This is a genomic window from Arthrobacter sp. 10L424 (assembly GCF_056395325.1).
The window spans coordinates 1-453351 of the sequence record NZ_JBFTJH010000001.1 but is presented as its reverse complement, the minus strand read 5'-3'; the positions used below and the strand labels follow the sequence as shown (position 1 = coordinate 453351).

Below are 453351 nucleotides of genomic sequence, written 5' to 3'. Positions count from 1 at the left end.
CCAGAACAGTCCCAGTGCCGCCGTGATGACGACGTAGACAATGGCCTGCTGCCCTGCCTCGGCGTTGCCCGCATATGCGGCTGCGAGGGCCGTGGTGGTGAGCGCGGCGAAGTAGGTGGTGACGAGCGGCAGCAGCGCCGAGATCAGCGAGCCCACGACCTTCATCACGACGGCGGCGGGCGAGGCCCGGAAGCTGACGCGCAGCACCTGGGCCACCGCCCGGGCGTAGGGCCTCAGCGCCAGTTTCCGCTTCGGCTCACGCGCGGGTAGGAGTTCGGACATGCCTCCAGCCTAGTTGGGGCCGCCGACGCGGGGCAGGCAGGGTTTCGCTGCCGCCCCGACCGCCTAGTACTTCTCGCCGTATTGGTATTCCGGGAACTCGAAGCACGCGCTGAAGCTGCCGACCTGAAGGCTCTCCGGGCCGTCCCAGACGGACACCAGCAACTGCGTGCCGTCTTCATGGAGGAGCTCCACCCGGCGATTACCGTCGTTGTCCGTGCCGTCCGTCGCGGACCAGCCCGACCGGCCGGAGAGGGAATCCCGGACTTCGTCCAGGAACTTCGTCCGGTCCAGGCCCGGCAGCAGCTCGACCTGCCCGGTCCCCACCCACTTCTTCTGCTCGCCCCGGCAGGGCATCAGGCTGGAGGTGTCGTTTTCGAACACGGAGACGACAACGTCGGCCGGCACCATCCCGATGATCTCGTGCTGCACGGCCAGGAGCTTGGACTTGGCGGTTTCCAACGTTATGGGTGTCATCGATTCGCTCTCTTGTGTTCCGGATCCTGCTCCGCAGGCTGACAGGACAAGGCACAGGCTGACGGCAAGGGCCCCGCACCAAAGACGGGCCCCGGCGGTCACCCGGCCGCTACCGCGCACGGATCTCATTTCGGACGTCTTCCAGGGCCGGTGCATTGAACGGATCCGTCGTGGCGATGAGGCTGTGGTTGTCAATGCTGTAGGCCTCCTGCCAGTTGCTGCCTCCCGGCGGGGCGTACACATGCTTCTCAAAGGCGGGCTCCTTCATGGGGTAGTTGTCTCCCACAACTCCGCTGCGCTCCGCAGTTAACAGGATGTCAGGGTACGTGTAGCTGGAGTACCGGGTGCTTGGGTCTGCTGTCCAGCCCGGCGGCATCGCGGCTCCGGACAGGGCGATGACCTTGTCGTAGCGGGCGCCGGCGACCTCGGATCCGGTGACGTTCCGCAATCCCCAGCTGTGGCCGACGGCAACTGCCTGCGCTCCGGCCGGTTTCTCCAGCTCGACGGCTGCCTGGAAATCCCGCAGCACGGGGGCCGACGCGGCCACGAAATCGTCGCTCTTGGCTTCGTCGAAGAAGGCTTCGGCAAAGCCGCCGTCGGGAAATTCGGATCCTTTGTAGACGAAAGCGACTGTGCCCTCCGTTGGGTCCGAACCAACCAGCCATTGGGCTACGGATTGCGGGCCGCCGCCATAGAACGACTGCTCGTTGGTCCGGGTTCCTGGCACATAGGTGACGACGGTCGTGGTGTCGGCGTCGTAGTCGCCGACCATTTCCACAATCGCGCTGTGCGCCGGGTCGTAGGCGGCGAGCTTGACCTTTCCGTCAACTACGCTCTGCAAGTAATCCTTCCCCGCTTGCCGCGCCTCCCACGCCTCGTGTTCCTTTACGTACATGGCCGGATACCCTGCCGCCATGATCAACGGATTGAATTCGGGCTCCGGGTCGGATCTGCGGAGCCAGTCGATCCGGTGCTGGGCATTGATGGCGTTGGCGCGGACGCGGTCCTCGAACGGGATGCCATTGGTGTTTCCGGCCAGGACAGGATGCTCGGCAATAAACGCCGTGCGCTGCTCCGCGGCGAGCCCGTCCCACCAGGACCGGATCTGCGCAGGCGTCTTTCCGTCGAGGTCGGCAGGTTGCGGAGTGGCAGGCGCCGTCGAGTGTGCGCCCGCTGCCGTTCCGGCACCGCCGGACCGGCTGGCCTGTTCCTGCTCCGCGGCGTTGCGGACCAGCTCCTCGCCCGCTGCGGCCAGGAAAGCGGCGGCCTGGCGCAACGCTCTGCTGTGGCTGGACTGCCAGTCGTGCCGGAACCGTTCGGCGTCGGGGCCTGGCCACGGTGCCTGGGCAACGCCGGCCCCCAGCGTGCCCAGCTGTGCCAGCAGCGTCCGGCCGGACGCACCCATTTGGGCGCCGAGCCGCCGGAGCTGGGCAGGGTCCGCCCCCTGAAATCCACTAGCCACGTGCTGTCCCCCTGCAGTCTGCGCCGCCGTGCCGCTGTCCGCGCCACTTTTCCGCGGTCCGGGAGTCCCGGAACCAACGGCCAGCCTCGAGGCTACCTTGCACAGACGCCGACAGGCCATGGGGAGAGATCCCCATGGCCTGTGTGTCGCGTGTCAGCGCTGGGGCCACGCCCGCAGGGTTCCTGGCCGTGGAGCCGCTCCGGCGAGGGCCCCGAACCGAGCTTGCGAGGGTTGGGAGCCGGTGCGGACTTGCGAGGTTAGGGAGCGGCTGGGGCCCCCGGCGCCCGGGTTCCCTGACCGCAGCGAAGCAAGGTCAGGGAGGCCTCGGGGATTAGCGCGAACCGTAGTTCGGTGCCTCCACGGTCATCTGGATGTCATGCGGGTGGGATTCCTTCAGGCCGGCCGCCGTGATCCGAACGAACTTGCCGCGGGCCTTGAGCTCGGGCACGGTCGGGGCGCCGGTGTAGAACATGGTCTGGCGGAGGCCGCCCACCAGCTGGTAGGCCACCGAGGCCAGGGGTCCGCGGTAGGCCACCCGGCCCTCGATGCCTTCGGGGATGAGCTTGTCATCGCCGGAGACGTCGGCCTGGAAGTACCGGTCTTTGGAGTAGGAGGTGTTTTTGCCGCGGGTCTGCATGGCGCCGAGGGACCCCATGCCGCGGTAGAGCTTGAACTGCTTGCCGTTGACGAAGATCAGATCGCCCGGGGACTCGTCGCAGCCGGCGAGGAGGGAGCCAAGCATCACGGTGTCTGCGCCGGCAACCAGGGCCTTGCCGATGTCGCCCGAGTACTGCAGTCCGCCGTCGGCGATCAGCGGCACGCCGGCGGGAATGGCTGCCTTGGCGGACTCGTAGATGGCGGTGATCTGCGGGACACCGACGCCGGCGACCACGCGGGTGGTGCAGATGGAGCCCGGCCCCACACCGACCTTGATGCCGTCGGCACCGGCATCGATGAGCGCCTGGGCGCCTTCGCGGGTGGCGGCCTGGCCGCCGATGATGTCCACGTGCGCCGCCACGGGATCGGACTTCAGCCGGCGGATCATGTCGAGCACACCCTGGGAGTGGCCGTTGGCGGTGTCCACGAAGAGCGCGTCCACGCCGGCGTCGATCAGGGCCATGGCCCGCTCCCAGCCGTCGCCGAAGAATCCGATGGCAGCACCGACGCGCAGGCGGCCTTCTTCGTCCTTGGTGGCCAGCGGGTACTGCTCGGCTTTGGTGAAGTCCTTGGTGGTGATGAGGCCCTTGAGCCGGCCCTGCTCGTCCACGAGCGGGAGCTTTTCGATCTTGTTGGTGGCCAGCTTGTGCGAGGCTTCCTCGCGGCTGATGCCGACGTGCCCGGTGACGAGGGGCATCTTGGTCATGACGTCGCTGACAAGCCGGATCGGGAAGTCGGTTTCCGGCACGAAGCGCGTGTCGCGGTTGGTGACGATGCCCAGGAGCCGCATGCCCTCGTCCACGACCGGCAGGCCGGAGACGCGGTAGTGCGAGCAGATCTCGTCCAGCTCGGCGAGCGTGGCCTCGGGGCCGATGGTGAGCGGGTTGGTGATCATGCCGGATTCGCTGCGCTTGACCCGATCCACCTGGTCCGCCTGGTCGGCGATGGAAAGGTTGCGGTGCACGACGCCGAGGCCGCCCTGGCGCGCCATGGCGATCGCCATCCGCGACTCGGTGACCGTGTCCATCGCGGCGGAGAGCAGCGGGGTCTGGACCGAGATGCGCTTGGAGATCCGGGAGGAAGTGTCGGCCTCGGAGGGGATCACGTCGGTGTGGCCGGGCAGCAGCAGGACGTCGTCGTACGTCAGTCCGATGAAGCCGAAGGGATTGTGTTCGGGCTGGGTCATGAGTGCGCCTCTTACCTTGGGTACGGGTTACGGGTAGGGATTGCAACAGATGACCAGCCCGTCATTACGGGCATGGCCTGTGCAGAAGTGTTGAATAAATAGTAGAACCTTGGCGCCGATCCCCATATTCCGGGGCGCTAATGTGAGCAACGGCACCGGCCCGGTGACGCCGCCCCGTCACGTCCAGCCGGTGGCCTTCAGCAGCCGCTGTTCGAACATGGGGATCATGGTCTGGACATAGGTCTTGGTCAGATGGTTGTCGTCCTTGTAGACGTACACATTTCCGACCACGGCCGGGCAGATCCCATCGGCGCAGATGAAGTCGCTGAGGTCCATCAGGTGCAGACGCGGAACCTTCCCGCGGTACGCGTCCAGAGGTGAAGACTCGGCAAGGGACTCCTGCAGCGGAACGTTGCACTTGACGGCGTCGGGCCCGTTCTTCTGGACACATTCGGGCATGTTCATGTTGAAGCGGGGGTTGTCGCGGATGCCGACCACGTCCATGCCGGCGGCGGTGAAGGGCTCGATGCCTTCGAGGTATTGCGGCACCTCGGTCTCAAAGGGCGCGTCTTTGTGCGTCAGTGAGGCGACGGTGAACACCGCGTCGGGCCGGTGGTCCAGGACGTACTGGGCGCTGGCCTTGTTGAAGGCGTTGCATTCGGCGTCCCTTTCCGGGGACTCCCCGCCGAAGCGGCAGTTGCCCTTCAGGAGGGCGACGACTTCCCAGCCGTGGCTGCGGGCGATCGGGCCGAGCGCGGCCATGTACTGCTGGGCGTGGGAGTCACCGAGCACCACGATGCGTTTGGTGACCTTGTCCGGCCGGCTGTTCTGCAGGCAGCCCGCGAGCAGCGGGTCGCCGGGGACGTTTCCGTCGGTGCACAGCCCGTCGATGTCGGCCCACTCGTTCTTCATGGCCACGGGAGCCGGGATGATCTTGGCCTCCGGCGTCGGCTTGCCGGCATTTTCGGGGGCCAGGGCGGCCGCGCCGGGGGTCAGTTCCCTCGGCTGCGCGGCGGCAACGGCCTCATCCGCCATCATCTTGCTCTGCCATACGGACACCGGCCCGGCCAGCAGGGCGCCGCATGCTGCGATCACGACGGCGGTGCGCCAGACGCGGCGCTGGGGCCAGTGCCAGTCGCGCAGCGGCTTCTCCACAAACCGGGTGGTCAGCACGGCGAGCACGATCGACGCGGAAACAATTGCGAGGCCCTGGACCAGGTTCGGGTTGGTGATGCCCGTCCCGGCGAGGGCCAGCACCAGGAGCGGCCAGTGCCAGAGGTACAGGGCGTAGGAGTTGTCGCCGAGCTTCACCAGCGGCTTCCAGGTCAGGAAACGGTCCACGCCGAAGCGGCTGCCGCTCTGTCCGGCCACGATGATGGCGGCGGCGGCCAGCGTCGGCCACAGCGCAATGAAGCCGGGGAAGGAGCGGTCCACGGTCAGCAGCAGACCGCAGGAGAGCATCGCGGCGAGACCCGCCCAGCCGAGGGCCACCCGCAGCGCTTTGCCGGGCCGAAGGTGCGGCAGCGCAAGCGCCAGCAGCGAGCCGAGGGCGAATTCCCAGAGCCGGGTCCGGGTATCGAAGTAGGCGTAGGACTGGTTCGTGACGGTCTGGTCGATGGAAAACGCGAGAGATACAACGAAAATCGCACCGAAAGCCGCGGCCAGGAGGGCGGCGTAGCTCACCCTGCGGCCGACCGGGGTCCGGCGGAGGAGGCGCAGGAGCACGGCTGCGCCGGCGAACACGAGCGGCCAGAGCAGGAAAACCTGGCCCTGGATGGACAGCGACCAAAAGTGCTGCAGCGGGCTGGCCCCTGCGTGGTCCTGCGCGTAGTAGTCGACGGCGGTGTCCGCGAGAAGCCAGTTCTGCCGGTAGAACAGTGAGGCCCACGCCTGGTCCAGCACGTCCGGCCAGCGGCTCTGGGGCAGGACCAGCCGGGTCCCGACCAGGACGCCAAGGATCACGACGACGACGGCCGGCAACAGCCGCTTGAGCAGGTGAAGCCAGTGGCCCGCCAGACGCAGGGGCTTGCCGCTTTCGACCTTGCGGGCGAAGCTGAGGGTCATCAGGAAGGCCGAGATCAGCAGGAAGATGTCGACGCCGCCGGAGACCCGGCCGAGCCACACGTGGTAAGTGACCACCATGAGGACTGCGAGGGCTCGGAGGCCCTGGACCTCGGGCCGGTAGCCTGCTTTTGCGCGTACCTCGGAACCCGGGTCCGCTGCCTGCGGGCCGGCCGTTGTTCGCTCGTTCGACACAAGAAGCCCCTTCAGGCAGGTTTCCAAAACGTCAATGTTACCGAACCGTAATTTGTCTGGCCAATCACGGCGGCGAGGGGGCCTCCTCTCCGCCCGTGTTCAGCGGTTCCGGCGGCTACCCTGTAACGAGCCAGAGGAGGCCGCATCGTGATCGCACAACTGCGCATTTGTGTCCCGGAAGAGTTGTCCGACGCCGTAGTGAACTGCTCCACCGACGTGGTTGGCGTCGCCGAGGTGTCCCGCCAGCCGGGCGCGTCCGTTCTCCCTCCGGGGGATGTCATCCATGTCCTGCTGGCGCGGGAGTCCGTGGAGCGGCTGGTGGAGAAGCTCCATCTCCTGAATGTCCAGGAGCAGGGGTCGATCTCGGTCACCATGCCGGAGCTGGTGCTCTCCGACCGGGCGGACAAGGCCAGCGCCGACGCGCCCGGCGAAGGCGCGGACGCCGTGATCTGGGACGAGGTGTCCCGGCAGACGGGCGAAGACTCGCGGCTGACGTGGAGCTTCCTTGCCTTCCTCATCCTGGCGACCCAGCTGGTGGCCATCGGCATCGTCACGGACTCGACAATTCTGATCGTCGGAGCGATGGCTGTGGGTCCTGAGTTCGGCCCGCTGGCGGCGCTGGCCGTGGCGCTCGTGCGGCGGCAATGGAGCCTGGGCCGGCGCGCCGCGCTCGCCCTCGGCGTCGGATTCCCCGTCGCCATGCTGGCAGCGGCTTTCACGGCCTGGCTCTCCGTCCCGCTGGGCCTCTTCCCCGCCGATGTCCTGGACCGGGGCTCGGCAGCAGACTTTATCTACCACCCGGGTCCGTACTCGCTGATCGTCGCCGTGCTGGCCGGCATCGCCGGAATGCTGTCCGTGATCACCGGGCGCTCCGCCGCCCTGACCGGCGTCTTCATTTCCGTGACGACGGTCCCCGCCGCCGGATTCGTGGCCGTCGCGCTGGTGCTGGGCGAGTATGAGAAAGCGGCGGGTTCCGCCCTTCAACTGGCCCTGAACCTGGTGGGCATCGTGGCGGCGGCCGTTGCCGTGCTGGTCTTCTACCGCCTCGTCACCAAACGGCTGCCCGACGCCGCGGCGGTGCGCCTGAGGCGCAAGACACCGCGGGCGCAGCGCTAGGCACCCGGCCCTCCTGGGGCAGGACGGGGCAGGCCGGCGCACACCCGGGCGGGCACAGCAAAGGCCGGCCCGGCTGACGCCGGACCGGCCTGGACTGCAGCGGCTTGGAGCTAGTGGCTGTGGCCCGCGTGCGCGTCTTCGTCAGCCGGCTTCTCGACCACGAGGGTTTCCGTGGTGAGCACCAGTGCCGCGATGGAAGCCGCGTTGCGGAGGGCCGCACGCGTTACCTTCACGGGGTCGATGACGCCGGCCGCGATCAGGTCTTCGTAGACGCCACTCTTGGCGTTGAAGCCCTGGTTGACAGCCGATTCGGCCACCTTGGCGACGACGACATAGCCGTCGAAGCCGGCGTTCTGGGCGATCCAGCGCAGCGGCTGGGTCAGCGCCCGGCGGACGATGCCAACAGCAGCGGCAGCGTCGCCTTCGAGTGCCTGGACAGCCGGGTCCTCGTCGAGCGCCTTGAGGGCGTGGATGAGGGCGGAGCCGCCGCCGGCAACGATGCCTTCTTCAAGGGCAGCGCGGGTCGAGGACACGGCGTCCTCGATGCGGTGCTTCTTTTCCTTCAGCTCGACCTCGGTGGCAGCGCCAACCTTGATCACGCCGATGCCGCCGGCCAGCTTGGCCAGGCGTTCCTGCAGCTTTTCCTTGTCCCAGTCGGAATCGGTGCGGGTCAGCTCGGCGCGCAGCTGGGAAACCCGGGCTGCGACGTCCTCGGCCGATCCGGCGCCGTCAACGATGGTGGTGTTGTCCTTGGTCACCGTGATGCGCCGGGCAGTACCCAGCACCTCGAGGCCGACCGTGTCCAGGCTGAGGCCCAGTTCCGGCGAGACAACCTGCGCACCGGTAAGGGTGGCGATGTCCTGCAGCATGGCCTTGCGGCGGTCGCCGAAGCCCGGCGCCTTGACGGCAACAACGTTCAGGGTGCCGCGGATGCGGTTGACGATCAGCGTGGACAGAGCCTCGCCGTCAACGTCTTCGGCAATGATGAACAGCGGCTTGGAGCTCTGCAGCGCCTTCTCCAGCAGCGGCAGGAAGTCCTGGACGGAAGAAATCTTGCCCTGGTTGATCAGGATCAGCGCGTCTTCGAGGACTGCTTCCTGGCGTTCCGCGTCGGTGACGAAGTACGGGGACAGGTAGCCCTTGTCGAACTGCATGCCCTCGGTGAGGACCAGTTCGGTCTGCGTGGTGGAGGATTCCTCGATGGTGATCACACCATCCTTGCCGACCTTGCCGAATGCCTCGGCCAGGAGCTCGCCGACCTCGTCGCTCTGGGCGGAGATGGAGGCGACGTTGGCGACCTGGGTGCCTTCGACCGGGCGGGCGTTTTCGAGCAGGCGGGCGGCGACGGCCTCGACAGAGACCTCGATGCCGCGCTTAATCTGGCCCGGGGCGGCGCCGGCCGCAACGTTGCGGAGGCCTTCCTTGACGAGGGCCTGGGCCAGCACCGTAGCGGTGGTGGTGCCGTCGCCGGCAACGTCGTTGGTCTTGGTGGCGACCTCCTTGGCAAGCTGCGCGCCAAGGTTCTCGTACGGGTCGTCCAGCTCGACTTCACGGGCGATGGTGACGCCGTCGTTGGTGATCGTGGGGGCGCCCCACTTCTTGTCCAGCACGACGTTGCGGCCGCGCGGGCCGAGCGTCACCTTGACCGTGTTGGCGAGCTTATCGATGCCGGCTTCAAGCGACCGGCGGGCAGCGTCGTTAAACGCAAGCTGCTTTGCCATGGTTTTGTCCTTTCAAGACAGAACCCCGCGCAACTGATCCATTCAATGCGAAAGGGTCTGCTGCACGGGGTCCAAGAGAGTTACTTTACGACGATCGCGAGAACGTCGCGGGCGGAGAGCACGAGGTACTCGGTGCCGCCGGTCTTGACTTCGGTTCCACCGTACTTGGAGTAGATGACGACGTCGCCAACGGCAACATCGATGGGAACGCGGTTGCCGTTGTCGTCAAAGCGGCCGGGGCCTACTGCAACAACTTCGCCTTCCTGCGGCTTTTCCTGCGCGGAGTCCGGGATAACCAGGCCGGAAGCCGTGGTCTGCTCGGCTTCGAGCGGGCGGACAACAATACGATCCTCAAGAGGCTTAATAGAGACCGACAAGGACCTCTCCTATTCGTCAGCAAATTCGTGGACTTTAAAGCTGTGGTGCCCAGGCGTACAGACCGTCGTCGCGGTGCCGGCAGCAGCCTGGCTGTCAAGCTTCAGGTGTTAGCACCCTCCTAGGGAGAGTGCTAATGACGACTCTATGTAAGTAGTTAGCACTCGGTCAAGGTGAGTGCCAGAAGTTCGTTCCCGGTGAACGCTTTTACCCGGTGGACATGCCGGTTTGTTCGGGACCGTCAGAGGGACATGCCCATTTTTCGCGGGCTGCGCAGAGGGACATGTCCATACCTTGTTGCGGCCGATGGACACATTGGCATCATGCCCCCTGCCCGCGCCAAGCAATTGACATGCCCCGCGGTTCAAGGGCTTCGCGGAGGGACATGTTCACCCGGAATGACGGGAGCGGGGCATGTCCAGCAGGCGTTGGTGACTACCGGCCGCCGAGGTCCTCGAAGTCCACGTCCTCGCCGTTGTCCTCGTCGTCCGGGCCCGGCTCGTTGCGGTGCCGGTACAGCACCAGGCCTCCCGCCGCAGCCAGGACAATTCCGGTGATCAGGAAAACGATGCCGCCGATGCGGGCCGCGGCGTAGCTCTCGCGGATGGACTTCGCCTCGTCGGTGGCGTCCGTAACGTCCTTGCCGCCGACCGAATAGACGGTGGCGTTGAAGGAGTCCAGGAAGAAGATGATGACCAGCAGCGCCGCGCAGACGACCGCGATGACGGCTCCGGCGATCAGTGCCGGCCGGGCGTAGCGGGCGAGCCCCTGGCGGGCGGGACGGCCGCCGTCGGCGTCCTGCTGTGCGGCGTCGACCTCCCGGTAGTTTTCGTCCGTGCCGTCGTTTGCTGCGCCGCTGTCATCCATGCCGTCAAGCCTATCGGGCGCACGGCCCCACCGGCGCCCTGAACTAGGCTTGTGACCATGGCTGACGCACCGCAGGACCAGATAGCCCCGCTCCTTAACCCCGAAGGCTGGGAGCTGCTGGCGTCGCTGGGCCCGTACCGGGAGGACGAGGCGTTCCGCCTCAACGCCTCCCTCCGGAAGGCCGGCCACTCCCCCGAACTCGTCTCCGCCGTACTCACCCAGTCCCGGCTCCGAACCAAGGCGGAAGCCAAGTTCGGCGAGTTCGCCCGGCAGATGATCTTCACCCAGGCGGGCCTGGAGCAGGCCACCCGGCTTACCGTGGCGGCCCGGCACGCGCAGCGCTTCGCGGAGGCCGGCGTGCAGCACGTGGCTGATCTCGGCTGCGGCCTCGGCGCCGACGCCATGGCGCTCGCCTCGCTGGACCTGACCGTTACGGCGGTGGAAATGGATGAGACGACGGCGGCCTGCGCCACGATGAACCTGATCCCCTTCCGGAACGCCACAGTGGTCCATGCCGATGCGACGACGGTGCCCCTCGACGCAATGGACGGAGTCTGGCTGGATCCGGCGCGCCGCACCACCTCCACCTCGGGCACCAAGCGGATCTGGGATCCGGAGGACTTCTCCCCGCCGCTGTCCTTCGTTGAGTCGCTGGCCGGCGCCGGCCTGGCCGTGGGCGTGAAGATGGGCCCGGGCATGCCGCACGACTCTGTCCCCAAGGGCTGCGAAGCCCAGTGGGTGTCCGTTGGCGGGGACGTCACCGAAGTGGCGTTGTGGTTCAACGCGGTCCGGCGTCCGGGGATCCGGCGGGCGGCCCTCCTGCTCGGCCCCGCCGGGGCGGCGGAGCTCACCAGTTCTGAGGACTTCGACGGCGGCCCGGCCGCCCCGGTGGGGCCCGTCGAGGGATACCTGTATGAGCCCGACGGCGCCGTCATCCGCGCCGGGCTGGTGGCGGACGTCGCGCTCCAGCTGGGCGGGCACCTCGTGGACGAGCACATCGCCTACATCTGCGCCCCGGAACTGCGCGACACGCCCTTCGCCCGGGCCTACAAGGTGCTGGACGTGATGCCCTACAACGTCAAGGCACTCAAGGCCTGGGTCAAGGACCAGGGCATCGGAGTCCTGGATATCAAGAAGCGCGGCACGTCGGTCACCCCGGAAGAGCTCCGCAAACAGCTCCTCCCGGGCGGCGGAAAGAACAAGGGCAGGAAAACGGCCACCCTGGTCCTCACCAGGATCGGCGAGGAGCGGGTGGCCGTTTCGGTGGAACCGGTCTAGGGCTGGTTCTCCGGATTCCGGCGGGCTACTGGGCCCGCATGAAGTCCTCGGCTGCCCGGACCCGTTCGTCGCTGGGCCGGATCCCGGTATACAGCACAAACTGCTCCAGCGCCTGGATGGTGGCGACTTCGGCGCCGGTGATCACGGTTTTGCCGGCCGCCCGGGCGGCCTTGATCAGCGGGGTCTCGGCCGGGAGCGCGACGACGTCGAAGACCACCTTCGCGGCGTCCACTGCCTCCGGGGGGAAGGACAGGGAGTCGGCCTCGGGGCCTCCCGCCATACCGACAGGGGTCACGTTGATGATCAGGTCGGCGGCCGCGGACGAATCGACGTCGGCGCGCCAGGCAAAGCCGTAGAGCCCGGCGAGCGCCCGACCCGTTTCCTCGTTGCGCGCGATCACGGTGACGTTCCGGAAGCCGGCGTCGCGCAGCGCGGCCGCGGTGGCCTTGGCCATGCCGCCGGCACCCTTCAGCAGGACCGAGTACGAGGAGGGCACACTGTTGCGGGCCAGCAGCTGCTCGATCGCCGTGTAGTCGGTGTTGTAGGCGGTGAGTGTGCCGCCGTCGTTGACGATCGTGTTGACCGAGTCGATGGCCTTCGCGGAGGGGTCCATCACATCCACGAGGGCGATGACGTCTTCCTTGTACGGCATCGACACGGCGCAGCCGCGGATTCCGAGCCCGCGCACGCCGGCGATCGCCTGGGCGAGGTCTGTCGGGGCGAAGGCCTTGTAGATCCAGTTCAGGCCGAGCTGTTCATACAGGTGGTTGTGGAAGCGCGTCCCGTTGTTGCTCGGCCGGGCCGAGAGTGAGATGCACAGGGTCATGTCTTTATTCAGGATGGGCACCCCTCCATTAAACGCCAGGCGGGGAGGGAAGGGCTGGTGCGCGGGCGCTGCGCCCCCATCCGACGGCTTTGTGAACACTTTCACGTTTTCGGTGCACTCTGCCCGCCGGCTCGATGCGCCCCCTGCACTAGACTTGGACCACTCTTGCCTCCCCAACTGTCCGGCGAATCCGCCCGTGACGTTGCCGGCCCCGGCGGGGAAAAACGACAGCTAAACAATGAAGGGACCACATGAAGATTGATTTCGCTTCATCCAGGCAATCAACTCTTGGTGTGGAATGGGAACTCGCCCTTGTTGACGCGGAAACCGGCGAGCTTGCCTCCGTGGCCAAGGAGGTCCTCCGCGGTGTCGCCGCGAAGCATCCCGAACTGAACGAAGACGACGAGCACCCGCACATCAAGCAGGAGCTGCTGCTGAACACGGTGGAGCTCGTCACCGGCATCTGCAACACCGTGGCCGAGGCAAAGGCGGACCTGAGCAGTTCCCTCGCCGCCGTCCGTGATGTCACCGATCCCATGGGCGTCGAGGTCTTTTGCGCGGGCAGCCACCCGTTCAGCCCCCCGCAGCTCCAGCCGGTGACGGACAAGGAGCGCTACGCCAAGCTCATTGACCGGACGCAGTGGTGGGGCCGCCAGATGGTGATCTACGGCGTGCACGTGCACGTGGGCCTGGACAGCCGGGACAAGGTGCTTCCCGTTCTGGACGGCCTGGTGAACTACTTCCCGCAGTTCCAGGCGCTGTCCGCGTCCAGCCCGTTCTGGGGTGGCGAGGACACCGGATACGCCTCGCAGCGGGCCCTGATGTTCCAGCAGCTCCCCACGGCCGGTCTGCCGTTCCAGTTCGCCACCTGGGAGGACTTCGAGGCCTACGCCCAGGACATGTTCACCACCGGAGTGATCGACTCGCTCTCGGAGATCCGCTGGGACATCCGGCCGGTCCCGCATTTCGGCACCATCGAGATGCGCATCTGCGACGGTCTGGCCTCGCTGGAGGAAATCGGCGCCATCGCCGCGCTGACCCAATGCCTCGTCGACGAGTTCTCCACCACGCTGGACAACGGCGGCACGATTCCCACCATGCCGCCCTGGCATGTGCAGGAGAACAAATGGCGTGCGGCCCGCTACGGTCTCGACGCCATCATCATCCTCGACGCCGCGGGCAATGAGCAGCTCGTCACGGACCACATCCGCGAGACCGTCGCGCGGCTGGAACCCGTCGCCGTGAAACTGGGCTGCGCCGCCGAGCTGGCAGACGTCCTGAAGATCATCGAGCGCGGCGCCGGGTACCAGCGGCAGCGGCGCGTGGCGGCGGAGCACGGCGGCGACCTGCGCGCCGTCGTCCTGGACCTGGTCCAGCAGATGCGCAAGGGCCCCGAAGCCTAGACCGGGCCGCCCCTTCGCCGGCCCGCGTCAGGCCGAGACGGTGGTGACCGGCATCGAAGAATCCGGCGCGAAGCCGATGCCGCTCGGCGCGATCCCTGCCATCACCAGCTGGGCGCCGAGGGCCGCGACCATGGCGCCGTTGTCAGTGCACAGCGCCAGCGGCGGAACGGTCAGCCGGATCCCTGCCGCGCTGCAGCGCTGTTCCGTGAGCTGGCGCAGCCGTGAGTTCGCCGCCACCCCGCCGCCCAGCAGCAGTTCGGTGATGCCGTTCTCCCGGCAGGCCAGCACCGCCTTGGACGTAATGACGTCCACCACGGCTTCCTGGAAGGCCGCGGCGATGTCCGCCACGGGCACAGTCTCGCCGCGGGCCTCGAACTGCTCCACGCACCGCGCGACGGCGGTCTTGAGTCCGCTGAAGGACCAGTCGTAGCGGTGCGGGCCGGGTTCGTCAGCGGTCCCCATGTATTTGGGCTGGCTGAGTCCGCGCGGGAACCGGATCGCCTTCGCGTTGCCGGTCCGTGCCAGCTTGTCGATCGCCGGGCCGCCCGGGTAGCCCAGGCCCAGGAGCCGGGCCACCTTGTCGTAGGCCTCGCCGGCGGCGTCGTCGATCGTGGAGCCGAGCAGCTCGACGTCGTCGGTGATGCTGCGGATCCGCAGGATTTCGGTGTGTCCGCCGGAGACCAGCAGGGCGCCCAGGTTATCCGGCAATGCGTTCCCCTGCAGTGCAGCTCCCGGCGGGAAGCCGGTGAGGGCCTGCGGGCCGCCGTCGTCCGTCCGGAGCAGCCCGACGCCGACGTGCGCGACGAGGTGGTTGATGGCGTACAGCGGTTTGCCGGTGGCGACGGCGAGCGCCTTGGCCGCGCAGACACCAACCATCAGGGCTCCGGCGAGCCCTGGACCGGACGTCACGGCGATCGCGTCGACGTCCTCCAGTGTCACCCCTGCCTCGGCCAGGGCTTCGCGGAGCGTGGGAACGAAGGCGTCCAGGTGTGCGCGCGAGGCGATCTCGGGGATCACGCCGCCGAACCTGACATGTTCCTCCATCGACGAGGACACCGTGTTGGTCAGCAGCTGCGTCCCGCGGACAATTCCGACGCCGGTCTCGTCACACGAGGATTCGATGCCGAGGACCAGCGGCCCGTCGTGCTGGGTGTCGTTCATGGGCGGTCTGCTTCCCTGGGCGTCGGGGCGGGTTCGGCTGTGTCTGGTTCGGGGGCGCTGAGCCGGAGGCGCATGATCAGCGCGTCGACGCCGTCGCGGTAGTAGCGGCGGCGGACGTGGATCTGTTCGAACCCGTAGCGGCGGTAGAGCTGCTGGGCGCGGGGGTTGTCGGCCCGGACTTCCAGGAGCACGTCCTCGGCGCGGCGCAGCAGGCTTTCCCGGATGAGTTCGGTGAGCAGCGCGGAGCCGATTCCCTTGCCTTCCTGCTCCGGCACGACGGCGATGGTCTGGACGTCCGCGATCGGCCGGATGCACATCAGCCCGGCGTAGCCCACAATCTGCCCGGTCAGTTCGGCCACGACGTAGCGCCGGGTTTCTGAATGCGCCAGCTCGGTGACGAACATTTGCAGCGGCCACGCGTCCACCGGGAACAGCCTGCGCTCCAGCTCATGGACGGCGGGAATGTCCGCTGCGGTCATCTCCCGCAGCGTCACCCCGCCGGGCAGCCGGGCCCGCCCGGTGTCCTGTCCTGTGTTATTTCCTGTGTTATTTCCTGCGGGCCCGGTGTTCACAGTGCCCTCTTCCGCGGGCCGGGCACCTGGGCATCTGACTCGCGCAGGTAAAGCGGTGTGGATCCGAGCAACTGCTCCCCCGCCGCGAGCCGCGCCAGGGCGAACTGGCCCAGCGAGAGCGCCTCCGGCTGGCGGGAGCTGAACCCGGGGACTGCCTTGACGACGTCGGCATAGAGGCCGGCGCCCGCGCCGTAGACCGGAAGCTCGGGGAGGTCCGCTGCGAAGCCGACGTGCGGGCCGTCCAGCAGCTGCGGCAACTGGCCGCCGCTGAGGACGTACCGGGCCCAGTAGACCTCTTTGCGCCGCGCATCCGTGGCGACGATGAACTCCGGAGCCGCGTCCGTGGACTCAGCCACCTCCAGGGCGATGGCATCCAGGCTCATAAGGCCGTGGAGCGGTTTGCCCCAGACGAAGGAGAGAGTGCGGGCCGTGACGATGCCCGAGCGCAGGCCCGTGAACGGGCCAGGACCCACGCCGGTGACCACCGCGTCGACGTCGGCGCCGCGCACGCCTGCCTCCGCGAGGAGCGCCTCAATCCCCGGGGCCAGCACTTCGGCGTGGCTCCGGGTGTCCTGGGTAGAGAAACTGCCCACGAGGGATTCCGGGGTGTCATCGGAGACCAGCGCGGCGCTGGCCACGGCCGAGGTGTCGATGGCGAGGATCAGCATCAGTTCTCTTCCAGTGGGTAAGGCAGGGGGTCGTTCCCCGCGGGCGCAGGGAACACGGGCGGGTCCACCCAGCGCGGACCGAAGCCGCGGACCACAATCGTGCGCGGCTCGTCGTCGTCGTCGGTGTCGAAATCGAGCACGTCGGGGTCCTGTGCCGCTCCCGTGTCGTGGGTGTTTTCCGGGCTGTGGGCTTCCGGGGCGTGGGTGCCGCCGCCCAGACTGCGGAGCAGCTCCACCTCGAGCCGGCTGTCGCTCAGGTGCTCCACCCGGCCGCAGCCCCACTCCACCACGGTCACGGCACTGTCCATGGTGTTTTCCAGATCGATATCGTCGATTTCCGAGGCCGACCCCAGCCGGTACGCGTCCACATGCACCAGGTCCGGGCCGCCCGGCCGGGGACCGTCGGGCAGGTTGGGGTGGATGCGGACCAACACGAACGTCGGCGAGATGATGCCGGCCCGGACGCCCAGGCCTTCCCCGAGGCCCTGGGTGAAGGTGGTTTTCCCTGCTCCCAGTTCGCCGGTCAGGACCAGCAGGTCCCCGGCCCGGAGCTGGGCGCCGAGTCCCGCCGCGAGGGCGTGGGTTTCATCCGCGGTCCGGACGCCCAGGGTCCGTTCCCAGGCCGCAGCGCTCACGGCCGGGACTCGTCGCTCGGCAGTTCTTCATTGATGTAGCGGCGCGGCACCCTCGGGCTGATCCGCGTGACGATCTCGTAGTTGTTGGTGCCGGCTGCCCGGGCCCAGTCCTCTGCGGTGGGCCCGCCGTCGTCGCCGTTGCCAAACAGCACGGCTTCGGCGCCGAGGACGCTGTGCCCGCCGGCGGAAACGTTGAGCGGGCCGAGGTCGATCACCATCTGGTCCATCGCGATGCGGCCCACCACGGGGTAGTTCACGCCGTCCACGCGGACGGGCCCTCCGGTGGCGATCCGCGGGACGCCGTCGGCGTAGCCCAGCGGGATCAGCCCCAGCGTGCTGGTGCTGCCCGTGCGGTAGTTCAGCCCGTAGGAGACGCCCTGGCCGGCAGGGACATCCTTGCAGTGCGAAACAACCGTGCGGACCGTCATGGCGGGACGCAGGCCCAGCTCTTCCGAACTCTGCCCCTCGAACGGCGACAACCCGTAGAGGCCCAGCCCCACGCGGACCAGGTCAAAGTGGGTGTCCGGCCGGGACAGGGTGGCCGGGGTGTTGGCGAGGTGCCGCACCTCGGGGTCCACGCCGGCGTCCTGGGCGATGGCGAGGGCTTCGCGGAAGGCCTCCAGCTGGTCGTCGGTTTCCGGGCGCTCGGGTTCGTCCGCGACGGCCAGGTGGGAGAAGATCCCGACCACGCGCAGCAGGCCCTGGTCCTGGTATTCCATGGCTTCGCCGACGAGCCCGTCCCAGGCGTCCAGGGTGGCGCCGTTGCGGCCCAGCCCGGTGTCCACCTTGAGGTGCACGCGGGCCGGCCGTTCCTGCTCGCGGGCGGCCGCAACGATGCGTTCCAGTTCCCAGCCCGAGCAGCCGATGTCGATTCCGGCGGCCACGGCGGCGGCGAAGTTGCTCTCCGGGGTGTGCAGCCAGGCCAGCAGGGGCGCCTCGATGCCGGCGGCGCGAAGGGCAAGGGCCTCGGAAATGTGGGCGGTCCCCAGCCAGTTGGCGCCGGCGCCGAGAGCCGCACGGGCCACGGGAACGGCGCCGTGGCCGTAGGCGTCGGCTTTGACCACTGCCATCACCTGGGCCGGCGACGCCACGGCCGCCAGGCGGCGGACATTGTGCCGGATGGCTTCGAGGTCGATAACTGCCGAGCGTTCCTCGGCATAGGCTGGCGGAGCCTCCGGGACGGGCCGGAAGTCACCTGTTGCTGCTGGGTAAGTCACTTAACGATTCTAGGGGTGGCAGCGCAGAGGGCTTAATTCTGGTTCCATCTGCAGCCTCCCTCCCCTCCCCGGGGGACAGGGAGCCGTACCAACGCGCCGGCTACGCGTCCGAAAGGTGCGCGATGGTCGCCGTCGCCCGCCGCTGCGCTTCCGGCGGAACGTCACGGACGATGTCCTCGAGGAAGCTGTAGCGCCGAAGCCACTGGCTGCTCTGGCGTTCCTTCCGGGCGTTGGCCCGCTGCCACCAGTCGGCGATATCCCCCCAGCCGGGTGCGGCCAGTGATCCGCCGACCTCCTGCACGGCCAGGGCGGCACAGAGATTGGCGAACCGCAGCCGGTCGCCGAGCGGCCAGCCGGCCAGGCAGCCGACGATGAAGGCCGCCCCGAAACAGTCGCCCGCCCCGGTCGGATCATAGGCGGACACCGGCAGCGACGGCACCCACTCCTCCTCGCCTGTTTCGGAGTCCACGGCCATCGCCCCTTGCGCCCCCAGGGTCACGACGGCGACCGGCACTTTGTCCGCCAGGGCGTAGAGCGCCGCCCACGGATTATCATTCCCGGTGAAGGACATCGCCTCGTGCTGGTTCGGCATAAAGGCGTGGAAGTACTGCAGGTTGTCGAGCCGGGCGGAGGACCAGACGCCGGTGGGATCCCAGCCGACGTCGCCGAACAGCCGGACCCCGGCCTTGTACGCGTCGATCGCCCACGGTTCCAGCGCCTCACCGAGCTCGGCGACGGCGGCGAGCGCCGGCGGAGGGCAGCCGACCAGGTCGCTGGAACTCACCGGAGCAGGATGGCCGTGCGTCACCATGGACCGGTCTTGCTCCACGCTGAGGGACACCGTGACCGGCGAGTGCCAGCCTGGCACGCGCCGGGACAGCGACAGGTCCACGTGTTCCTGTCCGGCCAGGATCTTCCAGTTGTAGTCGCCGTAGCCGTCGTCGCCGAACGCGGCCGCCAGCCCGGTCCGCAGCCCCAGCCGGGCCGCGGCAATGGCCTGGTTGGCCACGCCGCCGGGGCAGCTGCCCATCCCGTCGCTCCAGATCTCCGTCCCCGCGACCGGGGCGTGCGGCAGGCCGGTGAAGATGATGTCCTGGAAGACGGTCCCGGTCAGCAGCAGGTCGAAACCATCCGCCGTCGGGGTCCGGACGGCGGAAAGCGGGTCAAAACGCCGCGTCGGCATCGCGTCCATGTATGGCACATTACGCCGTCCCAGTACCGCTGGAAAGGCATCCGCGCGGGCCAGGAACGGCCACTGTGCATAAACTGTCCGCATGCGGCTGATGATTGCCGGAGGCGGCGGATTCCGGGTACCGCTGGTCTACCGGGCGCTCTGCACGGGGCCCTTCGCCGGGCTGGTCCGGGAACTGGTGCTGTACGACGTCGATCCCGGCCGGCTCGCCGCCATCAACGCCGTCCTCACTTCCTTCGCGGCGCAGCAACCGTCCGGCGCCGCCCTTCCCGCGGTCCGGGCCACCACGTCCCTGGCCGAGGCGCTCACCGGCACGGACCTGGTGTTTGCCGCGATCCGGCCCGGCGGGACAGCCGGCCGCACCGCCGATGAGCGGGTGGCCCTGGACCTGGGGCTCCTGGGCCAGGAGACTACGGGAGCCGGCGGCATCTCCTATGCGCTGCGGTCCATCCCCCGCATGCTCGAACTCGCAAAGCAGATGCGGCGCCACTGCCCAGATGCGTGGCTGCTGAACTTCACGAACCCGGCCGGCATGGTCACCGAGGCGCTGGTTCCGGTGCTCGGCCGCAAGGTGGTCGGCATCTGCGATTCGGCCAGCGGGCTGGTTTACCGGGCGGCGCACGCCGCCGGCGTCGAGCTTCCCGAGGGCACCCTCGACGGCGTGGGCTACTACGGGCTGAACCATCTGGGCTGGCTGTACCGGCTGGAGTCCGGCCGCCGGGACGTGCTGCCCGGGCTGCTCGCTGACGCCGGCGCGTTGGCCGGCTTCGAGGAGGGCCGGCTGTTTCCGCAGCCCTTCCTGGCGGATCTGGGGTGCCTGCCCAACGAATACCTCTATTACTTCTACGAGACCGGGCGTGCCCTGGCCGGCATCCGCTCCTCCCCCACAACCCGCGGCGAGTCCATCGACCGGCAGCAGAGCGAGCTGTATCCGCGGCTCGCCGCGGCCGGGCCCGGGGCCTACCGGCTGTGGGACGCCGCCCGCCGCTCCCGCGAAGAGGGCTACCTCGCCGAGGCCCGCCCGGCCGGCGAGCGCCGCGATGAGACGGACCTGGCCGGGGGCGGCTACGAACGGGTCGCGCTCGCGGTCATGCGCGCGCTCTCCGGCGGCGGGCCGGCGGAACTGATCCTGAACACCCCCAACACCACCAGCGACGCGGGGAACGGCGCCGCGGCGGCGGCGATTCCGGGGCTGCCGGCGGACGCCGTCGTCGAGGTTCCCTGCCGGGTGACTCCCGACGGCGTCGTCCCCCTGCGGCAGGACCGTCCGGCGCCGGCGCAGCTGGCCCTGCTCCGGCAGGTGAAGGACGTCGAACGCCTCGTCGTCACGGCCACCAGCCGGGGTGCCGGGACCTCCGGGGCGGGCCGCCGGGAAGCGGCACTGGCCGCCTTCGCCGGGCACCCCCTGGTCGGTTCCGGGGACCTCGCGGGAAAACTGCTGGCCGGGTACCAGTCCGCGTTCCCGGAACTGCGGGCGCTCTTCCGGGGCTGAGGAAACCGGGCCCGGTGCGGCTACAGCTTGCGGTACATCAGGTGCAGGCCCACGTAACCCAGCTGCGGGTGCAGGAAAGCTTCCGGGATGGTGGCCAGCACCTCGAAGCCCATGGACTGCCAGGCAGAAACGGCCCGGGCATTGCTTTCCACGACGGCGTTGAACTGCATGGCGCGGAACCCGGCGGCCCGTGCCGCGTCGAGGGAGTAGGCGCACAGGGCGCGGGCCAGCCCCTTGCCCCCGTGTGCGGGATGGACCATGTACCCGGCATTGGCGACGTGGCTTCCGCCGCCGCCCTGGTTCGCGTGCAGCTCGCCGGTGCCCAGGACAACGCCGTCGAGCTCGCCCCGCCCTACCGCGAGGAAGGTCTGGCCCGGGGGCTGCTTGAACCAGCGTTCGCGGGCCTGGTGCTCGGTGGTGTCCCGGTCCCAGGTGAAGGTCTCCCCGGCCGTGATGACGGGCTCAAGGATCGCCCAGATCGCCGGCCAGTCCGCGCCGGTGGCCGGACGGATTTCCCAGCCGGGGCCGGTGGATGCTGTCTCGTCGCGTGTGCTCACAGCCGTCACGTTAGCAGCACGCCCTGCCCTGTGACCGGCGCCGCCCTCCGGCCGGTGAACCCGCGGGGACTTCAGGAGTAATGTTTTATCGAAATGCAATTCCGGCAGTGTTCACCAGGACGTGACCGGGAGCATCCGTACCGGCTGGGGAAAGGAGAGCAATGTCGCTGATACGCCGCGTCGCCTTCCTCTCCCTGCACACTTCGCCGATGGAGCAGCCCGGTTCCGGGGACGCCGGGGGCATGAACGTGTACATCCGCGCCCTCGCGGCGGCCCTGGCCGAGACCGGCGTCGAAGTGGAGATCTTCACCCGGTCCACGTCCGCCGCGCAGGCCGCCGTCGAGCACCCCTCCCCCGGGGTCTGCGTCCACAACGTCCTGGCCGGACCGCCCCGGAAACTGCCCAAGGAAGAACTGCCCGAACTGCTGCACAGCATGGTGGCCGAGATCGACCGGATCCGGCAGCTCCAGCCGCACGGCCGGTACGACGTGATCCATTCGCACTACTGGGTTTCCGGGGTGGCCGGGCTCGAGCTCGCCGGCCTGTGGGGCCTTCCGCTCGTGCACACCATGCACACCATGGCCAAGGTGAAGAACCTCCTGCTGGTCTCCGGTGAGCAGCCGGAACCGCGGCGGCGCGAGGACGGCGAGCAACGGATTGTCGACGGCGCCACCCGGCTGATCGCCAACACGGGCACCGAGGCGGCGGAACTGGTCTCGCACTACAACGCCGACAACGACCACATCGATGTCGCCCCGCCGGGCGTGGACCTGGACATCTTCACGCCCGCCTTCCGCGGCCGGGCCCGGGCCGCCCACGGGGTGCCGCCGGGCCGCTTCCACCTGTTGTTCGCCGGGCGGATCCAGCGCCTCAAGGGACCGCAGATCCTCATCAAGGCCGCCGCCCTCCTGCGGGCACGGCGTCCGGACATCGACCTCCAGCTGACCATCGTCGGCGCGGTCAGCGGCTCCAAGGACTTCGACCTGAAGTCGCTGATCAGCGCCGCCGGATTGGACGACGTCGTCACGCACCATCCGCCCGTCAGCGCACCGAAACTCGCCGGCTGGTACCGTTCCGCCGACGTCGTGGTGATGCCCTCCTACAGCGAATCCTTTGGTCTCGTGGCGCTCGAAGCCCAGGCCTGCGGCACGCCGGTGGTGGCCACCAAGGTCGGCGGGCTGTCCCGCGCCATCTTCGACGGCCGCACCGGGATGCTTGTGGAGGGCCACAAAGCCGCCGACTGGGCCGACGCCCTGGAAGCCCTCTACGACGACCCCGCGACCCGTGAGGACATGGGGCGCGCGGCGGCCCTGCACGCGCAGGAATTCGGCTGGCAGCGCACCGCCGCCATCACGCTGGAGAGCTACCACACCGCACTGAGCCAGTATTTTGGAAACCTGACCATTCCGGTGGGCCACGCGCCCTCAGCCGGAACCATGGGCCGGTAACAGCGGCCTGAAATCACTGGCCGTCACACCCAGCGACGCCACGAGCCAAAGGACAACGATGTCTGAAACCACGATTCCCGGAACCGCCGCCACCACTGGTGGCGTGCCCGACACCGCTGCCGCGGGGGCAGCCGCCCTGAATGACCTGGAGATCGCGCAGCGGGCCACCATGCGGCCGATCGAGGAGATTGCCGCCGCTGCCGGGATCAACGCCGAGGCCCTGGACTTCCACGGCCGGTATAAGGCGAAGATCGATCCGGCCAAGCTCACGGGTTCGACGGCGGGCGGCCCGCCGCGTGCCCCCGGCAAGGTGGTGCTGGTCTCCGCGATGTCGCCCACGCCCGCCGGCGAGGGCAAGTCCACCACCACGGTGGGGCTGGCTGACTCCCTGGCCCGGGCCGGCCACAAGGTGATGATTGCCCTGCGCGAACCCTCGCTCGGCCCGATCCTGGGCATGAAGGGCGGCGCCACGGGCGGCGGCTACTCCCAGGTGTTGCCGATGGACGAGATCAACCTGCACTTCACCGGCGACTTCCATGCCGTCACCTCGGCGAACAACGCCCTGATGGCGCTCGTGGACAACCACATCTACCAGGGCAACGACCTGAACATCGACCCGCGCCGGATGACTTTCAAGCGGGTGCTGGACATGAACGACCGTTCGCTGCGCGAGGTGGTGATCGGCCTGGGCGGCCCGACGCAGGGCATCCCCCGGCAGGACGGCTTCGACATCACCGTGGCCTCGGAGATCATGGCGGTGTTCTGCCTCGCCACGGACCTTTCCGACCTTCGGGAACGGCTGGGCCGGATCACGTTCGGTTACACCTACGACCGGCGGCCGGTCACGGTGGCCGAGCTGGGTGTCCAGGGTGCCCTGACCATGCTGCTCAAGGACGCCATCAAACCGAACCTGGTGCAGACCATCGCAGGGACCCCGGCCCTGGTCCACGGCGGGCCCTTCGCCAACATCGCCCACGGGTGCAATTCCCTGATCGCCACCCAGACGGCCCGCAGCCTCGCGGACATCGTTATCACCGAGGCCGGCTTCGGCGCCGACCTCGGCGCGGAGAAGTACATGGACATCAAGTCCCGCGTCGCCGACGTCGCGCCGTCCGCCGTCGTTGTGGTGGCGACGGTCCGCGCCCTGAAGATGCACGGCGGCGTCCCCAAGGACCAGCTGAAGGAACCCAACCTGGACGCGCTGGCTGCCGGCGTCGTCAATCTTCAGCGCCATGTGCGGAACGTGGAGAAGTTCGGGATCACGCCGGTGGTGGCGATCAACAAGTTCGCCACGGACACCGCGGAGGAGCTGGACTGGCTGCTGGAGTGGTGCGCCGCCGAGGGCGTCCAGGCGGCCGTGGCCGACGTCTGGGGCCGCGGCGGGGGCGGCGACGGCGGCGACGAACTCGCGGCCAAGGTTGCCGCGGCGATCGACGCGCCGCACACCTTCCGGCACCTGTACCCGCTGGAGATGTCGGTGGAGGACAAGATCCGGACGATTGTGCAGGAGATCTACGGCGCCGACGGGGTGGATTTCTCCGTCCCGGCGCTCAAACGGCTCGCGGAAATCGAGAAGAACGGCTGGTCCGGCTTCCCGGTCTGCATGGCGAAGACGCAGTACTCCTTCAGCGATGACGCCGGCAAGCTCGGCGCGCCGAAGGGTTTCACCGTGCACGTCCGCGACCTGATTCCCAAGACCGGGGCGGGCTTCATCGTGGCGCTCACCGGCGCGGTCATGACGATGCCGGGGCTGCCCAAGGTCCCGGCCGCGATGCGCATGGACGTCGACGCCGACGGCAACCCCGTCGGCCTCTTCTAACCCCGTTGCGCTATCACTTTTGGCTGCCATTCCCGGCGGATGGGGACCAAAAGTGATAGCTCAACGGGCCCCTGTGGATAACCGGAGCGGGGATCCGGCGTTCGAATAAGAATGGTCCGCATGCGACCACCTGCTGCCCTGCCGGCCCACCTCGCCTCGGCCCCGTTCACCGTCTATGAGGCGCGGGCCGCGACGCTGGGAACGTCACGGCTCCGCGCTTCCGACCTCGAGACGGCCGGCCGGTTGCTCTACCTGCCCGCCGGCTGGGAGTTCGAGCTCCGCGGCCTGGCCCGTGCCCTTTCGGCCGCAACGCCGGGCGCGTGGATATCGCACGTTACCGCCGCTGTGTTGCTGGGGCTGTGGCTCCCGTCGTGGTCTCGGGGCTGCCGGGAGCTCCATCTCAGCAAGCCGAAGGCCCTGCCGCCCGTCCGGCGCGAGGGCGTTGTGGGGCATACCGTTCTCGCATTCGACGACGAGCTCATGGTCTGGGACGGCATCCGGATTTCAACGCCTGCCCGGACGTGGCTGGACCTTGCCCGTCTCCTGACGTTGGAGGATCTTGTGGCCTTGGGCGACCAGCTGGTGCGGCAGCCCCGTCTGGAGCTGGAGGGCCGTTCGGAGCCATGGGCGACGCTGCCCCAGCTCGCGGCCATGCTCACCCGGCACCCCAAGTTCAAAGGAATCGTGAAAGCGCGTCAGGCGCTGGAGCTCATCCGGCCCGGCTCCGACTCCGCGCCGGAAACCTTCCTGCGCCTGGCATTGACCGCTGCCGGGCTGCCGGAGCCCGAGCTGCAGCTCAGGATGGCGCCGTACGACCCTCTCTCCCCCGCTGCCGACCTCGGATACCGGAGGCAAAGGGTTGCAATCCAGTACGACGGCGGCCACCACCTCACGCGCGAACAACAGTCCCGCGACAACCGCCGCGACGAAAAGTTCAACGCGGCAGGCTGGCGCTATTTCAAATTCAACGCGGACGACCTGGCGGATGACTTCCGCGGTGCCGTCCGACGGGTCCGGCTCGCGCTCCACGGCCGTTAAACGCCGGTTGCCCTATCACTTGTGGCGGCTAAACCGGCTGTTTAGGCGCCGTAAGTGATAGGGCAACTCGAGGGAGGCGGAGGGGGTTAGCGCTCCAGGTCGCCGCGGATGAAAGCCTCGACCTTTTCGCGGGCGAGGTCGTCGTTGAACTGCTCCGGTGGGGACTTCATGAAGTAGCTCGACGCGGAGAGCAGCGGGCCGCCGACGCCGCGATCCAGGCCGATCTTGGCGGCGCGGACGGCGTCGATGATCACGCCGGCGGAGTTGGGCGAGTCCCAGACTTCCAGCTTGTATTCCAGCGACACCGGGGCGTCGCCGAAGTTGCGGCCCTCGAGGCGGACGAAGGCCCATTTGCGGTCATCGAGCCACTGGACGTAGTCCGACGGGCCGATGTGCACGTCCTTGGCCGCGAGCTCGGCTTCCACGTTGGACGTGACTGCCTGGGTCTTGGAGATTTTCTTGGACTCGAGGCGGTCGCGTTCCAGCATGTTCTTGAAGTCCATGTTGCCGCCGACGTTCAGCTGGTACGTGCGGTCCAGGGTGACGCCGCGGTCCTCGAACAGCTTGGCCATGACGCGGTGCGTGATGGTGGCGCCAATCTGGCTCTTGATGTCATCGCCAACGATCGGGACACCGGCGGCGGTGAACTTGTCAGCCCAGGCCTTGGTGCCGGCGATGAAGACCGGAAGGGCGTTAACGAAGGCCACGCCGGCGTCGATCGCGCACTGGGCGTAGAACTCCGCGGCTTCCTGCGACCCGACCGGCAGGTAGCAGACCATAACGTCAACCTTGGCGTCCTTGAGGGCCTGGACGACGTCGACCGGCTCCTCCGGGGACTGCTCGATGGTCTCGAGGTAGTACTTGCCGAGGCCGTCGAGGGTCGGGCCGCGCTGGACCGTCACACCGGCCGGCGGGACGTCGGCGATCTTGATGGTGTTGTTTTCGCTGGCCAGGATGGCGGCGGACAGGTCCTGGCCGACCTTCTTGGCATCGACGTCGAACGCGGCAACGAACTGGACGTCGTTGACGTGGTACTTGCCGAACTCCACGTGCATCAGACCCGGAATCGTGGCCTGGGGATCGGCATCCCGGTAGTACTCAACGCCCTGGACCAGGGAAGTGGCACAGTTACCTACGCCGACGATTGCAACACGAATCGGATGTGAAGACACGGAACTCCTTTGGGGACAACTTCATATGCCCGGCGCGGAAGTACTCTGATGCACGACGGCGGCAGCGGGCACGGCGCCGTACGGCGCCCTTAGCATTCTAGTCAACAGCGCGGCGGCCCGGGTTGTTCCCGGCCGCCGCGCCGTCGGTGTTACGGGGAGGCGGTGCCGCCTACTTCTGGGCCCACAGGTTGATGTCGGACTCGACGGCGAACTCGTCGATCGCCGTCAGCTCCTCCGCGGTGAAGTCGAGGTTGTTGATCGCGGAGAGGGTGTCCTCGAGCTGCCGGACGCTCGACGCGCCGACCAGCGCGGACGTCACTGAAGAACCCTTGCCCTGCTCGCGCAGGATCCAGGCGACGGCCATCTGCGCGAGGGACTGCCCCCGGCTTTCGGCGATCCGGTGCAAACCCCGCACGCGGTCCAGCTTGTCCTCCGTGATGCTGTCCTCGGCCAGAGACTTTTCCTGCGCGGCGCGGGAATCGGCCGGGATCCCGTCCAGGTAGCGGCCGGTCAGCATGCCCTGCGCCAGCGGCGAGAACGCGATCGAGCCCGCCCCCACCTGTTCCAGTGCTTCATAGAGGTTCGGGCTGCCGTTTTCGGTCCAGCGGTTCAGCATGGAGTAGCTCGGCTGGTGGATCAGCAGCGGGGTGCCGAGCTCCTTGAGGATCCGGGCGGCCTCGAGGGTCTGCTCCGGAGTGTAGGAGGAGATGCCGGCGTAGAGGGCCTTCCCGGAGCGGACGGCCTGGTCCAGGGCGCCCATAGTCTCTTCCATCGGCGTTTCCGGGTCCGGGCGGTGGCTGTAGAAGATGTCCACGTAATCCAGGCCCATCCGGTTCAGCGACTGGTCCAGGCTGGCGAGCAGGTATTTGCGGGAGCCCCATTCGCCGAACGGTCCGGGCCACATGTTGTAGCCGGCCTTGGTGGAGATGATCAGTTCGTCACGGTAGGGGGCGAAGTCATCCCGGAGGTGCCGGCCGAAGTTGGTCTCCGCGGAACCGGCCGGCGGTCCGTAGTTGTTGGCCAGGTCGAAGTGGTTGACGCCGAGGTCGAAGGCCCGGCGCAGGATGGCGCGCTGGGTTTCGAAGGGCTTGTCGTCGCCAAAGTTGTGCCAGAGGCCGAGCGAGATGGCGGGGAGCTTCAGCCCGCTGCGTCCCACCCGACGGTAGGGCATGGAGTCGTAACGGGTTCCTGCACCAACATAAGTCATACGTATTTTCCTGTCTTACTTCGAGATGATGGCGGCACTGTGGCCCGGAAGGTCCAGCTGGCCGTCGTCGAGGCGCACACCGTCGTCGGTGGCCAGCGTCACTGAGGCTCCGGCAACGGCGAGCCGGTTCGGCCCGGCGGAGAAGTTCATCGCCACCTCCACGCCGCCGCGGCGCAGGCGGAGCCAGCGGTCGGCCTCGCTGAAGGCCACCGCGGTGTCTTCGAAGCCCAGGCCGGCGAGCTCCGGCGTCGAACGGCGCAGCGCGATCAGCCGTCGGTACAGCTCCAGCAGGCGGGCATGGTCGCCTTCGCCGGCTTCGGCCCAATTGAGCCGGGAGCGCGTAAAGGTTTCCGGATCCTGCGGATCGGGTACGACGGCGGGGTCCCAGCCCATCCGCTCGAATTCCCTGATCCGGCCCTCCGCGGTGGCCTTCCCGAGCTCCGGCTCCGGATGCGAGGTGAAGAACTGCCACGGCGTGGTGGCACCGTACTCCTCGCCCATGAACAGCATCGGCGTGAACGGCGAGGTGAGGGTCGCGACGGCGGCGAGCGCCAGCTGCCCGTAGCCCAGCGTCTGGGACAGCCGGTCGCCTGTGGCGCGGTTGCCGATCTGGTCATGGTTCTGGCTGCAGACCACGAGTGCTGCCGGGTGCACCGCGGCCGTGTTGATGGGCCGGCCGTGGTGCCGGCCGCGGAAGCTGGAGTAGCTGCCGTCATGGAAGAAGCCGTCAACCAGGACCTTGGCCAGGGCCTCGAGGGATTCGAAGTCGGCGTAGTAGCCCGTGGCCTCGCCGCTGACGTTGACGTGCACGGCGTGGTGGAAGTCATCGCTCCACTGCCCTGCCAGGCCGTAGCCGTTGGCGTCGCGCGGGTAGAGCAGGCGCGGATCGTTGAGGTCCGACTCGGCGATCATCGTGGCGGGGCGTCCGGTATCGGCGGAGACTTCGTCCGCGAGCGCACCGAACTCCTCCAGCAGGTGGACGGCCCGCTCGTCCTTGAAGGCGTGCACGGCATCGAGCCGGAGCCCGTCCACGTGGTAGTCGCGCAGCCACATGGCGGCGTTCTCAAGGATGTAGCGGCGCACCACGTCGGACCCTGGCCCGTCGAGGTTGACCGAGTTTCCCCAGGTGTTGCCCTCCCCCGATTTCAGGTACGGCCCGAAGCGCGGAAGGTAGTTTCCGCTGGGCCCGAGGTGGTTGTAGACCACGTCCTGGATGACGCCCAACCCGGCGGCATGGGCGGCGTCCACGAAGCGCTGGTACGCGGCGGGCCCGCCGTACCCTTCGTGCACGGCGTACCAGAGGACGCCGTCGTAGCCCCAGTTGTGGGTGCCGTTGAAGCCGTTCACCGGCAGCAGCTCCACGAAATCGACGCCGAGCTCCACGAGGTAGCCGAGCTTCCCGGCGGCCGCGTCCAGCGTGCCTTCGGGGGTGAACGTCCCCACGTGCAGCTCGTAGATCACGGCGCCCTGCAGCCCGCGGCCCTGCCACTGCCCGTCCGCCCATTCGTGGCGGCCGGCGTCGAACGTCCGCGACAGGGAGTGGACGCCGTCGGGCTGCCGCCGGGACCGGGGGTCCGGCAGCGGTGTGGTGTCCCCGTCGAGCAGGTAGCCGTAGTCCACGTCCCCGGCGGCGGGGGCGCCCGGCGCGGTCCACCAGCCGTCCCCGCCGGCACCCCCGTCCCCGTCTCCGCCGGGCCGCCGTGTCATCGGGTACTGCCGGCCGTCGGCAAGCAGCGTCACGGTGCCTGCTTCCGGTGCCCAAAGGTCAAAGCGTTTCTGTCCGTCAGCAGGCAAAGTGATCACAGCTTTCCGTATATCGGTGGTTCGTTCAGTGCTTGGCAGGTGCCAGCAGGGCAACCGGGTAGCTGGCCAGGATGGCGGCCACGTCCACGGCGCCCGGGCCGAAGGTGGCACCCGTCAGTTCGTCCGTCATATCCACTGCAAGTTCGACGGCGGTGTCCCGCCAGCCGCCCTGCTGCTCCAGCCCGCGGGGCAGCCGGGTCGCGAGGGTGATGGCCCCCGCGCCCGCATCACCGCCGCGGTCGAAGCCGACCAGGTGCCCGGCGGCCGCCCCGGTGGCGGCCACGGGCCGGTAGCCCGCGAACAGCTCCGGGCGGTCGCGGCGCAGGCGCAGCGCCCGCGACGTGACCAGGAGCTTCGCCGCGTCCTCGGTGTACGACGCCGGGCGGTCGCCGGCGTCGAGCGCGGCCAGGGCCGCGCGCCGCGCACCGTAGTCGAACGGCCGCCGGTTGTCCGGGTCGGTCAGCGAACGGTCCCAGAACTCCGTGCCCTGGTAAACGTCGGGGACTCCCGGCATGGTCAGCTGCACCAGCTTGGCGCCCAGCGAATTGACGGCGCCATACGGCGTCAGGAGTTCGACCAGGGATTCCAGTTCCGCCCTGACGCCGGGGTTGTCGAAGGCCGCATCGACCACGGCGGCCAGTTTCTCCTCGAATGCGGCGTCGGGGTCGAGCCAGTCGGTCGAGTTCCCGGCTTCCCGGGCAGCCTTCTGGGCATACGACTGCAGGCGCTCACGGTTCGCGGGCCAGGCTCCGGCGATGGCCTGCCACAGCAGGTTGGCGAGCGGCCCGTCAGGCAGCGGTGCCAGTTCCTGGAGCCGGGCCAGGACGGCCTGCCATTCCGGCGCCAGCTCAGCGAGCACGGAGATCCGGGCACGGGTGTCCTCGCTGCGCTTGGTGTCGTGGGTGCTGAGCGTCGTCATGGAGAGCGGTTGCTCGGCTTGGCGGCGGGCCATCCGGTGGTGGAACTCCTCCGGCGCCACCGAGAACTCGGTGGGATCGGCCCCGACCTCGGTCAGGGTGCCCAGCCGGGTGTAGCGGAAGAACGCGGTGTCCTCCACGCCCTTGGCCATGACCATCCCGGAGGTCTGCTGGAAGCGGCGTCCCAGTTCGGCGCCCGGCTTCCGTCCGGCGTCGAGGAGCAGCGGCAGCAGCAGCCCGACGGCGTCGGCAAGCTCAGGACGGCGGCGGACGGCAAGTTCGCACGCCTCCTTCAGGACATCCGCGCCCTCAGGCAGGTAACTGCGGTAGACCGGGAAGGCAGCGATGATCTCGGAAAGCGCGTCGGCGGCCGCGTCTATGCTGAGCCCGGCACCGGACGGCACCAGCCGTGCCAGCCGGAGCATTTCGGAGCGGAGGATCCCGTCCGTGATCCGGCGCTTGGTACCCCGGATCATGTCCTCGTAGTCCGCGGCCTGGCCGCCGCGGAGCCCGGCGTCCAGGGCGTCGAGGTTGTCCTGCCCTGCGGGGTCGACGAAGAGCCGGTCCACGTCCGCGAGGGCGTCGTAGCCGGTGGTGCCCTCGCAGTCGAAACCGGCCGGCAGCACCTCGCCGGGCTCGAGGATCTTCTCGATCAGCAGGTAGCTGCCGCCCGTGACCTCGCGGAGCCGGCGCAGGTAGCCTTCCGGATCGGCCAGCCCGTCCGGGTGGTCGATCCGGAGTCCGTCGACCAGCCCCTCGCGGAACCAGCGCACGATCTCGGCGTGGGCCTCATCGAACACCTCAGGGAGCTCGACCCGGATGCCGGCCAGGCTGTTGACGGCGAAGAACCGGCGGTAGTTCAGTTCATCGTCGGCCCGGCGCCAGCCGACCAGCTCGTAGTGCTGCCGGCTGTGGACCTCGCGGGGGTCATCCGCAGCGGAGTCACCTGCGGTGTAGGTGCCCTCGGCCAGCGGGAAGCGGTGGTCGTAATACCGCAGCTCCCCGTCCTTGATTTCAAGTGCGTCAACGTCGGAGTCCGATCCCAGCACGGGGATCCGGATCCGGCCGCCGCCGAAGTCCCAGTCGACGTCGAACGCCGGGGCGTACCGGGACTGCTGGCCCTCCTTGAGCAGGGACCACCACCACGGGTTCTGCACGGGGGTTGCGACGCCGACATGGTTGGGCACGATGTCGACAAGCACGCCCATCCCGGCGTCCCGCGCTGCCTGCGACACGGCGGCCAGGCCCTCCGGGCCGCCGCGGTCCGGGTCGATCGCGGAGGGGTCGGTGACGTCGTAGCCGTGGTCCGATCCCTTCTCCGCGGTCAGGATCGGCGAGAGGTAGATCCAGTCCACGCCGAGCGACTTCAGGTAGGGCACGGTCCCGGCAGCATCCTGGAGGGTGAAGCCGGGCCTGATCTGAAGCCGGTAGGTGGAAACCGGGGTCCTCATTTGGCGGTGGCCTTCGCAACGGCTTCGGCGGCCTCGTCCTGGGCCTCCACCATCTCCTCGAGTGCCTCCTCGTGCTCGGCCATGGAGGCCAGCGACGCCGCTGCGGAGTAGTCCACCTCCACCTCGGGGCCGGAGTGCGCCCGGAGCACGACCATCGACTTGGCCGCCAGCTTCAGCACGGAACCGGCCTTGAGCGGTTTCTCGGTGTCTGCCTGGTCCGCGGTGTCCACCAGGACGTCCCAGAACTTTGAGTACTCCTCGGCCGGCAGCGCAAAGTCCACGTCGTCGTCGTGGGCATTGAAGGCGAGCACGAAGCTGTCGTCGGTGATGCGGCGGCCGCGGGAGTCCTGTTCCTGGATGCCGTGCCCGTTGTAGAACACACCAATGGTCCGGCCGAAGCCGCTGCCCCAGTCCTCCGGCAACATTTCGGTGCCGTCCGTTTTCAGCCAGACAATGTCCGGCAGCTTCTCGCCCTCGCCGCGGCGCACAGGTCGCCCGTCGAAGAAGCGGCTGCGCCGGAAGATCGGGTGGTCGCGGCGGATCTTGTTGACGACGGCGGTGAACTCCACCAGCGGCTGGTCCATTGCATCCCAGTGGATCCAGCTCAGCTCGGAGTCCTGGCAGTACGTGTTGTTGTTGCCCTGCTGGGTGCGGCCCAGTTCGTCACCGTGCAGCAGCATGGGGACACCTTGCGAGAGCAGCAGGGTGGCGATGAAGTTGCGCTGCTGGCGGGCGCGGAGCGTCAGGACGTGGTCGTTGTCCGTGTCCCCCTCTTCGCCGCAGTTCCAGGACCTGTTGTGCGATTCGCCGTCGTTGTTGCCCTCGCCGTTGGCGTCGTTGTGCTTCTCGTTGTAGGAGACGAGATCGCGCATGGTGAAGCCGTCGTGGGCCGTGACGAAGTTGATTGAGGCCACCGGGCGGCGGGCGGAGCTTTCATACAGGTCTGCGGAACCGGTCAGGCGGGAGGCGAATTCGCCCAGGGTGGACGGCTCGCCGCGCCAGAAGTCGCGGACGGTGTCGCGGTACTTGCCGTTCCATTCGGTCCACTGCGGCGGGAAGTTGCCCACCTGGTAGCCGCCCGGGCCGATGTCCCACGGCTCGGCGATGAGCTTGACCTGGGAGACGATCGGGTCCTGCTGGATGAGTTCGAAGAAGGTGGACAGCTTGTCCACGTCGTAGAACTCCCGGGCCAGCGTGGAGGCAAGGTCGAAGCGGAAGCCGTCGACGTGCATTTCCGTGACCCAATAGCGCAGGGAGTCCATGAGCAGCTGGAGCGAGTGCGGGTGCCGGACGTTGAGGGAGTTTCCGGTGCCGGTGTAGTCCATGTAGTGCTTCATGTCATCGTCGACCAGCCGGTAGTAGGCCTGGTTGTCGATGCCCTTGAAGGACAGTGTGGGGCCGAGGTGGTTGCCTTCCGCGGTGTGGTTGTAGACCACATCCAGGATCACTTCCATGCCGGCCTTGTGCAGATCGCGGACCATGGCCTTGAACTCCTGGACCTGGTGCCCCACATCGCCGGACGAGCTGTAGGTGTTCTGCGGGGCGAAGAAGCCGATGGTGTTGTAGCCCCAGTAGTTGTTGAGGCCCTTCTCCTCGAGCGTGCCGTCGTTGACGAACTGGTGCACGGGCATGAGTTCGATCGCGGTGACGCCGAGCTTCTTCAGGTGCTCAATCACCGCCGGGTGCGCGACGCCGGCATAGGTGCCCCGCTGCTCTTCGGGAACCTCCGGGTGAAGCTCGGTCAAGCCTTTGACGTGGGCCTCGTAAATGACCGACTGGTGGTAAGGGATCCGCAACTGGCGGTCGCCGTCCCACTCGAAGAACGGGTTGATGACCACGCCGTGCATCGTGTGCGGCGCCGAGTCGGCGTCGTTGCGGGAGTCGGGGTCGCCGAATTCGTACGTGAAGAGCGCCGGATCCCAATCGATCTGGCCCTGGACGGCCTTGGCATACGGGTCCATCAGGAGCTTGTTCGGGTTGAACCGGTTGCCGTGCTCCGGCTCATACGGGCCGTGGACCCGGTAGCCGTACTTCTGTCCGGGCTGGACCTGCGGCAGATAGCAGTGCCACACGTAGCCGTCCACCTCGGTCAGCTCAATCCGCGTCTCGGACAGGTCATCAGCCAGGAGGCAGAGCTCCACCCGCTCGGCACGTTCGCTGAACAGGGCAAAGTTAGTGCCAGTGCCGTCAAAGGTGGCTCCCAGCGGGTAAGCCGTTCCGGGCCAGACTTCCATGTGTTCTCCTCGTGCATATGCGGACAATCTCTAGACAGACTACTTGTAAGTAGGGTTATCATCCCTGTCGGGACGCTATGTGCAGCCTTGGTTACATCGCCCTCAGCACCTCAGGGAGTGCCTCCGCGATGCCGCTGGCGCTGACCGGCCCGCCGGCGGAGGCGAGGCTGCCCGCGCGGCCGTGGACGCTCGCGGCCATCGCCGCGATCCCGGCCCAGCGCTCGGCCGCGGAGACGCCAACGGAGCTGAAGGCCCCGGAGTCTTCGGCCAGCTGCGCCAGCAGGGACCCGAGCACACCCGCCAGAACGTCGCCGCTTCCGGCCGTTGCCAGCCAGGGGGTGGCCTCGGCCTGGCTGAAGACGCAACCCGAGGGCGCAGCCACCAGCGTGGTCGCGCCCTTGAGGAGGACTGTGGCCCCGGTCAGCCCACTGGCCCGCCTGGCTGCAGCGAGGGTGGAGTCCTCCACTCCGGTGCGACCGGGGTCAGCGCCGTATCGGGCCAGCAGCGCAGCCAGTTCGCCGGCATGCGGCGTCAGCACGAACCGGGGATCGAGGTCGCGCGGCAGGGCAGGCAGCGCCCCTGCGTCAGCCACGACAGGCAATCCGGTGGCTGCGGCTTCCCGGACGCGGTCGAGCTGCTCGGGGGCCTCTTCATCGAGGCCCGGGCCGAGGAGCCAGGCCTGGACATGGGTCTCCGCGGCGCTGCCGGTTCCGCACACGACCTCGGGGCAGGACCGGCGGACCAGGTCGGCGACGTCCGGCGGCCCAAGGTAGCGGACCATGCCCACCCCGGACGCCAACGCGCCGCGGCAGGCGAGCACCGCCGCGCCGGGGTACCGCTGCGAGCCGGCGACGACGCCCAGGACACCGCGGGAGTACTTGTGGGAGCGCCGCCCCGGATGGGGAAGCAGCACCGAGAGGTCCTCCGCTTCGAGGCGGCGCAGGAACGGCTCAGGCAGGGCAGCCTCGATTCCGATCGGAATGACGTGCACGCGGCCGGCGGAGTCCGCCCCGGGATCGGCCAGCAGTCCGGCTTTGGCCGCCCCGAAGGTGACCGTCAGATCCGCCCGGAGCACCGGGCTGTGGGCCTCGCCGCTATCGGCATCCACGCCGCTGGGAATGTCGCAGGCGACCACGAGTCCCCGACGCGAGCGTCCCAGAGCGTCGATCAGCGCGGCGGCCGGCCCCCGGAGCCCGCCCCGCGCGCCGGTGCCCAGGATCGCGTCAATGACGACGTCGGCCCGTGCGGCGGCCGCGGCTGCGGCGTTCGTGTTCTCCGAGGCCAGGCGGAGGACCCGGCCGCCGGCTTTTTCCAGCGCCGCGAGCCCTTCGGGGTGGGCCTCCCCTGCGGTGAGCACCGCCGTCGTCCGCATGCCGCGGCCGGCCAGCATGGCGGCGGCGAACAGCCCGTCCCCGCCGTTGTTTCCCTTGCCGGCGAGCACCGTGACGCTGGCGCCGTATAGGCGCTTCCCGCGGCCCCGGAGTTCCCGGACCACCGCGTTGGCCAGCCCGTATGCGGCCCGCTGCATAAGAACAGCGCCCATACCGTTGTCCAGGAACGGCTTTTCAGCCGTTCGTATCTGGGTTCCGGTATAGGCGCTGATCATGGTTCAGTCCATTCGCCGTGCAGTCAATGTGGGGAGTGCAGTCGCTGCGGAAAGTCCGGTTCGGTCCGGGCTGGTGACGCTTAGCCCTCGGCGATGACCGTCGCCGTGGCGATGCCGCCGTCGTGGCTCATGGACAAGTGCCAGCGCTTGACGCCCTTCGACTCCGCCACAGCCAGCACGGTGCCTTTGACCTGGACGGTGGGACCATTCTGGTCCAGCCCGATCCAGCAGTCCTGCCAGTTCATGCCGGCAGGAGCGCCCAGGACCTTGGCCACAGCCTCCTTGGCCGCGAACCGGGCAGCCAGGGAACGGGTGTTCAGTTCGCGTTCCGCGGGGACGAACAGCCGGTCGCGCAACCCGGGGGTCCGCTCCAACTGCCGGCCGAACCGTTCAATGTCTACGACGTCTACGCCAATGCCAACAATCATGGCGTTATTCTACGGTCACGCTCTTGGCCAGGTTGCGAGGCTGGTCCACGTCGTAACCCTTGGCCGAGGCCAGGGCAAGGGCAAAGATCTGCAGCGGAACCGTGCTGAGCAGCGGAGCCAGCAGTGTGGGGGTCTCCGGGATGTAGAAGACATGCTCGGCGTAGGCCTTGACGGCTTCGTCCCCCTCTTCCGCGATCACGATCGTCTTGGCGCCGCGCGCCCGGACTTCCTGGATGTTGGAGACAACCTTGGAGTGCAGCGAGTCGCGGCCGCGGGGCGAGGGAACCACCACGAAGACGGGCTGGCCCTCCTCGATCAGCGCAATCGGGCCGTGCTTGAGTTCACCGGCGGCAAAGCCCTCGGCGTGGATGTAGGCGAGCTCCTTGAGCTTGAGCGCGCCCTCCATCGCCACCGGGAAGCCGACGTGGCGGCCCAGGAACAGCACGGACTTGGCGTCCGCCATGGACTCGCCGAGCTCCTTGATCTGGGCTTCGTTGTCGAGGATCTGCTGGATCTTGGCGGGGATCTTGTTGAGGTCCGCGAGGATGTCCTTGATCTCGCCCTGGAACTTGTTGCCCCGCAGCTGGGCCAGGTAGAGGCCCAGGAGGTAAGCGGCGGTGATTTGTGCCAGGAAGGCCTTGGTGGAGGCGACGGCGATTTCCGGGCCGGCGTGGGTGTACAGCACGGCGTCGGATTCGCGCGGGATGGTCGACCCGTTGGTGTTGCAGATCGAGACGGTCTTGGCGCCCTGTTCCTTGGCGTAGCGGACGGCCATCAGGGTGTCCATGGTCTCGCCCGACTGGGAGATGGAGACAATCAGGGTGTTCTCGTCGACGATCGGGTCGCGGTAGCGGAATTCGTGGGAGAGCTCCACCTCGGTGGGAATCCGGCACCAGTGCTCGATCGCGTACTTGGCGACCTGACCGGCGTAGGCGGAGGTTCCGCAGGCAAGGACGATGATCTTGTCGACGCTCTTGAGGAGTTCCGGATCGACCCGGAGCTCGTCGAGGGTCAGCTTGCCGTTGATGTCCGAGCGGCCCAGCAGAGTCTGCAGGACGGCGTCCGGCTGGTCGTGGATTTCCTTTTCCATGAAGGACGGGAAGCCGCCCTTTTCCGCGGAGGCCGGGTCCCAGTTGACGTGGTATTCCTTGCCTTCGGCCGGGGCGCCGTAGAAGTCGGTGATCTCAACGGTGTCGGCGGTGATCGTGACGATCTGGTCCTGGCCGAGCTCGACGGCGCGGCGCGTGTAGTCGATGAAGCCGGAGACATCGGAGCCGAGGAAGTTCTCGCCCTCACCGAGGCCAACGACCAGCGGGGAGTTGCGGCGGGCCGCCACGACGACGTCGGGCTGGTCCGCGTGCACGGCGAGGAGGGTGAAGGCTCCTTCGAGGCGCTGGCAGGCGAGCTGCATGGCCTTCGTGAGGCCGCCGTTGGCGGGGTCGCCCTTGAGCTGGTTCCGGTAGATGTCGCCCAGGAGGGCGGCCGCGACCTCGGTATCGGTTTCGGAGAGGAACGTCACGCCCTTGCGCTTGAGTTCCAGCTTCAGCTCGGCGAAGTTTTCGATGATGCCGTTGTGGATCACGGCCAGCTTGCCCCCATCGGCGAGATGCGGGTGCGCGTTCTGGTCCGTCGGGCCGCCGTGGGTCGCCCAGCGTGTGTGACCGATGCCGGTCAGCGATTCCGGCAGCGGGCTGGCCTCGAGCTCGGCAATGAGGTTGCTCAGTTTGCCTGACTTCTTGCGGGAAGAAATCGTTCCGTCGGCTACTACGGCAATGCCCGCAGAGTCGTAGCCCCGGTACTCCAGGCGCCGCAATCCCTCAAGGACAACGTCCAGGGCATTGTGTCCAGTATTTACACGGCCAGCGGAGTGGCCCACATATCCAACGATTCCACACATGGGCTCAAGCCTAGCGGGTTTCCACGAGGGGGGACGTAGGATAAGCGCTCACAACACGCCGCCCGCCGCCTGTGCGGGGTTGTCCGCTGCCCGGCGGGGCCACCCATTTCGCTCTCGGCCCGGCGGAGGGCAGAATCTCTAGGGTGACTTTGCAACGCAATGAAGCGAACGGCGACGGCGGCTCCCCGTTCGTGGAGCTGGACCGGCAGACGTGGTCCCGGCTCGCTGCCCAGATGGAGCAGCCCCTCAACCAGGAGGACGTGCTCCGTCTCCGCGGCCTCGGCGATCCGCTCGACATGAAGGAAATCCGCGAGGTCTACCTCCCGTTGTCCCGGCTGCTTCACCTGTATGTCGAGGCGGCCGGCCAGCTCCATGCGGCAACCACCACCTTCCTGGGCGAGCAGACCCAGCGCACCCCGTTTGTGATAGGCGTCGCCGGTTCGGTGGCTGTGGGCAAGTCGACCATCGCCCGGGTGCTGCGCGAGATGCTCCGCCGCTGGCCCGGGACCCCCAACGTTGAACTCATCACCACGGACGGCTTCCTGTACCCGCTGGCGGAACTCAAGCGGCGCCAGCTCCTGGAGCGCAAGGGATTCCCGGAGTCCTATGACCGCCGCGCGCTGCTCCGGTTTGTGAGCGAAATCAAGGGCGGAGCCGAGGAAGTCCGCGCGCCCTGGTACTCCCACGTGACCTATGACATCGTCCCCGGGAAGGAAGTGGTGGTGCGCCGCCCCGACGTGCTGATCGTCGAGGGCCTGAACGTCCTGGCGCCGGCCCGTCCGCGGCATGACGGGCGGCAGGGGCTGGCCCTGAGTGACTTCTTCGATTTTTCCATCTATGTTGATGCCAAAACGTCCTACATCGAGGAGTGGTACGTGGACCGCTTCCGCAAACTGCGGACCACGGCGTTCGCCCAGCCGGAGTCCTACTTCCACCGTTACGCGACGCTCTCGGACGCCGAGGCGGAACAGACGGCCCGCGAGATCTGGAAGCGCATCAACGAACCGAACCTGGAGGAGAACGTCCTCCCCACCCGCGGCCGCGCGCAGCTGGTGCTGACCAAGGATGCCGACCACTCCATCCGCCGCATGCTGCTGCGCAAGGTCTAGCACAGGTGTGCTACGACGGGTCCGCGGAACGTCCGGAGGCGCCGGAGTCCCCCCGTCCCGCTCCGAGCAGGCGGGTCTTCGGCCGCCTGCTGCTGGCAGGATCGGGTTTCGCCGCCCTGAGCGCCTGCTCCCCTGAAACCGCCGGGCCGACGTCGTCCGCCGCTGCGGCGCCGTCCGCGGCGACGGCGACCTTCACCGCGACGCCGTCCGCTACGGCAAGCGCCACTCCGTCCGGGGAGCCTCTGTCGGGCAGCGCCGCGGCAACGGAGCCAGGGACCACACCGCCCGCGGCGCCTTCCGCCGCAGCCGCTCCCCTGCACTCGCTCACCGACCCCACAAGCCCGTGGGTGGTCGTGAACAAACACCGGCCGCTCTCCCCCGCCGCGTATGTGCCGTCCGACCTGGTCCAGCCACGCGTGCGCCTGGCCACCTCCGGTGAGGCGGCGCTGCTCAACAGCACGACGGCGGCAGCGGCGGAGAGGATGTTCGCGGCCGCCGCAGCCAGCGGAGTCGTCATCACGCTCGCAAGCGGCTACCGCTCGTTCAACACCCAGATCGCCACCTACAACAAGTGGGTGCAGGCGGACGGGCAGGCCGCTGCGGACACAGCCTCCGCGCGGCCCGGCTATTCAGAGCACCAGACCGGCTGGTCCTTCGACATCGGCGACGGCAGCGGGAGGGACAGCTTCAGGCCAGCGTTCGCCAGCCAGCCGGCAGCCGTCTGGGCGAAGGCCAACGCCCATTTGTTCGGCTTCGTGGTGCGCTACCCGTGGATGTTCCACGAGATCACCGGCTATTACTACGAGCCCTGGCATCTGCGCTACGTGGGTGTGGAAGCGGCCGGCGAGATGAACACCCGGGGCATTGCGACCCTCGAGGAATACTTCGGGCTGGAAGCGGCACCGGCGTACCGCTAGCCGGGTCCTGAGTGCTCCGGCGGCTCACGCGGCGCCGCACACCGACACGGAGCCGGAAACTTACCTCCTCGACACAGGGAGTTCACGCGGCCGGGTTACCTTGGGGACATGCTGACAGGATTCAAGAACTTCATACTCAAGGGCAATGTCGTAGACCTTGCCGTCGCAGTCGTCATCGGTACCGCATTTGGCGCCGTGGTAACGGCACTGGTTCAGAGCGTCCTTATGCCCTTCATCGCAGGCCTGGTCGGTTCGCCCAACTTCGACAGCTTTGCCGTCGTGACGCTGAACGGCAACGACATCAAGTTCGGCGTGCTGCTGACGGCTATCGTCAACTTCCTGCTGGTCGCGGCCGCGATCTACTTCGTGGTGGTGGTGCCGATGAACCACATGATCGAACGGCGCAACCGCCGCCTCGGTATCGACCCGGACGTCAAGGAAGAGGCGGCCGAGGATCCGCAGATCGCCCTGCTGACGGAAATCCGTGACGCCCTGCGCGCGGAGCGAACCCTCTAGCAGCAACCAACCGAAAATGGCGCGTCCCCTTGGGGGACGCGCCATTTTTTGTTGAAGATCGGCCGATTCAGTCGGCGACAAGCTCCAGGGCCAGCTCAGTGCGGACCACCTGCGACAGGCGTTCAGCCACGGCCTGGGCGGTCTCCTGGGAGGCCGCCTCAACCATGACGCGCACCACCGGTTCCGTGCCGGAGGGGCGGAGCAGCACACGGCCGGTATCGCCCAGCTCGGCCTCGGCAAGGGCTACAGCCTCCGCCACGGCTTCATCACCCTTGACGCGGGTGCGGTCCACGCCCCTGACATTGATCAGGACCTGTGGAAGTTTGGTCATCACTGCGGCCAGTTCCTTCAGCGGACGGCCTGTGAGGGCCACCTGCGCCGCAATCTGCAGGCCGGTGAGAACGCCGTCACCCGTTGTGGCGTGGTCGGCAAAGATCACGTGGCCGGACTGCTCGCCGCCGAGGTTGAAGCCGCCTTCGCGCATCCCTTCCAGGACGTAGCGGTCGCCAACGCCGGTTTCGCGCAGGCTGATGCCGGCCTCGCGCAAGGCGATCTTGAGTCCAAGGTTGCTCATCACGGTGGCGACGAGAACGTCGTCCTTGAGCTTGCCGGAAGCTTTCAGGGCCACGGCGAGGATGGCCATGATCTCATCGCCGTCCACTTCGCTACCTTCGTGGTCCACCGCAAGGCAGCGGTCGGCGTCGCCGTCGTGCGCAATGCCCAGATCGGCTCCGTGCTGCAGGACCGCCTGCTTCAGCGGGCCCAGGTGAGTGGACCCGACGCCTTCGTTGATGTTGAGGCCGTCCGGTTCGGCTCCGATGACAATGACATCGGCGCCGGCATCCTTGAAGACCTGGGGGGAACAGCCGCTCGCCGCGCCGTGCGCGCAATCCAGCACGACCTTGAGCCCGTCCAGGCGGTGCGGGAGGGTGCCGAGCAGATGGACGATATAGCGGTCCTCGGCGTCGGAGAAGCGCTGGATCCGGCCCACGTCTCCCCCGACCGGGCGGAAGGGCTCCTTGCCGAGCTGTTCCTCGATGGCGTCTTCCACATCGTCAGGAAGCTTCTGGCCGCCGCGGGCAAAGAACTTGATGCCGTTATCCGGAGCGGGGTTGTGCGAGGCGGAGATCATCACGCCGAAGTCGGCGTCCAGGTCGGCCACGAGATAGGCCGCGGCGGGGGTCGGGAGCACGCCGGCGTCATAGACGTCGATCCCGGAGCTTGAGAGCCCCGCTTCCACCGCAGCCGCAATGAACTCACCGCTGGCGCGGGGGTCCCGGGCAACCACGGCACGCGGCCGCGTTGCGCTGGTATTGCGGTCGTGGCCAAGCACGACGGCGGCGGCCTGGGCCAGCTGCAACGCCAGCTCGGCCGTCAGCAGGCCGTTCGCCAAGCCCCGGACACCATCTGTTCCAAATAATCTAGACATCGGCTCAAGTTTAGTCGACGCCCGGAGCAAGTCCGACTTAACGGCGAAAGCCCGCCCCGCAAAATGCGGGACGGGCTTCCGTGCAAGCGCGATTCGCGCTTGGAAGCGGAATTAACGCTTTGGGATCCGAGCGCTGAAAAGCGCCGCGGGTCCCAGCGGGCGGTCGCGTCAGCGGCCGCCTGCTGGGCAGGCGCTTTTTAGCGCTTGGAGTACTGCTGAGCCTTACGGGCCTTCTTGAGACCAGCCTTCTTGCGCTCGATGACGCGGGCGTCACGACGCAGGTAACCGGCCTTCTTCAGGGTGGCGCGGTTGTTCTCGGTGTCGATCTCGTTCAGCGAACGGGCGATGCCGAGGCGCAGGGCACCGGCCTGGCCGGAGATGCCGCCACCGTGGATGCGGGCAATGACGTCGTAGGCGCCATCAAGATCGAGGATCTTGAAGGGCTCGTTGACGTCCTGCTGGTGCAGCTTGTTCGGGAAGTAGTTGGCCAGCTCGCGGCCGTTGATGGTCCACTTGCCGGAGCCCGGTACAACGCGAACGCGGGCAACAGCTTCCTTGCGACGGCCAACTGCAGCGCCGGCAACGGTCAGGGCCGGGCGTTCCTTCTTGGGCGCTTCTGCTTCCGCAGGACCGCTTTCCGAGGTGTAGCTGGTCAGGTTTTCCTCAGCCACGACGGCCTCGGTGGTCTCTTCGTTCTGAGCCACGATTCTCCTTGTATAAATAAGTTGTTTGGTGGCCAGGACTACTGGGCGACCTGGGTGATTTCGAAAGTCTTGGGCTGCTGGGCGGCGTGGGGGTGCTCGGCACCCTTGTAGACCTTCAGCTTGCCCAGCTGCTGTGCAGCGAGGGAATTCTTCGGGAGCATGCCCTTGATGGCCTTCTCCACGGCGCGGACCGGGTTGGATTCCAGGAGCTCCGCGTAGTTGACGGAGGTCAGGCCGCCCGGGTAGCCGGAGTGGCGGTATGCGCGCTTCTGCTCCAGCTTGGCGCCGGTGAGGGCAACCTTTTCAGCGTTGATGATGATGACGAAGTCGCCCATGTCCATGTGGGACGCAAAGGTGGCCTTGTGCTTGCCGCGCAGCAGGATTGCGGTCTGGCTGGCAAGACGACCAAGGACAACGTCGGTGGCGTCAATGACGTGCCACTGGCGGTTGATATCGCCGGGCTTCGGGGTGTACGTACGCACGGTGTTTGCCTCGTTCTTGTTCTGGCGTTCTTGTTTTAGGCGTCACTCGAAGGTGCACCTACTATCTATGCGCTACCGGAACAGAGGTGAGGGCTCTATGTAACCAGTCATCCTGAGGTCTCGAATGTGCACGTTGAGTAGTCATCCTGCAACCGGATTCCCAAGCGGGCACGCATCATCGAGAAGGACACGCACAACGACTACCAAGAATAGCCGATGACGTGTCACTGGGTCAAAATGGGGTGTCCGGATGCATCTCGCCCGCCCCGGCCCGCCGCATCCCAGGAGGAACCGTGTTCGACACCGCCGCCGCTGACTCCGCAACGCCGCTGTTTATTGCCGGGATCGGGCTGGCCGGCGCGGGCCTGGGGTTACTGGCCGGACTGTTCACCGGCCGCGCCCTCCCCCAGCTGGCCGGCGACGCCTCCAGCCGGGCGAGAATTACGACGGCGGCGGTCACCTTTGTTCTCTCGGCGCTGCTGGCGTGGCGTTTCGGCGCGGCCGCCGAACTGCCGGCCTATCTGGTCCTGGCCGTCGTCGGAGTGCAACTCGCCCGCATCGACCTGCTGCACCACCTGCTTCCGAATCGGCTGGTGTTCCCCCTACTGGGTGCCGGGCTGCTCCTGCTTTCAATATCAGCTGTGGGCGCCGGCGAGGGGGGAAACCTGCTCCGCGGCGCAACCGGCGCCGTCACAATGTTCGTTTTGTACCTCATTCTGGCTCTGACCAGCGGAAACGGCCTCGGAATGGGCGATGTAAAGCTCGCGGCACCACTTGGACTGTACTTGGGCTACTTAGGCTGGCCGCAATTGTTCTACGGCGGAGCCCTGGGCTTCGTGGCGGGCGGCCTGGCCTCGGTGGTCCTGGTGCTCAAAACCCGCGGAAACAAGCCGCGGGAAGTCCCTTACGGCCCCTCCATGCTGGCGGCCGGGCTCGGCGTCATCCTTCTCCTTCGTTAACTCCTGTCACTCCTGTACCTCCTGCACTCACTAGTAAGCAGGCGTATCAAAACAAGTAGTTGCCGACCGACCGCAGGCACCAACTGAGTACTCCGTCAAATGACCACAGGTGTTGGCCTCATTTTGCTCCCAAGAAGTCGAGTATCTGCCGGCATTGCATGCCCGATAATTGCCGTGCAAATGTTGTCCCAACGGACCTCCAGCAAATAAGCACAGGGGGATTTGCCGGCATCCGTTTCATATTCAAATCTCTGGAAAAGGAAAATGAAATGACTGGTCTCATGGTCTCAATGCTCACTTTTATCTCCGGCGTCAAAAACAAGCTCGAATCCGAAAAGGGCGCCACCGCCGTTGAATACGGCCTGCTGGTCGCACTTATCGCCGCCGCCATCGTTGGGCTGGTCGCCACTCTCGGCGGTCAGATCGCGACGGGATTCACGACCGTCACAACCGAGCTGGCCAAGATAAAGCCTTAGCCAATCCACCCAGAATCCCAAGGGCGGGCGCGGCACTTCGGACATCAGCTCCGCTGGAGCCGCGCCCACTCCTGGGATTTAGGGATTTGGGGCCGCGGGCTTCCGTCCACGGAGTACAGCACAGGGTTTTGTAACCTGCGGGAAATGCGAGTATTTCGCACGGCATTCGAGGCAAATCTTGCCGGCATCTCGCACACAATGGCAATACGCTTTTCATTCTTTGACCGCTCTCTGCCGTTAGACAACAGATATACAGGCCGCAGCTTCCAAGGACTTCGACCGGTTCGTCTCAGCGAACCTCAACGCTGCCAGGACCATGCAACTACGGTCTACGTGTCTTTGATTTCGGCAATAACTGGCTCGGGCACCTTCTTCATCATCATTGAAAGGCCTGGAAGTGAAAAATCGCCTGCTGGGAGGCATTGTCGCACTTGTGCTGGCATTAGTTGGCACAGTGCTATTGGTCTCATACGTTCAAGCATCGGAAGCCCGGGCCCAGCAGGGCCTGAAACCCGTTGAAGTACTCGTGGTCCAGAACCAGATCCCCCAAGGATCCGATCTTGGCCAGATCACATCCGCAGTCAAACTCACCTCACTGCCCTCCGGGTCAGTACCGGACGGTGCCCTGAAGAGCCTGGACGGCCTGACGGGACAGGTGGCAGCGGTTGATCTGCTTCCCGGGGAGACACTGCTCGGTGCCAGGCTCGTGGCTCCGGACAGCCTGTCCGCGCCGGGTTCCGCCGCTGTTCCCGCAGGTATGCAGGAGATCTCGGTCCAACTTGAGGCGCAGCAGGTAGTCGGTGGCCGAGTCGCCGCCGGAGACACCGTGGGTATAGTCGTCCTCTTTGATAAGGGCGCCCTCAAGGACTCCCCGGATCTCGAATCCGGCCAGCAGGTCTTTCACAAGGTCCTGGTAACGAGCGTGCAGCGGTCGATGCCCAGGGAGTCGGCCGGCAGCGACCCTGCCACCCAAGCCAATACGGAATTGCCCACCGGACAGCTGATCGTGACCTTTGCGCGAGACGAGGCCGATTCCGTGAAGATCGCCTTCGCCGCCAAATTCGGAAGCTTGTGGCTCACCAAGGAGCCGTCCACGGCCGCCGAAGGCACCCCGGTCATTGTGAAGAAGCCGGAGCTGTACCGATGAGCCGCTTCGTACTGATCACGTCAGATCCAGCATTCGAACGGCGCGTAAGGCAGGCGGCCGCCGGATTGCACGGCACGTTTCACGCGATAGCGGCCGACTACCTTCCGCCTGGTCCCGACGACCTGCTCACGGTCCTCAACGGCGACCCTGTCGAAGTCATCATGCTTGGGCCGGGGCTCCCGCTGGAAGATTCCCTCCGTCTGGCCAGCCTTTTTGACCTCCAGTACCCGGAAGTCAGCATGGTCCTGGTCGTCGAGGATGAAGAAGGAATCGCCCTTCCCGCCATGCGGGCCGGCATCAGGGACCTGCTCCAGCCGGGTTCCGATGTCCAGACCATCCGCTCGCTGCTGGAACGGGCCAGTCTGGCAGCCGCGGGACGGCGTCGCGGACTGGGGAACTCCGTCGAGGGACAGCCCCAGAGCGGCCGGATCATCGCGGTCATGTCCCCCAAGGGCGGCGTGGGCAAAACAACCATCACCACCAACCTTGCGGTGGGCTTGGGCAAAAGTGCTCCCATGAAAGTCGTGGTGGTTGATCTTGACCTCCAGTTCGGCGATGTTGCTTCAGGGCTGATGTTGGAACCGGAGAAGACGTTGGCAGATGCGGTGGTCGGGGCAGCGGTCCTTGACAGCGTGGTGCTGAAGTCCTATCTAACGTTGCATCCTTCTGGCATCTACGCCCTTTGTGCCCCTCTCCGGCCTACCGACGCCGACCAGATATCGGGCGAACAGGTAGGCCGGCTCCTGAGCCAGTTGTCCAACGAATTCCAGTACGTGGTGGTCGACACCGCACCGGGCCTGGGCGAGCACGTTCTTGCAACTCTGGAACTGGCCACCGATGCTGTCTGGGTTTGTGGCATGGACATTCCGAGCATCCGGGGACTGCGCGCCGGGTTCGGCGTCCTCGCCGACCTCGATCTTGTGCCGGCGAACCGCCACGTCGTGCTCAACTTCGCAGATCGACGGACCGGGCTGACGCTGAAAGACGTTGAGGCCACCATTGGATGTTCCGTGGACGTCGTTCTGCCTCGATCGCGGGCCGTGCCCTACTCCACGAACAAGGGCGTTCCACTTCTGGAGGACGGCACCAGGGACCCGGTGACCAAAGGACTGCGGCAGTTCGCGGAAAGGTTCAGCGGGGGCGGGAATCCCCGACCCAACAAGAAACTTCACGGAAGGGCCGGAGTCGTATGAACCTCACCGAGCGTTTCGAATCCCTCCGTGGCGGCAACCCCGAGGCTTCGTCGACTCCACGACCGTCCGGCGGCCCCTGGGCCGTCGGATCTGCGGACGCTGCCCCGTTGACTTCCAGCGCTGCCGAGCCGAGAATCCCAGGCTCGGACGCCAGCGATGCCCTGAACGCAGTCAAGGACCGCGCAAGCGCCGCTCTGTACGAGCGCATGGGTGGACGCATCACCGACCCGACGCTCGACGAGTCGGAGCTGCAAAGCTACGTCAAAGAAGAGCTGCGGGCCATCGTGGAAGAAGACGACATTCCCCTGACTGCCGCCGAACGGCACAGGCTGGTCCAGGAGATCATCGACGATGTGTTGGGACTCGGGCCCCTTCAGAAGTTCCTGAATGAGTCGGCAGTTTCCGAAATAATGGTCAACGGACCGGAACGGGTGTACGTAGAGCGCGAGGGCAAACTGACCCTGACGAATGCACGGTTCAGCTCGGAGGACCACCTGCGCCGGATCATCGAACGAATCGTCACCAAGGTCGGACGGCGGATCGACGAGTCTTCCCCGATGGTGGACGCCCGCCTCGCCGACGGATCACGCGTCAACGCGATCATCCCCCCGCTGGCAGTGAACGGTGCATCGCTGACGATTCGAAAATTCGGGCAGGTGCCCTTGACCGTCGACAACTTGATCTCCTTCGGAACCTTGACTCCGGAAATGGCGGAGCTGCTGCAGGCCTGTGTTCAGGCCCGGCTGAATATCCTGGTCTCCGGCGGCACGGGCACAGGAAAAACGACCCTCCTCAACGTCCTCTCCTCCTTCCTGCCGGACGACGAACGCATTGTCACCATCGAAGACGCCGTCGAACTCCAATTGCAGCAGGGCCATGTGGTGCGGCTGGAAAGCCGGCCCCGGAACATCGAGGGCAAGGGCGAGATTTCCATTCGCGATCTGGTCAAGAATTCCCTCCGCATGAGGCCGGACCGGATTGTCATCGGCGAGGTCCGCGGCGGCGAATCACTCGACATGTTGCAGGCAATGAACACCGGACACGATGGATCGATTTCCACCGTGCACGCCAACTCTCCCCGTGATGCCATTGCACGCCTTGAAACCTTGGTGCTCATGGCCGGCATGGACCTGCCTCTGCGCGCAATTCGCGAACAGATCGCATCGGCCATCAACCTCATCGTCCATATCTCCCGGCTCAGGGACGGTACACGGCGCGTCACCCACGTCACCGAGGTCCAGGGCATGGAAGGGGACGTCGTCACTCTCCAGGATGCCTTCACCTTCGACTACAGCGCCGGCCTCGACGCGCAGGGGCGGTTCCTCGGCCGCCCCACGCCCACCGGCGTCAGGCCCCGCTTTGCGGAACACTTCGCAGAGCTGGGAATCACACTCTCACCGGCCGTCTTCGGAACCTCGCACGGAGGCGGTGGGTACCGGTGAACCCAGCAAACCCGATCTACTTCGCACTAGGTGTTGGGCTTTGCCTTGTGGCTCTGTCCATCCTGCTGTTCTCCACCCTCGGGATAGGAAAAAAGGGAATCGCTTTGTCGCGGCGGCGGCCAGGGGGCGAGGAGGCCGACTCACTGCTGGCCCGGGTGGCGGAGTCCGCAGTCACCTTTGTAGATGGAAAGGTCAGCCGGAATGCCCGCTTCGGTGCAAGAGAGTCACTGGAGCAGGCCGGTCTGCACATCCGGCCCGCGGACTTCATCCTGCTTGTCTGCTGCATCGGCGTTACAGCAGGTCTGGTCGGATTCGCCTCAGGCGGAGTTCTCACGGGGCTGTTGCTGCTTGGGATCACGCCCGTGAGTGCCGTGCTCTTCCTAAGAATTCTCGCCAACCGCCGGCGCGCGAAATTCGAGGATCAGCTTGGAGACACCCTGCAAATGCTGGCGGGAGGGCTGCGGGCAGGCCACAGCCTCTTGCGGTCCGTCGACGCCGTCGCCCAAGAGTCAGGGTCCCCCACAGCGGAGGAATTCGCCCGACTAGTCAATGAAACGAGGTTGGGTCGTGACCTGAAGGATTCGATGCTGGATGCTGCCAGGCGCCTCAAGAGCGAGGATTTCGACTGGACCGGTCAAGCCATCGAGATCCACCGCGAAGTCGGCGGCGACCTAGCGGAAGTTCTGGACCACGTCGGTGAAACCATCCGCGAACGCTCCGAAATTAAGGGGCAGGTCCAGTCCCTGGGCGCAGAAGGCAAGCTCTCCGCCTACATCCTGGTTGCCTTGCCCGTTGGGATGTTCGTGTACCTCAGCGCAGCCAATCCCTCGTACATAGGGGCCCTGTACACAGATGTCCTGGGCTGGGCAATGCTCGGCGGTTCAGTGGTGCTGCTGGCTCTGGGGTCCTGGTGGCTCAGCCGCGTCGTGAAGATCAAGTTCTAGGAGGATCGCCGTGAATGCAGTGGCGTGGCTAATGGTCGGACTCATCGTCGTTCCAATTTCCGGGATGATGTGGTCCCTCATCTCGGTCGACCGCGGGGGCTCGGCCGCGGTCCGGAGCAACCTCGGCAGGGGAAATCGCCCGGTGGAGGAACGCCCTGCCGTAACAGGGCAGCGTGGACCAGCGGGCCTCGGCAGCCGGCTGACACCCAAGGGCTACGCAGGGTGGCTGGACAAACTCCTGGCCAAGGCCGGGCGGCCAGTCATCATGCCCCTCGAGCGCCTCCTAATTGCCAAGCCTGCCCTGGCCCTCGTCACGGCGTTCTGTAGCATGCTCTTGGTTTCCAAGCCGCAGCCCGGCAACGTCCTGCTGTTCGCGGCCCTCTTGCCGGTGCTCGCCTACTTTGTTCCGGACATCCTGATCCACGGCCGCGGTGCCGAGCGCCAGAAGGCCATCGAAATGGAGCTGCCGAATACCCTCGACCAGATGCTGATCTCGGTCGAGGCCGGCCTGGGATTCGAATTGGCGATGGCGCGGGCAGGACAGAACGGCAAGGGTGCCCTGGCGGAAGAGCTTGTCCGGACGCTTCAGGACATGCAGGTCGGCCGAAGCCGCAAGGATGCCTACCTTTCCATGGCCGAAAGAACCGATGTACCGGATCTGCGCAGCTTCGTGCGCTCCGTGGTGCAGGCGGACGCCTATGGCATCGCACTGGCCGGCGTGCTTCGTACCCAGGCCAAGCAGATGAGGGTCAAGCGGCGCCAACGTGCCGAAGAGAAAGCGATGAAACTGCCCGTCAAGGTCTTGTTCCCCCTCATGTTTTGCATCCTCCCCGTTCTCTTCGTCGTCATCATCGGACCCGGAGTCATAGGTGTCATGCAGAACATGATCGGCGCCTACTAGGGCAATCCGCCCGGCGTCTCGTGCGAGCCGGCACCCAGTTATTGACCATATGGATCAAAGGAGCAACAGATGTTTAGGTTCCCACCAGGAAGCCGGCCGAACCGGGACGGCCGGCAACGCGGTGCCGCGGCTGTGGAATTCGCCCTGATCGTTCCGCTGATGCTTTCCCTCGTCCTGGGCGTGATCGACTTCGGCATGGCCTTTGCGCAGACAATTAATCTCCAAGGCGCGGCGCGGGAAGCCGCGCGGCAGGGTGTCACGCAGGGTGACGTGATCGCGTCAGCGAGCCGGGCACGGGGCCTGCTGGACGACAACAAGCTCCAATCAAGATTCACCGTCGACACGTCGGCAGGGACCCCCGGAGTCATGGTCGTCTGCCTTCGCTATCCCCAGTCCTCGCTCTCCGGATTCTTTGCGTGGGCCCTGGCCAGCGACTTCGAAGCCAAGGCCGTCATGCGTATGGAAGGCGCCGCTCCCGCGGCATCCGGATCGCAGCATTGGAATGGAGGATCATGCTCCGCCTGACACCAGCACAATCCGGCCAGGTCCGGGCCCGCCGGGCAGCACGCGACCGCCACCCTGACCGGTCCGGCGGCAAGTCCGGTAGAAGGGAACGTGGGGCCTCGATGGTGATCTTTGCCCTGCTGATTCCCGTAGTCTTCGGGTCCGTGGCCATGGCCGTCGACTACGGCCGGCTGCTCCACGAGCGGCAGCAGTTGAGCAACGCCCTTGACGCCGCCGCACTGGCCGGTGCGGCCTCGCTCCCGAACGACCCGGCGGGCGCCAGCGCCGCAGCGCTGGCCTACGCCCGCGCCAACGATCCCGAGGCGGACCCCGCTGTCTCCTTCTGGTGCGTTGTCGCGTCCACCGGGTCCGCCAAGACTGTGGCGACCAGCCAGATCCCCAGCGTCTGCGACCCAGGGCCGGTCGCTGGCGCCAAATGCAACGAAGTGATCTGCGCGGTCCCGTGTATGCCCGGAAGCGGCCGCACCTGCAACACCATCACTGTGACCGACGACAAGAATGTTCCCTTCGCCTTCGCGCCCGTCATTGGCATCAACACAGGCAACACCGGATCCCTGGCCTCAGACGCCTGCCGGGGGTCCTGCGGTGCACAAAGCCCTAATCCGATGGACGTCGCCATAGTCGCTGACCGCACCAGCAGTATGAGCGACCAAAACATCACCGATATGAAGACCGGGATCAAGAACACTCTCCTAACCATGTCCAAGGATCAGCAGTATGTGGCATTTGGAACCATCCACAGGAGTGCCCCCATCGCCGGCGGTTGCCAGACCAATCCGTCCGGATCCGCGACCACCGGCCCTTGGATTCCGATTCCGTTCTCGAACGACTACAACAATCCGGGCTCCACGCCGACCGCCAATGGCAGCAGCACGCTCGTCAAAGCAATAACTTGCTTGAACAAGTCGTCGGGCTTTGGCACCTACCTTGCGTCGCCCTTGAAAGCCGCCGCACGCTACGTGCTTGGCAAGGACGCGAACAATCTGGCGAGCCTGACCGCGCGCGCTGGCACTGCGCGCAAGGCAATAATCCTGGAGACTGATGGCCAGCCCAACGAGAGCAACATCGCGGGGTCCACGTCTGTAGACTCTGCCGGTGACATCGGCAGTTCAATCGTTTCAACTGCCTGCAACAACCTGAAGGCAGTCGCAGCCGATGCCAAGGACAAAGACATCCTCATCATCACGGTCGGCTTCGGAAGCGCCAACACCGACTCCTGCGGCGGCGGCGTACTTGTCCGGGACGTGCTCGCCGCTGCCGCCTCAGAGAAATCCCCGAGGGTCCCCAGTACTGCCAGCAACGACTGCCAGAGTGCTGCGAAGCGGGATGCTGAGAACGCGGATGGAGATTACTTCTTCTGCGCCGCAAGCGGAACGGAACTCGGCCCGATCTTTGTCTCGGCGATCAACGCCATCAGTGGGAACTCGCGCCTGATCAGAATCCCCGGCTGACGGAACGCCCCGTGCGCAGGGTTTTCCCAGCCTGCGCACCCACAGACCAGACCCCCTTGGACCCCAGAGCCAAGGGGGTCCTCTGGCGCGCCGGCCCATTCCGCAACGGACGAGCGCAGAATCTGCGCAGGGAACGTACAGGGAACGTGCAGTTTGGGAAGCCTTGGCACAGGATACGTCCACGTCGAATCGTCGGCGTGTCGCTCGTTGCTAAGTTCCTCTCAGTGCTGGTGCAGGGCCAGCCCCAACTCGCTCAGGAGTCACCCATGCGTTCCTTTTTCTCCAACCTCGCAACCCGCCTTCGCCGTGACCAGCGCGGCGCCACCGCCGTCGAATACGGCATTATGGTCTCCCTCATTGCTGTCGTGATCATCGTCGCCGTCACACTGCTCGGCAACAACCTGGTCACCACGTTTAACGGTGTCGCTTGCAGCGTCAAGGGAGGCACCATGGGCGCCGCGACCACCGTCGGCGACGTGACCACGCCGGGCGCCTGTTCCAAGTAGCACAGACCCACGATGCACTAGTCAGGGTTGGGGAAGGCTCCGGCCTTCCCCAATCCTGACTGTCTTACAGGCGCCGAAAAACCAGCAACTCAAGGAAGGCGGTCCCCCATGTCCCAGACAAAGGAACGGGGTGCCGTCGCGGTGGAGTTCGCCCTCCTCGCTCCGGTCCTGGTGATGCTGCTGCTGGGCATCATCGAATTCGGCAGGGCCTACAACGTTCAGATCTCCCTCTCCAGCGCCGCCCGCGAAGGCGTCCGAGTCATGGCGATCGGGAACAACCCGACGGCCGCCCGGGCTGCGGCGAAGAACGCAGCCGTTTCAGTCCAGCCCGGGCTGAGCGACGCCAACATCACGTTCAGCCCCACAACATGCGCCCCCGGTGCCCAGATGACGCTAAAGATCACCTACACCCTGCCCACCATGACGGGAATCGCGGGTCCGTTTGCCATGGAGGGCAAGGGGGTGATGCTGTGCAGCGGTTGAAGCCCAGGCGAGGGGACGGCGAGCGCGGGGCCATCAGCGTCCTCGTCGCGATTCTTATGGTGACCCTGCTCGGTTTCACCGCGGTCGCCGTCGACGTCGGCATGCTGTACGCCGAGCGGACACAGCTTCGAAACGGAGCCGACGCGGCGGCCCTCGCCGTCGCGCAGAAGTGCGCGCGGAACCTCAACGATCCGGACTGCTCAACGACGTCCACGCTCGCCCGCAGCCTCGCCAACAGCAACGCCGGCGACGGGGCCAGCAACATCAAAGCCGTCACCCTCGACAAGACAGCCGGCACCGTCACCGTGGCGGCAGGCGCCCAGGAACCTGGCAGGGAGCCCAACAGCGTATCGCTCTTCTTCGCCCGCGCCATGGGCTATAACGGCGCCGAAGTGAACGCGGGGGCCACGGTTCAATGGGGAAGCCCCGTGGCGGGGCCGACGGCGTTTCCGCTCACCTTCTCTATCTGCCAGGTCAAGAACCACGTCGACGGCGGCCTGCAATTGCTCGTGAGCCACGGCAAGAAGGCCGACGCCGACTGCAACTATGGCCCGTCCGGCGCCCCCGTCCCGGGCGGCTTCGGCTGGATCAAGCGCACGTCGGGTACCTGCGACGGGATCATCAATCTGGCCGCTGGGGCCCCCAGCGAGCCTGGCAACAGTTTTCCGGGCGCCTGCGACGATCTCATGCGGAAATGGGCGGACACCATCACGGCAGGCAATGACGTGACGGTACTCCTTCCTGTTTTCAACGCGGTAACGGGCACCGGAGCCGGAGCCAGCTACAAACTGATTTCGTTCGCATCTTTTAAAGTCACGGGCTGGAATTTTAGTGGCGGCAACAAGCTGCCCACGTCCTTTCACAACAGGTCCCCCTTCGTGCCCCCGTCCCTGAACTGCGAAAACAGCTGCACGGGCATCATCGGCAGCTTCATCCAGTACGTCTCCTTGGCCGACGGCTACACCCTCGGAGTGACACCGGAGGACTTTGGCACGGACATAGTTCGCCTCACTCAATAGATGTCAGCACACCCGCAGACCCCTACGTTCAGGAGCAGTCTTTGAAGTCACGCTTGTTGGCCGGCGTCGCCGCCCTCGTCCTGGCGATCCTCGGGGCGTTGCTGGTGGTCAGCTACGCGCAGGGCGCCGATACAAGGGCGGTTCAGGGACTGGATCCGGTCACCGTCCTCGTGGTGCAGAAAGCCGTGCCCGCCGGCACCTCAGTGGCAGCCTTGGCAGCCTTCGTGGCGAGTGAAGAACTTCCCGGAAAGGCTGTTACCAAGTCTTCGCTGAAGAACCTCGACGGGCTGGCCGAAAAGGTCACCGCCGTCGAACTGCTCCCCGGCGAGCAACTGGTCGCGGAACGGTTGATCGCGCCGGAGGAGCTCAAGGGGAGCGGGTCCGTAGATGTCCCGGAGGGCCTGCAGGAAATCTCATTCCAGCTGGAGCCGCAGCGCGTAGTCGGCGGCCGGATTGTTCCGGGGGACCACATCGGCATTTTCATCTCGCAGAAGAAGGATGGAATCGAAGCGAAACCGGACAAAGAGACGACGCAGCTGGCCATTCACAAAGTGCTGGTCACCGCGGTACAGCGCGCTCCGGTCGCGACGCCTTCACCCCAGCCGGGTGCTGCCGGCGATTCAACCGCACCATCCGAAGACACTTCACTCCCCACTGGTTCCCTTCTCCTGACCGTGGCCGTGAATGACGTCAACGCGTCAAAGATAGTATTCGCCGCCGAGTACGCCAGCCTCTGGCTTTCCAAAGAGCCGCTCAATGCCACGGACAGCGGCAAGCCTGGAATCATGACAAAACCGGAGGTTTACAAGTGAGCCGCTTTGTCCTCATCACCCCTAACACCGACTTCGACTCCCGCGTTCGGCAGGCCCTGGCCGGCGGGCTCCCGGGCGGGCTGCAGACCTTCGCATTCGTCAACCCATCCGATCCCGGCGAACTGTTCGCCAATCTCAACCAGGAACGCCCCGAGGTGCTCATCTTGGGACCGGACATCCCGGTTGAGGATGCCCTGCGGCTCGCGACGGTCTTCGACGTGCAGCTGCCGGAGCTGAGTGTGGTCCTGGTCGGCGAGCCGGATCCGGCCTTCGTCCTGCCCGCCATGCGTGCCGGCATCCGGGACATCCTCGGCCCGGAGTCGGATCCGGCCCAGATCCGCATGCTGTTGGAACGCGCCTGCCAGTCCTACGCGAGCCGGAGCCGGACCTCAGCCGTCCAGCAATCCGAAGGCCCCAAGGGGCTGGTCATCGGCGTCTTCTCCCCCAAGGGCGGCGTCGGCAAGACCACCATCGCCACCAACATCGCTATCGGCCTGGGCAAGGTCGCCCCGATGGGCGTCGTCATCGTCGACCTGGATCTGCAGTTCGGCGACGTGGCGTCCGGCCTCTACCTGAACCCGGAGCACACCGTCACGGACGCGGTCTCCGCCGCCGCCAGCCACGACTCCCTGGTGCTCAAGGCGTTCCTGACCGTCCATGCCGGCAACATCTACGCCCTCTGCGCCCCGCGGAGCCCGGAGGAAGCGGACGACATCACCCCGCAACAGGTCTCCCGGCTCCTCGAACAACTCGCGGAACAGTTCCAGTACGTCGTTGTGGACACCGCTCCCGGCCTGCCCGAAGTCGACCTGGCCGCCATGGAGCAGTGCACCGACGTCGTCTGGGTCACGGCCATGGACGTCCCGAGCATCCGCGGCCTCCGCTCCGGCCTCGGAATCCTCCGCCGCCTGGACCTGCTGCCGGAAACCCGCCACGTGGTCCTGAACATGGCCGATGCCAAGTCCGGCCTCAGCGTCCAGGACGTGGAGGCCACCATCGGCGCCCCCGTTGATGTCAGCATCCCTCGCTCCAAAGCCGTGGCCTTCTCCACCAACCGCGGCATCCCGGTGCTGCAGGACGGCCGCAAGGACCCTGCCATCAAGGGACTCAGGCAACTTGTGGCCAGGTTCGATCCCGCGTGGCGCGCTACTGCGCAGAAGAAGCTGCACCGCCGGGTGGTGGTCTAAGTGAAGCTCTCCGAACGGCTCCGCACCGCCGAAGGCACACAGGCTCCGGCCGGTACCCCGGCCCCGAATCCGGCGCCCGCCCAGCCGCCGTCCCGTGCGGAGACGACGGCGGCCGCTGCCCCCGCCGTCGAACTCCGCAAGCCCGTCACCAAGGCTCCGCCGGCTTTCACCGAACCGGCGGACACGTACCGGTCCAAGGCCCAGCAGCCCGTCGACGTTTTCGCGGCCCTCAAGCAACGCGCCGCGACCGCCCTCTTCGAACGGATGGGGACCCGGTTCAACGATTCGGCCGTCAAAGAGGACGAGCTGCGGACCTCCGCGAGGGAGGAGCTGATCCGGATCATCGACGCCGAACAGGTCCCGCTGTCGTCCGAAGAACGCTCCCGCCTCGTCCAGGACGTCGCCGATGATGTGCTGGGCTACGGTCCCCTGCAGCGCCTCTTGGACGATCCCGCCGTCACGGAAATCATGGTCAACGGCATGGACCAGATCTACGTCGAGCGGCACGGCAAGCTGACCCTGACCGAGTCGCGCTTCAGCTCCGAAGACCACCTGCGGAAAGTGATTGAGCGGATCGTCTCCAAGGTGGGCCGCCGCATCGACGAGTCCTCCCCTCTGGTGGACGCCCGCCTCGAGGACGGTTCCCGCGTCAACGCCGTCATCCCTCCGCTCGCAGTGGGCGGTTCCTCGCTGACCATCCGAAAATTCAGCAAAGTGCCGCTGACGGTCCGGAACCTCATCGAGTTCGGCACCCTGACACCGGAAATGGCCGAACTCTTGAACGCCTGTGTAAAGGCGAAACTGAACATCATCGTCTCCGGTGGCACGGGCACTGGCAAAACGACGCTGCTCAACGTGTTGTCCTCCTTCCTGCCCGACGACGAGCGGATCGTGACCATCGAGGACGCCGTGGAACTGCAGATCCAGCAGCGCCACGTGGTCCGGCTCGAAAGCCGCCCGCCCAACACCGAAGGCAAGGGCGAAGTGACCATCCGGGAGCTGCTGCGCAACTCGTTGCGCATGCGGCCGGACCGGATTGTGGTGGGCGAGGTCCGCGGCGGTGAATCGCTGGACATGCTCCAGGCCATGAACACCGGCCACGACGGGTCCCTTTCCACGGTCCACTCAAACTCGCCCCGCGACGCCGTCGCACGCCTGGAAACCCTCGTGCTGATGGCCGGCATGGACCTGCCGCTGCGGGCCATCCGGGAACAGATCGCCTCCGCCGTCAACCTGATTGTCCAGATCTCACGCCTCCGCGACGGCACCCGCCGGATCACCCACGTCACTGAAGTCCAGGGCATGGAAGGGGACATAGTCACGCTGCAGGACGCATTCGTCTTCGACTATTCGGCCGGCGTCGACGCCCACGGCCGTTTCTTGGGAAAACCGGTGCCCACCGGAATCCGGCCCCGCTTCATTGACAGGTTCGAGGATCTGGGCATCTACGTCTCCCCGGGCGTGTTTGCGGCCCCGCTGACCGCCGCCGGAAGGGTGTGACCGGCCATGACCCTCTTGCCTGTTGGCGTCGGGCTGCTGTTCACGGCGGTGCTGCTGCTCGGCTACGTGCTGCTCGCCACGGGCGGGGCCAGCGTGCCGCTGGACCGCCGGCGGCCCGTCCAGGACCGGCCCGACTCCCAGCTCACCCGGTTCGCAGGTTCGGCCGTGCACCTGGTCGATCGCTTCTTCGCCCAACGGAAGGTCCGGTTGTTCAACCGGGAAGCGCTGGAAAACGCCGGCCTGCGGCTCAGCCAGGGCGATTTCTTCGTCCTGGTGCTGGCCGGGGCACTGGTGGGAGCGGTGGCGGGCCTGGTTGTGGCCGGCCCGCTGCTGGCTGTTCTCTTCGTCGTGTTGTCCCCGCTGGCGGGGCACCTCGTGCTCGGTTTCCTGGCCGGCAAACGCCGGAACACGTTCGACCAGCAGCTCGGCGACACGCTTCAGCTGCTGGCCGGCGGCCTGCGCGCCGGGCACAGCATCCTGCGCGCCATTGATGCCGCCGCCACTGAATCCCAGAGCCCGACGTCGGAGGAGATGCGCCGGGTGGTCACGGAAACCAGCCTGGGACGTGACCTCCAGTCTTCCCTCAACGACACGGCCGAACGGATGCGGAACGAGGACTTCGTCTGGATCGCCCAGGCCATCCAGATCAACCGCGAAGTCGGCGGAAACCTCGCCGAGGTCCTGGACCAGGTGAACGAAACCATCCGCGAGCGCAGCGAAATCAAGGGCCACATCAAGGCCCTCGCCGCCGAGGGCAAGTTCTCCGCGTACATCCTGATGGCCATGCCCATCGGCATTGTTGTCATGCTGATGCTGGTCAACCCCGGCTACATGAACGTGATGTTCACCCGCCCCCTGGGCTGGGGCATGATCGTCGCGTCCGTCGTCCTGATGACCATCGGCGGCTTGTGGATGCGCAAGATCATCGACCTGAAGTTCTGAGGCGGGCATGAACTCACTGGTGCTGCTTTCCGTGCTGCTGGTCTCCGCCCCGGTGGGGTACCTGGTGTGGTCGCTGCTGTCCGTGGACCGCTCGTCCCAGCGGGCTGTCCGCACGATGCTCGCGGCCGGTGCGGACACTGCCGGGCCTGCGGAGCAGAACCAGAGCAAACTGCTGGAACGGATCGGCTACCGGCTGACGCCCGCAGGCTACGTGCGAAAACTCGACAAGCTCCTGTCACTTGCCGGCCGTCCGGCATCCCTGCCGCTGGGCCGGGTCCTTGCGGCCAAGCCGCTGCTGGGGCTAGTGGGGGCCCTGCTCGGGTTTTACATCAGTTCCACCGGCCCGACGCCGATCATTAAGCTGGTGGGGGTTTTTGTAGTACTGCTGGGCTACTTCATCCCCGACCTCCTGCTCTACAGCAAGGGCCAGGAGCGCCAAAAGATCATGCAACTGGAGCTGGCCAACACCCTGGACCAGATGCTCATCTCCGTGGAGGCCGGACTGGGTTTCGAGGGAGCCATGGCCCGGGCCGGCGAGAACGGCAACGGTCCCCTCGCCGAGGAGCTCGTCCGGACCCTCCAGGACATGCAGGTGGGAAGGAGCCGCCGCGAGTCGTACCTCGCGTTATCCGAACGGACCAACATCCCGGAGCTGCGCAGCTTCGTCCAGGCGGTGGTCCAGGCGGACACGTACGGCATTGCCATCAGCCGCGTGCTCCGGATCCAGGCGAAAGTCATGCGGGTCAAGCGCCGGCAGCGGGCCGAGGAACAGGCCATGAAGCTGCCGGTCACCATCCTGTTCCCCTTGCTTTTCTTCATCTTCCCGGTGCTCTTCATCGCCATTCTCGGACCGGCCGTCATCAACGCGATCGAGACCTTCAGCGGCCAGTAGCTGCCTCCTTCGCCGGAATGCCACAAGGTTTCCGCAGGATCACCCGGAGTGCGGGGTCAGGGTCCTGGCAGGCAGTAGCGTGGTCGCATGTCCTTTCTCAGTGCCCCCGACGACGGCGACGCCAGTGCAGCATTCTCCCCCGGACTCTTCCCCGGCGGAGCAGGCCCGGCTGCCCCCGAAGTCGCGCCGCTGGTGGACCCCGCGGCGCTCCAGGACCTGGGTGCCCAGCTGGAAAGCCCGTCGGTCGCCAAGGGGTTCGCCAGGGACTATGCCAAGATGTGGGACCAGCGCTACAGCTGCCTGGCGTCGGCGCTGGACCGCCGTGACGAGGCAGGCTCGCTGGAGGCGGCACTGAGCCTGAAGACGTCCTCGGCCATGGTGGGCGGAGTCCAGCTCGCCGGGCTCGCTGGAGACCTGGAGGAAGCGGTGCGCGGCGGCGACATGGCCCGCGCCGGCTCACTCCTGGCGGAGATCGCTGAGAGCGGCAGCGAAACCGTAGATGAACTGCAGTACAGCTACATTCTCTGGGAGAGCTAGTTCCGCTCTGGAACGAGCCGATACCCCACACCGCGGACCGTCTGAAGCCAGCGGGGATGCAGCGGATCCTCGCGCAGCTTCCGCCGCAGGTTCCCGATATGCACCTCGACGGCCCGTTCGTCGGATTCACCGATGTACGCATCCGCGCGGTAATACTCGCCCCGCACCACACGGACCAGGTCAGTCTTGGACCGGACGGCACCAGCGCCCTTTAGCAGGGCATGCAAGAGATCGAACTCGCTGCGGGTCAGGCTGACGGCCGCGCCGTCGACGGTGACCGTACGGCTGTCCGGATTGAGATCCAGCCCGTTATGGCGGAAGACGGAATCCTGCGGTGCCGGGGCAGCAGCAACTTCCGGCTGGGGCGCTTCACTGATGGAGTCCTGCCGGGGCCGCCGCATCATGGCGGCCACCCTGGCCCGGAGTTCGCGCGGCCGGAACGGCTTGATCATAAAGTCGTCGGCGCCGGTGTGCAGTGCCGTCAGCGTGTCCAGTTCGTCCGTGCGGGCCGTCAGCATGACCACATAGGCATCGCTGAACTGCCGGACCCGGCGAAGGACTTCGTAGCCGTCGATGTCCGGAAGCCCCACGTCCAGAGTGACCACGTCGGCTTCCAGGCGCCGGATGACGTCCACCCCCTCTCGGCCGTCTGCGGCCGAATGGACTTCGAATCCCGCCTGGCTCAGCACGGCTTCGACAAGGTTGCGTACGTCGGCGTCGTCCTCAACGACGACCGCGACTCCAAGGTCAGTCATGGCCCCCCTCACATCTGGTCCTGCTCCACTTCCAAACGCGGACGCGCCGGCAGTGCTGATCGCGTCGGCCCCCACCGGCATTGTCAGAATACCTACGCTGGGGGAAAAAACCGGTTCCGGCGCAGTAACAGAACCCAGATTACCCAGCTTTGTGTCAAGTTTGTATGACAACTGGTGTAAAACTGGAGCAGTGAGGAAGGAGCGCGGCTTCAGTGAGTGAACAGCGCCTGGTCCGGAGTGCGGACAGGTACGACAAACCCGTGGGCCCACGTGCGCGGGTGGTGGCCTGCCACCTCTCACTGATGCTCGTCCTGGCGGCTGCCGTGCCGGCAGCCGCCGTATGGTGGCCGGCTCTCCTCGACACCCCGGGTATGACCGCTGCTGTGGTGTTCGCTGCCCTTGTGGCCCTGGCCGCGTCCTTCGCCCTGAGCCTGGCACGGATACGGCTGCGCCTGGAACTTCGCCGGACCCGTGCCAACGAGGCGGAGCTGGAGTCACTGCTCGCGGACAGCCGGGAACGCGAGCGCCTCCTCAACACCATCCTGGACACCGTCGACGTCGGCATCGTTGCGCTCGACGCCGCGGGCCGCCGGCTGCTGACCAACAGCTGGCAGTCGGCCCTGGAAAAGTCCGCGGCGCCCGCAGGCGGTGCCGGGGGCGCGGAGGAGGCGCAGTTGCTGCTGACCGGGCAGGACCAGGAGACCCCGCTCCCCCTCGAACGGCGGCCTCTTCGGCGGGCCGCATCGGGAGAATCCTTTGCGGACTACCTTGTGCGATTCGGCGAGACCCCGGGCAGCCGCGTCGTGTCCACCGGCGCGCGTCCCCTGCGGGACGACGACGGCGGCTTCCGGGGCGCCGTCGTCGTTTTTAATGAGGTCACCGGGCTCGTCGACGCCCTGGCCGCGAAGGACGATGTCGTCTCCACGGTCTCGCACGAGTTCCGCACCCCGTTGACCTCGATCATCGGCAACCTCGACCTGGTCCTGGGTGATTCTGCCGGGCTCTCCCCCACCACCGTACGCCGGATCGAGGTTGCGCAACGCAACGCCGAACGGCTGCTTGCCCTCGTCTCGGACCTGCTGATGTCCGCCAACTCCACGGTGCACGTCCATCCGCGCCGGACCGATCTGGCCAGTCTCGTCGAAGCCAGCCTCGGCTCGGCCCAGGCCCACGCCCACGCATCCCGGGTCTCACTTTCCATGGAGCTGCCGGCTCCGCTCTGGGCCCATGTCGATCCGCTGCGGATCAGCCAGGCCCTCGACAACCTTGTCTCCAACGCCATCAAGTACTCCCCCGATGGCGGCAATGTCCACGTTTCCGCCAGCAACGAGCGGGACCGGGTGCTGCTGCACGTGGAGGATGACGGAATGGGGATGACAGCTGCCGACGCTGATCGGGTCTTCACCCGGTTCTTCCGCAGCCCCGCCGTGCGCGGGGGCTCGATTCCGGGTGCCGGGCTTGGATTGGCCATCACCAAGGCGATCGTGGAACGGCACGGCGGCAGTATCTCCTGCAGATCGCGTCCCGGTTGCGGGAGCACGTTCACCGTGGAACTTCCCGCCCAAGCGGCTGCCGCGGCTGTTTAGCCGGACTCCGGCCCGCCGGGTTACTGGCGGCGTGCGCGCGTCAGCTCGGCCCTGGCGAGCAGCCCGCCGGCCGTTGGGTAGGACACTTCCTCCAGCACCAGCGGATGCGGGGCGGCCAGCACGGACTTCGCGTCCCGCTGCCGGGCGAGCAGCCGTTCCTGCAGCCATCCCGGCTTCTCGACGCCGGCACCGACATACAGCGCCGAGCCGACCAGCGAGCGGACCATGTTGTGGCAGAACGCATCGGCCTGGACGGTGGCCACGAGAACGCCGTCGGCGCCGCGGGCAAACTCGAAGCGCTGCAGCTCCCGGATGGTCGTGGCGCCTTCCCTCGGCTTGCAATAGGAGCGGAAATCCTGGAGTCCCAGAAGTTGCGACGCGCCCTCGTTGAGGAGCCCCACGTCCAACTGTTCCTTGTGCCACAGCGTCGACGTGCGGCCCAGCGGGTCCCAGCGGGCCTGGCCGTCCGCGATCCGGTAGCTGTAGCGGCGCCACAGCGCGGAGAAGCGGGCGTCGAAGCCTTCAGGCGCGATCGAGACGCGGTGTACCTCAATAGCCCCGGTGAGGTCGCCGAGCCCCCGGTTGAGGGCGCCGCGGAGGCGCCGCAGCAGCGCGACCGCGGGATCCAGCTCCACGCCGCGGTTCAGTCCCAGCCACTCCGCCTCGCTGAGGTCGACGTGGACCACCTGCCCGCGGGCGTGCACACCGGCGTCGGTTCGTCCGGCCACGGTGACCCGGATGGGCCGGCGGATGAGCAGCGCCAGGGCCTCTTCCAACGCACCCTGAACCGTGCGCCGGCCGGGCTGGACGGCCCATCCGTTGAAGGGTCCGCCGTCGTACGCAAGATCAAGCCGGATACGCAAAAACCCGCCGCCCCCTCTAACGGGGGCCGCGGGTTTCTGGTCGTTCATAGACTTAAGTCTATGCGAAGAAATCAGCGAATTACTTCGCGTCCTTCTCGGACTTAGCGGCTTCTTCCTCAGCGGCCGGAGCCTCTTCGGTTGCTGCTTCGGTCTCAGCTGCTTCAGCTTCGGGAGCCTCTTCGGTCTCGGCAGCTTCGGTCTCGGCGACCGGCGCGGCTTCTTCCTTCTCGGCGTCCTTCTTGTCGGCATCGCGCTTGGCGGCGGTCGTAGCCTCGGCTACAACAGCCTGCTTGGCGGAAACCGGCTCGAGAACCAGTTCGATGACAGCCATGGGAGCGTTGTCGCCCTTGCGGTTGCCGATCTTGGTGATGCGGGTGTAGCCGCCGTTGCGGTTCTCCACTGCCTGTGCGATGTCGGTGAACAGCTCGTGGACGATGCCCTTGTCGCTGATCAAGCCGAGTACACGGCGGCGGGAAGCCAGGTCGCCACGCTTGGCGAAAGTCACCAGGCGCTCGGCGTACGGCTTCAGTCGCTTGGCCTTGGTCACCGTGGTGGTGATCCGCTTGTGCTCGAACAGTGCTGCGGACAGGTTCGCGAGCATAAGACGCTCGTGAGCCGCTCCGCCTCCGAGGCGCGGACCCTTAGCGGGGGTAGGCATAATAGTTTCTCCTCATATGGAAGCCGTTGGGCTGCGCACACCGTGGTGCATCAGCCCGCGGGCCAAGATCTGTTTTTTAGAGCTCGTCGTCGCTGAAAGCGGCGTCGTCCTCTTCAATTGCTGCGGCGCGTGCTGCGAGGTCAAAACCGGGAGGCGAGTCCTTGAGGGACAGGCCCAGTTCAACCAGCTTTGCCTTGACCTCATCGATGGACTTCGCACCGAAGTTACGGATGTCCATGAGGTCGGCCTCGGAGCGGGCCACGAGTTCACCCACGGTGTGGATGCCCTCACGCTTGAGGCAGTTGTAGGAACGGACGGTGAGGTCCAGATCCTCGATCGGCAGGGCCATGTCAGCTGCCAGGGCAGCATCCGTCGGCGACGGGCCAATCTCGATACCTTCAGCTGCGGTGTTCAGCTCGCGGGCCAGACCGAACAGTTCCACCAGGGTGGTACCTGCCGAAGCAACGGCATCGCGCGGGGCGATGGCCTGCTTGGTCTCGACGTCGACAATGAGCTTGTCAAAGTCAGTGCGCTGCTCAACACGGGTAGCTTCCACGCGGAAAGTAACCTTCAGGACCGGCGAGTAGATCGAGTCGACCGGAATGCGGCCGATCTCGGAGTCGCCGGACTTGTTCTGAGCTGCCGAAACGTAGCCGCGGCCGCGCTCGATGGTCAGTTCGAGTTCGAACTTGCCCTTCGAGTTCAGCGTGGCAATGTGCAGATCCGGGTTGTGGAATTCGACGCCGGCCGGCGGAGCGATGTCCGCGGCGGTGACGACTCCCGGGCCCTGCTTGCGCAGGTAAGCAACAACCGGCTCGTCGTGCTCGGAGGAGACCGACAGGTTCTTGATGTTCAGGATGATCTCAGTGACATCTTCCTTGACACCCGGAACCGTGGTGAACTCGTGCAGCACGCCATCGATCCGGATGCTCGTGACAGAGGCACCGGGGATGGAGGAGAGCAGGGTACGGCGGAGGGAGTTTCCGAGGGTGTAACCGAAACCGGGCTCCAGCGGTTCAATGATGAAACGGGAGCGGTTGTCGGAGACGACCTCTTCGGAGAGGGTGGGGCGCTGTGCAATGAGCACTTAGGTTTCCTTTCGGCGAGCATCCGCTATATGACGCAACACAGGTGGTGGAAAGATCGGTCTGAGACTTAACGCGGCTGGGCTTGCCCGGACCCGCGAAGGTCCGGGCAAGCACCGGTGCGTTGGAAAGCCTTAGACGCGGCGGCGCTTCGGCGGACGGCAGCCGTTGTGGGCGCTGGGGGTTACATCCTGGATGGATCCAACCTCAAGGCCAGCGGCCTGCAGTGAACGGATAGCCGTTTCGCGACCCGAACCCGGGCCCTTGACGAATACGTCAACCTTGCGCATACCGTGCTCCTGCGCACGCTTTGCGGCGGCTTCGGCGGCCATCTGGGCTGCGAACGGGGTGGACTTACGTGAGCCCTTGAAGCCAACCTCACCGGACGAAGCCCAGGAGATGACAGCACCGTTCGGGTCCGTGATGGACACGATGGTGTTGTTAAAGGTGCTCTTGATGTGCGCCTGGCCCAGCGCGATATTCTTTTTGTCCTTCTTACGCGGCTTGCGAACCGCGCCACGAGTCTTCGGGGGCATTATTTCTCCTACAGAAAGTTATTGGGGGAAGACGAGCTAATCCCGAGGGGTTTAGCGGGTCTTCTTCTTGCCTGCGACGGTGCGCTTCGGACCCTTGCGGGTACGTGCGTTCGTCTTCGTACGCTGTCCGCGCACTGGCAGGCCCTTGCGGTGGCGAATACCTTCGTAGCTGCCGATCTCAACCTTGCGGCGGATATCTGCTGCTACTTCGCGGCGAAGGTCACCCTCAACCTTGTAGTTGCCTTCAATGTAATCACGCAGCTGGACGAGCTCGGCGTCGGACAGGTCCTTGACCCGAACGTCCGCGCTGATGCCCGTGGCAGCCAGGGTTTCGTGTGCACGGGTCTTGCCCACGCCGTAGATGTAAGTAAGCGCAATTTCCAACCGCTTTTCGCGGGGAATGTCTACGCCAGCGAGACGAGCCATAGAGGCAGTGCTCCTTGTATAAACCGGAGGTCGTAGGCAGTACACCCGCACGTTCCGTGCGGCCCCAGCCTCCGACCGGGGGTTAGCTGTACGGGCCCATATGTCCCAGATCAGCTTGTGCTGCCTTTTATTTACTTGCGTGGGTTAGCAACCCAGGATTTCCCGAAGAGGGAAATTAGCCCTGGCGCTGCTTGTGGCGCGGGTTCTCGCAGATCACCATGACCCGGCCATTACGGCGGATCACTTTGCACTTTTCGCAGATCTGCTTGACGCTCGGCTTGACCTTCATGGCGTTCCTTTGCGTGTTGCAGTGGTCAGCTGGACCGGCCTTCGGCTGTTGCTCTGGCCGCCCAGTGTTTACTTGTAGCGGTAGACGATACGACCACGTGTCAGGTCGTACGGGCTCAGCTCCACCACTACCCGGTCCTCAGGGAGGATCCTGATGTAGTGCTGGCGCATCTTTCCAGAGATGTGCGCCAGAACGATGTGCTTGTTGGTGAGCTCAACGCGAAACATCGCGTTAGGCAGCGCCTCAGTCACAACGCCCTCGATCTCAATGACCCCGTCCTTCTTGGCCATACCCTCCGCTAACTGTTGTTTGCCGCCGCCCTCCGGCTTGCACCGGAAATGACCGCGGACGTTTTTGATTGATTGGCTGATGCCTCCCGGCCACAAAAGGGCACAACAGGGCAGACAACCAACAGACAACACTACGCCATTACGGCCCGAATGTTAAATCCAGCAATCGTAGCGTATTCAGCGCCCGTATGCACCAAATTCGCCCGCCGGCGTGCTCACAGGCTCCGCGCGGGCTATCCCATCGAGGATCGCGAGGCGCACGACGTCGGCTGCCGCACTCTGCAGGGTAATGAGGCTCACCTGCCGGGCGGACTCGCTGCCGCGGTCCAGGGCGAGCGCGCCGGTGGCGAGGCAAAAGACCGTGTCGCCGTCCGCCAGGGTGTGGCTGGGGTCCAGCGCCCGGGCCAGTCCTGCGTGGGCGGCCGAGGCGGTGCGTTTGCACTCGGCCTTGTCCAGGATGGCATTGGTCGCGACGACGACGAGGGTCGTGTTGAGGGGCGGCGAGCCAGCCTCGTAGTCTGCGACTGCAGCCTCACCTTCCGAGCCAGCAGCCGAAACCCTCTGCGTGCTCGCTCGTTCCTCCCCACCGGCCCCTCCGCCTCGCAAGCTCGGCGAGGGAACCCCGCCGTCGTGGCCCCCACTTAGACGCACGCTGCCGGGTTCCGTCCGCTGGCTCGATGTGCCGAACGGTAGTCCCAGCGCGTTGACTACCGCGATGGCGCCTACAACAACAGCACCCTCGCCGGAGATGTTTTCCAGGGTTATTGAGGCTGTTCCTATTCCGCCCTTGTACTGTCCCCGGCCTATGAGAGCTCCTGTGCCGGCTCCTATGTTGCCGCGTTCGACGGCGTGGGCTTCGTTGCGGGCGGCGGCGTCCCTCGTGGCCGCGTAGCCCATGTCGGCGTCCGGGCGGGCGGTGAAGTCTCCTCCGCGGCCGAGGTCGAAGATCGCCGCGGCCGGCACGATCGGGACCACGCCGCCGGCGACCGGGAAACCGCGGCCGTTCTCCTCGCACCAGCGCTGGGCGCCGTGGGCCGCGGCGAGGCCGAACGCGCTTCCCCCGGTGAGCACGACGGCGTCCACGGTCCGGGTCAGAGTCGTCGGGTCCAGGGCATCGGTCTCATGAGTCCCGGGCCCGCCGCCCCTGACATCGACGGAACCAACGGTGCCCGGCGGGGGCAGCACAACCGTCACTCCGCTCAGCCAGCCTTCGCCTGTCCTGCCGGCATGGCCCACTCGCAGGCCGGGCACGTCCGTAATCGCAGTCATGGCTCTATTGTGCGCTCCGGCGCAAGGCCCCTGCCTCCCGCCGCGCCTCCATCGACTTGACGAATCGCGCGCTGATGTCCGGAGTCCAAACAAGCGTTATGTAATACTGCATGCAACACAGCGTGAACGGGCAACGAAGCCTTGGACAACAAAGCTCTAATGGGGTCTTGTGCGGGATTCTGCCCACCAGCCATGTGGTGAAGTGATAGCTAGGTATCCCCGCCCACCCGCCTGCCACCGGCAGGCACGGAACCGTTAGAGACCTGAATGACGCGACAATTGACCGACCGGCCGCGCGCCGTCGTCGAGGCCAAACCGGCCCCGGCGCCACGTGCCCGCTGGTCCGCACGAACCCGCCGGGACTTCTTCGTTTTCCTGGCGTTAGCACTCCCCAACCTGCTCCTGATTGCGGTGTTCACCTACCTCCCGCTCTTCAACAACATCTATTACTCAACCCTGGACTGGACCCTGGGCTCGGCCAATGCCACGGTGGTGGGCTTCGAAAACTACGTCACCTTCTTCACCAGTTCGGACGCCACCAAGGTCCTCGGAACCACTGCGGTTTTCACGCTCGTCACCGTCGGCGGCTCCATGGTCCTCGGCCTGCTGGTGGCCCTGGCCCTGAACTCCAGGATCCGCGGCACAACGTTCGCGCGCTCAGCCGTCTTCGCCCCGTACGTGCTCAGCGGCGTCGGCGTCGGGCTCGTCTGGCTCTTCATTTTCGATCCCGGCTACGGGGTGCTCGCCTGGCTGCTGCGCGGCATCGGCCAGCAGAGTCCGCAGTGGATCAATGACCCGCAGCTGTCCCTGGTCATGGTCATCATCGTCTACGTGTGGAAGAACCTCGGCTACTGCGCCGTCGTCTACCTGGCGGGGCTGCAGTCGCTCCCGCAGGATGTCATGGAGGCCGCGTCGCTGGACGGAGCCAACGGCTTCCGGCGCTTCATGAGCATGGCCCTGCCGCTGCTCTCCCCCACCACGTTCTTCCTGCTCATCACCACAATGCTGAGCTCGTTGCAGGCCTTCGACCTGATCCGCATCATGACCCCGCTGGGCAACGGCACCAGCACGCTGATCTACGAGGCCTACCTCCAGGCCTTCGGGGCGTTCAACCGGGCCGGCTACTCGGCCGCGATCTCCGTGACTCTGTTCGCCATCCTGCTCATCATCACCGTGCTGCAGTTGCGGTTCGTCGAACGGAAGGTGCACTACTCGTGAGCCTGCTCTCCCCCGTCAGCCCTGACCCCGCCGCCAACGCCGGCCCCGCCTCACCGGCCGACGCCGATCCCGGGATCCCGGTTCAGCGCCACCGACCGTTCTCCCGCGCCAACCTGGTCCAGACGATTGCCGGCGGCTACCTTCCCTTGGTCCTCGCCACACTGGTGGTGTTCCTGCCGCTGCTGTGGATGGTGCTGAGTTCGTTCAAGCAGCCCGGCGAGATCATCACCATGGACCTGAAGATCCTGCCGGAGAGCCTGAACTTCGAAAACTACAACGTCGCCATGACCACTGTGCCGTTCGCCCAGTTCTTCGTGAACAGCCTGATCGTCACCAGCGTGGGGGCCACCATCAAGGTCCTCCTGGCGATCTTGACCGCCTACGCGCTGGTGTTTGTCCGCTTCCCGTACAAGAACGTCATCTTCGTTTTGATCCTGGTGGCCCTGATGGTCCCGCCGCAGGTGTCCATCCTCCCCAACTACATCCTGATCGCTGGGATGGGCGGCAAGAACACCCTGTGGGGCATCATCCTCCCGGGCCTTGGCACGGCGTTCGGGACGTTCCTGCTTCGCCAGCACTTCCTGACGCTGCCCTCCTCCATCCTGGAATCGGCCGAGATCGACGGCGCCGGCCACTGGCGCCGCCTCTGGCGGATCGTGGTCCCGGTCTCCGGGCCCTCGATCGCAACGGTGGCGCTCGTCGTCGTCGTGAGCGAATGGAACGACTACATCTGGCCGCTCATCATCACGGACCGTCCCGAGACCATGACTCTGCCCGTGGGCCTGACGCTCCTGCAGAACTCCGAAGGCAACGGCTCCGGCTGGGGCATCCTGATGGCCGGAGCCGTGCTCGTGATCGTGCCCATCCTGCTGGTCTTCGCGGCGCTGCAGCGCTACATCGTGGCCGGCCTTACCCAGGGCAGCGTCACCGGGTGATGCAGCCCCCAAGTCCCACCGCAATCCAGTCTTCACAGCTAACCAGTCGCACCACCGAGAGGATCCACCATGGCATTAAATCTTGACCGCAGAAATTTCCTGGGACTGGCCGGCGCCGGGGCAGGTGCCGCGGCGCTGGCTGCCTGCGGCGGGCCGTCCACCGGCGGCACTGCGGCGGCAACAGGTGCCGCCGATATCGACTTCAGCGGCGTCAAGCCGGCCGCGTCGATCGACTTCTGGACCAGCCACCCCGGCAAGTCCCAGGACGTGGAAAAAGCCATCATCGAGAAGTTCCACGCGAAGTTCCCGGACATCAAGGTCAACCTCGTGACCGCCGGAGCCAACTACGAGGAGATCGCGCAGAAGTTCCAGACGTCACAGGCGGCAAAGTCCGGCCTGCCGGGTCTCGTGGTCCTCTCCGACGTGTGGTGGTTCCGCTACTACACGAACGGCAACATCATCCCGCTGAACAGCCTGATCAAGCAGTTGGACATCAAGGTGGACGATTTCCAGAAGTCCCTGATCGCCGACTACCAGTACGCGGACAAGCAGTGGGCACTGCCCTACGGCCGTTCAACCCCGCTGTTCTACTACAACAAGGACCACTTCAAGGCCGCCGGGCTGCCGGACCGTGCCCCGAAGACCTGGCAGGAGTTCGGCGAGTGGGCGCCCAAGCTCAAGGCCAGCTCCGGAGCGCAGTACGCCTACATCTACCCGGCCCTGGCCGGCTACGCCGGCTGGACCCTGCAGAACAATCTGTGGGGCTGGGGCGGCAGCTGGTCCAACGAGTGGGCATTCAACTGCGATTCCGCCGAGTCCGTCGCCGCCCTGCAGTGGGCGCAGGACTCCATCTTCAAGGACAAGTGGGCGGGGGTCTCGTCCAAGGAAGCCGCCGACGACTTCGCCGCGGGCATCACCTCGTCCACGATTTCCTCCACGGGTTCCCTCCTGGGGGTCCTGAAGTCCGCGAAGTTCAACGTGGGCGTCGGGTACCTGCCGGGCGGACCGAAGAGCGAAAGCCCGGTGTGTCCCACGGGCGGTGCCGGCCTGGGCATCCCCAGCGGGGTCAGCAAAGAGGTCCAGCTCGCCGCCGCCACCTTCCTGAAGTTCATGACGGAGCCGGAAAACACGGCGCAGTTCTCCGCGGCCACGGGCTACATGCCCACCCGCACTTCCGCCGACATGACTGCCGTGCTGGCCAAGACGCCGCAGATCAAGACCGCCATGGACCAGCTCGCCGTCACCCGCGTCCAGGACAACGCCCGCGTGTTCCTGCCGGGCGCGGACCAGGAGATGGCCAAGGCTGCCGCGGCAATCCTCACCCAGCAGGGCGACGTCAAGGCCACCATGACCGCACTGAAGGCCACTCTGGAGGGCATCTACACCAAGGACGTGAAGCCGAAGCTCAAGAGCTGACGACGCGGGTAAGTTCTCCCGCTACGACGAATCCCTGGCGCTGCCGTATTACGGCGTCGCCAGGGATTTGTCGTGTCACGGGGGATGGCACGCGATGGCCCGTGACGCCGGCGCCGCGTGCCGGGGTCCCGCGCCTAGGGAATAGGGACGGGAACGACGCCGAGAGGGGCCAGTTTCGCGGCTCCCCCGTCCGGCGCGGAGAGCACCCAGATGCCCTTCTCGTGGACCGCCACGGAATGCTCCCACTGGCAGGACCGTTTGCCGTCGGTGGTCACCACGGTCCAGTCGTCCTCCAGCACGGCGGTGTCGATGCTTCCGCGGACCAGCATCGGTTCGATGGCCAGGCACAGTCCCGGGCGGATTTTGGGCCCGCGGTGGTTGGTGCGGTAGTTCGGTACATCCGGGGCCATGTGCATCTCCGAGCCGATACCGTGACCCACGTAGTCCTCGAGGATGCCCAGCGCCTTGCCGGGCACGGAAGAGACGTAGTCGTCCACGGCGTTGCCGACGTCGCCGACGAACTTTCCAGTGGCCAGCGCCGCAATCCCGTGCCACATCGCGGCCTCGGTGACGTCGGAGAGCCGCTGGTCCTCGGGATCCGCGGTGCCGACGATCACGGTGCGGGCCGAATCGGAGTGCCAGCCGTCCAGGATCGCACCGCCATCGATCGAGAGGATGTCCCCGTCCTGCAGGACGCGGCCGCCGGGGATACCGTGGACCACCTCCTCGTTGACCGAGGTGCAGATCGTGGCGGGGAAGCCGTGGTAGCCAAGGAAATTGGAGGTCGCGCCGGCATCCTTGAGCACCGCCGCGAACACGGCGTCGAGGTCTTGGGTGGTTTTCCCCGGCGCGGCGGCCGCAACAGCGGCGTCCAGGGCGCGGCTCAGGACGAGCCCGGCCCCATGCATGGAGCGCATCTGGGCGTTGGTCTTGTACTCGATGCGTGGCTGGCCGAATGCCATCCGCAACTTCCTTTCGATGGGGCCGTGCCACTCTGGGGCGGTCGGCCAAATGGCTGAGGCCCCTCCCGGTGTTCCGGGAGGGGCCTCAAGGTCAGTGGCCGATCAGGCCGACTGGGCCTCTTTGATGGCCTGCATAACGCGGTCAGTGACCTCGTCGATGCCGCCGATGCCGTCTACACGGGTCAGGATGCCTCGGTCGGCATACTTGGCGACAACGGCCTCCGTCTGGCCGTGGTACAGGTCAAGGCGGTGCCGGATGACGGCTTCGTTGTCGTCGGTGCGTCCGGTTTCCTTGGCCCGGCCCAGCAGGCGGGTAACAAGTTCCTCGTCGTCGGCCGTGAGCTGCAGGACGACGTCGAGCTTCTGGTCGCCGTCGGCGAGGATCCCGTCGAGGTAGTCCACCTGCGCGGTGGTGCGCGGGTAGCCGTCCAGCAGGAAGCCGTTCTCGACGTCGTCCTCGCTGAGACGGTCGCGGACCATCTTGTTGGTCACGCTGTCCGGGACGAAGTCGCCGGCGTCCATGTATTTCTTGGCTTCGATGCCAAGCGGAGTCTCACCTTTGACGTTGGCGCGGAAGATGTCGCCGGTGGAAATCGCGACGACGCCGAGGCGCTCCGAAATTCGTTCCGCCTGTGTTCCCTTGCCGGAGCCGGGAGGTCCGATAATCAACATTCTCGTCATCGCAAAAGCCCTTCGTAGTGACGCTGCTGTAGCTGCGCATCAATCTGCTTGACGGTCTCCAAACCGACGCCGACCATGATCAGGATCGAGGTGCCGCCGAACGGGAAGTTCTGGTTGGCGTTGATCAGGACCAGGGCAACGAGCGGAATCAGTGCCACGAATCCCAGGTAAATGGCACCGGGGAGGGTGATCCTGGAAAGCACATACTGCAGGTAGTCCGCCGTCGGCTTGCCGGCACGGATACCCGGAATGAAGCCGCCGTACTTCTTCATGTTGTCAGAAACTTCTTCAGGGTTGAAAGTGATCGCAACATAGAAGTACGTGAAGAACACAATCATGGCGAAGTAGAGGGCCATGTAGATCGGGTGGTCACCGCGGGTGAGGTTGTTGTTAATCCACTCAACCCACGGCGCTACGGGCTCGCCGGGCTTGGGCTGGTTGAACTGGGAAATCAGGCCCGGCAGGTACAGCATCGAGGAGGCGAAGATGACGGGCACGACGCCGGCCATGTTCACCTTGATCGGGATGTAGGTGCTGGTGCCGCCCACAGTGCGGCGGCCAATCATCCGCTTGGCGTACTGCACCGGGATGCGGCGCTGCGACTGTTCCACGAAGACCACCGCGGCCACGGTCAGCAGGCCGATGACCAGGACCATAAAGAACGTTCCCGGGCCCTGCGAGGTCCAGATGGCACCAAGCGAGCCGGGGAAGCTGGAAACGATGGACGTGAAGATGAGCAGCGACATGCCGTTGCCGACACCCTTTTCGGTCACGAGCTCGCCCATCCACATGATGAGGCCGGTGCCGGCCGTCAGCGTGATGATGATGAGGATCGTGGTGACGATGCTGTCGTCCGGGATGATCGGCAGCTGGCAATTAGGCAGCAGCTGGCCGGAGCGCGCCAGCGACACCAGCGTCGTGGCGTTCAACAGGCCCAGGGCGATAGTGAGGTAACGCGTGTACTGCGTCAGCTTCGACTGGCCCGAGGCGCCCTCCTCGTAGAGCTCCTGGAACCGGGGAATGACCACCCGGAGCAGCTGAACGATGATGCTGGCCGTGATGTACGGCATGATGCCGAGGGCGAAGACGGACACCTGCAGCAACGCACCGCCGCTGAACAGGTTGACGAGCTGGTAGATACCGCCCGAGGTCTGACCGGTCTGCAAGCATTGCTGGACATTCTGGTAGTTCACACCAGGCGAGGGGATGAAGGCACCCAAGCGGAAGATTGTGATGATTCCCAGCGTGAACAACAACTTGCGTCGCAGATCAGGCGTGCGAAAGGCCCGGCCAAATGCGCTAAGCAAGCGTCCTCCTGATGAATAAGTAAAGTCATGTGAGATAGGTCAAATAAACCCAACAACCGAGTCTAACGGGTGTTCGCGTCCTGCGAACAATCGCAGGGCCGGGAAAAACAGAAAAACTCCCGGCACCTAGGGCCTGAGCCCCTGGTACCGGGAGTTTCCACAACGGGCAACTGCCCCGCCGCCTCGTTAGAGGGCGGTGGTGCTGCCGCCTGCTGCTTCAATCTTTTCTGCGGCGCTGGCCGAGAATGCGTGGGCGGTGACATTCACCTTGACGGTGATGTCGCCGGTGCCCAGCACCTTGACGGGCTGGTTCTTGCGAACGGCACCCTTTTCGACCAGGTTCTCCACGGTGACGTCGCCACCTTCCGGGAACAGCTCGTTGAGCTTGTCCAGGTTTACAACCTGGAACTCAACCCGGAACGGGTTCTTGAAGCCGCGCAGCTTCGGGAGGCGCATGTGCAGCGGCAGCTGGCCGCCGGCAAAGCCAGCCTTGATCTGGTAGCGGGCCTTCGTACCCTTGGTACCGCGACCGGCGGTCTTACCCTTGGAACCTTCACCACGACCAACACGGGTCTTGGCGGTCTTGGCACCCGGGGCGGGACGCAGGTGGTGAACCTTCAGTGCGTTCTGCTTCTCAGCAGTGGCGCCCTGTGCCTTTTCGGCGGTGTTCTTCTCTGCCATTTACTTCGCCTCCTCTACCTTTATCAGGTGCGGAACCGTGTTGACCATGCCGACAGTCACGGCGTCGGCGGTGCGGACAACGGTGTGTCCGATCCGCTTCAGGCCGAGGGACCGCAGGGTGTCGCGCTGGTTCTGCTTGCCGCCAATGGCGGACTTAATCTGAGTGATCTCCAACTTTGCGTCGGAGACAAGCACGTTCTTAGCCATGACTCAGACACCTGCCTTCTGGTTCAGGAGCGCCTTCACCATTGCCGGCGGGGCGATCTCGTCGAGCGGGAGGCCGCGGCGTGCTGCCACTGCTGCCGGCTCTTCGAGGCGCTTCAGCGCGTCAACGGTCGCGTGCACGATGTTGATGGCGTTGGAGGAACCGAGCGACTTGGAGAGGATGTCGTGGATGCCCACGCACTCCAGTACTGCACGGACCGGACCGCCGGCGATAACACCGGTACCGGCAGAAGCCGGACGCAGCATAACGACGCCTGCGGCGGCTTCACCCTGAACACGGTGCGGGATGGTGCTGCCGATGCGGGGAACGCGGAAGAAGGACTTCTTGGCCTCTTCAACGCCCTTCGCGATGGCGGCAGGAACTTCCTTAGCCTTGCCGTAGCCGACGCCGACCATACCGTTGCCGTCACCGACGACGACGAGGGCGGTGAAGCTGAAGCGACGACCACCCTTGACGACCTTGGAAACACGGTTGATGGTTACGACGCGCTCTACGAACTGGCTCTTTTCGGCTTCGCGGCCACCATCGCGGCCACCACGGCCACCACGGTCGCCACGGCCCTGGCCGCGGTCGCCACGCTCGCCACGACGAGCGCCACCACGGCGGTCATCAGTGGTAGCAGGCGCAGCGGTCTCAGTTGCCGGAGCAGCTACAGCTTCAGTCACCTGAATGTCCTTTTCGTTATTTTCGGTCACAGTGCCAGCCCACCTTCACGTGCGCCGTCAGCGACGGCGGCGATCCGGCCGTGGTACTTGTTACCACCGCGGTCGAAGACAACTGCTTCGATACCGGCAGCCTTGGCACGCTCGGCGACGAGCTCGCCAACGCGCTTGGCCTTGGCAGTCTTGTCACCGTCGAATGCACGAAGGTCGGCTTCCAAAGTGGAGCCGCTCGCTACGGTCAGGCCCTTGGTGTCATCGACAACCTGGACGAATACGTGGCGTGCGGAACGGTTGACGACCATACGCGGACGTACAGCCGTGCCGGAGATGCGCTTGCGGATACGAAGCTGGCGGCGGCTGCGCTGGGCAGACTTGCTCTTGTTCGTACGCTTCTTGTTAATTGCGATCGCCATGGTTACTTACCAGCCTTTCCGACCTTGCGGCGGATGACTTCGCCTGCGTAACGGATGCCCTTGCCCTTGTAGGGGTCCGGCTTCCGCAGCTTGCGAATGTTGGCAGCAACCTCGCCGACCTGCTGCTTGGAGATACCTGAAACAGAGAGCTTGGTCGGGGTCTCTACTGCAAAGGTGATGCCGTTCGGTGCCGTGATGTTAACCGGGTGGCTGTAGCCCAGAGCGAACTCCAGGTCAGCACCCTTTGCCTGAACGCGGTAACCGGTACCGACGATTTCAAGCTTCTTCTCGTAGCCTGCGGTGACACCCTGGATCATGTTGGCGATCAGGGTGCGGGTCAGGCCGTGCAGCGAACGTGAGGCGCGCTCGTCGTTCGGGCGGGCGACAGTCAGGGTGCCATCTTCCAGGGAAACCTCGATCGGGCTGGGCACAGTGTGGCTCAGCTCGCCTTTGGAACCCTTGACGTTGACGACAGAGCCGTCAACCTTGACCTCAACGCCGGCAGGAACGGTGATGGGGAGACGTCCAATACGTGACATTATTCTCTTCCTTTCCCGTTACCAGACGTAAGCGAGGACTTCGCCGCCCACGCCCTTCTTGCCGGCCTGCTTGTCAGTCAAGAGGCCGGAAGAGGTGGACAGGATTGCGACACCCAGGCCACCGAGCACGTGCGGCAGGTTGGTGGACTTTGCGTAAACGCGCAGTCCCGGCTTGGAAATACGACGAACGCCAGCGATGGAACGCTCGCGGTTCGGACCGAACTTGAGCTCGAGGGTCAGCTTCTTGCCAACCTCAGCGTCTTCTTCTTTCCAGGAGGCGATGTAACCTTCGGCCTTCAGGATGTCGGCGACGCGTGCCTTGAGCTTGCTGTACGGCATAGACACGGAATCGTGGTATGCCGAGTTTGCGTTGCGCAGACGCGTAAGCATGTCTGCGACGGGATCTGTCATTGTCATGGTGGGCTCATGCCCTTCCTCATAACGGTTTCCGCCGTGCAGTCTTTCCGAACAAAGTTCGGAACCGGCACGGACGGACCTTTTACGTAGCTAGATTAATCTTCGGTCTTGAACGGGAAGCCAAGCGCCTTGAGCAGCGCGCGGCCTTCGTCATCGGTCTTGGCAGTGGTCACGACGGTGATGTCCATGCCGCGAACGCGGTCAATGGAATCCTGGTCGATCTCGTGGAACATAACCTGCTCGGTCAGACCGAAGGTGTAGTTGCCGTTGCCGTCGAACTGCTTGCCGCTGAGGCCCCGGAAGTCGCGGATACGCGGCAGAGCCAGCGTGACCAGACGGTCCAGGAATTCCCACATGCGGTCCCCACGCAGAGTTGCGTGTGCACCGATCGGCATGCCTTCGCGCAGCTTGAACTGTGCGATCGACTTGCGGGCCTTGGTTACCTGCGGCTTCTGGCCGGTGATCAGGGTCAGATCGCGGACAGCGCCGTCGATCAGCTTGGAGTCCTTGGCGGCATCTCCAACACCCATGTTCACAACGACCTTGACCAGACGGGGAACCTGGTTGACGTTCTCGTACTTGAATTCCTCAACGAGCGAGCTCTTGATGGAATCCGCGTACTTGGTCTTCAGACGAGGAACGATCTTGCTTGCCGGAGTCTCGAGAGTCTCAGTCATTAGATGTCCTTCCCTGAGCTCTTGGCCACGCGGACACGCACTTCGCGCTTCACGCCATCGCGCTCAACGGTCTCGGTGCGGAAACCGACGCGGGTGGGCTTCTTGGTGGACGGGTCAACCAGAGCCACGTTGGAGATGTGGATCGTAGCCTCGACGACTTCGATGCCACCGGTCTTGGTGCCGCGCTGCGACTGACCGACCTTGGTGTGCTTGGTTACGCGGTTAATTCCTTCGACCAGCACGCGGTTGGTCTCGGGGAAAACGCGCAGGACCTTGCCCTGCTTGCCCTTGTCGCCGCCGCGCTCAGCCTTGGCGCCAGTGATGACCTGAACCAGGTCACCCTTTTTGATCTTAGCCATGGACTAAAGCACCTCCGGAGCCAGAGAAACGATCTTCATGAACTTCTTATCGCGAAGTTCACGACCAACCGGTCCGAAGATACGGGTACCGCGGGGGTCACCGTCAGCCTTCAGGATCACAGCTGCGTTCTCGTCAAACTTGATGTAGGAACCATCCGCACGGCGGCGTTCCTTCTTGGTACGGACGATGACAGCCTTGACGACGTCGCCCTTCTTTACGTTGCCGCCCGGAATTGCGTCCTTGACGGTAGCGACGATGACGTCGCCAATGCCTGCGTAGCGACGGCCAGATCCACCGAGAACGCGAATGGTAAGGATTTCCTTAGCACCCGTGTTGTCGGCGACCTTGAGTCGCGACTCCTGCTGAATCACTATTTACTCCTTGCGTCGCGCTGGTTCTCAGACCGAAAATCTTCCTACGGAATGAGCCTTGCGGAACGGTTGATCGGGGTGTCTCTTGACCTGCCTGGATTTTGCCAGACCAGGCCTAAACTCCCGTGCCAAAAACATTTGCTTCCCAGACGAATTTCCCGACGGGTCGGGGCGCGAGGGGGCACTATGCCGTGGCACGATTGTTTACGAGGTTTACTGACGGCGCACAGATAGCGCCATACAAACTCAAAATCTTAGCACGCTTTGGGCCTCAGCCAGAATCGGCCAATACCACAGACGACGGCGTCGCGCACGGCACACTATTGGCCCGCCGGCCCCCGCGCTCCCCCGGAAACCCGGCCCGCCGGCGTCGTACGGCGGCTGAAAATCTGCAGCACGTGACGCGCCGGCCCCCTGGAACCACCCGGAGAACGGAGAAACCCCCGCTCCCAAAGGGGAACGGGGGTTTCTCAACAGATCCCCTGTACAGGGAAGCTGCGGGTGTTACTTGGCCTTCTCGAGGATCTCTACCAGACGCCACCGCTTGGTAGCGGAGAGCGGGCGGGTCTCGGCGAGGAGAACGAGGTCGCCGATGCCGGCGCTGTTCTCTTCGTCGTGAGCCTTGATCTTCGTGTTGCGGCGAAGGACCTTGCCATAGAGGGCGTGCTTCACACGGTCCTCGACCTGGACAACGATGGTCTTTTCCATCTTGTCCGAGACCACATAGCCGCGCTTCGTCTTACGGTAACCGCGCTCGTCAGCCGTAGCTGCGCCGGAAACAGTTTCCGTCACGTTCTCGTCCTTTTCACTCACTTGGCGTCCTCCTCGGTCTCAACCGTTTCAGCCTTGTCAGCCTTTTTGGTTGCAGCCTTCTTGGACTTCTTTTCTTCCTTGGCTTCCACAACCGGTGCGGCAACCTCGGCACGAATGCCCAGCTCGCGCTCACGGAGAACGGTGTAGATGCGTGCGATGTCTTTCTTTACCGCGCGCAGCCGACCGTGGTTCTCCAGCTGGCCGGTGGCGGACTGGAAACGCAGGTTGAACAGCTCTTCCTTGGCCTTACGGAGTTCTTCAACGAGTCGCTCGTTGTCGAAACCGTCCAGCTGTGCGGATGCAAGTTCCTTGGATCCTACTGACATTTCTATTCACCACCTTCGCGACGCAGAATGCGTGCCTTCAACGGGAGCTTGTGGATCGCCAGGCGCAGTGCCTCGCGGGCAACCGATTCCTCGACGCCGGAGATCTCAAAGAGAACCCGGCCCGGCTTGACGTTTGAGACCCACCATTCCGGAGAACCCTTACCGGAACCCATGCGGGTTTCGGCAGGCTTCTTCGTCAGCGGACGGTCCGGGTAGATGTTGATCCAGACCTTGCCGCCACGCTTGATGTGGCGGGTCATCGCGATACGGGCAGATTCGATCTGACGGTTCGTGACGTATGCCGGGCTCAGAGCCTGGATACCCCATTCACCGAAGGAGACCTTGGTGCCGCCCGTAGCAGCGCCGGAACGACCCGGGTGGTGCTGCTTACGGTGCTTGACTCGACGTGGGATAAGCATTTAAGCCTGTCCTCCTTCTGCTGCCTGTGCCGGTGCGGCAGAAGCTGCATCAGCCGCCGGAGCTTCGGCAGCAGGAGCTGCTTCGGCCGGGCGGTCGTTACGACGACGACGGTCACCACGGTCAGCGCCACCCGGGCGGCCCGGGCGGTCGCTGGCACCACGGCCACGGGACGGAGCAGCAGCTGCCTGCTGAGCCAGTTCCTTGGCGGTGACGTCACCCTTGTAGATCCAGACCTTCACGCCGATGCGGCCGAAGGTGGTCTTGGCCTCGTAGAAGCCGTAGTCGATGTTCGCGCGGAGGGTGTGCAGGGGCACACGGCCTTCACGGTAGAACTCCGAGCGGGACATTTCTGCGCCGCCCAGTCGACCCGAGCAAGCAATACGGATGCCCTTGGCACCTGCACGCTGTGCGGACTGCATGGCCTTCTTCATCGCACGGCGGAACGCCACGCGGGAAGTCAGCTGCTCAGCAACGCCCTGGGCAACAAGCTGTGCTTCCATCTCGGGGTTCTTGACCTCGAGGATGTTCAGCTGAACCTGCTTGCCGGTGAGCTTCTCGAGCTCGCCGCGGATGCGGTCTGCTTCTGCGCCGCGGCGGCCGATAACGATGCCCGGACGTGCCGTGTGGATATCCACACGGACGCGGTCGCGGGTGCGCTCGATTTCAACCTTGGCGATGCCGGCGCGCTCCATGCCCGTGGACATGAGCTGGCGGATGCGGATGTCTTCGCGGACGAAGTCCTTGTACCGCTGACCGGCCTTGGTGCTGTCAGCAAACCAGTGCGATACGTGATCGGTGGTAATGCCGAGTCGGAACCCGTGCGGGTTAACTTTCTGTCCCACTTAGCGAGCCTCCTCTTTCTCCGGGGTAGCAACTACCACGGTGATGTGGCTCGTGCGCTTCTTGATCTGAAATGCACGACCCTGGGCTCGCGGCTGGAACCGCTTCATGGTCGGGCCTTCATCAACATACATTTCGCTGATGATGAGGTCACCTTCGTCAAACGCCACGCCGTCGCGGTCCGCGAGGACCCGGGCGTTGGAGATTGCCGACTGAACTACCTTGAATACCGGCTCCGAAGCTGCCTGCGGGGCAAACTTCAGAATTGCCAGAGCCTCATTCGCTTGCTTACCACGAACAAGGTTGACGACGCGCCGGGCCTTCATAGGCGTTACGCGGATGTGACGCGCAATTGCCTTGGCTTCCATTGCTTTCCTTCTCTCGTCTTTGACGTAAGTGCAGGCGCCTAGCGGCGCTTGCCCTTACGGTCGTCCTTGACATGGCCGCGGAATGTCCGCGTGGGAGCGAATTCGCCGAGCTTGTGCCCGACCATCGACTCAGTGACAAACACGGGGATGTGCTTGCGTCCGTCGTGTACGGCAATCGTGTGGCCGAGCATGTCGGGGACGATCATCGAACGGCGGGACCAGGTCTTGATGACGTTCTTGGTGCCCTTTTCGTTTTCCCTGGCTACCTTTACAAAGAGGTGCTGGTCAACGAAAGGACCTTTTTTCAGGCTGCGTGGCATGTGTCCAGGCTCCTATCGCTTGTTCTTGCCAGTACGACGGCGACGAACAATAAGCTTGTCGCTCTCTTTGTTGGGACGGCGGGTGCGGCCTTCGCGCTTACCGTTCGGGTTGACGGGGTGACGTCCACCGGACGTCTTACCCTCGCCACCACCGTGGGGGTGGTCGACCGGGTTCATGGCGACACCACGGACGGTCGGGCGAACGCCCTTCCACCGCATACGGCCGGCCTTGCCCCAGTTGATGTTCGACTGCTCGGCGTTGCCGACCTCGCCGATCGTTGCGCGGCAGCGCACGTCAACGTTGCGGATTTCGCCGGAAGGCAGACGCAGCTGGGCGAAACGGCCTTCCTTTGCAACGAGCTGGATCGATGCGCCGGCGGAGCGGCCCATCTTGGCGCCGCCACCCGGGCGCAGTTCAACTGCGTGGATTACGGTACCGACCGGGATGTTGCGCAGCGGCAGGTTGTTACCGGGCTTGATGTCAGCGTCGGCACCTGCTTCCACGATGTCACCCTGGCCCAGCTTGTTCGGGGCGATGATGTAACGCTTGGTGCCATCAACGTAGTGCAGGAGGGCGATGCGAGCCGTGCGGTTCGGATCGTACTCGATTTCGGCAACGCGGGCGTTGACGCCGTCCTTGTCGTGGCGACGGAAGTCGATCAGACGGTACTGGCGCTTGTGGCCACCACCCTTGTGACGGGTCGTGATCTTACCGGTGTTGTTACGGCCACCCTTTTTCGGGAGGGGACGAACCAACGACTTTTCCGGCGTCGACCGCGTGATTTCAGTGAAGTCCGCTACGCTCGAGCCGCGACGGCCCGGGGTAGTCGGCTTATATTTACGGATTCCCATAATTTATTTCCTCGTTAAAGTGGTCTCCGCTACGAGAGCGGACCGCCGAAGATGTCGATAGTGCCTTCTTTGAGGCTCACAATTGCACGCTTGGTGTTCTTGCGGGTACCCCATCCGAATTTGGTGCGCTTGCGCTTACCGGCACGGTTGATGGTGTTGATCGAGTCGACCTTGACGGAGAAGATTTTCTCCACGGCCAGCTTGATCTCGGTCTTGTTCGAGCGGGGGTCCACCAGGAAGGTGTACTTGCCCTCATCGATCAGGCCGTAGCTCTTTTCCGAGACGACGGGTGCAAGCACGACGTCGCGCGGGTCCTTGAGGGTTGCTGCACTCACTTGGCATCCTCCTGGTTCTTTGCCACTGCCCGGTCAGCAACGAATGCTTCGTAGGCAGCCTTGGTGAAGACAACGTCATCGGAAACGAGAACGTCGTAGGTGTTCAGCTGGTCTGCGTACAGAACGTGAACATCCGTGAGGTTGCGCACGGAGAGTGCAGCAACATCGTTGGCGCGCTCGATGACGACGAGCAGGTTCTTGCGCTCGGAGACACCTCGCAGAGTTGCCAGTGCAGCGCTGGAGGACGGCTTGGTGCCGGCAACCAGTTCAGAGACAACGTGGATGCGGCCGTTGCGGGCGCGGTCAGAGAGAGCGCCGCGCAGTGCAGCAGCAATCATCTTCTTGGGGGTGCGCTGGCTGTAGTCACGCGGCGTGGGGCCGTGGACAACGCCACCACCGGTCATGTGAGGAGCACGGATTGAACCCTGACGGGCGCGGCCGGTGCCCTTCTGCTTGAACGGCTTGCGACCTGCACCGGAAACCTCGGCGCGGGTCTTGGTCTTGTGGGTACCCTGGCGAGCAGCAGCGAGCTGTGCAACGACGACCTGGTGCAGCAGCGGCACGTTGGTCTGTACGTCGAAGATCTCTGCAGGCAGGTCAACCTTGACAGTGCTAGTCATTGAACTAGGCTCCCTTCACGGCGGTGCGTACGAGTACGACCTGGCCGCGGGCGCCGGGGACGGCGCCCTTGATCAGGAGCAGCGACTTCTCGACGTCAACCGCGTGGACCGTGAGGTTCAGCGTGGTGTGACGAACGGCGCCCATGCGGCCGGCCATTTTCATGCCCTTGAAGACGCGGCTCGGGGTGGATGCGCCACCGATTGAACCGGGCTTACGGTGGTTCTTGTGGGCACCGTGGGAAGCTCCAACGCCGTGGAAGCCGTGACGCTTCATAACACCGGCGAAGCCCTTACCCTTGGTGGTGCCAACGACGTCGATCTTCTGGCCGGCTTCGAAGAGCTCAACAGAAAGCTCCTGGCCCAGCTCGTAAGAGTCAGCATCTGCAGTGCGCAGTTCTACGACGTGGCGGCGAGGCGTGACGCCTGCCTTTTCAAAGTGACCAGCCAGCGGCTTGGTGACCTTGCGGGGATCGATCTGGCCGTAGCCGATCTGAACGGCGACATAGCCATCAGTGTCTGCATTGCGCAGCTGCGTGATGACGTTCGAGTCAGCCTGGACCACAGTGACGGGGATGAGCTTGTTGTTCTCGTCCCAGACCTGGGTCATGCCGAGCTTCGTGCCCAGCAGGCCCTTTACGTTACGGGTTGCGGTCATAGTCTCTCAGCACCTCCCTACAGCTTGATTTCGATGTTCACGTCGGCCGGCAGGTCGAGACGCATGAGCGAATCAACAGCCTTGGGCGTGGGATCGATGATGTCGATAAGACGCTTGTGCGTGCGCATTTCAAAGTGCTCGCGGCTGTCTTTGTACTTGTGCGGAGAGCGGATTACGCAGTAAACGTTCTTCTCCGTCGGCAGCGGCACGGGGCCAACTACCGTGGCGCCTGCGCGCGTGACCGTCTCAACGATCTTCCGTGCTGAAACGTCAATGACCTCGTGGTCGTATGACTTCAGCCGGATGCGGATTTTTTGTCCCGCCATGTCGCCTGACTCTCTTTCAGTAAATGCTGCTCTGTTTACTTACCTGTTGTGCGGCTGCCGAAGCATTTGAAGTCGTAACTACCACCCGCCGCACAAGCTGAATCCGGATGAATCCGGGTTCCTCAACCTGCCGGCGCAACCGACCCCCGCGGTCGGGCGTGTCGCGGTTTGCACGCGTACTCGTCCGCAATTCCTTGGGGAGTGGGTTATGTTTGGGCTCTTACCTGGACCCTGGCACCCGGCATTATCCGGATCGGGACGCGAAAGAGCGCTTGAACAACTCATCTAGTATGCCGGAATTAACGGGCAGAAGCGAATCAGCGGCTGTGCGGAGCAGTGCGGACGTCGCCCGGACGTCGGGCCGGTGTCACGGCCCCGGGCGCTGGCGACGCCGGGGCAGGGCTTGCGCTCATTGCCTTCGGCGGGCGCCGTGGGGATGATGGGGGCATGACTGTGCAGGATTCCGTAGCAGTCCAGGCCTTGGCTGCGCGCCTGAGCCCGGAGTTCCAGCTGGGGGTTGCCTCGGCCGCTTTCCAGATTGAAGGCTCCCTTGCGGCCGGCGGCCGGGGGCCCTCCGGCTGGGATGCCTTCGTCGAGAAGCCGGGCAGCATCCAGGACGGGCACTCCCCCGCCGTCGCCTGCGACCACTACAACCGGGCGCCCGAGGACGTCGAGCTGATGCGCGCCCTCGGCATCGACTCCTACCGCTTCTCCATCTCCTGGCCACGGATCCAGCCGGACGGTACCGGACCGTTCAATAACCAGGGGCTCGACTTCTACGACCGGCTCATCGACCGGCTGCTCGAGGCCGGCATCTCCCCGATGGCCACCCTGTACCACTGGGACACGCCGCTGCCCTTGGAGCACCGCGGCGGCTGGTTGAACCGATCCACTGCGGAGCGCTTCGCCGAGTACAGCGCGGCGGCCGGCCGGCGCTTCGGCGACCGCGTGGCCCAGTGGGTCACGCTCAACGAACCGGTATCAGTGACCCTCAACGGCTATGCCCTGGGGGTCCATGCCCCGGGCCATGACCTGCTCTTCGATGCCTTGCCCGCGGTCCACCACCAGCTCCTCGCCCACGGGCTCGCCGTGCAGGCGCTGCGTGCGGAGTCCGTCTCGGGCACCGTGGGCGTCACCAACCTGCATTCCCCGGTACGGCCCGCGTCCCGTTTGGTGACGGACCGGTTCCTGGCCAACATCTTCGACCTGGTCCTGAACCGGGTGTACGCGGACCCGATCCTGTTGGGCCGGTACCCGAAGATTCCGCTCATCGCCAGGCCCTGGTTCCGTTCGCTGGGGAAGATTTCCGACGCCGATCTGCGGACCATCCAGCAGCCCCTGGACTTCTATGGGCTGAACTATTACTACCCGGTGAAGGTCGCCACCGGACGGGGCGCGGGTGAGAGCCCCGCAGGGCACACGGACGCGATGACGAAGATGCCGTTCCATATGGCGGCGTTCCCGGAATACACGACGACGGGTTTCGGCTGGCCGGTGGCACCGGACCATCTGGGCCCGCTGCTCCGTGAGATGAAGGACAGGTATGGCGGAGCGCTCCCGCCGCTGTACATCACCGAAAGCGGCGCCAGCTTCCCCGAGCCCGACCATGTGTCCGGTCCCATCGCCGACGCGGAGCGGATCAGCTACATCGCGTCCCACCTGGGCCACGCCCTGGACGCTACGTCCCCCGGGGGCATCGCCGAGGACGTCGAACTGCTGGGTTACTACGTCTGGACCCTGATGGACAACTTCGAGTGGGCCGCGGGCTACTCCCAACGCTTCGGCCTGGTCCACGTGGATTTCGACACGCAGGAACGTACGCCCAAGGATTCGTACTACTGGTACCAGGCGCTCAGCAGGGCCCGGAAAGGCTGAGCCGGCGGGCTAGTTGTTCTTGTTGGCCCGTGTAATGCGCTTGGCGCGTTCAATCTCTTGGCGGAAGTGCTTTTTAGCCCAGACGACGGCGACGACGACGGCAATGGCCACCAACAGGAAAATCAACCAGCCCATTGTGAGCTCCCTTCATTGGAAGCAACGATATCAGCGCCCGGCTCCGGTCAGCCATGGTCCACCGGCTCACGGTAGGGTGCCGGCTGGCCGGCGGCCGGCTTGCTGCGGTTCAGCCGCCAGACCGCCAGCGCGATCAGGGCCGCGGCGATCAGGGCGAGCAGGGCGAAGGTGTACTGGCGCATGGCCCACATGATGCACAGACCCACCCCCGCCGCGCCCCACCAGACAAACAGCCGTTCACCGAACGCCAGCCCAGCCATCAGCAGCACCGCCATGAGCGCCAGGACCCAGAGTTGCTTTCCGGGATCGCCGCCGAAGATGATCCCCAGCCCGGACAGTGTCAGCAGCCCGGCGGCCCCGGACCACAGCACCCGGACCGCCGGACGGTTGCCGGACGCCAGGCGCAGCGCGCCCAGCAGCGCGGCAAGAACCACGTACCACTGCAGCGTCCAGAACCAATCGGGCCAGGCGGAGCCGGAGCCGGGTCCGGTGAACAGCGCAGCGCGCTGGACGGCCGCCGTCGTGGCAAGCAGTCCCAGTTCCGCCGCCACCCTGCGGGCTGCCGCCGGAACTTCGGCGCGGCACACCGCGGCGGTGATGGCCACGAACGCGGCGCCGGCCCAGGATGTTGCATCCCAGCGCAGCCCGAAAAGCGCAGCGAGGCCCAGACCAAGGACCGCGGCAGCTGCCAGCGGCCAGCGCCGGAGCGGATCGGTGCCGAGGGGGCCGCGGCGCAGCCACCTGACGGCATAGAGGGCCGCCGCAGCCGGAGCGCAACCGGCAAGCCACGGCAGGTAACTGCCCCAGGCGCCCGGCACGGTTTCCAGCAGTTCGGCGCCTTCCAGGGTGGCCCCGGCCAGAACCGCCGCGACAGCCGGCACGTAGAGGACTGGCCAGCGTTCTAGGTGTGATGCCGCCAAAAGAGCCACTGCGAGCACCAGGACCGCTGCCCCGCCCAGCCAGTCAGCCGCTGGCGGTGCCAGCAGGAGGGCGGTTCCGACGAAGGCGCCGCACGCGGCCAGCCAGAGCCAGCGCTCGACGTCGGCCCGCGCCTTCCGCCGGAACAGCACGCCCGCGGCGGTGGCCGCCAGCGACAGCACGAGCAGTACCACGACCACGCCGTCCCGGCTCAGCAGGGGCCGGTCAAGGAAACCGCCGGCGGAGAAACCGCCGTTGAGCTGCGCCAGCGGCCCCAGAGCCAGCGTGGCGAAGACGGCGGCATAGACCGTCAGGTAGGCCGCCCCGCGGGCCGCGAAGACCCTGCTGGCCAGCACGGCGGAGACCAGCAGCAGCGCCACGTGCAGCAGGATGACCCAGCGGCCGCCGTCGTCCGGGTCCGCCGCCAGGTAGCCGAGCGGAAGCACCGTCTGGGCAGTGAGCGTAATCCACACCGCTGCCTGCTGGAACGGGACTTCCACCAGGCGGTGCCGCATCAGCCAGCGGATCACGTGCTGTGCCGCGAGAACCAGCCCGAAGGTCACCGAGACCGCGGTGACGGAGACGGTCGCGTCATAGCTGAGCTCGAGCGCCAGGGCCAGGGTCAGCACCCGGGCCGCAGCGAAATAGCCGCCCTTGGCGGTGCCCGACGCTGCGGCCACGACCATCACGGCGCTGTACCCGGCAAAGATGCCCAGCACCAGCTCGACATCGAGCGCGGTGCCCGCCCGTGCCAGCAGGAGCACCGCCAGCACCACCGGGGCGAACACCGCCGCCCGCGGACGGGCTCGCAGCACGAACCCCGCCGTCGCTGCGCTCAGGGCCATCACGACCACGACGGCGGTCAGCTGCCGGCCCCCGGTTGTCTGGTGGTCCAGGGCGGACGCCGTGAGGACAGCCAGGGCTGCACCCTGGAGCACCAGCACCCCGGCGGCGTCGGTGATGACACCGCGGGGTGCCCGGCCCCTGGCCTCGGCCAGCAGGGGGAAAGCCAGTTGCAGCCCCAGTACCAGCACGGCCAGCGACGCGCCCGCGATGTCCTCGCCGCCGAGCAGCACCGGACCGCTCTCCTGCCGGAGCTGGTGGAAGCCGGTCAGGACCAGAAGGGTGCCGGTCCCCCGGGCCATCCACCAGTAGCTCCAGCGCTGCTGGCGCCGGCCGCGGCGCAGCGCCGTTGCGACGAGGTAGAGCACCGTCAGGTAAAGCACCGCCAGGGCGAGAATGGTGTTGCCGCCGGGGAGCGAGACCGCGGTAAACGCCAGGCCGGCCAGCGCCGCCGCCATGCCCAGTGGCAGCAGTTCACGGACACCGGGCCGCCACGGAGATCCTGCCGCGGCTTCTCCGGCCGTGACCCAGCCGATGCCAAGGGATGTGAGGAGCTGGAGCACGACCGCGGCACCGGCGAGCGTTTCCCCGCGCGTGTCGGCCTGGAACGCCAGTGCGGCGAGGACGGGGAGCGCCGCGAGGGAGAATGCTGCCAGGCTCTCGTCCGGGGCCAGCGACGGCACACCCGTCCGGACAAGGCCCGCCGTGGCGAGTTGCTGCAGCACCAGTGCCAGCAGGAAGGCGGAGAGCACCGGCGCGGAGCCGGCACCGCTGCCGGTCACGGCCGCCACCACCGCAGGCACGGCCCCCGTGACCGCGATGCGGGCGGCGAGAACGAAGTGCAGCCGCAGGGGCTCCCTCCGGGGCAGGGAACGCACAGCCCAGAACAGTGCGACCAGCAGCAGCAACCCGGCCGGGGTCCAGTTACCGGCGCGGTCGCCGAACGCGGCAGCCAGCATCAGAGCGGGCACCGGCGCCCATTCCGCCACCCCCACTGCCAGGGCCATGCCGGTGAGCAACGCCAGCACCAGCGGCACCCATACGGGCACGTCGACGGTTGGATCCACGGTGGCAGGGAACAGGGTCGCCGCCCCCCACAAAAGGGTCAGGAGCAACTGCAGCCCGAACGTGCAGAGGGCGTCCGACCGCTGTCGTACAGCGGACCCCAGCAGCGCAGCCGGAACCACGTTGAGCCCCGACGCCAGAAGCACGGACTGGAGCGCTGCCAGCGCGACGCCGGTCAGTAGCGCCCACGGCACGCTTTCACTGGCAGCCCAGGTTCCGGCAGCGGCCGCCACAGTGAGGCTCACCCGCGCTCCGTAGTACTGCGCGACGCGGAACCGGCTTTGTGGAACGGCGGCCATCAACGCGAAGTAGGCGCCACAGAGGGCCATGATGAGCGCGTACTCGCCCTTGCCGAGCAGCAGGGGCACGATGGTGACGGCCAGCGCGACGGACGGGACCACAAAGGGGTGCAGGTCCATCAGCGGCTTGAGGAACGCAGCAGGCATCCAGCGCGGACGCGTCAGTGCCAGCAGCGACAGGAGGACCGCGAAGCCGATCAGGGCGGCAAAGTACCAGGCCAGTGCTCCGCCGAGGACCGAAATCCCGGACCACGCCGTCGACACGACGAACGTCAGCGACAGGTAGGCGAGGATCTTGCTGTCCATCCTGACGGCGGCAGCAACATAGGCCACGGTCCCGATGAACGATGTGACCAGCCAGGCGCCCGCGGCGTCATGCAGGAGGAAGCTGTACAGGGCCAGGCCGGCCACCGGGATCAGGGCCAGCCCGGTTCCGGCGAACGCAACAGCCGCGGGCCTGAGCCGCGGGGCCCTCGTGTGCAGGATCAGTCCCCCGGCATAGAACAGCGCCGTGATGGCGAGGACGCCGGCGAAGCGGAGGACCTCCGGCAGGGATGTGCCGACGAACAGGGCCCCGGCAGCCACCAGCAGGAGGCTGGCGACATAGAGGGTGATGTTGATGTTCTGCCGGTCCCGCTTCTCCTTGCGGGCGGCATGGTCGGCGGCGGACTCTTGCGGAACGACGGGGTGTGCGGGCTGCGGGGCCGCGGACTGGGGCCGGAGCCGTTCGTGCGGTGCGTTCGCGACCGGCGGTACCGGGTGATAGCCGCGGGAACCGCCGGGCCGCGGCTGGACTGAAGACTTGCCTGCAGGCTGGACGTCCGGCTGGACCTCCTCCTGGATTGGGGGTTCCGGCGGGGCCGGCAGGCTTGGTCCGGGCGGCGGCTGGGGGGTTCCGGGAGCGGGAAGGACGGGCTTCGCAACTAGCTCACGGGCGGACTCGCAGTCCCTCCACCCCTCGAGGTGACCGGCACGGAATCCGGCTGCGAATGCCCCGCTGCTCACCGCGTCACTACGACGGCGTTCCCGGGCACTCCCCTTGCGGATGCCCACCAGGAATGCGCCTGCCAACAGCAAAAGGACCAGGAGGGTGGGGACGGTCGTCGGCATAGCGGGATCCTTCATGTCGCCGGCTGTCCGGACCCGCCCAGCCTGAATAACTCCAATGACTAGATGAAATATAGCACCAGCGGAGGCTCAGCGAAGGGTTTTCCACAGGGCCCGCTCCCGCGACCGGGGATCCTCCACAACCCGGGAGTCGGCGTCGAATCGCATCGTGGCCCTCCGGCCGGGGTCATACCTGGGCCAGCCGGGGTCTCCTGTGGCAGCGAAGGCGAGCCACGCGGCGTGCATCGTGTGCGCAAGCTGCTGCGGCGGTTCGCTTCCCAGCAGCGGACCGAAGAGCGGCGCGTCCGCGGCGGCAGTATCGAAGACGAACGGAACCTCAAGCGCGTGCACCGCGCCGAGGCCAGGCGAGGCGAGGCCCAGGCGAACTCGTACATGTACGTGCCCGAGGTGGTGGAGCTCGCGTGCGCGTCGGCCAGGCGTATGGCGGGGATCCGCATCCACCAGTCCGTCTGCACCGCTGCCAGCAGATCGCCGGGAACCGCCTCGGGGTACCTCGCCCGGTAGGCGGACAGTGCAGGACCGGCCGTCAGCCCGTAGGCCGCCAGGGACTGATAGCCGTAAGTGCGCACCGGACCGGTCAGCATCTCGTCCGTAATGCCTGCCAGCGCGCCGCTGACGAACAGAAACAGCCGCCAGTCGTCGGTATTTGTGCCGACGATGACGTCCACCTGCCTGCCGGATCCGGCAGCGATCCGCTCGATCGGAGGGCCGGGCAGGATGTCGCCGTCGACCACGGGCTGCCATGGCATAGCGCTCGCCACCACAGCCTTGCCCCATCGTTCCGGGTCCGGGTCGGCGAGCAGCTCGCCCTTCAGCTCCGCCTGCGCCGCCAGCAGACGCTGGACCCCGACGCCGGCGATCGCCTCACGCGTCGCTGTCACCCCCAGTTTTCCAGCCAGGTACCCGGCGATGCGCAGCGCGTCCGCGGCAGGCGTTACCTGATGGGCTGCGCCGCTCTGCAGGATCGCCCGCCGGAAAAGGCCTTCGGCGCGGGGCATCGAGAGCAGCATGCCGATGCTCATCGCCCCTGCGGACTCGCCGAAGACGGTCACGTTGCCGGGGTCCCCGCCGAAGGCCGAGATGTTCTCCCGCACCCATTGCAGCGCGGCTACTTGGTCGAGCAGGCCGAGGTTCGCGATTCCGTCGCCGAGATACAGGAACCCCTCCGCGCCCGGACGCCAATTGACGACGACGCAGACCACCCCGTCCCGGGCGAAGCGGCTCCCGTCGTAGGCCGCCGTCGAGCTGATCTCGAACATTCCACCCTGAATCCACACCATCACCGGCAGGTCAGCCCCGCCGGGCCCCGGCGTCCAGATGTTGAGGTTCAGGCACTCGCCGGACGGCGCGGCGCGCTCCACATCCGCAAAGGCATTGACTACTTCCGACCAGTCCTCCGAAGCCCCCGCCGCCGGACCGCCCATGGATGGCGGCGCCACCTGCGGGGGCTCCGGCCCAAGCCTCGTGGCGCTCCGGACACCGGACCAACCCAACGCAGGCTGTGGCGGCCGGAGACGGTTCGCGCCGGTCGGCGGCGCCGCATACGGGACTCCGAGGAAGGTGTACACCCCATCGGCGAAGCTGCCCCGCAGTTCCCCCTGGGCCGTCGCGACCAACACGTTCATCACACCATCGTGGAAGCAGCAGCCGGGGCAGGTAAGGGGCGTTGGTCCCGAGCCCCGCGGATGTGCAGGACAGACAAAAAAGAACAGCCCCGCTGCGAGTGCAGCGGGGCTGTTCTTACGTCACGGGGACCGTCAGACGGCCACCCCGATCAGAGATCTAACAAAGATCAGCAAGTACTACTTGAGGATCTTGGTAACGCGTCCCGAACCAACGGTGCGGCCGCCTTCGCGGATAGCGAAGCCGAGGCCATCTTCCATGGCGATGGGCTGGATGAGCGCAACGGTCATCTCAGTGTTGTCGCCAGGCATAACCATTTCCGTGCCTTCCGGCAGGGTGATAACGCCGGTTACGTCCGTGGTGCGGAAGTAGAACTGCGGGCGGTAGTTGGAGTAGAACGGGTTGTGACGTCCGCCTTCGTCCTTGGAGAGGATGTAGACGTTTGCCTCGAAGTCGGTGTGCGGGGTGATGGAACCCGGCTTGACGACAACCTGGCCACGCTCGACATCGTCGCGCTTCAGACCGCGGAGCAGGAGGCCACAGTTCTCGCCGGCCCATGCTTCGTCGAGCTGCTTGTGGAACATCTCGATACCGGTAACCGTGGTCTTCTGGACCGGGCGGATGCCGACGATCTCGACCTCGGAGTTGATGGCGAGGGTTCCACGCTCGGCGCGGCCCGTAACAACGGTGCCACGGCCGGTGATCGTGAAGACATCTTCGATCGGCATCAGGAACGGCTTGTCACGGTCACGTACGGGGTCCGGAACGGACTCGTCGACAGCTTCCATGAGGTCCTCGACGGACTTGACCCAAACCGGGTCGCCTTCGAGAGCCTTCAGACCGGAGACGCGGACAACCGGAGCTTCATCGCCATCGAAGCCCTGAGCCGAAAGCAGCTCGCGAACTTCCATTTCGACGAGGTCGAGGAGCTCTTCGTCATCGACCATGTCCGACTTGTTCAGTGCGACCAGCAGGTAGGGGACACCAACCTGGCGGGCGAGCAGGACGTGCTCGCGGGTCTGAGCCATCGGGCCGTCAGTGGCGGCAACCACGAGGATTGCACCGTCCATCTGTGCAGCACCGGTGATCATGTTCTTGATGTAGTCAGCGTGACCCGGGGCGTCTACGTGTGCGTAGTGGCGCTTCTCGGTCTGGTACTCAACGTGCGAGATGTTGATGGTAATGCCGCGCTGACGCTCTTCGGGAGCAGAGTCAATGGACGCGAAGTCACGCTGCTCGTTGAGAGACGGGTACTTGTCGTACAGCACCTTGGAAATCGCGGCCGTCAACGTCGTCTTACCGTGGTCAACGTGACCAATGGTGCCGATGTTAACGTGCGGCTTAGTCCGCTCGAACTTTGCCTTTGCCACAGGTTCCTCCTAGAACGTTTTCAAATGACTTACCCTTCGACCGCGCTTGTCGCGGCGAAACTTCAGTAAGTCTACTTGGGGGGCTTTGGATTGATGAAATTGCAGATTCAGGAACTAATACTAGTCCCTCGAGCCTGTCGGTGCAGATGGCCGCTCCCGGCTTGACCGGAAGGCGCTGGCCGGAACCGGCCACCTGCACCAGGTGAATCTCCGATGTCGGAGAAGCACCCGAGTTTGTTGCTGCGACAGTCGTGGAGACTACTCGCCGCGGTTCTTCTGGATGATCTCGTCGGCGTAAGCCTTCGGGACCTCGGCGTAGCTGTGGAAAGTCATGGAGTACACAGCGCGGCCCTGGGTCTTCGAACGCAGGTCACCGATGTAGCCGAACATGCCGGACAGCGGGACGTGCGCACGGATGACCTTGACGCCCTGCGCATCTTCCATGGACTGCATCTGGCCACGGCGGGAGTTGAGGTCACCGATAACTTCACCCATGTATTCCTCAGGGGTGCGGACCTCGACATCCATCAGCGGTTCGAGCAGAACAGGGTTCGCCTTGCGTGCGGCTTCCTTGAAAGCCATACGGCCGGCGATCTTGAACGCCATTTCCGAGGAGTCAACATCGTGGTACGCGCCGTCAATCAGCGTGGCCTTGATGCCGACAACCGGATAGCCAGCCAGGACGCCGTCGTTCAGCGCATCCTGGATACCGGCGTCAACCGACGGGATGTATTCGCGCGGAATACGTCCACCGGTGACCTTGTTCGAGAACTCGTACATCTCGCCATCGGACGTGTCCAGCGGCTCGATCGCAATCTGGATCTTTGCGAACTGGCCGGAACCACCGGTCTGCTTCTTGTGCGTGTAGTCGTGACGCTCTACAGCACGCTTGATGGTTTCGCGGTACGCAACCTGGGGCTTGCCCACGTTTGCCTCGACCTTGAATTCGCGGCGCATGCGGTCCACCAGGATGTCCAGGTGGAGCTCGCCCATGCCGGCGATGATCGTCTGGCCGGTGTCTTCGTTGAGGGAGACCTGGAAGGTCGGGTCCTCAGCGGAGAGCTTCTGGATGGCCGTGGAGAGCTTCTCCTGGTCACCCTTGGTGTTCGGCTCGATCGCAACAGAGATCACGGGCTCCGGGAAGCTCATGGACTCGAGGACGATCTGGTTGCTGGAGTCGCACAGGGTGTCACCCGTGGTCGTATCCTTCAGACCGATCGCTGCGTAGATGTGGCCGGCGGTAGCGCCGTCAACCGGCATTTCCTTGTTGGCGTGCATCTGGAACAGCTTGCCGATGCGCTCCTTCTTGCCCTTGGTGGAGTTAACCACCTGGGAACCGGCTTCGACGTGACCGGAGTACACGCGAATGAAGGTCAGCTGGCCGAAGAACGGGTGCGTGGCAATCTTGAACGCCAGAGCCGAGAACGGCTCTTCGGAAGACGGCTTGCGCGTCAGTTCCTTCTCTTCGTCGCGGGGATCGTGACCGATCATCGGCGGGACGTCGAGCGGGTTCGGCAGGTAGTCGACGACGGCGTCAAGCATCGGCTGGACACCGCGGTTCTTGAAGGCGGAGCCACAGAACACCGGGTACAGCTCGGAGTTGATCGTCATCTTGCGGATGCCGGCCTTGAGCTCGTCCTCGGAGATTTCTTCGCCTTCGAGGTACTTCTCCATGAGCTCTTCGGAGGACTCTGCAACGGTCTCAATGAGCGTTGCGCGGTACTCTTCAGCCTTTTCCTTGAGGTCAGCCGGGATCTCCTGGATCTCGTACTTGGCACCCATGGTGACGTCACCCTTGGAGTCGCCGGGCCAGACCAGTGCGCGCATGTAAAGAAGGTCGACGACGCCGATGAAGTCGTTCTCGGCGCCGATCGGCAGCTGCATGACGAGCGGCTTGGCACCGAGGCGGCTGATGATGGTGTCGACGGTGAAGTAGAAGTCAGCGCCGAGCTTGTCCATCTTGTTGACGAAGCAGATGCGCGGGACGTTGTACTTGTCGGCCTGGCGCCAAACAGTCTCAGACTGCGGCTCCACGCCTTCCTTGCCATCGAACACGGCAACTGCACCGTCGAGGACGCGCAGGGAGCGCTCAACCTCAACCGTGAAGTCCACGTGGCCGGGGGTGTCAATGATGTTGATCTGGTTGTTTTCCCAGAAGCAGGTCACGGCGGCAGACGTGATGGTGATGCCGCGTTCCTTTTCCTGTTCCATCCAGTCAGTCGTCGAAGCGCCGTCGTGCGTTTCGCCGATCTTGTGGTTCACACCCGTGTAGAACAGGATGCGCTCGGTAGTGGTGGTCTTGCCAGCATCAATGTGGGCCATGATGCCGATATTGCGGACCTTGCTAAGGTCGGTAAGCACGTCCTGTGCCACGGTGTCTCCCTTTCGGATGGACTGCACGTTCGCCGCCGGCTCTGTTGAGCCGGCGGCGTCCGGGAAGTATTACCAGCGGTAGTGTGCGAAGGCCTTGTTGGACTCGGCCATCTTGTGGGTGTCTTCGCGACGCTTCACAGCGGCACCGAGACCGTTGGAGGCGTCCAGAATTTCGTTCTGGAGGCGCTCGGTCATGGTCTTCTCGCGGCGGGCCTTGGAGTAGCCAACCAGCCAGCGCAGAGCGAGGGCGGTGGAGCGACCCGGCTTGACCTCAACCGGAACCTGGTAGGTGGCGCCACCGACGCGGCGGGAGCGGACCTCGAGGGAAGGCTTGACGTTCTCCATGGCCTTCTTGAGGGCTGCAACCGGGTCGCCGCCGGACTTGGCACGAGCACCTTCGAGTGCACCGTAGACGATGCGCTCGGCGGTGGACTTCTTGCCGTCAACGAGCACCTTGTTGATCAGCTGGGTGACCAGCGGGGAGCCGTAAACGGGATCTAGAACTAGCGGCCGCTTGGGGGCCGGACCCTTGCGAGGCATATTACTTCTTCTCCATCTTTGCGCCGTAGCGGCTACGAGCCTGCTTACGGTTCTTGACACCCTGGGTATCGAGGGCGCCACGGACGATCTTGTAGCGGACACCCGGAAGGTCCTTAACGCGGCCGCCACGGACGAGCACAATGGAGTGCTCCTGCAGGTTGTGGCCTACACCGGGGATGTAAGCAGTGACTTCAACGCCACCGTTGAGGCGCACACGTGCAACCTTACGCAGAGCCGAGTTCGGCTTCTTCGGGGTCGTCGTGTACACGCGGGTGCAAACACCGCGGCGCATCGGGCTGCCGTTAAGCGCGGGGGCCTTGGTCTTCTTGACCTTAGGCGTGCGGCCCTTGCGGACCAGCTGGTTAATCGTAGGCACTCTCGTGTTCTCCGTTTTATCCGGAGCGGCCGTTGGCAGCCGCTCTCTTGTCGCTGCGCCCCGCCGCTCGAGCTTTGAAGTTCTCTCCAGAGCAGCTGAGGCGAAGCCTTAATAGTCGGACCGCACACCGGGATCCGCGGACTTCCATCCTGAATTGCCCCTAGGCATGCGAAAATGTGGCATACGTTGCACAGAAACCCTGCAAACCGGAAACGTCGTCCTGGTTGAACCTATCGGCTGCAACCGGCGCACTCATCCACTGCCACAATAACAATTAGTCTCAAGTCTAACACGGACGGGTCCCAGCCCTTAATCGGCGCGGAACCAAGCCCCTCCGGGGTCTCCCTTAAACAGCAACGCGGGGTCACTTTGAGCCCAATCCGAGGTGCGGATTGGGCCGTAAGTGACCCCGCGTTGCTGTTTAGCCGTTAGCGGAAGTCGCTGCCCAGGTCGTAGTCATCCAGCGGGATGGCGTGGAACTCAGGAGCTCCGTCGCCACCCAGGGAATCGTAGGAGAAGTCACTGAACGCGCTGGGGCCGGTGAACAGGTTGGCCTTTGCTTCTTCAGTGGGCTCCACGGTGACCTCGGTGTAGCGCGGGAGACCCGTGCCGGCCGGGATGAGCTTACCGATGATGACGTTTTCCTTGAGGCCGAGCAGCGGATCGCTCTTGCCTTCCATGGCCGCCTGCGTCAGGACGCGGGTGGTCTCCTGGAAGGAAGCTGCGGACAGCCAGGACTCGGTCGCCAGGGACGCCTTCGTGATGCCCATGAGCTCGGGACGGCCGGAAGCCGGCGTCTTGCCCTCGGACACAACACGGCGGTTGGCATCTTCGAAGCGGCTGCGCTCGGCGAGCTCGCCGGGCAGCAGGTCCGATTCGCCGGACTCGATGACCGTGACGCGGCGCAGCATCTGGCGGACGATAACCTCGACGTGCTTGTCGTGGATACCGATGCCCTGGCTGCGGTACACGCCCTGGACCTCGTCCACCAGGAACTTCTGCGCGGCACGGGGGCCCATGATGCGCAGAACCTGCTTGGGGTCGACCGGGCCGTTGATGAGCTTCTGGCCGACGCTGACGTGCTCGCCGTCTTCGATGAGAAGACGTGAACGGCGCAGGACCGGGTAAGCGATCTCTTCGGATCCGTCATCCGGGGTGATGACCAGGCGCATCTGGCGCTCGGACTCTTCGATGGTGATGCGGCCGGCTGCTTCAGCAATCGGTGCGACACCCTTCGGAGTACGGGCTTCGAAAAGCTCCTGGATACGGGGCAGACCCTGGGTGATGTCGTCGCCACCGCTGGAGGAAACAGCACCACCGGTGTGGAACGTACGCATGGTCAGCTGGGTACCCGGCTCACCGATGGACTGCGCGGCGATGATGCCGACTGCCTCACCGATGTCGACGGTCTTGCCCGTGGCCAGCGAACGGCCGTAGCACAGGGCGCAGGTGCCGACGCTGGACTCACAGGTGAGTACGGAGCGGACCTTGACCTCGGTGATGCCGGCTGCGAACAGTTCGGCAATGACGACGTCGCCGCAGTCGGTGCCGCCTGCTGCCAGGACCTTGCCCTTGGCGTCAACGACGTCCACGGCCAGGGTGCGGGCGTAGGCGCTGTTCTCGACGTTCTCGTCCAGGACCAGCTCGCCGTTGGAGTCTGCGACGGCGATGGCGGTCATGAGACCACGCTCGGTGCCGCAGTCCTCTTCACGGACGATGACGTCCTGCGATACGTCCACCAGGCGACGGGTCAGGTAACCCGAGTTGGCGGTACGCAGCGCGGTGTCAGCCAGACCCTTACGGGCACCGTGCGTGGCGATGAAGTATTCCAGCACCGACAGGCCCTCGCGGTAGGAGGACTTGATCGGACGCGGGATGATCTCGCCCTTAGGGTTGGCCACCAGGCCACGGATACCCGCAATCTGGCGGACCTGCATCCAGTTACCACGTGCACCGGAGGACACCATGCGGTTGATGGTGTTCATCGGGGAGAGGCTGTCACGCATCGCCTGGGCGATCTCGTTCGTGGCCTTGTTCCAGATTTCGATCAGTTCCTGGCGACGCTCGTCGTCGTCGATCAGGCCCTTGTCGTACTGGCCCTGGATCTTGGCAGCCATGGTCTCGTAGCCGGCGAGGATCCGCGGCTTGTCCTGGGGCACCTCGATGTCGGAGATGGCGACGGTGACGCCGGACCGGGTGGCCCAGTAGAAACCGGCATCCTTCAGGTTGTCCAGCGTCGCCGCCGTGACCACCTTCGGGTAGCGCTCGGCCAGGTCGTTGACGATCCGGGACAGTTCGCCCTTGTCAGCAACATCCTCAACCCACGGGTAGTCCTCGGGCAGGGTCTCGTTGAAGAGGACCTGGCCCAGGGAGGTCTGGACGAGCACGGTCTGACCCGGCTCCCAGCCTTCCGGAGCTTCCCAGCCGGCGTAAGGGACAAAGCCCTCAAGCCGGATCTTGACCTGGGAGTTCAGGTGCAGCTCGTGCAGGTCGTACGCCATGATGGCTTCCGAGACGGAGGAGAAGATCCGGCCCTCGCCAGCTGAACCGACACGCTTGGTGGTCAGGTGGTAGAGGCCGATGATCATATCCTGCGAAGGCAGCGTCACCGGGCGGCCGTCAGAGGGCTTCAGGATGTTGTTCGAGGACAGCATCAGGATGCGGGCTTCAGCCTGGGCTTCGGGGCTCAGCGGCAGGTGGACTGCCATCTGGTCGCCGTCGAAGTCGGCGTTGAAGGCGCCACAAACCAGCGGGTGAAGCTGGATTGCCTTGCCTTCAACAAGCTGCGGTTCGAACGCCTGGATGCCGAGACGGTGCAGGGTAGGTGCACGGTTCAGCAGCACGGGGTGCTCGGTGATGATCTCTTCGAGAACATCCCAGACCTGCGGGCGGTAGCGCTCGACCATACGCTTGGCCGACTTGATGTTCTGCGCGTGGTTGAGGTCAACCAGGCGCTTCATCACGAACGGCTTGAAGAGCTCCAGCGCCATCTGCTTCGGCAGACCACACTGGTGCAGCTTCAGCTGCGGGCCGACGACGATAACCGAACGGCCCGAGTAGTCAACGCGCTTACCCAGGAGGTTCTGGCGGAAACGACCCTGCTTGCCCTTGAGCATGTCGCTCAGGGACTTCAGCGGACGGTTGCCAGGTCCGGTGACCGGACGGCCGCGGCGGCCGTTGTCGAAGAGGCTGTCAACAGCTTCCTGAAGCATGCGCTTCTCGTTGTTGACGATGATCTCCGGAGCACCGAGATCAAGCAGTCGCTTGAGACGGTTGTTGCGGTTGATCACGCGGCGGTAGAGGTCGTTGAGGTCGGAGGTCGCGAAGCGGCCACCGTCCAGCTGGACCATCGGGCGCAGTTCCGGCGGGATCACCGGGACGGCGTCCAGCACCATGCCGAGCGGGCTGTTGTTGGTGGTCAGGAACGCGTTGACCACCTTGAGCCGCTTCAGGGCGCGGGTCTTGCGCTGGCCCTTGCCGTTGGCGATGATGTCGCGGAGCATGTCCGACTCGGCCTGCATGTCGAAGTTCTCAAGACGCTTCTTGATGGCCTCGGCACCCATGGAGCCTTCGAAGTACATGCCGTAGCGGTCGCGCAGTTCGCGGTACAGGCCTTCGTCACCTTCGAGGTCAGCGACCTTGAGGTTCTTGAAGCGGTCCCAGACCTGCTCGAGGCGCTCGATCTCAGCATCCGCGCGCTTGCGGACGTTGGCCATCTGGCGGTCAGCGGAGTCGCGGGCCTTCTTCTTGTCGGCAGCCTTGGCGCCTTCGCCTTCGAGACGGGCAAGCTCGTTCTCGAGGTCGCGGGCGATCGTGGCGATGTCGGAGTCGCGGTTGTCGATCAGCTGCTTCTTCTCGATGTCGTGCTCAACCTGGAGGTTGGGCAGTTCTTCGTGGCGGCTGTCGGCGTCGACGCTCGTGATCATGTAGGCGGCGAAGTAGATGACCTTTTCGAGGTCCTTCGGTGCCAGGTCAAGGAGGTAGCCCAGGCGGGACGGAACACCCTTGAAGTACCAGATGTGCGTGACCGGGGCGGCCAGCTCGATGTGGCCCATGCGCTCACGGCGGACCTTTGCGCGGGTGACCTCAACGCCACACCGCTCGCAGATGATGCCCTTGAAGCGCACGCGCTTGTACTTACCGCAGTAGCATTCCCAGTCGCGGGACGGGCCGAAGATCTTCTCGCAGAAGAGGCCGTCCTTCTCGGGCTTGAGCGTGCGGTAGTTGATGGTTTCCGGCTTCTTAACCTCGCCGTAAGACCAGCCACGGATGTCTTCCGCGGTGGCGAGGCCGATCTGCATGAGGCCGAAGGAGGATTCGCTGGACATATGGTCCCTGTTCTCTCTTGTTCTCTAAATTCTGAAGTCTTGGGTTACGGGAAGAGGGAGGTTGCTTACGACGGCGGGGGCGAACCCGCCGTCGTAAGCCCCCTTGCTAAACCTCTTCTACGGAACTGGGCTCTGCACGAGACAGATCGATGCCCAGTTCTTCCGCAGCCGTGAAGACTGCGTCATCAGAGTCACGCATTTCAATTGTGGTTCCGTCCGTGGAAAGAACTTCCACGTTCAGGCACAGCGACTGCATTTCCTTGATCAAGACCTTGAAGGACTCAGGAACGCCCGGCTCCGGGATGTTCTCGCCCTTGACGATGGCTTCGTAGACCTTCACACGACCATGGATGTCATCCGACTTGATCGTGAGGAGCTCCTGGAGCGTGTAGGCGGCGCCGTAAGCTTCGAGCGCCCACACTTCCATTTCACCGAAGCGCTGGCCACCGAACTGTGCCTTACCACCCAGCGGCTGCTGCGTGATCATGGAGTACGGGCCGGTGGAGCGCGCGTGGATCTTGTCGTCCACCAGGTGGTGGAGCTTCAGGATGTACATGTAGCCGACCGAGATCGGATCCGGGAACGGCTCGCCGGAGCGGCCGTCGAACAGGCGGGTCTTGCCTGAGGAGTTGATCAGGCGGACGCCGTCGCGGGTGACGTTGGTGGAGTCGAGGAGACCAGTGATTTCCTCTTCACGCGCACCGTCGAAGACCGGCGTTGCAACAGTGGTCGAGCCACTCTCGCGCGGCAGGTTCGGCAGCTGCTTGACCCACTCGGGCTCGCCTTCGATCTTCCAGCCGGTCTTGGCAACCCAGCCGAGGTGCGTTTCCAGCACCTGGCCGACGTTCATACGGCCCGGGACACCCAGCGGGTTCAGGACGATATCAACGGGGGTACCGTCGGCAAGGAAGGGCATGTCCTCGATCGGGAGGATCTTGGAGATAACACCCTTGTTGCCGTGACGGCCGGCGAGCTTGTCGCCGTCGGTGATCTTGCGCTTGGCAGCGACGTAGACGCGGACCAGCTGGTTGACGCCCGGGGGCAGCTCGTCGTCGTTGTCGCGGTCGAAGACGCGGACGCCGATGACGGTGCCGGACTCGCCGTGCGGAACCTTCAGGGAGGTGTCGCGCACTTCGCGGGACTTCTCACCGAAGATGGCGCGCAGCAGGCGCTCTTCCGGGGTCAGCTCGGTCTCGCCCTTGGGCGTGACCTTTCCGACCAGGATGTCGCCGGCTTCGACCTCGGCACCGATGTGGATGATGCCGCGCTCGTCCAGGCCTGCCAGGACTTCCTCGGACACGTTGGGGATGTCACGGGTGATTTCCTCGGCACCAAGCTTGGTGTCGCGGGCATCGATCTCGTGCTCCTCGATGTGGATGGAGGAAAGAACGTCCTCGGCAACAATGCGCTGCGAGAGGATGATGGCGTCCTCGAAGTTGTGGCCTTCCCATGACATGAATGCCACGAGGAGGTTCTTACCGAGGGCGAGCTCGCCCTGGTCCGTCGCCGGGCCGTCAGCGATGATGCCGCCGACCTCCAGGCGCTGGCCTTCGTTCACCAGGACACGGTTGTTGTAGCAGTTGCCCTGGTTGGAGCGGGCGAACTTGTTGATGCGGTAGTTGGTTTCCGTACCGTCGTCGTTGAGCACGATGACGAGTTCAGCGGAGACCTCGGTGACCACACCGGCCTTCTTGGCGATGGTGACGTCACCGGCGTCGACAGCTGCGGCGCGTTCCATGCCGGTACCGACAAACGGCGCCTCGGAACGGACCAGCGGCACGGCCTGGCGCTGCATGTTGGCACCCATGAGTGCGCGGTTTGCATCGTCATGCTCAAGGAACGGGATCAGGGCCGTAGCCACGGACACCATCTGGCGCGGGGAAACGTCCATGAACTCGACGTCGGCGGCGGGAACCAGCACGGGCTCGCCTCCACCACCGCGGGCACGGACGAGGACGGTCTCTTCGGCGAACTTCTTGTTCGCGTCGAGCGGAGCGTTGGCCTGTGCAATCAGGACCTCTGCCTCGTCGTCGGCGGTGAGGTACTGGACCTCATCGGAGACAACACCCTCGGCCACGAGGCGGTACGGGGTCTCGATGAAGCCGAACGGGTTGATGCGTCCGTAGGAAGCCAGCGAACCGATCAGACCAATGTTCGGGCCTTCAGGAGTTTCGATGGGGCACATACGTCCGTAGTGGGACGGGTGGACGTCTCGGACTTCCATGCCTGCACGGTCACGGGACAGACCACCCGGGCCAAGCGCCGACAGACGGCGCTTGTGGGTCAGACCCGACAGCGGGTTGTTCTGGTCCATGAACTGGGACAGCTGGGAGGTTCCGAAGAACTCCTTGATGGCTGCCACGACGGGGCGGATGTTGATCAGCGTCTGCGGCGTGATGGCCTCGACGTCCTGGGTCGTCATACGCTCGCGGACGACGCGCTCCATACGGGACAGGCCGGTGCGGACCTGGTTCTCGATGAGCTCGCCGACGGCGCGGATGCGGCGGTTGCCGAAGTGGTCGATGTCATCGATCTCAACGCGCAGCTCGTGGTCCTGGCCGTCGCGCTTGCCCGTGAGGGTCTTCTCACCGGCGTGCAGGGCAACCAGGAACTTGATCATGGCGACGATGTCTTCAACGTGCAGGACAGACGCTTCCTTGTCGCCAAGGGAGCGGTCGATGCCAAGCTTGCGGTTGATCTTGTAGCGGCCAACCTTGGCCAGATCGTAGCGCTTGGAGTTGAAGTACAGGTTGTCCAGCAGGGACTGGGCAGCCTCGACCGTGGGCGGCTCGCCCGGTCGCAGCTTCCGGTAGATGTCCAGCAAGGCGTCTTCGCGGGTTTCGGTGGCGTCCTTCTCCAGCGTTGCGCGCATGGAGTCGTACTGGCCGAACTCTTCGAGGATCTGGCCTTCGGTCCAGCCGAGGGCCTTCAGCAGCACCGTGACGGACTGCTTGCGCTTGCGGTCGAGGCGAACGCCGACCTGGTCGCGCTTGTCGATTTCGAGTTCGAACCAGGCGCCGCGGGACGGAATGATCTTCGCGGTGAAGATGTCCTTGTCGCTGGTCTTGTCGGCGGTGCGCTCAAAGTAGGCGCCCGGGGAGCGGACCAGCTGGGAGACGACGACACGCTCGGTGCCGTTGACGACGAAGGTGCCCTTCTCAGTCATCAGCGGGAAGTCACCCATGAACACGGTCTGCTGCTTGATTTCGCCCGTGTTGTTGTTCATGAATTCGGCCTTGACGTACAGCGGAGCCGAGTATGTTGCGTCCCGGTCCTTGCACTCAGCCATGGTGTACTTCGGATCAGCGAACTCCGGCTCGGAGAAGCTCAGGGACATGGTGCCCTGGAAATCCTCGATCGGGGAGATCTCTTCAAAGATGTCGGACAGACCCGAGGAGGTGGCGACGCTGAGGTCGCCTTCTTCGACGGCCTTGGCTACGCGTGCCTGCCAGCGTTCGTTACCGACCAGCCAGTCAAAGCTGTCGGTTTGCAGGGCAAGCAGATTCGGAACGTCAAGCGGTTCGTGAATCTTTGCGAATGAGAGCCGGCGGGTTGCACCGTCGGTGCTGTCGGCATTGATAGCGGTAGCGTTGTTTACATTAGAGGTGCTCGAGGCGACCAAGAGGGATCCTTCCACAGACCTTCAGGCGTTGTCAGATCTCCCCCGCTATGCACCCTGCGAAAGTGACTCCGCAGTGCTACCAGTCCGGTTCCGCTATATGACCCGGGACCCGCGCTGACCATGATGGTGCCGTTGTTGACGGCACATTGATGGCGCAGCAGCCAGGCTAAGCCCACCGCTATATGAAGGCTGAAGGTAAACAGGGAAGACGCAAATATCTACGATACGGCAAAGCAACCTACTTGTCTACCCCACTTCGCCCGGGATTGCAAGCACTGGGTCCGGCGCCCGGATGGGGTATATGGGGAGCGGACATCGCGGCCGCGAGGCAGCGGGTGCCGCAGGCAGGTCAGCAGGCGCTACCGGCGCCAAATGGCTCCGTGACAGGGGTCACGATAACCTTGAAGTACATCGTCCAAGATCGGAAGAGATAACCATGAGCAACTCTGCAGACAACAATGATGTTGTCATCCTCGCCGCTGCCCGCACTCCGCAGGGCCGCCTCAACGGCCAGCTCGCCAGCTTCACGGCGGTGGAGCTCGGCGCCCACGCCATCCGGGCGGCCCTGGCGGCCAGCGGAGTGAAGGCCGAGCAGGTGGACTCGGTGATCATGGGCCAGGTGCTGCAGGCCGGGGCGGGCCAGAACCCCGCCCGCCAGAGCGCCATCGGCGCCGGCATCGGCTGGAACGTCCCCACCGTCACCATCAACAAGGTCTGCCTGTCCGGGCTGACCGCGGTGATCGACGCCGCCCGGATGATCCGCAGCGGCGACGCCACGGTGGTGGTCGCCGGCGGCCAGGAGTCCATGACCCGCGCACCGCACATCCTCCCCGGCTCCCGGCAGGGCTGGACCTACGGCTCCATCCAGGCGCTCGATGTCGCAGCCCATGACGGGCTGACCGACGCCTTCGACGGGCAGTCCATGGGACTGTCCACCGAGACCAAGAACCTCACGCTGGGCATTGACCGCGCATCCCAGGACGAGGTGGCGGCAGCGTCCCACCAGCGCGCTGCCCGCGCCGCCAAGGACGGGGTGTACGACGGTGAAATCGCCCCGATCAGCGTCAAGCAGCGCAAGGGCGACCCGATCACCCTGTCCGCCGACGAAGGAATCCGTCCGGACACCACGGTGGGCTCACTGGCCGGCCTGCGGGCGGCGTTCGTTACGGACGGCACCATCACCGCCGGCAACTCCTCTCCCCTGTCCGACGGCGCCTCCGCGCTCGTGCTCAGCTCGCGGCAGTTCGCCGAGGACAACGGGCTCGAGTACCTCGCCGTCGTCGGTAAGCCCGGGCAGGTGGCCGGGCCGGACAACTCCCTGCACTCCCAGCCCTCCAACGCGATCCAGAACGCATTGCACAAGGCCGGCTGGTCCGCCACGGATCTGGACTTCATCGAGATCAACGAGGCCTTCGGCTCCGTTGCAGTCCAGTCGCTAAAGGACCTCGACTACCCGCTGGAGAAGTGCAACATCCATGGCGGCGCAATCGCCCTGGGCCATCCGATCGGGGCTTCCGGCGCCCGGTTGGCCCTGCATGCGGCGCACGAGCTGAAGCGGCGCGGCACCGGCAAGGCTGCCGTCTCCCTGTGCGGCGGCGGCGGCCAGGGCGAAGCGCTCCTGCTGTTCCGCGACTGAGCACCGTGAACCAGCCTGCAGTCCCTGGCAGCGGCGCGGCCAGCGCTGGCGGCGCCGGTGAAGGCGGCCGCAACGGCGCCGGCCGGGAGCGGTTCCTGGCCGATGCCGCCGCTAGGGGCCTGCACGTCCGGCTCGTCGAGCGGCTGGCCGCCAACAGCCTCGAGGAGGCGGCGCACATCCTGGGGATCCAGCCCGGGGATATCGTGAAGTCGCTGGTGGTCAAGCACAAGGACGGGAGTTTCCTGTTCGCCCTCATCCCTGGCGACCGGCAGATCTCCTGGCCCAAGCTCCGGGCATTGCTCGGCGTCAACAAGCTCTCGCTCCCGGCGGCGGATGTCGCACTGGACGCCACGGGCTACGAGCGCGGCACCATCACCCCGCTCGGCAGTACCGTGGCCTGGCCCGTTTACGCGGACCGGAGCATCACGGGCCGGCGGATTTCCATGGGCGCCGGCGAACACGGCTACAGCGCGTTCGTGGACGCCGACGAATTGACAGCCGCCCTCGGTGCCGTAGTCGCCGACATCTCCGAACCGAACTGACCCCGGCCGGTAAGGCGCCAGGCCATGGGACCGGAGGTTTTGTGACCCGGCCGGGTTAACCGTGCCGGGTTAACAAACAACGCGGGGTCACTTCCGGCCCATCCCACCCACTGGGACGGACCGGAAGTGACCCCGCGTTGCTGTTTCGCTGACGCCGTCCCGGCAGGCCGCCGGGGCCGTCAACGCAGGAAACCCCGCCCACCGGAGTGGACGGGGTTTCCCGGAGCAGAACGGAAACGCGAGGTTCCCGGCCGGTTCCAGAAGGGGCGAGTTACTTGAGGGTAACGCGTGCGCCGGCTTCTTCGAGCTGTGCAACAGCCTTCTCGGCAGCTTCCTTGGTGACACCTTCGAGAACAGCCTTCGGAGCGCTGTCAACCAGGTCCTTGGCTTCCTTGAGACCCAGGGAAGTGATCGCGCGAACTTCCTTGATGACTGCAATCTTCTTGTCGCCCGGGTGCTCCAGGACTACGTCGAATGCGGTCTTCTCTTCTTCTTCTGCAGCAGCGCCGGCAGCGGGGCCAGCAACAGCAACAGCAGCAGCGGTAACTTCGAAGGTCTCTTCGAAGAGCTTAACGAACTCAGAGAGCTCGATGATGGTCAGTTCCTTGAAAGCTTCAATGAGCTCTTCGTTGGTGAGCTTCGCCATGGTGTGGCGTCCTTCCTATAGTGGTGCTCGGCGGCCCGGGGGCTGCCTTCACACCGGAGTCTGGTTTAGAGAGTTAGTTCTCTTCGGGGGCTGCAGCGTCGGCCGGAGCCTCAGCGGCGGCGTCAGCCGGAGCTTCAGCGGGAGCTTCTTCAGCGGCGGGCGCTTCGGCTTCTGCCGGTGCACCGTTCTCTTCTTCAAGCTTGAGGCGCAGCGCGTCGATGATGCGTGCAGCGGCGGCAGCAGGAGCCTTGAGGATGCCTGCAACCTTGGCGAGCTGCAGCTCGCGGGACTCGAGTGCTGCCAGGGCAGCAACTTCGCTGGCGTTCAGTGCCTTGCCCTCGAAGTAACCGGTCTTGATAACCAGCTGCTTGTTGGTCTTGGCAAAATCCGTCAGGCTCTTGGCAGCGGCAACTGCGTCACCCTTGATGAACGCGATTGCAGTGGGGCCGGCGAGCTGACCGTCGAATGCTTCGACACCAGCTTCCTTGGCTGCAATGGCGGTCAGGGTGTTCTTGACGACCGAGAACTTGGTGTCCTGGCCGAGAGAGACACGCAGCTGCTTGAGCTGTGCAACGGTGAGCCCACGGTATTCGGTCAGGACAGCGGCGTTCGATTCCTTGAAATCGTTAGTGATCTCAGCTACTGCTGAAACCTTGCTAGGCGTTGCCATAACCCTCCTTCCGGGGATAGTGCCGGCGTTTCCCGGTCCCCGCTCAAAAGAGCTAAAAACTAAAAACGCCCCGCGCAGATGCACGGGGCTTGTCTCGACGCGGTCCATGACCGCGGAGCTTTGCTTCGTTCACCTGCGCCGGCCGCCCTCTGTTCAGGGTCCTTCGTCTGGAGATCCACTGGCTCTCCCGGCGCGACTGCAGAAGTGAGTCTTGCTTGGGAGAGTGGATTTCCAACAACCGACGGTCTTTGGTCCCCCCAGCTTACGCGAGACGGGGCGCGTGCTCCAAATCGGCGGCCGGCACGCAGGTCAGCTGACGCTCGGGCCGAAGTCCGGGAGCTCCTTTTGCCAGATGCCCGTCACGCCCGCCGTGGTGAACCCCAGCTGCTGGTTGACCTTGAGCAGGTAGCGGTTCTCCGGAGCGTTCCACGTGTAGAGGACCCGGGCATCCGGGAACTGCTCGGCGAGCCGCTCCATGTTCGCGACCTTGATCAGCAGGCCAAGCTTGTTGCCGCGGTGCTCCCGAAGGACCATTGTGTCGTCCTGGAACACGACGTCGGGGCGCAGCGCAAGCACGCTGATGGTGGTCAGTCCAACGAGCTCGCCGCTGGCGATGTGTTCGACGGCGGTGACCACCGTCCGGCGGCCCTGCGCGATGGCGACTTCTTCCGCCGCACGGAGGATGCCGCCGTCGAACACCATGACTGTGTCGTCGACGCCGGGCACGCCGTCTTCGCCGGCGCTGTTTTCCAGCGCGGCGACGGCTTCAAGCCACTGGTCCGGGCACCGGTCCGTCCAGTGGTGCAGGCGGTAACGGCCGCCGTTGGCCTCCTCGGCTTCAGTTTCCAGCTCCTCGACCAGTTCGCTGTCGAGGGGAAGCGTGCAGGCACTGAATTGTTCAATGTGCTGCAGGGTGTAGCCGGTGTGCCGGGCGAACTCCACCTCCCGGCTGTTCAGCGGGACGAAGCCAAGGCCCGTGCCGGGCACCAGCTGATCCGCCGAGTTGTCACCTAGTGAGGCACTGGGATGGTTCGTGTCGATCAGGATCGTGTGGCGGCCCTCGTCACGGGCGAAGTGCTCCGCGGCTTCGAGCAGCTGCCGCCCCACGCCCTGGCCCTGGAACTCCGGCAGGATGTCGAGGGCGAATTCAGCCAGGTCGAGGTTATCCGCGAGGGGCAGCGCGATGTCAACGGTCCCGACAATCTCGCCGTCGACCTTGGCCACGAGGATGACCTGGCGCTCGTACGGGTCTGCCATCTCCAGGAGTTTTTCCTGAGGCGCGTAGGCGAGGTCATCGCTCCCCCAGGTCTGCATGCGCACCTTGCGTCCCACTTCGACGGCGGCAATGAAGTCTGCGGCGTCCTGCCCGTCCAGCGAATCGGGGATCCATAGCTGTTCAATCCGTACGTCGTTTGCCATAGAGGGCATCATCCCAGCCATTCTGCCGTCCACCACTGGTGCCGGAAGCCCGGCAGCAGCCGGGCTTTCACCCGTCAGCATATGCCGGTTTCGGTTGCCTTTCCATGCGTTATGGCGTGACCACACGCTGCCATTCGCCGTCCCAGCCGGCCGGCCGGAATCCGAGGGCGATGTTGATGGCGAGCATGTGGTCGTTTTCCGCGGCGTTGAAGGTAATTACACGTTCCACGGCCGGGTATTCTGCCAGCAGGCGGCGGAGGTTGCGGATCTTGACGAGCATGCCCAGGCGGTGCCCGCGGTGGCTGGCGGCGACGAGCGTGTCGTCCTGGTCGGCCAGCCACGGCTTCGACGGCGTCAGTTGCAGCACCGTATAGGCTGCCAGTTCGCCGCTGCCCCGGTGCCGGGCGGCTGCCACGAGGGACTCCAGGCCGGCCCGCCGCCAAGTGTCCTCGACGTCGCGGAGCCGTGCCACATCCCACTCCTCCGGGTCGTACCTCAGGTCCCCGCTCGGCGCGTCAGTGCTCATCCGGGACATCAGCACGGCGAGCTGCACGGCATACTCGTCCGGGCACCGCCCGGTCCACGACACAATCTCGTACTCCCCGCCAGCTGTGGCCAGGGCATCCCGCTCCAGGGCGTCCCACGATGCTGCCCGCGCGGGAACATCCAGGGCGCTGAAGCGCGAAACCTGTTCCAGGCGGTACCCGGCCTTAAGGGCGAAGCGTACGCCCCGCGCGTCAGCCGGAACCGCGCCAGTTCCGGTGGCCGGGCTGACGGTTGCCTCCGTGTCCCCCGGGTCAAAGCCTGCGGGATGCTCCGTGTAGCTCTGCAGAATGGTGCGGCCCGCCGCGGCTGCCAGCTCTTCCGCGTGGCGCAGCAGGACCCGGCCGATTCCCCGGCCGCTGAACTCTTCCAGGACATCGACGTGGACCAACGCGCTGCGGAGGTTGTCCTGGAGCTCGCAGCGGACCCACGACCGGGCAGCCATCCGGCCATCCAGGCGCACGAAGAAGAGCTGGATCTTCCGGTAGTCGTTGTCCCGCCAGAACTGCAGCCGGGCCTCGGGCGGGGTTGAGCGGTCGAGGTTTCCCCAGGTCTGGAGCGTCAGTGCGTCACACAAGCCGCCGACGTCGAGGAAGTCCCCCGCGTCCGGGGAGTCGAGGGCGGCAGGGAGCACAAGGGGTTCTATGCGGTACGTCTCTGCAGTCACCGGGCCAGCCTAACCGGCGCCCGGAACGCGGAAAAGACCGCCCCGCGGATGCGGGACGGTCTTTTCCGTGGAGCCTGGTGAGGATTAGACCTCGGTCAGGACCTTGGTGACGTTGGGGTCAACCGAGATGCCCGGGCCAAACGTGGTGGCGACGGTAGCCTTCTGGATGTAGCGGCCCTTGGAAGCGGACGGCTTGAGGCGGAGGACCTCTTCCAGTGCGGCTGCGTAGTTCTCGGCCAGCTTGATGACGTCGAAGGAAACCTTGCCGATGATGAAGTGCAGGTTCGAGTGCTTGTCGACGCGGAAGTCGATCTTGCCACCCTTGATGTCGTTGACGGCCTTGGCGACGTCAGCGGTCACGGTGCCGGTCTTCGGGTTCGGCATCAGGTTACGCGGACCCAGGACCTTACCGAGGCGGCCAACCTTGCCCATGAGGTCAGGGGTGGCAACGGCGGCGTCGAAGTCGGTCCAGCCGGCTGCGATCTTTTCGATCAGGTCATCGGAACCAACGAAGTCGGCGCCGGCAGCGATTGCTGCCTCGGCCTTGTCGCCCGTTGCGAACACGAGGACGCGGGCAACCTTACCGGTGCCGTGCGGCAGGTTAACGGTGCCGCGGACCATCTGGTCAGCCTTACGCGGGTCTACACCCAGGCGGAAAGCGACCTCAACGGTGGCGTCGAACTTGGACGGGTTGGTGTCCTTGGCCAGCGTCACTGCCTCGAACGGCGCGTAGAACTTCTCCGCGTCGATCTTGGCTGCGGCTGCCTCATATGCTTTGCTGCGCTTTGCCATGCTGCTTATTTCTCCTTGTGCAGTTGTGGTCTGCGGACCGCGCTGGGCCCTGCCACAGTCGGGGCTCCGGATGGTAGTTCCGGACTTCCGACATTTCAATGTTTAGGTGGTGCCGGTCTCCCGGCGGTGCTGCCCGGCGTCGTGGTCGGTTGCCCGGACCCGACGCCGCATCAGCGGAAGGGAATTAACCCTCGACGGTGATACCCATGGAACGGGCGGTGCCGGCGATGATCTTCGCGGCGCCTTCCAGGCTGGTGGCGTTGAGGTCTTCCATCTTGGTGGTGGCGATCTCGTTGACCTGGGCCTGGGTCAGCTTCGCAACCTTGACGGTGTGCGGGGTAGCCGAACCCTTGGCGACGCCTGCAGCCTTTTTGATGAGCTCTGCAGCCGGCGGGGTCTTGGTGATGAACGTGAATGAACGGTCCTCGTAGACCGTGATTTCAACCGGAATAACGTTGCCGCGCTGGGCTTCCGTCGCAGCGTTGTACGCCTTGCAGAATTCCATGATGTTGACACCGTGCTGGCCAAGCGCAGGACCGATTGGCGGGGCCGGGTTAGCGGCACCTGCCTGGATCTGCAGCTTGATGAGGCCGGTGACCTTCTTCTTGGGAGCCAATGTAGGGTCCTTCTCTCAATTACTTCCTGGGACACAGGAGCGTGCCTCAGGTTGGTGGCCGCCATGGCGAGGCGGCCGGCCGCCCCTGGCTGCTAAAGCGGGCAGTCCGGGGCGAATTCTGGGGGGATAACTAGATCTTGCTGACCTGGTTGAACGACAGCGTGACCGGGGTCTCGCGCTCGAAGATGGAGACCAGGACCACGAGGGTCTGGGAGTCCACCTTGATTTCGGAGATCGTTGCCGGAAGGGTCTCGAAGGGGCCTTCCTTGACGATGACCGACTCGCCGACCTCGAAGTCGACGTCGATCTGCGCGGCAGCGTGCTTGACCGGCTTGCCCTTCTCGGCCTGCTCTTCTTCGAAGACCGGGGCGAGCATGGAGAAGACCTCGTCGAGGCGCAGCGGGACCGGGTTGTGGGCGTTGCCCACGAAGCCGGTGACGCCGGGCGTGTGGCGGACGGCGCCCCAGGAGGCGTCCGTCAGGTCCATGCGGACCAGGACGTAACCGGGGATGCGGACACGGTTGATGACCTTGCGCTGAGCATTCTTGATCTCAACGACTTCCTCCATCGGAACCTGGATTTCGAAGATGTAATCTTCCATGTCCAGGGTCTGGATGCGGGTTTCAAGGTTGGCCTTGACGCGGTTTTCGTAGCCGGCGTAGGAGTGGATGACGTACCAGTCACCCTCCTGGCGGCGCAGCTTGGCCTTGAATTCGTCGGCCGGATCAACCTCCGCGGCGGCAGCGGCCGCGGCCAGCGCGTCGCCTGATTCGTCGTCTGCTTCTTCGCCGGCGTCGGCGGTTTCGTCGTCGTCCGCGTCAGCAGACTCTTCAACGGGGGCTTCCGGAGCTTCTGCCGTGTCGGCAGCCTCGTCAGCGGCGTCGGATTCGGGCGCAGCAGACGCAGCCTCGGACTCTTCCCCGGCTTCCACCGCGGCGTCCTGGCTCTTATCCAGCTCAGTCTCAGTTACCTCGAGCTCCTGCTCAGACACTTGGTCTCCTGCTTCCTCATTGCCTAACATGCCTATTTAAATGACTCAATTCCGCACACTCCGAGGAGCCTCCGGAACTCCGGTGGCAATCCATGCAGTCTGCGGACCGGTCGCCTTAGCGGTCCGTGGGCGCAACGCCGCCGAAGACCCAGGCCACTCCGGTCCCGAAGGCCAGATCCAGCAGGGTGACGATGAGCATCATGATGACCACGAACACCAGCACCACGAGCGTGTAATTGATCAGTTCCTTGCGGGTCGGTGCAACGACCTTCTTCAGTTCGCCGATTACCTGGCGGATGAAGAGCGCAATTCGAGCGAAGAAACCTGCCTTGGGGGCATTCTTGGCGGGGCGGCCACTGGAGCTGCTTGCAGCCGTTTCGGTCACCTGGTCCTCACTCATCCTCGCAATGTCGGATACCCGGCTCTGAACTGAACCATGGTTGCTGCGCTTGCTCCGGAGAAACCGGAACAGCTTGCGCAGGGCAGACAGGACTCGAACCTGCAACCTGCGGTTTTGGAGACCGCTGCGCTACCAATTGCGCCACTACCCTATGGATCGAAAACCGTTTTCGGGCCCTTCCCCAGACTTTCCTGAGGCGCAGACCATCATCGTGTTTTCAACACCGGAGAACCAGTCTACGCAACAACTGCGCCTACGTCGAACCGGCCTCACCGGACCCTCCGCCTCCCACGAGAACAGCTGGGAAAAACATGCGGTAAACCAGACGCGAAATTCACCTGACTCAGTTGCAGTCACATTTCCACGCGGGCGCCCCGGACGGTCCGGTGAACAGCATAGAGTAGGTTTCGTCGAATCCCACAAACAGCCACCGAAGCTGTAAGCGAAGAATGGACCCGCGATGCCTGCCGCCCGCATTTCACAGCGTATTTCCGCCATAGCCGAATCCGCCACGTTGGCTGTTGATGCCAAGGCGAAGGCGCTGAAGGCGGCCGGCCGCCCCGTGATCGGCTTTGGTGCCGGCGAGCCGGACTTCCCGACTCCCGGTTACATCGTGCAGGCAGCCATTGAAGCGGCCGGCCAGCCCAAGTACCACCGCTATTCCCCGGCCGGCGGCCTGCCGGAGCTGAAGCAGGCCATCGCGGACAAGACGTTCCGGGATTCCGGCTACAAGGCCGAGGCGTCGCAGGTGCTGGTAACCAACGGCGGCAAGCAGGCCGTGTACAACACCTTCGCCACGTTGCTCGATCCGGGCGACGAGGTCATCGTCCCCACGCCGTTTTGGACCACCTACCCTGAGGCCATCCGGCTCGCGGGTGGCGTTCCGGTCGAGGTTTTTGCCGGACCGGAGCAGGAGTACCTGGTCACGGTGAAACAGCTCGAGGCCGCGCTCACGGACCGCACCAAGATCCTGCTCTTCGTCTCCCCCTCCAACCCCACCGGTGCCGTGTACTCGCCCGAGCAGGTCAGGGAGATCGGCCAGTGGGCCGCGTCCAAGGGCCTGTGGGTGGTTACGGATGAGATCTATGAGCACCTGACCTACGACGGCGTTCCCTTCACCTCGATCGCCACGGCCGTCCCGGAGCTGGGCGACAAGGTGGTCATCCTCAACGGCGTTGCGAAGACCTATGCCATGACCGGCTGGCGCGTGGGCTGGATGATCGGCCCGGCCGACGTCATCAAGGCCGCCACCAACCTGCAGTCGCACGCGACGTCCAACGTCTCCAACATCCCGCAGGTGGCCGCCCTCGCCGCAGTGTCCGGCCCGCTGACCGCCGTCGACGAGATGAAGCTTGCCTTCGACCGCCGCCGCAAAGCCATCGTTGCCGGGCTGAACGCCATCGAGGGTGTTGAATGCCCGACGCCGAAGGGCGCCTTCTATGTCTACGCGGACGTCCGCGCCCTGCTCGGCAAGGAGTTCCCGTCCGCGAACGGGCCCGTCCGGCCGGCGACGTCGGCGGAGCTGGCCGCCCTGATCCTGGACGAAGTCGAAGTGGCGGTGGTTCCGGGCGAGGCTTTCGGCCCCTCCGGCTACCTGCGGCTTTCCTACGCCCTCGGCGACGAGGACCTGGCGACCGGTGTCGCCCGCCTGCAGGACTTCCTCGGCAAGGCGAAATAACGCGACTACTCCCGATGCGCTGTCACTTATGGTCCCTAAACCTGCTCCAAAGGGACTGTAAGTGATAGCGCATCCGTAGTCAGAGGAGCCGGCGTTCGGCGGCCCAGCGGGTGAGCTCGTGCCGGCTGGAGAGCTGGAGCTTGCGCAGCACCGCCGAGACGTGGGTTTCCACGGTCTTGATCGAGATGAAGAGCTCTTTGGCGACTTCCTTGTAGCTGTACCCGCGGGCGATCAGCCGCATCACCTCGAGCTCGCGGGCGGACAACCGGTCCAGTTCGTCGTCGGCGATGTCCGCCGGGGCGGTGCCGAAGGCATCCAGGACAAAGCCCGCCAGCCGGGGCGAAAAGACGGCGTCCCCGCCCGCGACCCGGCGGACGGCGTCGGAGATCTCCGCACCCGAAATGGTTTTGGTGACATAACCGCGCGCCCCGGCCCGGATCACCGAGACGACGTCCTCGGCCGCGTCCGAGACGCTCAGGGCCAGGAATCGGGTGCTGCCGAACAACGGCGCGGAGCCGGCCAGCACTTCGCGGCCGCCGCCGCCGAGTCCGCCCGGCAGGTGGACATCGAGGAGTACGACGTCGGGACGCACCGCGGCGATCACGGCAACGGCTTCTTCCACCGTCCCGGCCTCGCCGGCCACAACGATGCTTGGGTCCAGGTCGGCCTTCAAACCGGACCGGAAGATGGCATGATCGTCCACGATCACCACCCGGATCCCCTGCGCCGGGCTCCCTGCTTCGGTTGTACTCACAGTCTGGCCTCTCCATTGCTGTTGTTGGTGGCGGCGCCGGCGGATGCTCCCGTTGGCAGGGGAAGCCGGAGCCGCACCTCGGTGCCGTCCTGGCTGCTGTTGATGACGGCGGTGCCGCCGTGCCGGTTCATCCGGCCGACAATCGATTCCCGTACCCCCAGCCGGTCGGCCGGGACGGCGTCCGGGTCGAAGCCTGGCCCGCGGTCCTTCACGAAGACCTCCGCCGCGCCGTCTGTGACTTCCAGGTACACCGAGACGGCACCGCCCCCGTGCCGGGCCGCGTTCAGCATGGCCTCACGGGCGGCCTGGACGAGTGCCTCGTGCCGTTCGGACATGGCGCAGTCGCCCACGGTGACCACCTCGACGGCGTGGCCCAGGGAGTCCTCCACTTCAGCCGCAGCGGCATTGATGCCCTCGGAGAGCTGCCCGGCTTCCTTGCCCGCATCCCGGTACAGCCAGCCCCTCAGTTCGCGCTCCTGGGCGCGGGCAAGGCGGACGACGTCTGTCTCGTTGCCGGCGCGCCGCTGGATCAGCGCCAGCGTCTGCAGCACGGAGTCGTGGAGATGGGCGGCGATCTCGGCCCGTTCCGTCGCACGGACCCGACCGGCGCGCTCCGCCTCCAGGTCGCGCCAGAACTTCAGCCCCCACGGCAAGAGGACCAGTGCCACACCGCCGAGCACGGCCACCGAGGACAGCAGGGCAAGCCACGTCTGTTCCCAGGACCCGGAGCCGGACACCATGACGAGGACCCCGGCCACCACCAGCGCCAGCCCGGCCGCAAGCCGTGCCCAGCCGCCGGCCTGGTCCGCCTTGGTCTTGTCCACGAGGCCGGCCCGGCGTGTCTCATCCAGCTGCATCCAGGCGATGGCTGCGCCGCCCAGGATGGCGGCAACCGGAATGAGGGTCCCGAGGGGAACATCAACGCCGAGCAGCCGCGCGATCAGGATTCCGGCGGCCAGCAGAAGACCCGCCCCGAGTAGAATCTCCTTGCCGTAGCGCATGCCGGTGACCCGGCTCCGCAACGAACCGGCGGGAACGGTGCCCGCCGGTGCGGGTGCCGCCCCCGCGGCCGCCGGTGCGCCACCCGCCGGGGACACGGCCGCCGTCGAAGGGTGGGGGTAGGGGGCCGCGTAGGGTGCGCTCACTGCCGGGGCAATGGGCGACGCCGGCTGCCGGGCATTGCGCTTGGCGCTTTCGTCCGCGGTGGGAACCATGATCCAGAGCCAGGCGTAGAACGCGACGCCGGCGCCGCCCGCGAGCGCGGCCACCACCATGCCGATGCGGACCATCCGCAGCGGCCAGCCCAGATGCCGGGCGAGGCCGGCGCAGACGCCGGCAATCATCCGGTCGCTGCCGCGGACCAGCGGCGGGCGGGAAACGGCGGTTGTCATGACTCAATCCAAGCACGGATCAGGGTTCCCCGGACCCGATTCCGGCCCTAACCGGGGGGATCTCAGGGACAGTTCAGGGTGTTCCCCAGTAGAGCGGATTGGCGCCAGGCGGAAGGATCGAAGTATGAACCCGCACATTGACCAGCCCGATGAGGGCGACAGCTCAGAGGGCCACGACCCTTCGGGCCGCACAGGCCGCGCTGCCGCTCAGACTGCCGGACAACCGGCGGAGCCGCCGGCAGAGACCTCGGGCGCGGACCAGCGGCCCGCAGCCGACAACTCCCCCACCACTCCGGTGGATACGTCCCCCACCACTCCGGTGGATACGTCCCCCACCACTCCGGTGGATACTTCCGCCACCCTCCCGCTGGACTTTTCGGCCGGTGCCGGCGCCGGCACGCCGCCGCCGCCCCCGCCCTACTACGGCGCGACGCCCCCGGCCCACCATGGCGCGACCCCGCCGGCCGGAAGCCAGCCACTGCATTTCTTCGACTGGATCCGCAGCCAAGGCATCCACCGGGGCCGCGAGCGCTGGGTGGGCGGTGTCGCCAGCGGCATTGCCGAGCGTTTTGGCGTCGATCCGCTGATAGTCCGCGGCATCCTGATCGTCCTGACGGTCTTCGCGGGCGTCGGCGTCCTCCTCTATGGCATTGCCTGGGCGCTGCTGCCCGAACCCGACGGCCGCATCCACGTCCAGGAGGCCGCGGCCGGACGGTGGTCGTCCGGGATGACCGGGGCCCTGATCACCACGGTCATCGGCCTCCCCAGCCTGGGTGCCGGCGTCTGGGGCTGGGACCGCTACGGCTTCGGCGGCTTCATCTGGACGGTCTTCTGGGTGGGCGGCGCCATCTACCTCATCTACTACCTGACCCAGCGCAACAAGTCCCGGAACGGAGCCACTCCCATGTCCTCGAGTTCCCAGCCCGGCGGCCCGGCGGGCTCCGGCTACCCGATGAACCCGGCAACATCACCAACTGCCCCCTTCGCCACCGCCGGCTACGGCTCCTCGGAGGCGCTGCCCCGCTACGACGGGTCAACCGTCCCCGGGCCCGTCTGGGGCCCCCCGCCGCCGTCGGGTCCTGTTCCTCCCCCCGGGGGCGGCTACCGGCCGGTGCAGGGCAGCAGTCCCGTCCCGCAGGCCAAGCCCCGGAGCTTCGGCCCCGGCGCCCCCGCCGTCGCGGTCACCGCCGGCCTCGCCCTGCTGGTGGGCGGCGGCATCAAAGCCCTCGACGTCGCGAACGTCATCGATCTCGGCACGTCCAGCAACGCCGTTGTCTGGGAGAGCGCCGCGGTGGTCCTGGGCCTGGGCATCATCGTCGCCGGTCTCCGGGGCCGCACCTCAGGCATCCTGGGATTCTTCGCCGCGGTCGCCCTGATTGTCGGCGGCATCTTCAATGTGCTCCCCAACGGTGACGGCTTCCGTCCGCGGAACGCGAGCTGGTCTCCGGTGAGCATTGAACAGGCCCTGGGCGGTTTTGATATCACCGCCGGCACCGGGACCGTGGACTTGACGAAGGTTGCCCTCAACCCGCCGCTGGGAACTGATGTCGTGGTCCCCATCGACGCCACGGCGAGCAACGTCACGGTGATCATTCCGGACACCGTTCCGGTGGAGGTCCGCGCCGACATGTCCATGGGCAACCTCAATGAAGGCGGCCAAAGCCACGGCGGCATGACCACCCGGCAAAGCAACTACAACACCGGCAAGCCTGGAGCGGCGCTGATCGTGACTGTCAACGGCACGTTCAGCAACGTCACCATCAAGGAAGGGAACTGACATGAGCAGCTACGACGCACCGGCGGGCAGCCCAGAAGGCAGCGGCCCGTCCACTCCCCCACCGTTCGAAGGAACGGAGCCGCCGGTCGATTCCCCGGCACGCGTGGGCACCATCGTCTGGGGGCTGATCGTGGTGGCCCTCGCCGCGCTTATCATCATCTCCCAGCTCGGCATCGTGGCCCTCAACGGGACCTACGTGGCGATCGGCCTGATGATTGGCGCCGGGGCGGCTCTTGTGATCGGCGGGCTACTCTCGGCCCGGGGACGTGACAAAGATGCATCGACAGGGAAGTCTTGAATCATGGAAAAATTCTTCAGCACCGTCAGGGGCCTTGGCCTGAAACGCGGTCCGCAGCGCTGGTTGGGCGGCGTCTGCGGCGGGATCGCCGCCAAGTTGAATGTGGATGTTGCGTTCGTCCGGATCGCATTCCTGCTCTTCGCGCTGCTTCCCGGGCCGGCTTTCGTCCTCTACATCATCGCCTGGTTGCTCCTTCCGGACCAGCGGAACGCCATCGCCCTCGAGTCCTTCCTCGCGAAGCGCTCAACCCGGCCCTAAAGCCAACACGCCGGAAAGTGACGTGSCCCTGCCGCCCGGCAGGGGCACGTCACTTTCCGCAGCCAGTCCCGCCGCAACCAGTCAACCTGTAACCTTTTGTGTCCTGCCCCACACACGCCACTAGACTCTAGGTGAGCTCAGCGTGGCGCTCTGCCTGTACACCTTCGAACCAGGATTTGAGCCGAGACATGAAAATTGGAATCCTCACCAGCGGCGGAGACTGCCCCGGACTGAACGCCGTCATCCGTGGCGCCGTCCTCAAAGGCATCGCCGTCCATGGCCACGAATTCGTGGGATTCCTGGACGGCTGGCGCGGGGTCGTCGAGGGCGACATCATCGACATCCCCCGCACCATGGTCCGCGGCATCGCGAAGCAGGGCGGGACCATCCTGGGAACGTCCCGCACCAACCCGTTCGAGAACAACGGCGGGCCCGAGGTCATCAGGGCCAACATGGACCGGCTCGGCATCGACGCCATCATCGCCATTGGCGGCGAAGGCACCCTGGCGGCAGCCAAGCGGCTCACCGACGCCGGCCTGAAGATCGTCGGCGTCCCCAAGACCGTCGACAACGACCTCGACGCGACGGACTACACGTTCGGCTTCGACACCGCCGTCGAGATCGCCACGGAGGCAATCGACCGCCTGCGGACCACGGGTGAGTCCCACCACCGCTGCATGATCGCCGAGGTGATGGGCCGCCACGTGGGCTGGATCGCGCTGCACGCCGGCATGGCCTCGGGCGCCCACGCCATCCTGATGCCTGAGCAGAAAGCCTCGATGGAGCAGATCGCCGAGTGGGTCGTCTCGGCCCGCGACCGCGGGCGCGCGCCGCTCGTCGTCGTGGCGGAGGGCTTCGTCCCGGACGGCCAGGAGACGCCGCATTCCGAACGCGGCCTGGACACCTTCGGCCGCCCCCGGCTTGGCGGGATCTCCGAGCGGCTGGCCCCGGAGCTGGAAGCCATGACGGGCATCGAAACCCGGGCCACCGTCCTGGGCCACATCCAGCGCGGCGGGGTTCCGACCGCGTTCGACCGCGTGCTGGCGACGCGCCTGGGCATGGCCGCCATCGACTCGGTGGTCGAAGGACGCTGGGGAACCATGGTGTCCCTCAACGGCACCGACATCGTCCACGTGGGCTTCGACGCCGCGCTCGGCAACCTCAAGACCGTCCCGAAGAACCGCTACGACGAGGCCGCGGTCCTCTTCGGCTGAGCCGCCTGAGCCTCTGCACTGAGCCCGACACCCCCGGTGGGTAGGGTGGAACCATGACACTTGAGCCCGGTTCGGTCGACATCATCCAGCTCGCATGGGCCCGCCGTCTGGGGCTCGACGACGGCGCTTTCGCGGCCGCCGCGGGCGACCGCATCACGCGCGCAGATGAAGCGGCCCGGGCCGTGCAGTTCATCCGGCTGTTCGGCAACTCTGTCCTGGTGGGCCCGCAATGGGCCCTGGATGCCGCCGCCGGGCTGTCCGACGGGGAACTCGCGCAGCACGTCACCCTCTTGACCATCACCCGGGACCATGGCGGCCACGGGCTCGGCGCCGCCGCGCTCTTCTTCGCCGACGACCTGCCCCTGCAACAGCCCTCGGAGGAGCTGACCGTCTCGCACGGCAACCCGGAAGCGATCGAACTGGAAGCCGCGTGCCCGCCCGACGACGTCAACGAGGTGGGCCTCTCGGACCTTGAGCACCGGTTCACCATCATGCATGCGGAGGAAGGCCGCAGGACCCCCGTGGCCTGCGGTGCCTACACCGAGTGGGAAGGGATCCTGGCCCAGATGGGGGTGCTGGTCGCTCCGGAGTGGCGCCGGCGGGGGCTGGGCTCATTGGCAGCCTCTATAGCCGCCCACGAGGCGCTCGCCTCGGGCCTGACGCTGCAGTGGCGCTCCGATGTCAGCAACAAGGGCTCCCTGGCCATCGCCCGGAGCCTTGGCTTCACCGCAGGCGGCATCCAGACCAGTGTGCTGCTGGGTTGATCCGGCAGCACACCAGGGCCCGCGTGCATGTCAGCGGGAGCGCACCTCGGAACCCTCGGCGCCCGCTGACGTCGCCGGCACGGAGCCCGGGGTGCCCCACCCCTGCACCGGCTGGGGCTTAGCGAAGAACAGCGCCGCCGCCGCGCCGAGCAGGATGACCGCAGCAGGCAGCAGGATGGACTGGCCCATCGCCGTCGAGAACCCCTCGTGCAGAGCGTCCGGCAAGGCGCCGGCGAAGGACATCGGCCCGGACTCCCCGGACCCTCCCGGGGCCGCGGGGAGTTCGGCCGCGAGCCGGGCCTGGATCAGGACGGCTATGGCGGAGCTGCCCAGGACGGCGCCGATCTGGCGGGTGGTGTTGTAGACACCCGAGCCGGCACCGGCCTGCCGCGGCGGCAGGTTGCGAGTGACGGTGGAGCTCAACGGCGCCCAGATGCCGGCGTTGGCGAAACCCAACACGGCGCTGGGGAGCAGTAACAGCCAGATCGGCGTATCCGGGTGCATCAGGAGTGAGTTCCAGAACAGCGCCACGGACATCAGGACCAGGCCTGTTGCGGTGATGAACTTGGGGTTGACCCGGTCGATGACCTTGCCCACGAGCGGCGCCAGTCCGCCGGAGATGAGTGCCATCGGCACCATCATCAGCGCCGATTGGGTGGGCGTCAGCCCGCGGACCATCTGGAAGTAGAAGATCAGCGGCAGGGTGAAGGCCGTCACCGTGAACCCGACGGTGGTGATGCCGATGTTCGCCAGCGAAAAGTTGCGGTCCTTGAACAGGGACAGCGGCAACAGTGGTTCGCCCTTGTTCAGCTTCTGCCACACGACAAACACCACCAGCACGGCGATCCCGGAGATGATGAGACCCCACACGGTGATGGGTCCGGCGATGGTGCCCCAGTCATAGGTCTCGCCCTCCTGAATGCCGAACACCAGCAGGAACAGCCCGACGGCGCTGAGCAGCACGCCGGGGATGTCGAACTTGTGCGGGTGGGTGCTCAGAGCCGGCACGTAGCGCAGCGCGAGGAAGAATCCGATGATTCCCACCGGGACGTTGATGAAGAAGATCCACTCCCAGCCGAGGCCGTCAACTAGGACGCCGCCCAGTATTGGTCCCACGAGGGTGGCGACGCCGGCGGTCGCGCCCCAGATCCCCATCGCCGCTCCGCGCCGGTCCGGCGCGAAGATCCGGGTGATGACGGCCATGGTCTGGGGTGTCATGAGCGCGGCGCCGAAGCCCTGGAATACGCGGGCCACGATCAGCATCTCCACGTCGCCGGAGAGCCCGCACCAGAGGGAGGCGAGCGTGAACACGACCAGCCCCGCCAGGTAGAGGTTCTTGGGGCCGAAGCGGTCGCCCAGCCGGCCGGTGATCAGCAGCGGCACGGCATAGGCGAGCAGGTAGGCGCTGGTCACCCAGATCACCGAATTGATGTCGGCGTTGAGGCCCTCCATGATGCTGGGGTTGGCCACCGAGACGATGGTGGTGTCGATCAGGATCATAAAGAACCCGATCACGAGGGACCAGAGTGCCGGCCACGGCCGGGCGACGATTTCCATGGAGTTCCTTAAGTGCTGAAGGGGAGCTGTGTGCGGGGCAGACGAATCAGCCCAGCAGGGCCAGGATGTCCTGCCGCTCGAACATCTGCGCGGCGGCCCGGGCAGAGGGGGTGCCGGCGTCGGGGTCCGCGCCGGCGTCGACCAGTACCTGCACAACATCCGGGTAGCCCTTGAAAACGGCTCCGGCGAGCGGCGTCTGGCCGCGGTCGTTGGCGGTGTTCGCGTCTCCGCCGTGTGCCAGGATCAGCCGCACGGCATCGACGTGGCCGTGATAGGCAGCAAGCATCAACAGGGAATCCCCGGCCGCGTTCGTCATGGCCGCCGGAGCACCGGCGGCCAGGTAGCCGGCGAGCAGCGCGGTGTTGCCTTCCCGGGCCGCGTCGAAGAGGGCGTGGGCCAGCGCCAGGGTTTCCGCGTCCGGGGCACCGGGTATGTCGGCCGTCATCGGGGCCCCCGCAGGAAGCCGGTCTGGCGTCCCACGACCTGGCCGGCGTCCGGTGCCACAATGACTTCCTGCGCGGCGGTGTACGGCTCCTCGCCGTCGAGCACGGTCAGTACGTCGTCCGGTGCGACCGAGCGCTTGACCACGGCCAGGGCCACCGGCCCCATTTCGTAGTGCTGCGCCACGGAGGTCACGGTGCCCACCTTGCGGTCCCCGGAACGGACCTCGCTGCCGACTGCGGGCATGGTGTGCTGCGAGCCGTCGAGCTGCAGGAAAACCAGCCGGCGCGGCGGGTGGCCCAGGTTGTGGACCCGGGCCACGGTTTCCTGGCCCTTGTAGCAGCCCTTGTTCAGGTGCACTGCGGTGCGGAGCAGGTCGAGTTCGTGCGGGATGGTCTTGTCGTCCGTTTCGGCACCCCAGCGCGGCCGCCAGGCTGCGACGCGCAACGCCTCGGCTGCCCAGACACCGGCAAGGGGGCGCTCACCGACGGTTGCTTCCAGTTCAGCAGCCGGGACCAGATACTCGAACCAGGGCCGTTCCAGCCCGGGGTGGGCGTCCTCCCCCACGACGGCGTACGAGTAGCCGCCGGCGCCGACATGCGGCCAAGGGTCTTCCCAGACCAGCAGGGACGACCATTCCGGCACCCGGCGGGTGGACCCCAGCACGGCCCAGTCCGCCGACGCGTCGGCGATCTCGACGCGGAGCATGAACTTCATCTTGTTGAGCCACTCTGCGAGCGGGCCTGCCTCGGCAACCTCGACAATCAGCCAGGTCGTTGCTCCGTCGTCCACCACCCGCGCGTCGAATTCGATCCGGCCCTGGACGCTCAGCAGCAGCAGCTCGCTCGACTGTCCGGGCGCCAGGTTGGTGAGCTGCTGGGAAGAGAGGGTGTTGAGCCAGCTCAGCCGGTCGGGCCCGGCCACGGTCACGACACCGCGGTGGGACAGGTCCACGACGGCGGCGCCACCGGCCAGTGCCCGCTGTTCGCGGAGCGGCTCCCCATAATGGGACGCGACACCGGCGTCAGCGCCGCCGGCTTCAACGGCGCCAGGGCGCGCCAACAGTGGGCTCTTGATAGTCATATGTAGTAGAAGTCCTCGGGGGCTAGCGGTATTCCGGATTTTCGAAGTCAAACCTGGTGCCGGCTTTCCACACCTCGGGCAGGTTGCCGTAGGCGGGAATGCCGCCGGCGTCCTTGAGCATCCGGGCCTGGTGCAGCAGGTTCCACGTCATGAAGGTGGTGTTGCGGTTGGTGAAGTCGCTTTCCGGTCCGCCCGAGCCCTCATCGAGGTAGCTCGGGCCCGGACCCACGGCGCCGATCCAGCCGGCGTCGGCCTGGGGCGGGATGGTGAAGCCGATGTGCTGGAGGCTGTACAGGACGTTCATGGCGCAGTGCTTGATCCCGTCCTCGTTCCCGGTGATCAGGCAGCCGCCCACCTTCGGATAAAAGGCCCACTGGCCCTTGTCGTTGAGCTCGCCGGAGTGCGCGTAGAGGCGCTCGATCAGCTTCTTGGTCTGCGAGGAGTTGTCACCCAGCCAGATGGGTCCGGCGACGACGACGATGTCGGCTTCCCGGACGGCCGGGTACAGCTCCGGCCATTCATCGGTGGCCCAGCCGTGCTCGCGCATGTCCGGGTAGACGCCGCTGGCGATGTCGTGGTCCACGGTCCGGATGACCCGTGTGGCGACTCCGTGTTTCTCCATGATGCGGCGGCTGACGTCGATCAGGCCCTGCGTGTTGGAGGTCTCGGGGGACTTCTTTAGGGTGCCGTTGAAATAAACGGCCTTGAGGTCGCTGTAATCGGCGGGCGTGTCAGGCATGGCGGGTGTGGCATTCACTTTGGTGCTCCCTGCGGTCGCTGCGGACAACGGAAAATCAGTGAGACGTCAAACCCGGCGGCGTTTCTGAGGCGTGTGGCGCGCCGCCGGTCAAACCGCTTTGTGCAGGATCGCGGACGCGTGGGCCTCCAGGCCGCTGCCCCCCGCGGTGCCCTTGCCCGTGGCCACGTCCCAGCGCCAGAGCAGGTTTCCGTCCACGAGCCCGAAAATTCTGGTGGCGGCCGTGTACTCCTTGGAGTGGCTGCCGCGCATCACCAAGTCTGTGCTGAGCTGGATCTGCGGGCCTTTGATCTGCCCGTAGTACAGCTCGGAGATCCCGCCGGGGTGGGAGATCGAAACCGAGATGTCGAAGCCGCCGTCCTCGTTGCGCAGGGCTTCGACCTCGTCGGCGCTCTTGAGCACGGGAACGATGTCAGCCGGGATAAGCCCCGGTCCGCCGTCTTCCTCGCGCTGCTTGCGCTCCAAGGCCCAAAAACCTGATTCGACGGTCAAGGGACGCAGCCTGGTGCCCTCGTCGTCGGTCAGCCAGCTTTCGGCCCGGTACTGCAGGTACGGCAGGCCGTTGTGCGTGAAGGACACGTGCTGCACGAAGTGCTCCGAATCCTCTTCCCCGGCCCCCAGCCGGCCGCGGCCCTCCCACTCACCAATGAGCCAGGACAGCGGAACGATTTCGGGTGTCAGATCTGTAGGAATCTCAATCGGCACAGCAGCTACCTCTGGAAACGACGGGACTTTGCAAGGCGTTACTTCTGGCTGTTACTTCTGGCCTTTGAAGAGCCGGTACACAACAAAGCCCGCGAACCAGGCCATGGCCAGGCTGGCAACGCCGAGGAGGACAAGGAAGAAAATTTCAAATGCAAGTACGGACATGATGCCATCCTAACGCTTTAGTAGATGAGTAGTTTGTCTATGAAGTAAGCCAGCGAGCCTACGGCGGCAACCGGGCCGAGCCCCATCCCGAGGGCCGCCGCAAAGCTCAGGGATTCGCCGCGGAGGATCACCAGCCGGCGGAAACTCACCAGCACGGCCCCCACCACGACGCCGACGATCGCCGCCGGCAGCACGGCGATGTCGGAGAAGACAAGGCCAGCGAGCGGTCCGGCCAGCCCTGCACCGACGACGCCCAGCGGCGCCACGACCCGGTCCGGCCAGCGGATCAGGCCCGCCATCAGGGCGATCGCAGCGCTGATCGCAGCGACCAGGAGCATCTCCCGGACGCCGTTGAAGCGGAAACACGCGATCCAGCCGGCACCCAGGCAGGACAACAACACACCGGCACAGGAGCCCAGGGTGGACTCCAGGCGTTGCGCCTGTCCCGTGCCGCGGATCAGCTGCATCACGAAGACCGCCATCACGCCTGCGGCCATGAACGACGGCGTCCAGTCCAGGAAGCCCGGGGCGGGAAGATATGTGGCGGCGATGGCGGCGCCCACGCCGGGCAGGCCGATCAGGACGGCCAGGGTCTTCCTGGCGGGGATGCCCAGGAAGTGCGGCCAGCCGATTCCGACGCCGGCTGCGGTGAGGACCCCCACCGCAAGGAGGGCCTCCGGCGAGGAGTACGACGCGCCGACAATCGCGGCGAGTCCGGCCAGGCCAACAACGCCGATGGTCCAAGACTTCACTGTTTACCCGACATCTGTTTATCCGTCATCCGTTTACCGGTCATCGTCGTACCTTCGCTCACTGCGGACCCCAATTCGACCTGATCAACGTCAGGGGGCTGCAGGCCCCGACGGATCAATCCTGCCCTATATGACCGATTTGTGTCGCAAAAGGACTGGCCGCAGGTGACGGGACCATGGCCGGTAAGGGGCGTTTAGGTATACTCAGACTCAGCTACAGACGCCCAAAGATGCGCGGACACCCCTTGGAGGAAACATGTCGCACATCCTGCTACTGACGAACAGCACCGGTTCATCGGTGGACGTCCTGCCTGCTCTGGAACTATTGAACCATCGGGTCCACATTCTCCCCGCGGAGCCGACCGCGCTGCTGGAGACCGACCCCTGCGACATCGTCCTGCTCGACGCCCGCAAAGACCTCGTCGGCGCACGCTCACTGACCCAACTGCTCAAGGCCACGGGCCTGAGTGCTCCCCTCATGCTCATCCTCACCGAGGGCGGCATGGCCGCAGTCTCGTCGGCGTGGGCTGTGGACGACATCCTGCTTGAGTCCGCCGGGCCGGCCGAGGTGGAGGCCCGCATCCGGCTGGGCGTCGCCCGTGCCGTGCCGGACCAGGACGACGCGCCGACCGAGATCCGTGCCGCCGGCGTCGTCATCGACGAGGCCAGCTACACCGCCCGGGTCAACGGCGCACCGTTGAACCTGACCTTCAAGGAATTTGAACTGCTCAAGTACCTGGCGCAGCACCCCGGCCGGGTCTTCACCCGCCAGCAACTGCTGACCGAGGTCTGGGGCTACGACTACTACGGCGGCACCCGCACCGTTGACGTCCATGTCCGGCGTCTGCGGGCAAAGCTCGGCGCCGACCACGAGAACCTGATCAGTACGGTCCGCAACGTTGGCTACCGCCTGACCCTGGTCCGGCATCCGGAGGAAGAACTCACCGAGGCCTGAAGTCTCAACAGTCCTGACTGGGACCGGGACGACGGCTGACAACAGGCGGCTGTGCCGGAGCCCGGACTGCGGGCCGATCCGCGCAAGGGCTGCGTCGCGGGAGCCCGAACACAGACCTTCGCCGTCCGGGGCGCCTTTGGGTACGATTCCGGTCCCTTGGCTCCGGTGTCCGCGGCGTGTCCGTGTCGAGATGCCCCCGGACCGCAGCCCCTGGCGGGACCAGCGGCGGCCGGGTCCGGAAGTTCCGCCTTTGGGCAGAACCCACGGGAACACAAAAGAGCCCCGGACCGAGGTTCGGGGCTTTTCACTTATTCAGTGGAGGACATACGGGTCGAACGTATCGAGGCCACCCCAGTGGTGGATCCCCCTCGCATCTGAACTGACGGTCCGGGAAACGAAGTCCCGCACCCATCAGCCGGATGAGTTAACGACTATACGTAACTGTTCCGGAACAACAAAATCGACTCCGCCCCGGCGGCACCGTATAGCCTTGCAGCATGAGTCCTGCGCATCCTGAGAACTGGCCCGTGCTCGCCGCCAAAGGAGCTGCCGATGAGCAGCTCCTGAAGGACGTCAAGGCCCTCGCGGCCGCCGCGGAGGAATCCGACGGCAACCCGCCGTTGTCCGAACAGACGCTGGTCACGCTGCGTGCCACGAACGCCGACGCGTCCCCGGGGACTCCCACCGTGCTGACGCTCGCCCTCTACTGCCCCGACGAGGAATCCGACCCGGCGACGGCACAGGACCTGGCCGGAGTCGCCGTCGTCATCGAGGAACCGGACGGCACGGGAGTGCTGGAAATTGCCGTCCACCCCAGCTACCGCAACCAGGGCGTGGCGGACCGGCTGGTCGGCGAACTCCGGGACACCCGCGGCTTCGCCGGCCTCAAGGCGTGGTCCCACGGCAACCACGAGGCCGCCGCGGACCTCGCCGCGCGCTACGGCTACGGCCCCGTCCGGGAACTGTGGAAGATGCGGCTCACCAGTGCGGCGGCGGAACTGCCTGATGTCCCGCTGCCCGACGGGGTGGCGCTGCGCGCTTTCACCCCGGGCCGGGACGAGGACCCCTGGCTGGCCGCGAACAAGGCCGCCTTCGCGCATCATGCGGAGCAGGGAAACATGACCCGCGCCGACCTGGACGCCAGGATGGCCGAGCCGTGGTTTGATCCCGCCGGTTTCCTGCTGGCCGTCGATGCCTCCGACCGGATCCTCGGCTTCCACTGGACCAAGGTGCACCCCCGGCACGGCGACCACCCGGCGATCGGCGAGGTGTACGTGGTGGGCGTAACTCCCGAGGCCCAGGGCACGGGCCTGGGTAAAGCACTGACCGTGGCCGGCATCCGGCACCTGCAGAGCCTGGGCCTGCACGCCGTCATGCTCTACGTCGATGCGGACAACATTCCGGCCGTGTCGCTGTACCGGCGGCTGGGCTTCACGCGTTGGGATGTCGACGTCATGTATGCCCCATTGGAAGGGCGTTAATCCAATCGGCAGACATCTGATGTCCACAGCCGGAAATCTGCCCTCCTCGAAAGCTGTACGCAGGCTGATTGCTTGTAAGGTTGAAGCTAAATCGCGCCAGCATTAGGAGAGACCATGCAACGGGAATCTGCCCGGACAGCCACGTCTGAGGCCGCCACGTCGAACAAGAAAGTCCGACCGGCGCGTGCCCAGTTCGGCTCCTCCGAAGTGCCTGCCTCACGCGCGACCCAGGACCGGATCGACATTCCGGAATTCGCGCCGAACCTGGAGCCGGAGGGCGATTTCAGCCCGGACCGCTTCCTGGACCGCGAACTGAGCTGGCTCTCGTTCAACGCCCGCGTGCTGGAACTGGCCGAGGACCCGAACCTGCACCTGCTGGAACGCGTCAGCTTCCTGTCCATCTTCGCGTCCAACCTGGACGAGTTCTTTATGGTCCGCGTCGCCGGGCTTAAGCGCCGGATCGCCACCGGACTGGCCGTCCCCTCCCCTGCCGGACTCAGCCCGGTGCAGGTCCTGGAACAGATCGGCGAGGAGGCCCACCGCCTGCAGCAGCGCCACGCGCGCGTCTACGCCGAGCAGATCCGTCCCGCGCTGGCCTATGAGCACATCCACCTCATGCGCTGGGAGGAACTCGATTCCCAGGCCAAGGACCAGCTCAGCGCCATGTTCGCCGAGAAGGTCTTCCCGATCCTGACGCCGCTGGCCGTGGACCCGGCCCACCCATTCCCCTACATTTCGGGGCTCTCACTGAACCTCGCCGTCGTCGTCCGCAATCCGGTCAGCGACAAGGAACTCTTCGCCCGCCTCAAGGTCCCGGACCAGCTCCCCCGGCTGATCTCGATTGACGGCCCGCGCGCCGGCTCGGTGCCCGGTCGGGTGGCGCGCTTCATCGCCCTCGAGGAAGTCATCGCCGTCCACCTGGACCAGCTCTTCGCCGGGATGGAGGTGCTGGAGCACCACACCTTCCGCGTCACCCGCAATGAGGACGTCGAGGTCGAAGAGGACGACGCCGAAAACCTGCTGCAGGCACTCGAAAAGGAACTGCTGCGCCGCCGTTTCGGGCCGCCGGTCCGGCTCGAAGTCACCAACGACATCAACCCGAACATCCGGGCGCTGCTGATCCGCGAACTCGGCGTCGAGGAATCCGAGGTCTACTCGGTCCCGGCCCCGCTGGATCTCCGCGGGCTATCGGTCATCGCCGGAATCGACCGCGCGGACCTGCACTACCCCAAGCATGTCCCCCACACCTCACGGCACCTCAACGAATCGGAAACGTCCAAGGCGGCAAACGTTTTTGCGGCCATGCGGCGACGGGACATCCTGCTGCACCACCCCTACGACTCCTTCTCCACCTCGGTGCAGGCGTTCCTGGAACAGGCGGCGTCGGACCCGAAGGTCCAGGCCATCAAGCAGACCCTGTACCGCACCTCGGGCGACTCGCCGATCGTCGACGCCCTGATCGACGCCGCCGAGGCCGGCAAGCAGGTCCTGGCCCTCGTTGAGATCAAGGCGCGCTTCGATGAGCAGGCCAACATCTCATGGGCCCGGAAGCTGGAGCAGGCCGGCGTCCACGTGGTCTACGGCATCGTGGGCCTCAAGACCCACTGCAAGCTTTCCCTTGTGGTGCGCCAGGAAGTGGACGGCCTCCGCCGCTACTGCCACATCGGCACCGGCAACTACCACCCCCGCACGGCCCGCTACTACGAGGACCTCGGACTCCTCACGGCCAATGAGCAGGTGGGTGAGGACCTCTCCCGGCTCTTCAACCAGCTCTCCGGCTACGCGCCAAAGTCGACCTTCAAGCGGCTCCTGGTGGCCCCGCGGTCGGTGCGTTCAGGACTCATCGACCGGATTGAAACCGAAATCCGGAACGCCAAGGCAGGCCTCGCCGCCCGGGTACAGATCAAGGTCAATTCCATGGTGGATGAAGCCATCATCGATTCCCTGTACCGGGCGTCTCAGGCCGGCGTCCCCGTGGACGTGATTGTCCGCGGCATCTGCTCGCTGCGCCCGGGGGTGCCCGGCCTCAGCGACAACATCACGGTCCGCTCGGTGCTGGGCCGGTTCCTGGAGCACTCCCGTGTCTTCGCCTTCGCCAACGGCGGGGACCCGGTGGTCTACATCGGCTCCGCGGACATGATGCACCGCAACCTTGACCGCCGCGTGGAAGCCCTCGTCCAGCTCACCAGCGGGGACGACACGAGCTATGTCATGGACCTGCTGCGCCGCTACATGGATCCCGAGACCGCCAGCTGGCACCTCGACAACCAAGGGGAATGGACCCGCCACCACCTCGCCGAGGACGGGCAGGATCTCGCGGACATCCAGTCCTGGCTGCTTAACTCCCGCTCGCGCCAGCGCTCGTCCGGGCTGCGGTAGGGGCTCTGGCATTGAGTAGCGATTCACTGGTCGCCGACCAGACAGACCATCCCGGCGAGGACATTGCGGTGGTGGCTGCGGGCGCCCTGCCGTGGCGCATCGCCGCCGGCGACAACGGTGACCTTGAGGTCCTGCTGATCCACCGCCCGCGGTATGACGACTGGTCCTGGCCCAAGGGCAAGATCGACCCCGGCGAGACGGTGCCCGAGTGCGCCGCCCGCGAGGTCGAAGAGGAAATCGGGTTGAGGGTGCCGCTGGGCATCCCCCTGCCTTCCATCCACTACCACGTCCCCGCCGGACTGAAGGTGGTCCATTACTGGGCCGTCGACGTCGACGGGGCGTCGCTGCTGCCGGACGGCAAGGAAGTGGACAGCGTCATGTGGTGCTCGCCGGAGAAGGCGGCCCGCCTCCTGAGCAACCCGAGCGACGTGGGCCCGCTGGAGCATCTGGCGGCCGCCCATGCCCGCGGCGAACTGAAAACCTGGCCGCTCGTGATCGTTCGCCACGCCAAAGCCAAGCCGCGCTCTTCATGGTCGAAGGCCGAAGGCGACCGGCCGCTGGCCGCCACCGGGATGCGGCAGGCCCAGGCAGTGGGGCGGCTCCTGCAGGCCTGGAAACCGAAGCGCGTTGTTTCCAGCCCGTGGGTCCGGTGCGTGGCCACGATCGCCCCGTATGCCAAGGCCTCCGATGCGAAGGTGAAGCTGAACGAAGCCCTCACCGAGCACCGGCACGGCCGCCATCCGCACAAGACGGCGGCCGCCATCGAAGGTCTCTTCGACAAGCAGCGCGGCGTGGCGGTCTGCACACACCGCCCCGCCCTTCCTACGGTGTTCGCCCAGCTCGGAAAGCATATGGGTTCCCGGTTGCGCGCCCTGCTGCCGGACGCCGATCCGTTCCTGGCTCCCGGTGAGATTGTGGTGTGCCACGTGGCGCACCACAGCAAGGACAAAGTGGTGGCCGTGGAGCGGTTCCGCCCCTTCGACGACTGAGGTTCTTGACCGTCCATTGTTCTGGCCGTAGTTTGTATCAAATACTTGATACATTGCCGCAGGATCTTTGGGGGATTTTATGCCGGTCCAGTTCATTGTGCCGCCGCTGCTGTTGCTTGGTCCGCTCCTCGCCGCCGTCGTTGTCTACATGGTGTTGCGTTGGGTCATCTGGGCGCCGAACACGGGGACCACTCCGGCGTCGGTGTCAGAGCACGCGCTGTGGGTGGGCGTCATCGGCTGGCTGGCGAGCTCCCTCCAGGGGGCGATGAACCTGGGCATCATTCCGGCGAACCCTTCCGCCGGCGGCACCCTGACCAGTACGGAGACCATCCTGCCGGCGCTGGCGTGGTCGGTCCTGGGCTGCCTGACCGTACACGCCCTGGGCCAAATCACTTACCCTGGTCCACGCCGGATGCGGCGGCAGGCCGTCCTGTCAGTCCGCCGCATCCGCGACTTCCTGCCCCGCAGGCTGGCCTTGACCACGGCGGCCATCTTCCTCACCGCCGCCGCAGCCATCGCGCAGACGGCCACCCTCCCCGGATTCGCGGCAGTGGCGCCCACCACGGTCCGCGACGGCCCCAACAGCTACAGCTACTACAGCGGCGGCGCTGACGGCCGCATCCCCGGGCCGGAGGTCGCCGGGTGGCTCGGAGGCGCCCTGCTGGTGCTGGCGGGCGGGACGTGTCTGGTGCTGTGGCTGATAGCCAGCCGCCGCCAGCTGGAGAGCCTCGACGCCGCCGACAACGCCGTGCTGCGGACCATCGCCATGAACCGCCTGCTGCGGACGGTGTCCACCGTGGCTGCGGGCCTTGGGGTGATCGCGGGGAACTTCGCGGCCAGGCCCGATCCGGCCCAGGGGGCAGCGTCCTGGACGAATCCGGCTGCGCTGGCGGGCACGGTTGTGCTGTTCGTGATGTGGTGGTGGCGGCCCCCGCGGATCGCGGCCGCCGGGCTGGGCGTCCAGAACCGCCCTGAGGCAGGGCTCGTCGCCGGCCGGCAGCACCCGGCGGCCAGGCTCGTCTCCTCCCTCGGGGCGCTGCTGGGCCTGGCCGCCGCCGTGCCGCTGATTGCCGGAACCTTCCTCGCCCAGGCCGTCGCGGCTGCCGCCAGCTACGGATTTGCGGGCTTCGGTTATGCAGGCATTCTGACCTTGATGGCCACCGCCGTGCTGCTTGTCATTACCGCCGGCGAGCTCCTGCTGCAGCACAATTACGGCAGCCCTGAAGCCCGGCGCAGCTGGCCCCGGCAGCCGGTGAGCCCCGCCCTCCTGGCGACTGCCGTCCTGTCGCTGCTCGTCTTCCTCGTGGTCCTCCTTGTCACGGCGGCCGGGCAGGCCCGGCTCGGAGAGGGCCTCGGCTGGGTTCCGTCCACACTCCTCACGGCAGCAGTCTGCGCCGTCTCGTTGCCCGCACTCGTCGCGGCAAGACGCCGCCAAGGCATCCCCGATGCCCCCGCCGGCCTGGACGCGGCGCTTCGCGCCATCACGGTCCACCGCGTAGTGCGAACCCTCGCGGCCACCCTCACCGCCCAGGCCGGCGTGCTGCTGCTCACCCAGAGCAACGCCTGGGCGGCCGTCCTGGGCCGGGAGGCCTTCGGGTGGACCGACCCGGCCGAGGCTTCCTGGTGGCCGGCGATCGCGGCAGGTGCGGTGCTCGGCGTGGTGGCCACGGTCATCGCGGTTATCCCGGTGCGCGCCCTGGCCCGGCCGGCCCCTGCTCCTCCCCTGCCGAGGAAGGAAGTCTCCGCGTGAGCGCAGGAATCTCCGTGAACCTGGGCTCGGCCACACCACCGTACGAACAGATCCGGGCGCAGGTCTCCTCGCTGATCGCGCTGGGAACACTGGCGCCGGGCACCCGGCTGCCGACGGTCCGGAGCCTCGCCGCGGACCTCGGCATCGCGGCCGGGACCGTCGCCCGGGCCTACCGGGAGCTCGAACAGTCGGGGCTGGTCGAAACCCGGCGCCGCAACGGCACTGTGGTCGCCGGGACGCCGGCGGCCGGCACCCTGCCCGAAGCCCCGGCACCGGAGGCCGTCGCCGGCGAGGTGACCACCGCCGTCGACCGTTACATTGCGGAAGGCCGCAAAGCGGGATTCGACGACGCCGCCCTCCTGGCAATCCTGCGGACGAGGCTCAGCCAGCAAGACGGATAAGGAGGGAAAGCCAGTTCTCAGTAGACTGGGACGGTGAGCATTCCTACGCCCTATGAAGACCTGCTGCGCGATGTCCTGGAACACGGCACGCACAAATCGGACCGCACCGGGACGGGCACCCTGAGTGTGTTCGGCCGCCAGATGCGCTTTGACCTCAGCAAAAGCTTCCCCCTGGTCACCACGAAACGTGTGCACTTCAAGTCCGTCGCGGTGGAGCTGCTGTGGTTCCTCCGCGGGGAAACGAACGTGAAATGGATGCAGGACCAGGGCGTCACCATCTGGAACGAATGGGCCGACGCCGAAGGAGAACTGGGCCCGGTCTACGGCGTCCAGTGGCGCTCCTGGCCGACTCCCGACGGCGGTCACATCGACCAGATCGCCGAGCTCATCGAGAACCTGAAGTCCAACCCGGACTCACGCCGGCTCATTGTCTCGGCTTGGAACGTCTCCGAGCTCAAAGACATGGCCCTGCCTCCCTGCCACGCGTTCTTCCAGTTCTACGTGGCCGACGGAAAGCTGTCCTGCCAGCTGTACCAGCGTTCCGCGGACACCTTCCTGGGCGTGCCGTTCAACATCGCCTCCTACGCCCTGCTGACCTGCATGATCGCCCAGCAGACCGGCCTGGAACCGGGCGAGTTCGTCTGGACCGGCGGCGACGTCCACATCTACGACAACCACATGGACCAGGTCCTCAAGCAGCTCACACGCGACCCCTACGAGTACCCGCAGCTCACGATCACCCGCAAGCCGGACTCCATTTTCGATTACACCCTCGATGACTTCGAAGTGGTCGGATACCAGCACCACCCGACGATTAAGGCCCCGATAGCCGTATGAGCAACGACAAGATTCAGGGCGGACAGCCCGCCGACTTCACCGACAAGCTGGCGGGCCTCACCGGGCTCGGCGTCGTCTGGGCGCAAACCAGCACCGGTGTGATCGGCAAGGACGGCGGCATGCCGTGGCGCCTTCCCGAGGACATGCTGCACTTCACCCGGCTCACCACGGGCCACCCGGTGATCATGGGCCGCAAGACCTGGGAGTCCTTTCCCGACAAGTACCGCCCCCTGCCCGGGCGGACGAACATCGTCATCACCCGCCAGGAAGGCTGGGGCGCGACGCCGGCGGCCGAAGGCGCCATCGCGGTCAAGTCCCTGGACGACGCGCTCCTGGAATCCCAGTTCGCGCCGGGGAACGGCATGGTCTGGATCATCGGCGGCGGCAACATCTACGCGCAGTCCATGGACCTCGCCAACGTCGCTGTCATCACCACCATTGACGCCGCAACGGAGGGCGACACGTTCGCCCCGGATCTCGGATACGACTGGACCATGGGCGCGAGCCTGCCGGCCGACGGCTGGGAAACCGCCGGCAACGGCACCCGCTACCGCATCAACGTGTGGCGCCGGACGGAAGGCTAAGGAATGCTGAAGAAACCCGAAACCCTGTTTGTGCTTGGCTACATGCTGCTGCCGCTCCTGGCGCTGCTGTCCGCGATCGTGGGGCTGACCATGATCCTTGGCGGCAACAAGATCGCCGGGGCCATCGTGCTCGTGGTGATCACCCAGGCCTTCGCCTTCGGCGCGTTCTTCGCGCTCAGGAAGCGCAAGCACGCTCTGCTCGCGGAGCACACCGGCGAGTAAGCCCGACTTGGTCCGGCGGATGGGGAGATCACCCCATCGCCGGTTGCCGAGGTTCCGGCTACATTGGTCCCGGTTAGATACTCACACCGGAATGCGCCAGATCCAGGCCGCCGCCGGTTAGGCTGATGCACGAAAAGGGGGATGCCGCTATGGCAGGAAACTTGTGGGGCGCCGACGTCGCCCAGTTGCGCACACTGGCGCAACAGTTCGGCAAGACGTCCGAGACGCTGCTGCAGCAGTCCACCACCCTGACGTCGGCCATCAACGGCAACACGTCCTGGAAGGGCGCCGACGGCGCCCGCTTCACTTCCGAGTGGAACAGCAGCCACCGCGCCCTGATCCAGAAGACCGCGTTCGCCCTCAAGGCGGAGTCCAAGCGGCTGCTGACCCACGCCGAGCAGCAGGAGAAGGCCAGCAACTCCGCGACCGGGGCCGGCGGCGGAGTGGGTGCCCTGGGCGGCGCGCGCAACGGTGACGGCGCGTTTGCGCTCCTCGGCGGAGCGCTGGCCGGCGGAATCGGCGGTCTCCGGGCCGCAATGCTGATTCAGAAATACCTCAAGGCCCCGCTCACTCTCGCCAAGCACACCGGCCAGCTTGGCTGGGTCCTCAAGAACCAGCGTGCGGATTTCATCAAGTCCTTCGTGCAGGGAAAGCACCGGATCGGCGGCCCGGGCTTCGCCCCGCACCGCCTGATCAGCAACCCTGCCCTCGACGACCTGCTCAAGGGCTCGGCGGTGGCGAACCGCGGCCTCGCCGCGATCGACAAGGCCTCCGACATCGCTTCGCTGAAAAACCTCAACAAGTACATCGGACCGTTGGGCAAGTTCGAGGGGTTCTTCGCGGAAAAGCCGTGGATCGGCGCGGGGACAAAGCTTGAATGGCTCGGGAAGTCCGGGCTTGCCAGGGGCCTTGGCTGGGCAGGCGTTGGCTTCAGCGCCGTCGACTCCGTGCGGAGCTTCGCCGACGGCGACATCAAGGGCGGCGCGGCGAGCCTCGGAAAGACGGCGCTCGGTATTGGCTGCTTCCTGCCGCCGCCCGCCGGAACCGTCTGCCAGGTGGCCAGCGTCGGGATCGCCGTCTACGAGAACTGGGACACCATCTCCAGCGTCGGCCAGAACATCGGCGAAGGCGTCGTCAACGCTGTGAAGGACCCCGGGAAATTCGTCAGTGACGCGGCCGATAACGTCAAAGATGCCGGCAAATCCGTGGCCAAGTTCTTCGGCTTCGGGGGTTAGGAGACCCACATGACTGTCCAGAATGAGACCCAGCAGGAGCCTCGGCTCGGCGTCGACGTGATCGGCTTTGGCGTGGGCGAATTCGCCTACCTGCTCAACGTGTTCGAAGGTACCGCGCGGGACCGTTCGGTCAGCGTCTTCCGCGCCCAGGACATGGTGGACGACGTCACACTGTCCACTGCCGGCGCATCGTCCCTGATGGCCCGGGACCTGGCCACCATCGATGACGACGGCGACCTTGGCGTCACCGGGGTCGCCGCCGCCGTGGCCACGGCCCTTGGGCAGGCAACCCGGTGGACGGAGGTTTCCCTGCTGACCGCGGACACCATGGACAACGTCGTGCTGATCGAAGCCCCCGACGTGGCCCTGATGCTGCAGCCCCGACTGCTGGGAACCTGGTTCGTTTTTGCCCAGGACCCCGCCATCAGTTCCGCCGAGGCGACCCTCCGCCTCGTCCGCCAGCACGTCGAGCAGAATCCCGGCGGTTCCGCCTACCTCGTTTTCAAGACCCTCGACGCCGACCGCCACCTGCTGGTCCGCAGCGACGACGACACCTGGACAATAGGCATCCCGGACTTCGCCACCGACGAGGTCGCGGAGACGGAAGGCCTGGACGACGGCGGGCTGCTGAGCGCCGTCGAGGAGTGCCGTGGCCAGGCGTAGCCGGGACGTGCCCCAGGAACCGGGTTACACGCCCGGCCGGACCGGGGAAGAGGACCTGATCCACCGCCGGGCCGAGAACGGCGAACTGGTGGCCTACACGCCGGACGAGTATGGGGTACGGAAAGATTCCGGCGTCGGCATCATCAAGCCTGTCAACAGTTCCAACGGCATTCTGTTTCTCGCAATCCTGCTGACCGCTGCAATGGGCGGACTTGTCTACTTTGTCGTCCAAGTCATCAGGCAGGACGCCTGGCAGATCGCGGGCGAGGTGTGGTGGGTCTTTCCCGCCTGCATCTTCCCCTTCGTCGCGGCCTGGTACAGCTACGCCAAGGAACGCAAGGCCGAGAAACTACGCAGGGCCCGCAACCTGCCCCGGCCGGTCGACTAGCGTGCGCGCCAACGAGGAGTCCCGTGGCCAGGCGTAGCCGGGACGTTCCCCAGGAACCGGGCTACACGCCCGGCCGGACCGGGGAAGGGAATCTGATCCACCGCCTGGCCGAGAACGGCGAAATCGTCAGCTATACAGATGAAGAGTACGGGGTCAGGAAAGACGACGGCCTCGGCATCATCAAACCCGTGAACTCTTCGGGCGGTCTGCTGTTCCTCTCCCTCCTGATGACTGCCCTGTTCGGGCTGATGCTCTACGGAATCGTTCAGATGGCCGTAACCGACCAGTGGGGAATCCTGGGCGAGATCTGGTGGCTGTACCTGTTGGTCCTCTATCCGCTGTTCGCCGGCTGGTCCGGATACTTCAGGGAACGCAAGGCCGAGAAACTGCGCAAGGCCCGCAACCTGCCCCGGCCGGTCGACTAGCCCCGGAAAGGGCACCACTCGGCGCCAGTTGGACCGGGCGGTGACGTAACCGACTGCGCAGCGGAGCCGGCAAAGTCTAAACTGGCAAAATGACTACAGCAGCTACTCCGTCCGTTGGACTTGTCGGTTGGCGTGGCATGGTCGGCTCCGTCCTGATGCAACGCATGCAGGAAGAGGGCGACTTCGCCAGCATCAACCCGGTATTTTTCTCCACCTCAAATGCAGGGGGTGCGGCTCCGGCTTTCGCTGAGGGTGCCGGCAAGCTGGAGGACGCGTTCGACGTCGATACCCTCGCCAAGCTGCCGATCATCGTGACCGCACAGGGCGGCGACTACACCAAGCAGGTCCACGGCGAGCTCCGCAGCCGTGGCTGGGACGGTCTCTGGATCGATGCCGCCTCCACGCTGCGGATGAACGACGATTCGATCATCGTGCTGGACCCGATCAACCGCGACGTCATCGACAAGGGCCTCGCCAACGGCACGAGGGATTTCATCGGCGGCAACTGCACCGTCTCCTGCATGCTCATGGGCCTCGGCGGGCTGTTCAAGAACAACCTCGTCGAGTGGGGCACCTCCATGACCTACCAGGCTGCCTCGGGCGGCGGCGCCCGCCATATGCGCGAACTGCTGAACCAGTTCGGCACGCTCAACGCCCAGGTCAGCCCGGAACTGAACGACCCGGCGGCGGCCATCCTGGACATTGACCGCAAGGTCCTGGCCCACCAGCGCACCGGCATCGATGCCTCGCAGTTCGGCGTCCCGCTGGCCGGCTCGCTGATCCCGTGGATCGACGCGGACCTCGGCAACGGCCAGTCCAAGGAAGAGTGGAAGGCCGGGGTGGAGACCAACAAGATCCTCGGCACCTCCGGCGACGAGCACATCATCATGGACGGGCTGTGCATCCGCATCGGCGCCATGCGCTCGCACTCCCAGGCACTCACGCTGAAGCTGCGCGAAGACCTCTCCGTCGCCGAGATCGAGAAGCTCCTGGATGCGGACAACGAGTGGGCGAAGGTGGTGCCCAACACCAAGGACGCTTCCATGGCGGACCTCACCCCGGTATCCGCTTCCGGCACCCTCGACATCCCGGTCGGCCGCATCCGCAAGCTGGAGATGGGACCGCAGTACATCAGCGCCTTCACGGTGGGCGACCAGCTCCTGTGGGGCGCGGCCGAACCGCTCCGCCGCATGCTCAACATCGCGACCGGCACACTCTAGGGGTTCAACACCCACGTCAGGTACCGAGGAATCTCCGGTACTTTGCGGCCTGCAGCTCAAAGGATCTTTGGGCGGCAGGCCGCAGTCCGTTAACGTCGTCGAAGGGCTCGGGAACAACCACCATCCCCCCGCCGTTTCGGGACGCGTCCCAGGTGCCGACGACCTGGCCGCCGGCCACAATCGTCTTCCGGAAAACGCCGTTACCGCCCGGCACGATCTTGTTCGCATGCTCCGGCGGCAACACCAGCGACCGGTCCGTGTAGCCGAGCAGGAATTCGTCGAATCCGGGCAGTGCCAGCAGCAGGCGGCCCGCGGGGACGCCGTCGTCGAGCAGTGCAGCCGTCTCCGGGGACAGCCAGTAGCTGGTCCCCTCGAACTTCAACTCCACCAACTCCTCCGACACCCGGGCCAGGGCCGTGCGGACCTCTGTCAGGGGGATGCCGGACCACCAGGAAAAGTCGCGTTCCGTGGCGGGGCCGTGGCTGCGCAGATAGCGCAACAGCCACTCGGCGATGCCGTCCGCACGGTCCAGGACGCGCGACTCGGTGATCCAGTCGTCGAAGGCAACGACAAGTTGCTGGTTGCCCGCCAGAGGGCCCTGCACCAGCCAGCCCCGCTGGCACAGCATCCCCAGCAGGTGGATGCCGCGCTGGCCGGCCGTGGACTGGCCCGCTTGTTCGAAGGCCTGGAACAGCTCCGCCCGGCTGGCGGCCGCCCCGCCGGAGACCAGCTGCAGCGCGGTGTCCGCCGCGGCACCCACGTCCGCGGCATCGATGTCGAGCTCCCGGTGGCGCCCGGCCATGCCCCGGATCAGCCGATCGGAGGTTATGGCCAGCATCCATTTCAGGTCTTCGGGAGCCATCAGGTGCAGTGTCCCGCGCATCGGCCACGACCGGACGATTTCCCCCCGGTCCAGGGCGCTGCGGACATCGGCCACGCGGGAGCCCGGCACCCGCTGGCCGACGGCCCAGAGGGCGGCCTGCAGGTCCTGCGCCTGCATCGCTGTCATCCAGCGCACTGCTGCCGCGGCGCTGCGGAACCCGGACCCGGCCAGGCCCTGCGACGCCAGCCGCAGCCGTCCCAGGATTCCCCGGCTGAGCCGGACGCGCGCCGTTGCTGTCATGCACCCATGCTAGGACTCCTGACGGCTGGTTCCCAGCAGCCTTCCAGCCGGACTGCCTACCCTTGATGGATGACCATGAGTGAGATGTGGCCGCTGCTGCGGCCCCTGAGCAGGAGGCTGGCCCTGCTGGGCTGGGCATCCAGCGCAGTCGGCATGACCGCCGGACTCGCCCTTGCCATAGCCAGCGGAACACGGCTCTCGCCGATGATGAGCACCATGCAACTCGTGGCGGTGGTGTCCATGGCGGTGGCGGTGGTCAGCTTCGTCGCTGCGGCCTCGCTGCAGCCGCGGTCCCGGGTGCCCGACGCCGGACCACCGGAGAGCCTGGAACCGGGGGGCCTGCCGGACACCGTGCAGAGTTTCCTGCTCGGCTCGGTGGCCCTACTGGCCGGGGCCGTCGTCTTCGCTCTCGCGGGCTTCCTGCTCCGCACCGGACCCAGCGTCCAGTCCGTGGCGTTCTGCCAGGTGTTCTTCCTCGGCGCCGCCGCGTCCGGCTTCACCTTCATGCTCTTCAGCAAGGTCTCCCCGCACCGCGGCAGGAACTGACCGGCCGGGCAGCAGCGTTGCCTCCTAGAGCTCCACGCCGATCAGCAGCGGTTCCGGATGCAGTTCGATCCCGAAGCGTTCGACGACGCCGCGGCGCACCTCACGCGCGACCGCCAGCAGGTCCGCCGCGCTGGCCGATCCCCGGTTGGTGATGGCGAGGGTGTGTTTGGTGGAGAGTGAGGCCCGGCCGCCGGAAACGCTGTCCGGTTCGATCCCGAATCCCTTGCCGTAGCCGGCCTGGTCAATCAGCCAGGCCGCGGAGAGCTTGGTCAGCCCGTCGGCGCCGCCCGGATACCGCGGTGCGCCCTCGGGCAGCCCGGCGGCCACCTCCGCGGGCACGATCGGGTTCGTGAAGAACGAGCCGGTGGAGTAGGTGTCCCGGTCCGCCGCGTCCCACACCATGCCCTTGGATGCCCTGAGCCGCAGCACCTCGCGCCGGACATCGTTGGAATAGGCCCGCTGGCCGGCCTCGACGCCAAGCGCCCGGGCCAGCTCGGCGTACCGGACGGGGGCACTCATCCGCCCCAGGGCCAGCTGGAACTCGACCGTGAGCACGACGTAGCGCGGGGAGCCGTTCAGGGTGGTCTGTTTGAGGATCGAATCGCGGTAGCCGAATTTCAGCTCCGAGTTGGTGAACGTTTGCACGGCGTTGCGGTGCCGGTCCCAGGTCCGCACGGCGGCGATGGTCTGGGAAACGTCCGAGCCGTACGCGCCGACGTTCTGGACCGGGGTGGCCCCAGTGGCGCCGGGAATGCCGGACAGCGCCTCGATCCCGGACCAGGCGTGCCGCACCGCCTGCTCCACCAGGGCGTCCCAGTTGTGGCCGGCCTGCACCACAACGGCGACCCCGCCGCAGGAGTCCTCCGCGCTGACCGTGAAGCCCTCCGACGCGATCTTAAGGACGGTGCCGGGGAACCCGTCGTCGGAGACGAGCAGGTTCGAGCCGCCGCCGATGATCAGCAGCGGCTCGCCGGCCGCATCCGCGGAACGGACGGCCTCGATGATCTCGGCCTCGGTGCGGGCCTCGATGAAACGGCCGGCGGGGCCGCCGACGGCGGCCGTGGTCAGGGCGGAAAGCAGAGTCTGGGTCACCCGACCAGCCTAGCCGGGTTCCGCTGCACTCCCCTAAGCACCGTCGAAGTCAGGTGAGCTTCCGGGCCACCGGGGAGAGCAGGAAACTGACCACGAGCATCACCATCACGGCCAGCAGGGAGTGCAGGATGCCGACGTGCTCCGCCAGCAGGCCCAGCAGGGGCGGGCCGCAGAGGAATGCGCCATAGCCGATCGTGGACACCACGGAGACCCGGGCGGCCGCCTTGACCGGGTCGTCTGCGGCGGCGGACATGCCCACCGGGAAGCCCAGCGAGGCGCCCAGGCCCCACACCGCGAGGGCCACATAGGCCACCCAAGGCACGGGCGCGAAGACGAACAAGCCCAGGCCCAGCACGGCCAGGGCAGCACACCAGCGCATCACCGGGACGCGGCCGAAGCGGTCCAGGACCACGGTGCCCGCGAACCGGCCTATGGTCATGAACGTGACGAAGAGCCCGTACCCGGGCCGCGCCCGCGGCGTCGGACTGGCCGTGGCCGTCGGCAAGGGCGAGCGCCACCCAGTCCCCGGCTGCTCCCTCGGCGAGGGCGAGCCCGAGCACGAGCACGCCCAGCAGGAGTGTCCGGCGGTCCCGCCAGGCCTGGGCGATCTGGCGTTTGTTGTCCAGCGGCTGATCGGGCTGGTCCGGGGCCGGCCGGATGATCGGGATCGGCCCGGTGGAGGGATCCTCGAACGTGTCGAGTTCGGCCGGCTTGAAGGTCTGCCCGCCCTCCACCGGAGTGACGTCGGCGCGGAACCACGATGCGGCAGTCGCGACCGAGCCTGCGACGAGCAGTCCCACGGCGCCGAAGTGCCAGAAGACGGGCACCCCGGCTCCCGCGGCCCAGGCGCCCGCACCGGCGCCGGCAACAGTGCCGAGGCTGAAGGCGCCGTGCAGCCGCGGCATGATGTGCCGGCGGACGGCGCGCTCCACGGCGGCACCCTCGACGTTCGAGGCGGTGTTCCAGCTGGCGGTGCCGAGTCCGATCACGGCCAGTCCCGCGGCGACGGCGAGCGGGTTGACCAGGACGGAGGTTCCCAGGCCCGCGAGGACCAGTCCGGCGCCCACCATGATGCTGCCGATCCGGATGGTCTGTTTCGAGCCGAACTTGAGCACGATCAGCCCCGATGCGGAGACCGAGATGAAAGACCCCAGCGTCATGCACAGCAGCAGAAGCCCGATGTTCCCCGGGGTGAGGTCCAGCCCGTCGCGGATGGCCGGCAACCGGGACACCCAGGTGGCGAACGCGATGCCGCTGACCGCGTAGGCGGCCACTACGGCGTTACGCCAGTGGGTGACCTCGGCGGACTGGCCCGTGCTCACGCTCATTCCAGCGCCATACGGTCAGGCCAGCCTGACGACGGCCTGCGCCTTCATCAGCACCTTCTGGCCGGCCGACAGGACCGTAAGGTCGACGCGGGCGGTGCCTGCCTCGGCGTCGAGCGCCCCGATGGCTCCACTGATCTCGATCACGGCGCCGGCGTCCGGCGTTCCGGTGGTGTCGGCGACCGGGACCGGCTTGGTGAAGCGGGTCTGGAAGTCGACGACGGCAGCGGGGTCGCCGGCCCAGTCGGTGACGAGCTGGACGGCGGAGCCCATGGTGAACATGCCGTGGGCAATCACGCCGGGCAGTCCCACACTGGTGGCGAAGGCCTCATTCCAGTGGATGGGGTTGAAGTCGCCGGAGGCACCGGCGTACTTGACGAGGTCCGTGCGGGTGACGTCGATGCTGCGGCTGCCGATGTCCTGGCCGACCGTGAGTTCTGAGAATGTGGGGGTCATGGCTACTGTCCCTCTCCGCGGACCAGGATGGATGAGGTGGCGGTGGCGACGGCTTCACGCGAATCGTCGCCGGCCGCTGCTGCGCCTGCGGTAAGGGCGAAGATTTCCGAGCGGGTGGTGATCATGGCCCCGCCGCCCATCGCACGGACGCCGTCGACGTGGAGTTCCGCAACCAGCCGGTCCCCTGCCACGATCGGACGGTGGTGGACAAAGCGCTGGTCCGCGTGGACCACGCGGGAGAAGTCGATGCCGGAGTCCGGGTCCTCGATCAGCTGGGCGTCGGCCCGCTGGGCGACGATGATCGCAAAGGTCGGCGGTGCCACGACGTCGCGGTGCCCCAGCGCCGCGGCGGCCTCCACGTCGAAGTGCGCGGGGTGGGTGGCCTTGACCGCGCGGGCGAACTCGCGGATCTTCTCGCGGCCGACGTCGTACACCTCTGCGGCAGGGTAGCTGCGCCCCTGCAGATCCGGATTGATAGTCATGGATCCAGCCTATCGCCACGCCGCCCGGCCACCTGCGACGATGACGGGGGTGAATAGAAAGGCGAACTGCGGTATGATGAAAACATCATTTCATCAATTCATGGCCGGCCCTGGAATTGCGGCGATGAGAAAGGACAGGCAGCGATGATTACAGCCGCTCAAACCCCCTTGTACGAGATCAAGGCGAACCTGTTCAAGGCCCTCGCCCATCCAGCGCGGATCCGGGTGCTCGAGCTGCTGTCCGCGGCGCCGGACTACTCGGCGCCCGTCAGCTACCTGTTGGCCGAAACCGGCCTCGAAGCGTCCCACCTGTCACAGCATCTCGCCACGCTGCGGCGCCACGGGGTGGTGAGCTCGTCCCGGTCCGCCAACGCCGTGACGTACCGGCTGGCGCATCCGAAGATCGCCGAGCTGCTGGCCATCGCCCGGACCTTCCTCCTCGACAGCCTGGCCGATTCCAATGAGCAGCTCAAGCTCGCACAGGGACTGCCGAGCGAGCATCTCAGCGCTTCCGATTCATGAGTCCCGCCCGGGCGCCCCTCCGCCGGTTCCTGCCGTCCCGCCGTGACTACGACGGGCTTCGCTCCTCCTGGAAAACGGATCTGCTGGCGGGCATCACCGTGGGGATCGTGGCCCTGCCGCTGGCGCTGGCGTTCGGGGTGAGTTCCGGCGTCGGCGCCGAATCGGGACTCATCACCGCCGTGGTGGCCGGCCTGGTGGCGGCTGTCCTGGGCGGCTCGCACGTCCAGGTCTCCGGTCCCACCGGAGCCATGGTGGTGGTGCTCGCCCCGGTGGTCGCCGTCCACGGCGCCGGCAGCATCCCCTTGGTCTCGCTGATGGCGGGGTTCCTGGTGGTCATCCTGGGCATCAGCGGCCTGGGCCGGGCGGTGGCCTTCATCCCGTGGCCCGTGGTGGAGGGCTTCACCCTCGGCATCGCCGCAATCATCTTCCTCCAGCAAGTTCCGATGGCCACCGGCACCGAGGGGACACCGGGCCACAATACCGTGCTGGCCGCCGTCGAGGCCGTCTCCGGGGCCACCCTCCCCACGGTGCTTCAGACGCTCGGCGTCGTCGCGGTCGTCGCCGCGGTGATGATCCTGCTTCCGAAGCTGAACAAGGCCCTTCCCGCGAGCCTGATCGCAGTGCTCCTGGCCACCGTGGCCGCGGAGCTGCTGCAACTGGACATCCCCCGGATCGGGGCGCTGCCGGATTCTCTGAACGCACCGTCGGTACCGGCCCTCGATCCAGACGCGGTGGGCGGGCTGCTGATGCCTGCGGTGTCCATCGCGATGCTGGCCGCCATCGAATCCCTGCTCTCCGCACGGGTGGCTGCCGGCATGGTCGGCCCCGACGGCAGGCCCTCCGGGACGTACAGCCCGGACCGGGAGCTCACAGGGCAGGGGCTCGCCTCCGTTGCCGCCGGGTTGTTTGGCGGCATGCCGGCCACGGGCGCCATCGCCCGGACCGCCGTCAACGTCCGCTCCGGCGCCCGGACCCGGCTGTCCGCAATGGTGCACGCCCTGGTGTTGCTGGCCATCATCTATCTGGCGGCGGGACTCGTCGGGAAGATCCCGCTGGCGGTCCTGGCCGGAATCCTGATGGTCACGGCCACTCGGATGGTCTCGATGCACACGGTGACCGCCGTCCTGCGCTCCACCCGCGCCGACGCCTTTGTATTCGTCCTGACGGCCCTCATCACCGTGGTCTTCGACCTGATCGTGGCCATCGAGATCGGGCTGGTCGCCGCGGCCCTCTTCACGCTGCGAAAGTTCGCGTCACTCAGCGGGGTCAAGCGGGAGGAAATCCCGGGAGCACGCCAACCCGGGGACGAACACATAGCGATCCTCCGGCTGGACGGGGCCATGTTCTTCGGCGCAGCGGAACGCGTCCTGCAGGAAATCAGCCAGGTCAAGGACATCCAGGTGGCCATCATCCGGCTGTCGCAGGTGCGGATGCTCGACGCCACCGGAGCCCACACGCTGGTGGAGGTCATCTCGGCGCTGGAGCTGCGCGGGGTGACGGTCCTGTTGAAGGGTGTCCAGCCGCAGCACCTCGAGCTGGTGACCAATGTCGGGGTGATCCGTTCACTGCGCCACCACAAGCATCTGTTCACGTCCCTGCCCGAGGCCGTGGAGCATGCCCGCAGCCACGTGCGCCGGAACGCCGCCGCTAACGTTTGAGGTTTTTGCGGATCGTCTGGCCGCGGACCACGATCCCGGCAATGTGCAGGACCAGGCCGACGCCGATGACGGCGAGGGAGGCAACAGCGAGGTCCTGGTTGCCGGAGCTGTTGCCGATCAGGTTCAGGACAATGCCGACGCCGAGCATGCCCATGGCGCTGAAAACCAGCACCTTGTAGGTGGTTGACGCGGAGTCCCAGAATTCTTTCAGCACCGTGCCAGTCTACTGGGCCGTTGGTCTCGGTTTGCCGCTCAGAACAGGGACTCCTGGACCGCCGGAACTTCCGAGCCGTGGTCGCCGAGTTCGATGGTCCGGGCCTTCATCTGCCCAAGGTTGACGACGAACTCAAGGTCGGCGCCGTCGAGCCTGGCCAGTGCGATGCTGCCGCTCAGCGAGTCGATCCGGAACCCGTGGGTTCCCGTGCTGAGCTCGTGCGGGTAGGCGTGCCGGACGGCCGGCGCGCACGCCGCATCCGAGAGGCCCGGCCGCTGCCAGGGCTCGTCGACGACCTCGAACCCGCCGTCCCCGGCGCCGACCAACAGGTCCCGGACGCCGCCGGCAAGCCTGCTGTTCACGGCATCGAGTTCGGCGGCGGGGGCCGGCCCGGCCAGGGCCGCGGCCTTGGCAGCCGACCGGACCTGCTGCGGAAGGCCGGCGTCGCGCGTCACGATGTCTTCGAGGATCCTGACCACCCGGCCGTCGTCGGCGCGGGCGACGTAGCGGGCGACGACGGCGCCTTGTTCGGCGAGCCTCTTCCATTTCCGCAGGTCCGCGGCCGTACCCACCTTGCTGGCGCCGCCGGCGAAGGTGGCGACGTACAGCCAATGCGGCTGCATCAGGTAGGCGCGCAGCCCGGGCGGAACGCGTCCGCCGCGGTGGAAATCGTGGATGAGCCGGGAATCGTCCACCACGAAGCACCGCTCGCACTGGCTGCCCTTGACGGCCAGTGCCCTGGCCGGGCAGAGGACGTGGTCCCGGTCAGCGGGCCCGTGCACCTGGTGGTGCCCCAGGCAGTACTTCCCCGCTGCCGCGAGGCGGAAGCCCAGCCGGGTGCCGGCGCGGAGCGGCAGGTCCGTGCAGCCGCCGTCGGGGTCCTGCAGGCGCATCACCGGGTGCCCGTCGTCGGGGGTTCCGGCTATCCCCGGTTCGTCCGGTTCAGCATCCCAAAAGACCCCGTGGACCAGATAGCTTGTATCCGTCACGGGGTCTCCTTGGTTCGGGGGCTGGCTAGAGGGCCGGCTGCACCCCAAAGGCTACCGCGAGCTTCATGATCTTTTCGGCGCGGCCCAGGCGGGGCAGGTCCGAGCCGTCGCGGATGACGCGGCCGTTGGCCTCGAAGTCGGCCATGAAGTCAGTGGCCCAGGCGACGTCGGACGGCGTCGGGCTGATGACCTCGTTGATGACGTGGGTCTGGTCGATGGCGAGGCAGAGCTTGCCGGTCATGCCCATCATGACGGTGATGCCGGTCTGCTCGCGCAGGATCGGGTGGTTGGTGCCGACCGTGGGCCCGTCGATGGGGCCGGGCAGGTTGCCGACGCGGCTGGCCACGACCAGCTTCGCGCGGGGGTAGGCCATGGCCTCGGGGGTGGCGGCCATGCCCGTGTCGCGGCGGAAGTCGCCCGAGCCGAAGGCGAGCCGGAACGCGCCCTGGGCCCTGGCGATGTTGTTGGCCTCCTCGATCCCGACGGCGGACTCGACGAGCGGGATGACCGGGGTCTTGCCGTCCATGCGGTGGAAGCTTTCGGTGACCTGGTCCGCGGACTCGGTCTTGGCGAGCATCACGCCGAGCAGGCCGGGCGTGCCGCGGAGCCCGGCGAGGTCGTCGGCCCAGAAGGGGCTCGTGGCGTCGTTGATCCGGACCCAGGCAGTGCCGCCGGCGGTCAGCCAGTCCACGACGTTGGCGCGGGCGGCGTCCTTCTGGGAGGGGTCCACCGCGTCTTCGATGTCCAGGATGATGGCGTCCGCGCGGGACACGGCCGACTGGTCGAAGAGTTCGGTCTTCATTGCGTTCACCAGCAGCCAGGAGCGGGCGATTTCGGCCGGAATGTTGCGTTGAGGCCGGACGGTCCCGGCGGTGGTTGTGGAGGTCATGTATCTACGCTAGCCGTTCCGGGGTGCCTCCCGCGAAGTATTCCGGCCCTCGGAAGCGACCAATACGACCAAAATCACGTCCCCGCCCAAGGAACTGGCAGCTAAGGCTGTTTTGGGCGCCCAAAACGGCCTTAGCTGCCAGTCAGTCGGGTGGGACGGCAGAAACGCTAGGGGATGTTGCTGCCCCGCGCCGTCACCCAGAGCCGGTACCACTCGGTCCGGGTCATGGATGCTGCCACCGCGGCCGCGTCGGCGCAGGCGCGGATGCGGTCCGGATTGGCCGTGCCGATCACCGGGGCAATGCCGGCCGGGTGCTTCATCAGCCAGCCGAGCAGGATCGATTCCCCGGTGGTCTCCTTCTCCGCCGCCAGTTGCGCCACGAGCCCGGCGGTCGCCTCCTCGGCTGCCGACGGCGCCGGGGCCGGCGCCCCGGTGTAGAGGCCCCGGGCGAGGGCGCCGTAGGCCTGCAGGGTGATCCCGTGCCGGACGCAGTGCTCCACCGTGCCGTGCGGGAAGCTATGGTCCGTGCCCTCGGCGTGGTTGACCAGCACCGTGCTCTCCAGCCAAGCGCGTTTGAGCAGGCTCATCTCCAGCTGGTTGGCGACCACCGGGGTCTCGAGCCGGTCCTGCAGGACCTCGATTTGCGCGCCTGACATGTTGGACACGCCCAGCGCCCGGACCTTGCCTTCGGCCATCAACTGCCCGACGGCGGAGGCAACCTCCGCGGGGTCCATCAGCGGGTCCGGACGGTGGAGCATCAGCACGTCGACGTAGTCCGTGCGGAGCCGGGTGAGGCTTTCGTTGACGCGGGCCAGGATGGCGTCCCGGCTCAGGTCGTAGTAGCCCTTCAGGCCGTCTTCGTTGAGCCGGATGCCGCACTTGGTCTGCAGCCGGATGCGTTCGCGCAGCCCCGGCGTGCCGGCCAGCACCTCGCCGAACACCGCCTCGGACTTGCCGGAACGGTAGATGTCCGCATGGTCGAAGAGGGTGATGCCAGTTTCGAGGGCGGCATCGACGGCGGCTGCCGCCTCGTCCACGTGCGCGGACGAGTACGGCTCCGACGACCAGCTGCCGCCAAGGCCCATGCAGCCATAAATCAGCTCCCGGGCCGGCTGGCCTGCTGCCACCATTCCGTCCGTGGCGCTCACCGCAGCCAGACGGTGGTGCTGCCCGGCAGGAGATTCCCGTCCAGGGGTCCGCTGCTGAGGAGCACCGTCCCGGCGGGCAGCTCGACGGGCATGTCACCGAAGTTGGTTACGGTCTGCCAGCCGCCGGGGCGGCTGAAGTGCAGCACGTCGGGGCTTGCCGCGGTGTGCCATTCCAGTTCTTCCGAAGTCTGCAGCTCGCGGCGCAGCTTCAGTGCCCGGCGGTAGAACTCAAGTGTGGAACCGTCGACGCCGTCCTCGGCTGCGACGGCGTAGCGGCTGAACCAGGCCGGCTGCGGCAGGTGCGCGCCGCCGTCGCCGAATCCGAAGGAGCTGCCCTCGGCGGCCCAGGGCAGCGGAACCCGGCAGCCGTCCCGGCCGATCTCCACGCCCTTGTTGCGGAAGAAGGTCGGGTCCTGGCGCTCCGCATCCGGGATGTCCGCGACTTCCTGCAGCCCGAGCTCCTCGCCCTGGTACAGGTACGCGGAGCCCGGCAGCGCCAGCATCAGCTGGGTGGCCGCGCGGGCGCGGCGCAGGCCGAGTTCGACGTCGAGCTCCTCAGCCGGGGCGCCGGCCAGCAGCCAGCCCTTGCCGTCCTGGCCCTTGGCGTGCTTGCCGCCGCCCTTGGGCAGGCCGTAGCGGGTGGCGTGCCGGACGACGTCGTGGTTGGAGAACACCCAGGTGGAGGAGGCGCCGGACTCGGCGGCCTCGGCGAGGTTGCGGGTGATGATCTCGTGGAACTCTTCGGCGTCGAAGTCGGCCTGCAGGAGGTCGAAGTTGAACGCCTGGCCCAGGCCCTCCGGGCTCGCGTAGCGGCCGCGGCGGCTGGCGTGGACCCAGGCCTCGGCGACGGCGGTGCGCGGCGGGTTGTACTCGTTGAAGACCTCGCGCCATTCGACGTAGATCTCGTGGACCTCGTCGCGGTCCCAGAACGGGTGCGAGCCGTCGTCGAAGCCGTCAGTGCCGCTGTTGGCCACGCTCAGCTCGGCCTTGGACAGCAGCGGTTCGGTGAGGTCCTTGGTGAGGGCGTGCGCGACGTCCACGCGGAAGCCGTCCACGCCGCGGTCGGACCAGAAGCGCAGGGTCTTGAGGAAGTCGTCGCGGATTTCGCGGTTGGACCAGTTCAGGTCCGGCTGCTCCTTGGCGAAGATATGCATGTACCACTGGCCGGGAGTGCCGTCCGGCTCGGTGATGCGCTCCCAGGCGGGACCGCCGAAGACGGACTCCCAGTCCGACGGCGGGATTTCGCCGTTGTCGCCCTGGCCGTCCCGGAAGATGTAGCGCTCCCGCGCGTCCGAACCTCTCGGCGACGCGAGGGCTTCCTTGAACCAGGCATGGCGGTTCGAGGAGTGGTTCGGAACGATGTCGGCGATCAGCTTGATGCCGGCCTCGTGCAGGGCTGCGGACATCTCAGCGAAGTCCGCCAGCGTGCCGAGCTTGGGGTCGACGTCGCGGTAGTCGTCGACGTCGTACCCGCCGTCGGCGAGGGCCGAGGGGTAGAACGGGCTGAGCCAGACGGCGTCGATCCCGAGTTCCTTCAGGTACGGGACCTTCGCCGTGATGCCCTTGATGTCGCCGAGGCCGTCACCGTTGGAATCGGAGAAGCTGCGCGGGTAGATCTGGTACACGGACGCCTGGCGCCACCAGTTGGGATCGGCGGCGAGGTCGGAACCGGACAGGGTGGCCAGCGTTGCGGTGTTGGACAAAGGGGGATCCTCCGGGCTCGGAACTGGGGCTCTGGTAATTTAGATACAAGGTAAATATATTGCCTGAACAATTATGGGTCCGGATCCGGGAGAGGTCAACATTTGAAGCCGACGGCAGCCGCCGCCACACCCCAGCTGCTGCGCCGGGTGAATGCCCAGTCGGTGCTCGCCGCCGTCCGGACCACGGAGGTGGCCACCGGGACCGAGCTGATGACCCGGACAGGGCTGACGCGGGCCTCGGTGATCGCCGTCTGCGAGGACCTGATCCGGCGCGGCTGGATCCGCGAGCTGGACCCCCGCGGCGAGGAACAGCCCCTGGGCCCGCGCAAGGGGCGTCCCGCCCGGCGGTTTGAGCTCAATGCGACGGCCGGCTTCGTGCTGGGCATCGACATCGGCGCCGCCACCACGACCGCGGCAGTCGCGGACCTCCGCGGCACCGTCGTCGGGCGCTCCAGCGAAAGCTTCCGGGCCACGGACATCCCCGCCGAGGAGCGGATCGGCGTCGTTGACCGCGCCTGCCGGCAGGCGCTGGCGGCCGCCGGGAGCGGCCCCGGCACGGTCCTAGCCGTCGGGGCGGGCATCGCAGCGCCGGTGGACCGTGACGGCAAGGTGCTGGGGACCCAGCACTTCTGGAGCCTGTTCGACGTCGGGCTCCGCGCGGCGCTGAAGGAGCTGCACGGCTGGGCGGTGCTGCTGGAAAACGATGCGAACCTTGCCGCCCTCGGCGAACGCTGGCGGGGGTCCGGGGCCGGCGTCGACGATCTGGTGGTGCTGCTGGCTGGTGAGCGCCTGGGCGCCGGGGTGCTGGAGTCCGGGCGGCTGCTGCACGGCCGCGGCGGCGCTGCCGGTGAAATGGGGTACCTGGACCTCGTGGAGGGCGTCGGCTCCAGCGACGGCATCGCCAGCCTGGCCCGGCAGTGGTCGGCGGCCGGCGGTGGTCCCGCCGGCGGCGGCGTGGCGAGCGCGCGGCGCGTCTTTGAGGATGCCGCCGCCGGGGATCCCGCGGCGCTGGCCATCCTGGACCGGATTTCGGACCGGATGGCCCGGGTCATTGCCACCGTAGCGAGCTTCATCAACCCCGAGCAGGTAGTGGTCGGCGGCGCCGTGGCTGAATCAGCAGGGGCGCTGCTGCCCGGGATCACTGCCCTGCTCCCCCGTTATACGGCGACGCCCCCGCGCGTGACCGTCTCGCCGCTGGGTGACTCCATTGTCACGGTCGGCGCGATCCGGCACGCCTTGGACTACGTCGAGGCGAACGCGCTGGAGCTGGAGCTCACGCGGGGTTAGTTCTCGGGTTCCAGGGCGGCAGCGATGGGCAGGTCCCCGTCCCGGAACTCGATGGTGCGCCCGGCCGTCGAGGGCAGGCCCAGCACTGCCGCCGCAACAAGGGCAACGTTGGCGCGGGCCGTTTCCCGGTTTCCCAAGTCGTCCGCAGGGTCGACGTCGATCAGTCCGCTGCCGGGACCGTCGGTGAGCGCGCCGGGCCCAAGGATCGTCCAGGCCAGGCCCGTTCCGCGCAGGTACTCGTCCGCGGCCGCCTTGGCCTCGGCGTACGCGAAGAAGCCGTTGTCCGCCGGGACGCCGTGATCGGGGCCGGCACCGAAGTAGGACACCATGATGTAGCGCCCGACGCCGGCCTCGGCCGCCGCGTCCATCGACCGGATGGCGGCATCCCTGTCCACGGCATAGGTGCGGTCCGGGCTTCCGCCGCCTGCACCGGCCGACCAGACCACGGCGTCGTGGTTCCGAAGCGCCTCGGCGATGTCCGCCGTCGTCGAATGTTCAATGTCCAGGACGACAGGCGTGGCGCCGGTTGCCTCGACGTCCGCCCCGTGGTCCGGGTTGCGGACGAATGACGTAACGTCCAGGCCCTCGCCGGTCAGGATGCGGGACAGTTCCAGAGCCACTTTGCCGTGGCCGCCAATGATTGCGATTCGCGTCATGGACCCATTCTGTCCCACGCGCCCCGCAGCCGCATCCGTTGCGTCCCCGGGCCCCGCAGCCGCACCGGTTGCGCTGTCACTCCTGGTTACTTTGGGGCGGCCAGAAGCACTCAATGTGACAGAGCAACCGGGTTAAAACAAAAGGACCCCACAGGCTGGGCCTGCAGGGTCTTTCTGTAGCGGCGGGGAGGCTCGATCTCCCGACCTCACGATTATGAGTCGTGCGCTCTAACCAACTGAGCTACGCCGCCATAAATGAGGAAAACCTGCGCTAAGCCGGTCAAAAACCGCCTTGACACAGGCCCTCATTCAGAGCCCCCCACCGGAATCGATCCGGTGACCTCGTTCTTACCAAGAACGCGCTCTACCACTGAGCTAGGGGGGCAACGAGTAAATACTCTACCGGAAGATTCCGCTCCCAACAAATCGGTAGCGGGAGGGCAAAAAAAGCGTCAAAATCAGCGAAAATCCGGGGTAATCGGCGCCACGAGACGGCCCGGGAACGGCACCGCGGCACCGGCCGGCCTCCGAATGTGACCAAGCGAACTTAACCAAGAACGGGCCGGCTCTGCAGCCGGCCCGTTCTCAGGGTGAATCAGTGCTTAGCAGCTGACGGTTACCACTTGTTGCGGGGCTTGAAGCCGCCTTCGGTGCGCGGCTTGCGAGCCGCATCGGAGCCGACGCCGCGCTCGTTGCGGTCGCTGAAGGAGCGTCCGCCACGGTCCGCGGAGGACCGCTCGCCGTCGTTCTTGCGGAACTCGCGCTTGAAGCCGCCGTTGCCCTTGAAGTTGCCGCCACGGTCGCCGCCGCCGGAGTACCCGCCACGGTCGCCGCCGCCGGAGGACCCGCCACGGTCGCCGCCGCGGCTGCCCTGGTAGCTGCCACGGTCACCGGAGGGCTTGCGGCCGTTGTCCAGCTCGAGGTGGATCAGCTCGCCGCCGATCCGGGTGCGGGACAGGGCCTTCAGCTGGTCGGAGCTCAGGTCCGCCGGGAGCTCCACGAGGGAGTGGTCCGCGCGGATGTCGATGCCGCCGATCTGGGCCGAGGAGATGCCGCCTTCGTTGGCAATGGCGCCAACGATGGAACCCGGCATGACGCGCTGGCGGCGTCCGACGGCGATCCGGTAGGTGGCGTTGCCCTCGGTCAGGGTGCGGGTCGGGCCGCGGGAGCCGAAGCCGTCCTTGGAGCGCTCGCGCTTCTGGAATTCCGGTGCGGCGGGCAGTTCCTTGACCAGCAGCGGCTGGCCGCCCTGTGCCATGACGGCCAGTGCGGCGGCGATTTCCGCTGCCGGAACGTTGTGCTCTTCCTCGTAGGAGGCGATCAGGTCACGGAATGACGAAACGTCCTCGGAGGCAAGGGTCTCGGTGATCTTCTCCGCGAACTTGCCCAGGCGCAGCGTGTTGACGGTCTCGGCCGTCGGCAGGTGCATCTGCTCCACCGGCTGGCGGGTTGCCTTCTCGATGGAACGCAGCAGGTACTTCTCCCGCGGCGTCATGAACAGGATCGCGTCGCCGGAACGTCCCGCGCGGCCGGTGCGGCCGATGCGGTGGACGTAGGACTCGGTGTCGTGCGGGATGTCGTAGTTGACCACGTGGCTCACGCGCTCAACGTCCAGTCCGCGGGCGGCAACGTCGGTAGCGACCAGGATGTCGATCTTGCCGTCGCGCAGGGCCTCGACCGTACGCTCACGCTGCTGCTGCGGGATGTCGCCGTTGATGGCGGCAGCCTGGAAACCGCGGGAGCGCAGCTTGTCGGCGAGGTCCTCGGTGGCCATCTTGGTGCGGACGAAGGCAATGACGCCCTCGAACTCTTCGACCTCGAGGATGCGGGTCAGGGCATCCAGCTTGTGCGGGCCCATGACCTGCAGGTAACGCTGGCGGGTGTTGGCGCCGGTGGTGGTCTTGGACTTGACCTGGACCTCGGCCGGGTTGTTCAGGTACTGCTTGGACATCCGGCGGATCTGGCTCGGCATCGTGGCGGAGAACAGCGCAACCTGGCGGTCCGAGGGGGTCTGCTGGAAGATCTGCTCAACGTCCTCGGCGAAGCCCATGCGGAGCATCTCGTCGGCCTCGTCCAGCACGAGGTACTGGAGTTCGGACAGGTCCAGGGAACCCTTGGAGATGTGGTCGATCACGCGGCCGGGGGTACCGACAACAACCTGGGCGCCGCGGCGCAGGCCGGCCAGCTGGGGGCCGTAGGCGGAGCCGCCGTACACCGGGAGGACGGTGAAATCGTCGATGTGCTTGGCGTAGGACGTGAAGGCCTCGGCGACCTGGAGGGCCAGCTCGCGGGTCGGAGCAAGCACCAGGGCCTGGGTCTTGCGGGACGGGCCGTTGAGGTCGTGGAGCTCGGCCAGGCGGGACAGTGCCGGTACTGCGAATGCTGCAGTCTTACCGGTGCCGGTCTGGGCGAGGCCCACGACGTCGCGGCCTTCGAGCAGCAGCGGGATGGTTGCTGCCTGGATCGGGGAGGGCTTCTCGTAGCCGACGTCCTGCAGGGCAGCGAGGACGCGGCCGTCGATGCCGAGGTCAGCGAACTTGACGCCTTCTTCTTCAGCGTCTTCTTCCTTGGCCGGGGCGGCCTTGTCTTCGGTCTTGGTGTCAGCCTGCGGCGCGGCGTCGGCAGCAGCCGGAGCCTCGACGTTCGCAGGAGCCTCGGTGAATTCCGGGGCGGAGCCGGCTGCGGGGGCAGCCGTTTCAGAAGTCTCGACGTCGGCCTGGCTGTTCTCGGTGGCGAGTTCGGTTTCGACGGAGTTGTTCTGATTTTCGGGCATAGGTGAAATATCCTCATCCATAGGGGCCAAGCGGCACAACCCGAGGTGAGCGGAGCCGCAGTACGCGTGACCGGAATTGCCGGGCATACTTTGACCGGCCGGTCACATAGAAGTCCGGCGCTTTCGCAATCCCGTGGCAGGACTTCCCGCTGCATCTCTTGGCTGCTATCCCAGCAGTCTGTACAGCGTTTTCTTTAGCCGGCTCTCCCTATGAAAATGCCCGCATCACAATCTGCGGGCCCCAACACTTACCAGTCCTGCCTCAAGAATTGGGCAGGAATAAGGGATTTCCGGAGTGGGGGATATTTCAAGTGTAGGGCATTGATCCCGCCTATGGGTAACTCAGGGGCCGCTGGCGGCGGTGAGCTTGCGCACACGGCCGCCCGCCCCGCTACACGCCGAGGCGGCGCCGCAGCTTCTCGAACTCCTGATGGTACTCGGGCTGGAGGCGGACCTGCCCGTCGGCGTCGGCGTCCCGCAGGGCCTCCATGTCCTCAACTGTGGGATCACTGAACCACTTGCCGATGGTGACGCCGTGGGTAGGGACGAAGATCCGGTGGATGTGGTCCCCCGCCTGGATGCTGCCCACCCGCACCACCCGCAGATACGTCCCCACTCGCCCGGAGTCGCTGAACCGCTTGACCCAGTGCGGCTCGTGCATCCGGCGCTGGAAGGTGGCGCAGGGGGTGCGGGGTGAGGTCACTTCGACTTCGACGTCGAGCCCGATCTTCCAGCGCTCGCCGATGACGGCGTTGGTGGCGCTGATGCCGGCGACGCGCAGGTTTTCACCGAAGATCCCGGGCGGCAGTTCGCGGCCTAGCTCCGTTGCCCAGTAGTCGGCGTCGTCCTGGGAGTAGGCATAGAGCGCCTGGTCTTCGCCGCCGTGGTGGACGCGGCTGGCCTGGATGTCACCGTGCAGTCCGAGCCTGTGCACCTTGACCGGCCCGGCCACGGACCGTTTGTCGATCGCCGTCACGCCGACGCTTCCGGGGTCGCTCAGCAACTGGTGTACGCGGCAGACGGCGAGAACAGAGGCGGTGTCCATGGCTTCAGTGTAGGCCTGCGACGCTCCCGGACCGGGCTCCGGCTGGACATGTCCCCCCGCAGGACACCGAAACCAGGACAGTGACCCCCGCCCCGCCGATGCCCCTCGACGCTCCTGCCCAGTTACTTTCCTGCCAACCCCGCAAATGCGTGGCGACACCGGCGGGTCGGTCAGGATACTGGCTGGCGTCCGGAAGTAACCGGGCAGGAACGCCGGGCCGCAGAACGGACAAGACCGTAGGATGCTGGAATGAGCAACGAGGCTGGCTTCCCCGGATCTGCGGGATCCGATGTGTCCGACATCCTGGCGATCGATTCCCTGCTGAGCGCCGGGGAACTGGCGGTCCGTGAGCGGGTCCGCGATTTCACGCAGCAGCGGATCCGGCCGGGCATCGCGGGCTGGTACGACGACGGCGTGTTCCCGCTGGAGCTGGCTCCGGAGCTGGGAGAACTCGGAGTCCTCGGCATGCATCTGGAGGGCTACGGCTGCCCCGGCCGCTCCGCCGTCGAGTACGGCCTGGCGGCGATGGAGCTGGAAGCCGGCGACTCCGGCATCCGCACGTTCGTCTCCGTCCAGGGCTCGCTGGCCATGACGGCCATCCACAAGTGGGGTTCCGAGGAACAGAAACAGGAGTGGCTCCCCCGGATGGCGGCCGGCGAACTGATCGGCTGCTTCGCACTGACCGAGCCCACCGCCGGCTCGGATCCTGCCTCGATGACGACCTTCGCCCGCCGCGACGGCACCGGTGACGACGCCGGCTGGATCCTGGACGGCGCCAAACGCTGGATCGGACTCGCCTCGGTGGCTGACGTGCTGGTGGTGTGGGCGATGACGGACGATGGTGTCCGCGGTTTTGTGGTTCCGGCCGGCACCCCGGGCGTCACCGCAACGCCGATCGGACAGAAGCTGTCGATGCGCGCCTCGATCCAGTGCGATGTCACGTTCGACGGCGTCTTGCTGGGCCCCGAGGCCCTGCTGCCGGCCGCGCGCGGCCTGCGCGGACCGTTCAGCTGCCTTAACGAGGCACGGTACGGGATCGCGTGGGGTGCCATGGGCGCGGCCCGGGACTCCTACGAGGCCGCGCTGAAGTACGCCCAGGAGCGGCTGCAGTTCGGCAGGCCGCTCGCCGGGTACCAGCTGACCCAGGAAAAGCTCGTCAACATGCTGCTCGAGATCCAGAAGGGCACCCTGCTGGCACTGCAGCTGGGACGGCTCAAAGACGCCGGAAAGCTCCGTCCCGAGCAGATCTCACTGGGCAAGCTCAACAACGTGCGTGAGGCCATCGCGATCGCCCGCGAGGCCCGGACCATTCTGGGCGGGAACGGGATCACCCTGGACTATTCACCGCTCCGGCACGCCGCCAACCTTGAGTCGGTGCGCACCTACGAGGGCACCGACGAGGTCCACACCCTGGTCCTGGGCCAGCACATCACCGGCCTGGCGGCCTTCCGCTAGTCCCCGCCCCTCCGCGAGTTGGCACTTGACGGCAATGTTGAGCGCGAACACTGCCGTTAAATGCCAACTCGGCGGAGTCCGCGGGCTCGTCAGGCGGAGAAGCCGCCGTCGGCCTTGACCAGCTGGCCGGACACCCAGCGGCCTTCGGGCGACAGCAGGAACGCGACCGTTCCGGCCACGTCCGCCGGGGTTCCGAGCCGCCCGCCGGGCTGGCGCCGGGCCAGGGCTCCGCGCAGCTCCCCGTCCATCCAGCCGGTGTCCACCGGCCCCGGGTTGAGCACGTTGGCGCTGATCCCCTGCGCGCCGAGCTCCCGGGCCGCCGCGATCACGATCCGGTCCAGGGCTCCCTTGGACGCGCCGTAAGGCAGGTTGAAGGCGGTGTGGTCGCTTGTCAGTGCCACCACAGCGCCGCCCTCGGCCGAGGCCTGCCGCGCGAACGCCGCAATCAGCTGCCAGCTGGCACGGGCGTTGACGGCGAAATGCCGCTCGAAGCTCCCCAACGTCGTATCGAGGATGCCCGAGTCCACGGACTCGGCGTGGCTCAGCACGAGTCCCTGCAACGGCCCGGCCTCCGCTGCGATGTCCTCCATGAGCCGGTCCACGGCCTGCGGGTCCTGGAAGTCTGCCGGCCGGGCCACGACGGCGGCGCCCGTGGCCTGAAGTTCCGCGGTGAGGAGATCCACGTCGCCGGGCTGGACACCCCAGGGCATCCGGGCGTCATAGTCCTGCCAGTACGTCAACACGAGGTCCCAGCCGTCGGCCCCCAGCCGGCGCGCGATGCCGGCCCCGATCCCGGCCAGCCGGCCTACGCCGGTCACGAGGACCGTCTTCCGGTGCGGCGCTGCTGGCGGGCCGGGCGGATCTCCGTGGGAAGTGGCGTCCATGGGCACCACACTAGCGTCCGCCCTGCCGCGGAAACTCTAGTCCCTGGCAGCCGCAACCGCCGGGCCGACGTCCAACGACGGGCCCAGCGAGCCGCGCCGGAGCACCACGAGCCAGCAGACCAGGATGGCAAAGGCGCAGAACACGCCGGCGCTGGAGGCCATGATCCAGAGTCCGGGAGTCTGGACGTCGAGGTTCTCCGCGCCCAGCGCCGTACCGATGGTCTTGGGCGAGAAAAGGAAGACCAGGACCGAGACCCCCAGCACGCCGCCCATGAGCCAGCGCAGCCCGCGGTACCGCAGCGGGGTCTCACGGAGGGTCCAGGCGAAAGCCGGCAGGACGGCCGCCATCCAGACCCAGTGGTGCGACCAGGACACCGGGCTGATCAGCAGCATGGTGAGCGCCGTTGCCGAGATGGCCACCACGCGGGATCCCTGGGCGCTGGCTGACCGGATGACCATGGCGGCCACCGCCACCACCAGCAGGCTCAGCAGCAGCCACGGCACGGTGACAGAAGCTTCCGGTATGCCGAAGTGCAGGAGCGCACCCTTGAGCGAGAGGTTGTCGACGTAGCCGGCGCCGCCGATCCGGGACGTGTCCGGGAGGATCTCCAGCCAGAACTGCAAGGATTCGGCGGGACGGAGCAACCAGCCGACTAGGACGGTGCCGGCAAAGCCCGCGCCCATGTTCAGCAGGCCGCGCCAGTCTTTGCGCACCAGGAAGTACAGCCCGAACACCAGCGGCGTCAGCTTGATGCCGGCCGCGACGCCCACCAGGAGTCCCGTTCCGGGGAAACCGCCGGTCCAGTGCCGGTTCCGGGACAGCAGGTCCGCCGCCATCAGGCCCATGAGCAGGATGTTAATCTGCCCGAAGGCCAGAGTTTCGCGCCAGGGGCCGAGGTTCAGGACGGCCAGGACCAGCACGGCGGCGCCCCAGCGGTTGCGCGCCGAGCCGAAGGTGGCCCGCCAGTCCGTCCCGGCGTTCCAGTACCGCACCGCGCGCAGGGATACCCAGCCCGCCACCGCCGTCCCGGCCGCGTTGAACAACATGAGGGCCAGGGGTTCCGGGAGCCTCGCCAGCAGGCTGAAGAGCAGCGCGGCAAACGGCGGATACGTGAACGGCAGCTGGGGGCCGCCGGCCCAGTCGATGTTGCCCCGGTACAGGTCCGACGGCGCAGCGCCGGCGTCGTTGAGGATCCTGCCGCCGTGCCAGTAAACGCTGAAGTCGAGGCCCTGCTTGGCCCAGACACCAAGCCAGGTCCACACCAGGAACAGCACCGCGGCCACGGCCAGGAGGGTGGACAGCCGCGCAAGTTGCCGCACCGGAAGCCGCTGCCGCAGCCCGGGCGGCGATGACGGCACGGGCGGCGCGGGCCTGTTTTCGGCGTCGAGCAGTGACATGGGTCCCCCAAAATTTTAAGCTGATTCGAGGCCGATTCGGGGCGCCGGCAGGGCGCCCGGCCTCGCGCCCATCCTACAGAAGCCCTACACGGGGACTGCGACAGCGCCCGTCTTGCCGGCGTCCTTGCGGATGGTTGCGCTCACGACGGCGGCGATGGTGCACATCGCGGCTGCCCCGAACCAGGCGTAGGTGTACTGTCCGGTGGAGTCCCGGATGGCGCCGGCCGCCAGGGCCGCGGCGGCCGCGCCGAGCTGGTGGGCGGCGAAGACCCAGCCGAACACGACGCTGCCGTCCGCGCCGAAGACCTGGCGGCAGATGGCGGCGGTGGGCGGTACGGTGGCAACCCAGTCCAGTCCGTAGATCACCACGAACACGATCATGCTGGGCTGGACGGTCGCACTGAGCAACAACGGCAGCACCAGCAGGCCGATGCCGCGGAACTGGTAGTAGACCGCGAGCAGGATCCGCGGGTTGAAGCGGTCCGTCAGCCAGCCGGAGGCGATCGTCCCGACGATGTCGAAGATACCGACGACGGCCAGCAGGCCCGCCGCGGTGGTCGTGGCCATGCCGTGGTCGTGGGCGGAGGGGATGAAGTGGGTGCCGATCAGGCCGTTGGTGGTGGCGCCACAGATCGCGAACCCTGCGACGAGCGCCCAGAACGTCCGCACCTTGCTGGCCCGCTTGAGCACCTGCAGGGCACGGACGGCAGCGTTTCGCGGGGGGTCCTCGGCTCCGGCCGGTGCCGCGCTGGCTGCGGCGGCGTCCGGTTCCGGCGCGGAGCCGGGCTCCGCCTCGGCACCGTAGGGAAGCACGCCGGCGTCGGCAGGTGAGTTCTTGAGGAACTTCAGGACCAGTGGCACCACGGCCACGGCTCCTGCGGCGATCAGCAACGAGGCCTGCCGCCAGCCCGGGTCCTGGGCGAGGGCGGCGATGAACGGCAGGAAGACCAGCTGCCCGGCAGCGCTGCCGGCGGTGAGGATCCCGATGACGAGGCCGCGGCTTTTCGCGAACCAGGTGTTGGCAATGGTCGCGGCGAAGACCAGGGCCATGGACCCGGTGCCGAGCCCGATCAGCAGCCCCCAGGTGAGCAGGATCTGCCAGGACTGCGTGACCAGCACCGTCAGTGCGCTGCCGGCGGCGATCAGCACGAGCGCCGTGGCGGTGACCGCGCGGATGCCGAAGCGCTCCATCAGGGCGGCGGCAAAGGGCGCGGTGAGGCCGAAGAGCACCAGGTTGATGCTGACCGCGGCGGACAGCACGGTGGTGGACCAGCCGAATTCTGTCTGCAGCGGCACCATCAGCACGCCGGGCGCGGCCCGGAAGCCCGCGGCCCCGACCAGGGCGAGGAACGCGACTGCGGCGACGATCCAGGCCGGGTGGATCTTCCGCGGTTTCGGAGCGGGCAGCAGGGTGGTTTCGGGGGCGCTCATTGGGCGGGTCCGTTCTGGGAGGCGGCCTTTGCGGACGATGCCGGGGCGGCGTAGGTGGCGGCAAGGGGCACCGGGTCCGGGGTTCTGGTGAGGCTGTGCCAGCTGGTGTTCCGGGCCGTCAGCCGTTGCCCGCATTCGGTGCAGCTGTCCGCGGACGTGGTGCGTGCGCCGCAACCGGTGTGGACCACGAACATGTGGGCCTGCTCCGAGGGCGCCGGCAGGTGCTTTTCGGCCCAGATCACGACGGCGTTGAGCACCGGCAGGGCGTCCTCCCCCTTCGCGGTGAGCACGTACTCCTGGCGGGTGCGGCCGCCGTCGTCGTACGGCTGCCGGGTGAGGAGCCCGGCGTCGACGAGTGCCGTGAGGCGTTTGGTGAGGACGGAGTCCGCCGCCCCCAGCCGGGACTTCATGGCGTCGAAGCGGCCGTTGCCGAAGAAGACCTCGCGGAGGACCAGCATGCCCCACGGATCGCCGAGGATGTCCAGGCCGCGGGCCATGCTGCAGTTGCGCTGGGACCAGTCGGATCGAAGTGCCATGCGGACAAAACTAGCTGACTTTCTTCAAGAAAGCTACATATTTCGTCGAGTTGGCATTTCGCGGCAATGTTCCGCGAAACACTGCCGCGAACTGCGCACTCGAGGGGCGCGGGCCGGCGCGCCGGCAGCATGGGGAGCTGGAGTCCCGGCCCCGCTACACCTCGGGGCGGAGCGCGGCGCGGGAGGGGCGGTAGGCCAGCGCCCAGTAGACCAGCATGGCCATGCCGCAGAGCACCCCGAGGCTCGCCACGATCAGCTGCCATTGCGTCTGCGGGTCCTTGCCCCACTCGGCCGCCCCTGCCATGACGGACAGGTATTTGGGCGTCAGGTAGAAGGCCAGGGCCGAGAAGGCGACAATGATCCACCCGGCGAGGCGCATCCGTCCGTTCCGGGACGGCACCCGGTGGATCGCGAAGCCCATGCAGGGCAGCGCCACGGCCATCCACACCCAGTGGTGGGACCAGGACACCGGGCTGATCAGGAGCATCAGCAGGGCGGTCGCGGAGACGGCGACGAAGTTCTCGTCCGCGGCCACCGCCCAGGCGATCACGAGCGCGGCAAGCCCGGCCAGGGCGAGGGAGAGGACCAGCCACATGATGCTGGTCAGGCCGGAGTCCGGGAGTCCCAGGTGCAGCAGCAGGCCCTTCACGGAGAGGTTGTCCACGTAGGCCGGCCCGCCGATCCGTCCGGTGTCGGGCAGGATCTTGGTCCAGAAGGTGAGCGAGGCCGTGGGCAGCACGGCCCAGGCCAGGCCGATCGAGCCGAAGAAGCCGGCCGCCATCCAGCCGAGTGCCCTGAAATCGCGGCGCACCAGGAAGTACAACCCGAACGCGAGCGGGGTCAGCTTGACGCCGGCGGCTATGCCGATCAGCAGCCCCGCGGGCCAGCGGATCTCCCCGGCCCGGGCTTTCCCGTAGAGCGCGAAGTCGGCCAGGATCAGGCCCATCAGGATGATGTTGATCTGGCCGAAGTCAAAGGTGTCCCGCCAGGGCCCCATCAGCAGGATGGCTGCGGTGCCGGCCAGGGCAACGGCCCGGAACCGCCAGTCGGCGACGGCGTTCCGCCAGCTTCCCAGACGGAAGTAGTGCCGGGCGAGCCAGGCGGATACGATCCCCGCGCCCAGCAGCGCCGTGGTGATGAACACGAGGCTGCCGCCGGACTGGCCCAGCGCCGCCATGGCCGCGAACAGCAGCGCGGCGAACGGCGGGTACGTGAACGGCAGCCCGTCCCGCGCCGCGTAGAGCTCGTTGACGCCGGTCTCACCGGTCTGCAGCACCCTGTTGCCGCCGTAGAAGTAGACCTCAAAGTCGTTCATCAGCGGGATGTAGGACGAGTACAGCACCACCAGGGCGACGACGACGGCGAGCGCGCCGGCCGCCGTCGCGGCCCAGCCGAGGGAGGTGGAGGGCGTGGCCCTGATGGTGGTGGTCACAGGTGCTTAGCTGCCTGACTCGCCGGCCGCAGCTTCAATCTGCGAAAAAGCCTGCTCGAGGTCGGCGATGAGGTCCTCGACGTCCTCGATGCCGCAGGAGAGCCGGATCAGGTTGACGGGGACGGCCAGTTCGGTGCCCTTGACCGAGGCATGCGTCATTTCCGAGGGGTAGTTCATCAGGGATTCGATCCCGCCCAGGGACTCCGCGAGGGTGAACACCGAGGTCGATTCGGCCACCTTGCGTGCCGCCGCCTCGCCGCCCTTGAACTGCACGGAGATCATTCCGCCGAACTTCTTCATCTGCTTCTTCGCGAGCTCGTGGCCCGGGTGCGAAGGCAGTCCCGGGTACAGCACGGCCTCCACCTCGGGGCGCTGCAGCAGCCACTCGGCCACGGCCTGGGCGTTGTCGCTGTGCCGGTCCATCCGGACGCCGAGGGTCTTGAGCCCGCGCGTGGTGAGGAAGGCGTCCATCGGGCCGGAGATGGCACCGACGGCGAACTGCACGAAGCCGATCTTCTCCGCCAGTTCAGCGTCATTGACGATGATGGCACCGCCGACGACGTCGGAGTGCCCGCCGATGTATTTGGTGGTGGAGTGCACCACGATGTCGGCGCCGAGGGCCAGCGGGTTCTGCAGGTAGGGCGAGGCGAAGGTGTTGTCCACCACGAGGAGGGCGCCGGCGTCGTGCGCCACCTTGGCGAGGGCCTCGATGTCGGTGATCTTCATCATCGGGTTCGACGGCGTCTCCACCCACACGAGGCGGGTGTTGCTGGCCGCGACCGCCGCCGCGACGGCGTCGAGATTGGACATGTCCACCGGGGTGTTGCCGATGCCCCACTCCCCCAGCACCCGACTGATCAGCCGGTACGTGCCGCCGTACGCGTCGTTGCCGAGCACGATGTGGTCACCGGGGCGGGTGAGCGCGCGGATCATCGAGTCCTCGGCGGCGAGGCCGGAGCTGAAGGAGAACGCGGCGGTCCCGCCTTCCAGTGCGGCCAGCTGTTCCTGCAGGGAATCCCGGGTGGGGTTGGTCCCGCGGCCGTATTCGTAGCCGGCGCGGAGGACGCCGATCGCTTCCTGCGCGTAGGTGGAGGAGAAGTGCAACGGCGGCACGACGGCGCCGGTGCGCGGCTCGAACTCCTGGCCGGCGTGCACGGCGCGGGTGTTGAATCCGGGGGTTTTCGCGGAGGGGGTTTCTGGCAAAGACATGTGCGTTCCTTTCGTCCGGCGGCCGGGCGCCCGGGGAGGGCGGTCCGGTGTCCGGGTCAGTGTGCGGTCAGTTGCAGGTCAGTTGCTCAGGTAGGCGAGCAGGTCATGGCGGGTCAGGATCCCCACCGGGGCGCCGACAAACGTCACCATGAGGGTGTCCGCGTCGGAGAGGAGTTCGCGGGCCGTCGAGATCGATTCGAGCGAGCCGATCACCGGCAGCCGGGCCTCCATGTGTTCGGAGATCTTGTCCGACAGTTTGGCCTCGCCGCGGAACAGCTTCGCGGTCAGGGTGCGTTCATCGACGGCGCCGAGGACCTCGCCCATGACCACGGGCGGTTCCTGGGACAGGACCGGGATGTGCGAGACACCGTATTCGTTCATGATGTTGATGACGTCGCGGACGCTCTCATTGGGGTGGATGTGCACCAGGTCCGGCAGTTCCCCGGTCTTGGCCTTGAGGATTTCCCCCACGGAGGCTTCGTCGCCGCTGGCCAGGAAGCCGTAGGAGCGCATCCACTGGTCGTTGAAGATCTTGGCCAGGTAGCCGCGGCCGGAGTCCGGCAGGATCACAACGACGACGGCGTCGTCCGGCAGGCCCTTGGCGACCTGCAGCGCGGCGACGACAGCCATGCCGGAGGACCCGCCCACCAGCAGTCCTTCCTCGCGGGCGAGCCGGCGCGTCATCTCGAAGGAGTCTGCGTCGCTGACCGCGATGACGTCGTCCGGGACGTTCTTGTCGTAGTTGGCGGGCCACATGTCCTCGCCGACACCCTCGACGAAGTACGGCCGGCCGGTGCCGCCGGAGTAGACCGAGCCTGCCGGGTCGGCGCCGATGATCTTGACCCTGCCGCCGTCGGACTCCGCACGGTCCGCGGAGACTTCTTTGAGGTACCGGCCGGTGCCGGTAATGGTGCCGCCGGTGCCGGCGCCGATCACGCAGTGCGTGACGCGGCCGTCCGTGTCGCGCCAGATCTCCGGCCCGGTGGATTCGTAGTGGCTGGCCGGGGCGGCCGGGTTGGAGAACTGGTCCGGCTTGTAGGCTCCGGGGATTTCGGTGACCAGGCGGTCCGAGACGCCGTAGTAGCTGTGCGGGCTGTCCGGGGCGACGGCGGTGGGCGTCACTACGACCTCGGCGCCGTAGGCCTGGAGCACGGCGCGTTTGTCCTCACCGACCTTGTCCGGCACCACGAAGATGCAGCGGTAGCCCTTCTGCTGGGCCACCAGGGCCAGGCCGACGCCGGTGTTGCCCGAGGTGGGCTCCACGATGGTGCCGCCGGGCAGGAGCTGGCCGGTGCGTTCGGCCTCCTCGATCATCTTCACCGCGATGCGGTCCTTGATGGAACCGCCGGGGTTCAGGTATTCCAGCTTCACCAGGACCGTGGCCCCGATGCCGTCGGTAACGTGGTGCAGCTTGACGAGCGGCGTATGGCCGATGAGGTCCAGAACGGACTGGGCGTACTTCATAAGTACAAAGTTACCGTCTCCACCCGCCAGGGGCGGATTCGGGCACGTCGGGGCGGCCGCCCGGCGGCGCCGGATGCGAAGATAATGCGGTGAAGCGAGGGAGCGGCCGATGAGACTGAAGAGTTACCTGCTCCCCGCCGGCATGCTGGCCGCAGGGTGCGCCGCGCTGCTCACCGGGCTCCTGCCCTGGCCGGCGTTCCAGGAACTGGCCGGCCGCACCGTACCCGTCCTGGCGTTCGTTGTGGCGATGTCCCTTGTGACGGAAATGGTGGACGACGCCGGGCTGTTCCGGGTGGTGACGGAGCGTCTCGCCGCCCTGGGCCGGGGCCGGGTGTTCCTGCTGTGGCTGCTGGTGGTGGGCCTGGCCACCGTCTCCACCGTGTTCTTGTCCCTGGATACGACGGCGGTGCTGGTGACTCCGGTCGTCGTGCTGCTGGCGGTGCACGCGCGGATCCCGCCGCTGCCGTTTGCCCTGACCACGATCTGGCTGGCGAACACCGCCTCCCTGCTGCTGCCCGTTTCGAACCTGACCAACCTGCTGGCCCAGGACCGGCTCAACCTGAGTCCGGCCGGTTTCGCCAGCCTTGTGTGGGCCCCGGCGCTGGTGGGGATCCTGGTTCCGATCGTTCTCCTGTGGGTGGCTTTCCGGAAAGACCTGGCCGGCCGCTACGGGCCGCAGCCGGTCCACAAGGTGCGGGACAGGGTGCTGCTCTATTCGGCGTCGGGGGTGATGGTGCTGCTTCTCCCCGCACTTGTCTCCGGCGTGCCCGTGCAGTTCCCGGCGATGGCCGCGGCGGCGGTCCTGCTGGGCCTGTTCCTCTGGCGCCGCCGCTCTGCGCTGCACTGGTCCATGGTCCCCTGGCGGCCGCTCATGCTCACGTCGGGGCTGTTCATGGTGGTGGAGGCAATGCACGCGAACGGCCTGACGCAGGCCCTGGCCGGGATCGCCGGTTCCGGCGAAGGGCTGCCGGCCCTGCTGCAGCTCGCCGGCCTGGGCGCCGGGGCCGCGAATGCGGTCAACAACCTGCCGGCCTACCTCGCGCTGGAACCGGTGGGCGACTCGCCCGTGCGGCTCGCGGCGCTGCTGATCGGGGTGAACCTCGGCCCGCTGGTGACCCCGTGGGCGTCGCTGGCCACGCTGCTCTGGCACGAACGGCTCCGCACACTCAATGTCGAGATCAAGTGGGGAGGGTTCGCGGCGGCGGGGCTCGCCGCCGTCGTCCTCACCGTCCCGATTGCGGTCGTGGCTCTCTGGCTCGCCACGGGGATGCCCTGAGGCCGGCGTGCCCGCCTGATTCAGGCGCCGATGTCGTTTCCGGCGTCCGCAGAGCCGGTGTCTCCTCCGGGCGCGGTCTGCCACAGCCCGATAATGTTGCCTTCGGTGTCCCTGAAGTAGGCGGCCCAGCCCATGCTCCCGACTTCCTGCCGAGGCTGGACCGTGCTGCCGCCCAGGGAGTTGATCTTCTCCAGCGACGCGTCAATGTCGTCTACGTCCACCGTGACCAACGGGGAGGTGAGCTGTCCTTCGCGCCGGAACATACCGCCGTTGATGGACCCCGGCACGGAGGGCATGCCCGTTTCATCCGACGGCGTCGTCATGAGCATGGCGTAACTCATCTCGGGCACGGAGCTGATCTTCCAGCCGAACGCCGAGCTGTAGAACTCCCGTGCGCGGCTCGTATCGTCCGCGGGGATCTCGAAATGTACTACTCCACCAGCCATCACACTCTCCTAAGAACAAGGATCCGGGCCTAAGGGCAGGCGTGAGCGCTCCACGCCACAGCCGGAGTTTAGCCCCGGGCGCACCTGAGGTTAAGGGCCCAACGGCCCATGCCCTTGGCTGGGCCATGGCGGCCGCTGTCAGGCGTTCGTGGAATCATGGTCAGATGACCATTGCAGACGTCCCCGCCGGTTTGGCCGCCGCGGCTGACGCCTCGCTGCGGTGGCACCCGGGCGGTCCTTTCGACTTATCCCGGACGGTCGGCACGCTCCTGCGCGGGCACGGCGATCCGTCCATCCGCACGGCACCGGACGGCCTCTGGATGGCGTTCACGACGCCGTCGGGTCCCGCCACGCTCCGGCTGGCTGTGGCATATCCGCCGGACTGTCCGGATCCCGCCGTCGATGTCCGGGGCTGGGGGCCGGGCGCCGCCGATGCCGTCGATTCCGCGCCGCGGTTGCTGGGCCGCGACGACGACTGGTCCGCCTTTGATGAACCCGCGTTCCACGCCACCCTCCCCCGGATGGTTGTTGAGGCCCGACGCCGGAACCCCGCCGTGCGGCTGCCGGCCACCGGTCGCCTCATCGACGCCCTCGTGCCCACGATCCTGGAGCAGAAGGTCACCGTGATCGAGGCCCGGCGCGGCTACCGGTATCTGATGTACCGCTACGGAGCACCGGCGCCCGGCGCCGGCACCGTCGCCCCGGCTAACCTGATGGTCCAGCCCACGCCCGAGCAATGGCTGCACATTCCGTCCTGGGAATGGCACAAGGCCGGGGTTGGCCCGCAGCGTTCAGCGACCGTCATGCGCGCGCTGCGTTCCGCCGTCGCCCTGGAACGACTCGCTGCGCTCCCGGCCGCGGAGGCCTCCGCGAAGCTGCAGACGATTCCCGGCATCGGCGTCTGGACCGCGGCGGAGGTCGTCCAGCGCACGCACGGCTGCCCGGACTCCATTGCGGTGGGCGACTACCACCTCGCGGCGTATGTCGGTGCGGCACTGACCGGCCGCAGGACTGACGACGCCGGGATGCTCCGGCTGCTGGCCCCGTGGGCCGGGCACCGGCAGCGCGTGGTCCGGATGATCGGCCTGAGCGGCTTCCGCAAACCGACGTTCGGTCCGCGGATGACCATCCAGGACCACCGCGGCCACTAGCACCTTCTTAGAAGCAACGCGGGGTCACCTACGGCCCATCCGGGGCGCCTTTATGGGCGCCATCTGACCCCGCGTTGGGCAGGTCAGGTCAGGTGGCACGGAGTCGGGCACGTTTGATCCGGGCGACGACGCCCTCAAATTCGTCGGCCAGGTCATCGGCGTTGACTTTGAAGTAGGCCCAGCCGGCGTTGAGGAATGCCTCGTCGCGCCGGTTGTCCCGCGACTGCTGCTCGCGGGTGAGGTGATGGGAGCCGTCGTACTGCACCGCGACCCGGAATCTCCGGTAGCCGAGGTCCGCGGCGGGCGATCGGGCATCGTGCGGATCGAGCCGCAGCTGCAGTTCCGGTTCGGGCAGTCGCGCGTCCAGCAGCGCCAGACGCAGGAACGTCTCCGGGAAGGAGTCTGCGCCCACCCTCATCTCGTCCAGCGCGAGCCTGGCCTTTTCCACACCCTTCATGTTGGGGTGCTGGCGGATGAGCAGCCGCAACCCTGCCTTCTCGGCGTACGGTTCGGACCGCTGCTCGAACTCCGGCCGGGGTATACGGATGATCTGGTCGCCGAGGGCAATGAGGTAGTTGAGCGGCAGGACCGCGGCCAGATCCAGCCATGTCCGCGGCGGCGCCGTCACGGGGACGCCGTCGACGTCGGTCAGCTCGCCAGGGAGGCACCGCACGCGGTGGCCGATGACCCCGGCCCGCCGGACCCTGGGCAGTTCATGCGGCTTGCTGAGGTGGATGCTGGCACAGCCGCCCAGCCACGGCGGGAGACTCAGGAGGGTGAGGACGGCGGCGGTTTCGTGGGACACCCAAGCGCCGGGCGTGGCGGCTGTCAGCACACGAGCGCGTTCGATGATCTCCAGTTGGCGGCCGGCGGGCAGGTAGATGAGTCGACCGCCGTCGGACAGGTCCTTTGCCCGCAGTCGTTTGGGCTGGACACCCAGCTGGCGGGATTCGTAAACGGTGAACGGTGACCGGGCGAGGCCTTCGGGGAGGGGCGCAATGCGGACCATGCGCTCCATTGTGGCCTCGAAGAGGCGCCTGCGCAGGAGTTATCCACAGGCCCCCGGAACCACAACAACGCGGGGTCACCTACGGCCCATCCGGGCGTGGTTTATGGGCGCGATGTGACCCCGCGTTGCAAGGTAGTTGCGGCTAGAGCCCCAGCTTGGCCACCGCTTCCTGCCGCATGTCCACCTTGCGGATCTTGCCGGAGACCGTCATCGGAAAGCTCTCCCGCACGTCCACGTAGCGCGGGATTTTGTAGTGCGCCAGCTTCCCGCGGCAGAACTCGGCCAGGCTGCCGGCGTCCAGCGGCGCGGCGCCGGGTTTGAGGATGACGCAGGCCATCAGCTCCTCGCCGTACTTGGCGTCCGGCACGCCGATCACCTGCACGTCCTGGATATCCGGGTGCGTATAGAGGAATTCCTCGATCTCGCGGGGATAGACGTTCTCTCCGCCGCGGATCACCATGTCCTTGATCCTGCCCTCGATCACGATGTAGCCGTCCCCGTCCATCCGGGCCAGGTCCCCGGTGTGCATCCAGCCCTCGGCGTCAATCGCCTCGGCCGTCTTGTCCGGCTGGTTCCAGTACCCCTTCATGACCGAGTACCCGCGGGTGGACAGTTCGCCGATCTCGCCGCGCTGCATCACCTCCCCGGTCACCGGGTCCACCACCTGGCTCTCCAGGTGCGGCATGGTCCGGCCGACGCTTTCGGTGCGCTGCGCCATCGTGTCCACGCTGCGGGTCATGGTGGACACCGGCGAGGTCTCCGTCATCCCGTAGCAGATGGCCACATCCCGCATGTTCATCTCCGAGATGACCCGGTTCATCACCTCGATGGGACACAGCGAGCCCGCCATCACCCCCGTGCGCAGGGTGGACAGGTCGTAGGAGGCGAAGTCCGGCAGGGCGAGTTCGGCGATGAACATCGTGGGCACGCCGTACAGTGACGTCCCGCCGAAGTCCTGCACGGCTTCCAGCGCTGCGGCGGGCGTGAAACCGCGGCCCGGGATGATGGTGGCGCAGCCGTGGCTCAGGGCGGCCAGGTTTCCGATCACCATGCCGAAGCAGTGGTAGAACGGCACCGGCAGCACCACCCTGTCGTGCTCGGTGTACTCCAGCAGTTCGCCGATCGAGTAGCCGTTGTTCAGGATGTTGTAGTGCGAGAGCGTGGCCCCCTTGGGGAACCCCGTGGTGCCGGAGGTGTACTGCAGGTTGATCGCGTCGTGGGGGTCCAGCCCGGCCATCCGCGCCTTCAGCGCGGAATGGGCGACGTCGTCGGCCCGCTTGAGCAGCTCCGCCCAGGTCCGCTCCGCTTCCGTTTCCGGGTCGCCCGCCGTGAGGCCTGACAGGCCCGCGTCGGGCAGGAACACGAGTTCGCGCAGTTCGGGGCACTCAGCCAGCGCCCGCCGGGCCATGCCCGTGTAGTCGCTATTGCGGTCCGAAGGCGCCGCGACCAGCATCCGCATGCCGTTTTGCCTGACCACGAACTCCAGCTCATGGCTGCGGTAGGCAGGATTGACGTTGACCAGCACCGCCCCGACCTTGGCGGTGGCGTACTGCAGGATGGTCCATTCGGCACAGTTCGGGCTCCAAATGCCGATCCGTTCGCCCTTGGCCACGCCCAGGGCCAGCAGCGCGCGTGCCACGCGGTCGACGTCGTCGTTCAGCTTGGTATAGCTCCAGCGGCGGGCTTCCTGGCCCGGCACCGCCGCGGCCTCGATCAAGGCGTCCTGGTAGGGGAACCTGGCCACGATCCGTTCGAAGTTGTCGCCAATGGTTTCCTCGAGCAGCGGGACGTCAGTGTCCCCGGCTGTGTATGCAAGCATGGTGTGACGCTACCAACACTCGGCCGGCAAAAGAAGACTGAAGCTTGGATGTCCTACGAAATCGTCGGGACAGAAAGCCGCGGACCGGTATTGTAAAAACCATGAGCGCACTTGTAGACCTGCAGGCCATCTTCATCCCCAACGACGGCGAGTTCTTCCGTGTGAAGCTCGCGCTGGAGATCGCGATTGACGAGGTGGTCAACGAGCCCGGCTGCATCCGGTATGAGCTCACCGAGGCCAGCGAGGACAAGCTAGTACTGACCGAGCAGTGGGCCTCGCAGGAGGATCTGGACAAGCACTCGAAAGGCACCGCGGTCCAGGACCTCAATGAGTCCCTCAGCGCCCTGCTGGCCGAGCCGGTCCAGCTTGTGAACCTCTGACCCGGCTCTAAGAACCAAGGCAAAATAAAGTCAACGCGGGGTCACTCCGCGCCCGTTGATCACAAGATCATGGGCACGGAGTGACCCCGCGTTGCTGTATGGGTCTGCGCTATGCCATCCGGACGGGCTGCTAGGCCTCGGGGATCTGGCTGCCGTCCTGCTTGCCGGCCGCTGCGGCAGCCTCGGCCTGGGACCGGGCGACGTGTGCGTGGACTTCCTCCATGTCGAGGGCCTTGACGGCGTCAACCACCTGCTCCAGCTGCTGGGCATTCAGGGCGCCCGGCTGCGAGAACACGAGCACCTTTTCGCGGAACGCCATCAGCGTCGGGATGGACGTGATGCCGGCCTCGGCGGCGAGCTGCTGCTCGGCCTCGGTGTCCACCTTGGAGAAGACCACGTCCTGGTGCTTCTCGGAAACTGCGGCGTATGTGGGTCCGAACTGCTTGCACGGGCCGCACCATTCGGCCCAGAAATCAACGAGGACAATGTCATTGTCCTCGACGGTAGATGCGAACTGTTCACCTGTAATGTCTACGGTAGCCATGGATCAACGGTACGCGAGCGGCTCCGCCTTGTCCCCTGCATTTCGCTGTTGGCACACCCATGTGACGGCCCCCACCGGCGCCCGGGCGCAGCCCGTCCGCCGCCCCGGGGCATAGGACGCTGGCACCCGCGGCGGCCGCGGCCTACCAGCGGCCGGGCGTACGGCGCCTCAGGCCCAGACGTGCGGCGCCGGGCGCCGCGCCCCGGGCAGGGCGTTGGTCTCGCGCCATTCGTGGATCCATTCGGGCAGTTCAAGGTCCGCCGGGGGCGCTCCGAACTCCCGGATGATCTCTTCCTGGCTGACAGGCTTGCCCTTGCTGACCAGCCGGGTCGCGATGAAGGCGCGGGCGTAGATTTCCCCGTCCACCACCATCCGCTGCTCGAAGTAGATGGCTTTCTCGTCGAGGCCGATGATCTTCGTTTCGATCGTGTACCGCTGCCACAATTGCAGCGACCGGCGGAAGGCGATGGTCTCCCCTGCGGCCACGGGGCTCCAACCCCGGCGGCGCATGGCCTTCCAGGTTCCGCTGCGGGCCATCAGGTCGAACCGGCCCAGGTCCATCAGGGAAAAATACATGCCGTTGTTGACATGCATCGCGATGTCGATGTCAGTCGGGAGGACCTTCAGCGGCAGCGAGGACGTGTCCCAGATACTCAGCGGCGAGCGACGCGAGGACGTGAACAGCAGGAGGAGCGTGCGCAGGAGCAGATGCATGGGAACTATGTTACCCGCGGGTAACAACGCTGCCAAGGATCGAAACCGAGGCTTTGGGTCCCGGGCCCCTGATCAGCCAGCAGTTCCCGGCCCCGATCCCGCGTTGCTCCCCCGGGTCTGCGTGGGGCAGCACCAGCGCGGTGTTCTCGTCGACAGCCACGGCCTTCCCGATCATGCCGTGCACGACGGCGGCGACGGCACGCCCCAGCGTGCCGGCCTGTGCGGCGTGGACGTCGACAGCGAATGACACGAGGCCAAGCCCCTCGCGGAGCTTCACTTCCCCGAGCCCCTCGGATGCGTCCTCGGGACACACCTCGGCGCCGTTGACGAGGTAGCCGCCGACTATCGCCTGCTCCGGCGCGATCATGGCACCCGCAGAGAATCCCAGATACGGAGCGCCCGCCTGCACCGCGTGGCGGATGGCGGCGCCGGCCGGCGCCAGGGCCTCGGCGTAAACAGGGGTGGGGCCTCCCCCGACGACGATCGCGTCGACGCCGTCGAACACCCGCGGGTCCACGTGTTCCTGACGTCGAAGCAGGACGGTCACCACTTCACACGCCGTCCGGCGGTGCAGTGGATCCAGATAAGCGGGCAGGAAGTACGCGGCGCTGCCTTCGTGGTCAACCAGAACCACGGCGATCCGCGGCGTCCGGCTGCCCCCGGTGCGGCGCACCACTTCCGCCATGAACTGGTCGAAGATCACGGGAGTCGTTGTGGTGTCCGGGCCTCCGCCGACCAGAAAGATGCTCATGGCTTCAAGGTACCCGGATCGCGGCCCGGTGCGGCGCCGGCGTATTACGCTGTCCGGATGACAACAGACCTGACCGTCAGGGCAGCCGTGCCGGACGATGCCCCCGGCATCGCCCGCGTGCACATACAGGCCTGGCGCGAGTGCTACGCCCACCTGCTGCCGGCCGCCTCCCTTGCCGCGTTGGAGCACGGCCCGCGGGAGGCACGGTGGCGGAAGATAATTGCGGCCGCCGCCTCGGACACCTGGGTGGCCTGCCGGGCACAGGAGATCGTCGGCTGGGCGAGCGCCGGGGCCGGCCGTGATGAAGACGGACCCCGGCCACGGGAGCTGCAGGGCATCTACGTGCTGGCCAGCCAGTACGGCTCGGGGCCGGGGCAGTTGCTGCTGGACGCAGCCGTGGGCTGCGGCGGCGCCTACCTCTGGATTGCCGACGACAATCCCCGCGCGTTTGCCTTTTATGCCCGCAACGGTTTCGTCCCCGACGGTGCCACAGGTACGCAAGAGCTGGCCGGGACACCGGTCCGGATCCTTCGGATGGTGCGCTGAGCCGGCGCGCAGGGCCGCCCCCATGGCCGGCCGTGCGCAGCGTCAGTCCGCGGCGATCAGCTCGGCCTCGAAGCCGTCCGAATTCACCAGGTAGGCGGCAAAGTGGTCCGGGCCGCCGGCGTGCGGGTACTTTTCGGGGAACAGTTCACGCCAGCCGTGCCCGACGGCGTCCGCCGCCAGGGCGTCCACTCCGGCACGGTTCCCGGCGCTGAAGGCCAGGTGATTGAGTCCAGGAGCGGTCCGGTCATGCGTCCGGCCGCTCAGGGCCGGGGACTCCTCGACGACGATGTACGTCGGCCCCCGCCGCCAGCTGCACCCGTCCGGCCACGCCTGGTACTCCTGATAGCCCAGCCGGCCCAGGAGCCAGCCCCACTCGTCCTTGGCGCGGCCCAGGTCCGGCACCCACAGTTCGACGTGGTTCAGGGCTCCGAGGGATTCATCACTCATCCAGAGAGTCTCGCACGGCCGAGGGGCCCTGGCTCGTTCCGGAAACCGGCGGCCTCAGTACAGAATGCGCTGGAAGAGGATGTGGTCCTGCCAGCCTCCGGCAATATTGAGGTACGCCGGCGCCACACCGATCTCCGTGAACCCCGAGCGTTTGAGGATCTTCTGCGAGGCTCCATTGTGCAGCAGGGTCGCGGCCTGCAGCCGGTGCAGGCCCAGCTCCTCCCGGGCCGTGGCGATCGCGTAAGCCACGGCCGCCGACCCGATCCCGCGCCCGTTGTAGTCTTTGTCCACCCAGTACCCGAGGTGGGCGCTGAGGAACGGCCCCCGGACAATGCCGCTGAGGGTCATCAGCCCCACAATGGCGTCGGCGTCCGTCAGAACCCAGGGCACATCAGATCCGGCGATGAACAGGGCCAGCTTGGACTGGACGCTCATCATCTGGCCGTCCACGGTGAAGAACTCCTCGGCCCGTAGCGGCTCCCAGGGCGCCAGGTGTTCGCGGTTTCGCAGGTAGGCGGCGCACATGAGTTCTGCATCGGAGGCCCTCAACACCCGGATCCGGACGGTGCCGGCCAGGGGTTCGCTCTTAACGGTCATCCGAAAGCTCCGCGCCGGTTCAACCCGGTGTGAGCCAGTACGGCTGGGCGTGCCCCGCCGCCGAGGCCAGCACGTCCGCGCTGACCACGATGGACTCCTGATCCATGCCGACGTCGGCCCATTGCGCCACGATCCGCAGGTCGCCAGGTGTTGGCAGCGGCCACAGCCAGAACTTCACCGACGACGTGATCTCATCGTCACTGCCCGATCCGCCGCCGCCCCCGGCCGACGTCATCACCGGTCCCGGCCCCGGGTCGGCACCCTCGATCCCCCAGCGGGGCCCCTCGTCTGCCGTGGCTTTGCCCCCGTCGGGGTACGCCACACCGAGCCGGAATCCCCCGCCACCGCCCTGCGTGCCATACCGGAAGGACGGCCGGTTGAAGCACCGTTCGGTCAACAAGCCCCATTCGGCGTCGGTCTCGGTCCCCCGACGGATCGTCCAGACGAGGTCCAGCACGCAGCCCGTGGAGTAAACCTCCGCGCCCTTCACGGCCATCACCATCCGCTGGCTGCGCTGCAGGAACAGGCCTAGGGGCACCAGGGCAGGAAGTTCATCCGTCGGCGGAGCCGCCCACGGTGGAACCACGAATTTGGGCTGCCGCGGCCGCTCTGGAGGCGCTGGAAGGTCGTCAAAGAAGGACATGCCCTCATCCTTGCACCGTCGTCAACCCCCGCCCGGTACACAACCGCACCGGCTCAGATGGCGGGGCGCCTCCGTCCCAAATTCAGGACTCAGGATTCGTCGTCGTCATCATCGTCGTCATCCTCGCTCGAATCGCTTCCACGGACAATAACGCTTGCGACGCCGTGCAGGTCCATGAGGGGGAGGACGAGGTTGCGCAACGGATGGCGGCCGAAGAACCTGACCTCCATCGAGACCATCGGCTTCTGCTCGTCCCCGGTCCTGCGGGTACGCAAAATCGAGGAACTGAACCCCAGGGTGGTGGCGATTTCGAGGATTTGCCGCAACACCCCTTGGCCGTCGGCGTAGTCGATATGCATCACGCGGTTTCTGTCCACGGAGGGGATTCTGCGGACGGCTGGGGCAACCACGAACAGGGTAATAAGGTGGAAAATCGTCAGTACTGCGCCCAGGGAGACCATCCCGGCCCCGCAGGCCATGCCCACCGCGGCGGAAACCCAGATGGTGGCGGCCGTTGTGAGCCCACGAACCACGTCCCTTCCCTTGAAGATGACGCCGGCACCCAGGAAACCGATTCCGCTGACGATCTGGGCCGCGATGCGGGAAGGGTCCACGACGGCGCCGGGCTCCGTCACGAAGGCGAAGCCATAGGCTGACACGAGGGTAAAGGCGCACGAGCCGAGCCCCACCAGCACATGGGTCCGGTAGCCCGCGCTTTTCTGCCGGACCTGCCGCTCGATGCCGATCAGCGAACACAGCACGAACGTCGCGAGCAGCAGGCCTGCTTCCACCAGACTTGTGTCGGTGAAGAATTCGAACATGCCGCCCGCCTTCCTGGGCCGGTCGGTGCCAGCTGACCGGCCGGAGATCACTGTCCCTAAGGTGACTTTAGCAAGGCCGCCGCCAGTCGTCGTCGGGCACTGCCCTACCTTCGGCGGATCCCCCGCCCTAGTATGGAACAAAGCCGCCGTTTGGTCAGCGCGCGGCGGGGACTTGGGGGCCGCAATGCGTGAGAACAATGCCGTTTCGTCGACGTCACAGAACTTCGGCGACACCGTCAGTACGCTTCTGGAACTCGTGGTGGATAGCACCGGCGTCGCCGATTTCCTGGCCGAACTGGCCCGCCTGGCGGCGGAAGGGCTGTCCCGTCCGGATCGCGACGTTTCCTGCGGCGTCACCGTCACCCGTCGCAAGCAGCCCCCGTCATACGCGGGCAGCGCCGGAGAGGGATCCGTCAGCAACCTGCGGATCCCGCTTGACTTCGACGAGGAGTACTCCGCCGTCGTGAACCTCTACTCTCCGCAGCCTGGAGCCTTCTCCCCCGAAGACGCCGCGGAAGCGCGCCGGTTCGCCGCCGATGCCGCCCGGCCCCTGCTCCTGGCGCTCCGGATCTCCCAACTCAGGGAGTCCCGCGAGGACCTGGCCGCCGCGATGCAGTCGCGGACCATCATCGACATGGCAATCGGGGCGATCATGGCCCAGAACCGGTGCGGGCGGGATGCCGCGTTCAAGATTTTGCGGAATACGTCCAACAACAGAAACATGAAGATTCGGGACGTCGCGGCAGCAATGGTGGCCTCCATCGCCGGCGATACGGACTTCACCGCACGCTTCGAGGAGTGACACAGTGGATGACATTTACAATCTGGAACGGTTCGTCCTGGCCCAGGACGCAGGCGCAACCTACCAGCGCGCCCTCGACGAACTCCGGGGAGGTGCCAAGCGCACCCACTGGATGTGGTTCGTATTCCCCCAGATCGCCGGCCTCGGGCAAAGCCCCACCGCCCGGAAGTATGCCGTCACCGGAATGGATGAAGCGCAAGCCTACCTGCGGCACGCGGTGCTGGGTCCTCGGCTGGTTGAATGCGCCGGGGTCGTGGCCGGACTCGAGGGCAGCACCGCGGGGCAGATATTCGGTGGCATCGACGAACGGAAGTTGCACTCCTCAATGACGCTCTTCCTCCGGGCGGACCCGCAGCAGAGCATGTTCGGGACGGTTCTCACCAAGTACTTCGCGGGGCTGCCCGATGCGGCCACAGACCGGCTTCTTGCCGGACCGGACTGACCCGGGCTACCCGCCCGGCGCCGCAATCGCGGTAATCATCCGCTCCATGCGGGCGACGCCGGCGTAGCGGCCGGCGTTATCCGTCACCAAAAGTGGCTCAAACCGGCTGGACGCGGCGCGGGTCATGGACCGGGCCAGCGCCTCGCTCAGCGGGGTGTCCAGGTTCACGCGCATCCCCGGGCTCACCATGCCCAGGCCAGCGGCGACGGGGTCCAGCACAGCAACAGGCCGGAGATGGTCTCCGATCAGAACCACCGACTGGAGCGCCGCGTTCCGGGCGAAGGCTTCCGCGGCGAGCGCGGCGGTGGTGGCCGTCGTCGCGGTTTCGAGGACGTCGCGGATGACGGCCTTGTGGGTCACCGGCGGTTTCGAGGCGAGCCGGTGGGCCAGGTCCAGGTCAATGCCGGCCCACGACGGCGCGGGCCGGGCCAGGTAGTAGCCCTGCACCAGCGGGACCCCGAGGGAGACCAGCGCATCGAGTTCCTCCACGCGCTCCACGCCCTCGGCGAGGATCCACGCATCGACCCTGCCGGCAAAAGTGCCGAGCATCTCGATCAGCGCGCGCTTGGCCTCGTCGCGGTCCACATCCTGGATCAGTTCACGGTCGATCTTGATCAGCGAGGGACGCAACGACAGTAGGTGCCGCAGTCCCGCATAGCCGGCCCCGGCGTCGTCGACGGCAATCAGCGCCCCGGCGGCACGCAGCTGGTTTAGGTCCGGTTCCAGCCCAACGTAGGAATCGATGGGGGTCTGCTCGGTGAGTTCGACGACGATCCCGCCCAGGCTCCCCTCGTTCCGCCATACGCTCCGGATCTCCTCGGTGGCCAGCAGTTCGGGTGAGACGTTGAGGGTCAGGAAGCAGTTGGGCGGCAAGGTGGAGCGGGCTGCGAGCGCAGTCCGCAGAGCCGCCGATTCCAGTTCCGCGGATCGCCCATGGGCCCGCGCAGCCGAGAACCACACTTCTGGGTTCTTCTCGGCGTGGCCCGGGAAGCGTGCCAGAGCTTCGTAGCCCACTACCGTGCCACGAGCCGTGTCGACGATCGGCTGGTAGGCCGCGGCCAGGCCTTCACCGCGGCAGGCGGCCGCCAAGCGCTCTTCCCATTCCGGGCCCGGAGGCACTCCGGCGCTGGACGCTGACCCGCCTGCCGCGGGACTGCTCAACTAACCGGAACGATTGCTTTGTGGACTGACTGGACCACTTCGGCCGGCAGTTCCACCAGGCCATGCACGGACGCAGCGTGGGCGGCGACATTGACCAGGATTTCATCTTCCGTGCTGCAAACCCATTTGGCTTCACAACCGGGCACTACGTCACCACATGCAAACGATTTCACTAAGGCTCCTTATATTCGACGGCGAACGTGCACCACCCTACTGCGCTACCGGCTGGAATCCGGCGATATCCGCCCATCGGCCACCGGGTGTTGTGGGCGGCTGCGGCGGTGTACTTTGACTCCATGATCAGGATTGGCTCCATCGTCATCCGTGTTGATGACCTCCAGCGCCAACTGGACTTCTGGACGGCTGCTCTGGACTACGTGCCGCGGCGGCCTCCCGAAGAAGACTTCGTTGTCCTCGGGCCAAGGGATGGGCCCGGCCCCAATGTCTCCCTGGACCGCGTCCCCGCCCAGGTCCAGATCCCGCCCCGAATCCACCTCGACCTCTATTCGGAGCAGCAGACGCGCGATGTGGACCGGCTGCTGCGCCTGGGCGCGACCCGCGTGGAATGGAGCAAGCGTCCCGCGGATGCGGACTACGTCATCCTGGCCGATCCCGAGGGCAACCGCTTCTGCGTGGTGGACACCGCGCGCCCGTAGCCCGCCAGGCTAGGGCCGGTCCCCCGGCGTCGAAGCCTGCCGGGCCGCAGTTTCAATGGCGGCGCAGTGGGCTGCCCATTCGTCCGGGGTCCGCTGGGAGAGGTTGGGGTCGTCGGGGCGCTGGCCGGCCGTCCGGTCAATGAGTTCGCGCAGGATATCGGCGTGGCCGAGGTGATGGGCCGTTTCGACGCACATGTGCACCAGAATCTGCTGCAGGGTCACGTGCCGCCGCTCCCCTGCCCACCACGGGACCTGTCCGGGGGCGTCGAGCGGGAGCGCGTCGATCGTCGCATCGCTGTGCGCTGCCGAGAGCCGGTGCAGTCCGATGATCTGTTCCCGCGTTTCGTCAGCGGTCACCCACAGGTCGGCATCCGGTGCCGCGTCATCAGCGAACCACGGCAGTTCCACACCGCTGGGCCGGCCGAAGACGTCGCCGAAGTATCCGAGTTCAACGCTTGCCACGTGCTTGACCAGACCCAGCAGGTTGGTCCCGGTCGGCGTCATCGGCCGTCGGACGTCGTATTCGCTGAGCCCGTCGAGCTTGCCGAGCAGGTCGGCGCGCCGGGTGCGCAGGTAGCTGTGCAGAATCGCTTTGTCATCCATGACGCGCACTCTACCGAAGGATCGTTCGGGACCAGGTCACGTCAGCGGAGGAACCGCTCAGAATGTCTTGGGGAGCGCATGCGGGTTGACGGGACGGTCCTCGTCCAGTGAAGACGGCTCCCTGGTGGCGTAGCTCCGCGCCGTGTTCAGATTGCGGGAACGCCGGAACAACCCGTAGCCAAGAATTCCCAGCCCGCCTGCCAGCAGCGCCAGCCCGAGAATGAAAAGACCCGTCGCTCCGGCATCGGCCACGCCGGAAGTCACCTGAAACAGCGGCGTCGGCAGGACAAAAAGTGTGGCGGCCAGGGCTGCGCTTCCCACCGCGATCTGCCATGTTCCCTTGGACTTCATGGTTCCCCCTCCATTGTGTCGGTCAGGGTTCAGTAAACCGGTTCCCCAGCCAAAGCGGAAGGCCCGGGCAAGGTATCGACGCCGGGCGGGATGGGGAGGAGGATTAAGTGGCAGTCACGATAAGGAGGTCAGTGATGTGCTATCAGTACAACAGGGAATTCCGGCGGGACATCAAGAAGGATGAAGCAAAGGAACCGAAGGCGCGCCCGGAGCCCCGGGCGGAAACGCCTGACTTCAAGTTCTGGGCCTTCCCCCGCCGCAGCAGGGAATTCACGGTCGAGGATCCGGCGCAGGCCGGCCGGACCCGCGAGAGGGTATAGCCCGGAAACCAACGGAAGGCTCCTCCACGAGGGGCCTTCCGCGCGACCGGCCACCTGCCCTGCGGACACACCGGTGAACGTGGGGGAGACTGGAAGTCCCCCACAGCGAAGGCAGGACCACATTGATCAGTCTCCAGCAGGACGACGAAGGCTTCATTCGCATGAAGCGGCACTTCCCCGGCACCGCCGTCGTTTCCGTCACCTTTAACGACGGATCCTCGGAGGAGTTCTCCGGCCAGCGGCTCAACGCGATCTATGACGAGGCCATGGCCGTGTACCGGGCGGGGAATCACTTGGACGCAAAGGGATTCTCCCGGGCGCCGAAAAAGACGGTGCAGCCCACGAACAAGATCGAGTTCGTTGCTGTGCACCCCGGCATGGGCAAATAGCCTCTCAGCAGCCCATTGACACGGCGGAACGGGCGGATTATTCTACAACCAAATGGTTGTAGATCAGTTGAGGGATGCCGACATTGACCGCCTGTTCCAGGCGTTCGCCGACGCCACCCGCCGGGACATTGTCACGCGGGTGACTGCCGGCGAGTATTCGGTGTCAGGGCTGGCAGAGCACTACGCCATGAGTTTCGCCGCCGTACAAAAGCACGTGGCGGTGCTGGAGCGTGCCTCCCTCGTTACGAAGGAGAAGCGCGGACGGGAGCAGATCGTGCGGGCCCACCACGATGGCCTACAACGCGCCCGACGGCTGCTCGATGACTACGAAACGATCTGGCGGCAGCGGGCCGACCGGATCGCCGACATTCTCGCAGAGGGATAGGAAGAGTTCCGTTATGACCGTTATCAGTTCGCAGAAAAACGCCGAGACCCTGAGCCTCACCGTCGTCGCCGAGTTCGACGCGGGAGTCGAGCGCGTCTGGCAGGTCTGGGAAGATCCGCGCCAGCTTGAGCGCTGGTGGGGGCCACCCACCTGGCCCGCGACCTTCGACGGCCACGACTTCGTGTCCGGAGGCAAGGCCAGCTACTACATGACCGGGCCCGAAGGCGAGAAGAGCCGGGGCTGGTGGCGGTTTACCGCCATCGAGGCGCCACACCGCCTGGAGTTCGACGACGGTTTCGCCGACGAGAACGGCGATCCGATTCCCGCGATGGGCACGAGCCATGCCGTGATGAGGCTCGAGGCGGTGGGCGACCGCACCCGGATGACCATGGTGTCGACCTTTGACTCCGCCGATGCGCTGGAGCAGGTCCTCGCCATGGGCATGGAAGAGGGGATAAAGCAGGCCCTGGGCCAGATCGACGCCATCCTCGCCGGGTCCAACGTCCGCTGAATGCAGCCGGTCCGTGCCGGCTGCAGACTCGCGAGGAAACACCCCCGCACGTGCCTTCCCTGGCCGGTGCGGGGGTGTTTTCTCGGGTCATAGCACTACCCGACGTGACTACCCGGCGAGAATCTTCGCCTTCTGCGCCCCGAACTCCTGTTCCGTGAGAATGCCCTGCTCCTTCAGCGCGGCGAGCTCTTTGAGCTGCTGGATGGCGTCGTTTGAGATACCTCCGCCGGCGGGCGGGGGTGGAGCCGGCTGCTCGTAAACGGGTTGCTGCTGGGCCATCTGGGCATCGTAGGCCTCCTGCTGCTTGGCCGCGGTCGCGGCATCCTTCTCGGCGAACTTGGAAGCCTGCCTGCGCTGGACGCGGCCGCTGACGGCAGATGCCGTCCCGGCAACCACTGCTGTCCGGGCCATACCCCTAAGCAGTCCCATAATCTTTCTCCTCTCGCGTGGCGTCTTGTGGGTCAGGCAACGGGTGACTCGGCCTCGAGGGCCTCCAGCGCCGCCATCACGTCTGGGGCAGGGATCCGCGTGCTCGCGACGAGCTCGCCCCCGCTCTCGCGAACAGCCGCCACAAAAGGTGCCGCCCAGATGTTCTCGTAAACGATGAGCGCGGCGAGGCTCCCGGGGAGGATCGCGTCTGCCGCTTCCGCGATTTCCTCGTCGCCGAGAATTCCGGAGTGCGCGCCGTCGAAGTATGAGAACGCCTCCGCGGGACCGCCTGGGTCAGTGAGCTCAAGCACCTCCACGGTGCCGTCCTCGTTCTTCATGACGACGAGCAGATCGAAGAGCCTGATCACACCCTCCTCGACGAGCCGTATGAGTTCCTCACTTGCCCGGCCCGTCAGCCCTGCCATGGGGAACTCGAGGAGCACGAAGTCGACCGGCCCGTGGGCCTCGGTTTCCGGTGTGGTTGTCACTGGCATTCCTCCGTTCTGGTTCGAGCGCACTGTCCGGCGCGCTCGTCTTAGTCTGGACTTTGTGTGCTGGGCGGTAACCACCCCCGTCGGGTGATTCCCGCGGCGGGCAGCCGGTCCTGTCGTGCCCTGGACGGCCTCCCTTCAGGGTGCGTTGCTGCCGGGTCATGGTGATGCTTCTTGTACTTCCTGTCCCACGCCCGGCCGAATAGCAGGCAGATGTGATTCTCAGCAGGGTGTTCCTGGGACCACTACATCGCCAACGAACGTCCGCCGCATCATCCCTTTCGGGTGAGCCCACAACCGTCCGGCGTGACGGTGCCGGCAGGCTGGCAAGAGTCAGGTTTGACGCTCGGATCGGCGAGCTGGCGGGACCGGCGCACAGCGGGGTCGGCCACCACAGCCGCCCCAACCAATCCGGTAGTGAGGTAGTCGCCGGACAGGTGTCCGGAGTCTGCGAGTGCGGCCACGGTGCGGTTGCGCCAGTAGTCGTCATGCCGCAGATGGGTGATTGCGCCGGGCACGGTGAGTCATCGGTGGCCCGCTCGGCCATTACGCTGAGATTCCAGCTAAGCACGTGGCACAGAGTTAGGGAGGCAACCGCCCGGATTCGACCAGACCAAGGACGGTGCCAGGAGCCGGCTGGTCCGGTCACTGGGCCCACGTAGGATCTGCACATGACGATTGACGAGTGGGAACGCCGTATCGCCGACTTCTGGACGGCTTTCGAAGCATCGCCGGGGGATGGGGAGGACATCCTTGACGAGCTTGACGGGCTCGCAGCCGCCTCGCCCGCGTCGGACGGCCGGGCACATTTTGAACGCGCCTGCATCCGCGATTCCACCGGCCGGACCGCCAGCGCTGTCGCGTTTTACGAGGCGGGGCTGGCTGCCGGGCTGGACCCCGTCCGGCACACCCGCGCCCATGTGCAGATGGCCAGCTCGCAGCGGGCACTCGGCCATCCCGACGAGGCGCTGAAAATTCTCTCCCGCGCCGATCCACACGCGCTGGGCGGGGCACCCAGCGCAGTAAGGGCCCTGGCCCTCCGGGACGCCGGCCGGCACGATGAGGCCCTCCGTGTCGCGCTCGAAGCCCTCATCCCCCACCTGCCCCGGTATCAGCGCTCCATGGCGAACTACGCGAGACTCCTGACTGAAGACTAGGGCTCGGAGCCGACGGGGCGCTCCGAAGAATGCCGCCCGCCGTCGGGGGCGGGATTGAACACCATTCCGGCTTTAGGGTTCTGTGTCCGCGGCGTGTCCGTGTCAACGTGCCCCCGGCCGCAGCCGTTTGCATAGCGCCCGTCGGCTTCAGCGCGCGGGGTGACTCACGCGATGCCTAAGGGCAGATCCGGGCGCGTATGCGGCGCCGATCCGCACTGACCTGCATGCACAACCCTTCAGAGGGCAAAGAAAAAGCCTCCGGAACCTGATGGTTCCGGAGGCTTTTCCAAGGGTGGCAGATGAGGGATTCGAACCCCCGTAGGCGTTGCCAGCTGATTTACAGTCAGCCCCCTTTGGCCGCTCGGGTAATCTGCCGAACTTCAAAAGAAGATCACTCGCGGCTTCCGTCTTCAGAACGCCTGTTTCCAGTCCGTTCCGCTTCCAGTAACCGCGGGCAAGACAACTTTACAGAACTTCCGCCGAAGAATCGAATCGGCGCTCTGTGGCATCAAGAAGCCCGGAAATTCAGGCATCTCCAAGGATGCGGCCGGCAAGTTTGGACTCGAACTTCGCGGCTTGCTCCTCCGTGATCTGGTTCAGCTGCACGGCGCGCGCCAGATCGGCGTGGACCCCGTCCAGCCTCGAGGAGGCGTCAGCGGCGGGGCTGAAGATGATCGAGGCCGCCAGCGTGGCCGCCGCCACGGACGTCGCGGCCGTCGCGAATCCGCCCGCGGCGGCAGCGGTGGAACGGATGACATAACGGACGGCCTTGTGCTGCATGGATTTGTACCTTTCGAGCGACTCTTCCAACTCCTGCAACTCTGCCGGGCGAATCTTCGTTCCCGCCCTGACTCAGCTTTGAGCGGACTGTGAACGGGACAACGCCCCGCCGACCATCACAACCAGGGCATCCGTACTAGGCTGGATTGCAGACACGATGGCCCTTCACCGGGCACACCCCCAACCATCAGGAGGACAGTCATGGCAGGCGAATCCACATTCGACGTCGTCAGCAAGGTAGACAAGCAGGAAGTCGCCAACGCGCTGAACCAGGCGCAGAAGGAGCTGGTCCAGCGCTACGACTTCAAGGGCGTCGGCGCCGAGGTCGATTTCAGCGGCGAGAAGATCCTCATGAAGGCCAACTCCGAGGAGCGGGTGCTCGCCGTCCTGGACGTGCTGCAGTCCAAGCTCATCCGCCGCGGCATCTCCCTGAAGTCCCTGGACACGGGCGAGCCCTACCCGTCCGGCAAGGAGTTCCGGCTCGAGGCCACCATCAAGGAGGGCATCGCCCAGGACCTCGCCAAGAAGATCAACAAGCTCATCCGCGACGAAGGGCCCAAGTCCGTCAAGTCGCAGATCCAGGGCGACGAACTCCGCGTGACGTCCAAGTCCCGCGACGATCTCCAGGAGACCATGAACCTGCTGAAGGGCTTCGACGAGGCCGACCTCCAGTTCGTGAACTTCCGCAGCTAGCCGCGCCTCCGCGGCTCAAATTTCCTGACGCTGCACTAAAGGGCTGTCGCACCGGGGATACCCGCGTCGGCAGCCCTTTGCGCGTCATGGATCCACCTGCGCGTCGGTAGCAGAAAGCGCCCCCGGACGGATGCACCCCGTAACCGCCGAACTACCCCAGCGGCCGGCCGGCCATCCGCTCCAGCCTGCCGATGCGCTCACTCATCGGCGGATGCGTCGAGAACATTTTCGCGACACCGCCGGCGCGGAACGGGTTCGCGATCATCAGGTGCGAGGCGTTGACCAGCCGCTGGTCCTGCGGCAGCGGCGCGAGCTGCACGCCCTGCTCGATCTTGCGCAGGGCTGAGGCGAGCGCCAGCGGGTCCCCCGTGAGCTTGGAACCGTCCTCGTCGGCGTCGAACTCCCTGGTCCGGGAGATCGCCATCTGGATCAGCGAGGCGGCAAACGGCGCCAGCAGCGCCATGGCAATCGCGGCGATCGGGTTGGCGTTGCGCCGGTCCCCGCCGCCGCCGAAGATCAGGAACATCTGCGCCACCGAGGTGATGACGCCGGCGACGGCGGCAGCGACGGACGAGGTCAGGATGTCCCGGTTGTAGACGTGCATCAGCTCGTGGCCCAGCACGCCGCGGAGTTCCCGGGCGTCGAGCAGCCGGAGGATGCCCTCGGTGCAGCACACGGCGGCGTTCTGCGGGTTCCGGCCGGTGGCGAAGGCGTTCGGGGCCATCGTGGGCGAGAGGTAGATTCGCGGCATCGGCTGCTGCGCCGTGGCGGAGAGCTCCCGGACGATCTGGTGGAGCTGGGGCGCTTCGGCCTCTGTCACGGGATAAGCCTGCATGGACCGGATGGCGATCTTGTCACTGTTCCAGTAGCCGTAGGCCGTGGTGGCGACGCCGACCAGCGCCATGATCCAGATCGGCGCGGAACTGCCCAGGCTGGAGGCCATCAGCGCGCCGAGGCCCAGGAGCACTGCCCACAGCACTCCGAAAAGGGCCGCGGTCTTCAGTCCGTTGTGATGCTGATGCACTGTTCCTCCAAGTCGTCCCGCTGTGGACCCACACCCGGAAAACGTTCCGCTACGGCACCGGGTTCCGCGCGTCGTACTTCAGGAAGCCCGACTGCCAGTGCGCCACGGCCCAGGCCACCGCGATGCACAAAAGACCGCCCAAAAGCAGGACCCAGCCTTCACTCAGAATTTTAGTCCCACCACCGGCGAGCATGTCCCCCACCCTGGGTCCGCCGGCCACCACCACGATGAACACGCCCTGCAGGCGGCCGCGAAGATGGTCCGGCGTGGAGGCCTGCAGGATCGTGGTGCGGAAGACGGCACTGACGGAGTCGGCGATTCCGGCCAGCCCGCAACACACGGCGGCGGGCAGCAGCCACCACGTGACGCCGTCGGCCCCGGATTTCCCCGCGAGCACAACGACGAGGCCGAGGCCGGCGATCGAGGCGCCCCAGCCCATCACGGACCAGACGACGGCGGTCCCCTGCCGCCGGACCGCCCCCAGCGGCCCCGAGAAAAGCCCTGCCAGGAACGCGCCGACGGCGGTGGAGGCGAGCAGGATCCCCACTGTGGCCTCGCCGCCGCCGATCATCACCGCGCCGATCGCGGGCAGCAGCGCCCGGGGCTGGGCGAAGATCATCGCGACGAGGTCGATGATGAAGGTCATCCGCAGGTTGGGGCGCGTGCCGAGGAAGCGGAAGCCTTCGACGACGGACCGCAGTCCCGCCGGCCGCGCATGTTCCCCCGGCGGCATGGGGGGAAGCTTCAGCAGCGCCCACAACGCGAACGCGAAGGTGCCGACGTCGATCGTGTAGGTCCAGGCGAACCCGACCGTGGCCACCAGCAGCCCCGCCACCAGCGGACCTGCGGTCAGCGTAAGGCCGAAACTGATCATGCTCAGGGCGTTGGCGGCCGGCAGGAGCTCCTTGCGGACCAGCAGCGGGATGATGGCGCTGCGGGCCGGCTGGTTGATGGCCTGCGCGCCGCTCTGCACCGCAACCAGGACGTACAGCACCCAGACGTTGCCCAGCTGCAGCCAGGCCTGCAGGGCGAGGCAGGCGGTGGTCAGCCACAGCACCGAGGAAGCCAGGAGCGCCACTTTGCGGCGGTCGTGGGCGTCCGCGATCGAGCCGCCCAGCAGGCCGCCGAAGACCAGCGGGACGAGGGCGAAAATGCTCAACAGTCCCACATAGAGGCTGTCCTGGGTGAGCCGGTAGACCTCCAGGCTCACGGCGACCAGGGTCAGCTGGCTGCCCAGAGCAGCGACAGCGGACCCCAGCCACAGGCGGCGGAATGCCGGACTCTCGCGCAAGGGCGTGATGTCCGCCAGATATTTCCCCACCCGGGACACTCTAGTGGGGCGTGTGGGCCTGATGAGACGCAGGTGGCGCGCAGACCCGGCAGCATTGCGGCGGTGTCATTAGCCGGACCTTATTATGATTGACTCACAATAAGTGCTTGAATGGGTGCATGACGGATTCGACGGGCACTCACGAAGCATGGGCTGCGGCCCTGCGTGCCCACGGCCGCCGGGTGACGAAACAGCGGCTGGCGGTGCTGGCCGCCGTCGAGCACCAGCCGCATTCCCCCGCCGAGCACATCCTCGCCACCGCCCGCCGGGATCTTCCCGAACTGACGGCGCAGTCCGTCTATGTGGTCCTGAACGATCTGACCGATCTGCAAATGCTGCGCCGCTTTGAGCCGCCGCACTCCCCCGCCCTGTACGAGACGAGGGTGGGCGACAACCACCACCATGCTGTCTGCATCAGCTGCGGCAGGGTGGAGGACGTCGAATGCGCCGTCGGCCACGCTCCGTGCCTGACCCCGCACTGGGACCAGGACTCCAGGCCGATGACCATCCAGATCGCGGACGTGCTGTACCAGGGCATCTGCCAGGACTGCCAGCGCACGCAAAAACTTCCCGCCGAACGTAATTAAGTAGAAACAACAAATTAGGAGAAAGATGACTCAGCACATCTCTGCGCCCGCCGTGTCCACGACACAGTCCGGTGCCCCGGTCACTTCCGATGCCCACTCGCAGTCCGTCGGCGCCGACGGCGCGATCATCCTCACCGACCACTACCTGATCGAAAAGCTGGCGCAGTTCAACCGCGAGCGTGTGCCGGAGCGCGTGGTCCACGCCAAGGGCGGCGGCGCCTTCGGTACCTTCACCACCTCCGAGGACGTCTCGAAGTACACCAAGGCCGCACTGTTCCAGCCGGGCACCGAGACGGAGATGCTCATCCGCTTCTCCTCCGTCGCCGGCGAGGCAGGCTCCCCCGACACCTGGCGCGACCCCCGCGGTTTCGCCGTGAAGTTCTACACCACCGAGGGCAACTACGACCTCGTCGGCAACAACACCCCGGTGTTCTTCATCCGCGACGGCATCAAGTTCCCGGACTTCATCCACTCGCAGAAGCGCCTGCCGGGCACCCACCTGCGCGACGCCGACATGCAGTGGGACTTCTGGACCCTGTCCCCCGAGTCCGCGCACCAGGTCACCTGGCTCATGGGCGACCGCGGCCTGCCGGCCTCCTGGCGTGAAATGCAGGGCTACGGCTCGCACACCTACCAGTGGATCAACGCCGAGGGCGAGCGCTTCTGGGTCAAGTACCACTTCAAGTCCAACCAGGGCGTCAAGTCCATGTCCGGCGACGAGGCCGAGGCCCTGGCCGGCGCTGATGGCGACTTCTACATCCGCGACCTCCAGGAAAACATTGCCGCCGGCAACTTCCCGTCTTGGGATCTGCACGTTCAGGTCATGCCGTACGAGGACGCCAAGACGTACCGCTTCAACCCGTTCGACCTCACCAAGGTGTGGCCGCACGCGGACTACCCGCTGATCAAGGTCGGCACCATGGAGCTGAACCGGAACCCGGAAAACTACTTCGCGCAGATCGAGCAGGCCGCCTTCGCGCCGTCGAACTTCGTGCCGGGCATCGCCGCTTCCCCGGACAAGATGCTGCAGGCCCGCATCTTCTCCTACGCGGACGCGCACCGCTACCGCGTGGGCACCAACCACGCCCAGCTGCCGGTCAACCTGCCCAAGAACCAGGTCAACAACTACAGCCAGGACGGCCAGGGGCGCTACCACTTCAACGCCCCGTCCGTTCCGGTCTACGCACCGAACTCCGTCGGCGGCCCGGCCGCCGTCGAGCCGCAGAACCCGGCCGGCGGCTGGGAGAACGACGGCGAGCTCACCCTCTCCGCGCACTCCCTGCGCGCCGAGGACGGCGACTTCGGCCAGGCCGGCACGCTGTACCGCGAGGTCTTCAACGACGGCGAGAAGGCCCGCCTGCTGGACACCGTCACCGGTGCCGTCAGCGGCGTCAAGGACGCCGGCATCAAGGAACGCGCCATCCAGTACTGGACCAACGTCGACGCCGAGTTCGGCGCCAAGCTGCGCGCCAACCTCGGTGCCGGCCAGGTCGAGTCCGACGCCGAGGCCGCCAACAAGGTCTAATTCCTAGGCGCGGCAAAAGAACACCCCGCACGGATTTCCGTGCGGGGTGTTCCTTTTGTCGTACCGAGAGTGGCTAGCTGACCGCGGCGCCTGAGCGCGCGGCCGTCGTCGAGCCTGGCACCGGGGCCACTGCCGCCGCGGGACGGTGGCCCTTTTTGGCGAGCTGGATCTGCTCATAGACATGGTGCCTGAGCTCGGTGAAGCGCGGCAGCGAACGGGTATTCAGCTGGTCACGATCCTCCGGGAGGTCGATCACGACGTCCTCCTGCACCACTGTCGGGGAACTGGAGAGGATGATGACGCGCTCACCGAGGTAGACGGATTCGTCGATGTCGTGGGTCACGAAGAGCACCGTGATGCCCAGCTTCTTCCAAACTGTCCGGATCAGGTCTTCCAGATCCGCACGGGTCTGGGCGTCCACCGCCGCGAACGGCTCGTCCATCAGCAGCACCTCGGGCTGGTAGGCAATGGCGCGGGCAATCGCAACACGCTGCTGCATTCCTCCCGAGAGCTGCCAGGGGTAGGACCGCGGCACGTGGGACAGGCCCACAGCCTCGAGGGCCTCGTCGACCAGCCTGTCACGCTCGGCCTTCGGCACACCCTGGTTTTTCAGCGGCAACTCGACATTGTCCCGGACCCGCATCCATGGGAAGAGCGAGCGGCCGTATTCCTGAAACACCACGGCCATCTTCTTCGGCGGGCCGGACACCCGATTGCCGTTCAGGAGGACTTCGCCCTCGGTCGGGGCCATCAGTCCGGAGATGCACTTCAGGAGCGTGGTCTTTCCGGAACCGGAGGGGCCAACCAGGCAGGCCAACTCCCCCGCGCGCAGGTCGAAGGTGAGGTCCCGGACCGCCTCGACGCCGCCGCCGTCGGTCTGGTAAACCTTTTTCAGCCCCCGCACGGAAAGCATCGCCGTGGGGGCCTCATGAGTTGAGTCAGGCTGCATTTTCTACCTCTTTCTGGCCGTGGTACCAGCGCAGGATATTCCGCTCGGCCCACTGGAAGATGAATGACATGCCCACACCAAGCAGGCCGAGCACCACGATGCCGGACCACATTTCCGGGATGGCGAAGGAACGCTGGAACTGGACGATGGTGAAGCCCAGCCCTGAGGACGAGGCAAACATTTCGGAGATGACCATCAGGATCAGCCCCAAGGACATGGACTGGCGCACGCCGGCCATGATCTGCGGGCTGGCTGACGGAAGCACCAAGTACCGGACGCGCGCCCAGCCGTCGATGCCGTAGGTGTGGCTGGAGTCGGAGAGAACCGGATCCACGGCCCGGACCCCCTCGATGGTGTTCAGCAGCACGGGCCAGACGCAGCCCGAGATGATGACGACGACCTTCATCGAATCGGTGATCCCCATCAGGAGCATCAGCACCGGCACCAGCACCGGCGGCGGAATGGCGCGGAAGAACTCCAATGTGGGCTCCAGCAGTGCGCGGAGCCATTTGATCGAGCCGATCAGGACGCCGCCGACAACGCCGATCACGATCGCCGCGGCCACGCCGACCACCAGACGGCCGAGGCTGGGCAGCACATCCGTGAAAAAGCGCTGGCTAAACCAGACCTCGCCGAACTTGTTGACCAGCGCGGCCGGGGTCGGGACGAAGAAGTTAACCGCGCCCAGGGTGGAGGCCCACCAGAGCAGGACCAGCACGACGGGCAGCGCCGCGACGTAGCCGAGATTCTTCAGGGCTTTCATACAATCACCTCGGAACGGACGGACGAGTGCCAGGCCAGTGTCTTCTTCTCGATGAAGCGCATCAGCATGTTGATGAGCACGCCGATCAGCCCGGTGGCCAGGACCAATGCGTACATGCCGGAAATGGCGCCGCCGGACTGCGCCAGCGCGATCTCGCGCCCGAGCCCAGGGGACCCGATCACGAGTTCCGCGGTGATGGCCAGGACCAAGGCAACGGCGCCGGCGAGCCGGACTCCGGTCATCAGGTATGGCAGGGCGGTGGGGAATACGACGTACCGGATTCGCGCCATCCGGCCCAGGCCGTAGGTCTTCGCTGTGTTGTTGGCGACCATGTCCACGTCGGCCACACCGTACAGGACCTGGATCAGGACCTGCCAGAAAGAGGCGTAAACGATCAGGAGCAGTGACGACTCGATCTTCACGCCGAAGAGCAGCACGGCCAGCGGGATCAGCGCCACCGAAGGGATGGGGCGCAGGAACTCGACCGTAGAATTTGTGGCCTTCCGCAGGAAGTCACTGGAGCCGATGATGAAGCCGAGCAGCACGGCGGCGGCCACGGCGATGATCAGGCCCAGGAACCAGGCGAACATGGTCTCGCCTACGGAGACCCAGAATGCCGTCAGGCCGAAGTCGCGCAGGAGAGCGACGATGACTTCGCTGGCCGGCGGGAGATAGCGTTCATCGATGATGCCGGCCCGGGGAATCAGCTCCCAGGTGGCCAGGAACCCAAGGATTCCCGCCACACCGAGGAGCTGCTTGGCAGGCAGTGTGCGGACCCGCCCGCGGTCCCGCCCCGTGCCGGGGGCGGGACCGCTGACGGTCAGGGTTTCCGAGGTCACGGGAGGAGATCGCCGGCGCTCGGAGCCTTGGTCAGCGTGCCGTACTTGGCGGCCGCGGCACCGAGGGTTTCGAAGGCGTCCTTGTTGAATTCAACGCGGTACCGGGGAAGGATCATCTTGGCGCGGGTGGCATCGTCGATCTTGGTGTACGTGCCGACGATGTCCCGGACTTCCTGCGGGTGTGCCTGGGCGTATTCGAGGGACTTGTTCATGGCGCGGGTGAACTTCTGGGCCAGCTCGGCCTTGCCCTTGATCGTGTCCGCCTTGGTGAAGTAGCCGGCAATGTCCAGTTCCGGGCTCATACCCACGAAGTTCGAGGAGACGATCTTGCCGCCTTCTGCCACTGCCTTGGAGAGGAAGGGCTCGAGGATCCAGGCTGCATCGACCTGCTTGTTGGCCAGTGCGGCCGGGGCATCCGGGAACGCAACCTCAACGAACTTCACGCTTTTGGCATCGCCGCCGTCCTTTTCGATGACCGACTTGATGGTGGTGTCACCGATGTTGGACAGGTTGTTGACAGAGACGGTCTTTCCGGCGAGGTCCTTCGGGGACTGGATGCTGGAGCCGGCCGGGACGACGACGCCGCCGACGTCCTTGCCCGCCTCACCGGTGGTTGACGCGCCGTTCGCAACGAACTTCAAATCGAGGCCCTTGTCCTTGGCGACCGTGACCGAGATCAGGTTCGAGAAGGCGAAGTCGAAGCTTCCGCTGACGACGCCGGGGACGATCGCGGCACCACCGGTGGCCGTCTGGATGTCCAGCTGCAGGCCCTCTTCCTTGAAGAAGCCCTGCTTGTCGCCGAGGTAGATCGGTGCACAGTCGACGATCGGAATGACTCCAACGGTGACTTTAGTCAGCCCGGCATTGCCCGTGGCTCCGGCGGAAGCGGCGCCAGCGCCGGTGGAACTCGGTGAACCGCTTCCGCAGGCCGAGAGGCCGAGGACCGACGCGGCGGCCAGAGCGGCGATAATACGACTTTTCATGTTCACTCCTATGTGCACATGACATGGGAGTGATTAGGCCCCCATGCCCAAAATGTTCGCTGTTCGAACAGACGTTCAAAATAAAGTCTGATTCAGGCATGCTGGGGCGTCAACCACCACGGGCGCATCGTTACAGCTCTGAGACAGGCGTGCCGGGTTCCCGACGGGGCGCAAGCCGTCGTTTGCGCCGGCTGAAACACCCCCTCAGGGATTGCCGCTGCGGGGTCATCGCGTCTGTCCACATACGGGCTGTGACGCTCGCGGTGAGGCCTCCCTTGTCCCTAGGATTCATGCATGACCCCCTTTGCAGGCATCCCTGAGGCCGCCTTCGAGTTCTACGCGGAACTGGAACACAACAACAACCGCGACTGGTGGCTGGAACACAAGTCCACCTACGACTCTGCGGTCAAGGAACCGCTGACCGGGCTGCTGGCAAAGCTGGAACCGGAGTTCGGCGAAGCCAAGCTGTTCCGCCCCAACCGGGATATCCGCTTCTCCGTGGACAAGTCGCCTTACAAAACGGCGCAGGGAGCGCTCGCTGCCGTTGCCGAAGGGACGGGCTTCTACGTCCAGCTCGACGCCGACGGCCTGCTCATCGGCGGCGGCTACCACACGCACACACCGGCCCAGCTGGCCCGCTTCCGCAGCGCCGTGGACGCCCCCTCCAGCGGCGGCGCCCTGCAGCGGATTGTGGCGCAGGTTGCGGCGCTGGGCTTCGCCGTGGAGGGCGAATCCCTGAAGACGGTTCCGCGGGGGTTCGCCAAGGACCATCCCCGCGCGGAGCTGCTGAAGCACAAGTCGCTCGCCGCCGGCATGCACGTGGGACGGCCGGGCTGGATTTCAACGCCGGACGCGGCCGGGGAGGTGGCCCGGCGCTGGGAGGAGCTTCGGCCCCTGGTTGAGTGGATCGGCCGCTACGCCGCTCCCTGAGACGGAGCAGTTGGTCCCGGGGCACCTGCCAGTGGTGCGCCCGCCAGTGGTGCCCGCCGGAGCGCATGGTCGGATCCGCCGGTCAGATGTGCTCGCCCTCGGCGGCCAGGCGCCGGTCGAGGTTGTTGAAGAAGACCAGCATCATCAGGTCAAAGGCCTTGCTGGCTTCCTCGGGCTGGTTGTTCACGACGAAGTCGAACTGGAGCCCGTAGAAGGCGGCGGTGAACAGTCTGGCGTCGGTGTCGGCGAACTCCTCAAGAATGCCCTGAAGCATCAGCCAATCCCGGGCCTTGTTGTGCAGCATCCTGAAATGTTCCTGCGCAGTTCCCCGGGGTGACGCAGCCACGATGTCCTGCGCGGTCGCCTCGAACTCAAGCCTGGCCAGATGGCGGTTGCGCTGCGCCATGGTCCAGCGCCAGGACTCCAGCAGGAAGGCGCGCCAGGCGTCGCGGTTAATGTCCCGCACGTCGGTGGCCCGGATGCTGTCCAGCCGGGATTCGATGCCGCGGATGATCTCATTCACCAACTGCTCGCGGTGGCCGAAGTGGTAGACCAGCACATAGCTGCTGACGCCGAGACCTTCGGCAAGGCTCCGGAAGGTGAGCTCCGCGAGGGTCTTGTCCATGAGGTAGTCCAGAATGGCGGCCAGCAGCTCTGCCTTGCGTTCCGGTCGAGCTGGGCGGGCCATAAAACAATCATAAGGAGCCGCCCGGGCTGGTCCGCACCCGAGGCATCCCGATCCGGGCGCCAAACGCCGAAAACGCCGGAACCGTGTCCATTCGCCGGAAATTTCCAGCGAATTCGCACGTCTCCGGCGATTTCGGGTTGTAGAGCACTCCCGGGTTAGGGGCGGGTGCGCGTGGCCTTGTCCTTGGTGGCCGCGGCATCGGCATCGGTCGACGTGTGTGCCGCGGCGGGTTCCTTGGCGTCCGCAACTGCGGCGCTCTTCCCGCCGGGCCCGTTCACGGAGGCCTTCGCCTCGGCGAACTTCTCGTTCAGCCTGGAGTGCCGCTGGCCGTAGGAGAAGTAGATGGCCACGCCGATCACGAGCCAGATGGCGAAGAAGATCCACGTCTCCACGGCGAGGTTCGTCATGAGGTAGAGGCACAGGACGGCCGAAACGATCGGGAGCACCTTCCCCAGCGGCACCCGGAACGCCGGCTTCAGGTCCGGGCGCTTCTTCCGCAGCACCAGCACGCCGATGCTCACGGTCACGAACGCGGACAGTGTGCCGATGTTGATCATTTCCTCCAGCAGGTCCACGTTGGTGAGGCCGGCGACAAGCGCCACGGCCGCACCGCAGATGATCTGGAGCCGGACCGGCGTCGCGCGGATGGTGCTGGTCTTGGACAGTGAGCGCGGCAGCAGGCCGTCGCGGCTCATGGCCAGCACCACGCGGGAGAGGCCCATCAGCAGCACCATGATCACCGTGGTCAGGCCCACGAGGGAGCCGAAGGCGATGATCTTCGCGGCGTCGGTGTTGCCGACGGCCTCAAACGCGGTGGTGAGGGTCGGGTTCTCGGCCTCGGCAAGCTCGGTGTAGGACACCATGCCGGTCAGTGCCAGGGACACCAGGATGTAGAGCACCGTGACGACGGCGAGGCCGCCGAAGATGCCGCGGGGCAGCGTCTTCTGCGGGTTCTTGACCTCCTCGGCCGACGTCGCCACGACGTCGAAACCGATGAAGGCGAAGAAGACCAGGGCCGCTCCCGCGAAGATGCCCAGCGTGCCGTACTGTGCCGGGGCGGCGCCGGTAAGGAAGGCAAAGAAGGACTGCTTCATGACGTCGGAGGCGCCGGTGCCGCCGGTGGGCACGGAGGTCGGAACGAACGGGGCGTAGTTCTCGAACTTCACGTAGGTGAAGCCCACCACGATCACAAAGAGCACGACGGCGATCTTGACCAGCGTGAAGATGTTGCCGACGCGGGCGGACAGCTTTGTCCCCAGCACCAGCAGCACAGTGAACACGGCGACGATCAGGAAGGCGCCCCAGTACAGGTCCACCCCGCCCAGGGAGATCGACGGCGGAATGTCCACGCCCATCAGCGCGAACACCTTGCTGAGGTAGATGCCCCAGTACTTGGCGATCACAGCGCCGGCGGTGAACAGCTCGAGGATAAGGTTCCAGCCGATGATCCAGGCCAGCAGCTCGCCCATGGTGGCGTAGGTGAAGACGTAGGCGGAGCCGGCAACGGGAATCGCGGTGGCGAACTCGGCGTAACACATGATCGCCAGCGCACACGTGACAGCGGCAATGGCGAACGAGAGGGTCACGGCCGGGCCGGCGAAGTTCGCTGCAGCCTTGGCGCCGACCGAGAAGATCCCGGCGCCGACGGCAACGGCGACGCCCATAATCATCAAATCCCAGGAGCTGAGCGAGCGCTTCAGCTTGCGTCCGGGTTCATCGGCGTCCGACATGGACTGCTCGATCGATTTGGTCCGGAAAAGGTTCATAAGAAAGTCCACAATCTCGGTAACTTGTTGGAAACAGACCTATCTATCGTAGTGTCCATCCACTGGACGGCCAGATTTGTCCCACATTGTGAGACACAAAAGCGGGCTGCGCAGGTTCCCCCGCATAGCCCGCCAGCGCTTTTCCAGGTCCGGTTCAGACCGGCCAATCCATCAGCGTGGACCGGATCAGGAACCTTTTTCCTTCAGGTGCTTCCACCGAGAATCCGCTCCCCCGGCCCGGCACCACGTCCACGGTCAGATGCGTGTGGCTCCAGTAGTTGAATTGTTCCTTCGACATCCAGAAGTCAATCGGCTGCGGCTGCAGGCCGTCGGAAATGTCGAACAGGCCCAGCTGGACATCCGAGTCCCCCGTGATGAACTCCCCTGCCGGGTAGCACATTGGCGAAGAGCCGTCGCAGCAGCCGCCGGACTGGTGGAACATCAGCGGTCCGTGCTGCAGCCAAAGCTTGCGCAGCAGTTCCACGGCCTCCGCGGTGAGCGCCACTCGGGAGAAATCCTCGCCGGGGCGGGTGACGGCGGCGTCGAGCCTGGTCTGGGACATCAGTATCTCCTCGATGGGCAGTACGGTGCAGAAGTGGTGCGGGCGGGCGGATCAGTCCTGATCCGCCCGCCCGGGTGTGTTGCGGCTTAGAAGAAGCCGAGTTTGTTCTCGTTGTAGCTGACCAGGAGGTTCTTGGTCTGCTGATAGTGGTCCAGCATCATCGAGTGGTTCTCGCGGCCGATGCCGGAGGACTTGTAGCCGCCGAACGCAGCGCCCGCCGGGTAGGCGTGGTAATTGTTCACCCACACGCGGCCGGCCTGGATCTCGCGGCCGGCACGGTAGGCGACGTTGCCGTTGCGGGACCAGACGCCGGCGCCAAGGCCGTAGAGGGTGTCGTTGGCGATGCCCATGGCGTCGTTGTAGTCGCTGAAGCGGGTCACGGACACCACCGGGCCGAAGATTTCCTCCTGGAAGATCCGCATCTTGTTGTGGCCCTCGAAGATGGTCGGCTGGACGTAGTAGCCGCCGGCCAGATCTCCGGGCATGTCGGCGCGGCCGCCGCCGGTGAGCACCTTGGCGCCTTCCTGCTTTCCGATGTCGATGTAGGAGAGGATCTTTTCGAGCTGGTCGTTGGAGGCCTGGGCGCCGAGCTGGGTCTCGGTGTCCAGCGGGTTGCCCTGGATGATCTTCTCGACGCGGGCCACGGCGTCTGCCATGAAGGAATCATAGATGTCTTCCTGGATCAGGGCGCGGGAGGGGCAGGTGCACACTTCTCCCTGGTTGAAGGCAAAGAGGGTGAAACCTTCCTGTGCCTTGTCGTAGAACGCGTCGTCAGTGCTCTCTGCAACGTCGTTGAAGAAGATATTGGGGCTCTTGCCGCCCAGTTCCAGCGTGACCGGGATCAGGTTCTGGCTGGCGTACTGGCTGATCAGGCGGCCGGTGGAGGTTTCACCGGTGAACGCGATCTTGCGGATCCGGGGGCTGGAGGCGAGCGGCTTGCCGGCTTCGACGCCGAAGCCATTGACCACGTTGAGGACGCCGGCCGGCAGCAGGTCGCCGATGAGTTCCATCAGGACCAGAATCGAGGACGGGGTCTGCTCGGCGGGCTTCAGGACGACGGCGTTGCCTGCGGCGAGGGCCGGGGCGAGCTTCCATACGGCCATCAGGATCGGGAAGTTCCAGGGGATGATCTGGCCGACGACGCCGAGCGGCTCGTGGTAGTGGTAAGCGGTGGTGTCGTCGTCGAGCTGAGACAGCCGTCCCTCCTGGGCGCGGACGGCGGAGGCGAAGTAGCGGAAGTGGTCGGAGGCGAGCGGGATGTCCGCGTTGAGGGTTTCGCGGATCGGCTTGCCGTTGTCCCAGGATTCGGCGACGGCCAGCATCTCGACGTTCTCGTCGATCCGGTCGGCAATCTTGTTCAGGATGGCGGCGCGCTCGGCGACGGAGGTCTTGCCCCAGGACGGGGCAACCTTGTGGGCGGCGTCCAGCGCCAGCTCAATGTCCTCGGCGGTGCCGCGGGCGACCTCGCAGAAGACCTTGCCGGTGACGGGGGTGATGTTCTCGAAGTACTGGCCCTTGACCGGGGCGACCCACTCGCCGCCGATCCAGTTCTCGTAGCGGTCCTTGAAGGTGACCTTCGAGCCCTCGGTACCGGGCTGTGCGTAGACAGTCATTGCAGCTCCTTTGCTGTGCAAGATTGATGGCGGCAAATGTCGGCGCCGCCGTTGCGCCCAGCCTAGGAGCATGGAGGTTGCAGTCAGGTTGCAACCGGCGTGACCGGGGTCACTTGTGCGGGTCAGTGGCGGATCAGGCGCTGAGCTCGGCGTCGAGCCGTTCCAAATCGGCGACAAGGGCGGCCCGTCTGGGCGACCGCGGCGGCAGCAGCTTCAGGGCCGCGAGCCGGATCTCGACGTCGTCCCTCGCCTCGGGCAGTTCGGCGTACCTCAGGAGCGACTCGGCGCTGCCGTCAGTCAGGACCGCTTCGCGGAGCAGGGAGGAAACCCGGTTCCGCAGCTCGGTGATGCCGGGGGCTTCGGAGCGGGGCAGGACGGCGCCGCGGTAGATTTCCAACGCGATCCGGTGGGCACCGCGCTGCAGGCAGTTCAGGACCTGCCCGGCATCCGGCACCAGGTCCAGGGGCAGCCGGTAGGGGCGGGACGCCGGAACGGCACCCGCGTTGAGCTGCTGCAGGACTTTGCGCAAGCGCACCATCTCGGCCCGCAGGGTCATGGTGGAAGCATCGCCCGGGTACAGGAGGTTGCAGAGTTCCTCTGCGTTGAGCCCTTCCGGGTGGGTGCTGAGCAGGGCCAGGATCTCGCTGTGCCTCGCGGAAAGCGCCACGGTGCGGCCGTCGATGCTGAGCAGCGCCTGGTCCCGGCCCAGGAGCTGGAGGCTGTTGCGGTACAGGCTTTTGGCGGCCGGCGCGTACGCCGCCTTCGGTGCAGTCGGGCTCCGGCGCCGGGCCGGCGAGGACTGGCGCGCCGCGGCGAGCTGCAGCCGCTCCACCCGCAGATGCGCCTGGGCGGCGGCCACGGTGGCCTCGACCAGCGACAGCGTGTGCGGGGCCACCGCGGACTCGGTGCCGGTGATATCCACGACGCCCAGGAGGGCACCGGAATCCGGATCGTGGAAGGGGACCGCGGTGCAGCTCCAGGGGTGGACGGAGCGTTTGTAGTGTTCCGCCCCGGAGATCTGGATGCCCCGGCCCAGGGCCAGGGCGGTGCCGGGGGCGCTGGTGCCCACGGTGGCTTCGGACCAGTCGGCCCCGGGAACGAACATCATGCCTTCGGCCCGGCGCTGCATGGCGGCGTCGCCTTCCACCCAGAGGAGCCTGCCCACCTCATCCCCCACGGCCACCAGCATTCCGCTGTCGTGGCTGGGCAGGACCAGCAGCTTGTGGATGACCGGCATGATGGCCGCCAGCGGATGCTGCCGCCGGTACTCTTCGAGTTCGTCCCGGTCCATCGCCAGCGGGGCCTCGGGATTGTCCGGGTTGGCCTGCAGCTCGGCGGAGCGCCGCCAGGACTCCTGGATCAGGCTGCTGAGGCCCGGCAGTTGCAGGTCGTCCGGAAGCCCGTGCCCCCGAGAGTCCAGCTGTTCATGGCCGGCACTGGCGTAGTGCTGGCGCAGCTCCGCGGTGATCCCGGCGCCAGGTTGGACCAGGCCAGCCGGATGGACCGAATTCCTCATTGAACTCCCACATCAAGGGCGCGACGGCATGCCGGTGGCAGCCACGTCCGGCCAGTCTAGTGGGCGTTCCGGGCGCCCGCCAGAGCCGGGCCGCCGCCGCGGTCCGGTCCGGCCGGCCGCCGCGCCGCTCCCCGGCAGGCCGCTCCATCGGCGGACTCTTTACGGACACCCGTTGCACGGACAGGCCATGGGGCGGGACAGTGGGCCATGGTTGATCTTGAGCTACTGGTCGAAGGCTTCGAGGCGCATCGGGCGCACCTGCGGGCGGTGGCCTACCGGATGCTGGGTTCGTCCAGCGAAGCCGAGGACGCCGTGCAGGAGTCGTGGCTCCGGCTCAGCCGTTCTGATGCCGCCGCCATCACAAACCTTGGCGGCTGGCTGACCACGGTGGTGGGGCGGATCTGCCTCGATATGCTGCGCTCGCGCCGTTCCCGCCGCGAAGAACCGGCCGGTGAGCCGTCCCCGCGTCCGGAGGCCGGCCGCGCCGACGCCCAGGAGCACCGGCTCCGCGAGGACGGCGATCCGGAGCGGCAGGCCGTGCTGTCCGACGACGTGGGGACCGCCCTGCTGGTGGTGCTGGACGCGCTGGGGCCGGGCGAACGGGTGGCCTTCGTGCTCCACGATCTGTTCTCGGTGCCCTTCGAGGCGGTCGCCGCCGTGCTGGGGAACTCGCCGGCGGCGGCGAGGCAGCTTGCCAGCCGCGCCCGCCGCCGCGTTCAGGCAAGGGCTGCAGGAAACACGCGCCGGGCCGACACTCCGGAAACCTTCGTCCTGCATTCCCGCGACCGCCAGCGGGAAATTGTGGACGCCTTCCTGGCGGCCGCCCGGGGCGGAGACTTTGCCGCGCTGCTCGCCTTGCTGGATCCCGACGTCGTCCTCCGCGCAGACGGCGCCGCGGCCGGAATGGGGGCGGAGGCGGAAGTCATTGGCGCGGAGGCGGTGGCACGCACCTTCTCCGGCCGCGCCCAGGTGGCCCGGCCGGCCCTGGTGGACGGGTCGGTGGGAGCAGTCTGGGCGCCGGGCGGGAGACCGCGCGTGGTGTTCGGGTTCTCCGTGCTGGGCGGCAGGGTCATCCGGATCGATCTCCTGGCAGACCCCGAGGTGCTCGCGGGGCTCCGCATCGAGTACCCGGAGGCCGGCGGCATGCCGCAGGACTAGTCGCGGGAGATCTGCACCATGTCCTCGCGGGGAACCACCTTGACGCGTTCCCGCACAATGCCGTTGGCGTCGGCGGAAGCGGACCACTCCGCGCCGAGGGCCAGTTCGTGGGCGTCGAGCTTGTTCCAGCCCTCCCAGGTCGTGTATTCGATCCCGCGCTCGTCGAGGAGGTCGATGATCGCCTGCGGATCGGGGTTCTGCGCCGGGGGGAGGCTCAGCCGGTCCTCGAGCAGGAAGCCGATGGTCTCCAGCGCGTCGCCCTTGGTGTGGCCGATCAGGCCCACGGGGCCGCGTTTGATCCAGCCCGTGGCGTAGATGCCCGGGACGGGATTGCCGTCGGCGTCGAGCACCCGGCCGCCCTCGTTCGGAATCACGCCGCGGCGGGCATCGTATTCCAGCTCGTCCAGGGGCGAGCCGTGGTAGCCGATCGCCCGGTAGACGGCCTGGACCGGGTAGTCAAGGAATTCCCCCGTGCCCTTGGCGTTGCCGGTGCCGTCCAGCTGCATGCGCTCAAACTTGATGCCCGTGACCTTGCCGGGGTGATCGGCGTCGTCATGAATCTCGACGGGGCTGTGCAGGAAGTGCAGGTGCAGCCGGCGGGAGGACGGTTCCTCGGCCTCGGCGTGCTCCTCGACAAGCCAGTTGGTCAGGGTGTTGACCATGGTGCGGATCTGGTTGTTGCTGCGGATGGCCTCATCCGAGGCCTCGTCGAACTCGAAGTCCTCCGGATAGAGGACGATGTCGACGTCCCGGGCGTGGGAAAGTTCGCGCAGTTCCAGCGGCGTGAACTTGACCTGGGCGGGGCCGCGGCGGCCAAAAACGTGCACGTCCGTGACCGGGGAGTTCTTCAGCGCCCGGTAGACGTTGTCCGGGATTTCCGTCACCAGCAGGTCGTCGGCGTGCTTGACCAGCATCCGGGCAACGTCGAGGGCCACGTTGCCGTTGCCGATCACCGCGATTTCCTTCGCCTCCAGCGGCCAGTCCCGGGGCACGTCGGGGTGACCGTCGTACCAGGAGACGAAATCTGCCCCGCCGAAGGAGCCCTGGAGTCCGACGCCGGGGACGTCCAGTTCCGCGTCGTTGATGGCGCCGGTGGAGAAGATCACGGCGTCGTAGAAGGCGCGGAAGTCATGCAGGGTCAGGTCGCGGCCGTAGGTGACGTTGCCGAGGAAGCGGATATCACCGCGGTCAAGGACTTTGTGCAGCGCGTTGACGATTCCCTTGATCCGCGGATGGTCCGGGGCCACGCCGTAGCGGATGAGGCCGTACGGGGCCGGGTACGCCTCGAAGAGGTCGATGCTGACCTCGAAGTCGCCGTCTTTGACTTCGTTGGACTTGGTCAGGATGTCCGCGGCGTAGACGCCTGCCGGTCCGGCGCCGACAATCGCAACGCGGAGCGGACGTTTGGACGTTCTTTGAGGCGAACTTTCGGCGGAGTTGGACACCGGGAGCCCTTCTGAGTCTTGGCGGCTGCGCCAGTTCAAGCAGCGCACAATCCCCCTATTCTAAATGTCCGCGCCAATGTATAGGCGCGCCGGTGACCGACATCGCAGGGAACCGCGCCCCCGGCGCGGGCGGCAGCGGATTCCAAAGGCAGGAATAGGCGCTCTGCGGGTGGTGTTATTGACTTTGTGCCTACCCCCGACGGATCCCTCTCCCCAGCCACGCTGACGTCCCCGGGCGCTGCGTCGCCCGGCGGAAGCCCGTCGAAGCGTCCGCCGGCCGTGCTCAAGGCAGTGGACACGGACACGACTGCCGGCATCATCTTCGGGATCGGCGCGTACGGCCTGTGGGGGCTGATGCCCCTCTACTTCATCCTGCTGCAACCGGCCGGCGCGATCGAAATCGTGGCCAACCGGGTGCTCTGGTCGCTCATTTTCTGCGTCCTGCTGATCACCGTCACCCGCTCCTGGAGGGTCCTGGGAGCCGCCTTCCGGAACCGCGCGGTCATCTTTCCGCTGATCATCGCCGCGGTCCTGATCGCCGTGAACTGGCTGACCTATGTCTACGGGGTGACCACCGGTCAGGCCGTGGAAGCCTCGCTGGGCTACTTCATCAATCCCCTCGTATCGGTCCTGCTGGGGGTGGTGGTGCTGAAGGAGAAACTGCGGCCGCTGCAGTGGACCGCCGTCGGCATCGGCTTCGTTGCCGTGGGCGTCCTGACGGTGTCCTACGGCAAACTTCCCTTGATCGCCCTGACCCTGGCGCTGAGCTTCGGCCTCTATGGCTTCGTCAAGAAGCGCGTCGGCCCGCGCGCTGATGCGGCCACCAGCCTTACCGTCGAGACGATGGTGCTGGCGCCGGTTGCCGGCGCCACGATGATCGTCCTGGCACTCACCGGAACCGCGACGCTGGCCACTAACGGCGCCGCGCACTTCTGGCTTCTCGCGGCCTCCGGCATCATCACCGCCGTGCCGCTGCTGTTCTTCGGCGCCTCAGCCCGGCGGCTGCCGATGACAACGATTGGCCTGCTGCAGTACTTCGCCCCCGTGCTGCAGTTCATCGTGGCGCTGGCCGTGTTCCACGAGCCCATGACGACAGACCGCTGGATCGGCTTCGGCGTCGTCTGGCTGGCGCTGCTGGTCCTCACCGTGGACATGCTGCTCACTGCCCGGAAGAACTCCGTGACGCGCAGGCTGGCCCGCTCCGCCGCCTGAATCTGTCCAGGCTGCGGAACGGCACCACGCTGTCAGTCCTCGGGGATGGTATCGAACCGCTCGTAGTCGCGCGGGACCACCACCATGGGTACGGGCAGGGCAAGTAGCACCTTGTTGGCCGTCCTGCCGACGAACAGTTTGTTTTTCTCCGCCAGGCGCGACGAGCCTACGATCATGATCTCGCCCTCGTCCCATTCGAGGTCATCGATCGCTTCCTCAATGGTGCGGCCGTGCGCAACTTCCACCGTGACCTGATGGCCGGCCGGAAGCCGGTGGGCGGCCGCCGCGAGGACGGTATTGGCGTGGATGTGCGCGGCGTTGATGTTCTCTCCGCTGTCCCCTTCTGCGTCAAGTTCCACCAGCGAAACCAGCCGCAGCGGGACACCGTGGCGTTCGGCGGCCTCGACCGCGACGTCGATCGCCGCCTCCGCGCCCGTGCGCTCGCCCACTGCGAGGGTCATCCGAGTCATCGGCTCCGTGTGCCGGTAACCCCGGGGGGCCAGCGCCACCGGAACGGGCGAAGCATGCAGGAGCGCGTTGGCCGCGCTTCCGATCGTGTAGCGCTTGAACAGCCCGGCGCTGGCGGCGCCCACCACGATCAGACCGGCCCTGTATTCAACGGCGGCATCGATGAGGCCGGCGGCGTGCGAATCTGCCTGGCGGACGTGGAACCGGGCCTCGAGGTCCTTTGGGACGAGGGCCATGCCTTCCCGTTCCGCGGTGAGCACCTTCTGCTCCGCGGCGCTGACACGGTTTCCCTCCGGGTTCATCGCGACGTAGGGCGTGCGCCGGTCCACCACGTAGACCAGGTCAAGGTGCGCGCCTTGGGCCCGGGCCATGGCGGAGGCCAGTGCAACGGCGTCGGCGCCGCGGTCGCTGGGGGTATAGCCAACTACGTATCGCATGTATGAACCCCTTTTGGGTCTGTGGCAGAAGCCAGCTTTGTTCCGGGGATTCCGGGCGACGTCGGCCGGTCTGCGTTCCTGCAGTGGTAGGAACGACTCTAGCCCAGCGGGACCCGGAAAATGGCCTGCATAGTCCGTTACCTTCGGCCCTGAGCTGGGCAACCAATATGGGATCGGCGTCGGCCGGCCGATGGAACCGGTGCCGGCGAGCGAATTAACTCAGCAGAGCCGCGGACCGTACGTCCGCGGCTCTGCTGTTTCCGGAATTTCTGAGTCCGGAATCTCCGGTGTCCGGATGGCTCAGGCGTTGGCCTTGATGGCCGCGGCCAGGACCTGGAGCCCGTCCAGCAGCAGTTCGTCGCTGATGACCAGCGGCGGCAGCAGCCGGATGACGTTGCCGTAGGTGCCGCAGGTGAGGATGATGACGCCCTCCTTGAGGCAGGCGGCGGCTACGGCCTTGGTCAGCTCCGGGTTCGGTTCCTTCGATCCGGCCTGGACCAGTTCGATGGCCAGCATCGCACCGCGGCCGCGGACGTCGCCGATCACAGTCTGCTCAGCGGCCAGTTCGCGAAGCTTGCCGAGGGCCAGCTCCTCGATGTGCTTGGCGCGGGCGTTGAGGCCGTACTGCTCCATCGAGCCGATGGACGCCAGGGCCGCGGCACACGCGACCGGGTTGCCGCCGTAGGTGCCGCCGAGGCCGCCCGGGTGGACGGCGTCGAGCAGGTCGGCGCGGCCGGTGATGGCGGAGAGCGGCATGCCGCCTGCGATGCCCTTGGCCATGGTGATGATGTCCGGGACGACGCCCTCGTGGTTCACGGCGAACCACTCACCGGTGCGGCAGAAACCGGACTGGACCTCGTCGGCGATGAAGACGACCCCCTTGTCCTTGGCCCAGGCCGACAGCGCCGGCAGGAAACCGTCGGCTGGAACGATGAAGCCGCCCTCGCCCTGGATCGGTTCGATGATGATCGCGGCCACCTGGTCGCCGCCGAGCTGCTTCTCGATCATGGTGATGGCGCGCTTGGCGGCCTCGGCACCGGTGATCTCCGGGTTTTCCTCGCGGTAGGGGTAGCTCATCGGCATGCGGTACACCTCGGGCGCGAACGGGCCGAAGTTGGTCTTATAGGGCATGGCCTTGGCGGTCAGCGCCATGGTCAGGTTGGTGCGGCCGTGGTAGGCGTGGTCGAAAGCGACGACGGCGTCCCGGCCGGTGGCCAGGCGGGCCACCTTGACGGCGTTCTCCACGGCTTCGGCGCCGGAGTTGAACAGCACGGTGCGCTTCTCGTGGTCCCCCGGGGTGAGGCGGTTCAGCTGCTCGGCGACGGCGACGTAGCCTTCGTAGGGCGTGACCATGAAGCAGGTGTGGGTGAAGTGCTCCACAGCTTCCTTGACGGCGCCGACGACGGCCGGGTCGGAAGCACCGACGCTGGTCACGGCAATGCCGGAGCCAAGGTCGATGAAGGAGTTGCCGTCAACGTCGTGGATGATGCCGCCGTCGGCGTCGGCGACGTAAACGGGTACGGTGGACGCGACGCCGGCCGCGACGACAGCCTTGCGGCGTTCGGTCAGGGCGACGGACTTGGGGCCCGGGAAATCGGCCTGGACGCGGCGCTTCTGCTCAAGACGGTAGGTGATGTCATGGGCGGTGGTGGTCATGGGAGAGCCTTTCTTGCGTGCTGGTTGTGCGCGGAGCTGTGCTTCTGGTCTTGAAACCGGCTTAGGCGTCCAGCGCACTCATGACGTGCTTGATGCGGGTGTAGTCCTCGACGCCGTACATGGAAAGGTCCTTGCCGTAGCCGGACTGCTTGAAGCCTCCGTGCGGCATCTCGGCGGTGAGGAGGATGTGGGTGTTGATCCACACGGCGCCGAAGTCCAGGTCGCGGCTGACGCGCATGGCCGTGCCGTGGTCGGTGGTCCAGACGCTGGAGGCGAGGGCGTAGTCGACGTCGTTGGCCAGTTCCACGGCTTCGTCCTCGGTGCTGAACTTCTGCACCGTGATGACGGGGCCGAACGTTTCCTTCTGCACGATGTCGTCGCTCTGCTTGGCCCCGGTGATGATCGTGGGTTCGAAGAAGAAGCCCTTTTCGCCGGCGCGGTGGCCGCCGGTTTCGATCCTGCAGTTCTCCGGGAGGTGCTCCACCACCGACGTCACGGCGTTGAAGTGGTTCACGTTGTTGAGCGGGCCGAAGTAGTTGTCCTCGTCGTTCTGTGAACCGGTGTGCAGGGTTTTGGTGTGTTCCACCATGGCTGCGACGACGTCGTCGTGGACTTCGTCCTGGACCAGGACGCGTGTGATCGCGGTGCAGTCCTGGCCGGCGTTGAAGAAGGCGAATTCGGCGATGGCCGCGGCGCTCTTCTTGATGTCCGCGTCCTTGAACACGATGGCGGGCGCTTTGCCGCCAAGCTCGAGGTGCGCGCGCTTGAGGCCCTTCGCGGCGCCGGACGCCACTGCGATGCCGGCCCGGACGGAGCCGGTGATGGAGACGAGGCCGGGGACCTTGTGCTCCACCATCAGAGAGCCGGTCTCCCCGGTGCCCAGGACGACGTTGAGCACGCCGGCCGGGAAGATTTCGCCGGCGAGGCGGGCCAGGACGAGGGTGGATTCCGGGGTGGTGTCCGAGGGCTTGAGCACCACGGTGTTTCCCGCGGCGAGGGCGGGGCCGATCTTCCAGATGGCCATGAGGAACGGGTAGTTCCAGGGTGCGACCTGCGCGACGACGCCGATCGGCTCGCGCCGGACGTAGGAGGTGTGGCCCTCGAAGTATTCTCCGGCGGACTTGCCCTCCATGATCCGGGCGGCGCCGGCGAAGAAGCGCAACTGGTCGGCGCCGGCGGCAACTTCCTCGGACGCGATCAGGGAACGGACCTGGCCGGTGTTGCGGTGCTGGGCCTCGACGAGTTCGTCGCTGTTGGCCTCGACGGCGTTGGCGAGCTTGAGCAGCATCAGCTGGCGCTGCCCCGGCGTCGTGTGCTTCCAGGTTTTGAAGGCGTCCTGCGCGGCCGTCATGGCGGCGTCGACGTCGGCCCCCACGGAGACCGGTGAGGTGGCGACGACCTCGCCGTTGGTGGGATTGACGATGTCCAGCACGCCGGTTCCGGCGGGGGTGACAAACTCGCCGTTGATGAAGTTCTGCAAGGTTTGAACCACGGTGTACAACCTCTTTCACGCTGAAAAGGACCCAATGAGACTGCTCCGAGCCTATGCCAGCCGGTCAACCACGGGGAATAGTCACCTGCACACCGTTGCCGCCATGTTTTAGTGCGCTTGACCAGCCCCCGGTTATCCTGAATCCATGGCCATTTCACTCGCTGCCCTGTTGGGGGTTCCCTCCCTTAAACTCGCCAAGGCAGGCCTCGCCGAGACCACCTGGCACCAGGACATTCTCTGGGTGGCCGTCACCGAGCAGGAGGACCCGCAGCGCTTCCTCAACGGCGGCGAACTTGTCCTCACCACCGGAATGCGGCTCAAGAGCGCCCCGGAACAGCGCCGCTTCGTCCGCCAGGTCCAGCGCGCCGGGGCGGTGGGAATCGGCTTCGGGATCGGCCTGACCCACGACGCCGTGCCGCCCGCCCTGATCGCGGAGGCCAACCGCTGGGGGCTGCCGGTGGTCGAGGTGCCGTATGAGACGCCGTTCATCGCGATCGGCAAGCTCGTCGCGGACGCCCAGTCCGCGGACCACTTCACCAAGCTGGAGCGGCTCATCGCCGGGCACCAGATCCTGGCCCGCGCCCTGCTCACCGGCGGCGGCCTGACCGAACTCCTCAAACACCTCGGGTCCATGCTGCGGACGGAAATCGTGCTGACCCAGTTCACGGCCCAGCTTTACAACAGTGCCGCGGGCAATCCCGCGCCGAGCGCCGACGGCTGGGCGTCGTTCCCGATTCCCACCGGCCGCCGCGACGCATGCACCCTGTGGGTGAAGCAGCCGTTCGAGGACTCGGGAATTGTGGGCTACGCCCAGAACCTGATCAGCGTCGAGCTCAACAACATGGTCAAGCAGCGCCAGTCCCAGCGCGCCCTGGCCGGGCAGGTGCTGGAGGACGTGATCCACGGGACCCTGGACCCCAGCGAGGCCACCCGGCGGCTCGCCGGCATCGGCGTCAACAGCACGCGCAGGAACGTGGTCCTGCTGGCCGAGTCCGCCGCGCACTTCAAACAGCTCGGGACGTCCTCCCTGCCGCAGCCGCTGGAGAAGTCGGTGAGCGCCGTCGTCGGCAAGGACCTGGTGGCGGTGCTCCCCGACGACGGAAGCGGCGCCAGCGCGCTGGCCCGGAGCCTCAGCGACCACCTGGCCGAGGCGGGGATCCACGCCACGATCGGAATCGGCGGAGCGTACACGAAACCGAACGGGCTGCGGTGGAGCTATTTCGAGGCCCGCGACGCGGCAAGCCACGGCCTGCCCGTGAACGAACCGGAGCGGCTGAGCCTGACGTCGCTGCTGCTGGCCAGCGAGGACGTGCCGCTGGCGGACATGGCCAACGAGTCGCTGAACCCGCTCCGGACCTTCGATGCGACCCACGGCGCCGAACTGATGACCACGCTGGAGAGCTACCTGACCAACAACGGCTCCGTGGCGGCCGTGGCCGAAGAGCTCACGCTGCACCGGAACACGGTCCGCTACCGGCTCGCCCAGATCACCGAGCTGACCGGCTACGACCCGGCCCAGACGTCGGACCGGGTGCAGCTCTGGCTCGCGCTGGCCGTCCAGCGGCTGGGCGCCCGGCACCCGCGCTGACCCTCCGCCACGGAGCAACGCGCGGCCACTTCCGGCCCTCCGAAGCCTCACCGTGGTGACGGGGCGTTGCCTAATAGGGTCTTAGGGCCGTAGACCGGGCTGCAGCCGCTGATGAGACTGGGAGAGGCAGCACACTGCACAAGAGTGCCCAAAAAGGGGTTTTGCACCGTTCCGCACCGTCTTCACGGACGATGGAGCCGGCCCCTCGGCGTCGCAGTTCGGTTGCCTGATTCGCCCTAGGAAGTACCAGTCCAGGAGGCCGATCGTGGGCAAGAAGAAGAACAAGAAGCGCGGCGACGAAGAAGCGGGGCCGGACGGGCAGCCCAGAACCAAGATGCCCCGCAAGGAGTACGAGGCGGAGATGGCCGTCCTGCAAGGCGAACTGGTCGCTTTGCAGGAATGGGTGAAGTCCACCGGAGCCAAGATCTGCATCGTGTTCGAGGGACGCGACACGGCCGGCAAGGGCGGCACCATCAAGCGCATCGTCGAGCGGGTGAGCCCCCGGGTCTTCAGGGTGGTGGCCCTCCCCACCCCAACGGACCGGGAGAAGTCCCAGATGTATCTCCAGCGCTATATGGCGCACTTCCCGGCGGCCGGCGAGGTGGTCATCTTCGACCGCAGCTGGTACAACCGTGCGGGCGTGGAACGCGTGATGGGGTTCTGCACCCCGGAGCAGACCCAGAAGTTCCTCAACATGGCCCCGCTGGTGGAGAAGGCAATGGTGGACTCCGGCATCATCCTGCTCAAGTACTGGCTTGAAGTCAGCGCGGATGAACAGACCCGCCGGCTGAAGAGCCGGATGGACGATCCGCGCAAGACCTGGAAGCTCTCGCCCATGGACCTGAAGTCGTACAAGCGCTGGTACGACTACTCCCGGGCCAGGGACGCCATGTTTGCGGCGACCGATACCGCCTGGGCGCCCTGGTTCGTCGCGAACAACGACGTCAAGAAGCGCGGCCGGCTCAACATCATCAGCCACCTGCTGAGCCAGGTTCCGTACGAGCCGTACCCGGGGCTCGACGTCGAACTCCCGAAGCGCCAGAAGGCCGGCAACTACCGCGAGCCGACCCTCGCGGTGCGGCGCGTCCCGACCCCGTTCTAAGCAGCGCCGCGATGAGGAGGAAGCCATGAACGACAATCCCGGACCAGCGGCAGGAGTGGCCCCGGCCGAGGCGGACGCTGCCTGGTACACGCTGGCGGCCGGGGAGGTCTCGGGCCGGCTGGGCGTTGATCCCGCGAGCGGGTTGAGCAGCGCCGAGGCGCAGCAGCGGCTGCAGGAGTACGGCCCGAACGCCCTGGCCGCAGCGAAGCAGGAACCGGTCTGGAAGCGGTTCTTCAAGCACTACCGGGACTACATGCAGATCGTGCTTGTGGTCGCCGCGCTGGTCAGCCTGCTGATCGAGGAATACGGGACCGCGATCGGGCTCGCCGTCCTGACGCTGTTCAACGCATGGCTGGGCTACCACCAGGAGGGGAAGGCCGAAGCGGCCGCAGCTTCCCTGGGGCAGATGATGAAGTCGATGGCCAAGGTGCGGCGCGACGGCGTTATGGCGGAAGTGCCGTCCGAGCAGATCGTTCCCGGCGACATTGTGGTGGTCGACGCCGGCGACCGCGTCCCCGCCGACGGCAGGGTCATCCTTGCCGCGACACTCCAGATCGAGGAGGGCGCCCTCACCGGCGAGAGCGTCGCGGTCGAGAAGGACACCGCCGTCATCGGCCGGCACGACGTCGGCATCGGGGACCGCGTGAACATGGCGTTTATGAACACCAACGTGACCCGGGGCCACGGCGAAATCCTCGTCACCACCACGGGGATGGGCTCGGAAGTCGGCCACATCGCGCACATGCTGTCCGGGCAGAAAGAGGAGAAGACCCCGCTCACCAAGCAGGTGGACCGGCTCACCATCTTCATCATCATCGCGGCGCTCTTCGCGTTCGTCGCCATCGTTGTCATGGGCCTGGCCGCGGGCGACTCCTTCGCCGTGCTCTTCGGGATCGGCGTGGCGCTGGCCGTCGGCTCCATCCCGGATGCGCTGCCCGCCGTCGTCACCACCATCCTGTCCGTGGGCTCGGTCAACATGGCCAAGAAGAACGCCATCATGAAGGTCCTTCCCGCCGTCGAGACCCTGGGCTCCACGTCGGCGATCAACTCGGACAAGACCGGCACCCTCACACTGAACCAGATGACAGTGCGAGAGTTCGTGACAGTGCAGCACCACTACACCGTGAGCGGCGAGGGCTACAGCTTCGACGGCCAGGTCCAGCGGACCACCGGCGACGCCGAGCAGGACCTGGACTACGTCATGTTCCCGTGCGCGCTGTGCAACGACTCGGACATCCAGGACGGGGAGGTCATCGGCGACCCCACGGAGGCGGCGCTGTACGTGCTCGCGCAAAAAGGCGGCGTGGACGTCACAGAGTTCCGCCGGAACAACCCGCGGGTGGCGTCGGTACCCTTCGACTCCGACTACAAGTTCATGGCCACCTTCCACCGGATGCCGGGTGCCGACGGCCGGCCCGTGATCCGCGCGTATGTGAAGGGGGCGCCCGACGTCGTGCTCAACAGATCGTCGTCCGGGCGGATGCCGGGCGGCCGCGCCGAGCCCCTCACCGACGAGATGCGGGCAAAAGTGCTCGCCGCGAACGAGGGCATTGCCAGCAAGGGCCGGCGCGTGCTCGCCCTGGCGCAGCGCGAGTTCGATCCGGCGACATTCCAGCCCTCGGGCGACCTGATGGCGCTTATGCAGGACCTGGAGATTTGTGCGCTGATCGGTGAAGTGGACCCGCCCCGGGCCGAAGCGGTGACCGCGATCGCCAAAGCCAAACACGCCGGCATCCGGGTCCGGATGATCACGGGCGACCACGCCATCACCGCGGCCGCGATCGCCGACGAGCTGGGCATCCGGGGACGGGCTGTCACCGGTGCCGAGTTCGCCGCGATGAGTGATGCGGAGGCCGACAGCCAGGTGGACGGCATCGGCGTGATCGCCCGGGTGGCCCCCGAACACAAGGTCCGGCTGGTCGAGGTGCTCAAGCGCAAAGGCAACATCGTCGCGATGACCGGCGACGGCGTGAACGACGCGCCCGCCATCGCCGCGGCGGACATCGGGATCGCGATGGGCATCACGGGCACTGACGTCGCCAAGGGTGCGGCCAAGATGATCCTGGCGGATGACAACTTCGCCACGATCGTCGCCGCGGTCGAGCAGGGCCGGCTGGTGTACGACAACCTGCAGAAGTTCATCCGGATCCAGGTCGCCAATCTGTTCATGTTCATCCTCGCGTTCATCGGGTCCTCCGCTTTCGCGATCGCCGGCACCGCACTGCTCAGCCCGGCCCAGGTGCTGTGGATCCACATGGCGATCGTCGCGCCGATAGGTGCCGTGATGGGCCTGGACCTCGCGACGCCGGGCATCATGGACCGCAAGCCCCGGCCGTTCGACCAACCGATTATCGTCCGGTCGATGATGGTGCGCCTGTTTGTCGTCGGGCTGTTCATGGCGGCCGCGACGCTGATACTCGTCGAAATCGGCAAGACCTCCTACGGATCCCTTGAGATCGGCCAGAGCATGGCCATCGTGGGCCTGGGGCTGATGAACATCACGGTCGCCCTCAACCTGCGTTTCCCCGAAGAGAGCGCTTTCGGGCCCTCCACCATCTCCAACCCGAAGCTGCTCTGGGCGTTCGCGTGGGCCTTCGTCGGCTCCATGCTGATCACCCAGATGCGGGTAATGCAGGACCTCTTCGGCACCGTCCAGCTCAACGGCCAGCAGTGGCTGGCCTGCCTGGTTCCGGCCGTGGTGCTGCTGGTCCTCGGCGAGCTGTTCAAGGTGATCCTGCGGGCCCGTCGGGCAAAGACCACAGCCACAGTCCCGACTTCCCCGGTCCCCGCCTGACTGCGCCGACCCATCCGGGTTCCACACAGGTCCGAATAGTCCTATGACACCTTTTTGGTGCGTGGAAACTGTACGGCTACCTAACTGGAGATAAACGTGACTAAGACCCTGAAGACCACCGCCCGGATCGTTGCCGGATCAGCCCTAGCATTCTCTGCCCTCGCCGTGAGCTCCATGCCGGCCCAGGCCGCCATCGTCCCTGACACCACCGCGGTGAGCAGCGACCCGGCATCCAACAACCAGGCCACCTTTGGCCCGCTGATCGACGGCGGGCTCATCAACGGCGGGCTGGTCAACGGCCCCCTCGTGGACGGCCCCCTCGTGAACACCGGAGGAACCGGCCCCTTCCAGTTCGGGCAGTTCCAGTAGCACTCCCCTGATCCCCGGCAGCCCGGCCGCACTGGCCGGCACGCCGGGGATCATGCTGTCTGCGCCCACAGCGCGGGTCCCTTACGTATCCCCTGAACGTGCCCACACTGCCCCTCGAGATACCCGAGAAGGAACATGTCCCCGAACCCCCTGAATGCCCAGCCCGACAACTCCGCCGGCCGGCTCGACCTGAGTCCCGCCCAGCGGGGCATCTGGTATGCGCAGCAGCTGGCGCCGGAGAACCCGATGTACCAGATCGGACAATTCCTCGAGATCGAGGGCCCCCTCGACGAAACAATCCTTGCCGACGCCGTGGCGCAGGCCGTGGCCGGGACAGACGCACTCAACATGGCCTTCGGCGAGGACCATTCCGGTCCGTTCCAGATCCCCCGGCCCAACCCGGCAGGGCTGGAGGTCACGGACCTGAGCGGCGCCAAGGACCCGGAGGCTGAAGCCCGGGTGCTGATGGACGCGGACCTGGGCCTCGCCCGCGACGTTGTCACGGATGAACTGCTCCACAGCGAACTCATCAGGCTCTCCGGCGACCGGCACTTCTTCTACCAGCGGGTCCACCACCTCATGATGGACGGCTACTCGGCCGTGCTGGTGCTTCAGCGCGTGGCGGAGCTCTATCAGGGGTCGCTGGACAGCGCGGCACCCCACGGCGCTGTCGCCGGAGACACCCAGCCCGGAAGCGCCCCGGCCTTCGGCTCCCTGGCCGAACTCCTGGCCGCGGAGAACGAATACGCCGGGTCCGACACCGCCGACGCGGACCGGGCCTATTGGGAAGCACAGCTGCGGGACGCCCCGGCCGCAGCAGGACTTGCCGGCCGGCCCGCGGGCGCCGCCAGTTCGCTGGTCCGCGCCGCCAGGACGCTCCCGGGCACGGCCGCCGCCGCCCTTCAGTCCGCCGCCGGCTCCGCGCCGGCCCTGGTCCTCACCACCGCCGCCCTGTACCTGCACCGGATCACCGGCGAGCGCCACGTCTCCGTAGCCCTGCCCGTGACCGCGCGCCGCGGCAAGCTGGCGAAGTCCACGCCGTCGATGCTCTCCAACATCGTGCCGATCCGGATGGCCGTCGAGCCCGGCGCGACAGTCCGCGACACCATCACGGCCACGGGCGCCACCCTCCGCGGAGCCGTGGTCCACCAGCGCGGCCGCTTCGAGGACCTCAATGCCCACAGCGGCTACCGGGGCCCCTCGGTCAATATCCTGCCCGTCCTCGATGACATCAGCTTCGGCGCGGCCCGGGGCACGGTGAACATCCTGTCCACCGGCCCCATTGACGACCTCTCGATCATCGTCCACGGGCTCTACGCCGGATCTGCCGCCGGCACGGCCGACCCGGCCGCCGGCGCTGGGAAAAACCCGGCAAAACCCGGACCCAAAATCCAGTTCGAAGCCAACGCCGCCCTCTATACCAAGCACCAATTGGAGGAGCACCTGGACCGTTTCGTCCGGCTCCTTACCGATGTGGCCACCCAGCCCGATGCCCTCCTGGCCTCCCTGTCGGTGACCACCGCGGTCGAGGAACGCTCCCTGCTGGCCGCCGGAGACGCCGGCGACACGGCCCTCCCCCGGCACACCATCGTTGAGGAATTCCGGCTGAGCGCCCGGGAGTCCAGTTCCCGGACCGCCGTCGTCGCGCCCGACGGCGAACTCACCTTCGGCGAGCTGGAAACCCGGTCGAACCAGCTGGCCAGGTTCCTGAGCAGCCACGGGGCCGGCCCCGGGCAGACCGTTGCCGTCCGGCTGGACCGCAGCGTCCTGCTGCCCGTCGCGCTCCTGGCGGTCCTGAAGTCCGGGGCCGCGTACCTGCCGCTGGACCCGGACTACCCCGCGGGCAGGGTCGAGGGAATGCTCGAAGACGCTGCCCCGGTCCGCCTGCTGACGTCCGCCGCGTTCACCGGCGCGGACTCGGGCCATGCCGATCTCGCCACGGACGTCCCCGTCACCGTGCTGGATGCAGCGCTGATGGTGTCCTGCCTCGAAGGCAAGGACGGGTCGGCGCTGGAATGCCCGGCCGGGCAACAGGATCTCGCGTACGTCATCTTCACGTCCGGCTCCACCGGCCGGCCCAAAGGCGTCGGCGTCGAGCACCTCGCCCTGCTGAACCTCTACACCTCGCACCGGGACAGCATCTTCCTGCCCGCGGAAGAGCGGCTCGGGCGGAAGCTGCGGGTCGCGCACACCGCCGGGCTCTCTTTCGACGCCTCCTGGGACCCTATCCTCTGGCTCATCGCCGGCCATGAACTCCACCTAGTGGACAACCAGACCCGCCGCGACCCGGAAGCGCTGAGCAGCTACCTGGCCGGCACGGGCATCGACTCAATCGAGACCACCCCGTCTTTCGCCAAGGTCCTCCTCGCCGGCGGCCTGTTCGATCAGGACAGCCACCCGTCGGTGGTGGCACTCGGCGGCGAGGCCGTGGATCCCCCGCTGTGGAATGCCCTCGCGGAGAAGGACGGGCTGGTGGCCTACAACTTCTACGGGCCTACCGAGACGACGGTCGATTCCCTCACTGCAGTGATGCAGCCAGGCACCGAACCGACCCTCGGGGACTCCGTGGCCAACAGCCGGCACTACATCCTGGACTTCGGCCTGAACCCGGTCCCCGTCAACGCCATCGGCGAGCTGTACGTCGCCGGCATTAACCTGGCCCGCGGTTACCTGGACCAGCCCGGGCTCAGTTCCGAACGGTTCGTCGCGGACCCGTTCGTCCCGGACGGCTCCCGCATGTACCGGACGGGCGACGTCGTCCGGCGCCTTGCTGACGGGACGCTCGAGTTCCGCGGGCGGATGGACGCCCAGGTCAAGATCCGGGGCTTCCGGATCGAGCTCGCCGAAATCGAGGAGGTCCTCCGCGGCCTCGACGGCGTGGAGCACGCCGCCGTCGCCGTCACGAAGAACCGGGCCGGCTACGACCAGCTGCTCGGCTACGTGACCGCTGCCGGGACTGAGGGCTCCGGCCTGGACGGTGCCAAACCGGACGGCTCCGGCCTGGATACGGCGGAGCTCCGCCAGCTCCTCCGCCGGCAGCTGCCCGATTACATGGTGCCCGCCGCCGTGCAGCAGATCGCGGCCATCCCGCTGACCGCAAACGGCAAGCTGGATACCCGCGCGCTTCCCGCACCGGAGCAGGAAACAGCCGTCTCCGCGCCCCGCAACGAGCGGGAACGGATCGTGGCCGAGGCCTTCAAGGAAGTCCTCGGGCTCGACGCCGTGGGGCTGGACGATGACTTCTTCGACCTCGGCGGACACTCCCTGCTGGCAACCCGGCTCGTGGCCCTGCTGCGGGACCGGACCGGCGTCGCCCCGGCCCTGCGCACCGTGTTTGAACAGGCCACCGTGGCGGCACTCGCTGAGACGCTTGAGCTGGGAGCCGGCAACGCGAACCCGCTGGGCCCGGTGGAACGCCCGTCCGTCATTCCGCTTTCCTTCGCCCAGCGCCGGCTCTGGTTCCTGAACCGCTTCGACCCAGGGTCCGGCGCCTACAACATCCCCGTGGTGCTGGAGCTCAAGGGCACCCTGGACGTCCCGGCGCTGCGTGGTGCGATCAATCAGGTGGCGGACCGCCACGAATCCCTGCGGACGGTTTTCCCGCTGGTCGACGGCGAACCCGCCCAGCGGATCCTGTCCGGGCGCCCCGTGGACCTGCTGGCTGTCCAGTGCACCGCCGAGGCGCTGCCCGGCGCCCTCGCGGCTGAAACCCGGCGCGGCTTCGACGTCACCCACGAACTGCCGCTGCGCGCCGTCCTGTTCCAGCTGGCCCCGGACCACCATGTGCTGGCTATTACGCTGCACCACATCGCCGCGGATGGCTGGTCCCTCGCCCCGCTCGCACGGGATCTCTCACTCGACTACAACGCCCTGGCGGGCGGCACGGACACCCCCTTGGCCCCGCTTCCGGTGCAGTACGCCGACTACACGCTGTGGCAGCGCAAAGAACTGGGCAGCGAGGGAGATCCGGCGAGCGCCATTTCCCGCCAGCTCGAGTTCTGGACCCGCGAACTGCGGGGTGCCCCCGAGGAGCTGCGGCTGCCGTTCGACTTCATCCGCGGCGCGCAGGCCGCCGCCGAACCGGCGTCGTCCGTTCCCCTCACCATCAGCCCGGACACCGGCGGCCGGCTCAACGCGCTGGCACGCGAACACAACGCCAGCCTCTTTATGGTGCTGCAGGCCGCCCTCGCGGCGCTGCTCACCAAGTCCGGCGCGGGCGAGGACATCCCCCTCGGCACGCCGGTGGCCGGCCGCACGGACACCCAGCTCAACGAGCTGGTGGGCTTCTTCGTCAACACCCTGGTGCTCCGGACCAACACCTCCGGCAACCCCACTGCGGCGGAGCTGGTGGAGAGCGTCAGGTACACCAACCTGCACGCCTACGCGAACCAGGACGCACCCTTCGAGCGCGTGGTCGAGGAGCTCAATCCGGCCCGGTCACAGCACCGCCACCCGCTCTTCCAGGTCATGCTCACGCTGCAGAACACGGCCGCGGCCGGGCTCGCCATGGACGGTCTCGAGGCCACCGCAGACCTCAGCCAGGAACCGGGCGGGGCCAAGTTCGACCTGCTGCTGGACCTGGTCGAAGAAGGCCCTGGTGACGAAGGCCCTGCCGACGGTGACACCGCACCGGCCGCCGGCATCCGCGGCTCGCTGGCCTACAACCCTGACCTGTTCACCCGGGCCACCGTCGAACAGCTCGTTGCCGGCTTCCTGGCCGTGGCGGATCAGTTCGCCGCGGATCCCGGGATCACCCTGGACCGGCTCCGGATCCAGTCACCGGAGCAGCACCGGCTCGCCCTGGCGCAAAGCGTTCACGCCGGGGACCCCGCGACGGACGGGGACGGGCCGGAAACCGTCGTCGACGCCTTCCTGGCCACCGTGGCACGGATTCCTGACGCGTCAGCGCTCATCGACGACTCGGGACCCGACGCCGGCGCCAGCTTCGGCTCGCTCCATGGCCGGGTCCAGGCCCTCGCCAAGGGCCTGGTGGCCTCCGGAGTGGAACCGGGCGACCGGGTCGCCGTGGCCCTGCCGCGCACGGCCGACGTCGTCGCAGCCGCCCTGGCGGTGCTGGCCGCGGGCGCGGTCTACATCCCCGTGGACCTCTCCTACCCGGAGGAGCGGATCCGGGTCATCCTCGAGGACGGCGCTCCCGCCGTCGTGATCTCCGGCGCACCGGCGGCGGATGATCACGGCTCCGAAGGTCCGCGGACGCTGGACATCAGCACCCTGCTGGACACGGGTGCCGGCATCTCCGACGCGGCCCTGGCCCAGCGCCACCCGGCCGCGGGCGACCTGGCCTACGTGCTCTACACCTCCGGTTCCACCGGACGCCCCAAGGGGGTGGCCGTGCCGCACAGCGCCCTCGCCAACCTCTACCGGCACCACCACCGCACCCTGTACGCCCCCCGCTTCGAGGCCGCCGGACCGGACGGAACAGTCTCCGTGGCGCACATCGCCGGCCTCGGCTTCGACGCCGCCTGGGACCCGATGCTGTGGCTGGTCGCCGGCGCGGAACTCCACATGGTGGCCGACGAGGTCCGCGGGGACGCCGAGTCGCTCGCCGGTTACTGCCGGAGCCACCGCATCGACGTGCTGGAAACGACGCCGTCCTACGCCGGCCAGCTGCTGCAGAGCGGCCTGCTCGACGCGTCACGGGAACAGCCGCTGGTGCTGGCGCTCGGCGGCGAGGCCGTGACCGCCGGGCTGTGGACGCAGCTGGCTGAAGCGCCGGAGGTCTCGGCCCACAACTTCTACGGCCCCACCGAATTCACTGTGGACTCCGTGACCGCGGAGATCAGCGGCGGTTCACCGGCCATCGGCCGCGGCATCGCCAACACGGACACCTTCGTCCTGGACCAGTACCTGGCGCTGGCGCCGGCCGGCGTCCCGGGCGAGCTGTACCTTGCCGGACCCGGAATGGCGCGCGGCTACGACCGGCGCCCCGCCGAGACGTCCTCCCGCTTCGTGGCCAACCCCTTCGCCGCCGACGGCAGCCGGATGTACCGCACCGGAGACCTGGTCCGCCGGACACCTGACGGCTCGCTCGAGTTCCTCTCCCGCACGGACGAGCAGGTCAAGGTCCGCGGCTTCCGGATCGAACTCGGCGAGATCGAGGCCGCGCTGTCCTCACATCCGCAGGTTGACCGTGCCGTGGCCGTGGCCGACGGCGACCCGGCCCACCGCGTGGTGGCCTACTACACGGGCGCCGCCGGGACCGAGGAACTGCGCGCCCTGGCCGCCGCCAGGCTGCCCGACTACATGGTCCCGGCCATTCTGATGCAGCTGCCCGCCATCCCCCTGACACCCCACGGCAAGCTGGACCGGAAGGCCCTTCCGGCGCCGTCCGCCGCTGCCGGCGCCGGCACCGGTGCCGCCCCGGCGACCGCGGACGAGCGCACCATGTGCGGGATCTTCGCCACCGTCCTGGGCGTGGACGAGGTCGCGATGGGCGATGACTTCTTTGTCCTGGGCGGGCATTCCCTGCTCGCGGTATCGATGATGGGCGGCATCCGCGAAGCCTTCGGCACCGAACTGCCGCTGCGCAGGCTCTTCGACGAGCCCACACCCGCGGGGCTGCTCGCAGCGGTGCACCGGCGGACGGGCAACGCCGGTTCCACGGCTTCCGCGGCGGCGCCGGCAACCGACCCGGACGCTGCGCAGCGGGACCCCGCCGCAGAGCCGGCCGCCCTCACGGACTGGCTGGCCGGCGCCGATTCCGTCCGGCCCGCCCGTCTGGCCCTCTCCTTCGCCCAGTCCCGGATGTGGTTCCTCAACCAGCTGGACCCGGGCTCGGCCGAATACAACATCTCCCTCGCCGTGCGCCTCACCGGCGGGCTGGACGAGCAGGCGCTGGCCGCCGCCGTCGCCGCCCTGTTCCAGCGCCACGAAGTCCTCCGGACCATCTACCCCGAGACCGCCGGAGTGCCGGAACAGCTGGTCCTGGAGCCGGCCGACGCCGCCCACGGCGCCGGCATGCGCCTGGTTGTCAGCGCCGCCGCGGCCCCGGCCGGGATTCCCGCGCTGCTGCGGGACGACGCCGAACGCGGCTTCGATCTCCGTTCCGAGCTGCCGCTGCGGGCGAGGCTGATCCCGGTCGCTTCCGGGGACGCGCCGGAGTGGGTCCTGCACCTTGTGATGCACCACATCGCGAGCGACGGCGCTTCCCTCGCCCCGCTGGCGCGGGACCTGTCCGCCGCCTACGCGGCCGCTGTCGGCACGGAGGTCGGCCAGGGCGTTGGCCAGAACCCGGCTGCCGGTCCGGCGCCGCTGCCTCTGCAGTACGCCGACTACGCCAACTGGCAGCGGCAGCAGCTCGACGGGACGGCGCTCAGCGCCAAGCTGGAGCACTGGCGCAGCACGCTGTCCGGCATCCCCGCCGAGCTCATGCTGCCGGCGGATCACCGCCGGCCCCGCGAATCACGCCAGCCCGGACGGCAGCTGGCCTTCCGGCTGGACCCTGCCAGCGTCACGGCCCTCAACGGCCTGGCCTCCGCGTCGAACGCGAGCTTGTTCATGGCGCTCCACGCGGCCCTGGCCGCCTTCCTGCACCGCAGCGGCGCCGGCGACGACCTGGTCATCGGCTCCCCGACCGCCGGACGGACCGATCCGGCGCTGCGCGAACTGGTCGGCTTCTTCGTGAATACGCTTCCCCTGCGCGTGGACGCCGCCGGCGATCCCAGCCTGCGGACCATGCTCGGCCGCTCCCGGGAGAGCATCCTGGCGGCCTTTGACCATGACGACGTGCCCTTCGAACGGCTGGTCGAAGCCGTGAACCCCGACCGTGAGCTGGGCCGGCACCCCCTGTTCCAGACCATGCTCACCGTGGACAACGATGTGCCGGCTGTCCCGCAGCTCCCCGGCGTCCAGGTGGAGCCCGAGCCGGAGACGGGGTCGGGCGAGGCCAAGTTCGACCTCTCCTTCACCTTCCGTCCCGACGGCGGCAGCGACGATAGCGACGGCGGCAGCGGCAGCGAAATCGGCGGCGGCGGGCTGGCCGGCACAGTCGACTACAACTCGGCGATGTTCGAGGAGGCAACCGCCCGGCGGCTCGCGGACGGCTTCGGCCGGTTCCTTGAACTCGCCGCTGCTGCCCCCGACACCCCGGTTTCCCTGCTCCCCCTGCTCGGGGAACAGGAGGCCCGCACGCTGATGGCAGCCACCGCCGGACCCCGCTCGGACGCAACGGCCCGTGCGGCAGCGGCAGACGCGGAGCCCGGAATCCTGGCCGCCCTCGCCGCCACGGTCCGTGCCACCCCGGACGGCACCGCGCTGGTCGCGGAGGACGGGACCCTGAGCTTTGCCGGGCTCGCCGCGTCGGCGTCCCGGATCGCCGCCGCCCTGGCCGGGGCGGGAGTCAGCCGCGGCGATGTGGTGTCCGTCCTGCTTCCCCGTTCCCGGGGAACGGTGGAGGGCATGTTCGGCGTGCTCGCCGCAGGCGGCGTGTACAACCCGATCGACACCGAATACCCGGACGAGCGGGCGTCTGCCATCATCGAGGACGCCGCCCCGGCTGTGATCCTCACCAGCCGTGCCGTGGCCGCCCGGGTGGACCGGCTCCTCACGGAGCTGACGGTCCGGCCCCGCGTACTGGTCCTGGAAGACCTTGCGGTACCGGCAGAAGACGGCCGGGCAACGGATCAGGAACGGGACGGGGACGCTGCGGCCGCCGGCCTGACAGCCGTCACCGCGCCGGACCCGCGCGAGCTGGCCTACGTCATGTTCACGTCGGGCTCCACCGGCCGGCCCAAGGGCGTCGAGGTCAGCCACGGTGCCCTTGCCGCGCTGCTCGGCTCGCACCGCGAGACCCTGCTGGCCGGCGTTGGACACCGCCGGGTCGCCCACACGACGGGCGTCGGCTTCGATGCCTCCTGGGACCCGATCCTCTGGATGGTGGCGGGCCACGAGCTGCACCTGATCGGCGATGAGACCCGCCGCGACTCCCGGCAGCTCGCCGCCTACTTCACGGAACACGGCATCAGCAGCTGGGAAACCACCCCCGGCTACCTGCGGCAGCTCCTGACCGAGCCCGGGTTCACCGGGCTACTCGACGCTCACGCCGCCGACGGCGGCCAGGCCGGACGCTTCAGCCTGGCCCTCGGCGGGGAAGCGTTCGACGCCGGGCTCTGGGACACGGTCTCGGCGCACTCCGGCGTCCAGGCCTGGAACCTCTACGGACCCACCGAGGCCACCGTGGACACCGTACTGGCCCGCGTCCGCGATACCGGCGAACCCGTGCTGGGCACAGCCACCGCGGGCACCCGGCTCTATGTCCTGGACAGCAGGCTCCAGCACTCGCTGCCCGGCGCGGCCGGCGAACTTTACGTCGCCGGCCGGCAGCTGGCCCGCGGCTACCGCGGCCGGCCGGAGCTGACGGCCGAGCGCTTCATCGCGGATCCCTTCGCCGGCGGCGGCGAACGGATGTACCGCACCGGCGATGTGGTCCACCGCCACGCCGACGGCCGGCTGGTTTTCGCCGGCCGCAACGACGACCAGCTGAAGATCCGCGGCTTCCGGGTGGAGCCCGGCGAGGTGGAGCAGGCCCTGCGCAGCGCTCCCGGCGTCCGCGCCGCCGTGGTGCGCCCTGTCAGGCACGACGGCGGGAACGACGGCGGCACCCGCCTGATCGGCTACGTCGTACCGGCCGCAACCGGCGAGGCGTCGGACACTGGGGCCGGACACGAAAGCGAAATCGACGCCGAAACCCTGTCCGACGCCGTCCGCAGCCACGTCCGCGGGCTGCTGCCGGACTACATGGTGCCGGCCGCCGTCGTCGTCATCGCTGAAGTGCCTCTGACACCGCACGGCAAGGTGGACGCGGCTGCCCTGCCGGATCCCGGCAGCACGGCCCGCCGCGCCGGGCGGGGCCCGCGGACGCCCCGGGAAAAGGCAGTCGCCGGGATCTTCGCCGAGGTGCTGTCCCTGGACCGGGCCGGCGTGGACGAATCGTTCTTTGAGCTCGGCGGGCACTCGTTCCTGGCCCAGCCGCTGATCGCCAAGGTCAACGCGGCTCTGGGCACGGACCTGACGGTCCAGTCGCTGTTCCGGGCGCCCACCGTCGAGTCCCTGCTCCGCGAGGCTGCCAAGGGCGCGGACGAAAGCGCCGCGGACAGCCTGCGGCAGTTGCTGCCGCTGCGGACCACGGGAACCAAACTGCCGCTCTTCGCCGTACACCCGGCCTCCGGCATCAGCTGGGGCTACGCCTCCATGCTGGGCAAGCTGGATCCGGAACGGCCCCTGATCGGGCTGCAGATGCCCGGGATGGAACCGGGCCGGACCCACCCCGTCGGGGCCACAACCCTGACCGACCTGGCGGATGACTACATTGCCCAGCTTCGTTCCGTGCAGCCGGAGGGCCCGTACCACCTGATGGGCTGGTCCTTCGGCGGCCACCTGGTCCACCGGCTGGCCACCCGGTTGCAGGAACTCGGCGAGGAAGTGGCGTTCCTGGCCATCTTCGATGCCTTCCCCGGCAACCAGGAGGACAACGCCGACGTCGGGACCGGCCCGGGGCTGTGGGCCAGTTATCTCGACGCCCAGGGCTACGAGCTGCCTGACGAGGACAAAGACGGACTGGACGGGCAGCGCGCCCAGGAAATCCTGCGCGAACACCACAACCCGCTGGGCACCGTTCCGCTGGACTCCGTCAATGCCATGGTGGGGAACTTCCCCGAACTGGCGCGGCTGATCCGCGACGAGCAGCCGCAGGTGTTCGACGGCGGGCTGCTGTTCTTCCGGGCCACCCGGGAGGTGCCCGCCGGCACTCCCGGCAGCGATGCGTGGCAGCCGTTCATCACCGGGGCCATCACCGACATTCCCGTGGAGGACCGGCACTCCCAGATGTTAAGTGACCGGGCTCTCAGCGCAATTATGCCTGCGCTGGCCATCCAACTGGGCGGCGGAGACGAATAACCAGTGATGCCTCTGATTTCCAAGAGGGGCTTTCCGAACGCCAGAACCGACAGGAAAGGTCAACGTGACGAATCCATTCGATGACAAGTCCGCAACGTTCTCCGTGCTCGTGAACGAGTATCAGCAGCACTCCCTCTGGCCCGCCTTCGCGGCTGTGCCACAGGGCTGGGTGACGATGTTCGGCCCGGACACCCGTGACGCCTGCCTCGACTACGTGTCCCGGACGTGGACGGACATGGCTCCGCGCAAGGTCGCCGAACTCGCCGCTTCGCAGTGATCCGGGTCGAGAACGTCAGCAAGAGTTTCGGCACGTTCAAGGCCCTGGACGGGCTCTCCCTGCACGCAGGCGAAGGGACCGTCCTGGGCCTGCTGGGACCGAACGGTTCCGGAAAGACCACCACCGTCAAAGTGCTCACCACCCTGTTGTCCCCGGACAGCGGTGACGCCCGGATCGCCGGCCACTCCGTCCTGAGCGATCCGGACCGGGTGCGGCGGAACCTGGGCTTGTCCGGGCAGTACGCCGCCGTGGATGAGAAGCTCACGGCGTTCGAAAACCTGCACATGGTGGGCCGGCTGTACGGCATGAACCGGCGGACCGCCGCGGCCCGGGCGAACGAACTGCTCGAGAGCTTCCGCCTCACTGACGTCGCCGGCAAACGCTCCGGAACCTTTTCCGGCGGCATGCGCCGGCGTCTGGACCTCGCCGGGGCCATCGTGGCCCGGCCCAAGGTGGTGGTCCTGGACGAGCCCACCACCGGGCTTGACCCACGCGGCCGGCTCGACACCTGGGACGTGGTTTCCAGCCTCGTAGCGGACGGCACCACAGTCCTCCTGACCACCCAGTACCTCGAGGAGGCCGACCGGCTGGCGGACCACATCGCCGTCATCAACCACGGCCGCGTCATTGCCGAGGGGACCGCGACGGAACTGAAACAAAGCGCCGGTACGGAACGGATCGACGTCGTCATGCGCGACGCCGCGGACCTCACCGCGGCCGCTGGCGTGCTGGAGCGGGCCGCAGGTCCGGGTTCCCGGGCCGAACAGGATCCGCCTAACCTGCGTGTGTCCATCGCCGCCCCGGAAGGCCACCGGCTGCTGGTCCGCGTCCTGTCCGAACTGGACGCGCGTGCCCTGCCCGTGGACGAGGCCTCGCTGCGCCGCCCCACTTTGGACGACGTGTTCCTGCGGCTCACGGGCCACGCCGCGGCGGCCGCCCCGGAAGCTGAAACACCGGACGTCCAGGCTCCGGAGAAAGTCGAGGTGCCCGCATGAGCGCCATCTCCGCGGCCGCCCGGGACAGCTCTGTCATTGCCCGGCGCAACCTCATCAACGTCCTGCGCACTCCCGGCGCGCTGGTCACCGGCATCGTGCAGCCGGTGATGTTCGTGCTGCTGCTGGGCTTCGTCTTCGGCGGCACGCTCGGCGGCGACCAGTACCGCAGCTACCTGATCGGCGGCATCCTGGCGCAGACCCTGACCTTCAACGCCTCATTCACGGCCGTCTACCTGGCCAAGGACCTCCAGCTCGGGCTGATCGACCGCTTCCGGTCGCTGCCGATGTCCCGCGTGGCCGTCATCCTGGGCCGCACCTCCTCGGACTTGTACACGAGTGTGCTGTCCGTCGCCGTGACACTGCTGTGCGGCCTGGCCATCGGCTGGCGGATCACCACCGGTCCGGTCTCCGCCCTGGCCGCGCTGGCCCTGCTGCTGCTGTTTGCCTTCGCGGTCTCCTGGATCGGGGCCGTCATTGCCCTGACGGCCAGGAGTGTTGAAGTCGCGCAGAGCCTGGGCCTGGTGTGGCTGTTCCCCGTCACCTTCGTCTCCGGCGCCTTCGTGTCCGTCAGCTCCCTCCCCGGACCGCTCAGCGTGATTGCGGAATGGAATCCCGTCACCGCCGTCGCCACCGCCGCCCGCGAACTCTTCGGCAACGCGGCCCCGGCCGGCTTCGGTGTACCGGGCGGCTGGCCCGCGGAAAACGCCGTCCTCTACTCGGTCCTGTGCAGCGTCGGCATCATCGCCGTCTTTGCCCCGCTGGCGATCGCGCAGTACCGCCGGATCAGCAAACGGTGACGGCGCCGGACCGCCCTGACGCCGGTATTGAGTATGTGGCCGTGCCGTCCGCCGCCGTCCGGAACGCCGCGGCCGTGGCGGGCCCGGGAGGGTACGGCGGGCTGTTCGGCGGCCTGGGGGCGTTCCTGTCGCCGCGGGAACGCGACGCGTCGCTCCGGTTCAGGCGTCCGGCGGACCGGCTGGACTACCCCGCGTCCCATGCCCTGTTCCGGCTGCTGGCAGCGCGGCGGCTGGGGATGCCGCCCGCCGACGCCGCCGGGCTGGACATCCGGCGGCTGTGCGCCGGGTGCGGCAGCACGAACCACGGCAAACCCTCGATCGAGGGCGTCGCATTGAGCATGTCCCGCAGCCAGGGAACCGTCATGGCGGCCGCCGCTCCGGCGGGAACCAGCCTGGGCGCGGACATCGAAAAGGTTCCTGCCCAGGTGTTCGCGGGCTTCGACGACTTTGCGCTCGCCCCGGAGGAGCGATGGGGGCCGGACGGGCAAGGACTGGCCAGCCCTAGCCTGACGGATGCTGGGCGGATCCGATGGTGGGTGGCGAAGGAGGCCGCGCTGAAAGCCGCAGGTGCCGGCCTGGCCGTGGATCCCTCCAGTGTGCGGCTGGTCCCGGAGCGGCCCGCAGGGACTGCGGGCATTGCGGGCTCCGCCGGCCCGGCCGGCACCCTCCTGGCGGAATGCGCGGGCAATGCCGCCGTCCACGGCCTCGTCGTCACTCCGGTCCCGGCACCCGACGGCTACGCCGCCGCCGTCGCCGCCTCCGCCGGCTTTCCCGCGCGGGCCGTGTCACTTGCCGAGATATTCGCCACTAAACACTAGCGCGCAAACGTCAAACGTCTAACCTTTAGGTATGGCTAGCAGCATCGCGGTGTCCGCGCTTCCCGAGACAGCAACTTCCGCCGCCGTGCGCGCGCCGCGCGGAGTGATCATCGCCGGCGTCGTTGCGATCGTGCTGATCGGCCTCAACCTGCGCGCCGGCATCACCGGCGCCGCCGCTCTCCTGCACGACCTGCAGCAGGTCCTGGGTTACGGGCCGCTGATCGCCGCCATCATCCCGTCGATCCCCACGCTGTGCTTCGCCGTGGCCGGCGCCGCCACCTCGTGGCTCACCCGGATTCTGGGGCTCGAGAAGGCCATCCTGCTCTCCCTTGTGCTGCTGGCGGCAGGGCTGCTGGTCCGCGGCATCCCGTCCACCGGCATGCTGCTGGCGGGCACCGTCGTCGGGATGTCCGGGCTGGCGATCTGCAACGTGGCGATGCCGTCGTTCATCCGGGTCCATTTCGCGCACCGGACGTCGCTGATGACCGCCCTGTACACGGTGACCATGACGACGGGCGCGACCGTGGTCGCCGTGCTGATCGTCCCCGTGGCGCAGCAGCTCGGCTCGCCCTCCGCCGGGGTCGGAGCGATCGGTTTCCTGGCGCTGGGCGCGTGCCTCGGCTTCCTGCCGATCGCCCTGCACGCCCACCGCAACGCGCCCGCCGTGAAGGCCGGGCGGGTATCCCCCTGGCCCCTGCTGCGGACCCGCACAGGTATGTTGATTACCCTCGGCTTCACCGTCCAGGCGCTGCTGGCCTATGCCGTGCTCAGCTGGTTCCCCTACATGCTGGTCACGCTGGGCCTGACCGCCGCCGAGGGCGGGCTGATGTTCGGCCTGCTGCAGCTGGTCTCCGTCCCGGCTGGCATGGTGCTGGTCGCCATCGGCTCACGCCCCCGGATGCAGCGCACGGCCTTCTACCTGGCCACTGTCACGATGGCCGCGGGCGTCCTGGCCCTGCTGGTCCTGCCCGTCTCCTGGGCCCCGTTGACGGCGGTGCTCCTCGGTTTCGGGCTCGGCATCTTCCCGCTCGTGATGGTCATGATCAGCCGCAGCGGCCGCACTACCGCCGAAACCACCGCCCTGTCCACGGTCGCGCAGTCCGCGGGCTACCTGCTGGCGACGCTCGGCCCCTTCGGCATGGGGCTGCTGCACAGCGCCACCAACTCCTGGACGCTGCCTGTGATCCTGCTGCTGGCGGTGGCCCTGGGCCAGATCGCCGTCGGGCACCTGCTCACCTCCCGGCCCAAGGCTCCCCAGCGGGCGGAACCGCACCCGCCGGAACCGCAGGCAGCCGCTGCGTTCGCCGGCACATCCGCCGGCACGTCCACGGAAGAGGGACAGTCATGACACTCACCACGTCCCACCGGCCGCCGCTCGTGGAGGAGGTCACCGCGAAGCTGCGGGAGCTGATCCATTCGGGCGAGTGGCCGCTGCAGCAGCGGATCCCCGCCGAACCTGAACTTATGGCTGCCCTCGGAGTCTCGCGCGGCACCCTGCGCGAGGCGGTCAAAGCCCTGGCCCACAGCGGCATGCTGGAGGTCCGGCGCGGGGACGGCACCTACGTCCGCGCCACCAGCGAAATCGCCGGAGCCGCCCAGCGCATGTACCGGGACCACTCGCAGGTCCACATCCTGGAGGTCCGCGTCGGCCTGGACACCCAGGCGGCCCGGCTCGCCGCCCGCCACGCCACTGCCGACGACGTCGCCGCGATGTGCGCGCTGCTGGAGGCGCGCCGTGCCGCGTGGCTGGCCGGGGAATACGCCGGCTGGGCGCGGGCCGACTGGGACTTCCACGTGCTGGTGGCGCAGGCGTCGGGCAATCCGCTGCTCCACGAGCTGTACGTCAGCTTCGGCGCCGTCTTCCACGCCGACCTCCTCCGGCAGCAGGGCCGCGCCGGCTTCAACGGCCTCCCGCACGAAGGCCACGACGAGCTCGTGGACGCCATCACCGCGCATGACGAAACGGCCGCCGTCGACAGCGTGAACCGGAACCTGAACTCCTGCGCGGAGTGGATCCAGCAGTAAGGCCCCCTGCCCATGGGAGCAGGGCCTCGCCAGCCGGTTCACAGGCTTTTCCCAAGGCTTCGGGATGATGCTCAGCTTCCGCGGCGTCCGCCGGACTCCGTGGGACTACGCCGGCGTGGATTCGCGGATTCTGTCCTTCAAGCCACTGGAGGTATGCCTTGAGTCAAAGCACAGCAGGCACGAGCTCGGAACAACCGGCCGTCCATGACTCATCGCGGCGGCTGGTGGCCATCCTGAGTGTCAGCGCCGTGGTTGCCTGGTCCCTGGTGCTGCTGCTGGCAACCACCCTGAAGGTCGAGGGACCGCCCCATACGTTTGCGCTGATCGTGCATATCCTGGCCATGGTCCTGGCGTTCGGCGCCATCATGCTCGTGGACTGGCACGGCTTCCTGTGGCTGCTGGGCCGCCGTGAACTTTCCGAGACAATCCGGCTGGACGGTGCCGCCACCCCGCTGATCTGGATTGGCATCGCGGCGATGCTCACCACCGGGGCGTTCCTGTACCCGGACCTGGGCAATCCCCTGACGGTGGTCAAGCTCGTGGCCGTCCTTGTGCTGATCCTCAACGGCATCATGCTGCTGCCCCTCATGCGCCGGCTCGTGGTGATGCCGCCCACCACGTCGTTCGCGGGACTCACGGTGGGCCACCGGATACACATGCTGAGCTGCCTGGTCATCTCCCAAGTGAGCTGGTGGGCGGCCATCATCATCGGGTTCGTCAATGCCGAATTCTGATGGCCGAATTCTGATGGCCCGCTCCAGAACTAGCGCACCAGGCCCTTGAAGACGTTCTTGGGACGCTGCATTTCGCCGTGCTTGGCGCCGAGGACGATCACCAGGCCGGCGAAGACCGGGATGGCCCACTGCAGGATCTTCAACTGCTGCTGCGCGGAGCGGAGTTCATCGGAGGCGCCAGGCTTGGGCTCGGTGGCTCCTTCAGCACCTTCGCCGGCCAGCTTGTCCACCTTGGCACCCTGAAGCCCGGCGTACAGGCTCACGGCGGCACCGGCAAGGGTGACGACGGACTTGACGACCGTGAGGCGGGCGACGCCGTCCTGCTTGGCCATTCGGCCCTTGTTCTCCCACATGATGGCGAGGCCGGAGAGGAAGTGCGCAGCGAAGGCCGCCGTCTGGACCGGTGCCCACATCTTCCAGCCCAGGCTCGACAGCCGGGTGCGTTCGGCCGGATCCTTGGCTTCCGCGGCCGCCCCGTTCAGCCCAATGGCTCCCATCAGCGAGCCGCCGAACCAGGCGCCCGCCGTCAGGTCGTGAATGGATCGGGCAACGAGATTACCTGCCATGTTGAGCTTCCTATCGTCTGAGTTCGAATCCGGAAATGCCACTGCCGCGAACGGCCGTGACCCGGTTATAGTAAGCACACTTATGAAAAACTTGATACTCCAAGACGGGAAGTCACCCCTGCGTAGACTCGAACCCATGGAATCACCGGGGCCGAACGGCCAGCCCTCGTCCGGCGAAACCGCCGGCGAAGCCACCAAGGAGGCCACCGGCGAGTCCCTTGGTGCGGCCGTTGGCGGCGCCGCCGACGCCGCTGAGGCCGCGTCGGACAGCGCGGTGCTCGACGTCGTCGCCCGTTCCGGTTTTGCCGTCATGGCTCTGCTGCACGTCGTGATCGGCGCGATTGCGGTGGCGCTGGTCTTCGGCGCACCGGGCCAGGCTGAGCCCACCGGAGCCATCGAACAGCTCGCGGCCAACCCGTGGGGCCCGGCGGTCATGTGGGCGGGGTTCATCGCCTGCACCGGGCTCTCGCTGTGGCAGCTGAGCGAGGCGACGCTGCGCGCCAGGCACCTTCCCCGCGGGGAGCGCCTCGGCAAACTCGTGTCCTCCGGCTTCCTCAGCATCGCGTACGGCAGCGTGGGGCTGAGCTTCGCGGGGTTCGCGCTGGGGAACCGGGGCGATTCCGGCGACTCCACGCGGGACTTCAGCACCGTTCTGGTGCACAGCCCCTACGGAGTGCCGGCGCTGGTCGCCCTGGGCCTGACCATCATCGGGATCGGCGTGTACTTCATCGTCAAGGGCGCGGGAAAAAAGTTCAAGGAGGAGCTGGCCCACTTCGAGGGGACCCGCCGGGGCCACCTCATCAGCAGCCTGGGCGTGGCCGGCCACATCGCCAAAGGACTGGCGCTGATCCTGACGGGACTCCTGTTCGTGATCGCCGCGGCCACCAACGATCCGGCGTCGTCCACCGGACTGGACGGCAGCCTCAAGGCCCTGCAGGACCACCCCTTCGGGCCCGCCCTGCTCCTGGCGATCGGTGCCGGCTTCATCGCCTACGGGGCGTTCGCGCTGCTCCGGGCACGCTTCGGACGGATGTAGCCTGCTCCGGGCCGCCTAACCCGCTGCCTTTTGCAGCGGGACGACGTCGCCCTCCTGATAAAGCAGGGCCCGGACCTCGGATTCGGCGGAGTCCAGCCGCTTCGGGTCGATGGTCTCCCCCGCTGCGTAATGGTCCAGGACGCGGGGATCCACATAGCTCTTCCGGGCGATCGACGGCGTGTTGCCGAGGACCTCGGACGCGTCCAGCATCGCGCGGTTCACCGCCCTCTTCCGGGCTGAAACCTTGGGCTGCGGCCCGGTCTGCGCCAGGCTGGCCGCCGCGGCCACCGTGCCCCGAAGGGTCCGGAAGTCCTTGGCCGTGAAGTCCTGGCCGGTGCGCTCCTTGACGTACTGGTTGATGTCCTGGCTGGACACCGGGTGCCAGCTCCGTCCGTCCTTGTAGGCCAGCAGGCGGGCGTTGCCGCCGCGGCGCTTGAGCAGGCGGACGACGGCGGCAAGGTCGGCGTCGTTGATCCGCGATTCCCAGGTCTTGCCGCTCTTGGCGGGGAAGCTGAGCCGGAGCTCGTCCTTGCGCACGCGGACGTGGGCGCAGAGCAGCGTGGCGAGGCCGTGGCTGCCGTTTTCGTTCGTGTAGCGCTCGGAGCCGACGCGCAGCGAGCCGCTGTCCAGCATCCTGAAGGCGGCGGCCAGCACCCGCTCCCGGGTGAGGCCCTCGGAGCGCAGGTCCATGGTGACGAGCCTGCGCGCGGCCGGCAGGGTTTCCGCGAGCTGGAGCGAGCGGTTGAACTTCAGTCGGTCCTTTTTCTCGCGCCAGCCCGGGTGGTAGATGTACTGGCGCCGGCCGACGGCGTCGAGCCCGGTGGCCTGGATGTGCCCGTTGTCGTAGGGCGCAATCCAGACATCCGTCCATGCCGGCGGGATGCCGATGCTTTCCAGCCGCTCCCGCACCGGTCCGGTCGCCAGGGTGGAGCCGTCCAGGTCCTTGTAGCTGAAGCCGGTCCCGGCCGCGACCCGGCGGTAGCCGCGGCCGGACGCGTTGCTGTGGCGGAGCCTCATCCGAGGATTCCTGGTCCATGAGACGGCGGTGCGGCGGTTGTGGCCCGGCTGGTCTTGTCCATGACGGTAAGCCTACTGACTACCGCCCCGGATCGCGCACAAAACACAGCAACGCGGGGTCACCTACGGCCCATAATCCCCTCCGGGACGGGCGGCAGGTGACCCCGCGTTGCTCGTTGACGGGCGCTTAGACCTCCGCGGCCACGCCGCCGCGGGAAATTTCCACCATGTCCTCGCGCGGGACCACCTTGATGCGCTCGCGCTGGATGCCCTCCGCCCGGGCAGTGGCCTTTTCGCCGAGGGACCGTTCGTGCGCGTCGAGGGCAAGCCAGCCTTCCCAGCTGGTGTACTGCACGCCGCGGCTCTCGAGAAGGTCGACGACGGCGCCCGGCGCGGGTGCCGCTGCCAGCGGCAGGTTCCCGAGGTCCTCCAGCAGGTAGGTCACGGTCTCCAGGGCATCGCCCTTGGTGTGGCCGATCAGGCCGACCGGGCCGCGCTTGATCCAGCCCGTGGCGTAGAGGCCCGGCACGTGGGCGCCGGCGGTGTCCAGGACGCGGCCGCCCTCGTTCGGGACAACCCCCTTGCTGTGGTCGAATTCGACCTCGGGGAGGGCGGAGCCGAAGTAGCCGATCGCGCGGTACACGGCCTGGACCGGGTAGTCGACGAATTCGCCGGTGCCGCGGGCGTTCCCGGTGCCGTCCAGCTCCGTGCGCTCGAACTTGATCCCGGCGACGCGGCCGGGGGTCCCGGCGTCGTCATGGACCTCCACCGGGCTGTGCAGGAAGTGCAGGTGCAGGCGGCGGGAGGCCGTGAGCTCGGAGAGGTCCTCGGGCTGTTCGGCGATCCAGTTGGTGAGCGTCCCCACCATGGTCTTGGTCTGGTTGTTGCTCTGGATCTGGCGGTCCGATTCGGCGTCGAACTCGAAATCCTCGGCGTAGAGGATGATGTCCACGTCCTTGGAGTGGGACAGTTCGCGGAGCTCCAGCGGGGTGAACTTCACTTGGGCCGGGCCGCGGCGGCCGAAGACGTGCACGTCCGTGACCGGGGATGCTTTGAGTCCGGCGTAGACGTTGTCTGGGATTTCGGAGACCAGGAGGTCGTCGGCGTGCTTGGAGAGCATCCGGGCGACGTCCAGGGCCACGTTGCCGTTGCCGATCACGGCGATTTCCTTGGCATCCAGGGGCCAGTCGCGGGACACGTCCGGGTGGCCGTCGTACCAGGAGACGAAGTCGGCGCCGCCGTAGGAGCCCTCGAATTCGATGCCCGGGATGTTCAGGTCGGCGTCCTTGATGGCGCCGGTGGCGAAGATGACGGCGTCGTAGTGCGTGCGGAGGTCCTCGAGGGACAGGTCGGTACCGTAGTCGACGTTGCCGAAGAAGCGGATGTCGCCGCGGTCCAGGACCTTGTGCAAGGCGTTGACGATGCCCTTGATGCGCGGGTGGTCCGGGGCCACGCCGTAGCGGATCAGGCCGTAGGGCGCCGGGTAGCGGTCGAAGAGGTCGATGCTCACCGTGAGCTCGCCGCTCTTGACGGCCTCGCTCTTGGTCAGGATGTCCGCGGCGTACACACCGGCGGGTCCGGAGCCGACGACGGCGATGCGCAGCGGGCGGGCGGCAGTTCCTACAGGGGTGTTCGTTGACACGGCTGTGTTCCTTTGTTCTTCTGCATCCGTTGCTCCATAACGGCCGTTTTGGGGCCTGATAACGGCAGTTGTGGAGCAATCGACGGGGTTACGGGGTCAGTACGCGGGTCTTGGTGGAGCGGGGCGTGCGGGGAGCATTCGGGGAGGTGGTGCTGTAGTCCGCGGTCTTGAAGTGCGAAGGCGCGAACGGGCTGACGCGGACCACGTCACCGATCACGATCACGGCGGGGTTCGCGACGCCTGCGGCCTCCGCCTGGTCCGCGATGGTCCCGAGCGTTCCGATGGTCACCCGCTGGTCCGGCAGGTATCCATTCTCTACGATGCCAACAGGCGTGTCCGCTGGCAAACCGGCGCGTCCCAGCGAGGCCGCGGAATCGCGGAGCTGGCCCACGCCCATGAGCAGGATCACGGTGTGGTCGGGCCGGGCCGGGACTTCGGAGAGTTCCTCGTGGCCGGTGACCACGCTGAATCCCTTGGCCAGCCCGCGGTGCGTGACCGGGATGCCGGCGGCGGCCGGGACCGAGATGGCGGAGGTGACGCCGGAGACCACTTCGACCTCGACGCCGTGCTGGCGGCAGAATTCGGCTTCCTCGCCGCCGCGGCCCAGGACATACGGGTCGCCGCCCTTGAGCCGGACCACGCGGTGGCCCTGCAGGGCTTCGTCGACGAGGATGCGGTTGATCTCGGCCTGCGGCACGGGGTGGTGGCCGGGGGTTTTGCCGACCTCGATCACGCGGACGTCGGGTGCCAGTTCGGCCAGGAGTTCGCGGGGGCCGAGGCGGTCCGCGACCACGACGTCGGCCTGGCCCAGGAGCCGCCCGCCGCGGACGGTGATGAGCCCGGAATCGCCGGGACCGCCGCCCACGAGCGCCACGGTGCCTGCCGTTGAATCGGCGCGGCGCCGGCGCAGCGGCAGGTCCCCGGTTTCCAGTGCGGTGGCGACGGCGTCGCGCAGGGCCATGGCGCGGCGCGGGTCTCCCCCGGCGTTCACGGCGATCTTGACGTCGTCCACGACGGCGACGGCGGGAGTCCAGGCGGCGGAGGCTTCGTGGTCGGAGGCGTTGACGCACCAGATGCGCTGCGCCTCGGCGTCGGCCGCGACCTGCGCGTCGACGGCCGGATCGCCGGTGGCGGTCTGCACGAACCAGGCGCCGTCGACGTCGTTGCTGCGGTACTCGCGCGGCTCCCACGAGAGGAGGCCGGCGTCGGCGAGGTCAGTCAGTGCGGGGCAGGCAAGGGGCGCGACGACGGTGACGCGGGCGCCGGCGTCGAGCAGTCCCTTGGCGCGGCGTGCGGCGACCGGGCCGCCGCCGACCACCAGCACGGGGCGGCCGAGGAGGCGCAGCGCCGTGGGGTAAATGTCCTGAATTGCCATGCATCGACGATAGGGCGGCGTCATATGGCGGAACAACGGTGCGGAAACACCCGTTCACGCAGGGTAACGCCACGTCACATAGTTGGGGCCGCGCCGGGGGCGCCGGAGCGCGGCGGTCCGGGGCACTTTGACGGCGCCCGCCACGGCGTCGGGCCTGAACGGCGGCGTGTCCGTGTCAATGCGCCCCCGCCCGGCGGTCGATGGGCGGACAGCGGAAGAGTATGTTGCGGGCTACTTCACCGCGATGAGGTCGACCAGTTTGATGTCGGGATCCTTGGACAGCAGCGCGGGGCCGTGTTCGCCGAGCGCCGCGGGGATGGCCCCGTTGAGGTGCGCCTGCCGGTCCTCCTCGGTGTCAAAGGTATCGAAGATGCCGAAGGTGTAATCGTTGACCCGAAAGGCGTACCACGTCCGGGTTCCGGGCTCCTTGAGGACTATCTCGCGGCCCCCGTTGAGGAAATCCCAGACCTCTTGTTCCTTCCCCAGTTTGGCTTCGACCAGTGCCAGCACTCCATATTTTGGTGCCATGGCTGTCTCCTCAGAATCGGGCTGGTTCGGCCGTACACCGGCCTATAGCCGTGAGTGTAGGCCTGCCCGTGACGCCAGACAACAGCAACGCGGAGTCACCTGGCGCCCATATACCCGGGGGTTATGGGCGGCAGGTGACCCCGCGTTGCTGCTGGACGGCAGATGCCTACCGGGTGCTGCCGGCCAGGAGGCCACGACGGCGGAGCAGCCGCTTTTCGACCGGACCGAACACCAGCAGTTCGATCAGGATGCCGACGGCGAGGATCAGCAGGATCGCGGACATCACGATGGTCATGTCGGACAGGTCGCGGCCCTGGTTCAGCATGGAGCCCAGGCCGAAGCCGATGCTGCCGCCGACGGCGATGATCTCCGCGGCCATCAGCGAGCGCCAGGAGAAGGCCCAGCCCTGCTTAAGCCCGCTCAAGTAGCCCGGCAGGGCGGCGGGAAGGACGATCTGCAGTGCCAGCTGGAGGCGGGAGGCGCCCAGGACCGTCCCGACGCTGCGGTACTGCGGCGGGATCTGGTCCACGCCGGAGATCAGCCCGTTGATGATCGAGGGGATGGCGCCCATGAACACCACGAAGTACACGGTGGCGTCGGTCAGGCCAAACCAGATGATGGCCGCGGGCACCCACGCCACGGAGGGCAGCACCTGAAGCCCCGAGATGAGCGGCCCGAACGCGCGCCGCAGCGGGGCGACCTGGGCAAGCAGGAGCCCGACCGGCGTCGCGATGACCACGCTGATCAGGAAGCCGATGAGCCCGCGCTGCAGCGACGTCCACACCGCTTCCTGCAGCTTGCCCTCGGACCAGAGCTGGCCGAACTGGCCCAGCACGTCGAGCGGGCCGGGGACCAGGTCGCGCCGCTTGATGCCGAGCGAGACGTAGAGCTGCCAGACGACCAGCAGGACCACGACTGCGGCGACCGGCAGCAGGATCCGGCTCCAGTCGATGCGGGCCTTGCGCACGGCGTCGGACTGGAGTGAATCCAGCCCTGACTCGAGCTCGCGAAGGTCGGCCGAGCCGGTGGATGACCGGGTGAGGGCCGCGTGGACCTTGCGGGAGCCGGGGTCTGAGCTCGGGATGAGGGACGTCTCGCCCGGCTCGGCGGCCTGCGCGTAGTGGGACAGGAACTTACTTGGCATGGCGGCGGATCTCCTCGCGAAGCCGGGCGGTGATTTCGCCGGTGAGCTGGCCGGCCAGTCCGGCGTCGGTGCGGTGCTCTTCGCTGACATGCCATTCCCGCACCACGCGGCCGGGCCGGGAGGAGAGCAGCAGCACGCGCTGGCCCAGCCGGACGGCTTCCCGGACGTTGTGGGTGACGAACACGATGGTGCGGCCGGTTTCCTTCCAGATGCGTTCGAGCTCGTCATGGAGCAGGTCGCGGGTGATCGCGTCCAGGGCCGCGAACGGCTCGTCCATCAGGAGCAGCTGCCGGTCCTGGGCCAGGGAGCGGGCCAGGGCAACACGCTGGCGCATCCCGCCGGAGAGCTCGTGCGGGCGCTTGTCACCCGCACCGCCCAGGTGCACCAGGTCCAGCAGTTCGCCCGCCTTGGCCCTCCGCTCGGCCTTCCCGGCGCCGCGCAGCTTCAGGGCCAGCTCGATGTTCTCCCGCGCGGTCAGCCATGGGAACAGCGCCGCGTCCTGGAACATAAAGGCGGCGCCGTCGCTGGGCACCTCGAGAGCCCCCGACGTCGGCGCCTCCAGTCCCGCCATGATGTTCAGCAGGGTGGACTTGCCGCAGCCGGACGCACCGAGCAGGGCGACGAACTCGCCCTGCCCGATGGTGGCGTTGACGTCGTCCAGCACCGGGGCGCCGTCGCCGAAGCGCTTGCCCAGGTTTTCCAGTACGACTGGCATGGTCACGTCCTAACTTCTTTTGGCGGGTACTGCTGGCGGGCAGGAGGCGGGAACTGGCTAGTCCTTGCCCAGTCCCTGCGAGGAGATCTTCGTCCCGGCGGGGCCGTCGCTCAGGACATTGTTCAGGGCTGTGAGGTCGAAGATGCCGTTGATGTCGGCTTTCTGCGTGGTGCCCGCGTCGACGCCGTCCTGCAACAGCTTCTGGTACGTTCCGGCGAGCGGGTCGACGGTGTAGACGATGTTCTTGAGCGAGCGGTCGATCACGTCGGCCGGCAGGGCGGCTCCGGCGGATTCCTTGAGGGCCGCGTTGAGGACAGTGGACTTCTCGGCGGCGGGCGCTGAGTTAAGCCAGTCCACGGATTCCACGTGGCCCTTCAACAGAGCCTTGACCGTGTCCGGGTGCTCGGCGGCGAACTTCTTGTTGACGATCAGGACGGTGGTGATGAATTCGCCCTTGTCCCACAGGTCCTTCTCGTCGACCAGGACCTTGGCTCCGGCCTGGAGCACCAGCCGGGAGGCCCACGGTTCCGGCAGCCATGCGCCGTCGAGCTTTCCGTCCTGGAACAGCTTTAGGGTCTGTGCGTTTTCCGTGGGGTTGATGGCGACGTCGCCGCTGCCGTCAGTGTTGGTCTTGTATCCCTGTTTGCCCAGCCAGGCGCGGAGTGCCACGTCCTGGGTGCCGCCGAGCTGCGGCGTCGCGAGCTTCTTGCCCTTGAGGTCCGCGGGGGTGTTGATTTCGGGCTTGACCACCAGCTGCGCTCCGCCGGAGGCGGCACCCGCGATGATGCTGATCGATTCGCCCTTGCTCTTGACGTAGGAGTTGATGGCCGGGTTCGGACCGATGTAGGTCGCGTCAATGGCGCCGGCGTTGAGGGCTTCGATCGCGGCGGGGCCTGCGTTGAAGACCTGGGTGCTGAGCTTGGTCTCGCCGAGGTTCTTGGCGATCAGGCCCTGGCTCACTCCGACGAGGGCCGGGGCGTGGGTGATGTTGCCGAAATAACCGAGCTTGAGTTCGGCAGCGGGGGTGTTGACAACGGCGGCGGGAGCGGCCATTTCGTTCGCGCGGGACACCGTGGATGCGACGGCGGCGCCGGCTCCGATCAGCAGCACGAGGCCGACGGCCAGGCTGATCTCCAGGGTGCGCTTGCGTTTGGGCTTGGCAGATTCACCGGCGACGATCCGGGTGGTTCCGGCGGTCGGTTTATCGGGATTCTGGCTGTCGGTGTTTCGGGGCGTAGATGACATTGGTGAAGTCCTGTTCTGGGAGAGACGGGTTGGCCGGGCGGGTGGTCAGCGCCGGCGACATCGCCCCCGGAAGGTCCGCGGGAAGCGGCCGGAGAGGCGTTCAGTGGTTGTCATGGATTCACCATAGGGAGTGTCACGAACCCGGTTCAACGGCCTGGAAACCGGGGGTCACGCGGGTTCATGCAGCGTCATATGCGGGCCCGCCAACCGGGCCCCTGCGCGAATCAGTCGCCTTTAACGTTGACGAGCTGCCGGAGCTTGTGCCGGATCGTGACGAGGTCGGCGGAGTCGCGCATGACCTGTTCAATGGGCTTGTAGGCCGCCGGTATTTCGTCGATGAAGGCTTCGCTGGGCCGGAATTCGATGCCCTTCATGGCGGCTTTCAGCTCGGCCAGCGTGAAGAGCTTCTTCGCGGCGTTCCTTGAGTGTTCCCGGCCGGCGCCGTGGGGCGAGGAATTCAGGGACACACGGTTCCCCAGGCCCACAACAACATAGGACGCTGTGCCCATGGAGCCGGGAATCAGCCCGGGGTCCCCCGTTTCGGCCCTGATCGCTCCCTTGCGCGAGACCCAGACGGACTTGCCGTAGTGGTGTTCCTTTGCGGTGAAGTTGTGGTGGCAGTTGATCCGTTCAGTTTCCCTGACAGGGCCGCCGGTCCAGGACTCAAACTGCCGGGCCACCCGGTCCATCATTTCCTCGCGGTTCAGCAGGGCGAAGTGCTGGGCCCAGTGGAGTTCCCTGATGTAGTGGTCGAATTCGGGAGTGCCCTCCTCGAGGTAGGCCAGGTCCGGATGCGGCAGGACGATGTGCCGGCTCCGGGCAACGCTCCGGGCCTCGGCGATGTGCCGCTGCGCGAGCTTGTTACCCACCCCGCGGGAGCCGGAGTGCAGGAACAGCCACACGGCGTCGGTCTCGTCCGCGCACACCTCGATGAAGTGGTTGCCCGAGCCCAGCGATCCCAGCTGCAGCTCCCAGTTCGTGGCGTACTGGCCGGGGTCGAAGCGGGCGTTTGCTGCCATCCGGCGCAACTGGGCAATGCGGGGTGCGGCGGTGTCGCTGATCCTGTGGTTGTTGTGGCCGGCGGACAGCGGAACGGCGTGTTCGATTCCCTCCCGCAGCCGTTTGCGGTCCTTCGGCAAGTCTTGGACGGCATACTGTGTGCGGACGGCGATCATGCCGCAGCCGATGTCGACTCCCACGGCCGCCGGGATGACGGCGTGAAGGGTGGGGATGACGGATCCCACGGTGGCGCCGAGGCCCAGGTGGGCGTCCGGCATCAGTGCCAGGTGGGGGTAGATGATGGGCAGCTGTGCCGTGGCCAGGGCCTGCTCCCGGGTCCTTTCATCGAGGATCGACGCCCAGCTGACCAGCCTGCTGTTGATGACTTCCACGACGCCTCCCAGAACGATGATCGTGTTCCGGGAGACCGGTGGCAAGGGGCCACGAGCGGCGAATTCGCGGGAAACGATCGAGGTCGCCGGAAGTTTCCGGCGACCTCGCATGTGTCCGGCGACCCGAAGCAATCAGAGCTCTTTCGGGACGCGCCTAGATCGAGTAGCGCTCGTCCTCGTGGTCCCCCGGGTGATCCTTGACGAGGCCCGCGGCGAGGGTGTTGCCGTCCAGCGGATCGATCACCAGGAACGCGCCGGTGCGCCGGTGGTGCAGATAGTTCTCAAGCGGCAGCGGCGCTGAGAGCCGCAGCTGAGCGTGGCCGATGTCGTTGAGTTCCAGCGCGGAGGTGGGTTCCAGCTGGAAGTTGGCGAGGTCCAGCTTGCCCGTCACGTTCCGGACCAGGGCCTGAACCGTGCGGGTGCCGTGCTTGACCAGCACCTTGGCACCCTCGCGGAGCGGTTTCGGCGAGAGCCAGCACAGGGCGGCGTACAGATCTGCCGATGCTTCCGGTATTCTGCCACCGGCCGGCCCCGCCGCGGCGATCGTGTCACCGCGGGCGACGTCGAACTCATCCGCGAGGCGCAGGGCCACGGACTGCGGGGCTGCCGCCTCGGCGAGCTCGCGGCCGGCGAAGTCGATCCCGGTGACGGTGGTGCTGCGCGGGGCCTGACCCGGGGTCAGGATGCTGACTTGGTCCCCTACCTTCACCGAGCCTTCGGTGATCTGGCCCGCGTAGGCACGGTAGTCGCGGTACGCCTCCGGGTCGAGGCCGCCGGCGACGGCGTCAGGCGCCAGCGCGCCCTGCGGCCGGACCACCAGCTGGACCGGGAAGCGGAAGCTCTCCAGGTGGCTTTCGAGTTCGTCCGCGGCCGGCAGCGTCTCCAGAACTTCCAGCAGCGCAGGGCCGTCGTACCAGGGTGTGCGGTCCGAGCGGTCCACGACGTTGTCGCCGTCGAGCGCGGACACCGGAACCACCAGCAGGTCGCTGATCCCGTCAGAGCCCAGGCCCAGCTCGCGGCCGACCTGCTGGACGTCCGCCTCGATCTCGCGGAAAACGTCCTCGCTGAAGTCCACCAGGTCGATCTTGTTCACGGCGACGATCACGTGCGCCACGCGCAGCAGCTGCAGCACGGACAGGTGCCGGCGGGTCTGCTCCAGGACACCCTTGCGGGCGTCAATGAGCACGACGACGGCGTCCGCCGTCGACGCACCGGTGACCGTGTTCTTGGTGTACTGCACGTGCCCGGGGCAGTCCGCGAGGATAAAGCTGCGGCGGTCCGTGGCGAAGTAGCGGTAGGCGACGTCGATGGTGATGCCCTGTTCCCGCTCGGCGCGCAGGCCGTCGGTCAGCAGGGCCAGGTCGATCCCGCCAGCCGATCCCCCGAAACCGCGGTCCGCCGAGGTGCGGGCGACGGCGTCGAGCTGGTCGGCGAGGATCGCCTTGGAGTCGTGCAGGAGCCGGCCCACCAGGGTGGACTTGCCGTCGTCGACGGATCCGGCGGTCGCGAAGCGAAACAGGGAAGCGTGGGCGAGCGGGGCCTCGTCGAGCAGGGCAGCCGCGCGGGCGGTGTCGATGTCGGTGCTCATTAGAAATAGCCGTCCTTCTTGCGGTCTTCCATGGCGGCCTCGGAGATGCGGTCATCGGCCCGGGTGGCGCCACGTTCGGTGATGGTCGAGGCGGCAACTTCGATGACGACGTCGCGCACGCTGGCGGCGGCCGATTCGACGGCGCCCGTGCAGGACATGTCGCCGACGGTCCGGTAGCGCACGGTCTTGGTGATGACCTGCTCGTTGTCGCGGGGCTGGGAGACCTCTCCGACTGCGCGCCACATGCCGTCGCGGGCGAAAACCTCGCGGTCGTGGGCGTAGTAGAGGCCGGGCAGTTCGATGCCTTCGCGTTCGATGTAGCGCCACACATCCAGCTCGGTCCAGTTGCTGATCGGGAACGCCCGGACGTGCTGGCCCACGGTATGCCGGCCGTTGTAGAGGTTCCACAGCTCGGGCCGCTGGTTCCGCGGGTCCCACTGGCCGAACTCGTCGCGCAGGCTCAGGATCCGTTCCTTGGCCCGGGCCTTGTCCTCGTCGCGGCGGCCGCCGCCGAATACGGCGTCGAACTTGTTGCGCTGGATCGCGTCCAGCAGCGGCACGGTCTGCAGCGGGTTGCGCGTGCCATCGGCCCGCTCGGCCAGCTCGCCGGAGTCAATGAACTCCTGCACCGACCCGACGACGAGCCTGAGCCCCAGCCGCTCCACAGTCCGGTCACGGAACTCGATAACCTCAGGAAAGTTGTGCCCGGTGTCCACGTGCAGCACCGGGAACGGCACCTTCCCCGGCCAGAAGGCCTTCGTGGCCAGGTGCAGCATCACCACAGAATCCTTGCCGCCGGAAAACAGCAGCGCAGGCTTCTCAAACTCGGCAACAACCTCGCGGATGATGTGAATCGCCTCAGACTCAAGGGTGTCCAGGCTGGAAAGGCGTGCCGGCGCCGAGACGCTCAGGCGACCCGACTGCAGAGCCGCAGCGGCAGATGCCGCCCCGGGAGTGGCATCGGGCCTTCCGTAGCTGGACGGCATGCTGCTTGCAGCATTGCCGTCCCGCGAAGGGGCGGGGGCGGCATCTGCCGCGGAGGCGTAGCCGGCCGTCGTCGTCGTCGTGGTCAAGTTGCTCATACGTGTAGTCCGCATTCTGTCTTGTCGGTTCCTGCCCAGCGTCCGGCGCGGGGATCGTCGCCGGGCGCTACCTTGCGGGTGCAGGGCTGGCAGCCAATGGACGGGTAGCCCTGTGAAAGCAGCGGGTTGACGGGGAGGAGGTTGTCGTCGGAGTACTGGACCAGCTGGTCGAAGCTCCAGGCCGCGACCGGGTTGACCTTGACCAGGCCGTTGGTTTCGTCCCAGGTGACCAGCGGGGTGTTGGTGCGGGTGGGGGCCTCGTCGCGGCGGACGCCGGTGAACCAGAGTTCGTAACCGGCGAGGGTGCGGCGCAGCGGGGCCACCTTGCGCAGCGCGCAGCACTGGGCGGGGTCGCGGGCGAAGAGGTCCTTGCCGAGGAGCCGGTCCTGCTGCTCCACGGTGTTCTCCGGCAGCACGTCGACGACGTTGACGTGCAGATTCGCGGCGACCTCGTCGCGGGTCGTGTGGGTTTCGGGGAAGTGGTAGCCGGTCTCCAGGAAAAGCACGTCGACGCCGGGGAGCTGGTCCGCGACGAGCGCCGGAAGGACAGCATCAGCCATGGAGCAGGCGACGGCTACCGCCGGGAGATCGAAGTTGCGCGCCACCCAGGCGATCACCTCGCGGGCCGGGGCGTCCCAGCCGAGCTCGGCGGCTCCGGCCTCGGCGAGGACCTTCAGCTCGTCGTGGGTGCGGAGGGCGACAGTCACTGCAGATCACCCTCGTCGGCCGCGAACGCCCATTCGGCGAAGGTCTGGCCCTCGGTGTGGTCGGCCACGAACTTCCGCACCACACGCTCCACATAGTCGGGCAGGTCTTCGGCCGTGACCTTAAGGCCGCGGACAGTCCGTCCAAGGCCCGCCTCCTCGCGGCTGTCGGAAGCCAGCCCGCCGCCGAGGTGGACCTGGAAACCCGGGGTGGGATCGCCGTCGGGCGTGGGAAGCATCATGCCCTTGAGGCCGATGTCCGCGGTCTGGATCCGGGCGCAGGAGTTGGGGCAGCCGTTGATGTGCAGCGACAGCGCCTGCGGGAGCTGGCTGGTTTCGACGAGGTCGGCGAGGCGGCGTTCCAGCTCGGCGACGGCGGTGGCGGCCGTGACCTTGGTTTCGACGATGGCCAGCTTGCAATATTCGATCCCGGTGCATGCGATGGTGCCGCGGCGGAACACGGACGGCCGGGCCGACAGGCCCAGGGCGTCGAGTTCGGCGACGAGCGGTTCCACGTCGTCCTTGGGCACATCGAGGACCACGAGCTTCTGGTGCGGGGTGGTGCGCAGCCGCTGGGAGCCGCGGGCCTCGAGGGTGTCCGCGAGCTTGACGAGCTGGCTGCCGGAGAGCCGTCCGGCCAGCGGGGTGGCGCCGATGAAGAACTTGCCGTCCTTCTGCTCGTGCACGCCGATGTGGTCGCCCGGGGTGGTGGGCTTGGGGGCGGCCGGGCCGTCGTCGAGCTTGTAGCCGAGATATTCGTCCTCGAGGACCTGGCGGAACTTCACCGGCCCCCAGTCGGCCAGCAGGAACTTCAGGCGGGCCTTGGTACGCATGCGCCGGTAGCCGTAGTCGCGGAAGATGCTGGTGACGCCGAGCCACACGTCGGCGGCCTGGTCGGGGCGGACGAAGGCGCCGAGGCGCTTGCCCAGCATGGGGTTCGTGGAGAGCGCGCCGCCCACCCAGAGGTCGTAGCCGATGCCAAGTTCGGGGTGGACCAGGCCCACTAGGGCGACGTCGTTGATCTCGTGGACCACGTCCTGGCTGGGGTGGCCGGTGATGGCGGTCTTGAATTTGCGCGGCAGGTTGGCCAGTTCCGGGTCACCGATGAACCGCTCGGCGAGCTCGTGGATCAGCGGTGTGGGGTCGATGATCTCGTCCTTGGCGATGCCGGCGACCGGGGAGCCGAGGATGACGCGGGGGACATCGCCGCAGGCTTCCGTGGTGGACAGGTCCACCGACTCGAGCCGGCGCCAGATCTCCGGCACGTCCTCGACCCGGATCCAGTGCAGCTGGATGTTCTGGCGGTCGGTGAGGTCTGCCGAGTCACGGGCGAAGTCGATGGAGATCTGGCCGATGACGCGCAGCTGCTCGGTGGTGAGGGCGCCACCGTCGATCCTGACGCGCAGCATAAAGTACTTGTCTTCGAGCTCGTGCGGCTCGAGCGTGGCGGTCTTGCCGCCGTCGATCCCGGGTTTGCGCTGGGTGTAGAGGCCCCACCAGCGGAAACGGCCGTGCAGGTCGGTGCCGTCGATCGAGTCGAAGCCATGCTTGGAGTAGACAGACTCGATGCGCTCGCGAACGTTGAGGCCGTTGTCCTCCTGCTTCCAGGTTTCGTTGGCGTTCAGCGGGGCGGTGCCGTCCACTTTCCACTGCCCGTGCGGCTTTGCGGCGGGGCGGGAGGTGGGGCGCTTGGTGCGGCCTGGGGCAGCCTGGTCCGGGGACGCTCCGGCTAGAGCTGTATCAGTCATGGATCGACTGTAGGGGTGGCTGTAATGCCGTCACAAAGGGTCGGAAACGCGAGGTCACCTAGGGCAATAAATCGTCACAAGGCATCGGCGAGCCTTGAAGTGGCGGGGGTGGTGTGCTTGCGGCGACCGCCGTCAGCCGCCCGTTGCGAGGGCGTTCAGCCTCCCGCCGCGCCGGTGTTCAGGCGCCCGCCACGCGGGCTGCGTCGTAGCGTTCCAGCGCGATTTCGGCGAGCACCGGTGACGGCAGCAACGGCGCCGTGACGAGGTCCGCGCCGGCCTTGGCGAGCTGGTCGTGGAAGAAGCCGGGGGCCAGCAGGTAGGCGGCGATGACCACCCGGCCGCCCAGATCGACTCCCCCCGCCGACTCCCCCGCACCGGCGCCGCCGGCGGCCTCCTCCCGGAGCATGGCGACGGCGTCGGGCACAGAAGGCTTAGCCGACGCGCCGTACGCTGCCACGATCCGGTTGGAACGCAGCGCGCGGAGCTGGCCCGCGAGTTCCTCGACATTCTGCGCGGCGGTGGGGTCGGAGGAACCGGCAGCGGCGAGGATCACGGCGTCGTTGTCGGTCACGCCGGCTTCGCGGAGACGCTGGTCCAGCAGGGCCGCGAGTCTCGGATCCGGCCCCAGCGGAGCGGCGGCGCGGGTGTCCGGCCGGCTCTTGACGGCACGGGCGATGTCCACCTTGACGTGGTAGCCCACGCTGAGCAGCAGCGGAACGACGACGGCGGACTCCCCCGCCGCCAGGCCCGCGACGACGGCGGGCAGCTCGGGGTCCTGAACGTCGACATAGGCCTCGCGGACATCCAGACCCGGCCGCAGCACGGCGATCCCGGCGCGCAGCGCATTGACTTCGGCAGCACCCTCGGCGCTCGAGGTGCCGTGGGCGCAGGCGATCAGGATGGGGCTATTCATAGCCGTTAGCGTAACCTTGGAGCCGCCCCATCCGCCCCTCGAGATTCGACCGGGACGCTCCATGACTTTTTCCTTTAGCGCCGTCCTGATCTGGCTGGACCTGGCCGGCGTCTTCTTCTTCGCCGTGTCAGGGTCCCTGCTCGCGGCGCGGAAACAGTTCGACATCATCGGCTCGCTGCTGCTGGCCTCGGTGGTCAGCCTGGGCGGCGGCGTCATCCGCGACATCATCATCAACGCGGGTCCGCCCACGGCCTTCATCAACCCGGCCTACCTGGCGCCGCCGCTGCTCGCCACGGTGCTGGTGTATTTCCTGTTCTCCAGCGTCCAGCGCTTCACCTCCCTGCTGGTCCTGTTCGACGCCGGCGGCCTGGCCCTGTTCTGCATCACCGGGTCCCTCAAGGCAATAGCGGCCGGGATGAACCCCATTGCGGCGGTGCTCCTCGGGGTCACGACCGCGGTGGGCGGCGGCCTGCTGCGGGACATTACCGCCAATGAGGTGCCGCAGCTGTTCGACCCGAAGGATCTGTATGCGCTGCCGGCGTTCGCGGGGGCGGCCCTGACGGTGGTGCTGTCCGTCACCGGCACCTTCAACGCGGTCACCGCGGGTGCCGTGGCTGCCGTCGTTTTCGCCTTCCGGGTCACTGCGTGGCGGCGCAAATGGCACGTTCCGCTGGCCGTCCGCGGCTGGCACCGGCTCGGCCTGAACACCGGGGATGACGGGACCAAGGATTAGCTAGGATAAGAACCATGACTGACATGTTCCTCGAGAAGTTCCGCGCGCTTGTTCCGAAGTATCTCGAAGACGAATGGCAGGAAGAGGATGGACTCCCGGCCGACGAGCTGGATGCGGCCCTCGCCGAGCACCAGTTCCAGGTGCCGCTGGCATTGCGGGAGTTCTACCTCGCGGTCGGCGGCTGCGAGGACATCATGGAGGCGTACCACTACTTCTGGGACCCCGAAGAGCTCGAGGTCGATGACGAAGGCTTCCTCATGTTCCTCGAGGACGAGGAAGAACAGTTCACCTGGGGCTTCCGGGTCGGCGACCTCAGCGTTCCGGACCCGATCGTGTACCGCCGCAACAACGCCCGCGCCCAGTGGAAGAGCGAGGAAGGAACCTTCTCCGAGTTCGTCTTCGACATGTTCGAATGGGCGTTCAACGACGAGGACGAGGACTAACGCAGGCTCCGATCCTCCCCGTCCGCCGATCCTCCCCATGTTTGGCGGCCAGGAGCCCACGCCACCTGGGCATGGGCGGTCCGGGGGCACATTGACACGGACACGCCGCCGTCAGGCCCGGGAATCCCCTGGTTAGGTCTCAAAGTAGCCCTCGACGGCGGGCGCACCCTGCCCGTCACGGCTGGAAGCCACCTCGACGCCGCTGCTCCAGCACCGCGCGGACCTGGGCGAGCATCTGCTCGGGGTGGTGAACCACCACGTCGTAGCCGAATCTGAGGACCAGATAGCCCCCGACGACGCTGGCATTGTTTCGCCGGCGGTCCTTCTTGACCTGCCGCGGCTCCAGATGCGCCTCGCCGTCGATCTCGACAATGAGGCAGTCCTCGACGAGGAAGTCCACCTCCCCCACACCCGAAATCTCCACATGTCTCCGGACGTGGAGCCCGGCCCGGCTAAAAGCCGTGTTGGCGAGAACTTCCAGCAGCGAGTCGGCCCGGGGAATGACCAGATCCAGCACGGACCTGGCGCGGGCGTTGCGGTTGCCTCCGAGTTTGCCCCGGACAAACGGCAGGCTGATGTCCCCGCGGCCCACAGCGCACTGGACCATGACGAGGGCTTCCAGTTCCGGCAGACAGTGCAATGCATGGATCAGGACGTCGGCCAGTCCGGCGACAGGAAGCCACGGATGCCTGGGATGCCGGCAGCTTCCATGTGCCACGGAGCCGGGCGGCGTTGCCCGGTGCCCGACGCAGAGATGGAGACACTGGGCCGGCACCAGCGTCCACAAGCCGTAGCTCGGCGCGGCAGAGACACACGTGAGTTTGGCTCCCAGTTCACGGGCGGCGCGGTGGGCGCTGGCGTCCTGCAGCAGGCCGTAGTGCCCCCGACGAATCCTCACCATGGTGCCCTCGGCCACGGCCCTGTTCAGCTGGCTGCGGCCGAATCCGGCGCGGGCAAGGTCAGCAGTGCTCGCCGTACCGCCCCGTGCCGCCAGAAAAGTGGCAATGTTCATGGCGCCACTGTGCCTTGTCGGGAGCCGGCGGAGCCCTCCCCGGCTGTGTCATGTGGATAACCCCAGCCCCGCCCAGGCGCACTTAGACACGGACACGCCGCGGCGCAGCCGAGGAAACAGCCCGCACCGCGGCGAAGTGCCCCCGAAACGCGCCCAGCCCAATCATGAAAACCCGTGACAATAAATTTACAGCCAGCCTAGACAGCGTGACATTTCTGTCATAAGCTCAGTCATGGGTTCACTAAATGCCTCCGGTGGATCTGATGCGAACGGAGAAATGGCCCCGGTTCCGCACAACGGATGACTCGAAACGTTGTGAGGAACCGGGGCCATTCCGTTTAAGACTGGCAGCCCCGCCGGCGTACAGCCGAAGGCAATTATCAGCTGGCGCGGTCCACCACGGCCAGCGCGAAGTTGGTCAGCGAGTCCTTCACCACTCCTTCGGGCAGCGGCGCGAGGGCGGCAATCGCCTCATCGGCCCAGGCGCGGGCCACCACCCAGGATTCGGCCGTGACCGGGTGCTCCCGCAGGCCGGCGACGGCGGCCGCGAGGGCCTCATCGGAGCTGAGGTCACCGTCGATGAGCTTCAGGAGTTCGACGGCGGTCAGGTCCCCGTCGCGGGCGGCGTTGCGCAACAGCAGCACGGGCAGCGTCGGAACACCCTCACGCAGGTCGGTGCCCGGGGACTTGCCGGACTTGACCTTGACGCCGGTGACGTCGATGACGTCGTCGGCGAGCTGGAAGGCGACGCCCACCTTTTCGCCATACTCGACCAGCATCGGCTCGTAGGCTTCATCGGCGCCGGAGAAGATCGCGCCGAGCTGTCCGGAGGCCGCCACCAGCGAACCGGTCTTGTCGGCGATGACGGACAGGTAGTGCTCCACCGGATCCTCATCCGGGCGCGGCCCCACGGTTTCGTGCAGCTGGCCCAGGCACAGCCGCTCAAAGGTGCGCGCCTGGATGCCCAGGGCACGGGAGCCGAGTTCGGAAACCAGGATGGAAGCCCGGGCAAAAATCAGGTCGCCGGTCAGCACCGCGACGGAGTTCCCCCAGACCTCGTGCGCCGTGGGGGCGCCGCGGCGGAACGGCGCGGAGTCCATCACGTCGTCGTGATAGAGCGTCGCCAGGTGCGTCAGCTCAACGACGACGGCGGCCTGCACCACGGCGGGCAGCGAGGCGTCGCCCAGGTGGGCACAGAGCAGGGTCAGGAGGGGGCGGATGCGCTTGCCGCCCGCTTCCACGAGGTGGCGCGACGTCGCGTCAGCCAGCGGATCCGAGTTGGCAATGGCCTCGCGGAGCTTCTTCTCCACACGGGCCAGGTTCGTGGTGATGGCGGGCCCCAGTTCGGGGTCCCCCGCGATCGCGGCGAAGCCGGCCGGCAGCTGCAATCCGGTGGCGATGGCGGTGGTGTTGAGGTCGGGCTCAGAGCTCGGCAGGCCGTGTCCGGCGTGCGTCCAGCTTTGGTCTGCAGAGTTGGTCACGGGTTAACCCTAACTTTTGTTGCGGAATCCGCGGAGTTGGCGCTGGAGTGCGAAGTGCCGTGCGTGCCGGACGGGCCCTGGTTGGACGTCGCCGGGACCAGCGATTCCAGGACCCGGATGACGCGGTCCTCGAAGCCCTTGGCCGCGGGATCGGTCAGGTTGGCCAGCAACCGGACCACGAACCGCATGAGCACAGGAATGGGCATGCCCGTCCGGAGAGCCAGTTTCATCACGGCCGGCTTCCCGATCAGGGCGGCGAAGGCGCGTCCCAGGGTGAAGTGCGACCCCCACTGGTCCCGCACGTAGTCCGCGTACCCTGCAAGCCGGGCATCGGCGTCGGAAGCGCTCCACCCGCCGGAGGCAGAACCGGACGCGGAAAGAGAAGCGGAACGGGACGAAGCGTCGATAATGAACTCGGCCGCGAAACGGGCGGACTCCATGGCGTAGGAGATGCCCTCGCCGTTGAACGGGGAGACCATGCCGCCGGCGTCGCCGAGCAGCAGCAGCCCGGGCGAATAGTGCGGGGTGCGGTTGAAGCCCATGGGCAGCGCGGCGCCGCGGATCTCGCCCACCTGGTTCTCCGGGGTGAAGCCCCATTCGGCGGGCATGCCGGCGGTCCATTCGCGCAGGACCTGCTTGTAATCCAGCTTGCCGAATTCCTTTGAGGAGTTCAGGATGCCGAGGCCCACGTTGGAAGTACCGTCGCCGACGCCGAACACCCAGCCGTAGCCGGGCAGCAGTTTGCCGTCGCGGCCGGGGAGCTCCAGCCAGCCCTCCATCCAGTCATCATCGTGCCGCGGCGAGGTGAAGTAGGTGCGGACGGCGACGCCGAGCGGGCGGTCGTCGCGCTTCCGGATACCGAGCGACACCGCGGTGCGGGTCGAGTTGCCGTCCGCCGCGAGGACGACGTCGGCGGGAAAGTCGCGGGTTTCGCCGGTCTTTCGCCCGGCGTCGTCGAGCAGCGCGGCCCGGACCCCGGTGACGCGGCCGTCGTCGGAGCGCAGTGCCTCGGTGACGCTGTGGCGTTCCAGCACGACGGCGCCCGCGGACCCGGCGTGCTGCGCCAGTTCCTCGTCGAAGCCGAGCCGGGTCCGGATCAGCCCGTACTGCGGGAAATCGGAGACCTCGGGCCAGGGAAGTTCGATGCTGCGGCCGCCGGCCAGCAGGCGCAGGCCCTTGTTGCGGCGCCAGCCCTCGGCTTCGGGGTGCGGCAGGCCGAGCTTCTGGATCTCGCGGACGGCGCGGGGAGTGAGTCCGTCGCCGCAGACCTTTTCACGGGGAAAGCTGGTCTTTTCCAGCACCGTGACGTCGATGCCTGCCCTGGCCAGGTAGTAGGCGGCAGTGGATCCGGCCGGACCGGCTCCGACGATCAGTACTTTCACGGCAGCGACGAACTAACGCGCGGGCCGGGTGTTGCGGCGCAGCCTCGCCACCGGTCCGGTGTGGGCGGCCAGGGCTGCTGCGCCCGCGGCGGGGCCGGACTCCGTTCCGGGCTTCACAGCCCGGTGCACGGCGACGATGCCGCCGCTGAGGTTGCGGTAGGTGACGCTCTCCCAGCCGGCCTCCTGCAGCCAGGCCGCGAGGTGGTCCTGGTCCGGCCAGGCGCGGATGGACTCGGCGAGGTAGACGTAGGCATCCGGGTTCGAGGAGACCTTGACGGCGATCGCGGGCAGCGCGCGCATGAGGTATTCCGTGTACATGGTGCGCCACAGCGGCACCACGGGCTGGGAGAACTCGGCGATGACCAGCTTGCCGCCGGGCTTGGTGACCCGCAGCATTTCGGCGAGGGCCTTTTTCGGCTCGTTGACGTTGCGCAGGCCAAAGGAGATGGTGCTGGCATCGAAGGTGTTGTCCGCGAACGGCAGGCGGGTGGCGTCACCGGCGATGAAATCGATGTCGGGGCGGCGGCGCTTGCCGACCTTAAGCATGCCGAGCGAGAAATCGCAGGCGATCACGTCGATGCCGGCGTCGGCATACGGTTCGCTGGAGGTGCCCGTGCCGGCCGCGAGGTCGAGCACCCGCTGGCCCGCCTTCACATCCATGGCTTCGACGACGACCTTGCGCCAACGCCGTGTCTGCCCCATCGACAGGACATCGTTGACGACGTCGTATTTGGGGGCGACGTCGTCAAACATCGTGGCTACTTCGTCCGGACGCTTATCCAAGGATGCTCGGTTCACCCTGTCATTGTCTCAAATGTTCGGCACACCCACGAACCACGCCCTGAGCAGGGCCTCCGGCGGGTCGGGAGTAGGGTTAGTCTCACTATGACCAGCGCGCCCCGTACCAGAATTATCAGGACACTGACAGTCCCCCTCGATGCAGAATCATTTCCCGGGGGGCTGCCGTCGTTTCTGGTCCGCGACGACCTACTCTGCTGGACCCGCCGCGAAGCGGGCCTGGTCGGTTTCGGCGAGGTGGCCCGGTTCACCGCCACAGGACCCGAGCGCTTCCTCGAGGCGGACATCTGGTGGCGACACCTGGTCCTCGAAGCCGAGATCGAGGACGCCGTGGAGTGGCCCGGCACCGGCCCGGTCGCCTTCGGCTCCTTCGCCTTCTCCAAAGCCTCCGCGCATGAGTCGCGGCTGATCGTCCCGGAAATCGTCGTGGGGCTCCGTGGCGGCGAGGCCTGGCTCACCCAGCTGACGTTCGACGACGTCGAACTCACCGCAGCGGGCGCCCGCGCCGCACTGGACCGCTGGCTTGGCAGCGGCGGGGCCGTAGCCGGTGCCCGTGCTGGTGCGGGCGGCACCGTACCGGACGGCCCGACGCCGGAAGCCGGCGCAGGTGCCGCTGCCGCACAGGCGGGCAGCGCCGTCGTCCGCCCTGTGACGTTGGCCGCCGGGGCAACGCTGCGCACCGGGTCGCTGAGCGAGGAAGCCTGGATGGCCGCCGTCGCCGCCGGCGTCGAAGAGATCCGGGCCGGTGCCCTCGAGAAGCTGGTACTGGCGCGGGACATCGTGGCCACCCTCCCCACCGGCGTCAATGCCGCCCAGGTGCTGCGCGAACTGTCGGCCCGGTACCGCGAATGCTGGACCTACGGCGTCGACGGGCTGGTGGGCGCCACTCCGGAGATGCTGATCCAGGTGGAGGGGCGCACCGCGCAGGCCCGCGTCCTGGCCGGCACCCTGGACCGCCGCGACGCCGACGGCATGGCGGGCTCGCCGCTGGAGTTCGCCGAGCGGGTGCTGGCGGGGTCCGAGAAGCAGCGGCACGAACACGACATCGCCATCCAGTCGCTGACCACCCAGCTGGCGCCGTTCTCGGAGGCGATGAACGCGCACAGCGAACCGTTCATCCTGGAGCTCCCGAACGTCTGGCACCTCGCCTCGGACGTGAAGGCCGAGCTGACCGAGGTCGAGGGCCATGTGCCCACGTGCCTCGCCCTGATTAACGCCCTGCATCCCACGGCGGCGGTCTGCGGCACGCCGACCACCGTGGCGGGCGCCCTGATCCGCAAGCTGGAGCACCTGGACCGCGGGCCCTACGCCGGGCCGGTCGGCTGGCTGGACGCCGCCGGCAACGGGGAATGGGGCATCGCGCTGCGCGGCGCCGTCATCGAGTCCCCGGAGACGGTGCGGCTGTACGCTGGCTGCGGCGTCGTCGAGGGCTCCGTGCCCGAAGCCGAGCTCGCCGAGACATGGGCGAAGTTCCGGCCGATGCTGGAGTCCCTCGGCATCAACAGCTAGAGTCCGGGATAAGAGACACTGCAGGCCCGGCGGACCTTGCGCTAGTCTCGACATTAGTTATCCAATGGTGAAACAAAGTTTCCTGTGATGCACATCTCGTTTTCGGCGATACACTATAAGCCGTTTAAGTCACGCCTGCTCCTGCAATAACCTGCAACAAAAGGGAAGAAACCATGCAGCTCAAGTCCCTCGCCACGGCAAAGTTGTCCGCCAAGGCAGCCGCAATCCTCGCCGTCGGCGCTCTCACGCTCACGGCCTGTGGCGGCAGTTCCACCCCCGCAGCCTCCTCCGAGGGCGGCGTGCAGCTCATCACCCCCGGCAAGCTGACCGTTTGCTCGGACGTGCCCTACGAGCCGTTCGAATTCCAGAAGGACGGCAAGATCGTCGGCTTCGACATGGACATCGCAGCGGAGGTGGCCAAGGACCTGAAGGCCGAACTCAGCGTTGTGGACAGCTCCTTCGAGGCCATCGAGACCGGTACCGCCCTGACCCAGTGCGACGTCTCGATCTCCTCGATTTCCATCACGGACACCCGCAAGTCGGTCATGGACTTCTCCGACCCGTACCTTGACGACGACCTGACCCTCGTGGCCTCTGTCTCGTCAGGCATCACCAACCTCGAAGGCGCCAAGGGCAAGAAGGTAGGCGTCCAGCAGGCCACCACCGGCGCACAGTACGCCAAGGACAAGGGCCTCGACGCGCAGCAGTTCGAGGACACGGGGCTCCTTGTGCAGGCGCTCAAGGCCGGCACCATCGACGCCGCCCTCGGCAACCAGTCCGTCCTCGGCTACGCCATCAAGGATGACTCCAATTTCAAGCGCGTGGAGAACTTCGCCACCGGTGAAAAGCTGGGCATCGCCATCAAGAAGGGCAACACCGCAATGGCCACCCAGGTCAACGGCACACTCAAGCGCCTGACCGACGACGGCACCATGGCGAAGTTCAAGACCACCTGGTTCGGCGAAACTTCCAAGTAGCCAGCACCCGGCCTGAGACCTACGCAGTTGAGGCCCCGTACCGCTGAACAACAGTCCGTACGGGGCCTCAACTGCGCGAAACGAATGTGAGAACACCATGGCAATGACCGCACGTCAACGAGCCAGAGTCAGCCTGTACGTCCAGGCGGGGATCTTTGTGGTGGCTGTGATCGCCCTGATCCTGGCCACGGACTGGAAGACCATCAGCAACAGCGTCTTCAACTTCGCCAAGATTGGCCCGATGTTCCCGGACATCATCCTGGTGGGCCTCAAGAACACCCTGATCTACACGGCCCTCGGCTTCATCGTGGGCCTGTCCGGCGGCCTGCTGCTGGCCCTCATGAAGCTCTCCTCCTTCCCGCTGTACCGCTGGATGGCCACCGGCTACATCGAGTTCTTCCGCGGCATCCCGGCCCTGCTGGTCTTCATTGCGTTCGGCTACGGCGTGCCGCTGGCCTTCGGTGTTTCCTGGAACGTGGCCGTGGTGGTCATGGTCTCGCTCGGCATGGTGGCCTCGGCCTATATTGCCGAAACCCTGCGCGCCGGCCTGCAAGCCGTGCCGAAAGGCCAAATGGAGGCCGCCCGGTCGCTCGGAATGCCGCAGTGGCGGGCGATGGTCTCCATCGTCATCCCGCAGGCGTTCCGGATCGTCCTGCCGCCGCTGACCAACGAGGTCATCCTGCTGACCAAGGACTCTTCGCTCATCTACGTGCTGGGCCTCACCGCTTCGCAGTACGAGCTCACGAAGTTCGGCCGCGACGGCATCTCCAGCCTCGGCGCGGGCCTGACGCCGCTCCTGGTCGCCGGCGCCTTCTACCTGGTGATCACCATCCCGCTGAGCCTCTTGGCCCGGAAGTTCGAAAGCCGCTCCGCGCGGACAAAGCGATAGGCAGGACAGTCATGAACGACGTCGTACACAACGCGAATGACCGCAGCGGGGCCGTCAAGGCCGCTGGCGTGTCCATCACGGACCTCCGCAAGTCCTATGGATCCAACGAGGTGCTCAAGGGCATCAGCCTCGAGGTGAAGCCCGGCGAGGTTGTCTGCCTGATCGGCCCGTCCGGCTCCGGCAAGTCCACCCTGCTCCGCTGCGTCAACCTGCTGGAGCAGCCGAACGAGGGCAGCGTCCACGTCGGCGGCTTCGAGGCAACCGACCTGGATGTGGACATCGACAAGATGCGCCGCAAAGTGGGCATGGTCTTCCAGCAGTTCAACCTCTTCCCGCACCTGAGCGCGCTGAAGAACTGCACCATCGCCCAGACCAAGGTGCTCAAGCGCAGCCAGGAGGATGCCGCGGCCGTGGCCATGAAGAACCTGGAGCGTGTGGGCCTCGGGCACCTCGCCGACCGTTTCCCGGACCAGCTCTCCGGCGGCCAGCAGCAGCGTGTGGCCATTGCCCGCGCGCTGAGCATGGACCCCGAGCTGATGCTGTTCGATGAGCCCACCTCGGCCCTGGACCCGGAGACCGTAGGCGATGTCCTGGCCGTCATGCGCAACCTGGCCAAGGAGGGTATGACCATGCTTGTGGTGACCCACGAGATGGGCTTCGCCCGCGAAGTGGCCGACCGCGTGGTGTTCATGGACGGCGGCGTTGTGGTGGAGGAAGGCGTGGCCGAGCGGGTCATCAGCGCCCCCACCCATGCCCGCACCAAGGAATTCCTGCGCCGTGTCCTCGACCCGACGCACATCGACATCGCGGAGTAATCCTTTCGCGCCGATTTCGGACAGCCGGTACGTGGATCCACGTGGCGGCTGTCCGTTTTCGTAGCGGATTCCCGGTCACCTACTGCGCGGCGAGGACTCCGGCCACCGCCGCGCCTACGGCGGCCCTGATGCGCACGTGCAGTTCGCGCAGCCCGCGCCGGTCCGTCCGCACCTCGATGATGCTGCGGCCCTCCCACGGTTCCGCCAGCGCCTCTGCGAGCTCCGCCGTCGTGCTGACCGGGCGGTGCGCCACACCGTAGGCCGCCGCGAGGGCCGCAAGGTTCACGCTGTGCGGGGTGCCGAAGAGGCGTTCGACGGCGGTTCCGTAGCGGCCCGCGGCCTCGACAGCACCGTGCTCCAGCAGCCCGAAGATGGCCCCGCCGGCGTCGTTGAGGACCACCATCCGCAGGTTGGGCTCCTCTTCCCCTGCGCCGAGCAGCAGCCCGCCGGCGTCGTGCAGGAAGGTGACGTCGCCCAGCAGCACGGTGGTTTCCTGCCGGCCGCCCAAGGCAATGCCCGTGGCCGTGGCCAGCGTCCCGTCTATGCCGGAGAGGCCCCGGTTGGCGAACACGACGGCGGCCGGCTCCGCGGCGGGCGCGCCGGCGAGGTCCACGTCGCGGATGCCGTTGGAGGAGCCGAGCACGAGCTGTCCGCGCGTATGTTCCCAGACCAGGGCGCCGACGGCGGGCCCCGAGACCTCCGCGGAACCGGAGAGCGCCGTTCCGGCCAACGCCACGTCGACGGCGTGCTGCGCGGCGGCTCCGGCCAGGAGCCAGGCATCGAGCCACGCCGCGGAACCGCGGCCGGAGAAGTCGGCCAGGTCCGCCAGGTTGTCGAGCGGGAGCTCGGTGCGGCGGCCCGGCTCGTACCAGGCCACTGGCACCGGCTGGTACAGGGCGGACGGGACGTCGGCGCGGGCCAGCAGGGCGCTCACCGGCCGGGAAAGGGTGGGCCGGCCGAAGAGCACCACGCGCTCGATCGGCTGCGCGGAGTCCGGGCCGAACGCATCCAGGACAATCCGGTACGGTCCCACCGCGTTCGGCCCGAACCGCGCGTTGGAGGACGGCTCGGCAAGCAGCGGCAGCCCGTGGGCCCGGGCGAAGGCTTCGGCCACCGGACCGGCGTCGTGCCCTGCCAGCACCACGGTGCGCCGTTCCGGCAGGCCGGCCGAGGCGGGCGGGAAATCGAGGGCCAGCGGACCGCGGGGCACGCGGTACACTCGGCGGCCGGACTCGGGCGGCAGCCGGTCGCCGGGCGCGGGAACGAGCGGGTCACGGAAGGCCAGGTTGAGCTGCACCGGCCCGGGCGGGGTGTCCTCGAAGGCGCCAGTGGCGGCGCTCAAGGCGGTCTCGACCGCGCGCCGCGGGTCGCTGCCGGCAGGCACATCAGCCGCGAAGCGGACATGCTCACCGAAGAGATCCAGCTGCACCGTGGTCTGGTTGGCGCCCGTCCCGCGGAGTTCGACGGGACGGTCGGCCGAGATCACGACGAGCGGGACAGCTGCGTGGTTGGCCTCCATCACCGCCGGCAGGAGATTCCCGACGGCGGTCCCGGACGTGGTGAGCACCGCCGCGGGCGCCCCCGTGGCCAGTGCCAGGCCCAGGGCCGTGAAGCCGGCGTCACGCTCGTCGATCCGCACCAGCAGCTCGACCCGGCCGGCGGCGTCGGCCTCGGCCAGCGCGTAAGCCATCGGCGCCGAACGCGAACCGGGCGCCACCACCACATAGCGCACACCCTCGAGCAGCAGGGCGGCGACCGCGATCCGCGCGGCATCAACCGCGCTCAGCTCCCCCGCGCCCGGGGCATCCCCGCCTTCGCCGTGCCCCGGGCTCACATGTTCTCCGGGGTCTCGATGCCGAGCAGGTCCAGGCCTTCGGACAGCCGGCGCAGGACCAGGGCACAGAGGGCCAGCCGCGACTCCCGGACCGAATCGTCGGATTTCAGCACGGGGCACTGGTCGTAGAAGGACGTGAAGAGCTGGGCGAGTTCGAACAGGTACGTGCACAGCCGGTGCGGCTCCAGCGCCTCGCGGACCTTGTGCAGCGTGGCGCCGTACTCCAGGAGGTGCAGGGCCACGGCGCGTTCGGCAGGTTCGACGACGGCGATCACCGTCGCCGGCGTGCCGCCGTCGCTGTCGGTTCCGGCCGTCCCGGTCCCCGCGCCTTCGGTCCCGGCGGTGTGCTCCTCCAGCACGCCGGCCTTGCGGAGGATCGAACGGATCCTCGCGGCGGCGTACTGCACGTAGGGGCCGGTGTTGCCGCTCAGGGCCAGCATCCGGTCGAAGTCGAAGACGTATTCGGTGTCGTGCCCCACGGAGAGGTCGGCGTATTTCACGGCACCGATGCCCACCTGCCGGGCGGTCGCAGCGCGTTCCTCCCCGGTGAGTTCGGGCCGGCTGGCGTCGATGACGGCGCGGGCGCGGTCCACGGCTTCCTCCAGCAGGGCCATCAGCTTGACCGGGGCACCGGAGCGGGACTTCAGGATCTTCCCGTCCTCACCCAGCACGTTGCCGATCTGCACGTGCACGGCCTCCACCGTGTCCGGCAGCCAGCCGGCGTCGCGGGCTGTGGCCATGACCATGCGCAGGTGCATGTTCTGCGGGGCGCCCACCACATACAGGACGCGGTTGGCCTCGAGCTCGCGGACCCGGTAGCGGATGGTGGCGAGGTCCGTTGTTCCGTAACCGTAGCCGCCGTCGGACTTGCGGATGATGAGCGGCATCGGCTGGCCGTCGCGGCCGGTGAAGCCGGCCGGAAAAGTGCACAGGGCGCCGTCGCTGATCCGGGCGATGCCGCGTTCCTCGAGTTCGTGGCACAGCTGTGCCAGGTGGGCGTCGTAGGAGCTTTCGCCGGCGATGTGGTCGTCGGTGAGGCTGATGCCCAGCATCGAGTAGATGGCGTTGAAGTAGCGTTTGGACTGGGCCACGAGCCGCTGCCAGACGGCGAAGGTTTCCGCGTCGCCGCCCTGCAGCGCCACCACCCGGAGCCGCGCGCGTGTGGCGAACCCGTCCTCATCGGTGGCGGAGGCGTCGAACTTGGCCCGGGCCGCCTGGTAGAACGCGCTGGGATCATCGACCAGCAGCGCGGCCTCCGGGGAGTCCTCGCCGATCTCCAGCCAGTGCTCGATCAGCATGCCAAACGGCGTGCCCCAGTCGCCGATGTGGTTCTGCCGGATCACGGTGTCCCCCAGCGCCTCAAAAACCTTCACAAGGCTGTCACCCACCACAGTGGTGCGCAGGTGGCCGACGTGCATTTCCTTCGCGACGTTCGGGGAGGAATAGTCGACGACGACGCGCTGGGCGTCCGCCGCGGCCGGGGCGCCGGGAGACTCGGCGTTGAGCAGCTCTTCGATCCAGGTCCCGTCGAAGGTCAGGTTGATGAAGCCGGGTCCGGAGATTTCGACGGCGGTGCAGATCCCGTCCAGGTCGAGGGCATCGACAATCCTGGCGGCGGCGTCCCGCGGCGGCATGCCGACCTTCTTGGCCAGTGCCATGGCGGCGTTGATCTGGATGTCGGCGAACTGCGATGGCCGGACCACGGGATCCGTCCCGCGGTACTCTTCGCCGAACGCGCTGGCAATTGCTGCCTGGACTCTGGGGACAACCATTTCGGCCGGATTATTCACACTGTTCAAATTATCAGTTCCGCCCCGCCCAGACGCTCCCTCACATCCGGCGGACAAATCCGGAACGCCCCCGCAGATCTGGCCGCCACAAAAGGAACGCTCCCTCACTTCCTGTCCGTCGAGCAGAGGAAGTGAGGGAGCGCCGGTCCCGACCCCGCCCAACGTGCGGGAGCGTCAACCAACAGCCCGTCAGAAGTGAGGGAGCGCCGGTCCCGATCCCGCCAAACGTGCGGGAGCGTCCGTAAGGAGCTAGCCGTCCTTGCGGAAGACCTGGACGACCGCGGGGCGCGGGGCGCGTGCCTGGCCCCGTGCCGGCGTCGTCCCGGCCGGAACGTAGTCAGGGAAGTAGGACAGCGGGGCCTCAAAGGTGCCGTCCTCGCCCGGGTGCTGCACGGAGACGAACACCGTGCGTTCCTGGTCGTGGATGATCGGTCCGCAGGTTTCGCCGTCGCGCGGGACGGCGAGGAACTGCTCCACACGTCCCCGCTCGGCGCCGTCGAGGGTGACCTTGAACAGTCCGTCGGCCTTGCCGATGCCGGAGGGGGCGCCGTCGGTGGAGATCCAGAGGTTGCCCACCGAGTCGAACGCGAGGTTGTCCGGGCAGGAGATGGGCGAGACTTTGTCCGCCGGGAAGCCGGAGAAGTAGGTCACGTCTCCGGAGGCGGGATCGCCGCAGACCATCAGCAGGTTCCAGGTGAACTTGGTGGAGGTCTGGTCGCCGGTCTCGGTGATTTCCACGACGTGGCCGTCGCGGTTTTCGTTGCGGGGGTTGATTTCGGTGGCGCCTTCCTTGCCGGCCTTGCCACGGTCCGAGTTGTTGGTGCAGGCGACGTAGACCTTCCCGGTGTGCAGGCTGGGCTCGACGTCCTCGCAACGGTCCATCTTCGTGGGGCCCAGCTTGTTGCCCAGCGCATCCACCCTGCCGGCCTTGTCGGCAGCCACGCGGGTGTACACGAGCACTTCCTCGACGGACATCCCGGCCACCTTGGATTCCCCGCCGACCACGAGCGGCAGCCACTCGCCCGTGCCGTCGAAGCCGCCGTCGGCCGGCACTGCACCCGTCCCGGTGATCTCGGCAACCGGGGAGTTGCCCGTAAACCTGGCAACGTAAAGGTCGCCGGCGGAGAGCAGCGTCATGTTGTGCTTGCGGTCGCCTTCGCGGTACTTGCCGGCGGAGACGAACTTGTAGAGGTAGTCGAACCGCTCGTCGTCGCCCGAATAGGCCACCACGTGGCCGGATTCGGCCACGATCACGTTGGCGCCCTCGTGCTTGAACCGGCCCAGGGAGGAGTGCTTCTTCGGCGTCGACGTCGGATCGAACGGGTCTACCTCCACGATCCAGCCGAAGCGGTTGGCTTCGTTGGCGAAGTCGGGGTTGCGGGTGTCGAAGCGCGGGTCGTCGAGTTCCCACCGGCGGGCCGTGGGCTTGTTGGTGAGCCCGTAGCGCTTGTCTTCGGCGGAGGTGCCGGGCGAGACGAAGTACCCGTTGAAGTTCTCTTCGCCGGAGAGGATGGTGCCCCAGGGGGTGGTGCCGCCGGCGCAGTTTCCCAGGGTTCCGAGGATGGTGCGGCCGGTCGGGTCGGCCGCGGTGCGGACCAGCGGAGAGCCCGCCACCGGGCCGGTGAGCTGGTATGCCGTGGTGTTCAGGTAGCGCCGGTTGAGCTTTGCACCCTTGACGTAGCTCCAGGGCTTGTTCTTGTTTTTGCGCTCCAGCTCAACGACGGAGAGCCCGTGGGCCGCGGCGCCGATCGCCCGGACGTCAGCGGCGGCCAGCGAGGCGGGGAACATGATGGTCTCGTTCGTGTATTCGTGGTTGGCGAACAGCACGGCACGCCGGCCCTTGCTGCCGGGGAGTTCGAGGATGTCCGTGTAGTCGTTGTTGTAGCCGAACTGCCGAGCCTGGGCTGCCGCGCTCTGGTTGTTGAGGTCGAAGTCCGGGGCTTCGTCAAAGATCGGATCACCCCAGCGGATCAACGGCTGCCAGGTGAAGCCTTCCGGAACGGTGAAAGCGTCGACGGCGGCGTCCACGGGCGCAATGGCGTCGAACCGGAGCTTGGACGGGCCGTAGCCGTTCTTGGCTGCCGCGGAAAGGCCCGTTCCGCCGTCGGCCACCGCAGTCCCGGGCGAGGTGAGGGCTCCCCCGAACGCGACGGCGAGCGCGCCGGCGGCACCGAAGCCCAGGGCCGTGCGGCGGGACATCGTGGCCGAGGCGATGTCGCGGAAGTAGCTGTTCGAACTGGTGTTGCAGACCTCGCCCGAGCAGGCGTTGTCGCACTTCAGCGCGCAGGTGACGGGGCTGCGCTTGCCTTTGGTGTGGCCAAGCATGGGCAGCAGGGAAAATTTGCGTCCGGAGGAGACAGACATGGAGAGACCTTCCACGGGGTGGTTGCGGGCCTCCCCACCGTTCCAGCCCCGGGGTACGCGCAGGGGTCGCCTGGGTAAAGTTGCGGTGAATTCGCCGCCAGAACTGAGGGAGCGTCGTGCCCACGCCCGCCGGAGGTGAGGGAGCGTCCTAACGGGACGGGGCGGCCAGCACCGCATGGACGCGGCGCAGCCGGTCCAGCCACCAGTCCCTGCGTTCCGGGGACGCGGCGTAGCGGGACAGCAGCCCCGGATCGGCGGCGACCTCGCGGAGGCGGATGGCGCCGTCGTCGGGGACCAGGGAATCCCGGGTCACGTCGGCGCCGAGCAGGGAGACGGTCCCCAGCCCGCAGGCGTACGGAAGTTCGGGCAGGGCCGCAGCGAGCGCCAGCCCGGCGCGGATCCCCACGGACGTGTCCAGCGCCGAGCTGACGACGGCAGGGAGCCCGGCCTGCGCCACGATGTCGAGGGCGCGCCGCACTCCTCCCAAAGGGGCCACCTTCACGACGATCAGGTCCGCCGCACCGGCGCGGGCCACCTTGAGCGGGTCGTCCTCCTTGCGCACGCTCTCGTCCGCGGCGATCAGCACCGGGACCCCGGCGGCGCGCAGCCGGCGGCGGACCTCGGCGAGGCCGGCGATGTCCGGGACCGGCTGCTCCGCGTACTCCAGCCCGACGCCGGCCAGCCGCGTCAGTGCCGCAACGGCGGTCGGCACGTCCCAGCCACCGTTCGCGTCGACCCGGATCGCGGCGTCGGGGAGCGCTTCGCGGACCGCGGCAACCCGCGCCGCGTCGTCCTCGAGCGACTGGCCCGGCTCGGCGACTTTGATCTTGACGGCGTCCACCCGCCCGAAGCGGGCCAGGATTTCCGGCACCCGGCCCGCAGCGACTGCGGGGACCGTGGCATTGACGGGAATCACCGTACGCAGCGGGGCCGGGAAGCCCTGCCACCCGGCTTCGACGGCTGCGGCGAGCCAGCGGGCGGCTTCGACATCGCCGTACTCCGGGAAGGGGCAGAACTCGCCCCAGCCCTGCGGTCCGGGGAGGAGCAGGGCTTCGCGCTGGGTGATGCCCCGGAACCTCACCCGCATCGGCAGGCTCACCACCCGGGCAACGTCGAGGAGCTCATCCAGTCCAGGGAGCTGCACCATCTAGCCGACCGTCGAATCGGTAAGGTGTGTCAGGTCGGCCGTCAAGGGAAAAACGACCTCGAACAGCACGAACAGAGCGCCCGCCAGGATAGCCGCCGACAGAAGGATCCGCAGCCAAAAAGGCCCGGGAAGTTGCCGAAAAAGCCACGCGTACATGGTCTACCCTTTCCCCTGCAGCGCAGCGAGCTGCTTGGCGATGGCCGCCGGAGGTCCGGCGTTGAGCGGCTGCCATGAATCGAATACCGAGTAGGCGATGATGCGCTCCTCCGACCCAAAGCGCGGATTGCAGCTTGTCATGGTCAATAGTCGTTGATCCGGCTGGACGCCGGGTTGCGCCGGCACCGGCAAGATCACATCCGTCCGGTCCGGGAGGACGATCTCCTGGTTCCGGAAGACGTAGGTGTAGAACCCGTCGGCGGTCTGGACGTAGATCTTGTCCCCCGGCACCAGTGTGTGGATGTTGTCCAGGACTGCGCCGTGCGTCTGGCGGTGTCCTGCCATCGCAAAGTTCCCGACGGCTCCGGGCATGGCCGTTCCCGCGTAGCGGCCCAGCCCCAGGGTGTCGATGACGTCGCTGCTGGTGCCCTCGATGACCGGCCGGCTGTACTCGGCCCCGAAGCGGGGCACATAGACCACGCCGATCGCCTGCCCGTGACGGGGTGCGCTGCCGACCGGCACGGCCCCGGAATCCGCAGGGTCAGCAGGATCCGTCTTCCCCGGCAGGGTGCCGGCGGGATCGCCCGGAACGGGCACCTGGTACTCCTGGACGAACTGCTTCACGGCCGCCCCCTGCGCCGCGTCCGCCTCAACGTTTGTCCACCACAATTGCCAGGCGACGAAGAGAGCCGCAATCACGCCGAGTGTTATCAGCAGTTCGCCCATGATCTGGACGGCCAGCAGGGAACGACGCCGGCGGGGGCGGTGCGTTTCTCGCGCAACTTCGGCGCCGCGATTCAGTAGGTTCGACATGCCACTCCTTTTGACTACCGCTGGACGCTGCCGATGAAGCATCGCCCATTCGGAAGAACCGGCAAGACTGACGATTGCACTGTTCCGGACCGGATCTGCGCCATCACACATTCGTTCTCGCCCAGGACTCCGACGTCGACGGCGTCCGCGGCCAGTCCGGTGGGGGTCCGGGACGCCGAAACCTCGACGGCGGCCGGGGCGAATCCGGCCGCGGACAGGCTCTCCCGGACCTGTGCTGTACTCGGTTGCGGCGAGGACGCCACCAACGTGCGCAGCGCCGCCTCGACGACCGCGGACACGCCGGACGGGGCCGGGGTCTCGGAAGGTCCCGCGGCGGAAGAGGAAACGGAAGGAACATCTGATGCACGTGCCGGAGAGGCGCTCACCGAGCCGGCGGACACGGTTGATCCGGAGGTGACCGTGGGGGCGGGGGCCGAACACGCCGCCATCCCGACCGCCAAGGGCAGGAACGCTGCTGCCAGGCCCACGTGCACGCCGCCACTGAACCGGCTGCCGATGGACCCGAGGCCGCGGCGGCGGAGGGGTGCCTGGTCGCGGGAAGTCATCGGAATCATCCTTTCATAGAGTGGCCGCCGCTCCGGCTCCCGGGCCCCGGGGACGGACATGTCCCACCCCCGCCCGGCGGACGCGGAGGACATGACCAGTGGGCGCGTCCAGGAGTGGACATATTGGCACGATGTCCGCTCGTGGCGGCAAGGGAGGGGCATGTGCCGGGCGCTAGGGACGCGCCGGGCGCCTCAGTTCCCAGACGTCCGCTGCGGCGCCGTGCGGCAGTTCCAGCTGCCACTCCTCACCGGGGCCGGGGTAGGCACGCACGGTGGTGGGCACCGAACCGTGGCGGTAGACCTCCACCATCGAGGCATCAACGAAGATCCTGAGTTCGTCGCCGCCGGCGACCGTGTCCGCGAGAATGGTCCGCCGCTGCCCTGCCGACGCGAGGACCAGCCGGATGGCACCCTCTCCCCCGACCACCCGGACCTCCGCCCCGGCCGGCAGCCTCAGGGTGCCCGCGGCACCGCGGTGGAGGCGTGCGCCACGGTAGGCACGGAGCTCGGTCGCGGGTTCGACGGCGAGGACCCCGCCGTGAACGGAGAGCTGGCGGGGGAAAGTCAGGACCCCTGCCCAGCCGGCGTCGTCGATTTCTCCCTGGCTGCGCCCGGGACGTCCCTCACGGTCTTCCGCCTCGCCGGACCACCCCCACAGCAGCGCCCGTTCCGGTAGTGCGAGAATCTGCGGGGCGTAGAACTCCCGGCCCAGGTCGGCCTTCCCGCCCGACGCCGGACTGAACACCGGCAGCCCGGCGGCGTCCGGGGCGAGCGAGCCCAGGAGGTAGCCGACGCCGTTGGGGTGGTCGTGGTGGTCGGTCCCGAGCCACAGCGAGGCCATCAGGAGCCAGGTGTCCGCCCCGGACGAATCCGGGACCCGGACCAGCTGCGGGCACTCCCAGATCTCCGCGGGCAGGTGCCTCGCAGCGAGCGGGTCCTCGGTGCTGACCCAGATCCCCTCGTACCTCCAGTGGCGGAGGTCGTCGACGGTGTACAGCAACACGGCCGCGTGGCCGGAGGCCAGCCCGGCACCCTGGAGCGCGAAGCGGCGGCCCTGGAAGATGAAGAGAAAGGGGTCGCGGACGGCGGTGACCTGCGGGTCCGGGGGTATCTCCGCGGCAATGTGGCCCTCCTGGGTCCAGGTACGCAGGCCCTTGTCCGCCCGGGCCAGGACCACGCGGGCATGGCCGCCCACTGCGTCGACCCCGGAATACGCGGCGGTGGGGACGCCGCCGTCGTCCGTCACGACGCCCGACCAGCAGCCGAGCGCGTCCGGTCCGCCGGGCTGGGGCCGGAGCGCCACCGGTTCCTCGTCCCAGTGGACCAGGTCCGGGGAACTCAGGTGTCCCCAGCAAATGCCCTGATGCCGTGCCGAATCCGGGTTGTACTGGAAGAACACGTGAAAGCGGCCGTCCGCGTAGCCCAGGCCGTTGGGATCGTTGATCCAGCCCCGCGCGGGCCTCGGATGGAACTGGGGAAAGGCCGGGTCCGGATGCTGCGCCGCGGTGTCCATGGCCAAAACACTACCCGCGCCCCACGGCGGGCACCCTCAGAAATTTCGCAGAGTTGTGTGGGAACCTGATACGGATGAGTTTTCGGCAGGATCACACCAGCAGGCACACGGCGTCGGGCTACCCGCAGCCGCCGTCCAAGCCTGCCCTTAACGGCCCCGCCGCGAACCGCGCGGCCGGCATTCCCGGACGGGGATCCGGCTTCCTGTTCCTGCTGGCCACCCTCGGCAGCATGGCCGCGCTCGCCGCGACGTACTATTTCTTCGTCCGCACCACCACCGGCCAGTTCATCGACGAATCAGCCCTCGTGGAGGCGGTGGAGATCCACGGCACCGCCGGCAAGGCCGCGAACCAGCTCCTCGACTGGCTGCCCGCGCTGTCCCTGCTGATCGCCACGGTGGTGGTTCTCTTCGTGACCGTGATGCGGCGGCGCTGGGCGGCCGCCGGGATTGCTGTGGCGGCCTGCGTGGGCGCCAACGTGGCCACCCAAATCCTGAAAGACATCGTTCCCGTCCGGCCCTACCGCGGGGTCGAAACCCTGGAACTGAACTCGCTGCCTTCCGGGCACACCACCCTGGCCGCGTCCGCCGCGGCCGCAGTGTTCCTGATGGTCTCCCCGCGCTGGCGGCCCCTCGTTGGTTTCCTGGGCGGCAGCTTCGCCGTCGCCACCGGCGTCTCCACGCTGATCAACCAGTGGCACCGGCCCGCCGACGTCGTCGCGGCCTTCCTGGTGGTGGCGGTTTTTATGCTCCCGGCGGGCTGGCTGATCATTCGCAAGGGGCCGGACTGGAACGTCTGGGACGGCTACGGACAGCACTGGGCATCCTCGCGGCTGTGGCTGGCGCTTCCTGCCATGGCGGGTCTCGTCGCGGCCGCGGTTGCCGCCTTTTCCCTGCTGAGCGTCGCCGCAGGAACCGGTCTGGAGAACAACACCACGCACTACTTCTGGGCCGGAACCGCGCTGATCGTTATCGCGGGCTACCTCGCCACGGTCACCGGCGTGTGGCTGTTCGGGCATGCGGCACGACGGCGGCCCACGCCCCGCCGCTGACCTGCCGTTTACATCCGGCCCGCCGGGGGCCAGAATTAGTCCCGCACAGCCACTGGCTCAGGAGCTCACTGGGCCGACCAAGGGTAAAGCTTCCACGTCGCGAGGGACTTTTATGAGCACTGATTCTCCGGTTTCACGGAACGCTTCACCAGGCGTTTCACGGCGCGCCGCCACCCTCGCGTCCGTCCCGTCGCAACAGCGGATCAACACCTTCCTCCGGGACTCCGTCTACACCCGGCGCCAGCACGAACCGGGGATCTGTGACTTCGCCCTCGGCAACCCGCACGAGATGCCGCAAGCCGCCTATGTCGAAGCCTTGGCGGACTCGCTGACGCCACGGAACGAGCGGTGGTTTGCCTACAAGACGAACGAGCCGGCGGCACAGGCCGCCGCCGCGGCCTCCCTGCAGCGCCTCCTGGGGCTGCCCTTCGAGCCTGCGGACATCCACCTCACCACGGGAGGATTCACCGCGATTCCGCTGGCGCTGAAGGCCGTCGCTGACCCCGGTGACGAGGTCATCTTCACCCTGCCGCCCTGGTTCTTCTACGAACCGCTCACGATCGAGGCCGGGCTGGTGCCGGTCAAGATCCGCTGCGACCCCGAGACGTTCGACGTCGACCTGGCGGCGCTGGGGGCCGCCATCACGCCGCGCACCCGCGTGGTGATCGTGAACACGCCCAACAACCCGACCGGCCGGATCTACCCGCCCTCGCTCCTGCAGGATCTGGCCGACATGCTGGAAGGGGCCTCGCGCAGCAACGGGCGGCGGGTCTACCTGCTCTCCGACGAGCCCTACAACCGGATTGTCTACGACGGCGCCCGGTTCCACAGTCCCGCCGAATACTATCCGTACACGCTGCTGGCCTACTCCTATGGCAAGACGCATCTGGCGCCCGGGCAGCGGATCGGCTACCTGGCGCTGCCGCCCACCATGCCGGACCGCGGGCCGCTGCGTGAGGCGCTCACTGCCCTGCAGATGGCGATGGGCTGGATCTACCCGAATGCCCTGATGCAGTACGCCCTGCCGCGGCTGGAAGAGTTCGCGATCGACGTCGGGCAGCTGCAGCGCAAACGCGATCTGATGGTGGCGGCGCTGACCGCTGCGGGGTATCAGGTATCGCGGCCGGAAGGTGCCTTTTATCTCTTCGTCCGCACTCCCGCCGACGACGACGAGCAGTTCACCGCCGCCCTCGCGGACCAGGACGTGTTTGTGTTGCCGGGAACGCTTTTCGAGACGCCGGGCTATTTCCGGATTTCACTCACGGCCTCCGAGGACATGATCCAGCGCGCCCTGCCGGTCTTTGCTGCGGCGATCCAGCGCTCGGGCGGCGCCGTGGCCACTTAGCCGGCAGCTGCGGCCGTCATCAGCGCTGAGATACAGCCCCTGCTACAGGTTGGATGGGCGGGCGGCAGCCGGACGTGAACCAGCGGCTTAGGCGAGCGCGGCAACCAGCGCCTTGGCGATCCACGCCCGGTAGGCCGGCAGGGTCCAACCGGCGTCCCGGACCAGTGCCCGGTAGACCTGCGGGTGTCCCAGCGACCAGATGGCGGCGGCCGCCTCGGCATCGGACATCCCGGAACTCAGGCCGCCGAGCGTCCGGGCCGCCGCGGCGGCCTCCCCATAGCGCCGGAGCCGCTGCTGCCCGCGGTCCCTCTCCAGCTGCGCCGCCGAGTCATCTACAGCCGCGGCCTGGGCGATGACAGCGTTGATCCCGGCCGTGCGCGGATGGACCTCGACAAACCATTCCGCCAGGACATCGACCAGGGCTTGAAAGTCGGCGGCCTGCCGCGTGCGCTCCCGCATGAAGTCCAGCACCCCGGCCTGCGCTCCCGGCCCCGCCGCCGCGCTGTCCAGCACGGCGGAGAGCAGGGCGGCCTTGTTGCCCACGGAGTTGTACACGGTCTGGACGGCCACGCCGCTCTCGGCGGCGATCCCGTCGATAGTGGTGCGGACGTACCCGTCAGCAGCGAACAGCCGGCCGGCCGCCTCGACGATGGCGTCCCGGGTCCCGGCCGCCTGGATCGACCGCCTCGTCGTCTTTTCCATAACATTAGACTATCGCTCTAGTCACTAGAACGGTATTCTAATTGATACGAAGAAGGTTCTCCCAGCTAGGAGCCGGCCATGGATCAGAACAGTCAGCCGCTTGATGCCGTGGTGATCGGGGCGGGCCAGGCAGGCCTGGCCGCGGGTTATCACCTCGCCCGGACGAAACTCCGGTTCGAGATCCTGGAGGGCGACACGCGGCTCGGCGAGACCTGGCGCCGCCGCTGGGATTCCCTGCGACTGTTCACCCCGGCCCAGCACGACGGACTCCCCGGGCTGCCCTTCCCGGCGCCGCGGAACACATTCCCGGGCAAGGACGAGTTCGCAGACTACCTTGAGGGCTACGCTGCGCATTTCGGCCTGCCGGTGCGGACCGGGGTTCGGGTGGAGGGCGTCCGGCCGGCGGGCGCAGGGTTCGCCGTCGCAACCCCGGGCGGCACGGTGCGGGCGCGCAATGTCATCGTGGCGGCCGGGGCAAACGTGCTCCCCCGCATTCCGCACCCCGCCACCGGGCTGGACTCCTCCATCCAACAGCTCCACAGCTCGCAATACCGCACGCCCGCCGACATCCCGGAAGGTGACGTGCTGGTGGTGGGTGCCGGAACGTCGGGCGCGGAAATTGCCTTGGAGCTGTCCGGCAGCCACAGGGTGCTGCTCTCAGGCCGTCCAACCCTGCACGTCCCCGACCCCCTGCTCCGCTACGCAGGCGCGGCGTATTGGCGGTTCATCCACTCGGTGCTGACGCTGGGCACACCGATCGGGCGCAAGGCTGCGGCGAACTTCCACCAGCGCGGGGCACCGTTGATCCGGATCTCCCTCAAGGACCTCGACGGCGCCGGAGTGGTCCGGGTGCCGCGGATGACCGGCACCACGGACGGCCAGCCCCGCTTTGACGGAGGAGGGTCCGCCGTCGTGCGGACGGTCATCTGGGCAACGGGCTACAGCCCCGGCCTGGATTGGATCGACGGGCTGGAACGGTCGCCGTCGGGCTGGCCGCACACCGAACGGGGAGCCGTCCCGGGGATTCCGGGGCTGTACTTCGTCGGCCTACCATTCCAGTACGCCCTCACCTCGGGCCTGGTCGGCGGGGTGGACCGGGACGCGGCGTACGTCGTCCGGCAGCTAGAAAAGCGCCTGCCGGATCCCTCAGTAGTTGCGCCGGTGCTTCAGCCGGGGGATGGTGACGGCGAAGACCGCGGCAGCCGCGAAGCCCAGCACTCCGGTGGCGGCCACTCCGGCGCCGAGCGAGACGACGGCGGTCACAGCTGAGAGCAGCACCGGTCCGCCGGTGGCCCCGGCGTCGGCCATGAACCGCCAGATGCCCAGGAACTGGCCGCGGCCGTTGTCGGGCGAGAAGTCGGCGCCCAGCGTCATGTTCAGGCCCGAGCTGATGCCGTTGCCGAAGCCGATCAGAAGCGCGGCGAGCAGCAGGCCCGTGAATCCGGCGCTGAGCGGGATCAGCAGCAAGGCTGTACCCATGATGAGCGTGGACGGGATGGCCACCCATTGCCGGCCCTTGCGGTCCATCAGCTTTCCGGCCGGATAGAAGACCAGCATGTCGATGGCGCCGGAGAGTCCGTAGATCAGCGACGCCTGCGTCGCGTCCATCCCGAGGTGCTCGGCCCAGAGCGGGATCACCACCTGCCGGGAGGCCCGCAGCGCACTGAGCAGCAGCACTCCCATCCCCACGGTAAGGAAGACCCCGGCGTGGGAGACGGCGACGCTGCGCAGCGTTGCCTGCTGGACAGCGACGCCGTCGTCCGCCGCGGGCTTGGCCACGAGGTCCGGGATGGTGACCGACAGGACAGCAGCCGCGGCCATGGCGACGACGCCCACCCAGTAGGCGCCGGTGATGCCGGAGAACTGCATCACCGCAGCGCCGATGAAGGGGCCGATGAAGATGCCGATCCGGTTGACGCCGCCGAGCGTGGACAGGGCACGAGCCCTGATCATCACCGGCACGGCCTCGGTCAGGTACTTCTGCCGGGCCAGGCTGAAGACGCTCGCTGCCATGCCGACAACCACCATGGCCGCGGCCAGTAGCCAGATCCCCTCGGGCAGCAGCGGGGACAGTGCGGCGGCGGCCAGGGCGAGGGTGCTCGCGGCGGCCGCACCGACCATGGCCCAGCGTTCGCCGAACTTCAGCGTGATGAGAGAGGCCGGCAGGTTGAAGAACCACGAACCGAGCCCGATCATCGTGACGATCAGTGCGGCGACGGCCACCGAGGCGCCGAGGTCGCGGGCGGAGAGTGCCACCACGGGCAGGATGGCACCTTCGCCGAGGCTGAACAGCAGTGCCGGGCCGAAGGCGGGGACGGCGATGCTGCGGAGGCTGAAGGGCGCGTGGCTGGTGGTGGTCATCCCCCTCATCCTAGGCCTGATTTACCGCACCCTCCGGCCGACCGTGGCGCGGCCGACCTTTCCGGTGCACTCGACATAGCCTGGCAGGTCCCCAGTAAAGTTCTCCCGCGACTACCGTTTACGCAGGCGGTCTTTTACTCGGCGGTACCGCCGGCGCAGTAGGCTGACCAGGCTGGCGTCGTTGATGGCCTCCTCGAGGGACTTGAGCCGCTCCTCGGTGCGGGCGGAGCTCTCGACAAGCTCCCGGAGGAGACCTTCGGAGTACGTCTGGCGGTGGTGGAAGTGGCCTATCTCCGCGTCCTGGTGCTTCGTGAGGTACAGCATGCCGCCCAGACCGACCTCCGAAACATACTTCCGCAGGTATTTTTCCCGCACGGCGCGATCGAACGTCTGGTGTGCAGAGTCGGCGACGATGACGCTGTTGCCGAGGTCGCCGGTGGCTTCCCTGCGCTGGTGCCAGAAAGCAAGGGGCGCCCCGTCGATGAATCCGAGGTGATGGCCCTGCAGCATCCGGAGCTGGAACTCCCAGTCGCCCACGGCCTCCAGCGCCTCGTCGTAGTAGCCCACGGAGTCGTGGACTGAACGGCGGTACAGCAGCGAGATCGGTACACACCGGTTGGACCGGAGAGTATCGGAAAGGGTAATTGCGTGGACATTGGGTTCAAATATTTCTCGGCTTACCTCCTCGATTCGGCCGTTCCCCAGCCGCTCGAAGACGATTTCGGTCCGCACACCCACACCAGCATCATCGGCCGCGCGGAGATGGTCGACGGTTCGCTTCAGGAAGTCCGGATGCCAGGTGTCGTCGTCGTCGTGGATTGCGATTAACTCGGATTCGCTTGCCGCTATACCAGCGTTCGAGGCCGCTTCCATTCCGAGGCTGATTTGATGGGTGAGGATCCGGACCCGGCCGTCGAGTTCATGCCGGTGCCGTTCGATCACGGGGTCGACCTCGGAGGTATTTCCGCCGTCGTTGACAACCACCAGAATCCAGTCTTTGAAGGTCTGCGCCAGGACGTCACGAACGGCGCGCTCAAGCAGCACAGCCCGGTTCTTGGTCCGCATGATGATCGCGACTGAAGGCAGTGATTCACTCGTCATTTGATTAGTTTCCCCACGAGAGTCCGGATCGGTGCAAGTTTGCGGATGAGCGCGAAGCTCCTCGAGTCGAGCCAGCGTTGTAGCTGCTCCCTGGCCACTTCCGCGTCCCGCGTCGCGGCACCCAGCCGGCCGGCAAGGTGTTCCCGTTCGACTCGGAGCTCCGCCGTTTCAGCGGACAGGGGCAGGAAGAAGGCTTTGCTGAGGGCTGCGCGCTTGACCCAAGTTCCCTGGAAAGACAGGTCCGTCGCGTGAGAACCAGGCTCGATGTTGGCGTCGATGCCAGCCAGCCCGTCGGCGCCCGCGAGTGCCGCAGTGACCCTGTCCCACCAAAGGGCGAATTCCTCAGCCTTGACGGTCCGGATCGCTGCCAAATGGGCCGCGACGTCGCTGCGGCGCTTCCAGACTTCCTCAACCGCCGAGCTGAAAGTGCCGTCGAAAAGCGATGGAAGTGTGAGGGCCAGCGGGCCTAGCCCCCAGTTCTGCAGTGCCCCGTTCAGACGGGCGTGGCTGTAGTCCTCGCAGGCCAGCGCCACCACAGGAAGACCCGCGTCGAGGGCGAAGACCACCGGATGGTAGCGCGAGGTGATGACCATGGAAGCGCCGGCGGTTAGGGCGGCTGTGTCCTCGGCTGACAGAATCGGCGGCGCCACCACCGGAACAGTCATGGCCGCTGCTATTTCGGAATGCACCCCTTCGTCTCCGTCGCCCAGGCCAGGGGTGCTCATGTGCGCCAGCAGTACGACGGCGCATCCGGTAGCCAGCGCCGCCTGATCCAAGGCGGCGGCAACCGCCTTGATGTAGGCTTCCCGGTCCGCGGGGCCGTGACCACCCGAGAACGTGGCCGCGATGTACGGGCCTGCGGGTGCTAGGGAATCGCCGACGTCGACGCTCTTCACCTTGGCGGCGGCCCTCCCCGCATAGAACGTCGCATCATCCAAGCAAGATGCCACCTTGTTCTGCCCGGCCTCTGCCAGATGGCGCGCCAAGGACAGTGTGTAGGACTCCCGGGCGCCGACCAGCGCTGCCCGGCCTATCAGGTCCTTGGCGACATCGCGGTCCCGGCCGTAGAGGACAGGACCAAACGTCTGACCCGCGATGGCCACAGGCAGTCCCAGCGCACGCGCGATCCCAGCGACGGCGGCGCGTTCGTAGAGCAGCCAGCCGTACGTCGAATTCATGTTGCCGCCGCCGGCGATCAGCAGAGCATCACAGGTCCGCATGGCAGTGATCAGGTCCCATACTTGGTCCTCCGGCGGCAAAGCATCAGTGTCCCCATGCGCTGCCCGGATGACCAGGTCCAGGTACTCGGCACGTTCCTCGGGCGGCCACGGAAACTGCAGGGTGGGCGCTGCGGCTTTCCTGAAGAGGCGGCGGGTTTCCTCCACATTTCGGGTCAGCAATAAGACGTCCTCGTGCCCTCGAGCCCCAAGCTCGTCCACGCAGGCGTGGGCCATGGCCTCGTCGCCGACGTGGTAAACCGGCTGTCCGACATCCCCCAATAGAGCAATTCGCATGCCCCAATTCTGCCGTATGGGACTTGTGGCAACGAATCCGCCTTCCAAGGTCAACCGGCAGCTGAACGCCGCCCCGTGCCCTGTCCGGCGCGCACGATGGTCCCTGGAATCTGCGGCGATTCGGACTACGCAATGAACAATCACTCGTTCCGCGCCGACTGGACTCGTTGAAGAAAAGTAGTGGCATAATCTGGTGAGCTGCCGCATACTCGGCATCTTTTGATGGCTTCCCGTTCCTCTGGACGGACTGTTGGGGGAAATTTTGAATATTGCTCCGCGTCGTGGTGTCACTCCACCTGCTAATCCACCGAAGGGCCTGAAACGACGCATCGCCGCAACGTTGGCGGCAATTGCTGTCGGCTGCCTGCCCGTCGCGTACAACCCGGCGGCAGCGTCAGCGTACGCACCGACCCTGGTGTCATCCGGGCTGGAAGGTACCGCGTTCATCGACGTCGACCCGTCAAACCAGTTCTACAACGAGATCAGCTGGCTGGCGGCCGAACGGATCTCGACAGGATACTTCGACCAGACGTTCCGACCCGTCCAGGCGGTGAACCGCGACGCGATGGCCGCGTTCCTGTACCGGCTGGCTGGTTCCCCCGATTACACACCACCGCCAGAATCCCCATTTACGGATGTGACCCCGGCGACGCAGTTCTACAAGGAAATCACTTGGCTGGCGTCCCGGGGTATCACCACGGGCTACTGGGACAGGTCCTACCGTCCGCTGCAGCCGGTGAACCGGGATGCGATGGCAGCCTTCCTGTACCGGTTCGCGGTCAAGCCGGCCTTCACCGCCCCTGCTTCTTCCCCGTTCGGGGACATCGGGGTGAACACGCAGTTCTACAGCGAGATGAGCTGGCTTGCGGACAAGGGCATTTCCACCGGATGGTCCGAGGACCGTACCTACCGTCCCCTGCAGCCGGTGAATCGTGACGCGATGGCGGCGTTTATGTACCGGTTCAAGATCAAGCTGCCGCCGAACAACCAACCCTCCTTTGGCTCCACAGCCCTGGACATACTGGCCACCCTGCCCATCAAGGGCCGGGCGCCGAAGACCGGGTATGACCGCGAACAGTATGGCCCGGCGTGGTTCGACGTCGACCGCAACGGCTGCGACACCCGCAATGACATCCTCCGCCTGCAGTTGACCTTCCGCGGCGACAACGGCTGCATCGTGGAATACGGGCACCTGGAGGACCCGTACACGGGCACGGGGCTCGACTTTGTCCGCGGCACCACCACGAGCTCGGCAGTGCAGATCGACCATGTCGTAGCCCTCTCGGATTCCTGGCAGAAGGGAGCGCAGCAGCTCAGCTACGAACAGCGTCTGCAGTTTGCCAACGACGCGTTGAACCTACAGGCCACCGACGGACCCACCAACCAGCAAAAAGGCGACGGCGACGCCGCGACTTGGCTGCCGCCGAACACCTCCTACCGCTGCGAGTACGTCGCCCGGCAGGTTTCCGTCAAGGCAACTTATGCGCTCTGGATCACCCAGGCCGAACACGACGCCATGGCGGGGATCCTCAGTAACTGTGCCGGACAGCTGGCTCCCACCAACCAGACGGTGCCCGTCGCACTGCCACCTGCCCCCAAGCCGCCTGCTCCGGAGCCAACGCCTACTCCCACGCCGACGCCGCCCCCGGGACCGGTCATTCCGGCCAACCCCGGTGACGCCGTTAACTGCGGAAGCTTTGCCACGTGGCGAGATGCGCAGAACTGGTTCAACACCTACTATCCGTACTACGGGGACGTGGCGAAACTGGACGCCAATAAGGACAGGATCGCCTGCGAGACCCTCCCGGGCCACCCATAAGTGAGTCGTTGGTTCCGGTAACAGGCCCAGATTCGGCACTTCCTCAACAGCACATCAACCGCAGGATTTAGTGGGACCAATGAACAATAAGACATTGCCAGGAAACCTGACGCCGGCAATCGCGGCTTTGGCTTTGGGCTTGCTGTTGTCCGTCACGGTTGCGCCGGCGGCCAGCGCTGCCGTGACCCCCACTTCCGGCCAACGTCTGCCTGCCGCGGAGGCAAGCCAGCGGTGGCCGGATCTCCGCGGAACCATACAGCAGGCCGAAGCTTCCTCGCCGTCGTTCGCCGATGTCCACCCCGGGTCCCCCTTTGCAGCCGAGATCCAGTGGCTTGCGGGCAGGGGCATCAGCACGGGCTGGGCCGAGCCGGACGGCACCAGCACCTTCCGGCCGCTGAGCCCGGTCAACCGAGACGCCATGGCGGCCTTCATGCACCGCCTCGAAGGCAAACCGGATTTCTCGCCCCCACCCGTCTCGCCGCTCGTCGATGTGGCGCCCACCGACATGTTCTTCAAGGAAATCATCTGGATCACCGCCCGGAACATTTCCACCGGATGGGATGAAGGCAGCGGCACCAGGTCTTACCGCCCAGGCCAGCCGGTTAACCGGGATGCGATGGCCGCTTTCATGTACCGACTTGCAGGCAGGCCCGCTTTCAACCCGCCTGCAGTTTCGCCCTTCGCTGACGTATCCAAAGACAACGTCTACTACCACGAGATCACGTGGCTGGCCGCCCAGGGCATCTCCACCGGCTGGACCGAAGCGGACGGAACGAAGACCTTCCGACCGGTCCAACCCGTGAACCGCGATGCCATGGCCGCCTTCATGTACCGGTTTGATGCCAAATCCGCCTGGATCTAGAACAAGTGCAGAGTGGGCTGTCCAGTCCCCACGGCAACGCGTAACCTTCATCCCAGCCTGTGCTGTTTTCTTCGGCCGCCAGCCAGCCGACCTCCGTGAAGAATTGATTTTTGCCCGCCATGTCCTGGAATGCTGGCGAGGCTGTGAGTCCGGTTTGCCTGCGAGGCGGCAGAGGAAGGCGGCCAAGGCGTCGCGGTTCACGGGCTGAAGCGGACGGAAGGTGCGGTCCTCGGGCCGACCGGTGGAGATCCCCTTGCTGGCGGACCAGGTGATTTTCTTATAGAAAAGGTTGTCGGTCGCCACATCGACATACGGAGTCGGCGGCGTAAATGCAGGCTAGCCTGCCAACCTGTACATGAAGGCCGCCATGGCATCCCGGTTGACCGGGGTCAAGGGCCGGAAAGACATCGACCCGCCCGGTTCCGTCCAGCCGGACGCTTCCCCGGCCCGACCATGTCCGTAAACCGGGATGCAATGGCAGCGTTCATGTACCGCTGGAACACCAAATACGGCACGCCCTCACGAACCAAGCAAGCTGATAGAAGCCGGACCAGCTCACCGAGCTGGGCCGGCTTCTATCGTTGCCGGGCTCTGTCGGCGGCTGGCAACCGTGCACGGGCCCAATACGCCGTCGGGCCCTAGGGACGGACAGTGCCCGCAAGCCGGGGCGGTCAGGCGTCGAAGTGCGTGCGGACTTCCCCCGCGGTGAGGTTGCGGAGGACCTCGGCGGCGACGTCGCGGAGCTTCTGGTTCCGGTTGCTGGAAACCCGGGTGAGGATGCTCATGGCTTCCTCCTGGGAGCAGCGGTTCTGGGCCATTACGACGCCGCAGGCCAGATCGATCGCGGTGCGGTGTTCCATGGCAGCCTGGAGGTCCTCGGCGCGGGACTGCGCGGTGCCGATGCGGACGGCCAGGCGGAGGGAACGGCCGGCGAGGTCGGCAAAGCCGGATGCCTTGGCAATGATGTCCTCGGTGAAGACTCCGGTGGCGGGGCCAAAGAAGTTCAGGGCAGCCACTGCGTCCTGGCCGATTTCCAGTGGTACGCCGAGGGTGCTGCGGCAGCCTTGCGCCGCGAGCTGCAGCTGGTAGGTAGGCCAGCGCGGGTCGGTGTCGACGTCGGCCAGCAGCACCACGGACCGCGTCCGGAGGGCTTCGATGCACGGGCCGTCGCCTAGGCTTTGCTCGATGCGGTCCAGGGTCACAGCCCGGGGGCTGCTCCCGGCCACGGTGGCGGTCTTCTTCCGGCGCTGCAACGTCACGCCGCATTCGATCTCGGCGCCGGCGGCGTGACTGAGCGTGGCCGCAGAGAATTCAGCGAGGCGGCCGAGGAAGTCCTCGACGTTCCCGGTGTCCATGAGGAGGTCCTGCAGTTGCAGTGCGGCGTCGTCCCCGGCGTTGTTGGTCATTCCTAAAATGTAGGTCGGACCCCGGCCGGGCACAACTTCCGCCGGCTGCGCCACGGGCCCACGCGCCTAGACGTAGCCGTCGACGATCGCGGCGGCGATCTCGCGGTAGGCGCGCCGGGTTTCCGGGCGGAGCACGTCCAGGGTGACCAGGTCGCCGTCGGCCACGCCGCGGTCGTGCGGCACGGCGATCAGCTGGCGGCAGATGCCGGACAGGTGGTCCTCGATCGCGTCCTTGTCCACGCGTGAGGAAACCTCGTCCTTGTCCGTGATGACCACGATGGCGTTCCGGGCGAGTTCCTCGTACCCGTGGCCGGCCAGCCAGTGGAGGGTGCTGCGGGCGCGCTTGGCGCCGCTGACCGCATAGCCCGCCGCGATGATCAGGTTGTCCGCGGACTGCAGGATGCCGCTCATGGCGTTGTGCGTGACGCCGGTGCCGCAGTCGGTCAGCGCCACAGAATAGTAGGCGGAGATGAGTTTGCGGATCCGCAGGTATTCCTCTGCGGTCAGGGAGTCGGAGACCTCGGGATCCTGTTCCCCGGCGATCAGGTGCAGCCGCCCGGCGTGGTGCATGTACCGGGCCAGGGCGGTGAGGGAATCGATCGATTCGATGTTCTTCAGCAGGTCGGTGATGGTGCGGGGCGTCTGCTGCTGGTAGATACCCTCGCCGAGGGCACGCTCAACGAGGTCGCCGGAGTCCGGGTTCGCGTCGATGGCGCACGGCGGGTCACCGCGGAACTCGGCGAGGGTCAGCCCGACGCCGACCGTTGTGGACGTCTTGCCGATCCCGCCCTTGAGGCTCAGGACGGCGGTGTTGTAGCTGCCCTGGAGTTGGCGGGAGATGCGCCGTGCCAGTTCGTCCTCTTCGCGCTGCCGGGCGCTCGGGCCCAGGTTCAGTCCGCCGCCGGTCAGGGAATAGAGGGCGCCGCGGAGGCCGCCGACCGGCCGGGGCTTCTGCTCGCGGACAAAGAGGCCAGGGGAGCTGATGAAATCGGGGGCCGGGGAGGTCAGCGCTGCAGCCCGGCTGGCGGAGCGGGTGGCCCGGGCCGGCGGCGCGGGTACGGCGGGGGCGCTTTCCGGCGCCGCCGGCACGGCCGAACGCCGGGACAGGGGCGCGGCCGCTTCGAAGGCAGGCGACTCGGCCTCAAAGTCCTCGAACGCCTCTTCATCGAAGGCCTGCTCGTCGAACGCCTGCTCGGCAAGGTTAGTTGCCGGGCCGAAGCCTTGGGCGGCCGAGGCGGGCGGAGCCGCAGGCGGCACCGGCGTGGCGGGGACCTGCCGGATTACGGGAACGGCGCCCGTGGCGGCGTTTCGTTCGTCGGCTGCTTCGGCAGCTTCCGCCCAGGAGTTGCGTCGCAGGGGACGCGCCGCCGGATTGTCGACGGCGTCGGAGGTTGTGATCGGCATGGTTCCTGTCCGGGCGTCGGAGTCCTCGCCGCGGCGGCGGTCACGCCGGCGCCGGAGTTCGGGTTGTTTTGCCTCAGCGGCAGCGTTGGCTGTGTTGTTGTCCACCGGATCGGGCATATTGGTCCCCCCTGGGACTCACAGCGCAGGCGGCTGCGGTGCTCGTTTGAATTGGTCCAAACTGCAATTCTAGGGGCATTCCCAAGTCCCCTTACCATCGACGGCCCAAACCCGCGGACTCAGTGGTGCGCGCGGGTCTCCTGCAGCCGCGTGATGAACCAGCGGGACTGCTCCGGCCCGTAGGGCAGGATCGGGATGGCCTTGGTGGCGTCGTCCGGGGTTTCCCGGGTCGCCTGGGTAGCCTGCCGCACGGCAGTGGTCATGGTGTTGGCCATGGTCTTGACGAACTGGTCGCTGCACGGTTCCCCGTGGCCGGGAATCAGGAATTCGTAGCGGTGCCGCAGGGCCGAGAGATGGCGGAGGGCGTCGGCCCATTCCTCGGGAAAGGAATCCTCGAAGGACGGGTGGGAGCCCTGCTCCACCAGATCGCCGGCGTAGAGGGTGGTGCCTGTTCCGACGAGGAGGTCGCCGTCGGTGTGGCCGTGGCCGAGGTAGAAGAACGTGACAGTCTGGCCGCCGAGGTCCAGGAGGACCGGCTGGTCTTTGACGATCGCGTTCGGGACGACAATGTCGGTGGTGCTGCCTTCGCCGGCAGCCATTTCGGGCTCATCGGCCCCGACGGCGCGGCGCTGGCTGTCGCCGTTTTCGCCGATCTCCGCGGCGCAGTTCTCATGCGCCCAGAACTCGGTCACACCGGCATCGGCGAACACCGCGTTGCCGAAGAAGTGGTCGTAGTGGGCGTGGGTGTTGACGACGACCAGCGGCAACTGCGTCTTTTCCCGCACCGCATCCAGGATCTCGCGACCCTGCCGGGGTCCGCTGCCGGTATCGATCACCAGGGCGCGTTCGGCGCCGACAACCAGGCCGGTGTTGAGCAGGGAACTTTGGGTGGTCAGGACGTAGTTGTCCTGGCCAACCTCGAGCCATCGTGACATTAAATCTCCGTATTCCGGGCGGTGTTCCGGCGTCGTTGGTGCGATGTTCTGCCCTCAATTGTACCCACCGGAGCTGGCCGGAAGCTGGAAGCGGGCCCCGCGCGGGCGGTCTTTCCGCCCGCGCGGCGCCGGCCGCGTTCAGAGGTCCGCGAGCACCGAGCCGGGGTTCTCGATCGCGTCGGCCACGTAGCGCAGGAAGCCGCCGGCGGTCCCGCCGTCGCACACCCGGTGGTCGAAGGTGAGGGTCAGTTCCGTGACCTTGCGTACGGCCAGTTCGCCGTTGACCACCCAGGGCTTGTCGATAATGCGCCCGACGCCGAGGATCCCGACCTCGGGGTGGTTGATGATGGCGGCCGAGCCGTCCACCCCGAAGACCCCGTAGTTGTTCAGCGTGAACGTGCCGCTGCCCAGCTCCGCCGGGGTCGCTTTGCCGTCGCGCACGACGGCGGTGAGCCGCCGGATCTCGGCGTCCAGTTCGCGGGCACTGAGTTTGTCCGCGTTCCGCACTGACGGCACCATCAGGCCACGGTCGGTCTGGGCCGCGAAGCCGAGGTTGACGCCGTCGAAGGCAACAATCTCCTGGGACGCTCCGCCGGTGGTGTCTTCCGTGGTCACGATCCGGGTGTTCAGCTCCGGGAACTTCTTCAGCCCGGCAGTGACGAACCGTGCGATGAACGCCAGCAGACCCGGCGTGTGGTGCGGGTCAGCCTTCTTCAGCGCGGCACGCATCTCCACGAGGGCAGTGGCGTCTACATCCACCCACACCGTGGCTTCCGGGATCTCGGAACGGCTGCGCGTCATGTTGGCCGCAACGGCCTTCCGCACGCCGCGGACCGCGGTCCGCCCGGTAACGCCCAGCCCGGTGCGCGCATCGGTGTCGCTGCTGCCCGCAACCGGCGCTGCCGCTTGGGTTTCTACCGGCGCCGCCTCCGAACGCTCAACGACAGACGGCTTGATACGAGCCTCAACGTCGCGCCGCATGATGAGCCCGCTGGCCCCCGAGCCCTGGAGTTCCCCCAAATCAACCCCATGGTCCCGCGCCATCCGCCGAACGAGCGGCGAAATAACAGCCCCCAACTTCCCGGGAACCCGCGTCCGCATCAGCAACAAGTCGTCCGCCGCCTTCTCCGCAGCTGATACCCCAGCAACCGGCTCAACCACCGCAGTCCCGGCAGCCCCCTTACGAGCCCGAGTCCGCCGAGCAACCCCATGCCCGCCAGGAGTCCCGTAACCAATCAAGACATTCCCGGACCCGGCCTTCTCCTCCTCGCGATAGGCCTCAGCGGCGGCAGAAGCAGGCGAGTCAGCGGGAGCGCCAGGCGACGAACCCGCATCAGGCGACACCGCCACAGCAGCCGGCGAGGACCCAGCAGACCCAGCCGGCGCAGGCAATGCCGCCCCGGGAGTGGCATCGGGCCTGTCGGAGCCGGACGGCATGCTGCTTGCAGCAATGCCGTCCGGCGAAGGGGCGGGGGCGGCATTGCCTGTGGCGGCGCCACCAGATGCGGCACCGGAAGCCACGGAGGCACCAACTGGCATCACCGAGATCAGCGGCTTGCCGACGTCGAGCGTCTGGCCGGGCTCGCCGTGCAGCACGGCCACGGTCCCGGCGTACGGGGAGGGCACCTCGACCATGGACTTCGCGGTCTCAACCTCGGCAATCGGCTGGTCGACGCGGATCTCGTCGCCCACGGCCACGAGCCAGTTCACGAGCTCTGCTTCGGTGAGGCCTTCGCCCAGGTCCGGGAGGAGGAATACTTTCGGTTCGCTCATGGTCAGTCTTCCCACTGGAGGTCGTCAACGGCGTCGAGGATGCGGTCCACGCCGGGCAGGTAATAGTGCTCAAGCTTGGGCGCCGGGTACGGCACGTCGAAGCCGGTGACGCGGCGGATCGGCGCGGCCAGATGGTGGAAACAGCGTTCCTGGACCCGGGCCACGATCTCGGAGGCCACGGACGCGAAGCCGTGGGCCTCTGCGATGACCACGGCGCGGCCGGTCTTGCGGACCGAAGCGCAGACCGTTTCGTCGTCGAACGGCACGATCGAGCGGACGTCGATCACCTCGAGGGAGCGGCCTTCCCCGGCGGCCGCCGCGGCGGCGGCGAGCGCCGTCGGGACGGACGGTCCGTAGGCGATCAGCGTGGCGTCCGTGCCGGGGCGGGCGACGGCTGCCCGGCCTTCGGAGGACGTGCCGCGCTCGATGTTCTGCGTGTGTTCGGCGCGGAGGGCGCCCAGGTCCACCTGGTCCTTGGACCAGTACAGTTTCTTGGGCTCCATGAACATTACGGGATCGTCCGAGTCGATGGCCTCGCGGAGCATCCGGTAGCCGTCGGCGACGGTGGCGGGCGTGAAGACCTTGAGCCCGGCGGTGTGGGCGTAGTAGGCCTCGGAGGAGTCGCAGTGGTGCTCCACTCCCCCGATGCCGCCTGCGTACGGGACCCGGATGACGATAGGCAGCTTCACGGTGCCCTTGGTGCGGTTGTGCATCTTGGCGACGTGGCTGACGATCTGCTCGAACGCCGGGTAGGCGAAGGCGTCGAACTGCATCTCGATGACCGGGCGCATGCCGTTCATAGCCATGCCCACGGCCATGCCGACGATGCCGGATTCGGCGAGCGGGGTGTCGAAGCAGCGGCTCTTCCCGAAGGTCTTGGTGAGGCCGTCGGTGATGCGGAAGACGCCGCCGAGCATGCCGACGTCCTCGCCGAAGACCAGGACCGACTCGTCGGCGTGCATGGCGTCGGCCATGGCAGTGTTCAGGGCCTTGGCGAGGGTGATGGTCTGCGGGCCGGTCTTTTCGGCTTCAACAGCAGCCTTGGCGGCCGCCCGGGCGGTCGCGGCGCTGACGTTGCCGTTGACTTCGGAGGACGTGGTGATGGTGGGGCTCATCGTGAGGCCTCCTCGGAGGTCGTGGCGGATGCGGCGTCGCGGGCGAGTTCGTCGGCGAGCAAAGCGGACTGTTCCTTCAGCTGCGGCGTCGGTGTGGAGAACACGTATTTGAACAGGTCCTGCGGTTCCACCGGGACTTCCTCGCTCAGGCCTTCGCGGAGCTGGGCCGCAACGGCTTCCGCCTTCTCGGCGATCCCGGCGGCGCGCTCGTCGTCGAGCAGTCCGCGGTCCGTCAGGTAGGTCTTCATCCGGCTCAGCGGGTCCTTGGCCACCCATTCGGCGACTTCGCTGTCCTGACGGTACCGGGTGGCGTCGTCGGCGTTGGTGTGCGCCTGCATCCGGTAGGTGTGGGCCTCCACCAGCAGGGGGCCGGAGCCTTCCCGGGCGAGCTTTACGGCCCGGCCGAGCACGGCCAGGAGGGCCACAATGTCGTTGCCGTCCACGCGTTCGCCGGCCATGCCGTAGCCCACGGCCTTGTGCGCGAGGGACGGCGCGACGGACTGGTGCGCCAGCGGCACGGAGATCGCGTACTGGTTGTTCTGGACGAAGAACACGACCGGGAGGTGGAACACCGCGGCGAAGTTCAGCGCCTCGTGGAAGTCCCCTTCGCTCGTGGCGCCGTCGCCGCACATGGCCAGGACAACGGTGTCCTCGCCGCGCAGCTTCGCTGCGTGGGCCACGCCGACGCCGTGCAGCAGCTGGGTGGTCAGCGGGGTGCACTGGATGCCGACCTTGTGCTTGGCCGGGTCATAGCCGCCGTGCCAGTCGCCGCGGAAGAGCGTCATGGTCTGGACGGGATCAACGCCGCGGGCCATCACGGCCACGGAGTCGCGGTAGGTGGGGAATATCCAGTCACCGTCGGACAGGCAGAGGGCGGCGGCCACCTGGCAGGCCTCCTGGCCGTGGCTGGACGGGTAGACGGCCATGCGGCCCTGCCGGACCAGGGCGGAGTTCTGGTCGTTGACGCGACGTCCGACGACGAGCTGCTCGTAGGCGGCCACCAGCTCCTCGTCGCCGGGGAGGGCGTACTCGTGGCCGGGCTGGGTGCCCTGCTCGGTGTGGGGGTTCAGGGTGCCGTCCGGGCCCACCATTTGGATCTGGTGCCGGGCCGGCAGCATGTAGTCCTCAACAGTGATGCCGAACTTGCGCACCGCCTCGTTGACGGCGTCTCCCGGGGCTCCTGCTGGAACTTCCGGGCCGGGCGCGGCAGCGCTGGACGCTTGGTCGTCGGCTCCCGCTTGCTGCGCAGTGTGGTCTGCGGAGATCGTCATTGGTCCGTCCTTCTGTAGCCACTATTCATTCCCAGTATGGCGCGGGGAGATGTTTCGTATCCAGCTCCAGCGGAAATCGTGGAGAAGTCCAGAATATTGGCCTATTCTGGAAGACAAATCGTAAGTGTGAGCTGGATTACCGGCGGAGGTTGTGGACAAATGGCAGAGGCCGAGGCGGAACCGGCGGCGGTGCCGCTGGATGATGTGGACCGGAACATCATTGCGGAACTGACCAGGGACGGCCGGATGTCCGTCACGCAGGTCGCGGAGAACGTCCACATCTCGCGCGCCCATGCGTACACGCGGATAGCCCGGCTGACCGGCGAGGGGGTGCTGACCAAGTTCACGGCGCTGGTGGATCCCATCAAGGCCGGCCTGAAGTCCTCGGCCTATGTGACCCTGAAGGTCCGGCAGCATTCCTGGCGGGAGCTCCGGGAGCTGCTGCGGGCCATCCCGGAGGTGCACCACATTGCGCTGGTGGGCGGCGACTTCGATGTGATCCTGCTGGTGCGTGCAGTGGACAACATTGATCTGCGCCGGGTGATTTTCGACCAGTTGCAGTCCATGCCCGGCGTGCTGGACACTCAGACGTTCCTGGTGTTTGAGGACCTGGACACGCGGTAGCGCACCGACCGCTCGCTAGCTGACGAAGGCCTTCATCCAGGCCTTGAGCTCCTCACCGAATTCCACCCGTTCGGAGGCGATCGAGATGACCGCCTTCAGGTAGCTCAGCTTGTCGCCGGTGTCGTAGCGGCGGCCAGTGAAGACCACGCCGTACACGCCGCCGCCTTCGCAGCCGGAGACGGCCAGCGTCTGCAGGGCATCCGTAAGCTGGATTTCCCCGCCGCGGCCGGGCTCTGTCTCCTCCAGCACGTCGAAGACCGCCGGGTGGAGCACGTAGCGGCCGATGACGGCAAGGTTTGAGGGGGCATTGGCTATGGACGGTTTTTCCACGAGCCGGTTGACGCGCACATGGCCTTCGCCGTCGACGGCCGAAACATCGGCGCAGCCATAGGCGCTGATCTCGGCGGGATCCACCTCGATCAGGGCAACCACCGAGCCGCCGGTCCGGGCCTGCACGTCGATCATGGTGCTCAGGAGGTCGTCGCGCTCGTCGATCAGGTCATCGCCGAGCAGGACGGCGAACGGCTCGTCGCCGATGTGCTGGCGGGCGCACAGGACAGCGTGGCCCAATCCCCTCGGGTCCCCCTGCCGGACGTAGTGGAGGGGCCCCAGGGCGGAGGCGTGCTGGACGGCTTCCAGCTTTTCGAGGTCGCCCTTGAGCTCCAGCGCGCGTTCGAGGCTGGGCTCACGGTCAAAGTGGTCCTCGAGGGCGCGCTTTTGCCGTCCGGTAATCATCAGCAGGTCGGTCAGGCCCGCGCGGACAGCTTCCTCGACAACGTACTGGATGGCCGGCTGGTCGACCACGGGCAGCATTTCCTTGGGCATCGCCTTGGTGGCAGGCAGGAAGCGTGTCCCGAGTCCCGCGGCCGGAATGACAGCCTTTGTTACTGCTTTCCCCGAAGTCATAACCGAACCATACAAGCGCATTTTCTAAATGAGAATGGCTTCAACCAAAGACAAGTACCGAGACAACCCGGTCTCAGTACCGCCCGTTTTCCGGCCCGGCTAGCCCTTGAAAACCGGGGTCCGCTTCTCCTGGAAGGCCCGGAATCCCTCGGAGTAATCCTCGGTCTTGCAGAGGCGCGCCTGCTCGGCGTTCTCTTCCTCCATGGACTCCCAGAGCCCCAGCCGCTGGTCCCGGATGTGCGCCACGAGATCCTTGCTTGCAGTGAACGCGCTCGTGGCGCCGGTGGCGGCCTTGGCCACGATCGCCCGGGTGTTCTCCAGCAGGTCAGCCGCGGGCATGGCCCGGCTGAACATCCCCTGGGCCACGGCATCCGCGCCGCTCATGAGTTCGGCGGTGTAGATCAGGTCCAGCGTGCGGTGCATGCCGAGCCGTTCGGTGAAGTACCAGTGCCCGCCGGAATCGAGCGTGGCACCAAGGTTCGCGAAGGGGGATCCGAACTTGGCGTTCTCCGCCACGTACACGACATCCGTGGCGAGGAGCAGGCCCAGCCCCACACCCAGGCAGGCCCCCTGGGCCGCCGCGAAGGTGGGGGCAGGGAAGGCTGTCATCTTCTTCAGCAGCGGCTGCAGGAGCCCGCCCAGGTACCCCTGGACGTCGTCGGTCTCCGGCGTGACGCCGGCGATGTCCCGTCCCGCGCAAAAAGCGCGGCCCTCTCCCCTGAGCAGCAGCGCCCGCACTTCACCGCGCGAGGCGGCGGCAGCGGCGTCGTCGTACGCCTTCGACAGGTCGCGGAGGGCCTGCTCGTCCAGCGAGTTCAGCTTGTAGGGGGCGTTGAGGACGATCTCGGCGACGCCGTCGGCGATGGAGAGGGAAATCATGGGGCTCCTCGTTGGAGTGGTACCGGGTGGTGGGTTAGACGTCGAAGTCGACGGTGACTTCCGGCGTCGTGGGGTGGGACTGGCAGGTCAGCACGTAGCCCTTGTCCAGTTCGTCCTGCTCGAGGGCGTAGTTCTCGTCCATCGTGACGGCACCGGTGACCACCTTGGCGCGGCAGGTTCCGCAGACGCCGCCGGCGCATGCGAACGGGACGTCGGGCCGGACGCGCAGGGCCGCGTTCAGGATCGACTCGCGGGCGTGGGTGGGGCTGGCCACCTCGCCCTGGAGGCCGTCCAGCTTGAAGGTGATCTTGTACGTGGCCTGCGACTCGTCCACAACCACCGGACGGCCGGCGTTGCCCTCGGGACGGTCCGGCTTGCCGGTGGTGAACAGCTCGAACCGGACGTGGTCGGCGTTGACGCCGCGCTCGGCCAGGGTGTCCCGGCACAGCTGGACGAGCTCGAACGGGCCGCACAGGAACCACTCGTCGACGTCGTCGGCGTGGATGGCGGTTCCCAGCAGGGCCTGCAGCTTCTCGGCGTCGATCCGGCCGCTGAGCAGCGGGGCGATCCGCTGTTCGCGGGAGAGCACGTGGTGCAGGGCGAGCCGGGACGGGTACTTGTCCTTCAGGTCGGCGAGCTCCTCGAGGAACATGACGTCCATGGCGGCCTTGTTCGCGTAGACCAGGTCGAAGCGGGTTTCCGGGTGCGCGGCGAGCAGGGTGCGGGCAATCGCGATCACCGGGGTGATGCCGGAGCCCGCGGCGATCGCGACGAAGGAACCGGGCTCCCCCGCCAGCTCGCTGGCCATCTCCTCGGGGTGGTTCATCGAGTTCATCAGGTTCTGCTCTTTGCCGTCCCGGCCGTGCTTGGACACAAACGCGCCCATCGGGCTCATGACGTCCAGGACGTTCCCGGCCTTGAGTTCGGCGTTCGCCCAGGTGGAGAACAGGCCGCCCAGGTCCTTCTTGATTGCGACCCGGATCTCGCTGCTGCCGTCCGCGAAGCTCCGCGGCTCGGCGCAGATCGAGTAGCTGCGCCGGATTTCCTTTGGCTCGCCGGACTCATCCGGCAAGGTGGTGCGCAGCGCGACGTACTGGCCCGGGAGGTAATCGAACTGGCCGGCGAGTTCGGCCGGCACGCCGAAGGTCACCTCGATCGCATCATCGGTGAGCCGGCGGACCTCGTCCACCGTCAGCGGGTGGAAGGACGCACGACGGCGGCCGGTGGCTGCAGCCGTTTCAGCGGCGGTCTGGCGGACAACAGTCATGGGGGCACCTGTTCCTTACAAAACTTTGAAGTAGTCGAACGGTTCCTTGCAGTCCTGGCAGACGTACAGCGCCTTGCAGGAGGTGGAACCGAAGCGGGTGAGTTCCTTGGTGTTCAGCGATGAACACTGCGGGCACTTGACGGCGAGGGACAGGCGGACCGGCCCGGCGTGCCGCAGGGCGGCCGAGTGTCCGGACGGCGGGGCGATGCCGTACTCCTGCAGCTTGGCCTTTCCGGCCTCGCTCATCCAGTCGGTGGTCCAGGCCGGGGAGAGGACCATCTCGACGTTGACGCTCGGGTAGCCGCCGCTTTTGAAGGCAGTCTTGAGATCGTCCCGGATGGCGTCCATCGCGGGGCAGCCCGAGTAGGTCGGCGTGATGGTGATATGAACGGTGGGCACCATCACGCCGTCGGCTGCGTTTGGTTCCTTTGTCACCTGGACGTTGCGCAGGATCCCCAGGTCCTCGATGGTGAGGACCGGGATTTCCGGGTCGCAGACGGTGGCGGCGAGTTCCCAGGCCTTCTGCTCGGGTGTCTTATGCTCCGCCGGGCGGCCGTCCGCGGACGTGGGGTGGCTGACGTACATTTCCATGGTGGTTACCAGCTGGCTCCGGGGTACTCGCGGGCGAGCACCTGCATTTCGGCGAGGAGGTAGCCGAGGTGCTCGGAGTGCAGTCCCCTGCGTCCGCCGCCGGGAGCGGGCTGGACCTTGGGAACTTCCAGCTCGGCCGCGGCCAGGGCCTCGCCGGTCAGGCGGTCGAAGTCGGCGCGCAGGCTGGACGGCTCGACGGCGGCGCCGCTAGCGCTGAGGCGGGCGGTGAGTTCGTCGTCGCGGAACAGTTCGTCCACGTAGGGCCAGATGGCCTTGAGTGCGTGGATCATCTTCCCGCGGGACTCTTCCGTGCCCTGGGCGAGGCGCAGCACCCACTGGGCGCTGTGATCGCGGTGGTAATCCACTTCCTTGACGGCCTTCGCGGCAATGCCGGCGAGGGTGGCGTCGGTAGACTGCGCCAGCCGGCGGTAGAGCTCGAACTGGTAGTAGCTGACCACGAACTGGCGGGCGATGGTGACGGCAAAGTCGCCGTTGGGGAGTTCGAAGATCTCGACGGACCTGAACTCGGGCTCGCGGCGGAAGTAGGCGAGGTCGTCCTCGCTCCGGCCGTCCAGTCCGCCGGCGTAGCTGAGGAACGAACGGGCGTGGCCCAGCTGGTCGAGGGCGATGTTGCCGAGGGCAATGTCCTCTTCGAGCTCAGGGGCGCGGGAGATCCAGTGGCCCAGGCGCTGCGCGAGGATCAGGGCGTCGTCGCCCAGCCGCAGGGCGAACTCGGCGACGTCCTCGTCCGGCTTCGCGGTGCCGCGGCTGACGGCGAGCGCGATGTCCTCGGGGCGGAGGGCGTTGCCGGGGGTGATGCGGGTGGCGCTGGCCGTGGCCTCGCCAGTGCCGCTTGCGCCCTTGACGCCGACGTTGAGGTCGCCGTGGCCGCCGGTTTCTGCCGTAGTTTCGGGTGAGGTGCTCACAGGTGCTTCACGCCCTCGCTCTTGGTGTAGTACGTCGCGTGCCGGTAGTCCTTGCCCTGGGGCGACTCGAAGAACGATCCCTTGGCGTCAGGGTCACTTGAGGCGATGGCGTCGGCCGGGACAACCCAGATGGAGACGCCTTCGTTGCGGCGGGTGTAGAGGTCGCGGGCGTTGCGCAGGGCCATGGCGGCGTCCGGCGCGTGCAGGGAGCCGGCGTGGACGTGGGAGAGGCCGCGGCTGGAGCGGACGAAGACTTCCCAGATGGGCCAGACGTTTCCTGCGTGCGGTTCGGGGGTTGTCATGCTGCGGATTCCTTCTCTGCTTGCTTCTTGGCCTGCTTTTCCGCGTACGCTGCTGCGGCTTCGCGCACCCAGGCGCCGTTGTTGTGTGCTTCGCGGCGCCTTTCCAGGCGCTGGGCGTTGCAGGGGCCGCGGCCGGCGAGGACCTCGTGGAATTCATCCCAGTCCAGGGGGCCGTGCTCCCATTTCTTGGTTTCTTCGTTGAACCGGATGTCCTTGTCCGGGAGGGTGAGTTCCAGGACCTTGACCTGCTCCATCATCATTCCGACGAAACGGTTGCGCAGTTCGTCGTTGCTGAAGCGCTTGATGTTCCAGGCCATGGACTGCTTGGAGTTGGGCGAGTCGTCATCCGGCGGGCCGAACATCATCAGGGCCGGGGCGTACCAGCGGTTCACGGCGTCCTGGGCCATCTGCTTCTGCTCCGGCGTGCCGTGGGAGAGTTCCAGCAGGATCTCAAAGCCCTGGCGCTGGTGGAAGGATTCTTCCTTGCAGACGCGGACCATGGCGCGGCCGTAGGGGCCGAAGGAGGCGCGGCAGAGCGGCACCTGGTTGGCGATAGCGGCGCCGTCGACCATCCAGCCGATGGCACCCATGTCGGCCCAGGTGCGGGCGGGGTAGTTGAAGATGGAGGAGTACTTGGCCTTGCCGTCCATCAGGTCCTGCATCATCTGGTCGCGCGGCTGGCCGAGGGTTTCGGCGGCGGAGTACAGGTACAGGCCGTGGCCGGCCTCGTCCTGGACCTTGGCCATGAGGATGGCCTTGCGCTTGAGGCTGGGGGCGCGGGAGATCCAGTTGGCTTCCGGCTGCATGCCGATAATCTCCGAGTGCGCGTGCTGCGAGATCTGGCGCAACAGGGTCTTGCGGTAGGCCGGGGGCATCCAGTCGCGGGGTTCGATCCGCGAATCGTCCGCCATGACTTTGTCGAAGTATGCCTGGCCTTCAGCGTCACGCCGGGCCGCATCTTCGGCGCTCTGTTCGTGCCGCGCCGCTGTTGGTTCTCCGGGCACTGACTGCAGGGTCTGCGATGCCATGGTTGCTCCTATGCATTTCCGATAAATAATTACCGACCGTTCGTTCAGGATATGCGGAAGGCGGGAGATGCGTCAAGCACAACGGCTCTCCGCAGGCAGGCATGACGGCGGCCATCCGGCGCGGCTGTCATCAATGCGCATATTGTGGCGCCTGCCACTATTTGGCGCGCCGCGGTGGTAACGTCCGGCCATGGAAACGTCGCCGGAACCAAAGGAAACTGCCGCAGGCCCCGCCGCGGCGGCGGGCGGGATGAACCGCCGTCGGACAATAATCATCGCCATCATCGCCGGCCTGGCTGTGGTCGCAGTAGCCGTTGCGGCATTGTTGCTGAACCAGCCGCGGACCGAACCCGCGGCCACCGTGGAAACGTCCGCCCCGGCGCCGGAGACCACCCCCGCACCCACTCCGACTCCCACTCCGACGCCGACTCCGGAACCGCCGCCTACGGCGCTGAACATCCTGCTGATCGGCAGCGACAGCCGCGTGGACGACCGCGCAGTCGCCGCCTCCGGCGGAACCTCCGACCAGCGCGGGGACACCCTCGTCTTCATCCATCTCCCCGCAGACCGCCAGAGCGTCTACGGCATCTCCATCATGCGGGACCTGTGGGTGGACATCCCCGGCTACGGCGCGGACAAAGTCAACGCCGGACTCGAGCTGGGCGGCGTTCCCCTCATGACCCAGACCGTGGGGTCCCTGCTGGGCCAGAAGATCGACTACACGGTGATGGTGGACTTCCCCGGTTTCGCCGGCCTGACCGACGCCGTTAACGGCATCGACGTCGACGTGAAGCTGCCGTTTACTTCCACACTGGGGTCCGGGCAGTACTTTGCGCCGGGCGTGAACCATCTCAACGGCGCCCAGGCTCTCGATTTTGTCCGGGAGCGCAAGGCGTTCTCCGACGGCGACTACCAGCGGGTCCGGAACCAGCAGACCTTCCTCAAGGCCGTACTGGCCAAGGCCGTGGGCAACGGTGTCCTGGCCGACCGTGCAACGGCGCACGCGTTCGTCACGGGCGTACTGCCCCACGTCGCGGTGACACCGGGGCTGACCCTGGAAACCCTGGAACGGCTCGCATTCAGCCTGCGCACCGTGCCGGCCGGCAACGGCGTGTTCTTCACGCTCCCCACCGCCGGCACCGGTACCACCGGGACCGGCCAGTCCGTTGTCTGGCAGAACCCGGCCGCCACCGCCGCCGTTTCCGCCGCCCTGTCATCCGGCACCCTGGGCGAGTACATTACAGCGAACGGGCTGCAGAACGGGAACTGAGTGCCGCGCCGGGTTCCGCCTCCCCGGGGCCACGCCGGCAACTCGGGCGCGGCAAATGACGGCACGCGCCCGTTGCCCTGATAGTAGATTGGAGAAATGACCCAGACTCCCGTGCAGCCGTCCCCGCAGCCCCCTGTTGCCAAGAAAATCCCCGCCCTCCGCACGCACCACGGCGATGCCTTCGAGGACAACTACGAGTGGCTGAGGGACAAGGAATCCGCTGAGGTCGTGGAGCTGCTCAAGGCGGAGAACGCCTACCAGGAGGCGGTGACGGCCCATCAGGAGCCGCTGCGCGAAGCCATCTTCCAGGAGATCAAGGGCCGCACCCAGGAAACGGATCTCTCCGTTCCCAACCGCAAGGACGGCTGGTGGTACTACACCCGCTCCGTGGAGGGCCAGGAATACGGCATCCAGTGCCGCGTCCGGGCCAGGGACACCGGAGACCGCGTCGCCGACTGGACTCCCCCGTCCGTCGAGGTCGACGTCGAGATTCCGGGCGAGGAAATCCTGCTGGACGGCAACGTCGAGGCAGCGGGCAAGCCGTTCTTCGCCGTCGGCGGTGCCGCCGTCACCATTGACGGGAACCTCTACGCCTACGCCGTGGACAACGCCGGTGACGAACGGTTCACGCTGCGCATCAAGGACTTGCGGACCGGGGAACTGCTTCCCGACGTGATCGAGAACGTTTTCTACGGCATCTCGTTCTCCCCCGACGGCACACGGATCTTCTACACCGTGGTGGACGACTCCTGGCGGCCCTACCAGGTGAAGTCCCATGTGCTCGGCACGCCCGTCGCCGATGATGAGGTCATCTACCAGGAGGACGACGTCGCCATGTGGCTGGGCTTCGAGCTCTCCGCCGACCGGCGCCACCTGGTGCTGAGCATCGGCTGTTCGGAATTCAGCGAGACCCGCCTGCTGCGCTTCGACGCGCTCGACGCCGGACTCCGCACCGTGATCTCCCGCGACGAGCGCATCCTCTACGAGGCCGAGCCGTTCCTGCTGACGGACGCCGCGGGGCAGCAGGCCGAGGCCATCGTCCTGACCCACAACAAGGACGCCATCAACTCCATGGTCTCCCTCGTGGACCCGGCCGAACTCGCCAAGCCGCTCGCCGAGCAGCACTGGACCGCCGTCGTCGAACATTCCGACCAGGTGCGCGTCAACGGCGCCGGCGTCACGTCGACTCATCTGGTGGTCTCCGTCCGCAAAGACACCATCGAGCGCGTGCATGTCCTGCCACTGGCCGGGCTGGGCACGCCGGAGCAGGGTGCACCGGTGGAGCCCGCTTTCGAGGAGGAGCTCTACACCGCAGGCGTCGCCGGCTCCGACTACGAGGCGCCCGTGATCCGGATGGGCTACACCTCCTACTTCACCCCGTCCAGGGTCTACGACTTTGTGCTTCCCACCCCGGAACAGCCCGCCGGCGAGCTGCTCCTGCGCAAGGAGAGCCCGGTCCTGGGCGGCTATTCCGCCGCGGACTACGTCGCCACCCGCGAGTGGGCCACGGCCTCGGACGGCACGCGGATCCCGCTCTCCGTCCTGCGCCACGTCACCGTTGCCCGCGATTCGACGTCGGCGGGCCTTGTGTACGGCTACGGCTCCTATGAGATGAGCATGGATCCGGGCTTTGGCATCCCCCGGCTCTCCCTGCTGGACCGGGGCATCGTGTTCGTGATCGCCCACATCCGCGGCGGCGGCGAACTCGGCCGGCACTGGTACGACACCGGCAAGAAGCTGCAGAAGAAGAACACTTTCACGGACTTCATCGCGGCCACCGACTGGCTGGCACAGTCCGGCTGGGTGGACCCGGCACGCATCGCGGCCATGGGAGGATCGGCCGGCGGGCTGCTGATGGGCGCCGTCGCCAACCTGGCCCCGGAAAAGTACGCGGCGATCGTGGCGGCGGTGCCGTTCGTGGATGCCCTGACCACCATCCTGGATCCCGAACTGCCGCTTTCCGCGCTGGAGTGGGAGGAATGGGGTAACCCGATCACCGACAGCTCCGTGTACGAGTACATGAAGTCCTACACGCCGTACGAAAACGTCCGGGCAGTGGCTTACCCCAAGATCGCTGCGGTCACCTCGTTTAATGACACGCGGGTGCTTTACGTGGAGCCCGCCAAGTGGGTTCAACGGCTGCGCGAACTCAATACCGGCAGCGAGCCGATCGTGATGAAGATCGAGATGGAAGGCGGCCACGGCGGCGCATCGGGCCGCTACGTGCAGTGGAAGGAACGCGCCTGGGACTACGCATTCGTCGCCGATTCCCTCGGCGCCACGGACCTCATGCCGGGGGCCGGGGTTAAGTAGCGTTCCCCTCTCATCGGTTGCTCCGGAACTGCCCTTTTGAGCCCTCATAAGGGCAGTTACGGAGCAAGCGATGGGTCAGGGTGTGCCTGTGGTGGCGGGCTTGCCGGGCCGTCACTTCCACGGCGCCGCGCCATCGCCGATTCGCCACGAATGGCCGCTATGAGATGCCTTGTAGCGGCCATTCGCGTCCAACTGTCGGGCCAACCCCGGCTTCGTCGGCGGATTCGCGTCCAGCGGTCCAGCCAACCCCGGCTCAGCCGCGGCCGGTCGGCGGTACGGGGGGCGAGCGGGGCCATCCATTGCTCCGCACCTACCCTTTTGAGCCCGCATTAGGGCAGTTACGGAGCAATCGATGGGCGCCGGGTTGCGCCAATTAATGCTAACCATGCTTACTATTGACCAGCATGAGGCACATCGGTCTGGAAACTGCTCACTGGGGGCAGCAGAAACTGTGCCGGAACTGGAGCTATTCATGAGCACTGAACAGGGATTGACCCCGCTGAGCGACGCTGAACTGATGGCGGAGACAGGCACTGCACTACCGGACAAGGAGGTGGCCTCCATCCTGGACCTCAACGCAGACCTGGACCTCGGCATCAACGCCGCCGCACCGATCGACCTCGCCATCGCGGCCAACGCCAACGTCGCGGCCCCAATCGACGCTGCGGCCTCCGCAAACATCCTGTCCTTCGGTTCCGACGCCCAGGCGCTGTCCGATCAGGGCGTCATCATCAACCAGGGCATCGACGCCGATGCCACTGCAGAGTCCGCGCAAGACAGCACCATCGAGCAGGACGCCGGCAGCACCGACGGCACCGACACGGGCACCACGGATGTCTCGGCGGAGGAAAGCGCACTGCCGACCGACGTCAACAGCGCCCTCAACTCCAACCTGCTCAACGTCAACGTGGACCTGGACGCCGCCGCCGACATCGCCGCCCCGATCAACGGTGCCGTCGCCGCCAACGCCAACGTCGCCGCCCCGATCGACGCCGCCGTCGCCGCCAACATCGGCTCCATCGACAGCAACGCCTTCGCCGTCTCGCAGCAGGATGCCATCATCAACCAGAACATCACGGGCGAAGCCACGGCTACGGCCGACCAGCAGTCCGACCTCCGGCAGTAGTTCCCCGGATGAACACTCCGCTCGGCGGGCCGTCCAACCCGGACGGCCCGCCGGTTTCCTCTGCGCCCGATTCCCCGGCGCAAGCTTCCCCTGCGCCGGCTGCCGGCACCCTGCCGGTCCCGGTCCGGGCCGACGGCGTCCAGCTCCTCGGCGAGACCAAGGGTTCCGGCTACCGCGAGGCGCCCTCCCTGGTCCGCCGCGCCGACGGCCAGACCCTGCAGCTCACCCCGCTGCTGTACCTGGTGCTCGAAGCGATCGACGGCACCCGCGGCGTCGAGGAAATCGCCAGCCGCGCCAGCACCGGATCCGGCCGGCTGGTCACTGCCGAGAACATCCGGACACTGATCGACACGCAGTTGCTGCCGCTGGGCCTGCTGCAGCTCGCCGACGGCTCACAGCCGGAGGTCCGCAAGGCCGACCCGCTGCTCGGGATGAAGTTCCGCTACACCGTCACGGACCCGGAACGCACACGCCGCATCACCGCCCCCTTTGCCGTGCTCTTCAACCCGCTGATCGTGGTCCTGGTCACCGCGGCGTTCCTCGCCAGCTGCTGGTGGGTGCTGATGGTCAAGGGTCTGGCCTCGGCCACGCATGAAGCCTTCGCAAATCCGGGCCTCGTGCTGCTGATCCTGGTGGTGACCGTGCTGTCCGCCGGGTTCCACGAATTCGGGCACGCTGCGGCAGCCCGGCGCGGCGGAGCAACCCCGGGCGCCATGGGCACCGGCCTGTACCTGATCTGGCCCGCGTTCTTCACCGACGTCACCGATTCCTACCGGCTGGGCCGCGCCGGACGCATCCGGACCGACCTCGGCGGCCTGTACTTTAACGCGATCGTCGCCGTCGCCATCATGGGCATCTGGTGGGCCACCGGCTTCGATGCGCTGCTGCTCGTCGTCGTGACCCAGGTGCTGCAGATGGTCCGGCAGCTCCTGCCGCTGGTCCGCTTCGACGGCTACCACATCCTCGCCGACGCCACCGGGGTTCCCGACCTGTTCCAGCGGATCAAACCCACCCTGCTGGGGCTCCTGCCGTGGCGCCGGACTGACCCCGAGGCGCAGGTCCTCAAGCCGTGGGCCCGCGCCGTGGTCACTGCCTGGGTGCTCATCACCGTTCCGCTGCTCCTCTTCAGCCTTGTCCTCATGGTGCTGTCCCTGCCGCGGCTCCTCGGCACGGCGTGGGACAGCGCGCAGAAGCAGTACGCCATGTTCAACCACAGCTTCGGCGGCGGGGACATGGTCGACGCCGCAGTGCGGATCCTGGCGATTGCCGCCGTCGCGCTTCCCGTGGTTGGCATCTTCTACATCCTGTTCCGCCTGGGACGGCAAATCATCAGCGGCCTCTGGCAGAAGACCCGCGGCAAGGCGCTCCAGCGCGGGACGGCCCTCGCATTGATCGCGTCCGTGGTGGCAGGACTCGCCTGGGCCTGGTGGCCCGGCGCCGAAACCTACCGCCCCGTCCAGCCCTACGAGCGGGGCACCCTGGCCGACGCCACCACCGCCGTCTTCCCAGCCGGGGCAACCACCGGAATGAGGGAAGGCCAGTCAGGGCGCACCGTCGCACTCTGGCCCGCCGGCGCCCAGAAGCCCACCCGTGAGCAGCCGCAGCTCAGCATGGTCCTGGTGCCGCGCGACGCCGGGACGGCCGGGGCCGGGACTGCGGCGCCGCCGTCGTGGGTGTTCCCCTTCGACCGGCCGGCCGCACCCGAGGAGGACGGCAACCAGTCCCTCGCCGTCAACACCACGGACGGTTCCGTTGTCTACGACGTCGCCTTCGCGCTGGTCTGGGCCGACGACGGCGGGGACGTCACCACCCGCAACGAGGCCTACGCCTTCGCCAGCTGCGCGGACTGCGCCGCCGTCGCGGTCGGTTTCCAGGTGGTGCTGATCGTGGGGCAGACCGACGTGATCGTCCCGGAAAACCTCTCGGCGGCCGCGAACTACAACTGCGTGCGGTGCCTGACGTACGCCCTGGCGAGCCAACTGGTCCTCACGCTGGACGGCCCGTTGAGCGCCGACGGTATGACCAGGCTCAACGCGCTGTGGCAGCAGATCGCGGAGTACGGGCGGAACCTGCGGAACGTGCCGCTCTCGGAGATCCAGGGGCGCCTGGACGCCTTCAAGCTGCAAATCATGGAGGTCATCAGGAGCGACCCCAGCGCCACCCCGGGCGGTTCCACCGGCACCGCCCCCGCCACGACGGGCAGTTCGCCAGGTCCTTCGACCGCACCCCCTGCCACGCCGGGTGCAACGCCCGGGGCCACTCCGGGTGCCACCTCCGGGGCCACGCCTGGTGTGGCGGGTACGGCGCCAGCAGCTACCTCCACTGCCACGGCGCCAGCAGGAACGGGCCCGGCCGGACCGCAGCCCACGCAGTCCGCGGGAACGGCCACCGGGCCGGCGCCTGTCACTCCGTCGGCCGCTCCAACAGCCACAGCCCCGCCGGCACCGTAGGCACCGCTCCGGTTCCGGCTGACGACGCGCCAACGGACCAGCGCTACGCGGATTCCCGTAGCGCTGGTCCGTTGGCGCGTCATGGGACTTTTACCGCAGCGGAGTTGTCTGCGGAACGGACCGGGCGTTCGCGGGCGGGGTTGGTCGCTGATTGACGAGCGGCGACGCTCCTGCCCAGTTCCTCGGCACCACACCCCGCGTCCTGCTCACGGAACCGCGGGTTTCCGTGGGGGCGTGGCAGTGCGGCCGGAAGTAACTGGGAAGGAGCGTCGCGCCACGGCCGGTAATTCGTCAAAGCGGTGAATCCTAGGCTCGCTGCCGGGACTTCCACTCATCCGCAAGAACGGCGTAGACGACTTCCGTTGCCCACTGTCCCTTGTAGTGCCACTTGTCCACCTGGGTGGATTCGAGCCGCATGCCCAGCCGCTCGCAGAGCGTTGCGGAGGCCGTGTTGAGGGCATCCAGCTTGGCATCGATCCGGTGGAAGCCGAGCTCCTCGAACCCCAGTTTCAGCAGCGCATCGGCGGCCTCGGCCGCAATCCCCTTGCCGCGCGCTTCCGGAGCCAGGCTCCAGCCGATCTCGGCCTGCCCGCGGCCGGGCAGCCACTTCAGCACCACTTCGCCGAGTAGGCCGGGCGAGTCCGCGGCCTCGATGGCCAGGCAGATCCAGTCGCCCTCCTTTTCGAAGACGAAGTTGGCGTATTTGCCTACGGACTCCATGGACTTGGTGTAGCTCTTCGCCTCCCCGGGCAGGAACCGTGCGGTCTCGGGCAGCGAATGGTAGGCGTAGAAGGCGTCCAGGTCCCCGGCCTCGAAGCGGCGCAGCACCAGCCGGTCAGTGCGGAGGGGCAGGCGGAGGGGCAAGTTCTGTTCGGTCATGTCCTCCACGCTACCCATCGATTGCTCCCCACCGGCCCCCTCGCCTCGCAAGCTCGGCCAGGGAACCCTGCCGGCGTGGGCCCAGGGTGCCGTTTTGAGCCGTGAAAAGGGCAGTTACGGAGCAACCGACGCGCCGACGACGGCGGCGGTCGCCTCGGCGATCGCCCGCTCCTCGTCGGTTGGCACCACGAGCACGGGGATGGCCGAGGACGGCGAGGAAATCACACGGGGGTCCTTGGACCGCTCGCGGTTCAGTCCGTCGTCGAGCTGCACGCCCAGGGCGCCCAGCCGTTCCGCCACGAGGGCGCGGAACTGGTGGGAGTTCTCCCCGATCCCGGCGGTGAAGACGAGGGCCTTCGCCCCGCCGACAGCCACGTGGTAGCCGCCGATGTACTTCGCGAGCCGGTAGGAGGCGACGGCGAGCGCCATGGCCGCCTTGGCGTCGCCGGCTTCCGCGGCCTCCACCACGGAGCGCATGTCGTTGTTGCCGGCCAGTCCCTTGAGCCCGGACTGGCGGTTGAGCATGGAATCCAGGTCCTCCGGGGACCAGCCGGCCCGGCCGAGGAAGACCAGGATGGACGGGTCCAAATCGCCGGAACGGGTGCCCATCACGAGGCCCTCCAGAGGGGTGAACCCCATGGAGGTGTCCACGGAATGGCCGCCGCGGATCGCAGTCACCGAGGCCCCGTTGCCGAGGTGGGCGATGACGGCGTCGAACTCGTCCACCGGGACATCCAGCATCGCCGCGGCCCGGTGCGCGACGTATTCGTGCGAGGTGCCGTGGAAGCCGTAGCGGCGGATCCCGTGGTTGGTGTAGAGCTCCTCCGGTACGGCGTAGCGCCAGGCGTGCTCCGGCAGGGTCCGGTGGAAGGCGGTGTCGAAGACGGCGACCTGCGGCATTTCCGGCCACTTCTTCGAGATCGCGCGGATGCCCAGCACGTTTGCCGGGTTGTGGAGGGGTGCCAGCGGGTTAAGCCGCTCGACGGCGCGGGTGATCTCGTTATCGACCAGGACGGGCTCTGCGAAGCGCTCCCCGCCGTGCACCACCCGGTGCCCGACGGCGTCGAGCACCCGGTCGCCCAGCGCGGCGTGGATCTCCGCGTCCACCAGTTCCAGCGCCTCAGCGTGATCGCGGGGGCCCTCGAGCTCGCCGTCGCCCTCGCCGCCGTTGCCCATTCCGATCTTCTCGACGAGTCCTTCGGCGAGCACGCTGCCGGCTTCGACGTCGCGAACCTGGTACTTCAGTGAGGACGAGCCTGAGTTGATGACGAGGACGAGCACTGGGCCTCCTAAGCCTTGGCTGCAGCGGTGGTCGGTGGAAGTTCGATCGTATCGCCATTGCATCGGACGCGGCGGGCGCCTAGAGTCGGCGGACCTATTGGTCTCCGCACGAAGGGCTTTTCATGACTGACAGCACCAACGAGCAGGACAGCAGCGCGCCGGACACCGGATCCAAGAAGCCGGACCCCACCGGCGTCGAAGGCGCGAACCCGGCGTTGGACGACACCGGGAACCTCAAGGCCGCCGAGGTGGGCGAGTCCCCCGAGCCGCCCGAGAACGTGGAGGACCTGGACCTCACCCCTGAGGGCCTGGCGGACGAGCCGGCCAAGCAGGAAGACCCTGACAGCCCGGCAGAGCCGGAGAACAGCTGACGGAGAACAGCTGACGCCGGTCCCCCCGCTACGCGTGCGCGGCTGACGCGGCCGGTTCGACGGCGGGCGCCGTGGACTGGGCCTGGATGGCGGTGATGGCCACCGTGTTCACGATGTCCTCCACGGTGCAGCCGCGGGAGAGGTCGTTGACCGGCTTCCGCAGGCCCTGTAGCACGGGGCCGACGGCGACCGCCCCGGAGGACTGCTGGACCGCCTTGTAGGTGTTGTTGCCGGTGTTCAGGTCCGGGAAGATGAAGACGGTCGCCTGGCCGGCCACGGATGAGCCCGGCATCTTCGACTCGGCGATGGCGGCGTCGACGGCGGCGTCGTACTGGATGGGCCCTTCGACGGCGAGGTCCGGGCGGCGGTCCCGCACGAGTTCGGTGGCCTGCCGGACCTTGTCCACCGCCTCGCCGCTTCCGGACCCTCCGGTGGAGTAGGACAACATGGCAACCCGCGGCTCCACGCCGAACTGCGCGGCGGTCTCGGCCGAGGCCAGCGCGATGTCCCCCAGCTGCTCGGCGTTCGGGTCCGGGTTGACCGCGCAGTCGCCGTACACCAGCACCCGGTCCGGCATCAGCATCAGGAACACCGAGGAAACGATCTTCACGCCGTCACGGGTCTTCACGAACTCCAGCGCCGGCCGGATGGTGTGGGCGGTGGTGTGCGCGGCACCGGACACCATGCCGTCCACCACTCCCAGATGGACCATCATGGTGCCGAAGTAGCTGCCGTCGAGCATGACTTCCAGGGCCCGGGCCAGGTCGACACCCTTGTGTGCGCGCAGCTCCGCGTATTTTTCGGCGAACTCCTGGCGCAGCTCGGACGTGGCAGGGTCCACGATGTCGATGCCGGAGATGTCGATGCCCTGGGTGGATGCCAGCTCCCGGACTTCAGATTCTCTGCCCAGAATGGTGAGGTCGCAGACGTCCCGGCGGTGCAGGATCTCCGCAGCACGCAGGATCCGCACGTCGTTCCCCTCGGGCAGCACGATGTGCCGGCGCTGCAGCCGCGCCCGCTCGATGAGGTCGTGCAGGAACCGCAGCGGCGTCATCCGCTCCAGCCGCGGGAGGTGCAGGCGCTCCACGAGCTCCGCCTCGTCCACGCGCTTCGCCCACAGCCCCACGGCCGAGGCCACCTTGCGGCGGTGCCCGGACCAGATTTCGCTGCGGACCTCGGAGACCCGCTTCGCGGTGGTGTAGGTATCGTCCGGGCCGGCGAAAACGGGGAACGGGGCCTGCGCCAGCAACGAGTAGATGTTGGGGTCCGGGGCCAGGCCGCCGGTGAGGATCAGCGCCGACGGCACCGGGAAATCCGGCGAGAACGACGACGCCAGGCACGCGACCATCACGTCGGCACGGTCGCCCGGGACGATCACCAGCGCGCCGTCGTCGAGCACGTGGAGGAAGTTGGCCACGTTCATGGCCGCCACCTTGATGGAGTGGACGTCGCGTTCCATGTCCGGGCGGCCGGCCACCTGGCGGATCCCCAGGGCCGCGGCCACCTCGCCGGTGGTTGGCCGGGCAATGTCCTCGAGCTCCGGGAAGACATACACGGGCCGGCCGGACGCGCCGGGCTTCACGGCCGCGACGATCCCGTCCACGTCCTCCGGGTCGGCGCGGTTCACCATGATGGCCAGCAGGCTGCAGCGTTCCGCCGCCAGTTCCTTCCGGGCAACCTCGACGGCGTCGGCGGCCTCCGCCACGGTGCGCCCCTTCGCGCCCACCACGGCCACGACGGAGGCGGCCAGGTTGTTCGCGAGGCGCGCGTTGAGGTCGAATTCGACGGCGGCGTCCTGGCCGGTGAGGTCGGTGCCCTCCACGATCACCACGTCGCAGTGGCGTGACATTTCGGCAAATATCTCCACGCACCGGGCATCGATTTCCGCCCGGTTCCCCTCGGCCAGGAGCGCCCGGACTTCGGCAAAGGTCAGCCCGCCGCGGCAGCGCTCGTCATCAAGGTCGAACCGGGACTTCATCAGGGCCACCATGGGATCCGAGGCGGCGTCGCTGCCGTGGACCACTGGTTTGAAGAAGCCGATGCGGTCCGCGTGCCGGTGCAGGGTGTCCGCAAGCCCCAGCGCTATGAGGGACTTGCCGGAGCCCGGCGTGGTCGCGCTGACGTAGATTCCTTTGGCCATTGTTCGCCCTTTGCTGTGAAGTGGTGCTGCTTCCCTTCCAGCCTACTTTCTCTTGCCGGCGAGCCGGCTTCCGGGTCCTGATTCTGGTGCTTTTCGACGGCCGTTATGTCCTCCGCCGACCGCTTCATACGCCTGTCAGCTCTTGACAGAAGGCACCCAAATGGGATTACCTAATGAACATTCGGTAAATAAAGCTGGAGGCAATGACGCATGGCTGAACTGACGGTTTCCGGTGGCACCCACCCCATTCTTAAGGACGACTACGCGTCCGAATGGATGGGCATCGAAGTTGTGGCGCTGGACGACGGACATGCCACGATCCGCATGGCGCTCCGGCAGGAAATGCTCAACGGGTTCGGCATGGCCCACGGCGGAATGATCTTTGCTTTCGGGGACACCGCCTTCGCGCTGGCCTGCAACCCGGCCGACCCGGAACCGGCTGACGAAGGCAACATCACCGTGGCGTCCGGCGTCGACATCAACTTCCTCAAGCCGGCATTCCGTGGCCAGGTCCTCACCGCCGTCGCCAACCGCCGCGCCAGCACTGGCCGGAGCGGCCTCTATGACATCCAGATCTACGCCGCAGATCCGGGCACTCCTGAGGCACGGCAGTCGGCACCCGCCGGCGCCGCGCACGCCGCCACGGCCCCGGGCGAACTCCCCACCGACGCCCCTGCGGGCGAACTCGTCGCCGAGTTCCGCGGCCGCAGCCGCACCATCTCCAAGAAATAGAAACAGGGAACCCCAGATGACCCAAGAAACCGTCGCCGCCGCCAGTGAAGCTGTCCTGGACCGCGAAGAAACCATCTCCCGCGACGAGCTCGAGGCGTTGCAGCTCAGCCGCCTGCAGCACACCGTGGCCTACGCCTACGACCGTGTTCCCCTGTACAAGCGCAAGTTCGACGAAGCCGGCGTCCACCCCACCGACCTCCGTGAGCTCTCCGACCTCGGCAAGTTCCCCTTCACCACCAAGGAAGACCTCCGCCTGGAGTACCCCTTCGGAATGTTCGCCGTGCCGCAGCACGAGGTGGCCCGCATCCACGCGAGCTCCGGCACCACCGGCCGCGCCACCGTAGTGGGCTACACGAAGAAGGACCTTGCCGACTGGGCCAAGCTCGTTGCCCGCTCGCTGCGCGCCTCCGGCGTCCGCCCCGGCATGAAAGTCCACAACGCCTACGGCTACGGCCTGTTCACCGGCGGGATGGGCGCCCACGCCGGCGCCGAGGCCCTCGGCTGCACGGTCATCCCGATCTCGGGCGGCCAGACAGAACGCCAGATCACGCTCATCCAGGACTTCAAACCCGACGCCATCCTGGCCACCCCGACCTACCTGCTGACAATCGCCGACGCGATGATGAAGCAGGGCATCGACCCGGCCTCCACGTCGCTCAAGTTCGCCGTGCTGGGCGCCGAGCCGTGGACCGAGGAAATGCGCCACGAACTCGAGACGACCATGAACATCAAGGCCTGCGACATTTACGGGCTCTCCGAGGTCATGGGGCCGGGCGTCGCCGGCGAGGCCGTGGAAACCCAGGACGGCAGCCACATCTGGGAGGACCACTTCCGCCCCGAGATCATCGATGCCTTTGATCAGTCCGTGGTCCTGGGCGACGGCGAACACGGCGAACTGGTCTTCACCTCGCTCACCAAAGAGGCGCTGCCGATCATCCGGTACCGCACCAAGGACCTCACCCGCCTGCTGCCCGGCACGGCCCGCCCCGCTCACCGCCGCATGGGCCGTATCACCGGCCGCAGCGACGACATGATCATCCTGCGCGGCGTGAATCTGTTCCCCTCCCAGATCGAGGAGATCGCGCTGCGCATCCCCGAGCTGAGCCCGCACTTCCAGCTCGAGCTCACCCGCCCCGAGGGCCAGCGCATGGACCAGCTGACCGTCAAGATCGAACGCCGCGAGTCCGTCACGGTCGAGGGTGTCGCCTCGGCTGCCAAGGTCCTGCAGCAGCAGATCAAGATCCACGTCGGGTCCTCCTGCGCCGTCGACGTCGTCGAACCAGGCTCCCTCGAGCGGTCCAACGGCAAGCTCCGCCGGATCTACGACATGCGTCCCAAGGCCTGACCCATCCTGTCCAGCCCGCCGGGCCGCCCGCGAGGGCAGCCCGGCGGGCTGACCGATCTCCTGATCGTGAGAAACTAGCGACTATGCCCACAACAGCGACAACCACGAAACGCGGCCGGCCCGGTTATGACCAGCAGTCGGTGCTGGTGATCGCTGTTGACGTTTTTAACCGCCATGGCTATGACGCCACGTCCATGGGCATCCTGGCCGAGAATCTGGGTATCTCCAAGTCAGCCATTTACCACCACGTGCCGTCCAAGGGTGACCTGCTGAAGCTCGCCCTGGACCACGCCCTGGGCGGCCTCGAAGCCATCCTGGACCAGCCGCAGGCCCAGAACGGCACCGCCGAGGCCCGGCTGGAGTTCGTCCTCCGCCAGACCATCTCGGTGCTGGTGGAGCGGCTTCCGTTTGTGACCCTGCTGCTGCGGCTGCGGGGCAACACGGAGATCGAGCGCGACGCGATGGAACGCCGTCGCACCTTCGACCACAAGGTGGCGGCCCTGATTTCCTCAGCGCGCGACGAGGGCTCGCTCCGGCAGGACATCGACCCTCGCACCGTCACCCGGCTGCTCTTCGGCACCATCAACTCCATCGTCGAGTGGTACAAACCCGGCGGCTCCCTCTCCCCCGAGAAACTGGCCGACGACGTCATCACCATGGCCTTCCACGGCCTCCACGTCCCGCAGTAGTCCGCCCGGCCGCCGGTCCCATTGACGGGCCAAGGAGCCGGGGCCACGCTGTGAGGATGGCCACCAGACTATCCACGGTGCTCATAGGCACCTTCCCCGAGCTGCGGTACGAACCCACGCCCAAGCGGATCCGCGCGAGCCTCGACGGGGCCGCCGTCGTCGATACGCTGTGGGCCTATCTTGTCTGGGAACCGCGGCGGATCACGCCCGTCTATGCCGTGCCTGAGCAGGAACTCCTGGCGGGGCTCGCCATGCCGGCCCTGCCGGCGGCTTTGGTCGAGGAGCACCCCTTTGCCCTTCGGCAAGGCTCGGCCCCGACATCCCTTGACCCGGGAACTGCGTTTGGCAAGCACACCATCGCAGGCGAGGAACTCGACGTCGTCACCGGACCGGCGGCAGCTCCCCGGGCCGCTTTCCGGCCGGCGGACCCCGATCTTGCGGGCTACGTCATCCTGGAGTTCCCGGCCTTCGACTGGCTCGAGGACGACGAGGAGATCATCGGCCACCCCCGTGATCCGTTCCACCGCGTGGACATCCGTGCGTCGTCCGTGGACGTGGAGGTGGCGCTCGACGGCGTGACGCTGGCCGGCACGAACCGCGCGCAACTTCTGTACGAGACGATGCTCCCGGTGCGCTACTACATCCCGCCGGCGGACGTGCGGCTGGACCTGCTGGAGGAAAGCCCCAAGCGGACGGTCTGCCCGTACAAGGGCCAGGCCAGCTACTGGAGCTACCCGGATTCCGCGCAGGGCAGGAACCTGGCATGGAGTTACGACCGGCGGTACGTCGACGCCGCCCAGATCCACGGCCTCATCAGCTTCTTCAACGAGCGGGTGGACGTGAGGGTCGACGGGGTGCTCCAGACGCGCCCGGTGACGCCGTGGTCCCGCCCGGGTCGGGACGGCCCTGGTCAGGGCGGCGGCGGTACGGGGGCACTTTGAGGGCTGCGGCGCGCGTTTCGCCCGCTGACACCGGCGTGTCCGTGTCAAAGTAGCCCGCCCCGGTCCCTGCTGCACCGCCGGCGGACCGGCCCGCACACACAGGCGGCGCCCCGCTGAGCCGGGACGCCGTGATTTTGTCGGCCGATCAGAGCCCGGTCAGAGCTGGTAGTCAGCTAACGTCGTGATGTCCTCGTGAACGCACAGGATGTTGTGCTCCGTGTCCATGAACCAGGCGCACTTCTCCGAATCCGTTGTACAGATGTGGTTCTCGGTCTTGAGGTCCGGCAGGTTGTAGTCCTGGAACTGGACGCCTTTGGATTCCATTTCCTGGACGGTCCGCTCGATCTCGGAGACTTCAAAACTCAGGGCTGTGTGCTCGGAGTGCTTGCCGTCCTTGACGGGCATCAGCTGCAGCATGGGGCCGCCCTCGCTGCCGAACATTTCACTTCCGTCGTCTGCCACTCCATGGTGCGGGAGCCCCAGGGTGTCGGCATAGAAATGCCGGGCACGTTCTGCATCATCGACGGGCAGGACTGTTGTGGCTTTGTTGAGTACTAGGGTCATTTCGCCACCTCCTACGTTGAAAATTTTACGCCGGAGCAGGGCAGAAAGAACCGGTGCTTCCATGGTTGCTCTATCACTTGTGGCTGCCATTTCGGTGGTTTGGCAGCCACAAGTGATAGGGCAACTGGAGGGGAGGGCGTGGTTATTTCTCCACGAGGGTGAGGACGTCGTACGTGGCCACGATTTCGTCGTTCTGGTTGGTCAGGACGGCGTCCCAGGCCACCTCGCCGTACTCGTCGGTCTCGCGCGGGGTGATCTTCTTGGCGGTCAGGGTGACCCGGATGGAGTCTCCTGCGGCCACCGGAGTGATGAAGCGCAGGCCCTCCAGGCCGTAGTTCGCCAGGACCGGGCCCGGCGCAGGCTCCACGAACAACCCGGCGCCCCAGGCCAGCAGCAGGTAGCCGTGCGCCACGATGCCCGGGAAGAACGGGTTGGCCTCGGCCGCTTCCTGGTTGGTGTGGGCATAGAAGGTGTCGCCGGTGGAGTTGGCGAACTTCGTGATCTCGTCCAGGGTCACTTCGCGCAGCTCCGAGCGCATCGCGTCACCGATGTGCAGCGTTGCCAGGCACTTCCGGAACGGGTGCTGGCCTTCGGTCTCGAGCGTGAAGTTGCGGTCTGCCCCGGTGTGCCAGACGCCCGTGACGGCGGTCAGCATGTTCGGCGAGCCCTGGATCGCGGTGCGCTGCATGTGGTGCAAGACGGAGCGGATGCCACCGAGTTCCTCGCCGCCGCCGGCGCGGCCGGGACCGCCGTGGACCAGGTGCGGAACCGGGGAACCGTGGCCGGTGGAGCTGCGGGCGTCCTCGCGGTTAAGCATGTGCACACGGCCGTGGTGGGCGGCGATGCCGGTGACCAGTTCGCGGGCAACCGCGGGATCGTTGGTGCAGACCGAGGCGACGAGCGATCCGCCGCCGCGGGCGGCGAGGCGGACCGCGTCGGCCAGGTCCGTGTAACCGATCACGGACGACACCGGGCCGAAGGCCTCCAGCGAGTGGACCTCTTCGGCTTCCGGATCAGCCCAGCTCAGCAGCACCGGGGACATGAACGCGCCGTCGTCGACGACGCCGATGCTGCCGTCAGCGCTGGTGACCTTGGGCGCATCGAGCGTGCCGTAGGCGAGTTCGCCACCGGCGTCGAGCATGGACTGGACGGCAGCGCGCACATCGGCGAGCTGCTCCAGGGACGCCAGGGCGCCCATGTTGACGCCGTCGGCGCGCGGGTCGCCCAGGACAACGCGCTCCTGGATCCGTTCCCCGACGGCGGCGATGACGTCCTGCACCAGCTCCTGCGGCACGATGGCCCGGCGGATCGACGTGCACTTCTGGCCGGCCTTCGCCGTCATCTCGGTGACGAGCGACTTGATGAAGGCGTCGAATTCCGGTGTGCCCTTGACGGCGTCCGGGCCCAGGATCGAGGCGTTCAGGGAGTCGGTTTCCGAGGTGAAGCGGACACCGCCCTTGACCACGTTGACGTGGGACTTGAGCGTGTTGGCGGTGGAGGCGGAGCCGGTGAAGGCCACGATGTCGCGGTAGTCGAGGTGGTCCAGCATGGTCCGCACGGAGCCGGAAATCAGCTGCAGCGACCCCTTGGGCAGGATGCCGGATTCGATCATCGCCTTGACCACCGCGGCGGTGACGTAACCCGTGGGGGTGGCGGGCTTGACGATGGTGGGCACGCCGGCGATGAACGCGGGCGCGAATTTCTCGAGCATGCCCCAGACGGGGAAGTTGAAGGCGTTGATCTGCACGGCGACGCCGGGAATCCGGGTGTAGATGTGCTCGCCGGCGAAGGAACCGTCCTTGGACAGGACCTCCATCGGGCCGTCCACGATCACTTGGGCGTTGGGGAGTTCGCGCCGGCCCTTGGAGCCAAACGTGAAGAGCACGCCGATGCCGCCGTCGATGTCGACCATCGAGTCGATCTTGGTGGCGCCGGTCTGGGCGGAGAGCGCGTAGAACTCGTCGCGGCGGCCGTTCAGGTACTGCGCCAGCTCCTTGAGCTTGAGCGCGCGCTGGTGGAACGTCAGTTTGCCGAGTTCCGCCTGGCCGGTGGTGCGTCCGTAGTCGACGACGGCGGCGAGGTCCAGGCCCTCGGTGCTCACCTTGGCGAGGAGTTCACCGGTGCTGGCGTCGAGGACGGAGGCCGCGCCGGCCGCCGAGCCGGCGTCGGGGGTCCACCAGGAATCCCGGATGAAGCTGGGAACGATCTCGACAGTGTCTACTGTGGGTTCCGGAGCAGTTGCAGTGGTGGTCATCGTTGACGGGTCCTTCCAACGGGGGCAAGATCAACACGGCCAGCATTACTGACCGTCCGTTCGGTAATATGTCTACAGTACATGAATGAGGCCTGCCGCACACTAGCTGCGGCGGCATTGACCGGCCTGAGCCCTTGGATTTCCGGCCACAGAGGAGACGTTATGACGCCCGAGCCCCGGAACCCCGAGCTGTGGAAGATCACCCTCGGCGAACTCGACGAGAAGATGGGTGTGAAGATCGTCGAGGAATCCGTCGACCGGGTCGTCGCCACCATGCCGGTGGAGGGGAACCGCCAGTCCTTCGGACTGCTGCACGGCGGCGCCTCGCTGGCCGTCGGCGAGGCGGTGGGCTCCTGGGCCGCGGTCATCCACGCCAGCACCCTGGGCAAGACCGCCGTCGGAGTGGACGTCTCCGCCACCCACCACAAGTCGGCCCGCGAGGGGCTCATCACGATCACGGCGACCCCCATTCACCTCGGCGGCACCGTCACCACCCATGAGGTGGTCATCACCAACGACGCCGGCCAGCGGCTGTGCACGCTGCGGATCACCAACCTGTTGCTCGACCGCAAGGGCTGAGAGGACTGCGGCCGCGTCGCCGAATTCGCCGGAGAGCTGCCAGGTCGCCGTGTGGCAACGGCGACTCCGCAGTAGGGCTGGAAGTTAGCGGACAACCCGACGCCGTGCGGCAGCCAGCTTGGTGCCGCCCAGCAGGAGACTGCCCAGCAGGATCGCCCCGCCAGCAAGTCCCGCCGTCGGCAGGAGCGATCCGGCGCCGGTGTTCGGCAGGTGTCCGGTGTCGGCCGGAAGCACGCCAGCCGGAAGCATGGGGGCCACGCCAGCCGGAACATCGGGCACCCCCGGGGCAGCAGGAGGTGCAACGGCCGGAGCGTCAATGGTGAAGGCTACAAGCCGCGGGGCCGAGGCAATGCCGTCCACGGATTGGGTGATGGAAAGGGTGTGCGACCCCAGCGTGAGGCCTGCCGGGAACGGCACGCTCCAGCCTCCGCCAGCCACCAGGACCTGCGGGACCATGGAGCGGACCACTGCGCGTGCGCCGACGCCGGTCCCGCCGGCCCCGGCCTGGGCAGCACCGACCGGAATCCCGTCGATCGCCACTGTCACGTCGGCGCCGTCGACGCCGGTCCCGGAGATCGTCGTGGGGAGTGCGTCCTGGCTGAGGTGCACGCCGTCCACGATCGACGATACGGCCGGGACGCCCGGGACGACTGTGAAGGTCCGGGTGACGGAGGGACTGTCCACAACCCCGTCGGACGTCTGGACGGCGTGCACTGAGAGCTGGCCATACACGGGCCCGGTCACGGGAATGCTCCACTGGCCGTCCTGCTGGACGTCTGCGGAACCGCGGACGTCGCCGGTGAGCTTCACCGTCAATCCGGGGGTTCCGGTGCCGTCGATGCGGCTGAGGGACGTCAAGGCCGCTCCCCCGTCAGGGGCAGCGATCACGGGCGCCTCAAGGTCGGAGACGTTGACAGCCAAGGAAACCGCGCCGGACCGGCTGAAGCCGTTGATAGCCTCCGCTGTGAATGTCAGTTCACCTGTGGTTGCCGGGGTAGGGAAGGACCAGTTTCCGGCGCTGTCGATCGCCACGTCTGCCGGCTGCTGGCCCGCGACGGTGATGCGCACCTTCGAGTCAGCGGCAACAGCCGACGCTGGAGCCGCCGATACACGCCCTGTGATGGCTTGGCCCGCGGTGAACGTCCGGTTCTCCGGCGCCACGAGCTCGGGCTTGTTCAGAAACAGCTGGAGCTGGACAGCGGTCGGGAACGTGGTGAGGGCGTCCTGCAGGGTCGTTGCGATGGCGAAGTTCTCACCGGAAGTCTCGCCCGCCGAATGCGTGCCCACGGCGAAGTTGCCACTGATCCAGGGCCCGCCCGAGTCTCCGCCGCTCGACTGGACATCATGGGACAGGAAGCCCTTGAAAGCGCGGACGTCCCCCGGGTCTATGGTTCGACCGCCCACAACGTAGGTCCCGACTTCCGCGACGCTTCCGCAGGACCAGCCCGTGGTTCGACCGGAGCGGCAGACAGCCTGGCCTTCGAAGGGGGCAACGACGCCGATGATCTTCACGGCGCTGGGGGCCGGGTTCACTGCGCTGGCCCACGTGGCCGCGGCCGGCTGGACGTTGATTCCGCCGTCGAGGTGCTCGATGACGGCGATATCAGTGCCCACGTTACCGGGGTCTCCCGGATCGCCCGTGTTCCATTGGGGGTTCAGGACCCATGCGTTCTGGGGACCGCCGAACTGGCTGAACCCGAAGGTCCCGAGAGCTGCCAGGGTGCCGGGCAGTGGTGCCGCTCCACCCGCCGTGGCGGACGTCGGGGGCTCAAGCTCGGCCGTCCGCGCCGTGCCGTCTTCGGCGCAGTGCCCCGCTGTCAGCACCACCGGCAGTCCCGCCGCGCTGAACGCGCCAAAACCCGTTGAGCAGATGGTCCGCCGGTCTATGACGTAGCCCTCGCCGCCGTAGACGTCCGCTTCCGTCGTCACCGGAGACCCCTGCTCCAGCTGGACGTTGGCGTAACGGGCCACGAAGTCAGCCGGGGAAATTTTCCCGGGCACCGCATCGGTCGCAGCATCGGTCGCGGCCGGCACGGCTTGCGGGTCCAGGACGGCCGGCAGCGTGGCTTCGGCCGCATTCTTCCCGCCGGTGCGGATGATGAACCTTCCCCCCGAGTAGGCCACGGCCTGCAAAGCGGCTGGCCCCACCTCGCGGACGTAGGCCTGGAATAGCTGCTCGGTGCTTGAAGCCACCAGTTCCGCCGCGGAGGGAACGGACTTGGGCGCCGCGAGAGGAGTCTCTGACGCATGTGTTGAGGGCTCAGCCGACAGTCCTGCCACCGGTGTCACGAGGACGAACACGGCCGCGGTTCCTGCTCCGTTAAGTTCGTTAACCCGCGCCCCGAGCTCGGCGCCGCTGCCTTCAATCAGGATTTTGCTGTCCCGCAGGCTGATGCCCAGATAACCGGGGAGTTCACGCAGGGAAGGAACGGCGTCAGCGGCCGTCTTGGCCAGCTGGCCTGCGGCGTTGAACTCCTCAAGCGTCATGCCCAGGTCACGCAGGACAGCCTCCGCGAGTCCGGCGTCGCTGATGTGCGGCGCAGGTGCCGGAGTCGTCGCCGGGGCCGTCGCGTCAGCCGCCGTCGTTGCCTCACTCGGCGCTGCCGGGCTGGCCGTTGCCGACGGAGAATCTGCAGGCGAGGCAGTGGGAACAGCCTCCGGCCCCCCGCTCTCGGCCAGAGCCGGAACAGCGTAAAACGAGCCCGCGAGCGCGATGGCGGCCGCCGCCACCGCCCGCACTGTCAGCTGAAACCTGGGAGTCTTCACCCGGTTACTCTAGCGCCCCAATTTGGCCCTGATGGCCGCCAGCTCGGGTTCCGTTACGCCATTGTGGCGCAGGAACTCTTCGGCTTTCACGCTGTGCACAAACCGGCGCAGGCTCTTGAGCCGCGATTCGAGCAGGGGCGCGAGGACGTCCTCGGGCAAATACCGCTCATGCGGGTGCGGCACCCCTGACACGCGATGGTGTTCGTTGATGCCGCGCATGGCCCGCTCGTAACCCCGGGCAATGGCGTCCTCGCCCGCCCCGGCGAGGTCCTGGAGCATCGCCGCGATCATCCCGCTGCGGTCCCGGCCCGCCGAGCAATGGATCACGACGCCGCCGCGCGCCGCCGCGACAGCCCGAAAGACCGCGGCGAGCTTCTCCGGGAAAATCCGGGCATTGTCTGCATAGGACGCCGGATGGTTCAGGTACGGAACGCACAGCTCCTGAAACTCGCTGTTGCCCGGATCCTCGGTGGGGGCGTGCACGATGTCGAACGCCGCCAGGGTCTCCGCGCTTACCAAGGGATCAGTATCGCGGCGGCGGATCTCGTCCGGGTTGCGGAGGTCAATCACTGTCCGGATGCCGCCGTCGTAGGCCTGTTGCCAGCCGGCCTCGGTGAGCCACTCGCGGCGTCCCATCCGGAACACGCTGCCGGCGGTGTGCCAGGCGTTGACCGCCCCGTCCCATTCGACAGGCTTCAAGAATTCATCCACCCTGCCAGCTAACCACGTGGTCCGAGTAGTCGACAGCCGGAAATCAACGTAGCCCCGGTTCCTGGCTGGCGCAGAAACGCGTAGGCCCTACCGTGTCCGGCAGTTCAGTGCCGGCGTACCGTGGCCCCATGACTGCCCGGAGCTGAGGGTCGAAGCTCCCACAGTCTGTCCGCCAGCCGGGTTTCCGGGAGGCCCCGCTGGCCGCCACCGCTCGGTGTGCCGGCAGGCCGCTCCCGCCGTTCCGACCCACAAGGGGACTCATCATGAACACTGCGACAATCAGGCGCTGGTCCGGACGACTGGCGGGGGCGGTCGCCGCCGTCGCGCTGGTGGCGGGTTTCGCCGCCGCGCCTGCCACGGCGGCCCGCCCGGATCCCGTCTATATCGCCCTTGGCGACTCCTACGCGGCCGGTACCGGGGGCGGGGCGTACACGCCTTCCGCGGCCGGACTTCCCGACACGTGCCTGCAGACCGCAGCGTCCTACCCGGCAGTCCGCAATGCCACGCTGAACCTGGGGTGTTTCGGCGCCACGACGGAGGACGTCTCCGACGTCGCCACCCTCTACGCACCAGCGCTGGCGGCTGCCACAGTCGTTACGGTGACAGTGGGCGGAAACGACATCGATACGGGCCAGGTGGCCCTCGCCTGCACGGCCTCGGCGAGCTCACCGGCCTGCAAGGCGGCCCTCTACAACTCACTGGTAGTGAAGCTCCGCGAACTGCCCGGCAAGATCAAGGAGATGGTGAAGACCGTCAAGAGCAAGGCCCCGAATGCCAGGATCGTGCTGACCGGCTATCCCCGGCTCTTCACCGTGAGCCCCGGGCTCACCGCGGAGCAGGCACAGGCGGCCCGGTCGATGAATGCGGCGGCCGACCTGCTCAACGCCACCATCGCATTCTCGGCCCTGCTGAACAGGGCCGGGTACGTCAGCGTCACTGAGAAGTTCGCCGGCCACGGAATCGGATCAACAAACCCCTGGATTGTGGCGCCGACAGGTCTTTGCACCCTGGCGATCAATTGCAGCCCGAGCCCGTTTGACGCTTTCCACCCCACCGCCACCGGCTATTCCGGTGGCTACGCCGCGGCCCTTGCGGCGGTTCGGGTCCCCTAGCCCTGGCCCGCGTCCGGCAGACCCGGCAGCGGCTACCGCTGCCTGGCGATCCGAAACTCGAGGGCGTTGCGGACCATCGGCCATTCGTGTTCCAGGATGGAGTACACCACGGTGTCCCGCAGCGCGCCGTCGCTGCTGCGGGTGTGGCTGCGGAGCACACCGTCCTGTTTGGCGCCGAGCCGCGCGATCGCCTCGCGTGACTGGTGGTTGAGCCAATGCGTGCGGAACTCGACGGCGGGGCAGCCCAGCGTTTCGAAGGCGTGCCGCAGCAGCAGCAGCTTGGAGTCCGGGTTGCTGCCGCTGCCGTGCGCTGACGCCGCGTTCCAGGTGGAGCCGATCTCCACCCGGGGCGTGGCGGCGTCGATGTTCATGTAGGTGGTCATGCCGATCACCCGGCCCGGACCCCCGGTGGCGGGGTCAAGCAGCCGCGTGGTGAAGGGCAGCATGTCGCCGCTTTCCTGCAGTGCCAGGCGCCGCTCGATCTCGGCGGCCATCTGCTCCGGGGCCGGCACGCTGGTGTACCAGAGCTGCCACAGGTCGCCGTCGCGGGCCGCCTCGACGAGGCCGTCGTGGTGGTCCGGGCTCAGCGGCTCAAGGACGACGTATCTGCCGGTCAGCGTGATGGGGGCAATGGAAGTCACCGCACCATCCTAGGGGCTTGGATAATCGCCGGTCAGCTGGTCCAGTCGAAGAAGCCCTTGCCGGTCTTGCGCCCCAGCTCGCCGCGGGCCACCTTGTCGCGCAGGATCTGCGGCGGCGCGAAGCGCTCACCCAGCGTGGAGGCGAGGTATTCGGCAATGCCGAGGCGGACGTCCAGTCCGACGATGTCCGTGGTCCGCAAGGGCCCTGTGGGGTGTTTGTAGCCCAGGACCATAGCGTTGTCGATGTCCTCGGCGGACGCCACGCCTTCCTCGACCATGCGCATCGCCTCGAGGGCAATCGCGACCCCGAGCCGTGAGGACGCGAAGCCGGGTGCGTCATTGACGACGACGGCGGTCTTGCCCAGCGCCTCGACCCAGCCGCGGGCCGCCTGGGTCAGCTGCTCCGAGGTGTGCCCGCCGAGGACCACCTCGATCAGGGTGGACGCCGGCACCGGGTTGAAGAAGTGCAGGCCCAGGAAGTTCTGCGGGCGCTGCAGCTCGCCGGCCAGGGCGTTGACGGAGATGGAGGACGTGTTGGAGGCGAGGTAGGCGTCGTCGGACAGCCGTTCCTCGATTCCCCGCAGGGAGGCCACTTTCAGGTCCCAGTCTTCGGGGACGGCTTCGATGACCAGCTGGCGGTCCTTGAAATCGTCGTAGTCCACCGTCACGGAGAGCCGTGAGACCATCTCGTCCAGGTTGCCGTCGATGGCGCCGCGCTCGATGCTCTTGGCAGCCGCCGATTCCACCCGCTCGCGGGCAGCCTCGGCGGACTCCTCATCGCGTTCGACGACGAGGACGTTGGCGCCGTTGATCAGGAAGGCGTGGGCGATGCCGGCCCCCATGCGGCCGCCGCCGAGCACCCCGACGGAGTCGGGAAGGTTTGAGGGGTGTGCAGAGTTGCTCATCTTCAGTTCTTCTCCTGCTCGGACGTTGTGGCTGGCTTCTTGGCAGCCTTCTTATCGGATTTCTTATCCAAGAAAGCCTGCATGCGGTCGAACTTGGCCTGGGACTCAAACAGGATGCCCTGCGCCAGCTGGTCGATCAGGGGGTGTGCCTCGGCTGGTGCGTGGAACACTGACTTGGTGATCCGGACGGCCAGGGGATCTTGGCCGGCAATCCTGTCGGCCAGGGCGTGGGCCGCCGCCATCAGTTCGGATGCCTCGTGGATTTCGGTGATGAGGTTGACGGCGAGGGCCCGGTCGGCGCGCAGCACGCTGCCGGTCAGCAGGATTTCCTTGGCCACCGGCTCCCCCACGAGCTCCTTCAGGCGCCAGCTCGCACCGGCGGCGGCGAGGATGCCCAGCCCCGTCTCCGGGTTCCCGATCCGTACTGACGGTGTGCCGATCCGGAAGTCCGCCGCGTACGCCAGTTCGGCGCCGCCGCCCAGGCAGAAGCCGTCCAGGGCCGCGATGACCGGCATCGGCAGCTTGGCGATCCGCACAAAAATAGTGGAGTTGATGCCCTGCAGGGCGTCGTCGCGGCGGCGTTCGCGCAGCTGGCCGATGTCCGCCCCGGAGGCGAAGACGCCTTCCGTGCCTGCGATGATCAACACCTTCGGGGTCTGCTCCAGCGCGGCGCAGACGGCGTGCAGCTCGTCGACCATCTGCTGGTCGATGGCGTTGCGGACCTCGGGCCGGTTGAGGAGCACCACCAGCCGGTCATCGCGCTCGTCAACCAGGAGTGTGCTGAAATTCTGCGGGTTGAGGCCCGTCGCCGGGGCCGCCACTACACCCGCTCCAGCAGCATCGCGGTGCCCTGGCCCACGCCGATGCACATGGTGGCGAGGCCGATCTTGGCGTCTTCACGCTCCATCCGGCCCAGCAGGGTGATCGCGATCCGTGACCCGGACGAACCCAGCGGGTGGCCCAGGGAGATTGCGCCGCCGTCGCGGTTCACGGTCTCGGGGTCCAGCCCGAGCCGCCGCATGGTGGCCAGCGACTGGGTGGCGAAGGCTTCGTTGAGTTCGACGGCGCCGAGGTCGCCGACGCTGAGTCCGGTCCGGGCCAGCACCTTCTGGGTGGCCGGGACGGGGCCGATGCCCATGATTTCGGGTTCGCAGCCCGCGGAGGCGCCGTCGATGATCCGGGCGCGCGGGGTGAGGCCGAGCCTCTCGATGGCGGCTTCGGAGGCGACGATGATCGCGGAGGCGCCGTCGTTGAGGGTGGAGGAGTTGCCGGCCGTGACCACGGAGCCGCCGGCGACGACGGGGCGGAGGCCGGCCAGGATGTCCATCGTGGTGCCGGCGCGGGGGCCCTCGTCGGTGTCGACGACGGTTTCGCCCTTGCGGGTTTTAACCGTGACCGGGACGATTTCGTCGGCGAAGCGGCCGGCGGCGATGGCCGCGAGGGAGCGTTCGTGGGAGCGGACGGCGAAGGCGTCGGCGTCCTCGCGGGTGATGCCGTCCACACGGGCGACTTCCTCGGCCGTCTCCGGCATCGAGTAGGTCATCTTGCCGCCGCGGGAGAGCTCACCCTTTTGGAACAGCGGGTTGGCGAAGCGCCAGCCGATCGAGGTGTCAAAGATCTGGCCCGGCTTGGCGAAGGCGGCCTGCGGCTTCTCCTGGACCCAGGGGGCGCGGCTCATGGATTCCACGCCGCCGGCGATCACGATGTCCGCGGCTCCCGACTTGATCATCTGGCTGGCCATGATGATGGCGCTCAGGCCCGAGGCGCAGAGCCGGTTCACGGTGATGCCGGGGATGTGCAGCGGGAGGCCGGCCAGGATGGTGGCCATCCGGGCGACGTTGCGGTTTTCCTCGCCGGCGCCGTTGGCGTTGCCCAGGATGACCTCGTCGATGCTGTCGGGGTCCAGCCCGGCCCGGGCCACGGCCTCGCGGACCACGAGGGCGGCCAGGTCATCAGGGCGGACCGCGGAGAGTGCCCCGCCGTAGCGGCCCACCGCGGTGCGGGCACCGCCTACGAGAAATGCCTGTGGTCCTGCTGCTGATGCCATGGGTACACCCTTCACGCGATAAACGTCTCTGTCATCGAAAGAACTTTGATCGGCGGCGGCCTTCACGTTCAATCCGCGGAGCGCGCCAATTTACCGACCGTTCGTTCTATAAAGATTACACGGCGCGGCAAGGGGGTCAATCAGACCACCGCTGGATTACGCAACCACGACGCCGAGATGGCTCGCCATGAGCGGGGCCAGCAGGCCGAGCTGGTAGTCATCGATCACGAGGCCGGCGAGACTCTCCAGGCCGCTGATGGCGCGGAAGTCCGTGCCGCGGATGTCGAAGTTATTGAGCCTGGCTCCGGCGACGTCAAGGGTGCCGATGGTGCAGTTTTTCAGCGCCACCCTCGTCGCCGCGCAGGAGCCCAGGTCCAGTTCGTTGATGATGCAGTCGCTGATCTGAACGTCCGTGAGCTTGGAACCGCGCAGGTTCACGTAGTCGAGTTTGCCGCCGTCGATCCGTACGGACTGCCAGCCGCTCTCGTAAAGCTCCGCGGAACCCCAGCGCGGGTTCCCGATCTCGACGTCGCGCAGGGTGCTCCGGGCCGCCATGAACACGGGGGCGTACACCTCCGCAAGGATGCAGTCGCGGAAACCCGCGCCGCGCAGCTGGGTCTCATTGAAGGAAACGCCCTGGAACTCGCACTCGGCGAAGTCGGTGCCGGCAAGCTCCAGCCCGTCGGCCGACGCCCTGCTGTACCGGACGCCGTCGTACCGCTCCCCGGATTGGAAGTCCGGGGACGGGTCGTCCCGAAGCTCGTCCAGCCGGACGGGGCTAAGCCGCGGGCGCGGTGACTTTGGGGGCTTTGGACGCCGGGGTGCTGCGGGCCACTAGAGCGACTCGGCCTTGGCCGCGATTTCTGCCAGGTCCTTGGCGAGGGCCTTGCGGGTGATGCGCATGCCCAGCTTCCCGAAGACCGCCATCGCGAGTTTGCTCATCCGGGAGGGATTGACCAGGTCGGCGCCGAACGTCATTGTCAGGTCCGTGCCGCCGTCGCGGTCGGCCAGAGTCATGCGTGAGGTGTAGTCCGCCCCGCCCTGCAGTGCCTTCACCGTGGTGCTCCGGGGCGGTTCGGACTTGGCCACCCACATCTCCACGGTTTCCGACCTGCCCATCATCGTGCGGGTCTCCTTCCAGCGCGTCCCCTCGCCGTAGGGTCCGTCACTCAGCATCTGGATCGAGTCGATGCCGGACAGGGTCGCGGCGGATCCGGGTATGTCGGAAATAACCGCCCACACCTTCTCCGCCGGGGCGTTGACGTGCTGGGTCAGGCTGATTTTGTGGTCCATGGCATCGAGCCTAGCCCGGCCCCGCGGCAGATTTCACTTCTTTCGGACCGGACACTCCCGCGGTAATCCCTTGAATTAGTAAGCATGCTTTGTGTTAGGGTGAATGAACATTGAATTTCAACCGGAGACGAAAGGTGTTCACACCATGGGTATCGGAGACAAGATTCAGAACGAAGCAGAGCACCTGGGCGGCAAGGCCAAGGAAGCTACTGGAAACGCGACGAACAATGACGAGTTGCGCGCCGAGGGCCAGAAGGACCAGGTAGTCGCAGACGCCAAGAAGGTCGGCGAGAACGTCAAGGACACCTTCAAGAAGGATTAGTCCTTCGAGACGGCGGCGCCGGACGTTCCTTTGGGGGATGTCCGGCGCCGCCTTTCTTGTGCCCGGGTTCTTGTGCGGGCGGCAGTTGATGCCTCCGGACCCATCGATTCACCACAAGTGGCCGCTAAACCACCCCGGTTAGCGGCCATTCGTGTCAATTGGGCGCATGTCGTGGGCACGGCCCCCTGAGCGCTGGTCCCGCAATCGCCCAGGCCCACCGATCACCACAAGTGGCCGCTAACCACCCCGGTTAGCGGCCATTCGCGTCAGATGGGCGCATACGACGCACGATCCCCCGCACCCTCGCGGGCAGCCCACCCCTTAAACGAACGACGGCGGGCCCCCTTACCGGAGGCCCGCCGTCGTACACGTTGGTTCTTGCCTTGTGAGGCTAGTTGAACAGCGCGTTCTTGGGTTCGTTGTTCTTGACCTTGTGCCAGCCAAGCCACAGCAGGAGTGCGAAGAACGGAATGGTCGCCAGGGTCCAGAGGCCGAGTTGGAAGACCTCTCCGGACTTGCTGGTCATGGTGTCGAAGCCGATCAGCACCGTGATGGCGAGCAGGGCGATCAGGCCGGCCCAGCTGGTCCACGTTCCACCAGGCGCGGGCAGGGACGAGACCTTGCCCTTGGTCTTGCGCAGGGCGATCTGGCTGGCGAAGATGGCGCCCCACGTGAAGATCACGCCGATGGACGCGGAGTTCAGCGCCAGGTCGAAGGCGTATGAGCCGCCGAGCCAGATGTTGAGCAGGATGCCCACGAGGTAGACGCCGCCGATCGCCAGGATGGCTGCGTACGGCACGTGGCTCTTGGACATCTTGGTCAGCCACTCCGGAGCATGTCCATTGTTGGCCATGGTGCGGAAGATCCGGCCGATCGAGTACAGGCCCGAGTTGCAGGAGGACAGCGCGGCGGTGATGACGATCATGTTCATGACGTCGCCCATCCAGGCGAGGCCCATCTGGCCGAACACGGTGACGAACGGCGAGGTGCCGGCCACATATTGGTCCGAGGGCAGCAGCATGGCCAGGAGGGTCACGGAACCGACGTAGAAGACCACGATGCGGAAAACGACGGCGCGGATGGCCTTGGGCACCTCCTTGGCCGGGTCCTGCATTTCGCCGGCGGTGATGCCGACGAGCTCAATGCCGTTGTAGGCGAAGATCACGGCGTTCAGGACCAGGATCATGACCAGGGCGCCCTTGGGGAACATCCCGCCTTCGGCCGCGAAGAGGTTGTTGACCGAGGCGTGGCCGCCGCCCACCTGGGCGTTGGTGACCACCATGAAGGTGCCCACGGCCAGGAAGATGAGGATTGCGCCGACCTTGAGGCAGGACGCCCAGAATTCGAATTCACCGAACGCCTTGACGCTCAGGAGGTTGACGCCCACGAGCAGCAGCAGGGCCGCGATGGCTGTCAGTTCGACCGGCACGTTGGGGAAGAAGAACTGGAAGTACAGTCCGATCGCGATGAGCTCGGCGATGCCGGTCATGGCCCAGTTGATGAAGTACATCCAGCCGGACACATACGCGCCCTTCTTGCCGAACATTTCGCCGGCGTAGCTGACGAACGAGCCAGATGTCTGGCGGTACATGATGAGTTCGCCCAGCGCGCGCATCAGCAGGTAAGCGATGACGCCGGCAATGGCGTAGGAGAAGATCAGCGCGGGCCCGGTGGAGGCCAGGCGCCCGCCGGCACCCATGAAGAGGCCGACGCCGATGGCGCCGCCCATCGCGATCATGGTGACCTGACGGCCGCTCAGGGACTTTTTGTAGCCCTCGGCGCTGAGAGTCGAGTCGACGACGGCGGATTGCGCCGTCGCGCTCTTAAGTTCTGTGGGGGTCATTGATGACACAGCTGTTTCCTTGTAGGTCGAGGTATGGCCGGGGACAGGACCGTGGATTCAGGTACACAAAATTCGGCCCTGAGCCCCTTCCAAGGGCCAGGACGTGTACCGAACCTCACAAGTGTCGAAGCTCGCGCGGCTCATCTATCGTACTAGCACTCAGGACCCCGGAGTGACCCGGGCAACATCAGGCGGGTGCCATCGCTAATCAATGACGCCAAAAGGAACGGATTGCCGAAGGATGTTCGGCGAATGCCGTGGGCGGCTCCGGCTGCTAAGCCAGGGCGCCGTCCCGCATGGCATAACGGAGCCAGTTTCCGGAGCTATCCCCTGGGCGGCTCCCGGGACTGTTTTCCCCCGCGCACGTGCTGAACCATTCCCCCAGCGCGCGGTCGTGGCTGACCATGACCAGTGTGCCTGCGAAGTCCGAGAGGGCCGCTTCGAGCTGTTCCACGAGCACGGGCGCCAGATGGTTGGTGGGCTCGTCCACCAGCATCGTCCCGAACCCGCCCAGCAGGAGCCGGGCCAGCGCCAGCCTGCGCTGTTGCCCTGCGGAAAGGCTGCCCACGGGGACGTGGAATTCGCTGGTCCGGAACAGCCCCAGGCGCAGCAGCGCCTCGGCGTGCTCATCGATGTTGCCGCCCAGGCCCGAGGCAAAAGCGGGCAAGAGCCGCAAACCCGGGCGCTGCGGGAGCTCCAATTCCTGTTGCAGGTAGCCGATGCGGCCGTGCCGCACGACGGTTCCCTGGCGGGCCGTGCATCAGGACCTTGCGCATCAGGAGCACGGCCTCGTCGCAGAGTTGCGGCAGGGCGTGCAGGTCATGGGTGGAGACCAGGATGGTGCAGCCGTCCGCGGCGAGCTCCTTCAGCAGGCGCGTGATGGTTGCCTCGGAGCGCTTGTCCACCCCGGCGAACGGTTCGTCCAGGAGCATCATGGTGGCTCCCTGGGCGATCCCCCGGGCCACGAAGGCGCGCTTCTTCTGGCCGCCGGAGAGCTGGCCGATCTGCCGGCCGGCGAATTCGGACAGTTCCACCCGGTCCAGGGCAAGGTCGACGGCGGCGCGGTCCACCGTGGAAGCGCGGCGGGTGAACCCTTGGCGCCCGTAGCGGCCCATCATCACCACGTCGCGAACGGACAGCGGGAACTGCCAGTCCACGTCCTCGCTCTGCGGGACGTAGCCGATTCCCCCGGCCTTGCGCGCCTTGGCCGGCGGTTCACCGTTGATCAGGACACGGCCGGCGTCGGGCTTGACCATGCCCATGATCGCCTTGAACAGCGTGGATTTGCCGGAGCCGTTCATGCCCACCAGGCCGCAGATCCGGGCAGCGTCAAGGGACAGCGACGCGGCGTCGAGCGCCAGGACGTCGCCGTAGTGGACGGTGACGTTGTCCACCAGGATGGCCGGACTGCTCATGATGCCGCTCCTGTAAGACCTTCGGTAATGATCTTGGAGTCGTGCCGGATGAGGTCCAGGTACGTGGGGACCGGCCCGTCCGCCTCGGACAGCGAATCGACGTAGAGCACCCCGCCGAACGTCGAGCCCGTGGCTCCCACCACCTGGCGCATTGGTGCGTCCGAGACCGTGGACTCGCAGAAGACGGCGGGGACCTTGTTGGCCTTCACGAATTCGATCGCTTTGGTGATCTGTTGCGGGGTGGCCTGCTGTTCGGCGTTGACGGCCCAGATGTAGACCTCACGGAGGCCGGCGTCGCGCGCCAGGTACGAGAAGGCGCCCTCGCATGTCACGAGGGCCCGCTGCGCCTCGGGGACGGTTGCGAGCTTCTGTACCATTTCGTCCTTCACGGCCTGCAGCTTGGCCTTGTAGGCCGCGCCGTTCGCCTCGAAGACCGCGGCGTTGTCCGGATCCAGCTTCGAGAATGCCTTCACCATGTTGTCCACATAGATTTGGACGTTGACCGGCGACATCCACGCATGCGGGTTCGGCTTGCCCTGGGAGGAGTCCTCACTGATGGACAGCACCTCCACGCCCTCGCTCACCACGGCGTGCGGGACGTCCAGGCCTTCAACAAACTGGCCAAACCACGCCTCAAGGTTCAGGCCGTTGTCCAGGATCAGGTCCGCCTTCGACGCCTTACGGATGTCCCCCGGCGTGGGCTCGTACCCGTGGATTTCCGCGCCGGCCTTGGTGATGGATTCGACCTGCAGCTTGTCCCCGGCCACGTTCTGCGCCACGTCGGCCAGCACGGTGAAGGTGGTCAGCACCACGGGCTTCCCGCCCCCCGTACCGTGGCCGGCGCCTTGGCCCTGGGCGGCGCCTCCGCAGGCGGCCAGGGACAGGCAGAGAAGAACGGCGGCGACGGCGGCTCCGGCAGTTTTGAGGCCGCGTCCGGCGGCGCGGAGGCAGCGGGTCCGGCGGACAACTTCGGTTCCCGAAACAAATATTTAGGCACGCCGAATATCCTACGTGACCACGCCGTCCTCCCCCGGCGCTAGGCTGGGGGCATGGGCACCGTTCTCCGCACACCACCCGCACCGCGGCCGGAACTTTACCGGTTCTCGCGGCTCGATTTCTTTACGGCTGGCCTCTATGTGGCCGTGGCCGTCTTCTTCGCCGTGGCCGGCGGGCTGCTGGTCCCGCTGATGCTGCAGTTGTCGCCGAACCCGGCCGTGGCGTCCTACTCGGTCAACCTGATCTTCTATGGCGGCATCGGGATCCTGGCCCTGGCCGCCGTCCGGCAGGTCGCGGCCCGGGACCTTCGGGTCCTTGCCACCAGACCGTGGTTCACCATGCTGATGGTCCCCCTCGCGGTGGTGGCCATGATGATCCTCACGGCGATCTTCGTCTCGCTGACCGGTCCGCCGCAGACGTCCGCCAACCAGGCCGGCCTGCAGGCACTTATGCAGCAAGTGCCGGCATGGCTGATGGTGCCCCTGCTGGTGATCGTGGGTCCCTTTGTGGAGGAATACATCTTCCGGCACCTGCTGATCGGCAAGCTCAGCCGGCGGGTCAACCTGTGGGTGTGCTGCGCCTTGTCCGTGGTGCTGTTCGCGGGCCTGCACATCGTGGGCCAGGAGGACCTGACCCTTCCCGTGCTGATGCCCTACCTCGCGATGGGCGCCGTCCTGGTGTTCGTGTACGTCTGGACCGGCAAGAACGTGATGTTCTCCTACTTCGTCCACGCCTCGAAGAACCTGCTCGCCGTCATCTTCATCTACGCCATCCCGCCGGACCTGATGGAGCAACTCCAGAACGTCCAGCCCTGAGCCTGGCGGCGCCACTGCGGCTCGGCGCTCGGCATCATCGCCCAGATCGTTGCCTTAGTCCGGAGTCTCGGTGGCCGCGAGGGCAAAGACTCCCCCGGCACACCCTGAGGTCCGGCATCCCGCCCCGCGCCGCCGTCGAACATCCCGCCGTCGGGAGCGCCGCCGTCGACTGTGCAGTTGACGGCAGTCCCGGGCGGAAACACTGCCGCGAAATGCCAACTCGCGCGGATTGTCAGGAACCGGCACCCCTACCGCCGCACCCGCCGACGTCGTAGGTTCTTTCCATGACACTCAACATCCAGATTGCCGTCGACTGCCGGAACCCGCATGAGCTCGCCGACTGGTGGGCCGAAACGCTCGAGTGGGCCGTGGAGCCGCAGGACGAGGCCTTCATCCGCTCGATGATCGCACAGGGCTTCGCCACGGAAGCCGAAACCAAACTGCACCAGGGCAAGCTGGTGTGGGGTGCCGGGGCCGCCATCCGTCCGCCCGAGGAACTCGACTCCAAATCGCCCGAGCGGCGCATCCTCTTCCAGACCGTCCCGGAGGAAAAGACCATCAAGAACCGGATCCACTGGGACGTCAGGCTCGCCGGCCCGGACAAGGACGAGGCGCGCGCCGCCCTCGAAGCCCGGGGCGCCACCTTCCTCTGGACCGCCAGCCAGGGGCCGCATTCCTGGCACACCATGGCGGACCCGGAAGGCAACGAGTTCTGCATCAGCTGAGGCGATTACTAGACTCGGACTGTGAGCAACGAAATCCCCGCCAAGGTGTCCGACGTCTTTGACCCCACCCGCTGGCGCACTGTGTCCGGCTTCGACGACTTCCAGGACATGACCTACCACCGGCAGGTGGAACGTTCCGCGGACGGCGCCGTGGTGCGGGACCTGCCCACCGTCCGCATCGCCTTCAACCGGCCCGAGGTGCGCAACGCCTTCCGCCCGGGCACCGTGGACGAGCTGTACCGCGCCATGGACCACGCCCGGATGACCCCGGACGTGGCCACCGTGCTGCTCACCGGCAACGGCCCCTCCGCCAAGGACGGCGGCCACTCGTTCTGCTCGGGCGGGGACCAGCGGATCCGCGGCCGTGACGGGTACCGGTATGCGGAGGGTGAAACGCAGGAGACCATCGACCCCGCCCGCGCCGGCCGGCTGCACATCCTCGAAGTCCAGCGGCTCATGCGCACCATGCCCAAGGTGGTCATCGCCGTCGTCAACGGCTGGGCGGCCGGCGGCGGGCATTCCCTGCATGTCGTCTCGGACCTGACTATCGCTTCCCGCGAACACGGCAAATTCAAGCAGACCGACGCCACGGTGGGCAGCTTCGACGCCGGCTACGGCTCCGCGCTGCTTGCCCGCCAGATCGGCCAGAAGGCCGCCAGGGAGATCTTCTTCCTGGCCCGCGAATACTCGGCCGAGGACATGGTCCGCATGGGCGCCGTGAACGAGGCCGTAGACCATGAGCGGCTCGAAGAGGTCGCGCTGGAATACGCCGCGGACATCGCCCGGCAGTCCCCGCAGGCCCTCCGGATGCTCAAGTTTGCCTTCAACCTGGCCGACGACGGCCTGGCCGGCCAGCAGATCTTCGCCGGGGAAGCCACCAGGCTCGCGTACATGACCGACGAGGCGGTGGAGGGCAAGGACGCCTTCCTGGAGAAGCGCGATCCGGACTGGTCCAGGTTCCCGTACTACTTCTAGTCCCCGTTCTCCACCGAAGGCAGCCCCTTGACCTCCCAGCATCCGAACATCGAGCCCGCGCTCAAGGCGCTGGCGGACGCCCTCCACAGCGAGGGTCCCGCCGTCGAACTCTCCGCCGGCCCCGATGGAAACGTTGTGGTCTCCGCCGTGGACACACCGGGCTACGAGGACGCCGCCGTCGTGGTGCGGACCTCCGGCTCCACCGGCACGCCCAAGGCGACCGTCCTGACCGTCGACGCCCTGGCGGCGTCCTCCATGGCAACCGCCGTCGCGCTGAAGGGCGAAGGCCAGTGGCTGCTCGCCCTGCCCGTGCAGTACGTGGCCGGCGTCCAGGTCCTGGTCCGCTCGCTGTTCGCCGGCACCCGGCCCTGGGCGATGGACCTCAGCGGCGGGTTTACCCCCGAGGCTTTCACCGAGGCGGCGCTGGAAATGACGGACAAGATCCGTTTCACCTCGCTCGTGCCCACCCAGCTGCAGCGGCTGCTGGACTCGCCGTCGGCCGGGACGTTGGCTGTGCTGCGGCGCTTCAACGGGGTGTTGCTGGGCGGAGGTCCTGCGTCACCCGAGCTGCTGGCCGCCGCCCGCGACGCCGGCGTGCGCGTCGTGACCACCTACGGCTCGGCCGAGACCTGCGGCGGCTGCGTGTATGACGGCGTCCCGCTTGAGAACGTGCTGGCCCGGGTGGATGCGGACGGCCGGATCCTGCTCGGCGGAGCCACGATCGCCGCCGGCTACCTGGATGCCCCGGAACTGAGCGCTGAGGCGTTTGTGGAGGACGACGGCGTCCGCTGGTACCGGACCAACGATCTCGGCGAGCTGGACGCCGACGGGAAGCTGACCGTCCTGGGCCGGGCCGACGACGTCGTCATCACCGGCGGCGTGAAAGTATCCGCCGCGCATGTGCAGGCGGAGCTGGAGAACCTCGACGGCGTTCGGGCCGCCTTCGTCGCCGGGGTTCCGTCCGCCGAGTGGGGGCAGGCACTTGCCGCGTACGTGGCGCTGTCCGACAGCTCGCCGGAAGGCATCCGGGGCTTCACCGCATCGGCTGCCTGGGCCCCGGCCCTGGGCCCGATGGCCCCGAAAACCGTGCTCGCCGCCGGTGAACTTCTGATGCTCCCGAACGGGAAACCGGACCGCCTGGCGATGACGGTTCGGCTCACAGAGCTGCATCAGGGAAAATAGAACCGCCGGGCACTCCCGGCCTCACCAAACCAACAAGAGGTACTGAACGTGGCAACAGCCGCTCAATGGATCCAAGGCGCCCGACTGCGCACCCTGCCGGCCGCGATCGCGCCTGTCCTGATCGGCACCGCGGCCGCGTACGAGATGGACGCATTCCTGCCGCTCCATGCCGTGCTGGCCGCGCTGGTGGCCCTTCTGCTGCAGATCGGCGTGAACTACGCCAACGACTACTCGGACGGCATCCGCGGCACCGACGAGGACCGGGTGGGGCCGCTCCGGCTGGTCGGCTCCGGCGCCGCGAAGCCCGAGCACGTCAAGTACGCCGCGTTCGCCGCGTTCGGGCTGGCGATGGTGTTCGGACTGGCCCTGGTCATCCTCTCGCAGACGTGGTGGCTGATCCTGGTGGGCATCGGCTGTGTCCTCGCGGCGTGGGGGTACACGGGCGGGAAGAACCCTTACGGCTACATGGGCCTGGGCGATTTGTTTGTGTTTGTGTTCTTCGGCCTGGTCGCCACCCTGGGCACGACCTACACGCAGGCCGGGCAGATCAGCCTCGCCGCCATCATCGGCGCGATCGGGACGGGCCTGATTGCCTGCGCGCTGCTCATGGCCAACAATGTCCGTGACATCCCCACCGACCGGAAGGCCGGGAAAAAGACCCTGGCCGTGCGCCTCGGCGACAAGCACGCCCGCGAAGCCTACGTGCTGATGCTCGCCGTCGCGATCCTGTTGCCGATCGTGCTGGCGCCGACCCGGCCGTGGATGCTGATTGTGCTGCTGCTGATCCCGGCCAGCCTGATGCCGTCCTGGCTGATGATCGCCGGCCGGCGCCGCAAGAGCCTCATTCCGGTTCTCAAGCAGACCGGGCTGATCAACCTCGGCTACGCGGTGCTGTTCTCACTGGGCCTGGTGCTGAGCCACGGGTTCTAGGGGTAGCACGCGCATGCGGTGAGCCAGACGTCGTCGGGGATCTACTCGCCGCCCGGCCCCTCAGGTCCCTGCAGGGCTAGTTGTCCTTCGGGCGGCTGTCCGTGTGAACGGTGATGTCCGGGTGCTCGTCGACCAGGCGGTCTTCTGCGTCGGCGTCGTCCACTTCCCCGGCGCTGCGCAACGGCTTGGCATTGCCTGAGAACCGCTGGTGGAGCGATGCGGCGGCGGCGTCGCGCTGCTTCTGGAAGAAGAGGAAGCTGATCGCGAACGCCATCATTCCCGCGCAGAGGACGGCCAGGAACCATCCGAGCTGGAGGTAGACGAACAGCGCGAACAACGGCGCGAAGAGCACCAGCCGGATCAGGGAGTATTTCAGGAAAGCCACGCTCCAAGTTTAGCCGCCCGGCGGCGGCCGGGCCCGCCGGCCTGCATCGGGGCCCTCCGCTCGCCCTGGGGGATGCTCCGACGGCGGTCCTCGAAGGCCGGCATATCGGAAGAAGCCGGAGGCTCCCCCGGAGGCTAGACTGATTACATGCTCCGCGTAGTGATTGTCGTCGCCGTTATCGTCGTGTTTGTCTACGGACTCGTCGACGTGATCCGCACTGACCCTCGCGAGACAAAGGGCATTTCGAAGCCGGCCTGGATAGTGGTGCAGATCGTCCTGCCGGTGATCGGTGCCATCCTGTGGTTCCTCATTGGCCGGCCGCGCGGCACCAGCCCGGCGCGCCCCGCTTACAGCCACCCGATCGCGCCCGACGACGACCCGGACTTCCTGCGCAACCTCGAACTCCGCCGCCGCAAGCAGGCCGAAGCAGACCGGCTCAAGAAGCTCAAGGATGAGTTGGACGCCAAGGAGCGCAAGGCCGACGACGCCAAGGGCACCCACGACCCCCGCGGCTCCGAGTCCGGCGAGGCCTCCGGCAGCGGCGACACGCAGGGCACCGACGAGGTCAAGTAGCAGTTTCCTCGCCGTTCTTTCGCTGCATTGCCCTGCACTCCGCTGCACCGCCCTGCACTGCACCGCACCGCACCGAGAAGAGTGCGAGCGGTGGCAGGGAGAGATCCCTGACCCACCCGCTGCGTGACGACTCGCCGCAGGCCCCTGCAACCGTGCTCGCCTGCCCGGCCGGCGACCCGACCAGCGATCGATCCTTTCGGTCCGTCGCGACTGTGAAAAACTCGGAAGATGGATCACATGGCCACCACTCTGCAAATAGACCGCGGTGGCGGAGCTGAAGCAATCCGCGAAGCCGCTGCCATTTGGTCCGAAGCGACAGCACTTCGTGACGGGTCGCTGATGGCCAGAAAAGTTGAAGAGCTGATTCCCGGTGTCCGGCGGAGACTGCGCCTTGACGAGGCTGAACTGTTGATCGCCAGATCCAGCGGCGACGCCGCGGGGTTCACCGTGTACGCGCCCCGTCAGGACACTGTGGAAATTTTCTACCTTGCCGTGCACCCAGATGCTTGGGGTAAAGGCGTCGCCGGCCAGCTCCTGGGCGAGGTGGAAAGGCGTGCAAGCGAGATGAACCGCAGGATGCTTGAGTTGTGGGTCATAGACGACAACGAACGCGCGATCAACGTCTATGCGCACAATGGCTTCGTTAGAACCGACGATACGAAAGTGGTTACAAGCTCAACACGCACCGAACGCCGTTTGCTCAAACAACTCTGAGGGCCAGTGACGGGCGCGAATGTCACCCCGCCGACTTGGCTATCACTCCGGCGGACCGACACCGATGCCGGGCACACACCTGAATTCGCGCAACAGTCACACACCCCGAGACGCAGTCGTTGACTGCCTTATTTGAGCGAAGCCGACGGTAGAATCGCGGCGACCCTGCTCCCTCATGGAGCAGCGCCATATTCGATTACTGGGGGGACAGAATGTTGCTGATGCTGGCCGGAACCGAGGGTGCGAATCCGATCATCCCCACAGCGTGGGAAGTCATGGTCATCGTTGCGGGGGCGATAGTTGCCGCCCTTTTCATTTGCGCGCTGATCAGCATCGCACGGAGTAAGAACCACACGCCCACTGGCAGGGCGCTTTGGCTATTGGTCGTGTTCGCACTCCCAGCCCTTGGCCCAATGCTCTGGTTCCTCATGGGACGGGCATCGTCACCGACAGGACCGGCTCCCTCCTGACGGCCTGAGCCTGTGGTGGCCGCCTGGCCCACAGGGACATCTCCTCCACTCTGTGGATAACCTCCTAGCGCCCTCCCATCGGGGCCAGAATGCTCGTATGCATCAGCCCAGCGAGCTTCCCCCGCAGCTTCGACACCGGCCCTTCACCGTGGCCGAGGCCCACACCTCCGGGCTGAGCCGACGTCGGACCAGGGCCCGGGATCTCATCAAGCCCTGCCACGGAGTGCGCGCCGCGGTGGCCACTAAGGACAGCCTGCTGGAACGATTGCGTGCCCTGGCTGCCGTGACCGGCGCCGTCGTGAGCCACCTGTCTGCAGCAGTGCTGTGGGGATTTTCCCTGCCACTCGCATTGGAGGACCTGGCGGTTGTCCATCTGACAAGCGCGCCGGGCCGGCGGGCCGTTCGCTACAAGAATGTCGTGGGCCACCAGCAGTCACTCGAACCTGATGAGATAGTGGCCGGGGTCAGGGTGCGCTGCACGTCTCCGCTGCGGACCTGGTTTGACCTCGCCGGCATCCTGAGCCTCGACGATCTGGTGATTGCCGGCGACTTCCTGCTGCGCCGGAGGAGCCCGCTGACTTCGGTCGATGCCCTGGACGCATTCCTCGCAGGGAAGCAGGGCAGAGCAGGCTACCGGTGTGCCCTGCGTGCCCGGGCCCTGATGCGCGAGAACACCGACTCCCCCAAAGAGACCGAACTCCGGCTTCTCCTGATCCGTCACGGTCTGCCGGAACCCCGAATCAACGTCCCGATTTTCGACGAAACCGGCGGATGGATCCAGGACCCGGACCTGTCCTACGAGCGGGAGAAGATCGCGATCCAGTACGACGGCGGGCATCATGCCGGTCCTTCGCAGCGCCGCAGCGACATCTACCGGGACGAAAACGCCAGGGATGCAGGCTGGCGCGTTGTGGTCCTGACCCAGCGGGACCTGGACCCGTTCGCACCAGGCATGGAACCGACAGCCGTGACCCGGGTACGGGCGGCGCTGACGGAGCGCGGCTGGACGCCCGAACCGCGTCGGAGCCCAAGGCGTACCGCTCCTATCCCGCCGATCTGACACGAATGGCCGCCACCCGGGGCGGAATAGCGGCCACATGTGGCAAACGGACGATGTCCTGGCCAGCACCGCACCCGCCCGGCCACCCATCTGACGCGAATGGCCGCCAATCACACCTCAGCACCGGCCATCTGACACGAATGGCCGCTAACTGGGGCGGAATAGCGGCCACATGTGGCAAATCGGTGCTGGACGGAGTGGCGAAAGGGCTATTTGTGGCAAATCGCTGGACTGTGTGGGTGCTGGAGCTCTGGCAAGCACCCCCGGCTTTGGAGGCCGCAGTCTTCCTAGATAGAGGGGACCGCCACCCCACGGCCACCCATCTGACGCATATGGCCGTTAATCGGGGCGGAATAGCGGCCACTTGTGGCGAACGGGTGGGGATCTGAGTGGCGTAGCGGCCGTTCGTGGCGAATCGACGGAGTAAGTAAGCCCGTGCCACCCTGGCATGAAGTCCACCCGCTGTTTCCCCACAGAGCTCGAACCCCCGCTCCCAGTTGACGCGAATGGCCGCCATTCACACTTCAGCACCGTCCATCTGACACGAATGGCCGCTAACTTAGGCGGAATAGCGGCCACTTGTGGTGATTGGATGAAGATCGAGGTGTTTAGCAGCCGTTCCTGGCAAATCGACGCAGTGCATCGGCCAGCCCGGCGCCCATCAGCCGCGAGTGGCCGCCAACCTGGCCATCCCCGGCCGCGCGGCCACCCATCTGACGCGAATGGCCGCTATCCGGGCGGCTTAGCGGCCATTCGTGGCTACTGGGCGGATCGCGGAGTCTTGAGACCGCGGTTTACAGCCCCGAGTAGGAGTGCAGGCCGTTGAAGAACTGGTTCACGATGGTGAAGTTGAAGACCACGCAGAGGTATCCGACGATCGAGAGCCAGGCCGCGCGGGTTCCGGTCCAGCCACGGGTGGCGCGGGCGTGCAGGTAGCCGGCGTAGACCACCCAGATCACGAACGTCCAGACTTCTTTGGTGTCCCAGCCCCAGAAGCGGCCCCAGGCTTTCTCGGCCCAGATGGCGCCGAACATCAGCGTGAAGGTCCAGCCGACGAACGCGATGGCATTGATCCGGTAGGAGAGGTTCTCGAGGCTCAGCGCGGACGGGACAAGGCGCATGAAGCCCAGCTTGTCGCCGCCGCCGGCCGCGATGGTCTTCTGCCGGTGCGACTGGACCAGCTGAAGCGCGGACATCGCGAACGTCAGGGTAAACAGCGCCGAGGAAAGTACGGCGATCGAGACGTGGATGATCAGCCAGTAGCTCTGCAGCGCGGGAACGAGGTGGCCCACCGGGGTCCAGTACGCCACCGAGGCAGCAACCAGCATAATGATCGCCAGGCCCACCACGAACGTGCCCAGGAAGCGCAGGTCACGGCGGACCAGGACCAGCAGGAAGACGGCCACGGCCACGAACGCGCCGGTGGTCAGGAACTCGTACATGTTGCCCCACGGCACGCGGCCCGCGCCCATGGCCCGGGTGATGACGCCGGCTGCATGGATGGCGGCACCCAGTACGGTCACGGCGACGGCGACCCGGGCGGGGACGCGGCGCTCGGCGGCGGAGTAGCGCATGGCGCCGTCGGCGGTCCGGCCAATCCCGGCAGTGTTCCCGGCAGCGGCACCAGCGACGGACGACGTCGGGCGTTCTGCCCGGCCGACAGGCCCGGACACGTCCGCGTCGGCCCGGTCCACAGCACCGGAGGAGGACCCGACGCCGGCAGCCACCGGAACGCGGGCGGCGTCGGCACCCGACAGCTGGGCGGCCTTCAGGTCCACGGCGCGCAGCGTCTTGCTGCTCTTGGCCAGGTCCCACGCGAAGGCGATGAAAGCCACCGTGTAGGTGCCCGCCGCGAGGAGCATAAACAACTCGCTGTACTGGCCCATGGTTTCATTGATGGGGAGCATTACTGATCCTTCTTTGACTCGGAAGAGCCGGCTGTTGACTGGATGAAGTCTGCTGCGGGGTGGTCCGTCGGGACCTGCGAAGCCCCGGCACCGGGCAGCTTGGTATCCGCCCCGTCATTATCCGCTGTTCCGCTGGGAGCTGACTGGGAGTCCCCAAGATCCCAGGCACCCGCGAGCAGTTTGCGGATGGCCGCTGCCTCCCCGGCCAACCGGTGGTCCTCGCCGCGGGCCAGGAGACCGTATTCGACCATGGTGCGGCCGTCGTCATGGGTTCCGGTCCGGACCCAGACGCGGCGGCGGTTCACGTACAGCGAGGTGACCAGGCCGGCCACCGCCAGGAGCGCGAAGATCAGGGCGTACAGCTGGCCCGGATTGTGGTGGATGTCGACGCCGACGTAGCGCTTCACGCCGTCGAAGCTGATGGAACCCTTGCCGTCGGGCAGGGTGTAGCTCGCGCCCGGGGCGAGGGTGATGCCCCCGGCGTCGAGGTTGCGGGCGTTGAGCGGTGTGAGCTTCTTGACGTCGAGTTCGAAGACGTTCTGCGGGGCGCCGTCGTCCAGGCCGAGGTCGCCGTAGTACGAGTTCAGGGTCAGCTGCGGGTTGAACAGCTCCGGATCGCCGCTGAAGGACACGCCCTCGTCGGTAATGAACGCGGTGGGCAGGAAGAAGCCGGCGAAGGCGAGCTGCTCCGGCTTGGCATCCGGGACCTTGATGACGACGGACGAGTAGTAGTTGTCGCCCTGCAGCTTGGCCACCACCGGTCCCTGCATGGCGACGTTTCCGGCGCCGTCGCGGATGGTGACCACCGGGGCGTAGCCGTTGCCGGTGAGGTACATACTGGTGCCGCCGAGGGTGAGCGGATCGTTGACCTTCAGCACCTCTTTCTTGGCAGGCGCATCCGGGGTTTCCTTTGTGGTCACGTCAGCCTTGAAGTCAATGGGCTGGCCGTTCTTGCCCCGGGACTCCCGGTCGAAAGTGATCTGGAACTTGTCCAGCTGGACCGAGTACGGCTGCAGTTGGCTGCTCTGGAAATTGGTGCCCGGGGTGAACTGGTCGTACCCGACGAGGGTGTTGACGAAGGTGTCGCCCTCGACGAGGATCCGCTGCCCGCTGTAACCGAACAGCCCGCCGATTGCGACGGACACCAGCACGCCGATCAGCGAGGTGTGGAAGACCAGGTTGCCGACTTCGCGCAGGAAGCCGCGTTCGGCACCGATCGAGGGCCGGGCGCCGTCGCGGTCGCGGACGTCAACGCGGTAGCCGCGCTTCTTCAGCACTCCTGCGGCGTCGGCAATGGCGCGCGACGCCGGGATCCCGGCGTCGGCGGGGATCACGAGTGTGCCGTATTCGGGCAGCCGGGACAGCCGTGCGGGTGTCCGCGGGGGCTGGGAACGCATCGCCTTGTAGTGTGCGATGGCGCGCGGGACCACACATCCGATCAGCGAGATGAACAGCAGGATGTAGATCGCCGAGAACCACGCCGAGGAGTACACATCGTAGAGCTGGAGCGCGTCGAGGATCTTGCCGTAGTCCGGGTGGTCCTTGATGTACTGCGTGACGGTCGAGGGGTTGGCGGGCCGCTGCGGGAAGAGCGAGCCGGGGACCGCGGCCACGGCCAGCATCAGCAGCAGGAACAACGCGGTGCGCATGCTGGTCAGCTGGGTCCAGGCCCAGCGGAGCATGCCCATCGGGCCGAGCGCGGGCAGGACAGCCTCGGCCTTCGCGGCGGCGACGGGACTTGCGCCGCCCCGCGCGGCGGCGGACTGGGCACCGGCACCGCCGGACTGGGCACCGGCAGGCGTGCCGTCGGGCTCAGCACCGGTGCGCTTGGTGCCGTTGGCTGGGAAATTCTTCTCTTCGTTCACTCGCTCGCTCATCAGATCGGCAATTTCACATCGGTTTGGAACCAGTACTGCAACTCGGACACCCAGGTCCCCCACACGCCGGTGGCCATCAGCAGGCCCAGCCCCACCAGGATTCCGCCGCCAATGCGCTGGATGGCGAGGCGGTGCTTGCGGAAGAAGGACATCACGCCGATGCCGCGGCGCACGGCCAGGGCAATCAGCAGGAACGGGATGCCCAGGCCGAGGCTGTAGATAAACGCCAGGAACGCGCCCTTGGCCGCCGACGACCCTCCGGAGAGGCTCAGCAGCTGGACCGCGGAATAGGTCGGGCCGATGCAGGGCGCCCAGCCCAGGCCGAAGGTTATGCCCAGCAGCGGCGCACCCCACAGCCCGGCCGGCGGCCTGGACTGGATCTTGGCGTCGCGCTGGAGCCAGCCGAAGCCGCCCATGAACACCACACCCATGATGATCACGAGGATGCCCAGGACCTGGGTGATCCAGGCGTTCTGCGAGCCGGTGATCAGCGTCCCCAGCTGCCCGAACGCGCCGCCGAGCAGCACAAAGATCACCGAGAAGCCCAGGACAAAGAGCCCGATGCCGGCCAGCATGCGGCCGCGCTTCTGCTTCTGGAGGTCGACGCCGGTCAGGCCGGTGACGTAGCCCAGGTACCCGGGCACGAGGGGCAGCACGCAGGGCGACAGGAAGGAGACGAAGCCGGCGAGCAGTGCCACGGGGATGGCAAGCAGCAGCGATCCGCTCAGGATGGCTTCGGCGAAGGGGCTGTTCACGGTGGCTGGCCCTTACTCGGCCACGGCAGCGGCGATGAGGGACTTCAGGGTGCCCTTTTGGATCTCCCCGAGGACACGGGACGCCACGCGGCCCTGCTTGTCCAGCACCAGCGTGGTGGGCACGGCACCGGGAGGAACCAGGCCGGAAACGGCCAGCAGCACGGCGCCGTCCTTGTCGTTGAAGCTCGGGTAGGTCAGGTTGAAGGTCTCGTCGAACGCCTCCGCCGTGGCCTTTTCGTCCCGAAGATTGACGCCGAAGAACTGCACGCCCTGGCTCTTGAACTCCTGGTGCAGGGCCTCCAGCGACGGCGCCTCAACCCGGCAGGGCGCGCAGGCCGCGAACCAGAAGTTGAGCACGGTCACCTGGCCCTGGAAAGCCTCGGCAGCCACAGCGGTGCCATCGAAGAGCGTGCCCTTGATGGCAATCGGGCTCTTGCGGTCGGCAACGGCGAATTCCGTCACCGAACCGTCGCCGGCCACGTAGTTCTTGTTGTCGCCGGCCTTGGCCTGCTTGGCCAGCGCATCCTCCTGAGCGCATCCGGACAGGCCCAGCACGACGGCGAGCCCCGCACCGCCCGCTGTCAGGAGGCTGCGGCGGGTCAGCGGCGACGGATTGCCGTTGTTAGCGCTCATGCTCAGGCTCCGGGGGTGCTGGACGCACCGGGAAGAAGGGCGGCCGCAGGCTCGCTGTACTGGACCCCCAGAAGGTTCCCGGCGCCGTCGAACGTCAGGGAGGTGACCGAGGTGAGGGTGCATTCGCGTTTGCGCGGATCGTGCCACAGGGGCTTGCCCTCGGCGCTGAGCCGGGTGGCCCAGATGGGCAGCTGGTGGCTGACGAGGATGGCTTCGGCGCCATCGCCGCCGAGTTCGAGGGCCCGCAACCGGGCATCCTGAACGGCGGCCATGACCCGGGCGGCCTGGTCCTTGTAGGGCTCGCCCCAGGACGGCCGGAACGGGTTGCGCAGCATGGGCCAGTGCTTCGGCTTGAGGATCTCCGCCTTGTCGACGTGGAGCCCTTCGAAGTAGTTGGCGGCCTCGATGATCCGGGCCTCGGTGGTGATCTGGAGGTTGAGCGCCTCGGAGATGGGCTGCGCCGTCTCCTGCGCGCGGGTCAGCGGCGAGGCGACGAGGTGGACGAGCTTGGCCCCTTGCGCGGCCCTCGCACTGAAGTGCTCCGCGAGCATCCGGGCCATCTCCTGGCCGAGCTCGGAGAGGTGGAATTCGGGCAGCCTTCCGTACAGGACGCCGTCGGGATTGTAGACCTCGCCGTGGCGGAGCAAATGAACAGTGGCTTGGGGCATGTGTACCAGTTTCTCAAAGGGCAGGGGCAATGACGAAATCTTCTACAAGAAGTAGAACTCAAGTGTTTTGAGAAATGTTCCCCAGAGTTGGAATAAAAGATGCAAATGCATGTTTATACTGGGTGAAGCAGTTAGTTGAGACTTCAACAAATGATGCTTCGACTGACGATCAGACCACCGAACGACCCACCCGACTCAAGGAGAACCACCATGGCACTTCCCGCCAACGTCACCACCGGCACCTGGACCCTCGACCCGTCGCACAGCGAGATCGGCTTCACCGTCCGCCACGCGGGCATCAGCAAGGTCCGCGGCCAGTTCACCGACGCCGCCGCCACCCTTGATCTCGCCGAGGAAGTCACCGACTCCAAGGTGAACGCCACGATCAAGACGGCCAGCTTCGACTCCGGCGATGTCAACCGCGACGGCCACGTCCGCGGCGAAGACTTCTTCGACGTCGAGAAGTTCCCCGAGATCTCCTTCGTCTCCAACACCATCGTCCCCAAGGGTGACGCCTACGAACTCCAGGGCGATCTCACCATCAAGGGCGTCACCCGCCCGGTGGCCCTTGAGACCGAGTTCAACGGCGTTGCCGTCGACCCGTTCGGCAACACCCGCGCCGGCCTGTCCGCCGAGACCACGATCAGCCGCAAGGACTTCGGCCTCACCTGGAACGCAGTCCTCGACGCCGGCGGCGTGCTGGTCAGCGACAAGGTTGCCATCAACCTGGAACTGGCCTTCATCGCCCCCGCAGCCTAGTCCGCAGCACCGGGCCGGTTCTTTTGGGACCGGATCCCTGAGGCTTGCAGCCGCCGGCACCCCGCTTCGTCCAAGTGACGGAGCGGGGTGTTGCGGTTAACCAGGGCGCTGCGGTTAACGCGGGTGTTGGGGCTACCCCGGGTGTTGCGGCTAACTCTGGTGTTGCGGCTCCTGAGGGGTCGCCTGTGCAGTCTGCGCGGGCCCTCTTGGCGGCGTCCCGTCATGCCCGGCAACACGGCCATATTCCCTAGATGCCGGTACATTCGCGGTCTACAGTGAGAGCCATGAGCAACCCTGATGAGGTACCTCCGCCGCAGCAGCCGGGCGCCAGGCCACCGCAGCCGGGCAGCGTTCCGCCCGCCGGTGCCGACGCGACTCAGGGCACGCCGGCGGCGCCGGACGGAAACATGCCGGACGGGAACCTGCCGGATGGGAACCTTCCGGCAGGAAGCCTTCCGAATGGGACCCTGCCTGACGGGAACTTGCCGCCGGGCTATCAGGCGCCTGGCCACCAGCCCGCGCCCGGTTACCAGCCGCCTCAGCAGGGTTACCAGCCGCCGCCCGCATATCAGGCGCCGGACCAGCCCTCCCGCGGTTTCCGCTTCGAACTGCCAACGGACCGTCCGCGGAACTTCAACGACGCCATGCCCAGCGGCGGCTTCGCCGGCATGTTTACGGTCACGTGGCTGCCGACGGAGCTAAAAGTCGCCTATTGGATCTGGCTCATCGGCGGACTATTGGGCCTGCTGGGCGGCGTCATCGGCCTCTTCGGGTCGTTCGTGCTCCTGGCGGTGGCTCCTGGTCTGGGATTCGTGGTGCTCCTGCTGGTGCTCTTGGCCCTCGCACTCGCCGCGGCACAGGTCATCCTGGCCATGAAGATGAAGGAGGGCCGCGAGTGGGCCCGCTTCGCCCTCACGATCGTCGCCGGCATTTCCCTGCTGCTGGCCATCCTCAACGCCAACGCGGCTGAGGGCCGGGGCGGCGGGAGCTGGCCAAGCTTCGTCATCAGCCTGGTGGCGACCGTGCTGATGTGGCTGCCCAACTCGCAAGCCTGGTTCGCCTCATTGCGGGGGCGCAGCTGAACCGCCTCTGAATTTCGTCCCGACGCACGCCGTGGCGCCTCCAGCTGTTCGCTGACGTGACCCCGCGGCGGTCGCCCGGGCGCCGGTGAGAATACCTCTCCGGAATGATCCACACCGGCACCGGCCCGCGGTACGGTGGACGTAACCATGCTGGGGGCAGGGCAGGAAGCTGTTTCCGGTATCTGACCAAGACCGCCATGCAAAGGAACGCCCATGAGCATCCCGCCAGTCCCGCCGTCGAACCCGGACGCCCCCGAGCCGGGCGACCAGCAGGCGCCCCGCTACGGCCAGAACACACCCCAGCCCGGCCAGCAGCCGCCGTCGAACCCGCAGTACGGGCAGAATGCGCCCTCCGCGCCCCAGTATGGCCACGCGCCGTCCGCACCGCAGTACGGTCAGCAGGCGCCGCAGTATGGCCAGAACGCCCCGCAGCTCCCCCAGTACGGCCAGAACCAGCCCCCATACAACCAGCCGCAGAACAACCAGCCCGCCTACGGCCAGTCCCCGTACGCCAGCTACCCCTCCGGGCAGCCTCAGGCCGCGGCCGGCATGCCCAAGAGCGTCAACACGGCTTTCTGGCTCATCGTCGCGTCCGGCGTCGTATGGATTCTCTCCCTGTTGATGGCACTCGGCACCCTGGATACCCCGGAAATGCGGAACATGTTCGAACAGCAGATGGCCGCAGGCGGCGCCAACATTCCCTATGAGGACATCCGGGGCGTCCTCGTCGGGAGCATCCTGGTGTTCGCCTTGATCAGCGCCGGGCTCTACGCCCTGGTCGCCCTGAACGTCCGCAAGGGCAAGAACTGGGCACGGATCCTCGGCACTGTCTTCGCAGCCCTGTCGATCTTCAGCATTTTCCCGCTGAGCCTCGGCACGCTGGCAGTCCTCCTCGGCATCGCCGGCATCGTGATGTTGTACCTGCCGGCTTCGTCACCCTACTTCAGCAAGCAGCAGCCGTTCGCCAACCCGTACGGGCAGCCGGGCGGACAGTACTAGGCGGCCGCATTAGGCAAGATAGCACCACCGCGGAGGGCGCGGGAGCCGGACGGGCTGACTGAAGCTAGTCAGCATCCTCCGGGTCCTGCGCCCTCTGTGCGTGATAGGCGAGGATCTGGAGTTCGGTGGCCATGTCCACCTTGCGCAGGTTGACCCCGGGCGGCACCTGCAGCATGACGGGGGCAAAGCTGAGAATGCTCCGCACACCGGCGGCAATCACACGGTCGCAGACGTCCTGGGCCACGGCGGCCGGCAGGGCCAGCACCACCATGTTGGCGCCGGTCCGCTGCAGCACCGGCTCAAGGTCCGCGGCATCACTGACACGCAGCCAGCCCACCTCGCTGCCCACAACCAGCTGGTCCGCATCGAAGATCGCAACAATATCGAAGCCCCGGGACTCGAACCCGCCGTACCGCGCCAGGGCTTTGCCGAGGTTGCCGGCCCCGACGATGGCGACCTTCCAGTCGTGCGTCAGGCCCAGTGCCGCCGCAATATGCCGGTTGAGGTACTGCACTTCGTAGCCGACGCCCCTGGTCCCGTAGGAGCCGACATAGGAAAGATCCTTGCGGAGCGTGGAGGAACTGACGCCCGAGGCCTCGGCCAGGGATTCGGAGGAGACTCTGTCGATGCCCTCGGAAAGCAGGGTGGTGAGGGCACGCAGATAGATGGTCAGCCGGGCTACTGCCGCGGGCGGAATCTGCTTGGAAGCAGTCCCTGTTCCCCCGGGCAGCGCGTCAGGGGATGAATCCAGCGAAGTCACTATCTGCTCCATTGTCGCGTTGTGACTTCCACTCTAGAGCCACCGCCGATCAGCGGACAAAGCAGAGCTCTCCGGCCGGTCCCTATGTTTCAGGCCGGCCCGGCCAGCACCCGCCGCAGCGTCCGCTCCAGCCGGACTTCGTCGATCTTCCAGAAGTCCCGCTGGATACCGTCCACCAGCACCACAGGGATCTCCTCCGCAAAGCGTTCCCGCAGTTCGGCGTCGTCATCCACCGGCTGCTCCCTCCAGCCGATCCCCAGGCCTGTTGTCACGCGCTCGACGGCGGCGCGCGCCGCCGAGCACAGGTGGCAGTCAGCTTTGGTGATGAGGACGACGTCGGGCTTTGGCATGGCTCCACGGTAGCCCGCCGGCCCGTCCCGCGTCGACGCGCCAGACGCATCCGGAGCCGCCGCCGCGGCCCGGGCGGCAGGATCGGGCCCCGGCGTTGACTAGACTCGTGGCATGTCCGAAGAGAAGTACGTCGCTGAGGCCACAGAGCCTGTTGCAGCACCGCAGCTCGGCGAAGCCGCGTTCTTCGACGTCGACAACACCCTCATGCGGGGCGCCAGCCTGTTCCACGTGGCCCGCAAAATGCACCAGCGCGGGGCGTTCACCATTCCCCAGGCCGCCGGATTCGGCTGGAAACAGCTGATGTTTGTGCTGCGCGGGGAAAACATGGACGATGTCCACGCGGTCCGCGACACGGCCCTGGGCCTCGCCTCCGGATTCACCGTTGAGGACATTGAGGCGCTCGGCGAAGAAGTCTATGACGAAATGATTGAGTCCCGGATCTGGCCGGGGGCCAAGGCCCTCGCCGAACAGCACCTCCGGGTGGGACGCAAGGTCTGGCTCGTGACGGCCACTCCGATCGAAGTGGCCACGGTGATCTCCACCAGGCTGGGCCTTACCGGCGCCCTCGGCACGGTGGGCGAAATCCGGGACGGCTCCTACACCGGCCGGCTGGTCGGTGACATCCTGCACGGCCCCGCAAAAGCGGTGGCCGTCAGCGCCATCGCCGAGGCCGAGGGCCTGGACCTGGCCCGGTGCTGGGCGTACAGCGATTCGCACAACGACATCCCGCTCCTGAGCATGGTGGGGCACCCCGTGGCCATCAACCCCGATGCCCGGCTCCGCCGCCACGCCCGCGAGCACAACTGGCCGGTCTACGATTTCCGCTCCGGGCGGCGCGCGGCCACCTTGGGGCTCAAGGCTGCCACCGCAGGAGGGGCTATCTACGGCCTCTGGCGGGGGTTCTCCCGCTTCCGCGGCCCCACGGTCTGACTCCGCCGGCGCCGCTGCCAACCCGCGTCGGCTACCACTGCCCCGCCCCGGGCTGACCCGAACCTCCGCCCCACGACTTTCCGCTGCGCTTCCTGCTCAGCGCTACGCTTCCGGACGGACGCTGCGCCGGTCCGCGCGTCGTGGGTCTACGACCGCGTCGGCTGTCCGAAAATGCAGCGCCAGGCTGAACCGTCGCCGATCCGAAGCCACGTCGCCATTCTGAGCCCGCACTTTCCGCTGCGCTTCCTGCTCAGCGCTGTGCTTTCGGACGGACGCTACGCGGATTTGCGTAGCGTGGGTCTACAACCGCGTCGCCTGTCCGAAACCGCAGCGCCGATGCCAACCCCGGTCGGTCATTCCAAAAGCGCCTCGGCGACCTGCAACCGCGTCGTCGCACAACTGAAGCCGCGTCGGCCGGGCGGATCAGGGGCGGAAGACCAAAGAAAATGCCCGCTGCCGGAAAGGCAACGGGCATTCACATGATGTGAAGTATTTCTACTTCTTATTGCGACGCTGGTGGCGCGTCTTGCGAAGCAGCTTGCGGTGCTTCTTCTTGGCCATACGCTTGCGACGCTTCTTAATAACTGAACCCACGAAAGTTCCTTACCGGCTAGATGCAGTACCTGCCTGTTGGAAAGGGTCCGCGGGCTAAGCAGCAGACTGTACAACTGACAGGTTCTTACAATGACGTAAAACGTTCCTTAACAGGGTACCGCCTATCGGGGGCACACCACGACCGCAGGTACCCCAGGGCGCCTGCAGGTCCTCATTCCGGCCGCAGAAGACGCGGAAGACTCAGGCTGTTTCCGTGTGCCCGTCGACGACAGCACCCTTGAGGTACTGCTCGACGGCGGTTTCCGGCACCCGGTAGGAGCGCCCGAAACGGACGGCCGGCATCTCACCGGAATGAACGAGCCTGTACACGGTCATTTTGGACACGCGCATCACATCCGCGACTTCGGCCACGGTCAAGAAGCGTGCGTTGGAGAAGTTAGCCTCCGAAGACATTTCCCTATTCCTTTACTCAAGCGAACGGCAGCCCCATCTAAACGACATGGCGGTGTGCCGATGCTGAGCCATCAAACAACCATGTGTTAGATACTCTAGGGGCTGATGGTGCCAATGTGAAAGAGTTGCACGGGAATCTCCCGGTCGGATCACATTTTTTCTGGCACCGCCTTCCCGCCCGGCCGCCTAAACGCGGCTCCGGCGGATGCGCGCGGAGGCCGCAAGCTGTGCCAGGACCGAAGCCGTGACGTCCCAGTCCATGCAGGCGTCGGTCACGCTCTGGCCGTAGACCAGCGCGTCCGTACCGGCGGCGTGCTCGGCGACATCCAGATTCTGCGCCCCGCCAACCAGGAAACTCTCCAGCATGACGCCGGCGATGGCCCCCGCCGAGGCGCTGCCGCCCTCCAGCTGTGAGCCGATTTCGAGGGCGACTTCCGCCTGTCGGTGGTGGTTCTTGCCGCTGTTGGCGTGGCTCGCATCCACGATCAGCCGCGGGTTGAGCTGCTTGTCGGCCAGCTTGGCCGTGGTGGCCGCAATATCGGCGGAGGAGTAGTTGGGGCCCTTCCGTCCGCCGCGGAGGATGATGTGCGTGTCAGGGTTGCCTGCGGTGGAAACCAGCGCGGCCCTGCCGTCGCCGTCGATGCCGAGGAACGCCTGGGCCGCCCCGGCGGCGCTGCACGCGTCCAACGCGACCTGCAGGTCGCCGTCGGTCCCGTTCTTGAACCCGATCGGCATGGACAGTCCCGACGCCAGCTGGCGGTGGATCTGGCTTTCAGTGGTGCGGGCACCAATAGCGCCCCAGGAGACGAGGTCCGCCATGTACTGCGGGCTGATCGGTTCCAGGAACTCGGTGCCCGCGGGCAGCCCAAGGGCCGTGACCTGCTGCAGGAAGCGGCGTGCGGCGCGCAGCCCGGCGGCGATGTCGTGGCTGCCGTCGAGCCGGGGATCGTTGATCAGGCCCTTCCAGCCCACCGTGGTGCGCGGCTTTTCAAAGTACGCCCGCATCACGATCAGCAGATCTTCCTTGTGCTGTTCGGCCTGGCTGACCAGCCGGCGGGCGTATTCCAGGCCGGCTTTGGGATCGTGGATGGAGCAGGGACCGACAATGACCAGCAAGCGGTCATCGACCCCGTCCATGACCGCGCGGACCTCGTCCCGGCCCTTCGCGACGACCTCGGCCAGACGGGCATCCAACGGCAGTTCTGCGACCATATCCTGCGGGGTCGGCAGCGGGGTGAACTCGCTGACGCGCAGGTTGGAGGTGGACAGCTGGGATTCGGGGGCTGCTTCGATGCTCATGTTTGGGGGTCCTGTTCCGGGGTGCGGAGCGGGCCCAGATCAGAACCCGCCGGGAAATGGCGAAGGGCAGAGAATGATCTCTGCCCTGTTGGCTCTGAAGGAAGGTTGGATGCGTGTCAGCTAGACGCGGGCCCCTCCAGAGCCAACGAAAAATACGCATACCAACGGTTCGTCATAGCCACACGTTAACCGCACACCGCCGCCGCCGCAAAATCGCGGCGGTCACACAGAGTCTTCGGGTCAGCCGGGGAGGCTGCGGAAATGCTCCAGCAGTGCTGCCGCTGAGGCGGTCCCCCCGTCTGCCTTCTTTCGCTTAAACACCACCGTCCCGGCCGGAACCAAACGGTTCCAACCGGGACGGTGGTGACCACCCGCCGTCGTACGCTTTCTGCAGGAGCATCCGGACCTGCGAAGGCGCCCTGACGGATTGCGGGTGTGCGGCTTAGCTGATGGCGGACTTCATCTCGTCGTGGGCTTTCTTGCCGGCTTGGTCAGTGGACAGCCGGTTGAACAGCACCTCGGAGGTGTAGCGCTTGACGATTTCCTGAATGGCGCCGGCGCCCTTCGGCGGCGGAGCCGGAGCCTCGCCGAGCTCGTCCTTGATCTGGTCAATGAAGTTGACCACCTTGATGTCGGCGGGGGTCAGCTTGGACTCAATGGCCGCCCGGACGTCAGAGTTGGGGTACACACCGCGGTCGGCCAGCAGGGCTTCCCCGGCCTTGTTGTTGTTGGCCAGGAAGTTGATGAACTTGGCGGTTTCTTCAGGGTGCTTGGTCCGCGATGAAGCCGACCAGAACTGGGATGCCTTGTACCAAAGCTGGGCGTCTGCAGCCTTGCCAGTGGTGGAGGGGAACCGGAGAATCTGCAGGTCCGAGCCGGCAGCCTTCTCCAGGGCCGGCAACTGGTTGGACCACCAGAACGCGAGCCCGTTCTTGCCGGTGGCCAGGCCGCTCTGATCAAGGGGGGCAGCCTCAGCTTCCACGACCTCAGAGGCCGAAGGTACAGCCTTGTTCTCACTGAGCTGCTTCAGGAAAGCCCACCACTCGGCGATGTCACCGGGCTCGAAACCCAGCTTGCCGTCGGTCGTGTACAAGGTCTTGCCGTTCTGCCGGAGCCAGACTCCCAGCGAGGCTTCGTCTGTGCCGTAGGCGGCGGCACCATAGGTGCCCTTCGGCGACTTGGCGGTCAGTTCGGCGGAGATGCGCTCGAAGTCGTCCCAGGTCCAGGTCTTGTCGTCCGGGAGCTCAACCCCCGCAGCCTTGAAGACCGCCGGGTTGGCCAGGATGGTGGCGGCATTGATACCGGCGGCGATGCCCGTCAAGCCCTTCTCGCCCTTTCCTGCGTTGAGGGCCGCCTCGTCAAGCTTGGAGGTGTCGATTTTGTACTTGGAGAGGTCCAGCAGCGCACCGCGCGTTGAGTACTCGGTGATGTACTTCTCGTCCATCTGAATGATGTCCGGGGCATCGTTGGCGGCAACCTGGGTAGCCAGCTTGTCCCAGTAGCCGCTCCAGTCGCCGTATTCGGGCTTGATCTTGATGTTGGGATTCTCAGCCTCGAAGGCGGCGATGGCGGCCCGCGTTACCTGGGCCCGCTTGTCACTCCCCCACCAGGAGAAGCGCAGCTCGACGGGTCCACCGTCGCTCTGCGGGGTGCCTCCCCCGCCGCAGGCGCTGAGGGCTATGACGACGGCGGCTGCCGCGGCAATCACGCCCGCCTTGCGGTTGCGGCGCCGTGCGCCAGAGGGTGACACAGCTGCCGGGCTGTTGGTGCCAGCAGCGTCAGAGCGGGGAAAAAGCGGCACTGGGTACTCCGATCTTCGTTGATCTAGTGAGGACGAATTTGCGTGAGAAAGCGTTTTCTTGATCTTATGCTACAAGTTAGTGACTTGTATTACAAGAGGTTATTTGATGCCGGTGGTGGCGATGCCCTTGATGAGGAACCGCTGGCCGAAGAGGAACACCAGGAACACCGGCAGCAGCGACACGATGGACATCGCGAACAGCGACCCCCAGCTGGTGGCGGATTGGGAGTCGACGAAGGCGCGCAGTGCCACGGGGACGGTGAACATGTCCGGGTCCGTGAGGTAGATCAGGGCGCCGAAGAAGTCGTTCCAGGTCCAGATGAAGGTGAAGATCGTGGTGGTGGCCAGGGCCGGAACCATCAGCGGCAGGATGACCCGCAGGAAGATGCGGGGGTGGCCGGCGCCGTCGATGCGTGCGGCCTCGTCCAGGTCCTTGGGGATGCCGCGGATGAACTGGACCATGAGGAAGATGAAGAACGCGTCGGTGGCCAGGAGCTTGGGCACGATGAGCGGCCAGAAGGTGTTGACCCAGCCGATCTGTGAAAACAGGATGTACTGCGGCACGATCACGACGTGGAACGGCAGCATGATGGTCAGCAGCATGATGCCGAAGAACAGCTTCTTGCCGGTGAACTGCAGGCGGGCAAACGCGTACGCGGCCATCGAGCAGGAGATGAGGTTGCCCAGGATGGAGCCGATGACCACGATGGCCGAGTTGAGCATGTAGTGCCCGAACGGGTGCGTCAGCGCGGACCAGCCGTCGGTGTAGTTGCTCATTTCCAGGCTGTTCAGCCAGAGCCCAGGATCGCGGAAGATCAGGTCATTGGGCCGGAGCGAGGAGGCGATCATCCACAGCAGCGGGTAGATCATCAGGGCCCCGGCCAGGATCAGGATGGCGTGCTTGCCCAGCGCCTTGGTCCGCTGTTTCCGGCTGAAGGCCAGGGTCCCGCGTGATTCGCGGGCCTTTTTGGGCTTGCGGTGGTTCGTTGGCTTGCCGGAGCCGGCGGCGTTCTTGTCCGCGGCGGGCAGCGTCTGCAGGTCAGTCGTCATAGAAAACCCAATACTTGGAAGCGATGAAGTTGATGGCGGTGAACACACCGATGATGACCAGCAGGAACCAGGCCATCGCTGAGGCGTAGCCCATGTCGAACTGGCCGAAGCCCTTCTGGTACAGGTACAGGGTGAAGAACATCGTGGAATCTGACGGGCCGCCGTTGCCGCCCGAGACGATGAACGCCTGCGTGAAGGACTGGAAGGATCCGATGATCTGGAGCACCAGGTTGAAGAATATGATGGGGCTGAGCATCGGCAGCGTGATCTTCCAGAACTGCTGAAGCGTGCTGGCGCCGTCCACCTTTGCGGCCTCGTAGTACATCACCGGGATCTGCCGGAGGCCGGCCAGGAAGATGATCATGGGGGCGCCGAACGTCCACACATGCAGCAGGATGATGGAGCTCAGTGCAGTGCTCGGATCGGAAATCCAGCCCGGGCCCTCGATGCCGAACATCGCAAGTGCCTGGTTGACTAGCCCGGTGGTGCCGAAGATCTGCTTCCACAAAATCGCGATGGCCACCGAACCGCCCAGCAGGGACGGCAGGTAGAACACGGAGCGGTAGAACGGCAGGCCCCGCAGGCCCTTGTCCAGCACCAGTGCGATCAGCAGGGCAACCGCGAGCTGCAGCGGCACACCCACGAAGACATAGGTGAACGTCACGCCCAGCGAGTTGTGCAGCCGGGCGTCACCGAGCATCCGGATGAAGTTATCCAGCCCGACCCATTCCGGCGGCTGCAGCAGGTTGTAGTCCGTGAAGGACAAATACAGCGACATCAGCATCGGACCGACGGTGATGGCCACCAGGCCCACCAGCCACGGCAGCAGGAAGATATACGCGGCCTTATTATCCCGGCCGTTGGCTTTCTTCTCCGCTGCCGTCATCGGCCCTTTGCGGCCCTTGAGAGTGCTCAGTTCACTCATGGCGCTCATTGCCGCGACTCCGTTTCGCGCAGCAAGTCCGCGGCGGCCGGCACTCCTGCCGGGCACGGCAACTCGGTTCTGTCTCTAGCGGCCATGTGGCCTCCTTTGGTCATCGTGGCCCCCTACGTCTGGGATGATCGCACTGGGCGGTCGGTTTCCGCCGTCTTCCGCGGCGCCTGGGGTTCAGCCTCACGGATCCGGCGCCCGTCACCCGGGACGTTGAAAGCGGCTCCGTACCAAAGTAAACGCTTTCTTGACTCCTGTATAGCCTTTTGGGTACATTTCGAGAAAGCGTTTTCCGAAACGGATCCCCGACCGGCCACCCAACACCGGAACAGATCCGACGCGCCTTCCCGATCCTCATCAACCAAACAACAGGCAGGTCAGTGAGCACGGAATCCCGGCCGGTCCGGCCCAGCGCAATTGCAGGCTTTGAGAACTGGCCTGCCTACGTCCTGGACCGACCGCGCTTCCAGGCAGCCACCCCGTCCGCGCAGGAACTGTCGGACGCCCTGGGTGTCCCGGACGTTGTTCCGCCGGCGGACGTAACCGTCCGTTGGGAGGACACGCACGACGGCGTCACCACCTCCCAGCTGAGCTGGCAGTTGGGCTTCGGTCCCCCCACCACGGGCTGGCTTTTGCGCCCGGCCGGGAGTTCCGGCCCGCTGCCCGGCGTGCTGGCACTGCACTGCCACGGCGGAAACAAGTTCGGCGGGGCCGACCGGCTGGTCCGGCTTCCCGACATCCACCCGTCCGCGGCAGCGGCCCAGGGCGAAACTTACGGAGGGCGCGCTCTGGCCTCGGATGTTGCCCGCCGCGGCTTCGCCGTCCTGGCCCATGACACTTTCTCATGGGGCAGCCGACGCTTCGATCTGGCCACGCCGCCGTGGAGGACGGAAGCCGCAGTGGAGGCAAGGAGGTCGCAGTGGCGGGAGGCCGGCGTCGACCCCTCCGACGCTGAACTGTATAACGCCGGCGCGGGAATCCACGAGGACACTGTGGCTAAGGCCGCAGGCCTGCTGGGCACCAGCCTGGCGGGGATGGTGGCCCATGATGACCTTGCTGCCCTGGACATCCTTGCCGGCTTGCCCTTTGTGGACGCGGAGCGGCTGGGCTGCATCGGATTCTCCGGCGGCGGCGGCCGTGCTCTGGCCCTGGCGGTCCTCAGCCCGCAGATCCGGAACTACGTGATCACGTGCATGATGACAACGTTCCGGTCGCTGCTGCCTGCCTACCTCGACGCCCATTCCTGGCTGCTCCAGACCCCCGGGCTGTGGAAGCTGGGCGACTGGCCGGAACTGACCGGCAGATCCCTTGCCCAAGGATTCCTGGTGCAGTACGCGCTGGCCGATGAACTGTTCCCCGAAGAAGGAATGCGCCAGGCCCACCAAATCCTGGAATCCCGGCACGGGCGCGAGAGCTATTCGGGCAGCTTCTGGCCCGGCGGCCATGTGTTTACTGCCGCGATGCAGCGTGAAGCAATTTGTTATCTGTCCAGGACCCTGCGTGCAGAAGGCTCCGCCCCGGACCACCCTTCCCCGACCCATCACCAATCCACCGAGGACCTCGATGATTCCGCAAAACGCTCCCACGGCACCCGCTAATCCTTCAGCGGCAGGCGGAAGCCCTGCTCCGGCAGCCCTCCCGCGGATCGCGCTCGTCGGTGTGCATGGGTTCGGCCAACGGCATCTGTCCAACCTGGCCCGGCTTGAAGCAGCCGGCGTCCTGGAGCTTGTGGCGGTGGCAGACCCGCATCCGCCGGAAGAGGGCACGCTGGGCGGCTCTGTGGCGGTCTTCGACTCCTTTGACCAGTTGCTGGCATCGGAATCGGCCCCCGACGTGATCATCCTGGCCACGCCCATTCAGACCCACGCGCCCCTGGCCCTGGCCGCCCTGGCTGCGGGAGCCGATGTGTACGTGGAGAAACCGCCGGTGGCCTCAATGGCGCAGTTCCAGGAGGTGCTGGCTGCGGCGGAAGCCGCGGGCCGCCGTGTGCAGGTGGGGTTCCAAAGCCTGGGGTCCCTGGCCCTGCCCGCGATGCGCGCGTCCATCGAGTCCGGCGAAATCGGAGACGTCCTGGGCTTAAGTGCAACAGGCATGTGGCTCCGGACCAAGGGCTACTTCAAGCGTTCCCGCTGGGCGGGCAAGCGCAGCCTTGACGGGACCGATGTGGTGGACGGTGTGGCGACCAACGCCCTGGCACATGCAGTGGCCACCGGGCTGCACATGGCCGGTGCGCACACCACTGCCGATGTGGCCTCCGTGGAGACAGATCTCTACCGTGCCCACAACACCCAGAGCGACGACACGTCCGTGATCCGAGTTCGCACCGCAGCCGGCCAGACCCTGCTGTGCGCGCTCACGCTCTGCGCCCCCGAACAGCAGCACCCTTCGGTGACGGTCCACGGCACCCGGGGAGATATCACCTTCTATTACACCCAAGACGAAGTCCTTACCACCACGCCGGCCGGCGAGCGCCGCGAAACGTTCGGGCGGATCGACCTGCTGGAGAACCTGCTTGCGGCCCGGACCGCCGGCGAACCACTGCTGTGCGCCTTGGCTGCTACCGGCGCGTTCACCGCTGTTTTGGAGGCGATCCGCACGGCCCCGGAACCGCTGGCGATCAGCTCCGATCACATCACCTGGCATGGCGACGGCGACGACGCCCACCCTGTGGTCAACGGCATCCCTGAGCTGATCGCGCGTGCAGCCAAGGCGCAGGCCACTTTCGCCGAACTGAATGTCCCGTGGGCGCGGAGCCTGCCGCCCGTCCGGACGTTCGCAATCGACGGCAAGCCCGTCGCCGGGTACCAGGACGGCAGCCGGATCCGCGTCTCTTCCTCGCCCCGGCCCTACCTGCACCCCGTCCGTACGCTCGGCGGCACCGTGGTCACGGACCATCAGCCGCTGGATCATGTGTGGCATCTGGGCGCGGGGATGGCCCTCCAGGACGTGGCCGGTGTCAACTTCTGGGGCGGCCGCACCTACACGAGGGAGGCGGGCGGGTACGTCTGGCGGCCGGACCACGGCAGCATCGTCAGTGCCGGCGAGCGCGCCCCGGGCGAGCCGTCCGGGGGCGAGCCATCCCAGAGTGATCCATCGCCAGGCGACGGTGAGCTGACCGAGTCCCTGGCCTGGAACGGGCCGGACGGCGCTCCTCTCCTGACTGAGGAGCGGACCTGGACGTGGGCCGGCGTCGGACCTTCGCTCTGGCGCCTCACGCTGGACTTCACCCTCTCCGCCGCCGGAAACCAGCCGGTGAGCCTCGGCAGCCCGGGTTCCAATGGCCGCGTGGGCGGCGGGTATGGGGGGTTCTTCTGGCGCCTCCCCGCATGTTCCGGAGCGAGCGTGTGGACCCCGGCCGGAGTTGGGGAAGCCGAGGTCCACGGGAGCGTCACCCCGTGGCTCGCCTGGTCGGGCAGCTTCACTGCAGGAACAGCCGACGGCGGCCACGACCCCGGCAGCGCCGCGGACGTTCACACCGTTCCGGGTGCCGCCACGCTGGTATTCGTCGCCGCCGAGGGTTCGACCGACCCGTGGTTCGTCCGGGTGGAGGGATACCCAGGGGTGGGGCAGTCGCTGGCCTGGGATGAGCCGGTCATCGCCCACCCCGGTGCCCCGGTTCACCGCGCCGTGACCGTATATATCGCCGACGGAATCCTTAGCACTGACGACATCCAGACACTGATCACATCACCGGGGGACAACTCATGAGCCAGACCACCACCGCCATGCCTACCACCGGCACACTGCGCACCGGCAAACGCACAGCGCCGGCGTCCACTGCGGACCGCGCCATCAAGCGGGGCCGGGTCCTTGACATCCTCGACGCCGAAGGAAAGGACGCAGTGCTGCTGACCACCCACACGGCCCTGACCTGGTACCTGGACGGGAGCCGCGTGCACATCAGCCTGGCCGGGGACCCCATCGCCGCGCTGCTGGTGGACAGGGAGGGTGACCACCTGGTGACGTTCAACAACGAAGCCGGACGGATCGCCGCAGAGGAGCTCCCTGCCGGGGTCTCACTTCACTCCGTTCCCTGGTACGGGAACCTGCACGAGGCAGCGGCCGCCGTCGGGATTGCTTCCGGGGCGGGCGCGGGAACTCCCCTGGCCGAGTCCGCGGTGGCCGCGGCGCTGAGGGAGGCCCGCCAGCAGCTGCTCCCCGGCGAGTCCGCCCGCTATGCCCAGCTCAGCGCGGAAATGGCCGGCATCATGACCGATGTGCTCTCCACCTCCCGGCCGGACACAACCGAATTCGAGCTGGTCTCCGCACTGGCCGCCCGGGTGGTCGCCGTCGGCGCGGAACCCCTTGTGCTTCTGTGCAACGGTAGCTCCCGGAGCGGCTTCCGCCACCCGCTGGCCACCCACGCGCCCCTCGGCCGCCGCGCCATGGCCGTGATCTGCGCCCGCCGGGACGGCCTGGTTGCCAATCTCACCCGTTGGGTGAGGTTCGACGGCGGCACCGCGGAAGAGCTCGACGCCGAGGCCCGGATCGCCGCTGTTGAGGCGGACATTTTTGACGCCACTGTTCCCGGCGCCCGGCTGGACCGGGTCTTCGAAGAGATCAAGGCAGCTTACGCGCGCCACGGATTCGGCGCGGAGCAGTGGGAGCAGCACCACCAGGGCGGACCGGCCGGCTATGCGGGACGGGATCCTCGCGTCACTGCGTCCGCCACGGACTCCGTCGTAACCAACCAGCCGTTCACCTGGAACCCGTCGGGACCCGGGGTGAAGATCGAGGACACGGTCCAGCTCACCGAGTCCGGCGTGAAAGTCCTGACGGTGGACGACCGCTGGCCCGGTACAACGGTCAACGGCCTGCTGCGGCCGGTCACCCTCCAGCTGTAGGCCGGATGCTCTCTCAGATCCTGCGGCGAAACGCCAAACGCTCTCTCAGTTGCCGCCGGAGTCCTGGCGGCAAATGAGAGAGCGTTTCGGTTTGAGCGACATCAAGTGAGAAAGCGTCTACGGGAGGCGGAGCTCGCCATCCACGCGGCGCGGGATGCCCAGCGGGTTGCTGTCGTGCAGCGCCGGGTGCAGCACCGCTTCGGGAGCATCCTGGTAGGCAACGGGGCGCTGGAAGCGGCGGACCGCCGTCGCCCCCACCGAGGTGAACAGGGACGTTGTGGCCGGGTACGGGCCGCCGTGCTGCTGCGCCCAGTTCACTGCGACGCCGGTAGGCCAGCCGTCGAAGAGGACTCTCCCGGCCAGGCCGGAGAGCTGCTCCACGAGCTCAGCGACGTCCTCGCCGGGCTGGTGGTGGACGGTAGCGGTCAGGCTGCCGGGAACCTTGGCCAGGACACATGAGAGCTCTTCCTGGTCGGCGTATTCGATCAGCAGCGTGGTGGGCCCGAAACACTCCTCGAGCAGCTCGTCCGGGCGCTGCAGGACAGTGGCGGCGGATGCGGAGAACACCACCGGCGCGGCGCCGTCGCGGGTTGCGTCCTGGTCCGCGGTGCCGCTGACGATCTGCACGCCAGGCAGCGAAGCCACGCTGCGCAGGCCTTCCGGGTAGGCATCGGAGATCCGGGTGGTGAGCATGGCCGCCGTCGGCGTGTCTTTACTGGCCTCGGCCAGCTCCGCGGCGAAGCCGGTCCCGGCCGGGAGGAACACCAGGCCGGGCTTGGTGCAGAACTGGCCGGCGCCCATCGTAAACGAGGCGGCGAGTCCTGCCGCCAGCTGGCTGGACCGCCGGGCCAACGCCGCCGCGGTGAGGACCACCGGGTTCAGGCTGCCCAACTCGCCGTAGAACGGAATGGGGTCGGGCCGGGAAACTGCGAGGTCAAACAGCGCCCGTCCGCCCGGGATGGACCCGGTGAAGCCGACAGCCTTGATGGCCGGATCCTGCACCAGGGCTGTGCCCACCTCCCGGCTGACGACCAGCGCAAACAGCCCGTCCGGGGCCCCGGCGGAACGCAGTGCCTCCGTAACGACTTCGGCGGTCCGCTCGGACAGCTTCAGGTGGCCCGAGTGCGCCTTGACGATCACCGGGCAGCCCACTGCCAGGGCGGACGCCGTGTCTCCGCCTGCCACGGAAAACGCGAACGGGAAGTTGGAGGCCGAGAAAACTGCCACGGGACCGATGGGCCGCAGGATGCGGCGCAGGTCCGGCTTGGGCGGGGTGGCGGACGGGTCCGCGTGGTCAATGATTGCCTCCAGGTAGGAGCCCTCGGTGATCACGCGGGCGAAGAGCCGCAGCTGCCCGGACGTGCGGGCGACCTCGCCGGTCAGTCGCGCGGTGCCGAGACTGGTCTCCGCGTCGGCGATCTCCACCAGTTCGGTCACATGGGCGTCAAGGGCGTCGGCGACGGCGTAAAGCCAGCCTGCGCGCTCGGCGTCCGGGGCCGCCCCCGCGATGGCGGCGGCCCGGGTGGCGGCAGCCGTGAGTTCTGAAAGGGAAAGAGTTGCAGTAGTCACTGGAGTTACCTGTTCATCGTCGGGAATGGTCGGGAATCGTCGTGTCTGCGGTCATCGGTTTCGCGTGAAGCCCAGCTGCGATCAGGTGCGGTTAGCTGCGGTCAACAGCCCGGCGGGTTCTCCGTGAAGCGAAAACCCAGCCCCGGCTGGTCCGTGAGGGTCAGCCGGCTGTTGCTGAAGCGCACCGGAGAGGGACCTGCCAGGACGCCCAGCTGTTCGAAGGATGCATCTTCCACGTCCTCCACCAAGGTACTTTCGGCCAATGTGAGCGCCAGCTGCCCGGACAGCTCCGGCAGCAGATGGGGCATCACCCGGATGCTGTTGGTCCGGGCCAGCTCCACGATCCGGCGGAACGGCGTGATGCCGCCCACCCGGATGATATTGGGCTGGATGATGTCCACCGCTTCCGCGTCAATGAAATCTCGGAAACGGTAGACAGTGTGGAGGTTTTCGCCCAGGGCGATGGGCACGGGTGAATGCTTCCGCAGCCGGCGGTACGCCCAAAGATCGTCCGCGCGGAGAGGCTCTTCGATCCATTCCAGTCCGTACACCGCGAGCACGTCCAAGGCCTTGAGCGTGGTGGGAAGGTCCCACCGCTGGTTGGCATCAATCATCAGCTTGCGGTCCGGGCCAAGCACGGACCGAACGGCCGCCACCCGCTCGGCATCCTCGCGGACATCCGGCTTGCCCACCTTGATCTTGACCGCCCGGTGACCCGCGGCAACCCAGCGCTCGGTCTGGGCAACCAGTTCCTCCAGTGTGTAGTGAAGGTTCACCCCGGAGCCGTACACTTCGGCGGAGTCCTGCCGCTGGCCCAGCAGACCAGTCACGGATGAACCGGCCCGGCGGGCTTGCAGGTCCCAGAGGGCGAGGTCGACGCCCGCCATGGCGATGGTGGTCAGTCCCCCGCCGCCGGCCTCATGCAGCCGCTTCCACAACGTATCCCACACGGTCTCGGGATTCGCGGGCAGCCCCGTGATGAACGGCGCGATGTCGTAGTCGAGCAGTGCTTTGACAGCCTGCGGGCCGATGGTGGGGGTCCAGGAGAATCCGTGGCCCGCGCCGCCGTCGTCCGTCCGGAGCTCCGTGACGATCACGTGGTTTTCCGGCGCATCCGCTCCCCAGCTGCGGCGCAGCGGCACTGTCAGGATGCGGCTGGTCAGACCCGTGATGACCGGTGCAGCCCGAACGGTTTCGACGGCGGGTGCACTCATCAGCGGGCGGCCAGCTCGTGGCCCTTGGCCAGGATGGCTTTCAGCTGGACCAGCTGGTCGTCGGAGGGATCCACCAGCGGCGGCCGGACCGGGCCGACAGGAAGTCCGCCAATCCGCAGGCCCGCCTTGACCAGCGAGACGCCGAAGCCGGGCGTCTGGTCACGAAGCCTCACCAGCGGGGCGTAAAAGCCCTCCAGGAGGGCGTTGCGGCGGTGCTCGTCACCGGAAATGTAGGCGTCATAGTAGGCCGTGGCGATCTCCGGTGCCATGGCGAACGCAGCCGATGAGTAGAGCGGGATGCCCAGCCCACGGTAGGCGCCCTGCGTCAGTTCGGCGGTCAGCAGGCCGTTGAAGAATGCGAAGTCCTCGCGTCCGGTGGCCCGGACCGCGGACACGATTTCCTGGGCCAGGCCAACGTCGCCGAGCCCGTCCTTGAAGCCGATCACCTTGGCGTTGGCGGCGAGGCGGACCATGGACGCGGCAGTGAACTTGGCATTGCCGCGGTGGTAGACGATCACCGGGAGGCTGCTGGCGTCCGCCACTGCCTCGATGTAGGCCACCAGGCCCTCCGTGGGTCCGGTGACCAGGTACGGCGGGAGGACCAGAAGTGCGTCGGCACCGGCGTCCTCGGCCACCCGTGCGGCAGCAAGGGCATGGCCCAGGGGGCCGCCGGCCCCGGCAACCACGGGTACCTTTCCGGCCACAACCTCGACGGCGGCACGCACCACGGTGGCTACCTCGTCGATGCTCAGGGCATGGAACTCGCCGGTCCCGCAGGCGGGAAACACGCCGCCCGGTCCGAAGGGGAGCCGGGAGCCGATGTGTTCCTTGAGGAGCTCCACATCAACGGCGCCTGCCGGCGTGAAAGGGGTGACCGGGAAAAACAGGACGCCGTCGAATTTCATGATGTCTCCTTGGATCCGGCTGTGACCAGCAGGGCAGTTGTCTCGTCGTTGAGGGTGGTGCTCGTCTTCAGTTCGGTCCGCCAGTTGCGCTTGGGTTCCCAGCCGAGCAGGTCCCGGGCCTTGGTGACGGCGAACGCCGGGCTGGTGCCGGTCAGGCCGCCGGTCAGGGCACCGCTGCCCGGCAGGAAGCGGGGCAGCAGCCCGGCCAACGGCACGGTGGCGAGGGCATCTGCAGCTCCGACGAAGAAGGTTTCCCCGTTGGGAATGGAGTCCATCTTCTGCAGGAGCACGTCCAGGAAATCGGCGACATCGCGGGCGTCGACGTAGTTGAACAACGCCGGTGCGGACAGGGCAGGATCGGCGAGGCGTTCGGCCACGGTATGGCCCTGCTGCGTGGGCGCGCCGTCCCATTCCTCAGGCGAGATGACGTAGCACGGGCGGAACGCGGCGTACCTGATCTTCTCCCCCTGCGCCGCGGCAAACATCTGCACTGTCTGTTCGGCGATCAGCTTGGAGAGCGCGTAGGCGTTCCAGGGCCTTGGCGCGGTGCGTTCATCCAGCGGGAAGCAGTCCGGCAACCAGCCGGCCGGCGATCCGTACCCCAGCACCGTGGGGCTGGATGCCGTGACGATCTTGCCGACCCCGAGCTCCGTGGCGGCGCTGATGACCGCGTAGGCCAGACGGGTGTTCGTGGCGAGGATGACGTCTTCCGGTGCGCTGAACGGAACGGCGATCGCGGCAAGGTGGATGACGGCGTCGGGCCGGGTTTCCCGCAGCAGGCGCATGGCCTCGCCCGCTGCCAGCAGATCGCCCGTTTCCTGCACGACGCCGGCCGGCAGCTGATCCGCCGGGATGGCGTCACGGTCCACCGAGATGACGTGGTGACCGGCCCCGGCGAGCCCGGCCACGACGCTGCGGCCCAGCCGGCCGGAGCCGCCGGTGACAAAAATCCTGCTCATATTGGTTTCCTTAGGGTTCAGAAGGGCCGCTGCCCCGGCGGCCGTTAGGCGCGGCGAAGGTCGACGCCGAGATCCAGGTCGTCGATGCGGACAGGTACGGAGGACTCCAGCGAGCGGTTGCCGGCGATGCCCACAGACACTGAGCGGAGGCCGTCCAGGTAGCCGGACGGCCGGCCCAGCGGGTCCTCGCCCGGGCCGTTGAAGAGGTCTGACAGGAGGAGTTTGTCGCCGCCGCCGTGGCTGCCTGCGCCGTTGACGATCGGCACCTCGTACGCCGGCTCCCAGTGGCGCTGGACCACCAGGCGCTCGCCGTTGCGGCGGATGGCGTCCTCTTCCTCGACGGGGGTGGCCGAGGGGTCCACCACGGTCTTTTTGTCGGTACTGCTGAGGACGGCGGCGCGTTCCACCACTTCCAGTTCCGCCCGGCCTTCGGTGCCGTTGACGGCCACGCGGTAGCCCTCCCACGGGCTGTGCGCGTTCAGGGAGTAGCTCAGGCGCGGACCGTTCTGGTACTCGACCACGAGGGCAAGGTTGTCTTCGATGGTGATGCCGCCGGTGAAGACATCCTGGTCCCGGCGGTAGCCGTCGTGGTGCTCGTTGTCGAGGAAGAGGGCTTTGAGGCGCTCATCGTCACGGAGGTCCAGCGCAAACGGATCCTTGTCCCCGGTGGCGGGATAGCCGCCGTCGGGCGTTCCCCGCTCGGGGCGGGGGCCCAGTCCGCGCTCGGCCGCGTTGTGGTCGCCGTAGAACTTTAGCCCGCCGGAGGCAAAAACGCGCTCCGGGACGTCGCTGAGCCACCAGTTGACGAGGTCGAAGTGGTGGGATGCCTTGTGGATCAGCAGGCCGCCGGAGTTCTTCTTCTCGCGGTGCCAGCGGCGGAAGTAGTCCGCGCCGTGGACTGTGTCCAGGACCCAGTGGAAGTCGATGGAGGTGACCTTGCCGATCACGCCGCTCTGGATGATTTCCTTCAGGGCGCTGTTGCGCGGTGAGTAGCGGTAGTTGAACGTGACCACCACGTTGCGGCCGGTTTCCGAGACGGCCTTGGTGATGCGGCGGCAGCCCTCGGCGTCGATGGTGAGGGGTTTTTCGACGACGACGTCCGCCCCCGCCTCCAGTGACTCCACGATGTAGTCGGCGTGGGTGTAGTCCGGAGTGGTGACGACAACGCGGTCGATCCTGTTGGCATGGATGAAGGCGGTGAGATCGGCGGGGTCAAAGGAAGCTACCGGACCTGGGGCCCCCAGTTCCTGGATGAGTTTCTGGTAATACTCGACCCTGCCGGGGTTAACGTCCGAGAACGCCACCAGTTCTGCGGTGTCAGCGTGGTCGCCGAAGATGGCGCGGATGTACATCTCGGAGCGTCCGCCGGTGCCGATCAAAGCAATGCGTGACCGGGTGCGTGTGCCCGGCCCCGGAGCGGCTTCGGCTTCGTCGCCGGTCTGCGGAGCGGGTGTGAAGGCAGCGGTAGCAGAACTCGATTCGGCTGTGTTGACCATGAGGGTCCCTTTCGAAGGCGTCAAGACTCGGCCGGGCTGCGGCCGCTGGTGGTGCTCTGGAATGGCTTGGAGCTTGGAGCTGGCAACTGCGGTGCTGCGGATGTGCAGAAGATTTCGCTCGGCTGTCGAGAAAGCGTTTTCTCGCAGCCGCTACATGATTTCTATCAATAGACCCGCTGTCCCGTCAAGCCTTATGCTATTTGGAAGAAAGCGTTTTCTAGCGACGGCCCGGATCACTTGCGGCGCTGCCCACAACGCGGCCCGCCGGGAAATGGAAACCGGTTTCTGAGAGCGCTGTATGCTTTCCCTCGGGCGCCGGGTGATTATGGGGCCCGGACTGACGAAAGGCGGGCCCATGGCCAGGAAATCTGCCACTGGCAGGATCGGCATTGCGGACGTTGCCCTGAAAGCGGGTGTCTCGCACGCCACGGTTTCGCGCGTGATGAACGGAAACTTCACCGTGGACCCGGAGATCGCGACACGGGTGCGGGCGGCCGCCGTCGAACTTAAGTACCAGCCCAACCCGGTCGGCCGGAGCCTCGCACTGGGAAAGACGGACACCATCGGCATTGTGGTGCCGGACCTTGCCAACCCCACGTTCCAGGCTATTCTGCGCGGGTTGAGCAGGGCTGCGGCCGAGGATGGTTACCGGGTCCTGATCGCCGATTCGTTCGAGGTCCCCAGCGAGGAATCAATCCTGGCCGGCGAGGCCCGCCGCCGATGCGATGGACTGGTGCTCTGCGCCCCGCGCATGACTGATGCCGAGCTCGAAGAAATCGCACCCTCGCTGCACCCGCTGGTCCTGATCAACCGGACGACGGCTGCTGCCGGGGTTCCCAGCCTCGTGGTCGACTACGGGCAGGGAGTGCAGGACCTCGCCGAGTACCTGACGGGCCTTGGCCATACGCGCCTGGCCTTCCTCGCTGGCCCTGCAGGCAGTGCCTCCAACCGGCTCCGGCTCGAGGGCCTGGAGGCGTTCAGGGCCAGGCATCCTGAGGTGGAGGTCAGCATGCTCGACGGCGGATCGGACTTCGATACCGGCCATGAGGCCGTGGACGCAGTCCTGGACAGCGGCGCCACCGGCATCCTGGCCTTCAACGACCTTGTTGCCATGGGCCTGATGAGCGGACTTCATGAACGGAGCGTGAACGTTCCCGGCGACATTTCCGTCACCGGCTTCGATGACATCCCCTTCGCCCGCTACACCACGCCCACCCTGACCACCGCCGCCGTGCCTATCTCCGAACTGGGCGGCCAGGCCTGGCACCAGCTGCGGGCGCTGATCCGCAAGGAAGAGATCGAAACGCCGGACACCCGATACCAGCCACGCCTGGAAATCAGGGCCAGCAGCGGCCCCTCCCCCGCGAACCTCGCCCCCGCTACATGACATCTCGACGGCGGGTCAGGCCTTCGCGTCAGGCCTGACACCGGCTTCCCGGTAGTAACCCTCGATGTGGTCCGCCACCAGCTGGGCCGCGTGGCCGCCGTCGTGACTGGTGATGGCCGCCAGGATGCCCCGATGTTCCGCACGGAGCCGCGCAGCAGTGGCGTCCCAGTCCGGGAGGTTGCTGGTGAGCCGGCCGGCATAGTCCTGGATGGCTTCGCGCAGGGAGCCCATCATGGCGCTGACCACGGCGTTGCCCGCGGCATCCGCCAGGGCCAGGTGGAAGCGGACGTCCAGCGCCAGGAACTCCTCCGTCTCCGCGCAATTGTCCATCTGCTCCAGCAGCCGCGCCGCCTCGGCCAGCGCGGGCGATTCCGGGCGGGCCCGGGAAGCGGCCCAGGACTCCAGCAGTACGCGCGTCTCCACGATGTCCTTGACGGGCAGGTGCGAGGTGGCCACATGCAGCCGGAGTGCTGAACCCAGCGCCGCAGCCGGGTCGGCGATGACAACGGTCCCCGCATCCGGCCCCGACCCCACCCCGGCCCGGAGCACACCCATGGCCTCCAGGACGCGGATGGCTTCGCGGACGGAGGTGCGGGAGACCTGAAGCTGCTCGGCGAGCGAGCGCTCGGCCGGAAGCCGGCCCCCCAGGGTGAGCTGACCGCTGGAGAACTGGCCCTCGATCCACTGCAGGACAAGCTGGTGGGTACGCATGGGTTCATCCTACTTGATGTGGTCGGACCACACGCCTAGACTGTGGTTGGACCACACTCCCGGGGCGGCTTTGTCTTCTGGGGGTCCCGACACCAGGAACACGAGACCTGCCCGGAGGCAGCAATGACGCAGACGATCGAACCCGGCAATCCCGAGGCGCCCACCCGGGCCGACGACACCGGCGCGGGCCACCATTCCGCCGCGGCCACCCCGGGAAGCGTTCCGGCCGCCCTCAAGCGCCGCGTTCCGAAGTACTCGGACCTCGCCCCGCTGATGCAGTTCAAGAAGCCGGAGTTCAGCCGCGCGGCCAGACTGCGGCGTGCCAGCACCATCTGGGATCTCCGGGACATGGCGAAGCGCCGCACGCCCCAGGCTCCCTTCGACTACACCGACGGCGCCGCCGAAGCCGAAATCACGCTACGCCGGGCCCGCGAGGCCTTCCTGGACATCGAGTTCCGTCCCGGCATCCTGCGCGATGTGTCCCGGGTGGACCTCGGCACCGAGATCCTTGGCAAGCCGTCGCGGCTCCCGGTCGGCATTGCACCCACCGGCTTCACGCGGATGATGCAGTCCGAGGGTGAATACGCCGGGTCCCAGGCAGCCGCGGCCGCCGGCATCCCGTACACCCTCTCCACCATGGGCACGGCGTCCATCGAGGACGTGGCCGCCGCGGCGCCGGACGGCCGGAACTGGTTCCAGCTCTACCTGTGGACGGACCGAGACCGTTCGCTGGAACTGATCGAGCGCGCCGCCAGGGCCGGCAACGACACCCTCATGGTCACAGTGGACACCGCCGTCGCCGGGGCCCGGCTGCGCGACGTCCGGAACGGCATGACCATCCCCCCGGCGCTGACGATCAAGACCGTGCTGGACGCCTCGTACCGGCCCGCGTGGTGGTTCAACTTCCTCACCCACGAGCCGCTGACCTTCGCGTCGCTTTCCCGCTACACCGGGACCGTCGCGGACCTGATCAACTCGATGTTCGACCCCACCCTGACGTTCGATGACCTCGACTGGCTGCGTGAAACCTGGAAGGGCAAGCTCGTGGTCAAGGGCATCCAGACCGTCGAGGATGCCCGCCGGGTGGTGGACCACGGCGCCGACGGCGTTGTGCTCTCCAACCATGGCGGCCGCCAGTTGGACCGGGCCCCGATCCCGTTCCACCTGCTCCCGGACGTCTCGACGGCGCTCAAGGCCGACAACAGCGACGCGGCGGTCATCCTGGACACCGGCATCATGAGCGGCGCGGACATCATCGCCGCGCTGGCCCTTGGCGCCGACTTCACGCTGATTGGCCGCGCCTACCTCTACGGGCTGATGGCCGGCGGAAGGGCCGGCGTGGACCGGGCCATCGAGATCCTGGAAAAGGACATGCTCCGCACCATGGCCCTGCTGGGCGTCAGCCGGATCTCCGAGCTGACGCCGGACCACGTGCGGATCCTCAAGAAGTAGCGACGGATCGCGGCTCCCGGTTCCGCGAGTGTGCAGTTCGCGGCAGTGTCCGTCGACGACATTGCCGCGAACTGCCAACTCGGCGCGCACCGGGTGCGGGAAGGCCTAGATGAGCCCCTGGGCGAGCATCGCGTCGGCCACCTTCACGAAGCCGCCGATGTTCGCGCCCAGCACGTAGTTCCTGGGGTCCCCGTATTCTTCGGCCGTGGCGGCGCAGCGGTCATGGATTCCAACCATGATCTCCGTGAGCCGTTCCTCGGTGTGCGCGAAGGACCAGGAGTCGCGGCTGGCGTTCTGCTGCATTTCCAGCGCGGACGTTGCCACGCCTCCCGCGTTGGCGGCCTTGCCCGGGCCGAACAGGATGCCCGCTTCCTGGAAGACCGCGACGGCGTCACGGGTCGAGGGCATGTTGGCGCCCTCCCCCACCGCCAGCAGGCCGTTGCGGACCAGCCGGGCGGCGGCGGCGCCGTCGAGTTCGTTCTGCGTGGCGCACGGCAGTGCGACGGTGGCGTCGAGGTCCCAGACGGAGCCGCCGTCGACGTATGTGACGGCGGAACGCCGGGCTTCGTAGTCCTTGAGCCGACCGCGCTCGACCTCCTTGATCTGGCGCAGCAGGGCGACGTCGATCCCGGCCTCATCCACGATGTAGCCGGAGGAATCGGAGCAGGCCACGACGGTGGCGCCGAGGGTCTGGGCCTTGGCAATCGCGTTGATCGCGACGTTGCCGGAGCCGGAGACCACCACGCGCTGCCCGTCGAAGGAGAGGCCGCGGGTCTTGAGCATTTCCTCGGCAAAGATCACGGTGCCGTAGCCGGTGGCTTCGGGGCGCACCAGTGAGCCGCCCCAGGAGATGCCCTTGCCGGTGAGGACGCCGGATTCGTAGCGGTTGGTGATCCGCTTGTATTGTCCGAAGAGGTAGCCGATTTCGCGGCCGCCGACGCCGATGTCCCCGGCCGGGACGTCCGTGTACTCGCCGATGTGGCGGTACAGCTCGGTCATGAAGGACTGGCAGAAGCGCATGATTTCGGCGTCCGAGCGCCCGCGGGGGTCGAAGTCGGAGCCGCCCTTGCCGCCGCCGATCGGCATGCCGGTCAGGGCGTTCTTGAAGATCTGCTCGAAGCCGAGGAACTTCACGATGCCCAGGTTCACCGAGGGGTGGAACCGCAGGCCGCCCTTGAAGGGCCCCAGGGCCGAGTTGAACTCCACCCGGAAGCCCCGGTTGATCTGGAAGCGCCCGGCGTCGTCGACCCACGGGACCCGGAAGATGATCTGCCGTTCGGGCTCGCAGAGCCGTTCGAGGATGGCGCCTTCAAGGAACTCCGGGTGCCGGTCGTGCACCGGGCCGAGGCTTTCGAAGACCTCGGTGACGGCCTGGTGGAACTCCCCTTCGCCGGGATTCCGTGCCAGCACCGTGTCCCTGATGGCTTCAAGCCGTGCGTCCATTGCAACTCCTCAAACTTCAGCGCCCCTCGTCGGGCGCGACAAAACAAGCCTTTCCATGGTTGCACCGGGCCGGAAGCGATATCCATTCGGGCGCCGCTAATTGCCCCGTGTGACAGGAACGGGGTGACGGGGAACACAAACGGAACGGTTACTTCTTACGGCCGAACTTCGGCAGATTGGCCAGGAGGTCGGCCGCCTTGGTGGCGGCCCGGCCGACAGTACGGCCGATCTGCTGGGGCATTTTGTCCTCGCCTGCCGTGCCGACCGGGAGAACGACGGCGGGACTCAGCGGGCTGCCCGCGGCGCGCCCGGCGAGCGCCGCGGCGGGCTGTGGGGCAGGTTCGGGCGCGGACGTGGCGGCCTCGGCCAGGGTGTCCGGGACGGTCTGGAGCCGGTGGTCCGGCGTCCGGGCCGGTGACGGCGCAGCTGACATCGCCGGCGCCGGCGCCGCAGCGGAAGCGCCGACGTCGAACGTCTCCAGCCAACTGGCGATCCCGGCCAGCGGCTTGGGATTGAGCGTGTAGTAGCGCTTCTGGCCCTGGGCGCGCATGCTCACCAGGTCCGCTTCGCGGAGTACCTTGAGATGCTTGGAAATGGTGGGCTGGCTGGCCTCGAGCTCCTGGACCAGCTCCCCCACTGCTTTGTCCCCCTTGCGGAGGGACACCAGAATGTCACGCCGGGTTGCCTCAGCAATGACGGCAAATACGTCGTCTGTCACCATGCCCTCCACACTAGCGACATATACGCCGGATGGCATCCACCAATTGCCGCCGCCGCTGGTAACCGCCGGGCATTGCCCCGCACCGGGGGCGGTGCTAGAACGGACACACCGCCTGCCCGGCAGGTGAGGCCGCAGCCCACCGACCCAGAGGAGTGGACGACCGTGGGGGACTTCTTCCGGAAGCAGCTGTTCAACATCATCGCTGCCGTGTTCCTGGCCCTGTTCGTGATCGTCTGGGGCAACGTCCTGATTCAGGTCTGGGTGTTCGTCCCGGAGATACCGGGCACCCCGCCCCAGCTGAACGGCGCCGTCGTCTGCGCCGCAGGGGCGCTGTCCACCTCGCTGAGTTCGCTGACCGCCTCCGCCCTCGGTTTCACCATCGCCGAAGTGCGCCGGGAGGAGCAACGCAGCGGGGAGGCCGCGGGGAAGGCCCAGGCCGGTGTCTTCGACGCCGGGGGGATCACCACCAAGCTCTCCGGCCGGGTCATCACGGCATTGATGGTGTACCTCGCGATCGGGCTGCTGGTGCTTGGTGTGTGGCTGGTGAAGGGCACCGCCTCTTCCGACCTGATCGGGGCGTTCTCGCTCTCGCTGCTGGGCTGGATCATCGGCGCCGCCGGGGTGGTGTTCCAGACCGAGAAGCCCAGCCCCGAACCGTCCGCAGCGGGTTAACCGCAGCAGCCGGCTAGTCGAACCAGGGGTCCAGTCCGTAGAGCGGAAAGACTTCCTTGCGGGTGGCCATCACTGTCCGGTCCACTTCGTCGTTCGGATCGAAGCCGACTTCCCAGGAGCGCCACCAGAGGTCGACGTCGTCGCCCATCATTTCCGGTGCGTCCACTCCGTATTTTGACCCGTAGGTGTCCTTCACATAGCTTCGCCAGTCCTCCGGGACGGGTGTGCGGAGCGGGACAGGGCGCCCCGCGGCGATCGCGATCAGGTGACTCCACGACCTCGGCACCACGGTGACGACGTTGTAGCCCCCGCCGCCCGTGGAGATCCAGCGGTTGTCGCAGTACCGGGCCGCGAGATTGCCGATGGCGGTGGCGGCCTCCCGCTGGCCGTCGACGCTGATGTTGAGGTGCGTCAGCGGATCCAGCCGGTGGGAGTCGCAGCCGTGCTGGCTCACGATGACCTCCGGCTCGAATGCCCCCACGAGCTGCGGCACGACGGCGTGGAAGGCCCGGAGCCAGCCGCCGTCCCCGGTCCCGGCGGGCAGGGCCACGTTCACGGCGCTGCCCTGCGCGTTGGGCCCGCCGATCTCGTTGGCGTACCCGGTGCCCGGGAACAGGGTCAGCCCCGTCTCGTGCAGGGAAATGGTCAGCACGCGCGGATCGTCCCAGAAGATGCTCTGGGTTCCGTCGCCGTGATGGGCGTCGATGTCGATATACACCACGCGCTGCACACCGCCGTCGAGCAGCCGCTGGATGGCGAGGGCCGCGTCGTTGTAGATACAGAAACCGCTCGCGCGTTCTCGGGCCGCGTGGTGCATGCCCCCGCCGAAGTTCACCGCCCGGATGGCGGTGCCGTCCAGGATGGCGGCGGCGGCCAGGAGGGAGCCGCCGGCCAGCCGGGCACTGGCCTCGTGCATGCCGGCGAAAGCCGGGTCATCCTCGGTACCGAGCCCGCGCTCCAGGTCCGGGGTCCCCGGATCCGCGCTCACCCGCCGCACGGCGGCGACGAAGTCCGGGCTGTGGACCGTGCACAGCTCCGCGTCGCTGGCGACGTCCGGGGCCGAGACAGTAACGTGGTCCAGATCCAGCAGGCCGAGGCTTCCCGCCAGCCTGGCGGTGAGTTCCATCCGCTCCGGGGCCATCGGGTGGCCGTGGCCAAAGTTGTAGGCGGTCATGGCAGGGTCCCACACAACCGTCGTCGGCAGTGCGGCCTGTGTGAGCCCCGGCAGGTATGTCATCAATCACAGGCTACCCGAGCGCGGAACCCCGCTCCCCGGTCATTGCGCGGGGTTTAGTGGTTTACTACTGATGGAAACAGTTTCTAGCAAGGAAATGTCACACATGACGCAAAGCCAGTCGAGGTCCAAGAGCCCGGCCAGCTGGCACCCCGGCATTCCGGAGCGGGAGGGCCTGTGGATCTTCACAAGCCTTCGCGACTTCATCGACAACATCGCCAATACCTCCCCTGCCCGGCTGGCACTGACCGCGTTCGGCATGGTGATCCTGGTGTTCACCGCTTTGTTGTCCCTGCCGGTGTCCTCAGCCGCGGGTGAGTTCACCCCGCTGTACCAGTCCCTGTTCACCGCGGTTTCGGCGGTCTGCGTCACGGGCCTGACCGTGGTGTCCACGGCCGTGCACTGGTCCTTCTTCGGCCAACTCGTCATCCTGGTCGGCATTTTCGTGGGCGGCCTGGGCACCCTGACCCTGGCCTCGCTGCTGGCCCTCATGGTGAGCAAGAAGCTGGGTGTGCGCGGCAAGCTGATCGCACAGGAAGCCATGAACGCCGGCCGGCTCGGCGAAGTGGGCACCCTGCTGCGGATCGTCATTGTGACGTCCGTGGTCATCGAGGCAGCGCTGGCTCTGGCGCTGATCCCGCGGTTCCTGCTGCTGGGCGAAAGCTTCGGCCAGGCTGTCTGGCACGGGGTGTTCTACTCGATTTCCGCGTTCAACAACGCCGGCTTCACGCCGCACTCGGACGGCATCGTGCCCTACGAGACCGACTTGTGGATCCTGGTCCCGCTGATGCTGGGCGTCTTCCTGGGCAGCCTGGGGTTCCCGGTGGTGATGGTGCTGCAGCAGAACGGTCTGAACTGGAAGAAGTGGAACCTGCACACCAAGCTGACCATCCAGGTCTCGCTGATCCTGCTCGTGGGCGGGACCGTGCTGTGGGGGCTGATGGAATGGGAAAACGTGCGGACCATCGGCGAAATGACCGTGGCGGACAAGGTCATTCATTCACTCTTCGCGTCCGTGATGACCCGGTCCGGCGGCTTCAACCTGGTGGACCAGAACCAGATGGACTCCACCACCATGCTCCTGACCGACGCCCTGATGTTCGCCGGCGGCGGTTCGGCCTCGACGGCGGGCGGCATCAAGGTCACCACCATCGCGGTGATGTTCCTGGCTATCGCGGCCGAGGCCCGCGGCGACTCCGATGTGAAGGTCTACGGGCGCACCATCCCCGAAGGCACCATGCGGGTCGCCATCTCGGTCATCGTCGCCGGCGCCACGCTCGTCGCAGTGTCGGCCATGCTGCTGCTCCACATCAGCGGCGCGTCCCTGGACCGGGTGCTGTTTGAAACGATTTCCGCCTTCGCCACGGTGGGCCTCAGCACGAACCTGAGTGCCGAGCTGCCGCCGTCGGGCGTTTATGTCCTGAGCGCCCTGATGTTCGCCGGGCGCGTCGGCACCGTCACCCTCGCCGCCGCCCTGGCCCTGCGCCAGCGCAGCCAGCTGTACCACTACCCGGAAGAGAGACCCATCATTGGCTAGTTCCTCAGGCGCCGTCAACCGCCCCGCCCACAACGCCCCCGTGCTGGTGATCGGGCTGGGCCGCTTCGGCGCTTCCACCGCAGAGCAGTTGGTCAAGCAGGGCCGTGAGGTGCTCGCGATCGAACGGGACCGGAGCCTGGTCCAGAAGTGGTCCAGCGTCCTGACCCACGTGGTCGAGGCCGACGCCACCAACATCGATGCCCTCCGCCAGCTCGGCGCGCAGGAGTTCAGCTCCGCCGTCGTAGGTGTGGGCACGTCGATCGAGTCCTCGGTGCTGATTACGGTGAACCTCGTGGACCTCGGCATCGAGCACCTCTGGGTCAAAGCGATCACGCCCTCGCACGGCAAGATCCTGACCCGGATCGGCGCCAACCATGTGATCTACCCGGAGGCCGACGCCGGCGTCCGCGCCGCGCACCTGGTCTCCGGCCGGATGCTGGACTTCATCGAGTTCGACGACGACTTCGCGATCGTGAAGATGTATCCGCCCCGTGAAACCGTGGGCTTCACGCTGGACGAGTCCAAGGTGCGGTCCAAGTACGGCGTCACGATCGTGGGCGTGAAGTCCCCGGGCGAGGACTTCACCTACGCCCGGCCGGAGACGAAGGTATCCTCGCGGGACATGCTCATCGTTTCCGGGCACGTGGACCTGCTGGAGAGGTTCGCCGCCCGGCCGTAGCGCCGGTGGCGGCGGCCGTTACTAGGCGCTTCCGGGGGTGGAGGCGGTGGCGTCCGGGTCCGGGCCGGGGGCCAAGTTCCTCGTGGCCGGCCCCTGGATAACCGTGCCGTCAGTGCTGAAACGGGAGCCGTGGCAGGGGCAGTCCCAGGTCACGTCCGCCGGATTGAATTCGACGGTGCAGCCAAGGTGCGTGCAGATGGCCGAGACCGCCTGGACGTCCCCCGCGGGACTGACGTACACGGCAGTCTTAGCCCCTTTGACGTCCACCACTTTCCCCGCGCCCGGAGCGATCTCTTCCGGAGCTACTTCCGCCGGGGCAGCGCCGGCCGGGGGCATCCGCTCCGCCGGTCGCGACGGCGCCGCACGCAATGCTCCGCCGCTCCTGGTGCTGTCAAAAACCGCGGCCCACGGGTTAGCGGTGCCGCACAGCGTGTCCCGGAGGATCAAGGCAGCGGCCGTGCCGTTGGTGAGGCCCCATTTGCGGAGGCCGGTGATCACGTGGACATGCCGGAACTCCGGAGCCATGAGGCCCACGTAGGGCAGCCCATCGGCCGGCATGGCGTCCTGGGTGGACCAGCGGAAGGCGATCTCCCCGGCGCCCAGGCGGTCGCGGGCAAACGCCGCGAGCCGCCCGTACCGCTCGGCGGAGTCAACGTTTTCGGCAGCCGGGTGTCCTTCACCGCCGGCCAGCACGTAGCTGGTGCCCTCGACGTCGACGGTCAGGATGGAGCGCATCGGCTCATCGACGCTGACGAAGGTTGCATCCAGCGGGGGAACTGCGCTGTGTCCGGCGACGAGATACGAGCGGTGCGCGTAGCATCGCCCGGCGAAGTGTCCGTTGTCCCCGAAAGGCATGTTCGTTGCCACAATGATGTCCCGCGCCCGGACTGATCCCCGCTCCGTGTCCACCACGGCCGGAGAGCCGTCCCGGAAACCCGTGGCAGGCGACTCCTCAAAGACGAAGCTGCCGTCCCCGTCCACTGCCCGGGCCAGGCCCTGCACGTACCTGAGCGCGTGGATCTGTGCCTGCCCGTCGAAACGGACGGCGCCCCTGACCGCGAAGGGCAGCGGCACGTCATCCGTGAAGGATGCCGGCAGCCCGAGCCGTCCGGCCAGCGCCGCTTCCTCCCGGACCAGTGCAAGCGCGGACACGGATTCGGCGTAGGTGTAATTGGCCACCCGCCGGAAGCCGCAGTCGATTCCTTCCGCCGCCACGACGTCCGCAATGTGTTCAATTGCTGCCTCGTTGGCCTGCCCGTAGGTGGCGGCGGTGCCGACGCCGTGGCGGGCCGCAAGGTCCGTGTAGGCAAGCCGGTGCAGTGAGGTGACCTTGCCCGTCGTGTTTCCGGTGACGCCGGTGCCCACCCGCGCCGCCTCCAGCACGGCCACCGTCCGGCCCGCCCGTTTCAGGGCCAGGGCGGCAGTCAGGCCCGCGATGCCGCCGCCGATCACGGCAACATCCACGCCCAGGGATGCGGCAGCGTCCTCGTCCAGGGACGCGTAGGTGGCGGCTCCTCCGGTGGCAGTCCAGAGGGAAAGGAGTCGTCCTGCCGGCTGTTCCTTCACGGTCCCGACCTCCACACACTAGGTTCCTCCGCCGTCGGGCGCGTTCTTCCCGGCGTCGCTGGCTTTAGCTACCGCAGGATCAGGGACCGGCGGTCTTCGCCGCCTTCGCGGCGGCCTTGGCGGCCTGCTTGCTGGCGCGCACCTTGCTCAGCGACTCCGGATCCACAATGTCGGCGACGGACAGGAAGGCGTTCTCCTGCCCGTAGTGGCCGGCGGCCTCGCGCCAGCCTTCGGCTTGGAGTCCACACTGCTTTCCCAGCAGCGCCAGGAAGATCTTCGCTTTTTGTTCGCCGAATCCCGGCAGCGCCTTGAGCCGGCGCAGCACTTCCTGCCCGTCGGGGTCGCCCTGTGTCCAGATGGCAGCGGCGTCACCGTTCCAGTCGCCGTGCACCGTCTCGGCGAGGGCCTGGACGCGGCCGGCCATTGATCCGGGGAACCGGTGGACGGCCGGGCGTTCTTTGAACATCTCGACGAACGCCTGCGGATCGTAGCCGGCGATCGCTGCGGGGTCCATGGATCCGATGCGCGTCCGGATCTTTTCAGGACCGGCAAAGGCCGACTCCATGGTCACCTGCTGGTCAAGCAGCATGCCGGTGAGCAGGGCGAACGCGTCGTCGCCGAGTAGTTTGTCCGCCGCGGGATCCCCTGTGATGTGCAGTTCCATGGGTCCCATCCTGCCATCCGGTCCGGTCTGCGTCATGCCTTCGCCCGGGTTGGGCTAGCCGAGCTGTTTGGTGATCTCCGCGGCCCTCGCTGCGGCGGCGCTGGCACCACCGGCAATGATCGCGGGGAGGCCGCGCTCATCGAAGGTGGCGATGGCGCGTTCAGTGGTGCCGTTGGGGCTGGTGACGGCCTTACGCAACGCCGTCGGATCAGCGCCCGGCTCAGCCAGCATGAAGCCGGCTCCGGCGACGGTTTCACGCGCAATCAGCAGGGACAGGTCACGGTCGAGTCCCAGTTCGACGCCGGCGTCGGCCATGGCTTCGGCCAGGTAGAACGCGTACGCCGGGCCGGAGCCGCTGATCGCGGACAGTGCGTCGACCTGGTGCTCGGGGATTTCGACGACGGTGCCCGCGGCAGCGAGGACGTCCTTGGCCAGCTGGAGCTGCGCGGCGGAGCAGTGCGTCCCCGGGGACACGGATACGACGCCGCGGCCCAGCTTCGCGGGGGTGTTCGGCATGGTCCGGATCACCGGCTGGCCGGCCGGCAGCGCGGCTTCCAGCTGCTCCAGCGACACAGCTGCGGCGACGCTGATGACGATCGCGTCCGGTGCCAGCGAATCGCCGATCTCACGTGCCAGATCCGCTATGCCCACGGGCTTGACGCCCAGGATCACGACGCCGGCGCCGGTGGCCGCCTGTTTGTTGTTCTCCGGCTCTTCCTCGCCGGCGATCGCCGTGATGCCGTGATGCCGTTTGGCGAGTTCGTCGGCGCGTTCTGCGCGGCGGACCGTGGCGACGATGTCCGCCGGGTCGGCGCCGCCCGCGATCAGGCCGCCCATAATGGCCTCGTTCATTGATCCACAGCCCAGGAATGCGATTCGGTTGCTCATCCCCCCATCATTGCAGTCCGCCCCGATTCACAGCCAGCTCACATCCTCGGGTCAGGGTCTTCACAAACTCCGTGGCTAACGTAGTAGTTACCTCATTGAGGGTGCGAGTGATGCGGCAGGCATGCGGATGTCTGCCCGGCACCGGTGGTCTGCAGCGGGTTTCCCCCCATTTTCCCGCAGCGGACGGCCGGTGCCTTCGTCGTTAAACGGCCGGTCCCGGCCCGAGGTCCCGCAGGCGGGCTTCCAGGAAATTCCGGTCGGCAGCATTTCGGACCAGCTCCAGCGCGGCGCGGTACGCCGCGCCGGCCTCGGCCCGGCGGCCCAGCCGGACCAGCAAATCGGCACGCACGGCGTGGAACAGGCTGTAGCTGTCGAGCCCGAGAGCGTCGACGAGGAGCAGCGCAGGTTCGGGACCCTCGACCTCGGCAAGCGCCACCGCCCGGTTGAGGGCCACGACGGGTCCGGGCGCGGCGTCGGTGAGCTGGTCATAGAGCCAGAGGATCTGCCGCCAGTCTGTTGCCGCGGCGTCGTTCGCGTCGCTGTGGACGGCGTTGATCGCGGCCTGTAGCTGGTACGGTCCCGGCTGGTTCCGCCGCAGGCATTGACGCACCAGCTCCTGCCCTTCGGCGATCAGGGTCCGGTCCCACAGCCGCCGGTCCTGGTCGGCCAGGAGGACCACGCCGCCGCCGGCTTCCCGCGCGGCGCGTCGTGATTCGGTCAGCAGCATCAGGGCCAGCAGTCCCTTGGCTTCGGGTTCGTCCGGCATCAGCGCGACGAGCAGGCGGCCCAGCCGGACCGCTTCGCGGCAGAGGTCCTCGCGGATCGGCGGGCCGCCGGAGCTGGAACTGTAGCCCTCGTTGAAGATGAGGTACACCACGGCCAGCACCGGTTGCAGCCGTCCCGGAAGTTCCGCCCCGCGCGGCACTTTGTACGGGATCCTGGCATCCCGGATCTTGGCTTTGGCCCGGACAAGGCGCTGGGCCATGGTGGATTCCGGCACCAGGAAGGCATGGGCGATTTCCGCCGTCGTGAGTCCGCCCAGCAGCCGCAGGGTCAGTGCCACCTGGACGTTTGTGGCCAGGGCCGGGTGGCAGCAGGTGAATATCAGCAGCAGCCTGTCGTCATCCACCGTGCCCTCCCTCGTGAGTTCAGTGATCACGATTTCCTCGGGTGTCGGCACTGCCGGCGAGCGGGCCGCCTGCAACTGCGCGGCGTTGCGCTGTTTGTCCCCGCGTCCGGCTTCCCGGCGCAGCCGGTCGACGGCCCGGTTCCGGGCCGTGGTGATGATCCAGCCTGCCGGGCTTGGCGGGATGCCCGATGACGGCCAGTGCCGGACGGCGAGCGTGAAGGCATCTTGGACGGCGTCCTCGGCGGCATCGATGTCCCCGAGGACGCGGGTCAGGACTGCCACCGCGCGCCCGTATTCCTGCCGGAAGACACTGGCGATGTCCGTCTCCGGTGTCCCGCCGGGTTCCGGCGTCGGTACTCGTGGCATGGTTGCGCGAACCGTTCCCGGGTGCCTAGTGCTGGACGGGTCGCACTTCGATGGGGAGGGTGGTGGCGCGGGCAAGCTTGCCGGCCCACCCGAGGGCGGCGTCGAGGTCGGATGCTTCGATGACGGTGAATCCTCCGAGGTGCTCCTTCGCTTCGGCGAAGGGACCGTCGGTGATGAGCACCTCGGTGCCTTGCTGCCGCACGACAGTGGAGGACCCTGCGGGGTGCAGGCCGGCCGCGAACACCCAGGCACCGGCGGCCTTCATTTCGCGGTTCAGGGCCTCGAGGTCCCGCATGATGGGCTCCAGGATTTCCGGGGCCGGTGCGGGACCGACGGGCTGGTAAACGCTGAGCAGGTACTGTGCCATGGTTGTGCCCTCCTTGACGATTGGACCGGCTCCGTACCGGCCTCTCACCTTCTAGACGAACGGCGGGCGTCCGGATCGACACGCCACCCGGGGCGACCCGGCAGCCGGCGGCCTTTACCTGGCGTCGGCCGGTGCGGCCTGCGCTGGTTCCGCCTCGTCTCCGTCGGGCGACTGCAGCACAGGAGGGTGGCCGGTCCCGGTCACGTGGGGCGCGGGCCCCAGCGGCCCTTCGAAGACCAGCTGGTCCAGCCGGCGGAGGATCAGTCCCTCGCGGAGCGCCCAGGGGCAGATCTCCATGCTGGGGAACTCGAACATTTCGAGCGCGGCCTCGGCCACGAGAGCACCGGCCAGCAGTTGGGGAGCGCGGGCTTCGGAGACCCCCGGCAGGTTGAGCCGGTCCTCCACCTCCATGGCCGAGATGCGCTGCGCCCAGAGACCCAGATCCGTCGAGAACAGTTCCCTTTTGACGTAGGGGCCGGCGGCGCTGGGCGCGGCCCCTGCGATGCGGGCCAGCGAGCGGAAGGTCTTGGAGGTGCCTGCCACGTGGTTCGCCTTGCCCAGCTTCTCAAAATCACGGACGACCGGCTTGAGCGTGGTCCGGATGTAGCGGCGGAGTTCCTTGACGCTCTTGGCCGACGGCGGGTCCTCCTGGAGCCAGTCCCGGGTGAGCCGGCTCGCCCCGAGCGGTACTGACGTCGCCAGTTCAGGGAGTTCGTCCTCCCCGTAGGCCATTTCGAAGGAGCCGCCGCCGATGTCCAGGTTCAGGATGGGACCGGCGCCCCACCCGTACCAGCGGCGGACGGCGAAGAACGTCATCGAGGCCTCTTCGCTGCCGGTCAGTTCCTGGAGCGTCACAGTGGTCTCATGCTTGACCCGGGCCAGCACGGCAGGACCGTTGGTGGCCTCGCGGATCGCGGAGGTACAAAACGCCAGCAGGTCCTCGGCTTTGTGCTTGGCCGCGAATTCCCACGCTTCGAGGACGAACTCGATCAGCTCATGCTGGCCGTCGTCGTTGATGCTGCCGTCGCTCTCGAGGAACTGCACGAGGGACAGCGGGCGTTTGTGTGAGGCGAACGGCACAGGGCGCGCGCCGGGATGGGCGTCCACGAGCAGCAGGTGGACAGTGTTTGATCCGATATCAAGGACGCCAAGACGCATAGTGCCATTATTCCCCCGGGGACGCGGCCCGCCTAACGGGGCCGCGTCCGGAGGGCCCGGTTAGGCCTGGCCGTCCTGGGAGGCATCATCCGGCTCCTCGGCGGGCTTGAAGTCGCGGCGGATGTTCGCCACGCCTTCCGGATCGATCTCGAAGCCGAAGGCGGCACCGGGATTGATGACCATGCCGAGATCGTCCCCGAGGTTGCCGAGGATCGCGGCGCCCTGGGTGCCGAGCACGTTGGGCGCGGCTTCCAGGTACTGCTCGGCGACGCGGCTCGGGTGGGAGAACACGGCCAGGACGGGATTCCCGGAGGAGTTGGCCAGCACCAGCGGCTCGACCTGGGCATCGGCCTCCTCGAGTGCATCGGAACTGACAATGTAGACCTCGTTGTTGAGGAACGCGAGGATGACGTCAACGGGGTTGGCGTCCGGCTGCTCCCCCACGGCAAGCTTCTCTTCGAGGTCGTTCAGCGGCTGGAGGTCCAAGTGGGCGGGCTGTTCAGTCATGCCTCTACTCGATCACGTTGCGCCCGGGTCCGCAAACGCGAAATCGCCGGAAACCCGCGAAGTCGCCGGAAGCTTCCGGCGACTTCGCACGTTTCCGGCGACCTCGGTGGGGCAGTCCTACTTCTTGGCGGCAGCCTTGCGGGCCGGGGCCTTGCGGGCCGTCGTCGTGCGCTTGACCGGACCCTTGGCGCGCTTCTCGGCGAGGAGTTCGACGGCCTGTTCCCGGGTCAGCTCCTCCAGCGCGGTGGAGCGCGGCACGGTGATGTTGGTGACGCCGTCGGTGATGTACGGACCGAACCGGCCTTCCTTCACCACGATGTTCTTCTCCGAGACCGGGTCGGGGCCGAATTCCGCCAGCGGCGGGACGGCGGCGCGGGCGCCGCGCTGCTTCGGCTGGGAGTAGATCTCCAGCGCCTGCTCAAGCGTGATCGTGAAGATTTCCTCTTCCGACCCGATGGACCGCGAGTCCGTGCCCTTCTTCAGGTACGGGCCGAAGCGGCCGTTCTGCACCGTGATCGGATTGCCCTCGGCGTCCTGGCCGAGCACCCGGGGCAGGCTCATGAGCTGCAGGGCCTCGTCCAGGGTGATGGTGTCCACGGCCATCGATGCGAACAGGGACCCGGTGCGGGGCTTGGCCTTCACGGGCTTCTTCGGCGGTTTGGGCTTGCCGTTCTTGTAGTACTCCACCGGCTGGCTGGCGAGCTGTTCCTCGGTCATCTCCGGGATGATCTCGGTGACGTAGGCGCCGTAGCGGCCGTTCTTGGCGACGACGGTGTGTCCGGTGTGCGGGTCCGCACCGAGCGCGCGCTCTTCGGGCGCGGCGGTTTCCATCAGCTCAATGGCTTTGGCCGCGGTGAGCTCGTCCGGGGCCAGGTCCTCGGGGACGTTGGCGCGGGCGGCCTCCACCACTTCGCCGGTCTTCGGATCGACGGTCGGGATGGAGCTCTCCAGGTACGGGCCGAACTTCCCGACCCGCAGCGTGATGCCGTCGGTGATGGGAATCGAGTTGATTTCGCGGGCGTCGATCTCGCCTAGGTTGTTGACGATGCTCAGCAGTCCGGGATTGGAATCCTCGCCGAAGTAGAAGTGCTTCAGCCAGGCGGGCCCGGCCGCCTGGCCGTTGGCGATCTTGTCCAGGTCCGCTTCCATGTCGGCCGTGAACTCGTAGTCCACGTAATCATGGAAGTGCTGTTCCAGCAGCCGGATCACGGAGAATGCGATCCAGCTCGGGACGAGCGCCGAACCCTGCTTCCGGACGTAGCCCCGGTCCTGGATGGTGGAGATGGTGGACGCGTAGGTGGACGGGCGTCCGATGCCCTTCTTTTCCAGCTCGGCGGTCAGTGACGCTTCCGTGAAGCGCGGCGGCGGGGAGGTCTCGTGCCCGACGGCGACAATTTCCGACGCGGTGAGTGCGTCGTCCTTGGCCACGTTGGGCAGCCGGCGTGCTTCTTCGGAGTCCTCATCCCCGCGGCTTTCGTCCTTGCCTTCTTCGTAGGCGGCGAGGAAGCCGGGGAACGTGATGACGGTGCCGGAGGCCGAGAATTCGGCGTCGCGGCGGTCGGTAGCAATAGCGCCGAGGCGGATGGTGGCGGTGGAGCCCTTGGCATCGGCCATCTGCGAGGCGACGGTGCGCTTCCAGATCAGTTCGTAGAGGCGGAACTCGTCGCCGGAGAGCTGCTTGGCCACCTGGGCCGGCGTGCGGAAGGAGTCACCGGCGGGACGGATGGCCTCGTGGGCCTCCTGCGCGTTGGCTGCCTTGCCGCTGTAGACGCGCGGGGACGCGGGGACGTACTCCGGGCCGTACAGCTCGGAGGCCTGGCGCCGCGCGGCCGTGACGGCCTCGTTGCTCAGCGCGGAGGAGTCCGTACGCATATAGGTGATGTAGCCGTTTTCGTACAGTCGCTGGGCCACCTGCATGGTGCTCTTCGAGGAGAAGCGCAGCTTGCGGCCAGCCTCCTGCTGCAGCGTCGAGGTGGTGAACGGCGCGGCCGGGCGGCGGGTGTACGGCTTGGTGTCGACGGAGCGGACGCGGAAATCGGCGTCCTGCAGGCCGGCGGCAAGCGAGGTGGCGAGTTCCTCGTTGAGGTGCACAGCGTTGCGGGAGGTCAGCTCGCCGTTGTCGTTGAAGTCGCGGCCGCTGGCGACCTTGGCGCCGTCGACCATGGCCAGCTTCGCTTTGAAGGAGCCGGACCCGGCGCCGAACTGGCCCGTCAGGTCCCAGTAGGAGGCCGCTTTGAAGGCCATCCGCTCACGTTCGCGGTCCACCACCATGCGGGTCACAACGGACTGCACGCGCCCGGCCGAGAGGCCGCGGGCCACCTTGCGCCACAGCACCGGGGAGATCTCGTAGCCGTAGAGGCGGTCCAGCACGCGGCGGGTTTCCTGCGCGTCCACCAGGTCCTGGTCGACGTCGCGCAGGTTGTCCATGGCGCGGTGGATGGCTTCCTTGGTGATTTCACCGAAGGTCATCCGGTAGACCGGCACCTTGGGCTTGAGCACTTCCAGCAGGTGCCACGCGATGGCCTCGCCCTCGCGGTCCCCATCGGTTGCGAGATAGACAGCGTCGGCGTCTTTGAGCTGGGCCTTGAGTTCGGCGACCTTCTTCTTCTTGTCCGGGGACACCACGTAGTACGGCTTGAAGTCGTTATCAATGTCGACGGCGAACTTGCCCACCGAGGTCTTCTTCAGATCCGCCGGCAGCTCCGAAGGCTGCGGAAGGTCGCGGATGTGACCAATGGAGGCCTCAACAATGAAGCCCTCGCCGAGGTACTTGGCGATGGTCTTGCTCTTGGCGGGAGACTCCACAATCACGAGTTTCTTACCGGTTTTGGCCTTGCTTGGCACGGTGCTCCTACAGAAAAAGGTTTCTCGGGCAGATGCGCCCATACCCGCCTAGTTCACCATATTTTGCCGATTCCCGCGCATCCAGCCTGTAATCACGGGCCTCCGGACACGGCTCCCGGACGTAATGTGCCCTGCGCCTCTCCCCCATCTGCCGGGCGCGGCCACCGCAGCCGGGACGGCCTCAGGCGGGGGTACCGGACGGGCCGGCCAGAGCCCTCCCGCGGTCATCCGGGATCATCGACCACATGGTCGCCATCCGCTCTGCACCTTCGGGGACGTGGTCCGGGTCCTCCAGCTCGTAGTCCCGGAGCAGGTCGAAGAGCCGGCTGTTCAGCTCGGCCCGCTGCGCCGGGGTCAGGTAGAGCAGGCTGCTGGCAAGCACCACGGAGGAGGGGCCGTCCCCGGCTTCGCCGCGCTGGCGCCGCTCGTCCCGGGTCTTGGCGTAGGCGTTGACGCGCCGGCGGTAGGCGTCCAGTTCCAGGTCCAGCACCGCGAACTCGGGGCTCGCGACACCTCCGCCCGATTTAATCGTGAAGTCGGTGCCGGCGGCTTTCCAGCGGCGTTCCCGGGCATCGCCGGCCGTGGCGGCCGGCACCACGATGCCCCACTTCTGCAGCGCGCGCAGGTGATAACTCATGGCGCTCGGCGTGAGGCCGGTCTGCGCGGCGAGTTCGGTGGCGGTCCGGCTCACCTGGGTTGAATACAGTTCGGAGATGACTTCCAGCCGGGCAGCATGGGCCAACGCCCGGATCGCCTTCGGGTCGGTGATCTCCACGTTCTTTTCCGGGCGCTGCCGGCGCTTGGTGGCCGGAGGGACCGGCGCCTCCGCCATTGGGGTTTCTGCATTCACACCACCAGTCTACCGAGCACCGCCAAACTATGAAAGAAGTGCTTGACACTAAGTTCCGGCGGGGAGTACCTTGCGATTATGAAACATACACTTCATAATCTGCCCGGCGGTTCCGTAGCCCCGCAGCCCCTTTGGCGCAACCGCGACTTCGTTCTTGCCAGCAGTGCCCGCTTCATCGCCACGGCGGGCATGGGCGCCGTCATCATCAGCGTTATGCTGCACCTGCAGAACATCGCCGCCGCCGGCCAGACCGCCGTGGCCGGGCCTTGGCTCGTCGCGGCCTATCTGCTCTGTTCCGCGCTCCCGCTGGTGCTGCTGGCCCCCTGGGCCGGTCGGCTGGCCGACACGCGGGATTCCAGGACGCTCGCGACGGCGTCCTCCGTGGTCAGCGCCGCGGCGGTCGCCGGCATGGGGCTGGGGATGCAGTATCTGGACAACTACCTTCCGGTGCTGTTCGCCATGACGTTCCTCCTCGACACCGCCCAGGCGGTGGCCGGGCCGACCTGGCAGGCCCTGCTGCCCCGGATCGTGGGCGAGGAACGCACCCCGCGCGCTCTGGGCACCATGCAGGCAACCATCATGATCGCGGGCATGGTGGGGCCGGCCGCGGGCGGGCTCCTCAGCGGCTGGGGCGGATCCGGCCTCGTGTTTGCCGCCGCCTGCGCCTGCTACCTCGCGATGGCCCTGGGCGCCCTGCTGATCCGGACCCGCCGCGGGACCGCCGCCGAACGGGCCGGCAGGGACAAGCCCGCCCTGCTGGATGGCCTGCGCCTGATCCGCCGCGACGGCCTGGTCTGGGCCTTGGTCCTCGGCGCGCTGTTCTTCATCACCGTCGGCGAGGCGACCAACGTCCTTGAGGTGTTCCTTGCCCGCGACGAACTCGGCGCCTCCGAGACGCAGTACGGGCTGCTGGCCGCGTCATTCGGCCTCGGGATGGCTTCCGGCGCGGCACTTGCCAGCCGGATCAAGACCCCGCCGGCCCGCCTTCGCGCACTGCTGGCCTCGATGGCCCTGACCTCGGCCTTCCTGGGAATCATGGCCCTGGTGCCGAGCGTCGAACTGCTGTTCGTGGCCTACACGGCCATGGGGGCCGCCTGCGGGGTGCTGAACGCATGCTTCGGGGCGATTGCCATCCTCCGGATCCCGGAAAGCGGGCGCGGCCAGGCCATGGCGATCATCGGCGGCATGACCCGGGCCGTCTCCATCGGGGCGCTCGCGCTGGGCGGACTGCTTGGCGCCCTGCTCCCCATCCGGGTGAGCTTCCTGGTCACCGGAGTGGGCGGGGTCCTGGTGGCCCTCGCCGTGACCATATATGTCCTGCCGCGCTACGGCAGCGACGGAGCAACTGTCCCTGCCGACGACGACGCCGCGCCCGACGACGCGGTACGCCCGGCCGCTCCCGCCGGGTCAGGCGGGCAGCAGGAAGCCGTCGCGGACCAGGTTGCCCACCTCGGCGAGGAGGCCGGCGCGGAAGGCCTCCCCGTCCCAGCCCTCTCCCCCGCCCAGCAGCGCCTCGAGGGCGCCGACGATCTGCCCGGCGGACAGGTCGCCGTCGCACGCTGAGACGAAGCCCGCCAGTTCGGTGCTCAGCAGGTTGGTGCGGCGCAGGCCGGCTCCCTGGCGCAGCAGGATGACGCCGGGGTGCTCGGCTCCGGGGCGCTGGTGCCGCTCCTCGGTCACGTCCCCGGCCACGAGCAGGTGCGCGGCCGCCAGATCGTGGTCGGCCAGCCAGTCGGCGCGCTCCACGGCGGCGCCGAGATGCGGGCCGACGGGCTGCTCGATCGGATAGGTGATTTCCTCGAAGCGCGTCAGCACCGGGGCGCCCGCTGCGGGCCGCCGCAGCCAGATCATCCCGAAGCCGATGGCCTCGACACTGCGGGAGGCGAAATCGTCCAGGTACGCGGCGTACGAGTCCTGGTAGAGCCGCCGGTCGCGCGCCTCGGAGGCGTCCTGCAGCCACGTCTCGGCGTATTGCTCCGGGCTGACCTGCTCGCGCTGGATCAGCCAGACATCCGCGTCCGGACTGGCCCAGGTTTGCGGCCGTTCCGCCCAGGCAGCGCCCGCCGGGATCTCCCAGTTGCCCAGAAGCTGGGCTGTTCCGCCGGGGGCGAGGACCGAGGGAAGGGCCCGGACCAGCGAGGCGACGATGTCATCGCCCGGCAGGCCGCCGTCGCGGTAGGTGAACTGGTCCGCGGCGGCCTCGCCCGCGCTGCGCGGCGTGATCACGAAGGGCGGGTTGGAGACCACCAGCTCGAACTCCTGGCCCGCCACCGGATCGAGCAGGGAGCCCTGCCGCAGGCTGACCCGGGCTTCCAGATCGGCGGGGTCCAGGTGCAGCTGGCCGGAATTGAGCAGCAGGTTGAAGCGGGTGAACGCGAGGGCGCGGTCCGAGATGTCGGTGGCGGTGACGTGCTCGGCGTGATGCAGGAGGTGGAACGTCTGGATGCCGCAGCCGGTGCCGAGGTCCAGGGCACGGGCCACATGCCGGCGGGCGGTGACCTGCACCAGGGTGGTGGAGGCCTGCCCGATCCCTAGCACGTGGTCGTGGCGCAGCACGCCCGGGCGCTGGTGGGCCGCCAGGTCACTGGCCACCCAGAGCTCGGCCCCGCCGCTCCCGTCGGCGTCTTCCCCCTGGGTGCCGTCCCCCTCGGCGCCGTCCCCCGGGGCCTCCTCCCAGCCGTACGGCCGAAGGTCCACCTTCGCCTGGACCCGGCCCTCCGCCGCCGGTTCCACGAGGCCCAGTTCCAGGAGGCCCTCCGTGCGGACGCCGGGCAGTGCGGCGTCGAGCGTTGCGGCCGGCTGCGGTTCGGCCAGCAGCCAGAAACGGACGACGGCGGCGAGCGCCGCCGTCGTCTCCGCCCGAGCCGCCGCCTCGGTGATGATCAGCGCGGGGACGAGTTGGTCGCGGCTCAGGGCGCTGTGCGCTGCCGGGCCGAGGAGGCCGGCGACGCCGTCAACGGTATAGCCGATGCCGCGCAGGTCCGTGGCCAGGGAACCGAGCAGGCCGGGGAGGTCGCTGCGGGGCGCGTCGGGAGTGTTGCCGGCCGTGAAATGCGTTGAGGGAGTCACCGGACAAGTTTAGTCCCGGCGCAGGCCGGCCCCCGGCGCCAGCGGGCTCGAGCTCCGGCCCTAGAGATGCTTCGCGGCGTAGATCCGCAGGGCGTCGCGGACGAAGGCTGCCCCGGCGTCGCCGCCGTAGTTTGCGGCGAAGCGCGGATCGGCGACGTACATCTCGCCGAGCCCCGTGACATAGCCCTTCACGTCGCCGCCGCTCCCAGTCGCGGAGGCAGACGCCGGCGTGCCGGGAATTCCGGTCAGCCATTCAACATGCCGCCGGGCCAGCTCCTGGGCCTCGGCACTGTCCGCCGCGATTCCCGACTCGGCGGCCGCGGTCCAGTCGCTGCCCAGCTGGCGGGAACGCAGTTTCCAGGCTTCCTTCCCGGCGGGGTCCATCCCCCGCCACCAGGCGTCGCTGTCCGCGTACGCTTCCTTGCCCCAGCGTTGTTCCACCTCGTCCCTGTACTGGGTGTGGTCGAAGCCGTCGAACATTTTCTCCGCCATGATCTCTCCTCCAACTTTCAGTGCTTCAATCGTCTGCCGGACCGACGCAATTTGCCGCGTCAGCCGGTCCTGTTCCTGCCGCAGCCAGTCCAGGTGGCGGCCCAGTGCCTGTTCGGCGTCGGGCTCGTGAGCGAGGACCTCCGCGATGGCCGGCAGCCCGAGCCCGAGGTCCCGCAGGAGCAGGATGCGCTGCAGCCGCACGAGCGAAGCCTGGTCGTAGAACCGGTAGCCGTTGGCTCCGGTCCGGCTCGGTTTGAGCAGCCCAACGTCGTCATAGTGGCGCAGTGTCCGGCTCGTGGTGCCGGCGCTTCGGGCGATCTGTTGCACGGACCACTCCACTTGGCACCCTCCTTCCGCTCCGCGCCAGCCGCTTCCGGGCCGGTCATCTGATGCTAGATGTTGACGCTACGTCAAGGTCAAGACCCGTGGTCAAGGCCCGTGCGGGGCGGTCGGTCCGGACCCCTACGGCCTGCAGTAGCATGGGCGGTATGCATACGCAGCAGCGATTTATCAGCCCTCGGCCGCTTTCCGGCCGCACGGGCTTCTTGTCGCGCGCATAACTGCAGCCGCCGGGGTCCGTCCGGTGCAGCGGCTGAGGGTGAAGCTTCCCCCTTCCCGCACACAAGACCAAGGACCCCTCATGAAGAATTATCTGACCCCCGCCGAGCTTCAATCCGCGCTGGCGCTCCGCGATTTGTCCGATCCCGCCCAAGGCCCCCACGCGATGTCACTGCTGCTGGCAGACGTCACAGTGGCGCTGGAACGCCTCTGGGGCATCGGGGCGGAAACACACCGGATCAGCCCCCTTGTCGCAACCGCCGATAACTACGACCGCCTGGGCTACTCCCCCGACGACGTCACTCGCGATTCGCGCTACTCCCGCCATGTCAGCCCCACGGTGATGCTGCGGAGCCACACCTCGGCGGGCGTTCCGGCGCTGCTGGACGCGCTGCGCCAGGACATGGGCCGCTACGACCGGCTGCACGCACTGCCCGGCCTGGTGTACCGGCGGGACTCGATCGACCGCACCCATGTCGGCGCCCCGCACCAGGTGGATTTGTGGCGAGTTAAGGCACGCGGCCTGCTGGGCCCGGCCGCGCTGCACGAGATGATGGGCGCTGTGGTGGAGGCGGTCCTTCCCGCCGCACTGCACCCGGACCTGGAGTGGCGCGCAACCCCGGCAACCCACAGCTACACGGACACGGGCAGGCAGCTCGACGTGCTCGTCACCCAGCCGGACGGCACGCGGGAATGGCTGGAACTGGCCGAATGCGGCCTCGTCGCCGCGCAGGTTCTCCGCGGCTCCGGGCTGGACCCGCGCCGCTGGGCCGGCCTCGCCATGGGACTGGGGCTGGACCGTGCCTTGATGCTGCGCAAGGGCATCCGGGACATCCGGCTGCTTCGCTCGGAGAATCCCGATGTCCAGGCCCAGCTGCTGGATCTGAGCCCCTACCGGCCGGTGTCGGTTCTGCCGGAAATCAGGCGTGACCTGTCCCTGGTGCTCGGCTCCGCGGCGGAGGCCGACGTCGAGCTGCTGGGAGACCGTGCTCGGACGGCCCTCGGGGCGGAGGCCGAGGTGCTGGCTGCACTGGAGATCCGGGCCGTCACCCCGGCGTCGGAGCTACCGCCCGCCGCCGTCGAGCGGCTCCGGCTCGCTCCGGAGCAGGTGAACGTGCTGCTGCGGATGGTGCTGCAGCCGCTCGACCGGACGCTGACCGATGAGGAGGCCAACCTCATCCGGGATCGCGTATACCTTGCCCTGCACCGGGGCCGCGTGATGGAGCTGATCAGCGGGTAGGGCGCGGGGGCGCGGTCCGGGGCGGGCGCGGTCCGGGGGCGCCGGCAACAGCGGTAAGTTTGAGGAATGTTCTTCCGCAACACCAGCCCCCTCCGCGCCCGTGCCGTCCGGCAGCGCGCACTTGTCGCGGCGGCGGGCGCCGCCGTCGTCCTGGCCGCCGCCGCGTGCTCCCCTGCCGTTTCAATCGAGTCAGCCGATGTGCCGTCGTGGAAGGCGACGGCGCTTCCGCCGGCCAGCGGCATAGTGGTCGAAGATGCTGGAAAGATCCTCAACCGGGACCCGATCGTCAAGACGGCAACCGGGATCGGGCCCGGCACCTACGTCCTGACCATCACCTGCGACGGCGGCGGCAAGGCTTTCTTCGACGTCTCCCTTGACGGCACCCGGTTGAGCGAGGCGGGGGCGGCCTGCAACGGAAGCCGCGAGACGGCACGCATCAAGGTTCCGGCGGCCAGGACGCTCCAGATCAGCACCTCGAGTGTTGATGCCCCCCTCATCTACGCCTACCAGTTGGTGCCCGCGGCGTAGCAGCCGGGCCCGCCCCGGACACGCCTCTGTGACTTGCGCCCCCGGCCCCGGCCGTTAGGCTCGGTGCATGTCTGCTACTGGGAGTATGCACCTGACGCGCCGGACGCGCCAAGCAGCCGTGGTGCTGGCGGTGGCCGCCGTCGCCGCGGGGCTGGCCGGGTGTGAATACGCGGACGACATCGAACCTCCGGCTGCCGCTCCCAGCCGGTCATATCCGGCGAGGGCGCTGCCGACCCGGGATCCGGCAGTCGTTGCCGCCGAATCCCGCAACCTGTTGGAACTCGGGGCCGTCCTCGACGGCTCATCGGCGGACTACCTGTTCGGCGGATCGAGCGGGATCGGCACCAACAGCGGGGGGTTCTCGACGTCAGGCCCCGTTCGACAGGCCGGCCAGTACAAGGTCACGGCGGCCTGCGTGGGCGTACCGGACGCGCATTTGTCCGTCACCCAGGGGGCCCGGGAGGGCGGCACCCTCCTGGAGCTCAACCTCGACTGCGGCAGCGCGGCGGAAGCGCTGGTGGACCTGGTACCCGGGTCCGTCTCGGCGCACCTCATACACTACGGCCGAGGCGCTCCGGTGCCCGCAACCGGGGCCGTCGCGGGGATCCGGATCGGCTTCAACGGCCCCGGGCAGTAGGCGCCGGACCCGAACTGCCGGAGGGCCCTTGGACTCTGGTGCCCGGCCCCGTGGAGGGCTAACGTCAGGCTATGCCCACAGTTCCGGCGTCGGGCGTGCCCCGGACCCGCACGGCATCCGCCGTGAGGATCCTCTTTGTGCTGCTGCTGGCGCTGTCCGGCTGTGCCTACGAATATGACGACGGGTCAGCCAGCGGGACGGCGCCCGCCTCCGCCCCCGCTTTCACCGATCCGGCGCTGCCGCGGGATCCCACCGTGAACCAGCCCGTCTCCGGCGCAGAGCTGGACGCGTGGGTGGCGCAGGTGCTGCCCGAATCCGAGGGGCAGGTTTTGCACACCAACTACGGCATCTTGGAAGCCGAAGAGGAGCGGGAGGAGACCACGGCGAGCCTGCCCGAGGGCAGCTACGCCCTGACCTTGGCCTGCCGGAGTCCGCGCCGGGTTTCGTTCAGCGTCAGTCTTGACGACACGGAACTGGTGGACCTGAACCTGCGTTGCGGAAATTCGCGGGTCAACGTCGTCTATTTGCCCGCGGACGTTATCCTCCACATCAAGGTGGAAGCAAAGAGCGGGGCCAACTTCGCCTACCGCGTGAGCCGGATCTGAGGTTTTACGGCGCAACCAGCGGTCCCGGCAGCGGCCGGGACGCAGGTTTCCAACCGCGGGATCTGGGCCGCGGGGTCTAGGCCGCGGGATCTAGGCCGCGCAGCCGTCCGGGCAGCGGAGCGTCTCCGGGCTGGCGGCGCAGTCCGGGCAGTACAGAGTAAGCGTGCGGCAGGACGCGTTGGAGCAGTTCTCAAACTTGCTGGTGGGCGCCGAACAGCGGACGCATTCGCCGATGGTCTTCGCGTCCTCGCTGAATTCCACGTGCATGCGCTTGTCGAACACGTAGAGGGACCCCTCCCAGAGGCCCTGGTCTTTGAAGGTTTCGCCGTAGCGGACAATCCCGCCGTCGAGCTGGTAGACCTCCTTGAAACCGCGGTTCACCATGAGGCTGGACAGCACCTCGCAGCGGATGCCGCCGGTGCAGTAGGTGACCACCGGCTTGTCCTTGAGCGCGTCGTATTTGCCCGAGTCGAGTTCCCTGATGAAGTCGTGGGTGGTGGCCACGTCCGGGACGATCGCGTCCTTGAATTTGCCGATCTGGGCTTCGAAGCCGTTGCGGCCGTCAAAGAAGACAACCTCCTCACCGGACTCCTTCCGCGCTTCCACGAGCTGGTGCAGTTCCGCGGGCTGTAGGTGCGTCCCGCCGCCGACGACGCCGCTGGCATCGACCTTGAGCTCTCCCGGGGCCCCGAAGGACACAATCTCGTCGCGGACCTTGACGCTCAGCCGGGGGAAGTCCGCGGCCCCGCCGTCGGACCATTTCACGTCGATGCCGTGGAAGCCCTTGTACTCCCGCGTCGTCTTCACGTACTGCTTGACCGCGTTCAATTCGCCGCCGACCGTCGCGTTGATGCCGTCCTTGGAGATGATGATGCGGCCGGTCAGGCCGAGTTTCTCGCAGAGGGCGCGCTGCCAGAGCCGGATGGCATCCGGATCCGCGAGAGGGGTAAAGCCGTAAAAGAGCACAATTCTGTTCAGAGCCACGTTTTAAGGGTACTGGGTGGACCAAAGCAGGGCTGCCGGCCCCGGCAGCGCCCGTTCCGGCGGAGCGGTCCGGTCACAATTGCGTAAGCAGTGACTGTTCCCTGACCCGGCCCCTGTTGCTTGTGGCGGGGCTGGAATACGCTCATCTCATGAGTCTTGAGGCCATGGTTGAAGACACTACCCATCTGCTGGAAATCTGGGTCACCGGCTGGGCCGGCTGCCGGGGATATGAGACACGCAGGGAGGGCCGGTTCCCTGCGGCCTTCCGGGCGGACACCACTCATGAATGGGAATATTTCGCCCACAACCCCTCCGATGCTGAGTTCGCCGCGCTGGCCGCCACCACCGCTGAAGTACCTGCCCGTATCCTCACGATCCTCACGAACGACGTCGCGCGGTACACCTTCCTCGCCCAGCAGCACGGGCTCAATGTCACCTCGGCCTCGCAAACCATGATGATCGTGGACATGGAGACCCAGGACGCCGAGGATCCCTGGCTTCCGGATGATGATCTCCGGTGGGTGCCGTCGCGGACTGACGGCGTCCACCATGCCACGGTCTACGCCGGGGACGAGGTGGCAGCAAGCGGGCAGGTGTTTGTGGTGGACCACACCGCGATCTTCGACAAGATCGTCACAGAGCCGGGATACAAACGCCGGGGCCTGGGCAGCTTCATCATGCGGGCACTCGCCGCCCAGGCTTTCGAGCACGACGTCGAAACCGGGCTGCTGCTCGCTTCCCTGGACGGGCAGAAGCTGTATTCGCACCTGGGCTGGACCGCGGTCTGCCATGTGCTGATGCTCTCCGCCTCGGACGAGGGCGCGGACCTGTCCGTGGGCTGAGGCTCCGGGCCCTGCTGCCTCTTCCACCCGGACGATTTGAGGCCGGGTGAAAGAATGTACGAGTGAACCCACATGAGTCCCTGATTCCGTTGCTGGGCCGCGGCCCGGACCCGGAGCAGCTCCGTCATGTGCGCACCATCCCCGCCCGCCAGGCCGTGCACGCACCGTGGCCCGAGTGGGCGCACGCCGACCTCGTGAACGCCTACGGTTCGCTCGGCATCCACGAGCCCTACCGCCACCAGATCCAGGCCGCCGAACTCGCCCACGCCGGCGAACACGTGGTGATCGCCACCGGCACCGCCTCCGGAAAATCGCTGGCGTACCAGCTACCGGCGCTGGACGCGGTCCATCGGTCCGAGCTGCGCGTCCTCGCCGATCCGGGCAAGATCCACGACGACGGCGCCGTCACGCTATATCTGTCCCCCACGAAGGCCTTGGCAGCGGACCAGCTGGCCGCCATCCGGGCGCTGCAGCTCCCCACCGTCCGGGCCGAGACCTACGACGGCGACACCGACCCCGCGTCCCGCCGGTGGATCCGGGACCACGCGAACTTCATACTGGCCAACCCGGACATGCTGCACTTCGGGATCCTGCCCAACCACGCCTGGTGGGCCCGGTTCTTCCGCCGGCTGCGCTACGTGATCGTGGACGAGGCCCACAGCTACCGCGGCGTCTTCGGATCCCATGTGGCCAACCTGATGCGCCGGCTGCGGCGGATCTGCGCCTACTACAGCCCGGACGGGTCCGGGCCGGTGTTCATCGCAGCTTCTGCCACGGCGTCCGAGCCCGGGACCTCCTTCGGCCGGCTCATCGGCGCTCCGGTGAATGCCGTGTCCGAGGACTCCTCGCCGCACGGCGCCACCACGGTCGCATTCTGGGAGCCAGCCCTGACCGAGCTCCGGGGCGAGAACGGCGCCAAGGAACGGCGCACGGCCGTGGCTGAAACCGCGGACCTGCTGGCCAATCTGGTGTCCTCGCGGGTGCGGACCATTGCCTTCATCAAATCCCGGCGCGGCGCCGAGACCATCTCCAGCATCACCAAGCGCCTCCTCGACGAGGTGGACCCCAGCCTGCCGCAGCGGGTGGCTGCCTACCGCTCCGGCTACCTGCCCGAGGAACGCCGGGCCTTGGAGAAATCGCTGCGCTCCGGCGAGCTGTTGGGCGTTTCCAGCACGTCAGCCTTGGAGCTTGGCATCGATATTTCCGGCCTCGACGCGGTGCTGGTTGCCGGGTGGCCGGGTACCCGCGCGTCGTTGTTCCAGCAGATCGGCCGGGCGGGCCGGGCCGGGCAGGATGCCATCGCCGCGTTCGTAGCAAGCGACGACCCGCTGGACACATATCTGGTGAACCACCCCGAGGCGATCTTCGACGTCTCGGTGGAGGCCACTGTCTTTGATCCCTCCAACCCCTATGTGCTGGGCCCGCATCTGTGTGCCGCCGCCGCGGAACTGCCGCTCGGAAACGCCGAGCTGGAACTGTTCGGCGCCACGTCCGAAAAATTGCTCGACCAGCTGGTGGCCCAGGGCTACCTGCGCCGGCGCCCCGCCGGATGGTTCTGGACCCACCCGCAAAGTGCCGCGGGCATGGTGAACCTGAGGGCCGACGGCGGCGGGCCGGTGAGCATTGTGGATGCCGACACCGGGTCACTGCTCGGGACCATGGATTCCCCGCAGACGCACTACCAGGCCCACACGGGCGCCATCTACGTCCACCAGGGCGAGAGCTATGTGGTGGAAGACCTGAACGAGGACGATCACTGCGTGGTGGTGCGCCGCGCGAACCCGGACTACTACACCACAGCCCGCGACGTGACCCAGATCGAAGTGCTCGAGACGCTGCGCACCACCGAGTGGGGCGATGTGGCGGTGCATTTCGGTGATGTGAAAGTAACAACGCAGGTGGTTTCCTTCCAGCGCAAGGCCCTGATTTCGAACGAGATCCTCGGGGAGGAACCGCTTCAGCTTGGTGCCCGGGACCTGTTCACCAAGGCCGTGTGGTTCGTCGTGGACAACCGATCGCTGACCGGTGCGGGGCTGATCGAGGCGCAATTCCCCGGCGCACTGCACGCTGCGGAACACGCGGCGATCGGCCTTCTGCCCCTGGTTGCCTCCAGCGACCGCTGGGACATTGGCGGCGTGTCCACGGCCATCCACGCCGACACCGGGGTGCCGACCATCTTTGTCTATGACGGCCACCCCGGCGGGGCAGGCTTCGCCGAGCGCGGCTACGAAAAGGCCCGGGTCTGGCTCGCCGCCACCCGGGACGCGATCGAGGCCTGCGAGTGCGAGTCCGGCTGCCCGTCCTGTGTGCAGTCGCCCAAGTGCGGCAACAAGAACAACCCCCTCGACAAGGACGCCGCCGTGACCCTCATCGACGTGCTGCTCAAGGACGCGACAGACCAGATGCAGGCCACGTTGCCGGACCACGCCGGGACACCGCTGCAGGCCTAACCGCAGCAGCGGACGCAGCGGTGACGTGGCTATGGCTACTGCCGGTCCGGCCGTAGGCTTCACCAGGGGCCGGCCCGGATCTTTGGCACCGGCCGACGGCGGCGGCAGGCACGGGCTCAGGGCGGCGGCCCGGCCCTGGCCAGACCGGTGGCCCCGCCCCAGGGCGGATGGGTATCGAGCTCGGTGCGGACCTGCACTGTGCTCCCGGGTCCTTCCAGACAGCTCAGGACCCTGGCCCCATTCCGGCGCGCCACGTCCGCGGCGACGGCGCATGGCTCTCCGGGTGTGATCCCCCGGGCAGCATCGGCGGCGGCCAGGGCCGCCAGGTCTGCGGCGGCCGCCGCCCGGAACGCCATCGCAGCCGACTGGGCCAGTAGCATGATCAGGACCGCCGCGGCGAGGACCAGCATCCCCAATCCCAGCGCCAGGACGGTTCCGGCGCCGCGTTCCGGGGATTCCTGGGGTTCCGGGTGCGCGCACTCCGGGGATTCCAAGTGCACCAAGAACTCGAAGGATTCCGTGTGTCCCAAGCACTCCAGGGCTTCCGGGTGCCCCGAACACTCCGGATGCCTGCCCGGATCGGGTATGCGCGGGTGCTGTTGCGGTTGCGTCATCCGGTGAGGCCCTGCATCTGGTGGCCCCCAGTCCAGGGAACCGTGGCCGCAGCTGAAGGGCCGGCCGATTCGCCCCGAACCCAGGCGCGGGCCGAGAGAGTCCAGGGAACGAGCGAACCGACGGCACCGGGAACCCTGTCCGAGACCGTCACGCTGAGCCACTCGCCGTCGGACGCCACTGCTGATGCCGCCGCGTTGCCCGCGAGCCGGCGGACGATCACGTCCACCGCTCCGGCATCGTCGCCCCGGGCCAGTGCGCGGGCGCCGGCCCGGGCTGCTTCCTCCAGGCGAAGCTGCGTGACTCCCGCCGCAGAGCCGGCCAGCAGGAGTGCCAGCAGGAGCAGGACGGCGGGCAGCGCGACCGCGAATTCGGCCGTCACAGCGCCGCGGCATGGTCCGGCGGCAGCGCCCGGCCGGCCGCGGGCGCTCGCGGCAGCGGGCGGAAGCGCCGCACCCCGCTTCATTCGCCCCGCCGGCCGGCCGGGGCTCATGGCAGGGCGAGCGCCGTGCGGATGAGGTTCAGCAGAAAGCCCCGGACCTCATCACTGCGCATGATGAAGACGAGAATGCCGGCAAATCCCACGGCGGCGAGCGTGGCGATGGCGTATTCCGCCGTCGCCATCCCTCCCTCGGAGCCAAACAGCTTTCGGGGCCTTCGCGCCCGGAACGGGCCCGCAGTACTGGCTCCCGGATAGATTTCGCGGACCTCAGCGTTGTCCGGTTCGGCGTGGACCACCCGGACAGTGCGGACGGGCTCAAAGTACTGGGCTGGCATGGGACTTTCCTTTCCTCGGATTCCGGCGGGACCGCCGGCACTCTCCACTGTTCCGGCCGGGTGGGCGGCCGGAAAGGGGCGTTTGCTGCCAAGTGGAAAAGTCCGGCCCAGGAAGCCTGTGGGGGAATGCTCCTGGCCAACGGGTACCGCTCCGTTGCAGGGTCACCTCGGCCGGATGGGTCCGGCAGGATCGACACGTCAGGATCAGCCCGGCAGCATCGCCAGCAGCACAGGAACCACGCCGAGGCAGACGAATGCCGGCAGCGAACACAGGCCGAGCGGCACCACAAGCTTCACGCCCAGGGCTGCGGCCTGTTTCTCCGCGGTCCGGAACCGTTCGCGGCGCAGGCGTGCCGCCTGGGCGTACAGGATCGCGGAGGACGGGGCTCCTGTGAGCGCGGCAAACCCCAGGGCATCACGCAGGGCAAGAAGTCCCGGCGACCGGATGCCGGAGCCGCGCCAGGCTGTGTCCCAGTCGGCGCCAATGGCGAGCGCCGCGACGACCGGCCGCAGCGAACCACGGACCTCGGGGGTTGCCAGCTCTGCAGTCAGCGCCAGGGCACGGCCGAGACCGGCTCCCGCGTCGAGCATCGCGCCGATCAGTTCCAGCATCATGGCCACATCACGGAGCCCGGTCCCGGGCGCGCCGGGTGCCGCGGATGGCCCGTCACCGCATCGCGTGCCGCTCAACATTACGGCGTCCGGAGCAGGCAGCGTCCGGCGCCTGAGCCGACGTCTGGCGATGCCGCCGCCGGAGCACGCAGCGAAGGCAGCGATCGCCAGGATCGCCATCACCGCACAGCCCGCGGCGACTGCCGTCACGGCTGCAGTCCCTCCGCCGCCCGGACGAGCCGTGCCGACCAGAACCGGCCCGCCGCTGTGAGTGCCAGGCCCGCCACGAGCGCCGCCACACCCCAGGGGTTTGCCAGCAGGACCTCGACAGGATCCACCCCGAGCAGCAAACCCAGGCCAAGACCGAGGAACGGCAGCCATGTCAGCAGCCGCACGGTTGCGCGGGGGCCGGCCAGCGCCGTCTGGCGGGCGCCCTCGGCGTCGTCCTCCGCCTCAAGCTGGGCGGCGAATCTTGTCAACACGTCCGCCAGCGGGCAGCCGGTGGCTTCGGCAACATCAAAGCATGCGGCGAGCTGAAACCAGACGCGTCGCTCGGACCCCCACAGACCCGCATCCCTGTCCTGGGTCGTTCCGGCTGTTCGGCCGGCGCCAGCCGCGCCGGCGGAGCGGATGGCGGCTCCCACGGGAGACCCGCGCATCGCGGCCGCACGGGCTGCCGCGAGCATCCGCACGGATCCCGGCGCAAGTGCCGCGGCCCGGCGGGGCAGTGGCTCCCCGGACAAGGCCGCGGCGGGACCGGCAACATGCAGGAGCCACAGCTCGTCCCACAGCCGCGCGGGGGCGCGGCCGCCCTTCAGCAGGGCCGCCAACTGCTGCACGAGCAAGTTCATCGAAACGGCCGGATCCTTCCGGCGCCGCCATCGGGACACCGGGCCGGGTCCTGCGGGCGGGCCGGCGGGAACCCCACGGCGTGCGCCGGTCAACGTCACGCGGATCCGGTGTGGCGGGGCACCCGCCCGCGAAAACGCCAGGAACACCGCGAGCGCAAGGACGCCCACGAGGGCGGCGGTCATGCCGTTCCCCCGCCCGGATCCTCCCGCGCCGCTTCTTCCGCCGGCTCTGCCGATTCCGCTTCCCGCAGCTGTGCTGATCCGGCGACGCCGGGTGTGTCCAGCCCGCCGGCAGACAGTCTGCCGGGGCCAGGTCCGTCGTGAGCAACACTGTCGGGGTCCAACCCCAGGCGGACCGCCAGCAGGGGCCAGGCCGGCCCAGCCCGGACGGCCCCGCCGCAGATGTCCAGCGCGGAACCGACCACCAGCCCGGCAGGGCCGTCTTCCAACACGCCGATGCCGGCCACGGCCCGCCCAAGGTCCAGCCGTTCCACGTGAACCACAGCGTCGAGGGCGCTGGCCGCCTGCAGGCGCACCGCGTCCTGTCCCATCCCGGCCAGCGCCCCCAGCGCGGCCAGCCGTGCGGGCACGTCGGCAGCGGTGTTGGCGTGAATGGTTCCGCCGCCTCCGCTGTGGCCGGTGTTCATGGCGGCCAGCAGTTCCCGTACTTCGGCACCGCGGCACTCCCCCACCACCAGCCGGTCCGGCCGCATCCTCAGGGACTGCCGCACGAGCTCGCCCAGGTCCACGACGCCGCCCCCTTCAAGGTTGCCGTGCCGCGCCTCCAGCGAGACAACGTGCGGGTGGACGGGATTCAGCTCCGCGGCGTCTTCGATCAGGACCAGCCGCTCGCCCGGCGGACAGAGGCCGAGGAGGGTGGCGAGCAGTGTGGTCTTCCCCGACCCGGTGGCGCCGCTGATCAGGAAGCTCAAGCGGTGCGCGACCATCCGTTCCAGCACGGCCTGCACCAGTGCCCCGAACATTCCGTCCCGCCGTAACTCGTCCATGGAGAAGACCCGTTCACGCCGGATCCTGATGCTCAGGAGTGTCCCCGCGGTGGAGATCGGCGGCAGGACGGCATGAACCCGGAAGCCGCCGTCGAGCCTGATATCGACGCAAGGGGAACCGTCGTCCAGCCGCCGGCCGCCGGCTGCCACCAGCCGCGCCGCCAGCGCACGGACCTGCGGCTCGCCGGAGAACGATACCGGCGCCCTTTCGAGCCCGTCCCCGCGGTCCAGCCAGACGGCACCCGGGCCATTCACGAAGATGTCTGTCACGGCGGGGTCCCGGACCAGCACCTGCAGCGGTCCCAGACCATTCAATTCCGCGCTGATGCCCTCGACCGCGGCCAGCGCACCGGCCGTCCCCAGCAGGCGTCCACTCGCTTGGACAGCGGCTGCCACGCGCGACGGAGTCACCGGGCCCGCGTCGGACATCACGGATTCCCGGACCGACTCCAGCAGCCGCGCGTCAACGGAGGCGCGGGCCGGAGCCCGGTACCGCGGGATGCCCGGGCTGGACCCGGCGTCCGGGGGCCCCGACGCCGAATGGGCGGCGCTCATGGCGTGGGTCCTGCGCCGAAGTCGAGGACCATTCCGGTAAACCGCCGCACACTGCGCTGCCGTCCGGCGTCCAGCAGCCGCCCGGCCTCCGTGGCGGCTGCGGCCCGCCGGACGTCCGGCACGATCCCGGCCAGGGGCAGCCCGACAGACTCGGCTATCAGCCCTGCATCCAGTGAGGTCCCGGATTTGCCCCGCACCACGAGCACCGTGTCCACCGGAGGAAGGTCCTGCAGGAGCCGAGCCGTTGCCACGGCCGCCCGCAGCAGAGCGGGGGCAACAACGATCATCCGGTCGCAGTCCCACGCGAAAGTCCGCAGCGTTTCACGTCCCCGGCCGATATCCACGACCACCAGCTCGTAGCCGCGCCGGGCGGCGTCCAGCACTCCGGCCACGACGGCGTGGTCCACTCCGCTGTGGCGCTCCTTGTTCCCGGGCCAGGACAGGAACGGGAATCCCCCGGCAAGCGGCAGGGAATCGGCGAGCTGGCGGGGATCGATCGTGCCGTCGGCGTCGGCCAGGTCCGGCCAGCGAAGCCCGGCCGATTCTTCGGCGGCGAGCGCCAGTTCCAGTCCCCCGCCCCACGGGTCTCCGTCCACCAGCAGAACCCGCACGCCCTCCCGGGCGGCGGCACTGGCCAGCCAGACAGCGGCCGTGCTGGCCCCGGCGCCGCCGCAGCCGCCGACAATCCCGAGGACCAGCCCGCCCGGCTCGGGAGTCCGGGCGCGGCTGAGGAACTCCGCGAGCCAGGTAGCGGCCTCCGGCAACACTGCGACGCGTTCAGCTCCGACGGCAGCCGCCAGCTGCCACAGGCGGTCGCCGTCTCCATTGAGTCCAACGAGGACAGCCGGCGACCGTCCCCGCGGCGGCAACTCGTGGATATCGCTGCCGAGCAGCACCACCGCGGCCGTGTCCCAGACCTGCGCCGCCTCCCTGATGGTCCCGACCGTCCGCAGCTGGCCGCCGGACGCCGCCACGATCCGCTCCACCTCACCGCGCAGCAGCCCGTCCCCCGTCACCAGCAGCATCTCCGGCGACCCGTCCGGAATCCACGGCCCGGACTCTGGCCCGCCCCCGGCCCCGGGGCCTGGCAACGGGCCAGACCCGGGACTTGCTAGCTGGTGCCTGCTCATGCGGCAACTCTTCACGTCCCGCTGAGCCGCCATAACCCGTGCCGGCGGCTATGTGGACAAGCCCGTGAACGGGTCCATGGACAAGGCACTCCGCACCGCAGGGCAGAATTGACCCTATGTACCTGTTGCTCGCCGCCCACGCTGACGGCGCAGCCCTCCAGGAACTCACCGCAGACGGCGCCCCGCACCCGGACGCACCCGCACTGCAAGTCGTCAGCGCCGCCGAGCTGGCCGGCGTCGTGCGTGCACTCGAACAGCGCCGGCCGCGCTGGATCTGGCACCGCACCCAGGACTGGTACCCCGCCCTGCTGGCCGCCGGCGTGGAGCTGGAACGCTGCTACGACCTCACGTTGTGCGGCGCGATCCTGGCGCACTCGGAGTTCACTGCCCACACCGCGTACGCGCAGAACGCGGAGAAACTGACCCAGGACGACGAACTGCAGCAGCCGCCCCGCGCGCTGCAGCCCCCACCCCCGCCGGCCGACCAGGGTGCCCTGTTTGATGACCCCGGCTGGCGCAAGGCGCCCCGGCACAGCCCCGAGGACCTCCGCGCCGAATACGCCGCCCAGCAGGACGCCCTCAGCCAGGCCGGAGGGGCCGGCGTCGAACACCACGGCGACAACCGCAGGCAGCGCCTCCAGCTCCTGCTCGCCGCCGAGTCCGCCGGCGCCATGATCGCCGCCGAAATGCAGCACACAGGCGTGCCGTGGCGGGAGGAACTGCATGAGCAGATCCTGGCCGACTACCTCGGCCCCCGGCCTCCCCAGGGGCACCGCCCGGCCAAGCTGGAAGCGCTGACCGCCGAGCTGCGGCAGCTGCTGAATTCGCCCGCGCTGAACCCGGACTCCCCGCAGGAGCTCATGCGCGCCCTGCACCGGAACGGCATCGAGGTGAAGACCACCCGGCAGTGGGAACTGAAGGAATCCAGCCACCCGGCGATCGAACCGCTCCTGGCCTTCAAGAAGCTCTCCCGCCTGCACGCCGCCAACGGCTGGGCCTGGCTGGATGCCTGGGTAAAGAACGGCCGGTTCCAGCCGGAGTACGTGGTGGGCGGCGTGGTCTCCGGCCGCTGGGCCTCCCGGGGCGGCGGGGCGCTGCAGATCCCGCGGCAGATCCGAGGCGCCGTCCATGCCGATCCGGGACACAAGCTGATCGTCGCCGACGCCTCCCAGCTCGAACCCCGCGTGCTCGTGGCGCTGGCGCAGGATGCCAAGATGGCCGAGGCTGCGCGCGATAAGGACCTGTATGCCGGCATCGCCGCGCAGGGTTTCGGCGGCGACCGCGCCAAGGCGAAGGTGGCGCTGCTTGGGGCGATCTACGGGGCCACAACCGGCGAGTCCGGCCGCCTGATGCCGCAGCTGACCCGCACCTATCCGCGTGCCGTGGGCTACGTGGAACAGGCCGCCCGCGAGGGTGAGGCCGGACGGACCGTCACGTCACGGCTGGGCCGCAGTAGCCCGCCGCCATCTTTGCGCTGGCTGCAAAGCCAGCAGTCGACCAGCGCCGAGGAACAGCGTCGGGCCGATTCGCTCGCCCGCTCACGCGGCCGGTTCACCCGCAACTTCGTGGTCCAGGGCTCCGCGGCAGACTGGGCAGCCTGCTGGCTGGCAGAACTGCGACGGCGGCTCCGCACCATGCGCGCGGACGGCACCCCCTCCGGGGAACTGGTCTTCTTTCTCCACGACGAAGTCATGGTCCATAGCCCCGAAGCCGCGGTGGCCGACTGCATCCGGGCCATCGAGGAGGCGGCCGCCGCCGCCAAGGAACTGCTGTTCGGCAGGATCCCGGTGGAGTTCCCGGTCAGTGTGGCGGTTGTGGACTCCTACGACAACGCCAAATAGTGCTTGTGACCCGACCGGCGTAACGTACCCGTCGGTAGCGTTGTGCCCTCGTGTGACGGCGGTTACTCTCGAAAAGGCCGGTGGTTGAACCGATAGTCATCGGCCGTGCAACGACGCATATTTCTTGGGGAGGCAGCACCTTGGCTGGCATTTTTGAGATCGCCATGGCCGGCGAGAAGAAGTACTTCTTCAAGCTGACGGCATCCGACGGAACGGTGGTCGCCGTTTCACCACTGTTCAACACGATTAAGGGCGCCGCCGCGGGCATCAACGCCGTGCGGGAGAACGCCGCGACCGGGCTGGTGGTCGACAAGTCACGCGCCTTAGCCGTCTAGCCGGCTCCAGGTATCGACGCTGAGCAAGCTGGTGCGGTCCCAGGGGACCGCCCACCCCAGCTGCTCGAAGAGCTGGTTCAGAATCATCCCGGTGAAGCCCCAGACCACCACGTCGTTGACGGTGAAGGCGGGGCTGTGGAACGTCTGCCCGGCCCGGGTCACGGTGGCCATCACGCGGTTGTCCGGGTCCAGCAGGTCCCGGACCGGGACCCGGAAGACCTGGGAAGACTCGCCGTAGTCCACCACGCGAACGGGTGACTGGGACGCCCACCACCCGAGGACCGGCGTCACCAGGAAGTTTCCGCGCGGGAGGGCCAGTTCCGGCATCACGCCGAGGACCTCGACGCCGGCCGGGTCCAGCCCGGTTTCCTCTTCTGCTTCCCGCAGGGCGGCGTCGGTGACGGATTCGCCCAGGTCGATGCCGCCGCCCGGGAAGGCAACCTGCCCCGGATGGTCATCCAGGGTCTGGGCGCGCTGCAGCAGCAGGACATCCAGATCAGCCGGGGCAAGGACCTTGACCGAGGCCGCCGGGACATCATCGAGCGAGCCGAAGAGCATCAGTACGGCCGCCCGGCGGACGCGGTCCCCGGACTCTACGGCGAGTTCGCGCCAGCGCGGATCAGGTGGCGGGGCCGTTCCGGCCTCCACCGCGGCCACCAGGTCGATGAGGTCCTGACGGGCCGTCACCGTGGCTTCCTCTGGGATTCCATCCGGATCTCCGCGGCCCGGTGCGTCTCTGCGAGGAGCTTCGACAGCAACTCTTCTTGTCCCGGTGCCAGTTCGTACTTCAGCAGCTTCTTCGCCTTCTCAGGGTCCGTCTCGCCCATGCCGTAGCTCGGGCACCAGTTCGCCACCGCACACGCCCCGCAGGCCGGTTTGCGGGAATGGCACACGCGCCGGCCGTGGAACACCACCCGGTGCGAGAGCATGGTCCAGTCCCTCGGTTCGAACAGTTCGCCGACGTCGGATTCGACCTTTACCGGGTCCTCCGAATCCGTCCAGCCGAAGCGTTTGGCGAGACGGCCAAAGTGGGTATCCACGGTGATGCCGGGGATGCCAAAAGCGTTTCCGAGCACCACATTCGCGGTCTTCCGCCCGACGCCGGGAAGCGTCACCAGATCAGCGAGCCTGCCGGGCACCTCGCCGTCGTACTCATCCACCAGCCGGTTGCACAGCGCCATCAGGTTCCTGGTCTTGGCCCGGAAGAACCCGGTGGGCTTAAGGATGGCCTCCAGCTCGGCCGGGTCCGCCTCCGCCATGCTGCGCGCGTCCGGGTAACGGCCGAACAGCAGGGGCGTGATCGCGTTGACCGTGACGTCGGTGGTCTGCGCGGACAGCACCGTGGCCACCACCAGCTCGAACGGACTGCGGAAATCGAGTTCCGCGTGCGCATACGGATACTGCTCCGCCAGCGCCTTGTTGATCCGGCGGGCACGCCGTTTGAGGCCCAGCAGGGACTCCCCCGCTGCCCGCGGCCCGGCGGTCTTGGTCTCTGTGATTTTGCGGCCGGCGGTTTTGCGGCCGGCGCTTTTGGCGCCGCCCGGCGCAGCGCCACGACCGGCGGCCGGTACAGCGTCCGAAGGGGCGCTGCCTGTCGCTGCGCTGCCGGCGGCCGGGATGCTCGAGTCGGTGGCCACCGGGCCGGCTAACCGCGTTCGATGTTGCTGAGGTCCCGGAGCACGCCAACGCGGCCGTCGGTGTGCTGGACCAGGAACTCGTGGCCCCGGTCCTCCAGGGCAAGCACCCAGCCGCCGGGCTCGATCACGAAGGCCGCTGCTCCGGTGTGCTCATCCACGGCGGTGCGGGGCTGGGCAACGGCGAACCAGAATGCCTCGTGAACGGGCTGGACGTCGTCTTCCTCGGGTCGGCTTGCGGGGTCGACCGTGGCGCCGATCGGCTCCTGCTGGCGCACCTGCGGGTTCACGGTGGTGGGTGCGCTGTGGCTTGAAGCGGCCGGAACCTCGGCGGCCCGGGTGTCCTCGGCAGCAGCGGCGGCCCGGGCCTGTGCGTCCGGGGCCTGATCGCCTGCGGGTGATTTTGCGGCGGGAGGCACTACGGCGGCGGCCTGGGTCTGCTCGGCGGCGGACGGTGCCGCCGGGGCCGACGCTGCAGGCACGACGGCGGCGGCCTGAGTTTCCGGGGAACTGACCACCGGGGCGGGCGCGGCGGACTGGGCGGGCGCGGCGGACTGGGCGGGCGCGGCGGACTGGGCAGGTGCCTGCTGGGCGGGTGCCTGCGGGGCGGGTGCTTGCTGGGCCGGAGGCGGCGTCGAAGCTGCGGCGCCGGCCGCGGCACCGGAGGCTGCGGCCGCGCCCGCTGCGCCGGCGGCAGCACCTAACGACTCGTAGCCGCGCGGGGCCGTGTCCTTGGCAGACTGCCCACCAGGGGTCATCCGCTTCGCCCAGCCGGCGACGGCGCTGGTGCCGGCGGCCTTGGGCGCCTTCTCGTCCGCGGCCTCTTTCGGGGCCTTGGGGGCACGGGGCTTGCGGACGGGGACCGCCGATTCACGGGCCACAATGTGGGCGGGCACCTCTGCACGGTCCAGGAAATCGCCGGCGAAGAAGGGGATCAGGCGGCCCAGCACGGTGGCCGCGAGGAGCCCGAGGGCGCCGACGAGGGCCAGCAACATGCTGGGCACGAATGCGCCCGCGATGGACAGGAAGAAGAACGCAACGGAGAAGGACGCCACCACAGAGCCGAACTGGTCTACGGAAAGGGAGCCGACCCGCATCTTCGTTGCGGGACTGACGCGGCGCGCCACGAACAGTGCGGCAACGATCACCGGGAGGATGATCCCGAGGCCCAGGAAGAACAGGCTGCCCAGGTTCCACAGGTTGTAGCGGACGGCAAACATCGGAATTAGCGAGGCCACAAAGAGAATCAGGGTCGAGCCGAAAACGGTGAGATCACGGATGGTGAATGGCCCCAGGACCGCTTCGTTCTTTTTGCCGGCCGTCTTGCTGTTGGCCTTGTCCACCGTGAAGCGGGGCGCTTCCCCGTAGCCGGCGGGCCGTTCCGCTCCGCCGTTGCCCTGGCTCTGGGCGGGCTGCTTGAGCTGCCCGTTTGCTTGCTCGTTCATTCGGTTCTCCTTAGCACGGCGGCACTCTGGACAGCACCGTCTAACGGCAGCCGAGCAGGGACCGCGAGCAGTCCCGTCGCCTCCATCGGATGTCACAACTTCATCTCAGCCTAGTCAAGTGGCTGGCCGATCACTAGCTGACAAGCCGTGAACAGCGGCATGAAACAAGGCCCGGCATCCCGGTGCCGCGGCTCCCGGTGTGTGTCATTCCAGCACGAAGGTGTGCATGGTCCCGCCCTGGCCGTCGACGAGGGTCACGGCCAGCGGAAGGGTGTGCGCCCCGGCCGGAACGGTGAATTCGTGCGTCGTCGGCGCAAGGTCGGCGGTGCAGACGTTGTCTCCGGCCTGCTCGAAGGTGATGTTCACCCGATCGCTGCCGGCCGCTTCAATCCGGGTCGGGACGGCCGGGCAACTGGAACTTCCCCACAGCGTGACGCCGAACCGCCGGGGTTTGTCCACCCACCCCGCCAGCGGCGTCCCAGACCCCTGGGGCGGTGCGGGGGACGCCGTAGAAGAGGATCCCGGGGAGGCGTCGGGCGCCACGGAGGGCGACGCCACCACGCCGCGGTAGCTGCGGTCGGCGGCATGTGGCGCGCCGGCGCAGGCCGCGACACCCAGCAAAATGCCGACGGCGAGCGCACAGGCCAGTGTCCGCAGCCGGCGTCGTTTCCCCTGGTACAGGTTCATCGCTCACCGGTCCCCGGCTGCTGCCCGGAACCGAAGGTGTGCAGGGCCCGGCTGTAGGCGGCCGGTTCGTTGCGGGTGGCGGCAGAGACGGCCAGGTGCCGGGCGGTGATGCGCCGGGCGAAGTGTCCCCGGTATGGCAGGACGATCACGGTGTCCAGGCCGTTCTCCCAGGCGGCGATCAGGGCGGGCAGGCTTTGAGGCTCAGGCAGCTCGGCCGCGCCCCGGCCCGGATGGGCGTCAGCCTGGGGTCCGGACGCCCATTGCCAGGAGTTGTACGCGCCGGCGTCGATACCGGCCCAGCCATAGTCCGCCTGCCAGAACGGCGGAACCAACGGATCGAGGCCGTGTCCCGGCTGCGAGACCAACCGGAGGTGGGCCGGAGTCGGGTGGACGGTCGGATCGGGCTCCTCCACGGAATACCAGTCCCACGCCCGGGCCCAGGCCCGGTGCCAGCGGGCTTCCCACTCTACCGGCGTCGCCGAGTCCGGGATCCTCGATGTCCCGGCGCCGGGCACCGGCTCCAGGCGGGGGACATCGGCGTCGGCCGCTATGTCCCAGGCGTGGCGGATGAACAGCAGGAGCGTCAGGTGGTGCGGGGTGTCGTCCACGCGGATGGCCATGCCCTGCGGCCACGGGTTGTCCGGCACCGGGTCCCAAAACTTCATGTTTCATTCCCCCAATCAGCGGCTGCGTCATCCCGGCCCATTCTGGCGAACGACGGCCGCCGGCGCCAGAGCCTGGACATGCCCCCACCGCCATTCGGCGCTTAACAAACGCCGCTCACGGTTCGCTGTGTGACGCGGCACACGCCGGGCGCGGCGCAGGCGTTAGTGTGTATTTCGGAACAGCTCTTTGCGGTACGACCGTGACCAGCCCATGCCCGACGCCGCGCACGCGGCACGGCCCTGCGGCGGAACGGACGCCCCGCGCAGCACGGATCGATGAATGATGAGGTTCACCATGTCCCAGCAGACACCCGGCATCGCAACGGCGCAGGCTCACCAGGGCGATGCCTTCGAAAACCTGTCCCACGAGAACCGCAAGTTCGCCCCCTCCCCCGAGTTCGCGGCCAACGCGGTGGTCACCGCCGCCGACTACGCCGAGGCCGACGCCGACCGGCCCGCCTTCTGGGCGAAACAGGCCCGGGAACTGCTCACCTGGAGCAAGGACTTCACGCAGACCCTGGACTGGTCCACGCCGCCCTTCGCCAAGTGGTTCGTCGGAGGCGAGATCAACGCCGCCTACAACGCGCTGGACCGCCACGTCGAGAACGGCCACGGCGACCGGGTCGCCATTTACTTCGAGGGCGAACCCGGCGATACCCGCACCTACACGTACGCGCAGCTCACCGAAGAGGTCAAGAAGGCCGCGAACGCCTTCGAGTCCCTCGGCGTCGCCAAGGGCGACCGTGTGGCCGTGTACCTGCCGATGATTCCCGAGGCCGTCATCACGCTGCTGGCCTGCGCCCGGATCGGCGCCATCCACTCGGTGGTCTTCGGCGGCTTCTCCGCTGAAGCCCTCCGTTCCCGGATTGACGACGCCGAGGCCAAGCTCGTCGTCACGGCCGACGGCACGTACCGCCGCGGCAAGCCAAGCTCGCTGAAGCACGCGGTTGATGAGGCGCTGTCCCACGAGGGCGACGGCACCGGGCACACCGTGCAGAACGTCGTCGTCGTCAAGCGCAACGGCCAGGACGTCGACTGGCATGAGGGCCGGGACCACTGGTGGGCCGACACCGTCGGGACCGCCTCCGCCGAGCACACCGCCGTCGGGCATGACTCCGAGCACCCGCTCTTCATCCTCTACACCTCCGGCACCACCGGCAAGCCCAAGGGCATCCTGCACACCACCGGCGGCTACCTCACCCAGGGCGCCTACACGCACAAGGCCGTCTTCGACCTGAAGCCGGAAACCGACGTGTACTGGTGCACGGCCGACGTCGGCTGGATCACCGGGCACTCGTACGTCGCCTACGCCCCGCTCATCAACGGCGCCACCCAGGTCATGTACGAAGGCACCCCGGACTCCCCGCACCAGGGCCGCTGGTGGGAGATTGTGGAGAAGTACAAGGTCTCCATCCTCTACACCGCCCCCACCGCCATCCGGACCTTCATGAAGTGGGGCAAGGAGATCCCGGCGAAGTCCGACCTCTCTTCGATCCGTGTCCTGGGTTCCGTGGGCGAACCCATCAACCCCGAAGCGTGGATGTGGTACCGCGAGGTCATCGGCGGCAACGCCGGGAAGAACGGCGAGCGGAAGGAAACGCCGGCCCCGATCGTGGACACCTGGTGGCAGACGGAGACCGGTGCGCAGATGATTGCGCCGCTGCCCGGGGTCACCGCCACGAAGCCCGGCTCCGCCCAGGTCCCGCTCCCGGGCATCGCCGTGGACGTCGTGGACGAACTCGGCGAGTCCGTGCCGAACGGCTCCGGCGGCTACCTCGTGATCCGCGAACCGTGGCCCGCCATGCTCCGCGGCATCTGGGGTGACCCGGAGCGCTTCAAGGACACCTACTGGTCCCGCTTCGAGGCCATGTACTTCGCCGGGGACGGCGCCAAGAAGGACGACGACGGCGACATCTGGCTGCTCGGCCGGGTCGATGACGTGATGAACATTTCCGGCCACCGGCTCTCCACCGCCGAAATCGAATCCGCCCTGGTGTCCCACCCCGCCGTCGCGGAAGCCGCCGTCGTGGGCGCCGCGGACGAGACCACCGGCCAGGCTGTCGTCGCGTTCGTGATCCTGCGCGGGGACGCCGTGGACACCGGGGACGCGATTGTGCAGGAACTCCGGAACCACGTCGGCAAGGAGATCGGGCCGATCGCGAAGCCCAGGACCATCCTCGTGGTGCCCGAACTGCCCAAGACGCGCTCGGGCAAGATCATGCGGCGCCTGCTCAAGGACGTGGCGGAAGGCCGTGAGGTGGGCGATGCCACCACCCTGGCCGACAACACCGTGATGGCGCAGATCGCGCAGTCGCTGCGGAAGTAGAAGGAGGCCGGCCGGGGACGGTTCGGCGGCGGCGCCACCCACCTTTGGTGGGTGGCGCCGTCGCCGGTTAACCCGGGCGTTGTTCAGGGGTGTTTATTCAGCGGCGTTCAGCCGCCGGCGCAGGCCTTGACGAGGACAGCTTCGAAGCTCGTTGCCGCGGGGGTGGTGAATTTCGCGTTGACGAGGGCGAGGGTATCGCCGAACAGGGCCGCCGTTGTGGGGACGTCGAAGTTCTCGCTGGTGATGACCCCCCTGACCTCACCGGAGCTGAGGCGCCCGTTCAGGTCCACCCGGCTGACCTGGTTGGAGAGGTTCTGGACGGCCCAGAGCGTGCCGTCCCGGACGACGATGCCGTCGACGTTCGTCAGGGCGACCGGAACCCCGGCGGAGTCTGTGACCTCGATTTTCTTGTTGAATCCGTCGGTCGGGTCGACGGCGTACAGGGCGCCGCGGCCCGTGTGGGCGACGATCAGCTTGTGGCCTTCGTCGGCGGCGGCTATTCCGTTGAGGTTGAACCCTTCGTCAACAGTGCCGGCGGGGGCCTCAAGCGACAGGGTCCGGACGTCGTCCGGCCGCCCGTCACGGTTGATCGGGACCCGGTAGAGCTCACCGGCCCGGGAGTTGGTGAACCACGCGCCGCCGCGGGTCAGGGTGACGTCGTTGATGAAGCTGGCACCGGCGGGCGCCAGTTCGTACACGGCCACGGTCTCCTTCGTGTCCAGATCGTATACATAGGCCTGGCCGGTGGCGCCGCCGGCCACGAAGAGAAGGTCGTTGTCCCTGTCGACCTTCATGCCGAGGGCGGCCCGGCCCTCCGGTGCTTTGATGAACAGTTTTGCCTTGCCGGTGTCGATGTCTCCCCGGAAGATGTTGCCGTTGAGCCGGTCGCCGGCGAAAAACGTGCTGCCCTCCCCTGCGGCGATCCCTTCAGCTCCGGTGGCGCCGGGGAGATGGAGCACCGGGGAGCGGCCGTCCCGGTCCGCCCCGGAGGCGGAGGCAAGGGGCGCCGGCACGAGAAACGCCGCCAGGGCAAGGATGCCCACGGCCAGCCGGCGGATGGATTTTCCTGTGTGAGTAGTGCGCATGATGTGCTCCGAGATCGGGCTTGCCGCGCGGGCTGACCAGTACGGGCGCTCCGCACGATGGTCCTTTCAGTCTAGGCAGGCGGGCCGGTGCGGGCCAGAGCGGCCTGCCTGTCCGGGCCCATCCCGGGGGGTGTCATTTGAGTGCCGATTCCCGCCGGGTGCGGCGGCCCGTAACGCAACGCGATACATTGGCAGGCATGAGCGAAGCCACCCCCGACGGCGCCGGCCGCGGCACCATCCTGGTCCTCAACGGACCCAACCTGAACCTGCTCGGCACCCGGGAACCGGAGAAGTACGGCACCGCCACCCTTGCCGACGTCGAACAGCTCGCCAAGGACGCGGGCGCGGCGCACGGCCTCGACGTCGAGTGTTTCCAGTCGAACCATGAGGGTGCCCTGGTGGACGCCATCCATGCCGCCCGCGGCAAGGCCGTCGGCATCGTCATCAACGCCGGCGCTTACACGCACACCTCGGTGGCGATCCGGGACGCCATCTCCGCGGTGCAGCTGCCAGCCGTCGAGGTCCACATCACGAATGTCCACGCCCGCGAGGAGTTCCGGCACCACTCGTACCTCTCGGACATCAGCAAGGCGGTCATTGCCGGCGCCGGGATTCTGGGGTACCGGTTCGCCGTCGAATACCTCGCCGGGCTGCAGGCCGGCCGGGACTGAGCATGTCCGCCGGCGAGCCCGCCCGCGGGGAATCGGGCACGGCCGAATCAGGCACGGCCGCGTGGTACCGGCACTTCGGCACCATCGACGCGCCGGGCAATTCGGAGTGCTACGCCGAATGGTCGGTGGGCATCGCGGACGACCCGGAACTGCTCCGGCGGATCGACGAGTGGCCGCACAACAAACGCCAGCCCCTGCTCATGCTCGCGGCCGCCCGCTTCCTCGGCGCGCGGATCAGCCCCTACCGGGACTTCCGTGCGTTCCTGGACTCACACTGGGCCGACGTCTCCCGGACGGTGCGCTCCCGCGCCACGCAGACCAATGAGACCGGGCGCTGCGCCACCCTGCTGCCTTCGCTGGCGCAGATCGCGGCGGCCGGCGGGCGCCCCCTCGCCCTGATCGAGGTGGGGGCCTCGGCCGGGCTCAACCTGTTTCCGGACCGCTACGGCTACGAGTACGACGCCGGAGCCCGGGCCACCCGGCTGGCCCCGGCCGGCAGCGTTCCCGGCAGCTACCCCGTCCTGGGCTGCGCCGTCACCGGCCCGGTCCCGCTCCCGGCGGAACTCCCGCGGGTCATGTGGCGTGCAGGGATCGACCTCAACCCGCTCGACGTCCGGAACCCCGACGACGTTGCCTGGCTGGAGGCCCTGATCTGGCCGGAGCAGGACTTCCGCCGCGAGAGGCTGCGCCGGGCGGTCGCGGTCGCCCAGGCTGAACCGCCGCTGCTAGTCGCCGGAGACCTCAACGACCGGCTCCTGTCCCTCGTGGCACAGGCGCCGCCGGGCGCCACCCTGGTGGTCTTCCACAGCGCGGTCATGGCCTACCTCGACGCGGAGGCCCGGGACCGGTTCCGCGCCACCATGGCGCGGCTCGCCGTCGAACGCGGCTGCCACTGGCTCTCCAACGAGGGGCACATGGTGGTCCTCCAGGCGGATGGCTCCAGCGTGGTCCCGGAAATGGATGACGAACGGCTCCGCGGGCGGTTCCTGCTGCTTCACAACGGCAACCCGGTGGCGATCACCGGCCCGCACGGCCAGAGCCTGGAGTGGCTGTAGCAGGTTCCGTCCCGGCGCCGGTCCCCGGTTACTTCTGGATGCACTGGCCCGGGGAAACGGCGCTGCCGAGGCCCGGGGCCTGGGCCGCGACCGGCTCCAGATCCGTCATGGTGATGGCATAGCCGAGCGAGGACCCGCCCGTGGCCTTGGCGAAAACCACTCCGGCCACCTGGCCGTCGTTGGTCAGCAGCGGGCCCCCGGAATTGCCCGGCTGGACGTCGCCGGCGATCCGGTAAACGTCCGCCGGCGAGGGGTTGTTGCCGTAGATGTCGGGGACCAGCACCGTCGCAATGTCCTGCACCGTGGCGGGCTTGGACTGGAACGGGCCTCCGTGGGGATACCCGGCAAACGCCGCCGGGCTCCCGGCCGGCAGGTCGGAGCTGAGCGGCAGCGGGGCCGTGCGGAGGCCGTCGACGGCCACGACCGCGAGATCGTGCTGGGTGTCGAAGTACACCACCCGACCGGGCAGGGCGCCGCCGCCGGGGATCTCCACCACCGGTTCCGGCACGCCGGCAACCACGTGGGCATTCGTGACCACCCGGCCGGGGGAAACCACGAAACCGCTTCCGGTCTGGCTTTGCCCGCACTGATACGCGGTGCCGGCGATCTTCAAGACCGATGCCGCTGCCCTGTTCAGCGCCGGGGTGTCGGTGCTGGTGTCCGGGATGGCCACCGGCTGGCCCTGCCCGATGCCCTCGAACAGCGTCGGGATGCCCTCACCGATCACGGCGGAGCGCAGCTGTGCCATCGAGGTCTTCAGGGGCACGGGGGTCACGCCGTCGATGAAGCGGATCACTTTGGACTCGGCAAGCGGCTGGGAGACGAAGGGAACACCGAGCGCGCCGATACTGAAGGCCAGCATCGACATCACCAGGGCCGACACCACCACGTTGACGCCGCCTCCGGCCAACCGGTCCATGGACCGCAGCGGGCTGATCTTGACGACGCTGCGGATTCTGCGCCCGATCGCGGTGCCCAGCCCGTGCCCGAGGACCATCAGCAGCACGGCGGTGGCGATGATCGCCGTGAGGCGCCACCCGCTGTCCTCCACCAGTTTGCTGACAATGGGGACGGACACAAACGCGGCCACGGCGCCCGCGGCGAACCCGGCGATGCCGCCGGCGGTCACCAGGAAGCCGTTGCGCAAGCCATGGAACAGGTAGGACAGCAGCGTCACGATCAACACGACGTCCAAGATGGTCAAGCCGAACACCAATGCTCCTTATAGGCAGGAAAACCCCAATTCTACCGGCGCAGGCTGACAGTTTGCCGAGGGCGTCCGGAGGGCCTGTGACGGCACAGATGCGCCTTGGCCACGACGTTTGGCGCGTTTCGGTGCCAAGTACGTCACAGACCGGCCAAAATTCTGAAACAATGGCTGAAGCGCCCCAGCCGACACAGTAAGTCAGGAGATTTCATGGATATCGAGGTATTGCGCCGCGCACCCCTTTTCGCCACGCTCGACGACGAGGCGTTCCGTCTGCTGACGGACGAACTCACCGAGGTGGACCTCTCACGCGGAGCCTCGGTTTTCCGGGAAGGCGACCAGGGTGACCAGCTCTACTTCATCGTCTCCGGCAAAGTGAAGCTCGGCCGCACCTCCCCCGACGGCCGCGAGTCCCTGCTCGCCATCCTCGGCCCGGGAGAGCTGTTCGGCGAAATGGCACTGTTCGACCCCAGCCCGCGCACGGCCACGGCCACGGCCGTCTCCGAGACCCGGCTGGCCGGGCTTAAGAACGAGAGCCTGAACGCCCTGCTGCGCACCCGCCCGGAGGTCTCCGCCCAGCTGCTGCAGGCCCTGGCACGCCGCCTGCGCCGCACCAACGATTCGCTCTCCGACCTGGTCTTCTCGGATGTACCGGGCCGTGTGGCCAAGGCGCTGCTGGACCTGGCGGACCGCTTCGGCCGTCCCGCAACCGACGGTGTCCTGGTGGCCCACGAGCTCACCCAGGAAGAACTGGCCCAGCTGGTCGGCGCTTCCCGCGAGACGGTCAACAAGGCCCTCGCCGAATTCGTGCAGCGCGGCTGGCTGCGCCTGGAGGCCCGCGCCGTCGTCATCCTCGACATGCAGCGCCTCCGCCAGCGTTCCCGCTAAGCCTGGCGGGCATTGCGCCTGCAGCACACCGAAGGCCGGCCCGTGAATACACGGAGCCGGCCTTCGGCGTTGCTCAGGACTCCGGTTCGTAGCCGATGAGCCAGTGAAGTCCATGACGGTCGATGACCTGGCCGTCGGAGGCGCCCCAGGGCTTCATGGCCAGAGGGTCGACCACCCGGCCGCCCGCGGCGAGTTTGTCGAACCACTCGTGGAGGACGGCAGGTTCCGCGGTCCCCAGCAGTGAGAGCCTGAGGCCCTCGAACCGGACACTCTGCTCGCCTGCGGCCGCATCCGATCCCGCCAAACCCACAGTTCCGCTCAGCTGGCCGTGGGCGATGGCATCCGGCGGGCCGTCAGTGCGGCTGAACTCCTCATAGGTGAACAAGGCAAGCTCTCCGCCGAAGACGTCCGCGTAGAAGCCAAGGGCTTCACGGGCCGTGCCGGGGAAGGTGACATAGATCTGCGGCGCTGTCATGGGCACAGCATACCGACACCCAATCAGCGTTCGCGCTGGGGCTCTCCGGCGACGGTCTTGGCCGCCTCGACCTCGAGCATAAGCCGGCCGTCTTCCTCGACGAGCTTCGGCTGGTAGACGTGGGCCTTGCGCTTGTAGCTGAGGTAGGCGATGCAGCCGTTGGCCGCAGCCATCTTCTCGAGCATGATTTCCGAGCCGGGAACCAGGAGCTGGCCGAGTGTGAGCCCGGCGGTGTTCTCCTGGGCCACCTCATCGCCGAGCTCAGAGGTGTTGCGGCCGTCGACAACCTTCCGGGCGCACACCCAGCGGCCCCACACGCCTTTGCTGGCCAGCAGCGACGGCTGCTGGTTCATCGGAACGGTGGCCGCGAAGTAGCGGGTGTTGAAGCGGCGGTGCGCGAAGTCCGGGCTGAGCCAGTTGACCAGAGGTTTGAGCAGGTCCGTCCGCACCGAGAGACCGCGCTTGGCGAGCACCTCGGTGAAGGACTTCTCCTGCTCCGCCACGGCCACGCGGGCCCTCATCCACTCGGCCGTGGAGGTCGCCTCGACGGTGGTGGACAGGTCCGGCCCGGCCAGGAGGATGCCGGTTTCCTCGAACAGCTCACGGATGGCGCCCACCACATGGCGGCGCGCCAGCCCGACGTCGGCCGTTCCCATCTGCTCGGCCCAATGCTGCGGCGAGGGGCCCAGCCAGCCCACGGCGTCGTCGTCGGATGCCTCCAGGGACCCGCCCGGGAAGGCGAGCACACCCAGCGGCGAGGAGCCGGGCCGGTACCCCAGCCAGGTCTCCAGGCCGGTGGGCGAATCGCGGAGCAGCACCACGGAGGACGCGAAGCGGGGCGCGCGGGGCGTCCTTTCGCCGTGTTCGAGCCAGCTGCGGGCCGCCCCCTCCAGATCCGGGGGGAGGGCAAACAGTCGTCGGGCTAACTGAGGCAAGAAACTGACCGGCCCTCTAGGCGAATTCGGCGATCAGTTCGACTTCAACGGGTGAGTCGAGCGGAAGGACAGCGACCCCGACGGCGGACCGTGCGTGCTGGCCGGCGTCGCCGAGGACCTTGCCGAGCAGTTCGGACGCGCCGTTGATCACGCCGGGCTGGCCGGTGAAGGACGGGTCGGAGGCGACGAACCCCACAACCTTGACGATCCGGGTGATGCGGTCGAGGTCCCCGATGACGCTCTTTACGGCAGCCAGGGCGTTGACGGCGCAGACGGCGGCGTACCGCTGGGCTGCTTCCGGTGAGACCGTGACCTCGGCAGAGGCGCCTTCGGTTCCGGAGGACACCTTGCCGGTCGCTTCGAGCTTGCCGTCGATGAACGGCAACTGGCCCGAGGTGTAGACATGGTTGCCGGAGATCACAGCCGGGACATAGGCAGCAACCGGGGCGGCAACCTCGGGCAGGGTCAGTCCGAGCTCGGCGAGGCGCTGCTCGACGGCGGACGACGCGCCGGTACCGGCGGTGCTGCGGGCCTCAGTTTCGGGAGCCCCGGGGGCGCCCGGGGCGGCGGATGCGGGGGTGTTCATGGCTACTGCTTCTCCCGCTTCAGGTAGGCCACCAGGCCGTTTCCGTCGGGTCCGGGGACAACCTGGACAAGCTCCCAGCCGTCGTCACCCCACTGGTCCAAAATCTGCTTTGTGGCGTGAATAATGAGCGGAATCGTGGCGTACTCCCATTTGGTCATGATCTAAAGCCTAGTCCTTGCCGGTAAAGTGGAAAACATGGCGACTGGTAAGAACCCTTTATTTGACACGGCCACCACCCTCGGAAAGATCCTTCTTTTCCTGGGCGTGAGCGCCATTTGTGGCGTCCTGGTGGCGGGACTGCTGGTCCCCGCGGCAGCCGTTACCGGCAGCTCGGCCAGCGGATCGATCAAATTTTTCGACACCCTCCCGGCCGAACTGCAGGTGGACCCGCCGAGCCAGTCGACGACGGTCCTGGCCTCCGACGGCAGTGTGATCGCCAGCCTCTACGCGGAAAACCGCACCAAAGTCTCCCTCGACCAGATGTCGCCCTACGTCAAGGACGCTGTCATCGCCATTGAGGACAGCCGCTTCTACGAGCACGGCGGCGTGGACACCACCGGCATCATGCGCGCGCTGGTCAGCACGGCCCGCGGCAATAAGCAGGGCGCGTCCACCATCACGCAGCAGTACGTGAACAACGTCATCAACTCCTCCCTCGAGGCCGAGGGCAAGAGCGACCAGGTCCTCCTCAACGGTGTGAACAAGGGCGTGGGCGACAAACTCCGGGAAATGAAGCTCGCCATCGCCCTGGAGAAGAAGTTCACCAAGGAAGAGATCCTCGAGGGCTACCTGAACATCGTCTTCTTCAACCGTGACGCCTACGGCATCGAAGCCGCCTCCAAGTTCTTCTTCAGCACCACCGCCAAGGACTTGACCCTGCCGCAGGCCGCGCTGCTGGCCGGCCTGGTCAACAGCCCGTCCTTCTACGACCCGATCACCAACCCCGAGAACGCCAAGATCCGGCGCGACCTGGTGCTCCAGTCCATGCTGACCCAGAACAAGATCAAGCAGCCCGAGTACGACGCCGCCGTGGCCACTCCGGTGGAAACGAAGGTCACGCCGGCCCGTCAGGGCTGTGCCTATTCGGCGTCGGCCCCGTATTTCTGCGACTACGTGCTGCACCTGCTGCTGAACAACCCGGCCTACGGCGCCGACTACGACGCCCGGGTGCGCAAGGTCTTCCGTGGCGGCCTGACCATCAAGACCACCCTGGACCCGAACGCCCAGGCCGTGGCCCAGGCGCAGGTTGAAGCCTCCGCCGGGGCGAACCCGGACAAGTGGGGCGCCTCGCTGGTCTCCGTGCAGCCGGGCTCGGGCAAGATCGTCTCCATGGCCCAGAACACCCAGTTCCTGGAGGCCGAGGGGAAGTTCAAAAACGAATTCAACTTCAATGTGGACAAGAAGGACGCGAAGGGCAACGACCTCGGCGGGCTGGGCGGTTTCCAGCCCGGTTCCACGATGAAGCCATTCACGTTTGCGGAGTGGCTCAACGAGGGCAAGTCCATGAACACCGTCCTCAATGGTGCGGTGCGCAAGTACCCGCTGAACTTCCGGTGGAAGAACACCTGCCCCTCCCCCGTGGACGGTGCCTACAACACGGCTGAAGAAGGCCTGGGCGCGGCGCCTGACCTGCAGAACGCCGAAGAGAACTGGTACCGCCCCCTGTCCGTCCTCGAGGGCCTCTACAACTCGATCAACACCATCACCTTTGCCTCCGCGGCGCAGGTGGACCTCTGCGGCATCCAGAAGATTGTCGACGCCGTGGGAATCCACGCCGGCCAGACGAACGAGCCCGTTCCCATGACACGGCTGTCGAACCTGATCGGCGCCACCCAGACCTCGCCGTTGACCATGGCCAGCGCGTTCGCGACCTTCGCTAACGACGGCAAGTACTGCGAGGCGATCGCCATCGAATCGGTCACGGATGCCACCGGCGCCCCGCTGCCGGCCCAGGCGACCAGCTGCCGCGATGCGATCAAACCGGAAGTTGCCCGCGGCGTGACCTATGCGCTGCAGGAAGTCCTTAACCGCGGTTCCGGTTCCTTGATCCAGCCGCGGATCTCCACCCGGACCAGCTTCCCGATCGCTGCCAAGACCGGCACCAACGACACCAACAACTCCACCTGGGTGGTCGGCTTCACCAGCGGCCTGGCGACGGCGTCCTTTTTCGGCGACGCGCTCGAGGGCCAGACCCGCTACGGACGCAACCTGACGCTGAACGGCAAGTTCTACAAGGCGATCGACGGTTACATGATCGCGGGACCGCAGTTCTCGAACTACATGGCCCAGGTGGCGCCGGCGTTCGGCACCAACCCGTTCCCGGCCCCGCCGTCGAACCTGCTGACCGGCCCGGCTCCCGCGCCCAAACCGTCGACACAGGCGACGCCGGCACCGTCCAGCGCGCCGAGCGAGCCCGCACCAAGCGAGCCGGCGCCGCCTTCAGACCAGCCAGGCAACGGCGGCCAGCCCGCCCCACCCAACAAGCCGTGACCGGGCAGAACCCGCTGGCAAGCCGCGTCCGAAGCATCGGGCGCGGCTTCGCCGTAACCGCTGCCGCCGGCGCCGTGACAGGTGCCGCCATGACCGGGTACGGGCTGTGGGAGAAGAACCAGTTCGTCCTGCGCGAAGAGACCCTGCCGATCCTCCCTGCCGGCTTTGGGCCGATCCGGGTGCTGCACCTGAGCGACATCCACTTCGTGCCCGGCCAGCACCGGAAGGCCGAGTGGCTGTCCTCGCTGGCGGAACTGCGGCCGGACCTGGTGGTGAACACCGGTGACAACCTCAGCCATGCCAAGGCGGTACAGCCCCTGCTGGAGTCGCTCCGCCCGCTGATGGAGTTCCCCGGAGTCTTCGTTCCAGGCTCGAACGACTACTTCGCGCCGCGGATGAAGAATCCGGCGTCGTATTTCCTGGGCCCGTCCTCGAAGCCCAAGGCCCCGGCCAAGCTGGACTGGGCGCGTCTCCGTTCCGGTTTTGGCATGGGCGGCTGGGTGGACTTGACCAACCGCTGCCAGTCGCTGGTGATTAAGGGCCTGCGCGTTGACTTTTCGGGCGTCGACGATCCGCATCTGGGCCTGGAGCGGTACGCCGGCTGGCCCCGCGGCACCAAGGGCCAGGACAGCAAACCGCACCTCCGCGTCGCCGTGATCCACGCCCCCTACCAGCGCGTCCTGGACCGTTTCACCGAGGACGGCGCCGAGCTGCTCTTGGCCGGGCACACCCACGGCGGCCAGATCTGCGTCCCGGGTTTCGGGGCACTCGTCGCCAACTGCGACCTTCCGACATGGCGGGCCAAGGGCCTGCACGACTGGGAAAGCAAGGGACTCACGACGCCGGTCAATGTCTCCGGCGGCATCGGCACTTCGCGTTTCGCCCCGGTCCGGATCGCATGCAAGCCCGAGGCAGCGCTGCTCACACTCACCGAGCGTTCCTGAGCCCTCCCGTTTCCCCGCTTCCACGGGACATGCCATCCCCTGCGCGCCACCGCTGGACATAGTGGGCCTATGTCCACTCCCCGCGGCCACGACTGGGCATGTCCCCCAGTGGCGGCGCGCCGCGACGCCATTGCGGAATGTAATTACTGGGCGAGATCCTGATGCTGTGGATATATATGTGAACCGGGTCACCCGATGGCCTAGGGTAGTTGCTACAGGAAACTACATCCAGTTGCGTTAGATATTTCGCAGTTGCGTTTAAAGAAGCAGGCATGGCCAAGCAGACCTCATTTTTCTCCTCCATCAGCCGTCTCTATCCGCACGTCAAGCCGATCATTCCGCGGCTGGTCATGGGCCTGCTCTGCGCACTGCTCGCCAGCGTGGTGGCCCTGGCCATCCCCCAGGTGCTGCGCGTGCTGGTGAACCAGTCCCTCCAGCCCGGCGGCAGCACCGACGCGGTCTGGGCCGCCTCCCTCGTCATCCTGGGCCTGGGCGTTGCCGAAGCAGGACTCGTGGCCCTGCGCCGGCAGTTCGTGATCAACCCCGCCACCACGGTCGAGACCCGGATGCGTGTGTCCCTGTACGGCCACCTGCAGGACCTGACGGTCTCCTTCCACGACCGCTGGGGCTCCGGGCAGCTGCTCTCCCGGGCCATGACCGACCTGAATTTCCTGCGCCGCTGGATGGCCTTCGGCGCCATCATGCTGGTTGTCACCACGCTGACCGTCGTGATCGGCGTCGCCGTCATGTTCTCGATGAGCTGGCAGCTGGCACTGATCTTCCTCGCCGCCGCGGTGCCGATCATGATCTACGGCTTCCGCTTCCGCACCCGGTTCAGCAAGGTGGCCCGCCGCAGCCAGGACCAAGCCGGCGACCTCGCCACCACGGTCGAGGAATCTGTCCACGGGATCCGCGTCCTCAAAGCGTTCGGCCGCAGCCGCGAGGCACTGGAGAACTTCAACGAACAGGCCGAGGAACTCCGGCAGACTGAGATCGCCAAGGCCAAGCACCTCGCCTCCTTCAGCCTGGTGGTCACCCTCCTGCCCGAGCTGGCCCTCGGTGCCGGCCTCGTCGTCGGCATCATGCTGGCCTCCACCGGCGAGCTGAGTATCGGCGCCCTCGTAGCTTTCTTCGCCACCGCCGCCGTGATCGCCACCCCGGTGGAATTCTGCGGCATGCTGCTGGCCATGGCGCTCACCGCCAAGACCGCGGTCGACCGGCATTTCGAGGTGATGGACTCGGTGAACACCATAACCAGCCCGGACCAGCCGCGCCGCCCCGCCGAGCTGAAAGGCGCCCTGAGCTTCAACAACGCCACCTTCGCCTACGAGGATGCCCCGGACAAGCCGATCCTCAAAGACATCAGCCTCGACATCAAGCCCGGTGAAACCATGGCCCTGGTGGGAATCACGGGCAGCGGCAAGAGTGCACTGCTCCAGTTGGTCCCCCGGCTGCACGAGGTCACCGACGGTTCCATCACCATCGACGGGGTGGACCTGCGGGAGTTCAGCGTCGAGGAGCTCCGCACGGTGGTCGCCGTCGCGTTTGAAGACACCACCCTGTTCTCCAGCTCCGTCCGCGACAACGTCCTGCTCGGCGCACCGGCCGGCCTTCCGGCCGAGCGCCGGGAAGAAGCCCTCGAGGAGGCGCTCGACGTCGCCCAGGCCCACTTCGCGTACTCCCTCCCCGAGGGCATCGACACGCTGATCGGCGAGGAAGGCCTCAGCCTGTCCGGCGGCCAGCGGCAGCGCATCGCCCTGGCCCGCGCCATCGCCGCCCGGCCCAGGGTCCTGGTTTTGGACGACCCGTTGTCCGCCCTCGACGTCCACACCGAGGAACTGGTCGAGACCAGGCTGCGGGAAGTGCTGACCGACACCACGACGCTGATCGTGGCCCACCGGCCGTCCACGGTCGCGCTGGCGGACCGGGTGGCGCTGCTGGAGGACGGACGCATCACGGCCGTCGGCACCCACACCGAACTGCTCGCCGGGAACCGCCACTACCGCTACGTGATCGCCAGCCTCGACCCTGAACCGCGGGACCTGGACTCCGAGATGCTGGATTCCGAATTGTCAGATCTCAATGCCGAGGAGATTTCCCGATGAGCAGCGCCACCTTCGGCACCGCGAACGAGGACAACGCGCACCTGTCCAAAGGCGAAAGCAAGACCGTCCGGCGCCGCTCCCTGGCCCTGCTGGGCTCACTGATCCGCCCGGTCCGCAAGCGGTTCTGGCTGACCATTGCCGCCGTCGTGCTGTCCCAGGCGGCTCGGGTCGCCGGGCCCGCGCTGATCGCCTTCGGCATCGACCGGGCACTTCCGGCCCTGACCGCCGGCGACAGCCTCCCCCTGCTGCTCACCGGCGCCGCCTACCTCGCCGCCGCCGTCGCGACGGCCTGCCTCACCGCCCTGTACGTGACCTCGACGGCGCGGCTGAGCCAGGCGATGCTCCTGGACCTGCGGGTACGGGTCTTCCGGCACACCCAGCGGCTCAGCCTGGAATTCCACGAAAAGTACACCTCGGGGCGCATCATCGCGCGGCAGACCTCGGACCTGGAGGCGCTCCGCGAACTCCTGGACTCAGGGATCAGCTCGCTGGCCTCCGGGATGCTGTTTATGGTCTTCACCGCCATCACCGTGTTCGCCCTCGACTGGCGCAGCGGGCTCCTGGTCCTCGCCGCCGGCGTGCCGATGTACTTCCTGGCCCGCTGGTACCAGAAGCACTCCCAGATCGCGTTCCGCGAGTCCCGCGTTGTCTCGGCCCAGCTGATCGTGCACTTCGTCGAAACCATGACCGGCATCCGCGCGGTCAAGGCTTTCCGCAAGGAACGCGAAAACGCCGAGCACTACGCCGGGCTCTCCGAGGACTACCGCAAAGTCACGGTCCGCTCCATCAACCTCAACGGCGTCTTCCAGCCCGGCCTGGTGCTGATCGGGAACGTCTGCGTCGCCGTCGTCCTGCTGTTTGGCGGCTTCCGCGTGCTCAGCGGCGAACTGGCCGTCGGTGTGCTGCTGGCCCTGATCCTGTCCACCAAACGTTTCTTCCAGCCGGTGGACCAGATGGCCATGTTCTACAACTCGTTCCAGAGCGCCCAGGCAGCGCTGGAAAAGGTCTCCGGGCTGCTCGAGGAGGTCCCCACCGTCCGGCCGCCCAAGAACCCGGTGGCCATGCGCGACGCCAAGGGAGCCATCGACTTCACGGGCGTCGAGTTCCGCTACGGCGACGGGCCGGTCATCATCCCGGCCATGGACCTGCACATCCCTGCCGGCCAGACGGTGGCGCTTGTGGGCCAGACCGGCGCCGGCAAATCCACCCTCGCGAAGCTGATCGCCCGCTTCTACGACGTCTCCGCCGGCTCCCTCACGCTCGACGGCGTGGACCTGCGGGAGCTTGCGACGGCGGACCTGCGGCGGAACGTCGTTATGGTCACCCAGGAGGCCTTCCTGTTCAGCGGTTCCGTCGCGGACAACATCGCCCTCGGCCGGCCCGAAGCCTCCCGCGAGGAGATCGAGGACGCCGCCAGGGCCGTGGGCGCGCACGATTTCATCACGGAACTGCCGGACGGCTATGACACCGACGTCAACAAGCGCGGCGGACGGGTCTCCGCTGGGCAGCGTCAGCTCATCAGCTTCGCCCGGGCCTTCCTGGCCCGGCCCGCCGTCCTGATTCTGGACGAGGCCACGTCGTCGCTGGACATCCCGTCCGAGCGGCTGGTGCAGACAGGCCTGGCCGGGCTGCTGCAGGGCATCGACGCCGACAGCGGCCGCACAGCCCTCATCATCGCGCACCGCCTGTCGACGGTGGAAACCGCCGACAGGGTCCTTGTTGTCCATGACGGGCGCGTGGTCGAGGACGGCACCCCGGAACAGCTGATCGGCGGCGGCGGCCGCTTCGCGCAGCTGCACGGCGCCTGGAAGGACTCGCTGGTCTGACAACCAGGGGCTGGGCGCGCCCTGAGGCGTTCCGTGCGGCTTCTGTTGCAGGAAGACGGCGGCCCGATTTCACATCCGGAGCCCCATCCGATACTCTTGTGAAGTTGCTTTTGAAGCAACGGATCGGGATGTGGCGCAGCTTGGTAGCGCGCGTCGTTCGGGACGACGAGGTCGCAGGTTCAAATCCTGTCATCCCGACCAATCAAAAGAGGGCCTTCCATTGGGAAGGCCCTCTTTTTGTTTCCAGCCGGCCGGCGATGCAGGCGCCCCGCCGCAGTCGACCGGGGTTCCGGGGTTCCGGGGTTCCGGGGTTCCGGGGTTCCGGGGCAAAAAATAACTCCGGGACATGGTTCGCGCATGTCCCGGAGCTATCAAAGAGCCAATGCTTACATCGGGTCCGGCCAGTTGCCGATGTTGGTGGAGAAAGTCATCGGGTCCGGCCAGTTGCCGATGGCCGAGAGGCTTCCCTGGCTGGAGCTCATGGGGTCGGGCCAATTGCCGATGGACAGTGTGGTGCCCATGGGGTCCGGCCAGTTACCGATGGCACTTACGGACAGGACTGCGGGAGCCGCTGCGGAGAAGGCCAGCGCCCCTGCCAAGGCGACGGAAGCTGCAATCTTCTTGAACATGTGGGTTCCTCAATACGAGTCGGAAACGCGATTCGGATACATTACAAAGCGAGCACTAGCCCTTGTTGACATACATTGTAAAATGGCTTGCACAGAGACTGTCAAGCATTTAGTACAAAGACTGTCCGGAATTAGGAGGAACCCGTGGGGAACGGATTCGGGGAGAAACTCCGAGCGGAACGGCTCGAACGCGGCCTGACGCAAGCGGAATTGGGACGGGACTTGTACTCGCCCAGCTACATCTCCCTGCTGGAGACCGGACGCCGCGAACCGACCGCCGATGTCATTGAGGAACTGGCCCGGCGGCTCGAACTGGCGCCCAAAGCGCTGGAAGCGTGGAGCCAGCCGGTGTCCGTCAGCGACGCCGAATACGTGCTGGCCGGCCTGTACGCGCGCCAGGCCTGGGACCTGCGGGACTACGCCCTGGCGGCAACCCACGCCGCGTCGGCGGCCCAGATCGCCCTTGAAGCCAAGAACACCAGCGCCTGGTGGAACATGAGCTACATGCAGGCCGAGTGCCTGATGAAGCAGGGCCAGCTGAAGGAATGCCAGGACCTGGTCCAGCGGCTGCTGGACCACCCGATGGCCGCCGAGTCGGCGGGCCTGGGCGTCCGGGCACGGCAGATGCTCGCGGCCGTGTGCCACGGCCAGGGGCAGCTGACGGTCGCCGTCGGGCATGCGCAGGAGGCGGTGCGGCTTTGCGCCGAACTGCCCAAGGGCTCCACTCTGATCATTGGTGCGCTGCGCGCCCTGATCGGCGCACTGGCCGAAAGCGGCCGGCTGGATGAGGCCTGGGAATACTGCCAGGCCATGAACGAGCAGATGGATGACCATTCCATGACCCAGCTGGCCGGCGAGGTCGCCTGGGTGATCGGCAACGTGGCCTTCATGCGCCACGACTACCCGGAGGGCATCAAGTACCACGAGCGGGCGGCGCAGCTGCTCTCCCCCGCGAACGACATCGACCTCTGGGCCCGGTTCAACAAAGCCTCGGCCGCCGTCCGGCTGTCCTCAGGGATCGTGGAGCCGGAGACGCTCACCTCGATCGAGCGGGCAGAGCTGGCGCTCTCGATCGTTGGCGGCAACAAGACTGACCAGCTCGAGGTGGCGTTCATCCGCGCCCGCTGGCTCTACCTGACCGGCGATATTGTGGCGGCCGTCCAGAAGCTGCGGGAGATCCACGCCGAAAAGGACGCCCTCGCCAAGCACGTCGCCGGCGAGGTGGCCCTCCTGCTGGGCAAGGCGCTCAAGGCCGCCGGTGAATCCGACGAGGCCCTTGTCTATCTCGAGGAAGCCCAGAAGGAATTCAGTGCAGCGGGCGCCTCGGACCGGGTCCAGCAGGCGATGGACGCCGTGCTGGAGATCCGGCTGGCGCAGCGGCGCGCGCAGGCCGCCACTTCGCCCGGAGCCGGGGCGGCCCGCTCCGCGACCGCTTAGGCGAACGTCCGGCCGGTGAGCTTCTCGAAAGCCTCGACGTAGCGGCTGCGGGTACGGGCGACGACGTCGGCCGGCAGGGCCGGCGGCGCCACGTCCGAGGACTTGTCCCAGCCGGACTCGGCCGAGGTCAGCCAGTCGCGGACGTACTGCTTGTCATAGGAGGGCTGGGCCTTGCCCGACTCATATGTGGCGGCATCCCAGAACCGTGAGGAATCCGGGGTGAGCACCTCGTCGCCGAGCGTGATGACGCCGGTGGCGGCGTCGAAACCGAATTCCACCTTGGTGTCGGCGAGGATGATGCCGCGGCCGCGGGCGATCTCCTCGGCCTTGGTGTAGATCTCCAGCGTGAGTTCGCGCAGCCGGGCGGCGATGTCCTCCCCCACGGTGACGACGACGGCCTCGTAGGTGATGTTTTCGTCATGCTCGCCCACCTCGGCCTTCGCGGAGGGGGTGAAGATCGCTTCCTCGAGCCGGGACCCGTCCACCAGGCCTTCCGGCAGGGGGATGCTGCACACGGTGCCGGACTCCCGGTACTCGAGGAGGCCGGAGCCGGTGAGGTAGCCGCGGGCGATGCATTCGACCGGGAACATGTCCAGTTTTTTGCAGATCATTGCCCGGCCTTCGACGGCGGCGGGCACGCCGGCGTCGACCGTGGACGCGAGCACGTGGTGTTCGACGCCGAGCTGTTCGAACCACCACAGGCTCAGCTGGGTCAGGATGCGGCCTTTGTCCGGGATCTCGCTGGCGAGCACGTGGTCGTAGGCGCTGATGCGGTCACTGGCGACCACCAGGACGCATTCCTGGCCGATGCGCTCCGTGATGGACTCGTCCACCGGGACGTAGAGGTCGCGGACCTTGCCGGAGTAGATGTGCTTCCAGCCGGGAAGGTCCAGCGTCTCGGTGTCCAGGCCTCCGGCGGGCATGGCGGATTCAGTCGCATTCATTCTCAGGCCTTCGCTTTCGTGGCGGCGGCGCCGGGCGACTGCACTTTGATCTCGCCGCGGGCCGCCTTTCCGCCGATGTCGGTGCGGAACTGGCTGCCGTCCAGCTGGACGAGTTCGACGCCGTCGTACGCCCGTTCGCGGGCCTCGACGAGGTCCGTGCCGAGCGCGACGACGGCGAGGACCCGGCCGCCGGCGGAGACCACTTTGCCTTCGTCGTCGAGCCGCGTGCCGGCGTGGATCACGTGGACGCCTTCGATCGACTCCACTTTCTTGAGCCCGCGGATGCGGTCGCCGGTGCGCGGGGCATCCGGGTAGTTTTCGGCGGCGACGACGACGGCGACGGCGGTTTCCTTGGACCAGCGCAGCGGCTGGACCTTGTCCAGCCCGCCCTTGGCGGCTGCCATGAGCAGCCCGCCGAGCGGGGTCTTGAGGCGGGCGAGGACGGCCTGGGTTTCCGGGTCGCCGAAGCGGACGTTGAACTCGATTACCCGGGTGCCGCGGGACGTCAGGGCGAGGCCTACGAAGAGCACACCGACGAACGGGGTGCCGCGGTGGGCCATCTGGTTGACCGTGGGCTGGGCGACGCGGTCCAGGACCTCCTGGACGAGGCCTTCGGGGGCCCATTCCAGCGGGGTGTAGGCGCCCATGCCGCCGGTGTTGGGGCCCTCGTCGTTGTCGAAGATCCGCTTGAAGTCCTGGGCCGGGGAGAGCGCCACCGTGTTGCTGCCGTCGCAGAGGACGAAGACGGAGACCTCGGGGCCGTCGAGGAACTCCTCGATGACCACGGTTCCGCCGGCGTCGAAGCAGGTCTGGGCGTGGGCGAGGGCCTCGGCCCGGTTGTTGGTGACGACGACGCCCTTGCCTGCGGCGAGCCCGTCGTCCTTAACGACGTAGGGGGCGCCAAAGGTGTCGAGCGCGTCGGCGGCTTCCTCGGCGGTGCCGGCGACCCGGGCCATCGCCGTGGGGACCCCGGCCTCGGCCATGACTTCCTTGGCGAACGCTTTGGAGGCCTCAAGCTGGGCCGCGGCCTTGCTGGGGCCGAACACCGGGATGCCGGCGGCTCGGACGGCGTCGGACACGCCGGCGGCAAGCGGCGCCTCGGGGCCGACCACCACGAGGTCGACGGTGAGCCTGGTGGCCAGGGCAGCGACGGCGTCCGGATCGTTCGCGTCGATGGCGTGTGTGGGGACCAGTTTGCTGATGCCGGCGTTGCCCGGGGCCGCATGGACCTCGGACACGTTCGGGTCTGCAAGCAAGGATCGGACAATGGCGTGTTCGCGGCCGCCGGGGCCGATGACAAGTACCTTCACAGTTCCCAAGGGTACTTTGTGGACCCAGCAGGCTCCTAAGCTGTGACCACCGCCGGACATGCCCAGTCCCGGCCGCGCCCACTGGACACAATGCCCGTAAGTCCGTCCCTGCGCCCGAAGGGAGGGCATGTCCCTCGATGGTGGCCCCGCCCGCCGGGCCATCCTCGGAGCTGTCAGCTACGAAGACCTGTTATGGACAAGCCCAGCACGCAGACGCCCGCCACGGAAGAATCCAGCGCGGAAGAACTCAGCATCGAGGAGCGCGCCCGGAAGCGGCCCGGCAAGCGCCCGGCCGCCAGGTGGCTGTCCGGACCCACCGCCCTTGCCGCGCTGGCGGGGGTGGCCGCCGCCGCCGTCGTGCTGTCCGTGGCGGAACTGGTTGGAGCATTTTTCACGGCGCGGGCGACGCCGGTGATCGCCCTGGGCTCGACCTTCATCGACTTCACGCCGCCGTGGATGAAGGACTTCGCGATCGCCACTTTCGGCACAAACGACAAGCTCGCCCTGTTCGTCGGCATGGGGGTGACCATCCTGCTGCTCGCGTGCGTCCTGGGCATCGTGGCGTACCGCAAGTGGGCCCTCGGCGTCGCAGGCGTGCTGCTGATGGGTGCCGTGATCGTCGCGAGCGTGGTGACCCGGGCCAGTGTGAAGCCGCTGAACGCGATTCCCACGCTGATCGGCACCGTGGCCGGACTCATTGCGCTCCGCTTCCTGATCACGCGGCTGTGGCGGATGCAGGAGTGGCCGGAAATGGACGCGGACCTGGCAGCCAAGGACCCGGAACGTCCCGCAACGAGCCGCCGCGCTTTCTTCGCCGCGACCGGAATCACCGCCGCAGCCTCAGCCATCGCCGCGACCGGCGGTCGCATGCTCAGCTCGGCCCGCAGCAACATCGCCCAGGCCCGCGAATCCCTCCAGCTCCCGGCACCGGCCAAGGCGGCCCCCGCCGTGCCCGCTGGGGTGCAGTCCAAGGCGCCGGGGGTTACGCCGTGGCTGACGCCCAACAACGACTTCTACCGCATTGACACGGCCCTGAGCGTGCCCGAAGTCAACGTCCAGGACTGGGAGCTGCGCATCCACGGCCTCGTGGAACAGGAAGTCCGGCTCAGCTTCCAGGACCTGCTCGACGCGGACCTGATCGAGTCCCACGTCTCGCTGACGTGCGTGTCCAACCCGGTCGGCGGTAACCTGGCCGGCAACGCCAAATGGCTGGGCATGCCCATCCGTGACGTGCTCAAGATGGCCCGGCCCAAGGAGGGCGCGGACATGGTGCTCTCCACCTCGATCGACGGCTTCAGCGCCTCGACACCGCTCGAGGTCCTGCAGGACGACCGTGACGCCATGCTGGCAATCGGCATGAACGGTGAGGCGCTGCCGCTGGAACACGGCTATCCGGTGCGCATGGTGGTCCCGGGCCTGTACGGCTTCGTCTCCGCCACCAAGTGGGTGGTGGACCTGGAAGTCACCCGTTTCGCGGACAGCAAGGCCTACTGGACGCAGCGCGGCTGGTCCGAGCGCGGCCCCATCAAGACCATGGCCCGGGTGGAAGTCCCGAAGTCCTTCGCCAGGGTCCCGGCCGGGCGGGTCGCGATCGGCGGCACCGCCTGGGCCCAGACGCGCGGCATCACCAAGGTTGAGGTGCAGATCGACAACGGGCCCTGGACCGAAGCCACGCTTTCCGACGAGGCCTCACTCATCACCTGGCGCCAGTGGTCCTTCGACTGGGACGCCACCCCGGGCCCGCATTACATCAAGGCCCGCGCCACCGACGGAACCGGCGAGGTCCAGACGGACAAGCGGGCGGATCCGGTGCCCGACGGCGCCTCGGGCTGGCAGTCGCTGATGGTGACCGTGGAATAACGGGGTATCACTGCCGGGCACCATAGACTTGCTGTATGCCCTTGAATTCGCATGCCACCTTCACCGTCGAGTCCGCCGTCGAACTGGCCGTCGTTGAACGCAGCGGCTTTGTGGAGTCCCGGCACATCGGCTCCGCCGTCCTTATCGCCGGGGACGGCACCGTCGTCACCGAACTGGGCGACATCACCACCCCGATCTACGCCCGGTCCACGCTGAAGCCGTTGCAGGCCCTCGCCTCCATGCAGGCCGGCGTCCCCCTGCGCGGCGCGCAGGCAGCGATCGCCTGCGGCAGCCACGTCGGCTCGCTGGACCACATGGACGTCGTCGAGGGCATGCTCAAGGCCGCGGGCGTCAAGGAAGAGCAGCTCCTGTGCCCGGCCGCCTGGCCCGAGGATGAGACGGCCCGCAACTGGCTGGTCCGCTCCGACCGGGGCATGTCCAAGCTCGCCTTCAACTGCTCCGGGAAGCACGCCGCGTTCCTCTGGGCCTGCACCGAGAACGGCTGGGACACCCACAGCTACCTCGAGCCCAACCACCCGCTGCAGCAGCGCATCCGCTCCGTGATCGAGGAGTACTGTGGCGAAAACATCGCCCACCTCGGCATTGACGGCTGCGGCGCCCCCGTAGCTGCGGTCTCCCTGACCGGGCTGGCCCGTGCCTTCTCCAAACTCGCCAAGGCCCCCGGGGACAAGAACTCCAACGCCCGCGCCGCCACGATCGCCACCTCGATGCTGGACTACCCATGGGCGGTGCAGGGCAAGGGCGAATGCAACACCATCGTCATGGACGAGCTCGGCGTCCTCGCGAAGATCGGCGCCGAGGGCGTGCTGGTGATGGCCACGCCCACCGGCGCCTCGGTTGCCATCAAAGTCCTTGACGGCAACATCCGGGCCACCACGCTCGTCGGCCTGACCCTGCTGGCGGCTGCCGGCGCCGTCGACGTCCCGGAAGTGGCCAGCGTCCTGGACAAAGTTGTTGCCCCCGTGCTCGGCGGCGGCCGGCCGGTGGGCAAGATCCGGCTCGGCCACGCCGTCTCGGCGCTGCTCGACTGACGCGGCGGCCGACGGCGGCGTTCCCCGGCTGAGGGGACGGCCGGCGGCGGCGCTGCTCGGCTGAGGGGACGGCCGGCGGCGGCGCCGGCCGCATAACGTGGCAGGACCTCCGGGCGCGCTGCCCTGACGCGTTTTGCGGACCGATTTTGCTGGACGGGGCCCTCCGGATCGGGCAGTCTTGGTGGTTCCGGACGTTCGCTCCGGTTGCACGCCCGGACCCTGGTACCGAACGGAGCAGCATGGTGACTTCCGGCCAGCCCCCGGCGCCGCGGGTCCTGCCGATCCTGGCCGCCGGCCTGACGCTGCTGGTTCTCGGCGCCGTCCCTTCCGCCGGTTCCCCGTCCGCGCTGCCCGCCGCCCCGGCAGCCGGGCAGCTCCCCGCCCATGCGTCTTCCACGCCGGCGGCTGAGGGAAATGAAACGCCCGACGCCGGCGCGCCGGCCGCCACGCCGCCATCCACGGCACCTCCACCCGAGTCACCCGCGGCATCCAGCCCCGCCGCCGGGACGGTGACCGTCTCCACCGCCGCCGAACTCAGCGCAGCCCTCGCTGCGGCTCTCCCGGGCCAGACCATCCGGCTCAACGACGGCGCCTACACCGGAAAGTTCGTGGCCGCAGCGTCCGGCACGGACGCGGCTCCCATTACCCTGACCGGTTCCCGCGCTGCCGTCCTCAGCTCCGGGTCACTGAAATCCGGTTACGGGCTGCACGTCACCGGCAGCTACTGGCAGGTCTCGGGCCTGTCCGTCGCGCAGTCCGCGAAGGGAATTGTCCTGGACGGATCCGCCCACACCGTCCTGGACAACGTCGACGTCGGCAGTATCGGCAGCGAGGCAGTGCACTTCCGTGCCAGCAGCACGGACTGCACCATCCGGGACTCGGAGATCCACGACACGGGCCTGGTCAAGCCTGGCTTTGGCGAAGGCATCTACGTGGGCAGCGCCAAGAGCAACTGGGAGGCCGTGATGGGGTCCGCCACGACCCCTGACCGTTCGGACCGGATCCTGATCAGCAACAACCGCGTCTCCCGGACGGCTGCCGAAGGGATCGACATCAAGGAGGGCACCACTGGCGGCAAGATCACCGGAAACAGCTTTTCCGGGGCGGGGTTCTCCGGCGCCAACTCCGCCGATTCCTGGGTGGACGTCAAGGGCAACGGCTACAACGTGACCGGAAATTCCGGGTCAGCCACCAAGCTCGACGCCCTGCAGGTGCACACCGTCCTGGACGGATGGGGCCGCGACAACGCCTTTTCGGGCAACACCGTGCAGGGCGGAGTGCCGGGCTACGAGGTCTGGATCCAGTCCGCGGACCTGGGCAACACCGTCCGGTGCCAGCCGAGCGCTGCGGGCCGCGGACTCACCAACATCCCGTGCACGCCCTGACGGGGGCCGCCAGGGCAATCCCGCAGCTCAGGCTGGCGTGCCGGTGGCGCCGTCGCGGGCGTCTTCGAGCAGAATGACAGTCCTCGGCTGGTAGGGCCGGCCCAGGGCGCGGTACTCCCAGCCCTTCGCGGTGTAGTCGCTGGCATCGAGGGCATGCCGGCCATCAACGATGAGCCGCCGGCGGACAAACCCCGCAAGGTAGTCCGGGTCAGCGCGGCGGAATTCTTCCCATTCGGTGAGCAGCGCCACCACATCAGCCTGGGCCACCGCCTCCTCCATCGACGCGACGTAGTTGAGGTCCGGGTAGAGCCGGTGGGCATTGGCGTTGGCCTGGGGGTCGTAGACGGTCACCGCGGCACCCTCCAGGTACAGGAGCCGGGCGACGTCGAGTGCCGGGGCGTCGCGCACGTCGTCGGAATTCGGTTTGAAGGCCGCGCCGAGGGCCGCCACCCGCACGCCCGCGAGGGTCCCGCCGGCGAGTTCCCGGATCAGGTCCACCGTGCGGACGCGCCGCCGGTTGTTGATCGAATCGACCTCGCCCAGGAAGCTGACGGCCTGGCCCACACCCAGTTCCTCGGCGCGGTGCCGGAAGGCCCGGATGTCCTTGGGCAGGCAGCCGCCGCCGAATCCCAGTCCGGGCTTGAGGAACCGCCGGCCGATCCGGTCGTCAAGGCTCAGCGCCTGGGCCAGCAGGCTGACGTCGGCACCGGTGGCTTCGCAGACCTCGGCCATGGCATTGATGAAGGAGATCTTCGTGGCAAGGAAGGAATTGGCGGCCACCTTGACCAGTTCCGCGGTGGACAGGTCGGCCACGATCAATGGAGTGCCGGTACTGAGGATCGGGGCGAACACCGCGCGGAGCTGCACCTCCGCCCACGCGGACTCCACCCCGAAGACGAGGCGGTCCGGGAAGAGGGTGTCCTGCACCGCGAATCCCTCGCGGAGGAATTCCGGGTTCCAGGCCAGCTCCAGTTCGGGCCCGATCGGCGAGATGTCCTTGACCATCCCGCTCAGGCGGGCCGCCGTTCCGATCGGAACGGTGGACTTGCCGACGAGCAGGGCCTTGCGGGAAATGCGCGCGGCCAGGGAACTGAAGGCCTCCTCGACGTAGCTCAGGTCCGCGGCCCCCGATCCGGCGGCCTGCGGCGTGCCGACGCAGAGGAAGTGGACGTCGCCGAACTGTGCAACCTCGTCGAAATCGGTGGTGAAGTGCAGGCGGCCCGAGGCGAGGGCCTCGTCAAGTTTCTCGGGCAGGCCGGGTTCGAAAAACGGGACGCAGCCGGCGCAGAGCATGTCGATCTTGTTCCGGTCAACGTCGGCGCCGAGCACCTCGTAGCCCATGATCGCCATGCAGATGGCGTGTGTGGCGCCGAGGTACCCGGTGCCGGTGACGGTGACCCTGGGATTGGGCACAGCGGAGGACGGAGGGTTGCGCATTGACTTCTCTCTTCCTGGGGAAAGCACCCTGGCTGGCGTCGGCCGGCACGGTTGCGCCCGGCCCGGTTTTTCTAGGCGGTTTTGCAGGGTTGGTTCGAGACGCCCTTTCCGGCCTGGGAGGCGCTGTTGCTGCATTCGACGACGTTGCCGCGTACCGGAGTCAGCGAATAGCCGAAGCCGGGTCCGTTGACCTCGGCTGTGTTGTTACGGAATACATTCCCGGTGCCCCAGCCGTCGACAATCTCGTGGGTCTGAAATCCGTCCACCGGTGAATTTCGGCCGGAGTTATTGTCGATGGTCCAGTCATTGCCTTTCACATCCACCCAGGAATCGGCGCCGGCAATACTGGAACCGTCGAAGCGGTTGTCGCGAACGATGCCCCCGGATGTCCCTTCCTTGATGTCAACACATTCTGCGGAAGTCCCGGAAATGTCATTTCCGGCGACCTCGTTGCGGTCGCTTTTATCCGGCCCGCAACCGCTGATGTCGCACCAGTTGCTTTCCGCTGAGCCGACGTAGATCCCTTCACCGAATTTCGGTTTCCGCAGCCCGGTGTCCCGGATCGAATTCTCCAAAACTTTGTTGTCGGTGCTGAATTTCCTGAGGTGGATGGCTTCGTCGCCGGTGTTGCTGACATCGAGGCCCCGCAGTACTGAGTGCGTCGTTTCATCGACCATCACGCCTTTCTGCCCGTTGCGTACGGCGAAACCCTGGAGCACCCAGTGGGATGCCCGGTTGAGGTGGAGCACGTAGCCGTCGTCGAGCCGCCCGCCGTCGAGGATGCTGCCGGCCGTGCCGCAGACTGTTACCGGCCGGCCTTCCGCCCCGTTTCCGGTGGCGGTGAAGTTGCCCGCATAGACGCCTGGCCTGAGGCCGATGACGGATCCGGGCGCGGGGTTCATCAGGGCGGCCTGAAGTTCCGCTGCGCTGGCTACGGTGACGGTGGCCGCCGGGCAGTCCCCGCCGGGCGGCGCGGCGGTGGGCCCCGGCGGCCCGATTGACCCCGGCGGCCCGGTTGACCCGGCCGGCCCAGGCGATACGGTGCCGCGCCCGGAGTCGGCACCGCCCTCAACGCCGCCTGGGCCGGAGGGACCTGCCATGTTGCCCGCGGCAAGCCAGGCCGCTGCCCCGATCACCGCGGCAGCCAGCAGGGCAAGTGCCACCAGCCAGGGGCGGGCCGGGGTCATGGCCGGCTTCACTGCCGCAGTCCTGCGACGTCGTCGGGAACCACGAATCCCCGGCTGAGCGTGGTCAGCGGCACGCGTTCTTCGTAGGGGCTCCGGATCTGTGCCGTCCTCTTCTTCCGGACCACGGCGGTGAGCAGCAGCAGGCCGCCGAGCGCGATCCAGACCAGGCTCAGCGGCTGGAACATGGACCCTACGGCTTTGTCCACGGTGTAGGCCGGCGCCCACCCCAGCAGGTTGTTCTCCGTGACGGCGGCCCCGGCGGCCCCCTCCGCCCAAATGGCCGCGCTGCCCTGGCCGGCCACCGTGTTGCCCGCGACGATGGTGCCGCCCACCTCCCCAACAAGAGTGATTCCGTGGTTCGCAATGGAGCCCAGCGTATTGGCGGTGATGTCGGCCCGGGCGTTCCGGACGTAGATTCCGGTGTCCCCGCCGGTGATGGTGTTCCGGTACACCGCTGCAGAGGCGTGCGCGTCCCGGACCGCCACGGCCTGGAGGCGCTGGTCCCTGAACTCGTTCCGGCTGATGCCGACGCCGCTGGCTCCGTGGTTGACCACCACGCCCACCTCGTTGGCAGCAATGCGGTTGTTCTCGACGTCGAGGTTGCTGCCGCCGCTGAGCTCGATCCCGTAGCGGGCGTTCCCCACCACCGAGCTTTCCGTCACGCGGTTGCCGCCGTAGGGAATCACGGCAGTGCCGACGGCGTTGGGCCCGTCCGCGAGGGGCCGGCCGTCGAATGAAATTCCGTTGCGGCCGTTGCGCTCCGCCGTGACCTTCTCCATGAGGACCCGCGTGGTGGAGCTGGCCACCGTGAAGCCATCCACCGCGTTGTCCGACGATCGTGTCCGGGTGATCTGCGCATCTGTGACGGCGCGGTGCAGGACAAGGCCGTCCACGAGGCTCCCGGTGATGGCCGAGTCCTCGATGATGATGTCCCGGGCGTTGGAGACAAACAGGCCAAAGGCGTTGCCGTCGATGGTGACGTCATCGATGCCGGCGGTCACCACGCTGTATTCCTGCTCCCTGGCGGCCCAGGCGGCCAGGACGTCCTCGGGAAGCACCCGCGCCCCGCCGGCGGCTGCCTCTGTGGCCTGCTCTGCCGTGGGCGGACCGCTCTGGAACGCCCCGACGTCGTCCGTTCCGGTCAGGGAGAGGCCGCCGGTGTTGCCGCTCCAGAACCCCAGGTTGGAGATGTTGGCGCGGGCCAGGGAGGCGTGTCCGCCGAGGACCCGGATGTAGGCGCGGCCGTCAGCGGTGCTCGTGTCGACGGCCTGCTCCGCGCTGTCCCAACTGGTCAGGCGGACGTCCGCCGTCGCCGAGCCGGCCACGGTGAGGGACCCGCCCAGGGCAACAATGGAGACGAAGTGGTCCCGGGTGCTTTCCAGCCGGATGTCGAGTCCCTCCGGGCTGTCGGGGGCGAGCAGGGAAAGATTGGCCCCCGGCAGGACGACGATGCTCTCGGACAGGACGTAGGCGCCGTCCGGCTGACGGACAAAGCCCTTGGGCGTGAGGACCTCGAGATCGGCGAGGGTGTACGGTTCGGGCCGGGCCGGGAGGATCAGGGTGTAGGTGGAGCCGGTGCGGAGGCGGAAGGCGCCCTCCAGCCCGTCCACCCGCCACCGGGCGACCGAAGCGACGGTGCGCACGTAGATGAGCCGTTCGTCTTCGCGTTGAACGAGCTGCGCTTCGCGGGCCGGATCCCCCGGGTAGATTTCGCCCTGGACGTTGCCGTTGGCCGCGATTTCGTTCCGGCCCACGGGATCGAGCGGACGCTGGTTGAACAGCTTGTCGGCCTGCAGGATCAGCGTGCCGGACCCCGCGAGGAGCACGGCGGCGAGGGTGACGAGCAGTCCCTGCCTGGTGGGTCTCATGTCGAGGCCGCCCCCGGCGTCAGGCTCCGGGCGTCCTGGCCGTCGCCGCCGACCTGGTCCGTGTGCCGGGTGAGCCAGCCCTGCCTGTTCATCGTCGCGAAGGCGTATACCTTGATGGGCAGCGCCACCAGGATCACTGTGAGGGCGAAGACGGGCAGGATCAGGAGGTCCTTGGGCTCCCGGCGCAGGTGAGAGATGCCCCGGATGCCCCGGCCCAGCAGCAGCCAGCACGCGGCGGCCGCGAAACCCAGCGGCGTCGGGTCCAGCCGGTTGAAGATCAGGTAGAAGACCGTCAGCCCCATGGTCACGGGCGTCAGCAGGATCTGCAGCACCGTCACTTTGGTGACGAACGGGACGCGCCACAACCAGCCCATGGCGATCGCCGTCAGGTAGCAGCGGTAGGAATTCCGGCTCCAGCGGACCCGCTGCTTGACGAAGGCGCCGAAGGTCGACGGAAACATGGACAGCGCCTGCGCGGTGGACTGGTGGACCGTCCTGTACCCGGAGGCCAGGACCAGCCAGGTCAGGCGCCCGTCGTCGCCGGAGATGCACCGGCGGCCCATGAAGTATTCGTTTTCCAGATGCTCCAGGACCAGCAGCACGGCCTCACGGCGGTAGACCGCTGTCCGGCCCGAAATGCACGGCACCGCCCCGGCGCGGCCCATCGCCGGCACGTAGTCGAGATACCTGAGGTTGACCATCCAGTCCGCGATGCGCCGCCAGATGCTTGTGTTCCGCTGGTAGACGTTCTGGTGTGTGCCGACGGCGCCGACCCGGGGATCCGCGAACGGCATCTGGACGTTCCGGAGCAGGTCCGGTTTCCACCAGGTGTCGGAATCCGTGAGCACCAGGAGGTCGTATTGCGCGAGCCGCACGCCGGCGCCCAGGGCTGACCGCTTGCCCACGTGGTGGAACAGCACCGGCCGGATGGTCTTGTCCCCCAGCGCCGTGATGCGGCGGTACGCCTCGAGATCTTCGACGTCGAGGACAATGATGATCTCGTCAGGCCGCTGCTGGCGCCAGGATTCGAGGGCGCTCATGAGGATGTCGGGATCCTCGTGGAAGGACGGGACGATCACGGAGGTCGTGGCCTCGAAATCGTTCACCACCGGCCGGGCCCGGCGCGAGAGAATGAAGCGGTACAGCCACAAGCCCCACACAATGGCTCCGGCCACGGCCACGGGAAAGTATGGGGATGCCTCGGTGTAGAAATCGCTGAGGGCGGACCAATCGAATGTGGTTTTGGTTTGATTTTGCGGAATATCAAAGGAACGCATAATCGGCCTTCACTGCGGTGCGAATGAGAGAAGGGACGCTAAAGACTATTGCCCCCCAATGTCGTTCGATGCGCCGTTCGATGCGCTGTTCGATGCAAAAAGCGCCGCTACTTGCGGCCCGGTGTCCTGCGCCGCGCCCGACGAGCCACTTTATGGCCCCATCCGCGCCGTCCGTTTGCCGCCGTTTCTTCGGCTGGCTGCACTTCGAGCATGGGCTTACGGCGGTAAGTCACGCTAGGGATTTGCGTACGCGATTAGCAGGGTGCCCTACTGGTATTTGCGTGGGGCATTACCTAGGTCCAATTGCGGGTAGCTACTCGCTTTTACTGCTACTAATGGCCGAATATTTGTCAAGGATGTTTACAAAATATGAATTACGTGAGGGGTAGGGTGGAATAGGCAACCGCCCGGCGGCCCTCGGCAGAGGCGTTGGCCGCGTTAGCTGCTTTGCGACAGACAGGAGGCAATATTAATGGTTGTACAACGCCGCCGGATAGCCCTGAACGAGGGCCGCGCGGCCCTCGCAGCATGGCAGGCAGCCAATACCGGCATGCCGGATTCCGCCGGAAGTGATGCCCCGGAAACGGGCGCACCTGTCCCCCGCAGCACTCTTGCGACGGCGGTCCGCTACTCCCTGGAGGAGGTCACCGCGCGGGCGCCCGGGAACTCGGTGGAAGTGCGGGTTCCGCCCTTCGGCGTGACCCAGTGCGTGGAGGGCCCGCGGCATACCCGCGGCACTCCCCCGAATGTGATTGAGTGCGACGCCGCCACCTGGCTCGCGATGGTCAGCGGGCACCTGAGCTGGGCAGACGCCGTCGACGCCGGGCGGGTAGCCGCCTCGGGGCTGCGCGCCGACCTGTCCGGGCTGCTGCCGCTGTGATCGCGCCGCCTTCTCCGGCTAACCGCGTCCGATAAACGGCATCCCGGCGGCCGTGATCACGATGGACCCGACGCTGGCGGAGGGCGGCATGCCGGCCATCAGCAACACCGCGCGGGCGGCGTCGTCCACCGGGAAGGTCGGCTCAACACGGCTGCTGCCGTCGGCCTGAACGACCCCGGAGCCGACTCCGATCGTGTCCATCAGCTCCGTGGCCGTGTTGCCGATGTCGATCTGCCCGCACGTGATGCCGAAGCCGCGGCCGTCGAGTTCGATGCTCTTGGTCAGCCCGGTCATGGCGTGTTTGGTGACCGTGTAGGCAACGGTCCGCGGCCGGGGTGAGTGTGCGGCGATCGATCCGTTGTTGATGATCCGCCCGCCCTGCGGCGACTGCGCCTTCATGGCCCGTACGGCGGCGGCGGCGCACAGCATGGAACCGGTCAGGTTCACCGCCAGGGTGGCGTCCCAGTCCGCGGGGCTGATTTCGTCCACGGAGGCGGCCGGACCGAACACGCCTGCGTTGTTGAAGAGCACATCCACCCGGCCCCAGTGCTGGAGGGCTGCGGCGAAAAGCCGCTCGACGTCGTCGGGCACGGTGACATCGCACGGAACGGCGAGCGCCTGGGCATGTCCCGCGCCGGTCTCCTGCAGCTGCGCTTCCCGCCGGCCCGCCAGCACCACCCGGTACCCGTCGGCGAGCATGAGCCGGGCCACCGCCCGGCCGATCCCCGATCCGGCGCCGGTGACTACTGCTACGCGGCCGGGCAAGTGCTGTCGTGTCATCCGGCTAGCGTATGCCGAGTTCGCATTTCACGGCAGTGGTCCGCGCCAACATTGCGGCCAAGTGTCATGTCGCGGAGGGGTGGCCGTCCCCGCGCCAGCGGGAACGCCGGCCGGCACGAAAGCCGGACCAGAACGTCAGCGCCAACAGGCCCGCACCTCTCAGCACCACGCCCGCCCATTTCTCCCTGTCCATGATCAGCATGCCCTGCGGAACGAAGGTCTGTTGGGACAGCGGGGCGTAAGCAAACCAGCCGAAACTCTCCTGCTGCACCGGCACCGACAGCAGGACGATTCCCGCCAAGATCAGGGCCAGTGCCACGAGCGGCACAGCCACACGGGCCAGCCGTGTGGCGCGCGACGGCCCGGATTGCCGGTCCCCTGACGGGCCGTCCCCTACTGGATCGCCCCCGGCCGGACCGTCCCCCGATAAATTCATGGGAACACTGTAACCGCCGGCGGTCCCGCTAGCTCCGCCGGACGCGGGCGGCGAGCTGTCCGATGGCGCTGTCCCGGAGGTTCTCCAGTAGCGCCCGCGGACCCGGATATATTTCGACGGCGCCGGCGTCCCGGAGTTCCGCCTCGCTGGTGCCACCGCAGGTCAGGCCGATGGCCGGAATGTCGAGCTTCCCTGCGGCGTAGATGTCCCACACGGCGTCGCCCACGAAGACTGCGTCCGCTGCCGGCGCACCAACGGCGTTGAGGGCGGCCACGAGGATGTCCGGGGCCGGCTTGCTCTCCTTCGCGTCTGCCGAGCTGGTGGCGGCGTCGATGAAGGCGTCGGCGCCGATCGTGGCCCGCAGCACCTCGAGGTCTCGTTCCCGGGCGGAGGATGCCAGCGCCACGGCGAGTCCGCTGTCGTGGCAGCCCGCCAGCAGCTCGCGGGCACCGTCCAGCGGGCGCAGGGCCGGCCAGAAAGTGGAGAACACTGCGGCGTGCGAGGTCATGATGGTGCTGTCCTCGCCCGTGTCCCGGTCAGCGGGCAGCAGCTTGGCAAGGATCTTGTCCCCGCCCATCCCGACCGCGCGGTGAATGCTCGCCATCGGCACGTCGTACCCGGCCTGCCGGAAGGCCTGCCACCACGCCAGCGTGTGGAGGTAGGCGGAGTCGACCAGGGTGCCGTCGACGTCGAAGAGCACGGCGGCCTTGCGCCCCGGACGGGACGTGCTGGCGGTCAAGGAGTCTGGGGTGCCCGGGCCAAGGGGGCCGCCAGGTTCTGCGTCAGTGATGAGCCCGCGCCCGTTTTCCTGCGGCCAGTGAACCGCCAGCCAGGGAGGTTCCACGGCCGGCACCCCCTGCAGTCCGTCGGGTCATCCTCGTCAGCGGGCCCGCGGGTGCGGCCTGCCCGCCGGCACTGCGGTCCCGGATGAGCCCGGTGCCGGCAATTTCACGGGCCTGGGCGATGCCTGCCACGGCTGCCCTCTTGGTGGGAAAGGTGACGGAGACAGCCATCAGGCTGCCGGCCCCGTCAAGCATGCGGATCCGGTAGCCGCCGTCGGGCGCGTCCACGAGTTCGAAATATCCAGCCATCGCACACTCCTCTATCCTCTACCCCGGGGTGGGATATTAGTAAGTATACTTATCTAAGGTCTGGACGAACACCATTTTCCTCCCGGTTCCCGGCGCAGCTCCCCTGTTCAGCGGCCCGGGAGCGGGGCGTCGCTGCGGCGTACACCCACTTCATTCAGTTCCAGGGCGCTCCTCACAAGAGCAAAGTGGCTGAAGGCCTGCGGCGTATTGCCGAGCTGACGCCCGTCCTCGACGCTCCATTCCTCGCTCAGGAGTCCGACGTCGTTGCGCAGCGCCAGCAGCCGCTCGAACAGTTCCTGCGCCTCATGGTGCCGGCCGGCCCCCAAGAGGGCCTCGACGAGCCAGAACGAACAGGCCAGGAACACCCCTTCCTCGCCGGACAGCCCGTCGTCGCATTCAGCCGGCTTGTAGCGGCGCAGGAATCCGTCGTGGGTGAGTTCACGCTGGACGGCGTCAATCGTGCCGATCATGCGCGGGTCATCCGGGGGCAGGAACCCGACGCGCGCGATGAGCAGCAGGCTCGCGTCGAGCTCCGGCCGCCCGTAAGACTGGACGAACGTATTGCGTTCGGCATCGAACCCGCGGGACATGACGTCGGCGCGGATCGTTTCCCGCAGTTCCTCCCACCGGTCCGCGGGGCCGGGCAGGCCGAAGTCCCGGACGCCCTTGACCATCCGGTCGGCCGCCACCCACGCCATCACCTTGGAGTGCGTGAAATGGCGCCGCGGCCCGCGCATCTCCCAGAGTCCGTTGTCAGGCCGGCGCCAGGCGGACTCCAGGTGCTCCATCAAAGCGAGCTGCACATCCCAGGATTCGTCGGTGCTTGTCAGCAGCGAATTCCGGGTCAGTGACAGGCAGTCCAGCACCTCGCCCCAGACATCGAGCTGAAGCTGCCCCGCAGCGCCGTTGCCGGTCCGGACCGGGGCGGAGTTCTCGTACCCCCGCAACCAGGGCAGCTCCATCTCGGGCAGGCGGCGTTCGCCATGGAGGCCGTACATGATCTGCAGGTCCTTGGGGTCTCCCGCCACGGCCCGCAGCAGCCAGTCACGCCAGCAGGCGGCCTCGTCCGTGTAGCCGGCCGCGAGCAGTGCCTGGAGCGTCAGTGTGGCGTCGCGGAGCCAGCAGAACCGGTAGTCCCAGTTCCGTTCGCCGCCCAATTCCTCCGGCAGGGAGGTCGTCACGGCCGCCACTATCCCGCCGGTGGGGGCGAACGTCAGCGCTTTCAACGTGATCAGGGAGCGCTGCACGGCCTCCCGGTAGGGCCCTGTGACTGTGCACTTTGCTGACCAGCGCCGCCAGAACTCCTCGGTGGACGCCAGGGCCCGTTCCGCGTCGACGGTCCGGGGACGGGGCAGGTGGCTCGGCGTCCAGGTCAGCACGAACGGCACCCGATCCCCGGCTTTGACGGTGAAGTCACTGATGGTCTGCAGGCGCTCGCCCCTCAAGGGCGCCTCGGTCACCAGATACGCGGCATCGGGACCGGCCACCGCGTGGATCCCGTGCTTGTCGTGGCGGACCCAAGGCACGATGTGCCCGTAGTCGAAACGCAGGACCAGCTCACCGCGCATCCTGACTGTTCCGCGGATGCCCACCACAATCCGCACGATGTCCGCCACCTCGTCGCGCGGAGGCATGAAATCGATGACCTTGACCGTTCCGGAGGGCGTCTCCCACTCGGTTTCCAGGATCAGAGTGCCTTTGCGGTAGTGCCTACGGGTGCATTCACCGCCGCCCGCTGGCGCCAGCAGCCAGCGCCCGGCCTTGGGCGTGTCCAACAAGGCGCTGAAGCAGGCCGGCGAGTCGAACCGCGGCAGGCAGAGCCAATCGATCGAGCCCGCGGTGCTGATCAGGGCCGCGGTGTGCAGATCGCCGACCAGTGCGTAATCTTCTATGCGTGCCATGGGTCTTACAGTGCCACACCCGTTTCCCAGCGGACTAGGACCCTCAGTTGAACCGCGGCGCTGCTGGGACCGCGGCGGAGCCGGACACAGTCCGCTGCCCATCATGCCCTTGTGGGAGAGTGGAGGCATGGAATTGGCGTCACAGCAATCACCCGGCCCGCAACCCGTTACCGGCAACCGGGCTTTCCGCCTGGCGCACTGGGTCTCGGATACCTTCAACAGCATCCGCCTGAAGTCGGCCCGCCGCTGGGACTTCGTCCCGACCACCGTCGCCTACCAGGGCTACGGATCCACCACGTGGGTCCGGGTGCTCGGCCGTGTGGTCCTGACCAGCAAGCCCAACCCCGGCAGCCGGGCCGAGCAGGCAGCCCAGAACGGCAACCAGAACATCCGCGGCTGGCGGGCCTTCACGTCCGTACCGGTCCAATACTCCGAGGTAGAGATCGAGGTTGGCGGGGTCACCGCGCGGGTCCAGGCGGACCGTGGCGGACTCGTGGACACCGTCGTGCAGGTGGAACTAACCCCGGGCTGGCACACCGCCGTGCTGCGCGCCGAGGGCACCCCGCCTGCCACGGCGCAGATCTTTGTCATTGCCCCCGACACCAAGCTCGGGATCGTGTCCGATATCGATGACACGATCATGGTCACGGCGCTCCCCCGGCCCTTCCTCGCGCTCTGGAACACCTTCGTGCTCAACGAACGCGCCCGGATGGCGACCCCCGGGATGGCCGTGCTGATGGACCGGATCAAGGTGGAGCACCCGGACGCCCCGGTCATTTACCTGTCGACCGGGCCGTGGAACGCCGCCCCCACTCTGGCCCGCTTCATCACGCGGAATATGTACCCCTCCGGCGCCCTGCTGCTCACCGATTGGGGCCTCACCCATGACCGGTGGTTCCGCAGCGGCCAGGAGCACAAGCGCCGCAACCTGGAACTGCTCGCCGAAGAGTTCCCGAACATGCGCTGGTTGCTCTTCGGCGACAACGGACAGCACGACGAATCGATCTACTCACACTTTGCCCAGCAGCACGGCGACCGGGTGGCCGCCATCGGCATCCGCCAACTCTCCGCCAGCGAAGCCGTCCTGGCCGGCGGCCACTCGGAGACCGGGGACCACGCCGGTTCCGATGTTCCCTGGATCTACTCCCCGGACGGCGCAGGCATGGCGAAAAGCCTGCAGGGCTTGGGGATTCTCTAGACGCCTGCGGGGCCGGCCGCCGGTGCCGCGGCTAGCCTGCCGGCTGAGGGTGGCCGGCGTCGGACGCCACCTGCCCGCCGTCGGAAGTGGCGCCCCCTGCGCCCGGAGGCACCGGGACCGAGTCCGAGTGCCGGGCCGCGAGGACTTCCCGAAGCCAGTGGAACGAGGCCTTTTTGGTGCGCTCCTGGGACTCGCGGTCCACGTGCAGCAGCCCGAACTGCTGCTTGTAGCCGCCCGACCATTCGAAGTTGTCCATCAGCGACCACACGTAGTACCCGCGCAGGTCCACCGACTCCGCCACGCCGCCGGGTGACGTCGCTTCGATGGCGGTGGCAATATGGTCCGCGAGGTAGCGGATCCGTCGTTCATCCGGGATGATGAGCCCGCCGTCGGGATCCTGGATCTCGAGGTCCTCGAAGCTCGCCCCGCCCTCGGTGATGTAGACCGGCGGAAGGTCCGGGTAGCGCTCAGCCATTTCCGCGAGCGCTACGGCCATGTACTCCGGTTTGATGGGCCAGCCGTACGCGGTGATCTCGGTGTCCGGGAACGACGCAATGTGGAACGGGGCGCCCGGCGCAGTGCCGCTCAGGTCATCGCCCATGGCCTCGGCCATCCCCTTCGGCACGGCACCCTCACCCGGACCGGAGGCCACCCGCGTGGGCATGTAGTAGTTGAGCCCGTAGAAGTCCAGCGGCTGCGAGATCAGCTCCATGTCCTCGCTGGACGGGCTGAAGGAGGAGAAGAAGGTGGCGGCGCGGACGGTGTCAGGGTACTTGCCGAGCAGGACGGGATCCGCGTAGAGCCGGTTCTGGGCCATGTCCATCAGGCCGGCGCTGAGCTTGTCCAGCGGATTGATCGAGGCGGGCACCATCGGCGAATAGACGTTGGTGATCCCGATTTCGCCGGGCACATTCGCCGCCCGGAGCGCCTGCAGCGACAAGCCGTGGCCCAAGAGCTGGTGGTGGACGCTGGGCAGGGCCTTCAGCATGAGCGCCTCGCCCGGCGCGTGCATCCCCAGCATGTAGCCGTTGGTGCTGACCGTGGCGGGTTCGTTGACAGTAACCCAGCGGGTGACCCGGTCTCCGTACGCGGCCGCGGCGATCGAGGCGAACTCCCCCAGCCGGTAGGCCGTGTCCCGGTTCATCCAGCCCCCGGCTTCATCCAGCTCCAGCGGCGTGTCCCAGTGGTACAGCGTGGCCATGGGCGCGATGCCGTTGGCCAGCAACAGGTCGATCAATCTGTCATAGAAGTCCAGGCCCGCGGGATTGACCGGGCCGCTGCCGCCTGGCTGGATCCGGGACCAGGACAGCGAGAACCGGTACGAATCGATCCCGAGTTCCTTCATGAGGGCCACGTCTTCGGGCATCCGGTGGTAGTGGTCGCACGCTATCGCGGGGCTGTGGTCCTCCACTATCGCTCCGGGCTTGGCGGCGAAGACGTCCCACCCCGCGGGGCCGCGTCCGTCCTCGTCCAGGGCGCCTTCGATTTGGAAGGCTGCGGTCGCCACTCCGAGGGTGAACCGCGGCGGCAGGAGGGAAGCCAAGTCCTTGGCGGAAGCTTTCATCAACAGGGTCCCTTATGTAGTTGCAGGCAGTTGACTGATTTTAGGCCGCCGCCCGGCCCCGCGCCACGACCAGCGCCCGCATGCCGGTGTGGCCTCGTCCGGCCGCGCTTTTACTGCGCCTCAGTACGAGGCGGTCTCCGGGCCGAACAGGAATTCCTTGGCGTGTGCCACGGCCTTTTTGAATGCATCATTTCGCAGGGCCTGCAGTTGTGCAGCCTCGTCCGCTGAGGGTTCCAGATAACTCGTGTACCCCGGCCTCAGCACCCAGATGTCGCCAGCCGGCGGCAGGTAGAAGACACCGAAAGAACGGTGCTGGCTGTCGTCGACGGTCCAGACGGGAACCACAGCCAGCGCGGCCCCGGTATCGATGTTGATCCATTGCGCCCGCGGAAGCGGCGCTTCATGGGCCTCCGGGTCGAGAAACGGCGCGGTCCCCTCACCCCATCTGGCCTCGAAGCGCTCGTGGAATACCGGCATCAGGTGCGAATCATAGCGGCGCCATGCGTTCATGGCCGCCCTCCTTCCTAGTGCTCATTCCCTCTCGAGTGCTCATTCCCTCTCGAGTGCTCATTGGCTGTCTCTTACGCCCGGGAGCAAGCGCCGGGATCGGACGACGGCGGCCCGCTGCGGCCGCCGTCGTCCCTCGTCGCGTTCTGCGTCTGCCGGACGGACAGCCCGCTGTTACATCCCGATCTGCTGCAGCTTGCCCTCGGCGTGGGTGATTTCGATCTTCCGGGGCTTGGCCCGCTCCAGCACCGGAATCCGGAGCGTCAGCACGCCGTCGGCGTAGTTCGCCGTGACCTTCTCGGTGTCCAGGGTGTCGCCGAGAAGGAGCTGGCGGCTGAAGACGCCGCGCGGCCGCTCAGAGGCGATCAGTTCCACATTGGGCTGCGTCGGATCGCGCCGTTCAGCCCTGACCGTCAGGACGTTGCGCTCGATATCGAGGTCCACCGAGTCAACGTTGACGCCGGGAAGATCAAACGCGACGACGAACTCGCCGTTCTCCTGCCATGCATCCATGGGCATGGCTGCGGGCCTTGCCGCCGTTCCGAAAACCTGCTGGGTCAGCCGGTCCAGTTCACGGAACGGGTCCGTACGCATCAACATCATTTCCCACTCCTTCATGCGAGAGTCCTGATTTTTTCCTGTATCCACGCCATCTAATTATCTGTGGTAGTGGATATAGATTTTTTATAGCACCGGTGCGAAACTGATGCAAGGGGGAAAACCCGCACATCAAAATGCCGCGAAGGAGTGCCGTGACGGAACATGGTCGGGAGCTGGGCCTGTATGCGATTTCGGTCGTGGCCCAGCTGGTCGGGACCGGGCAGCAGAACATCAGGCTTTACGAGCGGAGAGGGCTGCTGACCCCGGACCGCACCGCCGGGGGCACGAGGCAGTACAGCGACTCGGATCTCGCGGTGCTGCGGCGGATCGGCGAGTTGCTGGAGGAGGGGCTCAATCTGGCCGGCGTGGCCAAAGTGCTGGAACTCGAAGCGGTCAATGCCCGGCTCCAGGCTGAGCTGAACCGCGTCAGGCCACGCCGGACCTAGAGCTTCCGGCCGCCGGCGATGCGGTGGGATTCCTCGAGGAGCTCGCCCAGCTCCTCACGATCGATCCGGTCCAGCCGCACCAGCACGAGCAACGGCGAACGATCGTGGTGCGGCGTCCAGAAATACGTGTCCGGGTCCGTTCCGGCGAGGGCTTCGCGTTCCTCGGTCTTGACCGTGAGCACGCCCGCCTCCCAGATCCTGGCCATGAGCGTGGCCGCAAACCAGGCGGGCTGGCCCCAGCTGGGCCGCTCCACCACTCCCGGGAGGGCCAGCGCGGCGCGTCGGACGTCATCTTCGGTGGCCATGCCCCACTCTGGCACCCGCGCAGGGCGGGGGCAAGGAGCAATGGCCGGGAGCTAATCCTGGCTGGTGTCGGCCCTGGAGAGTGTTCCGGTGATCTGCTCGCCTCGGATGCGGGCAGTCCGCCAGGTGTCCAGGGCGATCACCCCGCCCAGGATGACGAAGGAGATGGACAACGAGGCCAAGGCGTCGGTCAGCCAGTGGTAGCCCAGGTAGAGCCGGCTCACCGCGGCGAAGAAGATCCCCACGCCCGCCAGTGCGAAGCCTGCGACCGCGGCCCTGGGGTTGCGCCGGCGGGAGACGACCAGAAACGTGCCGACCAGCAGGAAGTCGCAGGCGCCGAGGACGTGGCCGGACGGGAAGGAGAAGGTGAAGTCGGCGCCGAAGAGCATGAGGTCCACGGGCGGTCGCTGGCGCCCGATGGTGCGCCCGATGATCTGGGCAAGGATCACGCCGGTGAGCATGGCGCCGGCCAGGAGCATCGGCCGCCAGGCATGCTTCGCCAGCAGGCCCCAGGCCACCGTCACCACGAGGACGATGATCGGAAGGGCGACGGGTCCGAAGACAATCGCCAGGAAGATCATGACCGCAGTGAGCGGCTCGGAGCGCAGGGTCAGGAGCCCCGAACGGACAGGTTCGTCGCCTTCCGTGAGCCCGTCATGCTGGAGGACACCGGCAAGGATCACAAGGAACAACACAGTTCCCAGAATCATGAGGCCGACGGCGGTCCGGTACAGGTTCTTTCGGTCCCGCTCGCTCATGAAGCGTTCCTCCACGACAAACTTGTCGTGGAAGACCCGCCAGCGGCCGGGCGATTTCCCGGTAGCTTCCTCTGCCATTCCCGTCTCCGCCTCTGCACCGTGTGTGGACATATCCTTCGAGAAGAATATCCCGGTTCCGGCTCCGCAGGGGCCGTGGGCTCCCCGTCAGTCCCGCGGCCCCCTCCCCGGTAGCCTGAAGCCATGGGCGTTATGAATGAACTGATCAACCCGGGTGTCGTCGGCTCACTGGGGCGGATCCTGGCCGCCGCCTCACCGGGCGGCCGTTTCACCCAGCTGGCCGCGTCGGCAGGAGAACTGGACGGGCTGAGCCTGCGGGAACGCACCGACCTCCTCAGCCGCGCCATGCTCGCTGACCTGCCCGGGGACTACGCCGGAACGGCAGCCATATTCCGCCGGGCGCTGGATGATCCGGACTTCACCGGTTGGATGATCTGGCCCGTGACCGAGGCAGCGGCCACCCTGGCCCATGACTCAACCGGGCCGGAAGACTTCGAGGACTGCCTGGCGCTCCTCGCCGAACTGACACCGAGGCTCACCGCTGAATTCGCGATCCGTAGGCTCCTCGCCGCAGATCTGGACCGGGCGCTGGCCGTCATCCAGGCCTGGACGTCCCACCCGGACTGGCACGTCCGCCGGCTCGCCAGCGAGGGCACCCGGGCGTACCTCCCCTGGGCAATCCGCGTCCCGGAGATCACGGACCGGCCGGCCGCCACCCTGCCGATCCTCGACGCGCTGTACCGGGAACCGGTGGTCGACGTCCGGCGCTCGGTGGCCAACCACCTGAACGACCTGGCCCGGCACGCCCCCGGCGATGTGGTGGCCACAGCAGCCGGTTGGATGGCCGCCCCGGACGAGAACACTCCCTGGGTGGTCCGGCACGGGCTGCGGACCCTGCTCAAGAAGGCCCATCCGGGTGCGTTGGAACTCTTGGGGTTCCCGCCGGCGTCGATCGCCGTGACGCCGCCCCGGCTGGACAGCACCGCCGTCGAGCTTCCCGGAGAACTCGCCTTTGCGTTTGAAATCACGAACACCGGCCCCGCGGAGGCCCGGCTCGCCGTCGACTTCGTGGTCCACTATGCCAAGGCCAACGGGACGCTCGCGGAGAAGGTGTTCAAGCTCGCCACGCCCGTCCTCGGGCCGGGCGAGTCCAGGACATTTTCGAAGCGCCATGCCTTCCGCCAGATGACCACGCGGGTCCACCACCCCGGCAGCCACGCACTGCAGCTGCAGGTCAACGGAGTTCGCTATCCGGCAGCCGGATTCACGGTTGTGACCTAAGGCGCCACCTCCCCTGCGCGGACGGACGGCCGCGACCGCCGTGTCCGTGAGCATCCTTCGCCGGCCCCTGAGCGGTCCGACGTGACCACACTCACCGCAGCAACGCCTGTGGCGATGGAACAGCAGGTCAACGGCGCGCGGCCCGCTTCGACCAAATTGCTGGTCCGAACAGACGCCGGTCCGATACGGCGCGGTGATTTGACGGCCCTATAAATATGACGTTATTGTCGCTTCAATTATTGGGGCCGACGAGTAACACCCAAGAAAGAACAGAGCGATGACCACAGTAACTGAATGCATTGAGATCCAGGTCGACAGCCGTCAGGTGCTTGACGAACGGCTCGACGACGCCGTCCGCGGTCTCCAGCAGATCGCCATGGCAACCGGGACGCAGGGCATCCTGCTCACCCGTCACAAGGCCGGCCACTACACTGCGGCGCTGTCCGACCAGGTCCCCTTTGGCATGACGCGGGAGCTCATTCGCTGATCCTGGCAGGGCCTCAAGCGCTTGCCCCCAGCGCCTGATTTTGGCGCCACAAGCCAGGTCCCGGGCGGCGGAGCATCGACTCCCGCCCGGGACCTTTTTTGTTCCCGGTCCTTTCAGGACTACCGGCCGTGGCCGGTTACCGGGCCTGGCGGGTCACCGGTTGTGTCCGCTCACCAGTCATGGACGGTGCCGTCGACGAGTCGGTTGTAGGGCAGGTAGGCCTGCTGGTACGGGAACGCCGCTGCGGCTTCCTCGTTGAATTCGACGCCGATGCCGGGCTTGTCGCCCGGGTGCAGGTACCCGTCCACGAACGTCATGGACTGCTCGAAGACCTCGTTCGTCGCATCCGAGTGCTGCATGTATTCCTGGATCCCGTAGTTATGGATCGCCAGGCCCACGTGCAGCTGCGCGGCGAACCCGACCGGGGAGATGTCCGTCGGCCCGTGGAAGCCGGACTTGATCTGGTACTGCGCGGCGAAATCCATCACCTTCTTCAACGGCGAAATGCCGCCGAAGTGCGTGGACGCGGCCCGCACGTAGTCGATCAGCTGTTCCTTGATCAGGGTCTGGTAGTCCCAGACGGTGTTGAAGATTTCACCGATCGCCAGCGGCGTGGTGGTGTGCTGGCGGACCAGGCGCAGGCCTTCCTGGTT

General features: G+C 67.3%; 425 protein-coding genes, 5 tRNA genes and 4 pseudogenes (1 of these 434 only partly in view). 163 read left to right on the top strand and 271 right to left on the bottom strand.

Annotation, left to right across the window (positions count from 1 at the left end):
• The 5 genes from AC1DC5_RS02170 to AC1DC5_RS02150 form a co-directional block, all read right to left on the bottom strand.
• Positions 1-282, bottom strand: the beginning of a protein-coding gene (locus AC1DC5_RS02170) for an ABC transporter ATP-binding protein (protein ID WP_476864023.1). Its footprint begins 1560 nt before the window's first position; 282 of the gene's 1842 nt are visible here — the first part of the coding sequence; its start codon is at positions 280-282; its stop codon lies off the left edge, out of view.
• A 63-nt stretch (positions 283-345) separates the two neighbouring features.
• Positions 346-756: a hypothetical protein gene (locus AC1DC5_RS02165; protein WP_476864022.1), complete on the bottom strand. Its 411-nt coding sequence runs from the start codon at positions 754-756 to the stop codon at positions 346-348.
• Positions 757-865: 109 nt separating this feature from the next.
• Positions 866-2218, bottom strand: a complete 1353-nt coding sequence (locus tag AC1DC5_RS02160; protein WP_441404407.1) for a hypothetical protein — start codon at positions 2216-2218, stop codon at positions 866-868.
• A 331-nt stretch (positions 2219-2549) separates the two neighbouring features.
• Positions 2550-4061: an IMP dehydrogenase gene (gene guaB / locus AC1DC5_RS02155; RefSeq protein ID WP_441404406.1), complete on the bottom strand. Its 1512-nt coding sequence runs from the start codon at positions 4059-4061 to the stop codon at positions 2550-2552.
• 177 nt (positions 4062-4238) lie between these two features.
• Entirely contained in the window at positions 4239-6317 is a 2079-nt protein-coding gene (locus AC1DC5_RS02150; RefSeq protein ID WP_476864021.1) for an acyltransferase family protein, read from the bottom strand.
• 147 nt (positions 6318-6464) lie between these two features.
• Between AC1DC5_RS02150 and AC1DC5_RS02145 the strand changes: the two genes are divergently transcribed.
• Positions 6465-7433, top strand: a complete 969-nt coding sequence (locus AC1DC5_RS02145) for a DUF389 domain-containing protein (RefSeq protein ID WP_441404404.1) — start codon at positions 6465-6467, stop codon at positions 7431-7433.
• A gap of 110 nt (positions 7434-7543) precedes the next feature.
• On the opposite strand, the gene groL is transcribed toward AC1DC5_RS02145, so the two are convergent.
• The 3 genes from groL to AC1DC5_RS02130 form a co-directional block, all read right to left on the bottom strand.
• Positions 7544-9154 carry a chaperonin GroEL gene (gene groL / locus AC1DC5_RS02140; protein ID WP_441404403.1) on the bottom strand — a complete coding sequence of 537 codons (1611 nt, stop codon included), beginning with the start codon at positions 9152-9154 and terminating at the stop codon, positions 7544-7546.
• A gap of 80 nt (positions 9155-9234) precedes the next feature.
• Entirely contained in the window at positions 9235-9531 is a 297-nt protein-coding gene (gene groES, locus AC1DC5_RS02135) for a co-chaperone GroES (RefSeq protein WP_018773735.1), read from the bottom strand.
• A 433-nt stretch (positions 9532-9964) separates the two neighbouring features.
• Positions 9965-10396, bottom strand: a complete 432-nt coding sequence (locus tag AC1DC5_RS02130) for a hypothetical protein (RefSeq protein WP_441404402.1) — start codon at positions 10394-10396, stop codon at positions 9965-9967.
• A 57-nt stretch (positions 10397-10453) separates the two neighbouring features.
• On the opposite strand from AC1DC5_RS02130, the gene AC1DC5_RS02125 reads away from it, so the two are divergent.
• Entirely contained in the window at positions 10454-11674 is a 1221-nt protein-coding gene (locus AC1DC5_RS02125) for a THUMP-like domain-containing protein (protein WP_441404401.1), read from the top strand.
• A gap of 25 nt (positions 11675-11699) precedes the next feature.
• On the opposite strand, the gene AC1DC5_RS02120 is transcribed toward AC1DC5_RS02125, so the two are convergent.
• A complete protein-coding gene (locus AC1DC5_RS02120; RefSeq protein WP_476864020.1) occupies positions 11700-12521 on the bottom strand; it encodes a shikimate 5-dehydrogenase in 822 nt (273 codons plus the stop codon).
• A 230-nt stretch (positions 12522-12751) separates the two neighbouring features.
• On the opposite strand from AC1DC5_RS02120, the gene AC1DC5_RS02115 reads away from it, so the two are divergent.
• Complete coding sequence (locus AC1DC5_RS02115) at positions 12752-13903, top strand: glutamate--cysteine ligase (protein WP_441404399.1); 1152 nt, start codon at positions 12752-12754, stop codon at positions 13901-13903.
• Positions 13904-13930: 27 nt separating this feature from the next.
• Here the strand turns inward: AC1DC5_RS02115 and tsaD are convergent, their stop codons facing one another.
• The 6 genes from tsaD to AC1DC5_RS02085 all read right to left on the bottom strand — a co-directional run bounded on the left by tsaD (position 13931) and on the right by AC1DC5_RS02085 (position 19348).
• The gene (tsaD, locus tag AC1DC5_RS02110; RefSeq protein ID WP_441404398.1) at positions 13931-15064 is read right to left on the bottom strand and encodes a tRNA (adenosine(37)-N6)-threonylcarbamoyltransferase complex transferase subunit TsaD; all 1134 of its coding nucleotides are present in this window, start codon (positions 15062-15064) and stop codon (positions 13931-13933) included.
• Complete coding sequence (gene rimI / locus AC1DC5_RS02105) at positions 15061-15543, bottom strand: ribosomal protein S18-alanine N-acetyltransferase (protein ID WP_441404397.1); 483 nt, start codon at positions 15541-15543, stop codon at positions 15061-15063. The genes tsaD and rimI overlap by 4 nt, the downstream gene beginning before the upstream one ends.
• An 89-nt stretch (positions 15544-15632) precedes the next feature.
• Positions 15633-16304: a tRNA (adenosine(37)-N6)-threonylcarbamoyltransferase complex dimerization subunit type 1 TsaB gene (tsaB, locus tag AC1DC5_RS02100; RefSeq protein ID WP_441404396.1), complete on the bottom strand. Its 672-nt coding sequence runs from the start codon at positions 16302-16304 to the stop codon at positions 15633-15635.
• Positions 16304-16939, bottom strand: a complete 636-nt coding sequence (gene tsaE / locus AC1DC5_RS02095) for a tRNA (adenosine(37)-N6)-threonylcarbamoyltransferase complex ATPase subunit type 1 TsaE (RefSeq protein ID WP_476864019.1) — start codon at positions 16937-16939, stop codon at positions 16304-16306. Before tsaE ends, tsaB begins: the two co-directional genes overlap by 1 nt.
• Positions 16936-18156 carry an alanine racemase gene (gene alr, locus AC1DC5_RS02090; RefSeq protein WP_441404394.1) on the bottom strand — a complete coding sequence of 407 codons (1221 nt, stop codon included), beginning with the start codon at positions 18154-18156 and terminating at the stop codon, positions 16936-16938. The genes tsaE and alr overlap by 4 nt, the downstream gene beginning before the upstream one ends.
• Positions 18157-18256: 100 nt before the next feature.
• Positions 18257-19348 carry a PfkB family carbohydrate kinase gene (locus AC1DC5_RS02085; protein WP_441404393.1) on the bottom strand — a complete coding sequence of 364 codons (1092 nt, stop codon included), beginning with the start codon at positions 19346-19348 and terminating at the stop codon, positions 18257-18259.
• Between the two features lie 82 nt (positions 19349-19430).
• Here AC1DC5_RS02085 and AC1DC5_RS02080 point away from each other — a divergent pair, with 82 nt between their 5' ends.
• Positions 19431-20840 (top strand): family 4 glycosyl hydrolase, encoded by a 1410-nt coding sequence (locus AC1DC5_RS02080; RefSeq protein WP_476864018.1) that lies wholly within the window; start codon positions 19431-19433, stop codon positions 20838-20840.
• Between the two features lie 20 nt (positions 20841-20860).
• Here AC1DC5_RS02080 and AC1DC5_RS02075 read toward each other — a convergent pair whose 3' ends face one another.
• Positions 20861-21397, bottom strand: coding sequence for an N-acetyltransferase family protein (locus AC1DC5_RS02075; protein ID WP_476864017.1), 537 nt, complete (start codon positions 21395-21397; stop codon positions 20861-20863).
• Positions 21398-21558: 161 nt separating this feature from the next.
• Between AC1DC5_RS02075 and mshA the strand changes: the two genes are divergently transcribed.
• The 3 genes from mshA (at position 21559) to AC1DC5_RS02060 (ending at position 25702) form a co-directional block, all read left to right on the top strand.
• Complete coding sequence (gene mshA, locus AC1DC5_RS02070; RefSeq protein WP_476864016.1) at positions 21559-22845, top strand: D-inositol-3-phosphate glycosyltransferase; 1287 nt, start codon at positions 21559-21561, stop codon at positions 22843-22845.
• Positions 22846-22903: 58 nt separating this feature from the next.
• Complete coding sequence (locus AC1DC5_RS02065; protein ID WP_476864015.1) at positions 22904-24664, top strand: formate--tetrahydrofolate ligase; 1761 nt, start codon at positions 22904-22906, stop codon at positions 24662-24664.
• A 120-nt stretch (positions 24665-24784) separates the two neighbouring features.
• Positions 24785-25702, top strand: a complete 918-nt coding sequence (locus AC1DC5_RS02060; RefSeq protein ID WP_476864014.1) for a DUF559 domain-containing protein — start codon at positions 24785-24787, stop codon at positions 25700-25702.
• A gap of 86 nt (positions 25703-25788) precedes the next feature.
• On the opposite strand, the gene AC1DC5_RS02055 is transcribed toward AC1DC5_RS02060, so the two are convergent.
• From AC1DC5_RS02055 to glmS, 8 genes are all read right to left on the bottom strand, one after another.
• Positions 25789-26874, bottom strand: coding sequence for an inositol-3-phosphate synthase (locus tag AC1DC5_RS02055; protein ID WP_441404387.1), 1086 nt, complete (start codon positions 26872-26874; stop codon positions 25789-25791).
• A gap of 169 nt (positions 26875-27043) precedes the next feature.
• Positions 27044-28081 carry an L-glyceraldehyde 3-phosphate reductase gene (mgrA, locus tag AC1DC5_RS02050; RefSeq protein WP_476864013.1) on the bottom strand — a complete coding sequence of 346 codons (1038 nt, stop codon included), beginning with the start codon at positions 28079-28081 and terminating at the stop codon, positions 27044-27046.
• 15 nt (positions 28082-28096) lie between these two features.
• Positions 28097-29881 (bottom strand): malto-oligosyltrehalose trehalohydrolase, encoded by a 1785-nt coding sequence (gene treZ, locus AC1DC5_RS02045; protein WP_476864158.1) that lies wholly within the window; start codon positions 29879-29881, stop codon positions 28097-28099.
• 28 nt (positions 29882-29909) lie between these two features.
• Entirely contained in the window at positions 29910-32252 is a 2343-nt protein-coding gene (gene treY / locus AC1DC5_RS02040) for a malto-oligosyltrehalose synthase (protein ID WP_476864012.1), read from the bottom strand.
• Entirely contained in the window at positions 32249-34486 is a 2238-nt protein-coding gene (glgX, locus tag AC1DC5_RS02035; RefSeq protein ID WP_476864011.1) for a glycogen debranching protein GlgX, read from the bottom strand. Before glgX ends, treY begins: the two co-directional genes overlap by 4 nt.
• A gap of 91 nt (positions 34487-34577) precedes the next feature.
• Positions 34578-36092 (bottom strand): NAD(P)H-hydrate epimerase, encoded by a 1515-nt coding sequence (locus AC1DC5_RS02030; protein WP_476864010.1) that lies wholly within the window; start codon positions 36090-36092, stop codon positions 34578-34580.
• Positions 36093-36172: 80 nt separating this feature from the next.
• Positions 36173-36520 (bottom strand): holo-ACP synthase, encoded by a 348-nt coding sequence (locus AC1DC5_RS02025; RefSeq protein WP_024366340.1) that lies wholly within the window; start codon positions 36518-36520, stop codon positions 36173-36175.
• A gap of 4 nt (positions 36521-36524) precedes the next feature.
• The gene (glmS, locus tag AC1DC5_RS02020; protein WP_476864009.1) at positions 36525-38417 is read right to left on the bottom strand and encodes a glutamine--fructose-6-phosphate transaminase (isomerizing); all 1893 of its coding nucleotides are present in this window, start codon (positions 38415-38417) and stop codon (positions 36525-36527) included.
• 143 nt (positions 38418-38560) lie between these two features.
• Between glmS and coaA the strand changes: the two genes are divergently transcribed.
• The gene (gene coaA / locus AC1DC5_RS02015; RefSeq protein ID WP_346925930.1) at positions 38561-39526 is read left to right on the top strand and encodes a type I pantothenate kinase; all 966 of its coding nucleotides are present in this window, start codon (positions 38561-38563) and stop codon (positions 39524-39526) included.
• A 10-nt stretch (positions 39527-39536) separates the two neighbouring features.
• Here the strand turns inward: coaA and AC1DC5_RS02010 are convergent, their stop codons facing one another.
• On the bottom strand, positions 39537-39752 hold the full coding sequence (locus AC1DC5_RS02010; protein WP_476864008.1) for a hypothetical protein: 216 nt from the start codon (positions 39750-39752) through the stop codon (positions 39537-39539).
• A 127-nt stretch (positions 39753-39879) separates the two neighbouring features.
• Here AC1DC5_RS02010 and AC1DC5_RS02005 point away from each other — a divergent pair, with 127 nt between their 5' ends.
• On the top strand, positions 39880-40443 hold the full coding sequence (locus AC1DC5_RS02005) for a M15 family metallopeptidase (RefSeq protein WP_476864007.1): 564 nt from the start codon (positions 39880-39882) through the stop codon (positions 40441-40443).
• A gap of 108 nt (positions 40444-40551) precedes the next feature.
• A complete protein-coding gene (gene mscL / locus AC1DC5_RS02000; RefSeq protein ID WP_476864006.1) occupies positions 40552-40959 on the top strand; it encodes a large conductance mechanosensitive channel protein MscL in 408 nt (135 codons plus the stop codon).
• Between the two features lie 67 nt (positions 40960-41026).
• Here the strand turns inward: mscL and glmM are convergent, their stop codons facing one another.
• From glmM to rplM, 3 genes are all read right to left on the bottom strand, one after another.
• Positions 41027-42388 carry a phosphoglucosamine mutase gene (glmM, locus tag AC1DC5_RS01995; RefSeq protein WP_476864005.1) on the bottom strand — a complete coding sequence of 454 codons (1362 nt, stop codon included), beginning with the start codon at positions 42386-42388 and terminating at the stop codon, positions 41027-41029.
• A gap of 197 nt (positions 42389-42585) precedes the next feature.
• Entirely contained in the window at positions 42586-43092 is a 507-nt protein-coding gene (gene rpsI, locus AC1DC5_RS01990; RefSeq protein ID WP_120951090.1) for a 30S ribosomal protein S9, read from the bottom strand.
• Positions 43093-43130: 38 nt separating this feature from the next.
• Positions 43131-43574: a 50S ribosomal protein L13 gene (gene rplM / locus AC1DC5_RS01985; RefSeq protein WP_056425332.1), complete on the bottom strand. Its 444-nt coding sequence runs from the start codon at positions 43572-43574 to the stop codon at positions 43131-43133.
• Between the two features lie 293 nt (positions 43575-43867).
• Between rplM and AC1DC5_RS01980 the strand changes: the two genes are divergently transcribed.
• The 18 genes from AC1DC5_RS01980 (at position 43868) to AC1DC5_RS01895 (ending at position 60490) form a co-directional block, all read left to right on the top strand.
• On the top strand, positions 43868-44533 hold the full coding sequence (locus AC1DC5_RS01980) for a prepilin peptidase (protein ID WP_476864004.1): 666 nt from the start codon (positions 43868-43870) through the stop codon (positions 44531-44533).
• A 269-nt stretch (positions 44534-44802) separates the two neighbouring features.
• Positions 44803-45009, top strand: a complete 207-nt coding sequence (locus AC1DC5_RS01975; RefSeq protein WP_476864003.1) for a Flp family type IVb pilin — start codon at positions 44803-44805, stop codon at positions 45007-45009.
• Positions 45010-45406: 397 nt separating this feature from the next.
• Positions 45407-46156, top strand: a complete 750-nt coding sequence (gene cpaB / locus AC1DC5_RS01970) for a Flp pilus assembly protein CpaB (RefSeq protein ID WP_476864002.1) — start codon at positions 45407-45409, stop codon at positions 46154-46156.
• Positions 46153-47349 carry a CpaE/TadZ family protein gene (locus AC1DC5_RS01965; protein ID WP_476864001.1) on the top strand — a complete coding sequence of 399 codons (1197 nt, stop codon included), beginning with the start codon at positions 46153-46155 and terminating at the stop codon, positions 47347-47349. Before cpaB (AC1DC5_RS01970) ends, AC1DC5_RS01965 begins: the two co-directional genes overlap by 4 nt.
• Entirely contained in the window at positions 47346-48791 is a 1446-nt protein-coding gene (locus AC1DC5_RS01960) for a CpaF family protein (protein ID WP_476864000.1), read from the top strand. Before AC1DC5_RS01965 ends, AC1DC5_RS01960 begins: the two co-directional genes overlap by 4 nt.
• Positions 48792-48838: 47 nt before the next feature.
• On the top strand, positions 48839-49735 hold the full coding sequence (locus AC1DC5_RS01955; protein WP_476863999.1) for a type II secretion system F family protein: 897 nt from the start codon (positions 48839-48841) through the stop codon (positions 49733-49735).
• A 10-nt stretch (positions 49736-49745) separates the two neighbouring features.
• Entirely contained in the window at positions 49746-50636 is an 891-nt protein-coding gene (locus AC1DC5_RS01950; protein ID WP_476863998.1) for a type II secretion system F family protein, read from the top strand.
• Between the two features lie 69 nt (positions 50637-50705).
• Positions 50706-51161, top strand: a complete 456-nt coding sequence (locus AC1DC5_RS01945) for a TadE/TadG family type IV pilus assembly protein (protein ID WP_476863997.1) — start codon at positions 50706-50708, stop codon at positions 51159-51161.
• Positions 51162-51262: 101 nt separating this feature from the next.
• Positions 51263-52612: a pilus assembly protein TadG-related protein gene (locus AC1DC5_RS01940; protein ID WP_476863996.1), complete on the top strand. Its 1350-nt coding sequence runs from the start codon at positions 51263-51265 to the stop codon at positions 52610-52612.
• Between the two features lie 197 nt (positions 52613-52809).
• Positions 52810-53118, top strand: coding sequence for a Flp family type IVb pilin (locus AC1DC5_RS01935; protein ID WP_476863995.1), 309 nt, complete (start codon positions 52810-52812; stop codon positions 53116-53118).
• Between the two features lie 108 nt (positions 53119-53226).
• Positions 53227-53601 (top strand): TadE/TadG family type IV pilus assembly protein, encoded by a 375-nt coding sequence (locus AC1DC5_RS01930; protein WP_476863994.1) that lies wholly within the window; start codon positions 53227-53229, stop codon positions 53599-53601.
• Positions 53589-54620: a pilus assembly protein TadG-related protein gene (locus AC1DC5_RS01925; protein WP_476863993.1), complete on the top strand. Its 1032-nt coding sequence runs from the start codon at positions 53589-53591 to the stop codon at positions 54618-54620. Before AC1DC5_RS01930 ends, AC1DC5_RS01925 begins: the two co-directional genes overlap by 13 nt.
• A gap of 41 nt (positions 54621-54661) precedes the next feature.
• The gene (gene cpaB, locus AC1DC5_RS01920) at positions 54662-55432 is read left to right on the top strand and encodes a Flp pilus assembly protein CpaB (RefSeq protein WP_476863992.1); all 771 of its coding nucleotides are present in this window, start codon (positions 54662-54664) and stop codon (positions 55430-55432) included.
• A complete protein-coding gene (locus AC1DC5_RS01915) occupies positions 55429-56619 on the top strand; it encodes a CpaE/TadZ family protein (protein ID WP_476863991.1) in 1191 nt (396 codons plus the stop codon). Before cpaB (AC1DC5_RS01920) ends, AC1DC5_RS01915 begins: the two co-directional genes overlap by 4 nt.
• Positions 56620-58119 (top strand): CpaF family protein, encoded by a 1500-nt coding sequence (locus tag AC1DC5_RS01910; RefSeq protein WP_476863990.1) that lies wholly within the window; start codon positions 56620-56622, stop codon positions 58117-58119.
• 6 nt (positions 58120-58125) lie between these two features.
• The gene (locus AC1DC5_RS01905) at positions 58126-59061 is read left to right on the top strand and encodes a type II secretion system F family protein (RefSeq protein WP_476863989.1); all 936 of its coding nucleotides are present in this window, start codon (positions 58126-58128) and stop codon (positions 59059-59061) included.
• 7 nt (positions 59062-59068) lie between these two features.
• Complete coding sequence (locus AC1DC5_RS01900) at positions 59069-59953, top strand: type II secretion system F family protein (protein ID WP_476863988.1); 885 nt, start codon at positions 59069-59071, stop codon at positions 59951-59953.
• Positions 59954-60040: 87 nt separating this feature from the next.
• Positions 60041-60490 (top strand): Hpt domain-containing protein, encoded by a 450-nt coding sequence (locus AC1DC5_RS01895; protein ID WP_476863987.1) that lies wholly within the window; start codon positions 60041-60043, stop codon positions 60488-60490.
• On the opposite strand, the gene AC1DC5_RS01890 is transcribed toward AC1DC5_RS01895, so the two are convergent.
• The gene (locus AC1DC5_RS01890; RefSeq protein ID WP_441404359.1) at positions 60487-61245 is read right to left on the bottom strand and encodes a response regulator transcription factor; all 759 of its coding nucleotides are present in this window, start codon (positions 61243-61245) and stop codon (positions 60487-60489) included. The two genes, AC1DC5_RS01895 and AC1DC5_RS01890, sit on opposite strands and share 4 nt — an antisense overlap.
• A gap of 212 nt (positions 61246-61457) precedes the next feature.
• Here AC1DC5_RS01890 and AC1DC5_RS01885 point away from each other — a divergent pair, with 212 nt between their 5' ends.
• Positions 61458-62831, top strand: coding sequence for a sensor histidine kinase (locus AC1DC5_RS01885; protein WP_476863986.1), 1374 nt, complete (start codon positions 61458-61460; stop codon positions 62829-62831).
• Between the two features lie 20 nt (positions 62832-62851).
• Here AC1DC5_RS01885 and truA read toward each other — a convergent pair whose 3' ends face one another.
• From truA to AC1DC5_RS01845, 8 genes are all read right to left on the bottom strand, one after another.
• Positions 62852-63742 carry a tRNA pseudouridine(38-40) synthase TruA gene (gene truA, locus AC1DC5_RS01880; RefSeq protein WP_476863985.1) on the bottom strand — a complete coding sequence of 297 codons (891 nt, stop codon included), beginning with the start codon at positions 63740-63742 and terminating at the stop codon, positions 62852-62854.
• 31 nt (positions 63743-63773) lie between these two features.
• Positions 63774-64352 carry a 50S ribosomal protein L17 gene (rplQ, locus tag AC1DC5_RS01875; protein ID WP_476863984.1) on the bottom strand — a complete coding sequence of 193 codons (579 nt, stop codon included), beginning with the start codon at positions 64350-64352 and terminating at the stop codon, positions 63774-63776.
• 76 nt (positions 64353-64428) lie between these two features.
• Entirely contained in the window at positions 64429-65439 is a 1011-nt protein-coding gene (locus AC1DC5_RS01870; protein WP_024366109.1) for a DNA-directed RNA polymerase subunit alpha, read from the bottom strand.
• Between the two features lie 132 nt (positions 65440-65571).
• On the bottom strand, positions 65572-65973 hold the full coding sequence (gene rpsK / locus AC1DC5_RS01865; protein WP_018773682.1) for a 30S ribosomal protein S11: 402 nt from the start codon (positions 65971-65973) through the stop codon (positions 65572-65574).
• A 51-nt stretch (positions 65974-66024) separates the two neighbouring features.
• A complete protein-coding gene (rpsM, locus tag AC1DC5_RS01860) occupies positions 66025-66399 on the bottom strand; it encodes a 30S ribosomal protein S13 (RefSeq protein ID WP_024366110.1) in 375 nt (124 codons plus the stop codon).
• A gap of 175 nt (positions 66400-66574) precedes the next feature.
• Positions 66575-66688, bottom strand: a complete 114-nt coding sequence (gene rpmJ / locus AC1DC5_RS01855; protein WP_009358722.1) for a 50S ribosomal protein L36 — start codon at positions 66686-66688, stop codon at positions 66575-66577.
• 68 nt (positions 66689-66756) lie between these two features.
• The gene (infA, locus tag AC1DC5_RS01850; protein ID WP_009358723.1) at positions 66757-66978 is read right to left on the bottom strand and encodes a translation initiation factor IF-1; all 222 of its coding nucleotides are present in this window, start codon (positions 66976-66978) and stop codon (positions 66757-66759) included.
• Positions 66979-67155: 177 nt separating this feature from the next.
• Positions 67156-68247 carry a P1 family peptidase gene (locus AC1DC5_RS01845; RefSeq protein ID WP_476863983.1) on the bottom strand — a complete coding sequence of 364 codons (1092 nt, stop codon included), beginning with the start codon at positions 68245-68247 and terminating at the stop codon, positions 67156-67158.
• 267 nt (positions 68248-68514) lie between these two features.
• Between AC1DC5_RS01845 and AC1DC5_RS01840 the strand changes: the two genes are divergently transcribed.
• The 3 genes from AC1DC5_RS01840 to AC1DC5_RS01830 all read left to right on the top strand — a co-directional run bounded on the left by AC1DC5_RS01840 (position 68515) and on the right by AC1DC5_RS01830 (position 71816).
• A complete protein-coding gene (locus AC1DC5_RS01840) occupies positions 68515-69465 on the top strand; it encodes a carbohydrate ABC transporter permease (RefSeq protein ID WP_476863982.1) in 951 nt (316 codons plus the stop codon).
• Positions 69462-70400, top strand: coding sequence for a carbohydrate ABC transporter permease (locus AC1DC5_RS01835; protein WP_441404353.1), 939 nt, complete (start codon positions 69462-69464; stop codon positions 70398-70400). The genes AC1DC5_RS01840 and AC1DC5_RS01835 overlap by 4 nt, the downstream gene beginning before the upstream one ends.
• A 69-nt stretch (positions 70401-70469) precedes the next feature.
• Positions 70470-71816: an ABC transporter substrate-binding protein gene (locus AC1DC5_RS01830; protein ID WP_476863981.1), complete on the top strand. Its 1347-nt coding sequence runs from the start codon at positions 70470-70472 to the stop codon at positions 71814-71816.
• A gap of 134 nt (positions 71817-71950) precedes the next feature.
• On the opposite strand, the gene map is transcribed toward AC1DC5_RS01830, so the two are convergent.
• The 23 genes from map to rpsJ form a co-directional block, all read right to left on the bottom strand.
• Positions 71951-72778 (bottom strand): type I methionyl aminopeptidase, encoded by an 828-nt coding sequence (map, locus tag AC1DC5_RS01825; protein ID WP_476863980.1) that lies wholly within the window; start codon positions 72776-72778, stop codon positions 71951-71953.
• Positions 72779-72880: 102 nt separating this feature from the next.
• The gene (locus AC1DC5_RS01820) at positions 72881-73450 is read right to left on the bottom strand and encodes an adenylate kinase (RefSeq protein WP_346925358.1); all 570 of its coding nucleotides are present in this window, start codon (positions 73448-73450) and stop codon (positions 72881-72883) included.
• Positions 73451-73455: 5 nt separating this feature from the next.
• Positions 73456-74766, bottom strand: coding sequence for a preprotein translocase subunit SecY (secY, locus tag AC1DC5_RS01815; protein ID WP_441404350.1), 1311 nt, complete (start codon positions 74764-74766; stop codon positions 73456-73458).
• A gap of 186 nt (positions 74767-74952) precedes the next feature.
• The gene (gene rplO, locus AC1DC5_RS01810; RefSeq protein ID WP_441404349.1) at positions 74953-75447 is read right to left on the bottom strand and encodes a 50S ribosomal protein L15; all 495 of its coding nucleotides are present in this window, start codon (positions 75445-75447) and stop codon (positions 74953-74955) included.
• Positions 75448-75654: a 50S ribosomal protein L30 gene (gene rpmD / locus AC1DC5_RS01805; RefSeq protein WP_346925355.1), complete on the bottom strand. Its 207-nt coding sequence runs from the start codon at positions 75652-75654 to the stop codon at positions 75448-75450.
• A 3-nt stretch (positions 75655-75657) separates the two neighbouring features.
• Entirely contained in the window at positions 75658-76338 is a 681-nt protein-coding gene (gene rpsE / locus AC1DC5_RS01800) for a 30S ribosomal protein S5 (RefSeq protein WP_173403037.1), read from the bottom strand.
• Positions 76339-76364: 26 nt separating this feature from the next.
• Positions 76365-76748 (bottom strand): 50S ribosomal protein L18, encoded by a 384-nt coding sequence (rplR, locus tag AC1DC5_RS01795; protein ID WP_441404348.1) that lies wholly within the window; start codon positions 76746-76748, stop codon positions 76365-76367.
• A gap of 2 nt (positions 76749-76750) precedes the next feature.
• Complete coding sequence (gene rplF, locus AC1DC5_RS01790) at positions 76751-77287, bottom strand: 50S ribosomal protein L6 (protein ID WP_056425247.1); 537 nt, start codon at positions 77285-77287, stop codon at positions 76751-76753.
• An 18-nt stretch (positions 77288-77305) separates the two neighbouring features.
• Complete coding sequence (rpsH, locus tag AC1DC5_RS01785) at positions 77306-77704, bottom strand: 30S ribosomal protein S8 (RefSeq protein ID WP_056425243.1); 399 nt, start codon at positions 77702-77704, stop codon at positions 77306-77308.
• 95 nt (positions 77705-77799) lie between these two features.
• Entirely contained in the window at positions 77800-78381 is a 582-nt protein-coding gene (gene rplE, locus AC1DC5_RS01780; protein WP_056425240.1) for a 50S ribosomal protein L5, read from the bottom strand.
• Positions 78381-78740 (bottom strand): 50S ribosomal protein L24, encoded by a 360-nt coding sequence (rplX, locus tag AC1DC5_RS01775; RefSeq protein ID WP_056425237.1) that lies wholly within the window; start codon positions 78738-78740, stop codon positions 78381-78383. The genes rplE and rplX overlap by 1 nt, the downstream gene beginning before the upstream one ends.
• Before the next feature lie 3 nt (positions 78741-78743).
• Entirely contained in the window at positions 78744-79112 is a 369-nt protein-coding gene (gene rplN, locus AC1DC5_RS01770) for a 50S ribosomal protein L14 (RefSeq protein WP_024366126.1), read from the bottom strand.
• Positions 79113-79616: 504 nt separating this feature from the next.
• On the bottom strand, positions 79617-79925 hold the full coding sequence (rpsQ, locus tag AC1DC5_RS01765; RefSeq protein ID WP_035739337.1) for a 30S ribosomal protein S17: 309 nt from the start codon (positions 79923-79925) through the stop codon (positions 79617-79619).
• Positions 79922-80251 carry a 50S ribosomal protein L29 gene (gene rpmC / locus AC1DC5_RS01760; protein WP_069949295.1) on the bottom strand — a complete coding sequence of 110 codons (330 nt, stop codon included), beginning with the start codon at positions 80249-80251 and terminating at the stop codon, positions 79922-79924. Before rpmC ends, rpsQ begins: the two co-directional genes overlap by 4 nt.
• A gap of 2 nt (positions 80252-80253) precedes the next feature.
• On the bottom strand, positions 80254-80670 hold the full coding sequence (gene rplP / locus AC1DC5_RS01755) for a 50S ribosomal protein L16 (RefSeq protein ID WP_123257072.1): 417 nt from the start codon (positions 80668-80670) through the stop codon (positions 80254-80256).
• Positions 80671-81513 carry a 30S ribosomal protein S3 gene (rpsC, locus tag AC1DC5_RS01750; protein WP_441404346.1) on the bottom strand — a complete coding sequence of 281 codons (843 nt, stop codon included), beginning with the start codon at positions 81511-81513 and terminating at the stop codon, positions 80671-80673.
• On the bottom strand, positions 81514-81879 hold the full coding sequence (rplV, locus tag AC1DC5_RS01745; RefSeq protein WP_069949298.1) for a 50S ribosomal protein L22: 366 nt from the start codon (positions 81877-81879) through the stop codon (positions 81514-81516).
• A gap of 38 nt (positions 81880-81917) precedes the next feature.
• Positions 81918-82199: a 30S ribosomal protein S19 gene (rpsS, locus tag AC1DC5_RS01740; protein ID WP_018773666.1), complete on the bottom strand. Its 282-nt coding sequence runs from the start codon at positions 82197-82199 to the stop codon at positions 81918-81920.
• A gap of 12 nt (positions 82200-82211) precedes the next feature.
• Complete coding sequence (gene rplB / locus AC1DC5_RS01735; protein ID WP_441404345.1) at positions 82212-83051, bottom strand: 50S ribosomal protein L2; 840 nt, start codon at positions 83049-83051, stop codon at positions 82212-82214.
• A gap of 29 nt (positions 83052-83080) precedes the next feature.
• The gene (gene rplW / locus AC1DC5_RS01730) at positions 83081-83386 is read right to left on the bottom strand and encodes a 50S ribosomal protein L23 (protein WP_056425233.1); all 306 of its coding nucleotides are present in this window, start codon (positions 83384-83386) and stop codon (positions 83081-83083) included.
• Entirely contained in the window at positions 83383-84006 is a 624-nt protein-coding gene (gene rplD / locus AC1DC5_RS01725) for a 50S ribosomal protein L4 (RefSeq protein WP_346925353.1), read from the bottom strand. The genes rplW and rplD overlap by 4 nt, the downstream gene beginning before the upstream one ends.
• A gap of 4 nt (positions 84007-84010) precedes the next feature.
• Positions 84011-84661 carry a 50S ribosomal protein L3 gene (gene rplC / locus AC1DC5_RS01720; RefSeq protein ID WP_024366134.1) on the bottom strand — a complete coding sequence of 217 codons (651 nt, stop codon included), beginning with the start codon at positions 84659-84661 and terminating at the stop codon, positions 84011-84013.
• A gap of 17 nt (positions 84662-84678) precedes the next feature.
• Positions 84679-84987 carry a 30S ribosomal protein S10 gene (gene rpsJ, locus AC1DC5_RS01715; RefSeq protein WP_003803825.1) on the bottom strand — a complete coding sequence of 103 codons (309 nt, stop codon included), beginning with the start codon at positions 84985-84987 and terminating at the stop codon, positions 84679-84681.
• 447 nt (positions 84988-85434) lie between these two features.
• On the opposite strand from rpsJ, the gene AC1DC5_RS01710 reads away from it, so the two are divergent.
• The gene (locus AC1DC5_RS01710) at positions 85435-86862 is read left to right on the top strand and encodes a GH1 family beta-glucosidase (RefSeq protein WP_441404344.1); all 1428 of its coding nucleotides are present in this window, start codon (positions 85435-85437) and stop codon (positions 86860-86862) included.
• A gap of 9 nt (positions 86863-86871) precedes the next feature.
• On the opposite strand, the gene AC1DC5_RS01705 is transcribed toward AC1DC5_RS01710, so the two are convergent.
• From AC1DC5_RS01705 to rpoB, 9 genes are all read right to left on the bottom strand, one after another.
• Entirely contained in the window at positions 86872-86997 is a 126-nt protein-coding gene (locus tag AC1DC5_RS01705) for a hypothetical protein (RefSeq protein ID WP_476863979.1), read from the bottom strand.
• Positions 86998-87044: 47 nt separating this feature from the next.
• Entirely contained in the window at positions 87045-91232 is a 4188-nt protein-coding gene (locus AC1DC5_RS01700; RefSeq protein ID WP_476863978.1) for a hypothetical protein, read from the bottom strand.
• 59 nt (positions 91233-91291) lie between these two features.
• Positions 91292-92875 (bottom strand): carboxylesterase/lipase family protein, encoded by a 1584-nt coding sequence (locus AC1DC5_RS01695; protein ID WP_476863977.1) that lies wholly within the window; start codon positions 92873-92875, stop codon positions 91292-91294.
• Positions 92876-93052: 177 nt separating this feature from the next.
• Entirely contained in the window at positions 93053-94243 is a 1191-nt protein-coding gene (gene tuf, locus AC1DC5_RS01690; protein ID WP_441404340.1) for an elongation factor Tu, read from the bottom strand.
• 258 nt (positions 94244-94501) lie between these two features.
• Complete coding sequence (gene fusA, locus AC1DC5_RS01685) at positions 94502-96616, bottom strand: elongation factor G (protein ID WP_441404339.1); 2115 nt, start codon at positions 96614-96616, stop codon at positions 94502-94504.
• Positions 96617-96685: 69 nt separating this feature from the next.
• The gene (rpsG, locus tag AC1DC5_RS01680) at positions 96686-97156 is read right to left on the bottom strand and encodes a 30S ribosomal protein S7 (protein WP_011692813.1); all 471 of its coding nucleotides are present in this window, start codon (positions 97154-97156) and stop codon (positions 96686-96688) included.
• 1 nt (position 97157) lies between these two features.
• Positions 97158-97532 (bottom strand): 30S ribosomal protein S12, encoded by a 375-nt coding sequence (rpsL, locus tag AC1DC5_RS01675; protein WP_011692814.1) that lies wholly within the window; start codon positions 97530-97532, stop codon positions 97158-97160.
• Positions 97533-97960: 428 nt separating this feature from the next.
• Positions 97961-101860, bottom strand: a complete 3900-nt coding sequence (locus AC1DC5_RS01670; RefSeq protein ID WP_441404338.1) for a DNA-directed RNA polymerase subunit beta' — start codon at positions 101858-101860, stop codon at positions 97961-97963.
• Between the two features lie 106 nt (positions 101861-101966).
• Positions 101967-105482, bottom strand: a complete 3516-nt coding sequence (rpoB, locus tag AC1DC5_RS01665) for a DNA-directed RNA polymerase subunit beta (RefSeq protein ID WP_476863976.1) — start codon at positions 105480-105482, stop codon at positions 101967-101969.
• A 436-nt stretch (positions 105483-105918) separates the two neighbouring features.
• Between rpoB and AC1DC5_RS01660 the strand changes: the two genes are divergently transcribed.
• Together AC1DC5_RS01660 and AC1DC5_RS01655 are read left to right on the top strand one after the other, a co-directional pair.
• Positions 105919-107118, top strand: coding sequence for an acetyl-CoA C-acetyltransferase (locus tag AC1DC5_RS01660; RefSeq protein WP_476863975.1), 1200 nt, complete (start codon positions 105919-105921; stop codon positions 107116-107118).
• A 95-nt stretch (positions 107119-107213) separates the two neighbouring features.
• Positions 107214-107660, top strand: a complete 447-nt coding sequence (locus tag AC1DC5_RS01655) for an aminoacyl-tRNA deacylase (protein ID WP_476864157.1) — start codon at positions 107214-107216, stop codon at positions 107658-107660.
• A 271-nt stretch (positions 107661-107931) separates the two neighbouring features.
• Here AC1DC5_RS01655 and rplL read toward each other — a convergent pair whose 3' ends face one another.
• The 9 genes from rplL to AC1DC5_RS01610 all read right to left on the bottom strand — a co-directional run bounded on the left by rplL (position 107932) and on the right by AC1DC5_RS01610 (position 114555).
• The gene (gene rplL / locus AC1DC5_RS01650) at positions 107932-108306 is read right to left on the bottom strand and encodes a 50S ribosomal protein L7/L12 (RefSeq protein ID WP_224047278.1); all 375 of its coding nucleotides are present in this window, start codon (positions 108304-108306) and stop codon (positions 107932-107934) included.
• A 73-nt stretch (positions 108307-108379) separates the two neighbouring features.
• Positions 108380-108976: a 50S ribosomal protein L10 gene (gene rplJ, locus AC1DC5_RS01645; protein ID WP_441406853.1), complete on the bottom strand. Its 597-nt coding sequence runs from the start codon at positions 108974-108976 to the stop codon at positions 108380-108382.
• Between the two features lie 309 nt (positions 108977-109285).
• Entirely contained in the window at positions 109286-110395 is a 1110-nt protein-coding gene (locus AC1DC5_RS01640; RefSeq protein WP_476863974.1) for a GNAT family N-acetyltransferase, read from the bottom strand.
• 109 nt (positions 110396-110504) lie between these two features.
• Positions 110505-111605 carry a GNAT family N-acetyltransferase gene (locus tag AC1DC5_RS01635; RefSeq protein WP_476863973.1) on the bottom strand — a complete coding sequence of 367 codons (1101 nt, stop codon included), beginning with the start codon at positions 111603-111605 and terminating at the stop codon, positions 110505-110507.
• Positions 111606-111689: 84 nt separating this feature from the next.
• Positions 111690-112397, bottom strand: coding sequence for a 50S ribosomal protein L1 (rplA, locus tag AC1DC5_RS01630; RefSeq protein WP_441406850.1), 708 nt, complete (start codon positions 112395-112397; stop codon positions 111690-111692).
• Positions 112398-112581: 184 nt separating this feature from the next.
• On the bottom strand, positions 112582-113013 hold the full coding sequence (gene rplK, locus AC1DC5_RS01625) for a 50S ribosomal protein L11 (RefSeq protein WP_018773647.1): 432 nt from the start codon (positions 113011-113013) through the stop codon (positions 112582-112584).
• A gap of 130 nt (positions 113014-113143) precedes the next feature.
• Positions 113144-114004, bottom strand: coding sequence for a transcription termination/antitermination protein NusG (gene nusG / locus AC1DC5_RS01620; RefSeq protein WP_441406849.1), 861 nt, complete (start codon positions 114002-114004; stop codon positions 113144-113146).
• A gap of 115 nt (positions 114005-114119) precedes the next feature.
• Positions 114120-114404: a preprotein translocase subunit SecE gene (secE, locus tag AC1DC5_RS01615; protein WP_441406848.1), complete on the bottom strand. Its 285-nt coding sequence runs from the start codon at positions 114402-114404 to the stop codon at positions 114120-114122.
• Between the two features lie 78 nt (positions 114405-114482).
• Positions 114483-114555, bottom strand: a tRNA-Trp gene (locus tag AC1DC5_RS01610).
• 309 nt (positions 114556-114864) lie between these two features.
• Between AC1DC5_RS01610 and AC1DC5_RS01605 the strand changes: the two genes are divergently transcribed.
• A complete protein-coding gene (locus AC1DC5_RS01605; RefSeq protein WP_476863972.1) occupies positions 114865-116082 on the top strand; it encodes a pyridoxal phosphate-dependent aminotransferase in 1218 nt (405 codons plus the stop codon).
• 79 nt (positions 116083-116161) lie between these two features.
• Here the strand turns inward: AC1DC5_RS01605 and AC1DC5_RS01600 are convergent, their stop codons facing one another.
• On the bottom strand, positions 116162-116836 hold the full coding sequence (locus tag AC1DC5_RS01600; RefSeq protein ID WP_476863971.1) for a LuxR C-terminal-related transcriptional regulator: 675 nt from the start codon (positions 116834-116836) through the stop codon (positions 116162-116164).
• Positions 116833-118227: an ATP-binding protein gene (locus AC1DC5_RS01595; protein WP_476863970.1), complete on the bottom strand. Its 1395-nt coding sequence runs from the start codon at positions 118225-118227 to the stop codon at positions 116833-116835. Before AC1DC5_RS01595 ends, AC1DC5_RS01600 begins: the two co-directional genes overlap by 4 nt.
• A 124-nt stretch (positions 118228-118351) precedes the next feature.
• On the opposite strand from AC1DC5_RS01595, the gene AC1DC5_RS01590 reads away from it, so the two are divergent.
• From AC1DC5_RS01590 to AC1DC5_RS01570, 5 genes are all read left to right on the top strand, one after another.
• Positions 118352-120004, top strand: coding sequence for a PspC domain-containing protein (locus AC1DC5_RS01590; protein ID WP_476863969.1), 1653 nt, complete (start codon positions 118352-118354; stop codon positions 120002-120004).
• Between the two features lies 1 nt (position 120005).
• The gene (locus AC1DC5_RS01585; RefSeq protein ID WP_476863968.1) at positions 120006-120302 is read left to right on the top strand and encodes a hypothetical protein; all 297 of its coding nucleotides are present in this window, start codon (positions 120006-120008) and stop codon (positions 120300-120302) included.
• 3 nt (positions 120303-120305) lie between these two features.
• Positions 120306-120560, top strand: a complete 255-nt coding sequence (locus AC1DC5_RS01580) for a PspC domain-containing protein (protein WP_476863967.1) — start codon at positions 120306-120308, stop codon at positions 120558-120560.
• Between the two features lie 188 nt (positions 120561-120748).
• Positions 120749-121774: a 6-phosphofructokinase gene (locus AC1DC5_RS01575; protein ID WP_441406842.1), complete on the top strand. Its 1026-nt coding sequence runs from the start codon at positions 120749-120751 to the stop codon at positions 121772-121774.
• A gap of 53 nt (positions 121775-121827) precedes the next feature.
• A complete protein-coding gene (locus tag AC1DC5_RS01570; RefSeq protein WP_476863966.1) occupies positions 121828-122538 on the top strand; it encodes a GNAT family N-acetyltransferase in 711 nt (236 codons plus the stop codon).
• Positions 122539-122568: 30 nt separating this feature from the next.
• Here AC1DC5_RS01570 and AC1DC5_RS01565 read toward each other — a convergent pair whose 3' ends face one another.
• From AC1DC5_RS01565 to AC1DC5_RS01540, 6 genes are all read right to left on the bottom strand, one after another.
• Positions 122569-124095 (bottom strand): DHA2 family efflux MFS transporter permease subunit, encoded by a 1527-nt coding sequence (locus AC1DC5_RS01565; RefSeq protein ID WP_476863965.1) that lies wholly within the window; start codon positions 124093-124095, stop codon positions 122569-122571.
• Between the two features lie 46 nt (positions 124096-124141).
• A complete protein-coding gene (locus AC1DC5_RS01560; protein ID WP_476863964.1) occupies positions 124142-124540 on the bottom strand; it encodes an ankyrin repeat domain-containing protein in 399 nt (132 codons plus the stop codon).
• Positions 124537-125619, bottom strand: coding sequence for a CAF17-like 4Fe-4S cluster assembly/insertion protein YgfZ (ygfZ, locus tag AC1DC5_RS01555; protein WP_476863963.1), 1083 nt, complete (start codon positions 125617-125619; stop codon positions 124537-124539). Before ygfZ ends, AC1DC5_RS01560 begins: the two co-directional genes overlap by 4 nt.
• A 22-nt stretch (positions 125620-125641) precedes the next feature.
• Complete coding sequence (locus AC1DC5_RS01550) at positions 125642-126358, bottom strand: flavodoxin family protein (protein WP_476864156.1); 717 nt, start codon at positions 126356-126358, stop codon at positions 125642-125644.
• Between the two features lie 108 nt (positions 126359-126466).
• The gene (locus AC1DC5_RS01545; RefSeq protein ID WP_476863962.1) at positions 126467-127081 is read right to left on the bottom strand and encodes a nitrobindin family protein; all 615 of its coding nucleotides are present in this window, start codon (positions 127079-127081) and stop codon (positions 126467-126469) included.
• Between the two features lie 182 nt (positions 127082-127263).
• Positions 127264-127998 carry a permease gene (locus tag AC1DC5_RS01540; RefSeq protein ID WP_476863961.1) on the bottom strand — a complete coding sequence of 245 codons (735 nt, stop codon included), beginning with the start codon at positions 127996-127998 and terminating at the stop codon, positions 127264-127266.
• A 256-nt stretch (positions 127999-128254) separates the two neighbouring features.
• Between AC1DC5_RS01540 and AC1DC5_RS01535 the strand changes: the two genes are divergently transcribed.
• The 14 genes from AC1DC5_RS01535 (at position 128255) to asd (ending at position 141527) form a co-directional block, all read left to right on the top strand.
• Entirely contained in the window at positions 128255-128953 is a 699-nt protein-coding gene (locus AC1DC5_RS01535) for a winged helix-turn-helix transcriptional regulator (RefSeq protein WP_307465631.1), read from the top strand.
• A 497-nt stretch (positions 128954-129450) separates the two neighbouring features.
• A complete protein-coding gene (mshD, locus tag AC1DC5_RS01530; protein ID WP_476863960.1) occupies positions 129451-130434 on the top strand; it encodes a mycothiol synthase in 984 nt (327 codons plus the stop codon).
• A 114-nt stretch (positions 130435-130548) separates the two neighbouring features.
• On the top strand, positions 130549-132813 hold the full coding sequence (locus AC1DC5_RS01525) for an RNA degradosome polyphosphate kinase (protein WP_476863959.1): 2265 nt from the start codon (positions 130549-130551) through the stop codon (positions 132811-132813).
• Between the two features lie 11 nt (positions 132814-132824).
• A complete protein-coding gene (locus AC1DC5_RS01520; RefSeq protein WP_441406833.1) occupies positions 132825-133802 on the top strand; it encodes an NUDIX hydrolase in 978 nt (325 codons plus the stop codon).
• A gap of 79 nt (positions 133803-133881) precedes the next feature.
• Positions 133882-135552: a hypothetical protein gene (locus tag AC1DC5_RS01515; protein ID WP_476863958.1), complete on the top strand. Its 1671-nt coding sequence runs from the start codon at positions 133882-133884 to the stop codon at positions 135550-135552.
• Complete coding sequence (locus AC1DC5_RS01510) at positions 135549-135953, top strand: GntR family transcriptional regulator (protein WP_476863957.1); 405 nt, start codon at positions 135549-135551, stop codon at positions 135951-135953. The genes AC1DC5_RS01515 and AC1DC5_RS01510 overlap by 4 nt, the downstream gene beginning before the upstream one ends.
• Before the next feature lie 33 nt (positions 135954-135986).
• Positions 135987-136790 (top strand): thymidylate synthase, encoded by an 804-nt coding sequence (locus AC1DC5_RS01505; protein WP_476863956.1) that lies wholly within the window; start codon positions 135987-135989, stop codon positions 136788-136790.
• Entirely contained in the window at positions 136787-137374 is a 588-nt protein-coding gene (locus AC1DC5_RS01500; RefSeq protein WP_441406829.1) for a dihydrofolate reductase, read from the top strand. Before AC1DC5_RS01505 ends, AC1DC5_RS01500 begins: the two co-directional genes overlap by 4 nt.
• Positions 137375-137377: 3 nt before the next feature.
• Positions 137378-137596, top strand: a complete 219-nt coding sequence (locus AC1DC5_RS01495; protein WP_441406828.1) for an NF038396 family protein — start codon at positions 137378-137380, stop codon at positions 137594-137596.
• Between the two features lie 149 nt (positions 137597-137745).
• The gene (locus AC1DC5_RS01490; RefSeq protein WP_441406827.1) at positions 137746-138831 is read left to right on the top strand and encodes a WXG100 family type VII secretion target; all 1086 of its coding nucleotides are present in this window, start codon (positions 137746-137748) and stop codon (positions 138829-138831) included.
• A gap of 9 nt (positions 138832-138840) precedes the next feature.
• The gene (locus AC1DC5_RS01485) at positions 138841-139494 is read left to right on the top strand and encodes a hypothetical protein (RefSeq protein ID WP_476863955.1); all 654 of its coding nucleotides are present in this window, start codon (positions 138841-138843) and stop codon (positions 139492-139494) included.
• The gene (locus AC1DC5_RS01480; RefSeq protein ID WP_476863954.1) at positions 139481-139882 is read left to right on the top strand and encodes a hypothetical protein; all 402 of its coding nucleotides are present in this window, start codon (positions 139481-139483) and stop codon (positions 139880-139882) included. The genes AC1DC5_RS01485 and AC1DC5_RS01480 overlap by 14 nt, the downstream gene beginning before the upstream one ends.
• A gap of 23 nt (positions 139883-139905) precedes the next feature.
• Complete coding sequence (locus AC1DC5_RS01475; RefSeq protein WP_476863953.1) at positions 139906-140307, top strand: hypothetical protein; 402 nt, start codon at positions 139906-139908, stop codon at positions 140305-140307.
• 89 nt (positions 140308-140396) lie between these two features.
• Positions 140397-141527 (top strand): aspartate-semialdehyde dehydrogenase, encoded by a 1131-nt coding sequence (gene asd / locus AC1DC5_RS01470; RefSeq protein ID WP_476863952.1) that lies wholly within the window; start codon positions 140397-140399, stop codon positions 141525-141527.
• A 16-nt stretch (positions 141528-141543) separates the two neighbouring features.
• Here asd and AC1DC5_RS01465 read toward each other — a convergent pair whose 3' ends face one another.
• A complete protein-coding gene (locus tag AC1DC5_RS01465) occupies positions 141544-142650 on the bottom strand; it encodes a winged helix DNA-binding domain-containing protein (protein WP_476863951.1) in 1107 nt (368 codons plus the stop codon).
• A 69-nt stretch (positions 142651-142719) separates the two neighbouring features.
• On the opposite strand from AC1DC5_RS01465, the gene AC1DC5_RS01460 reads away from it, so the two are divergent.
• Positions 142720-143196 (top strand): hypothetical protein, encoded by a 477-nt coding sequence (locus AC1DC5_RS01460; RefSeq protein ID WP_476863950.1) that lies wholly within the window; start codon positions 142720-142722, stop codon positions 143194-143196.
• A 24-nt stretch (positions 143197-143220) separates the two neighbouring features.
• Here AC1DC5_RS01460 and AC1DC5_RS01455 read toward each other — a convergent pair whose 3' ends face one another.
• The 4 genes and pseudogenes from AC1DC5_RS01455 to AC1DC5_RS01440 all read right to left on the bottom strand — a co-directional run bounded on the left by AC1DC5_RS01455 (position 143221) and on the right by AC1DC5_RS01440 (position 146551).
• Entirely contained in the window at positions 143221-144288 is a 1068-nt protein-coding gene (locus AC1DC5_RS01455; protein ID WP_476863949.1) for a UDP-N-acetylmuramate dehydrogenase, read from the bottom strand.
• Between the two features lie 49 nt (positions 144289-144337).
• Positions 144338-145616 (bottom strand): annotated as a pseudogene (locus AC1DC5_RS01450) (MFS transporter).
• Between the two features lie 15 nt (positions 145617-145631).
• On the bottom strand, positions 145632-146069 hold the full coding sequence (locus AC1DC5_RS01445) for a MaoC family dehydratase (protein ID WP_441406818.1): 438 nt from the start codon (positions 146067-146069) through the stop codon (positions 145632-145634).
• Between the two features lie 2 nt (positions 146070-146071).
• Positions 146072-146551 carry an FAS1-like dehydratase domain-containing protein gene (locus AC1DC5_RS01440; protein WP_441406817.1) on the bottom strand — a complete coding sequence of 160 codons (480 nt, stop codon included), beginning with the start codon at positions 146549-146551 and terminating at the stop codon, positions 146072-146074.
• 144 nt (positions 146552-146695) lie between these two features.
• Here AC1DC5_RS01440 and AC1DC5_RS01435 point away from each other — a divergent pair, with 144 nt between their 5' ends.
• Together AC1DC5_RS01435 and AC1DC5_RS01430 are read left to right on the top strand one after the other, a co-directional pair.
• Positions 146696-147073 carry an ArsR/SmtB family transcription factor gene (locus AC1DC5_RS01435; RefSeq protein WP_441406816.1) on the top strand — a complete coding sequence of 126 codons (378 nt, stop codon included), beginning with the start codon at positions 146696-146698 and terminating at the stop codon, positions 147071-147073.
• Entirely contained in the window at positions 147070-148731 is a 1662-nt protein-coding gene (locus AC1DC5_RS01430; RefSeq protein WP_441406815.1) for a SulP family inorganic anion transporter, read from the top strand. Before AC1DC5_RS01435 ends, AC1DC5_RS01430 begins: the two co-directional genes overlap by 4 nt.
• Here the strand turns inward: AC1DC5_RS01430 and AC1DC5_RS01425 are convergent.
• From AC1DC5_RS01425 to AC1DC5_RS01405, 5 genes are all read right to left on the bottom strand, one after another.
• The gene (locus tag AC1DC5_RS01425; protein WP_441406814.1) at positions 148721-148945 is read right to left on the bottom strand and encodes a DUF3188 domain-containing protein; all 225 of its coding nucleotides are present in this window, start codon (positions 148943-148945) and stop codon (positions 148721-148723) included. The genes AC1DC5_RS01430 and AC1DC5_RS01425 overlap by 11 nt on opposite strands.
• Before the next feature lie 38 nt (positions 148946-148983).
• The gene (locus AC1DC5_RS01420) at positions 148984-149934 is read right to left on the bottom strand and encodes a DUF2797 domain-containing protein (protein WP_441406813.1); all 951 of its coding nucleotides are present in this window, start codon (positions 149932-149934) and stop codon (positions 148984-148986) included.
• Between the two features lie 25 nt (positions 149935-149959).
• Positions 149960-150823, bottom strand: coding sequence for an HpcH/HpaI aldolase/citrate lyase family protein (locus AC1DC5_RS01415; RefSeq protein ID WP_441406812.1), 864 nt, complete (start codon positions 150821-150823; stop codon positions 149960-149962).
• 167 nt (positions 150824-150990) lie between these two features.
• Positions 150991-151953, bottom strand: coding sequence for an aldo/keto reductase (locus tag AC1DC5_RS01410; RefSeq protein WP_476864155.1), 963 nt, complete (start codon positions 151951-151953; stop codon positions 150991-150993).
• Between the two features lie 14 nt (positions 151954-151967).
• Positions 151968-153674 (bottom strand): glycoside hydrolase family 13 protein, encoded by a 1707-nt coding sequence (locus AC1DC5_RS01405; protein ID WP_441406811.1) that lies wholly within the window; start codon positions 153672-153674, stop codon positions 151968-151970.
• A 102-nt stretch (positions 153675-153776) separates the two neighbouring features.
• On the opposite strand from AC1DC5_RS01405, the gene AC1DC5_RS01400 reads away from it, so the two are divergent.
• Positions 153777-154961, top strand: coding sequence for an ROK family protein (locus AC1DC5_RS01400; RefSeq protein WP_476863948.1), 1185 nt, complete (start codon positions 153777-153779; stop codon positions 154959-154961).
• Here AC1DC5_RS01400 and AC1DC5_RS01395 read toward each other — a convergent pair.
• From AC1DC5_RS01395 to AC1DC5_RS01375, 5 genes are all read right to left on the bottom strand, one after another.
• Entirely contained in the window at positions 154958-155617 is a 660-nt protein-coding gene (locus AC1DC5_RS01395; protein ID WP_476863947.1) for an NAD(P)H-binding protein, read from the bottom strand. The two genes, AC1DC5_RS01400 and AC1DC5_RS01395, sit on opposite strands and share 4 nt — an antisense overlap.
• Before the next feature lie 177 nt (positions 155618-155794).
• Positions 155795-155868 (bottom strand) — tRNA-Met (locus tag AC1DC5_RS01390).
• A 62-nt stretch (positions 155869-155930) separates the two neighbouring features.
• Positions 155931-156002 (bottom strand) — tRNA-Thr (locus AC1DC5_RS01385).
• A gap of 231 nt (positions 156003-156233) precedes the next feature.
• Positions 156234-158390: a DEAD/DEAH box helicase gene (locus tag AC1DC5_RS01380; RefSeq protein WP_476863946.1), complete on the bottom strand. Its 2157-nt coding sequence runs from the start codon at positions 158388-158390 to the stop codon at positions 156234-156236.
• Positions 158391-158781: 391 nt separating this feature from the next.
• Positions 158782-159435 carry an MOSC domain-containing protein gene (locus tag AC1DC5_RS01375; protein WP_476863945.1) on the bottom strand — a complete coding sequence of 218 codons (654 nt, stop codon included), beginning with the start codon at positions 159433-159435 and terminating at the stop codon, positions 158782-158784.
• Positions 159436-159684: 249 nt separating this feature from the next.
• Here AC1DC5_RS01375 and AC1DC5_RS01370 point away from each other — a divergent pair, with 249 nt between their 5' ends.
• Complete coding sequence (locus tag AC1DC5_RS01370; protein WP_441407214.1) at positions 159685-160890, top strand: acyl-CoA dehydrogenase family protein; 1206 nt, start codon at positions 159685-159687, stop codon at positions 160888-160890.
• 89 nt (positions 160891-160979) lie between these two features.
• Here AC1DC5_RS01370 and AC1DC5_RS01365 read toward each other — a convergent pair whose 3' ends face one another.
• From AC1DC5_RS01365 to AC1DC5_RS01335, 7 genes are all read right to left on the bottom strand, one after another.
• A complete protein-coding gene (locus AC1DC5_RS01365) occupies positions 160980-161774 on the bottom strand; it encodes an SDR family oxidoreductase (RefSeq protein WP_441407215.1) in 795 nt (264 codons plus the stop codon).
• Between the two features lie 36 nt (positions 161775-161810).
• Positions 161811-163172, bottom strand: a complete 1362-nt coding sequence (locus AC1DC5_RS01360) for a glycosyltransferase 87 family protein (RefSeq protein WP_476863944.1) — start codon at positions 163170-163172, stop codon at positions 161811-161813.
• An 84-nt stretch (positions 163173-163256) separates the two neighbouring features.
• Positions 163257-164603 (bottom strand): MFS transporter, encoded by a 1347-nt coding sequence (locus AC1DC5_RS01355; protein ID WP_441407217.1) that lies wholly within the window; start codon positions 164601-164603, stop codon positions 163257-163259.
• Positions 164600-165139 (bottom strand): winged helix-turn-helix transcriptional regulator, encoded by a 540-nt coding sequence (locus AC1DC5_RS01350; protein WP_441407218.1) that lies wholly within the window; start codon positions 165137-165139, stop codon positions 164600-164602. The genes AC1DC5_RS01355 and AC1DC5_RS01350 overlap by 4 nt, the downstream gene beginning before the upstream one ends.
• Before the next feature lie 154 nt (positions 165140-165293).
• Positions 165294-166571: a glycosyltransferase 87 family protein gene (locus AC1DC5_RS01345; protein WP_476863943.1), complete on the bottom strand. Its 1278-nt coding sequence runs from the start codon at positions 166569-166571 to the stop codon at positions 165294-165296.
• A 6-nt stretch (positions 166572-166577) separates the two neighbouring features.
• On the bottom strand, positions 166578-167780 hold the full coding sequence (locus AC1DC5_RS01340; RefSeq protein WP_476863942.1) for a cystathionine gamma-synthase: 1203 nt from the start codon (positions 167778-167780) through the stop codon (positions 166578-166580).
• 78 nt (positions 167781-167858) lie between these two features.
• A complete protein-coding gene (locus AC1DC5_RS01335) occupies positions 167859-169244 on the bottom strand; it encodes a cystathionine beta-synthase (RefSeq protein WP_476863941.1) in 1386 nt (461 codons plus the stop codon).
• Between the two features lie 109 nt (positions 169245-169353).
• Between AC1DC5_RS01335 and AC1DC5_RS01330 the strand changes: the two genes are divergently transcribed.
• On the top strand, positions 169354-170520 hold the full coding sequence (locus AC1DC5_RS01330; RefSeq protein ID WP_476863940.1) for an SLC13 family permease: 1167 nt from the start codon (positions 169354-169356) through the stop codon (positions 170518-170520).
• Between the two features lie 20 nt (positions 170521-170540).
• On the opposite strand, the gene AC1DC5_RS01325 is transcribed toward AC1DC5_RS01330, so the two are convergent.
• Positions 170541-170966, bottom strand: coding sequence for a VOC family protein (locus AC1DC5_RS01325; protein WP_476863939.1), 426 nt, complete (start codon positions 170964-170966; stop codon positions 170541-170543).
• Positions 170967-171130: 164 nt separating this feature from the next.
• Between AC1DC5_RS01325 and AC1DC5_RS01320 the strand changes: the two genes are divergently transcribed.
• A complete protein-coding gene (locus AC1DC5_RS01320; RefSeq protein WP_476863938.1) occupies positions 171131-172117 on the top strand; it encodes a DNA-3-methyladenine glycosylase family protein in 987 nt (328 codons plus the stop codon).
• 88 nt (positions 172118-172205) lie between these two features.
• On the opposite strand, the gene AC1DC5_RS01315 is transcribed toward AC1DC5_RS01320, so the two are convergent.
• Positions 172206-173135, bottom strand: a complete 930-nt coding sequence (locus AC1DC5_RS01315; RefSeq protein ID WP_476863937.1) for an endonuclease domain-containing protein — start codon at positions 173133-173135, stop codon at positions 172206-172208.
• A 133-nt stretch (positions 173136-173268) separates the two neighbouring features.
• Positions 173269-174945, bottom strand: a complete 1677-nt coding sequence (locus AC1DC5_RS01310) for an AMP-binding protein (RefSeq protein WP_476863936.1) — start codon at positions 174943-174945, stop codon at positions 173269-173271.
• Between the two features lie 101 nt (positions 174946-175046).
• Between AC1DC5_RS01310 and AC1DC5_RS01305 the strand changes: the two genes are divergently transcribed.
• Positions 175047-175325, top strand: coding sequence for a putative quinol monooxygenase (locus AC1DC5_RS01305; RefSeq protein ID WP_476863935.1), 279 nt, complete (start codon positions 175047-175049; stop codon positions 175323-175325).
• Positions 175326-175455: 130 nt separating this feature from the next.
• Here AC1DC5_RS01305 and trxA read toward each other — a convergent pair whose 3' ends face one another.
• The 3 genes from trxA to AC1DC5_RS01290 form a co-directional block, all read right to left on the bottom strand.
• Positions 175456-175869, bottom strand: a complete 414-nt coding sequence (gene trxA, locus AC1DC5_RS01300; protein ID WP_224047339.1) for a thioredoxin — start codon at positions 175867-175869, stop codon at positions 175456-175458.
• A 168-nt stretch (positions 175870-176037) separates the two neighbouring features.
• Positions 176038-176583 carry an acyl-CoA thioesterase gene (locus AC1DC5_RS01295; RefSeq protein ID WP_476863934.1) on the bottom strand — a complete coding sequence of 182 codons (546 nt, stop codon included), beginning with the start codon at positions 176581-176583 and terminating at the stop codon, positions 176038-176040.
• A 10-nt stretch (positions 176584-176593) separates the two neighbouring features.
• Complete coding sequence (locus AC1DC5_RS01290; RefSeq protein ID WP_476863933.1) at positions 176594-177334, bottom strand: Type 1 glutamine amidotransferase-like domain-containing protein; 741 nt, start codon at positions 177332-177334, stop codon at positions 176594-176596.
• Positions 177335-177391: 57 nt separating this feature from the next.
• Here AC1DC5_RS01290 and AC1DC5_RS01285 point away from each other — a divergent pair, with 57 nt between their 5' ends.
• Complete coding sequence (locus AC1DC5_RS01285) at positions 177392-177880, top strand: N-acetyltransferase family protein (RefSeq protein ID WP_476863932.1); 489 nt, start codon at positions 177392-177394, stop codon at positions 177878-177880.
• Positions 177881-177922: 42 nt separating this feature from the next.
• Here the strand turns inward: AC1DC5_RS01285 and AC1DC5_RS01280 are convergent, their stop codons facing one another.
• The 4 genes from AC1DC5_RS01280 to AC1DC5_RS01265 form a co-directional block, all read right to left on the bottom strand.
• Positions 177923-178327 (bottom strand): VOC family protein, encoded by a 405-nt coding sequence (locus AC1DC5_RS01280; protein WP_441406909.1) that lies wholly within the window; start codon positions 178325-178327, stop codon positions 177923-177925.
• A gap of 54 nt (positions 178328-178381) precedes the next feature.
• On the bottom strand, positions 178382-178924 hold the full coding sequence (locus tag AC1DC5_RS01275; protein WP_476863931.1) for a GNAT family N-acetyltransferase: 543 nt from the start codon (positions 178922-178924) through the stop codon (positions 178382-178384).
• A gap of 19 nt (positions 178925-178943) precedes the next feature.
• Entirely contained in the window at positions 178944-179567 is a 624-nt protein-coding gene (locus AC1DC5_RS01270) for a hypothetical protein (protein WP_441406907.1), read from the bottom strand.
• Between the two features lie 89 nt (positions 179568-179656).
• Positions 179657-180388: an MgtC/SapB family protein gene (locus tag AC1DC5_RS01265; protein ID WP_476863930.1), complete on the bottom strand. Its 732-nt coding sequence runs from the start codon at positions 180386-180388 to the stop codon at positions 179657-179659.
• 184 nt (positions 180389-180572) lie between these two features.
• Here AC1DC5_RS01265 and AC1DC5_RS01260 point away from each other — a divergent pair, with 184 nt between their 5' ends.
• Both AC1DC5_RS01260 and AC1DC5_RS01255 read left to right on the top strand, forming a co-directional pair.
• Complete coding sequence (locus tag AC1DC5_RS01260; RefSeq protein WP_441406905.1) at positions 180573-181190, top strand: ANTAR domain-containing response regulator; 618 nt, start codon at positions 180573-180575, stop codon at positions 181188-181190.
• Between the two features lie 4 nt (positions 181191-181194).
• Positions 181195-181632, top strand: coding sequence for a DUF1810 domain-containing protein (locus AC1DC5_RS01255; RefSeq protein ID WP_441406904.1), 438 nt, complete (start codon positions 181195-181197; stop codon positions 181630-181632).
• Positions 181633-181638: 6 nt separating this feature from the next.
• Here the strand turns inward: AC1DC5_RS01255 and AC1DC5_RS01250 are convergent, their stop codons facing one another.
• Together AC1DC5_RS01250 and AC1DC5_RS01245 are read right to left on the bottom strand one after the other, a co-directional pair.
• On the bottom strand, positions 181639-182721 hold the full coding sequence (locus AC1DC5_RS01250; protein ID WP_441406903.1) for an EAL domain-containing protein: 1083 nt from the start codon (positions 182719-182721) through the stop codon (positions 181639-181641).
• A 68-nt stretch (positions 182722-182789) separates the two neighbouring features.
• A complete protein-coding gene (locus AC1DC5_RS01245) occupies positions 182790-182966 on the bottom strand; it encodes a DUF1059 domain-containing protein (protein WP_441406902.1) in 177 nt (58 codons plus the stop codon).
• A 123-nt stretch (positions 182967-183089) separates the two neighbouring features.
• Between AC1DC5_RS01245 and AC1DC5_RS01240 the strand changes: the two genes are divergently transcribed.
• Complete coding sequence (locus tag AC1DC5_RS01240) at positions 183090-183449, top strand: VOC family protein (RefSeq protein WP_441406901.1); 360 nt, start codon at positions 183090-183092, stop codon at positions 183447-183449.
• Between the two features lie 9 nt (positions 183450-183458).
• Here AC1DC5_RS01240 and AC1DC5_RS01235 read toward each other — a convergent pair whose 3' ends face one another.
• On the bottom strand, positions 183459-184052 hold the full coding sequence (locus AC1DC5_RS01235; RefSeq protein ID WP_441406900.1) for a DinB family protein: 594 nt from the start codon (positions 184050-184052) through the stop codon (positions 183459-183461).
• Between the two features lie 57 nt (positions 184053-184109).
• Positions 184110-184403, bottom strand: a complete 294-nt coding sequence (locus tag AC1DC5_RS01230) for a hypothetical protein (protein WP_441406899.1) — start codon at positions 184401-184403, stop codon at positions 184110-184112.
• A 131-nt stretch (positions 184404-184534) separates the two neighbouring features.
• Between AC1DC5_RS01230 and AC1DC5_RS01225 the strand changes: the two genes are divergently transcribed.
• From AC1DC5_RS01225 to AC1DC5_RS01210, 4 genes are all read left to right on the top strand, one after another.
• A complete protein-coding gene (locus AC1DC5_RS01225; protein WP_441406898.1) occupies positions 184535-184723 on the top strand; it encodes a hypothetical protein in 189 nt (62 codons plus the stop codon).
• Positions 184724-184845: 122 nt separating this feature from the next.
• A complete protein-coding gene (locus tag AC1DC5_RS01220) occupies positions 184846-185112 on the top strand; it encodes a hypothetical protein (RefSeq protein WP_441406897.1) in 267 nt (88 codons plus the stop codon).
• A gap of 52 nt (positions 185113-185164) precedes the next feature.
• On the top strand, positions 185165-185497 hold the full coding sequence (locus AC1DC5_RS01215) for an ArsR/SmtB family transcription factor (protein WP_441406896.1): 333 nt from the start codon (positions 185165-185167) through the stop codon (positions 185495-185497).
• 13 nt (positions 185498-185510) lie between these two features.
• Positions 185511-186008: an SRPBCC family protein gene (locus AC1DC5_RS01210; RefSeq protein WP_441406895.1), complete on the top strand. Its 498-nt coding sequence runs from the start codon at positions 185511-185513 to the stop codon at positions 186006-186008.
• Between the two features lie 108 nt (positions 186009-186116).
• Here AC1DC5_RS01210 and AC1DC5_RS01205 read toward each other — a convergent pair whose 3' ends face one another.
• The gene (locus AC1DC5_RS01205; RefSeq protein ID WP_441406894.1) at positions 186117-186437 is read right to left on the bottom strand and encodes an SHOCT domain-containing protein; all 321 of its coding nucleotides are present in this window, start codon (positions 186435-186437) and stop codon (positions 186117-186119) included.
• Between the two features lie 32 nt (positions 186438-186469).
• Positions 186470-186925: a DUF6325 family protein gene (locus AC1DC5_RS01200; RefSeq protein WP_441406893.1), complete on the bottom strand. Its 456-nt coding sequence runs from the start codon at positions 186923-186925 to the stop codon at positions 186470-186472.
• Positions 186926-187599: 674 nt separating this feature from the next.
• On the opposite strand from AC1DC5_RS01200, the gene AC1DC5_RS01195 reads away from it, so the two are divergent.
• On the top strand, positions 187600-188085 hold the full coding sequence (locus tag AC1DC5_RS01195; RefSeq protein WP_441406891.1) for a tetratricopeptide repeat protein: 486 nt from the start codon (positions 187600-187602) through the stop codon (positions 188083-188085).
• A 293-nt stretch (positions 188086-188378) separates the two neighbouring features.
• Here AC1DC5_RS01195 and AC1DC5_RS01190 read toward each other — a convergent pair.
• A tRNA-Tyr gene (locus tag AC1DC5_RS01190) sits at positions 188379-188460 on the bottom strand.
• A gap of 150 nt (positions 188461-188610) precedes the next feature.
• Positions 188611-188865: a hypothetical protein gene (locus tag AC1DC5_RS01185; RefSeq protein ID WP_441406890.1), complete on the bottom strand. Its 255-nt coding sequence runs from the start codon at positions 188863-188865 to the stop codon at positions 188611-188613.
• 201 nt (positions 188866-189066) lie between these two features.
• On the opposite strand from AC1DC5_RS01185, the gene AC1DC5_RS01180 reads away from it, so the two are divergent.
• Positions 189067-189558, top strand: a complete 492-nt coding sequence (locus tag AC1DC5_RS01180; protein WP_441406889.1) for a YajQ family cyclic di-GMP-binding protein — start codon at positions 189067-189069, stop codon at positions 189556-189558.
• A 151-nt stretch (positions 189559-189709) separates the two neighbouring features.
• Here AC1DC5_RS01180 and htpX read toward each other — a convergent pair whose 3' ends face one another.
• A complete protein-coding gene (gene htpX / locus AC1DC5_RS01175; RefSeq protein ID WP_441406888.1) occupies positions 189710-190582 on the bottom strand; it encodes a zinc metalloprotease HtpX in 873 nt (290 codons plus the stop codon).
• Between the two features lie 49 nt (positions 190583-190631).
• Positions 190632-191903, bottom strand: a complete 1272-nt coding sequence (locus tag AC1DC5_RS01170) for an MFS transporter (RefSeq protein WP_476863929.1) — start codon at positions 191901-191903, stop codon at positions 190632-190634.
• A gap of 128 nt (positions 191904-192031) precedes the next feature.
• On the opposite strand from AC1DC5_RS01170, the gene AC1DC5_RS01165 reads away from it, so the two are divergent.
• Both AC1DC5_RS01165 and AC1DC5_RS01160 read left to right on the top strand, forming a co-directional pair.
• Complete coding sequence (locus AC1DC5_RS01165; protein ID WP_441406886.1) at positions 192032-192499, top strand: Fur family transcriptional regulator; 468 nt, start codon at positions 192032-192034, stop codon at positions 192497-192499.
• A 25-nt stretch (positions 192500-192524) separates the two neighbouring features.
• Complete coding sequence (locus AC1DC5_RS01160; protein ID WP_441406885.1) at positions 192525-194024, top strand: catalase; 1500 nt, start codon at positions 192525-192527, stop codon at positions 194022-194024.
• Between the two features lie 73 nt (positions 194025-194097).
• On the opposite strand, the gene AC1DC5_RS01155 is transcribed toward AC1DC5_RS01160, so the two are convergent.
• From AC1DC5_RS01155 to AC1DC5_RS01140, 4 genes are read right to left on the bottom strand one after another with little or no spacing between them, the layout of a single operon-like run.
• On the bottom strand, positions 194098-194973 hold the full coding sequence (locus AC1DC5_RS01155; protein ID WP_441406884.1) for an ABC transporter ATP-binding protein: 876 nt from the start codon (positions 194971-194973) through the stop codon (positions 194098-194100).
• Positions 194963-195736: an ABC transporter permease gene (locus tag AC1DC5_RS01150; RefSeq protein ID WP_476863928.1), complete on the bottom strand. Its 774-nt coding sequence runs from the start codon at positions 195734-195736 to the stop codon at positions 194963-194965. Before AC1DC5_RS01150 ends, AC1DC5_RS01155 begins: the two co-directional genes overlap by 11 nt.
• Complete coding sequence (locus AC1DC5_RS01145; RefSeq protein WP_441406882.1) at positions 195733-196575, bottom strand: ABC transporter permease; 843 nt, start codon at positions 196573-196575, stop codon at positions 195733-195735. Before AC1DC5_RS01145 ends, AC1DC5_RS01150 begins: the two co-directional genes overlap by 4 nt.
• On the bottom strand, positions 196572-197558 hold the full coding sequence (locus AC1DC5_RS01140) for an ABC transporter substrate-binding protein (protein ID WP_441406881.1): 987 nt from the start codon (positions 197556-197558) through the stop codon (positions 196572-196574). Before AC1DC5_RS01140 ends, AC1DC5_RS01145 begins: the two co-directional genes overlap by 4 nt.
• Before the next feature lie 294 nt (positions 197559-197852).
• Between AC1DC5_RS01140 and AC1DC5_RS01135 the strand changes: the two genes are divergently transcribed.
• On the top strand, positions 197853-198488 hold the full coding sequence (locus tag AC1DC5_RS01135; RefSeq protein WP_476863927.1) for a DUF2461 domain-containing protein: 636 nt from the start codon (positions 197853-197855) through the stop codon (positions 198486-198488).
• Between the two features lie 82 nt (positions 198489-198570).
• Here AC1DC5_RS01135 and AC1DC5_RS01130 read toward each other — a convergent pair whose 3' ends face one another.
• The 5 genes from AC1DC5_RS01130 to AC1DC5_RS01110 form a co-directional block, all read right to left on the bottom strand.
• The gene (locus tag AC1DC5_RS01130) at positions 198571-199176 is read right to left on the bottom strand and encodes a TetR/AcrR family transcriptional regulator (protein ID WP_476863926.1); all 606 of its coding nucleotides are present in this window, start codon (positions 199174-199176) and stop codon (positions 198571-198573) included.
• A gap of 155 nt (positions 199177-199331) precedes the next feature.
• Positions 199332-200942, bottom strand: a complete 1611-nt coding sequence (locus tag AC1DC5_RS01125; protein ID WP_476863925.1) for an amino acid permease — start codon at positions 200940-200942, stop codon at positions 199332-199334.
• A 154-nt stretch (positions 200943-201096) separates the two neighbouring features.
• Entirely contained in the window at positions 201097-201504 is a 408-nt protein-coding gene (locus AC1DC5_RS01120; RefSeq protein ID WP_476863924.1) for a DUF779 domain-containing protein, read from the bottom strand.
• Positions 201505-201590: 86 nt separating this feature from the next.
• Positions 201591-203117, bottom strand: coding sequence for an acetaldehyde dehydrogenase ExaC (gene exaC / locus AC1DC5_RS01115; protein WP_476863923.1), 1527 nt, complete (start codon positions 203115-203117; stop codon positions 201591-201593).
• 133 nt (positions 203118-203250) lie between these two features.
• Entirely contained in the window at positions 203251-204633 is a 1383-nt protein-coding gene (locus AC1DC5_RS01110) for a GAF domain-containing protein (RefSeq protein WP_476863922.1), read from the bottom strand.
• 207 nt (positions 204634-204840) lie between these two features.
• On the opposite strand from AC1DC5_RS01110, the gene AC1DC5_RS01105 reads away from it, so the two are divergent.
• Positions 204841-205791 (top strand): sigma-70 family RNA polymerase sigma factor, encoded by a 951-nt coding sequence (locus AC1DC5_RS01105; protein ID WP_476863921.1) that lies wholly within the window; start codon positions 204841-204843, stop codon positions 205789-205791.
• Here the strand turns inward: AC1DC5_RS01105 and AC1DC5_RS01100 are convergent.
• Complete coding sequence (locus AC1DC5_RS01100) at positions 205788-207236, bottom strand: FAD-dependent oxidoreductase (protein ID WP_441406874.1); 1449 nt, start codon at positions 207234-207236, stop codon at positions 205788-205790. The two genes, AC1DC5_RS01105 and AC1DC5_RS01100, sit on opposite strands and share 4 nt — an antisense overlap.
• 177 nt (positions 207237-207413) lie before the next feature.
• Here AC1DC5_RS01100 and rarD point away from each other — a divergent pair, with 177 nt between their 5' ends.
• Entirely contained in the window at positions 207414-208448 is a 1035-nt protein-coding gene (rarD, locus tag AC1DC5_RS01095; RefSeq protein WP_441406915.1) for an EamA family transporter RarD, read from the top strand.
• Between the two features lie 32 nt (positions 208449-208480).
• Here the strand turns inward: rarD and AC1DC5_RS01090 are convergent, their stop codons facing one another.
• From AC1DC5_RS01090 to AC1DC5_RS01080, 3 genes are all read right to left on the bottom strand, one after another.
• Positions 208481-209353, bottom strand: a complete 873-nt coding sequence (locus tag AC1DC5_RS01090) for a universal stress protein (protein WP_441406873.1) — start codon at positions 209351-209353, stop codon at positions 208481-208483.
• Positions 209354-209653: 300 nt separating this feature from the next.
• The gene (gabT, locus tag AC1DC5_RS01085; RefSeq protein ID WP_476863920.1) at positions 209654-211009 is read right to left on the bottom strand and encodes a 4-aminobutyrate--2-oxoglutarate transaminase; all 1356 of its coding nucleotides are present in this window, start codon (positions 211007-211009) and stop codon (positions 209654-209656) included.
• Positions 211010-211070: 61 nt separating this feature from the next.
• Positions 211071-212501 (bottom strand): gamma-aminobutyraldehyde dehydrogenase, encoded by a 1431-nt coding sequence (locus AC1DC5_RS01080; protein WP_476863919.1) that lies wholly within the window; start codon positions 212499-212501, stop codon positions 211071-211073.
• 145 nt (positions 212502-212646) lie between these two features.
• Between AC1DC5_RS01080 and AC1DC5_RS01075 the strand changes: the two genes are divergently transcribed.
• The 12 genes from AC1DC5_RS01075 (at position 212647) to AC1DC5_RS01020 (ending at position 234914) form a co-directional block, all read left to right on the top strand.
• Positions 212647-214089, top strand: coding sequence for a PucR family transcriptional regulator (locus tag AC1DC5_RS01075; protein WP_476863918.1), 1443 nt, complete (start codon positions 212647-212649; stop codon positions 214087-214089).
• 265 nt (positions 214090-214354) lie between these two features.
• Positions 214355-215191 carry a polyphosphate kinase 2 gene (gene ppk2, locus AC1DC5_RS01070; RefSeq protein ID WP_476863917.1) on the top strand — a complete coding sequence of 279 codons (837 nt, stop codon included), beginning with the start codon at positions 214355-214357 and terminating at the stop codon, positions 215189-215191.
• Between the two features lie 25 nt (positions 215192-215216).
• Positions 215217-217985, top strand: coding sequence for a cation-translocating P-type ATPase (locus tag AC1DC5_RS01065; protein ID WP_476863916.1), 2769 nt, complete (start codon positions 215217-215219; stop codon positions 217983-217985).
• A gap of 96 nt (positions 217986-218081) precedes the next feature.
• On the top strand, positions 218082-218354 hold the full coding sequence (locus AC1DC5_RS01060) for a hypothetical protein (protein ID WP_441406867.1): 273 nt from the start codon (positions 218082-218084) through the stop codon (positions 218352-218354).
• 135 nt (positions 218355-218489) lie between these two features.
• On the top strand, positions 218490-229268 hold the full coding sequence (locus tag AC1DC5_RS01055) for an amino acid adenylation domain-containing protein (RefSeq protein ID WP_476863915.1): 10779 nt from the start codon (positions 218490-218492) through the stop codon (positions 229266-229268).
• A gap of 64 nt (positions 229269-229332) precedes the next feature.
• Positions 229333-229545, top strand: coding sequence for an MbtH family protein (locus tag AC1DC5_RS01050; protein WP_441406865.1), 213 nt, complete (start codon positions 229333-229335; stop codon positions 229543-229545).
• Positions 229542-230540 (top strand): ATP-binding cassette domain-containing protein, encoded by a 999-nt coding sequence (locus tag AC1DC5_RS01045; protein WP_476863914.1) that lies wholly within the window; start codon positions 229542-229544, stop codon positions 230538-230540. Before AC1DC5_RS01050 ends, AC1DC5_RS01045 begins: the two co-directional genes overlap by 4 nt.
• Complete coding sequence (locus AC1DC5_RS01040) at positions 230537-231337, top strand: ABC transporter permease (protein ID WP_476863913.1); 801 nt, start codon at positions 230537-230539, stop codon at positions 231335-231337. Before AC1DC5_RS01045 ends, AC1DC5_RS01040 begins: the two co-directional genes overlap by 4 nt.
• A 41-nt stretch (positions 231338-231378) precedes the next feature.
• The gene (locus AC1DC5_RS01035; protein ID WP_476863912.1) at positions 231379-232155 is read left to right on the top strand and encodes a 4'-phosphopantetheinyl transferase family protein; all 777 of its coding nucleotides are present in this window, start codon (positions 231379-231381) and stop codon (positions 232153-232155) included.
• Between the two features lie 31 nt (positions 232156-232186).
• Entirely contained in the window at positions 232187-233503 is a 1317-nt protein-coding gene (locus AC1DC5_RS01030; RefSeq protein WP_476863911.1) for an MFS transporter, read from the top strand.
• Entirely contained in the window at positions 233500-234180 is a 681-nt protein-coding gene (locus AC1DC5_RS01025) for a FadR/GntR family transcriptional regulator (RefSeq protein WP_476863910.1), read from the top strand. Before AC1DC5_RS01030 ends, AC1DC5_RS01025 begins: the two co-directional genes overlap by 4 nt.
• 158 nt (positions 234181-234338) lie before the next feature.
• Positions 234339-234914, top strand: coding sequence for a hypothetical protein (locus AC1DC5_RS01020; RefSeq protein ID WP_476863909.1), 576 nt, complete (start codon positions 234339-234341; stop codon positions 234912-234914).
• Between the two features lie 29 nt (positions 234915-234943).
• Here the strand turns inward: AC1DC5_RS01020 and AC1DC5_RS01015 are convergent, their stop codons facing one another.
• The gene (locus tag AC1DC5_RS01015; RefSeq protein ID WP_476863908.1) at positions 234944-235480 is read right to left on the bottom strand and encodes a hypothetical protein; all 537 of its coding nucleotides are present in this window, start codon (positions 235478-235480) and stop codon (positions 234944-234946) included.
• A 136-nt stretch (positions 235481-235616) separates the two neighbouring features.
• On the opposite strand from AC1DC5_RS01015, the gene AC1DC5_RS01010 reads away from it, so the two are divergent.
• A complete protein-coding gene (locus AC1DC5_RS01010) occupies positions 235617-236516 on the top strand; it encodes a DUF1206 domain-containing protein (RefSeq protein WP_476863907.1) in 900 nt (299 codons plus the stop codon).
• A gap of 15 nt (positions 236517-236531) precedes the next feature.
• Here the strand turns inward: AC1DC5_RS01010 and AC1DC5_RS01005 are convergent, their stop codons facing one another.
• The 13 genes from AC1DC5_RS01005 to AC1DC5_RS00945 all read right to left on the bottom strand — a co-directional run bounded on the left by AC1DC5_RS01005 (position 236532) and on the right by AC1DC5_RS00945 (position 251608).
• Entirely contained in the window at positions 236532-237533 is a 1002-nt protein-coding gene (locus AC1DC5_RS01005; protein WP_476863906.1) for a DNA topoisomerase IB, read from the bottom strand.
• A gap of 187 nt (positions 237534-237720) precedes the next feature.
• The gene (locus tag AC1DC5_RS01000) at positions 237721-239175 is read right to left on the bottom strand and encodes an FAD-dependent oxidoreductase (RefSeq protein WP_476863905.1); all 1455 of its coding nucleotides are present in this window, start codon (positions 239173-239175) and stop codon (positions 237721-237723) included.
• Positions 239176-239263: 88 nt separating this feature from the next.
• Positions 239264-240550 (bottom strand): uroporphyrinogen-III C-methyltransferase, encoded by a 1287-nt coding sequence (cobA, locus tag AC1DC5_RS00995; RefSeq protein WP_476863904.1) that lies wholly within the window; start codon positions 240548-240550, stop codon positions 239264-239266.
• A gap of 231 nt (positions 240551-240781) precedes the next feature.
• On the bottom strand, positions 240782-241078 hold the full coding sequence (locus AC1DC5_RS00990) for a putative quinol monooxygenase (protein WP_441406725.1): 297 nt from the start codon (positions 241076-241078) through the stop codon (positions 240782-240784).
• 166 nt (positions 241079-241244) lie between these two features.
• Positions 241245-242222, bottom strand: coding sequence for an ABC transporter permease (locus tag AC1DC5_RS00985; RefSeq protein ID WP_476863903.1), 978 nt, complete (start codon positions 242220-242222; stop codon positions 241245-241247).
• Positions 242212-242937 (bottom strand): ABC transporter ATP-binding protein, encoded by a 726-nt coding sequence (locus AC1DC5_RS00980; protein WP_056426543.1) that lies wholly within the window; start codon positions 242935-242937, stop codon positions 242212-242214. Before AC1DC5_RS00980 ends, AC1DC5_RS00985 begins: the two co-directional genes overlap by 11 nt.
• 57 nt (positions 242938-242994) lie before the next feature.
• Positions 242995-244182: an ABC transporter substrate-binding protein gene (locus AC1DC5_RS00975; RefSeq protein ID WP_476863902.1), complete on the bottom strand. Its 1188-nt coding sequence runs from the start codon at positions 244180-244182 to the stop codon at positions 242995-242997.
• Between the two features lie 224 nt (positions 244183-244406).
• Complete coding sequence (locus tag AC1DC5_RS00970; protein ID WP_476863901.1) at positions 244407-245573, bottom strand: RtcB family protein; 1167 nt, start codon at positions 245571-245573, stop codon at positions 244407-244409.
• Between the two features lie 154 nt (positions 245574-245727).
• Positions 245728-247161 (bottom strand): sulfate adenylyltransferase subunit 1, encoded by a 1434-nt coding sequence (locus AC1DC5_RS00965; protein ID WP_476863900.1) that lies wholly within the window; start codon positions 247159-247161, stop codon positions 245728-245730.
• Positions 247161-248147, bottom strand: a complete 987-nt coding sequence (cysD, locus tag AC1DC5_RS00960) for a sulfate adenylyltransferase subunit CysD (protein WP_476864154.1) — start codon at positions 248145-248147, stop codon at positions 247161-247163. The genes AC1DC5_RS00965 and cysD overlap by 1 nt, the downstream gene beginning before the upstream one ends.
• 92 nt (positions 248148-248239) lie before the next feature.
• Positions 248240-248950 carry a phosphoadenylyl-sulfate reductase gene (locus AC1DC5_RS00955; RefSeq protein ID WP_476863899.1) on the bottom strand — a complete coding sequence of 237 codons (711 nt, stop codon included), beginning with the start codon at positions 248948-248950 and terminating at the stop codon, positions 248240-248242.
• Positions 248947-250695 (bottom strand): nitrite/sulfite reductase, encoded by a 1749-nt coding sequence (locus AC1DC5_RS00950; protein ID WP_476863898.1) that lies wholly within the window; start codon positions 250693-250695, stop codon positions 248947-248949. The genes AC1DC5_RS00955 and AC1DC5_RS00950 overlap by 4 nt, the downstream gene beginning before the upstream one ends.
• 178 nt (positions 250696-250873) lie before the next feature.
• Entirely contained in the window at positions 250874-251608 is a 735-nt protein-coding gene (locus tag AC1DC5_RS00945; RefSeq protein WP_476863897.1) for a sirohydrochlorin chelatase, read from the bottom strand.
• Positions 251609-251669: 61 nt separating this feature from the next.
• Between AC1DC5_RS00945 and AC1DC5_RS00940 the strand changes: the two genes are divergently transcribed.
• Positions 251670-252341: a trimeric intracellular cation channel family protein gene (locus AC1DC5_RS00940; RefSeq protein WP_476863896.1), complete on the top strand. Its 672-nt coding sequence runs from the start codon at positions 251670-251672 to the stop codon at positions 252339-252341.
• Positions 252342-252355: 14 nt separating this feature from the next.
• Entirely contained in the window at positions 252356-252784 is a 429-nt protein-coding gene (locus AC1DC5_RS00935) for a hypothetical protein (RefSeq protein ID WP_476863895.1), read from the top strand.
• A gap of 175 nt (positions 252785-252959) precedes the next feature.
• On the opposite strand, the gene AC1DC5_RS00930 is transcribed toward AC1DC5_RS00935, so the two are convergent.
• The 4 genes from AC1DC5_RS00930 to AC1DC5_RS00915 form a co-directional block, all read right to left on the bottom strand.
• Complete coding sequence (locus AC1DC5_RS00930) at positions 252960-253796, bottom strand: DUF559 domain-containing protein (protein WP_476863894.1); 837 nt, start codon at positions 253794-253796, stop codon at positions 252960-252962.
• Between the two features lie 380 nt (positions 253797-254176).
• Entirely contained in the window at positions 254177-255277 is a 1101-nt protein-coding gene (locus tag AC1DC5_RS00925; protein WP_441406712.1) for a polyprenyl synthetase family protein, read from the bottom strand.
• A complete protein-coding gene (locus AC1DC5_RS00920) occupies positions 255274-256659 on the bottom strand; it encodes a geranylgeranyl reductase family protein (protein WP_476863893.1) in 1386 nt (461 codons plus the stop codon). Before AC1DC5_RS00920 ends, AC1DC5_RS00925 begins: the two co-directional genes overlap by 4 nt.
• Before the next feature lie 12 nt (positions 256660-256671).
• Entirely contained in the window at positions 256672-257457 is a 786-nt protein-coding gene (locus AC1DC5_RS00915) for a demethylmenaquinone methyltransferase (protein WP_441406710.1), read from the bottom strand.
• An 87-nt stretch (positions 257458-257544) separates the two neighbouring features.
• On the opposite strand from AC1DC5_RS00915, the gene AC1DC5_RS00910 reads away from it, so the two are divergent.
• The 4 genes from AC1DC5_RS00910 (at position 257545) to AC1DC5_RS00895 (ending at position 261647) form a co-directional block, all read left to right on the top strand.
• Positions 257545-258966: an isochorismate synthase gene (locus AC1DC5_RS00910; protein WP_476863892.1), complete on the top strand. Its 1422-nt coding sequence runs from the start codon at positions 257545-257547 to the stop codon at positions 258964-258966.
• Positions 258967-259139: 173 nt separating this feature from the next.
• Complete coding sequence (locus tag AC1DC5_RS00905; protein ID WP_441406708.1) at positions 259140-259943, top strand: ABC transporter substrate-binding protein; 804 nt, start codon at positions 259140-259142, stop codon at positions 259941-259943.
• A gap of 97 nt (positions 259944-260040) precedes the next feature.
• Positions 260041-260832 (top strand): amino acid ABC transporter permease, encoded by a 792-nt coding sequence (locus tag AC1DC5_RS00900; RefSeq protein WP_441406707.1) that lies wholly within the window; start codon positions 260041-260043, stop codon positions 260830-260832.
• 11 nt (positions 260833-260843) lie between these two features.
• Positions 260844-261647, top strand: a complete 804-nt coding sequence (locus tag AC1DC5_RS00895) for an amino acid ABC transporter ATP-binding protein (protein ID WP_441406706.1) — start codon at positions 260844-260846, stop codon at positions 261645-261647.
• 79 nt (positions 261648-261726) lie between these two features.
• Here AC1DC5_RS00895 and menD read toward each other — a convergent pair whose 3' ends face one another.
• The 7 genes from menD to AC1DC5_RS00860 form a co-directional block, all read right to left on the bottom strand.
• Positions 261727-263481: a 2-succinyl-5-enolpyruvyl-6-hydroxy-3-cyclohexene-1-carboxylic-acid synthase gene (menD, locus tag AC1DC5_RS00890; RefSeq protein ID WP_476863891.1), complete on the bottom strand. Its 1755-nt coding sequence runs from the start codon at positions 263479-263481 to the stop codon at positions 261727-261729.
• Entirely contained in the window at positions 263478-265253 is a 1776-nt protein-coding gene (gene argS, locus AC1DC5_RS00885; RefSeq protein ID WP_476863890.1) for an arginine--tRNA ligase, read from the bottom strand. Before argS ends, menD begins: the two co-directional genes overlap by 4 nt.
• Before the next feature lie 267 nt (positions 265254-265520).
• Positions 265521-267635 (bottom strand): PhoX family protein, encoded by a 2115-nt coding sequence (locus AC1DC5_RS00880; RefSeq protein ID WP_476863889.1) that lies wholly within the window; start codon positions 267633-267635, stop codon positions 265521-265523.
• 148 nt (positions 267636-267783) lie between these two features.
• Complete coding sequence (locus AC1DC5_RS00875; protein WP_476863888.1) at positions 267784-268782, bottom strand: o-succinylbenzoate synthase; 999 nt, start codon at positions 268780-268782, stop codon at positions 267784-267786.
• A 159-nt stretch (positions 268783-268941) separates the two neighbouring features.
• Entirely contained in the window at positions 268942-269751 is an 810-nt protein-coding gene (locus AC1DC5_RS00870; protein ID WP_476863887.1) for a class E sortase, read from the bottom strand.
• 14 nt (positions 269752-269765) lie between these two features.
• The gene (locus AC1DC5_RS00865) at positions 269766-270317 is read right to left on the bottom strand and encodes a DUF6993 domain-containing protein (RefSeq protein WP_476863886.1); all 552 of its coding nucleotides are present in this window, start codon (positions 270315-270317) and stop codon (positions 269766-269768) included.
• A gap of 172 nt (positions 270318-270489) precedes the next feature.
• Positions 270490-271830, bottom strand: coding sequence for a glycoside hydrolase family 32 protein (locus tag AC1DC5_RS00860; RefSeq protein ID WP_476863885.1), 1341 nt, complete (start codon positions 271828-271830; stop codon positions 270490-270492).
• 74 nt (positions 271831-271904) lie between these two features.
• Here AC1DC5_RS00860 and AC1DC5_RS00855 point away from each other — a divergent pair, with 74 nt between their 5' ends.
• Positions 271905-272879, top strand: coding sequence for a phosphatase PAP2 family protein (locus tag AC1DC5_RS00855; RefSeq protein ID WP_441406697.1), 975 nt, complete (start codon positions 271905-271907; stop codon positions 272877-272879).
• Between the two features lie 112 nt (positions 272880-272991).
• On the top strand, positions 272992-274224 hold the full coding sequence (locus AC1DC5_RS00850) for an aminotransferase class I/II-fold pyridoxal phosphate-dependent enzyme (protein WP_476863884.1): 1233 nt from the start codon (positions 272992-272994) through the stop codon (positions 274222-274224).
• 87 nt (positions 274225-274311) lie between these two features.
• On the opposite strand, the gene AC1DC5_RS00845 is transcribed toward AC1DC5_RS00850, so the two are convergent.
• On the bottom strand, positions 274312-274926 hold the full coding sequence (locus AC1DC5_RS00845) for a TetR/AcrR family transcriptional regulator (RefSeq protein WP_476863883.1): 615 nt from the start codon (positions 274924-274926) through the stop codon (positions 274312-274314).
• Between the two features lie 78 nt (positions 274927-275004).
• Between AC1DC5_RS00845 and AC1DC5_RS00840 the strand changes: the two are divergent.
• Positions 275005-275961, top strand: a pseudogene (locus AC1DC5_RS00840) (flavin-containing monooxygenase); the annotation flags it as partial.
• 111 nt (positions 275962-276072) lie between these two features.
• On the opposite strand, the gene AC1DC5_RS00835 reads toward AC1DC5_RS00840, so the two are convergent.
• From AC1DC5_RS00835 to AC1DC5_RS00825, 3 genes are all read right to left on the bottom strand, one after another.
• A complete protein-coding gene (locus AC1DC5_RS00835; protein WP_476863882.1) occupies positions 276073-277287 on the bottom strand; it encodes an MFS transporter in 1215 nt (404 codons plus the stop codon).
• A gap of 111 nt (positions 277288-277398) precedes the next feature.
• Entirely contained in the window at positions 277399-278388 is a 990-nt protein-coding gene (locus AC1DC5_RS00830; RefSeq protein ID WP_476863881.1) for a glycosyltransferase family 2 protein, read from the bottom strand.
• Positions 278385-279902, bottom strand: a complete 1518-nt coding sequence (locus AC1DC5_RS00825) for a polysaccharide pyruvyl transferase family protein (RefSeq protein WP_476863880.1) — start codon at positions 279900-279902, stop codon at positions 278385-278387. The genes AC1DC5_RS00830 and AC1DC5_RS00825 overlap by 4 nt, the downstream gene beginning before the upstream one ends.
• A gap of 340 nt (positions 279903-280242) precedes the next feature.
• Here AC1DC5_RS00825 and AC1DC5_RS00820 point away from each other — a divergent pair, with 340 nt between their 5' ends.
• Entirely contained in the window at positions 280243-281721 is a 1479-nt protein-coding gene (locus AC1DC5_RS00820) for an S-layer homology domain-containing protein (protein WP_476863879.1), read from the top strand.
• Positions 281722-281968: 247 nt separating this feature from the next.
• Positions 281969-282583: pseudogene (locus AC1DC5_RS00815) on the top strand (S-layer homology domain-containing protein); the annotation flags it as partial.
• A 671-nt stretch (positions 282584-283254) separates the two neighbouring features.
• Here AC1DC5_RS00815 and AC1DC5_RS00810 read toward each other — a convergent pair.
• From AC1DC5_RS00810 to pdhA, 6 genes are all read right to left on the bottom strand, one after another.
• The gene (locus AC1DC5_RS00810) at positions 283255-283989 is read right to left on the bottom strand and encodes a GAF and ANTAR domain-containing protein (RefSeq protein ID WP_441406690.1); all 735 of its coding nucleotides are present in this window, start codon (positions 283987-283989) and stop codon (positions 283255-283257) included.
• A 66-nt stretch (positions 283990-284055) separates the two neighbouring features.
• A complete protein-coding gene (locus tag AC1DC5_RS00805) occupies positions 284056-285498 on the bottom strand; it encodes a MinD/ParA family ATP-binding protein (RefSeq protein ID WP_476863878.1) in 1443 nt (480 codons plus the stop codon).
• Between the two features lie 131 nt (positions 285499-285629).
• Complete coding sequence (locus AC1DC5_RS00800) at positions 285630-286445, bottom strand: MBL fold metallo-hydrolase (RefSeq protein WP_441406688.1); 816 nt, start codon at positions 286443-286445, stop codon at positions 285630-285632.
• A 138-nt stretch (positions 286446-286583) separates the two neighbouring features.
• The gene (locus tag AC1DC5_RS00795; RefSeq protein WP_476863877.1) at positions 286584-288218 is read right to left on the bottom strand and encodes a dihydrolipoamide acetyltransferase family protein; all 1635 of its coding nucleotides are present in this window, start codon (positions 288216-288218) and stop codon (positions 286584-286586) included.
• Positions 288219-288220: 2 nt separating this feature from the next.
• Positions 288221-289333 (bottom strand): alpha-ketoacid dehydrogenase subunit beta, encoded by a 1113-nt coding sequence (locus AC1DC5_RS00790; protein ID WP_476863876.1) that lies wholly within the window; start codon positions 289331-289333, stop codon positions 288221-288223.
• A complete protein-coding gene (gene pdhA, locus AC1DC5_RS00785; protein ID WP_476863875.1) occupies positions 289330-290604 on the bottom strand; it encodes a pyruvate dehydrogenase (acetyl-transferring) E1 component subunit alpha in 1275 nt (424 codons plus the stop codon). Before pdhA ends, AC1DC5_RS00790 begins: the two co-directional genes overlap by 4 nt.
• Positions 290605-290763: 159 nt before the next feature.
• Between pdhA and AC1DC5_RS00780 the strand changes: the two genes are divergently transcribed.
• Entirely contained in the window at positions 290764-291228 is a 465-nt protein-coding gene (locus AC1DC5_RS00780; protein WP_346925226.1) for an Lrp/AsnC family transcriptional regulator, read from the top strand.
• 15 nt (positions 291229-291243) lie between these two features.
• Here AC1DC5_RS00780 and galU read toward each other — a convergent pair whose 3' ends face one another.
• The 7 genes from galU to paaA all read right to left on the bottom strand — a co-directional run bounded on the left by galU (position 291244) and on the right by paaA (position 297127).
• Positions 291244-292134, bottom strand: a complete 891-nt coding sequence (gene galU / locus AC1DC5_RS00775) for a UTP--glucose-1-phosphate uridylyltransferase GalU (protein ID WP_476863874.1) — start codon at positions 292132-292134, stop codon at positions 291244-291246.
• Between the two features lie 99 nt (positions 292135-292233).
• Positions 292234-293013, bottom strand: coding sequence for an enoyl-CoA hydratase/isomerase family protein (locus AC1DC5_RS00770; protein ID WP_476863873.1), 780 nt, complete (start codon positions 293011-293013; stop codon positions 292234-292236).
• A gap of 34 nt (positions 293014-293047) precedes the next feature.
• Complete coding sequence (gene paaE / locus AC1DC5_RS00765) at positions 293048-294280, bottom strand: 1,2-phenylacetyl-CoA epoxidase subunit PaaE (protein ID WP_476863872.1); 1233 nt, start codon at positions 294278-294280, stop codon at positions 293048-293050.
• 15 nt (positions 294281-294295) lie between these two features.
• A complete protein-coding gene (gene paaD / locus AC1DC5_RS00760; RefSeq protein ID WP_476864153.1) occupies positions 294296-294865 on the bottom strand; it encodes a 1,2-phenylacetyl-CoA epoxidase subunit PaaD in 570 nt (189 codons plus the stop codon).
• Between the two features lie 11 nt (positions 294866-294876).
• Positions 294877-295797, bottom strand: a complete 921-nt coding sequence (gene paaC, locus AC1DC5_RS00755; RefSeq protein ID WP_476863871.1) for a 1,2-phenylacetyl-CoA epoxidase subunit PaaC — start codon at positions 295795-295797, stop codon at positions 294877-294879.
• Complete coding sequence (gene paaB, locus AC1DC5_RS00750; RefSeq protein ID WP_024367847.1) at positions 295794-296099, bottom strand: 1,2-phenylacetyl-CoA epoxidase subunit PaaB; 306 nt, start codon at positions 296097-296099, stop codon at positions 295794-295796. Before paaB ends, paaC begins: the two co-directional genes overlap by 4 nt.
• On the bottom strand, positions 296096-297127 hold the full coding sequence (paaA, locus tag AC1DC5_RS00745; RefSeq protein ID WP_476863870.1) for a 1,2-phenylacetyl-CoA epoxidase subunit PaaA: 1032 nt from the start codon (positions 297125-297127) through the stop codon (positions 296096-296098). The genes paaB and paaA overlap by 4 nt, the downstream gene beginning before the upstream one ends.
• A gap of 190 nt (positions 297128-297317) precedes the next feature.
• Between paaA and AC1DC5_RS00740 the strand changes: the two genes are divergently transcribed.
• From AC1DC5_RS00740 to AC1DC5_RS00725, 4 genes are all read left to right on the top strand, one after another.
• The gene (locus AC1DC5_RS00740) at positions 297318-298397 is read left to right on the top strand and encodes an LCP family protein (RefSeq protein WP_476863869.1); all 1080 of its coding nucleotides are present in this window, start codon (positions 297318-297320) and stop codon (positions 298395-298397) included.
• 96 nt (positions 298398-298493) lie between these two features.
• Complete coding sequence (locus tag AC1DC5_RS00735; RefSeq protein WP_476863868.1) at positions 298494-300710, top strand: S9 family peptidase; 2217 nt, start codon at positions 298494-298496, stop codon at positions 300708-300710.
• A 472-nt stretch (positions 300711-301182) separates the two neighbouring features.
• Positions 301183-301836 (top strand): peptidoglycan-binding protein, encoded by a 654-nt coding sequence (locus AC1DC5_RS00730; protein ID WP_476863867.1) that lies wholly within the window; start codon positions 301183-301185, stop codon positions 301834-301836.
• A gap of 8 nt (positions 301837-301844) precedes the next feature.
• Positions 301845-304286, top strand: coding sequence for a hypothetical protein (locus tag AC1DC5_RS00725; protein WP_476863866.1), 2442 nt, complete (start codon positions 301845-301847; stop codon positions 304284-304286).
• Positions 304287-304592: 306 nt separating this feature from the next.
• On the opposite strand, the gene AC1DC5_RS00720 is transcribed toward AC1DC5_RS00725, so the two are convergent.
• Together AC1DC5_RS00720 and AC1DC5_RS00715 are read right to left on the bottom strand one after the other, a co-directional pair.
• Positions 304593-305165, bottom strand: a complete 573-nt coding sequence (locus AC1DC5_RS00720; protein ID WP_476863865.1) for a GNAT family N-acetyltransferase — start codon at positions 305163-305165, stop codon at positions 304593-304595.
• A 114-nt stretch (positions 305166-305279) separates the two neighbouring features.
• Positions 305280-306446: an acetate kinase gene (locus tag AC1DC5_RS00715; RefSeq protein ID WP_476863864.1), complete on the bottom strand. Its 1167-nt coding sequence runs from the start codon at positions 306444-306446 to the stop codon at positions 305280-305282.
• 122 nt (positions 306447-306568) lie between these two features.
• Between AC1DC5_RS00715 and AC1DC5_RS00710 the strand changes: the two genes are divergently transcribed.
• Positions 306569-306817 (top strand): hypothetical protein, encoded by a 249-nt coding sequence (locus tag AC1DC5_RS00710; protein ID WP_476863863.1) that lies wholly within the window; start codon positions 306569-306571, stop codon positions 306815-306817.
• 28 nt (positions 306818-306845) lie between these two features.
• Here the strand turns inward: AC1DC5_RS00710 and pta are convergent, their stop codons facing one another.
• A complete protein-coding gene (gene pta, locus AC1DC5_RS00705) occupies positions 306846-308957 on the bottom strand; it encodes a phosphate acetyltransferase (RefSeq protein WP_476863862.1) in 2112 nt (703 codons plus the stop codon).
• A 210-nt stretch (positions 308958-309167) separates the two neighbouring features.
• Here pta and AC1DC5_RS00700 point away from each other — a divergent pair, with 210 nt between their 5' ends.
• The 4 genes from AC1DC5_RS00700 to AC1DC5_RS00685 all read left to right on the top strand — a co-directional run bounded on the left by AC1DC5_RS00700 (position 309168) and on the right by AC1DC5_RS00685 (position 312664).
• Complete coding sequence (locus tag AC1DC5_RS00700) at positions 309168-309689, top strand: hotdog fold thioesterase (RefSeq protein WP_441406352.1); 522 nt, start codon at positions 309168-309170, stop codon at positions 309687-309689.
• 16 nt (positions 309690-309705) lie between these two features.
• Complete coding sequence (gene paaK / locus AC1DC5_RS00695; protein ID WP_476863861.1) at positions 309706-311034, top strand: phenylacetate--CoA ligase PaaK; 1329 nt, start codon at positions 309706-309708, stop codon at positions 311032-311034.
• 83 nt (positions 311035-311117) lie between these two features.
• Entirely contained in the window at positions 311118-311723 is a 606-nt protein-coding gene (locus AC1DC5_RS00690) for a TetR/AcrR family transcriptional regulator (protein ID WP_441406354.1), read from the top strand.
• Positions 311724-311779: 56 nt separating this feature from the next.
• Positions 311780-312664 carry a DUF427 domain-containing protein gene (locus AC1DC5_RS00685; RefSeq protein WP_476863860.1) on the top strand — a complete coding sequence of 295 codons (885 nt, stop codon included), beginning with the start codon at positions 311780-311782 and terminating at the stop codon, positions 312662-312664.
• A 156-nt stretch (positions 312665-312820) separates the two neighbouring features.
• Here AC1DC5_RS00685 and AC1DC5_RS00680 read toward each other — a convergent pair whose 3' ends face one another.
• Together AC1DC5_RS00680 and paaZ are read right to left on the bottom strand one after the other, a co-directional pair.
• A complete protein-coding gene (locus AC1DC5_RS00680) occupies positions 312821-313228 on the bottom strand; it encodes a VOC family protein (protein WP_476863859.1) in 408 nt (135 codons plus the stop codon).
• A gap of 142 nt (positions 313229-313370) precedes the next feature.
• Positions 313371-315482, bottom strand: coding sequence for a phenylacetic acid degradation bifunctional protein PaaZ (gene paaZ, locus AC1DC5_RS00675; RefSeq protein ID WP_476863858.1), 2112 nt, complete (start codon positions 315480-315482; stop codon positions 313371-313373).
• Between the two features lie 162 nt (positions 315483-315644).
• On the opposite strand from paaZ, the gene AC1DC5_RS00670 reads away from it, so the two are divergent.
• Positions 315645-316061, top strand: a complete 417-nt coding sequence (locus AC1DC5_RS00670) for a PaaI family thioesterase (protein ID WP_441406358.1) — start codon at positions 315645-315647, stop codon at positions 316059-316061.
• 84 nt (positions 316062-316145) lie between these two features.
• Here AC1DC5_RS00670 and AC1DC5_RS00665 read toward each other — a convergent pair whose 3' ends face one another.
• Complete coding sequence (locus AC1DC5_RS00665; RefSeq protein WP_476863857.1) at positions 316146-318827, bottom strand: S1 family peptidase; 2682 nt, start codon at positions 318825-318827, stop codon at positions 316146-316148.
• A gap of 9 nt (positions 318828-318836) precedes the next feature.
• Entirely contained in the window at positions 318837-319526 is a 690-nt protein-coding gene (locus AC1DC5_RS00660) for a tyrosine-protein phosphatase (protein ID WP_441406360.1), read from the bottom strand.
• A 275-nt stretch (positions 319527-319801) separates the two neighbouring features.
• Between AC1DC5_RS00660 and AC1DC5_RS00655 the strand changes: the two genes are divergently transcribed.
• Positions 319802-320650 (top strand): SGNH/GDSL hydrolase family protein, encoded by an 849-nt coding sequence (locus AC1DC5_RS00655; RefSeq protein ID WP_476863856.1) that lies wholly within the window; start codon positions 319802-319804, stop codon positions 320648-320650.
• A 32-nt stretch (positions 320651-320682) separates the two neighbouring features.
• Here the strand turns inward: AC1DC5_RS00655 and AC1DC5_RS00650 are convergent, their stop codons facing one another.
• From AC1DC5_RS00650 to AC1DC5_RS00625, 6 genes are all read right to left on the bottom strand, one after another.
• Positions 320683-321291 (bottom strand): GNAT family N-acetyltransferase, encoded by a 609-nt coding sequence (locus tag AC1DC5_RS00650; protein WP_476863855.1) that lies wholly within the window; start codon positions 321289-321291, stop codon positions 320683-320685.
• Between the two features lie 32 nt (positions 321292-321323).
• The gene (locus tag AC1DC5_RS00645) at positions 321324-322196 is read right to left on the bottom strand and encodes a 3-hydroxyacyl-CoA dehydrogenase family protein (protein WP_441406363.1); all 873 of its coding nucleotides are present in this window, start codon (positions 322194-322196) and stop codon (positions 321324-321326) included.
• A gap of 2 nt (positions 322197-322198) precedes the next feature.
• Positions 322199-323017, bottom strand: coding sequence for an enoyl-CoA hydratase/isomerase family protein (locus AC1DC5_RS00640; RefSeq protein WP_476863854.1), 819 nt, complete (start codon positions 323015-323017; stop codon positions 322199-322201).
• The gene (locus AC1DC5_RS00635) at positions 323017-324243 is read right to left on the bottom strand and encodes a thiolase family protein (RefSeq protein WP_441406365.1); all 1227 of its coding nucleotides are present in this window, start codon (positions 324241-324243) and stop codon (positions 323017-323019) included. Before AC1DC5_RS00635 ends, AC1DC5_RS00640 begins: the two co-directional genes overlap by 1 nt.
• 156 nt (positions 324244-324399) lie before the next feature.
• The gene (locus AC1DC5_RS00630; protein WP_476864152.1) at positions 324400-325011 is read right to left on the bottom strand and encodes a pentapeptide repeat-containing protein; all 612 of its coding nucleotides are present in this window, start codon (positions 325009-325011) and stop codon (positions 324400-324402) included.
• Positions 325012-325077: 66 nt separating this feature from the next.
• On the bottom strand, positions 325078-325536 hold the full coding sequence (locus AC1DC5_RS00625) for an SRPBCC family protein (RefSeq protein WP_441406367.1): 459 nt from the start codon (positions 325534-325536) through the stop codon (positions 325078-325080).
• Positions 325537-325681: 145 nt separating this feature from the next.
• On the opposite strand from AC1DC5_RS00625, the gene AC1DC5_RS00620 reads away from it, so the two are divergent.
• Complete coding sequence (locus AC1DC5_RS00620; protein ID WP_069949555.1) at positions 325682-325858, top strand: CsbD family protein; 177 nt, start codon at positions 325682-325684, stop codon at positions 325856-325858.
• A gap of 391 nt (positions 325859-326249) precedes the next feature.
• On the opposite strand, the gene AC1DC5_RS00615 is transcribed toward AC1DC5_RS00620, so the two are convergent.
• The 4 genes from AC1DC5_RS00615 to AC1DC5_RS00600 all read right to left on the bottom strand — a co-directional run bounded on the left by AC1DC5_RS00615 (position 326250) and on the right by AC1DC5_RS00600 (position 329994).
• Complete coding sequence (locus tag AC1DC5_RS00615) at positions 326250-327710, bottom strand: amino acid permease (RefSeq protein WP_476863853.1); 1461 nt, start codon at positions 327708-327710, stop codon at positions 326250-326252.
• Between the two features lie 265 nt (positions 327711-327975).
• Positions 327976-328437: an ATP-binding cassette domain-containing protein gene (locus AC1DC5_RS00610; protein ID WP_476863852.1), complete on the bottom strand. Its 462-nt coding sequence runs from the start codon at positions 328435-328437 to the stop codon at positions 327976-327978.
• Positions 328328-329116: a metal ABC transporter ATP-binding protein gene (locus AC1DC5_RS00605; protein ID WP_476863851.1), complete on the bottom strand. Its 789-nt coding sequence runs from the start codon at positions 329114-329116 to the stop codon at positions 328328-328330. Before AC1DC5_RS00605 ends, AC1DC5_RS00610 begins: the two co-directional genes overlap by 110 nt.
• Positions 329113-329994, bottom strand: a complete 882-nt coding sequence (locus AC1DC5_RS00600; protein WP_476864151.1) for a metal ABC transporter substrate-binding protein — start codon at positions 329992-329994, stop codon at positions 329113-329115. The genes AC1DC5_RS00605 and AC1DC5_RS00600 overlap by 4 nt, the downstream gene beginning before the upstream one ends.
• 171 nt (positions 329995-330165) lie before the next feature.
• Between AC1DC5_RS00600 and AC1DC5_RS00595 the strand changes: the two genes are divergently transcribed.
• From AC1DC5_RS00595 to AC1DC5_RS00575, 5 genes are all read left to right on the top strand, one after another.
• Entirely contained in the window at positions 330166-330927 is a 762-nt protein-coding gene (locus AC1DC5_RS00595) for a lysostaphin resistance A-like protein (RefSeq protein ID WP_476863850.1), read from the top strand.
• A 284-nt stretch (positions 330928-331211) separates the two neighbouring features.
• The gene (locus tag AC1DC5_RS00590; RefSeq protein ID WP_476863849.1) at positions 331212-331652 is read left to right on the top strand and encodes a VOC family protein; all 441 of its coding nucleotides are present in this window, start codon (positions 331212-331214) and stop codon (positions 331650-331652) included.
• Between the two features lie 21 nt (positions 331653-331673).
• Positions 331674-332627 (top strand): 1,4-dihydroxy-2-naphthoyl-CoA synthase, encoded by a 954-nt coding sequence (locus AC1DC5_RS00585; RefSeq protein WP_476863848.1) that lies wholly within the window; start codon positions 331674-331676, stop codon positions 332625-332627.
• 27 nt (positions 332628-332654) lie between these two features.
• Positions 332655-333809 (top strand): AMP-binding protein, encoded by a 1155-nt coding sequence (locus AC1DC5_RS00580; protein ID WP_476863847.1) that lies wholly within the window; start codon positions 332655-332657, stop codon positions 333807-333809.
• A gap of 48 nt (positions 333810-333857) precedes the next feature.
• Positions 333858-334739 (top strand): 1,4-dihydroxy-2-naphthoate polyprenyltransferase, encoded by an 882-nt coding sequence (locus AC1DC5_RS00575; protein WP_441406377.1) that lies wholly within the window; start codon positions 333858-333860, stop codon positions 334737-334739.
• Positions 334740-334815: 76 nt separating this feature from the next.
• Here the strand turns inward: AC1DC5_RS00575 and AC1DC5_RS00570 are convergent, their stop codons facing one another.
• A complete protein-coding gene (locus AC1DC5_RS00570) occupies positions 334816-335124 on the bottom strand; it encodes a DUF4229 domain-containing protein (RefSeq protein WP_441406378.1) in 309 nt (102 codons plus the stop codon).
• A 147-nt stretch (positions 335125-335271) separates the two neighbouring features.
• On the opposite strand from AC1DC5_RS00570, the gene AC1DC5_RS00565 reads away from it, so the two are divergent.
• From AC1DC5_RS00565 to AC1DC5_RS00550, 4 genes are all read left to right on the top strand, one after another.
• Complete coding sequence (locus AC1DC5_RS00565) at positions 335272-335697, top strand: PLD nuclease N-terminal domain-containing protein (protein WP_476863846.1); 426 nt, start codon at positions 335272-335274, stop codon at positions 335695-335697.
• Positions 335698-335934: 237 nt separating this feature from the next.
• Complete coding sequence (locus AC1DC5_RS00560) at positions 335935-336411, top strand: GNAT family N-acetyltransferase (RefSeq protein WP_476863845.1); 477 nt, start codon at positions 335935-335937, stop codon at positions 336409-336411.
• 212 nt (positions 336412-336623) lie between these two features.
• The gene (locus AC1DC5_RS00555; protein WP_476863844.1) at positions 336624-336881 is read left to right on the top strand and encodes a PLD nuclease N-terminal domain-containing protein; all 258 of its coding nucleotides are present in this window, start codon (positions 336624-336626) and stop codon (positions 336879-336881) included.
• A 97-nt stretch (positions 336882-336978) separates the two neighbouring features.
• Positions 336979-337941, top strand: a complete 963-nt coding sequence (locus tag AC1DC5_RS00550; protein ID WP_476863843.1) for a hypothetical protein — start codon at positions 336979-336981, stop codon at positions 337939-337941.
• Positions 337942-338735: 794 nt separating this feature from the next.
• On the opposite strand, the gene ccsB is transcribed toward AC1DC5_RS00550, so the two are convergent.
• The 5 genes from ccsB to AC1DC5_RS00525 are packed head-to-tail and all read right to left on the bottom strand — an operon-like array spanning position 338736 to position 343781.
• A complete protein-coding gene (ccsB, locus tag AC1DC5_RS00545) occupies positions 338736-339848 on the bottom strand; it encodes a c-type cytochrome biogenesis protein CcsB (protein WP_441406381.1) in 1113 nt (370 codons plus the stop codon).
• Positions 339848-341725: a cytochrome c biogenesis protein ResB gene (gene resB / locus AC1DC5_RS00540; protein ID WP_476863842.1), complete on the bottom strand. Its 1878-nt coding sequence runs from the start codon at positions 341723-341725 to the stop codon at positions 339848-339850. The genes ccsB and resB overlap by 1 nt, the downstream gene beginning before the upstream one ends.
• A complete protein-coding gene (locus AC1DC5_RS00535) occupies positions 341725-342480 on the bottom strand; it encodes a cytochrome c biogenesis CcdA family protein (RefSeq protein WP_476863841.1) in 756 nt (251 codons plus the stop codon). Before AC1DC5_RS00535 ends, resB begins: the two co-directional genes overlap by 1 nt.
• Before the next feature lie 12 nt (positions 342481-342492).
• The gene (locus tag AC1DC5_RS00530; protein WP_476863840.1) at positions 342493-343113 is read right to left on the bottom strand and encodes a TlpA family protein disulfide reductase; all 621 of its coding nucleotides are present in this window, start codon (positions 343111-343113) and stop codon (positions 342493-342495) included.
• A gap of 2 nt (positions 343114-343115) precedes the next feature.
• The gene (locus AC1DC5_RS00525) at positions 343116-343781 is read right to left on the bottom strand and encodes a histidine phosphatase family protein (RefSeq protein WP_476863839.1); all 666 of its coding nucleotides are present in this window, start codon (positions 343779-343781) and stop codon (positions 343116-343118) included.
• A gap of 210 nt (positions 343782-343991) precedes the next feature.
• On the opposite strand from AC1DC5_RS00525, the gene AC1DC5_RS00520 reads away from it, so the two are divergent.
• The 3 genes from AC1DC5_RS00520 to AC1DC5_RS00510 all read left to right on the top strand — a co-directional run bounded on the left by AC1DC5_RS00520 (position 343992) and on the right by AC1DC5_RS00510 (position 346621).
• Entirely contained in the window at positions 343992-344540 is a 549-nt protein-coding gene (locus tag AC1DC5_RS00520) for a YceI family protein (protein ID WP_441406386.1), read from the top strand.
• Between the two features lie 284 nt (positions 344541-344824).
• Positions 344825-345622, top strand: a complete 798-nt coding sequence (locus tag AC1DC5_RS00515; protein WP_476863838.1) for a hypothetical protein — start codon at positions 344825-344827, stop codon at positions 345620-345622.
• A 213-nt stretch (positions 345623-345835) separates the two neighbouring features.
• Positions 345836-346621, top strand: coding sequence for a hypothetical protein (locus AC1DC5_RS00510; protein WP_476863837.1), 786 nt, complete (start codon positions 345836-345838; stop codon positions 346619-346621).
• Positions 346622-346685: 64 nt separating this feature from the next.
• On the opposite strand, the gene AC1DC5_RS00505 is transcribed toward AC1DC5_RS00510, so the two are convergent.
• Both AC1DC5_RS00505 and AC1DC5_RS00500 read right to left on the bottom strand, forming a co-directional pair.
• Positions 346686-347381: a redox-sensing transcriptional repressor Rex gene (locus tag AC1DC5_RS00505; protein WP_441406389.1), complete on the bottom strand. Its 696-nt coding sequence runs from the start codon at positions 347379-347381 to the stop codon at positions 346686-346688.
• Positions 347382-347470: 89 nt separating this feature from the next.
• Positions 347471-347731 (bottom strand): glutaredoxin family protein, encoded by a 261-nt coding sequence (locus AC1DC5_RS00500; protein WP_476863836.1) that lies wholly within the window; start codon positions 347729-347731, stop codon positions 347471-347473.
• A gap of 112 nt (positions 347732-347843) precedes the next feature.
• On the opposite strand from AC1DC5_RS00500, the gene AC1DC5_RS00495 reads away from it, so the two are divergent.
• Complete coding sequence (locus AC1DC5_RS00495; protein WP_441406391.1) at positions 347844-348662, top strand: HAD family hydrolase; 819 nt, start codon at positions 347844-347846, stop codon at positions 348660-348662.
• A gap of 495 nt (positions 348663-349157) precedes the next feature.
• Here AC1DC5_RS00495 and AC1DC5_RS00490 read toward each other — a convergent pair whose 3' ends face one another.
• From AC1DC5_RS00490 to AC1DC5_RS00465, 6 genes are all read right to left on the bottom strand, one after another.
• Positions 349158-349256 (bottom strand): 30S ribosomal protein bS22, encoded by a 99-nt coding sequence (locus AC1DC5_RS00490; protein WP_003792170.1) that lies wholly within the window; start codon positions 349254-349256, stop codon positions 349158-349160.
• Between the two features lie 201 nt (positions 349257-349457).
• Positions 349458-349670: a helix-turn-helix domain-containing protein gene (locus tag AC1DC5_RS00485; RefSeq protein ID WP_024365616.1), complete on the bottom strand. Its 213-nt coding sequence runs from the start codon at positions 349668-349670 to the stop codon at positions 349458-349460.
• A gap of 186 nt (positions 349671-349856) precedes the next feature.
• The gene (locus AC1DC5_RS00480) at positions 349857-350969 is read right to left on the bottom strand and encodes a 3-deoxy-7-phosphoheptulonate synthase (RefSeq protein WP_476863835.1); all 1113 of its coding nucleotides are present in this window, start codon (positions 350967-350969) and stop codon (positions 349857-349859) included.
• 442 nt (positions 350970-351411) lie between these two features.
• Positions 351412-352770, bottom strand: a complete 1359-nt coding sequence (locus tag AC1DC5_RS00475; RefSeq protein WP_476863834.1) for an ABC transporter substrate-binding protein — start codon at positions 352768-352770, stop codon at positions 351412-351414.
• A gap of 99 nt (positions 352771-352869) precedes the next feature.
• Entirely contained in the window at positions 352870-353820 is a 951-nt protein-coding gene (locus AC1DC5_RS00470; protein WP_441406394.1) for a carbohydrate ABC transporter permease, read from the bottom strand.
• The gene (locus AC1DC5_RS00465; RefSeq protein WP_441406395.1) at positions 353810-354754 is read right to left on the bottom strand and encodes a carbohydrate ABC transporter permease; all 945 of its coding nucleotides are present in this window, start codon (positions 354752-354754) and stop codon (positions 353810-353812) included. Before AC1DC5_RS00465 ends, AC1DC5_RS00470 begins: the two co-directional genes overlap by 11 nt.
• A gap of 377 nt (positions 354755-355131) precedes the next feature.
• Between AC1DC5_RS00465 and AC1DC5_RS00460 the strand changes: the two genes are divergently transcribed.
• From AC1DC5_RS00460 to AC1DC5_RS00450, 3 genes are read left to right on the top strand one after another with little or no spacing between them, the layout of a single operon-like run.
• A complete protein-coding gene (locus tag AC1DC5_RS00460; protein WP_476863833.1) occupies positions 355132-356349 on the top strand; it encodes an acetylxylan esterase in 1218 nt (405 codons plus the stop codon).
• Positions 356315-358459 (top strand): DUF6807 family protein, encoded by a 2145-nt coding sequence (locus tag AC1DC5_RS00455; RefSeq protein WP_476863832.1) that lies wholly within the window; start codon positions 356315-356317, stop codon positions 358457-358459. Before AC1DC5_RS00460 ends, AC1DC5_RS00455 begins: the two co-directional genes overlap by 35 nt.
• Complete coding sequence (locus AC1DC5_RS00450; RefSeq protein WP_476863831.1) at positions 358456-359595, top strand: M24 family metallopeptidase; 1140 nt, start codon at positions 358456-358458, stop codon at positions 359593-359595. The genes AC1DC5_RS00455 and AC1DC5_RS00450 overlap by 4 nt, the downstream gene beginning before the upstream one ends.
• 117 nt (positions 359596-359712) lie before the next feature.
• Here the strand turns inward: AC1DC5_RS00450 and AC1DC5_RS00445 are convergent, their stop codons facing one another.
• The 5 genes from AC1DC5_RS00445 to AC1DC5_RS00425 all read right to left on the bottom strand — a co-directional run bounded on the left by AC1DC5_RS00445 (position 359713) and on the right by AC1DC5_RS00425 (position 365738).
• Positions 359713-361164 carry an aldehyde dehydrogenase (NADP(+)) gene (locus AC1DC5_RS00445; protein WP_476863830.1) on the bottom strand — a complete coding sequence of 484 codons (1452 nt, stop codon included), beginning with the start codon at positions 361162-361164 and terminating at the stop codon, positions 359713-359715.
• Between the two features lie 101 nt (positions 361165-361265).
• A complete protein-coding gene (locus tag AC1DC5_RS00440) occupies positions 361266-362378 on the bottom strand; it encodes a mandelate racemase/muconate lactonizing enzyme family protein (protein WP_476863829.1) in 1113 nt (370 codons plus the stop codon).
• A complete protein-coding gene (locus AC1DC5_RS00435; protein WP_476863828.1) occupies positions 362378-363283 on the bottom strand; it encodes a 5-dehydro-4-deoxyglucarate dehydratase in 906 nt (301 codons plus the stop codon). The genes AC1DC5_RS00440 and AC1DC5_RS00435 overlap by 1 nt, the downstream gene beginning before the upstream one ends.
• Positions 363280-364242: an NAD-dependent epimerase/dehydratase family protein gene (locus AC1DC5_RS00430; protein WP_476863827.1), complete on the bottom strand. Its 963-nt coding sequence runs from the start codon at positions 364240-364242 to the stop codon at positions 363280-363282. Before AC1DC5_RS00430 ends, AC1DC5_RS00435 begins: the two co-directional genes overlap by 4 nt.
• 44 nt (positions 364243-364286) lie before the next feature.
• On the bottom strand, positions 364287-365738 hold the full coding sequence (locus tag AC1DC5_RS00425) for a Gfo/Idh/MocA family protein (RefSeq protein ID WP_476863826.1): 1452 nt from the start codon (positions 365736-365738) through the stop codon (positions 364287-364289).
• 355 nt (positions 365739-366093) lie between these two features.
• On the opposite strand from AC1DC5_RS00425, the gene AC1DC5_RS00420 reads away from it, so the two are divergent.
• On the top strand, positions 366094-367125 hold the full coding sequence (locus AC1DC5_RS00420) for a LacI family DNA-binding transcriptional regulator (protein WP_441406404.1): 1032 nt from the start codon (positions 366094-366096) through the stop codon (positions 367123-367125).
• Between the two features lie 15 nt (positions 367126-367140).
• Here the strand turns inward: AC1DC5_RS00420 and AC1DC5_RS00415 are convergent, their stop codons facing one another.
• Positions 367141-367836: a FadR/GntR family transcriptional regulator gene (locus tag AC1DC5_RS00415; protein WP_476863825.1), complete on the bottom strand. Its 696-nt coding sequence runs from the start codon at positions 367834-367836 to the stop codon at positions 367141-367143.
• 123 nt (positions 367837-367959) lie between these two features.
• On the opposite strand from AC1DC5_RS00415, the gene AC1DC5_RS00410 reads away from it, so the two are divergent.
• Positions 367960-369288 (top strand): alpha-hydroxy acid oxidase, encoded by a 1329-nt coding sequence (locus AC1DC5_RS00410; protein WP_476863824.1) that lies wholly within the window; start codon positions 367960-367962, stop codon positions 369286-369288.
• Positions 369289-369393: 105 nt separating this feature from the next.
• On the opposite strand, the gene gdhA is transcribed toward AC1DC5_RS00410, so the two are convergent.
• On the bottom strand, positions 369394-370731 hold the full coding sequence (gene gdhA / locus AC1DC5_RS00405) for an NADP-specific glutamate dehydrogenase (RefSeq protein ID WP_476863823.1): 1338 nt from the start codon (positions 370729-370731) through the stop codon (positions 369394-369396).
• 148 nt (positions 370732-370879) lie between these two features.
• On the bottom strand, positions 370880-371452 hold the full coding sequence (locus AC1DC5_RS00400; protein ID WP_476863822.1) for an ArsR/SmtB family transcription factor: 573 nt from the start codon (positions 371450-371452) through the stop codon (positions 370880-370882).
• A gap of 162 nt (positions 371453-371614) precedes the next feature.
• Here AC1DC5_RS00400 and AC1DC5_RS00395 point away from each other — a divergent pair, with 162 nt between their 5' ends.
• Positions 371615-372124, top strand: coding sequence for a hypothetical protein (locus tag AC1DC5_RS00395; RefSeq protein ID WP_441406409.1), 510 nt, complete (start codon positions 371615-371617; stop codon positions 372122-372124).
• A 13-nt stretch (positions 372125-372137) separates the two neighbouring features.
• On the opposite strand, the gene AC1DC5_RS00390 is transcribed toward AC1DC5_RS00395, so the two are convergent.
• On the bottom strand, positions 372138-373361 hold the full coding sequence (locus AC1DC5_RS00390) for an acetoin utilization protein AcuC (RefSeq protein ID WP_476863821.1): 1224 nt from the start codon (positions 373359-373361) through the stop codon (positions 372138-372140).
• Positions 373362-373464: 103 nt separating this feature from the next.
• Between AC1DC5_RS00390 and AC1DC5_RS00385 the strand changes: the two genes are divergently transcribed.
• Entirely contained in the window at positions 373465-374895 is a 1431-nt protein-coding gene (locus AC1DC5_RS00385; protein ID WP_441406411.1) for a TrkH family potassium uptake protein, read from the top strand.
• A gap of 40 nt (positions 374896-374935) precedes the next feature.
• Positions 374936-375574, top strand: coding sequence for a potassium channel family protein (locus AC1DC5_RS00380; protein WP_175558467.1), 639 nt, complete (start codon positions 374936-374938; stop codon positions 375572-375574).
• Positions 375575-375595: 21 nt separating this feature from the next.
• Here the strand turns inward: AC1DC5_RS00380 and AC1DC5_RS00375 are convergent, their stop codons facing one another.
• The 9 genes from AC1DC5_RS00375 to AC1DC5_RS00335 form a co-directional block, all read right to left on the bottom strand.
• Complete coding sequence (locus AC1DC5_RS00375; RefSeq protein ID WP_476863820.1) at positions 375596-377140, bottom strand: FAD-dependent oxidoreductase; 1545 nt, start codon at positions 377138-377140, stop codon at positions 375596-375598.
• Between the two features lie 79 nt (positions 377141-377219).
• Complete coding sequence (locus AC1DC5_RS00370) at positions 377220-377813, bottom strand: HhH-GPD-type base excision DNA repair protein (protein ID WP_441406479.1); 594 nt, start codon at positions 377811-377813, stop codon at positions 377220-377222.
• Positions 377814-377858: 45 nt separating this feature from the next.
• Positions 377859-378692, bottom strand: coding sequence for a pyrroline-5-carboxylate reductase (gene proC, locus AC1DC5_RS00365; RefSeq protein WP_476863819.1), 834 nt, complete (start codon positions 378690-378692; stop codon positions 377859-377861).
• A gap of 202 nt (positions 378693-378894) precedes the next feature.
• Positions 378895-380187 (bottom strand): RNA polymerase sigma factor, encoded by a 1293-nt coding sequence (locus AC1DC5_RS00360; protein ID WP_476863818.1) that lies wholly within the window; start codon positions 380185-380187, stop codon positions 378895-378897.
• Positions 380188-380212: 25 nt separating this feature from the next.
• Positions 380213-380554, bottom strand: coding sequence for a YciI family protein (locus AC1DC5_RS00355; protein WP_476863817.1), 342 nt, complete (start codon positions 380552-380554; stop codon positions 380213-380215).
• Positions 380555-380668: 114 nt separating this feature from the next.
• Positions 380669-381712 carry a Ppx/GppA phosphatase family protein gene (locus AC1DC5_RS00350; protein ID WP_476863816.1) on the bottom strand — a complete coding sequence of 348 codons (1044 nt, stop codon included), beginning with the start codon at positions 381710-381712 and terminating at the stop codon, positions 380669-380671.
• A 60-nt stretch (positions 381713-381772) separates the two neighbouring features.
• Positions 381773-382219: an SseB family protein gene (locus AC1DC5_RS00345; RefSeq protein ID WP_476863815.1), complete on the bottom strand. Its 447-nt coding sequence runs from the start codon at positions 382217-382219 to the stop codon at positions 381773-381775.
• 117 nt (positions 382220-382336) lie between these two features.
• Positions 382337-385063 carry a type I DNA topoisomerase gene (gene topA, locus AC1DC5_RS00340; RefSeq protein WP_476863814.1) on the bottom strand — a complete coding sequence of 909 codons (2727 nt, stop codon included), beginning with the start codon at positions 385061-385063 and terminating at the stop codon, positions 382337-382339.
• A gap of 181 nt (positions 385064-385244) precedes the next feature.
• Positions 385245-385913, bottom strand: a complete 669-nt coding sequence (locus AC1DC5_RS00335) for an ArsR/SmtB family transcription factor (RefSeq protein WP_441406419.1) — start codon at positions 385911-385913, stop codon at positions 385245-385247.
• A 78-nt stretch (positions 385914-385991) separates the two neighbouring features.
• Here AC1DC5_RS00335 and AC1DC5_RS00330 point away from each other — a divergent pair.
• Positions 385992-387263: pseudogene (locus AC1DC5_RS00330) on the top strand (MFS transporter); the annotation flags it as partial.
• A 57-nt stretch (positions 387264-387320) separates the two neighbouring features.
• Here AC1DC5_RS00330 and AC1DC5_RS00325 read toward each other — a convergent pair.
• Positions 387321-388982: a DUF7059 domain-containing protein gene (locus tag AC1DC5_RS00325; protein ID WP_476863813.1), complete on the bottom strand. Its 1662-nt coding sequence runs from the start codon at positions 388980-388982 to the stop codon at positions 387321-387323.
• Between the two features lie 60 nt (positions 388983-389042).
• On the bottom strand, positions 389043-389813 hold the full coding sequence (locus tag AC1DC5_RS00320) for a MerR family transcriptional regulator (protein WP_476863812.1): 771 nt from the start codon (positions 389811-389813) through the stop codon (positions 389043-389045).
• A gap of 301 nt (positions 389814-390114) precedes the next feature.
• Here AC1DC5_RS00320 and srmL point away from each other — a divergent pair, with 301 nt between their 5' ends.
• The 4 genes from srmL to AC1DC5_RS00300 all read left to right on the top strand — a co-directional run bounded on the left by srmL (position 390115) and on the right by AC1DC5_RS00300 (position 393042).
• Positions 390115-391272, top strand: a complete 1158-nt coding sequence (gene srmL / locus AC1DC5_RS00315) for a PheS-related mystery ligase SrmL (protein WP_476863811.1) — start codon at positions 390115-390117, stop codon at positions 391270-391272.
• A 66-nt stretch (positions 391273-391338) separates the two neighbouring features.
• On the top strand, positions 391339-391800 hold the full coding sequence (locus AC1DC5_RS00310) for a hypothetical protein (RefSeq protein WP_476863810.1): 462 nt from the start codon (positions 391339-391341) through the stop codon (positions 391798-391800).
• A gap of 67 nt (positions 391801-391867) precedes the next feature.
• Entirely contained in the window at positions 391868-392437 is a 570-nt protein-coding gene (locus tag AC1DC5_RS00305) for a hypothetical protein (RefSeq protein ID WP_476863809.1), read from the top strand.
• Between the two features lie 71 nt (positions 392438-392508).
• Positions 392509-393042, top strand: a complete 534-nt coding sequence (locus AC1DC5_RS00300; RefSeq protein WP_441406425.1) for a DUF6023 family protein — start codon at positions 392509-392511, stop codon at positions 393040-393042.
• 90 nt (positions 393043-393132) lie between these two features.
• On the opposite strand, the gene trhO is transcribed toward AC1DC5_RS00300, so the two are convergent.
• On the bottom strand, positions 393133-394026 hold the full coding sequence (gene trhO / locus AC1DC5_RS00295; RefSeq protein WP_441406426.1) for an oxygen-dependent tRNA uridine(34) hydroxylase TrhO: 894 nt from the start codon (positions 394024-394026) through the stop codon (positions 393133-393135).
• Positions 394027-394175: 149 nt separating this feature from the next.
• On the opposite strand from trhO, the gene AC1DC5_RS00290 reads away from it, so the two are divergent.
• Together AC1DC5_RS00290 and AC1DC5_RS00285 are read left to right on the top strand one after the other, a co-directional pair.
• Entirely contained in the window at positions 394176-394868 is a 693-nt protein-coding gene (locus AC1DC5_RS00290; protein ID WP_441406427.1) for a GNAT family N-acetyltransferase, read from the top strand.
• 62 nt (positions 394869-394930) lie between these two features.
• Positions 394931-397318, top strand: coding sequence for a DEAD/DEAH box helicase (locus tag AC1DC5_RS00285; protein ID WP_441406428.1), 2388 nt, complete (start codon positions 394931-394933; stop codon positions 397316-397318).
• 116 nt (positions 397319-397434) lie between these two features.
• Here AC1DC5_RS00285 and AC1DC5_RS00280 read toward each other — a convergent pair whose 3' ends face one another.
• From AC1DC5_RS00280 to ssd, 7 genes are all read right to left on the bottom strand, one after another.
• The gene (locus tag AC1DC5_RS00280; RefSeq protein ID WP_441406429.1) at positions 397435-397848 is read right to left on the bottom strand and encodes an Rv3654c family TadE-like protein; all 414 of its coding nucleotides are present in this window, start codon (positions 397846-397848) and stop codon (positions 397435-397437) included.
• Between the two features lie 80 nt (positions 397849-397928).
• Entirely contained in the window at positions 397929-398312 is a 384-nt protein-coding gene (locus tag AC1DC5_RS00275) for a TadE family type IV pilus minor pilin (RefSeq protein WP_441406430.1), read from the bottom strand.
• Positions 398313-398419: 107 nt separating this feature from the next.
• On the bottom strand, positions 398420-398755 hold the full coding sequence (locus AC1DC5_RS00270) for a DUF4244 domain-containing protein (RefSeq protein ID WP_441406431.1): 336 nt from the start codon (positions 398753-398755) through the stop codon (positions 398420-398422).
• 156 nt (positions 398756-398911) lie between these two features.
• Entirely contained in the window at positions 398912-399529 is a 618-nt protein-coding gene (locus tag AC1DC5_RS00265) for a type II secretion system F family protein (RefSeq protein WP_441406432.1), read from the bottom strand.
• The gene (locus AC1DC5_RS00260) at positions 399526-400353 is read right to left on the bottom strand and encodes a type II secretion system F family protein (protein ID WP_441406433.1); all 828 of its coding nucleotides are present in this window, start codon (positions 400351-400353) and stop codon (positions 399526-399528) included. Before AC1DC5_RS00260 ends, AC1DC5_RS00265 begins: the two co-directional genes overlap by 4 nt.
• Entirely contained in the window at positions 400350-401732 is a 1383-nt protein-coding gene (locus tag AC1DC5_RS00255; RefSeq protein WP_441406434.1) for a TadA family conjugal transfer-associated ATPase, read from the bottom strand. The genes AC1DC5_RS00260 and AC1DC5_RS00255 overlap by 4 nt, the downstream gene beginning before the upstream one ends.
• Entirely contained in the window at positions 401729-402757 is a 1029-nt protein-coding gene (gene ssd, locus AC1DC5_RS00250; RefSeq protein WP_476863808.1) for a septum site-determining protein Ssd, read from the bottom strand. Before ssd ends, AC1DC5_RS00255 begins: the two co-directional genes overlap by 4 nt.
• Positions 402758-402978: 221 nt before the next feature.
• Here ssd and AC1DC5_RS00245 point away from each other — a divergent pair, with 221 nt between their 5' ends.
• Both AC1DC5_RS00245 and AC1DC5_RS00240 read left to right on the top strand, forming a co-directional pair.
• Positions 402979-404703: a bifunctional 3'-5' exonuclease/DNA polymerase gene (locus AC1DC5_RS00245; protein WP_441406436.1), complete on the top strand. Its 1725-nt coding sequence runs from the start codon at positions 402979-402981 to the stop codon at positions 404701-404703.
• 140 nt (positions 404704-404843) lie between these two features.
• Positions 404844-405038 (top strand): YegP family protein, encoded by a 195-nt coding sequence (locus AC1DC5_RS00240; RefSeq protein ID WP_441406437.1) that lies wholly within the window; start codon positions 404844-404846, stop codon positions 405036-405038.
• Here AC1DC5_RS00240 and AC1DC5_RS00235 read toward each other — a convergent pair.
• The 5 genes from AC1DC5_RS00235 to AC1DC5_RS00215 form a co-directional block, all read right to left on the bottom strand.
• Positions 405027-405725 (bottom strand): NUDIX hydrolase, encoded by a 699-nt coding sequence (locus AC1DC5_RS00235; protein WP_441406438.1) that lies wholly within the window; start codon positions 405723-405725, stop codon positions 405027-405029. The two genes, AC1DC5_RS00240 and AC1DC5_RS00235, sit on opposite strands and share 12 nt — an antisense overlap.
• Entirely contained in the window at positions 405722-406537 is an 816-nt protein-coding gene (nth, locus tag AC1DC5_RS00230; protein WP_476864150.1) for an endonuclease III, read from the bottom strand. The genes AC1DC5_RS00235 and nth overlap by 4 nt, the downstream gene beginning before the upstream one ends.
• A gap of 146 nt (positions 406538-406683) precedes the next feature.
• Positions 406684-408117, bottom strand: coding sequence for a hypothetical protein (locus AC1DC5_RS00225; protein WP_476863807.1), 1434 nt, complete (start codon positions 408115-408117; stop codon positions 406684-406686).
• A 204-nt stretch (positions 408118-408321) separates the two neighbouring features.
• The gene (locus tag AC1DC5_RS00220; RefSeq protein WP_441406440.1) at positions 408322-408804 is read right to left on the bottom strand and encodes a hypothetical protein; all 483 of its coding nucleotides are present in this window, start codon (positions 408802-408804) and stop codon (positions 408322-408324) included.
• Positions 408801-409469: a hypothetical protein gene (locus AC1DC5_RS00215; RefSeq protein WP_476863806.1), complete on the bottom strand. Its 669-nt coding sequence runs from the start codon at positions 409467-409469 to the stop codon at positions 408801-408803. The genes AC1DC5_RS00220 and AC1DC5_RS00215 overlap by 4 nt, the downstream gene beginning before the upstream one ends.
• Positions 409470-409764: 295 nt before the next feature.
• On the opposite strand from AC1DC5_RS00215, the gene acs reads away from it, so the two are divergent.
• A complete protein-coding gene (gene acs, locus AC1DC5_RS00210; protein WP_441406442.1) occupies positions 409765-411795 on the top strand; it encodes an acetate--CoA ligase in 2031 nt (676 codons plus the stop codon).
• Between the two features lie 107 nt (positions 411796-411902).
• Here the strand turns inward: acs and AC1DC5_RS00205 are convergent, their stop codons facing one another.
• Complete coding sequence (locus tag AC1DC5_RS00205; RefSeq protein ID WP_441406443.1) at positions 411903-412880, bottom strand: SMP-30/gluconolactonase/LRE family protein; 978 nt, start codon at positions 412878-412880, stop codon at positions 411903-411905.
• 197 nt (positions 412881-413077) lie between these two features.
• On the opposite strand from AC1DC5_RS00205, the gene aroQ reads away from it, so the two are divergent.
• Both aroQ and AC1DC5_RS00195 read left to right on the top strand, forming a co-directional pair.
• On the top strand, positions 413078-413551 hold the full coding sequence (gene aroQ, locus AC1DC5_RS00200; RefSeq protein ID WP_441406444.1) for a type II 3-dehydroquinate dehydratase: 474 nt from the start codon (positions 413078-413080) through the stop codon (positions 413549-413551).
• Positions 413552-413553: 2 nt separating this feature from the next.
• Positions 413554-414606, top strand: a complete 1053-nt coding sequence (locus AC1DC5_RS00195; RefSeq protein ID WP_441406445.1) for a DUF2332 domain-containing protein — start codon at positions 413554-413556, stop codon at positions 414604-414606.
• A gap of 28 nt (positions 414607-414634) precedes the next feature.
• Here the strand turns inward: AC1DC5_RS00195 and AC1DC5_RS00190 are convergent, their stop codons facing one another.
• A complete protein-coding gene (locus tag AC1DC5_RS00190) occupies positions 414635-415819 on the bottom strand; it encodes a MarP family serine protease (RefSeq protein ID WP_441406446.1) in 1185 nt (394 codons plus the stop codon).
• Between the two features lie 204 nt (positions 415820-416023).
• Between AC1DC5_RS00190 and AC1DC5_RS00185 the strand changes: the two genes are divergently transcribed.
• A complete protein-coding gene (locus AC1DC5_RS00185; RefSeq protein WP_011693220.1) occupies positions 416024-416701 on the top strand; it encodes a Crp/Fnr family transcriptional regulator in 678 nt (225 codons plus the stop codon).
• A 73-nt stretch (positions 416702-416774) separates the two neighbouring features.
• On the opposite strand, the gene AC1DC5_RS00180 is transcribed toward AC1DC5_RS00185, so the two are convergent.
• Genes AC1DC5_RS00180 through AC1DC5_RS00165 form a run of 4 tightly spaced genes read right to left on the bottom strand, consistent with a single transcriptional unit; the run spans position 416775 to position 418855 of the window.
• Complete coding sequence (locus tag AC1DC5_RS00180; protein ID WP_476863805.1) at positions 416775-417176, bottom strand: VOC family protein; 402 nt, start codon at positions 417174-417176, stop codon at positions 416775-416777.
• Positions 417177-417199: 23 nt separating this feature from the next.
• Positions 417200-418111 carry an NUDIX hydrolase gene (locus tag AC1DC5_RS00175; RefSeq protein WP_441406448.1) on the bottom strand — a complete coding sequence of 304 codons (912 nt, stop codon included), beginning with the start codon at positions 418109-418111 and terminating at the stop codon, positions 417200-417202.
• Between the two features lie 16 nt (positions 418112-418127).
• Positions 418128-418697 carry a RidA family protein gene (locus tag AC1DC5_RS00170; protein ID WP_441406449.1) on the bottom strand — a complete coding sequence of 190 codons (570 nt, stop codon included), beginning with the start codon at positions 418695-418697 and terminating at the stop codon, positions 418128-418130.
• A gap of 2 nt (positions 418698-418699) precedes the next feature.
• A complete protein-coding gene (locus AC1DC5_RS00165) occupies positions 418700-418855 on the bottom strand; it encodes a DUF4177 domain-containing protein (RefSeq protein ID WP_003797879.1) in 156 nt (51 codons plus the stop codon).
• A 37-nt stretch (positions 418856-418892) separates the two neighbouring features.
• On the opposite strand from AC1DC5_RS00165, the gene AC1DC5_RS00160 reads away from it, so the two are divergent.
• From AC1DC5_RS00160 to AC1DC5_RS00140, 5 genes are all read left to right on the top strand, one after another.
• On the top strand, positions 418893-421187 hold the full coding sequence (locus AC1DC5_RS00160; protein ID WP_441406450.1) for a transglycosylase domain-containing protein: 2295 nt from the start codon (positions 418893-418895) through the stop codon (positions 421185-421187).
• Positions 421184-422131 (top strand): metallophosphoesterase, encoded by a 948-nt coding sequence (locus tag AC1DC5_RS00155; RefSeq protein WP_441406451.1) that lies wholly within the window; start codon positions 421184-421186, stop codon positions 422129-422131. The genes AC1DC5_RS00160 and AC1DC5_RS00155 overlap by 4 nt, the downstream gene beginning before the upstream one ends.
• 272 nt (positions 422132-422403) lie before the next feature.
• Positions 422404-424236, top strand: a complete 1833-nt coding sequence (locus AC1DC5_RS00150; protein WP_476863804.1) for an ABC transporter ATP-binding protein — start codon at positions 422404-422406, stop codon at positions 424234-424236.
• Positions 424233-426062, top strand: coding sequence for an ABC transporter ATP-binding protein (locus AC1DC5_RS00145; RefSeq protein WP_476863803.1), 1830 nt, complete (start codon positions 424233-424235; stop codon positions 426060-426062). The genes AC1DC5_RS00150 and AC1DC5_RS00145 overlap by 4 nt, the downstream gene beginning before the upstream one ends.
• A 124-nt stretch (positions 426063-426186) precedes the next feature.
• Positions 426187-426263, top strand: a tRNA-Pro gene (locus AC1DC5_RS00140).
• Between the two features lie 185 nt (positions 426264-426448).
• Here AC1DC5_RS00140 and AC1DC5_RS00135 read toward each other — a convergent pair.
• Positions 426449-426691, bottom strand: coding sequence for a hypothetical protein (locus AC1DC5_RS00135; RefSeq protein WP_346927190.1), 243 nt, complete (start codon positions 426689-426691; stop codon positions 426449-426451).
• A 144-nt stretch (positions 426692-426835) separates the two neighbouring features.
• On the opposite strand from AC1DC5_RS00135, the gene AC1DC5_RS00130 reads away from it, so the two are divergent.
• Positions 426836-428128: a helix-turn-helix domain-containing protein gene (locus tag AC1DC5_RS00130; protein WP_441406454.1), complete on the top strand. Its 1293-nt coding sequence runs from the start codon at positions 426836-426838 to the stop codon at positions 428126-428128.
• Here the strand turns inward: AC1DC5_RS00130 and AC1DC5_RS00125 are convergent.
• Together AC1DC5_RS00125 and purD are read right to left on the bottom strand one after the other, a co-directional pair.
• On the bottom strand, positions 428125-429072 hold the full coding sequence (locus tag AC1DC5_RS00125) for a phosphoribosylaminoimidazolesuccinocarboxamide synthase (RefSeq protein ID WP_476863802.1): 948 nt from the start codon (positions 429070-429072) through the stop codon (positions 428125-428127). The two genes, AC1DC5_RS00130 and AC1DC5_RS00125, sit on opposite strands and share 4 nt — an antisense overlap.
• A 2-nt stretch (positions 429073-429074) precedes the next feature.
• Entirely contained in the window at positions 429075-430382 is a 1308-nt protein-coding gene (purD, locus tag AC1DC5_RS00120; RefSeq protein ID WP_476863801.1) for a phosphoribosylamine--glycine ligase, read from the bottom strand.
• A gap of 192 nt (positions 430383-430574) precedes the next feature.
• Between purD and AC1DC5_RS00115 the strand changes: the two genes are divergently transcribed.
• The 3 genes from AC1DC5_RS00115 to AC1DC5_RS00105 all read left to right on the top strand — a co-directional run bounded on the left by AC1DC5_RS00115 (position 430575) and on the right by AC1DC5_RS00105 (position 434679).
• Positions 430575-432242 carry a molybdopterin-dependent oxidoreductase gene (locus AC1DC5_RS00115; protein WP_476863800.1) on the top strand — a complete coding sequence of 556 codons (1668 nt, stop codon included), beginning with the start codon at positions 430575-430577 and terminating at the stop codon, positions 432240-432242.
• Between the two features lie 35 nt (positions 432243-432277).
• The gene (locus AC1DC5_RS00110; RefSeq protein WP_441406458.1) at positions 432278-433294 is read left to right on the top strand and encodes an asparaginase; all 1017 of its coding nucleotides are present in this window, start codon (positions 432278-432280) and stop codon (positions 433292-433294) included.
• Between the two features lie 239 nt (positions 433295-433533).
• Complete coding sequence (locus tag AC1DC5_RS00105; protein ID WP_476863799.1) at positions 433534-434679, top strand: right-handed parallel beta-helix repeat-containing protein; 1146 nt, start codon at positions 433534-433536, stop codon at positions 434677-434679.
• Between the two features lie 27 nt (positions 434680-434706).
• On the opposite strand, the gene AC1DC5_RS00100 is transcribed toward AC1DC5_RS00105, so the two are convergent.
• From AC1DC5_RS00100 to AC1DC5_RS00085, 4 genes are all read right to left on the bottom strand, one after another.
• Positions 434707-436116 (bottom strand): UDP-glucose dehydrogenase family protein, encoded by a 1410-nt coding sequence (locus AC1DC5_RS00100; protein ID WP_476863798.1) that lies wholly within the window; start codon positions 436114-436116, stop codon positions 434707-434709.
• A 71-nt stretch (positions 436117-436187) separates the two neighbouring features.
• Positions 436188-437315: a NosD domain-containing protein gene (locus tag AC1DC5_RS00095; protein ID WP_476863797.1), complete on the bottom strand. Its 1128-nt coding sequence runs from the start codon at positions 437313-437315 to the stop codon at positions 436188-436190.
• Positions 437312-439171 carry a right-handed parallel beta-helix repeat-containing protein gene (locus tag AC1DC5_RS00090; protein ID WP_476863796.1) on the bottom strand — a complete coding sequence of 620 codons (1860 nt, stop codon included), beginning with the start codon at positions 439169-439171 and terminating at the stop codon, positions 437312-437314. The genes AC1DC5_RS00095 and AC1DC5_RS00090 overlap by 4 nt, the downstream gene beginning before the upstream one ends.
• On the bottom strand, positions 439168-440448 hold the full coding sequence (locus AC1DC5_RS00085; protein ID WP_441406463.1) for a glycosyltransferase: 1281 nt from the start codon (positions 440446-440448) through the stop codon (positions 439168-439170). The genes AC1DC5_RS00090 and AC1DC5_RS00085 overlap by 4 nt, the downstream gene beginning before the upstream one ends.
• A gap of 472 nt (positions 440449-440920) precedes the next feature.
• Between AC1DC5_RS00085 and AC1DC5_RS00080 the strand changes: the two genes are divergently transcribed.
• A complete protein-coding gene (locus AC1DC5_RS00080; protein ID WP_476863795.1) occupies positions 440921-441328 on the top strand; it encodes a sterol carrier family protein in 408 nt (135 codons plus the stop codon).
• Between the two features lie 18 nt (positions 441329-441346).
• Here the strand turns inward: AC1DC5_RS00080 and AC1DC5_RS00075 are convergent, their stop codons facing one another.
• The 5 genes from AC1DC5_RS00075 to AC1DC5_RS00055 form a co-directional block, all read right to left on the bottom strand.
• A complete protein-coding gene (locus AC1DC5_RS00075) occupies positions 441347-442108 on the bottom strand; it encodes an SDR family oxidoreductase (protein ID WP_476863794.1) in 762 nt (253 codons plus the stop codon).
• A gap of 64 nt (positions 442109-442172) precedes the next feature.
• Positions 442173-442544 carry a hypothetical protein gene (locus AC1DC5_RS00070; protein ID WP_476863793.1) on the bottom strand — a complete coding sequence of 124 codons (372 nt, stop codon included), beginning with the start codon at positions 442542-442544 and terminating at the stop codon, positions 442173-442175.
• A gap of 28 nt (positions 442545-442572) precedes the next feature.
• Positions 442573-443283: an HAD family hydrolase gene (locus AC1DC5_RS00065; RefSeq protein WP_476863792.1), complete on the bottom strand. Its 711-nt coding sequence runs from the start codon at positions 443281-443283 to the stop codon at positions 442573-442575.
• A gap of 43 nt (positions 443284-443326) precedes the next feature.
• Positions 443327-443635, bottom strand: coding sequence for a YegP family protein (locus AC1DC5_RS00060; protein ID WP_441406468.1), 309 nt, complete (start codon positions 443633-443635; stop codon positions 443327-443329).
• Between the two features lie 107 nt (positions 443636-443742).
• Positions 443743-445536 carry a glycoside hydrolase family 15 protein gene (locus AC1DC5_RS00055; RefSeq protein WP_476863791.1) on the bottom strand — a complete coding sequence of 598 codons (1794 nt, stop codon included), beginning with the start codon at positions 445534-445536 and terminating at the stop codon, positions 443743-443745.
• Positions 445537-445663: 127 nt separating this feature from the next.
• Between AC1DC5_RS00055 and AC1DC5_RS00050 the strand changes: the two genes are divergently transcribed.
• On the top strand, positions 445664-446734 hold the full coding sequence (locus tag AC1DC5_RS00050; RefSeq protein WP_441406470.1) for an App1 family protein: 1071 nt from the start codon (positions 445664-445666) through the stop codon (positions 446732-446734).
• Between the two features lie 31 nt (positions 446735-446765).
• On the opposite strand, the gene AC1DC5_RS00045 is transcribed toward AC1DC5_RS00050, so the two are convergent.
• From AC1DC5_RS00045 to AC1DC5_RS00035, 3 genes are all read right to left on the bottom strand, one after another.
• Positions 446766-448298 (bottom strand): glycoside hydrolase family 1 protein, encoded by a 1533-nt coding sequence (locus AC1DC5_RS00045; RefSeq protein ID WP_476863790.1) that lies wholly within the window; start codon positions 448296-448298, stop codon positions 446766-446768.
• Positions 448299-448418: 120 nt separating this feature from the next.
• Entirely contained in the window at positions 448419-448808 is a 390-nt protein-coding gene (locus tag AC1DC5_RS00040) for a hypothetical protein (RefSeq protein ID WP_441406472.1), read from the bottom strand.
• A 171-nt stretch (positions 448809-448979) separates the two neighbouring features.
• The gene (locus tag AC1DC5_RS00035; protein WP_441406481.1) at positions 448980-449405 is read right to left on the bottom strand and encodes an Hsp20/alpha crystallin family protein; all 426 of its coding nucleotides are present in this window, start codon (positions 449403-449405) and stop codon (positions 448980-448982) included.
• 152 nt (positions 449406-449557) lie between these two features.
• On the opposite strand from AC1DC5_RS00035, the gene AC1DC5_RS00030 reads away from it, so the two are divergent.
• Positions 449558-449851: a MerR family transcriptional regulator gene (locus tag AC1DC5_RS00030; RefSeq protein WP_441406473.1), complete on the top strand. Its 294-nt coding sequence runs from the start codon at positions 449558-449560 to the stop codon at positions 449849-449851.
• Here the strand turns inward: AC1DC5_RS00030 and AC1DC5_RS00025 are convergent.
• Together AC1DC5_RS00025 and AC1DC5_RS00020 are read right to left on the bottom strand one after the other, a co-directional pair.
• On the bottom strand, positions 449848-450156 hold the full coding sequence (locus tag AC1DC5_RS00025; RefSeq protein WP_441406474.1) for an MmcQ/YjbR family DNA-binding protein: 309 nt from the start codon (positions 450154-450156) through the stop codon (positions 449848-449850). The genes AC1DC5_RS00030 and AC1DC5_RS00025 overlap by 4 nt on opposite strands.
• A gap of 51 nt (positions 450157-450207) precedes the next feature.
• Positions 450208-450990, bottom strand: a complete 783-nt coding sequence (locus AC1DC5_RS00020; protein ID WP_441406475.1) for a phosphatase PAP2 family protein — start codon at positions 450988-450990, stop codon at positions 450208-450210.
• Between the two features lie 123 nt (positions 450991-451113).
• Here AC1DC5_RS00020 and AC1DC5_RS00015 point away from each other — a divergent pair, with 123 nt between their 5' ends.
• Both AC1DC5_RS00015 and AC1DC5_RS00010 read left to right on the top strand, forming a co-directional pair.
• Complete coding sequence (locus AC1DC5_RS00015) at positions 451114-452211, top strand: DNA alkylation repair protein (RefSeq protein ID WP_476863789.1); 1098 nt, start codon at positions 451114-451116, stop codon at positions 452209-452211.
• Between the two features lie 277 nt (positions 452212-452488).
• The gene (locus AC1DC5_RS00010; protein ID WP_476863788.1) at positions 452489-452698 is read left to right on the top strand and encodes a hypothetical protein; all 210 of its coding nucleotides are present in this window, start codon (positions 452489-452491) and stop codon (positions 452696-452698) included.
• Positions 452699-452868: 170 nt separating this feature from the next.
• On the opposite strand, the gene AC1DC5_RS00005 is transcribed toward AC1DC5_RS00010, so the two are convergent.
• Positions 452869-453351, bottom strand: a 483-nt coding sequence (locus AC1DC5_RS00005) for an enolase C-terminal domain-like protein (protein WP_476863787.1), incomplete at its 5' end; no start/stop codon positions are given.

Excerpts from the sequence above, each read along its gene's own strand:
- AC1DC5_RS02165 (WP_476864022.1), bottom strand. The coding sequence starts at position 756 with ATGACACCCATAACGTTGGAAACCGCCAAGTCCAAGCTCCTGGCCGTG.
- guaB (WP_441404406.1), bottom strand. The coding sequence starts at position 4,061 with ATGACCCAGCCCGAACACAATCCCTTCGGCTTCATCGGACTGACGTAC.
- groL (WP_441404403.1), bottom strand. The coding sequence starts at position 9,154 with ATGGCAAAGCAGCTTGCGTTTAACGACGCTGCCCGCCGGTCGCTTGAA.
- AC1DC5_RS02130 (WP_441404402.1), bottom strand. The coding sequence starts at position 10,396 with ATGGATGACAGCGGCGCAGCAAACGACGGCACGGACGAAAACTACCGG.
- AC1DC5_RS02125 (WP_441404401.1), top strand. The coding sequence starts at position 10,454 with ATGGCTGACGCACCGCAGGACCAGATAGCCCCGCTCCTTAACCCCGAA.
- AC1DC5_RS02115 (WP_441404399.1), top strand. The coding sequence starts at position 12,752 with ATGAAGATTGATTTCGCTTCATCCAGGCAATCAACTCTTGGTGTGGAA.
- tsaD (WP_441404398.1), bottom strand. The coding sequence starts at position 15,064 with ATGAACGACACCCAGCACGACGGGCCGCTGGTCCTCGGCATCGAATCC.
- rimI (WP_441404397.1), bottom strand. The coding sequence starts at position 15,543 with ATGACCGCAGCGGACATTCCCGCCGTCCATGAGCTGGAGCGCAGGCTG.
- tsaB (WP_441404396.1), bottom strand. The coding sequence starts at position 16,304 with ATGCTGATCCTCGCCATCGACACCTCGGCCGTGGCCAGCGCCGCGCTG.
- AC1DC5_RS02085 (WP_441404393.1), bottom strand. The coding sequence starts at position 19,348 with ATGGACGCGATGCCGACGCGGCGTTTTGACCCGCTTTCCGCCGTCCGG.
- AC1DC5_RS02080 (WP_476864018.1), top strand. The coding sequence starts at position 19,431 with ATGCGGCTGATGATTGCCGGAGGCGGCGGATTCCGGGTACCGCTGGTC.
- mshA (WP_476864016.1), top strand. The coding sequence starts at position 21,559 with ATGTCGCTGATACGCCGCGTCGCCTTCCTCTCCCTGCACACTTCGCCG.
- AC1DC5_RS02065 (WP_476864015.1), top strand. The coding sequence starts at position 22,904 with ATGTCTGAAACCACGATTCCCGGAACCGCCGCCACCACTGGTGGCGTG.
- AC1DC5_RS02060 (WP_476864014.1), top strand. The coding sequence starts at position 24,785 with ATGCGACCACCTGCTGCCCTGCCGGCCCACCTCGCCTCGGCCCCGTTC.
- mgrA (WP_476864013.1), bottom strand. The coding sequence starts at position 28,081 with ATGACTTATGTTGGTGCAGGAACCCGTTACGACTCCATGCCCTACCGT.
- treY (WP_476864012.1), bottom strand. The coding sequence starts at position 32,252 with ATGAGGACCCCGGTTTCCACCTACCGGCTTCAGATCAGGCCCGGCTTC.
- glgX (WP_476864011.1), bottom strand. The coding sequence starts at position 34,486 with ATGGAAGTCTGGCCCGGAACGGCTTACCCGCTGGGAGCCACCTTTGAC.
- AC1DC5_RS02030 (WP_476864010.1), bottom strand. The coding sequence starts at position 36,092 with ATGATCAGCGCCTATACCGGAACCCAGATACGAACGGCTGAAAAGCCG.
- AC1DC5_RS02025 (WP_024366340.1), bottom strand. The coding sequence starts at position 36,520 with ATGATTGTTGGCATTGGCGTAGACGTCGTAGACATTGAACGGTTCGGC.
- glmS (WP_476864009.1), bottom strand. The coding sequence starts at position 38,417 with ATGTGTGGAATCGTTGGATATGTGGGCCACTCCGCTGGCCGTGTAAAT.
- mscL (WP_476864006.1), top strand. The coding sequence starts at position 40,552 with ATGCTGACAGGATTCAAGAACTTCATACTCAAGGGCAATGTCGTAGAC.
- glmM (WP_476864005.1), bottom strand. The coding sequence starts at position 42,388 with ATGTCTAGATTATTTGGAACAGATGGTGTCCGGGGCTTGGCGAACGGC.
- AC1DC5_RS01975 (WP_476864003.1), top strand. The coding sequence starts at position 44,803 with ATGACTGGTCTCATGGTCTCAATGCTCACTTTTATCTCCGGCGTCAAA.
- AC1DC5_RS01965 (WP_476864001.1), top strand. The coding sequence starts at position 46,153 with ATGAGCCGCTTCGTACTGATCACGTCAGATCCAGCATTCGAACGGCGC.
- AC1DC5_RS01960 (WP_476864000.1), top strand. The coding sequence starts at position 47,346 with ATGAACCTCACCGAGCGTTTCGAATCCCTCCGTGGCGGCAACCCCGAG.
- AC1DC5_RS01945 (WP_476863997.1), top strand. The coding sequence starts at position 50,706 with ATGTTTAGGTTCCCACCAGGAAGCCGGCCGAACCGGGACGGCCGGCAA.
- AC1DC5_RS01940 (WP_476863996.1), top strand. The coding sequence starts at position 51,263 with ATGGTGATCTTTGCCCTGCTGATTCCCGTAGTCTTCGGGTCCGTGGCC.
- AC1DC5_RS01930 (WP_476863994.1), top strand. The coding sequence starts at position 53,227 with ATGTCCCAGACAAAGGAACGGGGTGCCGTCGCGGTGGAGTTCGCCCTC.
- AC1DC5_RS01905 (WP_476863989.1), top strand. The coding sequence starts at position 58,126 with ATGACCCTCTTGCCTGTTGGCGTCGGGCTGCTGTTCACGGCGGTGCTG.
- AC1DC5_RS01900 (WP_476863988.1), top strand. The coding sequence starts at position 59,069 with ATGAACTCACTGGTGCTGCTTTCCGTGCTGCTGGTCTCCGCCCCGGTG.
- AC1DC5_RS01895 (WP_476863987.1), top strand. The coding sequence starts at position 60,041 with ATGTCCTTTCTCAGTGCCCCCGACGACGGCGACGCCAGTGCAGCATTC.
- AC1DC5_RS01890 (WP_441404359.1), bottom strand. The coding sequence starts at position 61,245 with ATGACTGACCTTGGAGTCGCGGTCGTCGTTGAGGACGACGCCGACGTA.
- truA (WP_476863985.1), bottom strand. The coding sequence starts at position 63,742 with ATGAACGACCAGAAACCCGCGGCCCCCGTTAGAGGGGGCGGCGGGTTT.
- rplQ (WP_476863984.1), bottom strand. The coding sequence starts at position 64,352 with ATGCCTACCCCCGCTAAGGGTCCGCGCCTCGGAGGCGGAGCGGCTCAC.
- rpsK (WP_018773682.1), bottom strand. The coding sequence starts at position 65,973 with ATGCCCCCGAAGACTCGTGGCGCGGTTCGCAAGCCGCGTAAGAAGGAC.
- rpsM (WP_024366110.1), bottom strand. The coding sequence starts at position 66,399 with ATGGCTCGTCTCGCTGGCGTAGACATTCCCCGCGAAAAGCGGTTGGAA.
- rpmJ (WP_009358722.1), bottom strand. The coding sequence starts at position 66,688 with ATGAAGGTCAAGCCGAGCGTCAAGCAGATCTGCGAAAAGTGCAAAGTG.
- infA (WP_009358723.1), bottom strand. The coding sequence starts at position 66,978 with ATGGCCAAGAAGGACGGGGTCATTGAGATCGAGGGCGTTGTGACTGAG.
- AC1DC5_RS01845 (WP_476863983.1), bottom strand. The coding sequence starts at position 68,247 with ATGACTGCGATTACGGACGTGCCCGGCCTGCGAGTGGGCCATGCCGGC.
- AC1DC5_RS01840 (WP_476863982.1), top strand. The coding sequence starts at position 68,515 with ATGACGCGACAATTGACCGACCGGCCGCGCGCCGTCGTCGAGGCCAAA.
- AC1DC5_RS01830 (WP_476863981.1), top strand. The coding sequence starts at position 70,470 with ATGGCATTAAATCTTGACCGCAGAAATTTCCTGGGACTGGCCGGCGCC.
- map (WP_476863980.1), bottom strand. The coding sequence starts at position 72,778 with ATGGCATTCGGCCAGCCACGCATCGAGTACAAGACCAACGCCCAGATG.
- AC1DC5_RS01820 (WP_346925358.1), bottom strand. The coding sequence starts at position 73,450 with ATGTTGATTATCGGACCTCCCGGCTCCGGCAAGGGAACACAGGCGGAA.
- rplO (WP_441404349.1), bottom strand. The coding sequence starts at position 75,447 with ATGGCAGAGAAGAACACCGCCGAAAAGGCACAGGGCGCCACTGCTGAG.
- rpmD (WP_346925355.1), bottom strand. The coding sequence starts at position 75,654 with ATGGCTAAGAACGTGCTTGTCTCCGACGCAAAGTTGGAGATCACTCAG.
- rplR (WP_441404348.1), bottom strand. The coding sequence starts at position 76,748 with ATGGCGATCGCAATTAACAAGAAGCGTACGAACAAGAGCAAGTCTGCC.
- rplF (WP_056425247.1), bottom strand. The coding sequence starts at position 77,287 with ATGTCACGTATTGGACGTCTCCCCATCACCGTTCCTGCCGGCGTTGAG.
- rpsH (WP_056425243.1), bottom strand. The coding sequence starts at position 77,704 with ATGACAATGACAGATCCCGTCGCAGACATGCTTACGCGTCTGCGCAAC.
- rplE (WP_056425240.1), bottom strand. The coding sequence starts at position 78,381 with ATGACTGAGACTCTCGAGACTCCGGCAAGCAAGATCGTTCCTCGTCTG.
- rplX (WP_056425237.1), bottom strand. The coding sequence starts at position 78,740 with ATGGCTAAGATCAAAAAGGGTGACCTGGTTCAGGTCATCACTGGCGCC.
- rpmC (WP_069949295.1), bottom strand. The coding sequence starts at position 80,251 with ATGTCAGTAGGATCCAAGGAACTTGCATCCGCACAGCTGGACGGTTTC.
- rplP (WP_123257072.1), bottom strand. The coding sequence starts at position 80,670 with ATGCTTATCCCACGTCGAGTCAAGCACCGTAAGCAGCACCACCCGGGT.
- rplV (WP_069949298.1), bottom strand. The coding sequence starts at position 81,879 with ATGGAAGCCAAGGCAATTGCGCGTCACATCCGCGTAACGCCTATGAAG.
- rpsS (WP_018773666.1), bottom strand. The coding sequence starts at position 82,199 with ATGCCACGCAGCCTGAAAAAAGGTCCTTTCGTTGACCAGCACCTCTTT.
- rplB (WP_441404345.1), bottom strand. The coding sequence starts at position 83,051 with ATGGGAATCCGTAAATATAAGCCGACTACCCCGGGCCGTCGCGGCTCG.
- rplD (WP_346925353.1), bottom strand. The coding sequence starts at position 84,006 with ATGACTAGCACTGTCAAGGTTGACCTGCCTGCAGAGATCTTCGACGTA.
- rplC (WP_024366134.1), bottom strand. The coding sequence starts at position 84,661 with ATGACCGCAACCCGTAACGTAAAGGGCCTGCTGGGCACGAAGCTCGGC.
- rpsJ (WP_003803825.1), bottom strand. The coding sequence starts at position 84,987 with ATGGCGGGACAAAAAATCCGCATCCGGCTGAAGTCATACGACCACGAG.
- AC1DC5_RS01710 (WP_441404344.1), top strand. The coding sequence starts at position 85,435 with ATGACTGTGCAGGATTCCGTAGCAGTCCAGGCCTTGGCTGCGCGCCTG.
- AC1DC5_RS01705 (WP_476863979.1), bottom strand. The coding sequence starts at position 86,997 with ATGGGCTGGTTGATTTTCCTGTTGGTGGCCATTGCCGTCGTCGTCGCC.
- AC1DC5_RS01700 (WP_476863978.1), bottom strand. The coding sequence starts at position 91,232 with ATGCCGACGACCGTCCCCACCCTCCTGGTCCTTTTGCTGTTGGCAGGC.
- AC1DC5_RS01695 (WP_476863977.1), bottom strand. The coding sequence starts at position 92,875 with ATGAACGTGTTGGTCGCGACGGCCCAGGGGGAACTGCGGGGCAGCTTC.
- rpsG (WP_011692813.1), bottom strand. The coding sequence starts at position 97,156 with ATGCCTCGCAAGGGTCCGGCCCCCAAGCGGCCGCTAGTTCTAGATCCC.
- AC1DC5_RS01670 (WP_441404338.1), bottom strand. The coding sequence starts at position 101,860 with ATGTCCAGCGAATCCTCCTTCGGCCTCATGCAGATCGGCCTCGCCACC.
- AC1DC5_RS01660 (WP_476863975.1), top strand. The coding sequence starts at position 105,919 with ATGAGCAACTCTGCAGACAACAATGATGTTGTCATCCTCGCCGCTGCC.
- rplL (WP_224047278.1), bottom strand. The coding sequence starts at position 108,306 with ATGGCGAAGCTCACCAACGAAGAGCTCATTGAAGCTTTCAAGGAACTG.
- rplJ (WP_441406853.1), bottom strand. The coding sequence starts at position 108,976 with ATGGCAACGCCTAGCAAGGTTTCAGCAGTAGCTGAGATCACTAACGAT.
- AC1DC5_RS01640 (WP_476863974.1), bottom strand. The coding sequence starts at position 110,395 with ATGGCAAACGACGTACGGATTGAACAGCTATGGATCCCCGATTCGCTG.
- rplA (WP_441406850.1), bottom strand. The coding sequence starts at position 112,397 with ATGGCAAAGCGCAGCAAAGCATATGAGGCAGCCGCAGCCAAGATCGAC.
- secE (WP_441406848.1), bottom strand. The coding sequence starts at position 114,404 with ATGAGTGAGGACCAGGTGACCGAAACGGCTGCAAGCAGCTCCAGTGGC.
- AC1DC5_RS01605 (WP_476863972.1), top strand. The coding sequence starts at position 114,865 with ATGCCTGCCGCCCGCATTTCACAGCGTATTTCCGCCATAGCCGAATCC.
- AC1DC5_RS01595 (WP_476863970.1), bottom strand. The coding sequence starts at position 118,227 with ATGACAACCGCCGTTTCCCGCCCGCCGCTGGTCCGCGGCAGCGACCGG.
- AC1DC5_RS01590 (WP_476863969.1), top strand. The coding sequence starts at position 118,352 with ATGAACCCGCACATTGACCAGCCCGATGAGGGCGACAGCTCAGAGGGC.
- AC1DC5_RS01585 (WP_476863968.1), top strand. The coding sequence starts at position 120,006 with ATGAGCAGCTACGACGCACCGGCGGGCAGCCCAGAAGGCAGCGGCCCG.
- AC1DC5_RS01580 (WP_476863967.1), top strand. The coding sequence starts at position 120,306 with ATGGAAAAATTCTTCAGCACCGTCAGGGGCCTTGGCCTGAAACGCGGT.
- AC1DC5_RS01575 (WP_441406842.1), top strand. The coding sequence starts at position 120,749 with ATGAAAATTGGAATCCTCACCAGCGGCGGAGACTGCCCCGGACTGAAC.
- AC1DC5_RS01570 (WP_476863966.1), top strand. The coding sequence starts at position 121,828 with ATGACACTTGAGCCCGGTTCGGTCGACATCATCCAGCTCGCATGGGCC.
- AC1DC5_RS01565 (WP_476863965.1), bottom strand. The coding sequence starts at position 124,095 with ATGGAAATCGTCGCCCGGCCGTGGCCGGCACTCTGGTCCCTCGTGATC.
- AC1DC5_RS01560 (WP_476863964.1), bottom strand. The coding sequence starts at position 124,540 with ATGACGGCCGACATACCCGGTGCCCCGGACGCGGAAACCCTGGCGCTG.
- ygfZ (WP_476863963.1), bottom strand. The coding sequence starts at position 125,619 with ATGACTATCAAGAGCCCACTGTTGGCGCGCCCTGGCGCCGTTGAAGCC.
- AC1DC5_RS01550 (WP_476864156.1), bottom strand. The coding sequence starts at position 126,358 with ATGCCTGACACGCCCGCCGATTACAGCGACCTCAAGGCCGTTTATTTC.
- AC1DC5_RS01535 (WP_307465631.1), top strand. The coding sequence starts at position 128,255 with ATGTCGCACATCCTGCTACTGACGAACAGCACCGGTTCATCGGTGGAC.
- mshD (WP_476863960.1), top strand. The coding sequence starts at position 129,451 with ATGAGTCCTGCGCATCCTGAGAACTGGCCCGTGCTCGCCGCCAAAGGA.
- AC1DC5_RS01525 (WP_476863959.1), top strand. The coding sequence starts at position 130,549 with ATGCAACGGGAATCTGCCCGGACAGCCACGTCTGAGGCCGCCACGTCG.
- AC1DC5_RS01515 (WP_476863958.1), top strand. The coding sequence starts at position 133,882 with ATGCCGGTCCAGTTCATTGTGCCGCCGCTGCTGTTGCTTGGTCCGCTC.
- AC1DC5_RS01500 (WP_441406829.1), top strand. The coding sequence starts at position 136,787 with ATGAGCAACGACAAGATTCAGGGCGGACAGCCCGCCGACTTCACCGAC.
- AC1DC5_RS01495 (WP_441406828.1), top strand. The coding sequence starts at position 137,378 with ATGCTGAAGAAACCCGAAACCCTGTTTGTGCTTGGCTACATGCTGCTG.
- AC1DC5_RS01490 (WP_441406827.1), top strand. The coding sequence starts at position 137,746 with ATGGCAGGAAACTTGTGGGGCGCCGACGTCGCCCAGTTGCGCACACTG.
- AC1DC5_RS01485 (WP_476863955.1), top strand. The coding sequence starts at position 138,841 with ATGACTGTCCAGAATGAGACCCAGCAGGAGCCTCGGCTCGGCGTCGAC.
- asd (WP_476863952.1), top strand. The coding sequence starts at position 140,397 with ATGACTACAGCAGCTACTCCGTCCGTTGGACTTGTCGGTTGGCGTGGC.
- AC1DC5_RS01465 (WP_476863951.1), bottom strand. The coding sequence starts at position 142,650 with ATGACAGCAACGGCGCGCGTCCGGCTCAGCCGGGGAATCCTGGGACGG.
- AC1DC5_RS01460 (WP_476863950.1), top strand. The coding sequence starts at position 142,720 with ATGACCATGAGTGAGATGTGGCCGCTGCTGCGGCCCCTGAGCAGGAGG.
- AC1DC5_RS01445 (WP_441406818.1), bottom strand. The coding sequence starts at position 146,069 with ATGACCCCCACATTCTCAGAACTCACGGTCGGCCAGGACATCGGCAGC.
- AC1DC5_RS01440 (WP_441406817.1), bottom strand. The coding sequence starts at position 146,551 with ATGACTATCAATCCGGATCTGCAGGGGCGCAGCTACCCTGCCGCAGAG.
- AC1DC5_RS01435 (WP_441406816.1), top strand. The coding sequence starts at position 146,696 with ATGATTACAGCCGCTCAAACCCCCTTGTACGAGATCAAGGCGAACCTG.
- AC1DC5_RS01430 (WP_441406815.1), top strand. The coding sequence starts at position 147,070 with ATGAGTCCCGCCCGGGCGCCCCTCCGCCGGTTCCTGCCGTCCCGCCGT.
- AC1DC5_RS01415 (WP_441406812.1), bottom strand. The coding sequence starts at position 150,823 with ATGACCTCCACAACCACCGCCGGGACCGTCCGGCCTCAACGCAACATT.
- AC1DC5_RS01410 (WP_476864155.1), bottom strand. The coding sequence starts at position 151,953 with ATGGTGGCAGCAGGCCAGCCGGCCCGGGAGCTGATTTATGGCTGCATG.
- AC1DC5_RS01395 (WP_476863947.1), bottom strand. The coding sequence starts at position 155,617 with ATGACGCGAATCGCAATCATTGGCGGCCACGGCAAAGTGGCTCTGGAA.
- AC1DC5_RS01380 (WP_476863946.1), bottom strand. The coding sequence starts at position 158,390 with ATGCCCGAAAATCAGAACAACTCCGTCGAAACCGAACTCGCCACCGAG.
- AC1DC5_RS01375 (WP_476863945.1), bottom strand. The coding sequence starts at position 159,435 with ATGGACACCGCCTCTGTTCTCGCCGTCTGCCGCGTACACCAGTTGCTG.
- AC1DC5_RS01370 (WP_441407214.1), top strand. The coding sequence starts at position 159,685 with ATGAGCAACGAGGCTGGCTTCCCCGGATCTGCGGGATCCGATGTGTCC.
- AC1DC5_RS01365 (WP_441407215.1), bottom strand. The coding sequence starts at position 161,774 with ATGGACGCCACTTCCCACGGAGATCCGCCCGGCCCGCCAGCAGCGCCG.
- AC1DC5_RS01360 (WP_476863944.1), bottom strand. The coding sequence starts at position 163,172 with ATGTCACTGCTCGACGCCGAAAACAGGCCCGCGCCGCCCGTGCCGTCA.
- AC1DC5_RS01355 (WP_441407217.1), bottom strand. The coding sequence starts at position 164,603 with ATGAGCGCCCCCGAAACCACCCTGCTGCCCGCTCCGAAACCGCGGAAG.
- AC1DC5_RS01350 (WP_441407218.1), bottom strand. The coding sequence starts at position 165,139 with ATGGCACTTCGATCCGACTGGTCCCAGCGCAACTGCAGCATGGCCCGC.
- AC1DC5_RS01340 (WP_476863942.1), bottom strand. The coding sequence starts at position 167,780 with ATGTCTTTGCCAGAAACCCCCTCCGCGAAAACCCCCGGATTCAACACC.
- AC1DC5_RS01335 (WP_476863941.1), bottom strand. The coding sequence starts at position 169,244 with ATGAAGTACGCCCAGTCCGTTCTGGACCTCATCGGCCATACGCCGCTC.
- AC1DC5_RS01330 (WP_476863940.1), top strand. The coding sequence starts at position 169,354 with ATGAGACTGAAGAGTTACCTGCTCCCCGCCGGCATGCTGGCCGCAGGG.
- AC1DC5_RS01325 (WP_476863939.1), bottom strand. The coding sequence starts at position 170,966 with ATGGCTGGTGGAGTAGTACATTTCGAGATCCCCGCGGACGATACGAGC.
- AC1DC5_RS01320 (WP_476863938.1), top strand. The coding sequence starts at position 171,131 with ATGACCATTGCAGACGTCCCCGCCGGTTTGGCCGCCGCGGCTGACGCC.
- AC1DC5_RS01315 (WP_476863937.1), bottom strand. The coding sequence starts at position 173,135 with ATGGAGCGCATGGTCCGCATTGCGCCCCTCCCCGAAGGCCTCGCCCGG.
- AC1DC5_RS01310 (WP_476863936.1), bottom strand. The coding sequence starts at position 174,945 with ATGCTTGCATACACAGCCGGGGACACTGACGTCCCGCTGCTCGAGGAA.
- AC1DC5_RS01305 (WP_476863935.1), top strand. The coding sequence starts at position 175,047 with ATGAGCGCACTTGTAGACCTGCAGGCCATCTTCATCCCCAACGACGGC.
- trxA (WP_224047339.1), bottom strand. The coding sequence starts at position 175,869 with ATGGCTACCGTAGACATTACAGGTGAACAGTTCGCATCTACCGTCGAG.
- AC1DC5_RS01295 (WP_476863934.1), bottom strand. The coding sequence starts at position 176,583 with ATGCATCTGCTCCTGCGCACGCTCCTCCTGCTGTTCACGTCCTCGCGT.
- AC1DC5_RS01290 (WP_476863933.1), bottom strand. The coding sequence starts at position 177,334 with ATGAGCATCTTTCTGGTCGGCGGAGGCCCGGACACCACAACGACTCCC.
- AC1DC5_RS01285 (WP_476863932.1), top strand. The coding sequence starts at position 177,392 with ATGACAACAGACCTGACCGTCAGGGCAGCCGTGCCGGACGATGCCCCC.
- AC1DC5_RS01280 (WP_441406909.1), bottom strand. The coding sequence starts at position 178,327 with ATGAGTGATGAATCCCTCGGAGCCCTGAACCACGTCGAACTGTGGGTG.
- AC1DC5_RS01275 (WP_476863931.1), bottom strand. The coding sequence starts at position 178,924 with ATGACCGTTAAGAGCGAACCCCTGGCCGGCACCGTCCGGATCCGGGTG.
- AC1DC5_RS01270 (WP_441406907.1), bottom strand. The coding sequence starts at position 179,567 with ATGTCCTTCTTTGACGACCTTCCAGCGCCTCCAGAGCGGCCGCGGCAG.
- AC1DC5_RS01265 (WP_476863930.1), bottom strand. The coding sequence starts at position 180,388 with ATGTTCGAATTCTTCACCGACACAAGTCTGGTGGAAGCAGGCCTGCTG.
- AC1DC5_RS01260 (WP_441406905.1), top strand. The coding sequence starts at position 180,573 with ATGCGTGAGAACAATGCCGTTTCGTCGACGTCACAGAACTTCGGCGAC.
- AC1DC5_RS01240 (WP_441406901.1), top strand. The coding sequence starts at position 183,090 with ATGATCAGGATTGGCTCCATCGTCATCCGTGTTGATGACCTCCAGCGC.
- AC1DC5_RS01235 (WP_441406900.1), bottom strand. The coding sequence starts at position 184,052 with ATGGATGACAAAGCGATTCTGCACAGCTACCTGCGCACCCGGCGCGCC.
- AC1DC5_RS01230 (WP_441406899.1), bottom strand. The coding sequence starts at position 184,403 with ATGAAGTCCAAGGGAACATGGCAGATCGCGGTGGGAAGCGCAGCCCTG.
- AC1DC5_RS01215 (WP_441406896.1), top strand. The coding sequence starts at position 185,165 with ATGGTTGTAGATCAGTTGAGGGATGCCGACATTGACCGCCTGTTCCAG.
- AC1DC5_RS01210 (WP_441406895.1), top strand. The coding sequence starts at position 185,511 with ATGACCGTTATCAGTTCGCAGAAAAACGCCGAGACCCTGAGCCTCACC.
- AC1DC5_RS01205 (WP_441406894.1), bottom strand. The coding sequence starts at position 186,437 with ATGGGACTGCTTAGGGGTATGGCCCGGACAGCAGTGGTTGCCGGGACG.
- AC1DC5_RS01195 (WP_441406891.1), top strand. The coding sequence starts at position 187,600 with ATGACGATTGACGAGTGGGAACGCCGTATCGCCGACTTCTGGACGGCT.
- AC1DC5_RS01185 (WP_441406890.1), bottom strand. The coding sequence starts at position 188,865 with ATGCAGCACAAGGCCGTCCGTTATGTCATCCGTTCCACCGCTGCCGCC.
- AC1DC5_RS01180 (WP_441406889.1), top strand. The coding sequence starts at position 189,067 with ATGGCAGGCGAATCCACATTCGACGTCGTCAGCAAGGTAGACAAGCAG.
- AC1DC5_RS01165 (WP_441406886.1), top strand. The coding sequence starts at position 192,032 with ATGACGGATTCGACGGGCACTCACGAAGCATGGGCTGCGGCCCTGCGT.
- AC1DC5_RS01160 (WP_441406885.1), top strand. The coding sequence starts at position 192,525 with ATGACTCAGCACATCTCTGCGCCCGCCGTGTCCACGACACAGTCCGGT.
- AC1DC5_RS01155 (WP_441406884.1), bottom strand. The coding sequence starts at position 194,973 with ATGCAGCCTGACTCAACTCATGAGGCCCCCACGGCGATGCTTTCCGTG.
- AC1DC5_RS01150 (WP_476863928.1), bottom strand. The coding sequence starts at position 195,736 with ATGAAAGCCCTGAAGAATCTCGGCTACGTCGCGGCGCTGCCCGTCGTG.
- AC1DC5_RS01140 (WP_441406881.1), bottom strand. The coding sequence starts at position 197,558 with ATGAAAAGTCGTATTATCGCCGCTCTGGCCGCCGCGTCGGTCCTCGGC.
- AC1DC5_RS01135 (WP_476863927.1), top strand. The coding sequence starts at position 197,853 with ATGACCCCCTTTGCAGGCATCCCTGAGGCCGCCTTCGAGTTCTACGCG.
- AC1DC5_RS01130 (WP_476863926.1), bottom strand. The coding sequence starts at position 199,176 with ATGGCCCGCCCAGCTCGACCGGAACGCAAGGCAGAGCTGCTGGCCGCC.
- AC1DC5_RS01125 (WP_476863925.1), bottom strand. The coding sequence starts at position 200,942 with ATGAACCTTTTCCGGACCAAATCGATCGAGCAGTCCATGTCGGACGCC.
- AC1DC5_RS01120 (WP_476863924.1), bottom strand. The coding sequence starts at position 201,504 with ATGTCCCAGACCAGGCTCGACGCCGCCGTCACCCGCCCCGGCGAGGAT.
- exaC (WP_476863923.1), bottom strand. The coding sequence starts at position 203,117 with ATGACTGTCTACGCACAGCCCGGTACCGAGGGCTCGAAGGTCACCTTC.
- AC1DC5_RS01110 (WP_476863922.1), bottom strand. The coding sequence starts at position 204,633 with ATGAGGAATTCGGTCCATCCGGCTGGCCTGGTCCAACCTGGCGCCGGG.
- AC1DC5_RS01105 (WP_476863921.1), top strand. The coding sequence starts at position 204,841 with ATGGTTGATCTTGAGCTACTGGTCGAAGGCTTCGAGGCGCATCGGGCG.
- AC1DC5_RS01090 (WP_441406873.1), bottom strand. The coding sequence starts at position 209,353 with ATGCGATACGTAGTTGGCTATACCCCCAGCGACCGCGGCGCCGACGCC.
- gabT (WP_476863920.1), bottom strand. The coding sequence starts at position 211,009 with ATGACCACCACCGCCCATGACATCACCTACCGTCTTGAGCAGAAGCGC.
- AC1DC5_RS01075 (WP_476863918.1), top strand. The coding sequence starts at position 212,647 with ATGGCCATTTCACTCGCTGCCCTGTTGGGGGTTCCCTCCCTTAAACTC.
- AC1DC5_RS01065 (WP_476863916.1), top strand. The coding sequence starts at position 215,217 with ATGAACGACAATCCCGGACCAGCGGCAGGAGTGGCCCCGGCCGAGGCG.
- AC1DC5_RS01055 (WP_476863915.1), top strand. The coding sequence starts at position 218,490 with ATGTCCCCGAACCCCCTGAATGCCCAGCCCGACAACTCCGCCGGCCGG.
- AC1DC5_RS01040 (WP_476863913.1), top strand. The coding sequence starts at position 230,537 with ATGAGCGCCATCTCCGCGGCCGCCCGGGACAGCTCTGTCATTGCCCGG.
- AC1DC5_RS01030 (WP_476863911.1), top strand. The coding sequence starts at position 232,187 with ATGGCTAGCAGCATCGCGGTGTCCGCGCTTCCCGAGACAGCAACTTCC.
- AC1DC5_RS01025 (WP_476863910.1), top strand. The coding sequence starts at position 233,500 with ATGACACTCACCACGTCCCACCGGCCGCCGCTCGTGGAGGAGGTCACC.
- AC1DC5_RS01015 (WP_476863908.1), bottom strand. The coding sequence starts at position 235,480 with ATGGCAGGTAATCTCGTTGCCCGATCCATTCACGACCTGACGGCGGGC.
- AC1DC5_RS01010 (WP_476863907.1), top strand. The coding sequence starts at position 235,617 with ATGGAATCACCGGGGCCGAACGGCCAGCCCTCGTCCGGCGAAACCGCC.
- AC1DC5_RS01005 (WP_476863906.1), bottom strand. The coding sequence starts at position 237,533 with ATGAGGCTCCGCCACAGCAACGCGTCCGGCCGCGGCTACCGCCGGGTC.
- cobA (WP_476863904.1), bottom strand. The coding sequence starts at position 240,550 with ATGGCAATTCAGGACATTTACCCCACGGCGCTGCGCCTCCTCGGCCGC.
- AC1DC5_RS00990 (WP_441406725.1), bottom strand. The coding sequence starts at position 241,078 with ATGGCACCAAAATATGGAGTGCTGGCACTGGTCGAAGCCAAACTGGGG.
- AC1DC5_RS00985 (WP_476863903.1), bottom strand. The coding sequence starts at position 242,222 with ATGCCAAGTAAGTTCCTGTCCCACTACGCGCAGGCCGCCGAGCCGGGC.
- AC1DC5_RS00980 (WP_056426543.1), bottom strand. The coding sequence starts at position 242,937 with ATGCCAGTCGTACTGGAAAACCTGGGCAAGCGCTTCGGCGACGGCGCC.
- AC1DC5_RS00975 (WP_476863902.1), bottom strand. The coding sequence starts at position 244,182 with ATGTCATCTACGCCCCGAAACACCGACAGCCAGAATCCCGATAAACCG.
- AC1DC5_RS00965 (WP_476863900.1), bottom strand. The coding sequence starts at position 247,161 with ATGAGCACCGACATCGACACCGCCCGCGCGGCTGCCCTGCTCGACGAG.
- cysD (WP_476864154.1), bottom strand. The coding sequence starts at position 248,147 with ATGCCGTCCAGCTACGGAAGGCCCGATGCCACTCCCGGGGCGGCATCT.
- AC1DC5_RS00950 (WP_476863898.1), bottom strand. The coding sequence starts at position 250,695 with ATGACTGATACAGCTCTAGCCGGAGCGTCCCCGGACCAGGCTGCCCCA.
- AC1DC5_RS00945 (WP_476863897.1), bottom strand. The coding sequence starts at position 251,608 with ATGAATAGCCCCATCCTGATCGCCTGCGCCCACGGCACCTCGAGCGCC.
- AC1DC5_RS00940 (WP_476863896.1), top strand. The coding sequence starts at position 251,670 with ATGACTTTTTCCTTTAGCGCCGTCCTGATCTGGCTGGACCTGGCCGGC.
- AC1DC5_RS00935 (WP_476863895.1), top strand. The coding sequence starts at position 252,356 with ATGACTGACATGTTCCTCGAGAAGTTCCGCGCGCTTGTTCCGAAGTAT.
- AC1DC5_RS00930 (WP_476863894.1), bottom strand. The coding sequence starts at position 253,796 with ATGAACATTGCCACTTTTCTGGCGGCACGGGGCGGTACGGCGAGCACT.
- AC1DC5_RS00910 (WP_476863892.1), top strand. The coding sequence starts at position 257,545 with ATGACCAGCGCGCCCCGTACCAGAATTATCAGGACACTGACAGTCCCC.
- AC1DC5_RS00905 (WP_441406708.1), top strand. The coding sequence starts at position 259,140 with ATGCAGCTCAAGTCCCTCGCCACGGCAAAGTTGTCCGCCAAGGCAGCC.
- AC1DC5_RS00900 (WP_441406707.1), top strand. The coding sequence starts at position 260,041 with ATGGCAATGACCGCACGTCAACGAGCCAGAGTCAGCCTGTACGTCCAG.
- AC1DC5_RS00895 (WP_441406706.1), top strand. The coding sequence starts at position 260,844 with ATGAACGACGTCGTACACAACGCGAATGACCGCAGCGGGGCCGTCAAG.
- argS (WP_476863890.1), bottom strand. The coding sequence starts at position 265,253 with ATGGTTGTCCCCAGAGTCCAGGCAGCAATTGCCAGCGCGTTCGGCGAA.
- AC1DC5_RS00880 (WP_476863889.1), bottom strand. The coding sequence starts at position 267,635 with ATGTCTGTCTCCTCCGGACGCAAATTTTCCCTGCTGCCCATGCTTGGC.
- AC1DC5_RS00875 (WP_476863888.1), bottom strand. The coding sequence starts at position 268,782 with ATGGTGCAGCTCCCTGGACTGGATGAGCTCCTCGACGTTGCCCGGGTG.
- AC1DC5_RS00870 (WP_476863887.1), bottom strand. The coding sequence starts at position 269,751 with ATGTCGAACCTACTGAATCGCGGCGCCGAAGTTGCGCGAGAAACGCAC.
- AC1DC5_RS00865 (WP_476863886.1), bottom strand. The coding sequence starts at position 270,317 with ATGACTTCCCGCGACCAGGCACCCCTCCGCCGCCGCGGCCTCGGGTCC.
- AC1DC5_RS00860 (WP_476863885.1), bottom strand. The coding sequence starts at position 271,830 with ATGGACACCGCGGCGCAGCATCCGGACCCGGCCTTTCCCCAGTTCCAT.
- AC1DC5_RS00855 (WP_441406697.1), top strand. The coding sequence starts at position 271,905 with ATGAGTTTTCGGCAGGATCACACCAGCAGGCACACGGCGTCGGGCTAC.
- AC1DC5_RS00850 (WP_476863884.1), top strand. The coding sequence starts at position 272,992 with ATGAGCACTGATTCTCCGGTTTCACGGAACGCTTCACCAGGCGTTTCA.
- AC1DC5_RS00845 (WP_476863883.1), bottom strand. The coding sequence starts at position 274,926 with ATGGAAAAGACGACGAGGCGGTCGATCCAGGCGGCCGGGACCCGGGAC.
- AC1DC5_RS00835 (WP_476863882.1), bottom strand. The coding sequence starts at position 277,287 with ATGACCACCACCAGCCACGCGCCCTTCAGCCTCCGCAGCATCGCCGTC.
- AC1DC5_RS00830 (WP_476863881.1), bottom strand. The coding sequence starts at position 278,388 with ATGACGAGTGAATCACTGCCTTCAGTCGCGATCATCATGCGGACCAAG.
- AC1DC5_RS00825 (WP_476863880.1), bottom strand. The coding sequence starts at position 279,902 with ATGCGAATTGCTCTATTGGGGGATGTCGGACAGCCGGTTTACCACGTC.
- AC1DC5_RS00810 (WP_441406690.1), bottom strand. The coding sequence starts at position 283,989 with ATGACCAACAACGCCGGGGACGACGCCGCACTGCAACTGCAGGACCTC.
- AC1DC5_RS00800 (WP_441406688.1), bottom strand. The coding sequence starts at position 286,445 with ATGTCACGATGGCTCGAGGTTGGCCAGGACAACTACGTCCTGACCACC.
- AC1DC5_RS00795 (WP_476863877.1), bottom strand. The coding sequence starts at position 288,218 with ATGAGCGAACCGAAAGTATTCCTCCTCCCGGACCTGGGCGAAGGCCTC.
- AC1DC5_RS00790 (WP_476863876.1), bottom strand. The coding sequence starts at position 289,333 with ATGAGCCCCACCATCACCACGTCCTCCGAAGTCAACGGCAACGTCAGC.
- pdhA (WP_476863875.1), bottom strand. The coding sequence starts at position 290,604 with ATGACGATCTCCGCAGACCACACTGCGCAGCAAGCGGGAGCCGACGAC.
- AC1DC5_RS00780 (WP_346925226.1), top strand. The coding sequence starts at position 290,764 with ATGGCAGAGGCCGAGGCGGAACCGGCGGCGGTGCCGCTGGATGATGTG.
- galU (WP_476863874.1), bottom strand. The coding sequence starts at position 292,134 with ATGACTTCGGGGAAAGCAGTAACAAAGGCTGTCATTCCGGCCGCGGGA.
- AC1DC5_RS00770 (WP_476863873.1), bottom strand. The coding sequence starts at position 293,013 with ATGATTTCCCTCTCCATCGCCGACGGCGTCGCCGAGATCGTCCTCAAC.
- paaE (WP_476863872.1), bottom strand. The coding sequence starts at position 294,280 with ATGACTGTTGTCCGCCAGACCGCCGCTGAAACGGCTGCAGCCACCGGC.
- paaD (WP_476864153.1), bottom strand. The coding sequence starts at position 294,865 with ATGTACGTCAGCCACCCCACGTCCGCGGACGGCCGCCCGGCGGAGCAT.
- paaB (WP_024367847.1), bottom strand. The coding sequence starts at position 296,099 with ATGACAACCCCCGAACCGCACGCAGGAAACGTCTGGCCCATCTGGGAA.
- paaA (WP_476863870.1), bottom strand. The coding sequence starts at position 297,127 with ATGGCATCGCAGACCCTGCAGTCAGTGCCCGGAGAACCAACAGCGGCG.
- AC1DC5_RS00740 (WP_476863869.1), top strand. The coding sequence starts at position 297,318 with ATGGAAACGTCGCCGGAACCAAAGGAAACTGCCGCAGGCCCCGCCGCG.
- AC1DC5_RS00735 (WP_476863868.1), top strand. The coding sequence starts at position 298,494 with ATGACCCAGACTCCCGTGCAGCCGTCCCCGCAGCCCCCTGTTGCCAAG.
- AC1DC5_RS00730 (WP_476863867.1), top strand. The coding sequence starts at position 301,183 with ATGAGCACTGAACAGGGATTGACCCCGCTGAGCGACGCTGAACTGATG.
- AC1DC5_RS00725 (WP_476863866.1), top strand. The coding sequence starts at position 301,845 with ATGAACACTCCGCTCGGCGGGCCGTCCAACCCGGACGGCCCGCCGGTT.
- AC1DC5_RS00720 (WP_476863865.1), bottom strand. The coding sequence starts at position 305,165 with ATGACCGAACAGAACTTGCCCCTCCGCCTGCCCCTCCGCACTGACCGG.
- AC1DC5_RS00710 (WP_476863863.1), top strand. The coding sequence starts at position 306,569 with ATGACTGACAGCACCAACGAGCAGGACAGCAGCGCGCCGGACACCGGA.
- pta (WP_476863862.1), bottom strand. The coding sequence starts at position 308,957 with ATGGCCAAAGGAATCTACGTCAGCGCGACCACGCCGGGCTCCGGCAAG.
- AC1DC5_RS00700 (WP_441406352.1), top strand. The coding sequence starts at position 309,168 with ATGGCTGAACTGACGGTTTCCGGTGGCACCCACCCCATTCTTAAGGAC.
- paaK (WP_476863861.1), top strand. The coding sequence starts at position 309,706 with ATGACCCAAGAAACCGTCGCCGCCGCCAGTGAAGCTGTCCTGGACCGC.
- AC1DC5_RS00690 (WP_441406354.1), top strand. The coding sequence starts at position 311,118 with ATGCCCACAACAGCGACAACCACGAAACGCGGCCGGCCCGGTTATGAC.
- AC1DC5_RS00685 (WP_476863860.1), top strand. The coding sequence starts at position 311,780 with ATGGCCACCAGACTATCCACGGTGCTCATAGGCACCTTCCCCGAGCTG.
- AC1DC5_RS00680 (WP_476863859.1), bottom strand. The coding sequence starts at position 313,228 with ATGACCCTAGTACTCAACAAAGCCACAACAGTCCTGCCCGTCGATGAT.
- paaZ (WP_476863858.1), bottom strand. The coding sequence starts at position 315,482 with ATGACCACCACTGCAACTGCTCCGGAACCCACAGTAGACACTGTCGAG.
- AC1DC5_RS00670 (WP_441406358.1), top strand. The coding sequence starts at position 315,645 with ATGACGCCCGAGCCCCGGAACCCCGAGCTGTGGAAGATCACCCTCGGC.
- AC1DC5_RS00655 (WP_476863856.1), top strand. The coding sequence starts at position 319,802 with ATGAACACTGCGACAATCAGGCGCTGGTCCGGACGACTGGCGGGGGCG.
- AC1DC5_RS00645 (WP_441406363.1), bottom strand. The coding sequence starts at position 322,196 with ATGAGCAACTCTGCACACCCCTCAAACCTTCCCGACTCCGTCGGGGTG.
- AC1DC5_RS00635 (WP_441406365.1), bottom strand. The coding sequence starts at position 324,243 with ATGGCATCAGCAGCAGGACCACAGGCATTTCTCGTAGGCGGTGCCCGC.
- AC1DC5_RS00625 (WP_441406367.1), bottom strand. The coding sequence starts at position 325,536 with ATGGACCACAAAATCAGCCTGACCCAGCACGTCAACGCCCCGGCGGAG.
- AC1DC5_RS00620 (WP_069949555.1), top strand. The coding sequence starts at position 325,682 with ATGGGTATCGGAGACAAGATTCAGAACGAAGCAGAGCACCTGGGCGGC.
- AC1DC5_RS00605 (WP_476863851.1), bottom strand. The coding sequence starts at position 329,116 with ATGAGCAGTCCGGCCATCCTGGTGGACAACGTCACCGTCCACTACGGC.
- AC1DC5_RS00595 (WP_476863850.1), top strand. The coding sequence starts at position 330,166 with ATGGGCACCGTTCTCCGCACACCACCCGCACCGCGGCCGGAACTTTAC.
- AC1DC5_RS00590 (WP_476863849.1), top strand. The coding sequence starts at position 331,212 with ATGACACTCAACATCCAGATTGCCGTCGACTGCCGGAACCCGCATGAG.
- AC1DC5_RS00565 (WP_476863846.1), top strand. The coding sequence starts at position 335,272 with ATGCTCCGCGTAGTGATTGTCGTCGCCGTTATCGTCGTGTTTGTCTAC.
- AC1DC5_RS00560 (WP_476863845.1), top strand. The coding sequence starts at position 335,935 with ATGGCCACCACTCTGCAAATAGACCGCGGTGGCGGAGCTGAAGCAATC.
- AC1DC5_RS00555 (WP_476863844.1), top strand. The coding sequence starts at position 336,624 with ATGTTGCTGATGCTGGCCGGAACCGAGGGTGCGAATCCGATCATCCCC.
- AC1DC5_RS00550 (WP_476863843.1), top strand. The coding sequence starts at position 336,979 with ATGCATCAGCCCAGCGAGCTTCCCCCGCAGCTTCGACACCGGCCCTTC.
- ccsB (WP_441406381.1), bottom strand. The coding sequence starts at position 339,848 with ATGCTCCCCATCAATGAAACCATGGGCCAGTACAGCGAGTTGTTTATG.
- resB (WP_476863842.1), bottom strand. The coding sequence starts at position 341,725 with ATGAGCGAGCGAGTGAACGAAGAGAAGAATTTCCCAGCCAACGGCACC.
- AC1DC5_RS00530 (WP_476863840.1), bottom strand. The coding sequence starts at position 343,113 with ATGAGCGCTAACAACGGCAATCCGTCGCCGCTGACCCGCCGCAGCCTC.
- AC1DC5_RS00525 (WP_476863839.1), bottom strand. The coding sequence starts at position 343,781 with ATGCCCCAAGCCACTGTTCATTTGCTCCGCCACGGCGAGGTCTACAAT.
- AC1DC5_RS00520 (WP_441406386.1), top strand. The coding sequence starts at position 343,992 with ATGGCACTTCCCGCCAACGTCACCACCGGCACCTGGACCCTCGACCCG.
- AC1DC5_RS00515 (WP_476863838.1), top strand. The coding sequence starts at position 344,825 with ATGAGCAACCCTGATGAGGTACCTCCGCCGCAGCAGCCGGGCGCCAGG.
- AC1DC5_RS00510 (WP_476863837.1), top strand. The coding sequence starts at position 345,836 with ATGAGCATCCCGCCAGTCCCGCCGTCGAACCCGGACGCCCCCGAGCCG.
- AC1DC5_RS00500 (WP_476863836.1), bottom strand. The coding sequence starts at position 347,731 with ATGCCAAAGCCCGACGTCGTCCTCATCACCAAAGCTGACTGCCACCTG.
- AC1DC5_RS00495 (WP_441406391.1), top strand. The coding sequence starts at position 347,844 with ATGTCCGAAGAGAAGTACGTCGCTGAGGCCACAGAGCCTGTTGCAGCA.
- AC1DC5_RS00485 (WP_024365616.1), bottom strand. The coding sequence starts at position 349,670 with ATGTCTTCGGAGGCTAACTTCTCCAACGCACGCTTCTTGACCGTGGCC.
- AC1DC5_RS00480 (WP_476863835.1), bottom strand. The coding sequence starts at position 350,969 with ATGAGCATCGAAGCAGCCCCCGAATCCCAGCTGTCCACCTCCAACCTG.
- AC1DC5_RS00470 (WP_441406394.1), bottom strand. The coding sequence starts at position 353,820 with ATGACGACTGACCTGCAGACGCTGCCCGCCGCGGACAAGAACGCCGCC.
- AC1DC5_RS00465 (WP_441406395.1), bottom strand. The coding sequence starts at position 354,754 with ATGAGCGCCATGAGTGAACTGAGCACTCTCAAGGGCCGCAAAGGGCCG.
- AC1DC5_RS00455 (WP_476863832.1), top strand. The coding sequence starts at position 356,315 with ATGATTCCGCAAAACGCTCCCACGGCACCCGCTAATCCTTCAGCGGCA.
- AC1DC5_RS00450 (WP_476863831.1), top strand. The coding sequence starts at position 358,456 with ATGAGCCAGACCACCACCGCCATGCCTACCACCGGCACACTGCGCACC.
- AC1DC5_RS00440 (WP_476863829.1), bottom strand. The coding sequence starts at position 362,378 with ATGAGTGCACCCGCCGTCGAAACCGTTCGGGCTGCACCGGTCATCACG.
- AC1DC5_RS00435 (WP_476863828.1), bottom strand. The coding sequence starts at position 363,283 with ATGAAATTCGACGGCGTCCTGTTTTTCCCGGTCACCCCTTTCACGCCG.
- AC1DC5_RS00430 (WP_476863827.1), bottom strand. The coding sequence starts at position 364,242 with ATGAGCAGGATTTTTGTCACCGGCGGCTCCGGCCGGCTGGGCCGCAGC.
- AC1DC5_RS00425 (WP_476863826.1), bottom strand. The coding sequence starts at position 365,738 with ATGGTCAACACAGCCGAATCGAGTTCTGCTACCGCTGCCTTCACACCC.
- AC1DC5_RS00420 (WP_441406404.1), top strand. The coding sequence starts at position 366,094 with ATGGCCAGGAAATCTGCCACTGGCAGGATCGGCATTGCGGACGTTGCC.
- AC1DC5_RS00415 (WP_476863825.1), bottom strand. The coding sequence starts at position 367,836 with ATGCGTACCCACCAGCTTGTCCTGCAGTGGATCGAGGGCCAGTTCTCC.
- AC1DC5_RS00410 (WP_476863824.1), top strand. The coding sequence starts at position 367,960 with ATGACGCAGACGATCGAACCCGGCAATCCCGAGGCGCCCACCCGGGCC.
- gdhA (WP_476863823.1), bottom strand. The coding sequence starts at position 370,731 with ATGGACGCACGGCTTGAAGCCATCAGGGACACGGTGCTGGCACGGAAT.
- AC1DC5_RS00400 (WP_476863822.1), bottom strand. The coding sequence starts at position 371,452 with ATGGTGACAGACGACGTATTTGCCGTCATTGCTGAGGCAACCCGGCGT.
- AC1DC5_RS00390 (WP_476863821.1), bottom strand. The coding sequence starts at position 373,361 with ATGACATACCTGCCGGGGCTCACACAGGCCGCACTGCCGACGACGGTT.
- AC1DC5_RS00385 (WP_441406411.1), top strand. The coding sequence starts at position 373,465 with ATGACGCAAAGCCAGTCGAGGTCCAAGAGCCCGGCCAGCTGGCACCCC.
- AC1DC5_RS00370 (WP_441406479.1), bottom strand. The coding sequence starts at position 377,813 with ATGGGACCCATGGAACTGCACATCACAGGGGATCCCGCGGCGGACAAA.
- proC (WP_476863819.1), bottom strand. The coding sequence starts at position 378,692 with ATGAGCAACCGAATCGCATTCCTGGGCTGTGGATCAATGAACGAGGCC.
- AC1DC5_RS00360 (WP_476863818.1), bottom strand. The coding sequence starts at position 380,187 with ATGCCACGAGTACCGACGCCGGAACCCGGCGGGACACCGGAGACGGAC.
- AC1DC5_RS00355 (WP_476863817.1), bottom strand. The coding sequence starts at position 380,554 with ATGGCACAGTACCTGCTCAGCGTTTACCAGCCCGTCGGTCCCGCACCG.
- AC1DC5_RS00350 (WP_476863816.1), bottom strand. The coding sequence starts at position 381,712 with ATGCGTCTTGGCGTCCTTGATATCGGATCAAACACTGTCCACCTGCTG.
- AC1DC5_RS00345 (WP_476863815.1), bottom strand. The coding sequence starts at position 382,219 with ATGACTGAACAGCCCGCCCACTTGGACCTCCAGCCGCTGAACGACCTC.
- srmL (WP_476863811.1), top strand. The coding sequence starts at position 390,115 with ATGAAGAATTATCTGACCCCCGCCGAGCTTCAATCCGCGCTGGCGCTC.
- AC1DC5_RS00310 (WP_476863810.1), top strand. The coding sequence starts at position 391,339 with ATGTTCTTCCGCAACACCAGCCCCCTCCGCGCCCGTGCCGTCCGGCAG.
- AC1DC5_RS00305 (WP_476863809.1), top strand. The coding sequence starts at position 391,868 with ATGTCTGCTACTGGGAGTATGCACCTGACGCGCCGGACGCGCCAAGCA.
- AC1DC5_RS00300 (WP_441406425.1), top strand. The coding sequence starts at position 392,509 with ATGCCCACAGTTCCGGCGTCGGGCGTGCCCCGGACCCGCACGGCATCC.
- AC1DC5_RS00290 (WP_441406427.1), top strand. The coding sequence starts at position 394,176 with ATGAGTCTTGAGGCCATGGTTGAAGACACTACCCATCTGCTGGAAATC.
- AC1DC5_RS00260 (WP_441406433.1), bottom strand. The coding sequence starts at position 400,353 with ATGACCGCCGCCCTCGTGGGCGTCCTTGCGCTCGCGGTGTTCCTGGCG.
- AC1DC5_RS00255 (WP_441406434.1), bottom strand. The coding sequence starts at position 401,732 with ATGAGCGCCGCCCATTCGGCGTCGGGGCCCCCGGACGCCGGGTCCAGC.
- ssd (WP_476863808.1), bottom strand. The coding sequence starts at position 402,757 with ATGCTGCTGGTGACGGGGGACGGGCTGCTGCGCGGTGAGGTGGAGCGG.
- AC1DC5_RS00245 (WP_441406436.1), top strand. The coding sequence starts at position 402,979 with ATGTACCTGTTGCTCGCCGCCCACGCTGACGGCGCAGCCCTCCAGGAA.
- AC1DC5_RS00225 (WP_476863807.1), bottom strand. The coding sequence starts at position 408,117 with ATGAACGAGCAAGCAAACGGGCAGCTCAAGCAGCCCGCCCAGAGCCAG.
- AC1DC5_RS00220 (WP_441406440.1), bottom strand. The coding sequence starts at position 408,804 with ATGAACCTGTACCAGGGGAAACGACGCCGGCTGCGGACACTGGCCTGT.
- AC1DC5_RS00215 (WP_476863806.1), bottom strand. The coding sequence starts at position 409,469 with ATGAAGTTTTGGGACCCGGTGCCGGACAACCCGTGGCCGCAGGGCATG.
- acs (WP_441406442.1), top strand. The coding sequence starts at position 409,765 with ATGTCCCAGCAGACACCCGGCATCGCAACGGCGCAGGCTCACCAGGGC.
- AC1DC5_RS00205 (WP_441406443.1), bottom strand. The coding sequence starts at position 412,880 with ATGCGCACTACTCACACAGGAAAATCCATCCGCCGGCTGGCCGTGGGC.
- aroQ (WP_441406444.1), top strand. The coding sequence starts at position 413,078 with ATGAGCGAAGCCACCCCCGACGGCGCCGGCCGCGGCACCATCCTGGTC.
- AC1DC5_RS00195 (WP_441406445.1), top strand. The coding sequence starts at position 413,554 with ATGTCCGCCGGCGAGCCCGCCCGCGGGGAATCGGGCACGGCCGAATCA.
- AC1DC5_RS00185 (WP_011693220.1), top strand. The coding sequence starts at position 416,024 with ATGGATATCGAGGTATTGCGCCGCGCACCCCTTTTCGCCACGCTCGAC.
- AC1DC5_RS00180 (WP_476863805.1), bottom strand. The coding sequence starts at position 417,176 with ATGACAGCGCCGCAGATCTATGTCACCTTCCCCGGCACGGCCCGTGAA.
- AC1DC5_RS00170 (WP_441406449.1), bottom strand. The coding sequence starts at position 418,697 with ATGAACACCCCCGCATCCGCCGCCCCGGGCGCCCCCGGGGCTCCCGAA.
- AC1DC5_RS00165 (WP_003797879.1), bottom strand. The coding sequence starts at position 418,855 with ATGACCAAATGGGAGTACGCCACGATTCCGCTCATTATTCACGCCACA.
- AC1DC5_RS00160 (WP_441406450.1), top strand. The coding sequence starts at position 418,893 with ATGGCGACTGGTAAGAACCCTTTATTTGACACGGCCACCACCCTCGGA.
- AC1DC5_RS00150 (WP_476863804.1), top strand. The coding sequence starts at position 422,404 with ATGGCCAAGCAGACCTCATTTTTCTCCTCCATCAGCCGTCTCTATCCG.
- AC1DC5_RS00145 (WP_476863803.1), top strand. The coding sequence starts at position 424,233 with ATGAGCAGCGCCACCTTCGGCACCGCGAACGAGGACAACGCGCACCTG.
- AC1DC5_RS00135 (WP_346927190.1), bottom strand. The coding sequence starts at position 426,691 with ATGTTCAAGAAGATTGCAGCTTCCGTCGCCTTGGCAGGGGCGCTGGCC.
- AC1DC5_RS00125 (WP_476863802.1), bottom strand. The coding sequence starts at position 429,072 with ATGAATGCGACTGAATCCGCCATGCCCGCCGGAGGCCTGGACACCGAG.
- AC1DC5_RS00115 (WP_476863800.1), top strand. The coding sequence starts at position 430,575 with ATGGACAAGCCCAGCACGCAGACGCCCGCCACGGAAGAATCCAGCGCG.
- AC1DC5_RS00110 (WP_441406458.1), top strand. The coding sequence starts at position 432,278 with ATGCCCTTGAATTCGCATGCCACCTTCACCGTCGAGTCCGCCGTCGAA.
- AC1DC5_RS00105 (WP_476863799.1), top strand. The coding sequence starts at position 433,534 with ATGGTGACTTCCGGCCAGCCCCCGGCGCCGCGGGTCCTGCCGATCCTG.
- AC1DC5_RS00100 (WP_476863798.1), bottom strand. The coding sequence starts at position 436,116 with ATGCGCAACCCTCCGTCCTCCGCTGTGCCCAATCCCAGGGTCACCGTC.
- AC1DC5_RS00090 (WP_476863796.1), bottom strand. The coding sequence starts at position 439,171 with ATGAGACCCACCAGGCAGGGACTGCTCGTCACCCTCGCCGCCGTGCTC.
- AC1DC5_RS00085 (WP_441406463.1), bottom strand. The coding sequence starts at position 440,448 with ATGCGTTCCTTTGATATTCCGCAAAATCAAACCAAAACCACATTCGAT.
- AC1DC5_RS00080 (WP_476863795.1), top strand. The coding sequence starts at position 440,921 with ATGGTTGTACAACGCCGCCGGATAGCCCTGAACGAGGGCCGCGCGGCC.
- AC1DC5_RS00075 (WP_476863794.1), bottom strand. The coding sequence starts at position 442,108 with ATGACACGACAGCACTTGCCCGGCCGCGTAGCAGTAGTCACCGGCGCC.
- AC1DC5_RS00070 (WP_476863793.1), bottom strand. The coding sequence starts at position 442,544 with ATGAATTTATCGGGGGACGGTCCGGCCGGGGGCGATCCAGTAGGGGAC.
- AC1DC5_RS00060 (WP_441406468.1), bottom strand. The coding sequence starts at position 443,635 with ATGGCTGGATATTTCGAACTCGTGGACGCGCCCGACGGCGGCTACCGG.
- AC1DC5_RS00055 (WP_476863791.1), bottom strand. The coding sequence starts at position 445,536 with ATGGCACGCATAGAAGATTACGCACTGGTCGGCGATCTGCACACCGCG.
- AC1DC5_RS00050 (WP_441406470.1), top strand. The coding sequence starts at position 445,664 with ATGGAATTGGCGTCACAGCAATCACCCGGCCCGCAACCCGTTACCGGC.
- AC1DC5_RS00045 (WP_476863790.1), bottom strand. The coding sequence starts at position 448,298 with ATGAAAGCTTCCGCCAAGGACTTGGCTTCCCTCCTGCCGCCGCGGTTC.
- AC1DC5_RS00040 (WP_441406472.1), bottom strand. The coding sequence starts at position 448,808 with ATGAACGCATGGCGCCGCTATGATTCGCACCTGATGCCGGTATTCCAC.
- AC1DC5_RS00035 (WP_441406481.1), bottom strand. The coding sequence starts at position 449,405 with ATGTTGATGCGTACGGACCCGTTCCGTGAACTGGACCGGCTGACCCAG.
- AC1DC5_RS00025 (WP_441406474.1), bottom strand. The coding sequence starts at position 450,156 with ATGGCCACCGAAGATGACGTCCGACGCGCCGCGCTGGCCCTCCCGGGA.
- AC1DC5_RS00020 (WP_441406475.1), bottom strand. The coding sequence starts at position 450,990 with ATGGCAGAGGAAGCTACCGGGAAATCGCCCGGCCGCTGGCGGGTCTTC.
- AC1DC5_RS00015 (WP_476863789.1), top strand. The coding sequence starts at position 451,114 with ATGGGCGTTATGAATGAACTGATCAACCCGGGTGTCGTCGGCTCACTG.
- AC1DC5_RS00010 (WP_476863788.1), top strand. The coding sequence starts at position 452,489 with ATGACCACAGTAACTGAATGCATTGAGATCCAGGTCGACAGCCGTCAG.